Genomic DNA, 461,373 nt, shown 5'->3' with positions numbered 1-461,373 from the left:
ACGCTATCGGTCTGCTCTGTGGTTTGACCAGGAATTTCTCTCCGATGGCCGTTAGGGCGGTTCAGGGGTTTGGCATCGGCAGTAACACACCCCTTGTCGGTTATCGCCTTCGGCCGGTTATTCAGTCCAAAGGTTGCGTGGCTATCCCGTTTAGCCTAAGGGAAAGCCTGCTTGTTCGGTACTCTGGTTCCTGGTGCTTTGGGTCAAGCTGGTACAAAGTATTGGGAGTTGGCGTTCGATAATGAGTACCAAAAGCAAAACAACGGGTAAACGGTTCCTAACCGGGCGGTCAACCGGACACCATATCGCTTTCGGGCTATGGTTCCCTGTGCTGCGGTGCCGGATACCGCTGGCGTTATCGGACCATCTGAATGTTCGCTTTGCGACCCAAGCGCAGCCAATTTATGTTGATGTGGAGACTCTTAGCTTACTATTCTCTCGCTAGTGCCCACAGGCCGCGATATGAGCAACGTAAGACGCCTTCCTTTTGTGGATTGTTCGGTGGAGAATGGACTTTTGATGCCAAGTCGGAGGGATCTGGATGACGGAAAGAAAATCCTACAACTTGGGTGATCTCGTGTCCCAGTGTGACCCAGACGCCCCGATTCCAGACACGCTTCGAGAGTGGGAACGGATGGTGCCGATTGGATTGGAACTGGTCATCACGCGGCACTCAGTCGACGTTGTTCATCAGTCGATACGAATCTTGGAATCTCGGGAACAAGCACTGGAGTGGATCCAGCGCCCGATTCCAGGGCTTGAAGATGAAAGACCTTGCGACCTGCTGGGTACCCCTGACGGTTGTTGCCGGATAGCGTCGGTGCTTCAAAAAATTGAGCATGGTGATTTCAGTTGAGCCTACCCTAGGATTTATGTCTACTCAAAACACGAATATGCGAAATGATAGAGCTCTGTGCAGGAAATCTTGTCAAATATCCCGTCGTAATGTTCGATTTGCGACCACTGGGTGAGCATAAGATCCTTTTTTATCGCCTCTTGCGGCGAGCGGGCTTTGTCCTCAATCTTGGTAGGTAGTCCCAACGAGAGTTTTAGTATTCATGTTTAGTACAGGTACTAATATAGAAAATGAGCATTTACGCACTCACTCACTCGATTGGGATAGTTTTTATAGTTATAGCAGCGAGATGTATACGCAGCCGCAAAAGAAATTCCGGGCCCGCAAGCCTGAAGATGTGCTCCAGGACATCCGTAATGCGGCTCGCAGCCTGGGTGGCGTGCGCCGAGTTTTTCTTGCAGACGGTGATGCCATGGTATTGCCGACCCGTCGCCTGTTGGAAATACTGGGTCAGCTCAGGGAGGCTTTTCCGGATCTTCAGCGGGTTTCCAGCTACTGTCTGCCCCGCAACCTCGCGAAAAAGACCGTAGAAGAACTGGCTCAACTGAAGGATGCAGGCCTTGAAATTCTCTATGTCGGTATGGAATCCGGCGATGATGAAATCCTGCGCCGGGTCAACAAGGGCGAAACCTGGGAATCCACCCGCTCGGCACTGCTGAAAATCCGTGAGGCGGGTCTTACGAGCTCTGTCATGGTGCTGAATGGGCTGGGCGGAGAAAACCTTTCGCGCCAGCACGCGATCAATACCGCAACGCTCTGCAACGAGACACAGCCGGATTATCTTTCCACCCTCGTGGTCAGTTTCCCACAGGGAGAAGAACGTTTCCGGGAGGGCTTCGGAGACGATTTCGTGCCGCTGTCCCAAAAAGGGCTCTTTGAAGAGATACGCCTCTTCCTGGAGCATCTTGAGCTGGATAAGACCATCTTCCGCAGTGATCACGCTTCAAATTACCTCGTGCTGAAAGGCACGCTGGGCCGTGACAAGCAGAAAATGCTGGACCAGGTAAACCTCGCCATTACCAACCCCGGTGCAGCACCGTTGCGCGCGGAGTGGATGCGCGGGTTGTAATTCAGATGGCCGGGAGCCACCGTTATGAGCATGAATCCGGATAATCTTGCAAAGCAGGTGGAGGAAACCGTGAAGAAGGTCGGGAATCCACCCATTGATCAGTGGGACCCCGAGCTTTCCGGGGATATGGATCTTCGCATCAGCCGCGATGGTCAGTGGATCTTCAAAGGCGAGCCGCTGGCTCGAGAAGCGATTGTACGTCTGTTTTCCACCATTCTCCGCCGGGAAAGCGACGGCGAATACTACCTGGTGACGCCCGTTGAAAAGTGGCGCATCCAAGTCGAGGATGCGCCGTTGCTCGCCCATTCCCTGACCGTGACTGGAGAGAGCGACCGTCAGGTCATTTCCCTGACCACCAATGTCGGCGAAACCCTCGAGATTGGCCAGGACCATCCACTGGAAGTGACTACCTATCCGGGCTCCGATGAGCCAAGACCCGTGGTAAAGGTTCGCCATGGGGTCGAAGCGCGACTGGTAACCGCAGCCTATTACGACCTGGCGGAGCATGTTGTGGAACGGAATGAAGACGGACACCCGGTTCTTGGGGTATTCAGCCACGGAATTTTCTACAAAATCGGGCAGGGTGGTTGAAAACCCGTACCACGGCCCCAGAATTACGGTAGAAAACGCATTAGCTCAGTTGTTAAACTGTGTTTTCATACTTGTTATGAGCCTGGCTCTCTAACGAGGCCCGGTGGTCGTTAGTCCCTCTGTTCAGTCTGGCTGTTCACGATCACTTTCGATTGCCTAAATCAATTAAACAGTCATTGCGGACACGCAAGGAGATCACATGGCCCAACCTCGTGTTGTCACCATCCATTACACGCTCACCAACGATCAGGGAGAGCAGCTTGATTCCTCCCGTGTAGAAGGTCGTGAGCCTCTGTCTTACCTGGAAGGTGCACAGAACATTATCGGTGGACTGGAAAGTGCACTGAACGAAAAGAACGCAGGCGATCAGGTTAAGGTTTCTGTAGAACCTGCTGAAGGCTACGGCGAAGTTAACGAAGAGCTGATCCAGCCGGTTCCGCGTTCTGCATTTGAAGGCGTCGATACCATCGAGCCGGGCATGCAGTTCCAGGCGCAGACCCCGGGCGGCCCCCAGGTCGTTCGTGTGGTAGAAGTTGGCGACGAAACCGTCACCATCGACGCCAACCATCCGCTCGCTGGCCAGACTCTGCACTTCGACGTAGAAGTGGTAGAAGCTCGCGACGCGACTGACGAAGAGCAAGAGCACGGCCACGCTCACTAAGCTTTTCTGAAGCGCAACGAAAAACGGTTCCCTCGGGAGCCGTTTTTTTATGCCAAAAAAAACGGCCCGCGAGGGGCCGTTTTCTACCGGAATCCGGACTTACATGTTCGGATAATTCGGGCCACCGCCCCCTTCCGGAGTTACCCAGTTAATGTTCTGTGCAGGATCCTTGATGTCGCAGGTCTTGCAGTGAACACAGTTCTGGGCGTTGATCTGGAAGCGCTTTCCGCCGCCATCGTCTTTCTCGACAACTTCATAAACACCAGCCGGGCAGTAGCGCTGCGCAGGCTCATCGTATTTAGGCAGGTTGTCGCGGATCGGAAGTTCCGGATCGGTCAGTTTAAGGTGAACCGGCTGATCTTCCTCGTGGTTGGTGTTTGAAATGAACACCGAGGACAGACGATCGAAGGTCAGGGTGTTATCCGGCTTGGGATAGGTCACCTTCTTGCACTCGGCTGCCGGCTTCATGGTGGCATAATCCGGAGTGGTATCGTGGAAGGTAATCGGCAGGCTGCCGCGCAGGATGTTCTGCTCAAAGTAGGCGATGGCGCCACCGACTATATTGCCGAACTTGTGCATCGCCGGGCCGAAGTTACGCTCTGCGTATAGCTCCTTGAACAGCCAGCTGTCTTCAAATTTCTTCTGGAAGCTGCTGATCTCTTCGCCGCTCTTGCCGTCCTTCAGCGCTTCGAAAACTGCCTCGGCGCCCAACATGCCGGACTTCATGGCGGTGTGGGAGCCCTTGATCTTGGAACCGTTCAGCGTGCCCGCATCACAGCCCAGCAAGAGACCACCCGGGAAGCTCATCTTGGGCAGAGCGTTGTAGCCACCCTTGGTAATTGCACGGGCGCCGTAGGAAACGCGCTTGCCGCCTTCCAGGTGTTTTTTGATCTCCGGATGCAGCTTCAGCCGCTGAAATTCCTCAAACGGGCTCAGATGCGGGTTGCTGTAAGACAGATCGGTGATCAAGCCCACATATACCTGGCCATTCTCGAGGTGATACAGGAAAGAGCCACCGGTGGAGCCAGTTTCTTTCAGGGGCCAGCCGGTGGTATGAACTACGAGGCCCGGCTCGTGTTTGGCCGGATCAATATCCCACAGTTCCTTGATACCGATACCGTAGTGCTGCGGGTCTTTGCCTTCATCAAGCTTGAACTCGTTGATCAGGCGCTTGCCCAGGTGACCGCGGCAGCCCTCGGTGAACAGCGTGTACTTCGCGCGCAGTTCCATGCCTGGCATGTAGCCGTCTTTTTCGGAACCGTCGCGGGCCACGCCCATATCGCCGGTAATGATCCCTTTTACCTGACCGTCTTCAATAATGGTTTCGGACGCGGCAAAGCCGGGATACACCTCAACGCCAAGCTGTTCGGCCTGTTCGGCAAGCCAGCGGCACAGGTTGCCCAGGCTGATAATGTAGTTGCCATGGTTGTGCATGTTCTTGGGCACAAACGCATTCGGGATCTTGGTGGCGCTGTCCTGGTTCTTCAGCAGGAAAATGTCGTCCCGGGTAACGGGCGTGTTGAGCGGAGCGCCTTTCTCTTTCCAGTCCGGGAAGAGTTCGTTGAGGGCAGTGGGCTCGAATACGGTACCGGCCAGAATGTGGGCGCCGATCTCAGAACCTTTCTCTACAACGCATACGGTGAGTTCCTCGCCAGCTTCCTGTGCCAGTTGCATGACACGGCACGCTGCCGACAGGCCCGCCGGGCCGCCGCCGACGATCAGAACATCAAATTCCATCGATTCGCGTTCCACGTTGGTCTCCTCAAACATCTTTAATGGATATTATGTGCCCGCAGGCCAATTATTCTGGGCCGCCATCATACCGGTAAAAGTGCCTATAGACGACTGCCCCAAGCCGTTTGTCCCGACTTGCATAACCAAAAGGATACCGTATTTGAAGAATCAAACAAACGTTTGTTTGAAATTCGCCCTGTCCTTTGGCATTGTAAGAGCACACTGAAACATCGTGTGTTTTGAGTCGAAATCTAGTATCGTCTCATTGCCGTCCCCGGTCAATACCGGGGAATTGGCTGAAAGTTCAGTCCTGGCGCGTCGTTTGAGGCTATTGATTCTGCCGTGTGTTGCCTCCATTATTAGTGCGCATTGAATTTCGGCAGGCTCTGCGCGAGGACTGCAAGTCATAAACCCATCGTAGAAGAACGAGGAATCTATGAAGGTTCTGGTCGCTGTAAAACGAGTAATCGACTACAACGTAAAGGTGCGCGTCAAGCCGGACAACACCGGTGTTGACCTCGCCAACGTCAAGATGGCAATGAACCCGTTCTGCGAAATCGCGGTAGAAGAAGCCGTTCGCCTGAAAGAGAAGGGTGTTGCCAGTGAAATCGTGGTGGTATCCATTGGCCCGAAAGCCTCCCAGGAGCAGATTCGTACTGCGCTGGCGCTGGGTGCTGACCGTGGTATCCACGTCGAAACGGACGAGGAGGTTCAGTCTCTCGAAGCGGCCAAGCTGCTCAAGGCTGTTGTTGAGAAAGAAGAGCCGAAGCTGGTCATTCTTGGCAAGCAGTCCATCGATTCCGATAACAACCAGACTGGCCAGATGCTGGCCGCGCTGACCGGCATGGGTCAGGGTACTTTCGCTTCCGAAGTGGTTGTTGAGGGCGACAAGGTTAACGTAACCCGCGAGGTAGACGGTGGTCTGATGACCGTTGCTCTGAACCTGCCTGCGGTTGTCACTACCGACCTGCGTCTGAACGAGCCGCGCTACGCTTCTCTGCCGAACATCATGAAGGCGAAGAAGAAGCCGCTGGACAACATGAGCCCGGCTGATCTGGGTGTCGACATCGCTCCGCGCCTTTCCACCCTGAAGGTTGAAGCGCCTGCTTCCCGTCAGGCGGGTGTGAAAGTGGCCGACGTTGCCGAGCTGGTCGATAAACTGAAGAACGAAGCGAAGGTGATCTAAATGAGCATCCTTGTAATTGCTGAACATGACAACAGCAGCCTGAAACAGGCTACCCTGAATGTTGTAGCGGCTGCCAAGGCCATCGGCGGAGACATCGACGTACTGGTTGCCGGTGAGAACTGTGGTGCCGTTGCTGAAGCAGCTGCGAAGGCCGAAGGCGTTAACAAGGTGCTGGTTGCCGACAACGCTGCTTATGGTCACTTCCTGGGCGAAAACCTGGGTGAGCTGGTTGCCGAAGTAGGCAAGGGCTACAGCCATATTCTCGCCGCCGCTGGCACCGTGGGCAAAGACTTCATGCCGCGCGTTGCTGCGCTGCTGGACGTTGCCCAGGTTTCCGACATCATGCGCGTGGAGTCCGAAGACACCTTCGTTCGCCCGATCTACGCTGGTAACGCCATTGCCACTGTAAAATCCAGTGACAGCATCAAAGTCGTTACTGTTCGTCCGACTGCGTTCGACCCGGTTGCTGCTGAAGGTGGCTCCGCTGCCGTTGAACAGCTGGACGTTGTAAAAGACGCTGGCCTGTCCCAGTTCGTTAGCGAAGAGCTGGCCAAGTCCGACCGCCCTGATCTGGCAAGCGCCGGTATCGTGGTTTCCGGTGGTCGCGGCATGCAGAACGGTGACAACTTTAAGATGCTGGAGCAGGTAGCCGATCTGATGGGTGCTGCGGTTGGCGCATCCCGTGCTGCTGTCGATGCCGGTTTCGTGCCGAACGACATGCAGGTTGGCCAGACCGGTAAGATTGTTGCTCCGCAGCTGTACATCGCTGTGGGTATTTCCGGTGCCATCCAGCATCTGGCCGGTATGTCCGATTCCAAGGTGATCGTTGCGATCAACAAGGATGAAGAAGCACCGATCTTCCAGGTTGCTGATTATGGTCTGGTAGCGGACCTGTTCGAAGCCGTTCCGCAGCTTGAAGAAGAGCTGAAGAAAGTTCTGTAACTTTCTGCCTGGCTTGAGAAAAGGCACCTTCGGGTGCCTTTTTCTTTTGGGTGAAGCCAGAATACCTGCCATCATATCTGACCCCCACGGTTGAACCGGATATACAAACCATGACCACGATGCCGTTTGATGCCTTAGCCTGCCCACTGGACGGCTGCCCACTGGCGCCCAGCGAAAAGACCTGGCGTTGCGAGAACGGACACAGCTTCGACGTTGCCCGGCAGGGCTACGTGCATCTGTTACCCGTTCAAAAGAAACGTTCCCTGGACCCGGGTGATAGCAAGGAAATGGTCGCAGCCAGACAACGGTTTCTGAATGCAGGGTTCTACACAAAGATCGCCGAGGCTGTGAGCAATCAGGTATTGCAGTGGCTCCCGAGCGAGGGCACTGGATCGATTCTGGACGCAGGCTCTGGTGAAGGTTATTACCTTCGACACCTCGCGAGCTTGGCTGGCGCCAGAGATATCTCCATGATCGGCGTCGACATCTCCAAGTGGGCGGTTCTGGCCGCGGCCAAACAGGACAAACAGACCCGGTGGGTGGTTGGCAGCAATGCCAACCTGCCAATACTGCCGGAATCCCTGGATCTCGTGCTTTGCCTGTTCGGTTTTCCGGTTTACAGCGAGTTCGCCAGAGTGCTCAAGACTGGCGGGAAGGTGATGCAGGTGGATGCCGGTGCAGACCATCTTCGGGAACTGCGTGAAATCATTTATCCCGAACTGAAACCACCCGCAGACACTGAGATAGTTGATCCCGAGGGCTTCCGGACCCTGGATTCGACCGTGCTAAGGTTCCCGTTGAGTCTTCCGGACCAGGACAGCATCGCCGATCTCCTGGCCATGACACCCCATCTTTATCGGGCCAACTCGGAGGGCCTTGAGAAGGCTGCTTCGCTCGAATCACTGGTGGTGACAGTCGACGTGGTTCTGAAATGCCTGGAAAGGCGTTAACCCCCGAATTTCATTGACCGTCGTCGGAACCCTGAGCCTTGCCGCTCTTGCGGGAGGCGAGCCGCCTTTCTGCTTTCCCGATGATCAGGGTATCGGCGAGGATGTGCAGGGCCTTGTTGGTTGTGCGCACGGTCTTGTAGATCTGTTGACTCTTCTGGTCATGGGTGGCCCGAGCTTTGCGGGCAGTCTGCCGGAACTCTTCATCCTTCGAGAACAGATCAATCAGCCCGAAAGTCGTGTTCGAGATTGCTTTGTGCAGCTTTTCTACGGCGCTCGCGCCACCCGAAACCGAGTCCTCCAGCAACCGCGCCCGGTTCCGGACCTCGAGAAGATCCATTCTGCTTTTCTGGATGGCACTGTGCGCCGACACACGGTGGGAATTGAGAATCCGTGCTTCACGGCGACAGAGCAGCAGCTGCCAGTAGGCGATGCAGAATCCGCAAAAGGCCAATAGCAGCAACAATACGATTGCGGCCAGGTTCATGATGGGGCCCTCCAGTCACACATTGCGATCATCGATACTCAATCTGCATATCCACGTCGATTTCGCGCTCTGTCATCTCTTCCTCAAGTTCTTTCATCACTTCCTGGTACACCATTTTGCGAACCATCACGGGGAGTTTGTCGGCAAGCACTCGGGCAGAGCGTGACTCCCGCTTGGCCAGGGCAATCGGATCCAGTACCCGAAGCGTAATAACCAGCTCCGGTTCCTGCTCGGAATCTGCGATATCGTCGTTCTCCATCATTCGGGCGATCACTTTGCGCTGTTCAAGAACCTGCCAGCAGACAAAGCCGCTGAACAGGACAAGCAGGATGCTCAAGACTGTTAAAAAGGTGATCAATTCGAACCTCCGGAAATCGTTTTCTTGCTCTGCCTGCCAGTGTGCCCCAAGCAGTATGACAAACGATTGGCCGTGAAGACGGATTTACCGGTGTTGCCGGGAAAGTAGAACGAGCGCTCAAAACTGTTAACATTGGTTGCAGTTGTTCAATGAGCTACGCAGAATCAACGGGTTAAGGCCGACTATTCATACCAACAGAGGATTGTTCATGGTTTGGTTCAAGGCGTTTGCAAGTGGTTTTCTCGCAACCCTGGTGTTTCATCAGGGCCTGTTCGCACTGTTCTGGCTCGGGGGCATCGTGCCCGCAGCGCCCTTCAACCTGTCACCGGTGCCGCCGCTGGGTGTGCCCCAGGTTGTGTCATTGGCGTTCTTTGGTGGCCTTTGGGGCATGTTGTTGTGGCTGATCCTTGGGCGCCTGGCAGGGGTGAAGTTCTGGCTGGGGCATGTCATTGTAGGGGCTGTAGGTCCCACCGCAGTCGCCATGCTGGTTGTATTCCCCCTGAAAGGGCTAGATGTCTCGGCCCAGACCTGGGTGGGCGGCTTGCTCCTCAACGGTTTCTGGGGCCTGGGTGTTGCCGTATTCATGCGTCTGATGGGCGAGAAAGCGGTTGCCGGGCTTCGCTAAAATACCATTGATTCGTTATCAATTTCTGTTGTCATCACTGTTTACTAAGGAAGAGCAATGACCAAATCCGCAGAAACAGCCCATGATCTGGTGGTGTTCGGTGCCACCAGCTTCGTCGGCCAGATTCTTACCCGTTACTTGCTCGAGACCTACGGTGTAGGCCAATCGGTACAATGGGCGATTGCCGGACGCTCCGAGAGCAAGCTGAATACGCTGAAGAGTAGCCTAGGCGACAAAGCCAGGGATCTGCCGGTGATTCTTGCCGATGCCGCCGACGACGCAGCACTCAAGTCCATGTGTGAGCAGACCCGCGTGATTATATCCACGGTCGGCCCTTATGCGCTTTACGGCGAGCCGCTGGTCAAGGCTTGCGTACAGACTGGCACGGACTATTGCGATCTCACCGGCGAAGTTCAATGGATTCGCAAGATGGTGGAGCGTTACGAGGCGGAGGCGAAAACCTCCGGAGCGCGCATTGTCCACTGTTGTGGTTTCGATTCGATTCCCTCTGACATGGGCGTCTGGTTCCTGCAGAATCAGGCGGAGCAGACGTTCGGAATGCCGTGCCAGGATGTCCGCATGCGGGTCAAGACCGCCAAGGGCGAGTTCTCCGGCGGTACGGTTGCCTCCATGATGAATGTGGCGAAGGAAGCGGCGGCGGATCCGAAGCTGCGCAAGGAGCTGGCCAACCCGTTTTCCATCTGCCCGCCGGAACATCGCTCCAAGACCCGGCAGCCCAGCCTCAAGGGCGCCGAGTTTGATAAGACGTTCAACGCCTGGCTTGCTCCCTTCGTGATGGGCGCCATCAATACACGGGTGGTGCATCGCTCCAATGCCATGCAGAACGCGCGGTACGGCAAGGAATTCACCTACGATGAAGCCATGATGACCGGTCGTGGCACCAAGGGCCGGCTGGCTGCTTATGCGATCACCGGCGGCCTGGCGGCGTTCTTTACCGCCTCGGCGATCAAACCGACTCGCTGGCTGGTGGAGAAGTTTGTCCCCCAGCCGGGCGAAGGCCCAAGCCCCGAAGCCCAGAAAGCGGGGTTTTATGATCTGCGCTTTGTTGGTCGCACCGAGGACGGCAAGACCATCATCACCAAAGTGACCGGCGATCAGGATCCGGGCTACGGTTCCACCGGCAAGATGTTGGGCGAAGCGGGCATGTGCCTGGCGTTCGATAGTCCGGCGGATCAGCCGGGTGGGTTCTGGACACCGTCTTCTCTGCTGGATGGCAAGCTGATGGACAGGCTTACCAGCAAGGCGGGGCTGACGTTTGAGGTTCTCGAAACCCGCTAACCACTCAGGTAGATCACACGGTCGGTGCCCGGAAGGGCATCCGACCCGTGTGCGAGACTGACCACGGTTTTCCCTTCCAGAAGCGATTCCATCCGTTTTGCTATCCTCGACCGGGTCTCGGCATCCAGGCCAGTGAACGGCTCATCCAGTATGACCAGGGGAGCTGGGTTCAGTAACACCCGTGCCAGCGCCACTCGTCGAGCCTCGCCACCTGAGAGCCTGCTTCCGGCGCTGCCCAGCCAGGTATCGAGTTGGTCCGGTTCGGTAGCGAAGCGCTCAGCCAGTTCCATCTGCTCCAGCATGCTCCAGAGTTCCGTGTCCGAAGCCTCCGGAGAGCCCAGTAACAGGTTGGCCCGCAACGTGTCTTCAAACAGCACGGTTTTCTGGGTCAGGTAAACGCAATCCCTCCGCGCCAGGCTTCCCTGAGCAACCGGCAAAAGGCCGGCTAGCACATCGGCGAGTGAAGATTTTCCGCTGCCGGAGTGGCCCAGAATACCGATGCGTTTGCCATCCTCAATCTCAAGATTGAAGCGCGTGAACAGCGGCGCGTAACCGGCGTGCTTCACCGCAATGTTGTCTGCAAGAAGGGCGGTTTCCAGCGGCAATTCTTGCTTTTCGTTGACAGCCTGCCGTTCCTCTTCGCGGCAATCGCGGTTCAGGCGCGCCGCGGAAGCGATGGTGGCTCCGAGCTTGCCAAAGGCATCAGGCAGCATGGCATAGACCTCAGCCAGTCCGAGCAGAGCAATGGGCAGTAAAACCAGCACAGGCCCGGATAGCGTGCCCGCCTGGAACAGGGCAAAACCCGCCCAGAGCGCCAGGACCGCAGAGAGATTTACCAGCAGATGGGTTCCGGCCAGGTGCCAGCCCACGCGGGTATCCGTTTTTGCCTGCTCTGAGGTTACCTGATGGGCCTGGCGCATAAGCCAGGCAGCATGTTTACCAGTGCGACCGGCCGCAGTTAGTTCGGAGAAACCTTCAATATGTTCAATGACCGCCGTTCGCAATTCTTCCTGCCGGTCGCTTTGCCGGGCCGCAAGTTGCCAGGTTCTGAGGTAAACACCAACCGTTGCGACCGCCAGGGCAATCACAAGAAGCAGGCCTACCAGTACAGCGGTTCCAACATCAAACAGAATGGCTGCCAGCACCACCACCAGGAGGGTTACCAGGCCAGCCAGAGCCGTAGGCGCGATCAACCGGAGGTACAGGGTATCGAGGGCATCGACATCGCTGGTCAGGCGCGAGAGCCACTGGGCGCCACTCAGCTCTCCCCGGCGTACGCGCGTGGCGCGGGACAGCTGAGAGAACAGGTTCACGCGAATATCTGTAAGCAGTCTCAGAACCGTATCGTGGTTATATACCCGTTCCAGATACCGGAACACTGTTCGGGACACAGCGAAAAACCGGATAGCGCCACCGGGCACGTAAAGGTTAATAGTGGCCGCCACCCCGGCAGCCAGGAGCAATCCCACCAGCGCCGTTTTGGTAAGGAACCAGCCAGACACAGCCAACAGCGCAATGCCGGAGAGCAGGGTAGCGAGAATCAGAAAACCACCTACCACCAGGCGTCCGGGCCGCTTTAAGATCAGCTCCAGCCATGGTTTCAGCTCACGCATCCCGAACCTCCCCGCCGGAGACCAGCAGAACCCGGTTTGCCAGTGTGAGCAAGGCCTGGTGATGGGTGGAGAAGATCAGGGTCTTGCCGGCTACCGCCAGTTTGTGCAGCGCCTCCAGCACAAACACCTCACTGTCGCTGTCGAGGCCCGCGGTAGGTTCATCCAGCAGAATCAGGTCATAATCTGCCAGGAAAATACGCGCCAGGCTCAGCCGCCGGGCCTGTCCGCCGGAGAGGCCCTGGCCCTCCTCAGATACCGGGCTGTAGATGCCCTGTTGCCGGCTGTCCAGCAGGGAACCAAGGCCGACATTGCGCAGGGCGGTTTCAATGGCAATATCGGAGGCATCTGGCGTAGTCAGTCTGAGGTTATCGGCCCAGGTACCCTGAACCAGGAAGCCTTTCTGCCCCAGCCAGCCGAACCGGAAACTTCCCGCTGATTCGCCAAACAGGTGGAGCTCACCGGTATCCGGTGCCATAAAACCGGCCAGCAGATGCAGCAGGGTAGACTTGCCGCCGCCCGAGGGGCCGGTGAGGGCAATCACTTCGCCTTTTTGGATGGTCAGCGCCAGATCCTGAATCACGGGCTGATCCGACCGAAAGCGTTTGCTGACGGACCGCAACTCGATGCGATCATCCGCGCCCGCCACCGGTTTGCTATCCGTAGACGTGTCGAAGTGCGCTGGCGAACCAAGCCGTTCAAGAATTTCTGTGCCCGCGCCCATGGCCGCGGCGCGATCGTGATAATGCTGTGACAGCGTCCGTAAGGGCTGGAAGAACTCCGGGGCCAGCAACAGAATCAATAGCCCGGAAAACAGCGTGAGATCTTCGGACGGGCCATAGGTGATGTAGCCCAGCAAACCAAAACCGATGTAAATGGCGATAACGGCAATGGCCACTGAGGCAAAGAACTCCAGGACCGCGGACGAGAGAAACGCAATCCGCAGTGTTTTCATGGTAACGCGCCGATAGTGATCGGACCGTTTGCGAATGAGTTCTGCAGCGCCCGTCGTCTGGCCAAACAATTGGAGGGTGGTTAGCCCGCGCACCTTGTCCAGAAACTGCCCGGAGAGCCGGCTGATGGTCTCGAAGTGCTGCTGGTTTAGCTTTTCCGCGCCCATGCCCACCAGCGCCATGAACAGCGGAATCAGCGGTGCAGACAACAGCAGGAAAATACCGGCCAGCCAGTCCAGCCAGAACACGAGAACGAGGATCAGCAGGGGCACGATCATCGACAGCGTCATTTGCGGCAGAAAACGGGCGAAATAACCGTGCAGTGCTTCCACGTGGTCAATCCATTCCCGGGCAAGGGTGCCTGCGGAGAATTGGCCCAGCTCTACCGGGCCGTTGGCCTGCCAGTGTTTGTGGAGCTGGCGCCTGGCATCCCGCCGTACCTGTTCGCTGCAACGGGCAGCAAAACGCGTCTGAAAGCCCTGGCCAAGTGCCCGAACCGCCAGTGCGAGAATGAGCCCAAGGAAGAGGGGAGTGAGGTCCGCAATAGGGACCTCGTCAATCACGCCCAGATGAATTATCCGGGCCAACAAAACCATCTGGATGATGGTCGCTATGCCGGCCACTGTGCCCGCTGCAACAGCACTGCGGATCCAGAGGCGATTGCCGAGGGCAAGCTGCGCGAGCCAGCCTTTGACGGCTTTCTGGTCAGTGGCGGGGGAATCTCCCCCGCCATCATTGGCCAGTGACTCCGCCACTCAGTGGTATCCCTCTCCGGCGCGCACCTTGCCGCGGAAGACCCAATAGGTCCAGGCAGTGTAGGCCAGAACAATCGGGATCACGAACAGCAGGCCCAACAACAGGAACAGCTGGGATTCGTAGGCAGACGCCGCTTCCCAGAGGGTATATTCCGGCGGTACAACGTAAGGCCAGCGGCTGACAACCAGGCCCAGATAGGTGGTGATGAACAGCCCCATGGTAGCCACGAACGGCATGCCGTCTTTCCGATCACGAACCGCTCGGTAAATCTGGATGGCGCACAGCAAAGTCAGTACCGGCAGAATCCAGATGATGGTCAGGTTGGAAAACCAGCGCTCACGAACCATGTCATCCACAAAGGGTGTCCAGACACCGATGATGCCAAAGACTACAAGAACCGCGAGGAGCAAGGGCAGGGTGATCTTATAGGCCCACTGTTGCAGGTAGCCCTCGGTTTTCATGATCAGCCAGGTAGAACCCAACAGGGCGTAGCCCGCCAACATGCCCAGGCCTGTCAGCACCGTGAACGGCGTGAGCCAGTCCAATGCGCCACCTACAAAAACGCCGTTGGCGGTTTCGAAACCCTGGATATAGGCGCCGACGACAGCGCCCTGAGCGAAAGACGCAACGGTTGAACCGCCTGCAAAGGCCCAGTTCCAGAGATACCGCGAGGTGCGGGCCTTGAACCGGAATTCAAACGCCACGCCCCGGAAGATCAGCCCGGCCAGCAGCAGGAACACCCCAATGTACAGAGCCGGCAGGAAGATGGAATACACCATAGGGAAAGCCGCCAGAAGACCGGCGCCACCGAGCACCAGCCAGGTTTCATTGCCGTCCCACACCGGGGCCACCGAATTCATCATGGTGTCGCGGGCTTCCTCGTTCGGAGCAAAGGGGAAGAGAATGCCCACGCCCAGGTCGAACCCGTCCATCAACACATACATGATGATGCCGAAGCCGATAATGAATGCCCAGATAAGAGGCAGATCAAACAGTTCCATAATCAGTGACCTCCCTGGTTGACGGGCTTGGCAGTACCAACAGTATCGTCAGAATTGTGGTCAATTTCGAAAGGCACGTGTGCAGCGGAGAACGGACGCTTGGGTCGATCTGCCTCGTGTTCGTCCTCATCACGGTCTTCAAGACCGACATACAACACACGCATGAGGTAGTAGACACCGGCAGAAAACACCAGAGCGTACACCACGACATAGCCGATAAGTGTGAACAGAGCCATACCACCGGTCAGTGACGGGGTCAGGGCCTCGGCCTGGGTCATCTGGCCGTACACCAGCCAGGGCGCCCGACCTACCTCGGTCACGAACCAGCCGGTCAGCACTGCAAAGAAAGGTGCAATGCTCATAAAGCGCATACCCTGAAGGAACCAGTTGGTGCGCCAGTATCTACCGCCCGCACGCAGAACCAGGCCGGTAACCGCGAAGGCGATCATCAGAAGGCCAATGCCCACCATGATACGGAACGACCAGAACACGATTGCGACGGGTGGTTGCTCGTCAACAGGAACCGCGCTTACACCCGGCACTTCACCGTCCCATTCGTGGGTGAGAATGAAACTGGCCAGACTGGGAATGCCAATCTCAAACAGGTTGCGCTGGTTTTCCTGATCGGGAATGGCAAATAGCAACAACGGCACGTTACGGGAGGTTTCCCAGTTACCTTCCATGGCCGCGACTTTGGTCGGCTGGTGCTCAAGAGTGTTCAGGCCGTGGAAATCCCCCAGAACTGCCTGGGCAGGCGCAATGAACAGCAACAGCCACAGGCACATGGAGAGGGCTTTTTTGTTCGCCTCAACCTCGCGACCGCGTAGCAGATACCACGCACTTACGCCCGCCACCACAAAGCCGCCGGTCAGGAAGGACGCCAGCGCCATATGAGCGAACCGGTAAGGGAAGGAGGGGTTGAAGATCGCCTCGCTCCAGGAAGTCACGTAGAAGACGCCATCGCGGAGCTCGGTGCCCGCCGGAGTCTGCATCCAGCTATTGGCCGAGAGAATCCAGAAGGAGGAAATAAAGGTTCCCGTCGCAACCATGATGGCGGCAAACAGATGAACGCCCGCCGGCACCTTATCCCGACCGAAGAGCAGCACCCCGAGGAACGCTGCTTCAAGGAAGAACGCGGTTACGACCTCATAACTCAAAACAGGACCAAGGAAATTGGCAGAGGCCTGGGCAAAGTTACTCCAGTTGGTACCGAACTGGAACGACATCACAATACCCGACACCACCCCCATGCCGAAGACCACGGCGAACACTTTGGTCCAGAACGCAGAAAGCTTTATCCAGATCGGATTCTCGGTTTTGAAGGCCAGGCCTTCGAGTACCGCGATGTAGGAAGCGAGGCCGATGGTAAACACCGGAAAAATGGCGTGAAATGACACCACGAACGCGAACTGGATTCGCGATAGGATGAGAGGATCAAGTTCCATGGGAACCCTCCGGTAACGATCACATCATAACAAACGGGCCCAGCGAACCCGTTCAGCCGCTGCCTTAGCTCTGATTGTTATATTGTTATTACCGGCAGATGGTTACTATGCTACTAAATAAGCTAGCAGTTTCGATAGGGCCGATTGTCGCACCCTTGATTTAAAACAATTATGGTGATGCCGATGAGCTTTTACGAAGACAGAATACTGCCTCACATCATAGACCGGGCTTGCTCAATGGGCCAGGTGATGAAACTTCGCAGCCAGGTAGTTCCCCACGCCAAAGGGGTGGTTCTGGAAGTGGGCATGGGCTCGGCCATCAACATGGAATTCTACAATGCCGAACACGTAGACATGGTGTACGGCCTGGAGCCCTCAGAAGGCATGCGCCGCAAGGCCCAGCCGAACCTCGCACGATCCCCCATCAAGGTAGAGTGGCTGGACCTGCCCGGAGAGAAAATCCCACTGGAAGACCACTCTGTCGACACCGTACTGCTCACCTTCACCCTGTGCACCATCCCCGACTGGCAGGCCGCGCTAAAGCAAATGTGGCGGGTACTGAAACCGGGCGGCGAACTCCTGTTCCTGGAACATGGCGAATCCCCCCACGATGGCACCCGCAAGTGGCAACACCGCATCACCCCAGGCTGGAAAAAGCTGGCCGGCGGCTGCCACCTGAATCGCCACATCGCCGACCTGATCCGACACGCCGGCTTCGAAATCCAGGAACTGGAAAATCTCTACATCCCCAAGGCGCCCAAAATCGCCGGATACATCTACAAGGGCAGGGCAACCAAGCCCACAGTAGCCAGCCCAGCAGCTTGAAGGCGAGGGCAGAATCCGAATTGCGTTACCCCACGCAGACTTATACAATTCTGCCCGTCAAAACCTCCCCCGAATGCTCCGGTGGTGAAATTGGTAGACACAAGAGACTTAAAATCTCTCGACCGTTAGGTCGTGCCGGTTCGATTCCGGCCCGGAGCACCATCAATTTCACTGCTAAGTGGTTCGATCATGTCTTCCGGAGTCGCCACCTTTTCATGTAGACGTTTTGAGAAAACGCCCTCCAGCGATTTGCTCCTACTGAAAAAAAAGAATACCCTCTAAATTCCTTTACGCGAATGCTCGATTTGTTGATTTGTCGAGTTGTGTCTGGTGTATATCCGGACCCCAAATTATTGTTGGCACTTAGGTGCGCTGGAGCCGCCTCAGTCTCCATGCGGAGCCTGAGTCGTCTCCAGCGCCCCTTTAAGGTAAAGGCTATATAAAAAGAAATGACAGCCGTGTCTTCTGGCCACCATCCGTTTGAGCAATTCAAGAAAGTCGAACTAGAGAGCTCTAGGCTTAACCTAGCCCGGATTTCTCATAGTGCTCCAACAACCTTCGCAGACCAAGCCTGGTAGTGCCAGATCCGAGTGGTCATGGTCGAAGTTGGCGATTATTTAGCCAGTTTCCGGCATTCAGGCACAACTCCCCCTTTCCCCCATTGGTATCGGGCCGGGGGAGCCCGATTATCTACTGGGGCACCAAGCGCTGAACCAGTGCTGAGAGATCGTTCTTGTGTGGATAGCTATCACTCATCAACACCCGTATTCGGCGGGTGTTGCGGATGATGACTGCGCCAACCTTGATCAGCTTCAAGCGCAAGGTGCCGGCACTCATACGTTCGAAGGGCGTGTTTTTCAGATGCACCCGCAAACGCTCGAACAGGGTGTAGGCGAAGCCGGATAAGATCAGCCGCCACTGGTTGGTCCACCAGTGTGTGCTGGAGGTGCGACCGGCAAACAGATCCAGTTGTTGATCCTTGATCCGGTTCTCCATATCACCCCGTGCGCAATACTGTTCGTAGTAGAGCTTGAATCCGTCATCGTAGCGGGAGCTGATAACGAACCGGGGGTTCGGGCCTTGAGGGCCATATTCCAGGCGCGCAACCACCCAGCGTGGCTTATGCCAGCTTCGGGCTTTGTAGCGGAAGCGGAAGGTGCTGGCGAGCTTATGGCCATGAGCCTCGTAGTAGGTCCGGACTTTGTCCATGGCTGGGGCGGCAAGCGCCTCCAGCCGCTGGTTGCGGGCCATGCCTACGATGTAATCCACCTGGTTGCGATCGCACCAGGCCAGCAGTCGGGGCTTGCTGAAGTGGGAGTCGCCCCGGAACACGATCCGGGTCTGTGGCCAATACTCGCGAATAAATCGCACCAGCAGCGCCAGAATGGCCCAGCTGTGCCGGGCATCACCTCGATTGCTGGTGCGCAGATAGCTCACCAGCAAGTGCCTACCGCAGAAGACGTAAAGCGGGAAGTAGCAGTGATGGTCGTAATACCGGTTAAAGAACTTACCCGGCTGGTCGCCGTGCACCGGAATATCGGTGCCGTCAAAATCCAGCACGATTTCCTTGGGCGGCTTCTCATGCTGCTCGATAAAGTGGTGCCAGAGCAACTCATGCGCTTTGACAATGGTTTGCCGATCCATCGCCTGCTCCATTCGACAAAGCGTGGACTTGCCGGCCAGAGTCGAGGCATTCCCCGTGGCGGTTTGTAGTGCCTGATCAAAGCGAAGCGCTTCATGATCATTCAGATCTTCGTAGCCACCGGCCACACCGTAGACCCGTTGCCGGACCAGGGACTTGAGCTCATGACGAATCATCCGGGGATCCCGCTGGTCGGTCAGAGTCTCGGCCAGCCGTTGGGTTAACCGGTGTTGTTTGTCGACTTCGCGCAGTAACAGCAAGCCGGCATCGGAGGTGATATGGCCTCCGGAGAAGTCGGTTTCAATCTGGCGGCGGGAAAGTGGCGAGAAGGTCAGTTTTTGAGGTACCATTTTGGATAGCGGTTGTTGGTGTTGATTGATGGTGTAAGGTCCTGAAATTTTAACACTTTCAGCCGCTTTCTTTTATCCCCTCATGAGAAATTCGGGCTAGAGCCTCACATCCTGTTTATCTGCGGTGGTGAAGTCGATGTAAAGCAAATGGACACCCTATCGTTACGCGAGCGGTTTTTTGAATCGTTCGATGAGCATGGCTATCCAACCTATCATGACTCCTGCATTAGAGCTGAGACCTTCAAGGATTACCATGAAACAGGTCAATATAAAGATCTTGCAGCTTTTGAAAACGATTTAGCACACATTGCGTCATTACTGGTAATTTTTCTTGAGAGTGCTGGCTCTATAGTTGAGTTGGGCCTTTTTTCAGCGAATGAAATGCTTCGCAAAAAGCTTTTGGTTGTCGTAAATCAAAAGCATCACAACAACGATTCTTTTATCAAGCTTGGCCCCCTAGCCACGCTCAGGAGAGCCAACAAAGATAGCGTTTGCGTATATCCTTGGGAACTCCACAATCCAGCCGGAATTAGCAAAGACGATTTGGGTTTCATATTTGAGGATGTGAACTCTGCACTGTCTAAGATTGATGCAACTATTAAATTTGACAAGGATGACCCTGGTCATATTTGCTTTTTAATTTACGAGGTAATAAGGATATACCGGGCACTTAGGATTGGGGAAATTCGAAAGCTGTTAAGTTTTCATGGAATAGAAATCGATAATGTCAGAATAAACAACTTTATTTATTTGTTAAGTATTTCTGAATATGTAAAGGAAGAAAATTTAGGGCGAGATACATTTTATGTTTGCGTGAAGTCTTTTAAAAAAATTAAGTATAAATCTAAAGATTTGTCCGATAGGTTTGATGACAATAGCATGTTTCTTGAGTCTTCTATTTTTTACTCGCGTGAAGAATCGGAAAAAAGACGGCATAGAATCATTGAAATGAATACTACGCCAGAGGGTGTCTAATATGTCATTTATAAATGAAGTGTCCAAGAATATTAGCATTCCATCTGGAGAGTTATCTCGTTACGCCAAAACCTGCCCGAGGCGTTACAAAGTTTATTATATTCGGAAACGGAACGGGAAGGGTTTAAGAGAGATTGCGCAGCCAGCAGCTCCTGTAAAGAAATTACAGAGAGAAGCTTTAGAAGTCCTGAAGCCGGTACTTCCTATTCATGACAGTGCTATGGCATACAGGGAGGGACGCTCTATAGTTGACAATGCCGATAGGCATAAATCGAACCCCTATATCCTGAAAATGGATTTTCGTAATTTTTTTCCTTCGATAAGGCCTGAAGATTTTATAAGTGTCTTAGAGAAGAATGTTGGCGAAGTTGACAGCACAGACCTTAATTTCTTTACTAATCTATTCTTCAGATCTGTGAATGAAAACTTAGGATATCGACTTAGTATTGGTGCTCCAAGTTCTCCTTTTATATCAAACTGTATTATGTTTGAATTCGATAGTGCGATGTCTAAAGAATGCGAACGGTTAAACGTCACTTATACACGCTATGCTGACGATTTGACGTTTTCTACCGCAAAAAAGGGTGAATTATTCGGGTTCCCTGACCTTGTAAGGGAGATTTTGATTACAACACCTTCTCCAGACTTAGAAGTCAATAACGAAAAAACCGTTTTCTCATCGAAGAAACACAACCGACATGTAACCGGTTTGGTCCTAACAAACGACGGAAATGTGTCTCTAGGTAGAACTAAAAAACGTGAGATTAGATCTTTGATATATCATTACAAGAATGGACACCTAGACAATGATCAAATAGAGAAGCTTATCGGAACCGTAGCATTCGCTAGACAAGTAGAGCCAGACTTCTGGAGACGCATCAAGCTTAAGTACGGCTTAGACGATAGCTTTTTTAAAATTAAGCCCTAGCCCGAATTTCTCATGAGGGGATAAAAGAAAGCGGCTGAAAGTGTTAAAATTTCAGGACCTTACACCATCAATCAACACCAACAACCGCTATCCAAAATGGTACCTCAAAAACTGACCTTCTCGCCACTTTCCCGCCGCCAGATTGAAACCGACTTCTCCGGAGGCCATATCACCTCCGATGCCGGCTTGCTGTTACTGCGCGAAGTCGACAAACAACACCGGTTAACCCAACGGCTGGCCGAGACTCTGACCGACCAGCGGGATCCCCGGATGATTCGTCATGAGCTCAAGTCCCTGGTCCGGCAACGGGTCTACGGTGTGGCCGGTGGCTACGAAGATCTGAATGATCATGAAGCGCTTCGCTTTGATCAGGCACTACAAACCGCCACGGGGAATGCCTCGACTCTGGCCGGCAAGTCCACGCTTTGTCGAATGGAGCAGGCGATGGATCGGCAAACCATTGTCAAAGCGCATGAGTTGCTCTGGCACCACTTTATCGAGCAGCATGAGAAGCCGCCCAAGGAAATCGTGCTGGATTTTGACGGCACCGATATTCCGGTGCACGGCGACCAGCCGGGTAAGTTCTTTAACCGGTATTACGACCATCACTGCTACTTCCCGCTTTACGTCTTCTGCGGTAGGCACTTGCTGGTGAGCTATCTGCGCACCAGCAATCGAGGTGATGCCCGGCACAGCTGGGCCATTCTGGCGCTGCTGGTGCGATTTATTCGCGAGTATTGGCCACAGACCCGGATCGTGTTCCGGGGCGACTCCCACTTCAGCAAGCCCCGACTGCTGGCCTGGTGCGATCGCAACCAGGTGGATTACATCGTAGGCATGGCCCGCAACCAGCGGCTGGAGGCGCTTGCCGCCCCAGCCATGGACAAAGTCCGGACCTACTACGAGGCTCATGGCCATAAGCTCGCCAGCACCTTCCGCTTCCGCTACAAAGCCCGAAGCTGGCATAAGCCACGCTGGGTGGTTGCGCGCCTGGAATATGGCCCTCAAGGCCCGAACCCCCGGTTCGTTATCAGCTCCCGCTACGATGACGGATTCAAGCTCTACTACGAACAGTATTGCGCACGGGGTGATATGGAGAACCGGATCAAGGATCAACAACTGGATCTGTTTGCCGGTCGCACCTCCAGCACACACTGGTGGACCAACCAGTGGCGGCTGATCTTATCCGGCTTCGCCTACACCCTGTTCGAGCGTTTGCGGGTGCATCTGAAAAACACGCCCTTCGAACGTATGAGTGCCGGCACCTTGCGCTTGAAGCTGATCAAGGTTGGCGCAGTCATCATCCGCAACACCCGCCGAATACGGGTGTTGATGAGTGATAGCTATCCACACAAGAACGATCTCTCAGCACTGGTTCAGCGCTTGGTGCCCCAGTAGATAATCGGGCTCCCCCGGCCCGATACCAATGGGGGAAAGGGGGAGTTGTGCCTGAATGCCGGAAACTGGCTAAATAATCGCCAACTTCGACCATGACCACTCGGATCTGGCACTACCAGGCTTGGTCTGCGAAGGTTGTTGGAGCACTATGAGAAATCCGGGCTAGAAATTGGTAATGTCGGATACAGTTGTTGACAGAACTCCAAGGTAGCAGATGAGATTCACTGTTGAGTTTCTCCCAGGGATAAGCGGTAGCGGCGGGCAAGGCGTCGATTTTCGCCCTTTGTGACTTCCTGAACCTGAGTGGGTCGCGAAAGGCGGTCGAGCCAAGATTCCTTAGTCTTGTCGTGCCCGCCCTTGTCGTTTTTTTTGGAAGTGTAACTTCCCGCCTGAAAAACCTCGCTAACCATCACCGTGCTCCAGCATAAATACCTAAAGGCTTGTCTTTAGATGGGGCACCGAAATAGATCATGTGACAACTCAGGTATTCACCAGTTTCTTTAGACACTTTTGCCATTTCGCGGCTCTGAATAGGTGATCGACGTTCCCACTCCCGGCGTAAGCATTACCTCAATGTTTTCCTTACAAGGAGACAGAACGCCATGGCCGAAGTTGAAGCTATTGGTAAGCAAATCGCAGATTACGTGAACGATCCGGTCGAGAAAGCCAAACGGCTGATTGTCACGCCTGTTGGGCAGGCCAGGATGGTTGTCTGCACGCCATCACCCGGTCAGGGGGCTTCTTCAGCGATTCCTGCCGGATAGGCGGCCTTCACACTATTTCTTGGACATAGCCTCCAGCATTTCATTAACCGCTTCCAGATGCTCCGGCTCGTTATGGCACATGCCCTGGAAGTTGGCACACACGTCCAGAAAGTCCTTCAGTTCCATTCTCGGCGCCATTTTCATCAGGCGTTTGGTGAGCCGCGTGGCTTTTGGCGGCTGGCTGGCCATGCGGCTTGCCATGGCGTTTGCGGCGTTCATCAGTTCGTCCACCGGTACTACCTCCAGCACAATGCCCAGCTCCTTTGCCTCTGTAGCATCGATCACCCGGCCGGTGAGCGTAAGCTCGAACGCGCGCTGGTAGCCGATCAAGCGCTGCATGAACCAGGCACCGCCGTCGCCCGGAATGATGCCGAGGTTGAGGAAGGTTTCGCCGAACTTTGCACTTTCCGAGGCAATGCGGATATCCGCCATGTTGGCCAGATCAAAGCCGGCACCAATGGCAGGTCCGTTCACGGCGGCGATGATGGGCACTTCCACATTCTGGAGAGCCAGAGGAATGCGCTGGATGCCTTTGCGGTAGCGGTCGGCGCATTCGGCCACGTCTCCGGCGAAATCGCCGCTGCGGTTGGCCATATCCCGGATGTTGCCGCCGGCGCTGAAGGCAGAGCCCGCGCCGGTGATCACCAGTACCGACACATCGTCGCACTGGTTCACCCATTCCGCGGTGGTCACGATGTCGTCGATCAGGTTTGAGCCTGTCAGCGCATTGCGCAGGTCGTGACGGTTCAGAGTAAGCGTGGCGACACGGTTTTCGAGGGTCAACAGGGCATCGGTGAGCTTGGGTACGGTGGTCATTATTGCGGTTCCTTGTTTTTGATCAGCGCGTATCTTCGCGCGCGGGAATTGGGTTAATCAACTGCCACCCGCGCTTTTCGGTACCGGCTTACTTCTGTCCAGCCATGCACCGCCAGGGCGGAGAATACAATAACACCACCTACCAGGCTGAGCTTTGGCGGTACTTCGCCGAGGAATAGCCAAACAAGGAAAGACCCGAACACGGTTTCCAGAAGCAGCATCAGGCTGACTTCCGCCGCCGGAATATAGCGGGGGCCAATCTGGATCAGGATGCACGCAGTGGGCAGGAACACCAGACAGAGCAGAGCGATAAAGAAGAAATCACGGGCCGAGGGCATCTGCGCACCACCAAGCAATGCCGCAACACCTGCCAACACCAGCGCGCCGAACATAAGCATCACGCTCATATCGCTGTCGGGTTTGGAGCGCGCTACGTTGAGGTTGGAGGCCAGGGCAGTGGCGGCAACCACGGCCATCAACAGACCCAGAGGGTCGCCCTTGCCGAATTCTCCCACGGCCATGAAGGTGGCGCCGGTGACGCACACCAGAATAACTACCCAGGTGCGAAGAGGCAGCGTTTCTTTCCATACCGCCCAGGCAATCACGGCCGCGATGACCGGCGCGGTGTTCAGGATGACCAGCACATTGCCGGCGGCTGTGTTCTTCATGCCAACCACGAACCCGAGGGTACTGATGGCAAAGGCACCGGCACAGAACAGGCCTTTACGGCCGCATTTTCGAATTTCAGGCACCAGCCGGGAACGGTATCGCGCCCAGCTGATCACAAAAAAACTGATCGCCAGTAACAGGCCGCGCCAGAACAGAAAGACCACAGGATCCACGGAGGTGATTTTCACCAGCAACGCATCGGGCACTATAAACAGCACGCCCAGAGCCGCGATGGTCAGTCCTTTGATTCTGGTCGTCTGCAACGTGGCTTCGCCTGTTCCGGTGTGGTGGTTCGGTTAATTTATGGGTTGTCCTGTTCCGGCAGCGGCTGGATGCTGTTGATGTCGCCGGTTGGTGTTGCTGGCTCGTCTTTTACGATTATGAAGACTGCTCCGCCGATAACCGCGATGGCGAAGATCGCTTTGAGGATCATCGATTTTGACATGTGTTATTCCTCTCTGCAGTTTTGGCCTCTTACAACACCCTATGGGCAGCAGAGGTCTATAACAACCGCAACGCATTGAAAACTGAGCATCCTACAAAAGTCGCTTCGACAGTATAGACGCAGTCAGCAATACTCTGGATAAGATTCCAGAATGCCCGGTGCAGCAACGATTCAAATGGAGTGTCCACATGACTGAACAAACACAAGAGCTGGTGCACAAGTACAGCGAAAATGGCATTACCACGCTTACACTGAACCAGCCGGAGAAGAAAAACAGCCTTTCCATGGCGATGCTTGAGGCCTTGTCTGAAGAGCTGGCGATCATCGCCTCCGATTCGGAAACGCGGGTTGTCGTCCTTGCGGCTCATGGCAGCGTGTTTTGTGCCGGCCATGACCTCCGGGAAGTGCGTGAGCAGTTTGATAGCCATGAATTCCAGCTGGCCCTGTTTAACCAGTGTAGCAAGGTGATGCAGCAGATCGTGAACCTGCCCCGGCCAGTCATTGCGCGGGTTGCGGGTGTTGCGACCGCCGCCGGCTGCCAGCTGGTGGCCAGCTGCGACCTGGCCGTGGCGGCCGATACCGCCCGGTTTGCGACGCCTGGCGTGAATATCGGGCTATTCTGTTCCACGCCGATGGTGGCGCTGTCCCGGAATGTGTCACGCAAGCACGCGATGGAAATGCTGCTGACCGGTGAGATGATTGGTGCCGTGAAAGCTGAACGCATCGGACTGGTCAATCAGATTGTTGATGAGCAGCACCTGGACGAAATGGTTTACAAGCTGGCGCGTACCATTGCCGACAAGTCTGGTCATACTCTGAAGATTGGTAAGGAAGCCTTCTACCGGCAACTGGAAATGCCGCTGGAGGACGCTTATGAGTACACCTCAGAGGTGATGGCAGACAACATGATGGCGAACGACGCCCAGGAAGGTATCTGCGCATTTCTGGAGAAGCGCAAGCCAGAGTGGCAGGACAGCTGAACCGGTTGCTGAGACATTGCCCGGCCTAATTTGCCGGGCAATTGTCCTTTCCGATGGCAAGCCGGTCGCCCGTTCCGATTCCATGTTCCAGGAAAAAGCCGGCGTTCATCTCCACGGCCTCGATGAATGGCACACCGGCCGGGTAGGTGGGGCAACCGGAGCCGCTGGCCGAGGGGCAGGGCACCATCTTGCGAATGCTGCCAATCTTGCCATCCTCGTTCAGGTAGGCGATGTCGAGGGGAATCAGGGTCTTGTACATCCAGAATCCGTGGCTGGCTGATCTCGGCTCGTGGTATTTAAACAGCATCCCGGCATCGGGAGCCATGGACGTACGGCCCATCAGTCCTTTCTGGCGTTGCTCGGAAGTGCTGGCAATCTCGAGTTGCACTGGCACCACGCCCGACGCAGACACAAAGCAGGCCTCGACAACCGGCAGGCCGTCCTGAGGTGCTGCAATGCCCGAGGAGCAGCCGTAGAGCAATAAGCTGGCTGCAAGGAGGGCCCAGACTTCCGCCCCCCGAACCGGGCTTGATGCGCAGGTCACGAGCGCAACCGGTAGCCGGTCTTGAAAATCCACCAGATGCCGACCATGCAGGCCGTGAGGAATACGAGGGTCATTCCCACACTGATGGCAATATGAACGTCAGACACGCCGTAAAACGCCCAACGGAAACCGCTGATCAGGTAAACCACCGGATTGAACAGGCTCACGGTCTGCCAGACCTCTGGCAGCATGTCGATTGAATAGAAGGTACCGCCAAGGAAAACCAGCGGTGTGACAATCATCATCGGCACGATCTGCAGTTTTTCGAATCCGTCGGCCCAGATGCCGATAATGAAACCGAACAGGCTGAAGGTCACCGAGGTAAGCACCAGGAAGGAGAGCATCCAGAAGGGGTGCAGTACGTCGTAGTCCACGAAGAACTTGGCGGTCGCCAGGATGATAAGCCCAAGAATGATGGACTTGGTGGCAGCAGCACCGACATAGCCCAGCACCACTTCCACATAGGAGACCGGGGCAGAGAGCACTTCATAAATCGTGCCCGAGAACTTGGGCATGTAGATGCCGAAGGAGGCGTTCGAAATACTTTGCATCAGCAGCGACAACATCACCAGGCCGGGGATGATGTAAGCGCCGTAGGCGATGTTGTCGATGTCGCCCATCCGCGAGCCAATCGCTGAGCCAAACACCACGAAATACAGGCAGGTGGATATAACCGGCGAGAGCACACTTTGCATCACAGTGCGCTTCATGCGGGCCATTTCAAAATTGTAGATTGCGCGGATACCGTACAGGTTCATGCATTTCTCCAGAATAGCCGGCAGTTTTACTCGTGCACCAGGCCGACAAAAATCTCTTCAAGGGAGCTTTCCCGGGTTTGAAGGTCTCGGTATTCGATACCGAGATCGCCAAGCGTGCGGAGCAATCGGGTTACCCCTGCCTGCTCTCGCTGGGAGTCGAAGGTGTATATCAGCTCGTAACCATCCTCTGACAGCTCTATCGGCTCCAGAGTCAGTTCACCGGGCACCTTGTCCAGTTTGTGCTGCAGCTGCAGTCGCAACTCTTTCTTGCCCAGCTTGGTCATCAACTGGGCCTTGTCCTCGACCAGAATGATCTCGCCACCGCGAATGACACCGATGCGATCCGCCATTTCCTCGGCTTCTTCGATGTAGTGGGTGGTGAGGATGATGGTCACGCCATGTTCCCGAAGTTTGCGCACCATTTCCCACATGTCCCGCCGCAGTTCAACGTCGACGCCCGCCGTGGGCTCATCCAGGAACAGTATCTGGGGCTCATGGGAGAGCGCCTTGGCAATCATCAGGCGGCGCTTCATGCCACCGGAGAGAGACATGATCCGGTTGTTGCGCTTGTCCCAGAGAGAAAGATCTTTCAGGACTTTCTCGATGTGCGCAGGTTTCGGCGCCTTGCCGAATAGCCCACGACTGAAGGAAACGGCATTCCAGACAGTTTCGAATGAATCGGTGTTGAGTTCCTGTGGCACCAGGCCGATGGTCTCGCGGGCCTTGCGGTAGTCTTTGACAATATCGTAACCGGCGGCCGTTACCTGTCCGGAGGAGGCATTGACGATACCGCAGATGATACTGATGAGCGTGGTCTTGCCAGCGCCATTGGGGCCGAGGAGGGCGAAGATCTCGCCACGGCGGATGTCCAGGTTAATGTCTTTCAAAGCCTGAAAACCGTCGCCATATACCTTGCTCAGGTGCTTAACGGAAATATCCGGCTGCACGGGCGTGTCCTGTGGTCAGAATGGGTCGAATTGAAGGCGCAGTATTTTCTCATGAGTAGCGCCAGTTTAGAAACCTTTGCCTCGGCCGGAGAAAACCCCATAATGCCGGCCGGGTTTGTTCGGGAAGCGGTTATGTTACGCGCGATTGCTGTTACAGGATTGATTCTGGCCGTGGTTGGTGCCGGTGTGTTCGGTTGGCGCCTGCTGGGAGACACTGGCAAAACGTCCGGCGGAGAAAGTCAGACCGTTCAGTGTGATCTGCTGGAAAGCGGTCCGTGCCAATGGTCAAATGGTTCCGGAGATTGGCAGGTTGCCCTCAACACCATGGGCGTGGGCGCTCAGGGCACCGAATACCAGCTAACCGTTGCCACGCCGGAGCGTCCGGAACGCTTTCTGGCTGTTCTCCGGGGCGAGTCCATGTACATGGGCGAGTACCCGGTGCCCCTCGGCAAACAGTCGGAAAACCAGTACTCCGCCCGTTTCACAGCGCCGTTCTGCACCGTGGATGGCAAAATGACCTGGCGCATTGATCTGCAACAGGGCCAGGAACCCATCGAAAACATCCCGGTTAAGCTGGTTTTCCAGGCCGAATAGCACCGGGACAGCTGAACCGACAACTGGTCGGCTGACAACGGTCCGGGATTGTGTAAAATCATCTCATCGCCATTTGCAGGGACAACGTGATGGATTACGGAGATAGCGTTCAGAAGGTTCTGCTCAGAAAAATCCGCAAAGCCGAACAGGATCTGATTCAGCTAAAGCTGGATTACTGCCGGTTTGTTTTCGGCCTGACTCATCGCGCGAAAGTGCTGGCCGGCGGCGTAACCTATGTGGTTCGTTCCGTGGATGTGGACAGCATGGCAAATACGGATGATGGCGGCTTCAGCCGGCCTGAAATAACCGGAACCCGAGTGGACGAACAGGATCATGCGGAACCCGTTGCCCTGGGTACCGACTGGGTACTTGAAACCGCAAACAAACAGGCTGCTAAATAAACGCGTTGGCAGTAATGGCGTCGTAAAGACTCGACGTGGGCGGTACGAAATGGTTGTATCGCCAGAACTCCGCACCTTCCAGACCCGCCCGGAAACAAGCCAGATAAACCGCACTGTCTGTTAATGTGCTGATCGCCTGCATCGCCTCCGGTTGACGAATCCCCGTTTTTCGATTGATGGTCTGGGCAACAATCCCGGCCAGTGCCTCGGAATGCCGACTGCCTTTGTCGCTCAGGGCGCACCCGGCACCGTACAGCCAAGCCGTGGCATAGGCTTTGACCGCATCGGGTGCGGTCGCTAGCACCAGACCCTTTACACGGCAATCCCGTTCCTGGAGACCAACCAGAATGTGCAATCGGGTGATGAGCTCAGCCCGGTCCGGAGCAGCTTCAGGAGTCGGCCTTCTGCTGGCAACCGGCCATTCGGAATTGTTTGAGGGCAGGTCGGTAGCTACCGTGTCCCTCGTTGCTGGCCAGATTTCCTGGCGACCGACTGCGATGGGTTCGGAACGCACCAGCGAGATAACCCGCACAGCCAACAGGACAAGCAGCGCCAGCAGCCCGACCTGAATGAAGAGAATCAACCCGTTAACCATCATCACCAGAACTCTGAATGTTGCAATAGGTGATCAGAGTGTAACGGAATGTATCCGCACAATACCGCCAACCGGTCGCCAATTACCGGTTTAGCGTTGGCCGAAATGACGGAACTGTGATGGGGATCGCAGTGCGGGCTAGCAGGTGGGCATGGTCTGCAAGGCCAGCTTGCGGCGAATATAGCGGCCCAGGATGTCTACGCCGATGTTAAGCATGGCCGTTACCAGGATCAGAACCATTGCCTGGTCGAACCGGATACTCTGTATCGCGCTATCAACGTAAAAGCCAAGGGTATAGATGCCCAGAATCCCCAGAATAGCGGTTTCTCGCATGATGATTTCCCAGCGGTAAAACAGAAACGCCAGAAACGATCGGTAGATCCTGGGCACGAGTTCCCAACCATAGCGATTAAGCCCCTTGGGGGCATCGGATCTCAGGCGGATGGTGTTGGTTTGCCGGCCAATCAGGTGGCCGATGATGCCGCCATTGTGAAGGGCCAATGCAACCACCGCAGGAAGCATGGAAGGTCCCCAGAGTTGCAGGAGTATGTAGGCCAGGATGTACTCAGGGGTTGATCGAGCAATTACCAGAAAAATATGGCCGGAGGTTCGACGTATCGGGCCGCCAAAGTGATTTGAGATCAAGGGGAATGCTAGCAGCGTGAGGATACCCGTGGCCACCAGCGCAATCTGAGTGAGAACCACAGTATTCCAGATGCCCGGCAGTGCCTGCTCGATCATCAGTTCATTCAGCCACGGTAAAAGGCCGGCCAGGCCCTCTCCATCCCTGAGTGGGCTGGGGACAATATCCTCGGTGAAAAACCGTTCAACATTACCCCAGACGATGGGCAAGCCATCGCCAAGGAAAAACGGAGCCCCCACGATATACACGGGTAACAACTTGGGTCTTACCCATAGTGGAATTGTGGCAATGAGCACGTAAAAGAGGATCAACATTGCGCCGGCGTCGGAGTACATCCCCTGGGAAAAAGAGGTTTCCAGATAAAACCCCAGAGTTGGCAGGCCCACAAATCCGAGTATGGCACTCGAACGCAGCCCGCACTCCAGGCGATAGGCGGTGTAGGTTCTCAACTGGACCCAGCAATCAGGAATCCTGGTATACAGAAACGCCGCGATAGTTCCTGTTCCCGGTGGCAAGAGCCTGCCCGGTTCCGGGTCAGCTTCCTCGAGAATCTCGGAGTAAACCTTGGCGAAGATGCCGGAATAAGGTATCGCGATCGCCAACACGCCCGTCAGGGGGTGGAAACCGAAAAACTGCAAAAAAATAAGAGCCCAAAAGAGCTCATGAATCGCCCTGATGAAAGCACAAAACACCCGCACCGGGAGGAATCGGTACACCAGAGCCAGAAAAAATCCGCAAACCCCGCCAACGGTCACCCCAACAAAGGCGAAGGCCACTGTTCGCAATAAGGCGGTAAGAAGACCTTCGCTGCTGAAAAAGTTCGGAGTGAGTACACCCAGGAAAAAGTTGCCCAGATCCCGCCAGGGATTGTTTGCGGTGATCGCAATATCGGCAAACAACAGCCCCACAAGCGCAATAGCAAGAAAGATCAGGCTGGTGCGAACAGTTGGGTAGGAGAGCATCGCTCGACAGATCCTAATACAACGACATGATGTCTGCGGCCGCCAATTGGTCAGTAGGCTCATCAAGGGCGACCTGCCCATTCTGTATGCCAACAATGCGGTTACAGTACTTCATCGCCATTTCCACATCGTGAAGAGCGATAACACTGGTTTTGAAGCGATCTCGCAGCAATTGCATAACGTGATGCGCCATGGGGCCGTCCAGTGCGGAGATGGGTTCATCTGCCAATAAGACCGGGGCGTTGCGATAAAGGGCTCTGGCAATGGCCACCCTTTGACGCTGCCCGCCCGAGAGCGAAGCTGTGGGAATCCAGAGTTTTTCAGACATTCTCAATGCGTCCAGAAGCTCCAGGACCTGTTTTCTGTCCTGTTTGAATGGCCGCACAAGGGTAATGGTGTTGTACCAGGTGGCATGCTTGTCGAGCTGGCCCATGAAAACGTTGTGAAATACAGGAAGGGCGTTTACCAGGCCAAGCTCCTGAGGCACAAGAGATGACTGGCCATCCACTCGCTGGTGAATAAGTCGGATAAGAGTGGATTTACCTGCACCACTCTTACCGACCAGGGCAACCTGATCTCCTTCCTTTACCTTGAGGGTGAGGGGCCCGATTACCCGCTCACCCCCAAAAGAGGCCGTCAGGCCTGAGAGATCAAAGCCTGCCATCAATCAATGATTCCGATTTCTTTCGCTACTTTGCGAATCGGCTCATAATCGTCGTTTGAAGCGGGAATAAAATCAGAACGCGGGAAGCTCTCAAGCAGCTCGGGATCATCAAGCGATAACAGGGCTTCGCGAACGCGATCGGTAAAGCCTTCGCCGTAGTTTTCATCCACGTCGCCACGGATGCTCCATTGGTAATTCGGGAACCCGGGTGTTTTCCAGATGACCTTCACGGCGTCGGTATCAATGTTTCCGTTTTCCAGTTCTTTTTCCCAGACCGCGAAGTTCATCGCGCCCACTTCGTAGGTGCCGGACTCGACCAGACGGAGGGTGCGAGTGTGGTTGCCGCTGTAGCCGACGCGAGAAAAGACATCTTCAGGTGCTTCGCCAAACGTTTCGCGGATGTGGTACTCCGGAATCAATCGTCCCGACGTTGAGCCCTTTGATCCGAAGGTAAAGGTCTTACCGCGTACGTCTTCTGGCAGGCTATCCTGACGATCCAGGCCGGTGCTCTCATGAGCAATAAAATAGACGTAGAAGGCCTGGTCTTCAGTGCCCTGTGCGATTGCCTGCGAACCGGGTACAAGTGATCTCGCCTGAACACCCGACAGGCCGCCAAACCACGCCAGCTGCACCTGGTTATTCCGGAAGGCGGAAACGGCAGCCGCATAGGATTTCACGGGGATGTACTTCACATCGGCATCCAGTTCCTCGGAAAGGTAGTCCGCAATGCCGCGAAAACGCTCGACGAGCTTGGTTTCATCTTCGTCCGGTATTGCCGTAAAAATGAATGTCTGCGCGGTCACGGCGGCTGAAAAAAGAGAACAGAGACCAATAATCAGCAATTTCCGTATAAGATTGTGGGTCATGGTTTTTCCTTTTTGGAATGGATATTTACAGTGCAGAGATGAAGCGAACGACTCCTGCTTCAGAAGGATACCTTGATTTGGGTTAACTCTGAACAGCTATACGGTTTGCGGGTTTAATTGGCTCAGGGCCGAACACTTCATTTTTCAGTAAGCTGGGTTCAATCAAAGACAATGCATCTGATAATGATCACGCCGGCGCAGCCGGGTTCGAAAGCAGGAAACCGGGCAACGGCGGAACGGTGGGAGACCTTGCTGGAAAGTGCCGGGCACTCGGTCGACGTGGTTACTGAATACCACGGTGAACCCTGCGATGCGTTTATAGCCCTGCATGCCTGGCGTAGTGTCGATGCCATACGACATTTCGGCGAAACCTGGCCTGAAAAGCCGCTCATCGTGGCTCTCACCGGCACGGATATCTATCAGCACCAGCACGAATACCCGGAAGATACCCGGTATTCTATGGGCGCTGCCGATGCGCTTATTGGTCTGCACGACTTGGTAGCGCACGACATACCCGCCGGCCTTGCCAGCAAATTGGTCACGCTATACCAATCGGCTGAGGGGCCGGAGGCCTTTCCGGCGCCGCAAGCGGATCTCACGAAAGAGAGTTTTGGCGCTTGTGTGATTGGTCATCTTCGGGACGAAAAGGATTCTCTGAGGGCGGCTTATGCCGCACGATTGCTTCCGAAGGACTCGAAGGTACAGGTTTTTTGTGCCGGCAGGGCCCACAACGACGCATGGCACAACAAAGCAGAGCGGGAAATGGCTGAAAATCCACGCTTCCACTGGCTCGGCGAGCTGGATAAAACCCGCACCCGGCAGTTGATGGCGAACAGCCAGTTAATGGTGATCAGCTCGGTAATGGAGGGTGGCGCAAACGTGGTCTCCGAAGCCTGCCGGGCTGGCTTGCCGGTGTTGGCATCCGACATTCCGGGCAATGTTGGTTTGCTGGGGCGTGACTATGCCGGATATTTTCCCGTTGGCGACGAACAGGCGCTGGCCGGTCTGCTGCAACACGCAGAGACCGAACCTGGGTTTCTCGAAAGCCTCAAAGCCCAGGTTGGTAATCTGGCCGAGCGTTTCCTGCCCGAAAAAGAACAGGCATCCCTGGAGCAGGCGCTACACCTTGCAATGCAGCGCTGCTCACAGGGACGTTAATCCCGCAGGGAAATAGGCTCGATGGGCCCCGATTCATCCTGGGCGGTAATTCGGCCGATGATGGCTGTGTGCGGATAGCCCAGGGCTTTCAGTTCCCGTACACACTCCTCTGCCTTGTCCGCCGCAACGCTTGCCAGCAGACCACCCGCCGTTTGAGGGTCAAAAATCAGGGGATATCGGGCATGATTTACCCATTTTTCCTGATCCCGGATACCCCGGCGCAAGCGGATGTTTGCTGGTTGCAGGGAACTGAGGATCCCTGCTGCCGCTGTTTCCTCCGCGCCCGGAAGGATCGGGATGGCAGAAAGGTCCAGTTCGGCATCCACACCCGAGGGCTTGGTCATTTCAACGAGATGCCCGAGGAGACCGAAGCCGGTAACGTCTGTACAGGCTTTTGATCCAAATTTCCTGAGGCAGTCTGCTGCCGCCTTATTGGACTGGACCATGGAGGCGAGGGCGGAATCGATCCACCGACCTTTGGCCGCCAGCTTTGCGTGAGCGGCAAACAGGGTGCCTGTACCGATGGGCTTGGTGAGAATCAGGGCATCGCCCGCTTTCAGGCCACCTTTGCTCATGACTTCTTCCGGGTCGATCAGGCCGTTGACTGCAAAGCCCAGGGCCAGTTCCTTGCCCTCGCCGGTGTGCCCGCCAACCAGCGCGCATCCTGCCTCGTTCAGCACTTCAACAGCACCAGACATCATCTGATAGACGACATCCTCAACCTTGGACTCGATGCCGTAAGGCACCGTGGCAACGGCCGTGGCACTCTGGGCTTCGGCGCCCATGGCAAAGACGTCACCGAGGCTATGATTGGCCGCCACCTTGCCAAAGATGTAGGGGTCGTCAATGAACGCACGGAAGAAATCCACGGTGTGAACCACGGCTTTGCCGGGCGGCACCGTCAAAACGGCGGCGTCGTCCGGGGCGTGAAGGCCGATCAGGATATCGTCCCGCTCGATGGGTTTCAGCTCTCCCAGGGCACGCGAAAGAACGGTGCTGCCCACCTTGGCGCCACAACCACCACAACGCATGGCAACCGCCGAAATGGCCTGGGAGGCTTCCTCGGCATTCTGTGCGGCAGCCGTATCCGGCAGTTTGGATTCTTCCTCCATTGGAGGCAGATCGTTGAACTTCTTCATGAAGCGGCGATCGATCCAGTCTTTCCAGCGCCAGACCCAGGCGCCGTCGAACTGCAAATCTCCCCGGGAAGCCACAGCGTACTTGTCCCCGGTGCTGATTAGCGCTAACCACTTTTTCTGAGGATGAAAATCCTTCGGATCCTTGCCGGTTGCAAGCCGCTTGAGGTTGTCGGCGAGGGGAGGTCCCTGTCTTACCGCAAATACCCCCGCTTTTTCTCGGGGGTGATTCAAGACGTTGGCAATATCGCCAGCAGCAAAAATGCTGTCGTCATTCTCCACTTGCAGGGTATCGCGTACTCTCAGGAACAGACCATCGTCCAGCGCCAGGCCTGTGTCCTTGAGCCATTCCGGGCCACCAGCCCGGGTTACCCAGAGCACTTCGTCCGTTTGCAGGGTTTCGCCGGATTCGGTAATCAATAACCCTTCCTGAACCTTGCTGACTGGCGATCCCAGATGGACCTTCACACCACGATTCGACAAGGTTTTTCGGAAAACCTCACGCACCTTGGGGTTGTGGGTCGGTAGAATTTGGTCGGCGGCGTCGAAGAGGTGGAAATGCAGCTGACCGGGATCTTTACCACGCTGTTTCAGTTCATTCTTCAGTCGAAACTGCATGGCGAGGGTCAGCTCAACGCCACCGGCACCAGCGCCAACCACGGCAACCGCCAGCGGCCCGTCGTGATTCTCGATACGGGAAAGCAGTGCAAGCCAGCGGTTGTTGAAGCCGGTGATCGGCTTCACCGGAACGGCGTGGTCGGAAGCGCCTTCCACTTCATTGACCCGCGGAGACGAGCCAATATTGATTGACAGTATGTCGTAGGGCACATCCGGGCGACCGCGGCAGATAACCCGCTTCTGATCCCGGTCGATGCCCATGGCTTCGGCCCGGTAAAAGCGCGCGCCAGCGTATTCCGCCAGGCGGCTCAGATCGATGTGGACATCGTCGTAGCTATAGTGGCCTGCCACGTAGCCCGGCAGCATGCCGGAATAGGGGGTGTGGGTGTCGCGGCAGATCAGGGTCAGGCGCACGCCGGGAACAGGGTTCATCGCGAACCGCTTGAGTACCCCGACGTGGCTGTGCCCGCCGCCAATCAGGACAATGTCCCGTAAAACAGGCTGGTCAGGCGTTCGCATCAGCCGATTTTCTTGGCTTCAGCGCTGAATTGGCTGTATCCCTTGACGTTTGAGAAGGCCTTCAGCTTTTCCTGGTCTTCGGCAGACGGATTGGCGATCTGGTCGATGGAGGTAATGCCAGCGTCCTTCATCTTCTTGGCGGTGGCCGGACCGATACCTTTAACCAGCGTCAGGTCACTCTTGTCGACCGGCTTTGCAGCCTTGGCCGCTGGTGCTTTCTTGGCTGCAGGCTTCTTAGCAGCCGGCTTTTTCGCCGCAGGCTTGCTGGTTGAGCCTTTGGCTTTGGAAGCTGTTTTGGCGGTTTTCTTCGGCGCTGATTTCTTGGCTGCCGTGCTGGCCTCTTTACTCACTTCATCTGTGAGCTTCTTGACCTCTTCACCCGCTTCCTTGGAAGCCACGCCAAGCCGCTCAAGAATGCTGCTCTGCAGTTCATGGAACTCTTCCAGGCGACGCTCAAACTCTTCGTGGAAACGCTTCATCTCGCGGTCGCGAAGCTCGTCGATTTCCTTGAGCAGCTTGCGAACAGGCTCCTGAACCTGGTTCTGCAGGCTGTCGAACTGCTTCAGCGCATCGTTCACCAGGCCTTCGATCTGGGAAGAAGTCTTTTCGAACTCCTTGTTGACCTTTTTCACGATTTTATCAACGTTCTGTTTGGCTTTCTTCGCCATGGAATGTCTCCTTACGGGCAGGTTTCAACGAAAATCAATATCAGGCCATCTGCCGGAAACCGGACATGGAGCCTGGGGAACGACGTGATTTGAGCGACTGTTTCTTGGATAGCACTTCCCGGATTCTGCGGAGCTTTTCCGCCAGCGACGAGCTGCCGTTGGAGTCGAGCTCTACAAAATCGATTGAATAGAAGAAATTACTGCAGTGTTTTCTGCGTTCGGTCACCAGCCCGGCGAGTCCTTCTGCGCGGATCTTGTCGAACGGCATGTCCATCACGAGATCCAGCACCACGGTATCACCGGGGTTGAACACTTTGTCGGTTTTCATAACACAACCGTAGCCGTCCAGCTCATAAAGGGCGGCTTCGACAAGTTCCTTCCGAAAAAGGCCCTGTCTGACTCGGAATCGCGCGACAAGGTCCGGCAATGCTTCGTTCATGAATCGGGTTCTCTGGTGATTTCCGTATCCACAGCAACCTGTCTCATTGGGAGATAGGCTGGATATTGGTTAAACAATAGACACTGAATTCTAGTTTTGCAACGCCATCAGTGCCATACGATCGACCGCTAACGCAGTTATTTAACAATTTCACCTGGCTGATCGGGCCAGTTTACTTGGTCTTCAATTCATACATATCAACGCGACGATCTTTCAGGTTAGTGACAGACCCCTCGTTACGCACCAGTTTCAGCTTTTCCAGGTCCATATCGGAGAACATGATCATCTCCGTATTCGGCGTGGTTTCCGCCATAACTGCATCGTGCGGGAAGGCAAAATCCGAAGGTGAGAATACGGCAGACTGAGCGTACTGGACGTCCAGGTTCTCGACTTTCGGCAGGTTGCCAACGCTACCAGTGACGACCACATAGCATTCGTTTTCGATTGCGCGGGCCTGGGCGCACTGGCGAACCCTGAGGTAGCCGTTTTTGGTGTCGGTCCAGAACGGCACCATTATGATATCAACCTCCTGGCTGGCAGCAATACGGCCCAGTTCAGGGAATTCGATGTCATAGCAGATCATGATGGCGACCCGGCCGGCATCGGTCTCGAAGACCTCAAACTGGTTGCCGCCCTCGATCACCCAGTCGCGGCGTTCGTGGGGCGTGATGTGAATCTTGCGTTGCTCATCAACACGACCGTCCCGGTGGCAGAGATAGGACACGTTATACACCCGATCGTTTTCGATCAGCGGCATGGAACCGGTGATAATGTTGATGTTGTAGCTCACCGCCATTTCAGACATCTCTTCCCGGAACTGCTGGGTAAATCCGGCGAGGAAACGGATGGCCCGGGTCTGGTCCATCTGATCGGTCAGTCCCATCAGCGGCGCGTTGAAAAACTCGGGGAAGATGGCGAAGTCACTTTTGTAATCAGACAAGGCGTCCACAAAATACTCAACCTGCTCGAGCACCTCTTCAACCGAGGTGAATTCACGCATCTGCCACTGCACGGCGCCCAGCCTTATCTGAGTTTTCTTGACGCTCAGAACCGGGGAAGGTGGGGTATAGAGAATGTTCCGCCATTCCAGCAACGTCGCGTAGCCCTGGGATTTCTCATCCTCGGGCAGGTATTTGTGCATCAACCGCGTAACCTGGAAATCGTTCGAGAGCTGGAAACTCAGAATCGGATCGTAGATTTCCTTCCGATCGACCCGTTGAATGTACTCTTCGGGTGAATACTGTTCGGCGTATTTGAAGTAGCTCGGTATCCGCCCGCCCGCCAGGATGGCACGCAGGTTCATGGAGCGGCAGAGTTCTTTTCGCGCTTCGTAGAGTCGACGACCCAGGCGGTAGCCCCGATAGTCTGGGTGGATAAAGACATCCAGCCCATAGAGGGAGTCGCCATTGGCGTTGTGCCAGATCTTTTCGTTACGGAGGATCAGATCGTCGTAGGTATGCGGGTTGCTGAAACGCTCGTACTTAACGCAAACCGTCAGCGCAACCGCAATAAGCTGGCCACTTTCCTCAATGCAGATCTGGCCGTCGGGGAACTGCTCCACCAATGCCTTGATGGTGTCCTTCGGCCAGGAGCCTCCGATGTCGTCGTATACCCGATCCATAAGCTTCTGAAGCTGATCGTAGTCATCAAGCCTCAGGTTTCGGAGGTTGAGGTGCAGTTCTTCATGGGCCATTCAGTTCGGCTCCCGTTCGTTATGGAATGAGGACAATCTCAGCGTCTGCGTCAATAATTAGAAAGTTTAACAGAAGCCGCTAAAGACTTCGCACCATGGGCCGAAACACACATTAACGAATATCAATTTTATTGCTGAGGACTCGACCGTGCAGCTGACATTCGGGCAAAAGCTCCTGACCGCTTTCGGTATTCTGTTGCTGTTAGTTATGGGGGCTTTTACGCTCTCTGGCGATTTACGGCTACAAAACACCACAGAAACCTATGTAAACGCGCTTATCGACGACACCGTGCAGCAGAGCACGTCGAGCATCGCAGAGTGGCTCAATACCCGGCTGGTGATGACTGAAGCCACGGCCAAAGCCCTGGAGAATGCCGAGAACGACGAAGAGGCGCGGGTTATTCTTCAGGCTATTACCACCGGCGGCGGGTTCCGGGATGTCTATGTGGGGCGTACCGACGGCTACATGCTGATGAAATCGCCGGAGGCGAATGCCACGCTGCCAGCGGATTACGATCCCCGCCAGCGCCCCTGGTACAAGAAGGCCATGAGTCTCGGAAGCGCCTCGTTCACCGAGCCGTATCAGGATGCCAGCACCAACGACATGATCATCTCCACACTTGCGCCCGTGAAGCGTGGTGAATACGAGGGCGTGGCAGGTGCTGATATCGGCCTGGGCGCGATAGCAAAAACCCTGAGCACAGTCACGCTCGCGGACACCGGTTACGCCGCTTTGATCAATGAGCGTGGCACCATACTGTTCCACCCACGGCAAAGCCTTGTCGGCAAGAACATCAGTGAGCTCATTGGCGGCAAGCCGGATCTTGGCGGGGACGCTCACGAATACAGTAATGATGATGGCAACTGGGAGGCCAGTTTTCATCCGATCAGTGAAGCGCGCGGCGTGCAATGGTATCTGGGGACCTTTGTAAACGCGGACAAAATTAACGCACCGGTCCAGAGCGCCAGAATGACTGGATTGATCATGGCCGTGATCGGCCTGATCGTTTCTCTGGTGATTCTGCATCTGGGCATCAAGGTTCTGATGGCGCCGGTTCGCCGCCTGAACAAGGCCATGGCGGACATTGGCAGTGGTGATGCCGACCTGACCCAGCGCCTGGACGATTGTGCAAAAGATGAATTCGGTGAGTTGGCCCGCAGCTTTAACCAGTTTGTCGAGAATATCCAGACGGTTGTTCGGGATGTCCAGAAGGGTAGCGCCGAACTCGGGGAAAATGTCAGCTCGCTGAGAGATACCGCCAGTACCAGTCGTTCGAGCGTGGAGAGCCAGCAGGCCGAGATCGACATGGTGGCGACGGCGATCAACGAGATGTCGGCCGCTGCGGGCGAGATCGCCCAGAACGCACAGCAAACCGCAGATGCCGCCAACACCGCGGATGCGGATAGCCGGGCTTCGCTGGAGACCGTCGCTGCCTCCCGGGACGCCGTACAGAAGCTCTCGAAGGAGATTAATGCGGCCGCAGAGGTCATCCACACCCTTGGCAAGGACGTTACGTCAATCACAACGGTGCTTGAAGTGATTCAGGGTATTGCAGAGCAAACCAACCTGCTGGCATTGAATGCCGCCATTGAAGCGGCTCGGGCGGGTGAAGCAGGGCGAGGCTTCGCAGTTGTGGCAGACGAGGTACGTAACCTTGCCCAGCGCACCCAGTCCAGCACCGAGGAAATCAACGACATGATTGAGCGTCTGCAGAAAGGCGCCAATGATGCGGTCGATGTCATGAATGCCTCAACTGCAGTATCCAATGTCAGCATGGAAAAAGCGCAGGACGCTATGGATGCCCTCAACCGGATTGCCGAGGCAATCACGTCCATCAGCCAGATGACGTCGCAGATTGCCACAGCATCCGAGGAACAGACGTCGGTTACCGAGGAGTTGAATTCGTCGATTACCCGGATTGCAGATCAGGGCCAGGAAGCGGCCGCCGCGGCCTCCGAAAACGATGTTTACAGCGGGCAAATTGAGCGCATCGGCACCGCACTGAACCAGAACGTGTCGAGGTTCCGGGTGTAAGCGAAGAGCGACTGTTAGCGGCTTAGGACTTCCAGCCGACGGCGCAGGTTCTCGAAGGTTTTGCGCCCAACGTAACGGGATTCTTCGCTCAGGTACGGGTTTTCGAGAGTAATGACCGTACGCTCGTCGAGATCAAGCTCTTTCACAGCGCGGGCGTAGTAGTGCCTGAGGAAATCATTGAAGCTGCCATCGTGGATGGCGCGCTCAATTCCCAGCTGAAGGCGATGGGCGGTTTCCTGGTCTTCGGGACCGACAAAGAGATAGGACGGCATCGGGTAGGCGATCAACAGATCAGGCTCAATTAGGAGATTGGGATCCTGCTCCAATTCCAGGTCGTAAAGCACTTCGCTTACGCCCCTGGCAAAACACTCGAAGCGTTCATTACGCAACATTCCGAACAGTATTTCGTATCGGGAGTGAGTGACCACCGGAATACCGTTGGCTTCAAGCACCGGTGTGTCTGGCCAGTGGGCGCCCTGGCCAATCCGAATCTGACTGTCTCTCAAGTCATCCAGAGTCTTGATTCCCGCAAACCGTGGCAGGGATTCCGGCATGACCACGCAAACCCGAAAACCGAGCAACCCGCCATCGACCGGAAACGGTATGGCGGTCAGGGACTTCTCCCGTTCTGCGGAGGTAGCGACATTGGCGATGTCAACTAATCGTGATTGGCCGTCTGTCAGTTCCCTCAGTACGCGGCCCTGGCTCAGCTCTTCACTTCTGATGATCTGAAATTCCCCGTACTCTGGCGTCTTCTTCAGAGCAAGCTCCACCAGGGCCCGGATGGCAGGGCTGTCGTAATTCCGGTACCAGAGTACGTAACCGCGCACGGCTGCCTGCGACGCAGTGGTCGATGACGTTGTGGCTGAGAGTGGTCCTGCCGCAAGGCAGAAAGCCAATGGCATCAGGCAAAGAACCAGTTTTCGGAACCGGTGGAAGACCAGGGAAGCGGGCAGAGAATATTCCAAATCAGAGATCCTTTCTTACTACTGGAAAAACCGGCTAACAAGCGGTCATGATTCAGGCACGCATCCTCACTTTAGAACAGAAACTCAAAAATAAATCGGACAACATCCAAAAAAATTGTAAAACCTTCTTGCGAGCACTGAAGTCCGTTGTAATCATCAGTTCCCAATCAATTTCGGAGCTTGGCAATGGCAATTATCGATAATCTCATCGGAGCGACCGGTCAATGGGTGGCAAGTACCGACCCCAAGGCTACACTGGCTAGCCCTCTGGCCTGGCTGAAGAAAACGGGCGGGTATGCAGCGGTGAACAAGATCATCGGACTGTCGATTCCTTTTGCACCACGGAACAACTTCAGCGTTGAGGAGGTCAGGCCAGGATATGTAAGAGCGAAAATCCGCTTGAAAGGCAACAAAAACCACTTCGGCAGCCTTTATGCGGGCGCGTACTTTCTGGTAGCCGAAATTCCCGGTGGCGTGCTGACCCTATTTGATCTGGGGCCTTCGTACACGCCGATTCTCAAGGAAATGACGTTGCAGTTTCTCCAGCCAGCCAACAGCGATGTCACTGTAGAATTCACCCTGGATCCCGAAACCGTGGCAGCCATTCTTGCTGACGCTGACGAGACCGGGCGGGCGAAATTCTCCCTGGAAGGAAAACTGGTGGACGAAGAGGGCAACCATGTAGCGACCTCCATCGCCCATTACCGCGTCCGGAAGAAAGGGTTTAAAGCAGAGGCCTGAACAATTCAGGCCTGTTCGAGGCCAGCGATGGTTTGCAGGAAAATCTCGCCGTATTTCTCTAGCTTGGCGGCGCCCACGCCGCTGACTTCCGCCAGCTCATCCAGGGTGCGCGGTTTGCGTTCCAGCATTCCAAACAGGGTAGTGTCATGGAAAATGACGTAGGGCGGCACGCCCTGTTTGTCAGCCAGCTCCTTGCGGCAGGCTCGAAGCGCCTCCCAGCCGGCCTTGTCGGTAATCTGTTCTGAGACCGGCGAACCCGACCGGCCGCCGTTTGCCCGGCCGGTTGTCTTCTTGATTTCCGGGTCCTTGCGCAGCTCAATGGTATGACGCCCTTTCAGCAGTGGTCGACACTGCTCGGTCAACTGGAGCGCACCATAGCCCTCCGGATCTGCACGGAGGTAACCATTGGCCACCAGTTGCCGGTAGACCGATTTCCACTCGTTGGCACTCAGTTCGGTTCCAATGCCGTAGGTTGACACCTGATGGTGCCCGGATTGGAGAATCCGCTCGTTTTCCGAGCCTCGCAGAACATCAATCAGATAGGTAACGCCGAAACGCTGACCCGTTCGGAAAACGCAGGAAAGGGCTTTCTGGACGGCGACAGTTCCATCCCAGGTGTCCGGTGGATTCAGGCAGGTGTCGCAATTACCGCAGGGTTGCTCAAGCTCGTCCCCGAAATAACGCAGCAGCACCTGACGCCGGCAACTGGTGACCTCACAAAGACCCAGCATCGCATCCAGCTTCTGCCGTTCCACGCGCTTGAAATGATCGTTACCCTGTGAGCTTTCCAGCATCTGGCGCAGTTTGATGACATCCTGCAGGCCATAAACCATCCAGGCCGTAGACGGCTTGCCGTCACGCCCGGCCCGACCGGTTTCCTGATAGTAGGCTTCAAGGCTCTTCGGCAGATCCAGATGGGCGACAAAGCGCACGTCCGGCTTATCGATACCCATGCCGAAGGCGATGGTGGCAACAATAATCACCCCGTCTTCACGCAGGAACCGCTCTTGGTGATGGGCACGCTGTTCCGAGGACAGGCCTGCATGATAGGGCAGAGCGGTATAGCCTTTCTGGGCCAGGGTTTTCGCGGTGGCGTCGACTTTGTTCCGGGACAGGCAGTAGACGATGCCGCAATCGCCCTCATGTTCGGCTTTAATAAAATCCAGTAACTGTTTGTTCGCGTTTATTTTTGGCGCTATACGGTACTGAATGTTGGGGCGATCGAAGCCACTGACGAAGTGTCTTGCCTCTGTCAGTGACAGTCGTTCCGCAATTTCCTTTCGGGTTCGCTCATCCGCGGTTGCGGTCAACGCGATGCGGGGTACGCCTGGAAACTGTTCTGCCAGCATGCTGAGCTGAAGGTAATCGGATCGGAAATCGTGACCCCATTGGGACACACAATGGGCCTCGTCGATAGCGAACAGCGAGATGGAGGCGTCATGCAGCAATTCGATGGTGCGCGGCTGTATCAGTCTTTCAGGGGCGCAGTACAGAAGGTCAAGCTCACCGGTCATGAGCGCGTATTCAGTCGCCCGGGCCTGCTCGAAATCCATGGTTGAATTCAGGAACGCAGCCCGGACCCCTAGCTCTTTCAATGCCGCAACCTGGTCCTGCATCAGGGCAATCAGAGGTGAAATTACGATCGCAGTGCCCGAGCGAACCAGCGCCGGCACCTGGTAGCAAAGAGATTTACCGCCGCCCGTCGGCATGAGCACAAGTGCATCGCGGCCTTCCGATACTTCCCGGATGATGTCACCCTGAAGCGGACGGAAGGATTCATAACCAAAGACTTCGTGCAGCACCTGTTCCGGATCACGGCCCGAGGTGGTTGGGCGCTCGGTGGAAAGCTGTTCGAAATCCTGATCAAGATACATAGAATAACCGGTTGCTCGGCTTGGAGCCGCTGTATTGATTCGGGTGGAGTGCCGGGTTCGGCGCAGTGGCGAATGATACCAGATTAACCCTGAGGATTGGCCAGCAAACCAGCGTGCCGGGTGGAGGCAAACTAATCTAAGAAACGCTACAATACCGCGTTTTTTAACCACCGTTTCACGCCATACTGTGACAGACACTGATAACAACAGGGCTTCCATGCAGGAATTTGATGCCATCCGTCCCTATTCGGACGAAGAAACCGGCGCTGCTATCAACCGCCTGGTCAACGATCAGGAATTTCTGGATATGGTCGGTCGCTTCAAGTCACCGACTCTCGCCCGCTGGGCGCCGGCCATGTTGCGTGTGTTTACCCGTCGCTGGTTAAACAGCCATTTTGGTCACTACACACGAGTCGATGATCTCCAGGCCGGGCTTTCCAGCTACGTGGGTGAGCTGGTTGAGAGCACAACCACGCGAGTAACGACCAGCGGGCTGGAGAACCTCGACAAGCGCGGCGCCTATCTGTTTATTTCAAACCATCGGGACATTGTTTTCGACCCCATGGTGGTGAACTACCAGCTGTTCCAGAATGGTTTCCATACCACCCGAATTGCCATTGGCGACAACCTGCTTGCCAACCGGGTGTTCGCTGAAATGATGCGACTGAACAAGAGCTTTGTAGTGCGACGCAGCATGACAAGCCCCCGCGAGATGCGTGATGCCTACATCACACTCTCCGGCTTTATCAACCACAGCATCGATACCAATCACAGCATATGGATTGCCCAACGCGAGGGCCGGGCGAAGGACGGGCTGGACTTTACCGATCCCGCCATCATCAAGATGTTCTATATGAGCCGTAAGAAAAGCGGGCTCGGTTTTGACGAAGCCATGAATCGGCTGCATGTGGTGCCAGTTTCCATTGCCTACGAGTACGATCCGTGCGATGCCGACAAAGCCCAGGAGCTGGAAACCCGGGCCCGGACCGGCCAGTACATCAAGCGAGAGGGTGAAGATACCGAACAGATCATGAAGGGACTGACCGGTTTCAAAGGGCACGTGCATGTGCACTTTGGTGCGCCCATCCATGATTCACCGGATAACCCGAAAGATCTGGCCGCCCGTATAGATCGGGAGATGCATGCAAACTATCACCTGCATGCCTCCAACCTGGTGGCTTATCAGCAGCGTGGTCTTCATCCCCAGGCCCACGATACGCCGGATACCGTCAGCGATTCAGTGGTTACTGCCGAAACCTGGTCACCGGCGGAAATGGAAGCTGCTGAAGCCGAGATGGAGCGGAGACTGGAAGCCTGCGATCCGGCCATCCGGCCTTATCTGCTGGATATGTATGCCAACCCAGTGGTTACCGCGCTCGAAGCCAATGCCGAGAAATCCGGCCATTCCGAATAAACCGGCACATAATTTTCAGACATGAGGTAAACCGTGCAGGATCTTCAGTACATTGAGATTGAAACCGGGGAAAACCCGACCGCAGCCGTCATCTGGCTTCATGGCCTTGGTGCGAGCGGCCACGACTTCGAGCCCGTAGTGCCGGAACTGGGCCTGCCGGAAGATACAGCGGTACGCTTCATCTTTCCCCATGCGCCCAATCTGCCTGTCACCATCAACGGTGGCATGTCCATGCCCGCCTGGTACGACATCAAGGCCATGGATATCGACCGTGTGGTGGATACGGAACAGTTGCGGGCGTCTGCCGATGCGGTCGCCAAACTGGTCGAGCAGCAAAAACACAAAGGCATCCCGCCGGAGCGTATTATCATCGCCGGATTCTCCCAGGGAGGCGCCGTTGCCTATGAACTGGGGCTCAGCTACCCGGAACGTTTTGGCGGTGTTCTGGCGCTTTCAACTTACTTCGCCACCGCGGACACGGTTGAGCGCTCTGAGGCCAATGCTGATGTGCCGATCAGCGTGTATCATGGAACCTTCGATCCGATGGTGCCGGAATCACTGGGTGTGCGCAGTGTCGAAACCCTGAAGGAGATGTGCTACGACCCTTCGTATCAGACGTTCCCCATGGAACACAGTGTGTGCCTTGAGGAAATACAGGACATTGGCCGATTCATTCGCCGGCACCTGCTTTGAGGCACCGCCATGCCCTGGGTCAGACCCAGAGCATGGCGCCCATCTCCAACGGATGCGTCAGTGATTCGTGATAGGGGTACATCCTGAGCCTGAGAGTCTGCAAGCCGGGATAGGGGGGTTGCACGCGTGTAGAGAACACGGTTCGCCCCTCCGCTTCGCTTTCCTTATCGAGCAAGAAACTGTCGGGCCCCGGGCTGTTATGGGTGCCGGTGCATTCTGGGCTGACCAGGCACTCCACCCGCACATCCTCCGCTGACAGGCCATTGAGCCTTGCCTCGACTCTGAGTTCTACGCCGCCATCATGGGGGCAGGCAGCTTCGACGCAGCCAACCACGTTTAATTGCACTCCCGGCCAGGCATGCCTGACCCGTGCCTTCCAGTCTGCAAGTTCTTTGGCAACCTCGCCGTTGTCGGCCATCAGCAAAGCACCCTGGGTTGACGCCGGCTGGTAATAGTTATTGACGTAATCCATCACCATACGCCGGGCGTTAAACCTTGGTGTGATCGACTTCATCGAAGCCTTGGATCGCTGGACCCAGCCTTTCGAAAAGCCCTGGGAGGCGCGCTCGTAGTAGAGGGGAACCACTTCGAATTCGAGCAGATCGATCAGGTCCCGGGCCTCTTCCTCATTCCGGAATTCAGGGTCCAGTTCGGTATCCCTGGGAGGGATGCCCCAGCCATTTTTGCCGTTATAGCCTTCGCCCCACCAGCCGTCGAGCACGCTGAGATTAAGAGCGCCATTGAGGGCTGCTTTCTCTCCGGAGGTGCCACTGGCCTCTTTCGGGTATTCCGGTGTGTTCAGCCACACATCGACGCCACTGAGCAGCCTGCGGGCCATGGCCTGGTCATAGTCCTCCAGGAGAATCAGGTGCCCCATCAACGAAGGGTGCATGGAAAGGTCGTGGATTACCTTGATCAGTTGCTGACCGGGTTTGTCCTTGGGATGGGCCTTGCCGGCAAATACCAGCACCACCGGGCGGTCCGGATCGGTCAGGATGCTTTCGAGGCGTTCCAGGTCCGAGAAGATCAGCGTCGCGCGTTTGTAGGTGGCGAACCGCCTTGCAAACCCGATAACCAGCGTGTCTTTTTCCGAGGAAACAAGCTGCCGGGTCATCCTGTCAGTGACGGAATGGCCGGTGCCGTTGCGTTTATGCTGGCGCTTGAGCCGCTGGACAATGTATTCGCCCATTTGCTGTTTCAGGGCCTTGTGAACGCTCCAGTAGTGATAGTCCGGGATCTGGTCGATAAACTTCCAGAATTCCGGGTTCCGGAGTTCACTTTTCCACGTGGGCGCCTGTATATCGAACAGGCTGGACCATTCCGGCGCCAGAAACGTCGGTACGTGCACACCGTTGGTAATGTACCCGATAGGGTTTTCTGCCGACGGCACCTGGGGCCAGATATCGCCCTCCATCAACGAGGCGACACCACCGTGAATCCGGCTCACCCCGTTGTGGAAACGAGAGCCGCGCAGGCCCAGACTGGTCATGTTGAAACTGTCCCCACCGTCCTTCGAGCCCAGGGCAAACACCTGATCAAAATCCAGGGCAGATTCCTCGATATATCGCCCCAGGGCATGATGAACGAGGGAGCGGGGGAAGATGTCGTGGCCAGCCGGTACCGGCGTATGCGTTGTGAACAGCGTTGCGCCGGCAACGGCTTCAAGCGCGGCCTCGAAACTCAACCCGGAAACCATGGTGTGCCTGCAGCGTTCCAGAATCTGGAATGCGGCATGGCCCTCGTTGATATGCCAGACGGTCGGCTTTAGGTTCAGCGCCTCCACAACCCGGGTTCCACCAATGCCAAGCAGCATTTCCTGGCTGATCCGCGTGGACTCGTCGCCGCCGTAAAGCTGGAGCGTCAGATCCCGGTCTTCCGGGCCGTTTTCTTCGGTATTGCTGTCCAGCAGGTATAAGCGGATATGGCCTACGCGGGCTTCCCACACACGCGCCACAACATCACGCCCGGGGAAGGGGACGGAGACCTTGAGCCACTTGCCGTCTATCTCCACCGGTGAAATAGGTAATTCATCGCTGGAATGGGACTGGTAGCGCGCAATCTGCTGACCGTGGGCGTCGATACTCTGGATAAAGTAACCCTGCCGATACAACAGACCCACAGCGACAAAGGGCAGGGCCAGGTCACTGGCGGCCTTGCAATGGTCGCCGGCAAGGATGCCCAGGCCGCCGGAATAGATCGGAAAACTTTCGTGGAAGCCGAATTCGGCACAGAAGTAAGCCACAAGAGCCTGTTCCGGATCGAGCTTCTCCGTCACTTCCGGGCCGGGGCCAGCCTCGAGATAGGCATCGTAGCTGCTCAGGACCCGACGATACTCGGCCAGAAACGCCCGGTCTTCAGACGCTTCATCGAGTCGATCCTGGGCAACCCGCCGCAGGAAAAGCTTCGGGTTGTGCTCGACTTTCTGCCATAGCGGTAGGTCAATACGGACAAAAAGGCTTCGAACGCCGTGGTCCCAGCTGTAGAACAGGTCATTGGCAAGCTCTTCCAGTCGTTCCAGGGGTTCGGGAAGCAGGGGATGAGCTTCAAGTCGGAATTCCGTTGCTTTATGCATGTTGGTTGCCTCCAGGCGGGCAAGCGCTCGCACTAATCCAGCTGTTGTTGGTCACGTTCTTTGAGAATACGTTGATACAGATCGCCATAGGTGCGAGCCCGCTGCTTCCAGGAATAGTCGATCGCCATGCCGTTGTCCTGCAATCGCCGCCATTGCTTACGTTTTTCAAAAACCTGTAGCGCGCGGTTTACGGCAGCCAGTAACGAATCGGCATTGGCGCCGGTAAAAACGAATCCGGTGGCCTTGTCGATGCCAACCTCCTGAGGGTCCTGGACCGTGTCTGCCAGCCCGCCAACACCGTGCACCACCGGAATCGTGCCGTACCTGAGGCTGTACATCTGGTTGAGCCCACAGGGCTCGAATCTCGATGGCATCAGGAACAGGTCACATCCGGCCGTGATGCGATGGGAGAGCCCCTCGTTGTAGCCCAACGTGAGAGACATTTGCCCCGGCCATTGCCGGGCAAGGCGTTTCAGGGGCTCCTCGAAACTGGCTTCACCGGAGCCAAGAACGACAAACTGGCAACCCTGTTCCAGCAAGTGCGGCATCACCGAAACCAGCCAGTCCACGCCTTTCTGTTCAACCAGTCGCCCGATGAAGCCCAGTAGTGGACCGCCGTTTACCTCCAGCCCGAGCTCTTGCTGCAGGCCGGCCTGGCACTGTGTCTTGTTTTTCAAGTGATCCCGGCCATAGTGGAAGGACAGTTCAGGGTCCTCCTCTGGATTCCAGACCCGGTTATCGATGCCGTTGAGAATGCCGGTGAGCGCGTCCTGGCGGTGTCGGAGCAAACCATCAAGTCCATTACCGAATTCCGGGGTCTGGATCTCGAGCGCATAGGTCGGGCTGACGGTGGTGATTCGGTCACTGAAAACCAGGCCGCCCTTGATGAACGAAAGCTGCCCGTAGAATTCAAGCTGCTCGAGGTTCCAGAGCGAATCAGGCAGACCCAGGGCACGGAAAGTCTCGTGGGAGAAGAGTCCCTGGTAGGCGAGGTTATGGATGGTAAACACAGTGCCGGGCCTGTCGTGGTAGGCCTCGAGAAATACCGGTATCAGTCCGGTTTGCCAGTCGTTGCAGTGCACCAGATCCGGTCTCCAGGACAGGCCTGCCTCTCCCATGGCGATCATGGCGCCGACCTTTCCGAACAGCTCAAAGCGATGGGCATTGTCCCACCAGTCTTTGCCTTCCTCGTTCTTGTAGGGGTTGCCGGGGCGATCAAACAATGGCGGACAGTCCACTAGCCATAGCGTGACAGCGGTGCCGGGAAGTCGGGTCTGCCAGAGGCTCACATTGTATTGCCCCAGCTGAAACCGCGCCTTTCTTCGAGAGCCTGCCTTTCTTGCCGCTTTCAAAGCATCGGGATAGCCCGGTAGAAGTATCTGTACGTCGTATTCCAGGCGGCAGAGCGCTTCCGGCAAACTTGCTGAAACGTCGGCAAGACCGCCGGTTTTCATCAAGGGATAAACCTCACTGGTTGCAAACAGCACCCGGATCATAAAGCCGGCCTCAGAATGATCGCGCCCAGTGGTGGCAGGGTTAGTTCCACGGACCACTCACGGTTCATCCAGGGCTGGGCATCCGCAGGCATGGGGTAGGGATTTCCCAGATTACTGCCACCGTAATACTCTGAATCGGAGTTAAAGATTTCCCGCCAGTTGCCACCTTCAGGCAGGCCAATCCGATAGTGGTGTCTGGGCATGGGTGTGAAATTAACCACAATCACCGAGGTTTCGCCCTTGGCGGTGCGCAGGAAACTGATCACTGACTGGGGAGAGTCATGGCAGTCGATCCACTCGAAACCATCCGGCTTGAAGCAGGCGCCGTGTAACGAGACCTCCCGGCGGTAGATACCGTTCAGGTCCTGAACCAGCTTTTTAATACCCTGATGCTCCGGGTAGGCCAGTAGAGACCAGTCCAGTTCCCGGGATTCACTCCACTCCCGCCGCTGCCCGAATTCACCGCCCATGAAAAGAAGTTTGGCGCCCGGGTAACTGAACATATAGGTAAAAAGCACCCTCAAAGTAGCCCTCTGTTGCCATTCGTCGCCGGTCATTTTGTTGATCAGGCTACCTTTGCCATGAACCACTTCGTCGTGGGAAAGCGGCAGCAGGAAATTCTCCGAGAACGCATAGAGCAGCCCAAAGGTCAGCTTGTCGTGATGATACTGACGATACACCGGGTCCTGCGCCAGATAGTCCAGGGTGTCGTGCATCCAGCCCATGTTCCATTTCAGGTTGAACCCGAGTCCGCCAATTTCCGGTGGCCGGGTTACACGTGGCCAGGAGGTCGATTCTTCCGCACAGATCAGCGTTCCGGGGAAGCGGCTCTGACAGACCTGGTTCAATTCCCGCAGGAACTCAATGGCTTCGAGGTTTTCATGGCCGCCATGAACGTTGGGCTCCCACTCGCCTTCCTTGCGGGAGTAGTTGAGGTACAGCATGGACGCCACCGCATCCACCCTAAGCCCGTCGATGTGAAAGGCGTCCAGCCAGAACAAGGCACTGCCGATCAGGAAGTTCCGCACCTCATGCCGGCCATAGTTGTAGATGAGTGTGCCCCAGTCCTGATGACGCCCTTTGCGGGGATCCTCATGTTCGTAAAGCGCGCTGCCATCAAAGCGGGCAAGGGCATGTTCATCAGTCGGGAAATGTCCCGGTACCCAGTCCAGAATCACGCCGATGTTGTGCCGGTGGCATTGGTCCACCAGATAACGAAGATCGTCCGGCGTACCGAATCGACTGGTGGGCGCGTAATAGCCTGTGGTCTGGTATCCCCAGGATTCATCCAGTGGGTGTTCGGTGACCGGCAACAGTTCAATGTGGGTGAAGCCCAGTTCGAGCACATAGGGAATGAGTTGGTCCGCCAGTTCCCGATAGGTCAGCCACCGACCCGAACCATGGTGGCGCCAGGAGGCGGCATGAACCTCGTAGATGGAGATGGGCGAATCCTGCCAGTTCCAGCGACCCCGCCGGGCCAGCCAGTCGCCATCGCCCCAGCCAAAGTGGCCGCGCTCGGTGACCACAGCAGCGGTGGAGGGCCTGAGCTCGAAAGCCTGTCCGTAGGGATCGGTTTTCAGGATCTGCCGGCCTTTGTCCGTTGTGATGGCAAATTTATAGAGAGCGCCATTACCGATGCCCGGGATAAAGCAGGACCAAACCCCCGTGCCTTCATGCAACGACATGGGATGGATGCCCGCGTTCCATTCGTTAAAGTCACCGGCAACACTGACGGCGCTGGCGTGGGGGGCCCAGACTGCAAACCGGACACCTTCCACACCTCGGTTCCTGCAGACATGGGCACCGAGCACGTTGTAAATGTGCCAGTGGCGACCCTCGGCAAAAAGGTGGAGGTCGAATTCGCTGAGCGTTGGACTGTCCATAGACCGTGCTGTTCCTGACCAGATGAGGCGCTTTGAGCGTCCCTTCATTGGACGCGAAAGGGCCTGTTTAAAAAATGACCCAAAACAAGTTTACGTCATAATTCCGTGCTAGTGTTCTACTATAGTTTAAGGCGTCAAAAACGTGGCAAACCCTGGCGGTTAAACGACCAGTTACAGGGAAGGTTTTCTTCAGGGAAGCAGCTATGCAAACGGCCAAGCGTTTCGTCAGTCGTCTCACTCGTCAGACTCTTGCTCTGGTACTTGCCGGAGGGCGGGGATCCCGCCTCCACGATCTCACCAAATGGCGGGCCAAACCGGCGGTGCCCTTTGGCGGCAAGTTCCGGATTATCGATTTTCCACTCTCGAACTGCATCAACTCCGGCATCGGGCAGGTTGGTGTGATCACCCAGTACAAATCCCATTCCCTGATCCGCCATATCCAGCGGGGTTGGGGGTTTCTCCGGGGAGAACTGGATGAGTTCGTAGAGCTCTTACCTGCGCAACAACGGATCGAGACTTCCTGGTATGAGGGAACGGCAGACGCTGTGCTTCAAAACCTCGACATCATTCGCAGCCACCAGCCAGAGTATGTGCTGATTCTTGCGGGTGATCACGTGTACAAGATGGACTACGGCACTATGCTGGCCCATCACGTGGAGAATGATGCCGATATTACCGTGGGCTGTATTGAAGTACCTATCGATGAAGCCTCGGCATTCGGGGTGATGTCGGTAGATGACGAGTTGAGGGTCACCGAGTTCGTCGAGAAGCCCGAACAGCCCAAGCCAATGCCTGGCCAGCCCGGAAAGGCGCTGGCATCCATGGGCATCTATGTGTTCAGCACCCAGGTGCTCTTCGACGAGCTCATGCGCGACCAGCAGATGGATGGCGAATCGTCCCACGATTTCGGCAAGGACATTATTCCCTCCGTCATCAAGCGTCTGCGGGTGGTCGCCTTCCCGTTCCGTAATCCGGTTGAAAACAAGCCGGCCTATTGGCGCGATGTGGGCACCGTGGACGCACTCTGGCAGGCAAACCTGGAGCTGATCGGAATCAGCCCGGAGCTCAATCTCTATGATTCCCACTGGCCGATATGGACCTATCAGGAACAGCTGCCACCCGCAAAGTTTGTTTTCGATGATGACAATCGACGGGGCATGGCTGTGGACTCCATGGTGGCCGGCGGCTGTATTGTCTCCGGCGCTCTGGTGAAGCATTCCTTGTTGTTTTCGCAAGTTAAGATTCATTCTTATAGTGAAATCTCGGATTCGGTCATCTACCCGGATGTCGAGATTGGCCGTCACTGCCACATCCGCAATGCCTTGATTGATCGTGGCTGCCGCATCCCCGAAGGGACGAGGATAGGTTTCGACGAGGCCGATGACCGGAAGCGTTTTCATGTATCGCCCAAAGGTATTGTGCTGATCACGCCCGAGATGCTCGGGCAGGATTATCCCCATGGCCTCTGACACCAAAACACCGGTTGTACTCTGCTGGCATATGCACCAGCCGTCTTATCAGGATATGCGCACTGATCAGTTCCTGTTTCCCTGGGTGTACCTTCATACCATCAAGGATTACAGCGACATGGCGGCGCATCTGGAAGCAAATCCGGACGCCAGGGCGGTAGTCAATTTTGCCCCGGTTCTGCTTGAGCAGATCGAGACCTACCTTATCCAGATTGAAAAATGGCGCCATGGCGCTGGCGAGATCGGCGATCCTTTGCTCGCAGCTCTGGTTGCAGAACAGTTGCCGGAAACCGGAACGCCTGCGTTTCTGGGATTGATCGAAAAGTCTCTGCGGGCCAACCGGGAACGGATCATCAATCGGTATCCGGCCTACGCGCAGTTGGCGGAGCTTGCAGAGGTTTACCGCAAAAAGCCCGAGCTGCAGAGATACATTTCAAGCCGGTTTCTTTCCGACTTGCTGGTTTGGTACCACCTTGGCTGGATGGGAGAAACCATCCGCAGAAGCAGCCATTGCATCCAGAGCCTTCAGGAGAAGGGCCACAACTTTTCGATGGATGACCGGAAGGCTCTTCTCGACGTGATTTTTGATGTGCTATCCGGCATCGGCCCAAGGTACCGGCATCTTGCGCAAAAAGGGCAGGTGGAGCTGTCTGTCAGCCCCTACACCCATGCCATGCTCCCTCTGTTGATCGACCTGGGTGCTGCCCGCGAGGCCATGCCGGATATCGCTTTGCCAGCACACAGCCATTATCCGGAGGGTGAAGCGCGCGCCGCATGGCAGCTCCAGCAGGCGAGGGCCGTTTTTCAGCGCTTCTTCGGTGTTGATCCCTCCGGCTGCTGGGCTTCCGAGGGTGGTCTCAGCCAGGCCACACTGGGCCTGCTGGACCAACATCAATTCCGATGGACTGCCAGCGGAGATTCTGTGGTGCACAACAGCCTCAATCTGGCCCGGCAGGACAACCCGGATTTGCCCGATGCCGGGATTCACCAGCCCTATACGTTCGGCGAATCGGATACCGCCGTCTTCTTCCGTGACGACGGTCTGTCGGATCTGATCGGTTTTACTTACGCAGACTGGCATGCCAGGGATGCCGTTGGCGACCTGGTGCATCACATGGAAAACATTGCGGGGCAGGCCAAGGGCAAGACGAAGCCGGTGATTTCCGTGATCATGGATGGCGAAAATGCCTGGGAGTATTACCCCGAGAACGGTTTTCACTTCCTCGACGAACTTTATCGGGTACTGGCAAACCACCCCCGGCTCAGATTGACCACTTATGCCGATCTGGTGGCGAACCCGGTAGCCGCACCGGTTCATTTGCCACATCTTGTAGCCGGCAGCTGGATTTACGGTACGTTCTCCACCTGGATCGGTGACCCGGACAAGAACCGGGCCTGGGATCTGCTCTGTGAAGCCAAAACCCATTTCGACCGGGTGATGGACAATGGCAGCCTCAATTCGGAGCAGAAAGCAGCCGCCATGCAGCAACTGGCTATCTGCGAAGGGTCCGACTGGTTCTGGTGGTTTGGTGACTATAACCCGGCCCAGATCGTCAGCGACTTTGAGCATCTGTATCGCCGCCACCTAGTCAATCTCTATGAAATGATCGGCTACCCGGCGCCGCCATCCGTGTTCCAGAAGCTCAGCCAGGGCAGTGGAGAACCGGCTCGCGGCGGTACCATGCGGCCGGGTCATGAGGCGGATCATCCTGCATGACTTCAGCGAACGACAAGGATCTGTTCAGTGCTCGACGGGCCGGTGTACTGCTTCACCCGACCTGTCTGCCCGGAAGTCTGGGTGTTCTGGGCGCCGGCGCCCGCCGGTTCGTCGAATTTCTGGCCGACAGTGGAATCACCATCTGGCAGACACTGCCTATTGGACCGACACACCAGGATCTTTCACCGTACCAATCCCTGAGTGCCCACGCGGGCAACCAGGATTTTATTGACCTCGCTGAACTGCTGCAGACCGGACTGCTGGCCGACGCTGAACTGGCCCAGCCCATCGCCGAATCCCGCCAGCAGCTACTGGCCATCGCCGCCCAACGGTTTTACGAGGGCCATGCCACAGGCCGGAAGGGCCTTGATCTGGCCGGATTTGAAGCTTTCCGGGCAAGAAATGATTACTGGCTGGATGATTTCTGTCTGTTCTGCGCAATCCGGGAGGTTCAGGAGTCGCCAGGCTGGCTCCAGTGGCCAGAGCACTTGAGGGATCGGGAGCCGGCTGCCTTGCAGGCCTTTGTCGACCAAAACCAGGCCAGACTGGCTCGCATCAGGTTTGAGCAGTTCCTGTTCCACCACCAGTGGCAGGCACTCAGGGACTATGCACGAAGCCGCAATGTTTTGCTGTTTGGTGATATCCCCATTTTTGTCGCTCAAGACAGCGCCGATGTCTGGGCCAACCGACAGTTCTTCGAACTGGACGCCCGGGGCGAACCCACTGTGGTTGCCGGTGTGCCGCCGGACTATTTTTCCGAGGAAGGTCAGCACTGGGGTAATCCACTCTACAACTGGCAGATCATGGCGGAAGATGGCTACCAGTGGTGGCTTCAACGGCTCGAAAGCCAGCGCCATCTGTTCGATCTGATCCGGATAGACCATTTTCGGGGGCTTCAGGCCTATTGGGAGATCCCGGCTGAGGCCCCTCAGCCACGAAACGGCTATTGGGTTCCCGGCCCCTCTGACCATTTTCTACAGGCCTGCTTCGACCGCTTCCCGGATTTACCCCTGGTGGCCGAAAATCTCGGCATCATCAGCGACGATGTGGAAGAACTTCGTCATCGCTTCCGACTGCCAGGGATGACGGTGATGCAATTTGGCTTCGACGGCAGCCCAAACAATCCGCATCTGCTTCACAACCACCAGCCCCGGGATCTTGTCTACACCGGGACCCACGATAACGATACAACACTGGGGTGGTACCGCAGCCTGGATGACCGTACCCGGCACTATGTGAACGATTATCTGGCCATCAGTGGTGATGGGATGCCATGGCCGGTAATTGAAGCGGCGTTCCGCTCGGTCTGCTCAGTGGCCGTGGTGCCTATGCAGGATTTCCTCGGTCTTGGAACCGAGGCAAGGTTCAATACGCCGGGCACCATTACAAATAACTGGACATGGCAACTGGACTGGAATTTTCCCGAGAAAGACTTGTCGAAAATAATCGCTGAATCGGTAAAACGACATGGGCGCCTTCCTCCGGTCTGAGCATTTTTTGATCAGCATCAAAGAGGCGGGCCCCAACCTTCGATATAACACACAAGCAGTATCAACAATTGGCGTTCAAGATGAGTCACGAGGGGGGAACATGGAACACAGACTCAGTAAACGCGTACAGGGAAAGCTTGGGCTGTTGGTATACAAGCGCGGGATGCCGGTTGCGACCGGTCAGATTCGCGATGCCTCCAAACGTGGTCTGTTCATTGCCACGGACTACACTGACGTTCAGTTAAACCAGACTGTGGAACTGGAGTTCCGTTTTCCGGATACCCAGGAAAAGCGGTTCCGTCGGCTGAAGGCCCATGTTGTGCGGAAGTCAGACCGCGGCCTTGGTGTCGACTTCGAAGGCGTCGAGAACGACAGTTTTACAATCTCTTCACTCATTAACTGGCTGAAAAGCCACCACATGCCAGTCAATTATTTTCCTGTTCGCCGTAAACAAGCATAGTTCGCCCCGAACAAGGATAGAAAGTGCCCAAGGAGCTCGAATTTGACCCTGGCAGCCTATACCCCGCGGTCCTTGCCGGAATCCCTGAGCGGATTGTTCCAGTTGGCGCTGGACCTTCGGTGGACCTGGCATCACGGTACCGATGAACTCTGGCGCGCTCTTGATTCGGACATCTGGGACACCACGCGGAACGCGTGGCTGGTTTTGAACAGCGTGTCCGGGGAGCGGCTGGAAGAACTGGCCGCAGACCCCGACTTTCAGCAACGCTACCGTGAGCAGATTCATGCTCACCAGGCTTTTACAGAGGCTGACACCTGGTATTCGACCGATTGTCCGGGCGATCTGGGCGAGGGCGTTGCCTATTTCTGCATGGAATATGGTCTGAGCGAATCGCTGCCGCTATACAGCGGTGGTCTGGGCGTCCTGGCCGGCGATTTTCTGAAGGCGTCCAGCGATCTGGGTGCACCAGTCATGGCGGTGGGTCTGCTGTACCAGCAGGGCTACTTTCGCCAGGCCATCAGCACCGATGGCGAACAGCTGGAGTTCTACCCATACAACGACCCCACCATGCTGCCCGTCTCGCCCCTGCGGGACGCTGACGACCAGTGGGTGAGGGTGATTGTGCCTTTCCCGGGACGACACGTGCGCCTTCGGGCCTGGAAAGCCCAGGTGGGCCGATGCGAGCTTTTGCTGCTCGATAGCAATGACCCCCGAAACGAACCGGGCGACCGCGGTATTACCAGCGAACTCTATACCGGTGACCCGGAAAAGCGCCTGCAGCAGGAAATGGTATTGGGCATCGGTGGCTGGCGCCTGCTGGAACAACTGGGGAAATCGCCGTCACTCTGCCATCTGAATGAGGGCCACTGTGCCCTGGCGCTCATAGAGAGGGCCTTCAGCTGGCAGGACGACCATGAAAGTGATTTCCAGACAGCTCGAACCGCAACCAGGGCGACCAATCTGTTTACCACGCACACCTCGGTGGCGTCCGGCTTTGATCATTTCTCCCGATCGCTATTGCGACTGTATCTGACACCCTGGCTCGAAGGCCGCGACCTGAATGTCGATCAATTGCTGGCATTAGGAAGCCAGCCCTCCAGCCCAGACAATCAGTCGACTGACCTTAAACTCAATATGGCCTTGCTGGCCCTCAATATGAGTGGTCGGTTCAACGGTGTCAGCCGCATTCACCAGAAGGTCACCCAGACCATTTTCCAAGCTTTCTTCCCGCGCTGGCCAGCCGAAGACATTCCGGCGGACTATGTGACCAATGGCATTCACACGCCGAGCTGGGACTCTCCGGAATCCGACGCCATCTGGACCCGGGCCTGTGGCAAGGATCGTTGGCGCAGGCCTCTCCAGAGCACCTGCCCGATGACAGACATAGCCGATGAAGAATTGTGGGAAATGAGGCGCCTGGAGCGCGCAAGGCTGATTGCCTACCTCCGGCGAAGGCTTGCAAGCCAGCATTGCGAACAGAACCCCGGAAACAACCATGAAGCCGCGTGTGGCCTTTTGCTGGACCATGAAACCCTTACGTTGGGCTTTGCCCGCCGATTTACGGAATACAAGCGACCAGATCTCCTGCTCAAGGATCAGGAGCGCCTGCTCAAGCTGCTTGCCAGCCGCGATCGCCCCATTCAGATTGTGCTTGCAGGCAAGGCCCACCCCTACGATCTCCCGGGGAAAGACATCATCCGGCGGTGGAAAGCCTTCTCCCGGCGACAGGATGTCGAGGGCAAGGTGGTGTTCATTGAAGACTACGATCTGGGCGTGGCCAACCAGCTTATCCAGGGCGTGGATGTGTGGCTCAACTGTCCGAGACACCCTTGGGAAGCCTGCGGCACCAGTGGCATGAAGGTACTCGTGAACGGGGGACTGAACCTGTCCCAGTACGATGGCTGGTGGGCGGAGGCCTGGAACCCGGATGTGGGCTGGGCTATTCGACCCGGCGCCACGTTTGACGAGCTAAGCGGGTCAAACAATCACGACCACGATCTCTCAGACATGGAACAGCTCTTTGATCTGCTCGAGAACGAGGTGATTCCCGGGTTCTATGACGTCGACAGCGAGGGTATTCCCCGGAACTGGGTCGGGCGCATGCGTGCGAGCATGGATCAACTGACGGCGGCCTATTCTGCCAACCGGATGGTGCGGGAATACGTCGAGCAGTTCTATCTCCCCATGGCAGAAATGGGAAACCGGCGCAGCCCCGAGACTGCAAGGGAGCTAATTGGTGAATACGGAGAAATCTCCAGGCACTGGTCCCGGTTGCGTTTCAACAGCTTCAATACAAGCGAAGATTCGGGTCGCCAGACTTTCACCGTGGAAGTCTATCTGGATGGAATTGACGAGCAGCGGATTGCAGTAGAGCTTGTTGCAGAGGATTCCGAGCATGGCCCAAGAACCATTTCGGCCATGCAGATGAAGCATCCGCTGGGTGGTTCCCCTCATACCTATCTTTATGAATGCACGGTGCCTTCACGCCCCGAAGGACACTACACGCCGCGCCTGCGAGTGCGGGATGAACGCCTGAACCTTCCCCTGGAAAACCCCGCCATACTCTGGCTAAGGTAGGCCTCAGCTGCGCCAGAACGCCGGCGATAGAACGATCACCACGCTAAGTATCTCCAGACGCCCCATCAGCATACCCACAGACAGTACCCATTTTGCGGCATCGGGAAGCGGCCCAAAGTTACCCGCAGGGCCGATTATGTCCCCAAGGCCGGGGCCGACATTGGTCAGCGAGGTGAGGGCGCCAGACAGTGCCGTCACAAAGTCCAACTGCATGGCAGCCAGGGCAATCGTAATCAGCAAAAGACAGAGCAGGAAAATAAACGTGTAGGCGATCATCGACGAGATAATCTCATCGCTCACGGCTCGTCCGTTGTAGTTACGGGTAAGAACCGCACGAGGGTGCAGCAGGCGCATCAACTGCTCACGCAGGATGATCAGGGAAAGCTGGAACCGGAAGATTTTCATGCCGCCGGCCGTGGACCCAGAGCAGCCGCCCACGAACATCAGGAAAAAGAACAGCACGAACGCCAGAGGGCCCCAGGCCGAATAATCTTCGGAAGCATAGCCCGTGGTGGTTACCACAGAAGTGACGTTAAACAGGGTAGAGGCGTAGTTATGGATGGGATCGAAGGGGACTGGTGACACCATCCAGCGGTAGAGAGTCAGAAGTAGCGGTACAAAAAACAGGATCGCGAGAAACAATCGCACCTGCTGATCCCGGAACAGAACGCCGTGTTGGCCATGCATTTCACGCACGAAAAGGAAGAAGGGCAAACTGCCGATAATCATGAAAAGTGTGGCTTCCATGAGGATCAGATCATTGAACTTGCCCATGGACAGATCCGAGGTGGAAAAGCCACCGGTGGCGATGCTGGTAAGACCATGGTTGAAGGCATCGAAGAGCGTCATGCCAGAAAACCAGTAGGTAACCACCGCAATGATCGAAAACGCCAGATAAACCACCAGCAGGCCACGGCTGAGTGTTTTCATCCTTGGCAGAGCCTTGTCGGTCCATTCCGAAGACTCGGTGGCGAACAGCCGCATGCCGCCGACCCGCAGAAAAGGGAGTACCGCAACGAACATACCGATAATCCCGATACCACCAATCCATTGCAGGATGGACCGCCAGATCAAGAGATCCCTGTCCATATCATCGAGGCCGCTGAGCACCGTTGCCCCGGTGGTGGTAATCCCCGAAGTGCCCTCGAAAAAGGCGTCTGCGGCAGAAATGCCAAGGTCACTCAGATAAAAAGGAAGAGATGAAAACAGGGCAATAATGAACCAAGAAGATACCGTGAGTACGAACATGTACCGGGGCTTCAGATCTCTCGGTTTGCGGTAGGTGGCGGCCATTCCCAGTATACCGAGGCCCCAGACAATGGCCGCCGATTCTGCAAACGCCATGGCGTTCGGCGCTTCAGAGCCCGCAAGCAGGATGACAGGCAATGTCATGAAAATGCTCAAAAGCACGAACATGACGCTGACAATGAAAATGACGGGGTAGAGATTTCTCAATGGATGCTCGAGCCAGCTGATACCGGGAGACGGCGTCAGAATACCTGTGGGGTCGGCCTTCCGCAAGGTAACACCGCGCGGATGCTGAAATTACCGGCGAATTAAATCGGTGTAAATAACGCGTAAATGCGGATCTTTCTGATGGCAAAACGCGTCAGTCTGGTGCAAGTTCAGCGATGTACACCGAACAATTCGGTTAAGGAGATAAAAAATGAAACACGTACGTTCAATTGCCGTTATCTTTGCCACCGGTATGGCTGCCGCAGGAGCCGCATCCGCCCAGGATATGTACAAGTCTGGCGTTGGCGGGCTCTACACAGGCCTGAACTACACTATCATGAACCTTGAGAGCGGTAACGCGGATGCCGACGTAGGCACGCTGTCTGCCAAAGTTGGCGTGATGGCGACGCCGTATCTGGGCATCGAAGCGCGAGGCGGTTTTGGCGTGGATGATGACCGCATCGGCGGAGTCGATTATTCACTGGATAACTTCTTCGGCGGCTACGCCACGTTCAATCTGGCCAACGAATCACCCATTACCCCGTACGCTATCCTCGGCTTCACCCGGGTTGAAATCGAAGCTTCTTCGTTTCTGGGCACAGCCACCGAGGATGAAACGGACGTGTCCTATGGCATCGGCATGAATATGGAATTTGCGCCGAACCTGTCCGGCAACCTTGAATACATGCGTTATTATGAAGACAGTAATGCCGAAGTCGATGGTCTGGGCGTCGGCATCCAGTTCAACTTCTGAAACCAGGCCACCGGGGAGACTGTTTGAACCATCTGGCTCATGTATTTCTCGCGCCGGACTCACCTGAAGCTCGGGTGGGGAGCATCCTCGGTGACTTTACCCGGGGTGTCGATCTTTCGGCACTTCCGGCTTCGGTGAGGCAGGGCGTTCGACATCACCGGGCGGTCGACAGCTATACCGACCACCATCCGGACGTACTTGCCAGCAAGCAAGTCTTCTCCCGTCAGCGCCGCCGGTTTGCGGGTGTTGCACTGGACATTCTCTACGATCACTTTCTACTCAAACACTGGGAGCGCTTCAGTGCTGTTGATCAGGACGCGTTTATCCGGCTTATTTACAACGAGTTGCAGGAAAAAGAGCATTTAATGCCGGACGAGATGGCGCGGGTTACGCGGAGAATGGTGTGGAACGACTGGTTCGGCGCCTATCAGGACCTTGAGAACATCGGTTATGCGCTGGACCGTGTGGCCGGGAGGATCCGCTTCAGAAACGAGTTTACCGGCATGATCACGGAGATTCGCGCTCACCAGGATGAACTGGAGCAGAATTTTATGTCTTTTTTCCCCGATTTACAGGAATTTGCAGGAGATATTGAATGAGGTTTGTTAACAGGGCGTTGCTGGCTGCGGCCTTGGTTTTCCCATCCACAATGGCGTTTTCAGCAGAATCCGATGCCAAAAATGATGAGCGTCCACCGGAGACTCTTGGCTTCGTCGAATGGGTAGTTATGCAGGACACCAGCCTCCGCCTCAAGGCCCGGCTGGATACCGGCGCGAAAACCTCATCGCTGCACGCCGTCAACGTTGAACCCTTTGAAAAGGACGGCCAGGAATGGGTGAGCTTCCAGATTCCGCTTGGCGATCACCAGGACCAGCCAACAGAAGGCGAGCTCGATCATGAAGACGTCATCCTTGAGCTGGAAAGGCCGGTAGAGCGAACCGTTCTGATCAAGCGAAAAGGTGCGCCATCCCAGAAGCGCTATGTGGTGATGATGGATTTCTGCATCGCAGGAACTACCCACACCACCCAGTTTTCACTGACGGACCGCGGCAAATTTTCCTACCCGGCACTGCTGGGGCGCCGGTTCATGCGCGATGACAATATTCTCATCGACTCCTCAGATGGTTTTATGGCCGAAAAAGAGTGTGAATACATGACGTTGGAGGAGCTGGCAAAAAGACATGCCGAGAACGTAGTCGAGGAAACCGAAACGGATTCCTAAACACAGGGACTGGGATCCTCATCCCAGTTCACCAGCTTGTCTTCCAGTATCGCGGCCGCTGCCGGTGAACTGTGAGCTTTCAGGGCGTTTTCAATAATCTCCTGGTAGCGGCCGCTTTCCCGCAGTTTTGCCAACCCCCGATCAAACGCCCGTCTCAGACGACCGGCTTCCGGATCGTCCCGTGAGAAGGGAAGATGATAAAGGGCGCTTCTCAGTGCCTTGGGATGAAACTCCAGACGGGCTCGTGCCTCAGGGCCGAGCTGTTCGCCAATCATGGCTTCACCAACCACCGGATCCATCGGAAACAGATCAATTCTGCCAAGCAGCAGTTTTCGGAAGTTGGCCAGGTCAGATGTGGTGACGTCGGCATTGACCAGACCGCTATTCATAGCAGCGCTGAGAGTCTGGCCATAGCTGTAATCCTGCGTCAGGCCAACGGCCATGCCTTCGAGATCCGATAACGAATCCCAATCAAACGCCATTTTCTGCCGATGATAAAAGACATACTGGTAGGGCAAAATTGGCGCGGAATAGAGAAAATCGCGCCGCCTTTCTTTTGTGCATGACCAGACGGCCGACGCCTGGTAGTTACGGGTCTTTACCAACGCCAGGGCGCGGGACCAGGGAAAGAACGTAAACTCGGCCTTGATATCTTCAGTGGCGAACGCCTCCCGGATAATCCGGGCAAGAAAACCACCATCCGGGCGATCCTCATCCAGATAGGGGGGCCAGTGGCCAGTCGTTATCCGGATGGTTTCTTCGCCATCGGCACTATGGCTCAAGGGCGAAAGACAGAACAGAAGGCTAAATAGAAACAGCCAGTACCACTTCATTATAGGAAACCTGGAAGCCGGGGAGATGAGTTGTGGGTCTGGAGTATAACGACTTTATGGGTTTGGACTTTAGCGTGTCTACACCGGATTTAACTTGTGCGCACTGTTCACGCTCATGGAGCAGGGTAGAGGCAAGTTCTTCGGGTCTCTAGCGAGTAAAAATCATCTATAGTGATGAGTGAGTCGTGTTGCCACCTATTCCTTGGTTGGGGAAAACCATGAACAAAATCGCCCTTCAAGTCGCCACTTTTTTAGGCGCTCTTTCCTGTTTTGGATCGGTAAACGCGACGGAGCCCAGAACCCCTCTCGTTCCGCTTCCTTCCATCGACGATTTCACAGATGGCGACGGTTGGGGTGTTGGGCTTGGGCTGGGCGTTGAATATGAGACTGCTTATGAGGGCTCGGACGAATTTGAGCTTGAGATCGATCCGGCCGGAGGTGTTCAGTGGCGAACTGGTGACCACATTTTTTTCTGGGCGGGTGAAGCAATTGGATGGCGAGCATTGGCCAGGGATGCCTGGTTGTTTCAAGCCTCGGTAGGCTACGAAGAAGGCCGTGAAGAGGGTGATTCAGACGATGGGAGACTGGATGGGTTAGGCGAATCGAATTCCGGGGTGACAGTGCTGTTGGAAGTGCGTCATGCGCTTGCAGAAGATTGGCGTTACTTTTTAGATGGCCGTGTACTAACAGGAGAAATCGGTACGCTAGGGATTTTCGGCGCAGGAACGTGTTTGGGTTGCCAACCTAACGGCACTGGCTGGGAAATTGGCGCTGCTGTCACTTTCCACGATGGTAAGTTAGCCAACCGGGACTTTGGTGTGAACGCACAGCAAGCCTTAGATTCCGGTCTTCCAGAAACCGATGTTGATAGCGGGTATAGATCAACTGGAGTCAACGTTAACTATCGCAATTACTTGAACGAAAGCTGGCAGATCTTCGGTGAAGCTCTTTACGAAATTTACGGGAGTGACGTTTCAGATAGCCCAATATCTCGGAATGATTATGAAGCGGAGATCGGTGTTGGCTTCATTTATATTTTTTGATGTTCTTTAGTAGAAAACCAGAAATCAGAAGGGCGAGTTTCGATGGATTTTGCAGGAAAGCTCATAGCTACTGGGTTAGAGCGGTATTCGCCAAAAACTGGTGAGGGTTTCTCTATGCCGTATCGTATTTAACATAATATACATTATGCGCAGTCCTAACGCCAAAATTCAGCGGCGCCCCTGTTCAGAAATGGCCGACAACAACAAGTACTAAAACTTTCCACAACAAGTGCTAAATTTCCACAACAAGTACTACAACGTTCAGATTGCTGATTTTGGTGTATTTGTTAACTGCGGCCCTGATCGAAAATTCCTACTACCGGCTATTTCCTAAATTTGGACAGTCGACCTGATTGTGAAGTGAGGATCTAATAAAGATGGGACTACGAATAAGAGCTCTACTCTTATTGTTGTTGGCTCCAATGGATGCCACTGCCGGCTGTTACGTCATCGGTAACCTTGAGGGTCAGTCCACGCGCGAAGGTTTCGAATTTGAAATCTCTGAGGACGGTATCACCGAGGCAAAGTTTATCGTTGAATTGAATGGGCCGGAAAGCAAAGTTACTCCTAATGACATGAGTTGCAGCCAAGTCGGAGCACTGACTCTACTGTGCGTTGACGCCGTTGAAAATGGTAAATCGGTTATCGAAACCTGGTCTGTTTTCCCTGAAAGAAAGAAGTTGGTCCACACCAAATCAATCAATGGTTTGGGGGCCTTCAACGGAGGAAACTTGTTTGTAGGGAAAATAATTGGGCGTTGCGACTGAGATCGCCGGCTATGTAACCACTACTAACCTTCAATATTCGTTCCCCTAGCCAAAATCCGTTAAAATAACATTATTACGGATTTGATCTTTACCCTCTCCTCGCATACTAGCCCGGATTTCTCATAGTGCTCCAACAACCTTCGCAGACCAAGCCTGGTAGTGCCAGATCCGAGTGGTCATGGTCGAAGTTGGCGATTATTTAGCCAGTTTCCGGCATTCAGGCACAACTCCCCCTTTCCCCCATTGGTATCGGGCCGGGGGAGCCCGATTATCTACTGGGGCACCAAGCGCTGAACCAGTGCTGAGAGATCGTTCTTGTGTGGATAGCTATCACTCATCAACACCCGTATTCGGCGGGTGTTGCGGATGATGACTGCGCCAACCTTGATCAGCTTCAAGCGCAAGGTGCCGGCACTCATACGTTCGAAGGGCGTGTTTTTCAGATGCACCCGCAAACGCTCGAACAGGGTGTAGGCGAAGCCGGATAAGATCAGCCGCCACTGGTTGGTCCACCAGTGTGTGCTGGAGGTGCGACCGGCAAACAGATCCAGTTGTTGATCCTTGATCCGGTTCTCCATATCACCCCGTGCGCAATACTGTTCGTAGTAGAGCTTGAATCCGTCATCGTAGCGGGAGCTGATAACGAACCGGGGGTTCGGGCCTTGAGGGCCATATTCCAGGCGCGCAACCACCCAGCGTGGCTTATGCCAGCTTCGGGCTTTGTAGCGGAAGCGGAAGGTGCTGGCGAGCTTATGGCCATGAGCCTCGTAGTAGGTCCGGACTTTGTCCATGGCTGGGGCGGCAAGCGCCTCCAGCCGCTGGTTGCGGGCCATGCCTACGATGTAATCCACCTGGTTGCGATCGCACCAGGCCAGCAGTCGGGGCTTGCTGAAGTGGGAGTCGCCCCGGAATACGATCCGGGTCTGTGGCCAATACTGGCGAATAAATCGCACCAGCAGCGCCAGAATGGCCCAACTGTGCCGGGCATCACCCCGGTTGCTGGTGCGCAGATAGCTCACCAGCAAGTGCCGGCCGCAGAAGACGTAAAGCGGGAAGTAGCAGTGATGGTCGTAATACCGGTTAAAGAATTTACCCGGCTGATCCCCATGCACCGGGATATCGGTGCCGTCAAAATCCAGCACGATTTCCTTCGGCGGCTCTTCGTGTTGTTCAATAAAGTGGTGCCAGAGCAGCTCATGGGCCTTCACAATGGTTTGCCGGTCCATTGCCTGTTCCATTCGGCACAGCGTGGATTTGCCAGCCAGAGCGGAGGCGTTACCCGTGGCGGTTTGTAGTGCCTGATCAAAGCGAAGCGCTTCATGATCATTCAGATCTTCGTAGCCGCTGGCCACGCCGTAGACGCGCTGCCGGATCATGGTGTTGAGCCCATGACGAATCATCCGGGGATCCCGCTGGTCGGTCAGAGTCTCGGCCAGCCGTTGGGTTAACCGGTGTTGTTTGTCGACTTCGCGCAGTAACAACACACCGGCATCCGAGGTGATATGGCCTCCGGAGAAATCGGCTTCAATCTGGCGGCGGGAGAGTGGCGAGAAGGTCAGTTTTTGAGGTACCATTTTGGATGCGGCTACTGGTGCTTGGTGGATTGGTTAGGTTCTTGAAACTATAGCACTTTTAGCCGCTTCTTTTTATCCCTTCATGAGAAATCCGGGCTAGCGGCTTTCTAGGAGTTTATCCGATGAGCAAAACCGGCCAGGCACGCGTTCTGACGCCCGAGCAGTTCACCCACCTCCTGGGTGAGATCAGAGAGCATCGTTACCCGGAAAAGAATACGGCGCTGGTTCAGATCAGCTTCAAGCTCGGGCTTCGAGTTCAGGAGATCGCGCTACTCCAGATAAAAGATGTAGCCGAACTCGGCCCTGAAACCTCAGGACAACGCTCTTTCACACTTAAAGAGATCCTGGCTTTGCCTGCGGCTTACACCAAGGGTGCCGATGCGCTGAAGCGATCCAAATCGACATATCAGCGGCGTCGGATCAGTTTTAGTGTTCACGATTTCCAGCAGCTTGTTCATCGAATTGAAACCATGGCCAAGGCCGGCGCAGAGATCAAACCGGAGGATTTTTATCCTGAGGTCAAAAAACATCGTGGTAAATCGCGTGATCTTCCAATGACTGACATCGCACTGAGAACAGCTATCGAAAATCACCTTGCGATCCGCTTGGCAGCGCAACCTTCAGTAAAAAAGACCGATCCCCTATTCCTGACTCAAAAAGGAGGCCCCTATTCGCCCAATACTCTCCAAGAACACTTCGCCCTCATGCAGCGGCAATGGGCAGGTATTGAGCGAGCCAGCTCCCATAGTGGCCGGAGGACTTTAATGACGAATATCATTCATGAAAAAAAGAAGTCCGTTAAAGTCGCACAAAAAATCGCTGGCCATGTGTCACCGTCAACAACGCTCATTTACGAAGAACCTCCCGAGGAGTCACTGAAGGAAGCGTTGCAAGATGCCGGGTACAAATATGTTGGTTAGTACGGCAACCGAATCAACTTTAAAGAACAGTTGTTATTATTGTTCAACCACCTCAAATGCACCCTGGTTTACGAACCTGACAGGTTATATTTTTCAACCCATTTGTTATGTTTCTTGTTGATAGCGCCGGACACCGACAGCTGCCCTGCCCCCTCCAAATCACGACTCATATGCCGAATCTGGCCAACCAAACGTAGATTTTATGGCTATTGGGGATGCATTGGTGCCTGAATGCGAAGTTGGGTTTGGTCGCAAAGCGAACATTCGGGTTTGGGGTTAACTCCCGGCTCACGCGCTGAAGTTCCCCGATACACATGACACACACCAGCCTCTTTAGGAATTGTCCGCTGTAACGGGGTAGAACCCATCCTTGTACGAAGGCCTCTAGTTTAGATAATCCCTACTAAAATCCGACTGAACAAATGGTAACGGCGGTCATTTGGTCGCGTCTCTCAAAATGATATCCAAACATTCTAGAGTGCTATCGATTTCTTCTTTAGTCCTGAATCCGTGAGTTCAACCGGCTGAAACTGTATCCAAAGCCTGCAATAACAAAGCCTTGGGCGATATAATAGCACCTGACATCCATTCGCCCAGTCAGTGCATTTAGTTCATGCGTACTTTCACTCTCCAGCAATCCCGAACCGAAGTCTATACACCCCACGGCGGACTGGCCCCGGTGGGCCACTGCCTGAACCGGCACACGTCGCTGATCAAAACCGCTCGCACAGTCGTCAAGCGGCACGGTATTCCGAACATTGAGCTGATCCGCACCTACCTGGGCCTGATCACGCTGGGCAAGAGCGATTTCGAGGCGGCCGAGCCGGTACGAACAGATCCGTTCTTCAAATCGGCGATGGGCATCAAGCAGTCGCCATCTTCAGCCCGTTTGCGCCAGCGATTTGATGAAGATGCCCAAGCCCTGACGCCATTGCTGGAGGATGCCAGCGTTGAATTTCTTCAGTCCGTCGACGCGCCGGTGTCACCACTGGCGATGGGCCATGTTGCCCTGGATATGGATGTCTTTCCCATGGACAACAGCCAGACCCATAAAGAGGGTGTCAGCTACACCTACAAGGGTTACGACGGCTATGCACCCATTGCCGCGTATCTGGGCCAGGAAGGCTGGTGCCTGGGTTGCGAGCTACGCCCTGGCAGCCAGCACGCCAATAACGGTTTTCTGGATACCCTCAAACGGGTTTTGCCCCGGGCCCGGTCACTGACGGACAAGCCCATCCTGCTGCGTCTGGACAGTGCACACGATGCCCGTGACAATCGCGACTTCCTGCGCGAGCAGGACCAGATCGACTTCCTGATCAAGTGGAACCCTCGCAAGCAGGATCCCTTGGCTTGGGCAAACAAGGCCCAGGCCAAGGAAGTCTGGTCGCTGGACCGCGACGGCAAGATGGAAGCGGTTCTGTCAGAAGACCTTCCCGATGAACCCGGCCTGCGTCGCATCGTCAAGGTCACCGTTCGCACCAGCGATGCCTCCGGTCAGCTGTACCTGGAGCCAGAAGTTAGCATCGAAGGCTGGATTACTTCCTTACCAGTCGACGAGGTCAGTGACCAACAAGTCATGGCGCTGTACAGCGACCATGCCACCAGTGAACAATTTCACAGCGAGTTCAAGACCGACCTGGACCTGGAGCGCCTGCCCTCCGGCAAGTTCGACACCAACAACCTGGTCATGGCCTTCGCCACCATGGGTTACAACGTGCTGCGCTGGATGGGCCTGAGACTGACCGCCCCAGATGCGCCAGTGCGCCATCCGGCCAAGCGCCGCCGCCTGAGAACGGTGATGCAGGAACTGATGACCATGGCCTGCCGCCTGGTGCACAGCGGCCGGCAGTGGATTCTGCGCTTTGGTCGGCACTGTCCGGGCTTTGCCGTTTACCGCGACCTCTATGGAAGCCTTGCCGCCTCCGGTTAAGCAAGTCCGACAACAGCCGCTACCTTAAAGCCACCCGGAAAACCAGCCCGGGGCAACCCGCTATTGCCTGACGACCAGAAGTTGATCAAAACGCGCCCAAATTTGGCCGCTGATCGACGTCAGACTGCACGTTCCGGCATTATCAACCTGCTTTTGACCAAGTGATGGCTCCCGTTAGCGCCGATGGCGCTTTGCGGAGTATACTGGCCTGCAAAGTCACTGATTCAGGTTTAAGTTATAATTAGGACCTATGAATCGATAAACATTCATTACCATGGCATTTGCTCTCATGTATCTCTGCGGCTCTGACTAGGTATTCGATCTAGCATTGCGTAAAGCGCTGGAACAAATATCAACGTGGCGACAGTGCCAAGCGAGACCCCACCAATCAGAACGTATGCAAGAGGCCCCCAAAAGCTATCCACTGTAAGTGGAATAAAAGCCAATACCGCAGCCAGTGCAGTCAGAACGACTGGCCGGGACCTTTGAACCCCAGCCTCAATGACAGCGTTTCGAATCTGCATGCCAGAGCTGACATTGTCAGAGACCTGCTGGGTCAGAATTAGCGTGTTGCGCATTAGAATGCCGGCAAGACCTATAATCCCAAGCGTGGCCACGAACCCAAATGGTTGGCTAAACATCAACATCGCAGCTACAGCGCCAATCAAACCTAACGGTGCGGTGAGTAATACAACGAATGTTCCTCTGAAAGAACGCATCTGCAGCATCACGAATATCAGCATCAAGACAATCATTAGAGGTTGCAGAACCTGAATCGATTCCTCGCCTTTTGCAGATTGCTCAACGGCACCGCCAATTTGGAGAGAATAACCTGCAGGAAGCCGCTCGCGGAGATCCGACAAATTCGCCCAAACGTCGGCAGTGACATCTTTCGCTTGTGCTCCACGGACATCGGCGTTGACGGAAATGAACAACTCTCTGTTATATCGCCTTATGACCGGTTCCTCATAGACGACATCGACTTCGCCGATCTGGTTAAAAGAAATTCGACGCCCATCTTTGCTCACAATCTCCAGATCCTGGATTTGCTCAGCATCCTCAGCTTGAGCTCGACCTATTGCTGGGACCAAACGGATACCGTCTCGCAACGTTGTTAATGTCAATCCAGATAGTTGGAACTGAAGCTGATAAGAAACGTCTTCTGGCGTCAATCCAAACAGTCGGAGTTGGTCGGTGTCGAAGACCAGGTTCAGAGCGGGAGTCCGCTCATCCCAGTCAAGATGGCTGTTTTCGGTATTGGGATGGTCAGAAATAACGTCCCGAACTCTTCTCGCAAGTGCGCGCAACTCATTAGCTTCGGGGCCAAGGACTCGGATACTGACTGGCCAATCAACGGGCGGGCCGTAGAGAAGTGTCTCAACGAGCCTGTAAATAATTCTGTGTAACCACCCACCTGGGTTAAACATATTCCTTCAGGCGTTCCTCGAAGTCGATCATAAACCGATTCAGCGCGGCTTTCCAATTACGGATGGGCATGCTCCACTTTTTCGAGGCTTGCTGGATGGCCAAATAGACCACTTTGAAGGCCGAGTCATCATGCGGGAAGATCTTGCGCTTTCGGGTGGATTTGCGGATGACACTGTTGAGCGATTCGATGGCATTGGTGGTGTAGATGACTTTGCGTATCTCGGGTGGATAGTTGAACAGGGTGTTGAGATTGTCCCAGTGGTTGCGCCAGGATTTGCTGATCATGGGGTACTTCTCATCCCAGCTCGCGGCAAAGGCCTCCAGCTCGGCCAGCGCGGCCTGCTCGGTGGCTGATTGGTAGATCGCCTTGAGGTCGCCAGTCACGGCTTTGTAGTCCTTCCAGGCGACGTATTTCAGCGAATTGCGCACCATGTGGACAATGCAGAGCTGGATCTGGGCCTTGGGATAGACGGTCTGGATGGCATCCGGGAAGCCACTGAGCCCGTCGACGCAGGCGATGAGGATGTCCTGCAGCCCACGGTTTTGCAGCTCGGTGAGGACAGACAGCCAGAACTTGGCGCCCTCGTGCTCGGCGATCCACATGCCCAGCAGCTCCTTGTGGCCCTCCAGGGTGATGCCCAGGGCCAGGTGGATGGCCTTGTTGATCACCTGCTTGTTGTGGCGCACCTTGACCACGATGCAGTCCAGGTAGACGATGGGGTAGATCGGCTCCAGCGGCCGGTTTTGCCATTGCACCACCTCGTCGATGACGGCATCGGTGACTTTGGAGATCAGGGCCGGCGAGACATCGGCGTCGTACATCTCCTTGAAGGTGTCGACGATCTCGCGGGTGGTCATACCCTTGCCGTAGAGGTAGAGGATCTGATCGTCCATCTGGGTCAGGCGGGTCTGGCCTTTGCGCACGAACTGGGGCTCGAAGCTGGCGTTGCGATCCCGCGGGGTGGCGATCTCCACCTCGCCATGTTGGCTCTTTAGCCGCTTCTTACTGTGGCCGTTGCGGCTGTTGCCGGTGCCCCTGCCGCTGGGTGAGTGCTTCTCATAACCCAAGTGCTCTACCAGCTCGGCATTCAGGGCGGTCTCGACGGTGAGTTTGAGCAGCTGCTCCGTCAGGGTGCCCAGGTCCTTTTCGGATTTGATGTCCTTGGCCAGCTCGGCGGCCAGGGCTTTGAGTTTTTCTTGATCCATGACTGCGTCCATTATTATTCTCCTTGATTAAAGGTAAGTAATAATGGGCAGTTACACAATTTAATTTACAGGCTCGTCTCAACCCTTATCCTCGCTTCAGGAAAGAGACCATCGGCAACGCTGCTGCGAAGCAGGGCAATTAAGCTGTCTCGGGCCTTCACATCCTCCGCAACCATAACTAACTTCGCAAATGCGCTGCTTGGCTGCTCGGGATTGGCTGAGATAAAGAACCTAGGGGCGCCAGCGCCAACGAAAGTGGACATCGATCTGATGCCACTTGCACCTTCCACCAGATCTTCAACCTTTTTGGCTGTTTGGTTTGTTACATCAATAGAGGTCCCCTGAGGGTGATAAATGCTAACTAGCACCTCAGGGCGATCAGATCTTGGGAAAAACTGTTTTTGAACCGGACCTATCAACCCAATAACTGAGACGATAAGCAGGAAAAAAGTCGTGAGTACCACCGATTTTCGGTGGGCCAGAGAGCCAGTTATGACCTTTCTAAGAACTCGATAGGGTCGGGAGGAATAAGCATCAGTTTCGTTATTGTGAGTCTTTGGCATGCTATCTGGAAGAAACTTTACGCCGAGATAGGGCGTGAAAGAAACCGCAACCAGCCAAGAGAGTAGAAGTGCTATTGCTAGCACCCAAAAAATGTTACCCGCATACTCTCCGACACCTGACTGAGCAAATCCTATCGGAACAAAGCCAGCAACTGTAACCAGAGTACCGAAAAGCATTGGAGCTGCCGTCACGTTCCAAGCATGAGCAGCGGCTCGCACCTTATCCCAACCTTCCTCTAATTTAACGATCATCATCTCTATAGCAATGATCGCGTCATCGACCAGAAGACCCAGGGCAATGATCAGTGCTCCAAGTGTGATTCTGTCGAGGTTGATACCCAGCGTCAGCATGACAACAAAGGAGAGTCCAAGAGTTATCGGAATAGCGATCCCTACAACAACACCCGCTCGAAGCCCGACGGCAAACATAGTTACTGCCATCACCACAAGGACGGCAATAAGGAACTTGACTTGGAAGAGATTGACAGCATCCGAAATCGCTTCTTCTTGGTTCGTCAGCACATCAAGCTCCATACCAAGAGGCAAGTTAGCCCTTTCTCTTTCCCAGAATTCCCTCAAACGTTTACCGAATTCCAATCCATTCTCGCCACCTTGCATAACAACCCCGATAAGCAGCGCATCCTCCCCAAAAGAGCGAACGAGGTAGCTTGGGGGATCCTCATATCCTCTAGAGACGTTGGCGATGTCATCAAGCTGAACGAGTTGATTTCCAATTTTGATTGGTACCTCTCGCATTGCCTGGAGATTTGAGAGGTCACTATTCAATCGGAGATATACTTTGGGTCCATTCGTAACAATGTGACCTGAGGGTAAAAGCCGGTTGAAGCCATTAATCGCCTCGACTACGTCAGGCAGGGATAATCCGAGCCCTTGTAGCTTGCTCATGTCAAAATCAACGAAAACTCTTTCCGGACGCTCTCCAAGAATTTCCGCCTTTTTGACCCCTGGGACGCGCTGTACCCGATCTCTGATCTCTTCAGCATCTCTGACGAGTTCTCTTAACGGCATCCCTGAGGCAGTCAGTGCTGCGAGAGTGAAATAAACATCGCCAAAGTCCTCGTTTACGATGGGGCCGATTACGCCTTCCGGCAGTGAGCCAGCTTCATCCTGCATTCGGCGCCTTACTTGATAGAAGCGGTCGGGAACGTTTTCGGCCTCGGTAAAGTCTTGAAACTCGATTTGAAGGTCGGCTCGACCTTGCCGGACTGTCGTCTCGATTCTATAGAGGTCTTTAACTTCCTGTATTCGCTTTTCTAAGCGGTCTACAACACTATCCTGGAGTTCTTCAGCAGTTGCTCCTGGCCATAAGACCGAAACCACCATGACCCGAACAGTGAAGTCAGGATCTTCAGCGCGTCCAAGGGAATTAAAAGCATATAGGCCCGCGACAAGAGATATAATGATCAGAAACAAGGTAACCGAGCGCTCTCGAACGGCTATTTTGGAGAGGTTAGGGAAAGACATCAGATTTCCCTCTCGCTGAGGGGGCGGACTGCCATTCCAGGCTTGAGAAGGTGTGTTCCCAGAGAAATAACCGCTAGGCCGTCTCTTAGCTCTGGACTAGAGACCCAAGCATACTCCGTTTCTATTTTGTGAATGGAAATGCTGGTTGACAGCGCTTCTCCATTATCAATGGTCCAAATTAGGGGAGTTTCGCCTCTCTCATCAATGGATGAAATTTTGGTTTTGTAGAGAGGTATGTCGGGCTGACTGTCACGAAATTTTGTTTTAACAAGTTGACCATACCTGAGGCCGGGGTACTTTTGGTCAATCGCATATCGTGTCTTCCAAGTACGACTAAGAGGATCCGCAGCTCCCGCAACTTCTCTTCGCTTCAACGCAATCGCAACACCATCGACGATAAGCTCACCAGACTCTGGCGGATATCGGTCAGAGGGAAAATCAACTTCAACTTCGGGCTGCGCATCCTTGGCAAATTTCGCAACAGGGTGGCCAGCGCTTACAACTTCTCCCGGTTCCCCGAAGGCATCCAGAATGAAGCCGTCGCTGTCAGACTTGAGCACACCGTAGTCCAGGGCATTCAGAGCCTGGCTCAGTTCAGCCTCGGCAGCATCGCGCTGGTTCTCTGCCTCTTTTAGAGCCAGCAATGTCCGTTGATATTCCCGACGACTTTTATAGCCTTGTTCAATCAGCTGACTGTCTTGTGAAAATTCGTTTTCAGCAAGCTCTAAGGTTGCTTCTGCTGCCTTCAACCTTGCCCGGGAAGTAACCACGGATTGACGGAGGTCTCGAAGGTCAAGCGTGAAAAGAACATCACCTTTCCTGATTGACTGGCCTGCATCGACCAATCGTCGATCGATTTTGCCGCCAACCTGAAATGCTAGCTCCACTTCGTGGCGGGCTTTTACTGTTCCCGTCAAACTGAAAAATGAATCAGAGGCCTCCACTAGCGTGGTGGTTTGTACCCAACGATGTGCACTCGATTCCCCTTCCGCTGGGCCTCCTGAATTTTGGCTGCAGCCGAAAAAGAGACTCACGATTGCGAGACTGAAAAAAACCTTTTTCATCGACATTTCCTCAGTAACATGTTGGTTTTCTGTCCTTTTTATCGATGGGGACGGAGTCCAAAGCAACACAGGGGCTGTTGAGAACATAGGGAGGTTGCGCTAACACTAAAACTTTCTCTCATATTGGCAGCATGCTGTCAATATGGTGCAATACTTCTATCTTTACGAAAACAAATTGAATTGGACTTGAACTCATGGACAAACATTCCGAGCTCAGCGAAGCCGCCACAGACCTCATTCTTGAAGTATTTCGGTTTAACGGAGCACTACTAAATTCCGGCGACAACTTGGTGCGCGACTTGGGGTTGACCAGTGCTCGTTGGCAGGTACTTGGGGCGATAGTGTTGGAAGAGCGTGACCTGACGGTTGCCCAAATCGCCCGCAGGATGGGGTTGGCTCGACAATCAGTACAAAGAGTGGTGAATGATTTAGTCGATTCTGACCTTTTAATGTATTCGGAAAACCCCGACCACAAGAGAGCGAAGTTAGTCGGCTTGACACATAAAGGTGCTGAGACATACCGACTCGCCGACCAGCGTCAAATACGGTGGGCCAAAGCTTTAACGGACGGTATTACGATTAAGGACCTGAAGACATCGCTCTCAATAATTCGGTGTCTTGAGGAGAGATGCGCAGAAGAAGTTGGACAAAATGATCAGGAGTGGAAGCTATGAAGAACCTCCACGGTGCTGCAGGTGCTGTAGCAATGCTAACTATCGCAACTTTTTGGATTGCCACTGTCCTTGTTGAGATTTTCGGAGATTTCGAAACGATCTGGACGATCAAGCAAGCCATCCTTTGGGGCATGCTAGTCTTGATCCCAGCACTAATAATTACGGGTGCATCGGGCTTCAGGCTTGCAGCAAAGCGCGGAGGACGCTTAGTCGATAACAAGAAAAAGAGAATGCCGATCATCGCTGTCAATGGATTGATTGTGCTTGTACCTTCGGCCATATTTTTGGCGAGTCGAGCTTCAAGTGGAGATTTCGGCGCTTGGTTCTACGCAGTTCAAACTTTGGAATTAATTGTTGGCGCTGTTAACTTTGTTCTTTTAGGCATGAACATGAGAGATGGGCTCCGAATGAGTGGAAAGCTTTCCGGAGCCTAGTACTATGAATAGAGTGTTAATCATCAGATGCAAAGAGGCTGTAAACCAAATTGTGTAACTGCCCACGACTGAGTAACCTTTTCAAAAGGATACCATCGTGGGTACGCAATTGGACCAAGAAAAACTCAAAGCCATGGCCACCGAGCTGGCCAAGGACATCAAGTCTGAAAAAGATCTAGGAGCCCTCACTCAGCAACTGGTCAAGCTCACCGTCGAGACCGCTCTCAACGCCGAACTGGACGAGCATCTTGGATACGAGAAGCATGCTCCTGAAGGCCGTGGCACTGGCAACAGCCGTAACGGCTATTCTGCCAAGCGCCTGAAGGGCCAGCACGGCGAAGTGGCGATAGAAGCCCCTCGTGACAGGGACGGCTCCTTCGAGCCGCAGTTCGTCCGTAAAGGCCAGTCCCGCCTGACCCAGATGGATGACCAGATCCTGGCGCTATACGCCAAGGGCCTGAGCACCCGGGATATCGTGGACGCCTTCAAGGAGATGTACGACGCGGACATCTCGGCAACACTGGTTTCCAAGGTGACGGAGCGTGTGATCGATCAGGTTCACGAGTGGCAGAATCGCCCTGTTGATCCGATCTACCCCATCGTCTATCTGGACTGCATCGTTCTGAAAATTCGTCAGGACAAGAGGGTGATCAACAAGTCCCTATATCTTGCCCTGGGCATCAACATGGAGGGCCAGAAAGAGTTGCTGGGCCTCTGGCTGGCCGAGACCGAAGGTGCGAAGTTCTGGCTATCGGTACTGACGGAACTGAAGAACCGTGGTCTGGAGGATATTCTGATCGCCTGTGTGGACGGTCTCAAGGGCTTCCCGGATGCCATTGCGGCTGAATACCCCCAAACCAAGGTTCAGCTCTGCATCGTGCATATGGTTCGGAACTCGCTGCGCTACGTGTCCTGGAAGGACTACAGGGCGGTTACTGCGGACCTGAAGCAGATCTACCAGTCTGCTACGGAACACGAAGCCCGGCAGGCGCTGGAGGCCTTTGGCGAACGCTGGGATAGCCAGTACCCTCAGATCTCTCGCTCCTGGCACAGCCATTGGGACAATATGATCACGCTCTTCGAGTACCCTCCGGCGATCCGGAAGGTCATCTACACCACCAATGCCATTGAGTCACTGAACAGCGTTATCCGCAAAGCGACCAAACGTCGCAAGCTGTTCCCTACCGATGACTCGGCACTAAAAGTGGCCTTCCTGGCGATCCAGCAGGCATCAAAGAAATGGACCATGCCGATCCGTGATTGGAAGCCGGCATTGAATCGCTTTATTATCGAATTCGGTGACCGCCTGGACGGCCACCTGTAATGGGGTGGGCAGTTACACAGATTTATTTACAGGCTCGATGCAAAAATGTGGCTTAGCATTTAAACGCTGAGCCACTGTTCTTTCACGCTGGCCTGGCATGAGTGGTCGCAAAGCGAACATTAGAAGCTCGCGAATCTGGAGTGCGAACTGATGGCTTATCAATTGAATTTGGCCCTAACCCGGATTTCTCATGAAGGGATAAAAAGAAGCGGCTAAAAGTGCTATAGTTTCAAGAACCTAACCAATCCACCAAGCACCAGTAGCCGCATCCAAAATGGTACCTCAAAAACTGACCTTCTCGCCACTCTCCCGCCGCCAGATTGAAGCCGATTTCTCCGGAGGCCATATCACCTCGGATGCCGGTGTGTTGTTACTGCGCGAAGTCGACAAACAACACCGGTTAACCCAACGGCTGGCCGAGACTCTGACCGACCAGCGGGATCCCCGGATGATTCGTCATGGGCTCAACACCATGATCCGGCAGCGCGTCTACGGCGTGGCCAGCGGCTACGAAGATCTGAATGATCATGAAGCGCTTCGCTTTGATCAGGCACTACAAACCGCCACGGGTAACGCCTCCGCTCTGGCTGGCAAATCCACGCTGTGCCGAATGGAACAGGCAATGGACCGGCAAACCATTGTGAAGGCCCATGAGCTGCTCTGGCACCACTTTATTGAACAACACGAAGAGCCGCCGAAGGAAATCGTGCTGGATTTTGACGGCACCGATATCCCGGTGCATGGGGATCAGCCGGGTAAATTCTTTAACCGGTATTACGACCATCACTGCTACTTCCCGCTTTACGTCTTCTGCGGCCGGCACTTGCTGGTGAGCTATCTGCGCACCAGCAACCGGGGTGATGCCCGGCACAGTTGGGCCATTCTGGCGCTGCTGGTGCGATTTATTCGCCAGTATTGGCCACAGACCCGGATCGTATTCCGGGGCGACTCCCACTTCAGCAAGCCCCGACTGCTGGCCTGGTGCGATCGCAACCAGGTGGATTACATCGTAGGCATGGCCCGCAACCAGCGGCTGGAGGCGCTTGCCGCCCCAGCCATGGACAAAGTCCGGACCTACTACGAGGCTCATGGCCATAAGCTCGCCAGCACCTTCCGCTTCCGCTACAAAGCCCGAAGCTGGCATAAGCCACGCTGGGTGGTTGCGCGCCTGGAATATGGCCCTCAAGGCCCGAACCCCCGGTTCGTTATCAGCTCCCGCTACGATGACGGATTCAAGCTCTACTACGAACAGTATTGCGCACGGGGTGATATGGAGAACCGGATCAAGGATCAACAACTGGATCTGTTTGCCGGTCGCACCTCCAGCACACACTGGTGGACCAACCAGTGGCGGCTGATCTTATCCGGCTTCGCCTACACCCTGTTCGAGCGTTTGCGGGTGCATCTGAAAAACACGCCCTTCGAACGTATGAGTGCCGGCACCTTGCGCTTGAAGCTGATCAAGGTTGGCGCAGTCATCATCCGCAACACCCGCCGAATACGGGTGTTGATGAGTGATAGCTATCCACACAAGAACGATCTCTCAGCACTGGTTCAGCGCTTGGTGCCCCAGTAGATAATCGGGCTCCCCCGGCCCGATACCAATGGGGGAAAGGGGGAGTTGTGCCTGAATGCCGGAAACTGGCTAAATAATCGCCAACTTCGACCATGACCACTCGGATCTGGCACTACCAGGCTTGGTCTGCGAAGGTTGTTGGAGCACTATGAGAAATCCGGGCTAAAGAGGGGCGGCTTTCGAATGATTCGCCTAACCCGCTGGAGTCATCCCCCAGTCCATATCTCTGAGATTCCTGCAATCAAAAAGATTGCCAACTGTCCCCTTCGCCCTTCATTGAAGGTTTGCCAAGCATGGAGATCTATATCAGAGGGTTTAGGCAACCGCTCAGGGTGAGTATGCCACTCTCCCAAACAATTTATTTTACCTAAAGACTGTTCATACCATCTGGTTACTTGGCTAACGTGTTTTGGGTCTTTCCGAGTGAATCGGAACCTGCTTCGCTTATCGAGCGATTGCGGTACCGTGAGATTGATTACATGCAAGTCAACTCCTTTATAAAAACCAACCAGAAATCCGCCGGCTTCCAGATCCGAATGGCATTCTTGTCTATATCCGCCAATAACTTTCAGAACCGAGTCTTCTATTAAGAGGTGTCCCCCATCGCCTTTCCTCCACAACTGCGGTCCGACCCTTTTAAATTCGTTTATTTGGGACGAGAGCATAGCGGGCAATTGTTATCTGGTTGAGGAGTAGTGTCTGGTCTCTTCTGACATAAATCCGGTTTCAAGACCTGAAACCTGAGGCTATTCTGAACCCTATCGGCGAGATAATCATAGAGAATTGTCATTGCTTGCGTGGCAGCAATCATCGAAGTTGTTGCGGCGTAGGCATGAAAACTCTGATGGCATGCGCCAAAGAGTGGAGTATCGTCCTCTGGGCAACGGCTTAACGGAAATCTTGGTCGATACTTACCGTTTTCGAGAATCCATAAGCATCGATAGCATGCTGAGCCCTTCTTATTTCTGTCGTTGAGAAATGCCACCGTGGCCAGTCCATGACCGTGTATCCAACTATGCACCACAACAGGCTTCAAGCCATGCTCTGACAGATAGTCTGGAATCGCTATCGCCACAGTCTGCGACCCAGTGGCATCAACAATGATGCTGTCTTGAGTAAAGATATTCCAACATTCGTTAAGCGAGCAGGGGTGTTCCTTGATTTTAAGGAAAGGAAAATCAAGCCTGAGTCTAGCCGCAACAGCTTCGGCTTTGCTATGACCCACGCTTTCCGTTCCCAAAAGGTGTCTGCCTACGTTTTCTATGTTGAAGTCGTCAGAATCAATAATGTGGAGCTCGCCATTTGCGCCCCAACCAGCTCCATGCGAACAGAGCAATTTTCCCAAATGCCCACCAATCGTTCCGGCGCCAACAAGAATTACCCTTCTATTTTTGAGGGATGGCTCTTCTTTCGGTCGATTGCGCGTTTGAATATAAGACGGGTCAGCTCGGTCTAAGCGGTATCGAATGATCTTTGTACCATCGGCCTTCAATATTTTTGCGGCTTGCTTCAAACGCTTATGCTCAATCGCCTTAGCAGCAACGTCAGGTATTACAAAGGTAAAGCCGCATCCCAGAGCGTCGTCTCCATTGGCTGACGGCCAAATAATCGCCACTCCAACGAGCCTGATGTCATTTCCGCGTTTTCTCTTTCCCTTGGGTTGTATTGATTGTCGTAGACGCTCTACCAGTTGATTATGGGCGTCAGGAGCACTTTGGCGAATCCAATCGATTACCTCTCTGATGCTCGCCGGAGGCCAAGACCTCGGATTAAGAGAGACTGGCGGTTTTGCAAGCCGCAGGATAACCCATGGAGTATTTGGGCTTTGCTGAGCGTCGATGCTAAGCCAAGAATCTTCAGCTTTTCGCACAAGCCACTGACGCCCACTGGCTTGCTCCACGATCTGAATGAGGTCATCTTTGTTCTGGACAACACAGGCTACACGCAGAGATCTATGGGCACTCCAGTATCCTGAAAAGTCCTGAGCAATTACTTCTTCAGCCGGAGCGTTGGCCAGATTATCAACAAGAACCCGCTCAATACGCTCGAGACAGCCAGCAACCAGCTCAGTAGCCATAGCGGAATCCCACCATGTCCTACTTTGGTCGACGAAACAAACCTTTCCATCATCGTTGATATGGCGATAACCGAAGGCGGATCTTAAATTCAGGTCAAACGGCCATTCCGGTAGGTATGCATCTGGGTAATCAAATCTTCCTTCACGAAACCGCAATTCGAGTTTTAGTCGCCAATCACCGATGCAAATATACCCGGAAAATGTGGGTGTAGCGTCCAGATATATGGGTCGATTGGAAACGAAGCCGCGCAAGGACAGGAAACGCTCAATTTCCTCCATTACTAACCTGAAGTGCTACGATCAGTAGTGTGCAGCGGGCGCACATCAGGTTTGGTATTTCTAATTGAAGCAACCGTAGACGCCACCGCACTTGTTACAATGATTCTGGTAGGGTCAAAAGGCATTCGCTCGCCGAACAAATTAATGAGAATTGCATTCGCAACCTTTGGATCCTCTCTTTTTGCCTGAGCGTAATTATCGCGCAGTCCCACAAACTGACGACGGTATTCCTCCGCCTCTTTATCACTGATCCTTCTTCTGAGATCTTCTTTTGCGTCCTTGTCCTCAGGCGTTGGGCATGGAACCAGGACCGGGCTATCCAGTACAGACGGAAGTTCGTTTATCACTGCGTCTAGAGCATCACAGTGAGAGAGCCCATTAGTATCGCCTGGAAAGCTCGACAGACTATGTGAAAGGAGGAAAATAGAGCTAGGACCGCCGCCCTTCGGCCATGTTTCATCTCGCCAAGCCTTCAAAAAGCGGTTCACCGGGCGAATCATGCTTCCCATCTGTCGAAAGTGAGATTTCACCCAATCACGAATCGCTAGCGCGTCTGATGGTTGCCAACCTTTTTTCCGATGGGCCATGTGAATGACACTTGGATCTACCGCCTCGATTGCAGATGTGTCAAAGAAAAATTCACTATCTCGAATCATTTCTGGCAGCTGTTCATTTGCTTTCATGACCCTCAGCTGCTCTTCCGTTATCCGGTGAAGCTCGCCCTCAGGAACTGCATACAGCGGTATATCTATGTGCGTTTTTTCGCTTAGCAAAACCCGAATGCAGTTATCCTTTTGGTCTTCCCCTTTCGGAATGGTCCAATTGTTACGCCTATTCTGAACATGCGCCTCCAGTATTCGCGTGACAGCATCAAAATAATACCCTGTGACAGTCTTGGGCTGCTGCCCATTTCCCAGCGCAGAGAATGGCAAGTAGATACCTAAATCAATATCTACTTGTTGTTGGGGAGGGTAAGCAGGAGCATTGAGCGTTCCATAAGCATAAGAGCCTTGGATAGCGAATTTTGGCTTTGGTATTTCATGCTCCAGCCGCTGCCGCTTTACTTCCTCGCGTAGATCGGTAAAGCCAGCAACGATCACGCTGCGAATTTCCTTCGCGGCATCGACCAATGCCTGCTCCTCATGCTCTGGCAAATCCAAATTGCCCAGAAGGGACTCGCTGCTTCGACTGGCCAAAAGGCTATGGAATTGGTTTGTCATTGATCGTCCCCCGCTAGCGGAAAATGATTACGGAAATAATCTGTACCCATGAATTCAGCAAAGTGTTTCTCTGCATGGCTCGTTAAAGTTTTGACTGCGGCACTGCTCGCATCATCAAGACTGATATCACCAGCAGCCTCATCGCTCGCGGTGCCATCGATAAGGTGATACCGGTCCTTTAATAGCAATCTCAGCATATAGTTGGTTAAGTGCTCTTGTTGAGACATCAGAAACGTCATTAGCCGAGGTTGGACTGGGTTTAACCAATAGGATGCGCCCTGATCGGGCTTTGTAGAGCTACTTATACTGGGTTTGCCTGCAAGCGTACCGACAGATAGAACAGAAATTTCATTTTCAGGCACATTCAATCGAGTCTTGGCTTCGAGCCAGCCAAAAAGGCCAGGCGAGTTGCCCATCAAAGCTCCATCCGCGAAAAATGTATTAGTGTCGGAAACCTCGTGAATCGGAAAAAAGACAGGAGCAGCGCTGGTGGCTAGGGCTACGTCAACTACTCTCACATTCGCGTCTTGACTGATTTCTTTATGGTGAGGCGTTTTAAACATTTTGGGGGAGCCAGTACTTAGATTTGCTGCCGTAATCGCGACGTTCGCGTGCTTAAGGTCTCTCATCCGCGTGTCGCCAAATATTTCGACAAGTACCGCCTCCAACCCATCCGCTTTGTGAATAGGTTTTAGGAATGCGCGAGTTCCTCGAAGTACCGTTTTAATGAAACGAAGAATTTTGGATCTTGTATGAGAGAGCGGTGGTTTTACTGGGTTGGGAAAGATTCTGTTTCCATTTTTTACGAAGGTATCTTCGATGTCTTTGAGGGGAATGCCTGACGCAATACCAAGCGCGATAATTCCACCTATGGATGTCCCTGTGATCAGGTCAAAATGCTCTGAGAGAGGCCTGCCTATTCGCTCCTCAAGTCGCCTAAGTACCCTCACAGTGTATAGGCCTCTAAAACCGCCTCCGGATAAAGCCAAGACCTTGCCGCTCACTAAAATTCCCCTTCACCAGTGCAGATCTTCATACTAAACCCACCTCAAATTACTATATATAGACATCAATAATATTTTTCAACCCCATATCTAGTAAATTCTTTGGTGAGGAAGGTGCAGGAATGGAAGTTTGAACTCAAGGGCTCAAAAACACGCGAAAGCGAGAGGAGCTGGTCAACGCAGAAAGCCGAGGCGAAACCGGATTTTCGATGAGCTGAATGTTCGCTCTTGTTTACAGCGAGAACAAGCCGCCACCACATCCCGTAAGCAACGGTCAAAACCGACAGTTCTATATTGCCCAAGAGACTGACAACGTCCCAAAGCTGAAGTTGTCTTTATGACGCTCGTCTTCGCTAGTCGTGGCACGCAGTGTGACCGCGGCCAGCAGGTGATCCCACTGCCAGGTAGCGCCCAGACCAAGCTGACCAATCAGCGGCCCTTCGTCAAAGCGATAAGCCCCGGCATTGTCGTCGATGTAGGAATAGCCTACATACTCCACGCCCAATCCCACATACACGGACCAGCTACTGCCTGAACCCTTGAACGAGCCCGGCAAAGCGATGGTTGAGGAGGTACCAGCGTAGTCCGGCACAAAATTTATAGGAAGGTGTCTGCCAAGCTGCCAAACCAACCCGGTTTTAGCGGAGGTGCGAAAACTCGACAGTAGCGCGGACCCAATCACCGACACACGCTGTTCAATGTTGCCGCCCTGCCCAAGTTGAAGGAGTTTTCGGCCATGCGCAGCCTGAATGCCACCCACCACATCGGTTCCAAGCTGATTACCCCAACCTTGCGGCTTGTCGCTTCCAGTGGCTTTGTGCACCCATTTCTGAACCGACTCAGCACCACTCTCAGGCCCAAAAACACCAATGTGAGCACCAAAGCCGGTAATCATATCGGCGTTCCAGCTCCAGAGTGTGCCGCTGAGCGACAGGTGACCGGCATAGGGAATGTCGTCGAACTGCGGATCTTCAACCGTAATATCTTCAGGCGTAACCATGAATTGCCGCAAACTCAGGCTTACCGCCTGCTTTGGATCGACAGTTCCAATACCTGGCAGAAAGCGCAGCTCATCACGCAGAACCCGGGCAAATCTTGCCGACTTTCCATCGCTCTCATCAGCGGTGTCTGTCAGATACGAAAAGCGTACCCCGTTTGTATATCCGCGATCTGTTCCAGTAAGCAGGTCGTTGTCCCAGGACAGGTTAACAACTTCTGCCCTGAGGCTGGTTGGCAGAACACTAATAACGACGAGCAACAGGTAGACACATTCGCAGCGACGACTCAAATCCAGTATCTCCGGTTTGCACAAAGAGTAACTAATATGGACAACTGTCAGGTCTCCTAACGCCGATCAAAGCGCGGCGAAAAAAGTTCAGATCCAACGCATCGTCAGAGGACGCTTTGGCGGCCGGCCATTTCTCGACAATCGCTTGAATCTCCCCCTGGCCCACAAAGCGCTACCCCCCTTCATCTAATAGGTAGCGGAGGATTTCTGGGTGGGGACTCCTGTGGCCAAAGCGTACGTGGTTATAGCTGCTTTTAAAGGGTTTGGAGTAGAACTTAACTTCCTTCGCTTGCTCTGGCTATTGCTATTGCAGTCACACTTTGGCCGATCAGAGCCGCACTAAAAACGCATACTTGATAGACGACTCTATCTATCTTATTGAATTCTCCACCTCGGTCAGGGGTTCACTAAATTCGTAAATCACTTCATTGCGCTCTGCTCCGGTCTACCCGAGCGATCTCGGAGCCCACACCTCCACCTAGCGATCGGAACAACTCAATCTCGGCGGATAGCTGATTGAAGCGGTCAGACAGAAGCTGTTGTCGGGCCAAAAAATGCTCACGCTGGGCATCAAGAACGGCAAGGTAACTGGTTATACCGGCATCGTAGCGGTTCTGGGCCAGTTGATAGTACTCATCCAAAGTGTCAACCAACGCCTGTTGCGCGTTCAATTGGTCCCGAAGGGTGTCGCGGGCGGCTAAGCTGTCGGCCACCTCACGAAACGCCTGCTGAATAGCGCGATTGTATTCGGCGAGGCGAATCTTTTTGGTAGTCTCGGAAACCTCCAGGTTGGCCTTGTTTCGTCCGCCCGTAAAAATTGGCAGATTGATTCGCGGCTCAAACAACCAGCTACCACTGCCGCCGCCAAACAGCTCATTGAGCTCGCTACTGGCGGTGCCGGCACTCGCCGTCAGGGTAATGCTGGGAAAAAACGCGGCCCGAGCTGCTCCAATGTCTGCATAGGCGGCTTTTAACCTATGCTCCGCTTCCAGAATATCTGGTCGGCGTTTCAGTAAGTCGGACGACAATCCCGCACCCAATGGCGCAATGTTCAACGGCGGCGATTCCGGCAATGAACTGGTCATACCTTCCGGCAAGTTGTGGCCTGAGAAAAAGGCCAGCGCGTTAACCGCCTGCCGGGCAAGTCTGTCGAACTGCGCAACCTGGGTTCGTGCCTGGTGCACGAGCGTCTCCGCCTGAGTAAGTTCCAGTGCCGATGCCACATCGCTGTCATATCGACGTTGAATCAAGGCTAGGTTCTGTTCAAAGCTTCGCTGCGTCGCCCGGGCAAGTGCCAACTGTTTGCGGTTGGTGCGCCAGGAGAAATAGGTATTGGCAACCTCACTAATCAGCGATGTCTGAAAGCTGCGTTTCGCCTGTGCAGTGGCCAGGTAATTCTCAAGCGCCGCCGCAGAGAGATTACGGGTCTTTGCAAAAAAGTCGATCTCATAACTGGTCAGACCTACGCTGGCGTCATACCGCTCTGAAATTTCATCGGAACCTGAAACTGAGAGATTGCCGGGAACCCGCTGCCGGGCAGCTCCAACCCCGATCGACAAACCTGGATAGAGCGCGGAACGCTCGATCTGATACCTGGCTCTCAGAACCTCCACATTCAGCGCGGCAACTCGCATATCCTGATTGTTCTCCAAGGAGACCGAAATCAACGCCTGCAATGCAGGCTCAGGGAAAAACGCCTGCCAACTGAGGTCCAGGTTATGTAGCTCCTCGTTCAGGTTTGACTCGCTATCGTCCCAATGCGCCGGAACTGGCGGTTCCGGCTGCTGGTATTGAGGCGTCAGCGAACACCCTGCAAGCAAGACCGAACTCACGAACGCCAGTACTAGTCGGTTGGTGACGATCATCATACTGCCTCCTTGATCGATTCGGTCTTTTTCCATCGTGCGGCAAGGCCGGCAACCACAACGTAGAATAGGGGGACGAAAAAGATGGCGAGGAGCGTCGCAGCCAGGGTGCCACCGACCACCGCGGTGCCGATGGCATGCTGGCTGGCGCTGGAGGCACCACTGGCGATGGCCATGGGCAGTACCCCGAAGATGAACGCCAGCGAGGTCATGATGATAGGACGCAGGCGCAGGCGGGCGGCCTCGGCTGTGGCCTGCAGCAGCGGCTTGCCTTCCTGCTCATAAAGCTGTCGGGCAAATTCCACGATCAGAATGGCGTTCTTGGCGGCCAGTCCCATGGTGGTCAGCATACCCACCTGGAAGAACACATCGTTGGACAGCCCTCTGGCCATGGTGGCCAGGACCGCGCCAAGCACGCCCAGTGGCACCAGCATGATCACCGCAAACGGAATCGACCAGCTTTCGTATAGGGCTGCCAGGCACAGGAACACCACCAGGATCGACAGCAGATACAGCATCATCGCCTGGTTGCCGGCCTGTTTTTCCTCGAACGACAGGCCGGTGTATTCCAGGCCCAGGCCCTGGGGCAGGTCGGCGGCAATGCGTTCCAGTGCGGCCATGGCATCACCGGTACTGTAACCGTTAGCCGGAGCACCCTGGATTTGTGTAGCGGGTATGCCCTGATACCGCTGCAGGCGTGGCGAACCATACACCCACTCGCCGGTGGCAAAGGCGGCAAAGGGCACCATCTCACCCTGGGCGTTGCGCACAAACCATTTGTCGAAGTCTTCCGGTGCCAGTCGTGAATCCGGTTTGCCCTGCACATAGACTTTCTTCACCCGGCCGTTGTGCAGGAAGTCGTTCACATAGCTTGAACCCCAGGCGGCAGACATGGTGGCATTGATGTCGGCAATGGACACCTGCAACAGCCGGGCTTTTTCGTCATCGATGATCACCTGGTATTGGGGCTCGTCCGGCAGGCCGTTGTGGCGCACCATGTTCAGCTCCGGCGCGGCATTGGCTCTGCTGATAAACTCATTGGTGGCGGCCATCAGGGCGTGGTGGCCGATAGCTCCGTTGTCTTTCAGGTAGAGGTCAAAGCCGGTGGCGTTGCCGAGCTCCAGAATGGCCGGTGGCACAATCGGGAACACGATGGCGTCTTTGATCTGGGCGAACCTTGCCCCGGAGCGACCCGCGAGGGCGAACACGCTCTGGGCAAAGCTTTCCCGGTCAGCAAAGGGCTTCAGGTCCACGAACAGAATACCGGAGTTCTGGCCACGGCCGGCGAAGTTGAAGCCCCGCACAGACATCACGCTCTTGACCACCTCGGACTCTTCTTCCAGCAAATAATTTCCAGCTTCTGCCAGTACGGCTTCGGTGCGCTCGCCCGTGGCATTGGTGGGCAGCTGCACCATCACAATCATCACGCCCTGATCTTCGTCCGGCAGGAACGCGGTGGGCAGGCCCTTGAACAGGAAGCCCACAGCCACGACCAGCAACAGGTACACGCCCATGAAGCGGCCCTTACGTTTGATCAGGTAACTGACGCCTGATTTGTAGCAGTCTGCGCTGCGGTCAAAGGTGCGGTTAAACCAGCCGAAAAAGCCTTTCCTGACGTGCTGGTCGCCGGGTTTCAGCAAGGTGGCACACAAGGCCGGGGTGAAAATAAACGCCACCAGTACCGAGAACGACATTGCCGAGATGATGGTGACCGAGAACTGCCGGTAGATCACCCCGGTGGCGCCGCCAAAAAAGGCCATGGGCAGGAACACCGCCGAAATCACCAGGCCGATGCCCAGCAGTGCGCCGGAGATCTGGTCCATGGATTTCTTGGCGGCTTCCTTGGGCGACAGCCCCTCTTCTTCCATCAGTCGCTCGACGTTTTCCACCACTACGATGGCGTCGTCCACCAGCAAACCGATGGCCAGGACCATGGCAAACATGGTCATCACGTTGACGGTGAAGCCAAAGGCGTACAGTACGCCAAAGGTAGCCAGCAGAACCACCGGCACCGCCAGTGTGGGAATGATGGTGGCGCGCCAGCTTTGCAGGAACAGGAACATCACCAGGAACACCAGCACCACGGCTTCGATCAGCGTCATGGCGACGGTCTCGATAGACGCCGACACGACCGGTGTGGTGTCGTAGGGGAAGACGATCTCTACGCCTTCAGGCAGAAAGCGTTCCAGTTCTGCCAGGGTTTCTTTTACCCGGCCAGCGGTTTCCAGCTGGTTGGCGCCGGTGGCCAGGCGCAGGGCCATACCGGCTGCCGGCGCGCCGTTGTATTTACCGGTGATGGCGTAGTTCTCGTTGCCCAGGTTCACCTCGGCGACCTCGGCCAGGCGCACCTGGGAGCCGTCCGGGTTCACTTTCAGCAGGATGTTTTCGAATTCTTCGGCGGTCTTCATGCGCTGCTTGCCGATAACGGTGGCCTGCAGCTGCACGCCTTCTGCGGTGGGCAGGCCACCGAGCTGGCCGGCAGAGACCTGCACGTTCTGGGCGCGCACCGAATTGATCACGTCCTGCGGGGTCAGCTGGTAGCTGTTGAGTTTTTCCGGGTCGAGCCACAGGCGCATGGCGTACTGGGAGCCGAACAGCAGAAAGTCACCGACGCCCTGGGTTCGCGCAACCGGGTCCTGGATATTGGACACGATGTAATCGGCCAGGTCGCCCTGGGTGTACTTGCCATCAGGGCTGGTCAGCGCAAATACGGTGAAGAAGTTCACCTTGTACTTAGACACCCGGATGCCTTGACGCTGCACTTCTTCGGGCAGCAGCGGGTTGGCCAGCTGCAGTTTGTTTTGCACCTGCACCTGGGCGATGTCCGGGTCGGTGCCCTGTTCGAAGGTGGCAATGATGGTCATGCTGCCATCCGAGTTGCTCTCGGAGGAGATGTAGCGCAAGCCGTCCAGGCCGTTGAGCTGTTGCTCGATCACCTGGACCACCGTGTCCTGCACGGTCTGGGCGGAAGCGCCGGGGTAATTCACCGACAAGGCAATCGCCGGCGGGGCGACATCCGGAAACTGGTTAACGGCGAGGTTCTTTACTGCCAGTCCGCCGCCGAGCATCAGCATCAGGGCGACGACCCAGGCAAATATGGGGCGTTCGATAAAAAATCGGGGCATGTCCGGAGCTCCTTATTCGGCCTGGGTTGCGAATTCGGTTTTCAGGTCGACATTGGCTGCCGGTGCCGGCTGCACGGGAATGCCCGGCGCCAGGCGCTGAACGCCCTCGGTCACCACCTGTTCACCGGCCTGCAGCCCCTTTTGCACCAGCCAGGCGTTGCCCACGGTGCGCTCGGTTTCAATCTGGCGGACGCTTACCGTGTTGTCCTCGGCCAGCACCCAGACGGTTGGTACGCCGCGGGTATCGCGTGACACCGCTTGCTGGGGCACCAGGATGGCGTTCGGGCGGGTGCCTTCTTCCACCAGCGCGCGCACAAACATACCCGGCAGCAGCTTGCCATCCGGATTCGGGAACTCAGCCCGCAGGGTGACCGAGCCGGTGCCCTCATCGACCACCACTTCGGAGAACTTCAGCAAACCGGTGTGCGGATAGTCCTGGCCGTTCTCCAGCACCAGCGAGACTTCAACCACGTCGTTCTCATCGGCTTCAATCAGCCCGGCTTCGATAGCGCTCTGCAGGTCCAGAAGGCGGGTGACCGGTTGCACGATGTCCACGTAGATCGGGTCCAGTTGGGTGATGGTGGCCATTTCCTGCTGCTGGCCGCTGGTCACCAGGGCGCCTTCGCTGACTCGCGAACGGCTGATCTTGCCGGTGATCGGGGCTTTCACCCGGGTGTAGTTCATATTGATACTGGCGGCTTCGTATTCCGCCTCGGCGCTGCGCAGGGCTGCCAAGGCGTCGTCATACTGCTGTTGGCTGATGGAACGGGTGCCCACCAGGTTTTCGTAGCGCTTGGCCAGGTTGCGGGCATTGGTCAGGCTGGCATTGGCCCGGGCCAGGGCGGCCCGGTAGGGAGCGTCATCGATCTGGTACAGCACTGACCCCTCATCCACTACGCTGCCTTCAACGAACAGTCGCTCTTCAATAATGCCATTCACCTGTGGGCGAACCTCGGCAGTCCGCCAGGCCCGAGTTCTGCCTGGCAACTCTGATTCCAACTGCAGGGGCTTCTCAGCAACCTCGTACACACCGACTTCTGGGGGCGGACGCTGACTTTGGGCCACCGGATCCGGTTTGCTGCACCCGGCCAGGAAGCTGATAGTGACCAGCAGCGGCAAGAACAGCCAGGCGCGGCGGAAATGGAAAGGGGAGTCTGTCATCTTATATCTCCGTAGTTATCAGACGCTGTATCGCATTGCGATATAGTACCCGAATAGTGATACAGCAATAATATCGGAAAGTACTGCGCATAGGAATGCACTGTTTCGGTTGACATACTCCGGGCTGGGGGACTTAATGTCGGCAAACCACAGACTCGAGGAAAATCGTCCTGATGAGTAGAGCTTCGGGGCAAGCCTCCAATTCAGAGCACCGATCCGGAATACAGGTCATTGCACGGGCAGCGGAAATCATGAGGGTTTTGGGTAACCACCCCGAGGGGCTTAGCCTGGGGGAACTGGCCAATACGGTGAGACTGCCGCGATCCACTGTGCAACGTATCATCGGCGCACTCGAAACGGAGGGGTTTGCCGAACATGGTGTTTCCGGAACCGGTTATCGGCTTGGCCCGGAATTGGGTCGCCTTCTCTACCACACGCGCATCGATGTGCTTTCGGTCGCTCGACCTTTTCTTGAGGAACTCTCATCAAGTCTCCAGGAAACCGTCGTGTTCTGCGTGGGGGAACGAGACAGCGTTCTGGTTATTGATCGTATTGTTGCCGAACGAGAGCTAAGGGTCGTACCACAGATGGGGACCATCCGCGTCCCATTTCATTCAACCGCTCCTGGCAAGGCGTTGCTCGCCAATATGGAGGAAAAAGCGGTGGTCCGCTTACTAGACCTGGCTGAACAGCAAGGCACCCTATCGCCCTCGGCCCGACAACCGCTACTGGAAGAACTCGAGCAGGTCCGCGTGACCGGGATTGCCGAAGATCTGGAGACTTACCGGGAAGGTGTCGCCGCCTACGCTACCGAGCTGGATACCTACCTTGGCCACTTCGCGATCACCGTTGTTGTTCCGGCGCCTCGGGCTCAGAAGCACAGGCAAGATTACTTGCGAGCGCTCATGGACGCAAAGGCAGCAGTGGAGTCAAAGCTAGGCATTACGGGCTGAGCGCATCGACAATTGCAGGAGAGACTAATAAACCCAAGTCAGAGGCAGCGTTTCTTAGCTGGAACCGTTCTTATAAGTGTCTTGCTTTGGTCGCAAAGCGGACATTCAAACTCGCGGGTAACACTTGCACTGTGTGCACGCAAGAAATGAAGTCGAAGGTGCAATGTAGTGGGCGTCGCCGTTCGTTTAGGGTGACGCTATCAGGCGTCTATTGCATCGGGGGCTTGCCAAGGTTTACCGCAGCAACTCACTCAGGTTACGCTCCCAACGGCTGATAAACCCGTCTTCCGTATACTTCGAAAAGTCGTCCACATGCCAGATCGACACATGCTGAGGAACGTCAGCCAGCTTGCTGTGATCCGGCTCAAGCGTGGTAATCAGCAGCGTCGGTAACTCGCCGGTCAGCACCTGCTCGAATGCCACTTCAGGCAGGTAGCTAGCCTGGCCGAGCGGGGTCAGCTCCTGTCGCCGGACAGCGAACTGCAGGGCCTCCAGCGCGCCGATTTTGCGGTCCAGCTCCAGCTGGATGCCCCGCAACTGCTGGCTCGAGCTGTCGAAACTGCGCTTCAGGGCGTCGGCTTGCCTGGACATGGCGTCCGGGGACAGGCAGCTCTGCTCGACATACGCCAGCAGGTCCCGGTGGATAATCCCCAACATCACCAGTGCGTTGGCCGGGTTCAGCCAGAAGTATCCGGGCTCGCCGCCGGCCATATCGTTCACCGCCACGCGCTCCCCGCCCGGCATCATCGCGGTCGCGGCATCAATCGGGACCACCGAGATATTCTGCATCCGCAGGTAGGGGTAGATATTGATCTGCGGCCAGACCGAGTGAATGCTTAAAACCAGACCCGCCCGGGGGAACTGATCCGCTGGCTGGCGGTCCAGCCAACCGGGTACACGCTTTACGCTGTAACGCGACGGGGCAATGTGCAGGGTCAGAAATGCAGTGTTCCGGGTCAGTGCCGAGGCCATGCAGCGACCAAATGGGCGGGAGTTTGTCAGAGACCATGATTCAGCAAAGCATTTACCAGGCTGGTATAGGGCGCCTCCACCTCCAGAGCATCACACCGTCTGAGAACAGCTCCAGCGATACTTTCCAACTCCAATGGACGGCCTTTTTCCCGGTCAATCAGCATGGATGTTTTAATCGCGTTAAAACTACTGATCAACTCAAACATTTCTTCCAAATCTTTACGGGTCAGGTTTACACCATCCGCTTTCGATGCCTCTACCGTTTCACTCATCATCCCAAATACAACGTGCCGGAACTGGGGGTGGTGAGTCAGGCTTCGAGTATCCAGGCGTGTCAGGGCCGAGAGTGGATTTACGCCGTTGTTGATGACCAACTTGCGCCAGAGTTCATACCGGATGTTTTCAGTCATAGTGGTGGGAATACCGGCTTCATTAAAAGCAACTTCCAGAACCTTGAGAAAATCCGCACGCGGATCGTCTTTCGGTTGCTGTGCGGGCCAGGCGCCCATCACGATCTGGGCCACGCCTTCGGCAAACACCTTACCGGGTTCAGTAATATGGCCACCAATGCGCACGGCCAGGCCACCGAGCACACGCGCCTCACCCACCACTTCGGCAATCAGGGGTTCGTTATCAACGCCATTCTGCAATGACAGCACCGGTACGGAACCGGAACGCAGCCAGTCACAAAGTTCGGTCATGACGGCACCGGTGGCCGTGGATTTGAGGGCAATGGCAACTAGATCAAAATCGTTCGGATGGTAATCCCGAAGGAGCGTCTGATGATCACAGGCAGGAAGAGCATGCCAGAGCACCCGACCTTCATAATCAACGGTCAGGCCATCCGCTTTAAGTGCCTGAAGGTGACTGCCACGCGCCGTCAGCACAACCTGGTGTCCAGCTCCAGCCAGCCTTGCGGCGTAGTAGCCTCCGATGCCGCCAGCACCGATCATCAGTATTTTTAATGCAGCCACTGCAACCTCGATACGTCAGGATGTTGGTCAGACAGGATTCATGGACAACTTCCGAGTATATCAGGACCGAAACCCAGGCAACGTTCAACTGCCTGGCCAATCGCCAGAAGCCGGCCTTCCTGCCATGGTCCTTTTAACAACTGCAAACCAACTGGCATCCCCGCTTTATCTTTCCCCACTGGCAGGGTCAGTCCACACAGGCCCAGATAGTTGGCCATGGCGGTGTTACGCAAGGCCTGTATGTTTGCCGTCGCGTAGGCCCCCGGCTCGTCCAGACTATCCACCGCAGGCGGTGTCAGCGTAACCGTCGGCGTCAGCAGAGCATCGATACCCTGCAATTCGGTGGCGGCGCTGACTGACAGGCGCTTGATGAGGTCCAGCCTGTGGATATATTTCCATGCCGGCAGCTCCTCAGCGGTGCGCAACCTTGCCGCTACGTTAGGATCCAGCGCGGGCATAATCTCCGGCAGTTCTTGCCGGATAAAAGCCGCCAGTTCCGGCGCCGCCACACCACCCTGAAGAAACAGGCTATAGATTTCATTGAGTCCCGAAAAATCAAATCGAACCAGCCGGGCACCCGCCCTTTCCAGGGACATCAAAGCCTGCTCCACGATTTCGGCAATGCCGGGGCTGCAGTCTTCCCAAAAGAACGCCGAGGGGACGCCGAAGGTGAGACTGGCAAGAACCGGGACCGCTGGCAGCTGCCTGCCTTGTTTCCCGACAACCGGGTCTAGGGCACTGAAGGCATATGCCAGGTCATCGACACGGTGCGCCAACAACCCGGGCGTGTCCAAGGTACTCGACAGGGGTACAATCTGCGATGTTGGCCATCGCCCGGCAGTCAATTTCAGCCCCGCCACGCCGGTCATCGTTGCGGGCACACGAACGGAACCGGCGGTATCGGTGCCCAGGGCCAACGCGGCAGTTCCATTGATCAGGGAAACACCCGCACCGGAACTGGAGCCACCAGGAACACGGTGAACACGCTTGTCCCAAGGGTTTCTGGGTGTTCCCCAGTGGCTATTAGTACCGAGCCCTCCGAATGCCAATTCCACGCAATGGGTTTTACCCATCACGGGCGCCAGTTGGGACTGGAGGGCGTGAATGAGGGGGCCTGCCTGCTGCCAGTGTTCTGGCAAGGCACGGGAGCAACCGGCATAGGTTGGAAAACCGGGCACACCGAACAGATCTTTCACCGACACAGGTATGCCCATCAAAGGCCCGGTGTTACCGCCTGCAGCCCTTACCTTGTCTCCGGCACGGGCAAGTTCGAGCGCAGACTCCGGGCGCCAACTGACATAGGCACCGTGATCACCCGTCTTAGCGGCATCAATGGCCGCTTCGACCAGCTCCTCACCAGTCCGGGTTCTGGACTCAAGCTGTTGTGCCAGCTGCCTTAACGGCGTTGACAATAGTGGCGCTTGGCCCATTACGATTCCCTGGCAAGGTCAATAGCTTGTGCGGCAAAACGGGCGCATTCGATGTCTTCATCTTCGCTACCCCCAGACACCCCGATGCCACCGACCAGAACGCCATCCCGGTAGAGCGGAACGCCGCCGCCAATCATGGTGAAGTCGCCGGCCTGGTTGAGGCCATCCAGCACCCTGGCAGGGGCTGAAGCCAACACGTTTTCAAGATCTACCGTGTTGAGGCCCATACCGGCCGCCGTGATGGCTTTTTTCTGCGACAGCTCGGAAGACACGAGAAAGGAGCCCGCCATTTTAAGGAAAGCCAACTGACGCCCTGAGGCATCGACAACCGACACCGTCGCCTTGATGCCCAGCTCTCCAGCCTTGTTAATGGCCGCCTGAAGCAAACTTAGCGACGTTTGTTCAGTCAAAGAAAACGAGGGTTGTACGAGTGTGAGTTCCTGGTTGTTATCCATAGTTGCTATCTCATCCAGCCAAATCCGGACAGCATCTGTGCCGCATTGTTCATTCCACTGCTGAACATCCGTTGCGGAAACTGCGAGCCCCCCAGGGTAAACGCGGCATTGAGCAGGCACACCGTCGGGTCATCCAGGCGATTGGTTTGGGTGGAGCCCGCAGCATCGCCCTTGAATGACATCATGGCGACCCACTGCTGATCCTGTGCCCAGGCACTGAGTAGCTCCCGTAAATGCCGGTCGTGCAGGGAAACACCGTATGCTTCTCTATGGCAAGGCTTGTCATCGAGGCAGATCACAAGGACCTCCTGTTCCCGAAGCACCTCCAGACACCGCCCGACTCGCCGGTATTCAAGCTCACTCATACCGGTATTAAGGATGAGTTCCGTTAACTCCCCCGGCTCCTCTGCCAGAAGCACCCGGAACAACTGGTGCCTGCTCGATACGTCCCGTGAATGCACTTCCGGCTCAAAACCCTGGTCTGAGAGCAGCGCCTTTATCCTGCCCGAGGTGGAGCCGCTGCCTTTGAGCTGCAGGATTTCCGGGGCATTTCGGCCGGCACTGGAGCTGATCACCACCACGCTTTTGTACTGCTTGCCCCAGATCATCCGTGCAGGCCCTGAGCCGGCCTGTTCCCGGGACTGGATGTTGTCCGCATCGCAGGAGACAAATAACACTGGAAGTTTGCTCATTTGCCTTCTCCTAAAAATCCGCAATCATCGCCGGGGCTTATCGCCCCAGCTTTTTCGCCGACTGCCCGCCAATGCCGAAATGTTGCTTGGGCATCTCGTTGAGAATGACGCGCACACTTTCAACCGGCGCTCCGAGGGAACGGACAATGGCGTCGGTTACCTCGTGGATCAGCATCTCCTTTTGCTCGTCGGTACGACCTTCCAGGATGTTGATTTGGGCAACGGGCATGTAACCTCCTTATTCGAACCGGGCCGTGACAGTACCCAGCCCCTGGTAGCGAACGCTGATGTTATCTCCGGCTTCCACCGCAATTGCCGCTGTGATTCCGCCGGTCATAATAAAAGTACCGGCCGGAATGTGTTCACCGCGCTCAGCCAGTAGGTTAGCAAGCATGGCAACGCTAGACGCCGGATGGCCCAGCACAGCAGCACCAGCGCCCACGTCTACCACTTCACCGTTCTTTTCCACCACCACTCCTAGGGTTTTAAGGTCTAGATCGGCCAAGTTCGCCATAGTGCCACCGGTGATAAACCGGCTGGAGGAGGCGTTGTCAGCCACCACGCTCACCAGGTCGAACTTGAAGTTCTCGTAGCGGGAGTCGATCACTTCCACCGCCGGGATCACGAAGTCGGTGGCGGCCAGGACGTCACCGATATGGCAACCGGGGCCATGCAGGGGCGCCTTGGTCACGAAGGCGATTTCGGCTTCGATTTTCGGATGAATCAGTTCCTTGGTATTGACCACACCGCCGTCCGGCACGCTGAAGTAATCTGCCAGGAAGCCGTAGATCGGGGTTTCCACGCCCATCTGGGCCATCTTGGCCCAGGAGGTCAGGCCCATTTTCATGCCCACAACCTTGTTTCCTCGCTCTTCCTTGCGACGACGGATTTCCCACTGCACGTCGTAGGCGTCTTCAAAGGTCATATCCGGATAATCATTGGTGACCTTGGTGATATCGCGGGCGTTCAATTCGGCGTTTTCTACGTGCTCGGCCAAGGCCAGCATCTGGTCATTGTTTAGTGTCTTACTCATGCTTTTTGCTCCTCCTGCGCCTTGAGCAGATCCAGCGCCACGTCCACGATCATGTCTTCCTGGCCACCCACCATCCGGCGTTTGCCCAATTCAACGAGAATATCCACAGTCTTCAGGCCATACTTCTGGGCCGCCACTTCGGAGTGGCGCAGGAAGCTGGAGTAAACGCCGGCATAGCCCAGCGCCAGGGTTTCACGGTCCACACGCACCGGGCGGTCCTGCAGCGGGCGCACGATGTCGTCAGCCGCGTCCATCAGGGCGTACACGTCGGTGCCATGGTCCCAGCCCATTTTGTCGAAGGCGGCAATGCACACTTCCAGCGGGGCGTTACCGGCACCGGCACCCATGCCGGAGAGGCTGGCGTCGATGCGGTCACAGCCTTCTTCCACTGCGACGATGGAGTTGGCCACGCCCAGCGCCAGGTTGTGGTGGGCGTGGATACCGGTTTTGGTTTCAGGCTTGAGAACGTCTTTCAGGGCCCGGAAGCGGTCCCGGATGTCGTTCATGTTCATGGCACCGCCGGAGTCCACCACGTACAGGCAGGTGGCGCCGTAGTCTTCCATCATCTTCGCCTGTTCAGCCAGGCCCTGCGGGGTCTGCATGTGGCTCATCATCAGGAAGCCGACGGTGTCCATGCCCAGCTTTCTTGCGTGCTCGATGTGCTGTTTGGAGACATCGGCTTCGGTGCAGTGAGTGGCGACACGAACAATGCGGGCACCGGCTTTGTAGGCGTTGTCCAGGTCGTGGACGGTACCGATACCGGGCAGCAGCAAGGTGGCAATCTGGGCGTGTTCCACCACTTCGGCCACGGCTTCGATCCACTCCAGGTCGGTGTGGGCGCCAAAGCCATAGTTAAAGCTGGAGCCTTGCAGGCCGTCGCCGTGGGCGACTTCAATGCTGTCGACTTTCGCCTTGTCCAGGGCCCGTGCGATGTCCTGCACGTTCTTGATGGAGTACTGGTGACGAATGGCGTGGCTGCCGTCTCGCAGGGTCACGTCGGAGATGTAGAGTTTTTTACCGGGGTTAAAGGTCATGGTTCGGTCCTCCTCAGTTGACCAGCGATTCGGCGATGCGCTCGGCGGTACCGAGGGCGGCGGAGGTCATGATGTCCAGGTTGCCGGCGTACGCGGGCAGGTAATGGGCCGCACCTTCCACTTCCAGGAAGATGGAGGTTTTCAAGCCACTGAAGCGGCCGAGACCCGGGACGTTCATGGGCTGGTCTTCAGGAATGAGGTCGAACTGGACTTTCTGCTTGAGGCGGTAGCCCGGCACGTAGGACGACACGGCTTGCACCATTTCTTCGACGGAGGCTTCCACTTCCGCCTGATCAGCAGCGTCAGACAGCACGTAGACGGTGTCACGCATCAGCAAGGGCGGCTCAGCCGGGTTCAGGATGATGATGGCCTTGCCCTTCTGGGCGCCACCGACCACTTCGATGGCCTTGGAGGTGGTTTCGGTGAACTCGTCGATGTTGGCGCGGGTGCCGGGGCCGGCAGACTTACTGGAAATCGACGCAACGATTTCGGCGTAGTGCACCTTGGCCACGCGAGACACAGCGGCCACCATCGGAATCGTGGCCTGACCACCGCAGGTAACCATGTTCACGTTACCTTCATTCAGGTTCTGTTCCAGGTTCACTACCGGCACGCAGTACGGCCCGATGGCCGCCGGCGTCAGGTCCACAATCTTGATGTTTTCTTTGTGGCCACGCAGGAACACTTCGTTGTGCATGTGGGCACCGGCAGAGGTGGCATCAAACACGATGTCGATGTCGGCAAACTCCGGCATCTTCACCAGGCCGTCCACGCCTTCGTGGGTGGTGGCGACGCCCATGCGGTTGGCACGGGCCAGGCCGTCGGATTCCGGGTCGATACCGACCATGGCGCCCATTTCGATGTTCTTGCCATTACGCAGGATCTTGATCATCAAGTCGGTGCCGATGTTGCCCGAGCCGATAATCGCGGCTTTGATTTTCTTGCTCATAATCTTGTCCTCGTTTGGTCCGGATCAGACAAAGCGCACAGAAGCGCTGCCAATCCCGCCAATGTCCACACGCATGGTGTCACCGGCTTTCACCGGCTCCAGCGGTACCAGGGAGCCCGACAGGATGACTTCACCTGCCTTCAGGGAAATACCAAACTCGCCCAGGGTGTTGGCCAGCCAAGCCACGCAGTTCACTGGAGAGCTCAACGCGGCTGCGCCGGCGCCGGTGCTGATGATGGAACCGTTCTTCTCCACCACCATGCCGCAGGTCACCAGGTCGATATCCCGGGGCGAAACCGCGTTGTCGCCCAGCACAAACAGGCCACAGGACGCGTTGTCGGAAATGGTGTCCTGAATGGCGATCTTCCAGTCCTGGATGCGGGAATCGACAATCTCGAAACAGGGCATCACGCATTCGGTCGCTGCCAGCACGTCTGCGTTGGTGATACCCGGGCCGGTCAGATCCTTTTTCAGGATGAAGGCAATTTCGCCTTCGGCACGAGGGGCAATCAGGCGGTCGCTGATGGGCACCGCTTCACCGCTGTTGAACACCATGTCGTCGGTCAGGTAACCGAAATCCGGCTGATGAACGTTCAGCATGTTCATCACCGCTTTGCTGGTAACGCCGATCTTCTTGCCGATTACCCGGGCACCGGCCTGCTGCCGGCGCTCAAGCATGCGCAGGGAGATGTGGTAGGCATCCTCGATGCTGATGCCTTCGCCACGGCTGGTCAGCGGGGAGACTGCTTCCCGCTTGACCATGGCTTCGTACAGTTCGTCGCCGAACTGCTGGATTTTCTGCTGGTCCATTACTTGCCTCCGGCGGCGGCCTGATCCGCCTCGTTCAGAAAATCGTCGACCAACCGGGCGAACCGGGAGGCGTGTTCAATCTGTGTCCAGTGACCGCAGCGGCCGAACACGTGCAGCTGGGCACGATCAATCAGTTCAGCCAACTTATATGAGGCCTCCAGGGGAATCACTTCGTCTTCGCGACCGTGGATAATCAGGGTTTCGTGCTGAAGGGCGCGGATGTCATCCTCGTTGCTTGCCAGGCTGTCGACCCAGCGCTGGCGCGGGGCCGGAAACATGGCGGCAAAGGATTCCTGAAAGCCGGGGCGAACGCTTGCCTGGTAACGCATTTCTGCCAGTTCGTCGGTCAACAGCCCCTTGTTGAAGGCAAATACATCCATCAACCGGCGCATGGTTTCCAGCGAGGGCTGGTAACCCCAGACTTCATCCAGGCCTTTGGTGATCGGAAAGCTGACCCCGGCAGAGCCCATCAGCACCAGACGGCGAACGCGCTCTGGATGCTCGATGGCCAACGACAATGACAGACCACCCCCGAAGGAGTTGCCCACCAGATCGACCTGATCAAGTCCCAGCTCGTCCATAACACCGATGGCGTGTTTTACCCAACGCTCACGGTTATAGATCTTGTCTTCCGGGCGCTCGCTGTAACCAAAGCCGAGCATGTCCGGCGCAACCACACGGCGGTGTTTGGCCAGCTCGGGAATCACCAGGCGCCAGTTGGCCCAGGCGGTTACCCCGGGGCCGGAACCGTGAATCATCATCAATGGGAAGCCACCTTCGCCGTGATCGTGCACATTGGTCCGGTAGCCGGCCGCGGTGATCTCGCGCCCAATTTCAGGGCTGTCTACAGGTACGTTCATGGCTACCTCACAGTTTGATACAGATGTTTTTGGTTTCAGTGTAGAACTCCAGACCATGCACGCCGCCCTCACGACCAATCCCTGATTGTTTGGCGCCGCCGAAGGATGTGCGCAGATCACGCAGGAACCAGGAGTTCACCCACGCCAGACCAACTTCCATCTGTTCCGCGACGCGAAGAGCTCGGGCAGAATTTTCTGTCCAGATGGCGCAGGCAAGGCCGTAACTGGTGTTATTGGCCAGCTCGATGGCTTCTTCTTCGGTGTCGAAAGGGCGGATGTGACAGCAAGGGCCAAAAATTTCTTCACGGATAACACGGGCGTCTTCCGGCAGGCCGGTCCAGATGGTCGGTTCAATCCAGGCGCCATCGTTCAGCTCTGCGCCCATGTCAGGAATGCCTCCACCAATCTCGACGGTTGCACCCTCTTCGCGAGCCAAGTCGTAATAGCTTTTAACTTTGTCACGATGCTCCAAGCTGACCAGCGGCCCGAAATTCGCATCGGGATCTTCTGGTCGGCCCAGTTTCAGCTTGGCCACCTCTTCTTTCATACGGGCGAGAAACTGATCAAAAATCGGGCGCTCTACATACACCCGCTCGGTGCCCAGGCAAACCTGACCACAGTTGACAAACGCGGAGCGCATGGTGCCCTCCACGGCTTTCTCGAGATCGCAGTCGGCAAAAACAAGGCCAGGGTTTTTTCCGCCGCACTCCATGGAAACATTACGCAGGCCCACTGCGGCCGCTTTCATGATGATCTCACCGGTGCGGGTTTCGCCGGTGAAGGTGATCGCATCCACTAATGGATGAGAAGTCAGGAAGGCACCCGCAGAATCAGGGCCAAAACCGTGCACCACGTTAAACACACCAGGTGGCACACCACACTCGTTCATGACCTCACCCAGCAACGTGGCCGTGGCAGGTGTTTCTTCCGACGGTTTAACAACAACTGTGTTACCACAGGCCAGCGCAGGGCCAACCTTGAAGGTCATCAGCAACAGAGGAAGGTTCCATGGAGACACCACGGCAATAACGCCCTTTGGTGTCCGATGGCCTACGTTCACGGCGCCCTTGCCATCCGGGGTATCCATTCGGAAGCCCTCAGTAGGATGGTTCATGGAGTCCGCAAATTCCTTGAAGTTAGCTGCACCGCGAGGAATATCGATGTGGCTGGCCATTGACCGTGGCTTGCCGGTATCTAGACACTCTGCGGCCAGAAATTCGTCGAAACGCTCGTTGATGCGGTCCGCGATCTTATTCAAGATGGCGGCACGCTGCTTTTGGGTCAGCTTGCTCCAAGGCCCCTTAAGCGCAGCTTTAGCGGCACGAACGGCAGCATCGACCTCCGCCTCGCCGGCCTCGTGAACCTGGCCAATCAGGCTGTTGTCCACCGGGGAGCGATTTTCGAAAGTTTTGCCGCTGGCCGAAGCCACGTACTCGCCGTTGATAAAATGTTTGAACTCTTTCATGGCTGCCTAGTCCTGTTAAATTGAATCCCGTTTGGCCTGTTGGTAATCAGGTCAACACGGTCAGGAAGCGTTCGTTCAGTACGCGATCGTGGTAGAAAATCGCCTTACCGAGGTCTTCTGCCTTCCAGGTAATGGGTTTGTGATCCGGGTAGTGATAGTCGCCGCCGCTGAACACTTCGTTACGGTTGCCCGACGGGTCAAAGAAGTAGATGGTCTGCCCGTGGGTCAGGCCGTGACGGGTCGGGCCGATATCGATGGAGGTATCGGTCATGGAGATCAGATCCGCCGCCCGCAGTACGGCTTCCCAGGTATCCAGGAAGAAAGAGGCGTGATGGAACTTGCCTTTCTCTTCGTGGTGGATGAAGGCCACGTCGTGCTCCTTCATGGACACGGTCAGGAACTGCGCCACACGGGTGCCTTCGGGGTCCAGTACCTGCTCGGCCAGATAGAAGCCCAGCACGTTGACGAAGATGTCATACACGGCGGCCAGTTCAGGGCCGTAGAATAAGGCGTGGTCAAAACGCACGGCTTTCATGCCCTGCAGGCCACGGGGCCAGGCCTCCGGGTTGACGCTGGAGACGCCCCATTTTCCGGTGTATTTCTTGTCGGCGAAGAGTTCAAACGCGTGGCCAGAAGGCACGGTAAAGCGAACGCGGCGGCCGCAGTCCTTCAGCTCGTCCGCCGGGATCCGCTCAACCTCAACGCCGTAATCAATCAGGTCTTTTTCCAGCTGCACCAGGGTGGCTTCATCCACCACCTTGAAGCTCATGAAATCGCAACCAGGCTCGTCGGCCTCGCGCAGCACAACCGAGAATTTGTCCACTTCGGTCCAGGCCTTCAGATACACACGACCCTGGTCGTCGCGGTCGGTTTCGATCAGACCCATCAGGTCTGTGTAGTGTTTGACGGCTTCGTCCAGATCAAGAACGCGAATCTGAATGTGGCCGGGGCGCATCACACCTTTTTTCATGACAATTACCTCTATGCTTTTGTTGTTGTCTGTTTTTCAACTGCTGCCTCCGGCAGAGGCACGCACTCTATGGTCAAATCAGTCAACGGGTAGATTCTGCAAGCCAGCACCTCACCCTTGTCGATGGCTTCCGGCGGCACATGGGCTTTACTCATCTTTCCGCACTCGAAATCACCTTCTACAATCCGAATCTTGCAGAAACCGCAGCCACCGCCACGGCACCCGACCGGCACACACTTCTTGCCTGCCTGCTCCATCGCTTTGAGGACGCTCTGGCCCTCCTGGCAAAGGAAGTGATCGCCGGTGGTCCGGTTGCTTACCTGGAATCCGGCCATGGCCCACCTCCCGGTCAGACCTTCTTGAACAGGGCTGAACGCTGGGTGTCTTCCGCACCGTCGGCCGCTGTCAGGAATTTCTCCATGAAGATGTCCCGCTCGAACAACCGGCCCTGCATCAGGGCGGTGATCGCTGCATCGATCATCGGAGGTGGGCCACATAGGTAGGCTTTGTTGCCGGCAAATCGGCCGCCAAAGTGTTCCTTGGCGGCGTCGTGCACATAACCCCGGAAGCCCTGCCAGTTGGCATCGTCCTCGGCCTGGCTCAGGGCCGGCACGTAGGTAAAGTTGTCGTGGTCACGATCCAGTGCTTCAAACAGTTCGCGGTTGTAGAGCTCTGCGAGGTTGCGGGCGCCCTGGAACAACACGATCTTGCGTTCGTCGTTCTGCTCCAGCAGGTCGAGAATCATCGATTGCGGACTGGAAAGCCCTGAACCACCCGCGATGAAGATCAGATCACCAGGCTGAGAACTGCGCACAAAGAACTGCCCATAGGGGCCGGACAGGTTCAGTTCATCGCCTGCTTTCAGCTGCTCGTGGATGTAGGTGGTTGCAGCGCCCCCTTCAACCAGGCGAATGTGCAGCTCCACTTCATCGGGCTTGCCTGGCGGGTTAGCGAGTGAGAACGCGCGGGCACCCTCAACTCCGGGCACTTCGATGTTGATGTACTGGCCGGCCTGGAAGGTCATCGGGCGGTCCAGTTTCAGGTGCAGACCCTTGATGGTGGGCGACAAGTCCACGATGTCGGTGACGGTGGCGACGTAATCCTCAACAGGATGGCCTTCAAAATCCGGATCAACATCAATGTCGGCTTCGATGGTGACATCGCTTTCGACCGTGGCGCAGCAGGCCAGCACCTTGCCTTCGCCTCGCTCCACGTCCATCAGGGCAAACGGTGAGGCGTCGCCAATCTCGACGTCGCCCTCAAGCACCTGCACCTTGCAGGTAGCACAGGTGCCGTGACCGCAAGCGAAGGGCAACCACACACCCTGGCGAAGGGCCGCCTGGAGGATAGTCTGGCCATCCTCGACTTCAATCTGCTCGCCAATCGGCTCGATAGTAACGGTATGACTCATCGCTCTGCCCTCAGTATCCGGCGTTCGCCATGCCTTTCAGGCCCGGCGTGGTAACCGTCAGCATGCTTTTGTGATCAATGCCCTGGTCTTTCAGGGTGGCATCCGCATTCGGGGTGAACAGCTCATCGTTCAGCAGCCATTCAGCATTCAGGAAGTCCGCTTTTGCAGATTCCGGGTGTGCTGCGGTGGCCGGCTTGAGGATCTCCTCCACCAGGGCACGGAAGGTCATATCCGGCTGCACCAGCAACGCTAACGGCGCGCAGAACATCAGGTGATCAGTCCAGTAGACATACAACAGCTGCATGCCGTTAAAGTTCTCGACCTTGTCTTTGGGCTCGAATTTGTAGTCGTATAAAGCGTTTACACTCATGATGGTCACCTTGTTGTTTTTGTGGGTGGTTCGCCCGGCGCCAGTGGCTACCGGGCGACTCCCGGGTCAGTATCAGGCGGCGTCCTGGTTCTCATCAGCAGGCTTTTCGCCCTTGATGGCCATCCAGCGCTTGTGGTCCGGCGAACCGAGGTACTCGAAATTGTCCTCGCCGATGTTGATGTGGTAGTACTTCTGCACCACGGTCTCGATATCTTCGCCTTCGCAGTTACCCTGATAGATCTGATGCACCGGCAGCCAGGCCTGCACGTATTTTTCCGGCTCGTGCTTGAAGATGTCGCAGCATCCTTCGGAGCAGAAATGGTAACGCTCGCCTTCATGAACCAACTGACGATGGCTCAACTTGGTGGGCGCGCCCATTTCGGTGAACAGGTTCGGTACCTGGCACACCTGGCACAGTTGCGGCAGGGTGTTGTTGTAGAAGCGACGGCCAGCGGCGGCCTCTTTCGCCAGGAACTCGTAGCGCGGACGGTAGTACTTGTCGAAAGTGTCCGGGTACTTTTCAGACATCCAGTCCATTTCTTCCTTCTTTGGAACCCAGGTATGGAAGTTGGTGGCATAGCTATACTGGTAGAAAGTGGTCCACAGCTGGTGGCTCAGGTGATGCTTGGCATCGTTGGCCACGTCCTGGTACTTGGGCGGACGGATGCCGTAACGCTCCAGATCCTGGAACAGGGCTCCACCGTTCTGCTCGTAATACACTTCCCAGGCCTCGGCCCAGCTCATCACCTTGTTCGGCAGCATGTAGTCCATCATCAGGCTGACCAGGCTGAGCAGGCGGAATCCGCGCCAGAACCACTTATCGATCCAGCGCTGAACAATGGGCACGTTGTCTTCGTGCTGCTCCAGGATGAACTTGATTACCTCAAGGCCCAAGGTCATGTGGCGTGCTTCGTCTGACTGGGCAGAGAAGCCGAAGGTAACGGTGGCCATGTCGCCGTTGTATGCGGCGCCCGACATAAACGGAACGAACACGAGGTTAGTCAGCACATACTCGAACGAGAACGAAATGGCGGTCAGGAATTCGAACGGACCAGCGGTGCGGGCATCGTCAAAGAACGACTTGGGCACCGACAGGAACCACACCCGGTCGTGCATGTGCGCAGCATCATGCAGGCCGTTAAAGTGCTTGTTGTAATGACTCATGGCGTGTTGCTGGGTCTGCGAATGACGCAACTCGTCAATCGACTGCATCTGACAAGCCACCCGCGCACCAGTACCACTGAACTGACGACCTGCCTTGGCATATCCCTGGTAGGCCCCATGTTCCAACGGAGATATGCCACCGATGAACAGCTTCAGGGCGTTGACGTAGCGAGCGTCTGAAATGTTCTGGTGGCCATTATTCTGGGCAAACGCATCAAAAATGGCGTACAGCTTCTTCTCTTTTTCCGCCTGATACTTCCAGTAAGAATCCATGGTCAGACGGAATGGGTCTTCCCACTGAGACCAATCGGTAATCTTGATACCTTCAAAGTCCTCGTGCGGAAAAATGTCTTCTTTTTTCTGGTAGGTAGGCTCCCAACCCATGTCGCGGGTCAGATACTGGTATTTGTCTTTGAGATTCAATTTCTTGTTTTGAACAGCCATGATGATTCTCCCAATTATTTCCACTCAAGAATAAAATGGTCATCGTCCTCATCGACATTGCCGCCGATGCTGATGACATTTACGAGCATTTCCTGAACATCCCAATCGCGCCCCAGCTTTTCTTCCATGGTTTCCCGGTTAATCACCAGGCGCTTCTCAGCCTGGATCCGGATCAACGCTGGCTGGTGCTGCATTTCTGCATGAGGGTTATCGTCCATAACCGCTTCGGCGAGATAGCGAGAGTCGTCGTTGTCCTGAAATACAATGAATACCAACTGGCTCATGCTGAGACTCCCCTACTCTGCAGTCCGAATTTCTTCAGGCGGGTAGAAAGCTCCGCCCGGGCTTCATCCAGAGCGTCAATACCCACCGAGGCTTCTGCCAGTGGTTGGAGAGCGCTATAGATCTGCGGCTCCCACTGATCGATCCACGTCTGGAGCAGTTCGCAATTGGCTTCGCTCTCACCGGCGACGGCTTTGATCATGGCGTTGGTCCAGCGAAGGGATTCTTTGTACCAGTCGCGCATGAACTCGGTGAGCATGGAAACGTCTTCCGCACCCTGAGTCGCAAGCCAGGCATCCATTTTGTGGTACACCAGGGTGTACATCAGTCCATCCAACAGAATGTTCTGAACCAGGGTCAGTTCGAACCAGTCATCAACAACCAGGGTGTCCTCCACGAGTTTGCGCATGGGCTGCCACAGCTCGTCATCCATCCAGTAGCCTTTGGACTCGTCCAGTGCCTTACCGGTACTACCGTCAATCAACAGAGCAATGCGAGACAGGTACTGACCAATGCCCAGACGATCCATCGCGGCGTAGATGTGCATCTGGGAAACGGTGGTGGCTACAGCGTCACCCGAGATCTTGCTGTTGTTCATGTTGGCGCCCAGTTCAACATGACGAAGAGGCACCAGCAGGCGCAGCAGCTGCTTCTGAGTCTCTTCCGGCAGGCGCGTCAACAAGTTGCGCTTGTCGCAAAAACCAAAGCTGGTCTCGGCGGACTCCTGCATTTTGGCCCGGTTGCCTACGTAGACGCCGTAGTAGTACTGGCGGGGATCAGACACCGCGTACCAGTCGTCCATGCGGATGGCGGTACGGCGATCATCATTGAGCTCGTATCGGGAATCCCATTGGGGGCGATAGTGGAAGTTGGTTTTCGCCTCCAGGTCGTAGCTCGCTTCCTGATAGCGAGTCGCCGGCTTGTCACCAAATCGGCGCGCAATGTGGCTGTAGGTGTGACGAATGGGTTCCATCGAGGTGGTTTTAATTTCGATACTCATATCAACCTTTCCGTTTTGTTTTTGTGGATCAGATTGTGGGTGTTGCTTGTTTGGCTCAATAACGCTGGCCGCGCTCCCCGAACCGCCACTTGACCATGTCTTCGTCAATCTCGCGGATCATGTCGGAGTCCATGTGGACCACATGGTTGTGCTTGCAAAAGATTTCGAACGCTTCGCGGGGGAGCACCAGTTCAACGAACAGCTCCGGGTACCCGATGGCGAAGTCAAATTCCACGAATTTGTCGCCAGGCTCGCTGCGGACCCGGACATAGCGGGTCATTTCGTCAAAGGTTTTTTCGTTGGTTGCGTTAGTCATGGTTAGCCCCGGTTGTGTTTTTTGTTGGCTGACAAGTATTGAGCAACGCCTGTGCCACTTTTAGTCTTTGTGCGGAAACACAATCACAGGAGACTGATTCAAAACACCTTTTCCATTCACAGAAAATTTCTACGCTGAGACCTAGGGACATCAGGCCACCCAAACCACCATCGATTTTTCATCAAATGATCAAAACAAGGAGACACCTCCGCAAATGGTCGACTAACCGCCAATTACCATCTCAGCTGTCAATTTTTACTATTTGGTTGATTTTTGACTTCGATCATGTGCTAGATGATCAATTAATGAGCTCCACCAGAGCCGCTCCCCACCCACAACAATTAACGGGGGTCTCCGACCATGGCTGTCAGTTATAAGCCACAACTGAACTACACGGATTTCAAGGATCTGACGGAGCAGATTCATTTCCACAGCTCGGAAGGCAAAATCTGGTTTGGCGAGCAACGCATGTTGCTGATGAACCTGACATCACTAGCGGCCTTCCGTCGCGAAATTGTCAATAGCATGGGCACGGAAAGAGCCAAGGGCTTTTTCTTGCGACTGGGGTACCTGTCCGGCCTCAAAGACGCAGAGCTTGCCCGCAAGTTACGTCCTCACTGCAGCGAGCTGGACATTTTTCTTGCAGGGCCCCAGCTCCACTCCCTCAAAGGAATGGTGAAAGTTGTTCCCCTGGAGATTGACCTGGACCAGGAAACGGGCGATTTCTATGGCCGGCTTGAGTGGATCGACTCCTGGGAAGTTGAAATCTGCAAAACCGAACTCGGCCAAATGAAGGAGCCCGCCTGTTGGGTCTTGCTGGGCTATGCCTGCGCGTACACCTCGTCCTTTATGGGAAGGGAAATCATCTTCCGGGAAATCAGCTGCCGCGGCTGCGGTGACGAAACCTGCATGATAGAAGGAAAGCCCGCGGAAGAATGGCCCGACGCGGAAGAGTTCTCCCGTTACTTCAAAACAGACCCAATGATCGAAGAACTCTACGACCTTCAGGAACAGTTGAACTCCCTACGCAGCACGCTGCAGAGACAACAAGGCCAGTACTACGGTATCGGACAGTCTGCTTCGTACAATAAAGTCTGCAAAATGATCGACAAGGCAGCACAGGGAAAGGTTTCGGTATTACTGCTTGGAGAGACAGGCGTTGGCAAGGAGGTCATCGCAAAAAGCGTTCACTTGCGCAGCGAACGCTCTGATGGCCCCTTCATCGCGGTGAACTGCGCCGCTATTCCACCAGACCTGATCGAAGCTGAGCTTTTCGGTGTTGAGAAAGGCGCATACACCGGAGCCAACCAGTCCCGAGAAGGCCGCTTTGAAAGAGCGGATGGAGGCACAATCTTCCTCGACGAAGTCATTGAGTTAACTCCACGGGCACAAGCCACGCTTCTTCGAGTCCTTCAGGAAAGCGAACTCGAAAGAGTCGGCGACAATCGCACTCGAAAAGTGAACGTCCGGGTAATCGCAGCCACTAACGAGAGTCTCGAACAAGCGGTTGAAGATGGCAGATTTCGGGCCGACCTTTTTTATCGACTGAACGTGTTCCCTGTGCAAATTCCGCCGTTGCGAGATCGGCAGGAAGACCTGCCGCTTCTGGCCAGCCACTTTCTGGAGAAGTTCCACGCCCAATACGACAAACGAACGCTGGGGCTCTCAGACAAAGCTCTCGAGCTGTGCATGCAATACCGGTGGCCGGGCAACATTCGTGAACTGGAAAACGTGATCGAGCGGGGCGTGATACTCACTGACAACAACGAAACTATCAGTCAGGATGCGCTATTCGTAACCCCCCCTCAAGTCAACCCGGACTCTGTCGAACACATTGATAATGACGGAAACATGCGTGCCGGAAAACCGGGCGACTCGGGCGGAAGCTGGTCAGACCAGGTTATCAAACAGGGCATCAGCCTTGATCAGGTTGAAGAAACATTGATGAAGCAAGCGATGGAACAAGCCAACCAGAACGTTTCAAAAGCTGCGAGACTGCTAGGGCTTACCCGCCCGGCACTTGCCTATCGCCTGAAAAAATCAGGCATTCTTGCTGAAAACTAAGCATACCTTAATGCAACAAGGATGTTGCTTCTTTCGCAAACTGATCAAATCAGCAACTAGAACAAGAAATTTATCATTTGATAAAAGTCAACACTCAAAACGATCAACGTCAGAATCCTCCAGATACCAGCGATCTCAAAAAAACCTAAAACATTCAATGTTTTAAAAAATCACTCATAAGCTGGCACAGGCATTGCTGAAACTCCGTTAGTCGCTTTACTTCACAAAAACAAAGACGGTGACAGAACAATGCATGAAGCCCCTATGCGCTCTTTGCGCGCCTCCGGCGTTGCACTGGCGTTTACCAGCGCCTCTACACTATTGCTGACAGGATGCGAAGCCCCGCTCAACCTTGAAGCGGTCAGAAGTGTTGAGAATCAGCCCACCAAAAGAACCGATTTCTATCAGGCCATGGCCAGCAACCAGAACATGATTGTTGTTGCCGGCAACGATGGTGTTCTGCTGTCCAGCAGCGATCAGGGCGAAACCTGGAAACGGCATTCTGAAATCTCAGGGAATAGCTTTCTTTCGATCACGTCGTGTCCTGATCAAAGCTTCATCGCGCTTACCTTTGATAACACCGTCTGGCACGGTGACGCATCCGCCAAGAACTGGGTAAAGCATGCCCTCCCCAGCCAGGAACAGATGATGACTGTTGCTTGTTCACCTAGCCCGGATTTCTCATGAAGGGATAAAAAGAAGCGGCTAAAAGTGCTATAGTTTCAAGAACCTAACCAATCCACCAAGCACCAGTAGCCGCATCCAAAATGGTACCTCAAAAACTGACCTTCTCGCCACTCTCCCGCCGCCAGATTGAAGCCGATTTCTCCGGAGGCCATATCACCTCGGATGCCGGTGTGTTGTTACTGCGCGAAGTCGACAAACAACACCGGTTAACCCAACGGCTGGCCGAGACTCTGACCGACCAGCGGGATCCCCGGATGATTCGTCATGGGCTCAACACCATGATCCGGCAGCGCGTCTACGGCGTGGCCAGCGGCTACGAAGATCTGAATGATCATGAAGCGCTTCGCTTTGATCAGGCACTACAAACCGCCACGGGTAACGCCTCCGCTCTGGCTGGCAAATCCACGCTGTGCCGAATGGAACAGGCAATGGACCGGCAAACCATTGTGAAGGCCCATGAGCTGCTCTGGCACCACTTTATTGAACAACACGAAGAGCCGCCGAAGGAAATCGTGCTGGATTTTGACGGCACCGATATCCCGGTGCATGGGGATCAGCCGGGTAAATTCTTTAACCGGTATTACGACCATCACTGCTACTTCCCGCTTTACGTCTTCTGCGGCCGGCACTTGCTGGTGAGCTATCTGCGCACCAGCAACCGGGGTGATGCCCGGCACAGTTGGGCCATTCTGGCGCTGCTGGTGCGATTTATTCGCCAGTATTGGCCACAGACCCGGATCGTATTCCGGGGCGACTCCCACTTCAGCAAGCCCCGACTGCTGGCCTGGTGCGATCGCAACCAGGTGGATTACATCGTAGGCATGGCCCGCAACCAGCGGCTGGAGGCGCTTGCCGCCCCAGCCATGGACAAAGTCCGGACCTACTACGAGGCTCATGGCCATAAGCTCGCCAGCACCTTCCGCTTCCGCTACAAAGCCCGAAGCTGGCATAAGCCACGCTGGGTGGTTGCGCGCCTGGAATATGGCCCTCAAGGCCCGAACCCCCGGTTCGTTATCAGCTCCCGCTACGATGACGGATTCAAGCTCTACTACGAACAGTATTGCGCACGGGGTGATATGGAGAACCGGATCAAGGATCAACAACTGGATCTGTTTGCCGGTCGCACCTCCAGCACACACTGGTGGACCAACCAGTGGCGGCTGATCTTATCCGGCTTCGCCTACACCCTGTTCGAGCGTTTGCGGGTGCATCTGAAAAACACGCCCTTCGAACGTATGAGTGCCGGCACCTTGCGCTTGAAGCTGATCAAGGTTGGCGCAGTCATCATCCGCAACACCCGCCGAATACGGGTGTTGATGAGTGATAGCTATCCACACAAGAACGATCTCTCAGCACTGGTTCAGCGCTTGGTGCCCCAGTAGATAATCGGGCTCCCCCGGCCCGATACCAATGGGGGAAAGGGGGAGTTGTGCCTGAATGCCGGAAACTGGCTAAATAATCGCCAACTTCGACCATGACCACTCGGATCTGGCACTACCAGGCTTGGTCTGCGAAGGTTGTTGGAGCACTATGAGAAATCCGGGCTAGCGGTAATTGGGTGACTGCAGGAAGCTTCACGACTGTTCAGCTCAGCACCGATCAGGGCGAATCATGGAGCGAGTCCTCTCTTTACGAAGATGCCATCATCAACAACCTCCAGTTCGTAAATCAAAATCAGGCCATTGCAACCGGCGAATACGGCCTTGTTCTGAAAAGCGATGACGGTGGTGAGAATTGGGGCATTGCCGGGTATGCCCCTGATGAGTTCTACATTCACACCAGTTATTTCAAAGACAACGAAAACGGTTGGATTGGCGGCCTTAACGGTTTTATCTACCAGACAAGCGATGGCGGTGAAAACTGGGAACAGATGTCTGCAGCAACCAATGCTCCGATCTTCGGTTTCATAGCTGGAGACACCAGTCTTTATGCGTTGGCAGACAACGCCACTGTACTGCAACTGCAGCAAGATACCTGGAACAAGATCTCCGAATCCGAACAGCCGCTCTACCTCAGGGCCGGGCTGGCTCTGCCTGACCAGCGTCTTCTCGTAGCCGGAGGCCGAGGCCTGCTATTTGACATCAAACCCCAAACGGCCCTTGCCGCCAGCACAGACTGAGGTAACTGACCATGTCCAAACTGCATCGTTTCACGCACCTGATGCACCTGCTGGAAGTGTGGATATTCAACAACCCACGCAAGGTGCTTTCACTGATTGCTATTCTGACTCTGGTTTTCGCCCTGCGAATTCCCGGTTTGAAAATATTTACCGACTTTGCCGACCTGCTGCCCCAACAACACCCCTACATTGAACTGCACAACTCCATCAAAGACAGTTTCGGTGGTGCTAATGTACTGGTGGTGGGTGTCGAGTTTGAAGAAGGTGACATTTTCACGAATGAAAATCTCGCTCGCATCGATCGAATTACTCAGGCCGTCGATAGCCTGCCGGGTGTAAACCACAACCTGGTATCCAGTGTCACCCATCGAAACTCCCGAAAAGTATGGCTCACCGAAGTAGGTAGTATTAACTCCGAGCCCTACTACGACTCCACTCGCGGCCTGTATTCCTCCGAAGAACTGGAATCCATGCGCGCTGATGTTGCCGCAAACCCGCGGGTCTATGGACCTCTCGTGTCACCCGACTTGAAGATGGCGCTGGTGAAAGCGCAGCTGATCGAAGGCAAACTCGATTATGAAACAACGTTTGCCCAACTCCAGGAACTGCGAGCTGAAGAGGCGTCGGAAGGCGTTACCATCTATGCCACAGGCCAGCCGGTATTAGTGGGTTGGGCCTACACCTATATGGATCAGATCCTGCAAATTTTTGTGTTCACTGTGCTCGCCATGCTAGCGCTGCTCATCTTCCACTTCCGTAAAGCTTACGGTGTGCTCATCCCCCTAGGCGGCGTTCTTGTCTCCACAATATGGGGGCTTGGGATTATCAGCTTCCTGGGTTACAACCTTGACCCTCTCGGCCTGGTAATCCCCTTTTTGATTGCTGCGCGAGCCATGAGCCACGGGGTTCAGTTGGTTGAGCGTTATTATGCCGAAACCCAGGAACTGGGTAACGGCCCGAAAGCTGCCAAGGCAACCTTTGACAGCCTGTTCCGTCCAGGATCGCTAGGGGTGGTGTCTGACGCCATCGGTCTGTCCCTTATCGCCATTGGCTCCATCCCTCTCAACACCCACCTTGGTATCTATGCCTCCTTGTGGGCCATCACCGTGGTATTTACCGTTCTGATTGGTGTACCGCTGCTGCTCTCCATCCTGCCAACACCCAAGAACCCGAAAATCCGGGAAACGGTGTTGCGCCATATTGGTAGCACCAGTTCGCGCATGGTCACCAAACCGGGTTCTGCCCGAGTCATCCTGGCCGTAGGCGCCATTGCGATGCTCGGCGGACTCTTGGCCGCATCCAATGTCCAGATTGGCGACTCCGAGCCCGGTTCTCCAATTCTCTATCCCGATCATGACTACAACGTCTCGTCCCGGATCGTGAACGAGCGTTTCCCTGGATCAGAAGAACTTTATATCGTTGCTGAAACCGATGAAAAAGGAGGGCTGAAACGCCCGGAGGTACTGACAGCTTTGGCCGACTTTCAGGCCCATATGCTGACTGACCCGGAGGTAGGTGGCGCCAAGGGACTGCCAGACCTGGTCAAGCAGGTTAACCGCCTGATGCACAACGACGACCCCCGCTGGTACCAGATTCCCCACGATGTCGGCTACGTGGGCGGCCTGATGTTCACCTACATGGCTTCCAGCCCGGTTCCCGGTGCCCTGGACGAGTTCAACGATACCGACGACCGCGTTGCCAACCTGGTGTTCTATTACAAGGACCGCCAGGGCGAAACCATTCGCCGCGCCATTCACATGGCAAAGGAATGGATTGCAGAAAATGGCGATAGCGTAGAAGGACTGACCATTCGGCTGGCCGGGGGCACCCTGGGCGTAGCGGCCGCAATGAACGAATCAGCATTCGAGACCAATGTAATCGTTCTGCCGCTTGTATTCCTGCTGATCTTCGCTTTCGTCATGCTGTTCTACACCTCATGGCACGCCGGCCTCATGATGTTGATGGCTATGCTGTTTGCCACCACCCTGACCTACGCTTATATGGGCCTGAACAGCCTGAGTATCGACATCAACACGGTGCCGGTAATCGCCGTGGGCATAGGTGTCGGTATTGATTACTCCATCTACATGATGGATCGCATCCGGGAAGAAATGGCCAAGTTTCAGAACCTCCGGGAAGCTGTGCAGCGTTCTATTTCTACAACCGGCATGGCAATCAGCTTCACCGCACTGACGCTGATGGCAGGAATCATCATGTGGGTGATCTTCTCTGACCTGCGTTTCCAGTCCGATGCCGCGTTATTGCTGTGCGTAATGATCATCATCAACGGTCTTGCCGCAATGCTTCTGGTGCCCTCATGGGTGCTGGTCTTCAAGCCACGCTTTATCACCGACGTCTATGCCGACGAAGACGGCATTCTGCATTCGGATCATAGAAAACCGAAATCAACTCCGGCTGCTGCTCCCGCCAGGAAGCAGGAGGACGGATTTGTGCCAGGAGAACCGTACCGGGCGTAAACCGGTACGAAACTCCAAAAAAACCTGTAACGAGGACAAGCCATGCAAATAAAAACAAAAGGCCTGAGGTTCTGGTGCTACACCCTTGCGGGTGGTGCCTGCCTGGCGCTGACTCCAATGACCACAACCGTAGCGGCAGAAGATACCCGCGTTAACGGTTACGTTGAAAACGCCACCTACGGCCGAGAAGGCGTGGGGCTTTCGAAATTCCGCAATACCTTGCAACTAGAGCTGGAGAAAAAAGCCGGTGATGTGGGAATTTTCAGCAATGTGGGCTTCAACGCCACACTCCGGGGAAGTTATGACGGAGTTTATGATCTGAATGATGATGAGTATGGACGAAACGCAGGGGGTCCGGTTCAGTTACAAGATCTACCTCAAGGCACTGTTCCGCATGGAAGTGGTGTTGGCAGTCCTGCAAGTGCTATTCCTTTGCCCCCTGGTAACACTTTTGGCTTTGATGTTAGCCAGAACCCCAATGATGGCATGGTGGTTCTGGGGGAGCATTTGCATTCACAGAACAACGGTGTCGCCTTCGGCGTTCCGGTGCGCCCTTGTGACAAAGACGACCGCGGCTGTATCAACGGGTATCTGGACAAGGACTCCAACGACCTGAGATTCCAGGAGTTCAACGATCGCGCCGACTTCATCCGGGAACTCTATGCCGACTTCGATATTAACTTCGATAACGGCAACATCCTGAGTACACGACTGGGTAAACAGCAGGTTATCTGGGGCAGAACGGACCTGTTCCGGGTACTCGATGTCATCAACCCGGTGGACTACTCCCGGAACAACATCTATGACGAACTCGAAGATATCCGGATTCCCATGTGGATCCTGCGGACTGATTACCGCATGGGCCCCACCGAAGTGTTCGACGGTCTGGCATTTGATGACCTGAACTTTCAGGTGGTGTGGAACTTCGACAAGTTCCGCCCCCATGACATTGGCCAGTGCGGCCAACCAAACGTGATCCTGGATGCCGGCTGTTTCTTCCGGGGCATGAACAACCTCTGGGAAAATGGTGGAACCGTGGCAAACTTCGCGGGGGCTACTCCTGACGGGGGCCTCGCAACAGACTTCGGACCCGGCCAGATCGGTATCCGCAAGGCACACATGCCGAGCTGGAGCCTGTCAAATACTCAGCTGGGCCTGAAGCTTGAAGGGGTTTATGGCGATCTTGGATTCTCTCTCAATGCCCTGACCTATCGCTCCCAATTGCCCTCTCTCAGAGGGGGCATTCCTGCAACCAATGGGTTCACCGGAGAGACTGCTGTCTGGCCGAGCCTGATCGCTTTCGACATCCACTTCCCGCGCGTGAATCTCGTTGGTGGCTCTCTGGATTATTACTCTCAGGGAATTGACACGGTATTCCGCGTAGAAACGGCTTACACCTCGGGTGAGGAATTTGCCAATACCCTTCGCAAAGAGCTCTATTCAGAATCAGATGTACTCCGTTACGTAATCGGCGCGGACAAAAACATCTTCATCCCGGCCCTGAACGAAAGTCAGGCATTCCTGTTCTCCGGACAGATTTTCGGCCAGCATATTCTGGACCACGAACGTGAGCAAAGAACCTACGGCGAAGCTGGCATTCCAGATTATGAATACAACTGGACCGCAACCTTGTTGATGCAAGGGTTCTACATGAATGGTCGCCTGACCCCGAAAATCATCACAGCCCACGACTTCCGAGCGCAAGCTACCGCTATTGCGCCGTCTGTGGACTGGCTGGTTAACGACAATTTCAAGCTCACTTTGGGCGGAAATTTCAAAGTGGGAACCGGAGCCCGGGAATTCGACGACTGTCGTTCATGCAACCCCTGGGATCCGTTCACCCAAACGCCTGGCGTTACGGGCCAACAACCAGGAGAGTCTGCCGGTCTCGGAAGTTATGAGCCTCTCGGCCGCTTCAAGTCAGGCCCCATTGGCATGGCTCAAAAAGAAGACGAAATCCAGCTGACTGCACGTTACAGCTTCTGATAACAAGAGGATAAAAACATGAAACCAAGAACAAAGCCGACAATACTGTCACAGTGCCTCGCAGCTGGTCTTGCTGCTGGCATGTTTGCCACTCAGGTGCAGGCCAACGAGGATGTTATTCAGAACTCCTTCTTTCCCTATGAGAACGAGGTTCCGAGCCATGAGGGCCTTAACGTTGGCATGACCATCGACCAGTCCAACGTGGCCCAGTTCAAGGATGTCATCGACCCTGCCTTCTACACATTTATCGAGAATGGCTGGACCTCCATCACCGTAGGTGACACCACCTCCTTTGGCCTGAACGAAGGCTACATCGAGGCCACCCGCGCCGCCCTTGGCCAGGTTTCCCTGGGCGACCAGCTCGGTGAGATCAACGGATGGCAGGCTGGCAGACCATTCCCTGAGGAACCGGATGAAAGTGACCCCCGGGCCGGTGAAAAACTCGCATGGAACTATAAATATGGCTACAACTGGGGTGATAGTGCTGCCGTTTATCCGTTCTACTGGAAGTATCGGGATATGGATTCCGGCAAGGTGGAACGTACCATCAAGTTCAATTTCCATTTCCTGAACTTCAAGGGCCGAGTGAACCAGGAACCAGTACCAGAGATTACGCCAAACCCGTCTGACCTGTTCCGCGCTATCTACGTGCAAGCTTTGGATCCGGCTGATGTTCGCAACACCCAGCTGTTGATCCACCGCGCTTCCGACGACCTCAAGCGGGACAATTCATGGCTGTATCTGGGCTTCCAGCGTCGTGTACGCCGTCTGGCTACCGGTCAGGTTACCGATGCGTTCCTGGGTTCCGATCTGATGATCGAGGACTTTGAAGGTTATAACGGTCGCATTTCAGACATGAACTGGACCTATAAAGGGACCCGTCAAATGCTGATGCCCTTCTATAACCACAATGACATGAAGCTCGATACAGAGACTCACCAGGACGACGATGGCTACCAGGTTGTTGCCTTTGGTGGCCAGGGTGGCTGTTTCCCGGAAATCACCTGGCAGCTGCGTAAGGTTTACGAAGTAGAGGCTGTTCCTGTTGATGAAAGTCACCCATTGCAAAAAAGGGTGCACTACATGGACGCCCAGACCTTCACTATCCCGCGCACGGTGTCTTATGACCGCAAGGGCAGCATGTGGAAAACCTTCACCATTGGTCAGGCGCATCCGGACCATCACCTGCCCAAGAACAAGGGCAGCGGCGTGTCTATCGATGACAGCTTTACCATGATCGATGTACAGGCCAGCCATTGCACAACCGGACAGTTTAAAGGTCAGGTTGATCCGGAGCTCTCCAAGCCGCAGATGTTCAACGTCCAGCATATGCGCGCAACGGGAAGCTGATCTCTTCGTTGTTGTCGCTCTCTCTGGGCCCGCTCTTGCGGGCCCCTTTTTAATTTCAGAGCAGGCAAAAGAGATCACGGCATGAGCCTCTCCCGGGCTTGTGCACCTTACGGAGAATGTATCATGACAAAGACGGTCAACCAGACCTCCAACCATCCGATCACTGTCGTGATTTCACGTCGGGTTAGGAAAGGCGAGGAGTTCGCATTCGAGCAACTCAGCAGCCAAATGACCGAAAGAGCAGCCCACTTTCCGGGTTACCTCGGAGCTGCCATGTTCCGGCCGTCCTCACCGGATGATCCCGAATACCGGATTATATTCAAGTTTAGGGATCGAGAAACTCTGACCGCCTGGGAAGAGTCTCCGGAAAGAGCTGAGCTCCTTGAACAACTTGAAGCTTTGCTGGCAAAACCCAGTGAGCGTGAAGTGACTTCAGGAATCATCACCTGGTTTACCCTGCCCGGACAGAACCCGGTTAAACCGCCTCCCAAGTGGAAAATGACCATAGTCAGCTGGCTGGCGTTGTATCCTGCGGTTACGCTCGTTTTCGTGCTATTCGGTGACCTTCTGGCCCAGATCCCGCTGCTGCTGCGCACCATGGCAGTTACCATCGTAGTCATGTTGCTGATGAGCTATGTGCTGATGCCACGGATGACCCGCTGGTTTGCCTTCTGGCTGTTCCCGAAGAAGAACCAGGATGTCCGTTAACGGCGAGAAGGATCTTACCCGGCAATGACCAATCTGCCTGTTAACCGGTCTCAGTGGCTTGCGTTGGCCCTGATTCCGTTATTGTCTGCAGCGCTGCTGTTCAGCCCGGCAGCCGGTTGGTTCGATGGCCCCCAACGGCTCTCGGCGCTGCTGGTGATGGCCGGGCTTGTGCTGTTTGCCACAAGCGCGGTGCCGGAGTTTGTCACCGCCCTGCTGGTGCTGACCCTGGCCATGCTGTTGTCGCTGGCTCCGGCCGACGTGGTGTTTTCCGGGCTCACCTCGACCGCCTGCTGGCTGATTGTTTCCGGGCTGGTGATCGGCATTGCCATCTCGGAAACCGGCCTGGCCCAACGGGTGTCAGACCTGTTTACCCGGCACCTGGATGCCAGCTATACCCGGTTGATCGCCGGCATCGTGGTGATCGGTATTCTGCTGGGCTTTGTGATGCCCTCCTCGGTGGGGCGCATTGTGCTGTTTATTCCCATCGCCCTGACCATCGCCCACAGCTGTGGCTTTGAGCCTGGCAGCAATGGCCAGAAAGCCGCTGGCCTGGCGGCGGCCTTTGGCAGCCATCTGCCCACCTTTGCCATTCTGCCCGCCAATGTCCCGAACATGATCATGATTGGCTCTGCCGAGAAGATTCATGGCTGGAGCCCGATGTTCGGGGAATACCTGTTGCTGCACTTTCCGGTGCTGGGCATCCTCAAGGCTATCCTGCTGGTGGTTGTGTTGGTGCGGTTGTACCCGGACAACCCAAAGCCGGTTCCGCAAGCAGGATCAAGCCGGCCTTTCAATTTCAAGGAATCGCGGCTGATGGTAATACTTCTGGTGACCCTCGGGTTCTGGCTGACCGACACCTGGCACCAGATCTCCGCGGCGTGGATTGGCCTGGCGGCAGCGACCCTGCTGCTGATGCCCGGTGTTGGCATGATCTCTACACAGAGCTTCAACCAGAAAGTGAACATCAGCTCAATTCTGGTGGTGGCCGGCCTGCTGGGCATTGCCGGGCTGATCAACCATCAGAACATCAGCGGTATTCTGGGCGGCCACGTGCTGGGCTGGCTGCCATTGGAGCCGGGGCGGGATTTTGCCAACTTCCTTACCTTGTCACTCACGGCGACCGCGACCGGGATGGTCACCACCCTGGCGGGCATTCCGGCAACGCTCACCCCCCTGGCTGGCCCCATGAGCGAAATGACCGGCTTCAGCCTGGAAGCGGTGCTGATGACTCAGGTTCTGGGCTTCTCCACCATCATTTTTACCTACCAGTCCGTGCCCCTGATGATGGCCATGCCCCTGGCCGGCATCCCCATGGGCCATGCCGCCAGGTTGTGCCTGATACTGGCCGCCCTCACCATCGTGATTCTGTTTCCGCTGGATTACCTGTGGTGGAGGTGGCTGGGGTGGATCTGAGGCGACAGCGCGCCCCAGCCCCGGTTTTGGTTGTCCCTACAGGTGGTTCATCAGTGCCCGCAATTGTGCGTTATCGGGGTATTGTTGCAACAAGGCTTGGGTCACTTGCCGGGCTTTGTCCTTCTGGTCCAGCTGGAACAGCGCAACCGCGTACCGGTAGCCAAACAGCCACTGGCCGGGCACCAGTTGATGGGCCCGTTCCAGATCCGCCAGCGCCGCCGGGTAGTTTTGCAGGCGAATACGGATCAGCCCCCGCAGGTGAATCAGTTGGGGTTCATCAGGGCTGTGTTCCAGGGTTTGATCAATGGCCCGGACCGCTTCCAGGTTGCGGTCGCCGGCACGGAGAATATCGGTCAGCAGGATGGTGGCGGGCACGTAGCCTGGGTCTTTGCCCAGAGCACGGTTGAGCTGTTGCTCTGCCTTGTAGACATAATCCCCTGCCATCAGGTATCGGGCTTTGAGCACGCTGCCCGCGGGCAGGTCTGACTGCATATCAACGTAGTGCTCGTATTCCCTCTGAACTTCGCCCCAGCGCTCAGGGTCCGGCAGGGTGCCGGACCACACCATGGATTCAAAGGCCGCCAGCCTGACCGCCAGGGAGTCATCAGCCAGACCATTTTCAGCAAGCTCCCAGGACTGGCTCATGTCGCCGTGCCTGAGCACACGATAGGCGCTTTCGCGGATGACCGCATGATCGCTCTTTGCCAGGCTTGCCAGGACCGCCATGTGCCGGGCCACCAGCCCTTGCCCGTGCTGTTCCAGCAACGTTGCCCGGCGAATGGCAGGCTCATGATCATCGGCCAGATAGGCCAGAACCTCTGACAAGTTACGTTGCTGAACGTGATGCCAGGTATCCGGTTGGTAAAGATCCGGGTACCAGCTGCCGACGGTTTCCATTGACCAGGCGCGATCCTGGTTCGTGTGGCACGCCAGGCAAACATCCGGGCTGCCGGATGCCTTGGACACATCAGGCCGGGGCACCATGAAGCTGTGCTCCCGCCGGTTGTCGATCCTCATAAACGAGGCTTCGGGCATGTGGCAACTGACGCACTGCGCACCCGCGCTGTTACGCGGATGGTGATGATGATCCGGGGTATCGTAGTCACCGGCGTTGTGGCACTGGGCGCAGACACCGTTGCCCTCCATCTTCAGGTTGCCGCTATGGGGGTTGTGGCAATCCGAGCAGACAACTCCAGCCAGGAACATCTTGGGAGACTCTGAATAAGTCTCCTTAGAGTTCTCCGGCCTACAATGAGGCAAACGGAGAACGACATGAAGAAATCACGGTACTGAATATGTATGTCTTCCGGAATCTCACCGAAGTCCGGCAACTAACCGAATCGTGGATGGCCGAATACAACGACGAACGCCCCCACGATTCACTGGAAGATCTGACGCCATGGGAATATCTGGCGAAACACCAACGGGCGGACAACTCTAAGCAGCGGTGCAACTAAAACAGGGATGTTTACACACCACTGCCGATCACTAAATTGTCCGTTTCATAATCCATCAGTTTTCCCTTCATTTTTCTATTGATGATGGTTCTAGGGTTGTTGGCAGAGAGGCCGTGTTCGTTTTAGGAAAGGTTGCTGCGTGCATTCTGCAGCTGAAAGTCCGACTAAAAATGCTTTTTAGGAGCTGCTCCATGCTCTCGGGGTAGGGCTTCCGGGAGGCTACAATTATTATTCAGATATGAATTATTGCCACTCCTAACTACTATGTGCGATTTTTAATCAACCGCATAATCACAAGATGGCATAAGCACTAGTTTGAAAGAACTCGAATTGAACTCTTCAGGCAAAGGAAGCCGTCTGGAGAGGATAAATTTCGCCATTCTGCGGAGGGGAAATTATCTCTGGTAGGGCGCAGCACGAATGTTCGCTTTTGTTTAATAGCTTCCCCTGCCAGCAAGGCTTCTTGCCTGCCTCCAATCCTTCGGTTCCGGCTAGACTATTCCGAACTTCGAGTCGGACGACGAATTTAGCACTTTGTGTGAAAACCGGGATGAGCGCTCTATTCTAGAATCTACTTTAAGTTTGTTTAGCACTTAATGTGGAATTAGACCGGTAAGTCACTGATATTTGGTTGCAGAAGTTTAGTACTTTGCGTGGTAGGCCATTTTTTAGACACCCACTTACCGCTCCACAGCCATATCCCTGCCGGCAGGCTCTGTCAAAGCCACAGCAGAACCAGCATCAATGAAACGCTAACCCCGGAAGCAAATGCAGTCCTTATCAGGTTCCATCGTACCCAGCGATTTTCGAAAGAGCGCCGTTCTGATGCGAGCATAAGTTCATCCATGTCGTCCACATTCAACATTTGCAGGGCGTTGTTGAGCGGCACATTAATCAGGAATGTTGGTAGTTGGACCCCAAGGGTATAGACGACCGCATTGGAAACTACCAGGGTTGGCACCAGGCCGTCGTTCTGCAGGACTGCCAGAATCGCCGCTGCCACTAAAGCAAAGACGGATCCGATCCATACAAAACCGAAGACGGGATGACCGGCCTGGATCACGCCGTCGATAGCCTAAAATGCGCGGATGAATTCCTTGTCTGTTAAGTTTCCAATTCCTGGCATAACAACCGATGCAAAGGAAAAGACAAACCCGGCCGTTAAGGCAGATAGCAACGTAGCCACGATCAGTGCGAGTTCAAGCAAAGTCATAATATGGCTCCTGTCAGACGGGCAATGAACGTTAGTTGGTTCAGGTACAAGCCAATTTTCGTGGAACCATGTCGGATGTTATTGCCGCAGCATGCCAAAGTTTTTGCCGAGGGCGACAAATTCAAACACAGCCTCAACCAATCCATAGTCGATAGGACTTTTGAGTCTGTTCTGCTCAACGCTTGAAAGCCGTGTACATCCGCCCTGCTCCGTCTATTGCGGCCTCACAGCCAATGGCAGCCGCTCGCGAATGAACTCGGCTAAAGCTTTTGTATGCGGTGGCACACCTACCCGTGACGGCATCAACAGACTGAGGCTTGCGTACTGGGATACCCAGCCTGGCAATATCCGAACGAGCTGGCCGGCTTCAACGGGTGCTCTGCAGACATAATCAGGCAATGCAGTAACGCCCAGGCCATCAATTGCGGCTTGCCTAATTGTCGACATATCCTCTGAACAAAGAGCGATATGGGTAGTCTGATGGGTTCGAAGACCATCTCTGTGCTGCAAGGGAATCGCCTCTTTCGCGCCGGCTCTCCCCACCTTTAAAAAACGACAACTGGCTAAATCATAGGGTGCTTGCAGTTGTTCTAGTTGCTCCAGATAACCAGGCGAGCAATAAAACTGCCATTCCACATTCGCAATAAACCGCTGTATCAAGCTCGAATCAGGCAATTCGCCGCTGTGCCCGCGAATAGCGATGTCTACTCCTTCAGTAATCAAGTCGATCATGGAGTTGGTGACGCGTTGTTCGATAAGCACTTTCGGATGCAGCCTGGCGAAATCAGTGACGATATCGAACAGAACAAATTGCGCCACACCCAGCGAACAACTGATCACAACCTTTCCTGAAAGGCTTCCACCTCTATTGTCCATTGCTGCTTCAGCCATTTCGAATTGGTCAACGAGCTTTCGAGCATGCTGATAGAAGCTCTTCCCTTCTTCGGTAACGGCGACATTGCGGGAACTTCTCTGAAGCAGCCTCACACCAAGGCGCTCTTCCAGCTGAGCAACATGTCGGCTCAGTCGCGATTTGGGCATGTCCAATGCCTTTGCCGCTGCGGTGTAACCCTTCTTTTCAACAACATGCACGAAATAGAAGTAGTCGTTCAGGTCAATGCTCACACTAGCGTCCTATATATGGAACGTATAGTTCATATTTTAGCCATTTTTGTTCAGATACCAAGCTGCTAGATTATTTTCAGATCACATATGGAACGGAGAAAGACAATGACCGATCAGGTTGCTCAACAACATGACTCGATAACAGCTCTTGCCCCGGTAAAGGGGAGCCCACTGAGTGTAGGCTCAGGGTTCACGGGTGTGGGCTTTCGTCACGGGCAGTTCTATGGGGCCATGGATCCCTTCATCATGGTGGATCACTACACTATGACGGTCCCGACTTTTGGTGCCCACCCTCACGCTGGCCTCTCGGCAGTCACCGTTTTGTTTGAAGATACGGACGGCAAATTTAACAACCGCGATTCGCTGGGGAATAACTTCGACATTAACCCTGGCGATCTCTACTGGCTGAATGCGGGCAGCGGTGCCGTTCACGACGAGGCACCGCGAGAAGATGCCACGATTCATGGACTGCAGATTTTCGTCAACTTGCCCGGCCGCATGAAGCACCAGGCGCCAAGCTCCCTGCATGTGAAGCGAGAAGACATGCCGACCTTGAAGGGCCAGGGCTACCGTGTGCGGCTGGTTCTTGGCCAAAGCAACGGGGTCGAGACGGACGCAGCGTCGGTATGGCCAGCCACCATTTTTGATGGTTTTGCTGACAAAACATCGGTATTCGAACACCGCATTCAAGCGGGCTTTAATGCCTGGATCTATTCAGTTGAAGGCGACATCGAATTTCACGTGCGCGGCGAATGGTTCACGCTCCACCAGGGAGAGTCCAGCGCGATTGATGGTGCAGAGGGCGAGGCACTCACGATACGCGGAAAATCTTCATCAAGCAGCCATTTTGCGGTGCTCTCGGGTGAGACAATCAATGAAAATTTCATTCAACACGGGCCGTTTGCAATGAGCACTCAACAAGAAATCGATGAGGTGGTTGCTCGTTATAACGCGGGAGAATTGGGGAGCCTTGTATGAAAGTATTAACGTTTGCCGCGACCAACAGTCGCAAATCCATCAATAAACAACTCGTGAAATACGCTGCGACCAAGCTGGCGAATGCTGAGATCGGATTAATGATTTTGACTTGCCGATCTACAACATCGACCTGGAGGAGCAATACGGCATTCCTAAGTGCGCGCATGCCTTCCAGGCCAGGATCGAACAAGCGGACGTGATTCTGGTTTCCTTTGCGGAGCACAACGGCAACTTCACTGTAGCGTTTAAAAACCTCTTAGATTGGATGAGTCGAATTGGCCGGAACGTCTACCGCGACAAACCGATCGTGATGCTCGCCACGTCTCCGGGGCCAGGTGGCGGAAATACCGTGCTGAAGCTTGCTGAGGCCGCTGCTCCCTTTTTCAGTGGCAAGGTCGTTGGCAGCCTCAGCATTCCAAGCTTTTTCGATAACTTTGATGTCGATCGCGGCGAGCTGACGAATAGCGATCTGGTCGAAAAGCTTGAACAGGTATTGAGTGCCTTTGCCTCCGAACCCCAGATCACCTAACTGTTTACCCAACTGCTAACATACGTCAGTTTCAGATATCAGTCGCGCAAAAGGTCGACATCCAACGCTGCAGGATTGACCGAGCCCTTCAGGTAAGCGTGGCAGTTCTGAACAAAGATGAGCCTTTTCTTGCCGACCACTTGCGAGATCATTTGCTCGTCAACGTCCAACAGCGCCACGATGCTCAACGCGCTTTTATTTCGAAGGTCGGAGGCTGTTGCCATCAACTCTACGGTGCTCTTTTTCTGAACGAACTTCAGATAAAACCACCGCCGCAAAAGCCCCTTCATTCCCTCTGTCGGTACATAATTTCCCTGAGATACCTGAGTTAAAGCGGTCATGGCGCCCTCCCGAACCTAATCAACGATAGTCACTCCTTTGACTATCAGGGCAGTCCTATTGTTACAGAGAAGTCCTCTGGAGCACTTCCTGTTCTGTTGGTTCCATTTAACTTTCCTGCTACATGACAGAAAGGCGCCCTGCTCTCACGAGTGTAAAAACGGAACTCGCAAATACCCAACCGAATCCAATCACGCCGACATTGATGCCTGATACAGTTTTTTCCGTACCATCCGGATGCACCATTGATCCGCCGTATAAACCCTGTAAGGCATAGGCTGCAAGGAAACCGCCGGTGACCACCAGCGCAATAACACTTGCTTTGCCCTTTCCATCGACAGACATCCAGGTAAGCCACAGGGCAATCGCACCGAGAGAAGAGTTGGTAATCAGTTGCCACACTTCGTGCAATCTCGCATGGGCTACCCAGTCCGGGTTGAACACGTGGGTGTCGTTAATCTCCAAATACGGAACAGCAATGGCGTAAAGTGCGATTGATATTGTTAACAGTATCTTATCCAGCATTCTTCATGTTCCCTGTGAGTTGAAAGTGGGAAAGGGTCAGGTTTGACAACTGCTGCAAGCGCCTGCCAAACCTGGTTCATTTCGGGGGGCCAGACTCGTTTATCGTTCTTCCCAGATACCCGTGTTTGCCACTTCCTCTGCAAAGGTTGCAAAGTCTTTCGGTGGGCGGCCAAGTGCCTGTTGTACGCCATCGGTCAAATGGGCGTTGCGGCCGTCAAGAACCGTTGCGAAGAGATAGTCCAGCATCCAGACCACATCCTCAGGCGCCCCGGAGTTCTCCATCTCTGTAATAAAGCTCTTGTGAGGCACGTCGATGAATGAAATCTCGCGACCGGTCGCGCGGGAAAGATCGTTGGCCACGTCTGCAAAGGTCATGAGTCTTGGCCCCGTCACTTCATAGATGCGCCCGCTGTGGTTGTCCTGAGTCAGGGCCGCAACAGCCACGTCTGCGATGTCATCGACATCAACGAAGGGCTCGACCTGATCGCCTGCTGGCAGAGTGATGGCGCCATTCAACACCATGTCGATGAATGCGCCCTCAGAGAAATTCTGGTTAAACCAGCTTGCGCGGACGACCGTCCATTCGAGGCCAGATTCCTGAACAATGTCTTCGCAGGCTTGTGCCTCGGCTTCGCCACGCCCTGATAACAGCACAAGTCGCTTCACTCCGCGGCGTCTGGCCAGGCTAACGAACGCCTGGATAGCGTCAGTGGCGCCAGGCATTGCCAGATCAGGTGAGTAAGTGATGTAGGCTGAGGTTACGCCAGTGAGGCAGGCGTCCCAGCTTTTCTCGTTGGCCCAATCAAAAGACGGGATCGCTGAGCGGGACCCAACTCGAACCTCATGACCAATGCTTTTAAGCTGTTCAACGACGCGTTTCCCGGTTTTTCCGGTACCGCCTACGACAAGAATTGTTTGATGTGACTGATTGGATGGTTTCATTGACTTGCTCCTTTTCTCGTAAGTGCAAGTCAATTTTCGAGGAACAGTGTTGTTTGTTATTGCCCCAGGGTGCCAGAGTTTGTGCAGCTGACGACAACCTTGAACCCCGCTTCAGCGAGCTCGAAGTCGATAGGATCGTGGCGTCTGTCCCGCCCAACGCTTGAAGGCCCGAGTGAACCCACTTTGTTCCGCAAACCCCGTCAGGAAGGCAACTTCGGCAAGACTGTAGTCTGTCTCGCGCAGAAGTCGCTGTGCGAGATCTTTCTGCGCCATGTCGACAATGGTTTGAAATGAATAGCCCTGCTCCGACAATCTTCTTTGCAATGTCCGGGCGCCCATCTTCAACTCGGAGGCGATTCGTGACAGCTTCGGTACACCCTCACTCAGAACGTTGGCGACAGCACGCCTGACTTGTTGCTGCAGTTCAGTATCGCCTTTGAGCGAATTCAGTTGCAGCTCAAGATGCTGGTCAAAAAACCGGGCGATGGGCTCGTCGCCCAGTTTGTTGGGTGTATCGATGCTTTCGTTACTCACAAGCATCGCATCGCGACCCGACTCGAAATGAACGGGACAGCCAAAATACGACTCATACACGCTGGTACTGCCGAGCGGCGCATGCTTGAAATAGATGGCCATCGGTACAAAGCGTGAGGTGCTTACTTCTTCGCTGATGGTCGTTACCGCCGACATGCTGGCCTCATTTGAGAGCAGCATGCCCCGAGAACCATCGCCTGCTTTTTCAAGGTTGAAGAGAAAGCCCTCTTCCGTCTTTTCGAGTGAATAGGTTTCCGCGCTACCCAGTACATGTCCGTAACGCTCTGCCCTGGTGAAAGAGCCTCGCAAAGTTGGTGCGGATTTCCACGCCAGACCGAAAGCACCGTACTCGTCGCTTCGCATGGCAGCGCCGATCCTCAAGGGTAGGACAAGGCCATCGGGATCGCGATCAACCAGTTCGGCAAAAAAGCCGTAATACGCCGCTGAAGACACCATCTGCGTTGGATCGATGGGGCCGTCTACCGGAAGGCCAAGTTCCCGTATCAAGTCGCGCGTTTCTACGCCCGGGCTTGCCTGACCGGCAACTTTATAGACATACAATGACGTTATCTGAGACATAGCAACATAGATAATCTATATTCGATTGCTTGTGCAACTTGGACGAGCGGCTGGCAAGAAACGGATCTTTCCGCGGTTTGGCACTCGTCTAAGTGTATTTGCATACCCGTAATAATGGTTTCTGCCTACGCCCATCACAGCCTCTTCCTCGTAGACTAATAGTGAGCTTGCACATAACCTGTCGTGCAAAATCGGGGTCAGACATCGCTGATTTTCAGACCCGGAATGCTGACAACAGACGACAGGCCGCAATTAGTCCTACTGGAGGTTTTAATCCTATGAACATTGTTCCTGTAATTACTCTCTTCGGCGGCTTGGCGGCATTTTTCACCCTGGCCGTTGCCCTGCGATTCGCAGCCGTTCGGACTCAAGTGCCGACAAAACCGACCGACAATTGATTGACGGGTTGGTAACCCATTTCCAGGCTGTAGAGAAACCGGCTGTTACAAGGACAGCCGGATGTCAGATTAGCCGTTCGGGTTATTAGCCAGCTCCTTCAGCGCCTTCATGGCCTCCTCAGTGCGGTCACTGGGCACGAACATGTGGTCATGGTAGAACCCGGCTATCACATTGGTGGTGATGCCTCTCTCTGCCAACAGGCTTGTTACCACCGATGTGAGACCCAGGGCCTCCAGGCTTGAATGCCCTTCCAGAGTAATGCGCCGGAAGATTCTGTAGTAGTCCAGGCCCTCGGCTTTGGCCTGCTCAAGAGGAATTACCAGCGTCAGGCCTTCCAGTTCGGCAATGCTGACAATCGGGTTAAGGTGTTCCAGTTCGCCATACCTGGCCTTGGGTACTGTGCAGTAGACGTAAGTTGTCGAATCCAGTTTTGGCGAGAGCTGCTTGATCAATTCCTGAAGAAACTCAGTTCGCATCATCTCTACTATCCTTTATTGGAAGGTCGTGGGCATAACAAGAACTTAGCATTTTCTGCAGGCTACCAACGCAAAATAATCGTTTTCCCTCTCTTTTTTCTTTTTACAGTCATTAATCAAATGCTTTTAGGGACTCCACGCTGAGACGCACCGATGATCGCGATAACCCGCCTCGAAATGCCCTGCTCTCCTTTTACCGGCGAATAACGGGCTTCTAACAAGACATCATGCCCATTTGCGTGAACGGCTGGAAAACTGCCCTGCTTCACATTGCCAGTAACCAGCTCCCTCCAGAACTGGATGTAGTCTTCGCTTTTGGCGTAATCGCTGTCACAGAAGATCCGATGGTGCTGGCCGACAAGATCGTCGGGCTCGTATCCCAGTAGATCCCGAAACCGGTCATTGGCGCGTTCAATAATACCATCCTGCGTCATTACGAGAACCGCAACAGCTTGTTCAATGGCCTGAAAATCCGACTCCAGCTCCCGAACCCGGCTCTCAGCAGCCTCAAGCTTTGCCAACGCCTCCTGCAGTTCCAGTTTCTTCCGGTTGTAAAACGCCATTAAGGACAGCTCCTGTCTGAAAGTTCTGTTTGCCATCAAGGATGGGATAAACCTTGCACGCTCCCACTGACCTTACGCTGTCGCCTTGGTCCAGATCAGACCAACCACAATGGGGCCCAGAAAAAGATCCCTATGAGTAAACAGCGCGTAGGCTTCATCAGCGCGCACTTTTTATTTCAGACACAATAAGGACCGTACTATGAATCGCAACGCAAGAAATGCCATTTCCGTACCCTTTGCGTTCGCGGCGGCAACGCTTCTGGGCACAAGCGCGGTCAACGCATCCGTAAAGCACAGCGCAGAGGAAATTTCCCAAGCGGTCAGCGATCACTCGTACCAGGGCAGCATGCTGGAACCAAATTCCGGCTTTAACGAATACTACGCACCAGACGGCACCATTCACGGCGTGGACTACAAGGGTGAGTGGACAACCAAAGAGGGCGAAATGTGCTTCGCTTATGGCCAGGAGCCCACTTGCTACGCGGTGAGCATTGACGGGCCATCCATGGTGCTCCGCCAGGATGGCGTCATCAAGGGCAACGGCATGCTGATTCAGGGCAATACCGTTAAATAAAAGCCTCGACCCGGCGCTCCCTTGGTTTAACGGCTCACTGAAGCGCCTTTTCCACCGCCTCCAGAAAACCAATCATATCGACCACTTGTTCCGAATCCGGGTCCACGGTCTTGCCTTTAAGATCGGCAGTGACAATGCCCCGGTCAACGGTGTCGGTCAATGCTGCCTTCAGTTGCACCGCATACTGGCTCAAAGGCTCGTTGCCTTCCCGCTCACCCAGGGTTTCCAGAGCGTTGCCCAGCGCAAAAATCAGGGCCGACGGGTTGAAATGAGCTACCTTACCGTCGCTCTCGAGATACTTCAGGTAAAGATCATGGGCGGTGCCATGGGGCGCCTCGAACAGCATGGTTCCGTCTTTGCTCTCGATGATTGAACTGGCCGTCGCCAGGCTTCCCCCGAGAGCGGCGGAAATGTCCGAGAAGATATCGCCGTCGAGGTTCTGGGAGGGATAAAGCGCATTTCTCGGTGGATCCGTGATCATCTTTTTAAGCTGGCTGGACGGCCGCATGATCATGAACGAGGGCGGCGGTGTATGCTCGCTGGCCAGTTCCCTACGCACTTCGGTAATGACCTCACTGTAGACTTCGTCGTACTCCATGTACTCGCGCTTAAGACCAAAATACACCTCTTTGTCCTTGCGCGAGGCATCCCGAAAGACTTGCAGAACCCAGTCCTTGATGGCTTCACGGTCATTGGACATAAGCAACATTGGATCGCCTTTCCGAACCCGGCGGGCATGCTTCTCGTCTCCGTCGACGATCACCTTGAGAATGCCATCCTCCTTGGCCGCCATGTTAAAGCTACCATACTGGTCGCCGCCGCCAGCGCTCATCCGTGAGATGGACACATGAGCCCCGCGGCCTGGAATGCCGAATTCCTTAAGTTGGTTCACCAGCTTGAGCAGTTTGCGCCCGGTGGTGTTATCCGGCACGCCCCAGAGCGCACGCTCCGGCGGATTGGAAACAATGCGGGCTGCCTGGGCATCAATCAGTTCGTAGTAGTAATTCAGCCCCAGGTCTTCAATCTGCTTCTTGTAGTCACTGTGATAGATGTCCTCGATCACCGAGCGCATGGCCCCATCGTAGCCGGGGATCACCGTATCCTTGAGGCCGAGGTATACGTCTCGTTTTTCTGCGATTGCACGCTGGAAAAAGCGATGCGCCCAGGCTTTCACATCCTCGATGTCATTCGTCGCAAGCAGCCACGGATCGCCTTTGCGAATCTCTCGCCGATGAAGCTCTACCGGGTCGCCGCTACTGCCCACAAACATCAGCTTGACCACGCCGGTTGCCAGGGAAAGCTGGTTAAAGCTGTCCTTGATGCCGCCGAATTCCATGGTATCCACCTCAATATCACGCCCGACCCACTGGGGACGGCGGATGTTGAGGTTACGGAACTGGATGTCCTCGCGGGTAATATTGCCACTGATGCCCTTGCGGATCGCACCATTGGGGGACTTGGTCGCCAGCGGGTGCAGATTTTCGCCATCCACATCCGGGTGTTTCCTGAGCAAGTCCTCCAACTGCTGGCGGTTTACCGTCATGCCAGCGTTCTTTACACCCACTCCGTGGCGTTGGAGCGAATCGATGGCATCAATAACCACCTGGCCATTGGTCAGCAGCCGGTTTTCCGCAGACAGATCGATTTCCTCAAGCTGAATATCAAGCCGTGAGCTCACAAACTTCTTGAGAATGTGTTCAAACGCAACCTGAGCCATCTCGTCGCCGTGAAGGATTACAAGGGGCGAGGTCACACTGATTCTACTGTCCATGAAAATCTCCCTGCTGTTTGTTGGCCTGGTCAGTCCTGCTGCGATGCCGACTGCTTGATCCCTAGCCGTTCATTGACGGCATCCCGGATCTCCCGGTAACGCTCGGGATTTTTCGCCAGGAAATCCAGATTGTCCTCGGGGAATATCTCTTTTTTCTTTTTGCCGGCTTCCTCACTGGTAAAAATAGACGGCAAAAGCTGTTCAAGGCAACGTAGCATGACTTCCGGCGATACCGACGCACCAGGCGATGCCCCCAGGAGCGTACCGTAGGTCTTGTCTTTCGAGACGAGGATCTCTGTACCCATTTGCAGATCTCCGTCGCGGATGATCTGAACCCGCTGCCCGGCCTCAACCGCTTTCCAGTTGAACTTCTTGCTCATGCCCGGTGCGAAACTGTCCAGCTCCTCGAACATGCTCTTTTCACCCTTGAAGGTCTCTGAAACCAGATATTTGACCAACGGGAAATGCTCAATGGCGACATTCAGCAAGCTCGGGATATCGTGGAGGCGCATGGAGCGGAGGTAGTCCAGGAACCCCCGGCCCCGCTCCAGCACCGGCTTAAAGGAGGCAAAAGGACCAAACAGAAGATAATACCTTCCATCCGAAACCCGGAGGTCCAGATGGGGAACGGACATCGGAGGTGCACCCACTTTCGCCTTTCCGTAAGTTTTCGCTCTGTACTGCTCGGCCTGCTCGGCGGTTATCTCGGCCTGCAGGAACCGTCCGCCGACGGGAAAACCGGTGAAGCGACGCGCGAAAGGCAAGTGGCTCTTTTTCAGTATCGGGAAGGCACCACCGCCGGCACCGACGAAAAGAACGTCGGCCTTGTAGCGGCGATCAACGCCCCTGCTCTGGGTTTCCACAAGCCAACTTCCGGCGGGGCTGCGATGCACTCGCTTGACGTGCGTCCCGTATTCAATTTTCACCCCAAGATCGTCAACAGCATGCTTGGCCATTTGCTCTGTGAGGGCGCCAAAGTTGACGTCCGTGCCTGTCTCGATAACGGTCGCCGCCATCTTCTCGTGTCTGGGCCGCTCCTCCATGGTGTAAGGAATCCAGCTCTTGATCTCGTCGAAATCTTCCGAATAGCGCATCTGTTCGAAGAAGTGGTGAGAGGACATCTCGTTGAAACGAAGTTTCAGCTCCTGAATCGATGGTTCGGAGACGATGGTGCAGTGCTTGGTCTGGTTGATAAACGATTTGGGGTCCTTGATGGCCCCCTTCTGGATCAGATAGGCCCAGAACTGCTTGGCCACATTGAACTGGGCATGAATCTTCTCAGCCTTTTCGACCGAAATGACCTCTTCGTCTACCGGCGTGTAGTTCAGCTCACAATTCGCCTCGTGCCCAGTGCCGGCGTTATTGAATACCCAGGAGTTTCCCGCCCCGGGACCGTCCAGTCTTTCAAGAATCGTGATATCCAGTTCCGGCGCCAACTCCTTCGCGAGAGTCGCGAAAGTGGTGCCCATTATCCCTGCGCCAATGATGATTACATTCATTAAAACCTACCCGCGTGAGTCGAATGTCTGAACAAGGTTGAAAAAGTGTGTGTATTGACGGTAGCACGCTTCGGCAAACACGGAAAACGCTTCCCGAGCTCTCTTTCCCCAGGGAAAAAATCTGAACAGGAGGGTCTACCCCTGTTTAGCAGTTTACGTTAAGGTAAACGTCACTTGGCACGAATCGCACCAGATTCCGCCAGGCTGTCTACAATGACATTAACTACACTCCCACAAGGAGTGTTTGTTCCTCAGGCCACTACCCCAGGAAGAGGATTATGACAACAACAAAGTCCAAAGTTGTGTATTCCCCAGTGTTTACCGACGGTGCGGAGTTCCGGATTCCCACCTTCAAGCTCCTGAAACAGGACGGCAAGCTCTACAAGAGCGCCAAAGCTCCTGATCTCGACAAAGACAAGGCCCTCCGTATATACCGGGCCATGGTCACTACCCGAATTCTTGACGAGCGAATGCTTGCTGCCCAACGGCAGGGCCGCTTGAGCTTTTACATGCAGTGCACGGGCGAAGAAGCTGCCGTGATCGGCAGTGCCGCAGCACTGGATGATGGCGACATGATCATGGCGCAGTACCGGGAGCAAGGTGCCCTGGCCTACCGCGGCTTTACCATTGATGAATTCATGAACCAGTTGTTCGGCAACGAGATGGACTATGGCAAGGGCCGCCAGATGCCGGTCCACTATGGCTCGAAGAAGCTGAACTACATGACCATTTCCTCGCCGCTGGCCACCCAGATTCCCCAGGCCGCAGGCTATGCCTATGGTCAGAAACTGCGAGGCGAAGGCCTCTGCACGGTTACCTATTTTGGTGAAGGCGCCGCCTCCGAAGGCGACTTTCATGCTGCCCTGAACATGGCTGCGGTTCATCGGGTACCGGTGATCTTCCTGTGCCGCAACAACGGGTATGCCATTTCTACGCCGGCCGCCGAACAGTTTGCTGCCGACGGCGTTGCACCCCGGGCCTACGGCTACAAGATGGACGTGATCCGGGTGGATGGGAACGACATTCTTGCGATGTATCAGGCCACGCAGGAGGCCCGAAAGCTCGCCGTGGAACACAACCGCCCCGTATTGATTGAGGCCATGAGTTATCGCCTGGCTGCCCACTCCTCCTCCGACGATCCATCCGGCTACCGGAGCAAGGATGAAGAAGCCGTGTGGCGCGAGAAAGATCCGATTCTGCGTATGCGCCTCTGGCTGGAAAGCAAGAAATGGTGGAGCGAGGACGACGAAAAGCAGCTCCAGGAAAACATGCGCCGGGAAGTGCTCGAAACCATGAAGCGAGCCCAGAAACGGCCACCACCGCCGCTTGAATCATTGGTGAGCGATGTCTACGACGAGGTGCCACCTGCCCTGGCTGAGCAGTTCGACAAACTAAAGGCGCATATCCGCCGGTACCCGGACGAATACCCGAAGAGTGCCGAACACGCCAAGGGAGGGGCCTGAGATGACCAAGATGAATATGCTCCAGGCCATCAACAATGCCCTCGACACCGCAATGGCGGAAAACGAGCGAGTGCTGTGTTTCGGTGAGGATGTCGGCGTCTTTGGCGGTGTTTTCCGTGCCACCAGCAACCTGCAACAGAAATACGGCAAGGCCCGCTGCTTCAACACGCCTCTAGTAGAGCAAGGCATCATCGGGTTTGCCAACGGCCTTGCGGCCCAAGGGTCGGTGCCGGTGGCCGAGATCCAGTTTGCCGACTATATCTTCCCGGCATTCGATCAGATCGTGAACGAATCCGCCAAGTTCCGCTATCGTTCAGGCAACCTGTTCGACGTGGGTGGGCTGACCATTCGCGCGCCTTACGGCGGCGGCATTGCCGGCGGCCTGTATCACTCACAATCACCGGAAGCCTACTTTGCCCACACCCCGGGTTTGAAAATCGTGGTGCCGCGCAACCCGCATCAGGCCAAAGGGCTGTTGCTCGCAGCTATCCACGATCCCAACCCTACCCTGTTCTTCGAGCCCAAGCGCCTGTACCGGGCCTCGGTGGGTGAGGTGCCAGATGAAGACTACCGCCTGCCTCTGGGCGAGGCCGAAGTCACCAAGGAAGGCACGGATGTAACGATTCTGGGCTGGGGCGCCCAGATGGAAGTGATTGATCAGGCCGTGGAACGGGCCGAGAAAGATGGCATTTCCTGTGAGGTCATCGACCTCAGGACCATTTTGCCCTGGGATGTGGAAACCGTCGCCAACTCCGTGTTCAAGACCGGAAGGCTGGTGGTCACCCACGAAGCTCCCCTGACCGGCGGATTCGCCGGTGAAATCGCCGCCACCATTCAGGAGCGCTGCTTCCTGTATCTGGAGTCTCCGATCGCTCGGGTAACCGGGATGGACACCCCCTTCCCGCTGGTGCTGGAAAAAGAGCACCTACCCAACCACCTGAAGGTCTACGAGGCCATCAGGGCGAGCGTTGAATTCTAGGCTGATATCAGGACAGGAGAGCGACTATGAGTGATTTTATACTGCCCGATATCGGCGAAGGTATCGTGGAATGTGAACTGGTCAAATGGCTGGTGAGCGAAGGCGATGTCATCGAGGAAGATCAGCCAGTGGCCGAGGTAATGACCGACAAGGCCCTGGTGGAAATTCCGGCACCCTACAAGGGCCGTGTGACCCGCCTTTATTACAAGGAAGGCGATATCGCCAAGGTCCACGCCCCGCTGTTTGAGCTGGTGGATGAGAGCGAAAGCGATGGCCAGGCGCCGGCGGCCAGTTCTCCGGAGCCTGCCGAAGCAAAGCCGGCTCCCGAGGCGGAAAAACAGCCGGCCTCCGGCGCCGAATCGGACGATAACGCCACCGAAGACTTTATCCTGCCGGATATCGGCGAAGGCATCGTTGAGTGCGAGGTGGTGGAATGGCGCGTTGCCGAAGGTGACGAAATCGAGGAAGACCAGCCTGTTGTGGACGTTATGACCGACAAGGCCATGGTCGAGATTACCGCACCCAAAGCCGGGCGTGTGACCAAGCTTTACCATCAACAGCAGGCTATGGCCAAGGTTCATGCCCCGCTGTTTGCGTTCATTCCCCGGGATCGTGAAGAGCCGGAGGAAGCTAGAACCAAACCGGAGCCCGCGGTTCAACTCTCAACCGCGACAGCCTCGCCTGTCGCTACGGCCAGCCGACAGCGTATTCCGGCCAGCCCTGCCGTTCGCCGTCTGGTTCGGGAGCATGAGCTCAACCTCTCGGATATTCAGGGATCCGGCAAAGATGGCCGTGTTCTGAAAGCCGATGTACTGGCTCATATCGAGGAAGGCCCGAAACAGGCCCAGAACCAGGCTCCCGCCGACGATGCGCAAACGGCCACCACCAGCAGTGCCCGCAGGGTGCCTGCCGCCGAACAGGAAGCGCGAGTCGAACCCATCCGCGGAATAAAAGCTGCGATGGCGAAAAGCATGGTCAAATCGGCCACCACCATTCCTCACTTTATCTACAGCGAGGATATTGATGTCACCGATTTGCTCAAGCTGCGGGAACAACTGAAACCGGAGGCAGAAGCGCGGGGCTCAAGGCTGACGCTCATGCCCTTCTTCATGAAGGCCATGGCCCTGGCGGTTCAGGAATTCCCGGTTCTCAACAGCCAGCTCAACGATGACGTCACGGAGATTCACTACCTGCCCCAGTGCAATATCGGTATGGCGGTGGATGGCAAAGCCGGCCTGACGGTGCCGAACATCAAAGGCGTGGAAAGCCTCTCGTTGTTGGGCATTGCCGACGAGGTTGCGCGCCTGACCGAGGCAGCCCGATCCGGCCGCGTCAGCCAGGAAGACCTCAAGGGCGGCACCATTACCATCTCCAACATTGGCGCATTGGGCGGAACTTACACCGCGCCCATTATCAACGCGCCGGAAGTGGCCATCGTTGCCCTTGGGCGCACACAGAAACTGCCCCGGTTTGACGCCAACGGCCAGGTGGTGGAGCGCGCCATCATGACCGTGAGCTGGGCCGGCGACCATCGCATTATCGACGGCGGCACCATCGCCCGATTCTGCAACCGCTGGAAGGGCTACCTGGAATCGCCCCAAACCATGCTCCTGCATATGGGCTGACGTTTCATCATGGCGCAGAAGACGCAACTGCAGCAGTTCTACATACCCGAAGAGCAGTCGATCTACCTGCTCAGCCATGATGATGCCAAAAAGCTCAAGGACTGGGTGGCGCTCTGCGCCGCCCAGCTCCGCCAACTGGGCTATGAAGACATAGAACTCATTGGCAAGGGCGCCTATGGCTTCGTGTTCTCTGGCCGCCTCCCAGGAACCGCGGTCGGAGGCCCGGAACATGTGTTCAAATTCACCCGCATCAACCTGCCCCGGCACCTCCAGGACCGGCTTGAGGATGAAGCCTACATTCTGGAGCAGGTCCGCCACCCCAGGGTGCCACGGCTGATTTCCTACCAAAGAGCCAATAACCAGCCGATTCTGGTGATGGAGCGTGCTGCCGGATTAAATCTGGAAGAGGTTTCCCTGCGTGATGGTCGTCTGAAACCACGGCTCATCATGCGCATTGCGGACCAGCTGGCCGACATCCTGCGAAACCTGCGCCGTGAGAATGGACCGGCTGGCAGACCAATCGTTCATGGCGACATCAAACCTTCCAATCTGGTCTTCGACGCCAGCACCGAAAACATTGCCCTGATTGACTGGGGCTCCTCCGTGTTTGCCCAGCTGGACGCCAACCAGCAGTTCATCACCGCCAACGTGATGGAGCTGATGTCTGACAACCTCCAGCAAACAAACGCACGGCTCGGGGATGTGTATTTTATCGGCGAGGAACAGCTCAACGGCGGGCTGTCGTCTCCCCGTTTCGATGAACAGGGAGCAGCCGGCACGCTCTATGCCTTGGCGTCAGCCCAATCCTGCCGCTTTGGCCATCGGGCCATCCCGGCCACCTCACTGGGCCTGCCCATGGAATTCGCGCGCATGCTGGATGGCATGCTGTCACCGGATCCGGAAACTCGCCGTAAGGCCGGCGATTACTATCTGACAGAGATGCCGCGTATGGCCCGCACGGTGATGATTGATCTGCCGGAAACCCCGGTCGCGGCCCAGGTACCCGTGTGGGTGCGTGCCTCTGACCAGGAAATTGACACCGTGGTTTACAGCTCGCGTAAATCCTTTCTCAGGGAGGAAGGCGCACCGGAAACCCTCAACGACGTCAATGACGTACAGCTGGACCGCTACTACAAGAATTTCATGCAGGGCATGGGCGAAACCGAAAAGGCGTTTCTGGCAGCCGTGAGCCGGCTCGGGCGCTACCCGGTGGAAGGTGGACTGGCCGTGCGCTGGGAAACCGATGGCATCTACATCGACACTTCCCTGAATCTGCACGATCCTGCCTTGAAGTCGGCGTTTGTGCAGGCCGTCAACAATATGGTTTTCCTGGCCCAGGCCATTTACCGCAAGGGGATTTTCAAAAGCTGTCTGTTCAACGCCCGCAATACCTTGCACGTTGATCGCGATGAACCAACCCACCCCTTTGTTGTATCACCCGATATGAAATTGCACTACGAGGTAAGCCCCGCGCCTGAGGTTGAAGACGAAAGCCGGGTCCACTCTTACTTCGAGGACGGCCCGGACCCGGAGGAATTCCTGGTGTTACCCGACACCATTATTCACGCCCTCGAAGAACTCAACGCTATTCACCACACTGGCATGATCATCTTCGAAGCCCTGCCCCGCCATCTTAAAATCCACAGCCACTATCGGCTACTTGATCCGGACCGGGAACAGGAGTTCCGCCGATTGTTGGACGTAATCCTGTCATCGGTGGAGCAGATTACCGGCCTGGGCGTTTCCGGGTTCATGAAGATGCCCTACAAGGACACCCGCTTCTTCCCTCACATCGAACGCCTCCCTGAGCGGTATTACCCACGCAATCCAAGGACCGAGATCGCGTAAACCTCGGCCCAGACTCGCTTTTCCATGTCCGATTTTTCGGACGCAATTGTCCGGCAAATCAAACACATTCAGCCCAGCACGCCGCCAACTGTCCAGTACACCGGACACTTCACGCTAAAAACGGGAAAGCAAACCCTCCATATCATTAAAAAACTCTTATTTTCAGTGAGTTGGCTAACTGGCACGGTTTCTGTATTCAAGCCGGTCACAATTATAAAAACTGCCTGAAGAACAAATCGTTAAGTATTCGGTTTTTCAACCTTGCTCGGACAATAATAAGGAACAACTATGCGTTTACTCTTCCTGGCTCTTTTGCTGGTCAGTCCCCTGTGTTTTGGCAAAACCGTCGTCGTCATCCAGAGTTACCACCTCGAGTACAAATGGGACGCGGACTATATCGACGCGGTCCGGTCCGTGCTCGGGCAGGATCACGACCTTCACGTGTTCGAACTCGACACCAAGCGCCTGTCGAAACCGGAATGGCCACAGAAAGTGGCTGAAATCCAGAGCAAAATTGCAAACGTTAATCCCGACGTTGCCATTCTGGGTGATGACAACGCCTTTACGTTGATGGCTGACCACCTGGTCGCCCAAAAGATTCCCGTGGTCTTTCTTGGTGTGAATGGTGGCCCCGTTCAGCACCCTACCCTTGAACACCCGCTGGTCACTGGCATCCTCGAACGCCCGTTCTTCTCCGAGAGTATCCGTCACCTGAGAAAGATACTCCGGCAGAAAGAGCGTTTCCTGGTTCTGATGGATGACTCACCTACCATGCGTAATGCGGTGAACGAATACTTTGGTGACAAGCGCCAGGCCACGATCTACGGTTCCGAACTGGACATCGTTCTGACCAACGACAGGGACACCTGGTTGGACACGGTCGTAAATGCCCACGAACGTTATGATGCTGTTGTGTTGGGCACCCACCACACCATCCGTGACAAAGATGGCGAGTACGTCATACCCTACGATCTGCTGAAGGAAGCATTTTATCGGGCTCAGCTCCCACTGTTTTCATTCTGGGATATCTTTGTTGGCGAAGAACAAAGCATCGGCGGATTCACTATCTCGGCCAAACAAGAGGGGCTCACCGCAGCCAGGCTGGCCTCGTTGATCCTCAATGGCATGAGACCCGATCAGATACCGCAGCTTAAATCCCTAAGTGGGCATTACGTGTACAGTGCGAGCGGCCTTGAACACTGGAATCTTGATCTCTCCCCCATGATTGCGAGCCAGGCCAACTTTGTCGAGTAACCGGGGCGCCGCTCAACCAGAGACGGCTGCGCCCAAATGAAACACCGGCCTTAAGGCTTCAGGTTTCAGTAGCGCTGCCGATAATCACTAAAACAACTTACTGAAGGATGACGTTTTGGCTTCCTCTGTCCTCTCATCTATAGAGCGTAAATTGGGTGTCCCAGGGAAACTGTTGATTGCGCCGGTATTCATTCTTTTGCTCTTTGCCTCGGTAACTTTTTTCAGTGTTTATGAATTCCAGGAACTAGACCGTCGAATGAACACCGTCGCCAGGGACTTGGCACCGGACACCTCTATTGGGACCGAATCGGTCATCAGCGTCTATCGGATGCGCCTGCGTGTTTTCGACTATTTCACCACTGGCGATGAAGAAACCCTTGCCCACTTCGGCGAGCTAGAAGCCGAGTTCAATGAGGTGATGGCGAGAGCGCAGGAGAACATCCAGGACCCTGGTGCGGCCAAACTGGTGGATCGGATCAAGACCACCACCGATGAATACATCAAGGCATTCCGGAACGAGCTGGTTCCGGCCAAACGCCAGGTCCTGAAAATTATCAAGGATGAGCTGGACGTATACGGTCCAAATGCCACCAAGGCATTGCGGATGGCCCTTAACGGGGTTGCCAACAGGGAACCCGAAAGCGATTTGAGGGCCGGCCTCGAGCAACTGCTGAACGATGCCATGGTCATGCAATTGACCGCCCAACGCTACCTGACCAACGGCGATGAGGATTCCCGCAAGGCTCTCGGTTGGGCCATCGAAGACCTGACCGATGCACTGGAGCTGCTGCAACCTGAAAATGGCCCGGACTTTGTGCAGGTGTACATGCAAACCGTTGTCGAAGAGCTGGCAAACTATCAGGCTGCAGTTCAGAGAATGGTGGAACAGCAGAATATCGTCGACAGCGTCAAGGCAGACCGACTCGATGTACTCGGGCCCGAAATCGCCCGCATGGCGCGCGAGTTGGAGGCCAGTATTTTCGCGTCTCTCGAGATGGAAGCGGATGAGGCAACGGCTGCCACTGATCTTGCACTCAAATTCACGCTCATCGCATTTGTGGCTTCTGCGGTTCTCGGATTGATCGTTGCGGTATTGATGAGTCGCTTGATGGGCTCAAGCGTGAAGCGTGCGAAAACAGAAATTCTGGGCTACCTCGACGACATCGCCAATAACAACGGCAACCTCTCCACCCGACTCACTCCGGGCCGTCCCGATGAGATCGGTGACTTCATCGACGCAGTCAACACCTTCCTGCAAACGCTCGAGGAAACGATTTCCCGAATTGTGACGGCGTCTCGCCAACTGACCGGCGAGTCCGAATCACTTTCCGGTATCACAGAGCGTACAACCGCCAATTCGGAGCAACAGCGCGACCAGATCACGCAGGTGTCTGCCGCCATGCAGGAAATGGTGTCCACCTCCGAAGAGATCGCCTCGAACACCAGCGAAACTGACGAATCGGCCCGTAAGGCCTCATCGCTTGCGGATTCCGGACAGGAAACCGTTGGCTCAGCCATTCGGGCGGTTACCAACCTCGCCAATCAGGTTGAAAAGGGGTCTAACCGGATCCAACAACTGGAGAACGAATCGGCCGAAATCGGCAATGTGCTGGCTGTTATCCAGAGCATTGCTGAGCAAACGAACCTTCTGGCGCTCAATGCCGCCATTGAGGCGGCTCGAGCCGGTGACGCCGGGCGGGGATTTGCCGTGGTTGCCGATGAAGTTCGAGGACTGGCCAAGCGCGTTCAGGAATCAACCGTCGATATCGAGCGGATTGTGTCCCAGCTCCAGAGTGGCGCGGCCGGCGCAGTAGTGGACATGAGCAAGGCCAAGCAGATGGCCGAAGAGGCCAGCGAGGAGGCAAGCAAGTCGGGCGAGGCTTTGACGGACATTCTCGCGGCGGTTAACAGCATTGTTGAAATGACCACCCAGATTGCAAGCGCGACCGAGCAGCAGAGAGCGACCGCCGCGGAGATGACCCAGAACGTGGAAATAAGCAGTGGCGCAATTGAGGAACTGGCCGGAGACATTTCCCAGGTGAATCACTCAAGCCGCTCTCTGGCGAACATGGCTGATGAATTGAATACGCTCGTGCGACGCTTCAGGGCCAGTGAATCCTGAACAGACAATGGTTGCAGATGTTAACCAATTCACGAGAGCGCAGATGATTACCTGATACCTTTGGGTTTCAAGTTACACAATGTAACCGGAAACGGACTGCCCGGAGGTATCCCGCCATGACGCGCTCTCAATCACCCAAGAGGCAAGGCGTTCGCGGCCCTGTCATTGCCATGCTGACAGCGGCTGCCTGCCTCGGCACTGCCCAAGCCGCCGAACCCGAAAAAGTCATTTTCGCCGCCGAAAATGCTCTTTACGGTGCCGGTCATGACATCGGACGCGCGGATGGCTGGATTGATGAGCAACTCCGAGCTGCCATACGCGCCTATCAAGCTCAAAATGGGCTCCAAACCAACGGCAACCTGGATACGGCAACACTGAAAGCGCTCGGCGTGACCAAAACATCCAGCGCAACCATCACTGCAAATTCAGTCGGCAGTCGAAAGGCGTCATTGGCACAGCTCGGTTTGTCCCTCCCCGAGCCCGCGCCCAATACCCCGACCATTGCCAGGGCTGAACCAAAGCCTTCGCCAGAACCTACCCCGGCCCCCATTCAAAAATCTTCCGAACAGGGCGAGCCAACAACTTCGCTCGATGCCGAACCTGATGAAAACCAGATAGATACTGAGGGAACTTCGAAAAAACCTGAAGTGAAGGCACAAGAAAAAGTGGCGGAAGCAGCCCCGACAACACCCGAACCGGTAGCTTCAGAGCCCCCTGCTCCCATTTCAGCTCCAGCTCCCGTGCCGGAACCTGCGGTCGCCGAGGAAACTTCACCAGAAGCCACCAAAGAACCAGCCCCGGTGCTGGCCCAGCTCCCTTCAGAGCCCACCAGTGCGGGCCCTACCGAACCGAAAGCAACGGAAATGAAGAAAGCCCAGCCAGTCGAAGGAGAAAACACTGCATCGAAAAATTCCGCGGTTGCCGATAATTCTCAGAGCACCGGCGGCGGGTTTTTCAGCGTCTTGTTCGATTTCTTTTTTGGCTGGCTGGTCTGAGCGTCAACTCTGCAACCGGTCTTTAAAGACTTTCCAGTCAATCACGTTGCCGTCGGAATCGAAGTGGACGTATCCGCGGAAACTCGGGTCATCTTCCCAGGCCTTCACAAAGCCTACGGTTTCACCGGAGTCTGAGACGATCTCAAAGGCTTCGCTGCGGGCATTGGCAATGTCTTTATCAGGCTCTGTATCTGAACGCTTGAGGCTTACGGAGGAGTCTAGGGGCAAGTTGCTTTGAAGGAATTCCTGGATCATCGTCGAGCTCTCCTTTCAGGGTGAACCGGTCTGGTTCTGGAGGTAGCGTAACTATAGGACGATCCGGTAGAAGAGAATACAGATTCAGATCAATTTTCTTAGATTTTTTCGAGATAAAAGGGCTTTAAGAACAATAGGATATTTCATTATTGTGACAGTCTGTAACCTTCTGGACTGATTATTTTTCAACCAGTTCAGAAGGTTACCGAGAGCAGAGTCGATCAGTCACGAGGATCAGAATTTCCAGAACGGAGTGCTCAGTTTCTGTTCAACCAGTTCAGGGGAAAATCCCACATCGTTCAGCAACCGACGATCCATAGTCATCACCAGATGGATAAAGTTGCGCTTCATCCGCCAGCCTTTGTAAAGCGAAGCAGCTCTTTTCATTTCATTACTCCTTGGTCAACCCCAGAATATTGGTCTCCGAAAACCGGGACCTTGTTTAATTAGGGTCCTATTCTAAGCTTGACGAGGAGCTTTCTGAATACTTGGAAACCCCTATAAACAGGGGCTCCAAGCATTATTGGGTGTCAGAATTGTGTACTTTTGATGGCAGTCTTATGACGCCTTGGCGTTTGAAAGTAACACTTGGTAAAGGTCATCTTTCAGCTGTGCGCGTTTCTGCTTCATGCGGTGGAGTTTGTCATCACCGATGGGAGAATCCCTCTTTTCCAGCCCTTCAATTTCGTGGTCGAGATGCGTGTACTCCTGAAGCTTTTCGTTGAACTTGAGATCATTGTTCTTGAGTTCCTGAATCAGTTCTCGGTACTGCGGGAATTCTACGTGAAGCTCATGGCTGGAAATGCCCATCGTATTCCTCTCCTCTTCTTTGCAGAGTGTTGATCAAAGCTGATCACCTTCAGCATAGACGAGCGTGCCAGTTTCTGGGCGTCTTTGACAAATCGCTAATTACGCACGACGTTGCATGGGTATAGCATGGTAGTACGTTATCCAGTTACGCCTCGGGACACTTGCGAATGACCTTTGCACGAATTACCGGCACCGGTTCCTACCTGCCTGAAAACATCGTTACCAACAAAGACCTCGAGAAAATGGTCGACACCACCGACCAGTGGATTCGCGAGCGCACGGGAATCGAAAGACGTCACATTGCCGTCGAAGGCCAGACCACAGTGGATCTTGCTGAGCAGGCTGCAAGGAATGCCATTGATGCCGCGGGCATCAATGCACAGGACATCGATCTGATCGTGTTTGCCACCTCCACCCCGGACAAGATTTTTCCGAGTTCCGCATGCATCCTGCAGGCGCGTCTTGGCATCCATGGCTGCCCCGCGTTCGACATACAGGCGGTATGCAGCGGATTTGTATACGCCCTCGCAACAGCAGAAAAATTCATCAAAACCGGAAGCAGCAAGAAGGCCCTGGTTATCGGCGCCGAGGTGTTCTCCCGCATCATTAACTGGGAAGACCGTGGTACGTGTGTCTTGTTCGGCGATGGCGCCGGCGCGGTGATCCTGGAGGCCGACGAAGAAACCGGCATCCTTTCCACCCATATCCATGCCGATGGCCAGTATGCCGATTTGCTGCACGTTCCCTGCGGTATTGCCGATGGCTACGACCAGGTCAAGGCCGGGCGAGCGTTTGTGGAAATGAAAGGCAACGAAGTGTTCAAGGTGGCGGTCAACACCTTGGGCAAGATCGTTGACGAAACCCTGGCAGCCAACCAGATGCAGAAATCCGAGATCGACTGGCTGGTTCCGCACCAGGCCAACCTGAGAATCATCTCGGCCACGGCAAAGAAACTGAACATGTCCATGGATCAGGTTGTCGTGACGGTGAATGAGCACGGCAACACGTCCGCTGCATCTATCCCCCTCGCCCTTGATGTGGCTGTGCGAGATGGGCGGATTAAGCGCAACGAGGTGCTTCTCCTTGAGGCTTTTGGCGGCGGATTTACCTGGGGCTCTGCACTGCTCCGTTACTGATCGGCCAGCTTTCTGATCGCCACTCGTTTTGAACCAGAGGCGGGCTTCAGCTTTTGTTGAAGCCCGTTTTTCATTGTGTTTACCGCACCCTGTCAGATAGACTGTATTTTTATACAGTACCAATAACGCTCACTGCGAGGAATAACCATGGCAGTACAAGCAGTCTACTTTTCTGATAGGGACGGCCTGGATATGGCACTGAAAAATCCTGAGACGATGCTGTTCACTTCAAAAGCCGAAGCCGACGCCCGGGACAAAGTGCTCGAACTGGCGGAGGAAATTCAGGTATTCCTTGGCCGCAAGGTTGAAGGCCTGGGCGACGATCTGGCCGAACGCTGTGCCATGGCCATAGCGGAGGACAAAGACCTGTTCCAGAAAGCTCTCAAAAAGCCAGAGCTGCTGAACGCAGAACAGGAATAGCAGGACAGGGGCGGCGCCGCCGCCCTTCTCTCATGCCACGGCTACCCAGTTGCCATTGTCGTAACGCGCTACGCCCCGGCCAGACATCCGGTGCAGACTGACCCACTGGTTTTCCACCAGAGCCGCCACATCTGGCTGGCGACGCAACACAGATTCGATCCGATCTTCCGGCGCATCAATCAGAACAGTAAGACGAACCGGTTCATGACGCCAATGCGTGCCATCGTGGACGGACTGCAGCGGCAGTCCAATTCTCAACCGTGCGTTATTACCTTCGACAACGCCGACATTCCCGCCAACCACGGAGTGCAGGAGCTTGTTACCCGAGCCATACACTTCGGGAACCGTTACCGAAGCGAAGTACTGAAGATTGATCCAGTTGGCGACGATCATCGGTGCCGCCAGCAAAGCCTCCAGAAGACCGCCATCTTCGTCCAGAGTCGGATCGTAATCGTGCAGGAATACGCGGCCGGACAGGTCGCAGCCCCGGGTCTTGCTGCGCTTCGCGAAGATGATTGCCGCGTTATTGGCCAGCCCCCACTCCGGACGAACCTCTGACCAGTCCCGGGTCCGGGTTTCCATGGCCTGCTTGAGGTTATCGTCGTCCAATCCATTCAATTTCAGCGGCGTTGCGCGCTCTTTTCGAGCCCGGTTGCCCGCTGTTTCGAATCCGGCTTCCAGATCTGCCAGGTGCTGCATGTGCGAATCCGGGATAAGATGGCGATCAGCAATCGTTACCTTGTCCGTCGCTGTGCAGTGCTCGGCAGCGACCGCCCAGGTGAAGTCCGGAATTCTGATACCTTCGTCGGCAAGCCCCGCCCTGACCTGTGGATCATTGACCAGGCTTGCTGCAAGCCGGGCGTTCACGCCGCCGCTCTGGCCGCCACATGCACCACAGTCGAGACCAGCCTGGTTCGGGTTGTTATCGGTATGACTGCCATGGCCAACAAGTACCAGCAAAGGCGCGAAACCGCTGGTCAGAGACATCCCGCGGAGCATATTGGCCGCCAGCGCAACCCTCTCGGCATCAGAGAGCGGGTCGCCTCCGTGGCTATGGACCAGGCGCCCCTCTACACTTTGGTCAGGGCGGGGTTTGTGGCCCTTTTTCAAAGTGTCTTTCACCAGTTTCCAGGCCCAGGCCAAACCGGTGGTCTCAACCAGTGTGAACGTCGACAAGCTGGTGTATTTCGCCTTTCTGACTGATTCACGGGCGATCTCTCTCTGATCGAGAGAGCGATTCACTGCCAGATCCTCTCGCAGGCTGCCCTTGGTATCAATCAACCGGAAAGACGCGGGCAACAGGCCCGGCAGTCGGCGGGCCGGGGCAAGCGGTCCGTGTTGCTGATGATCGATTGGCATTCCGAAAAAACCGGCGAATCCGAGCGTCTGCACGTCGGGGTACACTGCTTCAAGGTGGCGGCGCATCACTTCGGAGCGAACATCGATACAGAAAACCGCCTGGGCTGCGGGAATGCCACGCCCGGAGTCTGGCAACGCCTGCTTGAGCGGCGCAGATTCAAGTGCCTGCCACAAGGTGCGCTGGTAACCAATCTCGAAGGCACGCTGCCACACCCACAGCCTGCTGCGGTCATCGTAGGCGCCCCTGCGACTCGCGCGGGCTCTCTGCCTCTGCCACTCTGCTTTCTGTGCCGTCGAGGCGAAGGCTACCCCTGCGGACTCCCAGACCAGCATGATCGCCAGAATGTCCTCACACCGATCGGATGAACGCCCCTCAAGGCCTGCCCGCCAGTCTTCTCCGCGACACCAGGAGGCCCAGCCGTTCACTCTCAACAACAGGCTATGGCACAGCGCTTCCAACTCATCTCCACGAGCGCCGATCCGATTCAGCGCCTCCTGTACTGCCTGATCCCTGCCGTCCGGAACCGTCTTGAAGAACGCACGGCCCCCTTTCAACCCGGTCGTAAAATCAAGCGCCAGATCCTGCCTGACTGATTCAAGCCAAAAACCGAACAACCCCCCATTGGCCTGGTTGCCCGAAACGGACCATCGGCTCTGGCGCTGATCGAAAAAGGCGCCGCAAACGCGAGAAACCTGGTCGCAAACGATGTCAGTCAGAACACCGGCCTCCTCGTGGGCATTCGCAACCGCAACGGTATCCAGAATGGAACCGCGCATTGGCGCAGTTATCGCCCCCTTTCGACCCAGCCAATCAAGGTACCAGGCGGTATTCCGCTCATCGCCGCGCTCCGCAATACTTGCCCTCAGATCGTCTTCCCGAATCCGGCCACCTTCCCAGGCTTCTCGATAAAACTCGGTTGGCATAAGCATACTGAAACCCGCGCGCTCGTTGAGCACCTGATCAACCCGCGGGGCCGGAAAATGTCTCAGCCCCCAGAACGGATTCACCGCTATCCACTGATCGAGAGGCCAAACAGGGGCGATCAGGTCGCAGGCCTGTTTAACCGGTTTACGCCAGTCATCGCTCAGCCACTGCAGTTCCGGTAGCGGGGCGCTTACATCGCTCATGATCTCTCCTCCAGTCTGAACGGATGATGCGGAACCCTGCGGAACATGGCCGGCACCTTCAAAGCCTCCGCCGCCAGGAAGCGGGTCAACCGATCAAAGGGCAATTCCAGGTAAAGCCCCTGAAGAAAATGAACGCCCAGAGCGCGGGTGGCCGGGAAGCGAGCACCGAATACAATCATCAAAGAGCACACGGCGAGCAGCGTTACCAGAGTGGCGCCCGTTCCCAGAGCAATGCCGGGGATAGCAAACCCTTCCTGCTCGGGAACGGCCGGGCCGATGAGAAAGTGCAACAATGAGTACAGCGGAACCAGGAGCACTGCCAGTCCCGCAAGCTTCAGCTTCACCGCTTTGGTTGCTCCGGCCGGGATGCCCATGGCGGCCGCCGATACCGCCAGCACCAGCAATGCTCCGAAAACCGGATTGTTTTCCACGATCCACGGGAACTGAACCAGGATCGCCGCCGCCAACAGGCCGGTAAGCCCGGCCCAGGAGAGCCGGTTAGCAGAGGGAGATTCGGGAAAACGCGTTGCTGCCGATACCGCCACCGTGCGACCAGAAGCCAGGAACGAATGCGCCTTGTACAGCGAATGGGCCAGTAGATGCAGCAGTGCCAGTGTGTAGGCCCCCATGCCGATTTCGAACAGCATAAAGCCCATCTGCGCACAGGTTGACCAGGCAAGAGCATGTTTGACCGAGTACTGGGTCATCATGGTGAGAACCGCAACGACCGCCGTCATGCCGCCGATCACGAGCAGAATCATGTGGCCGGCCGTAAAGCCATCGAACACCGGGAATAAACGGAGCCAGAGGAAACCGCCAAGATTGATAACCCCGGCATGGAGCAGCGCAGACACGGGCGTGGGAGCCTCCATAACGCGGATGAGCCAGCCATGAAAGGGAATCTGGGCGCACTTGAGAACCGCCGCCAGAGCCAGAACCACCGAGGCAACTGTCAGCGCTGTTGAGCCACCGGCTCGGGCGCCCTCATTCTGGATGATGTCTGGCAGGTAAAAGGTGCCGTAATGCAGGTAGAGCGCCACCACACCAAAGACCACCAGCGCATCCCCCACCCGGCTGACGATGAACTTCTGAACCGCCGCCATTCGCGCCTGGGGCCGGTCCTGATAGAGGGTGAGCAAATGATGCAGGGCCAGACTGACACCAATCCAGGCGCCTGCCAGAATCAGCAGATGGTTGGTAAACACCAATACCAGAACAGAGGCAACCGTCACCAGAAACCATGGAAGAAAACGGTCACGGCCAGGGTCCTGGCTGAGGTAGTTGTCTGCAAACCGAAGAATAACCCAGCCAATAAACGCCACCATCGTGGCCATCCAGACCGCTATCCCGTCTGGATACAGGCCGAAGCGCCCACCCAGGGTGGCTAAACGATTGCTGTCGCCTCCTGTATAGGGCTGAATCAGGAGGAGGATTCCCATCACGACCGAAACAGCCATGGAAGCCAACAATGCCCACCCGGCAAGTCGCCAACAGTGGTTCACTTTCAGTGGATTCTTCAGCCAGCCAGTCAAACCGGCAAGCAGGAAGAGACCGACCGGCAGCAGCAGCCAGAGTGCGAGGATCGAGAGCAATGAAAATTCGGCGATTGGATTCATACTTGCAAACCTCCTCATTTTGCAAGTACTTTGCCGATCCTCGTCACATATAAAAAATGGTTTATACTTATCAGATCATTCGTTTTTAGAGAACGAAATCACATGAAGCTGAATTACCATCACCTTTACTACTTCTGGAAGGTCGCGCGAACCGGTCACCTGACGCGGGCAGCTGACTCGCTGCATATTTCCCAGTCGGCGCTGTCGGGTCAGATACGCAAGCTGGAAGACAGCCTGGGACACGACCTCTTCATTCGCGAGGGGCGGCGCCTCAAGCTGTCTGAAGCCGGGAGAATGGCATTCTCCTACGCCGAGGAGATCTTCCGCCAGGGTGAGGAACTGACGGCATTGTTCGCCTCCGGCGCTCAACCAAACCGCGAGATACTCCGGATCGGGGCGGTGGCCACCCTCTCCCGTAACTTCCAGGAAGGCTTTCTTCAGCCGCTGCTGAACCGCGAAGACCTTGAGTTGAGCCTGCAAAGTAGCCACATGGATGAGCTGCTAAGACGGCTCTCGGCGCATCGACTGGACTTGATCCTCGCAAACCAGGCGGTACAGGGAGATGAACAGAATCCCTGGCGGTCACGGCTGATTGCCAAGCAGCCGGTCAGCATCATCGGGCCGCGGGGAATAGACGTTCAGGGCGATTTTGTCGACGTACTGCGTGGCCGGAGCCTGATTGTGCCGGGCCCGGACAACAACATACGCCAGGCCTTCGACCAGTTGTGCGAGTATCACAGGCTGCGTCCCAACATCGCCGCCGAGGTGGATGATATGGCGATGATGCGACTTCTCACCCGGGATACCGGTCATTTCGCCATCATGCCTCCGGTGGTCGTGCGCGACGAAATGAAGAGCGGAACCCTTGCAGACTACGGCGCCCTGCCAGGCGTCTTCGAGGAGTTCTACGCCATCAGTATCCGGCGCCAGTTCGAGACGCCGGCACTCAGGGAACTGCTATCCCAGACTCAGGACAATTACCTGACCCGGACGCCGATTGGTCATTCTGACTAGCCCGAGTGGCGAAAAATGTCATCCATAAGGCTGACTTACATCCGTATACTGAAGCGGAAAGACCACAATAATAACGCCGGACATATGATCATGAGCCAAGCCAGCCTGCGAGAACACCCGTCCATTCTGATTATCGGTAGCGGTTTTGGTGGTCTGGGCATGGCCATCAAACTGAAACTGGCCGGATTCAATAACCTGACCCTGCTGGAAAAAGCCGACCGGGTTGGAGGTACCTGGCGTGATAATACCTACCCCGGTGCCGCCTGCGATGTGCAATCGCACTTTTATTCATACTCCTTCGAACCCAAGCACAACTGGTCGCGGAAATTCGGATTGCAGCCCGAAATACTCGGGTATATGGAGCACTGCGTTCAGAAATATCGCCTGGGCAGTCACATCCGGTTTAACTCCGAGGTGCAGGAAGCCGCGTTTGACGACGAAACAAATCAATGGTCGGTGACTCTCGCAAACGGTGAGCAGCTGACCGCCAACGTACTCATCACCGCCACCGGACAGCTCAATCAACCTGCCTGGCCAAACCTGAAGGGCCTGGACCTTTTCCAGGGCAAGATGTTCCATTCAGCCCGCTGGGATCATGATTACGACCTCTCCGATAAACGAGTGGCGGTCATTGGAACTGGCGCGAGTGCCATTCAGTTTGTTCCGGAGATTGCATCGAAGGTAAAGCAGTTGGACCTGTTTCAGCGCTCGGCGGCCTGGGTCCTGCCCAAGCCGGATCGGCCTTTCAAGCGCTGGGAGCAGACGCTGTTCCAGAAAGTGCCGGCCTGGGATCGCCTTTATCGATACCTCATTTATTGGAAAAACGAGAGTCGCGCCCTCGCTTTCACCAAATTCAGTGGCCTTCTCGAGTATTACGCGAACATGGCAAAGCGGGAGGCCAGAAAACAGGTCACAGATCCCGCCAAGCTGAAAAAGATCATTCCAGACTACAAGATCGGCTGCAAACGGATTCTGATTTCCAACGACTGGTATCCGGCCATCAACCGGCCGAACGTGAATCTTATTACCGACCCTATTGACCACATTGACGAGTCCGGCGTCATTACGCACGAAGGACACCACCATGAAGTGGACGCAATTATCTGCGGCACTGGTTTTCGGGCCTCGGAGTTCCTGTCACCCATCCGGATAACAGGCCGGGGCGGAAAGACCCTGAACGAGGCCTGGCAGAACGGCGCTGTGGCGTTCAAAGGCATCACCGTCAGTGGCTTTCCCAACATGTTCATGCTCTATGGGCCCAACACCAACCTGGCCCACAACTCGATTCTGTACATGCTTGAGTCCCAGTTTCGCTACGTTCTGGAATGTCTGGAGGCGCTCGAAAAGTACCCTCACTCCGCCATGGACGTCCGGCAAGACCGGCAGGACCGTTTCACCCATGTGGTTCAACAGGGCCTGGAAGACACGGTCTGGAGCTCCGGCTGCACCTCCTGGTACCTCGATGAGCATGGGCGCAATACCATCAACTGGCCGGGATTCACCTTCACCTACCGGTTCGCGACCCGCCGGGTAGACACCGCTGATTACCAATTTCTTTACCCCGGCCAGACCGCGGGGTAATCGGGTGAAAGCCTTTGCCCTTGAACCTCGGCCATATTCATAGGATGATTGGGTTATAGGTTAGAAGGATGACATACACATGCTGGAACGTATTCGCAAAGGCTCGCTGGTCGAGACTGCTATCGAAAGTCTCAGAAACGCCATCGAAAAAGGTGACTGGTCGGTTGGCGATCGCCTGCCCGTCGAATCAGAACTTTCCGAATCCCTCGGAGTAAGCCGCAACACGGTTCGTGAGGCGGTTCGGGTGCTGGTACACGTGGGGATGCTGGAAACCCGCCAGGGGGATGGCACATACGTACGAGCGACACGGGACGCCGGGGAGACACTGCGGAGAATTGCCCGCACCCAGCTGGCGGAGCAGCTGGAGGTCAGGATCATGCTGGAAACGGAGGCCGCCAAGCTGGCAGGGCACCGGCGGACAGAACAGGATCTCCGGCACATGACCACAGCCCTCGATGCTCGCGCCAAAGCGGGAGATGACCTGCAGGCTCGCATCCGGCACGACGAAGCCTTCCATCATGCCCTGGTTGCCGCTTCTCATAACTCAGCGCTGATCGAGCTCTACGACTACTTTTCCCACGCTGTCAGCCAGACCATCGAGCAGACCGAAACCGACGCAGACCTGCCGGAACCCTCCCAGGAAGACCATGAACTCCTGCTCGCGGCGGTCCGGCGTCAGGATGAGGGCAAGGCAGAATCCCTGGCAAGGGCGCTTTTGAAACCCAGCCTCCAGGCCTTGAAGCGTCGGGAGTCCTGATTCATGAAGTTCCGGATCGACACCTTTACCCTGCTGCTCCTGGGCGCCATCGTATTAGCCACCTTTCTGCCTGCAACTGGCCAGGCAGGCGAGGCACTGGCCACCGCCGGAACGGTCGCCGTCGCCCTGCTCTTCTTTTTCCATGGCGCAGCGCTGTCCCGGGACCAGATTATTGCCGGTGCCACCCACTGGCGGCTGCACATTCTGATCACTTCGCTCACCTTCGTATTTTTTCCACTTGCGGTGCTGCCGATTAACGGCCTCAGCAATATCGCACCATCCTGGATGCCGAAAGATCTTGGTTTGGGGTTTCTTTACCTGGGCGTCCTGCCGTCGGCGGTGTCCTCTTCCATCGCCTATACCGCGATGGCGCGGGGCAATGTTCCGGCGGCAATCTGCAGCGCAGCCGCCTCCAATGTCTTTGGCATGATGCTGACGCCATTCCTGCTGTTGCTGTTGGTAAGCACGTCCGGCGGTGGGGATTTCTCCGTAGCGGAAGCCCTGAAAGACATCGTTCTGCAACTGCTGCTGCCTTTTGCGATTGGGCATGCGCTCCGACCATGGCTCGGCGGATTTCTTGGCAGAAACGAAACACTGATGGCCCGATACGATCAGTGCGTGATCTGGCTGATCGTCTACTCCGCTTTTTCACATTCGGTAGAGAGCGGACTCTGGGAGAATCTGCCCCTGCAGGCCATCCTTTTCGCCATTGCGCTGTGCCTGGGCTTGCTGCTGCTATTCATGGTGTTTGCCAGGTTCCTGGTACGGCGATTCGGGTTCAGCCTGGAGGATGAAGCCGCGGTGGTGTTCTGCGGCTCCAAAAAGAGCCTGGCGTCTGGTCTGCCCATGGCCAAGGTCCTGTTCTCAGGGCACCCGGGCTTCGGCATGATCGTGTTACCGATCATGTGCTACAACCAGATACAGGTTATCGTCGGAGCCTTCCTGGCCCAGAAGTACCGGGATAAAATTGAAAGGGCGAATGCAGAGAAACCGGGTTGATCCGGGCGGCGAAATCAACCGCCACCCATTCCGCCAAAGAGTGTGGCAAGAATCGCCAGCCCTACAATCCAGCCAATCACCGCCGGCCAGAAATTGACCATTTGCGGTGGCTGTTCGCCCTGCTCTTCAGCCATATCGGGTTCCGGGTAATTCCGATCGTCGGCCGCCTCAGGCGCCTGCTCCACAGTGAACCAGTCGAACCACTCACCGAGAAACTGGGCCACCGGCGCCGGAAAGGTACCGTTTTCCGCCATCGGCCGTATCTGGGGCTCCAACTGGCGACCAATCTCGCGTCGCAACCGCGGCTGATCGGCGGGCGGCTCGTCCAGAATGGCTTTCCAGATGCCCGGGTCCTTGCTTCTTGAGGAGTCATTGAGCAAGGCCTTGATCTGGATAACCACCTCACGAACCACCTGGCCCTCGTTGGCATCCAGCGGACGATCAGGCTCCTCGTCCTGCACCTCGCGATGCGGTTCAGTCTGAACCGTGTCAGAAGCCTGCTTTACCGGGCCCGGATCGTCCCCGACTGCCTCCCGGAAAGCCGCTTCCAGGCTCTTTGCCTCGTCTTCCGAAGCAAACTTGAGCTGTTGCTCATACGCATCCTGGATCTTCCGGCGATCGCCGGTCGGCTCAATTCCAAGGATTTCCCAACAATTCATAAAGCTGCAACTCCCGGGCCTAGATTTATTACATTTCAGAGAGACAAACTGTCTGTAGTCCCTTACGATAGGACCTAATCATAATAAAACCGCTTTATCCTTTTTTCTCGGCAGATTATAGAACGTCAACCATGCATCAATCGACAAAAACGGCAGGAATGGGTGACCGCCGCCCTCTGGCAACCTGCTTCGGCATCAGCCTTGCCCTGTCCGCCCTGCTTCCGGCTACCGCGCTCGGCCAAACTGACACACCTGATTTCATGCCCGGCTTGCTTGCCCTCGAAGGCGAACAAAGCGAAATCCCCGAAGTACTGACTACGACACGATTGCGCCAGTCAAAACTCAGGGTTCCCGGCACCACCACGATCATCACCGGCGACATGATCCGTGACCTCGGCATCATGAACCTCGTAGAGGCATTCCGGCTGGTTCCGGGCATGGTGGTTGGCCACTGGGGAAGTACCAACCCGGTGGCAACCTATCGCGGTACTTCCCAATACGAGCAACGCCGCCTGCAGGTTCAGATTGACGGGCGAACCGCCTACAGAATCAGCCTCGCAGACGTAGATTGGCTGGGCATGCCGGTGGCACTGGAAAATATCGAACGTATTGAAGTGAGCCGGGGCCCAAATTCCGCCGCCTATGGCATCAACGCGTTTCTTGGAAGCATCAATATCATTACCCGCTCACCGCAAGACACGGCGGGGGTGGAAGCCTACACCTCGGTTGGGTCCCGTGGTCACCTTCGCACGTTTACCTCCGTGGGCGATACCGATGCCGACAAAAGTTGGCGGTTGTCGTACGAGAAGCGCAAATCCAACGGCTTTGATAGTCAGATTGATGGCGGCCAGGAGATCCCCTTTCACGATGGCCACGACATCAACAACTTCAATTTCGACAGCGTATTCCGAATTGACCGCCAGCATTCGGTTGACGTGCGAGCAGGCGTTCTGGATGGCGTAAATGAAGAAGATCTCGAGAAGTCCGGAAAGCTGGGCGCCACCACAAACCCGGACATTATCATGGATGACTACTACCTCCATGTCCGGTTCGACGGAGCGACCTCGCCCGACCACTTCTACCATATCCAGGCGAGCTATCAGAATCAGCGACAGAGGCAGCGGTGGACCGTTTCCGCGCCTGCAGCGGAGATCAATGCCCTGCTGCCGACAGGGTTCCCACCCTTCCCCGAGGATCAGGGTCCGTTCATCGCTGACCTGAACGAAGACCTGGAAGAAACCCGGCAGGAAATTGAATTCCAGGACACCATTATTTTCAGTGACCAGTTCAAGCTGGTCTCCGGTGTGGGCTATCGCAAGGACTCGTTCAATTCCGAAACCTTCTTTAACGGTAAAGGGGACAATTACCAATCCCGGGTATTCGCCAACGCTGAGTACTCGCCCTTTCGGTGGCTGACCTTCAACGCAGGCGGCAACTGGGAGCGGACCACGACCACCGATGAAGACTATTTTTCCCCCAGAGCCGCGGCAAATTTTATCCTGAACAACAACCACGCGCTGCGGTTTGTCTTTTCCCGGGCGGTCCGCACACCGGATGCCTTCGAGCAGAATCCGGACTGGTCCTATACACCGACCAACGTTCAGCCACCCTTTGAAGCACTGGATGGCCAGAGAATCAAAGTGGAAGACATCCTGGACCCGACTACGTCCACTTACGGGCAGGAGTTGGAAGAGGAGTGGATCACCTCCCGGGAGATCAGCTACTTTGGCCAGTTCCATCTGGAAAGTGCCCTGCTCTCGGTGGAAGTGCGCTACTTCAACGACGATTTCCATGACATGATCAGTGGCGTCATCAACGAAGAAGAATGGTATATCGCCAACAACGTTGATCTTGAGCAGGAAGGCGTCGAGCTGGAAACCTCGCTGGAGTTTTCCGGAACCAAGCTCCGGGCTACCTACGCGTATCTTGAGCAGGAAGGCAGATACACTGGCGACCCGGCCGCGCTTCCGGTCGACAAGCAGGAACGTGCCGTAGATCTTATGGGCCGTCTCTCCGCCCGTGACTCCGGTAGTTTTGCCTGGATCCAGGATCTGCCAATGGGCTTCATGACCTCAGCGGCCATGTACTGGACCAATGAAGTGCGCAATACCCGGTTCGAGCGGGCCGATTTCAGGCTCGCACGTCGGGTGGACAGAACCAACTACAGTTATATGCTGGCACTGACGATCCAGCATTACCTTAACCCCAAGCCATGGATCAGCCCTGACAACCGGATTGAGGATCAGAACCAGTTTTTTGTTGAAGCTGGGATTCGTTTCTGAATTTAACAAGGAAAGCGTGAGCCCTGGACGGTATGGAGCGAAGGACAGACACGACACGATTCACCGAAAACGGCATAGAAACGGAACTCCGGGCCTTTTGATCAAGGTCATGTGGATTCTATATCTCTCTGTTTCCGCCATGGTTGCCAATGCCCAGGAGGCACCGGCACGGGTCGTTTATTTTGTCGGCTCAGGCAACGCACCTTTAGATCAACATCTGACTGCTCTCCTGAAACGGCAGCTGGGGCCAGCGACCTCCTTGAACGAGGTCTCCGACGACCAACTAGCCACACTGGAGAACAGCCCGATCATTACGGTCGGCCCTGCCGCTTTCTCCCGGGCACGCCAAGCCAACCGCTCCGCAGCGATCCTGGCCATGCTGGTCGACCGGTCCTTTATCTCCGCCTTTGCCGAGCGGTCGCCGGGCCAGATCTCGGCGGTTTTATACGACGTGCCGCTGATCCGCCAAGCTCTGACGGGAAAGGCCATCCTGCCACAAGCGACCAAGATAGCCCTGCTGGCAACCGCAGACTCGGTGGAACTTTACGAACCGCTGATTGATGAGCTACCGGCCTATGGCATGTCGGCCAGAATATTTCTGGTAGAAAGCAACGACAACCTGATCTCAACACTTGTCCGGGCCCTGGGTTATGGAGATTTTCTGTTGGCCGCCCCAGACAGTGCCATATACAACCCCAGAACCATCAAACATATTCTGCTGACCGCCTACCGCCGTAACCAGATCGTCATCGGCCCCACTCAGGCTTATGTCAAGGCAGGCTCCCTGGCCTCCAGTTACGCTCCGTTCCCTGAAATGGTTGAGATGGCTGGCAGCTTTTTATCGACCTTTTTCGAAACTGGTGCATATCCGGAACCCTCGTATCCGGAAGAGTTTCGGGTCGAGGTCAATGCCCAGGTTGCACGTTCTCTGAACATTCCCTTGCCGAGCCGTGAGGATATTGCCACACGGGTGGATCGACAATTAGCGATTAATGGGGAGGCGTCTGATGAATAACAGCCACAGACAACAGCGCCCCATGTCCCGAAAGCTGCTGCTCCTCGGAGCTCTGCCAGCCATAGTCATGTTTATCGTGCTGATGGTGTTCTTCACGTCTGTGCGCCTTGAGGATGCGCGCCGGGATCTCTCCGACAGCAGCCAGATGCTTGCCGACAGCCTCGCCCCTGCCCTGGAATACGCCGTTGTCTCTGGCAACACTCTGGCACTGGACCAGATCCTTTCCCAGTCGCTGCGTCGCAGCAAAGCCGACTGGATCCGGGTTTCTGACGTTATGGGAGACCAACTCGGCTTCGTTTCCCACGAACCGATCAACCCGGGTGAAACACCCGAGCGCTACCAGATCTACGAAGCCGAGATTCTCCAGCAGCCCCTGGAATTTGGTTCGGAGCGCACTGCGGAGTGGTTTGAGCCAGACTATGGCTTTGGTTCCGGTTCTCTGAGGGTTGGCACTGTTCAGGTTGGCGTAAGTCAGGATGTTCTTGCCGAAAGGCGGCAGGATATTCTCTGGACATCGATCGCCGTTGGCGTGGCCCTGCTGCTGTTCAGCATTCTGATCATCAATCATTTCCTTGGAGCAATTCTGGCACCGATACGGGACCTCGCCGGGCGAATCGGTCAACTCACCGATGGTGACTACCAGGAACGTCCCCTGAATACTCACCAGAGTTCGAAGGAGATCGTTGCCATTGAAGAGCAACTCAACCAGCTGGCTCATCACCTGGCCGGCCTGAAAACAGCACGGGACCAGACCCTCGCCGCCTCCGAAGGTGCCCGGGAAAAGGCCGAGATGGCAAATCAGGCAAAATCCGAATTTCTGGCAACCATGAGCCATGAGTTGCGTACGCCCCTGAACGGGGTGCTTGGGATGGTCGATCTGATCCAGGAAGAACCGCTTACCCAACGCCAGCGCGAATACCTCAACACTGCCCGCCAGTCCACCGAGGATCTGTTGACCGTCATCGGGGACATCCTCGATTACTCGAAGATGGACAGCGGCACCCTGAAGCTCGACAGCCAGGAGTTTAACCTTCGGGAACTGATTTCCAACTGCACCGCCACCTACCGACACCTCGCCGAGCAACAGGGCCTAGCCCTCAACCTCAAGTTCTTTGGCGACTGGCCGGACAACCCCGTTGTCATCGGTGACCCCGCACGTCTGCGGCAAATTCTGGCGGGGCTGGCTGACAACGCCATCAAGTTTACCGGCGATGGCTTTATCAATATCCAGGCGGGCTTTTTCGCCCTGGAAGACAACTGCATCATTCTGAATTGCTCGGTCAGCGACTCCGGGTCCGGCATTCCGACCGAGCGCCTTCACGACATTTTCAACTCCTTCGAACAGGTCGACGGCGGAAACAGCCGGCTATACGGGGGCACCGGGCTTGGCCTGTCCCTGGTCCAGCGGCTGGTTGAACTCATGGGCGGGCACATTCAGGTGGAAACGGATCTGGGTAAGGGTTCCTCGTTCCGGTTTGAGCTGCCCTTCGAGTTGGCGGATCGACCCATCGATCCCGAGCCGACCGGGACACCGCCAAGGGAAACGATTAATGGCACCAGCCACGCCCTGGTGGTGGAAGATAACCCGGTAAACCAGCGCGTTGCCACGGCTATGCTCAAGCGATTGGGTTTCCATACCGATTCCGCCAACAACGGCAAGGAAGCACTGGACAGGGTGACCACTAACCACACAGGCTACGACATCATATTGATGGACTGTCAGATGCCCGTGATGGACGGATACGAGGCCACCCGCTATATCCGGGAATGGGAGCAGAGCAACGCGCAGATTGGGACACCGATCATTGCACTAACGGCAGACGTTCTGCCCGGCACGGAAAAGAGTTGTCTCGATTGTGGCATGAACGACTATCTGGCCAAGCCTGTTCGCAAGGAAATGCTCCGCGAAGTGCTCAGCCGCTGGATCAAGCTCTAGAAAGGTTCCGGCGCCCAGAACCGGACGCCGGCACTAAATCACGCCACCGGTTCGCGCATGGTGACAAACTCTTCGGCAGATGTCGGATGAATGCCCAGGGTAGAATCAAACTGGGCCTTGGTCGCACCAGCCTTGATGGCAACCGCCAGCCCCTGGGTAATCTCACCAGCGTCCGGACCCACCATGTGGGCACCCAATACTCGATCAGTCTCGTCGTCTACCACCAGCTTCATCAAGCTCCGTTCGTCACGACCACTGAGGGTGTATTTCATCGGGCGGAACTCCGAACGGTAGATCCGCAGTCGATGCCCCGCTTCCCGGGCCTCTTCCTCGGTCAGCCCAACCGTTCCGATGTTTGGCTGGCAGAATACGGCCGTTGGAATCGCCGAATAGTCCATTTCGCCTTTGCCATCGCCGAATAAACGTCTGGATAGCACCATGCCCTGTGCCAGGGCAACCGGCGTAAGCTGAGGAGTTCCAATCACATCACCCAGCGCAGTAATTGAGGGCACGGCAGTCTGGAAGTGATCATCCACGACAACATGCCCCGAGGCGCTGAGCTGAACGCCAAGATCAGTCAGACCAAGACCGTCAACCAGGGCACGACGGCCGGTTGCCGCCATCACCAGGCCAGTCTCCAGGGTTTCGCCATTGTTAAGTTGAACCCGGTAATGGGCATTTTCGGCCTCAACCGATTCGATGGTCACCCCGAACTGCAGGTTTACGCCTTTTTTCCGCATTTCCTGTTCGGTAAACCGTCGGATGTCGCCATCAAACCCGCGCAGGAACAGATCACCGCGATACAGCAAGGTTGTATCAACACCCAACCCGGCCAGGATGCCGGCAAACTCTACAGCGATGTAGCCACCGCCCCAGACCACGGCCTGCTTCGGCAGCTGCGGCAGGTAGAACATCTCGTTGGACGTAAGAATGCATTCCTTGCCGGGCACATCCGGAATCACCGGCCAGCTGCCGGTGGCTATCGTGATGTGTTTGGCCCGATAGGAGGTATCCCCGACGACCACGGTATTGGCGTCTGACAATGACGCCGTTCCTTCGATGATGGTCACACCGGCGTTTTCCAGCAACCGGCCATAAATGCCATTCAGACGCTCGATCTCGGCATTCTTGTTGGCAACCAGCTTCGGCCAGTCGAAACTGACATCGTCGAGTGGAACCTGCCAACCGTAGCCGGCTGCATCTTCCAGCTCATCGTGAACGTGAGCGCCGTACACAAACAGTTTCTTGGGCACGCAGCCAACGTTTACGCAGGTTCCGCCAAGATACCTGGATTCAACCACGGCCACCCTGGCGCCCCGCTGGGCAGACATCCGCGCGAGGCGAACGCCGCCGGAGCCGGCTCCGATAACGATCAGATCAAAATCCTGCTGGTCAGACACAGCTTCTCCCGTTACACATTTTAAAATCAGGTTTGGCCGGAGGTGGCCGTTTTGGTTTCCGGATGCACTTCCCTGAACAACACGTGATCTTCAAAATCGCCGAGCTGAATCTTGCCAAGGCTCCGGAAACCCTCGGATTCGTAAAACGGCAGATAACGGTTGTTTCCTGTATCGAGCACCAGCCCGCTGCCACGCGGGTTCTCGGCACAGAGTTTTTCAACGGTTTTCAGCAGCAAACGGCCGTAGCCGCGATTCTGGTATTTGGGATTAACCCCCATCATGGGCAACTGATGCGCCAGTGGTTGTGGCAACATGTCGCGAATTTTCTCGTGGTAGTCCAGATACCGACGTGTAGAGGCAAACCCCGTCGTCAGCACCATACGAATCCGCCAGCTGATCTGATCAGCCAGGTTCATCCTTAATTCGGGATCCCCGATGAACGCAACGGCCACAAGCGTGTCGTCAACCATCACGCCAATGGCATCCTGTTCGAGCTCAAAATAAAGGTCTATCAGCTCCCTTATGGTCGCCCTCACCCTCTGATCGTAGCCGGGGCGCCGGTGATCAAACAGGTACTGGAACGTCGGTTCGTTCCGGTAGGCGTGAAACAGAATGGATCTGGCTTCATTCCGCGCCGTTTCGTCCAGGCGAACAATGGCTGGCTCGGATTTGTTCTTGTTGTCGCTGCCGTTACTCATCGCTTCCCTCTCCTGCGTCAGTTCCGGACAAAAGGCCCGGAATCTGGTTTTCAGAATCAGATGGCCAGTGTGAGACGAACGGAAACCCGCCCTGGCTCACTGGCCCTGTCCATGGCCGCCTGGTCAATGACGACACCATGGTTGCCATTCAATCGCTCTAACCAAGCGGCAACCTCTGCAAAAGGCACATTCTCAAGCCAGACTCGGATGGCGTCTTCACCGCTGGGCTCAAAGCGCTGAAGTGACAGACCCGCCTCCCCGGCGGAACGGGTCACCAGCGCCATCAGGGCACGGCCATCCGCAGGTTTGTCTGCCGACGCCGTGGTGCTGGCACCGCCTGTATTGCCAAGACGCTGAATTGTCCGCTGGTTTGCCTGCATCCAGGCCAGCAATTCGCCGGCATTGTCTCTGGCAGCTTCCGCCTGGTCGTAGAACCCGGCCGCCGGTCGCCAAACGGCAAAATACAGAAGGCCAAGAAACACAGCGATGGCCAGCACCACCAAAGCCTGCTGGTCGCGACGGGGCAACTGGTCGTATTGCGCAATGAGTTTGCCGACCGCCGGCTGATCCTTGATTCGGGAAAACATACCTTAACCTCCTGAGACCGTCAGGCGGCCGCGGGCGCCGCTCGCTTCGTTCACCACCGAACCAATCTGCGCCTCCAGCCCCTGGTTCGCGAGGCCGTTGCGCAGAGCGCTCAAACGGTCATAACTATCGGCTCTCACGTCTACGACCAGCTCACCCCGTGAGCGGCTGTAATTCACTGAATTGAAATTCACTCCCTGGCTGCCCGGCAAACGGGAATACTGTTGTCCGGTGTATTTCATCAGGGTAATAAAGTCCACTTCCGGCCCACTTGCGCCGGCAACCCGCAACTGGCCTTCGATCACGCGCCGGACGTTGCCGGCATGGGTACGCCGGTCATTCGGAAACGCATCGCGATAGATTGCCATGGCCTCGTTTCGCAGTTTTTCTGCCTGATTCTGATAGTAGAATCCCATTCCGGCATTCAACGCCACCTGAACCACGAACCAGACGGCGGCAACTGCGATGAGGGGTTTCCATGGTTTGAGCGGACTCGCCTTGCCCGATTTGGACGAGAACATGCCCTGGCACAGGTTTACCGGTTCGCACAGATGATGGTGATGGGCGTAGGCCAGCAGTTCCAGAGGCATGAGTTCAAGAACTTCCTTGCGAACCGCAAGCCGACCAGAACCGTTCAACTCCGAGATGGCCGATTGCTGGAGATCAAATTCTTCAGCGGTGCCGTAAAGCGTGACCGGAATTTCAGCCACCACTTCCTCCGCAGACGGTGCAGCCAGCGTGTGAGCAAACATTCCCAGGTTCGCAGACTGCATACTCAGCCACTCGCCGCGTTCGCTCACCATCATTGCCGTTTCGCCATCCAGGCAGACCGACCAGCCGCCTTCGGTGCGCGGCAACAATGAGGCATCCGGAAAAATCGCTTCCAGGCGAACATGCTCCCAGCCGCTGAACAGATTCACCCACTGCCCCATCCGTTCGCGATCAATGGCCGCTACGCGGTAGCCGTGATCGGTATGGGCGCCCAGCGCCAGATGAACAGAATCAATGTCCTGGGCAATCTGCTCCTCGACAGCGTAGGGCAACGCCTGATTGATAAAGCGGCTTTGCTTCGCGGGAATATCAGCCAGACAATAAATCGCTTCTTCGCCGGGGATAAGGCCGATCAACAGAACATTATCCAGTGCATTCTGGCCGAGGGTATGCTCGATGGTTTCCCGACTGTCGCCTGCGCCGCGAGCCTGCGCATCGCCACTGGCATCGTGCAGGACCCAGTTGAACATCTGGGCACCGGGGTCCTGGTCAGCGTCCGCAAACGGCGGTATTGGGCGGACGTAAAGGCGATAAGACATGATTATCCTTCTGAAATTGTGAAAGGCTCTTTGGTGATTCGGTTTTTCTGCCCGATATCCCTGTTAACCGTCTGGACTTCGCCTTCCGGAGTCCGGAACACGGTACTGACCATATTCACGACACGGTTATCGTAGGTAATCCGCGAGGCAACTTCAAAAAACCGGGTCTGCAACCCCAGTCCAACCGACTTGAGCCCGAGCCCGGCGAACTCTGGTAACGCCAGAAAGTCCTGGAGGTTCTCGAACCGTTCCTCTTCCCGCTTCTCAAGAATAGACGCAGCCTGGGCGTCCGTCAGCTCTTCATGGAGAGAGCGGATCACCATGGCCGTCGCGGTGTTCACGTTGATCCCCGCACCATTTACAGGAAGTGCCGCCACGTGGGGCCGCAGGGCCCGATAAATCTCTTCGGTCATGCCTTCGATCAGGCGCAATTCGGTCACCGTGGTAAACGGCTGGTTGGCAGCCCGGTAACCCTGCTCAGCCATCAGATACTGGCCATCCTCTGCGCCGTACGCCGTGACGGTCTGGTCGTTGGGGTCGATCCAGTCCACCAGCGAATCCACGGAAACTGCAGTAATCCCCAGTGCGGCAAACAGCTGAACGAAACGATCTCTGACGATGGGATCCACCTGGCCATTGGCGCCGACCAGGTCGTTCAGATTAAGCCGGCCTCCAAGGTCGTCAATCTGGACCTCAGCCACACCATTGTCATCCAGCGGCAGAACGGCTGCATTGGCGGCCCAGAACTCGTCAAGGCTATCGACCATCAGGTTTTCTTCCTTGTCCTCGTCATAATCCCTGCGCAGGATCTGGCGGGCGAACGCCTCGGCGCCAAGTGCGATACTCTGGCCCTGCTGTTGAGCCAGATAATGTCCCGCCTTGAACACTCGCAAGCTCTGCTGCTGGGTCATCCCCGAAGCAAGCATGACCACCAGAGCCATGGCCAGCAGCACCATGATCAGAGCAACGCCGCGCTGACGATTCGATAACCTCGGGGTCTGGCCCATCGCTACCTAGCCTCCCTGCCCCGTTGCACCGGTATTCTCTCCGGTTTGTTCTCCGGTAGCCTCTTCTTCTGTGCTTTCTTCTTCCGCTTCGCTGGCAGCCTGGTTGGCCTGGTTTACTGCACCCTGGGCAACGGCCGGATCAAAATCCGGTAATGCAAACGTCCGCACCAGCGTTCCAAAACGCTCATGTTCCAGAGTCACTTCCATGCCCAGCGGCAGTGGAATATCAGGGCGGCTACCCGGGGTCAGTCCGGCCATCACCTCATCGGTTGGCCATTGCGGTTGCCAGCTCCGGTTGGCATCCAGAAACCTTATTTCCAGGCGCTTTACGCCTTCCAGCAGCAGCACGTCGCGGCTGTCATCTTCCTGGCCCTGATCCACCATGGGCCAGTACCGGCGCCGCAGTTCGCTGCCAGTATATTCCCAACCGACACGCTGCAGGCCACTGCGGCGAATGCCCAGGGGGTTACGCCAGCCCTGCCGGGTCAGCAACAGGGAAAAGTCGTCCGCACGGCTGGAGAGCGCTGGCTGGAAATCCCCGTAAATGTCCCTGGCCGGCCGGTTGACCACCTGCATGATATCCCGCTCAAGCAGGAGCATGGACCGCTGCAAACCGTCGAACTGTTCCGCCAGTTCGTTCACCCGATCGCGGGAATTGACCACTCCGTTGATAACCTGCCAAACGCCAAGCCCGATAACGGCGGTGATGGTAACCGCGATCAAAACCTCCAGCAGGGTAAAACCACGTTGTTGCGGATGGCAGCTGTGTGCGGACGGGAACCTCATTGTGCCCCCACGAAAGCCGACAGGGTATGGATCGGCTCCGGCGTCGCGCCTTCCTCGCGATAACGGGCAACCGTAACCTCCACACGACGCATCTTCGCCTCGGCGGTTGCAAGAATCGCGGTGGTCACCCGCCAACGATACGGCCCGAAGTCGGTATCCTTGGAGTTCTCGGAGATGCCCGGAATGTTTTCCTGCAGTCGAATTTCGTTTATTCGGTTATCTGCCAACCAGCTCGCCAGGGTTTTGTCCCGAACCCGTTCGTAACTGGAAATGTACTGGCTTCCAACTTCGGCCGCAGCCGTTGCAATCAGGCCGAACACAAGCAGGGCAATGAGTACTTCGATCAGGGTAAACCCTTTCTGCGTCCTCACCCGCTGCTCCCCTCATCGCCCGGTTTGCGCCAGTCCATGGGCGACGCCCCATCCGAGGCCAGAACGTGCATCGTGTCTGACCCGTTTCCGATAGTGAACTCAAGCTCGAACGGCGTTGTCTCGCCACTGGAGAAAAAAACGACGTCCGGCAACAGGGTATCTTCGGATGATGCCAGCCTGGGCGCGTCGCTTTCGATGAACTCGGTGACAGTGAGCCACTCCGGCAGGCTCCGGGCCCGGAACATACGCTCACCGGAGGCCTTCCAGTCGCCAGTCTGATCCTGGTAAGCCACGAACTGGTAGCCGTCTTCCTCCAGCTTCAGGCCCAGCTCCAGGTTATTCAGAACCGCCTGCTCCGAGGCCGTCTGCATAAGCAGGTACAGCTCCCGGACCTCATTTTCCAGTTCGCGCTGCTGGGAGCTTCCCCCCATGGTAAACACGGCAAGAGAAGCCAGCAGACCCACAACCACCAGGACCACCAGTATTTCAATCAGGGTGAAACCGGTCTGTCGGGATCTGACCTGCACAGTGATTTAGCCCTCGGTGTCCCAGACGCTGATATCCGCAGCGTCGCCGTCGCCACCTTCCTGGCCGTCAGAGCCATAGGAATACAGATCGTAGGGACCTTCGGTACCCGGGCTTACGTACTGGTATTCAGAACCCCAGGGATCCTCCGGCACGCTCTTCAGGTAACCGTCGGAATTCCAGTTCTTGGGCTCCGGGCTGCCACTTGGCTTGGAAACCAGCGCCTCAAGACCCTGCTGGGTGGAGGGATAATGGCTGTTATCCAGGCGATAAAGGTCCAGCGCATTGGCAATGTTGCTCAACTGGGTTTCCGCCACGGTAACCTTGGCCTGGTCACTCCGACCCATGATGTTTGGAGCCACGATGGCCACCAGCAGGCCCAGGATCACCATCACCACCATGATTTCAATCAAGGTAAAGCCGCGGTTACGGTTGTGTGAATTGAGGTTTTTGGTCGTCATTGTCTCACTCGTTATTGGCATGGATTGCTTTGGTCCGGGCTCGTCGACTGACGCTCCGGCGCGGGTTTCATCCCACGAGATTACTCATATTCAGTATCGGCAGCATGATGGCCAGTACGATGATCAGCACCACCACGCCCATCACCAACAGCATCATCGGCTCGAACAGCCCCACAATCGCAGCGATCTTTGATTGAAGGGTGTTTTCCTGCATGCGCGCGGTTCGTTCCAGCATGCTGTCCAGCTCACCACTGGCCTCCCCGCTGGCGATCATGTGCAGCATCATCGGCGGAAAATACCCGGTCTGATCGAGGGAACGGTGCAATGAGCCGCCTTCGCTGACCTTTCTGGCTGCATCCCGCAGTTCCTGCCGCAGAAAATCATTGGATAACACCTCACCGGCAATGCGCATTGCCTCGACCAGCGGCACGCCACTGGTCGTCAGTATGCTGAGGGTGCTGGCATAGCGGGCAGTGTTAACGCCACGAACCATCCCTGAAAACAAGGGGAGATGTAACAGACGTTTGTGAAACCGCAGTCTAAACCCGGGCTTGGTCAGGAAAAAGCGGAACACCATCAATGCGGCGACCAGCAGTATAAATAGATAGACACCGTAATCCGCCAGAAATTCCGACACCGCAAGCATGGCCATAGTCAGCGTTGGCAGCTCCTGCCCCTGCTTCAGAAACACATCAATGATATCCGGCACCACGTAGGTCAGCAGGAACACGACGATGGCAATGGCGACGATACTGAGAATGATGGGGTAGATGGCCGCCAGCTGAATTTTCTGGCGAGCCTCCTGACGGTTTTCGGTGTAATCCGCCAGCCGGTTCAGAACCAGATCGAGATGGCCGGCGTGCTCACCCGCAGCAACGGTAGACCGGTACAGCCTCGGGAACGCCCGGGGAAACTCACCCAGGCTGTCCGCCAGGGTGTAGCCTTCCATGACTTTCGCGCGAATGGCGATCAGCATGCTGCGTATTCTGGGTTTCGGTGACTGCTGAGCGGCCGCCGAGAGCGCCTGCTCGATGGGAATGCCGGACTGGATCAGGGTTGCCAGTTGGCGTGTAACCAGTGCAAGATCGGCCGCGGCCAGCGAACCCCGGCTGCCCAGGGGATTGCTCCTGGCCTGTTTCTCGGCGGCCGGTTCGACGGCCAGCGGCGTGAGGCCTCGCTCCCGAAGTTGCTGGCGAACGGCTCTCGGCGCATCGGCTTCCACGACACCTTGTTTCTGCTTGCCTCGGGAATCGAGCGCCTTGTATTCGTATGCTGGCATGGTTTACTGACCCCGGTGCGTAACGCGGAGTACTTCTTCCACCGTGGTCACACCATCCAGGATTTTCTGCACGCCGTCTGCGTGAATACTCGGGCCATGCTGGCGAGCCACCTTTTCCAGGTCCAGCTCCCCGGCACGTTTGTGGATCAGAGAACTGATTTCCTCGGAGATCTCCACCACCTCATAGATACCAATACGCCCACGGTAACCGAGCTGGTTGCAATGGCTACAGCCGGTTGCCCGGTAAATGGTGGGCGGGTTGGCGGGATCCTGCTGCAGAAACTCGCAGTGCTCTTCTGTAGGTGTATACGGCTCCCGGCATTCCTTGCACAGAACCCGAACCAGCCGTTGGGCAACAATGCCCACCAGGCTTGATGAAATCAGGAAGGGCTCGATACCCATATCCATAAGCCGGGTAATCGCGCCAACGGCGGTATTGGTGTGCAACGTGGAGAGGACCAGGTGGCCCGTCAGACTCGCCTGTACGGCAATTTCTGCCGTTTCCAGATCCCGAATCTCACCGATCATAACCACGTCGGGATCCTGACGCAGAATGGCACGAAGACCCCGGGCAAAGGTCATGTCCACCTTGGTATTCACCTGGGTCTGGCCGATGCCCGGCAGGTTATACTCGATGGGGTCCTCAACAGTCAGGATGTTGCGGCTACGATCGTTGATTTCCTGGAGCGAAGCATAGAGTGTGGTGGACTTACCGGAACCCGTCGGGCCAGTGACCAGCAAAATGCCATAAGGCCGGTAAATCAGCTTGCGCAGAACCTTCAGGTCCTGCCCCGCCATGCCAAGGGATTCCAGCCGTATGGCACCTGCCTGTTTGTCGAGCAAACGCAGAACCACGCGTTCACCGCTAGAAGACGGCATGGTCGACACACGAATATCCACTTCCCTACCAGCGACCCTCAGCGCAATACGGCCATCCTGGGGCACCCGTTTCTCAGCGATATCCAGCTTCGCCATAACCTTGATCCGGGACACCAGCAGCGGGGCCAGTGCGCGCTTGGGCTCTACCACTTCACGCAACACACCATCCACCCGGAAGCGAACCACAAGGCGCTTTTCATAGGTTTCAATGTGAACGTCCGAGGCGCTGGTTTTCACTGCTTCAGTGAGAATGGCATTGATCAGACGGATGATTGGAGCATCGTCTTCCTGCTCCAGAAGATCCTCGGTTTCCGGCACGGAGTCAGCGAGTGAGGCCAGGTCCATGTCATCGCCGATGCCTTCCACCATCTGCATCGCTTCCGCAGAATCGTTCTGATAGGCGGAATTCAGGGCCTGGTCGAAACGGTCCGGATCGATGGTGGCAAAACGGGCACGACCGCCACTGATACGGTTCGCTTCCGCCAGCGCAGAATGGGACGCACCGGGCCGAACCAGAATAACCGGCTCGCCGGCGTCCGAACGGGTCAGGATTACTCCGTTGCGCTTGGCAAAAGTAAACGGAAGACGGCCCAGCGGAGCATCCTGCGGCTGAAGTTCAGTGTCTGTGGTCAAGGTCGTCCTCGTTCGTGAAACCCTTTTCGATTCAACTAATTCAGAAAGGCTACCACAGGATATGGACCCGCTGAATAACTCTATACACTATACTCCCAATAAAACGTTGCAGTCTGATAACCTGTGAGCTTTTTCCCGGCCCACAAACTTGCATTCAGGATGATCAATGCTCCTAAACAATGAACGGTTTCCCCTGATTCTCGCGCTCGTGGCAGGGGCGGCCATGGTCGCCCTGACAGCCTGGCAGGGTTACCGTTTCTGGCAAATGGAAGGCCAGCAGGGACAGTACGATAACGTGCAGCCACTGGTCTCCGACCCGGCCGCCGGTCGTGAGCCACCCAGTGTGGACCTTTCCTCCCTGGATCTGTTCGGAGCTGCATCCGGCGAAAGCGAGCCGGTAGAAATGGATACCGAGAATCTCCCTGAAACCAACCTCCGACTGTTCCTTCGGGGCGTACTGGCCGCGGATGGTGATTTCCCGGGCAGCGCGCTGATCGAAGATGACAAAAGTAAAACCGAAGCCTACCTGGTGGGTGACGAACTGCCCGGTAATGCCACACTGCGCTCGGTACATCCGAACCGGGTGATCATTGAACGTTCCGGCAAACTCGAAAACCTCTACTTCCCGGAATCCGAAGACCGCAGCGGCATATCCTTTACGGCCGACCAGCAGGCAGAGCCTTCGCCCGCCGTCCAGCAGGCTGCATCCCCCTCACCCTCGAGAGCGCCCGCTTCCGCCACCAGCGATGAGCAGCGCCGGGAGGAAATCCGCCGGCGCCTTGAGCAGCTCAGGGAACGCCTACGGAACAATAACTGAGGCGCGCTATGGAAACGGCCGCCCTTCAGATTCGCCGCCGTTCCACTCTTCTGCCTGCGTTATTGCTCGTGGTCTCTCTTGTGAGTGCCTTCGAGCTGGGCTCCCGTCTGATGAACTATGTTCAGGAAGAATTCGGAACCGAAGCCCACCAGCGCCTTGAAAACTGGCAGCGCCTGCATGCTCTTGCCGCAAACGCCCCCATCGACCGGCAGCTCCGGCTGGTGAACTCCTTTTTCAATCGAGTCACCTTTGTCAGCGATATCCGCCACTGGGGCGAGGAAGACTACTGGGCAACCCCGGTAGAACTGCTGACCACCAACGGTGGTGACTGTGAGGATTTCTCGATTGCCAAATACCTGACCCTCAAGTCCATGGGCGTGCCCGATGACCAGCTCCGGATCGTGTATGTCAAAGCGCTGGAACTGAACCAGGCCCACATGGTGCTGGCGTGGTACCCGGAGCCAGACGCCGATCCGTTGATTCTGGACAACCTGATAAATGACATTAAACCCGCCTCTCAACGCACTGATCTTGAACCTGTTTATAGCTTCAATGGTGAAGGCCTCTGGCTGAACCAGTCCGGCGGAGCGCGCACCCGGATCGGCGAAGCGGGCAAACTCTCACGGTGGCAGGACCTCAACAGCCGGCTGACGGAATCGCTCCGACCCTGAGAGGGTTGCCAAAGTCAGCCACTGGCGGCAAATGACAGGAACCATGGCGCCAAGCGACAGCGGCGAACGAAGCAGAGCCTATAGAATGCGCCACATTCGTTTTTAATCTGGAGAATAAAGCACATGCGACGCTGGAACGGCTGGGGCGACGAGGGATTCAATCTGGCAATGCCGGAACAGGGCCAGGACTTTCTGGCATCACGCATCGGTAGTGGCCGGCCTCTGGCGGACGCGACCCTGGATTCCGTTTGCGCCAAAGTACCGGAAACCCGCCTTACCCGGCCGGCAGATCTGGAATCACTGATCGATACAGGCCCGGAAGCGCGAGTGCGCCATGCCCGCGGCCAGAGTCTTGCGGACTGGCTGGCCATGCGCAGCGGCGAGTTTGGTGTGTTCCCCGATGGCGTGGCCTACCCTACCACCAGCGAAGAGGTTCAAACCCTGCTCTCCTGGGCCGCGGAACAACACATTCACCTGATTCCCTACGGTGGCGGCACCAGTGTGGCCGGGCACATAAATCCGGTGGATAAAGGCCAGCCAGTACTGACTGTGGACATGAGCCGGATGAATCGCCTGATCGACCTGGACACGGACAGCCAGATCGCGACGTTTGGTGCGGGAACACCCGGGCCACTCGTTGAGTCCCAACTCCGGGCCCATGGCTACACACTGGGGCATTTCCCTCAGTCTTTCGAGCTTTCCACCGTCGGCGGCTGGGTGGCCTCCCGATCCAGTGGCCAGCAATCCCTGCGCTATGGCCGCATTGAACAACTCTTTGCCGGGGGCCGGGTCGAAACCCTGAAAGGCACCCTTAACCTGCCCACCATACCGGCCTCCAGCGCCGGTCCGGATATCCGGGAAATGATTCTGGGTTCGGAAGGCCGTATCGGGCTGATTACCGAGGTGAAGGTGCGGGTTACTCCGCTGCCCGAACACGAGAGCTTTCATGTGGTCTTTTTTCCGGATTGGGAGAGCGCCCGCACGGCCAGCCGCCTGCTGGTGCAGAACCGAACCCAGTTATCCATGCTCAGGCTCAGCAATGCCTTAGAGACCGAGACCCAGCTCGCGCTGGCCGGCCACCCCCGGCTTATCGGCATGCTCGAGCGTTTCCTTTCGCTGAGGGGCGCTGGTGAGGGCAAATGCATGATGACCTTCGGGATCACCGGCTCCCGACTGCAGACCCGAAACGCCCTGAAAGAGGCCCGAAGCATCTGCAAGGCCCAAAATGGCGTCTATACCGGCACGCGGCTCGGCGACAAATGGGCGGCCAAGCGTTTTACCATGCCCTATCTGAGAGAGGCCCTCTGGCAGATGGGCTATGCGGTCGACACTCTGGAAACGGCCACTGACTGGGACAACGTCGACAATCTGCTGGGTCTGATCGAGACCAGCCTGCGTGACGGGCTGAAAGACCAGAACGAGAACACCCATGTGTTCACCCACCTCTCCCATTTCTATAGCCAGGGCTGCAGCATTTACACCACCTATGTGTTCCGGGTGGGCGACAGCTACGAGGAAACACTCGCGCGCTGGCAAACGCTCAAAACCAGCACCTCCGAACTGATCGTGAACAACCGCGGCACCATCAGCCATCAACACGGTGTCGGTAAGGATCACGCCCCTTACCTGCCGGTGGAAAAAGGCGAACTGGGCATGTTGGCGATACGCTCCCTGTGCAGCACCTTTGACCCGGACGCGATCCTGAACCCGGAAACACTGGTCAAATGAGCGCAACGCCCAAAGGGAGCCCCAATATGAACCGGACTGACATTCTCAATGCGCTGCGCTCAGGGACCAACAAATTTGATGTGGTGGTGGTCGGCGGCGGAATTACCGGCGCTGGCGTGGCCCGGGAAGCAGCAGGCAGCGGGCTGCGCACGCTTCTGGTGGAACAGAAGGACTTTTCCTGGGGTACCTCCAGCCGGTCCTCAAAGATGGTGCATGGTGGCCTTCGGTACCTGGGCAGCGGGCATTACGGTCTTACCCGGGACGCCGTGCGCGAGCGGGAACGGTTAATGGCGGAAGCGCCGGGGTTAATTGAGCCCCTGCGCTTCATCATGCCGCACTTTAAAGGCCAGTTCCCCGGACCGCGCCTGTTCCAGACACTGCTTCGGGTTTACGACTTTATTGCCCGCAACCGAAGCCGCCACTTTCTGACCCCGGCCGAATCCATGCTCTGGGTGCCGGGCCTGACGGGCGAAAAACTCGCCGGCGCCAGCGGTTTTACCGATGCAGTCACCGACGACTCGCGCCTGGTCCTGCGCCTGATTGCCGAAGCCCGGCGGGACGGAGCCATGTGCCTGAATTACACAAGAGCCGGTGAAATAAAGCGCAGCAACGGCGATGTATCCGGCTTGCTGATTCAAGCAGAGGAAAACGATACGCCCATTGAGGTCTTCGCGCCCCTGGTCATCAACGCCACCGGTGCCTGGGCAGATCGGCTGCAGTCCAGCGAGACCTCTGAAGACACCATGCACATCCGGCCCCTGCGTGGCAGCCACCTGGTGCTGCCCTGGTCCAGTCTGCCGGTGTCCTGTTCGGTTTCCCTGTTTCATCCGGAAGATGGCCGCCCGGTGTTTGCCTTCCCATGGCTGGGCACTACAGTTCTCGGCACCACCGATATCGACCATGAGGGCAACCTGGATCAGGAGCCGGTGATTTCTGAGTCCGAGACCGCCTACCTGCTTGAAATCGCCTCACGATTGTTTCCGGGCAGCCCCATTACCCGAAGCGACATCCTTTCAACCTGGGCCGGTGTAAGGCCGGTGGTAACCGATGGTACGGGTAAGGCGCCGTCCAAGGAAAACCGGGAACACGCACTTCGGGTGAATCGGGGGCTGGTCAGCATTGCCGGCGGCAAGCTCACCACCTTCCGGGTCATCGCCCGCGAGGCACTCGTCCAGGGGCTTGGAGAAGACGCCAGAAAGGTTCTGCGGCCCGCATCCAAACCGGTGTTTCAGGGCACAGATCACCCCTCAAGGCCAGCCACCATTAGCCACCAGTGCTGGCAGCGACTGCAGGGGTTCTATGGCCCCGAGCTTGATCAACTGCTTGCTTCGGGCCCACTGGAGCCTGTCACTCCAAATCGGGCTTCCGACCTGCTCTGGGCGGAGCTTTGCTGGGCGTGCCGAAGAGAAGATGTGCAGCATCTGGATGACCTGCTTCTGCGACGAACGCGGTTAGGCATGGTACTACCGAATGCCGGCGAAGCCCTTCTCCCGCAGATTCGTAACCACTGCCAGCCCCTGCTTGGCTGGGCTGACCAGCGTTGGGAGGAGGAACAGGCCCGCTACCTGTCGATCTATCACAACGCCTATTCGCTGCCACCCCAGGAGGCCTCCGATGCCAGCTGAGCCGCTCATCCTGGCCATCGACAATGGCACCCAGAGCGTTCGGGCGCTGCTCTTCGATACCAGTGGCAATCTGGTGGGCAAAGGCAAGCAGGAAATCGAGCCCTATTTTTCGAGAGAGCCCGGCTGGGCCGAGCAGCACCCGGACTACTTCTGGGAGCAGCTCGCGGAAGCCTGCCAATTGCTCTGGAGCTCCACAGACGCGACACCGGATCAGGTTGCCGGCGTTACCGTGACCACCCAGCGCGGCACCGTCATCAATCTGGATGAGAACGGCCAACCCCTGAGACCAGCAATCATCTGGCTCGACCAGCGCCACGCAAGGGTCGAAGGCCCCGTCAAAGGGCCCTGGGGCTGGCTGTTCAAACTCGCCCGGTTGGAAGACACCATTAACCGGTTCCGGGAAAAGACCCAGGCCAACTGGATTTTCCAGAATGAACCGGAGATCTGGGCCAAAACCCGGCACTTCCTCTTACTGTCTGGCTACCTCAATTACCGACTGACCGGGGAATTTAAGGACTCAACCGGAAGCCAGGTCGGCTACCTGCCCTTCGACTACAAGAAACACCGCTGGGCCGGCCCGCGGGATTTCAAATGGCAGGCCATGCCCGTCGAGCCGTCCATGCTGCCTGAGCTGGTAGCGCCCGGTGAGACATTGGGCCACCTGACCGACGAAGCCTGCCGGCATCTGGGCCTGGCAAAGAACCTGCCCGTGATCGCTGCCGCTTCGGACAAAGCCTGCGAGATCCTCGGCTCCGGCGGGCTGACACCGGACATCGGCTGCATGAGCTACGGAACCACCGCCACCATCAACACCACCAGCCAACGCTATGTGGAACCGATCCGGTTGATGCCGCCCTATCCCTCAGCGCTGCCGGGTCACTACTCCACGGAAGTCATGATCTACCGGGGTTTCTGGATGGTGAGCTGGTTCAAGCGGGAGTTCGGCCTGCGGGAGCAAAAAATTGCTGAAGAACGGGGAATTGAGCCTGAAGCGCTATTCGATGAACTGGTCAAGGCGGTGCCACCCGGATCTATGGGCCTGATGCTGCAGCCCTACTGGTCACCCGGCGTGCGCCAACCCGGGCCGGAAGCAAAAGGCTCGATCATCGGTTTCGGGGACGTTCACACCCGCTCCCACATTTATCGCGCCATCCTCGAAGGTCTGGCCTACGCGCTCAGGGAAGGAAAGGAAAAAATCGAGAAGCGAAGCGGCGTGAAGATCAGGAAATTGCGAGTGGCCGGCGGTGGCTCACAGAGCGATGCGGCGATGCAACTCACCGCCGATGTGCTCGGGCTGCCGGCCGAGAGGCCTCACACCTATGAGACCTCCGGGCTCGGCGCCGCCATTGATGCCGCTGTCGGGCTAGGGCTGCATCCGGATTTCGACACCGCCGTGGCGAAGATGACCCGGGTTGGCGACGTTTTTCATCCCAACGAAGAAACCCGGGCTCTTTACCAGCGGCTGTATTCCGAGGTTTATCTGAAGATGTACCCTCAGCTTCAACCCCTGTACCGGAAAATCCGCGAGATTACCGGCTATCCCCGGTAACGCTCTCAGCGACCAACTCAGCGGTAATCGCAGAGAGCGTCCAGCCCAGGTGACCGTGACCGGTGTTGTAGAACACGGTCGGCAGGCGACCTGGCCCAACCCTTGGCATCATGTTCGGCAGCATTGGCCGCAAGCCGGCCCAGGGCACTACCTTGCGAGTACAGACTCCGGGAAAGCACTGCTCAACCCAACGGGTGAGCGGGCGGATGCGGTCGTCCTTGATATCGCGGTTGTAACCGCTGAACTCGGCGGTACCGGCAACCCGGAAACGGCCATCGCCCAGGCGACTGGTGACGATCTTGGTGGCATCGTCGAGCAAACTCACGGTCGGTGCCGCCTTTTGCGAGGCTTCGTCGTCCAGCTCCACGGTAATTGAGTAACCCTTAACCGGATAGATATTCACCCGGTCACCCAGCTTTTTCGCGAGTCCGCGACTGCCGACGCCGGCACAGATCACCACGCCGTCAAATGTGTCCCGGGACTGTTCGGTGCCATCGTGGGCGGTCACCCAGGCATTACGCTCATCGGCGCTCAGCTCGGTCACCGTGTGGCCATAACAGGTTTTAACGCCCAGCCGCTTGATGGCATCCGCCAGTCCATTGGTGAACTTGTGAATATCACCGGTGGAGTCACTCTCTGTGAAAAACCCGCCGTAATAGTTGCCGGCCAGGGTCGGCTCGATGGATTTCATTTCCTCCGGGGTCACCGAACGGCGCTCAAGGCCACCAGCCGCCAGCAGGCGCGATACCTTTTCAGCGTGGTCAAACCCGGCCTTGTCCCGGTAGATGTGCAGGATACCCTGCTTCTTCAGATCGAAATCGATGCCTTCTTCCTGCGCCCAGGCAAACAGGTGATCGCGGGCGGCAATAGCCAGGCGAGCGGTTTCCGTGGTGTTTTTCTCGTACTGGGGAATAGCGGCAATGAACTCGGCGAACCAGCTCAGCTTGTGCCAGGACGGCTTGGGATTGACCAGCAGTGGCGCATCCCGGCGGGACATCCACTTTATGCCCTTCATCACGGTCTGCCAGTTGTTCCAGACCTCTGCGTTGGAAGCAGAGAGCTGTCCACCGTTGGCGAAGGAGGTTTCCATCGCCGCATAGCGATGCTTCTCGTAAACCGTAACGTCAAGCCCGCGCTTGGCAAGGGTGTAGGCCGTGGTAATACCAGTGATACCACCGCCAATTACTGCGATTCGCTTCATTCCAATCTCCGTGAGCGCCAAGGGTTTCCTCCCTGCTCGAAATGGCAGAAAGCACCCCTTCCGTCACGGGACCTGAGAGATTCACGAGCCGTTTTAACGAAAACGGTCGTTTGCTCCTTCGGTGTGCCGACTGACGCGATTGTCGACAGCTCTTCGGAAAGTATTCATGCCAGCGGTCCTTTTGCCTGAGAGTTTCCGGGGCAGTTGCTCCTTCGGCGCTGATCGCAAGGGATTCAGTCTCTCCCGCAGACATGTCTGATTGGTAATAAAACCCAACCCACGGGCCTAAACATAGCAAATAACCCGGAGCCAGGAAACCAGCCTCTGCACAGCTTGGGCCGTATGGGTTAAGGTAAAAAGCATGAAACACGCCTTGAAGACCCGAAAACAGCTCCAGCAGCAACTGGAACAGGCCCACGACTACGAGCACTGGTGCGAGGCCGCTACCGCGCTCGATGACATGGACGGGCTGCTGGACTGGCGCGAGCAGGAAGAGACCGGGATGCTGCATGAAAGCCTGATGCGCAAGCACATGGGCCTCATGGACCATTGCCGGCAGAATGGCGACACGCGGCGACTGATCCGGATCCTTCAGGAGAGCCTCTACCGTCACCTGGGCGAATTATCCTATCCCGATCTTTACACCGTGGCGCGCAGCGGCACCAATCGGTTGGTGGGTGAATTCCTGGATGCCGTCGAGACGTCCATGGAATTCATTTGCGACCACCCTATTCCGGAAGTGACAACCGCCCGAAAACTGAAAATGTTTCAGGACGCCGAGCGGGTCTATGGCCGGCCAGCCCTGATGCTCAGCGGGGGTGCGGCCTTTGGTATTTACCATATCGGTGTTACCCGGGCGCTCTGGCGACAGGATCTGCTGCCGGATGTCATGGCAGGCTCCAGCATGGGTGCCATCGTGGCGGGTGCCATCTGCAAACGGGACGACAGGGAACTGGCAGAGTTTTTTAACCATCCGGAACGGATTCACCTGAATGCCTTCCACTGGCTCGGCGTCACGGAAGGCTTGAGGGCTGGCCATGCCATGGATCCGCGCCAACTTCAGGAGCATCTCCAGCACAATCTTGGCAGCGTCAGTTTCAAGGAAGCCTATGAGCACAGTGGCCGAACTCTGAATATCTCCGTCTCCCCCACCCGCACCCAGCAGAAGCCACGGCCACTCATCGAGCAGGCCTACGCCATGACCAGTCAGCAATACCTCGGGGACATCAACATCCATTTCCCGCCCAGGGCGTCCCTTTACCGAAAGGTCCTCTCCAACCCGACCCCTGAAGATCTCGAGATGTATATCAATCTCGGTGAACAGGCCACATGGCCACGGCTGGCCATGATCAAGGACCAGACCAGGATCAGCCGGGCATTCGATCGCTGTATCGCCAGGCTGGAGCAAGAGCTGGAGCAGGAAACCGCAGAGCAGACTGCAACGCCGCTCTAAAGACAGCACCGCCCTACCGATCAGTAAACCAACTAGATAACCCTGGGATCCCGAACTATTCTCACTTTATTGCATCATCGCTTTGCGGTGCGTTCATCGCTAACCAAAAGGATGCTGACCCGCAATGGATATGAGACAGGGAATTCGATCGGCTACCGAAGACAGTGAAAACAGGTTTTACGAACTGATAGAAAGTCTGCCCATGGTGGTTGTCCAGGGCTATGACAGGTACCGGCGGGTAATATATTGGAACGAGGCAAGCACACGCCTTTATGGCTATTCGCACGAGGAAGCGCTCGGACAGTTATTGGAGGACCTGATCATCCCCGATCACATGCGCAACGCTGTGATCGACGCGCACCGCAATTGGCTTGAGAAAAACATCAGCATTCCCGCCGACGAACTTGAACTGAAACACAAAGAAGGACACCTGGTTCCTGTTTACTCAAGTCATGCGATGATCAAACAGGACAGCGGGGCCTGTGAGATGTTCTGCATCGACATAAGCCTCGAAGAGCAGAAACAAGCCAGAGACGAGCTTTATCGGCGCGCGAGTTTTGACGACCTGACCGGATTACCCAACCGGCATTTCATGGAAGCCGAGTTGTCGAGCCGACTGGATGAGGCTGATCGCCTGCATCAGGAATTGGCGGTCGTCTTTATCGATCTGGACAATTTCAAAATCATCAACGATACCCGTGGCCACCATCATGGTGACAGTCTCCTGAAAGCGGTGGCCGAAACCTTGAGGGCCGAACTTCGAGGCGGAGACCTGTTGAGCCGCTTTGGCGGGGACGAGTTTGTCTTGCTGATCTTCGATTTCGAAGGCCCTGAAGGTATTCATGAACTTGTTTGTCGGTTGATAGACGCTCTGGAACACAGAGTTCATCTGGAAGGCGACTGCTACCAGGTTACCGCCAGCTTTGGCGTGAGCCTTTTTCCGCACAACGGAACCACCGTGGCTGAGCTGATGGGCAATGCAGACGCCGCCATGTATCAGGCCAAAGAAACCGGCAAGAACGGCGTGTGCTTCTACACCCCGGATATCAATGACAGGCTGGTCAGTTATCAGGAAATCACCAACCTGCTCAGAGACGCCTTGAATAACGATGGCCTCGAATTGTTTTTCCAGCCCCAGATCAGCCTCGCGGATCGCACATGCGACTCCTGCGAGGCGCTTCTTCGTTGTTTTCACGGTCAATCCCGGGCAGTTTCACCAGCCATTTTCATTCCCGTGGCTGAAAAGTCTGGCCTCATCAACCGGATAGGCGAATGGGTAATCGAAGCAGCCTGCAAACAGCTCAGCGCATGGAAGAAAACCCCTTTGGAAAACCTGCGGGTTGATATCAATCTCTCGGGACGACAGCTCACCAATCCACACCTTGCGAGCCATATTCTCGAAACGGTGGAACGTTACAATCTTCAGCCTCACCAGCTTGGGGTGGAGCTGACTGAAAACGAGGTTTTCGGCAGCGATGAAAACCAAACCAAACAGTTAGAAAAACTGAAACAGGCAGGCGTGCACATTTCGATCGATGACTTCGGTACCGGGCACTCCTCTCTCGTCTATCTCAGAAAACTCCCGGTTTGTGGAATCAAAATCGACAGGAGCTTTCTGCAACATGCGATGCAGGATAGCGCCGACATGGCCATCATGGAGGCAATGGTTACCGTTGGCCACAGCCTGGGCCTATGCGTGCTGGTCGAAGGTGTTGAGACGGATGAACAGGCCCAATTGGTCACCGAACTGGGTTGTGATCTCGCTCAGGGTTTTCTCTATGCCAAGCCCATGCCGGCAAACAAAGTTGAAGAATTCCTGACCAGCTTCTGATCAGGAAAACACTACCCCTGTTCAAACTCCCGAACCAGCTCCTGCAGAAAATACAGCCCGGCGGAACTCAGGAAACAGCGGCCTGCACCGGCTCGAAACAGGAGGTGGCGTTTATCGAGGTAGTCCAGGGCTTCCGGCAGGCCTTTCTCAAACCGTGCGGCCCTCAGGATCTCCTGGTATTCCTCATCGCTCGCCAGGGCCGATAGGTCTTGCTCGTTCAGCCCGGCGTCGGGCCGGCCAAGGTATTCAAGATCCCGACCGCTGCGTGCGAAATAACGCCCTATCAAAAGTAGGATCACCTGCACGCGGAAGGCGTTCTCGTCGTGCTCTTCATTCTCGTCGTCACTGCTTTCCTTGAGGAAGAAAAACGCGCCGGTTTCGTTGAACACCAGCTCGCTGCCCAGGTGCTCGTATAAGGTCCGGAAGTGGGACAGATGGTTATACAGCAGATTGTAGAGCGGATTGGCACGCAACTCCGAGCGGTTGCTGTCCCACACATCACGCACAATCACCCGGCCGGCCTGGAATTCCCGGTAGATGGCAGCGCTGTGGGCCGGGAGGATTTCTTCAAACTCAGACATTCTGTTGCTCCAGGCGACGCTTTCGGTAGACAAACTGTTCACTGTCGGATGACTGATCGAGGATTCGGAAGCGATTGGTAGTTACAACCTGCAAGCCCTCGGGGGGCGAGTTTACCAGCCGGTTTAACGCCGCCAGCAGGTCCGGAAAGCGATAGCCGGGGATAAAGCCGTCCAGGCGGCCGTGCAGCTCACGCACCAGGTCGGTCGTAGGCCGAAGTTCCAGGGTTTCCAGCCATTGATAGAGCTGGTTGATACGCTGGACATCAATCCGGGTATGGCGTCCGCTGCCATCCACTTGCTGCAGAACCGGCACTTCAGCCTTGCGTCGGAGGTCGTTCAGGCGCAGCTCCAGTTCGCTGAACAACAGCTGGTAGTAGCTGGACGATTCACCGAAGGCGTAGTGTTTCGGTCGTTGCTGGGCCCGAAGGCCGATCAGAAAACCGGTGCTGCGGGCAAAGTCTCCACCTTCCAGCCATTTTCGTTTCAGGCTGAGGGTCTCGGTTTCCCCCTTGAGTTCCTGCAGCTTGCCGTAGAAATGCTCCATGGCGTTGTACTGGACCATGCCCTGGCGCGTCTTGCGCAGGAAGTGCTCCACCTCCTGGGCCACCGCCTGAATGGGTTTGTACAGGGCGTTCAAACTAATGGAGGAACGGAACAACTGATCTGCCAGGCTGTGATCGCCGTGATTTTCCAGCAACCGCACCATCGCTTCCAGGGTTTCGAACAGGTTGCTGCCATCCGGCAGCCGCGTATCCGGGTTCAAAAACACCAGGGTCGGCTTGATGTGGCGCTCGTACAGGGTAACGATCTGCTCAAACAGATTCTGGCGGAACTCCAGGAATTTTTCCGGCGCCCGGCTGGCGTCGCCGGAGAGATCCGCAAGCTGCGCACTGATGGTCTGCATGCGCAGCACATTCTGGCGCAGCAAACCGATGAGCTGGCTCACCCGCTCGTTCAGGTCATCCCTCAGTTCGGTGTAGTCCGGATCGGCGTCGCTGAAAGAGCTGGTCTCGAGCCGATTGCGCACGTCCCGAAGGGTTACAAGATGGCCACGAAGGCGAGCATCCGTCAGTTCCTGGTACAGCGAGGCGTTGCAGGCGCGCATCAGGTTGATCAGGGCATCCTGGAACACCAGCCGCCGCTCACCTTCGGCCTTTATGATGTCGATCACCAGGCCGCTGCGGAACATGTTGTCGGTATTCAAAGCCAGCCGCACCCGATCCCGGTCGGCATTGCCAAGGCTGCGGGTATAGTCCATCACCTCGGCCACCAGATCGCTTTCGCGGATATACCGGGCTTCGTTACGGTCCATCCGCTCAATCATCCGGAACAGGATCTTCGGGTGCTCGAACAGCAGCCGGGTGGTATCCAGGGTGCTGAAGCGTTTACTCATCCGCCGGCTCCAGCAGGCTGTTCTGGGTCTGATCGGCCCATTGGCTCAGGGATTCGCCGTTGGTAAAGCCCTCGGCCCCGCCCCAGAACACCAGGGTGCGCTGCGGGCTGTAGGGGCGTGCGGTGCGCATCTGCCCCACTTCCAGGTGCCGGCCGATCAGGTAGATCACTTCAGCACTGGCACTGTGAGTCGCGGCGGAGAACAGATTGAAGCCCTGCTTGCGCAATCGTTCCAGCAGCGAAGGCATCTGGCTGATGTCCACGCTGGCCAGCTCGTCCAATACCATGGGGAACGACAGCTGCACACCCGGATACAACACCCGCTTCAGCAGCCGGTACACCAGTTCCAGGTTGATCAGTGCCGTGGTGGAGGTGGACTGGCCCTTCTTGTCGAGACTCGTGGCATTCTCCTTCCGGGTTCTGTAGGAAATGCCGGTGATCACCTTGTCCATGGTCAGGCGCTTGCTGCCGCCCTCCCCGAAAAAGTCCGCCACGAACACCCGCAAACGGTCATAAAACGCGTCCGACTGCAGCTGGTTGCCATAGGGGTCGATGTTGTTCGCTTCTTCCACCAGATTGCGGAATTTCGGATCGGTATGAATATCCACGCGGATTTCCACCAGATCGTTTATGCGCACCCCTTCGAGCTCACGGTTCAGTTGCGCCTCGAAACGGGCAATGTGCTCGTGGTTGGATTTCAGGGCCTGCCGGTAGCTGGCCACGGTTTCATTGTGGATGCCCACCTGCTGCTCAAGCACATTCCAGCGCTCTGCCATGCCGGCAAACAGATCTGAGAGACCTTTGAACGTTTCCCGGATAGCCGATGACGCGGGGCTGTCTTTCTGCAGTTCGCCTTCGGTGTCGTCGTGGATGCCCAGATACACGAACTGACGAAGGTGGTCGAGGATACTGCGACGGCGCTCCTCCAGGTCGTCCAGCTGGGTTTGAAGGTCATCAAACGCCGCCACAGACACCTGCTCAATGTCCAAAGGCTGTTCCGCTTCCACCGCTTTCAGATGCGGGAACCGGTGCTCTACCGTGCCAACACTCCGGCTGAGACCTGCCAGCTCCCGTTCCCGCTCCTCGATCCGCTCTTTTTCAGCCCTGGCTTTGGCCGCCTTCTGCTGCACCGCATCCTGCTTTTCCTGCTCCAGCCGGGCCTGCTCTTCCAGTTTGGCCAGCTGTTCTTCGGCCGCCTGCTTCTCCTCAGAAGCATCCCTCAGCGTGGTCGCGGCCGCCGGGTAACGCTGAAGCGTTTCGAGATCTTTCTCGATGGCACGAATCTCTTTCTCGGTGCGCTCGATCAACCTCGGCCGGTCGTGTTCCTGATTGGCGGTATCTGCCAGCTCCGCCCGCTCCTTTTGCAGGCCATGAAGCTCGCCTTCAATATGCCGACGCTGCTCCGCGAAGTCGGTCTGCCGGGCCGGCTGGGCATCGTATTCCGTATCGAACCAATCAAAGCCCTTATCGCTGGGCACGAACAGCCGGGCGAAAGCCTCAATGGCGGCCTTGCTGTCGGCATCCAGATCCCGGCCGGGGCTGGCCATGACCAAACGGGGGTCCACGGCCCGAAGCGGTGCAGCGGTGGCTTCGTCCAACTGGTTCTGCAGCTGCCAGTGCTGCTTGCTTTCCCGTTCCTGCAGGGATTCCAGCTTGCGCTCCAAATCCTGCTTTTTCTTCTGGATCTGCTCCAGCCGAATTTCGGCCTGGGCGGCACTTTTCAACGCGGCCAGGTGCCCTTTTCTACTGTCTAGTTCTTCCTTCTGGATATCCTCGATTTCCTGGAGCGTCATCTCCCCATACTGAGACAACAACAGATCGCCATCTTTCTGATTGTGCTCGGCCTGCTTGATACGACGATCAGCGGAACGGATCTCGCCCTTCAGGCCGCTGGCGTCCTGCTCAAGCTTTTTCAGCGCCTGGAGCACATGTCGCAGCGTTTCGTTCTGTTCATTGAACGCCTCAACCGCGGCTTTACGCCTCGCTCCAATATCCTGCAGGGCATGGCTAACACCATCCCGAAACGCGGCAAAATCATGCTGACTGCGAAGCAGCGTCTGGTAGGCCTGGTAATCCTTCTGGAGCTTGTCAAACCGTGAACGCTCTTTCTCGATTCTCGTGAGCTGGGCTTGCTGCTGCTTCAACTGGTCGTGGCGATTGAGAAAGTCGTCGATGTTGAAATCGAAGGCATCGTCGGCGAATTTCTTGTCTGCCTCGATAATGCTGGCCACCGCATTGGACATGGCCTGATCGTCTGCCTTCATCTCAAACAGCAGCAGGATCAAGGTGCGCAGCGACTGCACCCGGCGCTCATCAGACTCACCCAGGGGCAGCACGGAATAGCGCACCGCATCGGCGTTCATCAGCTCACTGCTGTACAGCATCTGTTTGAGTTTGGCCGGGTCATTCACCAGCCGGGTTTCCTTGGAGAGCTTTTTCAGCTTTTCGGACAAGCGGCTGAACGACAGCTCCGGCACCGCCTGGCCAATGCCGTCCTCATCATTTCCATCCCAGAACAGTGGCCGCAGCTGATCGTAGCCCACCGGCACAAAAGCTCGGCCGTAGCTGAGCTGGCTGGCGCTGTCCCGATACAGGATCTGGCAATGCACCCCGGCCGGGTTCTCGGCCTCCATGATCAGGAAACTGAACTGGCTGGGAAAGTAATGCTGGTAGCTTTCCTCGTTGGTGTAAAAGCTACCGGCACTGGCATTTCGAAAGGCGAATTTCTTGCGGCTGTTCTTGAAGTTGTTTTCCGGCAGCAGGAACAGTCGCAGCGAATTCAGCAGACTGGACTTGCCCAGATTGCCCGGGCCCAGGATCAGGCCATGGTTGTCCACCGGAATTTCCACGTAACAGAAGCCGGCGGAGTCCACCAACACCAGACGGCGAATACCAAAATTGAAATTGCCTGGGCTCCCCTGGGAGTCACTCATCCAGAATCATCTCCTGTTCCATGAATTTGCCGGTTGCCCGGAAGGCCTCTGCGAGGGCAAAGAAGCCATGCCCCTCCGCCAAGGAAATCGCCCTCGTAAACCGTTCGGTGGTGTCCGGTAGTTTGCGGAACCGGCCCAGCCATGGTTGCCAGTCGCTAGGCTGAACAAAGGTGGCTTTGTCACCAAGAGAGGCTGCGACCGTCGAGAACATTTGCAGACCACCCGCATCATAATCGAATGCGCAGAATACTTCTTCATAGCCCTGCAACCAGTCGAGAATCGCGCGCCGGGTCACCCGGTTACCACTGCCCAATACCACATCGCAGTCCGCCAGATGCAAGGCCCAGCCAAGAGCCTCACCGGTAAACTTCAGCATCTGCTGATATTGGTAGAAGTTACGCTCGTTTTCTATTACCAGCACGGAGCCGGCGCGCTGAAAACCGATGTCAACAGAATCGCTCTTGATAACAACCACATCCGGACGGCTGGATGCCAATACCCCATGGTAAACCAGAAGAAAACTTACCTCAGTACCATGGCGATGAGAGTCACCTTTTCTAGCGGCGTCTACTCTGTTTAAGGGAGCCTCCGCGACGTTCTGCAGCTCCGCGAAAGCGGTTTCATCCCGGACCGTGACCAGCCATCGGTTGGACTGGACCTTTTCTGTGGCAAACATGTCCCGATGGCGCCGGCGAAACTGCTCCGGAAGCTTTTTCAGGAAGGCTTCATAATTAATCGGTTGGCCACGCAGGATTTTGTCGAGATAGTCGTTCAAGGGCGTACCACGGTTATTCTTGGATTTGCGTATGGGCTGGGAAGCAAAATAACTCATAAAGCGTTAATATGGATACCGTACTTGGCCCCTCACCACTCTTGGAGCAAAAAATATGCGCCTTCAGGATTTAATTGACGAGGCTAGCGCTCTTCCCGTCGACGAACGAGCGCTGGTTATAGAGTCATTATTGAAAAGCCTAAACCCAAACGAAGCCAGTATTGACGAAAAATGGGTAGAAGTTGCCAAGTGCCGCCTGGACGACCTGGATTCCGGCAGGGTGAATCCTGTGCCCGGCGATGAGGTTTTCAGAAAGATTCGGAGCAGGCTGCAGAAATAATGGATTATTCCTTTCACCCCGCAGCGGAAGCGGAATTGAATGATGCAATCGATTACTACGAATCAATTCAAACTGGCCTCGGAGTAGATCTCGCCGAGCAAGTCGAGCAAGCAGTAGCCAGAGCTGTCAAATTCCCCCAGGCCTGGAGCTTCATTCGAAAGCCTGTTCGTCGCTCACTCGTCAAACGATTTCCCTATGGCGTTCTTTACGTTGAAAAGAAGAACAGCATTTTCATTCTTGCTGTTATGAATCTTCATCGCGAGCCAGATTATTGGGAAAACAGGCAATAACCGAGGATTCCTCGGTAGTTACCGATAATTCCCGGAACACAGAAACAGCTGCACACCCATTGCACTTATCCTGGTGCCAAGAGGCATGTCCGTCACCAAGGCCGCCGGCTGGAGTATTTTCAGCAGCTTGCCGCAACCATTGATGGCCATTCCCGCTTACCTGTTCGTAAGTACCTTCAAACCCATGCTTCCCTTCGGCCTTGGTTTGGCTGCGGGTGCTATGATCTGGATGGTGTTTGCCGAGCTTCTGCCGGATGCTAATAAAAAGCTGGAGCCGGCTTCAGTTGGTGTTGTGATTGTACTGGCCTTTCTGGGCATGATGGTTTTCCAGCTCGCCATCCACTGACCGCGGAAGTACTGGATAGCCAGTAAGCTATTGCGGCGAACGACACTTAATACGTTTTTGAACTATCGAAGGTAACTCTATGCAGAACCGGGATATTTCCGGGAACGCCACGCAAAACCCGATACTTGTCTCGTTCCATTCAGAGGCAAGCCAGTTAACCTGGCAGCCCCTCGGTGACCGCGTGATGGGCGGGCAGTCTAACGGCACCGTTGATCTTGCAGAGGGCGGCGTTGGCGTCTTTCACGGCACTGTGCGACTGGACAACGGCGGCGGATTTTCGTCTGTGAAAGCTGACCTGCCGGAACCTTTCGATGCAGCTGACTACACCGGTATCGAGCTTCTTGCTCGGGGCGACGGAAAAACCTACAAGATCGGCCTTCGCAACAGCACCAACCGGCGCAGCATTGTGTACCAGCATGCATTCACACCAGGTACAGAAGAATGGAGCCGCATCCGACTCCCCTTCAGTGATTTCATCCCTACCTGGCGCGGCAAAACATTGACCGATGAGGCAGCACTGAATCTTTCGCACCTGGCTTCGGTCAGCCTTTTTGTTTCCGGACGACAGGCTGGTGAATTTCAGCTGCGGATGCAGGATTGGAGGTTGATCCGATGACCAAACTCGCTCTGATAACCGGTGCCAGCGCCGGCATTGGCCGTGAAGCCTGCGCCCTCTTTGCCCGGAAAGGCTACAGGGTGATCGCCCTGTCCCGACAGCCAGCTGGTGTCGAGTCTGCCGATCTGGAGCTGGCGCTGGATCTAGAGTCCTTTGACCAGATCGAAGGGCTTGCGGGCGCTCTGGACACGGAAATTGCAGCAGCCGAGCGGGTGATTCTGGTCAACAACTCCGGTTACGGGCAATTCGGCGCGCTTCGCGATCTCTCCGAACCCATGTGGCAAAAGCAGTTCAGTACCCACGTATTCGGCCCCATCAAGCTGGCTGCTGTCTGCCTGGGGCTCTGCGAACAGCACGGTAAACCCTTGCGGGTCATCGCGGTTAGCTCCGTTCTCTCCATCGCGCCCCAGAAAATGAAAGGCGCCTACTGTGCCGCCAAATCCGCGATGAACACGGCCCATGAGAGTTTCTGGTTTGATGAACAGGGCAGCAACAGCCTGGAAAGTATCTCGCTGGTGCTCCCGGGCCCCGTGGTGACCCGGTTCAGAGAGCATGCCCTGGCCGCGTTGCAGCCCGTGCTTGGCCAGGCCAGCGCCGTGCACCGGGAAAAGTACAAGGCAATGGAAGCAGCGCTCGCGCCAGGCGCCAGAATCAAGCCCTTTACAGCCAGTGCGTCGGACGTCGCGAAAAAGATTGTCAGGGCAGCAGAGGCGACACGACCCAAGCCTCGATACCTGGTTACACCCCAGACCTACGCTGCCGAATTTATCACCCGGTTTATTCCCCGGTCGATCCAGAGAATCATCTTTAGGTAAGGCGGGCCTTCTTCACCCGCCGGGACCGGCTCAATTCATCCTTAACAAAAGCCCCGACGGCCTTGAGGATACCCAGGTCCGGATCAGCCTCTTCGCCATCCGCCAGCCGGAAAATCTGCTGGTAGTACCACGCCTGGCCGCCCAACACGTTAATGACTTTGATTGGCATCAGCGGACTCGCTGGTGAGAAAAACCCTCGTTGAGCAAGTTTGACGTAATCTTCGTAGCAAACCGTCTTATCGATGCGGCCATCAAGCAGATCTTTGGGCGTATCGGGATCCGTGCAGAGAGGCCGGCCAAGGCCAATCACGTCGGTTTCGCTACTGGCAATCGCCTCTTCCATCAACGTGCGCGTACGGAATCCACCGGTGACCATCAGCGGGCAATCGCACACCTCTCGAATCGTCTGGGCATAATCCAGGAAGTAAGCCTCCCGCTTGCGAGTGCTTTCCCGCATGGCCGGCCCCTCGCTCGCCGTGTCGGCATCACCACTGTACCCGAGCAGCCGCGGCTGTTCGTAGGTGCCGCCAGACACCTCCAGCAGATCAATACCCTCCTCATTGAGCCAGCGCACCACGTTCACAGACTCGTCGAGCGTAAAGCCGCCTTTGCGGAAATCGTCGGAATTCAGCTTTACCGCCACCGGAAACTCCGGCCCCACCGCAGCGCGCGTCGCCCGCACTACCTCGATCAGGAAACGGGCGCGATTTTCCAGCGACCCACCCCAGCAATCGGTGCGCTGGTTGGTAACCGGCGACAGAAAAGACGACAACAGATACCCATGAGCCCCGTGCACCTGAACACCGGTGAACCCCGCCTCTTTGGCGATCCGGGCCACATTGGCAAAACGCTGGATAAAGTCCAGAATCTCCGGCTCCGTGAGTGCCCGTGGGCGAGCGTAGTTGCCCATCAGCGATAGCTGCACCGCCGAAGGCCCCATTGGGCGTGTGGTCACGTAACGCGGCGACTGCCGACCGGCATGGGAAATCTGCATCCACAAATGGTTGCCCTTGCGGGTGCCCGCTTCGGCCCAGGCACGCAACTGCGCCATACCCTCCGGCTCGCCTTCGGCCGGCGCCGGATCAATCGCCACGTTACCCGGCCGCTCCAGCACCCGGTGATCAATCATCACGTTGCCGGTAATCAACAGCCCCGCCCCGCCATCGGACCAGCGACTGTAAAGGGTTTCATGGCGGTGGGTAGCGTGGAGCTGATCGTCTGCCAGCCCTTCGGTCATGGCGGCCTTGGCTAGTCGGTTCGGCAGAACTGCTCCGCAGGGGAGCTTCAGGGATTGGGCAAGCGGTGATTCGGGCATGGCATCATCCTGATGGTTTGAGTTTTTTGTATTCTAAACCGCGATTTACTGCGTCAATAGCGCCGGCGAGATAGCCCGTAAACTCACGTGACCACTCACTGCCAATGCCGGTTAATCGGTCAGCCCATGCACCTGAGCTCGGCGACAAGGCAGGCATAGGGTGATTGCCAGAGGATCTTTCATCTGTATGGGTGGCGGTGTAAAACTCTTTAGCCCAGTCCTTGATAAATTCTGCCTCTGGATTCTCCGCTTGCGAACCAAAGAGCCGCACGAACTGTGTTCGGGAAGCAGTAATAAGCTCTTCCTCAGAAACACGACGGCGCACGTCAGCAGGCACACCCAGGAAACCAAACAAGGCTGCCTTCCCTTCCTGAGTAGAGGCATCGTGGATCTCAACCATCGGCCCAACTGCACTTCGAGCCTCCCCGGATAACCCTTGATCTCGCCAAAAAGGCCGGTCAAACACGGCAATATATTTTGCGTGAGGGGCCATCCACGTATCTGTCGCCTTCCATTGCCTGGCAAGTTCATCCGGCAAAGCGGGCGAAAACGTAAGCTGAGACTCAACTAATCGGGGTGGCATTGCCAACAGCACATGTTCTGCAAAGTGGCTAAAGGTTTCTACTCTCGCATTTTCGCTCACTAACTCAACATTCGGTTCTGACATGCGCAGGTGGCGGACTGCCTGGCCCCTCACAACCCGCGCTGAATCAATCCGCCGGTATAACGCATCAATCAACGAATACATGCCACCGGCGATTCGCATAGATGGCGGAGAATTGACGTACCCACGTGTTCTCTCAGGCGGCTGATTCGATGAACGCTCCAGAAGCATGTCGCCGGTTTCAAATTGCTGGAAGGTCTCTAGCTCGAGTTCATCTACCAGTCGCGCCATATCGGTCTGGAATGCGGGCCAGAACCAGGAGGGCCCGAGATCGAAGCCCACAACGCCTGACACATCCGGCTTACCATCAGAGTGGATCGTAGAAGCAATCCGCCCACCAAGAACCTCCCGGGCCTCGAGAATGACATAGTCTTTGATGCCCTTCTTCTCAAGTGAATAAGCGGCGTATAAACCCGCCAGGCCGGCGCCAACAATGGCGACGCGCACGTTTTGCATGAATAAACTTCCTATGATGATCGTGATGCCTGGGTGAGTAGACTGATACGCGCTATCACTGCAAATTGTTTATTGGGATCAAAATTTCATTTCGCCTCAAAAACCAGGGTATGAACGGTGCGTTATATCGCGCCCAGACTGGCTTGCCCTGAATAATGAATCCCTTCTTGTTGATCCATTCTTCCAACTTCGACTTGTTCTTTTGATAGCTCGATTTGCTCCAAAACCCGGAGTACTCGATGGCCGCCATCGTCCGCTCGGGCACCTGGCGTATGGTGATCCTCTCGTCCCTGGGTTTGGGAGTGGTCTGCATCGTAAATGATCCCGGCATCATAAAACTGACCACCCATTTCCCGTCGGCCTGCGTCTGGCCTACCGGTGCTGTCATGTCGATTTCCTGGCCCTCAGCCACCTGGCCAACGGGCGCGGTCATAGCGATTTCCTGCTGGGCTTGGTTATTGCCGGAAATGTATTTAAACAAGCGACCAAAGGCTTCACTGCCCGCGTCTTCAAATTCCGTATCGACTACTGTCTCTGCAACAATCTGCGGCTCGTACTGACGTACCTCCAGATTCTCCTCCTTCAGGAGTACCGTGTATTCGGCTTCTTCTGTCGCCATGGTGGTTGCCGATAGGAACATTGAGCAAAGGGAGATAACGAGCGCTGCCTGCCGTTTAAGCATAATGTTTCCTTTAATGCTTGCCTTCAATCCCGAGGTCTGCCCGCGCGAGGGCTTCGTCACTCATATTCAGGGTATCGCTGATCGAGCGGCCACAATGATCGGGGCCCTCTCCTAGCGTAAAGAAGACAATTTTATTGGTGTCTGAATCCACAAAAATCTCGCTATGTGATCTGCAAATTGAATTGCAAGACTGATCTAACTTGAATGTCCATGGATTTGACCGAGGTGCTTAAAAGGAAATATCTCCAGTCATGACGCTTTAGTCTGGCGAACTAAGCCTGAATGTCACGCTCATTGGCCTACTCCCCTCATGGTTCTGATACTCAACCGGGCCGAAATAAGTGAAAGGAGCAGCTTTACCATTACGCAGCTTATTTTCGCGGACAAATAAGTGCACTGAGAGACCGAGCTTTTTGTGGTTGATCAACTCTCGTCCCCGCTTGCTTTCAGGCGTAGCCGAGTTCTGGCTCTGCCAGTGGAATGTGTGTTCATCTATCCAGTGATCAACGTAGCGATGCTGAACCCCTTTACCCTGCTTGTTTAACGTCACCAACAAAATATGGGCGTTCGCATCTTTCAGAAAGACGTGACCACTTTGCCAATTGCCAGGATTAAAAGTCGCCCCGAATAACTCCGGAATCTCCTCTCTCGGGATTTCCTGTCCGACAGCCATTTCCAGTGGATCGACAATCTCGCAAAAGCGTGCGAACGTTCGAAACTGCTCGAGAAGCTCTGGAGTAACAATAATATCTTCATACTCTGGGTTAGCAGCTTCGAGCCGATACTCACCTACGGGGGATTTACGAACCGTCCGAAGAAGATATTGCGTGTCGCCTGCCTCATCCACCCGTTCAATCGCGAGCGTTTTCCCAGTGATCGATCCGGCTTGATCGGGGTTTATCTGCTCAAGCAACAGATAATCACCATCATGAATTGGCTGTTTACCGCCATTCATTGAGTTACCTGACGCTCTGGCAATGAAATGACGATTTGGCTCTATTCGCCCGTGTCCCAATCCGATGGACCTGTAGTCCGGTTCTTCGGCGTTACTGCTTCTAAAGTGGCCACATGCGATCTTCAAGGATGGGAAATAAGGCAACTCCGTTCCAGAAGGAGTGATCGGGACAACATTTTCACTAAATGGCTGCTCTTGCTTGGAAGACTGCCTTGCTTCGTAGGAAGCCAGGCGATAATCAATTAGCTCCTGCACCATCTCCTCGAAAGGCGGTATCTGTTCACCTTCCAGCCCAATGACGGGCTTAAAGTGATCGCTCTCGATCTCAAAAACAGCTGGGGACTTATTGGTCCAATGATCGACAGGGTTCTTCTTCCAGTATTGCTGCCATTCTGCCGAGGAACCATCAACGTCTTTTACTGAAGCAGCAATTTCTTGATAAAGCCTCGGGCGGCGTTTCAGTGTCTCCCAGGACGTTTGGGCCAGTTTTGAGAGCTTTGGTGGACTACGCCATCCGCCTAACTGTTGGAACGCGTCTAGCAATATCATTTTGAATGATTTGCTCATGGCCGTCGTTTCAACTTCCAGCAAAAAGCTTTCGTAGCGGGACAAGAGTACTGTCTCAATCTCGGTGAGATCTTCCATATCTCGAACCAATCCAAACCAGCTTCCGTGCAACTTGCGGGTTTTAGCGATACTGGCACCGAAATGATAGTACTCGGTGAGTGTAGGGCGACGACCAAGTGTATCTTTCAATGCCTGATAGTCTTTTTCAGCGCCCTGATGATCAAGACCTTTCAGGAAGTCGATTACCTCTAAATCGTAATTGATGAAGCAACCGTCTGGCAGGTCCAGCTGGTTCTTTTCAGCTTTCCTGGCAAACTCCGCTAACTGTCGGTGATTCATCGCCTGGCCAATAAGCGCCTGAGGTTTGTGCAGGAAACTCTGGTGGTTACCAACAAAATCCAAAATCACAAGCTTGTCTTTGCCAGTGGCTGCGCTTTTCCGTAGGCCCCGACCGATCTGCTGGAGGAAAAGGATCTTGGATTCCGTTGGGCGCAAGAGCAGCACCGTATCAATAGCGGGCAGATCGACACCCTCGTTGAACAGGTCAACGGAAAAAATCACATCGAGCTGACCGTTCTCCAACTTCTCCAAGGCCTCGCCACGGGACATCTCTGATTCACCGTGGACGGCTGCAGACCTTACGCCCTTTCTAGAAAATTGATCTGCCATGAAATCGGCATGAACCCGCGAAACACAAAACGCCAAAGTCCGGCTTTGCTTCTGCTCGCCCCATACCCTGTGCACGTGTTTGGCACGCCCGTATGTAGCCAGTTTATTCGCGAGCAGATTGGGATCGAACTTTCCGTTACGCCAGGGGATCTCGGTGTAATCGACAGTCTCGTCGTAGATGCCGTAGTAGTGAAACGGCACCAGGAATTGTCCCTTAACGCCCTCGAACAACGGATACTCGAATACCAGGTTGTCATCGCATAACGACAAGATATCGGAGCGGTCCGTGCGATCTGGCGTCGCCGTTAATCCCAGTAGAAACTGGGGCGCGAAATAATTCAGAAGCCGATGATAGACAGGCGCGGCGGCATGGTGGAATTCATCGACAACGATGTAATCGAAATGGCGTGGGTCGAATCGTTCCAGATGGGTTTCTTTGCCGAGTGTCTGTACCGAAGCACAAAGGATATCCACCGTCCGATCGCGCTGCTTACCCATGTAAAAGCCAACGCGGCTATTCGGCTTGATCCGCAAGTAGGTTTCAGCCGCCTGATAAAGAATTTCTTCGCGGTGGGCGACAAAAAGAATTCGACGCGCACCCATTTGAATGGCATCAAACGCAGATAGCCAGGTCTTACCTAAGCCCGTTGCTAACACGACCAAACCTCTGCGATAGTCTTCCGCTCGGGTTTGATCGAGTGCCTCTAGCGCTTCTTGTTGCACTTCATTAGGTGTTGGAACTTCCTGTTTCTCATCACTGCCAGGTTCCAGTGACTGTTCTGGTGGCTTTCTCCGTTTTTCGTACTCATCAATCCAGTCGTCGGTGAGATCGACCACATTTGGGTGCTTGAGCAGTTCATCGAATCTGCTGGCAGCCTCGAGGTACCCAGAGTCGGGCGGGAAATCCACTTGATAGTTCCATTCCAACCCGTCCTGCAGCGCTTGTCGGCTGATATTGCTAGAGCCGATGAACGCCCTGCCCCACATTTGCTGATTCTCAACATGGCCAGCGAACAGGTAAGCTTTCAAATGAAAGCTACTCCCTTTGCTCTGATAGACACGCACCTGAGCGCCATGGTCATGCAACAGAACAAGCTTTCGAAGGGCCTCTGTGTCGGTAATGTCCAAATAATCACTGGTGAGAATGCGGATGCGAGTCGGATCAGGAGTTCGTTGCAGCGCGCTCACCAAATCCGGGAACAAGAGATTTAAACCGGTGGTTTTAACAAAAGCTACCGCCATATCTACCTGATCAGCAGCTTTAATTGCCTGGCAAAGCTTGGGTAGGAAATGATGTTCTTTCCCGCCCGTCGTCAGCTTTTTGTGGGAAGCCGGCGCCTTGGTCAGAAGAATGTTCAACCACTGCTCATCCCTATCAGGACGCTGATCATCAGTGCGCCACATCTGGCAAGATTCAAAGTCTGTCAGGTCCTGAATCCACTGCTGGGCAATCGACTCGTCAGCATCAGTAAAGTGCCGGCCATTGTGGTCACGTTCCCCCTGGCCAATCTTGAAACTCATATAGAAAACGCCATCCGGTTTCAGGGCATGCCATAACCGTTCAATAGCTCTTGGCACTTCAACGAGAGGCAAATGCAAAAGGCTGGCGCAGGCCCAAATGCCGTCATACGTAATGGATTCTTGAACGTCTGAAAAGGACCTGTGCTGAATTGGCAACCCGGTCTTTTGGCGGGCAAGAGAGGTAATGGCTTTTGAGCCATCGAAAGCAGAAACGCGGTAGCCATTCTTTTTGAAAAACAAAGCATCTCGACCCGAACCACAGCCGGCATCGAGAATGTGTCCACCTTCAGGAACTTGTGGCAAGAACTCTCGGTATAGGTCTTCCATGCTGACCTCAAACGTAGACTCCACAAAGTCATCGGCATTGCTGTCGTAATAACTCAGCGTATCCTGCATTAAATAGTTCCCTTGCGACTAATTAGCCTGAAGTCGGTCTAGACCAGGCTACCAGGCGGACAGGTCGTCGCCAACAAACTTGGGAGATCTACTCTGGAACTTCCCTTCAAGATGCAGGAGTGTTTTTTTGAATAACGGGTCTCAGGCCAATACCGCAACAAACTCTCCAACGACTCTCAAGTCGTGAAGATCATCGTCTTCAATCACGATATCTTGATAACCATACGCGCTAGTGACCGGCATCAAGATGACTTTTTCGTTAACGAGTTCATCGCCGGACATCGTTTTTTCACTGCGATACAGTTTAACGGTGAGGCAACTGCCGTTATCAGGGTCTTCAATAGCCCGATGTTGCACCAAGACTATCTTGCCATTTCGCGTTCCTCCTGGGTTCGCGTTAAAGAGGCACCAAGCGCCATTGGGTATGCGCTTATTCATCGATTCGCCAACAACCTGCGCAACAAACTGACCTGGCCTGGTGGCAAAATGTTCAGGCAGATTTACCCACTGAACCTCTTCGGCGGGCAACTGGAATTCACTAAATTCGCCAGCTGCTGCCTGCAGGTCGTATAGAGGCACAAAACCGTCATAAGGGGTTGCTGATTCGTAATCAACCACCTCATACGGAACTGGCTGGGCAGAAACTTCATCCGTCTGTTCAGTGATCTGGGTTTCGGCAAAGCTGCGAAAGTGCTCTCTGGTTTCTGCATCTGCTGAGTAGACGTAACAACCTTTCATACCCCGGGTCATCAGAGTGCGATAGGTGTTCTTGATGATCATGTCAGCATCCGCGAGGGCGCTCTCCCGATCCTCTTTCAGCCTTTTTTTGTATCCACGAACAGACCGATCCGATTTTGAGCGCGCGCCAGCGTTTGTGACCGCAACGCCATCACGGATCACAAAATCATCTCCGATAATCACGCCTACGTAGTCGAGCTCCAGCCCCTGGCAGGTATGGATACAGCCAATCTCACTTATCGAATCCTGAGCGATGAGCCATTTGGGCCCGTCCTTGTCCAGATTCCATCTTGCCCTGAAATCATGCTCAGGGAGTTCAATATCAAAACTGCCTGGATCCTTCTTGCTCTTCCAGTCCCAGCAATATCCGGCTACCAGCCGAGCCTTGTTGGCGCGGCGATTTCTCTGTTCAATAACGTTTCGCAGCTCGTTCGGATCGTCAAAAACCTGAAAATCATAGTCGACGCCATCCAGCGTTGTGTTTGCGGTTTCCCTGACCTGAAGGACATGATCAACCCACGCCAGATAGCCGTCAGAACCGTTACAACGGAATTGTGAACTCAATTCGAGGACAGTTACCTCTGAACCCAGTTGCCTCGCAAAATGCCGGATCTCTTCCACCGTGCCGATATCCGAGAGCGTGACGCGCTGATCTTCATCAATAAAGAAAATCGAGGTTCGGGCGCTGGTTATCAGCTCTTTTATCTGGTTCTCCCCCAGGTTCCCGTAAAGGCCAGATTTTTCGTTTAACCTGTGGGCCTCATCAACGACCAGCAAATCAAAGAAGTTATTCTCGGTGTCTGTATAGCCTCCAGAACCGCGAAACAGGTTATCGATGTGGGTTTTGCGCATAGTACCTGTCAGGCGTGCCTTGAAAACTTCCCGGGGTGCGGCGTTCTTGCTGACGAACTGGGTCAGCATCTCCCTATTGGTTGCTTCAACGATAAGGTTAATTGCAACAACCGATTTACCCGTACCCGGTCCACCCTTCACGATGAACGTCTGTTTTGGATTTTCGCGCCCTCTTTCCGCCAGCTCCAGCGCGGTCTCGTAAACAAGTTTCTGCTCATCCAGCAGAATGAATTCCCTATTCCCACGAAGCATTGAGGCAAGGGCGTCAGCAAGCCCTTTTGACGGTTTGATTACACCATGTTCAATTCGATACATGATGTTGTCGCTGTCGCCATACCGGATATTTCGCCTGAGAAAATCCGACAACTTTTTCGCATCGCTTGAAATATAAACTGGCGCTCTTTCGGTGTGCTCAGAATAGCGAGAATCGTTAATGGCCAGACCACTATCCATATTGTGCAGATAGGCGCACGGCTGAAGGCCGATGCGTTCTTCCCGGACCGTTTCGTTATAGTCCTCAATCAGAGCTGAATATGACCAGGCCTGGTAGGAAGGATGGTTTACTTCGCGGATGGACCCGTTCAGGAACGTTCTGACAATTGCGTCTTTGTCCGTAACCTCTGCTTCGGACCACTGTTTCAGTTCAACGATTATTGCAGTGTCATTGCGCGCTGCATCTTTGCCCGTAAGGATAAAATCCACTCGGCGATTGGTTAGTGGAATCGTATACTCAATCGCAACACCGGCAGACGGTGGTATCCCCTGATCCAACAATGCGTTGAACATGCACTGGAGCGAATTCTTCCAGGAGGCAATTTCAGATTTTGGAGTCTTTCTTTTGAGCTTTCTCCAGACCTCTTCCTCGATAACCTTCTCGATCTGATTGAACCTAACGTGTTCAACAAATTCCGCCTTGGAAGCCGAATAAACGATCACAAATACCTCCTACAACTCGTTATATTTATTCGACCTACCTTTAGCTTTGGCAACAGGGTATTTAAGAGCGTTTGCCTCTATTTTCCGAGCAGATTCTTCAGCAATATCGACGCCCAAAGAATCTGCCAGGAGAACAAGATACAGCTGGATGTCCGCAATTTCGTCTTTGACTGCTGCCAAACGTTTTTCACTGAGGTTTTTCGAGTCGTCTTCGCTAAGCCACTGGAATTGCTCCGACAACTCACCCGCCTCACCACAGAGGGCCATGGTCAGGTTTTTCGGTGAGTGGAACTGGCGCCAATCGCGTTCTTCAGCAAATTGCTTCAATTTCAGGCGCAACTCTTCCAGTGAATCCATTTTGGCTAAACTCCCCTTTCTCGTGACAAAACCATTTGCTTTCGATCTATTTGCACATTAACCAAACTCAAGTGCACCGGTCCACATAATCCATAATGAGCATACCAGCTAAGCGCTCAGCTCCTTCGATGCCTGAATATCCACAGGCGGCACCCCCAGGTCCTGCCACTTCTCCGGATGGCAGGTAAACAGCAGTATCTGATGCCGGCTGGCCGCATCGAACAGGATTCGTTTCATGTCTTCCAGGCGGTCGCTGTCACTGTGCACCAGGGTGTCGTCCAGGATGACCAGCGTTGGCCTGCCTGCTTCGCGAAGCAGATCGGCATAGGCCAGACGGCTGATCAGGCCCATCTGTTCCCGGGCGCCAAAACTCAGTTCAGTGATCTGCCCCAGTTCGCTGCCCCGGCTGAAGGTGCCCGGGCGTAGCTGTTCGTCCACTTCCAGCGACGCATCCGGAAACAGCACTGAAAGGTAATGGTTGAGGTGTTTTTGCAGCGGCGCCTGCAGTCGACGCGTCAGGGCCTGGCGCTTTTCGGTGAGCAGGTTCAGCAGCAGATCCAGCGCCTGGGCGCGGCGGTGCAATTCCTGATAGCGGCGGTTGCACTGGTCGTACTCCGCCTCTTTCTCGTTGAGCTGTTCTTCCAGCCCTTCCGCGCCCCAGGCTTCGAGCCTGACTTTGATATCACGGAGTTCGCGGCCCCGGTTTTCCTGGGTCTGGCGCAGCTGATTGACCGCATTCTGGTAGCGTTCGATGTCCTGCCGGAGAAACTCCGGGCGGGCTTCGCGGATTTCCCGTTCGCGGCGTTCGAGGCTGGCTTGCAGTTCGGCCTGCTGTTTTTCGATGTTCGCCAGGTCGGTGGTTATCTGGCGGAGTTGCTGCTGGCGTTCCGGGCTCTTTTCTTCATCCGCCAGCCGCTGCCATTCGGTTTTGGCGTTGTCACGGGCCTGTTTCAGGCCAGACAGGCTGGACTGATGCACGCGCTCATCGGATTCGGCTTTATCCAGGGCGGTGCCAGCCCGGGTGAACGCCGCCTCCGCTTCTTCCAGGGCCGGCACGCCCTCTTTCGGATCCGATGTGGGAGTGGCTTCCAGTTGTGTTTTGGCTTTCTCCAGCTCGCCTTCCGCCTCTTTCTGGTCGGAGGCAAGTTGCTCAAGGCCGGCCGGTGCCAGAGATTTGAACAGCTCGTCGGCATGTTTCACGGCTCTTCCGGCACTTTCAAAGGCGGAAAGGCGATCCTCCGCCCGTTGGACGGATTCCACGCCAAGGGTCTTCAGCTGCTCTTTCAGGTCTTCCTCAAGTGCTTTTAGCTTCCTTCGGGTGCTGGCCAGCTCTTCCCCGCCCGGCGTTATGCCCAGGGTGCCAACACCCGGAATCACCAGGGTCGATTCTTCCAGAAGCTGCTGCTCGCCTTGCCCGGTAAGCGATTCTTCGTTCAGCGTCAGTGATGCGCCAGCATCCAGTTGCCAGCTCAATCGGGTGGCGATGGTCCGTGAGCGAATGGTCTCTTCGTTCAGCTGGTTGCCGGTTGTTCGCAGTTTTTTGACCAACTCTGAATCGATGCGGTTTTCCCTGGCCTGTTGCCTGGCTTGCTCCAACTGCTGGTGGTATTCCTTTGCTTTGGCAAGGTTCTGGGTCAGCACCTGTCTTTGTTGTTCAAGCCGGCGGACATCCTGTTCCAGCCGCTGCCGGGTTTGCAGTAAGCCCGCCAGTTTGCGTTGTTTTTCCGCTTGCTCATAGGCGGTTCTGGCTTCGGTTAAACGGCCTGTGACTGCCGGCGTTTGCGCTTCTGCCACGGAGAGATCGCGCTCGGCACGATCCAGCTCGGCTTTTCGGCCTTCAAGCTGGCGACTGAGCCCTTCCAGGTGTTCCTTGTTCTGCTGCAGCAGGCGGTGGTTTTGCTGTAGCTGGTTGAGCGTGGCTTTCTCCTGGTTCTGTTGTTGCTCCAGGCGCTCAACCTGCTGATAACGCACCCGGGCTTCCTCCAACTGGCGCTGGGCATCCTCCCACGGGCGCTCGGCCTCGGCCTGATCATAGTCCTGGGCCAGTTTGCCAAGCCGGTCGACCTGCTCCTGGTATTTGTGCACCCGCTCCTTCAGCTCTTCAATTTCAGGTTCGTACTGAGCGCGGTCTTTTTCCAGTTTCAGGTAATCGCCCCGGGGCTTGCCGGTGCCGGTCAGCAGGGTGTCCCGCTGGCTGCGAACCGTCTCGATCAGGTCATCGCCTCCGGAGCTGGCCACCTCTCCGACCATGGAATTCAGGGCGGACTTCAGGTGATCACCGGCATGTTCGATGGCCTGTTCGATGTCCTGCCCGGTGCCCTGCTCCACCCAGAGCAGTCCCGGTATGCCCCAGTGTTCGGCTTTGCTGGCGCCACGTTTCGGGTACTGGTAGCCCAGTAATTCAGCCAGTTTTTCTTCCGCGTCGTCTTCACTGTAGGTCTCGGTGCCGACAACGAGGTCGCACCGTTTGCGCTGGAGAAAGCTTTTGGTGAGCCGCCAGGTGCGGTTGTCGTGCTCGAAATCCAGCTCGATGGTGGGCGCCGCGGCGGAGTCGCCCCATGGGCGCAGGTCGTCTACGGCCGTTGAACGATAGCGCTCGAAAAACGCGGCACGGATCGCACGTACCAGGGTGCTTTTGCCGGACTCGTTGGGGCCGTGGATCAGGTTGAGGCCGGGTTGCAGGTTGTCCAGAACAAAGGGTTTGCGGAACTGGCGCAGCTGTTCAATGCGCATTCGCTGCAGCTTCATTGCCCCACCTCCTGTTCCCGTTCCCTGAGCAGACCCGCCAGAATCGCCAGGGCATCCCGGGCGACATCGTCCTGGGCCCCTTCTTGCCGCTCTCGCAGGCTCTCAACCACCTCGCCCACATAGCCGTCGGCTTTCAGGGCCGCGATGTCTTCATCCGTGGGTGTAAGCTGAAGCCCGCTCCGCTCACAGCGAAGGCTGCGGAATCGCGCTTCGGCAACCGACAAGGCCTTCAACAGGGTTTCTTCGCCGGCCAGGGTCACAGAGCCTTCAAGGCGCAGATCGACAACAGCGGATTCGGGCAAGGTGTTCAAACGCTCCAGCAATTGCTCAAGATCGGAGTGGACCGCCAGGGTTTCCCGCCACTGGTGCCACTGATACCGCCCCGTTGGGAGTGAGGTTACTTTCGGGGTTGCTCCGGGTTCGGACACTTCAACGATCAGGGCATTCCCCGCTTCGTTGTTCCGGAATCGTTCCGGCTCGGGCGTCCCGCTGTACCAGGTGCGTTCATCGATCTGCTTGGTGCCATGCCAGTCGCCCAGAGCGAGGTAATCGAGCCTGCTGGCTTTCGCACGGTCTGGCGCGATGGGGTTGGTGGAATCAATCTCGTCTGGCAACAGGCCCTGGACGCTGCCGTGGGCCAGGCCGACTCTGAGAAAACCTTCCGGTGTTTCGTAGCCGCTGAATGGCTCGGTCAGATCGCCGTAAGTATGGCGCTGTGTCAGTGGCGCGCAGAGGATGCTGAGGCGCTGGGGTTCCAGATCAATCACGCCCGGCTGTAGCGCCAGATGGACGTTCTCCGGCACCGCCCCCAGGCGCTGGGCTCGTGTCCATACGCTCTCTACCAGGGCGGCATCGTGGTTGCCTGGCAGCATTACCCAGGGACCAACAAACCCCTTGGTGGCGTTGAATACTCGCCGGATCGTGCGATCGGAGACCGTTTGGGCATCAAAGACGTCACCTGCCACCAATACCGCATCGCACTGATTTTCGTTGGCCAGTTGAGCAAGTGTTTCAATGGCCTCGAACCGGGCCTCGACCAGGGCTGCACCGTCTTCGGTCTCGAAACGGCTAAAGGCCCGGCCCATCTGCCAGTCTGCCGTATGCAAAAACTTTGGCATTTTATCTACCTGAAAGATCTCGGAATTTTGGCGTTATTCTAGACTACCCGCGCAAACTTTACAGACGCGATGCGACAATGAACGTCGTTCGGAAGGGGTCTGTTTGCCTGGGAAGCTACGCCGGGCTCAACTTGCAGGCTGCATACTTGAACTCCGGGATCTTCCCGAAGGGGTCCAGGGCCGGGTTGGTGAGCACGTTCGCTGCCGCCTCCACAAAGGCGAAGGGGACGAACACCATGCCCTCGGGCATGGTCTGATCGGCACGTGCCGTCAGGGTGATGGTGCCGCGCCGGGTGGCAATTTGAATGTCATTGCCCGAGGTTACGCCCATACGGTCCAGCTCCGCTGGCGCCAGATAGGCTGCCGCTTCCGGCTCCCGCTCGTCCAGCACCCGGCTGCGACGAGTCATGGCGCCGGTGTGCCAGTGCTCCAGCAATCGCCCGGTGGTCAACACGATGGGATAAGCCTCATCCACTGGCTCGTCCGGCGGCAGCGGGCTGGCCGGTGAGAACCTTGCAAGTCCTCCTGTGCGCGGGAAGGCATCGGAGAACACAACGTCCTGGCCCGGGGCATCATCCGCGGGGCATGGATAGGTAACCGATCCCTCGCGCTCCAGGCGAGACCAGGAGATATGATCAAGTGAGTGCATGCCCTGCTTCATTTCTTCAAACACTTGCTCTGGGCCGGCATAGTTCCAGGCCAGCCCGAAACGCCGGGCCATTTCCTGAATAATCCACCAATCGGCCTTTGCCTCGCCTGGCGGCGCCAGTGCGGCACAGCCCATTTGCACCTGCCGGTTGGTGTTGGTGACGGTGCCGGACTTTTCCGACCAGGCGGCGGCGGGCAGGATAACGTCGGCGAACTGGGCGGTCTCGGTGACGAACAGATCCTGCACCACCAGGTGCTTCAAGGCAGCAAGCGCGGCCCGGGCATGGGTCAGGTCCGGGTCGGACATCGCGGGGTTTTCGCCGAGGATGTACATGCCCTTGATGGTGCCCGCCTTGATGGCGTCCATAATCTCCACCACGGTGAGCCCAGGCTCCGGGTCCAGTTCGGTATCCCAGAGTTCTTCGAAGGCGGCGCGTAGTTGGGCGTCTCCCACGGGTTGGTAATCGGGCAGTACCATGGGGATCAAACCGGCATCGGAGGCGCCCTGCACGTTGTTCTGCCCCCGCAACGGGTGCAGGCCGGTACCGGGCCGGCCGGTGTGGCCGCATGTGAGCGCCAGGGAAATCAGACATCGGGCGTTGTCGGTGCCGTGCACGTGTTGGGAGATACCCATGCCCCAGAAAATCATCGCTTTATCAGCCTTGGCGTAGGCTCGGGCCACTTCACGAATGGTGTCGGGCTCCACGCCGCAGACCGGGCTCATCACCTCCGGAGTCATGCCCTCAACGCTAGCCGCCAGCGCCTCGAAGCCCTCGGTGTGGGCGTCAATGTAAGCCTGGTCGAAGAGTCCTTCGCTGATAATCACATTGAGCATGGCGTTGAACAGTGACACGTCGCCACCCGGCGAGAAACGCAGGCTGCGCCAGGCATAGGCATCCAGCGCCTGCCCCCGGGGATCGATGATGATCAGCCTGGTGCCGTTGCGTGCCGCCTGCTTGAAGTAGGTGGCGGCCACCGGATGGTTTACCGCCGGGTTGCAGCCGGTGAGGATGACCACATCCGCCTCAAGCGCCTGCATGAAGGAGGCGGTCACGGCGCCAGAGCCCAGGCATTCCATCAATGCGGCCACGGAGCTGGCGTGGCAAAGCCGGGTGCAGTGATCAACGTGGTTGGAGCCGAAACCGGTGCGCACCAGCTTCTGGAACAGCCAGGCTTCTTCGTTGGAGCACTTGGCACTGCCGAAACCGGCGAGCGCATCCGGTCCGTGTTGTGTTTTAAGTTGGGTCAATCCCCCTGCCGCCAGATCCAGCGCTTCTTCCCAACTTGCCTCCCGGAAGTGCGTCAACGGATTGGCCGGATCAAAGTCCGGGTCGAGGCCCTTGGGAACGCCCTCCCGGCGGATCAGCGGCCTAGTAAGCCGCGCCGGGTGCGAGGGATAATCGAAGCCAAAACGGCCTTTCACGCAGAGCCGGCCCTGATTTGAGGGGCCGTCTTTGCCCTCCACAAAGAGAATACGTCCTCGCTGCTCGCCTATTTCGGATTCGGCTGGCGCAGGCTCGTCTTTCACGTGATAGGTCAGTTGGCAGCCCACGCCGCAATAGGGACAAACGGAGTCCACGGTGCGGTCGGCCGTGGCGGAGTCTCCGCGGCCCTGGGCATCGATCAGGGTGGCGGGCATGAGCGCACCCGTCGGGCAGGCCTGCACGCATTCGCCACAGGCCACACAGGTGCTGTCGCCCATGGGATCATCGAAATCAAACACTACCTTGGACTCTGCACCACGGTGCGCCAGCCCAATCACGTCGTTGCCCTGCACTTCCCGACAGGCCCGCTCGCACAATCCGCAGGTGATGCAGGCGTCCAGATTCACGTTCATGGCAGAGTGCGTGGCGTCATGGCCCCGGGCGTGGGCCAGCGAATCCGATCGGGGCTCTACATGGTGAACCGTTGGCTCGTTGCGCTCTGAACGGGCCGGGAGGCGCTGGCGCACATCCCCGACATCAATCGCCAGTTGATCCGCCGTTTCCCATAAGTGGCTTGAACGATCGGGGCTGCTATCTTGCGCAGGTTGATCGGCCAGTAACAATTCCAGCACCGCTCTTCTGGCTTCCTGGGCACGGGCGGAGCCAGCGCTTCGCACCACCATGCCGGGCACTGCCTCGCGAATACAGCTTGCGGCGAGCACCCGCTCACCCTCCACTTCCACCATGCAGGCGCGGCAATTGCCGTCCGCTCGGTAACCCGGGGCGTCTTTGAAGCACAAGTGCGGGATAGTCTCGCCGGCGCGCTTGGCCACTTGCCACAGGGTTTCGCCGGGGTAAGCCTGCACTTCTACGTCGTCCAGTGTCAGGGTGAAGCTTGTGGTCGCATCACTCATGGCTGCCTCCCCTAACCTTTCGCGATCAGGTTGCTGCTGGCGAGTTCGCTGCGGAAGTCCCGCAGCAGGCTCAGCACCGGATTGGGTGCGGCCTGGCCGAGACCGCAGATGGACGCATCCGCCATCACTCCGGCCAGCTGCTGGAGCGTCTGTTCATCCCAGGTATCCCGCTCCAGCAAGGTGAGCATTTTCTCGGTGCCCACACGGCAGGGCGTGCATTGGCCGCAGGACTCATCCGCAAAGAATCCCAACAGGTTGGCAGCCGCAGCCTGCAAATCATCCTGATCCGACAGAACGATCACGGCAGCGGAGCCGATAAAGCAGCCGTGCTCCTGCAGGGTGTCGAAATCCAGCGGAATATCGGCTTTGCTGGCCGGCAGTATGCCGCCGGAGGCCCCGCCGGGCAGATAGGCCAGGAGCCCATGCCCTTCGGCCATGCCACCGCAGTATTCCTCGATCAATTCATTGAGGGTGATGCCAGCGGGTGCGACGTGCACACCGGGCCGAGCAACCCGTCCTGACACCGAAAAGCTGCGAAGCCCCTTGCGACCATGCCGGCCCTGGCTCGCGAACCAGTCGGCGCCCTGGGCGTGGATGCGGGGAATCCAGTAAACGGTCTCGACGTTGTTAACGAGTGTGGGCTGGTTAAACAATCCCTTCTGGGCTACGAACGGCGGGCGATGGCGTGGCTTGCCGGGTTTGCCTTCCAGGGACTCGATCAGGGCAGATTCCTCGCCGCAAATGTACGCGCCCGCGCCCCGGCGTAGGATTACAAAGCCGGGTTCTACGATGCCGGCAGCTTCCAGTTCGGCAACGGCGTCTTTCAGCACACCGAGGAGGCCTGGATACTCATCGCGCAGGTAGATGTAGAGGGCCTTCGCCTCAACCGCCCAGGCGCTAACCAGTGCACCTTCCAGGAAGACGTGGGGTTCTCGTTCCAGGTAATAACGATCTTTGAAGGTACCCGGCTCTCCTTCATCCGCGTTAATCACCGCATAACGGGGCCCCGGTTCGGCCCGCACGGCCTGCCATTTACGGAATGTTGGAAATCCGGCGCCGCCCAGGCCGCGCAGGCCTGCCTGTTGAAGTTCTTCCGCGAGGGACTCGACAGTAACCTGACCGTCTCGGCAATCCTTCAGCAACTGGTAACCACCTACCGAGCGGTAATCCGCCAGCTTCTGCCAATGGATGTCGTCGGGTTGAATCTGCTTTTGTTCGACTGCCGCGCCGACCGTCTCAACAGTGGCGTTGCCTACATGATGTTGTCCCACGGCCACCACGGGTGCTGTCTCGCAGCGCCCCATGCAGGGCGCGAGGACCACGCGCACCTGGCTCGGGTCAGCCCCATCAGCCAGCGCCTCGTGCAGTGCGCCTGCGCCCGCCAGTTGGCACGAAAGCGAGTCACACGCCCGCAGAGTTATCTCAGGCGGTGGGGCTTGTTCATCATGAATGACGTCGAAATGGGCGTAGAAAGTCGCCGTTTCATAGACGGCGGCCATGGGCAGGTTCATGAAAGCGGCAAGGGCCCGAAGGCGGGGCATGGAGAGGTAACCGTCTGCGTCCTGCAGTACATGCAGGTGCTCGATAAGGCGATCGCGGTCCCGCAATGACGAATCAACACGTTCGTCACCGATCAGGTCCCGCAGCTCCGACAGTACCGCCGGTTCCAGTTGACGGCCACGTAGAGCAGAGCGCCGGCGTTTGACCATCTTATCGTCTGTGCTCATTGTTGTTGACCAGGCGCCGAGGTATCAAAGACAGCCTTGCCGACTGACTTGATTAGTTACCGATCATTGAAGCACATCAGGCCGGGATTACGCCAGACGATGGAAAGCGGGATGAAGAGATCGAAAACTCGGCCTCGTATATCTTTATCCGCATTTTGACTAGAGTTAAAAGAGCAGTTGATACCCTCAGCCAAAGCGAACGGACTTGCCCCATGAAACCGGATGACCGAATAGCACTCTTCAGTCTTGATTGCGGCAGCGACTTTGCCTCGCAAGTGGCCGCCCACCTGGGCGTACCCCTGGGCAAACATGAGGAACGGGATTTCGAAGACGGCGAGCACAAGATCCGCACGCTGGAGACGGTTCGCAACCGGGATGTATTCGTGGTCCAGTCCCTCAACAGCAGCGATGGCCTCAGCACCAACGACAAGCTCGTGCGTCTGCTGTTTTTACTGGCCAGTCTTCGGGACGCTGGCGCCGGCCGAATCAATGTCGTGGCGCCCTACCTTTCTTACTCCCGCAAGGACAGGAGAACCAAGCCCCATGATCCTGTCACCACCCGCTATGTCGCCCAGCTCTTCGAGGCTGTGACGATCGACACCATGGTGACCGTGGACGTTCACAACCGCGCCGCTTTCGAAAATGCCTTTCGCTGCCCGACAGTGCATTTGAGCGCCAGGGAAGCGTTCATCGACTACCTCCTGCCGGAACTCGGGGACAGGGAAATCACCGTAGCGTCCCCGGATATAGGGGGCGTAAAGCGTGCGGAACTGTTCCGCGAGTCATTGGCGAATCGGCTGGAGCGCCCCGTCGGCAGCGCATTTATGGAGAAGCATCGCAGCCAGGGCGAAATGAGCGGTTCTGCCGTGGTTGGCGATATCCGCAACCGCACCGTGCTGATCCTGGACGACCTGATCGCAGGAGGAGGCACCATGCAGCGGGCTGCGGAAGCGTTCAAAGACCAGGGCGCGGAGGACGTGATCGCCATCGCCACGCACGCTGTGTTCACTCAGGATACCGGGGAAAAACTGTCTTCGTCGGCATTGTCCCGGGTGATTCTCGGCAATACGGTCACTCCGTCACTGCCGTCCAAATCACTGAAGACCAAGGTTGAGCTGGTGGATATTACTGCCGGCATAGCCGATACCATCACTGCATTGCATGAAGGCAGGGATGTGACAGATCTGGAGTCCTGAATCCGGGTTTCTTGGGCGCCATCGCTTCAGCCGCCAGCACCTTTGCCGAAATCGGAGGCTATGTTCAGGTAATCCAGCGCTTTTTGCCGCCATGGCCCGCGCCTCTCGCGGAAATCGTCGTCCAGGTGCCAGATCGCCAGCTTGGCCCGTTCTGTGGCTCGGTCAGGCAGACATGCTCCGGCCGCAAATCACCATGGGCCTCAACGAGGATGCCGGCCTTTGCGCGATCCGCAAAGACCGCCGAGTGTTTTTCAATCAGTGTCATTTGCTGGTCACGGACCCGTTTGACCCTGTCCTCCGGAAGGGAGTAATCAATCAACTGTTGGTAGTGATCGTCGATGCCCTCCCGCAAGCGCTCCAGGTACTGGTTCCCCGAGAGCCGGACGCTTGCGGCATCCAGATAAAAACGGGCAAGCAAGTCGGCCGCCGCCGTGACGCGCTGGTATTCCACGGCTGAGGACTTGATCTGTTTTTCCAGCATCGCAGTCCCTGGCAGGCGATGCATGACCACCAGCCAGTCGACGGGAATGCCCTCCGTGCCCAACCTCAGCTCACCACCTGCCTCAATCACAGACTCTAGCAGAGTATGTGACCCGGGTGGATAATGACAAGGGCGGCCTGGTGTCGGCCTGGAGAATAAAGGTGGCACCGGATAACAAAGCGCTCTGGTGAAACCGCCCCTGTGGTGGTCTGATGGGTATTAAGTTGTTACGGTCGCTATCACACCGGTACTATTATGAACGCCATATAAATGCCATTATCAGGCCCTGTTTGCTGCCACCCGTTATCCAGATACCAGATAAAAGCACACTGCCGATGGACGAACAAACCCACCTGAGAACCCGCTCCTACCTGGTGGCCCGTCACCAGCATCCGGCCTGGAAGCTTCTGTCTGCCACCCGCGGGCCCCTGGTACTTAGTTGCCTGCAGGCACTGATGGAAACAAACCGGGAAGAAATCCTGTTCGAGGATGCCCAGCAAATGCTGACGGATATCCTGCGTGAACACGCCAACAGCGACGACCTGAAGCTGTCCCCCGACGACCCGGCAGCCGATGCCAGGAAAGAACTACGTTCCTGGATTCGCAAAGGGCTGATAGTGGAACGGGACGGCCGGCTGATGGCCACCGATGCCCTGCAAAAAGCCCTGGCCTTTGTTGAGGGCCTCGATGAAAAGATCATGACGTCCACCGCCTCTCGCCTCGCCACGGTACAGCGGGAAATTGAAAACCTGGAAACCCGTCTGAACCCGAATGCCCAAAGCCGTGCGGACCATATACGCCGCAAAATAAGAGACCTGGAGCACGAACTGGCCGACGTGGAAGCCGGTCGATTCAAGGTGCTGGAGGGGGCCGAAGCCGCAGAAGGCATCCGCGAAGTCTACAATCTTGCCACCAGTCTGCGAGCGGACTTTCGCCGGGTGGAGGACTCCTATCGGGACGCAGACCGTCAGTTACGCCAATCCATCGTCAGCGAACAGCATCACCGTGGCGAAATCGTTGACCGCTTGCTGGACGGCCACGACACCCTGCTGGAAACCGCCGAGGGCAAGGTATTCCACAACTTCAGTGAGCAACTTAGCCGTTCCATCGAGCTGGACAACATGAAACACCGGTTGCGTACCATCCTGAAGAATCCGGCAACCCGCCACGCCCTGTCCCGACAGCAACAGGATGAATTGCGCTGGCTCGTGATCCGGCTGATACAGGAGTCCGCTGCTGTCATCCGCGCCCGGGCCCGCAGCGAAAAAGACGTCAAAGGGTTCCTGAAAACCGGGCTGGCCGCCGAGAACCACAGAGTCGGCGAACTGCTCAATGGTATACTGAACACCGCACTTAACATCGACTGGTCCAGCCACAAGGTCCGCAAAGGCGACACGCCTCTGCCGCCAATTGCCGTGGCGGTTTCCAGCCTGCCGCTGGTTGAGCGGCTCAGATTCAAGTCCGCCACTGAAGAGCAGGCACAAGGCCTCGAGTTGACCGATCAGGGCGTCAACCTCGACGACGTCGACGAAGAGTTCTGGCGGGCATTTGACGGTCTTGACCGGGAAGCCCTGTACCAGGAAACCCTGGAACTGCTGAAAGTCACCGACCGCCCCATGAGCATCGGCGACCTGGCGGCTCACCTGCCGCCCACTCACGACCTGGAAACCATTGCCCTGTGGCTGGCCATGTCCCGTGAGGCGGAGGTGGAAATCACCGACGACCGGGAAGCCGTGGATATTACCGACAGCAACGGACACCGGCTGCGCTTCCACGTGCCGCAACTGGCGCTAACCCGACAAGACGCAGAAGCCATCGACTGGGAGCTGTAAACCCGCATGTCTGACTATTTTGACCGCCTGACAAGCCAGGCAGACGACCAACAAGGCCGGGACGAGCCGCAACAGACATCAGAGGCACTGGCCCATGTCGATCAGCAAACGCCTCTGACGGAGGCCAGCCACTACACGCCCGGCAATGTGAAAGCCACCGCCCAGGAGCTGCTGAAATACGGGTTGCTGGAAGCAGACCGTAAGCCCAACCTCTACCAGGTTGCCACCACCCAGACCGCTGCGATCAACCAGATCCTGGAACCGTTCGACCTGCGCCTGAAAGTGGACGACGTACGTGGACTGGCTTTCCTTGTCGTGTCAGACCGGCTCTTCAGCGAAGGCCAAGAAAACGACGACGAGTGGTCCCACCCCCTGGTGCGCCGCCAGCGTCTGACCATGGAACAGTCCCTGCTGGTGGCCATACTACGCCAGCACTTTATCGCCCACGAACAGGAAACCGGTCTCGGTGCCGGCGAAGCCACTGTGGAACTGGATGAGCTACTGCCCCAACTGCAGCTGTACCTGGGCGACACCGGCAGCGACACCCGCGACCAGAAACGCCTGCGCAGCCTGCTGGACAACCTCAAGAGCCACGGCATTGTCTCGGACATCGACGCCAACGACCAGGTGGTCGTTCGCCCTATCATCACCCACCTGGCGAACCCGGAAAATCTGCAGAACCTGCTCCACCATTTCCGACAAATGGCCGGCCAGTCCGCCCCGCAAGACGCTGACGGAGAGGATGTATGAGCCTGCCCCAGACCGACCTCTTTGCCGCTGACATCCTGCCGCCCACGGCCTATATCCTGACCCACCTGGACCTGTATAACTGGGGGCCCTTCGGTGGACGGCACTGCGCGGAGATCGACCCGAAAGGCACCGCCATTATCGGCCCCACCGGCAGCGGCAAGACCACGCTGGTGGACGCGTTGATGACCCTGTTGACTCACCAGCCCCGGTACAACCTGGCCTCCACTGGCGGCCATGAAAGCGACCGTGACCTGATTTCCTATATTCGGGGCGTATCCGGTGCCGGTAACAATACCGGCGACAACAGCCATATCGCACGCGCTGGTAAAACCGTAACAGCCGTGAGCGCCCGCTTCTCCAACGGTAACAACGCTATTCGCATCGGGGCGCTGTTCTGGATCGACGGCAGCAGCTCTGCCGCCAGCGACCTGAAACGCCTATGGCTGTTTTCAGAAAGGGATGACCAGAGTCTGGACAACTGGCTGGCCATTCACCACGAGGGTGGCGCCCGGGAGCTCAAGCAACACGCCGGGGATAACCCAGGCTTACAGGCCAACGACAGTAAGAAAGCCTACCTGGCCCAAGTACGGCGATTTTTTGAAGTGGGGGAAAATGCCTTCACTCTGCTCAACCGCGCCGCGGGCCTGAAGCAGCTCAACAGCATCGACGAAATCTTCCGGGAACTGGTGCTGGATGACCACTCGGCGTTCGACCGGGCGGCAGAGGTGGCCAGTGAGTTTGACGACCTGGCCGCGATCCACAGCGAACTGGAAACCGCCCGAAAACAACACCAGTCGCTGCTACCCATAGCGGAAACCTACGAAAAGCACCAGAGTGCCACCAGAGAGCTTGACCAGCAGCTGTTATTGAAAGACATCCTGCCGATCTGGTTCGCACAAACCGGCTACGAGCTGTGGAGCACCCGCAAACAGGACCTGGAACGCCAGCTTGATAAGGGCAGAGAAACCCTCGAGTCATTGAGCAGCAATGTTAAGCAACTCAACAGCAAAGCCGATACCCTGAAAGACATATACCTGCAGGCCGGTGGTGCCAGCATAGAGCAGCTAAAGGAGCAGATCTCCCAACAGAAGCGCTGGGTAGGAGAACGGGGCCGACACGCCAGGGACTACCAGACCCTGACCGGCAAGCTTGACCTGGACAGCACACTGAGCTCCGAAGCACTGGCCCGGAACCGCCAGCTCGGTGAGTCAAAGCTGGCCGAACTGTCCGAACTTGCGGACACTCAGGACGAATTCCTGCTCGACCTGCGTTTTCGTCACGGTAAGCTCAATGAAACCCTGACGGAAATCACCGAAGAAATCGACCGCATCAAGGCCCGGCCCGGGTCCAACATCGACGGACGTTACCAGGAATTCCGCAGCGAACTGGCCCGGGACCTGAACCTGGACGAAAGCATTCTGCCGTTCGTGGCAGAACTGGTGGAAGTCAAAGCCGAAGAACGTGACTGGCGTGGCGCCATTGAACGGGCTATCGGCGGGCACCGCCTGCGCCTGCTCGTGCCACCGGCCGCCATGCAATCGGCCCTGGACAGGGTCAACAGCCGTGACAACCGCCTTCATGTGCGACTGCTGGAAGCCCAGGCACCCCAGGCCACGGCACAGTTCATGAAGGATGGCTTCACCCGCAAGCTGAACTTCAAGGACCATCCTCACCGGGAAGCCCTGAAACAATTGTTGGCCGAAATCGACCGACACTGCGTGGACTCTCCCGAAACCCTGCGCCAGACACCCCATGGCATGACCCAACAGGGCCTGATGTCCGGCAAGAAGGGCTATTTTGAAAAACGGGACAATCAGCGGCTCGACAAGGGCTGGATGACCGGCTTCAACAACCGTGACCGTCTCTCCGCGCTCAACAACGAACTGAGCGAAACCCGTAAGAAAGCGGACGCTCTGGGGCGGCAACTCGAATCAGCCCGCCGTAATCTCAGGGACACAAATGATCAGATAAGGCTTTACGAACTCCTGGGCGAAACCGAGTTCAGCACCATCAACCTGCCCAGCGCACAACGTGAACTCGATGCCCTGCAAAGCCGGCTGGAAGCACTGACCGCTCCGGACTCGGATGTGGAAAAAGCACGGGGGGAATTTGAAGCGGTTCGCCAGCAACTAGAAGAAGGCCGACAACAGCTGTCGAACCAGGAAACCGCCCTCGCCCTGCTGAAAGAAAAGCGCAACCAGGCCACGGACCGCTGCACAGAACTGCTGGACCGGCTTGGCGATGGCCTCACAGACGACCAGCAAAGCCTGGCAACCAGACACTTCCGCACCCCGAAAGCGGACCAGTACGAACGACTGGAAGCCCTGGAGCGGGACCAGCGAGAGCAACTGGACAAAGTCATTGGGAAGCTGGGCAAACAGATCCAGAGTTTTGAACTCAGCCTGACCCAACTGATGGAAAAGGCGCTCACCATTGATACCGGGGCGCTGATTGAAACCGGCAGTAATATCCAGGACATTCCGGAATACCTGGAACGCCTGCGGGTACTGGAGGAAGAAGCCCTTCCCCAGAAGCTGGAGCGATTCCTCAGCTATCTGAACCAGTCGTCGGATCAGGGCGTGACCCAACTGCTGGCTCACATACAGAACCAGGTGGCCATCATTGAAGAACGTATCGCCGATCTGAACGCCACACTGCGGCGGGTCGACTTCCAGCCTGGCCGCTACCTGCGCCTGGAGCCCCGCCGGGTTACCCATGAATCCCTCCGCAGGTTGGAGCGCGCACAACGGCAGCTGCGGGCGGATGCCCTGAAAGGCGACCAGGGCGAAAGCCATTTCAAGGCTCTGCAAAACATGGTGGCCTTGCTGCGGGACGCGGCAGACAACAAGCGCACCGTGGGTGCCCGGGCTCTGCTGGACCCGCGCTACCGGCTGCAGTTCGAAGTTTCGGTGCTGGAACGCGAGTCCGGCTCGGTGATCGAGACTCGCACCGGCTCCCAGGGGGGCAGCGGCGGCGAAAAGGAAATCATCGCCAGCTACATTCTTACCGCCTCCCTGAGCTATGCGCTTTGTCCGGACGGCGCCACCCAGCCACTGTTCGGAACCATCGTGCTGGACGAGGCCTTCTCCAAGAGCTCCCACGCCGTAGCCGGCCGCATCATCTCGGCTCTCAACGAGTTTGGCCTGCACCCACTGTTCGTCACGCCCAACAAAGAGATGCGACTGCTACGGGCCCACACCAGCTCTGCCATCCTGGTTCACCGCAAGGACCTGCGGGCCACCCTTACCTCACTGAGCTGGGAAGAACTGGAGGCCCACGCGGAGAAAATGACCCGGAAAGCCCATGAAATCCCCGGCTGAACTGGCAAGCCGCCTGGCCCGCCAATGGCAGAACGCGGACCTGCGCGAACAGCGCCTGCTCCGGCCTCAGGGCTGGCCATTAACCCTCCCCATCGGCAAGCCCACGGGCGCGACGGTACGGGAGAAGGTCACACAGGTACGAGAACACCTGCGGCAATGGCGGGAGGTCACCACCGGGCAGGTCCAGTGGCAGCTGGTCCGCTTCAAGAGCACCAGCGAAGCCATCGACATTCCCACCCACTGGACACTGGACACTCCCAGCCAGTGGGTGCAGGCCGCAGGCAGCAGTGAAGTCAGGCGGGAATACGACACACTCAGCCGTCTCGCCTCTGTTCTGGACCCGCGATTTCACTCACTGATCATACGCCGGCGCAGCCTGGTCATGGATAAGCCGGAAAGCGACGTTATTCGCAGCGGCAAGGTTGCCCTTCAGCTCCAGCCAGGCTGCGCCGAAGGAAAACCCCTCAGGGCACTGTCTATTGCCGGCACCGACAGCAAGTTCTTCGAGCGCAACCGCCAGCTTGTAACGCTGATGCTGGACATTCTGTTCGACGGCCAGGCCAGCGAAACCGGGCTGGAAGCCTTTCTGGGCGCTGAAGACGACGGCCACCACTGGTTACTGGTCGCCGACCTTGATGGCTCGTTGTTGCCCTTCACGCAAATGCGGGTCCGGGCCCACGAACTCCAAAGCACGCCTTTACCTGGCGAACGGTTGATACTGGTTGAAAACGAACGCTGCCTTCACCAGTTGCCCAGGGTCTCCGGTACGGTCTCGGTACTTGGGTCGGGCCTGAACCTGTCCTGGCTCAACGCAACATGGCTGAAAGATCGGGCGACCGCCTATTGGGGCGACATCGATACCTGGGGGCTGACCATGCTGGCCAGCGCCCGGAAACACCTCCCGCTTCTCACACCACTGCTGATGGACAGGATTACCTTCGACACGTTCGCCGACGCAAGTGGTGTTGAAGAACCACAGCCTGCCCCCTCGATCACTCCGCCAGGATTGACCGGAAGCGAGGCTAAGCTTTACCAACGTCTGAGACAGGCAGACCGGGGCCGGCTGGAGCAAGAGTTTCTGCCGGTCTGTGTTGTTCATAGGGCCATTGGAGACTGGGTCGATCGCTCCGCAGAATAACATCAACAAAATAGTCCAACGCGCTCAAGATCTTGCGCAGTGCTCACATGTATCAGGTTTTAACGATTCTTCGGCGTTGAATTGCAAGCCAAAACTCTATCGGTGTACACTGCACGTGTACACAAAAGAAGGAGAAAGCATGCAGACCATTAATGTCCGGGAAACGCGGGAAAAGCTTTCCAATCTATTAGACGCGGTAGCCGCTGGAGAAGAGATTGTTATCCTTCGCCATGGTAAACCAGCAGCGCGCCTGACGGCAGCCTATCCGGAAACTATTCAGTTTCTGGATCGTTCAGGGCTAAGAGCTTCGCTACCGCCTTCTCGAGAAAGTTCTGCAAAGACGGTGCGAGAGCTCAGAGACGAAGAGCGCTATTGATGTACTACTTCGACACCAGTGCCGTTCTACCCTACTACCGCCAAGAGCATGCTAGCGATAGCATTCAAGCCTTGCTTGAATTGCAGACCAAGCCAGTTCTGATCAGTCATTTAACAGAAGTGGAAGTTGCAAGTGCTTTGGCCCGTTGGGTTCGCATGGGGGAGCTTAGTGAGCCCCAGGCAAATCGCATCGAAAGTGCCCTCCATGATGATGTCAGCCACGGCCGCTTCACCCTCTGCTCTATTGAATCAGACCATTACCGTCGAGCCGGGCATTGGATCGGGACACGAAAGACAAGTCTGAGGACACTGGATGCACTCCACCTGGCCTGCGCGGAGTCTAATCAGGCTTGTTTGATCAGTGAGGACGAAGCGTTGCTGAACGCGGCCGTTTTTTTTGGCATAGACGCGCGCCTTGCCTCAAATCGCAGCTGAGCACTATAGGCAGGAAGCTGAGTCTACTTAACCTGCTGTAACAACACGGAAATAAATTGGAGGCGCGGGTCGGAATCGAACCGGCGTACACGGAGTTGCAGTCCGCTGCATAACCACTCTGCCACCGCGCCGGAAAAGATCGAAGGGATCGGATCTTTGTGCTCTCAGGTGGGCAATGAGAGACTTGAAATTGGAGCGGGAAACGAGATTCGAACTCGCGACCCCAACCTTGGCAAGGTTGTGCTCTACCAACTGAGCTATTCCCGCTCTTTGTTTCCGGGGCATTGCCTCGTCAACGGCTGCGTATTCTACGGATTACCGTTCGGGCGTCAATAGTTTTTTATCAAGTTTTTGTTTTATTGGAGATTGTGGGCAAAGTTTGGCCAATTGCGCGGCAGCATGCAAACATGCACCTTCGTCACTGGCAGAGATCCCCCGCACTCTTTAAGCTAGGGATTGGCAGGCAACATCACTCAGGGATTCGACAGAACGTGCCCAGTCCTGATTCATCCGAGCAGACCGATCCACAACAACCGACGTCCAGCCCCGGATCCGTCACCGTTGAAGCCGGCACTCTGAGTGTTAACGGCGACTGGCTGTTGAGCCATTACCGGTCTCTGGCGTCCCTGGCGTCGTCAATGTCACCCAGGGATATGAGTAAACTGTCGATCGACCTCTCGGGGCTGACGCGGATTGATACCGCCGGAGCCTCACAACTGGCCACCCTGATCGGCCCAGAGCGTTTGCTCGAAGCCGCCTCGGCCGATAGCGAATTGCCCCGGGAAACATCCGCCCTGATCGCTGCTGTCTGCGAGGCCATGAAAAATCAGCCCGAGACGGATCGGCGCGCGCCTTCCCTCGTTTGGAGCTTTGTGACCGGAACCGGCCAGAAGGTGGAGAGCATCTTCCGGCTTTTGTGGATCCTTGTGGGCTTTATTGGCCAGACGCTCGGCACCCTGGCCTGGAACCTTCCCCGGCCCTGGCGGTGGCGGATGACGCCCTTTGTGGCTGCGGTTCATGACACCGGCCTGAATGCCCTGCCCATCGTGGCACTGCTGACGTTTCTGGTGGGCGCTGTGGTGGCTTTTCTGGGTGCAACCGTGCTGGACGATTTCGGCGCCACCATTTACACGGTGAACCTGGTGGCGTTCTCCTTCCTGCGGGAATTCGGGGTGCTTCTGGCCGCGATCCTTCTGGCGGGCCGAACCGCCAGCGCGTTCACCGCCCACATTGGCGCCATGAAGGTTAACGAGGAGCTGGATGCCATCCGTACCCTGGGCCTGAACCCCATTGAACTGCTCGTGCTGCCCCGGGTAATGGCCATGATGGTGAGCCTGCCCATTCTAACCTTCGTGGGCATGATCTCGGGTATGGTGGGCGGCGCCATGGTCTGCGCGCTGGTGCTGGATATAACGCCGACGCAGTTCATGGCCATCGTTGAGCGGGACATCGCCCTTCAGCATTTCGTTGTGGGCATTGTTAAGGCGCCGATCTTTGCCTTCCTGATTGCCGTGATTGGCTGCCTGGAAGGCTTCAAGGTGGCGGGCAGTGCCCAATCGGTGGGTGAGCACACCACCTCCAGCGTGGTTCAGTCGATCTTCATGGTGATTCTGCTGGATTCCATTGCTGCACTATTCTTTATGGAAATGGGCTGGTGATCATGGCGGATATGGCGGCGTCTCCGAATGGTCAAACAAGACATGAGCCGGTCATCGAGGTGCGGGACCTGTGCAACCGCTTTGGCGATCACATTGTGCACGAGGACCTGGACCTGGATCTGCTGCGTGGTGAAATTCTGGGCGTGGTCGGCGGTTCGGGCACTGGCAAGACGGTACTTTTGCGCAGCATCGTCGGCCTGAATACACCAGCCTCTGGCCACATCCGGGTGTTTGGCGAGGATCTTATCCAGCTTTCGGCAAGGGCGCGTTCGCGCATAGAGCAACGCTTCGGTGTGCTGTTCCAGGGTGGCGCCCTGTTTACGTCCCTGAACCTGCAGGAGAATATCGCCGTTCCGCTGATCGAACACGCGGGCCTGAAACGGCCCGAAGCGGAAAAACTGGCGCGCATGAAGCTGGCGCTGACCGGATTACCGCCTGACGCAGCGGTTCGGTATCCGTCCGAACTTTCTGGCGGTATGGTAAAACGCGCAAGCCTGGCACGGGCCCTGGCCCTTGATCCTGAGATACTGTTCCTGGATGAGCCCACCGCTGGGCTGGATCCGATTGGCGCCGCCGCCTTCGACAGACTCATCGTCACGCTGCGGGACGCGCTGGGTCTGACGGTATTTCTGGTCACCCATGATCTGGACACCCTCTACTCAACCTGTGACCGGGTTGCGGTACTGTCACGGCGCAAGGTGCTGGTAGCTGATACGCTGGAGAAGGTTGCGGCCACGAAGGACGATTGGGTCCAGGACTACTTTAACGGGCCCCGTGGCCGGGCAGCGAGTTACGCATTCAGGGATCATCTGGAAAAACGGAATCAGGAGCAGTAACCATGGAGCCGAGGGCCCACCACCTGATCATTGGCCTGTTTACCATCCTGGCCTTTGCCGCCGCCTTGATCTTTTCTCTGTGGCTGGCGAAATCCTCCGCCGATCGGGAATGGGGCTACTACGAGATCGTGTTCGACCACGCCGTCGGCGGCCTGTCCGAAGGCAACCCTGTGCTCTACAGCGGCGTTCAGATCGGCGATGTGGTGGAGCTGAGGTTGGACCCGGACAATCCTGGGCATGTGCGGGTTCTGGTTCGGGTGGATCAGTCGGTTCCCATTCGGGAGAACACGAAAGCCGGCCTGGTGCTCGCCAATATCACCGGCAGCATGAGCGTCCAGTTCAGCGGTGGAAGCCCCGACAACCCCGCGTTGAAAGGTGACGAGGACAACCCGCCGGTGATCATTGCCGAGCCCTCGGCGTTCACCAGCCTGCTTTCCAACGGCGAGCAACTCCTGGCCAAAGCCGACCAGCTGCTTACCAGCGCGACGGCGCTGTTATCGGCTGACAACATCGACAATGCATCGGCCATCCTGGAAAACACACGGGAAGCCACAGACGCCCTGCTCGACCGTCGCGACCAGCTGATCGCCCTGCTCGAACAATTCGATGCCGCCGCCATTCGTGCCGAAGAAGCTGCGATCAAAGTCTCCAACGTTTCGGATAACGCCAACGAACTGCTGCAAAACGATGGCCAGCGGGTTCTGCAATCCATGGACAAAGCACTCGCGGTAATTACCACCACCATGGCGCGGATTGATGAGCTGACCCGTAACAACCAGGGGGCAATGGATGCCGGTCTCCAGGGCATGGGAGAGTTGGCGCCCGCACTCCGGGAGCTGAGGGCAACCCTGAGGAGCCTGAACCAGTTTACTCATCGCCTGGAGCAGGATCCCACTGGCACCCTGTTCGGCAATGAAACCATGAAGGAGATGGCACAGTGACATTGAGGTCAATCAGAAACCTGACACTTCTCCTGGGTGCTGCCTTTGCCAGTGGCTGCACGGTGTTTCCGAACCCGGAGCCACCGAGGGTTATGGACCTGGCAGTGGTCCAGGCGGCTCCAACGGCGGAGCAACCGGTTCAGGCATCCCTTCGCGTTGATACACCCTACGCCTCAGAGCCTTTTAACGGATCGCTGATTCTGGCCAAACCCACGCATCAGGAGTTCCGGGCCTACGAGGGAACCCGCTGGCGGGATTCGGCACCGGTGGTGGTTCGGGATATGCTGGTCAGCAGCCTTCGTCAGAGTGGCGCCTACGCGAATGTTATTACGGATACCAATCCGGCACAGGCTGAGTTGACCCTGGTCACCGAACTCTCGGCATTTCATTCGGAAACCCCGGAATCCGGTCCGCAGGTGGTTATCGAGCTGCACCTGCAGATGATTCACAACCGTTCAAGGGCCAGCCTGTGCACTCGCACTGAGCGGGTTGTGGAGCCGGCCCCAGGCACATCGGTTGACCAGATCGTTGAGGCCTTCGGAACCGCTGGCAGCGACTTGGCCGCCAGGGTGATTGAATGGGCTACGAGGTGTGACTATCCGTCTCGCCTGAGGCCTTCTCCGGAAACAGATCAGCCCAGGCAGCCTTGAGGTAGAGGCCCATGGACCAGAGGGTGAGAGTCGCGGCGATATAAAGCAGCACCAGGGCGACATTGGCCCAGAGAACGCCGGGAGGAAACGCCAGAAGGCCCACAATCGCGCACATCTGCGCTGTGGTCTTGATCTTGCCGATGTAGGAAACCGCCACACTGTTGCGGCTGCCAATTTCCGCCATCCACTCCCGCAAAGCGGAAATGACAATCTCACGACCGATAATAACGGTGGCCGGAATCGTCAGCAGAATCGCCGAGTGCTCCTCGATCAGCACAGCCAGCGCAACAGCTACCATGAGCTTGTCTGCGACCGGGTCCAGGAAGGCGCCGAACGGGGTGCTCTGGTCGAGTTTTCGCGCCAGGTAACCGTCCAGCCAGTCCGTGGCCGCCGCCAAGCCGAAAATCGCCGCGCTCACGAGGTAGCTCCACCCCACCGGAAGATAGAAAATCACCACGAATACCGGGATCATGATGATTCGGGAAAGGGTGAGGATGTTAGGTAAATTCATGCTGTCCTTACTCGTCGTGCAATGCTGCGTATATGGTTTCGGCCAGTGATTTGCTGATGCCCTGCACTTTGGTCATCTCATCAATCCCGGCCTTGCGGAGTTCCTGTATTCCGCCAAAATATCGAATCAGGTCGCGGCGCTTCTTCGGCCCCACGCCCTCAATGCCTTCCAGTGTAGACTGCCGGCGCTTTTTGTCCCTCCGGGCCCGGTGCCCGGTTATAGCAAAACGGTGGGACTCATCCCGGATATGCTGGATCAGGTGCAGCGCTGGCGAATCTGCCGGCACCCGGAACACATCCCCGGTCATGGCATCAATAAGCTGCTCCATGCCTGCACGACGGGTCACGCCCTTGGCGACACCAATCAGCGGGATATCGGAAATCTCAAGCTCATCAAAAACTTCCCGAGCAATATTCAACTGCCCCTTACCACCGTCTATGAAGACCAGATCCGGGCGCTTGCCCTCCCCGGCCACCATCCGTTTGTAGCGACGGGAAAGCACCTGACGCATGGCAGCGTAATCATCGCCGCCAGTCACGCCCTCGATATTGTACAGGCGGTAATCGCTCTTCAGGGGGCCATTCTCATCGAAAACCACGCAGGATGCGACGGTATTTTCCCCGTGGCTGTGGCTGATATCGAAACACTCCATCCGTGACGGGGTTTCCGCCAGCTCAAGGAGGTCCCTCAAGGCCAGCAGGCGCCGGTATACGGTCTCCTTGCTCGCCAGGTGCGTAAGCAGGGTCTGGCGGGCGTTGGTCATGGCCAGTTCCAGCCAACGGCGGCGTTCACCGCGAACATTGCCCCGAATTCGGGTTTCCCGGTTCGCCGATTCAGTGAGCGCCTGGGCCAACAGTTCCTGACCCTCCACTTCAACGGGCACCAGTATATCCCGCGGAATCTCACGGCGGGTGTTGCCACCAAAGTAATACTGACCCAGGAACGCGCTGAGCAGTTCGCCCTCCGTCTGTTCGATGGAGTAGCGGGGGAAATAGTCCTTGGTGCCGAGCACACGGCCGCCACGCACAATGATCACCACGATGCAGACAACCCCGGCATCCTGAGCAATGGCAATCACATCCGCGTCGCCGCCCTCGCCTTCGATTGATTGCTGCTCCTGCACGTGGCGCAGGTGGTTGATCTGGTCGCGGTAGGCGGCGGCTTTCTCGAACTGCAGGTTTTTCGAGGCGGCTTCCATGGCGTTCATCAGGTCGTGGAGGATCGCCGGGTTCTTGCCTTCCAGAAACATGGTGGCGTGGCGAATGTCCTGCTGATATTCCTCGGGTGTGATATAGCCCACACAAGGTGCGGTACAACGGTTGATCTGGTATTGCAGGCAAGGCCTGGTTCGATTCCTGAAAAAGCTTTCACTACAGTTTCTTATGCGGAAAATCTTCTGTAGTACATTAAGACTTTCCTTGACTGCACCGGAGCTTGGAAACGGCCCGAACCAGGTACCGCCACCCTTTTTGGTTCGCCCACGACGAAACGTCAGCGAGGGGTAATCACTGTGGGAGGACAGATAGATATAGGGATAGGACTTATCGTCACGGAGCAGGATGTTATAGGGCGGCCGTAACGATTTGATCAGGTTCTGTTCGAGCAGCAGTGCCTCGGTCTCACTGCCGGTAATCGTCACCTCGATAGAGGCGATCTTGCTGACCAGAGCTTCCGTTTTCGGTGCCAGGCCGGTCTTGCGGAAGTAGCTGCCAACCCGTTTTTTCAGGTTGCGGGCCTTGCCCACGTAAAGCACCGAGCCGCCCTCGTCGTACATTCGGTAGACGCCGGGCCGCTCGGTCAACTGTTTCAGGAAGTTCTTGCTGTCAAACTCCCCGATGTGGGTAGTTTCAGGGTCAGACCTTGTCGGCATCAAGCAACCCGAGCCGCACCGCCATCAGGGCCAACTCAACATCACTGGAGATTTCCAGTTTCTCGAAGATCCGGTAGCGATAGCTGTTCACCGTCTTCGGGCTCAGGCACAGCTTGTCCGAGATGTCCTGCACCTTCTGGCAATCCACCACCATCATGGCAATCTGCATTTCCCGTTCGGAAAGCCGGTCGAACATCGAAAGTTCGCCGTCTTCATCGCGATCACCGCCGCCCAGCTGTTTCAGGGCCATTTTCTGGGCAATTTCCGGGCTGATGTAACGCTGGCCGGTGTGGGCCATGCGGATGGCGCGGACCATCTCTTTGATATCAGCGCCTTTGGTGATGTAGGCAGTGGCTCCACTTTGCATGACGCGCGTCGGATAGGGATCGTCCGCGCAGGCGGTTACCACAATCACCCGAATGGAATCGTCAATGCGGAGGATACGACGGGTTGCCTCAAGGCCCCCGATGCCCGGCATTCGGATATCCATCAGTACAATGTCCGGCCGCTGCTGGCGGACGAAATCGATGGCATCCTCTCCGGATGACGCCTGCCCGATGACTTCAATGTCCGGGTTGTCGGCCAGCATCCGGGTAATACCGGACCTCACCAGCTCATGGTCATCTACAACCAGTACCCTGATCAAAATTCACCTCGCACACGGCTTTCGGAAAACAGCGCGATTGTAACGTTTAGTTCCTGCCCCGGGTAGGTGCAAACACAAATACCGTGACACACCTGACGCCTAAGCCGGCACACCCAGCCCGGCGGTGTTTTCCACGGGATCGAACCAGACCACCAAATCGCCCCGGCGCACCGCAGACATGACCCTGCTCTGCTCGCCCATGGGGTTTTCAGTGTCGTTCAGTCCGTGGTATCGGGTGCAGTACTCTTCCACCAAGCCCTGAAGCTGGTCTTCGGTCAGCAACTCGGTGTCGACAACGAATTTTTCCTGTCTGGGGTCTTGCTCGGGCTGGTTTTCGGCGCTGTCGGTCATACTATCTCCTGTGAACCCCCATGTTACGGATAAACGGACAGGGAATGAAGGTAACAAGCTGTTGAAAACCTGAGCGGCTTCTGCGACTGGCTTCAAAAAGTATGACGAATTCTCTATGATCGCCGCTTTCTGACCGTTTGGATGCTAATGAACCAGTCCGTCTTCAGACTCACGCTGCCCATCTTGTTCGGCTATCTTCCGCTGGGCATGGCCTTTGGTGTGCTGTTCTCAACCCAGCTCGAGTATGCCTGGTGGGCTGCGCCGTTGATGGGAATCGTGATTTACGCCGGAGCCGGCCAGATACTCGCGGTGAGCCTCTTGGCCGTTAATGCGGGCCTGCTGGAAGTCTTCATTGCGATGTTTGTTCTGAACGCCCGCCATCTGTTTTACGGGCTTTCATTGCTGGGCCAGTTCAAGGGTGCTGGCTGGCGAAAACTCTATCTGATTTTCGGTTTGACCGATGAAACCTATTCCCTGCTCACCAGCCGCCCACGAGGAAGCGACCGGGCCCACGAACAGGAGGTCGATTTCCGAATTACCGGCTTTAACCAGTGTTACTGGGTGGCGGGTTGCGCAATCGGTGCATTGCTTGGCGACAATGTCGCCTTTGACAGCACCGGTATTGAGTTCGCGTTGGTGGCTCTGTTCATTGTTCTGACTCTGGAGCAATTCAAAGCCCTGGGAGAAGGCTTCCCGATCTGGCTCGGAGCAGCGGCCGCGGGCGTCGCAATGCTGATTTTGCCACCGGCACATCAGTTGATCGGTGCCATTGCGCTGGTCACTGCCGTCCTGCTGTTCGAATACCGGAAGCATCGCGGGCAGGTACCGGGCGAGGAGAGCAGCCATGGGTGAATCCGGCTATCTGGCGGCATTCATTGCGGTGGCGGCAGTCGCGACTTTTGCCACGCGGGTGATTCCCTTTCTGTTTTTCGAGAGGCACACGGAGCATCCGCTGGTGCGCCATCTGGGGCGCTACCTCCCTGCGGCCGTGATGGCGTTGCTGGCCACGGTATTTCTGCAGCGCTCCGCGGATTGGTCCGGCTCATGGATGGGGTTCGAAGCCCTGCTTCCCGGCGTCCTCGTGGTGATTATTCACCTCTGGCGCCGCAATGCCCTGCTCTCTATCGCCGCAGGAACCATCAGCTACATGGCCATCCAGCAAGCCGGGCTTTGATCCGGCTTTAACTACATCCGTGTTTCAACATTGGCGACGAGCCGTGAATCCTGAAGGGCAGCGGTGCGGTGTTTGACCACGCCTTTGTATTCCCGGCTTTCGATCATGGCCATGAAGGCATCGATTGAGGGATACCTGACCAGAAGCACCTGATCCCAGGATTCATCCGGGGGCGCAATCAGCGATCCAACACTGCGGCCAGACCAGATGACTTCTGCGCCGACCGATTTTACGCAGGCGGCAGCCTCTTCCATGTAGAGCTTGTAGGCTTCGCGGCCGCTTCTCTCCGGCGCCTCTTCCTTGTAATTGGCCCTATCACGGAAGCGCAGCAGATTCAGCATGACAACGGGCTGGTCTTTCGGGGTATCCGCCAGGACTTTTTGCAGCTGTTCGGGGGTGGGATTAACGGCGTCCATCCTTATCCTCTTCTTCTCTTGTTTCCGGGGCCTACTATAGCCCAGGCCCGAGGCGAGCGTGCAAGCGATTTTATTACCTTTCATCCAGATTGCTCTTTTTACTCTGCCAGTTCGTAGGGCTACAGTGAAGGAGACGCAAAACTCACAAACGAGAGGACGTTATGGCTACCCTCACGATCAACGGCGAGCGCTACGAGCTCGACGTCCCCGACGACATGCCCCTGCTCTGGGTAATCCGCGACGTTGTCGGCCTCAAAGGAACCAAGTTCGGATGCGGGATGTCCCAGTGCGGCGCCTGCACAGTTCATCTCAACGGAACGGCAATCCGCTCCTGCGTCACACCGGTCTCTGCGGCCAGTGGCGAGATCACCACCATTGAAGCCATGGCCGACGACCCGGTTGGTAGCAAAGTTCAGCAGGCCTGGCTCGATCTTGGGGTGGCCCAGTGCGGATACTGCCAGGGTGGCCAGATCATGAACGCCACAGCGCTGCTAAAAAGAACACCGAACCCCGAGACCGGGGAGATTGTGGATGCCATGGCAGGGAATCTCTGTCGCTGCGGCACCTACAACCGCATTCTGGCGGCGATTGAACGAGCTTCCGGCAAGGAGGGTGAAGCATGAGCGCCGATGACAACTTGATGATAGCCAACGTGAGCCGCAGGCGCTTCCTGATGGGCCTGGCGGGTGGCTCTGCCCTGGTGCTTGCAGCCCGTTGGGATGTGGCCCTGGCTGGCAATGAAAAGGCTCAATTCGGTGCCGGAGCCATGCCCGGCGGATGGGTGGACGACCCGAACGTGTTCATCCATATCGATGCTGATGGCCTGGTTACCATTGTGAACAACCGCTCCGAAATGGGTCAGGGCATCCGGACCAGCCTGGTGATGGTCGGTGCCGACGAGCTTGGCGCAGACTGGGATCAGGTAAGGGTCGAGCAGGCGGAAGGCGATCACGACAAATACGGCAACCAGAACACCGACGGTTCCCGCAGCATGCGCCACTGGTACCAGCCCATGCGCCGAGCCGCAGCGGCGGCCAGACAGATGCTGGAGCAGGCGGCCGCCAATGAGTGGGGCGTGCCGGTTAGTGAGGTGCAGGCTGGCGTACACAGCATCGTTCACACGCCTTCCGGCAAGGAACTCGGCTTTGGGGAACTCGCAGCCAAGGCTCGGGAGCTCGACGTTCCCGGGCGCAATGCACTGGTACTCAAGCGCGACGATGAGCTGCGATTTGTCGGCAAGGAAACCGGCCTCATTAACGGCGAGCTGAAGTCCGCATACCCTAAAGCCATCGACGGTGAGGACATTGTCACCGGTAAGGCGGTGTATGGCGCTGATGTTCCCTTCGAGGACCTGCTCTATGCGGTGATCGCCCGTCCACCGGTTTACGGGGCTACTGTTGGCGATTTCGACGACACCGAGGCCCTCAAGGTGCCCGGTGTTGAGAAGGTACTCAAGGTTGAGGGCACCGGCCAACCGGCGGGCTTCAGCCCGCTCGGCGGTATTGCCGTGGTGGCATCGAATACCTGGGCCGCCATGGAGGGTCGCAAGGCTCTGAAGATCGACTGGAATCTGGAGCCTGCCGGCGACAACGCAAGCTATACGTCGGCCACTTACAGGGAATCCCTTGAGAAAGCGGCGCAGCAACCTGGCAAGGTCGTCCGTCAGCATGGCGATCTGGACACAGCTCTGGAAAACGCTAGCGAGCGGGTCTCCGCCACCTACTACATGCCCCACATGGCCCAGGCTCCCATGGAGCCCCCGGTGGCGACCGTGCGGATCAAGGACGGCAAGGCAGAGGTATGGGCGCCCGTTCAGAATCCGCAGGCGACCCGCGATACCGTGGCCGGGCGACTGGGCCTGGATGCGAAGAACGTGACCGTTCACGTTACCCTGCTTGGCGGTGGCTTTGGTCGCAAGTCCAAACCGGATTTTGCCATTGAAGCGGCCAGTATCGCCGAGGCCTTCAAAGGTCGGCCGGTCCGGCTGCAGTGGTCACGGGAAGATGATATTCACCACGCCTACTATCACGCCGTGTCTGTGGATTATCTCGAAGCGGGACTGGACAACAACGGGCAGGCCACCGGCTGGCTGCACCGGACCCTCTCTCCCAGTATTGGCTCGCTGTTTGCGCCCGACCCGAAACACAAGGGCGAATTCGAACTGGGCATGGGTTTCAACACCATGCCGTTCTCGGTGCCGGCCCTGAGGCTGGAGAATCCACCTGCGCCCGCCCATGTGCGAATCGGCTGGTTCCGCTCGGTCTACAACCTGCCCCATGCCTGGGCGATCCAGAGCTTTGCCCATGAGATGGCTGTAGCCGCCGGCAAGGACCATCGCGACTACGTGCTGGACCTGCTCGGCCCGGACCGGGAGATCCACAATCTCACGGTGGGCGATGGCTGGAATTATGGCGAAGACCCGGATCTCTACCCTATCGACATCGGGCGCATGCGTAACGTAATCGAGCGGGTAACCAGGGAGGCAGACTGGGGTAAATCCACCGGCAAGAATCGAGGGTTGGGCCTCGCCTTCCACCACAGCTTCGTATCGTACACCGCGATTGTCTTTGATGTGGAAGTCGATGATCAGGGCGAGCTCACCATCCATCGGGCAGACATTGCCTTCGATTGCGGCCCGCAGGCCAACCCGGAGCGGATTCGCTCCCAGCTGGAAGGCGCCATAGTGATGGGCATTGGCATCGCGCTGCAAAGCGAGGTGACATTCGAAGACGGTGTGGCGCAGCAGGGTAACTTCGACAAGTACCTGATCCCGCGCATGCCGGATGCACCCAAAACCCTGCGGGTTCACCTGGTCGACAACCCGGATGAGGCCATGGGTGGTGTTGGTGAGCCAGGCCTGCCTCCGGTAGCGCCGGCATTGTGCAATGCGATCTATGCCGCAACCGGCAAACGCATCCGGCGCCTGCCCGTTGGCGACCAACTGAAAGCCTGAAAGTGATCAGGGCCCCTCGGGGCCCTGTTTTTTTTACGGCACTCCCCCTCTCCGCCCCATACCTTCGTGGTATTCCCATAGCATCCTAGCTTTCTCCCCGCTTATAATTCAGGTGAACCCAGTCACTCTCCTCGACCCGACGGCCACTCTTGATGAACCTGATCGATCTGTTCCTGCAAACCATGGAAACGACACTGCCCGTGTTTGCCATGGTCTTTATCGGCCTGGGACTTCGCCGGATCGGCTGGATCGATAACGCGTTTGTGAATACTGCTTCGGCGCTGGTGTTCAAGGCCACCCTACCGACCCTGGTATTCTTGAGCATCATCCGGGCCGATCTGGATACCGCGTTCAATCCCGGCCTTTTGGTCTTCTACCTGGTCGCGACTCTGGGGAGTTTCGCCATCACCTGGCTCTGGGCCCGCTGGCGTGTGGTTCGGGAGGATCGTGGCGTTTACGTGCAGGGCGCGTTTCGGGGTAACTGCGGTATCGTCGGCCTGGCGCTCGCCGCCAATCTCTACGGAGACTTCGGCCTGTCGGCAGGTGGCATCCTGCTTGGCCTGGTGATCATCTCCTACAACATACTGTCGGTGATCGTGCTGGTGGCCTACCAACCGGGGCAAACAACGGACTGGACGAAGATCTTCCACGACATCATCCGCAACCCGCTCATCCTGGCAGTCTTCGTGGCGATTCCCTTCGCTGCCCTGGATATCTCACTGCCGGGCTGGGTCATGACCAGCGGCGATTACTTTGCCTCACTCACGCTGCCCCTGGCGCTGCTTTGCATCGGCGCAACCGTATCCCTGAGCGCCATCCGGAGTGACAGCAAAACAGCCTTGGGTTCCAGCCTGTTCAAGATGGTGATACTACCGGCGCTTTGCACCGCCGCAGCGTGGCTGGCCGGTTTTCGGGGTTCGGAGCTGGGCCTGATGTTCCTGTTCTTCGCCAGCCCGACGGCGGCCGCCAGTTTCGTGATGGTGAAGGCGCTGGGCGGTAATGACCGGTTGGCGGCTAATATCATCGCCCTGACGACCCTTCTGGCAAGCATTACTGTCACTCTGGGAGTCTTCGTGCTTCGCAGTACCGGCCTGATCTAGGCCCTGCCCCGGCCTATTGCTTCAATCGCGGCAAAACCCAGCTGGCAACCCTCCAGGTAACCACCTCCGAACAGGTTGTAGTGGTTCAGGTAATGGTAGAGGTTGTAGACCTCACGCTTGATGCCATAAACCGATGTTCTTGGGTAACACGCGTCGTAGGCCCGGTAGAATGCTTCGCCGAAACCACCAAACATCTGTGTCATGGCGATATCCGCTTCACGATCACCGCAGTAGACGGCCGGATCAATCAGCCAGGGGCGGTCAGTGCCATAGAGCACGTTACCATTCCAGAGATCACCATGGAGCAGGCTCGGGTGCTCACAGTGGGCGTTCAGCCAGTCCATCAGCAAGCCCCCGTGCTGGTCCAATACCTGTTCGAAGCGAGTCCTCTGGCTGGCGTCACGAATACATGAGATCTGGTAGCCAAGGCGGTCGTGGACAAAAAACTCACCCCAGTTGTCGCACCAGCGATTGGGTTGCGGTGCCAGGCCAATGTAATTGTCCCTGCCCCAGCCGTACGCCTCCTGCCGCAGGGCATGCATTCTGGCCAGCCCTTCACCCAGCACCTCCCGCGCCCGATCTGAGCCACCTGAAGACCGGATGGCGGTGATTTCGAGTTCGGTTTCGTTCACCCGATAAACGTGCGGCACACCGACGTCGGTCACCCCGGCCTCATCAAGCGCGCCTGCAAGGCTCTCCAATCCCTCCGCCTCGCAGACCAGGGCATCGGCATAACCAGTTGCATTGTGTTTCAGGTGGGTGGAGGCCATCGGCGTTCTCTCTCCTTGAAGTGGTCGTGCCCGAACCGGTAGATTGAAATAAAGCCTGACACGACAGAACGAGCGGGAGCAAACCATGGATACCAAACGCTGGCAACTTCTGATATCCGGCCGCGTACAGGGGGTCTACTATCGCGCCTCCACGGAACAGAAGGCCTCTTCCCTGGGTTTGACGGGGTTCGCTCGCAATCTGCCCGATGGACGAGTTGAGATTGTGGCCGAAGGCCCGGAGGAACGCCTGGACGAACTCAGAACCTGGTGCGCCGAAGGCCCACCGGATGCGCGTGTGGATGCGGTGGATATTGCGCCGGAATCGCCAACCGGGGAATTCAGCAACTTCAGCGTTCGTTAGGCAATACGCCTCAGCCAGAACGTCATGGGCTTGGCGGTTTCCGCCGCCTGATCCACATCTTTCCATGCATAGGTGGTGGTCAGCTCCGGTACCTTTCGGTAGCCGCGGTTGTGCCAGAATGGGTCCAGCGGCTGGTAATCGGCAGGTCTGAGCGGATGATCTTGAGGCCGCTCGACCGCGCAGAAACAGCAGTGCGTGAAACGGCCCTGTTCCCGGGCATGGCCTTCCCGGTGGTCGAAGAAGGCCACTCCGATGCCCTGCCCCCGGTAATTCGGCAGCAGCACCGACTCACCGAAATAGAAGATCTTGTCTGGCTCATAACCCTGCTCGATGAACGGCCCTTTGAACTCGTCCGTTTCGTGGTCCATCGGGATGCCCGTGGCGGCGCCAATAACCGATTCGCCATCCAGGGCCAGCACGAAGAGACTCTCTGGCGAGCGGGCGTAGGTATCGAGGTACTTGCGCTCGTAGTCCATATCACCGTCGTACAGGTAGGGAAAATGGCGAAACACCTCGATCCTCAGGCGCGCGAGATCATCCAGGTATGTTTTTATTTGGTCACCGCTGAGCCGGCGTATTGAAACCGCCATAAACTACCCCCTGTCGAAAGGTCGGAGCATGCAAAAAGACAAGCCGTTTTCTCAAGCCTGCGAGAATAACAAAGCGCCGATTCTGGAAAAACTTGTCGAGCTTTTCAAACAGCCGGGCACCATTCTGGAAATCGGCACGGGCACTGGCCAGCACGCCGTTCACTTTGCCGCTCACTTACCCCACGTGGTTTGGCAGCCGACCGATCACCCTCAGAACGCCCAGCTTTCCCGGGCGTGGATCGACGACGCCCACCTTACGAATATCAACCCGCCCATTGCCCTGGAGGTATTGAACGGAGATTGGTCCAGGCTGCCCGCCATCGACGGCGCGTTCTCCGCCAATACGGCGCATATCATGGCCTGGAAAGAAGTGCAGGCAATGTTTCGCGGCCTGGCGGAGGCCCTACCCAAGGGCGCGATCTTCTGCCTCTATGGGCCTTTCAGCTATGGCGGTCGGCACACCAGTGAAAACAATGTACGATTCGACCTGTCGCTGAGAACACAGGCGCCGCATATGGGAATTAGGGATATGGAGGATCTCGAGGCTCTGGGTGAAGCAACCGGGCTGAAGCTTGAAAAGGATTTCGGGATGCCGGCTAATAATCGGTTGTTGGTTTGGAGAAAATCCTAGCTCGAACCCGGGAGGGTTCTTTCTACCCTGCCAATCGGCCAATAAAAAACCCCAGCATTTCTGCTGGGGTTTTGTATTGGCGGAGAGGGAGGGATTCGAACCCTCGAAACGCTATTAACGTTTACACACTTTCCAGGCGTGCGCCTTCAGCCACTCGGCCACCTCTCCAATAAACTGTTTCAAATCAGCAACGTCGTCGCTCATTTGAGGGCGCAAACTTTAATGGTTTTACGGGCGCTTGGCAACTCCCCCGGGGAAAATCGTCAAAAAAATTCGGGCGAGACGGGTTTTCTCTTTACCGGTTGAGCAGATTCAGGACTATCGTTAGTACAACGCCGAGTATAATCATCCAGTTTGTGGGGAGAGACTATTCATGCTTATGAAAGCCGAGCAATCGACGCTGTTGCTCATTGATGTCCAGGAAAAGCTGATGCCCGCCATTAGCCATGGCGACGAGGTGGTGGACCGTTGCATCGTTCTCGCCACCATCGCCGGGCTCATGGAGGTTCCGGTGCTGGGTACCGAGCAGTTGCCGGACAAGCTGGGGCATAACGTTGAAGCGGTCCGGGAACTCTGTAACCAGACCCTGGCCAAGCACCATTTTGATGCCTGCCCCGATGGGCTCGTTGACCAGTTGCCGGAGGGTCGGCAGCACATTGTAATAGGTGGTTGCGAGACCCATGTGTGTATGATGCAGACCGCCTTGAGCCTGCTTGATGCTGGTTACAAGGTGTGGGTGGTGGCCGATGCTACCGGCTCACGCAACGAGTTTGACCGGGACGTAGCCCTGGACCGCCTGAACGAGAGCGGTGCCAGGATCGTAACGCTTGAGATGGTGGCGTTTGAATGGATGCGTCATTGCAAACATCCGCAGTTCCGGAACATTCAGGCCCTGATCAAATAGAGGCATCCGGAAGGCTGGCGCCCACGTAACTAGTCACTTCATTTTCAGGTGGTTTTGAGGTTCGCAATGCTCAACATGGACTTTTCCAAAAAAGTCATCATCCGCACCGAAGAGCAGGATTGGGTGCCCAGCCCTGCCGGTGGTGTTCTGAGAAAGCCTCTTGCCCGCGAGGAAGCAGAGCGTGGTCATGCGACCAGTGTGGTCCGGTACGAGCCTGGTGCCTCCTTCAACCGGCATGAGCACCCCCTGGGCGAAGAGATCCTCGTTCTGGATGGGGTGTTTTCCGACGAGACCGGCGATTACCCGGCCGGCACTTATCTGCGGAACCCGCCAGGCAGTGGACACGCCCCTTTCAGCAAGGAAGGCTGCACGCTGCTCGTCAAGCTGCATCAGTTCGACGAACGCGATGGATCCACAGTGCGCATCGATACGCGCACTGCGCCGTGGCGGGCCGGTATGGGCGGGCTTGAGGTGATGCCGCTGCACGAATTCGAGCACGAGCATGTGGCCCTGGTGAAGTGGCCGGCAAACGAGGTTTTCCAGCCCCATCGGCACTTTGGCGGCGAGGAGATATTCGTGCTGTCCGGTGAGTTTTGCGATGAACATGGTCGCTACCCGGCGGGCACCTGGATTCGGAGCCCCCACCTGAGCCAGCATCACCCGTTCGTGGACAAGGAAACAATCATCTGGGTAAAAACCGGCCACCTGCCGATCGAGACGCCATAAAAAAGGGCCCCGAAGGGCCCTGAAGTGGTCAAGAGATCGCTGTGTGTTGCCAGTTCTGCCTGCTGAACGCGTCGTTGCTTGCACCGTCAGGTGCCGTATTGAAGAGCTCTTCTTCACCGGCAGGTATTGCAAACACGTGGTACGCCTCAGGGCCAAATGGATCCAGTGCGGTATCGAGGTATTCGAAGCTGTCAGGCACTGGTTCGCCCGAATAAGCGACTCGGAACTGCCGCTCAAGGGTTGGTGTGGTTACGTTCAGGGGCTGCTCCACCCAGAGGTAGACGGCCTTATGGGGCACGATGTATTCGCTGCGCACCACCCTGTAACCCTCTTTGAGCGTAAGCGTGGTCGGCTCTTTGCCCGGTTCCAGACGGAATTTGTGGATGGTCTTCATAGCTACTGCTCCTCTTCGGGTTGCTGCCTTTCACAGCTCCATAATGGACAGGAACAGAGTTCGATAAAATAAGCTTTTGTGAGCTTTTAAGATCGATATTTTCGATGCAATCAGGCGTCACGATCACCCGTGTGAGCATCGACAATGGCACGGACGCCCTCATGGGCGGTTTTTCGGCCACGGGTGATGGCGAACAATTCATCCATGACGTCTTCAATTGAGGCAATCTGCTCTACCTCATACTGGCGGCAGACCTCCTCGCGGATTGAGGTTGGAGCAGCGAACACGCCATAGCCCTGGCTGCCAAATACCTTGATCAGGGCGCTGTCATCTACCCGGGCGACAAGTTTCATGCGAACCCCATTCAGGGAAAACCAGTTCATCAGTCGCTCGAAATAGGGTGCATCCGTGGCGTTGGCCAGCAACGGTTGGCCATTCAGGGATTCGGGAAACCCCTTTTTGAGCTTTCTTGCCAACTCTGGTGCGGCGAACAGGCTCATGCTGGATCCCGCCAGAGGGTGTACCGTGAGATTGCCGTCCTCCTGCAACCGTGGCACCCGGTCGGTCAGAACCAGATCCAGCTCCTTGCGTTTCAGGCTGAGCACGAGATCTTCGGTGCGCCCGGTCTGGCATTCAAGCTGGATGGACCGCTCGCCCGCCATCGCCGGCTGAAGCAGGTAGTAGGCAATCAGTTTGTGAATCGACGCGGAGACGCCGGCTCGCAGGGTCAGCGGGCGCTCGGAAGGATCAAGCCGCAGGGTTTCGGCAAGCTCACCGGTGAGGGCGAATATGTCGTCGGCGTAGCCGAGGATCAGCCGGCCGTAGTCTGTGAGGATCAGCTTGCGCCTTTCCCGGGAGAACAGGCGCCCACCCACTGAGGCTTCAAACGTCGCAAGCTGGCCACTGAGGGTCTGCGGCGCCAGTTCCAGGACTTCACTGGCTCGGGCGATCGAACCTTCCCGGCTGATCACCCAGAAATAGTAGAGATGGCGGAGGTTAAGCTGTTCCATTCCTTTGCCCTGCCCCCGATTCAGGATGGCCGCGGAATTTTGAGGATTTCACCGAAGGTGACGTATTCGCTTCCCCCGAGACGGCCGATCGGATCAATCGCAGCGCCACTGAAGGTCAGGCGATTCTTGTCATCGTAACGAGCTGCATCATCAGATACCCATACCCGGGTGACTTTTCCGAATACCAGTGACTGGGGCCCGGCACCGATTTCCTTGATGTCGTAGAGCTCGCAGGCAAAAGCCACGTGGCAGTCCTTGAGCCGAGGCAGGCTCGAGCCTTCAAAATCCACCAGCTCCAGATCAAGATTTTTCAGTTCGGATTCGCCATGGGGCAAGGTTCGCGAGGATTCTGTGACCGCCGCGGCGAGATCCCGGTGGGCGATATGAACGACAAAATTCTTTCTCGCTTCAATGTTTACCCGGGTGTCTTTCGAAACGCCCTCCGCCGGTTTTTTACCAACGGAAATCATCAGCAACGGGGGATTGCTGGTGATGGGCGTAAAGAACGAGAATGGCGCCAGATTGTAGTCCCCATCCGGATTTTCACTCAGCACCCAGGCAACTGGCCTCGGAATCACTGTCTGGGTAAGGATGTGGTAGGCATCTTTCGGATCCATATCCTCGAAATCTATAAGCATCACTCTCTCCCGTTAACTGCAGCTTCGGGCGTTCGTTCGCGCAACAGCCACAAAGTCATCAATAACCCGTGAAGTATCAGGAAGGGTACGGCAACCATGACCAGACCGCCCCAGCCCAGCCAGCTCAGAATTGCGCCGGCAGACAGCGCCGCGGTCGCCTGGGAGCCAAAAACCATTATGTCGTTCAGGCCCTGGACGCGGAAGCGTTCGGCATCCCGATACCCCCGGGGCAGCAGCGTTGTGCCACCAACGAACAGGAAATTCCAGCCAACGCCGAGCAACAACAGCGCTGACAGATAGTGGTGGAAGCTGACACCACTCGCGGCAAGGGCAATACAGCCCAGATAGGCCAGCAGGCCCGCTGCCATCATCAGGGGAATGCCTACCACGCGTGTCAGCCAACCGCTGATCAGCGACGGAAGATACATGGCCATTATGTGGAGCTGGATCACCCGCTTGGCATCGTCGAGGTCATGGCCGGCCATTTCGGTCATGCTCAGCGGCGTCGCCGTCATGATGAAACTCATCACCGCATAGCCAATGGCCGCGGCACTCATGGCCGCCCAGATCAAAGGGTTCGCCATAATCTCCCGTAGGGGGCGGCCTCCTCCCGGCCGGGATTCCTGGACGCGCTCGGCCCCTGCCCGGTAACCGATAGCAAGGATCAGCAAAGCCGCACCCTGGACGGCCGCCAGCGCGATCCAGCTGACCAGAAACGGGTATTGCTCCGCCGCGCCGCTACCCAGACCCGCAACTTCCGGCCCGAGCCAGGCTGCGACCAGACCACCCAGCAACACGCGAGCGGCAGCAGAACCCGCCATACCCGGCGCCACGGATTCCATGGCCGCAAACCGATATTGGTGAACCACCGCAAGCCCGGTACCACCGACCACGGCCGCAAGACAAAGAAGGGAAAACAGACCAGTCCAGGACGCCAGGCCTCCCATAAGACCTGCAACAATGCCCATGATGGCACCCAGCAGCATCACGCGCTTGCGCCCAATGCGCTCCATTAACCAGGTTGCCGGTTTGATAGCCAGAACGGTGCCTACGACCACCAGCCCGACGGGAAGTGTTGCGTACTCGGGCGCCGGGGCGAGCATTCTGCCCTGAATGCTGCCTATAAAAACGATAAAAGGCGCTGTGCACATGGCCAGCGCCTGAGCGGCAACCAGGACCCAGACATTGAGGGGCATGGATTATTTTTTCCTGTAGATGATTCCGGGGTGGCACTGAACCATCTCATAGAGATGGGGCAAGCCGTTGAGCGATTCCGAGGCACCAAGAACCAGGTAGCCGCCCGGGTTCAGGGTGGCGTGCATCCGGGTGAGAATGTCCTTTTTCAGGTCCGCCGAAAAATAGATCAGAACGTTCCGGCACATCACAATATCGAACTTGCCCAGCATATAACGCTCAAGCAGGTTCAACTCCTTGAACTCCACCATGCTCTTGATCTGGGGTTTGATCTGCCAGCCACCGTTCAGGGACGGCGTGAAAAACTGCTTCTGGCGCTCTGGCGAGAGCCCCCGACCAATGGCAAGCATTTCATACTCGCCCTTGCGAGCCACATCAAGAACGCTTTTGGAGATATCCGTCGCGGTGATCTTTACATCCCGCAGCTTCCCGGGCCTCGCCCGCCGAAACTCCTCGACGATCATGGCAATCGAATACGGCTCCTGGCCGGTTGAGCAGGCCGCAGACCAGATACGCAAAGGCTGCATCGAGTTGCGCTCTGCGAATTCGGGAAGCAGTTTCTCCTGAAGAATCCGGAAAGGGTGATTGTCACGGAACCACAGGGTTTCATTGGTTGTCATCGCATCGATGACAGTCTCTTTCAGACCGCCCCGCCCGGGGCGCTTAAGGCGCTCGAGCAGTTCACCCAGGGTATTCAGGCTGTTCTCTTCAAGAATCCTGCGCAACCGGCTTTTGACCAGGTACTGTTTATTATCGCCCAGTAAAATCCCACAGGCATCCTGCAGGAACGATTTGAAGGCTTCATATTCCTGTGGCGTTATTTCCGCTTTCATTGGGTCTCTGTTCTGAGTGAATCTTTGAGCGGCTCCATCAACCCTGGTCGATGATTTCCATCACCCGCTCTGCCAGCTCGTCCGGACTGAACTTTGCCATAAAGTCGTCGGCCCCGACCTTCTTTACCATGGCCTGGTTGAACACACCGCTGAGTGAGGTGTGAAGCATAACAAACATATCCGAAAGCGCCGGGTCCTCTTTCACCTTGGTGACGAGGGTGTAGCCATCCATTTCAGGCATCTCCACGTCCGAGATGATCAGGGAGAAGTGATCCTTGGCCCGGGAACCATCCGCAGTGATTTCCTTCAGATGTTCAATAGCCTGCTTGCCGTCGTTTTTCAGCACCACTTCCATGCCAATTGCGGTGAGACACCGCTGTATCTGGCGCCGGGCCACGGATGAATCATCGACCACCAGCACGGGCAGATGCCCCGGTACCCTATCCGCGCTCTTACTCAGAACGGCTTCGGTTACGTCCTCCCCAAGCGGAGAAACTTCTGAAAGAATCTTCTCTACATCAATGATTTCGATAAGCTTATCATCAATTTTCGTGACAGCGGTAAGATAGACATCCTTGCCGGCCCCTTTGGGTGGAGGCAGGATTTCTTCCCAGTTCATGTTCATGATTCGCTCGACGCCGCTCACCAGGAAACCCTGCGTTTTGCGATTGTATTCAGTGATGATGACGAAACTGGTGGAGAGCTCTTCTTGCGGGATACCGGGCAGACCGATTGCCATGCTCAGATCGATAATGGGGATAGTCTCACCCCGGCTATGGGCTACGCCTCGAACAACCGGCCGGCTGTTGGGCAGGGAGAACAGCTTCGGACACTGCAGCACCTCTTTCACCTTGAACACGTTGATCCCGTAGATCTGGCGCCCCCTGAGACGGAAAAGAAGCAGCTCTAGGCGGTTCTTTCCGACCATCTGAGTGCGCTGGTTGACACTGTCCAAAACCCCTGCCATTTCGATTCTCCTGGCTTGCCGGAATTACAACGGCATATATCTTGCTGTTCACTGAATAATAGCCTGATCGACGGAAACCCGTCATATCAGGGCTGGGTCAGCCCATTTAACGGCCACTTTTACCGAATCCTTAGCCTGATTCGGGCTTTTCTGCCCTGTTGTTGACAGCATAGGACAAACTGATACGTATGCGCATCACGAATTTCGCCCTACTACTGCTAATGTCTGGCCTGAGCACGCCGCTCCTTGCTGGAACGACGGCTGAACAGATTCAGAAAGCAACCCTGGCGTTTCTGGACAGCTTTGCGTCTGAACAGGCCGAGCATGGCTACACCGTTTCCTTCGAACCCGGTTCCATCGACAGCCGCCTCGCTCTCGCCGAGTGCGAAAAGCCTTTGAGTGTAGAGTTCAGCGGGGATCCATGGAAAAGCACCAGCCCGTCGTTGCAGGTAGCCTGCGAAGGAACCCGCCCATGGCGAATGTTTGTTACCGCTTCAGTCTCTATCCATGGGCCAGCCCTGGTGGCAGCGAGGCCACTCACACGTGGAGAGCGAATAACCGAAGGGCTGCTTGCGAAGCAGTCTGTTGAAATCAATTCATCCAGACGGGGCGTGATTACCGACTCGAAGCAGGCGATTGGCATGGAAGTGCGGCGCGCAGTGAATGCCGGATCGCTCGTTACACCAGACATGCTTTCGGCCCCGAATGCGGTCGAACGAGGCGATCATGTTATCATCACCGCCAAAACCGGTGGATTTTCAGTACGTTCCCGGGGCAAAGCCCTGGCAAGCGCCAGCGTTGGCGAACAGGTTCTGGTTGAGAATCTGCGCTCATCGCGCACGATAAGAGCCAGCGTTGTCGCGCCGGGCCACGTGGAGATTCCGATGTGAGCCGCGTGCGGCAGAGGCTTGCCGGAGCGGCAAGTGAATGCCGCAAAACCGGTCGTAAAAGCAGATGAAAAAAAGTGCTAAAAGTACTAAAGGTTTTCGCGGCGCCGCCGTTAAGAAGACATAAACTCGAGTAAGCGCCGCATTCGTGGCGCGACAGGCAAGCAGGTACAGATATGTCAGTTGACTTAAATGGAATTGGCCCCGGCCAGGTCAACACCCAGAGAACCACGGCCGACAAAAGCTCCGGCGCACAGAATACCCAGCCGGCATCCAACGAACAGGCGAAGACACAGGCCCAGGGGGCCCGTGGTGAGAACGTCAGCCTGAGCAATCAGGCAAAGAATCTGAAGCAGCTCGAACAAAAGCTGGGCGATTATCCGGAAATGGATGACGACCGCATCGAGCAGATCCGTTCCGCCCTCGAAAATGGCACGTACAAGATTGACGCCGAGAAGCTGGCCCAGAAAATGCTTGAGATGGATGAAAGCATTTTCGGGTGAGTAGACCATGGCCGCAATTGATGATTTGAAGACCCTTCTTTCCCAGGATATCAGCCAGCTTGAAACACTGGCTGACGTTCTCGGCAAGGAAAAGACCTGCCTTGCGAATTCCGACCTCCGCCAGCTGGACGCCCTGACCAGAGAGAAGAACGATCTCCTCGGTGCAGTCCGCGAACGCGCCAAACAGAAAATCCGAACGCTCGTACAAATGGGATATCGCCCCGAAAGTGGCGAGCCTTCCCGCTTTATTCGCAGCGCCGGATTCTCGGATCTCTTCGAACTCTGGCAGGAAGCGGACCAGAAGCTGCGAACCTGTCAGACGCTGAACCAGACCAACGGTCGCGTAATCAGCCACTTGCAAAAGCGTTTGTCGAGGCTCACAGATATTTTCCGCGGCGCCACCGGCCAGCAAAAGCTGTACGGTGCACAGGGTCAGCAGACCACGGTATCAAGCAGCACGGTGCTCGCCAGCGCCTGAGCCCGGACGCATGGCTCTGCCGAGCCATGCTTTCCACTTCATCGGGTGTAGATGGTCATCTGGGAGTCGGGATGAAACCGGATGTCGTGAATGCTCACGTTGCCCATTGAAGCTCCCTGGCCTCCCGTAACCCGTATATTGTCCATCCGAATTTCCTCGATGCGCTCAGGGAACGCCAGCATCAGGGCGCCATCTTCTCTTACCCGATAACGTGGCTCCCCTTCACGATAATGCACACCGGAAATGCTGAGATCTGAATCCAGGAAGTTCAGAACCGGCACGAAGATATTGGCGGAAAGCTTGAGACCTTCAATAACATCTGCGGATGCCTCGGAGCCCTGCTCCCCATTTCCTGCGGGGTTCTCCGCCATCTTGCTGACAATACCAATGCGCTGCAGCAAGGTCGGATCGCCCTGACCGGAAATCGCCGCCAGCTCGGCTTCGCTCATGGGGGCAAGATTGCCTCTGTCATAAAGTTCGCCGGCTTCCAGTATTGCCTGTGACGCCTCGGCCGAATTGCTGGCCGCAAAGGTTACCAGGGGCTGGAATGGCAGCGTGACCGCTGTTACCAGGGCGGCAGCGTTGCGATAGCGGGACTGGTGCTTGAGGACACGGTGCAGCTCCTTCTCGCTGATCCAGCCCGCCTGGATAAATACCTCACCCAGGCGCTGTCCCGATTCGCGCTGAAGCCTGAGGCCTTCGTTAACCTGCCCCTCAGACAGATACCCACGATTGATAAGCAATCGCCCGAGGCGTGATTTCTCTTCAAATCCCTGACGGATTCTCACCCAGTGTCTCCTTTTAAACAGTGAAAACCGTACAACCCGGCCCGGCCAGTGTGATCCATGACTTCCGATATCGGGAAGGTTAGCCGATCACACAACAATGTGCGTGGATGCAGTGCCCGTTTTACCATCACCATCTGGTAAGATCTGGCACCTGATAACAGAATTCGCCGAATTGTCGCAGGAAACACACCTGCTAATAACACGGAGAACGGCTGCAAATGACAAACATGGTAAAACCCCTGAAAACTGTGACACCCGTATTGCTTATGGCACTCGCCCTGCTCATGCCGACTGCCGCGGTGCAGGCGCAAACCAATGAGCAACTGGCCAGTGATCCTCTTCCGAAGGTCCGCATGGTGACCAGTGAAGGCGCTATCGAGCTTCAGCTTCGCCCGGATGTTGCGCCCGAAACGGTCGACAATTTCCTGCAGTACGCCGAAGACGGTTTTTTCGACGGCACCATCTTCCATCGGGTTATACCCGGGTTCATGATCCAGGGCGGCGGTTTCACCCGGGATCTCTCCCGCAAGTCCACTCGGGCCCCTATCCGCAATGAAGCGAAAGAGACACTGCCGAACCTTCGTGGAACCATTGCGATGGCTCGCACCAGTGCGCCTGATTCCGCCACGTCCCAGTTCTTTATCAACCTTTCCGACAACGGGTTCCTGAACGCCGGAGTTCGCGGCCCGGGTTATGCGGTTTTTGGCAAGGTGACCGAGGGCATGGGCGTTGTCGATGCCATTGCCCGCAAACAGACCACCCGGAAACAGGGGATGGCCGATGTGCCGGTTGAACCTGTGATCATCGAAACCGTCACCGTGGTCGACCCCGAAGGCTGACACCGTGGACCGTGCTCCCCTGCCGCCCGGAATAGAGCCCGCTGAACTGGCTTGGCACGACGGCGTCCCGGAGTCCATCCGGTTCGGCGATGTCTATTTCAGCCGCGACAATGGTCTCGAGGAAACACGCTACGTTTTCCTGCAACACAACCAGTTGCCCGAACGTTTCGCACAGATTCCCGAAGGCGGCAATTTCGTTATTGCCGAAAACGGCTTTGGAACCGGCCTGAACTTTCTCGCCGCCTGGCAAGCCTGGCAGCGACACGCTCCGGCCCATGCGGCGACGCTGCACTTCGTTTCCGTTGAACGTTTCCCCCTCACCCACGAGGACCTGGCCCGGGCCCTGGCACAGTGGCCCGAACTGGCTGCGCTGGCCGACGAACTGCTTCTGCATTACCCACCCCTGGTGCGTGGGGTACACAGGCTGGTCCTGGCCGGGGGGCAGGTTCGACTGACGCTATTTTTCGGCGACATTAACGACGCCTGGCAATCCCTGGATTTTCAAGCCGACGCCTGGTTTCTGGACGGGTTCGCTCCGTCCCGCAACCCGGATATGTGGCTGGAAAACATCATCAACAAGATCCGTGCACACAGCAGGCCGGGTACAACTCTGGCGACCTTTACCTCCGTTGGCCGGATTCGTCGGGCCTTGATGGGGGCCGGATTCCGGATGGAAAAAACCGCCGGATACGGTCGCAAACGGGATATGCTGAAAGGCGTTCTTGTCGCGGAGAACCCGGCACCCATCAAAACGGCTCCCACGGAACAACAGGAATCGATCGCAATAATCGGCGCAGGTGTTGCCGGCTGCGCACTGGCAAGAAACCTGGCAGACCGGGGCTACCCGGTAACACTGATCGACGCCCATGGCCCGGGTGCAGCGGCGTCCGGCAACGCCCAGGGCGCCCTGTATGTGAAGCTGGGCGTAGAGTTCAACGACCAGACCGAGCTGGCGCTCACAGCACTCTCGTTCGCGCAGCGTTTCTACCACAACTGGCGCGACCAGCACTGGCATCCGACCGGCCTGCTACAGCTGGCCCACAACTCCCAGGAAGCGGACCGGCAGCGGAGGTTTCTCCAAAGGAACGACTACCCCCGGAGTATCTTTTACCCGGTGACCCGGGAACAGGCCAGCGCCCTGACAGGCGTGCCAACGGAATCGGGCGGGCTCTGGTTCCCCGGCAGTGGCTGGCTCGAACCCGCAAACCTTTGCAAGGAACTGGCGAACCACCCGCTGATATCCACGGTGTTCCATAGCGAGGTCAACAATCTTCGGCGTTCGGACGGCACATGGAGCATTTCGACGGAAAACAACAGATCGATCACCGCTGACCGGGTGGTCATCTGCTCGGGCCATCTCAGCCCGGAGCTTATCCCGACAAAGGGTCGTTTCCGGTTGAAAGCCATTCGTGGCCAGGTTAGCCACCTGCCAGCGACAGCTCTCAGAGGCCCAACGGCCGTTATCTGTGGTAACCGGTATTTGAACCCTGCACTGGGCGAGTTTGCCGTAACCGGCGCAACCTTCGATCTACGTGATAACAACCCATTGCCCACCGTGGAAAGTCATAACGAGAACATCGACGAACTCGGCTCGATGCTGCCTGCGGTGTTTTCCGATGAAAGCGATGCGCTTCGCGGGGAGGAACTCAGTGGCCGGGTTGCCTTCCGATGCACCACCCATGACTACCAGCCGGTGGCCGGACCCGTTTTCGACGGCGAGAGCGGCGATCTCGATAGCCTTTACCTCCTTACTGGCCTTGGCAGCAAAGGACTGACCTACGCACCGCTCCTGGCCGAATATCTGGCTGACTTGCTCACCGGACAACCTCCCTGCCTTCCCGCGAACCTGGCCAAACGCCTTGAAACCCGACGCCTCTATCAGACGAATGTGGTGGTTTCGTAATAAACTCCAGCTGAAGTTTCCGGTCAGACTGCCGATAACCATCGAAATGGTGGCATAGTCACGGAGAGAACCCATGTCCATTTTTGTCAGCGAACCCGGCCGCCCGGTCGGAACCCGGCTACCGGAAACATTCCGGGCAAGGCCCGTGGGTGATGTTACAGAGCTGGCAGAAACCCAGAGCATCAATCCTGGCCGAAGTGAGGCAACGGACGCCGAGTTCCAGCAGGCCGCCAATGCCGGTCGCTACAAAGCACTGGAGGAATACGGCGCGGCGGCCGCTGGCGAGCGCCGTGAAGACCGCCCGTATCTGCCGGTATCCAGCATCTCGTCTCAAACCCTGTATTCCGTTCCGGCGTCTGCAACGATTTCTGAGGCTTTAACCGTCATGGACGAGCACCAGGTGCACCACCTTGTGATCATGGCGGACAACAACGTTGCCGGCCTTGTCGACCTGCGTTGGCTCCTGGGCTGGCTTCACGAGAATGAAGCCGATGCCATGAGCCAGAGCCTGGTTCACATCGAGTTGCCCGCCTTCCTGACAGCCTCACCCGAGACCGATGCCCACCAGCTTGCCAGACTTATGCTGGCCCACCAGCTCAATGCCGCCCTGGTGGTAGATGCGAAAGGCGCCGCCTCCGGAATTGTTACCAGCACGGACTACCTGCGACTCTACGCCAGCTCAGGCCGCCATCAGGGAACGGTGTAGCCCCCACGTTCCCTAATTCAGAGGCGTCAACAGTTCTCCCTCTGGACTGAAGAGAAGCACATACCAGTTGTTGCCGACTCGGGTTAATGCAGGTATTTCGTCATCGCGGTAGTTTTCGAGATCCACTATGGCAGAGTCATCGGCCGCAAGCTGGTATCGCCAGTTGTTTCTGAATTCCGACTCTTCCTCTTCCGTCTCCGGTTCTGTAACCAGCGATACCCGGGCAGCGATGCCCTGCTCCATTCCGGACACCACACCGCCGCTGGCGAAGTCGCCGTTCGTGGTACCCGCCACAACCATGTCGCCATCGAAATCAGCCAACCCAAGAAATGCCTCGCTGGACTGATCGTCTTCGTCATTCAGGGTGAAGGCCCGACTGACATTCCCGGCGGCTGAATATCCCAGCAGGAACCCGGCAGCACTGGAAAGCGCCTCCCTCTCCAGAACGGGGTCTTCCTCGTCCTGCTCCAGCACAGAATAGGATCCATCACTGGCACCAATCAGCCAGAGCGTGCTACCGGTATACAGTCCGTTGGAAACCGGTTCATCGCCAGTGGTGCCAACCTGTTTGACATCAAGTTCGCTGGTGGCACTGGAGGCGTTAAAGAAGAAGGCATCAATGCCGCCGATGACTGAAGCGCCTTCCACAGATCCCGCGGCCGAACCAAACAACCCGGGGTTCACAGATTCTGTGCTGCCGCCGGCAACACGGTCATCGGCTGCTGAGCCGGCCTGGCGGGTCCAGGCAACCGCAGGCTGCTGCGTGTTGCCGTCCAGTTCAGTATCAATTCGCTGCAGGAAGCTGTCCCTGCCGCCCGATCCCTGCTGCTGATCAAACACACCTTCCGTTTCCCCGGCCAGGATGACATAGCCGGTGTCACGGTTGATTCCGGCCCAGCGAACCTGATCATCAGCATCCGTTCCGGTCCGGATGGTCCAGGTGGGAACGTATTCGCCACCGTTGGTGGCGGAATCAAACCAGTAAAGCGATGTCACTGAATCCAGGCGGCCCAGACCGGACGTTCCCGCCACCGACTGATCGGTGCTGTAGGCCACGACAAATTCGAACCGGTCTACCTTGGTCCCACCCTCGGTCACCTTCCGCTGCACCACGTTTATGACCGGATCCGGAGCGCTCAGGCTGTCGCTCGCAGAGGATATGTCAACCTGCTGCAACTGAGTGCCTCGTTGGTCAAAAATCCGCACCAGCACCCGGTCGTTATCCTGGGTGTCGTAGCCGGCAACGAACAGCCTGCCGTCATGGCCCATCGAGATGTCTGTGGCCACAAAGCCGTCGCCAGGGTTCAGAGCAAGCGGAGACGTCAGCTCGTTGAGGCTGACCCGGATCAGGTTTTCAGCCTCCGCCCGGGCATAATCCTCTCGACCGGCCTGGAAGTTCTCGTTGAGGCCCAGCAGGATAAACCGGTCACTGAAGGCCGGGTTGGCATAGCCAGCCTCCGGTACCCGAATCCGGAAAGGCACTTCATCGGTCCCTTCTGGAAAAATCAGTTCGTCATTCTCAACCCAGTTTCCGTCTTCCAGTCGCTCGATAACGAACTCGGATTCGAGACGTGCGGTGGAGTCTTCGGTGTGGCTCAGCTTCGCAAAAATATCCCGGTCTCTGTCTCCAGAGAGTCTCGCGACGTATTCGCGCACAGCACCCACGTTCAGCGTATCCCTGCCGCCACCGTTTACAGTTTCCAGCGACAGAACCGGCTCGTTGTCCTGAATGGACAAATTGGTAACGACACCACCGTTACCGCTGCCAAGACCGGCCAGACCGGATCGCACTTCTGTCAGTGCCAGGCGAAGGGACTCGACGGGCTCGGCAAAGCTGTCCTCGACCACCTCCAATGGCAGATAACACTCGGTAATACCCGGCTCAAGTGTGATCACACCGCGCGTATAGAAACCCTGTTCGTCAAGCTCATAGTCGATATAGTCCAGCTCGCTTTCCCCCGTCTCATCGGGAGGCAATGAACTGTTGCTGCCCAACCCGACAATGTCCGTGCCGAGGATGGCATCTCCCGCATTGGAGGCACTGTGATCGCAGTTCTGGTGTGGAGGCGAGAATCCGACGTCGCAACTGGATGCGTCATAGTCAGACAAAAGCTCAAAAGCTACCGCTACCCGGGTTACCGACGGTTGATCCAGGGTAACCTTGACGAAGACGCGGCGCGTCGGAAGTGTCAGCTCCCTGGTACCGGATACGGAGCCGTCATCGTTGTAGAGATTGATGGTAACGCTGTGCTCACCTTCGGTTTCAAGATCAGGCAAGGTACATTGTTCACGGTTACTGGCAGGGATTTCCGGGCTTTCACCTTCCGTAAACGGCTCTGCATCCAGAGACATGACATTATATTTCACATCAATATCGAACGGCTGGGCGCCAGCCATGCGGCCGTCGGTTGTTACCAGATTGATGCCTTCGGTCTTGCCCAGGTCCGCCTCTCCTCGACTACCGCCGGAGAGACCGGGGACACCGCGCATAATGATGCCCTGGCGGGCCTTGTTACTGGTGTCCTCTAGCGCCAGCCAGGACGGCGCATTGGTCAGGGAATAATCAAGGATATCTTCGCCACCGTAGGCCCCGAAGTTGTAGGAGTATTCAACACCGAGATAGGCGAACACCGGCGGTACGCCAAGGATTGTGGGCTGGTCGGGATCCTTTTCCGTCTTGCACGCAGCAAGCCCCAGTGAAAGCAGGGCCAGAACGGCAAGTTGGCGAACAGGATGAATGCGGGAGAGAAAATCGGCGCCCATGAAAAAATCCGTTTCAATCGTTGTTGTTATGGCAGCGACCACCCGGATGAAACATGAACACCGGGCGGTTTACACACCGTTACAGAACAACGCCATGGTAGCCAATTTGATACGCAGGGGATCTGCGCGAGTTCTCAGATTCGGTTAGCCCGCGCCCAGGCCGTGCTCTTCCAGCAACGCCACCAGCCCGGCTTCATCAAGAACAGGTACCTCTAACTGTTCAGCCTTGGCCAGTTTGGAACCGGCGGCCTCGCCAGCCACCACGCAGGCCGTCTTTTTAGAAACGCTTCCGGCCACCTTGGCTCCAAGGGATTCCAGCTTCTCTTTGGCTTCGTCCCGTGTCATTCCGGAAAGCGTACCGGTCAGCACCCAGGTCTGGCCTTTCAGAGGCTTCTCTCCCTCCCGGACTTCCTCTTCCTGCCACCTCACACCGGCTTCACGCAGGGCATCCAGGGTTTCGCGATTGTGGGTCTGCTCGAAAAAGCTACAGATATGACCCGCAACGATCGGCCCGACATCCGGAACCGTTTGAAGGCTCTCTTCATCCGCTGCAGCAATGGCCTCCAGAGTTCCGAAGTGGCCCGCCAGGGCTTTAGCGGTGGCCTCCCCCACCTCCCGGATGCCAAGGGCATAAAGGAACCGCCAGAGCACGGGGTTTCTGGCCCGATCAATGGCAGCCACCAGATTGGCCGCCGACTTTTCTCCCATTCGCTCAAGTTTCACCAGGTCGTCGGTGGTCAGGCGATACAGATCGGCAACGGTTTCCACCATGCCCTGATCCACCATGATATCTATCCACTTGTCTCCAAGGCCCTCAATATCGAGGGCTTTGCGGGAGGCATAGTGGCGAATGGCTTCCTTTCGCTGCGCGGGGCAGAACAGGCCCCCAGAGCAGCGGGCAACGGCTTCACCTTCGATCTGGATAACATCCGAGTCGCACACCGGGCACTGTCGGGGCAATTCTACTTCCCGGGCGCCTGAGGGGCGTTTTTCGGCCACCACTTTGACTACCTGCGGAATCACATCTCCGGCGCGGCGAATGAACACGGTATCGCCGATATGAACATCCAGTCGGCGAATTTCGTCCATGTTATGGAGGGTGGCGTTGCTCACCGTTACACCGCCCACGAACACGGGTTTTAACCTCGCAACCGGGGTAACCGCGCCAGTACGACCGACCTGGAATTCCACGTCCTCGATAACCGTGAGTTCCTCCTGAGCCGGAAACTTCTGGGCAATCGCCCAACGAGGGGCCCGGGATACAAAACCCAGGGCCTTTTGCTGGTCAAGCCGGTTCACCTTGAAGACGATACCGTCGATTTCGTAGGGGAGTCCGTCCCGTTTGTCCATCAGCTCGCTGTAGGCTTCAAGGCATTCCTCCGCGCCCTTGGCCTTGCGCATCTCGGGATTAATACGGAAACCCCAGCTCTGGACTCTCTTGAGCCCCTCCCACTGGGTATCCGGCAAGAGGCTTTCGTCGGTTACCGCAACGCTGTAGGCGCACATTTCGAGAGGGCGTCTGGCGGTTACTGTCGATTTTTTCTGCCGGAGGCTGCCGGCCGCCGCATTACGGGGATTAACGAAGGTCTTCTCGCCACGCTCCGCCAGGCGGCGATTAAGCTGCTCGAAACCGTCCTTCGGCATGTAGACTTCGCCGCGGACCTCCACCAGATCGGGCACGTCGTCGCCACGGAGCTTCAGCGGCACCGAGGGAATGGTTCGGATATTGGCGGTTATGTCCTCCCCGGAATAGCCATCCCCCCGGGTGGCGGCGGTCGTCAGGGCGCCATTCTCGTAGTGCAGGCTCACCGCCAGCCCGTCCAGCTTCGGTTCACAGACATACTCCACGTCCTCAGTGATACCGAGCCGATCTTTTACCCGCCGGTCAAAGTCACGAAGTTCGTCCTCGCTGAACGCATTATCCAGCGACAGCATGGGCAGCCTGTGCACTACCTCCTCAAAGCTGGTTTCCGCGGCGCTGCCAACCCGCCGCGTGGGCGACGTGTCCGAAGCCAACTCCGGATAATCGGTTTCCAGGCCCTGCAATTCCCGGAACAACCGGTCGTATTCCGCATCGGGAACACGCGGGTCATCCAGCACGTAATAGCGGTAGTTATGGTCATCAATCGCCGAACGGAGTTCTTCAACACGCTGAATGATGTCGGGCGTGGCTTTGCTCATGGACTGGCACTCTCGTCTCTCAAAAAAATGCCCGGAACAAACCGGGCATCTGGCCTTCTTTTACCGCCTGGTTTCAGACTCGCTGGGAACGTTGCTTGCGCTCGAACTCCCGAATCCTCTGGCGGCAGTGCTCGATTGTCTGAGGGGTCATCACGCTCCGGCGCTCATCCTTAAGCTCGCCGCCAAGGTTACGAACCACGGCCTGGGCTGTCTCAAGCATGAAGTCAAACGCCTGCAGCGCATTGGTGGGCCCGGGCATACTCATGAAGAAACTGATACCGGGCGTGGCCAGGGTCGGCATATCGCCCGGCTTGAACGTGCCGGGTTCCACGGCATTGGCAACACTGAACTGGACCGGGCTGGTGGTATCGGACTCCTCGTGCCGATGATAAATGTCCATATCACCATGCTCCAGACCACAGGCTTCGAACAACTTCTTCAGGGCCACCCCCTTAAAGTCTTCACCGCTCTTGGCCAGGACATTGATCACAATCACTTCCCGGGCTTCAGGGCGATTCGCACCTGCCAGCGGCTGACCACTGACCGCTCGGGAAGGTTCACGCCGTGCCGTATCTTCCTCTACTTCGGTTGTCACCGTAGGCGGGACTGCTTCCACCTCATCTTCGATGGCCCCCCAACCTGATTCCAGCTCGGTTTCTTCAGGCTCATGACTGGACAACCCGAAATCGGGATCCGACTCAACAGGTTCATCGTGATACCCGGCAGCCGGTTCGCTTTCCGGCTCCGGATGCAGATCCGGTTCTGGCGGCTCCCGATGTTCTTCCTTGGCAGCAGCTGTCACCGGGCGGGTCGGTTTGGGTTTCGGAGAACCAAATCGGCTGGGCTTTTCACGCTTTACATAGCCACGCTCTTCGAGTGTGTCGCGGGAGATGGTTCGTGCGCCGCCGTTGGGCAACTCCGGGTTGTACTCGTCATCGAGTGGCGAATCCTCGAGCTCATCGGCGCCCATGCCCGATGAGATTGCCATGGATTCCTTCCGGGCACGCCGCATGCGGCGCACGCCATCAATGACAATGCCGATAATAACCAGGGTACCGATGGCAATTAACCATTCCCTAAGTGACATAGTGCTGCTGTCCTGTTTGCAGATCCCGTAACGTTGCTACTCTGAGAAAAGCCCGTAATGAATACAACGCACACCCGGGCCAGATGGCGTTTTTGTCATGGTTGACCGATTTCTGACCAGTCTCAAGCCTCCGCCAGCGCCGCAGCCTCGTCCACGTCCACCGACACCAGGCGCGAGCAACCCGGTTCATGCATGGTTACCCCCATCAACTGATCCGCCATCTCCATGGCAATCTTGTTGTGGGTAATGTAGATGAACTGAACCTGCTTGGACATCTCCTTGACCATGTTTGCATAGCGGCCCACGTTGGCGTCATCCAGCGGCGCATCCACCTCGTCCAGCATACAGAAGGGTGCCGGGTTCAGCTGGAAAATCGAAAACACCAGTGCGATCGCCGTAAGGGCCTTCTCGCCGCCCGACAGCAGGTGAATGGTGCTGTTCTTCTTGCCCGGCGGCCGCGCCATGATTGCAACGCCGGTTTCCAGAAGATCCTCACCGGTAAGCTCGAGGTAGGCGTTCCCGCCTCCGAACACTTTGGGAAACAGAGCCTGCAGACCACCGTTCACCTGGTCAAAGGTTTCCTTGAAACGCTGCCGGGTTTCCCGATCTATTTTCCGTATGGCGTTGTCCAGTGTTTCCAGGGCTTCCATCAGGTCTTCATGCTGGGAATCCAGGTAGGTCTTGCGCTCACTCTGAACCTGATATTCCTCGATGGCCGCCAGGTTAATCGCGCCCAGGCGCTGAATTCGGTTGCCGATTCGCTCCAGTTCGTCTGCCCAGTCTTTTTCGTTCGCACCCTCGGGCAACTGGGCGAGGATATCCTGAAGTTTTACGTCTAGCTCCTTGAGCTGATCGACATGGTTCCCGGAACGGATTTCCAGGGCCTGGGACTCCATTTTCAGTTTTTCGAGTCGGGACCGGACTTCCTGAATGCTATGATCGGTTCCGCTTCTGCCCTGTTCCTTTTCGCGCACTTCCCGATCAATCTCTTCCAGCGCGTCGCGAGCAGCGCCCAGCTTTTCCTCTTCCGCCAATCGGCGGTCCAGCAGCCCTTCGAGCTGCATCTGCAGGTCTTCGATGGGTTCTTCGGCGCTTTCCCGGGACTCCCTCAGAATCTCCAGGCGCTCGTCGATACGCTCCTTCTGCAACTGCATCCGATCAATCGTCTGCCTGAGGCCGTCACGTTGACTGTGCAGGGTCTGCAGCTGGAGCTGCAGCTGATGCGCGTGATCACGATCGTGCCGGGCCTCCTGGCGAAGCCGGTCCAGGTTTTCGCGCAAGGTATCGCGCTGCTCCAGCAACCGCTCTTTCTCTTCATCGCTGTCTTCGGTGGAAGCCAGCGCCAGTTGCCAGTCTTCCCGGGCATCCTGAAGACTCTCTTTCTGGCCCTCGAGGTTTTCGGACACGTCCTGGATATCGTCCCGGATTCGCTGCAGGCGGGCATCAATCTGCTCGGCACGTGCTCGCAGGCCGCTGACCCTGGACGCCAGTGTGCTCAGTTCACGATCTGCCTGGCTCAGACGGGTCTGCGCCTCATCCCGGGCTGCTTCCGAACGCTCTGCCCGCTCCTGAAGCTCTTCCAACCGTTCGGTAGCCGCTTCCAGCGCCTCCTCCGCCTCGGCCAGCTGCGCGGTCAGTTCGGTCACCTTCTTCTGCCGCTCAATCACACCGACCTGGCCGGCATCAGAGTCCGGCATCAGGACCCACTCCCGGGATATCCAGACGCCCTCGGGTGTCATCAGGCTTTGACCGTCCCGAAGCCCCGATCGCATACCCATGGCGTCAGAGACGGTTTCGACGGTATCGATGCCGCGAAGCAACGAGGCAATTCCCGGCACTCCGGAAACCTTGGCCGCCAACCCGGAACGCTCACTGCCGTCTGTGGCTTCTGCCTCCACCAGCGCCAACCCCTTTGGCGCTTCTTTCATGGCGGATGAGAGCTGATCAATATCGGGAAGGCAGAGACCCTGGGTAAAACGCCCAATAACCTGTTCGACAGCAAACTCCCAGCCATCGGTAATCTGAAGCTGGCTGGCCACCCGGGGCATATCGCTGAGGGCGTTCTGTGACAGCCAGGATTGCAGAACATCATCCCCGGCCCCCATCTGCTCATCCAGAAGGGATTGCTGGGACTCCAGGGACGCACGAAGGCTCTGCACCCGTTGGCGTTCTTCAGAGAGCGCCTGCTCGGCATCACGCTGTTGCTGCCGGGCTTCGTAGAGCTCGTCCTGAACTGAAGCAATCCGTTCGGCCGCCTCTTCGCGCTTCAGCTCCAGGGTTTCCTGCTGTTCCAGCAGGTCTTCGAGCTCGGCGCGGTCCATCTGACCTTCCAGCAACTCCTGTTCGTCCTGAAGCTTGCGTTGGCGGGCCAGCAGTTGCTCAATGGCATCCTCAAGCGAGCGGATTCTGGACTGGGCCAGCTCTGCCTGGCGCCGCGCGTCCGATGAACGGGCACTGAAGTCTTCCCACTGGTGCTGCCAGTCACTCATTGCGTCTTCGGCCTGCTGCAACTTCTCACCAGACTCCTCGGAGCGAATTGCCAGCGCTTCCTGCTCCGGCTCCATCATGTCGAGTTCTTCCTGGATTCCCGCAAGCTTGTCCTCATCCTGCTCCAGCTCGCGGGCCAGTTCTCTCTGGTTCGCCATGGCCTGGTCCAGCTCAGCCGCCATTTGCCGGCTGCGTTCACGCTGGTGTTCGAGGCTCTGCTCAATACGGGCGATATCGGCCCCGGCTTCGTAATAGCGTGCCTGTGCCCGGTTGAAATGCTCGGTCCGTTCCTGGTGATTGTCGCGCAGGGATTCCAGGGAGGTCTCCAGGCTGACCCGCTCGGTGAGGTATTTCTCAAGCTCGAGCTCGGTATCCCGGATCTTGCCTCGCCAGGCTTGCAAGTCATTGTCGAGGGATTGCCAGCGCAGCACCGTCAGTTCGGCTTTTTTCTGGCGCTCTTCCTGCTTGTAGGCCTTGTACTTCTCGGCTGCGGCTGCCTGACGCTCCAGGTGTTGCAGTTGGCGGCCCAGCTCTTCCCTCAAATCGGTCAGACGCTCCAGGTTTTCCTGGGTCCGGCGGATACGGTTCTCCGTTTCCCGGCGCCGCTCCTTGTATTTTGAAATGCCGGCCGCTTCTTCAATATAGATCCGAAGCTCTTCCGGTTTGGCCTCAATCAGCCGGGAAATCATGCCCTGTTCGATGATGGCATAGCTCCGCGGGCCGAGACCGGTGCCGAGGAACAGGTCTGTAATGTCGCGACGCCGGCACTTGGAGCCATTAAGGAAATACTCGGACTGCCCTTCCCGGGAAACGCGGCGGCGAACGGAGATTTCGTTGAATTTCACGAATTCACCGGGCGCGGACCCATCGCTGTTATCAAACACCAGTTCGATGGAGGCCTGTCCCACAGGCTTTCTTGCGCTGGAACCGTTGAAGATAACGTCTGTCATGGATTCGCCGCGCAGGTACTTGGCGGAGCTCTCCCCCATGACCCAACGCACCGCATCGATGATGTTGGACTTGCCGCACCCATTGGGGCCGACCACGGCCGTCATGTTGGAGGGGAACGGAACCGTGGTGGGATCTACGAACGATTTGAAGCCGGACAGTTTGATGGACTTCAGCCGCATATCAGGCGCTCGCTTCCTGCCGGAGGATCGTCAACACCTGCTGCCGCTGGTGCTCCCCAAAGGCCTGGATAACGGCTTGCAGCCGCTCAGTGTCGTCGTTGACGGCGGCATCCGCCAGCTGCCGAAAGAAGGTGGCCGTTTCACCGATTTCTTCCCGGAAGTGTTCCAGCGCCACGAAATAGGTGCGGCTGATGGCCGGCCGAAAATTCTCGAGGGTTTCTTCCAGAAACGGGTTCTCAACCAGGCCGTAGGCGTAACGCATAACCCCGAAACCCGCATCAATAACCTGCTCGGCGGCGTCGGCACTGGTGGCGTTCAGGGCATCAATGACTGCCTGCAATTCACGGACCTGACCCATGACACCGCCAAGCTCCCTGCCGGACCAGCGCTCAAGTACCTTCCGCCCCAGCATGCAGAGAAGGTCGATATAGATGTCGTAGAGGCTGTTGACGCTTTCTGGCGTCAGGCTGGAGACCACGGCACCCCGCCGGGGGAAAATCTCGATCAGATGACGGCGCTCCAGAATGAGCAGCGCTTCCCGAACGGAGCCACGGCTGACATTCAGTTCTCCCGACACCTTCAATTCCTGAATGCGTTCGCCGGGCTTGAGATCTCGCGTGATGATTCGTTGCCCCAGATGCTGGGCAATTTGTTCAGACAGACTTTCCGGGGCCTGAAACCTCATAAAGTTGGTCACTCATTCCTGAAGACGGCACGATTTCAAACGCAGAAGTTTACCACAGGGAATCTATAGCCCCACCCCTTGTCTGACATTTTGCATAGCTCAGGAACATCGCGGCAAATCACTGCCGGTTTTTTGACGGCAAATCGGGAACGACAGCCGAAAAATCAGAAACCAAGTGATGTTAGCCTCGTTACTCGCTGTTTTTGTTAGCTTTTTATGACTGGGCACGGTTTCTGCTTTGCACACGCAAAGCACTGTAAACTTCTGCGACAGAGTGAACCGTAGTGAAAAACATACCGTCGATCCATCAGTCTCCTTCCCAGCCCCAGAAACTGGCCGCGCTGCGTCAGGCACACCAGGACTGGAACAATACGCCGGATGTACTCACCAGGCTGACGCGCCGGCTGTCCACCACCCTGTCGCTGGAACAGCAGCTGGCGATCCTGGCCGAAGAGCTGGTCGCTATTGTTCCATTCAGTGCGCTCAACTACCGGCACCGGATCGGGAAACAGGATTTCGTCTATGCCACAGGCATGGGGGGCCCACACCGCTGCGAGTACCGGCTGAGCCTTGAAGGTGTCAATTATGGGACCCTGGTACTGCAACGTCGGCAGAGGTTCTCGGAACAGGAGTTGGAAGGCGTCGAGATGGTTCTGAGTGCGGCGATCTGCCCGATTCGCAACGCCTGCCAGTACGTGGCCATTGAGCAGGCATCTCTGACAGATTCCCTGACCGGCATACCCAACAAACGCGCCCTGGACGACGCTCTGCAACGCTCCAGCCTGTTATCAGAGCGCCATGGCGAGCCCTACTCGCTCGTCCTCTGCGATCTGGACCACTTCAAGACGGTGAACGACACTCACGGCCATGTGGTTGGCGACCATCTTCTGCAATTGGCCGCGTGCGAGATCGAGAAGTCGATCCGAACCTCGGATTCAGTCTACCGCTTTGGCGGCGAGGAGTTTGCTATCCTGCTCCCGCATACCTCGGAGCAGGATGCCAGGGATGTAGCAGAGCGCGTTCGCGAAGCGATCGCCGCTATCCGGGTTGATGGCGGAGAGAAGGAACTGAAGGTCACAACGAGTTGTGGCGTTGCCACCTTCCTGCCCAAGGAGGCGCCCCAGGCCTGGCTGGCAAGGGCGGACGAGGCACTCTATCGCGCCAAACACCAGGGCCGTAACTGCACCCGGGTGTTTGCCACCATTTCGTAACGATCAGCCCCGGGGGGTCTTGCTTCGGGCTCTCTCTGGCCGGGGAGCACGCCCGGCTGGTTTGGCAGGTTTGGTGTCGCTGACAGCCCATTTGTTACCGGGTGTTTTCTTACCGGACCGGCCAGGGCTTTTCCGCCTCTGACGGTCGTGGGCCGCTTTCTCATTTGGTGTTTTCTGCGGAATTTCAACCGCTTCGAGACCAACCGTGCGGCTCAGGGTGTCTACTGCCCGCTGATCCAGCTCTTCCCATTTTCCTACAGTCAGCCTGCTCGGCAGGAAGATCGGCCCGTAGCGCACGCGCTTCAGCCGACTGACGCGAACACCCTGGGATTCCCAAAGACGACGAACTTCCCGATTGCGCCCTTCCAGCAAGGTCACGTGGAACCAGCGATTTATACCGCTACCGCCGGCCGGAGAGATATCGGTGAACTTGGCCATGCCATCTTCCAGGAGAACGCCCTGAAGCAGGCGCTCGATCATCGCATCGTCCACTTCCCCGAAGATCCGTACCGCGTATTCCCGATCAATCTGGTTGGACGGGTGCATCAGGCGATTCGCCAACTCGCCGTCTGTGGTGAAGAGCACCAGACCCGTGGTATTGATATCCAGCCGTCCGATGGAAATCCACCGGTGCTCCTTGAGACGTGGCAAACGATCAAACACCGTCGGCCGCCCCTCAGGATCCTTTCGAGTGGTAACCTCACCCTCAGGTTTGTTATAGATCAGTACCCGGCGCATCACTTCCGCCGCACCGGACACTTCCAGTCGCTTGCCGTCGAGTTCGAAGCGATCCTCAACAGTCGCTTTTTGCCCGGGCGCCACAGGTTGCCCGTTGACCAGCAGGCGGCCGGCTTCCATCCAGCCTTCAATTTCCCGGCGCGAACCGATGCCCGCGCGGGCAAGCAATTTCTGAATACGCTCTGGCCCACCACCCTGGCTCGCGTTGTCCTTGGCTGGTCTGGCTGGTTTGTTGGGGCGTTCTGCCGCCATGAAATCAATCCTTAGTATCTGACTGACACCCGAATGGCGTCAGTGAAGTGTCTGGCTCGAAGATTCGTCGTCGTTCTCGGCAGTCGTTGATTCGAACTCGATCTCCGCCTGCATGTTCTTTTCAATTTCCCGGCCGATCTCTTCAAGATCGCGGACTTCATTCAGGGGCGGCATCTGATCCAGGCCCGTGAGGTTAAAGTAGTCCAGAAACTGTTTCGTAGTTGCATACATGGCCGGACGGCCGGGAACATCCCGATGCCCAACGACGCGAACCCACTCTCGCTCAAGCAGAGTGCGAATGATATTGCTGCTTACCGTGACACCCCGAATATCCTCGATTTCACCCCGGGTGATTGGCTGCCGATAGGCGATCAATGCCAGGGTTTCAAGCAACGCCCGGGAATAGCGCTGGGGCTTTTCCTCAAACAAACGCCCTACCCAGGGCGCGAATTCTTCGCGGACCTGAATACGGTAGCCACTGGCAACCCTCTTCAATTCAAAACCGCGCCCTTCGCAAGCCGCCTCCAGAAGTACCATGACATGTTCCATTACCTGGCGTGCGGGGCGTTCCTCTTCACTGAACAGGTCCCGAAGCTGGTCGAGAGACAAGGGTTTGCCCGCAGCCAGCAGGGCCGCTTCAGCAATCGCCTGTATTCTCAGCAGGTGTTCTTCGTTCATGGTGTCTGATCCGTATTTCCGTGCTTTGAACGTTGGGAGGCCCTAGCTGGCTGCCCTGGCTCGAACATGAATAGGGCCCAGGACCTCGGCCTGGACAACCTCGATCAGCTGCTCTTTGACCAGCTCAAGCGTGGCCAGGAAGGTCACCACGACGCCGAGCCGGCCCTCTTCAATCGTAAACAGGCTTTCGAATGTCACAAAATGATCGTCCTGAAGCACCGACAGGATTGCGGACATGCGCTCCCGGGTCGAAAGCCTTTCCCGTTCAACATGGTGACTGGTAAACAGGTCTGCCCGCTGAAGCACGCCTTGCAGAGCCAGCAGCATTTCCCGCAAGTCTACATCCGGATGGGGCTGACTGGAGGGCATCTTCGGCAGCGCGGCGGAGGCGGCAAAGGTATCGCGTTCCAGGCGCGGTAATTCATCAATGTCCTCGGCAGCCTGCTTGAACCGTTCGTATTGCTGAAGCCGGCGAATCAGTTCGGCCCGGGGATCAACCTCTTCCTCATCGTCGCTTTCCTGTCGAGGCAACAGCATCCTCGATTTGATCTCCGCCAATGTGGCGGCCATCACCAGGTATTCCGCAGCCAGCTCGAACCGCATGGCCTCCACGGCACCGATGTAATCCATGTATTGCCGGGTAATTTCGCTAACGTCGATGTCCAGAATGTTCATGTTCTGGCGACGGATGAGATACAGCAGAAGATCCAGCGGCCCTTCGAACGCCTCAAGGAAGACCGCAAGGGCGTCCGGCGGAATGTACAAATCCTTGGGAAGATCCACCACCGGCTTGCCGGACACCCGCGCCAGGGGCGACTGCTCCGGTGCAGCGTCCTCGGCTTCGGGCGTGGCCTGATCGGTGGATTCTTCAGTCATAACCTTTCACTCCGGGTCAGCGCACTGGCTGTATGCTCGTGGCACCGACTCCTGCGGATTCAGCGGTAATGAAGCCCCATGGCGGCCCGGACTTCCTCCAGGGTGTCGCGGGCGGCGTCGCGGGCGTGTTCGCGACCTTCCTGGAGAATGGAATGAACCAGATCCGGATTGCCCTCATACTCCCGCGCGCGTTCGTGGAGCGGACGCTGCTCCTCGACAATCGCGTCAATCAACGGCTTCTTGCAATCCAGGCAACCGATGCCGGCACTGCGACAACCGGTCTGCACCCACTCCTGAGTGTCGGCGTCAGAATAGATCTTGTGCATTCCCCACACCGGGCACTTTTCGGGTTCACCCGCGTCGGTTCGACGGACCCGCTGGGGATCGGTCTGCATGGTGCGAACCTTCTGGGCTACGCTGTCCGGCTCTTCCCGCAGGCCGATATAGTTGTTGTAGGACTTGGACATTTTCTGCCCATCCAGCCCCGGCAATTTGGATTCCGGCGTCAGCAGCGGTTGGGGCTCCGGCAAAATCACCTTGCCGCCACCTTCAATGTAACCGTAAAGACGCTCACGATCGCCCAGGGAGATATTCTGTTGTTCTTTCAACAGAGCACGGGCCGTTTCCAGGGCGTCCATGTCGCCCTCTTCCTGGTAACGCCTCTTGAGATTGCGATAGAGCTTGGCGTTTTTCTTGCCCATCTTCACGATGGCACCTTCCGCCTGCTCTTCAAAGCCTGGCTCGCGACCATAGATGTGGTTGAACCGGCGCGCGATTTCCCTGGTGATTTCAACGTGGGAAACCTGATCCGCACCAACAGGCACTTTTCCTGCCCGGTAAACCAGAATATCTGCACTCTGAAGCAGCGGGTAACCCAGGAACCCGTAGGTCGCCAGATCCTTCTCCCGCAGCTTCTCCTGCTGATCCTTGAACGTCGGCACGCGTTCCAGCCACCCGAGGGGCGTGATCATCGAGAGCAGCAGATGCAGTTCGGCGTGCTCGGGCACCTGCGACTGGATAAACATCGTGGACGAGCCCGGGTTCACACCGGCCGCCAGCCAATCAATGACCATATCCCAGACGCTTTGTTCAATGCCGGAGGGGTCATCGTAGTTGGTGGTGAGCGCGTGCCAGTCCGCCACAAAGAAAAAACATTCGAATTCATGCTGGAGTTTAACCCAGTTTTTCAGCACACCGTGGTAGTGGCCAAGGTGAAGCTTGCCGGTCGGACGCATGCCGGACAAAACCCTTTGCTGGGAATCTACAGAACTCAAAGCACGAACTCCTTATTTGGTATTGGAACCGCCATCATAGTTCAGGCGACCCGTCATTATAAATAAAAAACCCCCGCTCTGCAGGGCAGAAACGGGGGTTTTTACTGAAAGAAGGCCAGCTTACCAGCCAGTGACTTCCTTCAGGGCCTGACCGATCTCGGCCAGACTGCGTACGGTGCGAACACCAGCGTCTTCCAGGGCAGCAAACTTATCGTCTGCTGTACCCTTGCCACCGGAGATGATGGCGCCGGCATGGCCCATGCGCTTGCCCGGAGGCGCAGTAACACCAGCGATGTAGGAAACCACCGGCTTGGAGACGTTCTGCTTGATGTAGGCCGCAGCTTCTTCCTCGGCGGTACCGCCGATCTCGCCAATCATCACAATGGCTTCTGTCTCGGGATCTTTCTCGAGCAGGGCCAGAATGTCGATGAAGTTGGAGCCCGGGATCGGGTCACCACCGATACCGATACAGGTGGACTGACCGTAGCCGAAGTCAGTGGTCTGCTTGACCGCTTCGTAAGTCAGGGTGCCTGAACGGGACACGATGCCAACCTTGCCCTTCTTGTGGATGTGGCCAGGCATGATGCCGATCTTGCACTCGTCCGGAGTGATAACACCCGGGCAGTTCGGACCAATCATGCGAACGCCTTTGCGATCCACGTATTCTTTGGCGTACAGCATATCGATAGTAGGGATACCTTCAGTGATACATACGATCAGCTGAATGCCGGCATCCGCCGCTTCGATGATGGCGTCCTTACAGAACGGCGCAGGTACGTAGATAACGGTCGCTTCAGCGCCGGTTGCTTCAACGGCGTCACGCACGGTGTTGAACACCGGCAGACCCAGATGCTCGGTACCGCCCTTGCCGGGGCTGACGCCACCAACCATCTTGGTGCCGTAGGCGATCGCCTGCTCTGAGTGGAAGGTGCCCTGTGCGCCGGTAAAGCCCTGACAGATAACCTTGGTGTCTTTGTTAATCAGGATGCTCATTATTTACCCCCTGCGGCTTTAACAACTTGCTCTGCCGCATTCGACAGACTGGTAGCGGCAATGATGTTCAGACCGCTCTCGGCGAGTACCTGAGTACCCTTCTCCGCGTTGTTGCCTTCAAGGCGAACCACAACAGGAACCTTGACGCCGACTTCCTTCACGGCACCGATGATGCCCTCTGCAATCATGTCGCAGCGAACGATACCACCGAAGATGTTGACCAGAACCGCCTTCACATTGGAGTCAGACAGGATGATCTTGAATGCCTCGGAAACACGCTCCTTGGTTGCACCGCCGCCAACGTCCAGAAAGTTGGCAGGCTGGCCGCCGGACAGCTTGATGATGTCCATGGTACCCATGGCCAGGCCGGCACCGTTGACCATGCAGCCAATGTTGCCTTCCAGGGCCACGTAGTTGAGCTCCCACTTGGCCGCTTCCGCTTCCCGGGAATCTTCCTGGGAGGGATCGTGCATCTCGTGGATCTTTTTCTGGCGGTACAGTGCGTTGCCGTCGACGCCGACTTTGGCGTCCAGGCAGTGCAGATCACCAGCCGGGGTAATAACCAGCGGGTTGATTTCTACCAGTGCCAGATCGCACTCTTCGAACAGCTTGGCCAGACCAACGAAGATCTTGGTGAACTGACCGATCTGCTTGCCTTCCAGGCCCAGTTTGAACGCGAGCTCGCGGCCCTGGTACGGCTGAGCGCCAACCAGCGGGTCGATTTCGGCTTTCAGGATCTTCTCGGGCGTTTCTTCGGCAACCTTCTCGATCTCAACACCACCTTCGGTGGAGGCCATGAACACGATGCGGCGAGTGCCCCGGTCAACAACCGCGCCCAGGTAAAGCTCCTGGTCGATGTCGGTGAGGGATTCAACCAGGATCTTGCTCACCGGCTGGCCGTTTTCATCTGTCTGGTAGGTTACCAGGTTCTGGCCCAGCCACTTCTCGGCAAACTCACGGATCTCTTCTTTGCTCTTGACCAGCTTTACACCGCCAGCCTTACCACGGCCACCTGCGTGAACCTGGGCTTTCACAACCCATGCATCACCGCCGATTTCACCAGCTGCGTCTACAGCTTCCTTCGGAGTATCACAGGCAATGCCCTTGGATACTGGCAGGCCATATTCAGCGAAAAGCTGTTTGCCCTGATATTCATGCAAATTCATAGTTAATGTCCCGAATTAAAAAATTCCTGGTTTGCGTTACTTCTTCTTGCGGCGGTTGGCGATGTGGATCGCGCCACCACCGACGGCCAGAGCTGCTTCATGCACGGACTCGGACAGAGTCGGATGTGCAAAACAGGTCAGGGCCAGATCTTCGGCGCTGGAACCGAATTCCATGGCGATTACGCCCTGGGCAACGATTTCAGAGGCCTGGGGACCAACTACATGGAAACCGACAATGCGGTCAGTTTTTGCGTCAGCAATGATCTTGACCAGACCGGACGCCGAGTTTGCAGCCATTGCACGACCGTTGGCCGCAAACGGGAAGGTACCTACGTTGTACTCTTCACCTTCTGCCTTCATCTGCTCTTCGGTTTTGCCAACCCAGGCAACTTCCGGGAAGGTGTAGACAACGTTCGGGATGCAGTCGTAGTTCACCTGAGGCTTGTGCCCGGCAATACGCTCCGCAACCATGATGCCTTCTTCAGACGCCTTGTGGGCCAGCATGGGTCCACGAACCACGTCACCGATCGCCCAGACACCCGGGGCTTCGGTTTTACAGTTGTCATCAACAAAGATGAAGCCGCGCTCATCCATCTGGACGCCGGAATCTTCCGACAACAGGTTGTCGGTGTAGGGTCGACGACCAACAGCCACGATCAGCTTGTCGAACTTGGCTTCGTGCTTGCCCTTGGAATCCTCGTAGTTCACGTTCACCAGCTTGCGCTTTACTTCCGCGCCAGTCATACGCGCACCCATGACGATGTTCAGTCCCTGCTTCTGGAACTGTTTCAGGGCATCTTTTGCTACCTGCTGGTCAACGGCCGGCAGGAAGGTGTCCTGGGCTTCCAGAACGGTGACTTCGGCGCCCAGGCGGGCCCAGACACTGCCGAGTTCCAGGCCGATAACGCCGGCACCAATCACACCCAGGCGCTTCGGCACCTCGGTGAACTCGAGGGCACCCTCGGAATCCACGATGTATTCGCCGTCGAAAGGCGCGGGCGGAATCTGGATCGGCTTGGAACCGGTGGCCAGAATGATGTTTTCGGCTTCGTAGGTCTTCGACTTGCCGTCCTTGTCGGTTACTTCCACCTTGCGGTTGGCCAGCAATTTGCCGTGGCCATGGATGGAAGTCACGCCGTTGGACTTGAACAAGCCTGCGATACCGCCGGTCAGCTGCTTAACGATGCCGCTCTTGCGCTCCATCATCTTGCCGATGTCCATTTTGACATCCTTGGCAATGATGCCCTGCATCTCGAAATCGTGGCTGGATTCCTCAAACTTGTGGGAAATCTCCAGCAGCGCCTTGGAGGGGATGCAACCAACGTTCAGGCAGGTACCACCGAGCACCTGTGCCTTGCCGTCTTCTGAAGTCCAGGACTCGACACACGCGGTCTTGAGACCCAGCTGTGCCGCTTTGATGGCAGCTACGTAGCCCCCGGGGCCTGCACCAATGACAATGACGTCGTACTTATCAGACATACTTTTATCCCGTTTCCGATTCGTTAAATGTCGGCTCAGACGTCCAGCAGAATACGTGCCGGGTCTTCAAGCATTTCCTTGATGGCAACGAGGAACTGCACCGCTTCCTTACCATCAATCATTCTGTGGTCGTAAGAAAGCGCCAGGTACATCATCGGCTGAATTTCCACCTTGCCGTTCACGGCCATCGGACGCTCCTGGATCTTGTGCATGCCCAGGATGGCTGTCTGCGGAGGGTTCAGGATCGGTGTGGAAATCAGCGAACCGAAGATACCGCCGTTGGTAATTGTGAAGGTACCGCCGGTCATATCTTCAATGGCCAGTTTGCCTTCTTTCGCCTTGGTGCCGTACTCGACGATCTTCTTCTCGATGTCGGCCAGACCCATGGCGTCGGAATCACGCAGAACAGGAACCACCAGGCCGCGATCGGTGGAAACCGCCACGCCGATGTCCTGGTAACCGTGATACACCATGTCGTTACCATCGATGGACGCGTTCACCGCCGGGAAGCGCTTCAGGGCTTCGGTGGCAGCCTTGGTAAAGAACGACATGAAGCCAAGCTTGATACCGTGACGCTTCACAAAGCTGTCCTGGTACTGCTTGCGCATCTCCATGATCGGGCCCATGTTCACCTCGTTAAAGGTGGTCAGCATGGCTGCGCTCTGCTGGGCATTAACCAGACGCTTGGCGATGCTCGCACGCAGGCGGGTCATCGGTACGCGCTTCTCGGGACGTTCGCCCTGGCTGACGTTGACTTCCGGCATACCAGCCGCAGGCTGGGGTGCGGCAGCACCGCCGGAGGACTTGGCGCTGTCTACGTGGTTCTGAACGTCTTCCTTGGTTACGCGGCCATCTTTACCGGTACCCTTGATGCTGTTCGGATCGACGTTATTTTCCTCAGCCAGCTTTCGGGCCGCCGGGCTCAGGATGGCTTCGCCGGAAGATGCCTCACTCTTGGCTTCTTCCTTCGGAGCCTCTTCCTTGCTTTCTTCTTTCTTACCCTCGGCAGGCTTGGATTCGCCCTTGGCGCCTTCCTTGAACTTGCCGACTACCTCACCACTTTCAACGGTATCGCCTTCGTTCTTGATGATTTCTTCAATCACGCCGTCAGCAGGCGCAACAACCTCAAGAACAACCTTGTCGGTCTCGATATCGACAATCAGCTCGTCACGGGAGCAGGCTTCACCCGGCTGTTTGTGCCAGGTCGCGACAGTACCTTCCGCGACCGACTCCGGGAAAACGGGGGCTTTAATCTCAGTTGACATTACAGATCCTTAGTTCGGTAGCTCGTCAAATTTCAAACGCGTCGTTAACCAGTTTCTTCTGCTCTTCAATGTGGACCGACATATGGCCACAGGCAGGAGCAGCCGAAGCGTCACGACCGGCATACTGAAGATACAGCTTGGGGTTCTTGCGATGCAGCGCGTTGCGCATATGATGCTGGCTGCAGTACCAGGCCCCCTGGTTCATCGGCTCTTCCTGACACCAGACAACGTGCTTGAGCTTGGTGTACTCGCTCAGGAGCTCGTCAAGATCGTCTCCGGGGAAAGGATACAGCTGTTCGATCCGGACAATGGCCACGTCATCACGCTCGTCCGACTTCTTCTTTTCAAGCAGATCGAAATACACCTTGCCTGAGCACAGGATCAGACGGGTGACCTTCTTCGGATCGGACGGTTCTTTCTCGGGCAGCACCGTCTTGAAAGTACCGCTGGTCAGATCATCAAGATCAGACGTCGCTTCCTTGTGCCGCAGCAGGCTCTTGGGCGTAATGGCTACCAACGGCTTGCGCAACGGGCGTTTTACCTGGCGCCGCAGCATATGGAATACCTGGGAAGGCGTGGTGGGCACGCAAACCTGGATATTATGCTCTGCACTCAGTTGCAGGAAACGCTCAAGGCGCGCCGAGCTGTGCTCCGGCCCCTGCCCTTCGTAACCATGGGGCAGCAGAAGGGTCAGACCACAAAGGCGCCCCCACTTGTGCTCACCACTGGTCAGGAACTGGTCGATTACAACCTGGGCACCATTGGCAAAATCGCCGAACTGCGCTTCCCAGACCACAAGGCCATCAGGCGCGGTAGTGGCGTAGCCGTACTCGAACGCCATTACGGCTTCTTCCGACAGCAGCGAGTCGTAAATTTCGAATTTGGGCTGATCTTCCGACAATTCCGCCAGAGCAATATGGGTCGATCCATCTTTCTGGTTGTGAAGGACGGCATGGCGGTGAGAGAACGTGCCACGGCCAATATCCTGCCCCGTAAGACGGATTGGGTGACCTTCGTCCAACAGCGTGGCGTACGCCATGACTTCACCGTAGCCCCAGTTGATAGGCAGGGCGCCGGCGGTCATTTTTTCGCGGTCGGAAACAATCTTGGAGACCTGACGCTGGATACTGAAACCTTCAGGGACAGAGGTCAGTTTCTTGCCCAGCTTCTGGATCGTCTTCAGCGCAACGCTGGACTTGCACTTGGCTGTCCACTCGTGGCCGAGGTAAGGAGTCCAGTCAACGTAGAGCTCTTTGTTGGGCTCCTTGACCAGGGATTTGACCACGTGCTCGCCATTGTCCAGGGCGTCACGGTAGTCGTTCTCCATCTGCTTGGCTTCTTCCTCGGTGATAACACCGGCTTCCACCAATTGATCCACGTACAGGTTGCGGGTGGTCTTCAGCTTGCGGATTTTCTCGTACATGACCGGCTGGGTTGCTGCCGGCTCGTCCGCTTCGTTGTGACCGCGACGGCGATAGCAAACCAGGTCGATCACAACGTCGTTCTTGAATTCGTTGCGATAATCCATCGCCATCTGTGTCACGAACATGACCGCTTCAGGGTCATCCGCATTCACATGCAGAATCGGCGCCTGGATCATCTTGGCAACGTCGGTACAGTATTCCGTTGACCGCGCATCTTCCTGCTTGCTGGTGGTGAAACCAACCTGGTTGTTGATCACGATATGAATGGTGCCACCAACGCCGAAGCCGCGGGTCTGGGACATCTGGAAGGTTTCCATCACCACGCCCTGGCCGGCAAATGCTGCGTCGCCGTGCATGATAATCGGAACGACCTTGGTGCCCTCATTGTCGTTACGGCGGGTTTGACGAGCCCGGACAGAGCCCTCAACAACCGGAGAAACGATTTCAAGGTGTGACGGGTTAAACGCCATTGCCAGGTGAACTTCGCCACCCGGCGTCATCACGTTGGATGAGAAGCCCTGGTGGTACTTCACATCACCGGAGCCAGAATCTGCGAGCTTCTTGCCCTCGAATTCGTCGAAGAGCTCCCGTGGATTCTTGCCCAGGGTATTAACAAGAACGTTGAGGCGGCCACGGTGAGCCATACCCAGGACGATTTCCTTGGCGCCATAGGAGCCGGCACGCTGAATCAGCTCGTCCAAACAGGGGATCAGACTCTCGCCACCCTCAAGGCCGAACCGCTTTACGCCGGGGTAGCGGGACCCCAGGTACTTCTCAAGGCCTTCGGCAGCCGTCAGGCGCTCAAGGATATGCTTACGGGTGTTATCTTCGTATGCCGGGCGTGAACGAACCGGCTCCATGCGCTGCTGGAACCAACGCTTGATGCGGGTATCCACCACGTGCATGTATTCGGCACCGATGCTTTCGCAATAGGTCTGGCGCAGGCCATCGACAATGTCTCCGAGCTTCATGGTCTCGGAGCCAAGGTTCAGGGAGCCGGTCTGGAATTCGAGATCCCTGTCAGAGTCGGATAGCTCATGAAATTCGGGATCGAGGTCTTCGACCCGGGGACGCTGCCATACACCGAGCGGGTCCAGCTTCGCTTCCTGATGACCGCGGAAGCGATAGGCGTTGATCAGCTGGAGAACACGAATCTGCTTCTTGTCCGCATCAGACGTGGCGCTTGCGGGAACGCCGCCGCTGGCAAGAAAACGCTGATTGCGGGAAATGTGTTCAAACTGTTCGCGGATGGAAGAGTGGACAATGTCACGGCCCTTGTAGCCATCGACACTGGGAAGCTTGTCGAAATAGCTGCGCCACTCTTCGGGAACGGCGTTGGGGTCTGTCAGGTAGGTTTCAAAAAGCTGTTCAACATAGGCGAGATTTCCACCCTGGAGGTGGGAAGTCTGCCATAACTGCTCCATTATGCTTTCGTGCATCTTGAATAGCTCACCTTGGGCTGGTGCGGGGAGCCCGATATGGTCGGCCAGGGGTATTTCTCAGTCAATACGGGTTTTTACGGGATCGACTTTGGCCACCACACCCGACATGGATGTTTTCCATTCCCCGGTGGTTTTTATACTCAGCAAAACAGGGAGAAAACTTTATAAGTTCCCGCCACGGCTTGCGTAGTGTGCACCCGGGTAAGACCTTTGACTATAAGCCTTTGGTTGAAGGCCCCGCAAACTTGCGAGGCCTTCCGGGTACTAACCTGATCAGAACAGTATAGCGTCTGTCGCAAATCCTGCTGCTTAAGTCGCCCTTTGCAGCAGAAGATTCCGAATGTGGCCGATAGCCCTTGTGGGGTTCAGGCCTTTCGGGCAGACACTTACACAATTCATGATGCCCCGGCAACGGAATACGCTGAACGGGTCATCAAGGTTGGCAAGTCGCTCTTCCTGGGCTGTATCCCGGCTGTCAGCCAGGAAACGGTAGGCCTGAAGCAGGCCAGCAGGACCGATAAACTTGTCAGGGTTCCACCAGAATGACGGGCAGGACGTGGAGCAGCAAGCACAGAGAATACACTCGTACAGGCCGTCCAGCTTCTGGCGGTCTTCCGGAGACTGCAGCCGCTCGATCGCAGGCGCAGGCTTGTCGTTAATCAGGTACGGCATGACCTTTTCATACTGCTTATAGAAAAGACTCATATCTACAACCAGATCACGAATAACCGGCAGGCCCGGCAGCGGGCGCAGAACCAGCTTATCGCCCTTCACCACCTGGGAAACAGGCGTGATACAGGCCAGCCCGTTCTTGCCGTTCATGTTCATGCCGTCGGAGCCACAAACGCCCTCCCGACAGGAACGGCGATAGGCCATCGAAGGATCCCGCTCTTTGACCAGGTTCAGCACGTCAAGAACCATGAGATCCTTGCCTTCCGGAATTTCGACATCCACGTCCTGCATATAAGGCGCGTTGTCGGTCTCCGGGTTATAACGATAAAGGCTTACCAACATTTTCGGAATCCCCCTTAGTAAGTCCGGACCTTCGGCTCGAACTTGTCCACCGTCTTCGGTGCAAAGTTCACATCACGCTTGCCCACACGCTTTTCCAGCGGGAAGTACATGGAGTGCTTGAGCCAGTTCTCGTCATCACGCTCGGTGAAATCGTTCCTGGCGTGGGCACCACGGCTTTCCTTACGCTCGAACGCGGAAATCGCTGTGGACAGGGCAACCTCATAAAGGTTGTCCAGTTCGAGCGCCTCGATACGAGCAGTGTTAAAGGCGTTGCTGGTATCAGCCAGCTTGGTGTTGCGAACGCGCTCACCAATGGCTTCCAGCTTCTTGAGACCCTCTTCCATGCTCTTGCCGTCACGGAATACACCGAAGTACAGCTGCATACAGTTCTGGAGATCTTTCCGAACTTCCGCAACACTCTCGCCTTCGGAGGCGTTGTTCAGGCGGTCAAGCCGCGCCATCGCGCGTTTGATGTCGTCTTCGCTGGCACCGTCCACTTCAAAGCCGCCACGAAGCTGCTCCTCGATGTGCAGACCCGCTGCGCGACCGAAGACCACCAGATCCAGCAGAGAGTTACCACCCAGACGGTTGGCACCGTGTACCGATACACAGGCTGCTTCACCACAGGCGAACAGCCCGGGGATCGGCTTGTCCTTGCCATTCTCGTCCTGGGTCAGCGCCTGGCCACCAACGTTGGTCGGAATACCGCCCATCATGTAGTGACAGGTCGGAACAACCGGGATCGGCTCTTTCACCGGATCAACGTGTGCAAAGGTGCGGGACAGCTCACAGATGCCCGGCAAACGCAGGTTCAGGGTTTCTTCGCCCAGATGATCAAGCTTCAGCAGCACGTGATCCTTGTCGGGACCACAGCCACGACCTTCCAGGATCTCGATAACCATGGCGCGGGCAACAACGTCCCGGCCTGCCAGGTCTTTCGCGTTCGGCGCATAGCGCTCCATGAAACGCTCGCCCTCGGCGTTGATCAGATAACCACCCTCACCCCGGCAACCTTCGGTCACCAGCGTGCCAGCACCGTAGATGCCGGTCGGATGGAACTGCCACATCTCCATGTCCTGCATCGGGAAACCGGCGCGCAGCGCCATGCCGATACCATCGCCCGTATTGATCAGGGCGTTTGTTGTGGAGGCGTAGATACGACCCGCGCCACCGGTAGCCAGAACGGTTGCCTTGGACTTGATGTAAGCAACTTCGCCGGTCTCGACTTCGATGGCGACCACACCAACGACCTCGTCCTTGCTGTTCTTGACGAGATCAACCGCGTACCACTCGTTCAGGAACGTTGTGCCGCCCTTGATGTTGGCCTGATACAGGGTATGCAGAAGCGCGTGACCGGTACGGTCGGCAGCTGCACAGGTACGAGCTGCCTGAGTCGGGTTATCCGGGCCCTTGGACTGGCCACCGAAAGGACGCTGATAGATACGACCCTGCTCGGTACGGGAGAAAGGAAGACCCATGTGCTCAAGCTCGAACACCGCCTGAGGGCCTACAGAACACATGTACTCGACGGCATCCTGGTCGGCAATGTAGTCCGAGCCTTTTACCGTGTCATACATGTGCCAGCGCCAGTCGTCGTTCGGATCAGCACTGGCAATAGCACAGGTAATACCGCCCTGCGCAGAGACCGTATGAGACCGCGTGGGGAAAACCTTGGTGATACACGCGGTATTGACGCCGGATTCGGTCAGCTGAAGCGCGGCACGCATGCCGGACCCGCCACCACCGATAACAATCGCGTCAAAAGACATGGTCTTGATATTAGCCATCGATTAAAGCCCCCAAAGAATCTGAATGCCCCAAACCACATATACGAACATGGTCAGCCCACAAGCTGCCTGCACGATAAACCTGGGACCCATGGCCTTGATGTAGTCCGTGGTCACTGTCCAGAGCCCTACCCAGGCGTGAGCGCCAATTGACAGCAATGCCATCAGGGTAAAGATGCGAAACCAGGTCTGGTCAAACAACGCGTTCCAGGTGTCGTAGTTAACATCGGTCGTCAACATATAACCGAGCAGGAAAATTGTATACAAAGCAAGTACGTAGGCAGTTACCCTCTGGATCAGCCAGTCGAAGACACCACTGCGACCCAGGTTCGTGACGCTATTTACCATACCCAGACTCCTGCCAGAACGATGAGAATGACGGAAACCACAACCGTGATCTTCGAGGCGAGGCGGCCGCTCTCGAGCTCTTCACCAATGCCCACATCCATGAACAGGTGCTTGATACCCGCAACCAGGTGGTACAACAGAGCAGACAAGATGCCCCAGATAATCAGCTTGGCAAGGAAGCTGTCCAGCAGTTCATTGACGCGACTGAAGCCCTCTTCCCCGGACAGGGAAAGCTGAAGTCCGTAAAGCATGAACGCAACACCAACAAAAATGATGATGCCGCTGATACGGTGCAATATGGACGTAATGGCTGGCAGCGGAAAATGAAACTTGCCGAGATCGAGATTTACTGGTCGTTTGCTATTCACAGCGCTCTCACACTCTCTCTTGGTTCCGCGGGACCGGAAAACCGGATGCGGATGGTTGGTATGTAAGGATCGGCGTGCAGATACGAAACCGGCACACGATTGGCTCAGAAGGGAGGAAACCTCACCGGCAACCCGCTATTTACAGGCAGCGGGAAAAGGTTTATCCCCGATTCCGGGCTAGGGATTATAAGGAGTACCCTAACCAATTACAAACGTGCAACGTCGCTCAGGCCGCGTATTTCAGGGGGTTAAGCCAGCTATAAGGAGGATTGACAAATCCTTTTCCTGCCCGAATCCGTTGTCATTCGGGATATCCCTGATTTACAGCCAATGTCAAATTATGGGTTTTCCCGACTCTTCCATTGACAAAAAAAGCCAACGCCCTATATTTTGCCGCCAGTTTTGCGATAATACGCGCCTTCTAGCGCATCTATAACTGTAGATAAAGCTGTCAAAGCTGATAAATAGGAGAGCACCATGACCGACAGGAAAGCCACGCTCTCGGTGGGGGACAAGTCCATTGAGCTACCGGTTTATTCAGGCACCGTCGGCCCTGACGTTATCGACGTACGAGGCCTAGTCCAGGAAGGCGTTTTCACATACGATCCCGGATTCGTATCCACAGCAGCCTGCGAATCGGCCATTACCTACATCGACGGAGCAAACGGCGTTCTCCTGCACCGCGGCTACCCGATTGAGCAACTGGCCGAACATTCTGACTACCTTGAAGTCTGCTACCTCCTCCTTCACGGCGAACTCCCGAGCGCCGAGGAAAACCAGAAGTTCCACGACACCATCAAAAACCACACCATGCTCCACGACCAGATGCGGAACTTCTTCCAGGGTTTCCGTCGTGATGCACACCCGATGGCGATCATGTGTGGTGTAGTCGGCGCTCTGTCCGCCTTCTACCACGGCGAGATGGACGTTGCCAGCCAGGAGCAGCGGGAAATTACCGCGCATCGCCTGATTGCAAAGATGCCGACCATTGCCGCCTGGTGTTACAAGTACGCCATTGGCCAACCTTTCATTTATCCGCGTAACGACCTCTCGTACTCCGAGAACTTCCTGCAGATGATGTTTGGCGTTCCTTGCGAGGAGTACAAGCCGAACCCGATCCTGGCCAAGGCCATGGACAAGATTTTCATCCTGCACGCGGATCATGAACAGAACGCCTCAACGTCTACGGTGCGCCTGGCCGGCTCTACCGGCGCCAACCCCTACGCCTGCATTGCCTCCGGCATCGCGGCTCTGTGGGGACCCGCTCACGGCGGCGCCAACGAAGCGGTTCTGGACATGCTGGCCGAGATCGGCGATGAATCCAACATCGAGAAATTCATTGCCAAGGCCAAGGACAAAGACGATCCGTTCCGCCTGATGGGCTTCGGCCACCGGGTATACAAGAACTTCGACCCGCGCGCCAAAGTAATGGCTGAAACTGCCCACGAAGTGCTGACCGAGCTGGGCCTGGAAAACGACCCGCTGCTGAAGATCGCCCAGCGTCTCGAGAAGATCGCGCTGGAAGACGAATACTTCGTCAAGCGCAAGCTCTACCCCAACGTGGATTTCTATTCCGGCCTGATCCTCAAGGCAATCGGAATCCCGACGTCGATGTTCACCGTTATCTTCGCTCTGTCGCGTACCATTGGCTGGTTCTCGCACTGGAACGAAATGGTAAGCGGCGACTATCGCATCGGCCGTCCGCGTCAGCTCTACACCGGCTCGGATTCCCGGGATTATCCGGCCAAATAAGTCTGACTTGCCGGGTAAAACACGTAAAGGCCGCTGATTCAGCGGCCTTTTTTATTGCGTGCTGCCCTGCCCTTATGTGCTAAGTTAACCCGATAAAAACATAAGAGGAGAAAGCGATGACTAAAGCAGCATTTATCGGCCTGGGCGTCATGGGTTACCCGATGGCCGGCCACCTGGCGAAGGCGGGGCTCGACGTCAGGGTCTGGAACCGGACCAATGCCAAAGCCGAGCAGTGGGCAAGCGAATACTCGGGAACCAGCTGCACCACCATTGCTGAGGCCGTGAGGGGCGCGGATATTGTTTTGACCTGTGTTGGGGCCGATACCGATCTTATGGCCGTTTACGAGGGTGATGAAGGTATTCTCGCCAATGCCTCTGAAGGCGCTGTGCTGGTCGATCACACTACGGCTTCTGCCGGCATTGCCGAGTATCTCGCTGAAGCTGCCAGCAAAAACAACATGGGATTTGTAGACGCGCCTGTATCCGGCGGCCAGCAAGGCGCTGAAAACGGCAAACTGACCATCATGTGCGGCGGCTCGGAACAGGACTATGCGAAAGCCGAGCCGGTTATGGAGCACTATGCGCGGGCACTCAATCGAATGGGCCCGGCTGGCAGTGGCCAGAAAACCAAGATGGTGAACCAGATCGCGATTGCCGGTCTCGTCCAGGGGCTTTCAGAGGCCCTGCACTTTGCCGAGCAGGCTGAACTGGATGTGGCGAAAGTGGTGGACGTGATTTCAAAAGGCGCAGCCCAATCCTGGCAAATGGAAAACCGCTCGGGAACCATGATTGCAGGAGAGTTCGAACACGGCTTCGCCGTTGACTGGATGCGCAAGGACCTCGGGATTTGCCTTGAGGAGGCGAGAAAAGTGAATGCGTCTCTGCCGGTGACCGCACTGGTCGATCAATTCTATGCGGATGTCCAGTCGATGGGCGGTAAACGGTGGGATACCTCATCTCTCATACAGAGACTGAGGAAATTCCGCTAAGGTATTGAATCCGGGGTCGTTTGACGGCAATCAGCCCACGACCCCGGAAACCAGTAGACGTTACTTTTTCTTGTCCTGTGGTTGCCACTTACCGTTCACATACCACGCAGACCAGCCCGTCGCCTTGCCATCCTTTTCAGACATGACGTACTGCTCCTTGCTCTTACGGCTGTAGCGAATCACCGTCGGATTACCCTCGGGGTCACGCTCGGGCGCATCCATCAGGTAATCGTACTTCGGATCAATCTCCTTGCGGTGCGGTTTAATCTCCATCACCAGCGGTGGCCGCGTTTCCCGGTTTTTCGGGAATTTGCTGGCAGCCAGGAACAAACCGGACGCACCGTCCCTGAGAACGTAAGTATCATCGACTTTCTGACATTGGAGCTCGGGCATTGGCACCGGGTCCATTTTGGGCGGAGCGGGCTCGCCATTTTTCAGCAACTTGCGGGTATTCTTGCACTCGGCATTGGTGCATCCGAAATACTTGCCAAAACGCCCGGTTTTAAGCTGCATCTCGGAGCCACACTTATCGCACTCAAGAGTCGGCCCATCGTAGCCCTTGATGCGGAACGTGCCCTTTTCTACCTCGTAGCCAGAGCAATCCGGATTGTTACCGCAAACATGCAGCTTGCGGGTTTCGTCCACCAGGTAGCTGTCCATGGCGGTGCCACACTTGGGGCAGCGACGTTTCTTGCGCAGCAGACGGGTTTCGCCCTCACCCTCGACGTCATCGTCGGCGCTGACAACCTCATCACCGGACACGAGGTTAATGGTAGTCTTGCAACGCTCTTTCGGTGGCAAGGAATAGCCAGAGCAACCCAGGAAAACACCAGTGCTGGCAACCCGGATCTGCATGTTCCGGCCACAGCTCGGGCATGGAATGTCCGTTTCAGTCGGCGTGTTGGCCCTCATGCCGCCGTCTTCACCACTCTCGGCTTTTTCCAGCTGCTGCCGGAACCGACCGTAAAAGTCATTCAGGACTTTCTTCCACTCGACATCGCCCTCGGCAATCTCGTCGAGCTCATCTTCCATCCTCGCGGTGAAATCGAAGTCCATCAGGTTCGGAAAAGATTCCGACAGGCGCTCGGTAACGATCTCGCCCATCTTCTCGGCGTAGAACCGACGGTTCTGCAGCCTCACATATCCGCGATCCTGAATCGTGGAAATAATCGATGCGTAGGTCGACGGACGGCCAATGCCCTGCTTTTCGAGCTCTTTGACCAGGCTGGCCTCGGTGTACCTGGGCGCCGGCTTGGTAAAGTGCTGCGTAGGATCCAGTTTCTTGAGATCCAGCACTTCATCCACCTTAATGTCAGGCAGAGCAATGTCTTCATCTTTCTTCGCGGCCTGGGGCGCCGCCTTCAGGAAGCCATCGAATTTGATGATCCGACCCCGGGTACGGAGTTCATAATCGCCGTTGGCCACCACGATGGACGTACTCAGGAATTCGGCGTCGGACATCTGACAGGCAATAAACTGACGCCATATGAGGTCGTAGAGCTTCTCGGCATCCTTCTCAAGGCCACTGATATCCGCCGGACGACGGCTGACTTCGGTTGGGCGAATGGCCTCGTGCGCCTCCTGGGCGCCCTCTTTGCTGCCGTAGACACGGGGCTTTTCGGGCCGGTATTTGTCGCCGAACTGCTTTTCGATGTACGCACGGCAACTGTTGATCGCATCCTGACTCAGATTGGTCGAGTCCGTACGCATGTAGGTAATGAAACCGGCCTCATAAAGACGCTGGGCCAGCATCATCGTCTTCTTGACGCTGAACCCCATCCGGTTACTGGCAGCCTGCTGCAGCGTAGACGTAATAAACGGCGCGGACGGCCGCGAACGGGTCGGCTTGTCTTCCCGCTTGGCAACCTTGAACGTACCCGCCTTCAGCCGGCTGACGTGGTCACTGCTCTGCTGCTCATTGACCGGACGATAGGGCTTGTCCTCGTGGCGAGTCACCTCGAAACGAACCGGTTGATCGGCCTTGGCAGACGCCAGATCGGCGTGCAACTGCCAGAACTCCTCCGGAACGAACTTCCGAATTTCACGTTCACGCTCGACTATCAGCCGCACCGCAACGGATTGAACACGGCCGGCGGAGAGGCCGCGGGCAAGTTTGGCCCAAAGCAGGGGCGACACCATATAGCCAACAACCCGGTCGAGGAAGCGACGGGCCTGCTGTGCGTTAACCCGGTTATTGTCGAGAGTGCCTGGATCCTTGAACGCTTCCTGAATCGCACGCTTGGTGATTTCGTTGAACACCACGCGCCGGTACTTCTCTGGTTCGCCACCAATGGTCTGCTGAAGGTGCCAGGCGATAGCCTCCCCTTCACGGTCCAAATCCGTTGCCAGATAGATATGGTCAGCTGATTTGGCCAAACGCTTGAGTTCGCTGACCACCTTCTCTTTGCCGGGAAGGATCTCGTAACGGGCACTCCAATCCTGGTCCGGGTCGACACCCATCCGGGCAACTAGCTGCTCGCGGGACTTGCGCTTTTTATGAACCGCCTTCTCTTCAGGGCTCATCTTCCGGGTGATAGCAGCCTGCTTGGCACGCTCTTTGGGATCGGACTGGGATCCGCTGCCACTGACGGGAAGATCACGAATGTGCCCGACGCTCGATTTGACGATGAAGTCAGAGCCCAGGTACTTGTTGATGGTCTTCGCTTTCGCTGGTGACTCGACAATTACGAGACTTTTACCCATATCGGAGTTCTGTATCCTTGGCGATAAATCGGTCAATAAATCAGCAAACCGTAAACTCGCTGTAAAATCAGTCGGCTAGAAAACACAAATACGCCGCTATTTTGTATAGGCTCACTGTTTTACAGGGTCAAGAATAGCAAGACAACCCATTCTTTGGTTTCAATCCTGCTTTTTTTCACATTCGGGAACCCTGTTGGGCCCGCCTGCTGAAACAGAAAGGCCCGGCATTTGCCGGGCCTTCTGAAACCGCGAAATGCAATCCGGTTACTGGATTACAGACGCTCCCAGACCGTTGCAATGCCCTGGCCCAGACCGATACACATGGTGGAAACACCAAGCTTACCGCCTTTGGCCTGCATTACATTCAGCAGGGTTGTAGAGATACGTGCACCAGAGCAGCCCAGCGGATGGCCCAGGGCAATCGCGCCGCCGTTCAGGTTCACTTTTTCTTCCATAACGCCCAGAAGTTTCAGGTCCTTCAGGACAGGCAGGGACTGGCCGGCGAAAGCCTCGTTCAGTTCCCAGAAGTCGATATCCTCGACTTTCAGGCCTGCGCGCTTCAGGGCTTTCTTAGTGGCCGGCACCGGGCCGTAACCCATGATCGCGGGATCACAGCCGGCAACGGCCATGCTGCGGATCTTGGCAATCGGCTTGAGACCAAGTGCCTCTGCACGCTCTGCAGACATCAGCACCATCGCTGCCGCACCGTCGGTCAGCTGGGAAGACGTACCGGCTGTTACGGTACCGTTCTTCGGATCGAACGCCGGCTTGAGCTGGCTCAGGGACTCGGCCGTGGTCTCGGGACGAATGGTCTCGTCTTCCTCGATCAGCACCTTGAAGCCGTTCTCGTCGTGACCTTCAATGGGCACGATTTCGTTCTTGAAACGACCTTCTACGGTCGCTTCATGGGCCAGACGGTGGGACCGAGCGCCGAACTCGTCCTGCTGCTCACGGGTAATCCCGTGCATCTTGGCCAGCATTTCCGCGGTCAGGCCCATCATGTTGGACGCTTTTGCGGAGTACTTGGACGCAGCCGGGTTGTGGTCGAAGCCTTCGGTCATGGGTACGTGCCCCATGTGCTCAACACCACCCACGAAGAACACATCACCGTTGCCGGTCATGATGGCCTGGGCTGCAGTGTGAATCGCGCTCATGGCAGAGCCACACAGGCGGTTCACGGTCTGAGCGGCAGACTCGTGGGGAATGCGGGTCAGCAGGGAAATCTGACGCGCCACGTTGAAGCCCTGCTCCTTGGTCTGGTTTACACAGCCCCAGATAACATCTTCAACTTCTTTCGGGTCGAGCTTCGGGTTGCGCTCAAACAGTGCTTCGATCAGATTGGCGGACAGGGTCTCTGCACGCACGTTCCGGAAACAACCGTTTTTGGCACGACCCATCGGAGTCCGCACGCAATCGACGACGACAACGTCTCTCGGATTAAGGCTCATAGATCTTTCTCCGTTCGGAAATCTCGTTCAGGGTTAGCCAAAGAACTTTTTGCCAGTCTTGGCCATTTCACGCAGCTTCTCGGTCGGGTGATAAAGAGGACCAAGGTCTGCAAACTTGTCTGCCAGTTCGACGAACTTGTCTACACCCATATCGTCGATATAGCGCAGGGCACCACCACGGAACGGCGGGAAGCCGATACCGAAAATCAGGCCCATATCAGCATCTGCCGGATCTTCGACAATGCCGTCTTCCAGGCAGCGAACGGTTTCCAGGCAAAGAGGAATCATCATACGGGCGATGATGTCTTCTTCGCTGAACTCGTTCTTACCCTGAACAACAGGCTCGAGCAGCTTGTAGGTCTCTTCGTCGACAACCTTCTTCTGCTTGCCCTTGCGGTCCAGTTCATACTTGTAGAAGCCCTTGTCGTTCTTCTGTCCGTAACGGTTGTTATCGAACATTACGTCAATGGCGGTTGTACCTTCGTGCTTCATCCGATCCGGGAAGCCGTCTGCCATTACTTCGCCAGCGTGCTTGCCGGTATCCATGCCGACCACGTCCAGCAGGTACGCAGGACCCATGGGCCAGCCGAACTTTTCCATAACCTTGTCAACGTGCTGGAAGTCAGCACCGTCACGTACCAGGCCGATAAAGCCGCCGAAGTACGGGAACAGAACACGGTTGACCAGGAAGCCCGGGCAATCGTTTACAACGATCGGGGTCTTGCCCATGGCCTTGGCGTAGGCCACCGTGGTTGCAATGGCACGATCACTGGTCTTCTCGCCACGAATAACCTCAACCAGCGGCATCATGTGCACCGGGTTGAAGAAGTGCATGCCGCAGAAGTTTTCCGGACGCTTCAGGTTCTTGGCGAGAAGGTCGATGGAAATCGTCGAGGTGTTGGAGGTCAGGATGGTGTCCTCACGAACCGCTTCTTCGGTTTCACGCAGAACCGCATCTTTCACCTTCGGGTTTTCAACAACCGCTTCAACCACCAGGTCTACATTCTTGAAGTCGCCATAGTTCAGGGTCGGCGTGATGCTGTTGAGCACGTCGGCCATCTGATCCGGCTTCATCTTGCCTTTTTCAACACGCTTGGACAGAAGCTTCTTGGCTTCTTTCAGACCCAGGGCGATGCCGTCCTGGTTGATGTCCTTCATGATGATCGGCGTGCCTTTCAGGGCAGACTGGAATGCAACACCACCACCCATGATACCGGCACCCAGAACGGCAGCCAGGTTCACGTCGTTGGCTTCTTTTTCCCAGGCCTTGGCCTTCTTCTTCAATTCCTGATCGTTCAGGAACAGGCCAACCAGGCAGGCCGCCACATTGGTCTTGGCCATCTTGGCGAAGCCTTTGGCTTCGACTTCGATTGCCTTGTCGCGGGTCATGCCGGCATGCTTCTGCATGACCTTGATGGCCTCGACAGGAGCCGGGTAGTTCTTGCCAGCCTTGCCGGCAACAAACGCCTTGGAAATCTCGAATGCCATCATGCTTTCCATGGCATTGAGCTTGATCTTGCCCTTCTTCTCTTCACGACGGGCCTCGTGGTCCAGCTTGCCTTCGTTGCACTGATTAATAATGGCAACAGCAGCATCGACCAGCTTGTCGGACTCGAGCACGGCATCGACAGCGCCGACTTTCAGAGCGACATCAGCACGGTTCTCGGTACCACCGCTGATCCACTCGACGGCATTGTCCACGCCAACCAGACGGGACAGACGCACCGTACCGCCAAAGCCCGGGAAGATGCCAAGCTTCACTTCCGGAAGACCAACCTTGGCCTTCTTGTCCATCACGCGGTAGTCGGTTGCAAGACACATTTCGAAACCGCCACCCAGCGCCATACCGTTGATCGCGGTAACGGTGGGGAACGGCAGGTCTTCAACAGCGTTGAAGACTTCGTTGGCCTTGAGGTTGTTGGCTACCAGATCCTCTTCCGAGCCTGCAAAAAGCTCGGTGAATTCGGTAATGTCGGCACCAACAATGAAGCTGTCCTTGGAGCTGGTGACTACCAGACCCTTCAGGTTCTTCTGCGCTTTCAGTGCGTCAGTCGCGGCGCGGAGCTCTTCAATAGTAAGACGGTTGAACTTGTTTACTGACTCGCCCTGCAAGTCGAAGTTCAACTGAGCGATCCCGCCTTCGATCTCTTTAACCGTGATGGCTTTACCTTCGTAAATCATCAACTGATCTCCAGTCTGTGTTTGGAACTGCTTCCAACCGGGCGGTACTTTTGATTTACCGGCGCGGCTGTTTGTGCAGCGAGATTTCGGTCACTGCCCGATCATCCGATCCAAAAATTCATACAGTCGTTTGAATCGTGAGGGCACACGATGAAAAAAAACGGCGCATTTGTCAATTTGTTTCTTTCGGGAGGGCTGCAAAAGTCCCCGAAATACCGGGGGCAACCGAAGAAAATTGGAGCGAAATTGTTATGTTTCAGTGAACTGGAAGCCACTGCTCAGAAAAAACCGGAACTTCGTCACGCAAATTTCAAAGTTGTTTACATTTACGGGCTACACCGCCGCCAAAACTGCTTGATTGGCTGACGGAGTTACTTTACCTTCGATCTACGACTTTGGTCCACAATAATAAAACCGCATTACGGAGACCCATCCGATGAAAGACGCAAACCTGCGGATACGTTCCCTTGTAGCCGCACTGATTCTCCTTGCACTCACGTCCATGGGTGCCCGCGCTCAGGACAGTGCCGACGGATTTCTCTCCGATCTTCACAATTTCCGGGTCAGCAACTACATGGCTCTGGACGCCTACTACCGTTTCAGCGGAACCGGTGATACCGGCACCCTGAACGAGATTGTGCAGGGCATCAACTCGGCCAATGATTCCATGAACTCCATCGCGGGCAGCGATTCAGGCGTACTGTCAGCCGAGGAAGTTGAGGGGCTGAACCAGGAATTCGACAAGTTCAAGAACCTGATGCGGGACAACATCAACGATGTGCGCAACCAGGGCTACCCCGATTTGCGGCTGGTCTCAGACATGGCCAACCAGGCACTCACGATGAACGAGAAAGCCACCGAGCTATACAAGGTGGCCCAGGAAAGCTCACAGACCGAGACCAACCCAAGGGTCGAAGCGGCCCGTTCGGCGGCCGTAAAAATGGCTCAGATGATGGCGAAATACTCGGTCAGAACAAACTCCTCTGTCGCCCAGACCTTCCAGGGCTCCTCAACCGAAACCCCGCTGGATGAACAGGCCCGGGAGCTGGACCAGTTGCTGGCATCCGTTATACAGGGCCAGGGAACACCTGAGCTCAAGGACGCGCTTAACGACATTTCCGCCAAATGGCAGTTTATCCGTGGCTCCTACATTAACTACAACGAAAACAACGTGGGCTTTGTAATCGATCGCTATTCCAAGGGTATCCTCAAAGGACTTGCGACAACCATTGAGCTGCTCAAGGGCAACGCCTGACCGCCCTGCTCTTTCTGGCAGGCCTAATTGCCTGCCAGAAAAGCACTTTTCCGCCTCTGTTTTTGATACCCGTCAGTTTCCCGCTACACTTTCCCGACCCGATTTAAGGTACTATCCTCAGAATAATATCCCGTGTGCGAAGGAGCGATACGATGTCTGCCTATAAAAAGATGCTTGTTGCGATTGACCTGACAGAAGAAGCCCCACAGGTACTGGACAAGGCAAAGGCCATAAGCGAAGCCCATGGTGCGGAGCTAATGCTGGTTCATGTGGTTGAGCCTGTCGGCTATGCCTATGGTGGCGATATTCCGATGGATCTGACTGAGCTACAGGACCAACTCGACAAAGCAGCTCGCGAGCAATTGGGAACCTACGGCGACAAATACGGTGTGGCCAAAAACAACCAGGTGGTGACGGTCGGGCGCCCCGAGTCCGAAATCCACAGGCTTGCGAAGGAACAGGAAGTAGACCTCGTGATCGTGGGAAGTCATGGCCGGAAGGGTTTTCAGCTTTTGCTGGGCTCCACCGCAAACGGGGTTCTGCATGGAACCGAATGCGATGTTCTGGCCGTTCGCATTCACTAAGGCTTGACCAACAAAAAGGCCCGGGGCGTGGACCCGGGCCTGCTGAGAACGAAAGCCGCGATCAGCCCCTTTCCCCCTCCATTTTCGCCTCAAGTTTGCGAAGCTGACTTTCCAGCGAGAAACTGACACTCGAGGCCATCGAGAAGAAATTCAGTAGTGCCTTCAGATTGCTGTCACCCTTGCAGACTGAGTGTATTCTCTGCCACAGGGCCTGATTCACCAGCTGCAGCCTCTGACTCCTCTCCACCAGCCCCTTCAATTCCCAGTCTGGGGTCTGATGATTCCGTTTCGCGAAGTATTGCTGCAACAGGTAATGGGAAACGCTGCGCATAATGAATTCATCGGTGTTTGCAAACGGCAGGTGATGAACCGCCATGGGCTTGAGCTCTGACAGAACCGGGCACCCGCTGGTCGCCATTTTCAACCCGAGCAACGATCGAAGTGCCTCCTCAAGCGCCGTCTGCTTCTCATAGCTTCGACGATCATCGGTTACCTTCACTTCCACCTTCTGGTAGGCATCCTCATCCCGAAAGGCCTCCACGACCGGCAATATCTCGGTTGCCGCGGGACAGTGGGAGGATTCGGAAGCCTTCAAAGGACAGTTGCTGCACTGGCAATGTTCCAGCTGTGTCCAGGACGGAAGTTTTCCGGAAGGCCGGGACGGCTTGTCCGTTACTTTAAACTCAACCCTACGGCCGTCCTGAAATCTGAAATCGTAATGTACATTCATTGATTTGCCTGTTCTTCCAGCTCCATCCACCGCTCAATGACCTGCTCCAGACGGTTTTCCTTTTCCGTCAATGCTTCCAGAGTGGCCGAGACTTCATCCGGTGGGCCTGAATAAAAATCAGCCTGGGAAATTTTTTCCTGCAGGCCAGCGACTTCCTGCTCAAGCTCCTCGATCTGCCCTGGTAACTGCTCCAGCTCGAGCTTGAGCTTGTAACTCAGTTTCACGGGCTTGCCCTTTTCAGGTTCTGCCCGCGGTTTTGCGTTCTCTGCCGGTTTCTTTGCTACGACCTTTTCGGTGCTACCGGATGTCTTGCCGTTTTTATCCTGCTTGTCCGGCCGGTTACCCGTGGCTTCTGAGGGGAAGCAACCGCCCTGCCGACGCCAATCCGTGTAACCGCCAACGTACTCACGCACTTTGCCCGAACCGTCCAGGAAAACCGTTTCGGTGATCACATTATCGAGAAACTCACGGTCGTGACTGATCACGATCACTGTGCCGGCAAATTCCGCCAGCTGTTCTTCCAGCAATTCCAGTGTTTCAACGTCCAGATCATTCGTCGGTTCGTCGAGCACCAGGATATTCGCGGGCTTGCTGAAGAGCTTGGCCAGAAGCAACCGGGCCCGTTCGCCACCAGAAAAAACACTGACCGGAGATCTGGCTCGCTCCGGGGTAAACAGGAACTCCTGCAAATAGCCGAGAACGTGTTTGCTCTGGCCATTGATGTCGATGAACTCCCGACCCTCGGAGAGGTTGTCCAATGCGTTCCGCGTCAGATCGAGCTCTCCGCGCAACTGATCGAAATAGGCAACCTGCAGATTGGTACCAAGACGAATGGATCCCTCGGTTGGTTCCAAATTCCCCAACAGGAGTCGAACAAGCGTGGTCTTGCCTGTGCCGTTCTCCCCAACAAGCCCGATCTTGTCCCCTCTCAGAATGGTGAGATTCATGTCTCTGATGACCGGAGTGCCGTCGGGATAAGCAAAGCCCGCATCCCGGGTTTCAACCACAAGCTTTCCTGAGCGCGCGGCGTCCTCCACCGCGAAAGTTGCAGTTCCGCCCCGCACACGACGCTGCCTGTGCTCCTCACGCATGGCCTTCAGGGCACGAACACGCCCCATATTACGAGTCCTGCGAGCCTTGATGCCCTGCCGAATCCAGGCCTCTTCCTGCTTGAGGCGCTTGTCAAACAGCGCGTTCTGCCGTTCTTCTTCCTCCAGCGCTTTTTCCTTGAGGTCCAGGTAGCGGTCGTAGGTGGCAGCGAAGCTCACCAGCTTCCCGCGGTCCAGCTCTACAATCCTGGTCGCCATCCGCCGGATAAACGCCCGATCATGGCTGACAAACAACATGGCGCCGCGAAATTGGCCCAGGGCCTCTTCCAGCCAGGCGATCGCGGGGACGTCCAGGTGGTTTGTAGGCTCATCCAGCAACAGAATATCCGGGTCGGCAACCAAAGCTTTTGCCAGGAGAACACGGCGCTGCCAGCCTCCCGAGAGGGTATCGAGGGTTTGATCGGGATCAACGCCATACTGACCAAGAATGGTGGTTACCTTCTGATCCAGTCGCCAGCCGTCCAGGGCTTCAAGACGCTCCTGGACTTTCATCAACCGGTCCAGGCTCGCCTCGTCGCCCTGCTGGGACAACTGGTGGAACTCTGCCAGCAACTTGCCGGTTTCAGGAAAGGCCCCGGCAACCACTTCATAGGCCGTGCGGGTGTCCTCGGAGGGCAGGTTCTGCGGCAGCACCGCCAGAACAGCGCCATCATCGAGACGAACCACGCCACCATCGGGTGTCACTTCGCCACTGACAATCTTCAGCAGGGTCGATTTTCCCTCGCCGTTTCGTCCCAGCAAACACACACGCTCTCCGGCATCGATAACCAATGAGGCCTGATCAAGCAGCGGATGCATTCCATAAGCCAGGGAGACTGAGTCCAGCGTTAACAGTGGCACGTTTGGTTTTACTCCGATTGATTAACAGTAACGGGTTCACCAACCCGGATAAGTCCTGGTGATTCATGAATCGCGTTCTGGCCGAAGATCACGCCCTCACCGGTCCTGCGATAGCGGGACAGGGTTCTGAGCGGCTGCACGGCAGCATCCTTCAGGCCGGTCGAGGGGTCGACGGTCGTCATTACGCAGCGTGAACAGGGCTTTACGATGCTCAGACGGTTATTGCCAATGCTCAAGCTCTGCCAATGGTCCTCATCCCAGGCGTCCGCGCCCTCAACGACGATGTTGGGACGGAACCTCCGCATCTCCACGGGCACCTCCAGCCGGGTGTTGAGCTCTGCCAACGAGGCAGTGTTGGTAACCAGGAAAGGAAAACCATCAGCAAAGCCCACACGCCGGTACTCATCGACCCTGCCCGCATCAACGCGGCGGAAGGAGCTGTCCGGCATGAATACCAGGCTAACAGGCTTGCGGCAAAACCGACTCAGAGCATCACTGGCTTCTCGCAAGCCTGCCAGAGCCTTCACCCAGTCCCGCCACACCAGTACGCGAAGCTCGTCGTTGGAGGCTGTCAGACCAAACTCACCTTCACCAGGAATGTTGATAACAACCCTATCGCCATCCAATTGCGTTTCCACGCGGGCGAGTTCGGGATGCTCTCTCTGGGTGACAAAACGCCGCTCATCATCAACGATCATCCATCGCCTGTCTCCGACTGGGCCGAACTCGTCGGTATGAAAACTGGTCACCTCAATACCGGAAAGGGATTTGACAGGGTATACGAACAGCGAATGGACCTTCATGGAGGCAACCTCCCACAGGGAATCGGGACTCGAAACAGGCTGATGAGTATACCTGACCGCAACCCCCGGCGCCGAGGTTGCAGGTGCCCGAAAACGAAAAAACCCGGCCCTTTTCAGGACCGGGTTTTCGAAATCTGGAGCGGGAAACGAGATTCGAACTCGCGACCCCAACCTTGGCAAGGTTGTGCTCTACCAACTGAGCTATTCCCGCAATGCTGTTCGGCTGTTGCCGACAACGGAGGCGTATTCTACGGATCCCGACGGAACCGTCAACCACTTTTTTTAAGGTTTTTTCCTGCCAGTGTCCGGTTATCACATTTCAGGAATCCGGAACTGTGCAGCCACTCCTGATCCGGATAGTACTTGAACACCAATTGCCCCCCCTTAAGGTTGTCGACAACACGCTTGATGATCTGGTTATCAACGGCCGGGCACCCGTGACTACGCCCGATGCGGCCGTATTTACTGACCCAATCATCATTCACGTAATCCGCCCCATGTATAACGATGGCGCGCTGCCGGGCAAGATCGTTGATCCCGGGCTCGAGACCATCCAGCCTGAGCGAATAGCCGTGCTTGCCGTAATAGGATTCCCGGGCCTGGAAAAGCCCGATACTGGACTGGTAACTACCTTCCACGTTGGAGAAAGCGGTCGATTTGAAATTCCCGGAATTTTTGCCGTGAGCAACCAGGTCCCGAAGCAACAGCTCGCCCTTCTCCAGATCGAAAATCCATAGCCTTTCCTGACTGGACGGCAACGAGAAATCAATCACCGCAAGCCGCTCGGGCATCTGAACACCACTGGAGACAGCGCAGCGAGAGGCGCTGATTGCGGTCCTGAGGACCTTTGTATCGAGCTTTGGAGCGGCGGCACTCAGGCGACCGAAAAGGTCGTCGTCCAGAGAGGCGCCAACCGATGAGAGTGGTAGCCACGCCCAAAAAGCCAGTAGCAGGCCTGCGGGTAAAAGCCGCCGCGTCTTTTTCATTCCAGATCCCCGGTAAAATGATTGCAAGCCAAAGAAGGATCGCTATCCCGTGCAATCTCAGTGTTGCGCAGTTTATCAGGGAAAAGTGCCAACCCCGTCCGAATGTACGTTTTCTATACAAAACTTTAAGGAAAGCGCGATTGCGCTACTGGCCGAAACGGCGACCACCGGCCAGGTACTCCCGCTCTTCCGCCGTTGAGGTTCTGCCGAGTGCCTTGTTGCGGTGAGGGAATCGTCCGTACTTTTGATTGATCGCCCGGTGATCCTTTGCGGACTGCAGAAAGCTACCCATGAAATCGGAAAGGATTCCTTCCGTTGATCGCGCCAGTTGCTCGTAGCATTCCACGGACATGTCCTGGTCGTCCTTGAGTTCCGAATGCTGGAGCGGCATGTAGAGAAACGCTCGGTGCACGGGCGGTAGCATCGTATCCTGCCCTTTCTGCATCGCTTGCCGGCATAGCTTGCGCGCCTGGCGATCCTGATCAAACGCCATGGCACCGCCGCGGAAGATATTCCGCGAAAACTGGTCAAGCAGAATGATCTCGGCAAGTATACCGCCGGCCTCACTCCGCCAATGGTCCAATCCCTGCTCGGAAGCAAACAACACCATTGAAAGGAAACGACGGCGTATCTCCTGGTCAAACCTGCGGTCCGATCGGAACCACTTGTTCCGGTGGTCGCTGTCTGGCAGCCCATGTTCGTCAAGTTCGCCAAACCAGAAATCCAGAATCTCTTTCCAATCGAACATTCACCGTCACCCTGTTACTTTATATGGTACCGGCCCTCTCTCATGAGGCCGGCTTTCCCGACTTACGACAGGCCCTAACAAATTGACTACTTCAGGAGCGGCAATGAGCAGCCCCCGCATTATTCTGTTGGCACATGGAAGCAGTGACAAGCGCTGGTGTGAAACCTTCGAAAAGCTTGCAGCGCCGACTCTCGCGTCTGTCGACAACGCCAGGGTCGCCTATATGGAACTGGCGGAACCATCCATTGATACGATCATCATGGACGGTGTGGCTGAGGGCATCACCGAGTTTACGATCGTTCCTTTGTTCCTGGCGGCCGGCCGCCACTTGCGCAAGGATGTTCCGGCAATGATCGAAGAACTCGAAAAAGCCCACGGCGTATCCATTCAGCTCGCACCTCCGATTGGGGAAAACCCTCTCCTGGGACAGGCAATTCGCGATGTTGTTATGCTTCAACTGGACGAGACACCCGCCTGAACCGGGCGTTCTGAGACAGCGCCAGAGGCCGGTGCGCGACAGGAGTATCGATTATGTCGAAAAGGATTCTGATTACCGGAGGAACCGGGTTTATTGGCCACGTGCTCTGCCGTGAATTATTGGCACGGGATTACGAACTAACGGTTTTCAGCCGGCAACCGGCCGAAACGGTCAAATCAAGCTGCGGACGGGTCGAGGCAATCCGTGATCTGCAGCAGCTTCGTTCCCACCCCGGATACGATGCCGTTATCAACCTTGCCGGAGAAGGTATCGCGGATAAACGCTGGTCGGAGTCCCGAAAGCAGGAACTCCGTGACAGCCGCATTGGCGTCACCGAAACCCTGGTCGAGGTCATCCGAAGTTGGGATCAAGCGCCGAATGTCGTCGTTTCGGGATCGGCTGTTGGCTTTTACGGGGACCAGGGATCAGCCACCGTCACCGAAAGCACCAGCCCGAATGACGAATTTACGCATCGGCTGTGCCGCGACTGGGAAAACGCCGCCAAACCACTTGGCGATGACGGCGTTCGCCTGTGCTTCTCCCGGACAGGCGTCGTGGCAGGCCCGGATGGTGGCTTCCTGGAGCGGATGCTCCTGCCCTTCAAACTGGCACTGGGCGGACGCCTGGGTAGCGGTACCCAGTACATGCCTTGGGTCCACAGGGACGATGTAGTCAGCGCACTTATCTGGATGATGGAAAACCCGGACGCATCAGGCCCATACAATGTCGTAAGCCCGAACCCGGTAACGAACGCAGAATTCACCCGCAGCCTGGGGAGGGTTTTACACCGCCCCACCCTCTTTCCGGCACCTGCTCCGGTGCTCAAGGTGGCTCTGGGTGAAATGGCGAGGCTTCTTCTGACGGGCCAGCGGGCTATTCCGGAGAAGCTGGTCAGCCAGCAATTCCAGTTCCGGTATCCGGACCTGGATCAGGCATTGACCCAATCCGTTGCTCCAGGGGCAGCCGGACAAAAAGGATGACCCAAGGGGGCCTTATCAAGCTCCCCTGATTTTTTTCACAAAAGACGTTGACAGCGTTTCGAAGCTTTCTTAATATACGCGCCACCTCGACGAGGCAAGGTGTTGAAAACGTTGCGTCCCCTTCGTCTAGTGGCCTAGGACTCCGCCCTTTCACGGCGGCAACAGGGGTTCGAACCCCCTAGGGGACGCCAATTTTTCCGCGTTGAAATGTCAGGGAAACCGAAGTTTCCCAATGACATTGTCAGACCGGCTTTTGGCCTTGCTTCCCTTCTTTTCTGTCCTGGTGTCCGTGCTCCTTCTGATCTTTCATCACGAAGATGCCAACACCCACGAAAAAGCCAACCATCAGCAGTACAGTAGCAATACCCGCGATTACAACGGCGTCCATATACATGCTGTTTCTCCTTCCGGCAATTAACTTGATTAAACTCAGGTTACGCCCGGGCCGCCCGCAAGGTATTGATCCAGGTCAACGTATTTGTCAGACCGCATGTACGCATAAATACTGAACCACAACACATTTCCTTCGATTTTTCCTGTATTTGCAAGGCATTCGAAAGAAACTGCTGCTATAGTCGGAAACAAAGGAAGTGTCCGATCTCCTAACCGGTCTGGGTGGCTGAAGTTCAAGACATGCCAAAACTGTCGACGCATCTTCAACGTTTTCGCACAGGCTCGCCCCTGTCTTTCAGGCTGTTGGCGTGGATTCTGCTATTCAGCTCGGCCTTTACACTGGTGGCATCCGCGCTCCAGATCTACTCCGATTATCGAAAAGATCTCTCGCAAATCGACAACCGCATGCAGGTTGTAGAGTCGGGCTACGCCTCTAGCCTTGCCAGAAGCTTGTGGGCCCTGGACCAGAAGCTCCTGCAAACCCAGATGGAAGGCATACTCAGCTTGCCGGATGTGGTGCACCTTCGCTTGCGAATAGAACCCGATTCTGAACTGGTGATGGGCGAGATACCCAGGGACGCGAAAACCACCTCTCACAGCTTCAGCCTTGTCCACCAGGGCGATGAAATGTTCAAGCTGGGCGAACTGACGGTGACCGCAGACCTTGATCGCGTCTACGACGAACTGAAGCGCAAGGTGGGCGTCATTCTGCTGACCCAGTTCCTGAAGACGTTCTTTGTTTCGATACTGATTATCTGGATATTCCAGCATTTCGTTGGGCGCCATCTGACCACCATGGCGAACTACGCCCGCGACTTCTCACTGACGACAACGTCGAAGCCACTTACCCTGGAAAGGCCCAACACGCCGTCTAACCGGAATGATGAGCTCGGCCGTGTCACGGACGCCATCAACCAGATGCGTGAACGTCTCAACGCGGACATGGAACGCCAACAAAAGGATGCGGCGGAAATCCGCAAGTTTTCCAAGGCCATTGAGCAGAGCCCCTCCTCGGTTCTGATCTGCGACCGCCAATGGCGTATCGAGTTTGCCAACCAGAAATTCACCCAGTTAACCGGTTATGAGGCTGCCTCCATCATCGGCAAACACCCTGGCGCACTGGGTGACAACGACATAGAGAACCGTGATAGCCGACACTTGTGGCAGTCCATCCGCTTGCAGGTGCAACGAGTCGGAGTCTGGCAGGGTGAAGTGAACAGTGTGCGCCGGAACGGAGAACGCTTCTGGGAGCAACTGATTGCCACCCCTATCAAGGACGAATCCGGCGGCACCACCGGTTACCTCATCCTGGGTGAAGACATCAGCATCCGCAAACGCTATGAACAGCAGCTCCTGCGCCAGGCCAACTACGACATCCTGACCGGGCTGCCCAACCGGATGCTGGCCCTGGACCGTCTGAAACTGGCACTGGCCCAGGCACGTCGGGAAAGTACCCTCGTGGGCGTGATGTTCCTCGATCTCGACAACTTCAAGCACATAAACGACACCCTCGGCCACGATGCCGGCGACAACCTGTTGATTGAAGCAGCCCGTCGAATTTCCAGCTGCCTCCGTGGCACCAGTACCGTTGCACGGCTGGGGGGCGATGAGTTCCTGGTCATCCTGCCGGGGCTGACCGGCCCGGAGGCTTCGTCGCAGGTGGCAGAGCGTATCCTGAAAACCTTCTCACCGCCCTACATACTCAATGGTCAGGAGGTTTTTGTAACCACGAGCATCGGCATCGCTATTTTCCCGACGGACTCTGACAACAGCGGCACGCTGCTGCAGCACGCCGATGCCGCCATGTACCAGGCCAAACACAAAGGCAAGAGTTCCTTCGCGCATTTTGCCCCGGAAATGACCGAGGTCTCCCACGAGCGCCTGAAGATGGAATCCAGCATGCGCAGGGCTCTGGAGCTGAAGGAATTCGAACTGTATTTCCAGCCAATCGTGAATACCGATTCCGGCACCCTTTGCTCGGTGGAGGCGCTGCTGCGCTGGAACAACCCGGCCATGGGCATGGTGATGCCTGATCGATTTATTCCCCTCGCCGAGGAAACCGGCCTGATAACACCCATCGGCGAGTGGGTTCTTGAAGAGGCTTGTCGGGCAGCCGTGGGATGGAGGCAGGCCATCGGAAAAGACATTGGTATTTCCGTGAACGTGTCCCCACGCCAGTTCCGGGATCCCGGGTTTACCGAGGCCGTGATGCACGCCCTCTCTACCAGCGGTCTGGCACCGGAACAGCTGGAACTTGAAATTACCGAACGACTGATTCTGGACAACTCCATTGAAACCGCCGAAATCCTGCGCCAGCTCGACAAAGCCGGGATCCGGCTGTCAGTAGACGATTTTGGTACCGGCTACTCGGCCCTCAGCTATCTGAAGAGCTACCCGTTTGATACCCTGAAGATCGATAAATCGTTTGTTCAGGATGTCATGAAGGAACCTGAAGATGCTTCACTGGTGCGGGCCATTATCAACATGGCCCACAGCCTGGGCCTGCGGGTGATCGCTGAAGGCGTGGAAGAAGAGGCTCAGACCCACTTCCTGAAAAAGGAAGGTTGCGACTTCTCTCAGGGGTATTTCTACAGTCGTCCGCTGCCGGCGGCGGACTTTGATGCCTGGCTGGCCAGCAATCATCGGGTATAGATCGAAAACCGTTGGACGCCCATTCCCATGGAAGACACCGTACTTGTCGTGAACTGCGGCAGCTCATCCCTGAAACTCGCACTGTTCAACAACCAACACAGGAAACTGCTGTCCGCTCTGGCCGAGCGCCTGGGCCAGAACGATGCATTTGCCCACATTGACGGCCAGGAAGGAACGATCCCTCTGGACGCTGGCGCCGGCCATGATCAGGCGCTAGATACACTGGTCACGGCTTTCCGGGACCTGGGACTGATGACAACGGCTCCCTCGGCCATAGGTCACAGGGTCGTTCATGGTGGTGAGACCTTCCATGAGGCCGTACTCATTGATGGCGATGTGCTCAAGGCCATTGAAAGCTGCGCAGGCCTTGCCCCTCTTCACAACCCGGTCAATCTGTCCGGTATTCGAGCAACCCTGGCACAGTTTCCCGGGGTGCCCCAGACTGCCGTTTTCGACACCGCGTTTCATCAGACCCTGCCCAGACGGGCCTTCCTCTATGCGCTTCCAGAGGCCTGGTATCGCGATTGGGGCGTCCGCCGTTATGGGTTCCACGGCACCAGTCATGCCTTCATGGCCGCCGAAACTGCCCGTTTGTTGGGAAAAACACCGGCAACCACCTCGGTCATCTCGGCGCACCTGGGCAATGGATGCAGCATTACGGCCATCCGGGACGGCATCAGTGTCGATACCAGCATGGGCCTTACGCCACTGGAGGGACTGGTAATGGGAACCCGCAGTGGGGATGTCGACCCTGGCCTGTTCGACTTTCTAAGCGGCAAAGGCTTCGCCGCCGATGAGGTTCACCGGATCCTGAACCAGGAAAGTGGCCTTCTCGGCCTGTCCGGCCAGACCAATGACATGCGCTCGCTCTGTGAACTCGCGGATCATGGCCATGAGCCATCACAAACCGCCATTGATGTTTTCTGCTTCCGGCTCGCCCGTTACATTGGGGCCATGATGGCGTCCCTTAGCCACCTCGACGCGCTGGTTTTCACTGGCGGCATTGGGGAAAACAGTGCCCGGATCAGAGCCGAAACCATCAACCATCTCAAGCTCATGGGGTTTGAGCTCAGTCCGGACCTCAACAACCATCATGGCGAGTTCAGCGACGGGCGGATCGAAAGCCCCGACTCCAGGTTTCCCGTGTTGGTGATCCCCACCAACGAGGAACTGGTTATTGCACGGGAAGCATCCCGGCTTGCCGGCTCGGTCGCCCCGGCCTGACCCACGCGCATCATCAGGAATACCACCATGGCAAAGAGTCTCTTTTTTGCACCGACATCCATAGATTCAGGGCTCACGTCAGTTTGCCTGGGTCTGCTGCGCGCCCTTGAACGGGTAGGCGTCAGCGTTGGCTTCTACAAACCCTTCTGCCAGGCGGTTCACCGCGCAGAATCCATGCACAACGCTGGCCAGGACTCGTCGGTGGCGTTTGTGAGGGCCAGCAGCCACCTGAACCCGCCAGACCCGATTGCCCTCAAGGAAGCGCAACAACTGCTCAACAGAGGCAAAGCCGACTACCTCCTCGAAACAGTCGTGGGTGAATACCAGAAGGTTGCCCGGGATGTGGATGTGGTGATCATCGAAGGCCTCGTCCCAGACCGCAGCGAAGCCTATATCGCCAGGCTGAACGTGGAAGTTGCCCGCAACCTCGGTTCCGAGGTAATCCTGGTGAGCACGCCCAAAGACCTGGACGCCAGGCAACTGGATGAAGAACTGGACTTCTCGTCGCGCCTGTTTGCCAGTCCCAGTGATCCGGACGTTATTGGCGTCATCCTGAACAAGGTTGGGGAGCCCGAGCAGTCGGGCCTTGAGCCTCGTTCCAACAACAACCACCCTGCCCCCGTCACTGTCGACTACCAGACCGAGTGCACGGTATTCAGCGAGGGCCGCTTTCACCTCTTAGCCGAGATTCCATGGCAGGCGGATTTGCTGGCCCCCAGGGTATCCGACATTGCCAGGGAACTCGGGTTACCGGTCCTCAATGAGGGGCAGATGCACGCCAGGCGGGTCCAGAAGGTATCGGTTTGCGCCCGTAGCATTCGGAACATGACGGAAACCCTCAGGCCTGGCACTCTTCTGGTCACGCCCGGAGATCGCGAAGACATCGTGGTGGCCACAGCTGTTGCCGCTCTCAACGGGGTTCCCCTCGCCGGCCTGATGCTGACCGGTGGCCTGATACCCGACCAGCGAGTGATCACCCTGTGCCACAGGGCCCTGGAAACAGGCCTTCCAGTTCTGGGGTCAGACGCCAATACCTATGAAACTGCTCATATGCTGGCCAACCTGTCGGCGGCCATCCCGATTGATGACCCCAACCGGATTGAAAAGGCGATGGAAGCGGTTGCAACCCGTATCGACACCAACTGGTTGCAACAGCATCTCAAGGTTGCCCGGCAGGACAGGCTTTCCCCTCCTGCCTTCCGATACCAGCTGTCCGAGCGGGCCCGGGCCGCGAATAAGCGCATCATATTGCCGGAGGGCAGCGAGCCAAGAACCGTACAGGCCGCCATCATCTGCCATCAACGCAGGTTGGCAAGGTGTGCCTTGATCGGGAATGCGGCAGAGATAAAACGGGTAGCGGATTCCCAGGATCTGGAACTGCCCGGGGATATCGAGATCATTGATCCAGGGGAGGTGCGACAACGCTACGTCGCTCCGATGGTAGAACTTCGCAAGCATAAAGGACTGACATCAGACATGGCGGAAGCCATGCTCGAAGACAACGCGGTTCTCGGTACCATGATGGTGGCTCTGGATGAAGCTGATGGACTGGTATCCGGTGCCATTCACACGACGGCGAATACGGTGCGCCCTGCCCTGCAACTGATCAAGACCCATGAGCATGCAAAGGTAGTCTCTTCCGTGTTCTTCATGTTGTTGCCGCAACAGGTGGTGGTCTACGGGGACTGCGCCATCAATCCAGACCCCAATGCCGAGGAACTGGCCGACATCGCCATCCAGAGTGCGGAGTCTGCGGAAGCCTTTGGTATTGAGCCGCTGGTCGCCATGATCAGTTACAGCACCGGAGAGTCGGGCAGCGGTCAGGATGTCGAGAAAGTCAGGGAGGCGACGAGGATCGCTCGCGAGCGCAGGCCGGATCTGCTGATAGACGGACCACTCCAATACGATGCAGGGGCCATCGAAAGCGTCGCAAGAAGCAAGGCGCCGGACAGCAAAGTTGCAGGCAAGGCAACGGTCTTCGTATTCCCGGATCTGAACACCGGCAATACCACTTACAAGGCGGTTCAGCGAAGTGCCAATGTGGTCAGTGTCGGGCCAATGCTTCAGGGCTTGCGGAAGCCGGTGAACGACCTTTCACGTGGGGCTCTGGTGGAGGATATCGTGTTTACGGTTGCGTTAACCGCTGTGCAGGCCAAGCAGGTGGAAAGTGCGGGGCCGGACCAGGAATAAGTCCTGAGCCCGGCCACTCACTCAGCGCTTGAGGCTCTTCTGACGCTGTTTTTTCGGACGACGGCCTTTCTTCTCGTCGTTGTCCTTCTTGACCTTCTGACGCGGAGTCAGCCGATCCACTTTGCCGGCAAACGGATTTTCACCCGATTTGAACTCGAAGCGGATTGGTGAACCCGTTACCTTCAGAACCTTACGGAAGGTATTCTCAAGATATCGTTTGTATGCTCCAGGCAGGGAATCCACTTGGTTACCGTGAACCACAATCACAGGGGGGTTGGAACCGCCCTGGTGCGCGTAACGCAGCTTGATCCTGCGACCGTGCACCATGGGTGGCTGATGCTGGGCAATAGCATCCTGCAGAATCGCAGTCAGGCGGTTGGTTGGCCATTTCGCCATCGCGGACTCATAGCAGGCTTGCACCGACTCATACATCACGCCGACGCCGGAGCCGTGAAGCGCCGAGATATAGTGCTTATCGGCGTAATCCAGGAAGTCGAGACGACGCTGCACCTGCTCTTTCACCCGAACACGGTCTTCCGGGTCCATGCCGTCCCACTTATTGACGGCGATCACCAGCGAGCGGCCGGCATCAAGGACAAACCCGATCAGGTGAAGGTCCTGATCCACGAGGCCTTCCCGGGCATCAATGACCAGAATAACCACATGTGCGTCATCAATGGCCTGCAGCGTCTTGATAATGGAGAACTTCTCCACCACTTCACTGACGTTCTTTCGGCGACGGACACCAGCGGTATCAATCAGCGTGTACTGACTGCCCTGACGCTCGTACGGGATATAAACGCTATCCCGGGTAGTGCCCGGCATGTCGTAAACCACAACGCGCTCTTCACCCAGCATCCGGTTGACCAGGGTGGACTTGCCCACGTTCGGCCGGCCAACCACTCCGATGCGGATGCCGGGGTAACGGTCAGCCCGGTCCTCTTCCTCCCGCTCCTCCTCTGAGGGCAGAAGGATTTCGAGCATCGAGCGGATACCCCGGTTGTGGGAGGCCGCAATCAGGAAAGTGGATTCAAAGCCAAGGCTGTAGAAATCCGAAGCCGCAATGTCCGGATCCTGGCCATCGGTCTTGTTCACCACCAGGTGGGCCTGCTTGCCGGACCGACGAAGACTGTCTGCAATAAGTTCATCGCCTGCGGTCAGGCCGGCACGACCGTCCACCAGGAACAGTACAATGTCCGCCTCTTCTACCGCCTGCATGGACTGGCGGGCCATTTCGAGATCAAGGCCCTGCTCGTCGCCGGTAAGACCACCGGTGTCTATGACGATGAAGCGCTGCCCTTCGTAGCTGCCCTCACCGTATTTGCGGTCTCGGGTAAGCCCCGGAAAGTCCGCAACCAGGGCATCCCTGGAACGGGTCATCTGATTAAATAATGTCGATTTGCCGACGTTAGGGCGTCCGACAAGGGCAATAACTGGGGTCATAATGGGGGATCAATCCTGCGGCTTAACCTGGAATACGGCCATCTTTCCGCTGTTGCCAAAAACCAGCAGGTTACCATTGGCGAGGCGCTGTGCCGGTACGCGGATACCCTCATCGTCGAACTCCAGCTGGCCAACCAGCTTGCCGTTCTCACGGTCAATGACATGCAGGTAGCCTTCAAAATCGCCGACCACCAGATAGTCTTCATAAACCATTGGCTGGGTCAGCTGCCGCCAGGCCAGACGATCCTGGGTCCAGACTTCCCGACGATCAGAGCCTCTCAGAGCAACAATGTCGCCATTGGCCGAGGCCAGATAGATCTCGCCGCCACCAATCATCGGGGAATAGAGGCTGGATGCCTTCCGGCTCCAGATCTCCTGCCCGGTACGAATATCAACGAGGGCAAGTTTGCCCTGGTAGCCAACCACCATGACGGCGGTCTCAATGACCAGGGGTTGCCCCGTCACGTCAACCAGCCTTTCAAGCTCGGTGCGCCCCTGAGGCTGGCCCACTTCATACTGCCACATGGGCTGCCCCGAGGCTGCCGCCAGAGCGATCAGTTTGCCACTGGCAAAGGAGGCAATGACAACGTCTCCACCGACCAGCGGCGCCGCAGCAGCCCGCATCGAAAGGACCGGAACGGTTCCGTCATACTGCCATAGCTTCTCGCCATCAGCGGCGCTGAAGCCGAGAACCTTGCCATCAGTGGTCTGGGCAACAACGAGCGAGCCATTGGACTGGGGCGCTGACAGTACTTCCGTCGGCAGAGGCTGACGCCAGACCTCGGAGCCGTCCTCACGGGAAAGGGCTACCAGATCCGCGTTCTCGGTGGTCAGGTAAAGATACTGCCCATCACCGCCGAGACCAGAGAAGATGCGCTCCTCAAATTCTGATTCCCAGACAACCTTGCCGGAATCCGAGGCCACTGCGTAAAGCTCACCATCTGCCGATGCGGCGTAGATCAGATCACCGGTATTCAGGGGTGCCAGGTAGAGAAAATCACCATCATGACCGTCGCCCACGGACATGCTCCAGACTCTCTTGAATTCGGCGGTCGCCTCAATCTCGGGAACCGGAAAAGGTTGTTCGAACGTATCGGTCGCGCTACAGCCGGAAAGTGCGGCCAGAAAAGCCAGCCCCAGGAGAAGTCCGCGTTTTGAGATGCTGTCGCGGAGAACCGGCATCAGGCATCCTCCCCGACACCGAGGTCTGCCAGTTTCAGCTCCAGAATACCGCTGCGACCTTGCTGGCTCTGCTCACGGGCAGCAAGATAGGCCTCACGTGCACCCTCCCGGTCGCCTTGCGCCAGCAGGATATCGCCACGTAGCTCGGAGTACATGGCATCAAACGCATCGGCATCACCGGCGCCCTCGATGGTGGCCAGAGCAGCCTCGTACTGGCCTGCGGAGAATTGGGCACGAGCCAGACGATTACGGACCACAAGCGCCAGTGCCTCATGCTCTCCGGTTTTTTCCAATGCCCACTTCAGGGAATCAATGGCGGCTTCGGCGTTACCCTCCTGCATCAACTGCTGACGGGCGAGGATCAGGTTACCGTAAACCGCATAGGCGCTATCCGTATAGTCCTCCCGCAGGGTCTGCGCTACGAAAGCGACGGTCTCGCCACTGGTTTCATCAGCCTGATCACTGAAGGCATTCAGCAGATTGGCAAACTGGTTGGCTGCCTCGGTGCGCTGCTGCGCCTGATGGTTCTGCCAGGCCTGCCAGCCAAAAACAATGGCCAGGGCTGCACCAATGCCGATCAGCAGAGAACTGCCGTTTTTCTTCCACCAGTCCTTGATCGCCTGGACCTGTTCTTCTTCGGTGCGCAACTCTGCCATGGGGACTCCTATCGTTGAATTTTTGCTTTTATATCAATATTTTTGGTCAGATTCAGCTGGCCAGCGACGTTGCCAGAATGTCGGCAAGTTCGTCCTGGGCAACTTCAGTCTGGGGCTCATCAGCTCGTAAGGGCTTCACCCCTGCGGTACCCTTGGCCACTTCGTTCTCACCCAGAATCACCGCATACCTGGCGCCACTCCGGTCAGCCTTTTTCATCTGGCTCTTGAAGCTACCGCCGCCACAATGGGAAACGATCACCCGGTCCGGCAATGCTGCGCGTAATTTTTCGGCCAGCACCAAAGCTGGCGCCAGCGACGCGTCACCCATCGCTGTCACATAAATATCGGCGTTACTGTTCACGTGCTCAGGAACCAGTTCCAGCGTTTCCAGCAGCAGGATAAGGCGCTCAAGGCCCATTGCAAAGCCCACTGCAAAGGTCGGCTTGCCACCCAGCTGTTCCACCAGGCCATCGTATCGACCACCTGCACACACCGTACCCTGGGCGCCGAGGCTGTCGGTAATCCACTCGAACACCGTCTTGCCGTAGTAATCGAGGCCCCGCACCAGCGCTGGATTCACTGAATAATTCACCCCTGCAGCCTCAAGAAGCGCCTTCAGGCGCTCGAAGTGCTCGCGGGATTCTTCGTCGAGATAGTCGTCAAGGCTGGGCGCGTTTTCGAGGATTTTCCGCGTGGAAGGATCCTTGCTATCCAGAATGCGCAGGGGGTTCGATTCGAGGCGACGCTGGCTATCGGCATCCAGGTCTGCCTTGAACTGACCGAGGTAATCCACGAGGGCGGACCGGTAAACCCGACGGGACTCCGACGTTCCGATGGAATTGATCTCAAGCCGGGTATGCTCGGCAAGCCCAAGCTCTTTCCAGAGCCTTGCCGTCAAGATGAGCAGTTCGGCATCAATGTCCGGACCGTTCATGCCAAAACATTCCACGCCAATCTGATGAAACTGGCGATAGCGGCCTTTTTGCGGACGTTCGTGCCGGAACATCGGGCCGGTGTACCAGAGACGGCGGGTCTGATTGAACAGAAGACCGTGCTCTTCGGCGGCCCGAACACAACCGGCGGTGCCCTCCGGGCGGAGGGTCAGACTGTCACCGTTGCGGTCTTCAAAGGTGTACATTTCCTTTTCGACGATGTCGGTCACTTCACCAATCGAACGCTTGAACAGATCGGTCTGTTCCACAATCGGCATGCGGATTTCCTGGTAGCCATACTGGGCCAGTACTCTGCGAACCGTGGATTCCACAAACTGCCAAACCGGCGTCTGCTCCGGCAGGATATCGTTCATCCCGCGAATTGCCTGAATCTTTGCCAATGTTAACCCTTAACTTTTTCTGGATGGTTATGCCGGGAACTGGAAACAATCAGTTGTCTGACCGGGCAATAATCGAATCTTCCTGTTCCTTGCGCCGTGCCACTTCCTCGCGAATCAGGCGCTCCAGATCATCCGTCAATGTCGCGTTGTCCAGCTTCTGGTTCGGCTTTCCCGCCATGTAGAAGAGGTTCTTGGGGCTCCCGCCGGTAAGTCCGAGATCCGCCACTTTCGCCTCACCCGGACCGTTTACGATGCACCCGATGATCGCCACATCCAGAGAATCGTTTACATCCTCCAGACGAGCTTCCAGATCATTCATGGTCTGGATGACATCGAAATTCTGCCGGGAACAGCTGGGACAGGCGATGAAGTTTATACCGCGACTGCGCAGGCGCAGGCTCTTCAGTATATCGAAGCCCACCTTGATTTCCTGCACGGGGTCCGCTGCAAGCGATACCCGGATGGTGTCACCGATGCCGTCCATCAACAGCATGCCAAGGCCAATGGAGGACTTCACGGTTCCGGATCTCAAACCACCGGCCTCGGTGATGCCAAGGTGCAGGGGCTGCTCAATCTGCTGGGCAATCTTACGGTAGGCATCGACCGTCATAAACACTTCCGACGCTTTCAGGCTAACCTTGAAATCCTGGAAGTCATGACGATCCAGGATATCGATGTGGCGCATGGCGGACTCCACCAGCGCGTCTGCCGTCGGCTCGCCATATTTGCGCTGGAGAGACTTCTCCAGCGAACCGGCGTTCACACCAATGCGAATGGGAATGTTGCCGTCCCGGGCCGCACTGATCACGGCACTGACGCGGTCATCGCGGCCGATATTGCCAGGATTGATCCGGAGACAGTCAACACCCAGTTCTGCTACCCGAAGAGCGATTTTGTAATCGAAGTGGATGTCGGCAACCAACGGCAGGGAAACCTGCTCCCGAATCTTCCCGAACGCCTCAGCGGCGTCCATGGACGGAACGGAAACACGCACTATGTCCGCACCTGCCTCCTGCAATGCCTTGATCTGGCCAACGGTGGCCTCTACGTCACAGGTTTCGGTGTTGGTCATGCTCTGCACCGCAATCGGCGCGTCACCACCCACAGGAACATTGCCCACCATGATCTGGCGGGATTTGCGTCTGATAATCGGGGAATCCTGTTTCATGTCTTACTGACCGATATGGAAAATTTGATCAAATTTCAGATTGTCAGGGTGAATTCTGACCGGTTGTTAACAACCCGGTAGCCACCGATATCCACTGGCTCGCCCTGGAAACGGATGGATTCAACCGCATCGACTGCGCCAATCACAACCCTCAAGGGCGTCGGCCCCTCGATATCAATCAGATCCCCGTTACGCTGGAGCGAATTCACCAGGCGGTTACCGGCTGCGTCACTGATCTGCACCCAACAATCGTCACTGAAGCGAATCTGGAGTCGACCGTTGTCCGAAGCATCCGACAGCCCATTCGGGTCTTCCAGAACCGGCTCGGGGGTCTGGACGACCGCAGGAATCTGATCGGTAACAGGCTCGGTTGCATCAGCCGCGCCATCGTCCGTAGCCAGTGTGTTTTCAGGCAACTGATTTTCACCAACGTCAGTTTCAGGCGCTTGAGCCTCAGTTTCTGTTTCAGACTGCTGCACGGTAGGCGCCTCCGCCTCCATAACTGCCGATTCCGACTCTTCAGCACTGGCAACAAGCACAGGTTCGGAGCGCTCTGGCTCGGCCAACGCAGCCGATTCCTCGGCTTCAGCAGGAGCAGGCTCCTCCGGCACTGATTCCGGTTCTGTCGTCGGCTCGGAAGGCGCCGGGCCCTGTGAAGGAGCCAGAAAGGTGAAAGCAAGGTATCCGGCAATGCCCAGCACCACCAGGAAAAACAGAGCCTTGGCAAGCTGACGTTTACGACGTCTGCGACGTTCGATGTCTACCAGCGGATTGGCTTCCTGCTCCTGTTCCCGCTGTTGCCGAATGGGTTCCAGTTCCTGGTCGAGGTCGGCAATCACTGCATCTGCGTCCAGCCCAACCTGTTTTGCATAAGCCCTGACATACCCTTTCAGAAAGAGTTCACTGTCAATCTGGCTGTAATCTCCCGACTCGATCGCCTGGATTACCGAAGGACGCAAATGCTGCGCTGCTGCGACATCACCGGTACTCAGACCGGTTTTCTCCCGTGCCTTTTGAAGCTGCCGCCCTACGGGCTCCTTCATAGCTGGCTGTGAGTTTTCTTCAGTTGCCATTAGAAATCAGCACCTTATATTGTTGGTATTCGACTGACTCCGGAAATTTGTTTCTGAGTTGAAGCGCAAGGCTCGCCTCCTGGTTTTCATCACTGTAGAAGCGGGCAATGCGGATTCCGGTAAGAAGGCTCTCCGGTGAGTGGACCAGACGCTGATTTCGCTGCATCAATGAAATCAGTCGCGAGTAATAGCGTGCCGCGTCGTCGTAGTCGCCAGTCTCTACGGACACCCGGGAGAGCGCCAGCAGGGAACGTGCATCGCCTCGTGTCAGCTCCACTGCGCGGCGATAGGATGTGGCCGCAGCTTCCAGTTCTCCGAGGCGCTCCTGGGTCATGCCCAGGTTAAAGAAAACCGAGCCGCGATCCTGATAACCGGTATCCCGGGACGCAGCACGGAATTGGTCGCGAGCGTCTTCCATCCGATTCTGACCGAACAGGAAGGCGCCATAGTAGACCCGCGCCCTGGTGTAGCCCGGGTCCTCGGAAATGGCCTTTTCGAAATTACGCTCGGCCAGCTCTGGCTCGCCTTCGGCGTTATAGACAAGGCCCATTGCGGCCCTTGCACCCGGGTCATCGGAATCCAGCTTGAACGCCCTGTCGAGGTGATGACGCGCACGCTCAAGGTTGCCCTGGCCGATATAGGCCGTGGCAAGTTTCACATAGTTATCGAGGGCTTCCTGGCGATCTGCTTCCCGTGAGAACCGACTGTCAGTGGTGGTAACGCAACCTGTAACCAGCAGGGTCAGCAGCATAACGGCCAACACGGAAAAACGTCGGTTTGCTGGTGTTGTTATCACGGGTGTCCCCTTCCTCGATTGGGCTGCAAGACGTTCCTGGCTCAGGGATTCACCTGCTGAACCTGAATGTACCTCTGGCTCCGGCGAGTTCTGTCCTCAACCCGGCCCACCAACTGACCACAGGCGGCATCGATATCGTCACCGCGGGTAGTCCTGATAGTGGCAATATATCCTGCTTCGTTCAGGACGGCCTGGAACCGACGTGTCGCGTTCATGCTCGGCCTCCGGAAATCGCTCTCCGGGAACGGGTTAAAGGGAATCAGATTGATCTTGCATGGCAAATCCCGCAACAGCACCGCAAGCTCACGGGCATGTTCCGGCTGATCGTTCATTCCTTCAATGACGGTGTACTCGATTGTCGCCTTGCGCTTGTCCGGCAGGCGGGCGAAGTAACGCTTGGTCGCGGCCAGCAATTCGGCAATCGGGTACTTTTTATTCAACGGAACCAGTTTGTTACGCAGTTCATCATTCGGCGCATGCAGGGAAATGGCCAGTGAAACATCGGTAACTTCCGACAGGCGGTCCAGAGCCGGCACAACGCCCGAGGTACTGAGGGTAACCCGACGCTTGGAGATCCCGTAGGCCAGATCCTCCATCATGAGGTTCATGGCATCCACGACGTTGTCGAAGTTGAGCAGCGGCTCGCCCATGCCCATCATCACCACGTTCGTGATCGGGCGATCCGGACCTTGCTCAAAGGGCATAAAGGCCTTGCGCGCAACCCACACCTGCCCGATCACTTCCGCCGCGGTGAGATTGCGATTGAAGCCACGCTTGCCGGTGGAGCAGAAAGTGCAGTCCAGGCTGCAACCAATCTGGGAGGAAACGCAGAGCGTGCCGCGCTCGCCATCGGGAATCAGCACTGTTTCGACGCTGTTGCCGTTGTCCATGCGCATCACCCATTTGCGGGTGCCGTCCTTGGACGTTTCGTCGTATACCACCTCAGGGCCACGGATCTCGGCCACCTTTTTGAGCTTTTCCCGCAGCGCCTTGCTCATATTGGTCATTTGATCGAAGTCATCAGCACCGCGCTGATGAATCCACTGCAAAACCTGAGTGGCACGAAAACGCTTCTCCCCCAGGGACTCGAAGAAGGCCTCGAGCTTTGCTTTTGGCATTCCCAGGAGATTGGTTTTTTCAGCGGCCGCTGTCATTTCATAACCTCGATCAGATAATCAATTCGGAGGCGACCGGATGATCGCCCCCGATCAACGCAATCAACCCCTCGGGCAGATCTCGTTGTCATTGAAGAAGTAAGCGATTTCGCGCTCGGCAGAAGCCGCGGAATCAGAGCCGTGAACGGCGTTTGCGTCGATGGACGATGCGAAATCAGCGCGGATAGTGCCCGCCTCGGCTTCTTTCGGGTTGGTCGCGCCCATCAGGTCACGGTTTTTAAGGATCGCGCCTTCACCTTCCAGAACCTGCACAACCACCGGACCGGAGGTCATGAATGCAACCAGGTCGTTAAAGAACGGACGCTCTTTGTGCTCTGCGTAAAAGCCTTCTGCCTGCTCCTGGGTGAGGTGCATCATCTTGGCAGCAACGATGTTCAGCCCAGCTTTCTCGAAGCGGCTGTAAATTTCGCCGATCACGTTCTTTGCTACCGCGTCGGGCTTGATAATCGAGAGCGTGCGCTCAGTTGCCATGGTATTTCTCCAGTTTGTGGATGGTTAAAATTCTGGCCTGCGATTATACGCAGTCCGGGGCAAACTTCCTACCGCACTGCGCGGAGGCGACTAACAACATCAACTATTTGCGCGCTGGCAAACGCCACTTCCTCGTTCGTGGTGTAGCGGCCGATGGAAAAGCGCAGCGCACGATGGGCCTGCTGTTCACTCAACCCGATGCCACGAAGCACATATGAGGGCTCTACCGTGGCTGAAGCGCAGGCCGAACCGGAGGATACCGCCAGATCCCGAAGGCCGAGCATGAGGGACTCCGCATCGACGCCTTCAAAGGAAAGATTCATTATGCCCGGGACGCGCCGGGATTCACTGCCGTTGAGAGTGACACCCTCGAGAGGCCGGAGCCCCGAAAGAAACGCCTCCCGCAGGGCTTCCAGCTTCTCCACTTCCTGTTCAAGCGCGGACTGGGCGATCTCGAACGCCTTTCCCATTCCGACAATCTGATGGGTGGGGAGCGTTCCGGAGCGCATTCCTCGCTCATGGCCACCACCATGAATCTGCGCCTCAATACGAACATCTGGCGACCGCCTGACGTACAGGGCGCCGACGCCCTTCGGGCCATAAACCTTGTGGCCGGAAAGCGCCAGCAGATCCACCGGCATGGAGCCAACATCAATTGCCATCTTGCCGGCGGCCTGGGCGGCGTCTACGTGAAAAAGAATGCCTCTCTGGCGCAATTCGGCACCAATGGCGGCAATATCATTGATTGTTCCAAGCTCGTTGTTCACCAACATCAGGCTGACGAGCACGGTATTTTCCTTGAGCGCGTCCAACACCTGATCAAAACCGATGGTTCCGTCGGCTGCCGGCTCCAGCCAGGTGACTTCAGTACCCTGATGCTCCAGCCACTTGCAGGTATCAACAACCGCTTTGTGCTCGATCCTGGAGGTAACGATATGAGCGCCCTGCCGGCCGGCAACCGCCCCTTTGATGGCGAGGTTGTCTGATTCCGTTGCCCCCGAGGTCCAGACAATCTCCCGCGGATCAGCGTGAACGAGACTGGCGACCTTCTTGCGTGCAGCTTCCACTGCGGCTTCTGCCTGCCAACCATAGGCGTGGGTGCGGGATGCCGGATTACCGAATACACCATCCAGCGTGAGGTATTTCATCATTTCATCAGCAACGGCTGGATCAACGGGCGTGGTGGCCGCGTAGTCCATATAAACGGGCTTTTTCATGGATTCCGGAAACTTGTTGGTGTCAGGCCGGCGCCTGATCGGACAGGCGTTCGGTATTGATGGTTTCAGAGCCACTGTCGGACTGGCGGCGATTTTGCCGGTCCGCAACCTGGCGAATTTCATGCTTCCTCATCAGATCTCCGAGACTGATCTCGCTGAGAAACTGATGAATCTGATCACTGAGATCAGACCAGAGGTGGTGAGTCAGACATTTCTCGCCATTCTGGCAATCGCCTTTGTTGCCGCACCGGGTGGTATCCAGCGATTCGCTGACGGCATCAACAACTTCGGCAATGTAGAGATCAGCCGCAGGACGACTGAGCCTGTATCCACCACCGGGACCGCGAATACTGACAACCAGTTTCTGGCGGCGGAGACGGGAGAAAAGCTGCTCCAGGTAGGACAGTGAGATTTCCTGACGCGCCGATATATCGGCCAGACTCACCGGCCCCTGGTCTCCATGCAGAGCCAGATCCAGCATTGCCGTAACGGCATAGCGGCCTTTGGTGGTCAACTTCATAGCGTCAGCCCCATGGCGGGATTGAATCTCAAAAATGCAGAACAGAGTATGAATTGACCAACCATTTCAGTCAAGTATTCAGCGCCGCACCTCTTCGTCGTCTCGCACGCAATCGAAATCCTCCTCGTGGAGCGGTGGCAGTTCGCCATTCTGGTATTCACTGTTCACCTTGCGCAACGCCTTGCACATATTCTCTATGCGGTCATCCACGGCATGCATGTGATCAAGCAACGAGCGCATGGCCCGTGCGACGGGGTCCGGCATTTCTTCTGTAACGCCGTATGCATCGAAGCCCATTCGCTCTTCCATCTCCTTGCGGCGGGCATCGTCTTCGCCCTGGCGTTTGACAATAACGCGGCCAGGGATACCTACAACGGTTGCTCCCTCTGGCACTGCCTTGGTAACCACCGAGTTTGAACCAATCTTGGCACCCTCGCCTACTTCAAAAGGCCCCAGAATCTTGGCGCCGGCACCAACCACCACACTGTTGCCAATCGTGGGATGCCGCTTACCCTTGTTCCAGCTGGTTCCGCCCAGCGTAACGCCCTGATAGAGGGTTACGTCGTCGCCAATCACCGTAGTCTCACCAATAACAACACCCATGCCGTGGTCGATGAAGAAGCGACGACCAATGGTTGCACCCGGATGAATCTCAATGCCGGTAAGCCAACGGGCGATCGTCGAAATGGTCCTCGCAAGCCATTTCAATCCCAAACTCCACAACCAATGGGAAAACCGATGGAAAAGCAGTGCGTGCAAACCGGGATAGTTGGTGAGCACTTCAAAGGTATTCCTGGCGGCGGGGTCCCGATGGAACACGCTGTTAATGTCTTCCCGCAAACGCTCAAACATGGCCATTGTCCTGTTCCGTCGCCGCAGTATCGGCCTCGGTTGATTTGCTGTTGTTCCGTGTGCCCGACGCTTTCTGCACAGCGGTGAGGATGCCCCGGAGGATATTGATCTCCATCTGATCAAGTCTGGCTCGCTGGAACAGCCGCCGCAAGCGCGTCATAAGCTGCCTGGGGTTCTCCCGCCGATGGAAATCAACATAGATAAGCACCTGCTCAAGATGCCCGAAGAAGCCCTCAACATCGTGGACTTTCGCCGGCGGCACATCCCATCCTTCGTCCCCGGGCCGGGTCATCGACTTTAAGTATGGGCTTCCCTCACCGCCTTCAAGGCTTCGGAGGTAATACATCCGCAATTCATAGCACATGACCTGCACCGCCATGGCCAGGTTGAGAGAGCTGTAATCGGGATTGGAGGGAATATGAATATGATAATGACAACGCTGCAGCTCATCGTTGCTGAGACCATGGTTCTCCCTGCCGAACACCATGGCCACCGGGCCACTGCCGGCGTGCTCTGCGGCCGCGGCCGCAGCCTCGGGCGGGGCGCACACCGGCCAGGGGACTTTTCTGCCCCGGGCACTGGTACCCATTACCAGAACGCAGTCGGCAAGCGCCTCATCGAGCGAAGACACCACGTGGGCGCTATCAAGCACATCTGAAGCCCCCGCCGCACGGGCGTATGAAGCCTCGTCCGGAAACGAAGACGGGTTGACCAGCCACAGGTTGCCGAGCCCCATATTTTTCATGGCACGGGCGACTGCGCCGATATTGCCTGAATGGGATGTCTCAACCAGAATGATCCGGATCTGATCCTTAAATGTCTCCGTCCCTTCCTGTGGAAGTGCGCTTTTGTGCATGTTAAGCAGGCCCAAGGTTATTAATCAGGGCGGCAATGATAGCAGAAAGCACCGCCATCCTGCCCCTCCGGAGAACCCGTAACCTCTGGTTATCCGTGCTATTGCTGAGTCAAAAAACATACAAGCGGGGTGATCTTTTGCTATCATACCGGGCCTTCACACACCCGGATAATGAACACTCAGATGCAACCAGCTATTAAAATGGCCCTGCGCGTCGCGCGTCAGGGGTCCGATTATCTGAAAGCCCATTTCGAGCGCCAGGAACCCACCGGCAAGGACGACTCTGAACGCCGTCGTCAACTGGAGCGGGTTGAGCAATCTATATACGATAATTTTGCTGAACAGCTTGAAAAGGCCTACAAGGACCACAGCATCGCGCCTCTGAACGAAGCGAATGCCGGAACCAGCGAGAAAAGCTGGCATATTTTCCCTGTTCTGGGCCGTGAGAATTTCCTGCGGGGCATTCCCGAGTTCGCTCTGGCCCTGTCCCAGAAAAAGAATAACCGCACTGAAAACCTGCTCCTGGTGAACCCTGTCACGGGCGAAGAGTACTCCGCCAGCCGTGGCCATGGTGCTGCCCTGAACAGTCGCCGGGTTCGCGCCTCTGAAATCAAACTGCCAGAGAAAGCAGCCATCGCCACCAACCTGCTGGACCAGGCCCGCAAGAGCGAAGACCCTATGCTCTGGGGCGAAATGGCCGCTGTACTGGCGCGGGATTCCGGCATGTTCCGCACATCCGGCTGCGTGGTTCTGGACATTGCACGGGTTTCTGCGGGACTGATGGACGCGGCGATCATTTTCCGCCCGGAAGCGTCCGATCTGGATCTTGGCGTGACACTCGCCATGGAATCCGGCGCACTGACCGGTGACTTCTCCGGCAACCCGTCTACCGGTAACGCCCGCCAACTGGTCGTGGCGAATCCGAAACTGTTCCGCGAAGTCCTGAAAGTACTGCATCCGTTCCGGGGCCGCCTGCCTCGCTGAGGTTTCCGGTTCTTACGGACACAAAAAAACCGCCAGCATTCTGTGGCGGTTTTTTTGTGTCCGGAATTGGCCAGAAGTACCGTTACATCCGGTTCAGCCACTCCGGTGGCTGCTCTTCTTCTTCGGCATTTTCCGCGCCTTCTTTTGCCGGCACGATCAGGTCATCTCGAGACACGCCCATCACCATCAGCAGATTCGCAGACACGTATATGGAAGAGTAGGTACCGACAACCACACCAATAATCAGAGCCAGGGCGAAGTTGTTGATTGCCTCACCACCCAGAAAGTAGAGCGCAAACAGCACCACAAGAGTCGTACCCGAGGTGTTGATGGTACGCGCGATCGTCTGGTGAATCGATTCGTTGATAATGTCCCAGGACTCACCCACGCGCATCTTGCGGAAGTTCTCCCGAATCCGGTCAGCAACAACGATGGTATCGTTCAAAGAATACCCAATGACCGCAAGCAACGCAGCCAGAACGGTAAGATCGAAGGTCCACTGGAATAACGCAAATACACCCAGAACGATAATGACGTCGTGGGCCAGAGGGACCACCGAGGCAATACCGAATTTGAACTGGAAGCGCATACCCACGTAAATCAGCACCACTGCAAGGGCAATCAGCAATCCGAGGCCACTGTCCTCCTTGAGCTCCTCACCAACCTGGGAACCGACAAACTCGGAGCTTACCAATTCCAGCTCCGCGCCCCCCTCCTCGAGGGTTCGGGTAACTTCAGGTGCCAGCTGATCATTGTCAGCTTCAGCCATGCGCACCAATACCGTGGTGTCAGCCCCGAAGTTCTGAACAGAAAACTGTTCGTAGCCGGCAGCCGTCAGCCTGGAGCGGATTTCATCCAGTTCCGGAGCCTCTGCATATTCAAATTCAACAGAGGTGCCGCCGGTGAAATCCATACCCAGGTTCAAGCCACGGATGGCCAACAGCGCGATAGACACAACGATCAGCGAGATGGAAATTACGGAAGCAATCTTCCGCAAACCCATAAAATCAAACGGTTGCTTTTGATCTTCAGACATTGGCGAGCTTTCCTCCGATCGACAGCTTCTCGACCCTGCGGCCGCCGTAAATAATGTTAACGATGCTCCGGCTGACCATCAGGCCAGAGAACATCGACGTCAGAATCCCGATGCAGAGTGTCACCGCAAACCCTTTCACGGGGCCGGAACCCATTGCGAAAAGAATCACGGCAACCAGCAATGTGGTGATGTTTGCATCAAAGATGGAAACAAAGGCTCGGGAATAACCGGAGTTGATGGCCGTCTGGGGCGGCACGCCCGATTTCAGCTCTTCCTTTATCCTCTCAAAGATAAGCACGTTGGCATCCACCGCCATACCGACGGTCAGAACGATACCGGCGATGCCTGGCAGGGTCAGTGTCGCCGAGAGGATCGACATGCACGCAACGAGCAGCATCAGGTTCAGTGTCAGCGCAATGTTCGCTACCACGCCAAATCCGCGGTAGTAGACAAGCATGTAGAGCAGCACCAGCCCGAAGCCAAGCGCAACGGACATCATGCCGGCGTCTATATTTTTCTGGCCGAGGCTCGGACCAATGGTCCTCTCCTGAACAAAATACATCGGGGCGGCAAGTGCACCGGCGCGCAAGAGCAGCGCCAGTTCTGCGGCTTCCGGAATGGAATCAAGCCCGGTGATCCGGAAACTGCTGCCCAGAGCGGATTGCACTGTGGCAAGGCTGATTATGCCTTTCTCCACAACGCGGTTCTCCACCTCCTGAGGCTCGCCGTCTACCATTCTGGTTTCGGTTTCCGTGCGGTACTCGATGAACAGCACGGCCATCCTGCGGCCAATAGCATTGCGGGTGGCCCGGTTCATCAGGTCGCCACCGACGGAATCCATGGTGATATTGACCTGGGGTTGGCCGTTTTCGTCAAACGCCTGCTGGGCATTGGCCACGTTGTTACCGGTCGCGATCACCTCCTGCTCGAGGCGCGCGGTGCGCTGTGGCTGATCCCGGAAACCAAACTCCTCGGTCTCGCTGCTGGGGGCGTCCTGGCGGGCCTCCATGCGGAACTCAAGGTTCGCGGTTGCACCAAGTACGCGCTTGGCCTGTGCGGTGTCCTGTACGCCAGGCAACTCAACAATAATCCGGTCGGCACCCTGTTGTTGAACGAGGGGCTCAGCAACACCGAGCTCATTCACCCGGTTACGGATCGTTGTGAGGTTCTGCTCCAGAGCATAGTCCTGAATCGCAGTGACCTCAGCCTCGGAGAGCGTCAGGACGAGGAGGAATTCATCACCCTCGCTCTGCTCATCGAGAAGGAATTCGTTGTACTGGTCACGCACCATGTTGAACGCTTCGGTGCGGGAGGCTTCATCACGAAAGCTGAGAACGATCTCGCGGTTATCCTGAACATCTCCGCCACGATAGCGGATCCGCTCTTCCCGCAACTCCCGCTTGATCTGGCCAGACATGGCATCCAGACGCTGGCTGACTGCGGTTTCCATGTCGACTTCCAACAGGAAGTGGACACCGCCACGAAGGTCCAGACCCAGCTTCATCGGGCCGGCACCCAGGCTCTTCAGCCAACCGGGCGTGGAGGCGGCCATATTCAGTGCAACCAGGTATTCGTTTCCAAGAGCAGCCTGCACCAGGGGACGGGCCTGCAATTGGTCTTCAGAGTTGGTGAGACGGATCAGAGCATCCCGATCCTGAAGAGTACTGCTTTTCACCTCGATGCCCCGGCTTTCCAGCACACCAACGGCCCTGTCGAGCACACCGGCATTCACCGCGGTGCTACTGCGGGCGCCGGTAATCTGGATGGCGTAGTCGTCGGGGAAGAGGTTGGGCAAAGCGTAGATAAACCCGATCACGAGCGCGACCAGGATAACCAGGTTTTTCCAAAGCGGATACTTGTTCAGCATGGGATCCCTTGTAGCCGGCCTAGCGGCCAGACTTGGTGTTTCAGCCAGGAAGATTCAAACCGGCCACCAGGGATGGCCGGCTAAATGGCCCCCGCTCAGATGTCCTTGAGCGTGCCCTTCGGCAGCGCCGCAGCAACGGCTACTTTCTGGACCTTGATCTCTACGTTGTCAGCAACTTCCACAACGATGAAATCGTCAGTCACCTTGGTAATTTTGCCGGCAACACCACCAGAGGTCACAACTTCATCACCTTTATTCAGGCCGGACATCAGAGCCTTGTGCTCTTTCGCACGCTTGGACTGCGGGCGCCAGATCAGGAAGTAGAAAATCAGGATGAAGCCGGCGAAAAAGATCACCTGGCCCATAACACCCATTCCCTGAGCAGCCGGGTCCTGCGCCATGGCAAGAGCAGGCATCAGAGCCAAAAGGCCGGCAACGAGCATTTTAATAGCTTTCATTGAATATCTCCGTTGGTTTAGCGAATAGATCAAACATTGCCCAGGGGCGGAACGGTCTCTCCGCGCAGAGCATAGAAGTCGGTTACAAAGTCCGACAATGTACCTGCTTCAATGGCCCCACGCAATTCAGCCATCAGGTTCTGGTAGAACCGGAGGTTGTGGATGGTATTCAGTTGTGAGCCAAGCATTTCTCCACATTTATCCAGATGATGGAGATAACTTCTCGAAAAATTCTTACAGGTATAACAGTCGCAGCGATCGTCCAGCGGCGCGGTGTCATGACGGTGCCGGGCATTGCGGATTTTTACGATCCCGGTTGACGTAAATAGATAGCCATTCCTGGCATTGCGGGTAGGCATTACACAGTCGAACATGTCGACACCGCGACGTACCGCCTCGACGAGATCTTCCGGCCGGCCCACGCCCATCAGGTACCGCGGCTTGTCTTCCGGCATTTTCGGCGGCAAGTGGTCGAGAATCCGGATCATGTCTTCCTTGGGCTCGCCAACCGACAGACCGCCAATGGCGTAGCCATCGAAGCCGATCTCTGTAAGCCCTTCCAGAGAGCGGTCCCTCAGGCCTTCGTACATACCGCCCTGAACGATGCCGAACAACGCCGCAGGATTCCCCTCGTGGGCATCTTTGCTCCGTTGCGCCCATCGCAGCGACAGTTCCATGGAATCTTTTGCCTGACGCTCGGTGGCCGGATAAGGCGTACACTCGTCAAATATCATAACGATGTCCGACCCGAGATCCCGCTGCACCTGGATCGCAATCTCCGGTGACAGCTCCACCGGCGAACCATCTACCGGAGAACGGAAGGTAACCCCGTCCTCGGTGATCTTGCGCATCTCACCCAGACTGAACACCTGGAAACCGCCGGAGTCGGTCAGGATAGGCCCATGCCATTGTGTGAAATCGTGAAGGTCGCCATGGGCCTTGACCACCTCAGTACCGGGCCGAAGCATCAGGTGAAAGGTGTTCCCCAGAATGATTTCAGCACCGATTTCGTGGATATCGCGGGGCAGCATACCCTTGACCGTGCCGTAAGTGCCGACAGGCATGAACGCGGGGGTCTCAACGGTTCCGCGGGGAAACGTCAGCCGGCCACGGCGGGCGCGCCCATCCTCGCCCAGTTTTTCGAACGACATGAAACAGGTTTGTGTCACAAAGCCTCCCCGGCATTATCGTTACCGGCTTCATTGGATTCCACGGTCGCCCCGAGCAACATGCCCCGGCTGGGTTCCTGACCGTTGATAAACATGGCGTCACCGTAACTGAAAAAGCGGTAGCGTTCCTTTACCGCTTCCCGGTAGGCCGACATGACGTTGTCATAGCCGGCAAACGCGCTGACCAACATGATCAGGGTGGATTCCGGCAAATGGAAGTTGGTGATCAGGGCATCCACGGTCTGAAACCGGTAACCCGGGTAAATGAAGATGTCGGTCTCGCCCGTGAACGCCCTCAGGCGACCACCACGGCTGGCCGACTCAAGGGAACGAACCGACGTGGTACCTACGGCAACCACACGCCCTCCCCTTGCACGGTTTCGTTCGATGGCGTCGACGGCATCCTGGGGAACGTTCACCACCTCACTGTGCATGGTGTGATCCTCGATTTTATCGACCCGTACCGGCTGGAATGTGCCGGCACCGACGTGCAGGGTCACAAAGGCACTTTCAATGCCGCAGGCGGCCAGTTTCTCCAGCAAGCCCTCATCGAAATGCAGACCCGCCGTGGGGGCGGCTACGGCGCCTGCTTCCCGGGCGTAAACGGTCTGGTAGCGTTCCCGATCGGTGGATTCGTCCGGACGGTCCACATAGGGCGGCAGTGGCATGTGGCCAATCCGCTCGAGCACCTCAAGCACTGGCTCCTCAGACTCACAGACGAGATGAAACAGCGCTTCGTCCCGCCCCGCCATTCTCAAAGAAGTGCCATCCTCAAGGATAACCTTCTGCCCCTGTTTCAATGCTTTTGAGGCTCGAACATGGGCGATGATGTCATGTTCTCCGGTTACCCGCTCAACCAGAACTTCTACCTGCCCACCGGTCTCCTTCTTGCCAAAAAGGCGCGCAGGGATCACCCGGGTGTTGTTAAACACCAGCAAGTCGCCGGGTTGAAGCAGCTCAGGGAGTTCACTGAATATTCGGTGGTCAAGCTTGCCAGAGAGGCCGTCGAGACAAAGCAGCCTGGACGCGCTGCGATCCTTGAGTGGATAGCGGGCGATCAATTCGTCCGGCAGGTCAAAATGAAAATCGGAGACATTCATGGAATGGACTGTTAACGACGCCGAAGAAAAGAAGATGGTAGCGGCGGGCGGACTCGAACCGCCACGGGTTTTACCCCAACGGATTTTGAATCCGTCGTGTCTACCAATTTCACCACGCCGCCATCGGAGAGTGTTGGGGATTATACTGAGCTAAATCGCGAAAGCAATAAGCCAGCGGACACAACTGCCCGCCGGCTCAGAGTTTTACAATCGATCGAACAGTGACAGCTGCGAAACCTGGGCAAACGACTGCTGGGCCGCCTGCAACACGAAGCTCTGGAAACTCAGGGTGCTGATGGCCTCTGCGTAGTCCACATCCTGCAGCTGGGACCGTATTTCATTGCTGTAGACCGACGAATCCTCCAGGAATGACTTGGTCGATTCCACCGCGTTCATCCGGCCTCCCAACTCCGTCTGCTTGAGGATAATGCTTTCCTGGGCGTTATCGAGGTTGATCAGGGAATTAGCAATCAGGTCGTCGTACTGGGCCTGCCCATTCGGACTGCTCTTGTCGATGTTGTTCAAACCGGAAATCAGGTTCTCAATGGTGCCGAACACCGACTGTTTTTCGTTGATCTTCAGCGTAAACACATCCCCCGCACCAGGCACAGCATCAGTAATTGTTGCCTCTACACCCGCAACTGTGAACGGCTCGCCGCTCTCGTAAACAAGGGGATCAACCGACAATGGATTTCCTTGGCTATCAAACGCCCTTAACTCCGGTGGATTCGGCGCTCCAACGTCGACGACCTCCACTGTAATATCGTCCGGGAACGAGTTGGGGTAGGCGGCAGCCAGATCTGCCTCGTTAACCAGCTTGACGCCTGAAATAGAAGCGCCCGGCGTGCTCACCGTGCTGTGTTCGCCGGTGATGGCCGCAGGAACTCTTACGAAAATGTCCTTGCCGTTATCGCTGATCGGAACGGTGACACCATCATCAATTTCGAGGACTCGCTGGCCCTCGTCGCCCTGGTAAATCCAACTGCCTGAGGGATCCTGCTCAAAGGCCTTTACCGAGCCCTGGAATCCACTAAAGATGTATTCGCCGGAGGCATCACGGGTATTGGCAATATTGGCGAGCTGCCCCAGGCGTTCCTCCAGCTCCGAAGAAATCGACCGCCGGTCGTTGGCCGACAATGACCCATTACCCGCCTGAACCGTCAGCTCCCGGATCCGCTGAATCACATCGATCGAACTTGAAAGAGCATTTTCTTCCTGTTTCAGACGGTTGTCCGCCAGGTCGACGTTGCGCTGATAGGTTTCAACCCGCGAAAGCTCCTGATCCAGCTTCAGAATGCGCGCCGCAGCGACCGGATCGTCGGAAGGTTTGTTTACCCTCTGGCCAGTCGAGATCTGTTGCTGGGTGTTATTCAGGCTGGTATTGAGCTCCTGGAGCCGATTAATACCGCCTGAAAAAATCTGCTGTGATGAAATTCTGATCATGTCACATCACCTCAACCGTTACCGGAAACTCTGTAACAGGGTATTGAACAAATCCTGGGCTACCGACATTACCTGGGCCGAGGCATTATAGGCGGCCTGATACTGGATCAGGCGCCCGGCTTCCTCATCCAGGTTAACGCCGGATACAGATTCCCGCTGATTGGTCGACTGCTCCAGAAGGGTTTTGCCGGCATCCACATCCAATTGGCTCTGGCGTGTTTTAACACCGATATCCTCAACAAGCCCCGCATAGCCTTCGGAAAAGTTCTGGCTACCACCATTCAGCGTGTTGGCCGTGCCAAGCGCCGCCAGCAGTTCCGCATTCCTGTTGTCCGAAACACCGTTGGAGTTGTAATTGATCTCGAAGGTGTCACCGTCAGCCGGCTGGCCCGTTATCTTGAACTGAAAACCCTGGTACTCGGCACCATCCGCCGGATTGTCGCTGAACAGCTCATTGGCAACGCCCGGCGTGTAGGGCCGGTTTGCCGGACCTATCGGGTTTCCACCGCCGTCCGTAACCGTGAACACCAGGCCGGTTCCCGGATCGTCGAATGTTACGGTAATTGGCCCGTTCGCCAGTTGCCCGGTCGATTGGAACGCGGGCAACAGGGAGTTGGTGAACGGGTTCCTGACGTTAAGCATGGTGCCCTGATCAATCTTGCCGGTTCCGATATTGTCATCGCCGGTGGTAGCACGAACCGGACTTGCGAAAGCCAGATCCTCCTCCCGATTGACCACCAGCCCAATGCTCTCCGCCGCATTCCGGCTTGGTTGAATCAGATATTTGTCTCCGGCATTGAACGTGCCGCCCTCCACCCGGATGTTGAAACCGGGCATGGAAATCTCAGACTGGGGCGGATCGGGCAACCGGCCCTGATTGACGGTTCTTCCAGTACCCTGATCAATCAACTCGTAGCTTCGCCCATCGCCACTGAACTGGAGAGTCCAGCGGCCTGCCGGAAGCGCCGAACTGTCGGTTATCTCGACGGCCAACTGTCCGTTGGTCGAGGGCGCGTTATTTCCGTTGGGGACCACGCGGCTCCGTTGCGCCTCGAGCGAATTGATATCTGTGAAGAACAGCCCACCGAGTTCGCCCTCCAGATCCATCCCGATTTCATGCTGGTGATTCATGGTGTCGGAGAGGGCAATGGCAATCCTGCCAAGCTCATCGAATGCCGGTTTCAGACCTTCGGTATCGAAACGCAGGAGGCCACCCAGCTTGCCGCCGGTGATCTGTTCATCAATATTGAGGAGGCGTCCACCGTTGCTCAGTGTGAACTCCAGACGTGTCGGATCTTCGGCATTTTCCCGGGTGCCGAGGGTCGAAGCGTTACTGCCAACCACCAGGGACAAACCGTTCGACAGAGACACGTTAACCTGGCTACCGTCTGCCGGGCTGACTTTTATGCTAATAAGCTCCGACAGCTGCCGCAGTTTCTCATCCCGCTTATCCAACAATTCATTGGGCATTTGCCCCTGGGCAATGCCCGGTGATTCTGAGATCGCCAGGTTCAGTTCCGCAATGCTCTTGAGCAGGGTATTGGCATCCTTCACGCCCTGCTGCATCTGGGTCTTGATGGATTCCCGCTGCTGAATGAATTCCTGGTTAAGGGCCTGGAACCGGTTAACAACCTGTTGCGCCTCGCTCAGAACCAGTTGGCGCTGTGGCAGAGACGTCGGATCCTCGGCTGCGTTCTGAAGGCTGGCAAAAAAGTTGTTCAAGGCATTGCTCAGGCCCGTGTTTTCGCCCCCCAGAAGGTTATCAAGCCTCGAAAGCTCGGAGTTGAGGGCTTGCTGCTCGCCATACAGCGTGCTGTCTTCCCGCACCTGCTGAACCAGGTATTCATTGGCCAGGCGGCGAATGTCCGCAACGCTTACGCCGCTACCAATGGTGCCGGCGCCAGTGCGCTGACCTTCCTGGGTTTCAAACAGCACTTCCTGGCGACTGTAACCAGGCGTATTGGCGTTGGTTATATTGTTGCCTGTGGTATTCAGCGCAGCCTGTTGACTGAGGATGCCGGTCAGACCAATGCCTATCAGCCCTGCCATAAGGTTTACTCCTTCATCCCGTCACTGCCCATGGACAGTGTCATCAGTGAGTCACGGTTCATGATCTGGCGGATTTTACTGCCATAGTTCGGGTCGGTTGCGTAGCCGGCTTCCTGGAGTTTCTCCGCAAACACTTCAGGCTTGTCCGCCGCCGACAGCACGTCCCGGTAACGGGGGTTGGATTCGAGGAACGCAGCATAGTCCCGGAAGCTGGATTCATAATCCTGGTAGGCCCGGAAACTGGCCTGCTCTTTCATGGGCAGACCCTCGCGGTATTCTGTGGTGGTGAGGGAAACGGCATCACCCTTCCACCGGCTATCCGCTTTGATACCAAAGAGGTTAAAGCTTGGCTCGCCCTGCTCTCCCCGGATCATATGCCGGCCCCAGCCGGTTTCCAGGGCCGCCTGGGCCACCATCAGTTTTGGGTCGATGCCGGTATCCCGGCTGATTCGCTCCGCTACCGGAAGCAAGGCACTCACGAAATGCTCCGGCGAATCGAACCGGTCCGGCAATTCGGACACGTTTTTTTCCGGGGCCGCAGTAAACCCTTGCGCCACCAAAACGACTTTCTGAACCTGCCCGGGCAAGCTTGCCGAAAGCGCCGGCATACGCCGGTCATAATCCGCGAGGGAAGCCTTGTGGCCAGCCAGCTTATCGCCTTCACTGTCCAGGCCGGGAATTTGTTGGCTCAGTTGCCGGACCAGCGCCTCGGCGAGACCGGTTCCCTGCCCGCCGGCCATGGTCAGACTCACCTGGTTATCAAACATATCGCGATACAGATCCGACTGATTGCTTTTCAGAAAATTACCTTCGGAAAGCACATCACCAGCCTTGCGCATGGACTTCAGCATCTCAGAAAGGAACAGGCTCTCGAACTGGCGTGCGACCTCTTCCAACGCCGCCCTCTTGTCCGTTCGGGCCTGCGATTTCAGCGCGTTCAGTCCGCTGAAATCGGTATACACCCGGGCCTGCTGAAGCGAATAGTCCTGCATCATGCCACCTAGATAACAATCAGCTCGGCACGCAGCGCACCGGCCTGTTTAAGAGCTTCAAGTACCGCCATAACGTCCCCTGGAGCGGCACCCACCTGGTTCACCGCCTGAACAATCTCGTTCAGGGTGACAGCCGGGCCAAACCTGAACATCCTGGCAGGCTCCTCGGTGATTGCAATCTGGGTATCGGGCTCAAGGGCGGTGTCGCCGCCGGCAAACGGATTAGGCTGTACCACCGCGGGATTTTCCTGAATGGTCACCGTCAGATTGCCGTGGGTCACTGCCGCCGGGCTGACTTTGACATTCTGCCCGACCACGATGGTGCCAGTGCGGCTGTTGATCACCACTTTGGCAGCGTCCTGGGCCGGGGCGACCTCAATGTTCTCAAGTATCGAAAGAAAGCTTACCCGCTGGGACGGATCTCGCGGCGCACGCACGGAAACCGAGGTGGCATCGTGGGCATAGGCCATGTCCGGACCCAGACGATCATTCACCGCCTCAACCACCCGGCGAGCAGTCGTGAAATCCGGTCGCAGGAGATGAAAGGTAATGGTGTCGCCCTCAGTAAACGGCGACAAGACCTCACGCTCGATAGTGGCGCCATTCGGGATACGGCCAACGCTGGGAATATTTACGGTAATCCTGGAACCATCCTGCCCCTGGGCACCAAAACCGCCAACCACCAGACTGCCCTGAGCCATCGCATAGATCTGGCCATCTGCGCCTTTCAGCGATGTCATCAGCAGGGTACCGCCGCGCAGGCTGTCGGCATTGCCGATGGAGGAAACCGTGATATCAATCTCCTGCCCGGCCTTGGCAAACGGTGGCAATGTGGCACTCACGGTTACGGCTGCGACATTGGTGAGTTTCGGATTCACGCCTTCAGACAGAGTGATGCCGAACTGGTTCATCATGTTCCGGAAGGTCTGATTGGTGAACGGTGCCTTGTCGCCGGTTCCGTCAAGACCAACCACGAGTCCGTAGCCCACCAACTGGTTGTTCCTTACCCCTTTGATCCGGGACAGGTCCTTCAGCCGGTCCGCCATCACCGGTGCCGCGATCACCGCCAGGGCAAATACCCAGGCAAGAAAACGCCGCATGCTCATAGCGGCCACCATTCACTGTTAAAGAAGCGGGCAAGCCAACCCATCTGGTTGGCCTGGTCGAAGTCACCGGTACCGCCATAGGCGATACGGGCATCGGCAATACGGTTTGAGGCAACGGAATTGTCCGGCTGGATATCCCGGGGGCGAACCAGCCCGGTCAGGCGGATGTACTCGTCGCCATTAGTCAGCGACAGCCATTTCTCACCCCGGATCCGCAGCACGCCGTTGGGCATCACCTCTGTCACTGTGACGGTGATGCTGCCTGCAAGACTGTTACTCTGATCAGCCTCAGCGGTGCCTTCAAAATCGCGCTCATTGTTCAGTGAGGTGCCGATCCCGAAGTTGTTTTTACCCAGAATGTTCGGCTCCGGCAGAGTGATTTCGTTGTCCTTGGTGATGCTGGTTTCGGCATTTTTTCTGGCACGGGTGGATTCCTGAAGATTCACAGTCAGAACGTCTCCAACGTTCAGGGCCACGGTATCGCCATAGAAGTTGTGGTTGCGCGTGATCTGATATATGGACCCTGACTGCACATCCCTCTGTATCATGGCCTGCGGACGCACCGGCGCATACTCAGGGTCATCCGGGATAGCCCTTGGCCGACTCATGGCAGTACAGCCCTGAAGCAGGATAAGCAGGACTGCCATCATCAAAGTACCGGTGCATGGCACTGCCCGCTTCGAAGTCATCACGCTCATGACGTCACCCCTGGCCGCGTTAGCCAATATTATTGGTAATGAACTGCAGCATCTGGTCCGTCGTGGAGACCACCTTCGAGTTCATTTCGTAGGCGCGCTGGGTGGTAATCATGTTTACCAGCTCTTCCACAACCTCAACGTTGGAGGCCTCCACAGAACCCTGTTCGATGGTGCCAAGCCCGAGCAGACCCGCCTCCCCCTCAACGGGGTTCCCGCTGGCAACGGTTTCCTTGAACAGGTTGTTTCCGATGGCCTGCAGGCCCTGGGGATTGATGAAATCCACCAGTGTGACCTGGCCAAGGTTCACCGGCGCTGCCTGGTCGTCCGTTATCGCCGTTACCGTTCCGTCGGTGCCAATGGTGACATTGGTGGCATTATCGGGAACATTGATGGCCGGCTCCAGAAGGTACCCGTCCGGATTGACCACATCGCCGTTGGAGTTCAGCTGGAACTGACCGTCCCGGGTGTAGGCAATCTGGCCATCCGGCAGCAGAATCTGCAGAAACCCCCGGCCATTAATGGCCATGTCCAGCGGCTGCTCGGTAATCTGAAGGTTGCCCTGGGAGAACTGCTTGACCGTGCCCACAACCCGGACACCCGTACCCAGTTGCAGGCCGGAGGGCAGTTCGGAGTTCTGGGTGCTCAGGCCACCGGGTTGCTGGTTGATCTGGTACAGGAGGTCCTGGAAGACCGCCTTGTCCCGTTTGAAGCCGGTGGTGTTGACGTTGGCCAGGTTGTTGGAAATGGTGGACATGTTGATGTCCTGTGCGCTCAAGCCGGTCTTGCTGACCCAAAGTGCTGGATTCATGCTGCTTACTCCTTACGGGGGCGGCAATCAGGCGGCCAGTTTTTGCCGCTTCAGGCCCGCCATGCCACTGTGTTCGGTCGTTACTTAAAGGTTCTGCAACAGCCGTGCCGCTGCTTCGGAATTGTCGTTGGCGGTGGTCATTACCTTCACCTGCATTTCAAATTGCCGGGAAAGCTGCAGATTGGAAATCATCTCTTCCACCGCATTCACGTTGGAGCTCTCAAGAAACCCCGAGACCACTCTGAGATTTGCATCCGGGGGCTCAGGGCTATCGATTGCCTGGTCCGGTTTGCGGCGCATATGCCCGTCGAGTCCCTTCTCCAGAGCGTCCGGTGGCGGGTTAACCAGCTTCAGCCGATCCACCTCAACCAGTTGATTCGGCGGGCCGCCAACAGGAATAACAGAAATCGTGCCGTCAACGCCGATTTGCACGTTATCGAAAGGCGGCAGCGCAACCGGTCCACCATTGCCAAGCACAAGTTCACCATTGGCCAGGCGCACCAGACCATTCACATCGATCTGAAAACTACCGCTGCGGGTAAACACTTCTTCACCCTGATCATTCTGGATGGCAAGCCACCCTTCACCTTCAACCGCCACATCCAGTTTGCGGCCGGTATCGATAAGGGCGCCTGCGGAAAGGTCTGTGCCGGGTCGTTCTGTCATGGCATAGGCCCGGGTGGGATGGAATTCCCCAAAGACAGGCATGCTACGTGCCTGGGAGAAGTCCTTCTTGAAGCCGGTGGTGCTGACATTCGCCAGATTGTTGGCATGGGCTTGCTGGGCCAGCATGTTCTGCTTGGCGCCAGACATACCGATGTAGAGGGCTTTGTCCATGGGAAAACTCCTGCCGGAATTTTGACTGTTTCCAGTCTCCATGCAGGAGTCATGCCATGTTCGCTAACTCGCGAACTTAACGGAGGTTGATGATGGTCTGGGTAACCGCATCGGCGGTTTCTATCGTCTTCGCATTCGCCTGATAGTTGCGCTGGGCAATGATCAGATTCACCAATTCAGCAGACAGATCCACGTTTGATTCCTCTACTGAACTGGCTTTGATGGAACCCAGGGTGCCGGTATCAGGGGCACCAATGATCGGTTGGCCCGATTCGAAGGTTTCCACCCAGGACGTATCGCCAACAGGCGATAATCCGTTGGTGTTATTGAAGGATGCCAACGCAACCTGACCCAGGGCCTGGGACTGACCATTGGTGTATCGGGCGAACAATACCCCCTGATCCGATACGTCCAGCCCGGATAGTCGGCCAGTGGTGTAGCCGTTCTGCTGCTGGTCATTTACACCAAACGCAGCACCGTACTGAGTAGTGTCAGAGAGGTTCAGTACAAACGCTGATGAAGTCGGCGGCTCCGGTATCGGCGTCACGACTGTGCTGGGGTCCGCGGGTGGACCGTCTGCCCCATTCGGCTGACCATTTTTATCCTTGGGAACCCAATCGGTAATCACAAGCTCACCGGCAGGGTCGCCATCGATTGATTGCAGGTCGCCGTTCTGATCAAATCGGGCCGTATATGGCGTGGTATCGGTACCCGCCACCATTTCTCCATCAATCTGGAGGTAAACAGACCATTCACTTACACCAACCCCGCTGCCCGGAGAAGGCTCTTTTACGTAAAACTGGGTGAACTCATGAGGGTTCCCCAGACTGTCGTAAATGGTGGTTGAAGTCGCGTGATTGTAGGTCCGCTGATCCAGCGGATTGAACTCGTTGGTGATCCGGATCGGGGAGGCATTGAACGCGGTCTCGAAATCGCCACTGGCCGGGTCATCGATCCCGGAGACCACGCGATCCGCAGTCGCATTGACCTCGCCAAGCACGGTATCCGTGGTTTCACCGCCGTTGCTGAGGTCACCGTCATTATCGAAAGAAAAGCTCAGAGTCTCACCCTGGTTGTGAATCACCCGCAGCACATTGTTGCTACCTGACCCGTCGTCCACCACAGACGCGGAAATCGCTGTCTCGGAAGAGTTGTTGATGGAATCCACCAGATCCTGCAGCGACATGATGTTGCTGGTGTCCAGCGCAAGCGGGGAACCATTGATGCTGAGGCTGAAAGTAAAGTTCCCCGGGCCAGCGGTGGTGATGTAGGTGTCATCCAGCTGATTCGCGCCATCGAATGTTACCGTGGTGGTTGCAGACGCGCTCAAGCCGGGCGCCTCGTTGATCGAAGCTGCAGCCTCTCGCGCTGTCGCAGTTGCACCGATGCTTACATTGAAGTCCGGCGTGCCATCGATATAGAGCACATCAAAACTCTCTCCCTGCAGATCCGTTGCCGCTATCGGTCCAATGTCTCGAACCCGGGTTTCGAGCACGGGTTCGCGGGAATCAAGGTTCAAATCGGAAACAAGGTTGGTGGTCCGACGGGGCGCGAGATTGTCAGTTTCGACCTGCAGATCCCCACGGATACCGGAAAGGTTCCCATCCTCGTCGGCGGTATAGCCCTGAACCCGCATGCTCTGGTTGTTCGTTACGTAGCCGTCCTTATCGATACCGAACTGCCCTGCCCGGGAATACCGAATCTCGCCGCCGTTATTGAGGATAAAGAAGCCATCACCACTTATAGCCATATCCAGGCCGTTATCAGTGAAGCTGATATTGCCCTGTCCGAAGGACTGTTTCACACCCTGAACCCGGACACCGTCCCCGATCGGGTTGGTGCCTGCGCTCAGGAAGCCACTGGCATAAAGATCGCCGAACTGGGCCTTGCTGCCTTTGAACCCCACGGTGCTGGCGTTGGCAATATTGTTACCGGTGACGTCCAGATCCACCGATGCCGCGCGAAGACCACTCAAACCCGTATTAAATCCCATGGCTCACCTCTTGGTGTTTCACCGGTATCAGTTAATTTGTTTTACATCAGACAGGGCGATGGAGCCCATGCCTGCGAGATTCAGGGTAATGGAGCCGCCCTGACCCAGGGACACGCTGTCAACATTGGCACTTACCATCGTACCCAACTGCTGCGGCCCATCCGGGTAGGAAGCCTCGGCTACAATCCGGTAGGAGCCCGGCGGCAAGGGATTGCCGTTGCCGTCCTGGCCATCCCAGCGGAATGAGGTCACACCCGCCGGACTACTACCCATATCAATCTGTCGTACCAGCTCACCATTCTGTCCCTGGATCGAAAGCCGGAGCCCACCGGTCGATGCCGGCACTTCAATAGTGCCGCTGATCTCACCATCCGCACCCAGAATCCCGACCTGGGAAGGGGCAAGCACGGTTTTGCCGACCATGGCAGAGGCCTGCAGCGCCTGGGTGGAACGGAACTGGCCCACCACATCCTCAACCGTACCTGAGAGGTTCTGCATCTCCTCCAGTGAGCTGAACTGGGCCAACTGGGAGATAAACGCGCCGTTGTCCTGGGGTTCCAGCGGGTTCTGGTTTTTCAGCTGTGCCAGCATCAGTTCCATGAACTCATTCCGGCCGAGCTCACTGGTGCCCTGGCCGCCATTCTGTTGCTTCAGCTGGTATTGGCTCAGAACATCCGACGCGTCTGTTGCATTTACTGCAGTCATGTTGTGCTCCTCACCCCGTTACTGCTGACCAAGAGTCAGAATGCGCTGCATCATGGACTTGGCAGTGTTCATGACATCCACATTCATCTGGAAACTTCTGGACGACGACATCATGTCCGCCATCTCTTCAACCACATTCACATTGGGGTAGTAGACGTAGCCGTCCTCGTTGGCCGCCGGGTGATGGGGCTCGTAGCGCATCTGCAGCTCCGCATCACTTTCGACAATACCGTCAACCCTCACGCCGGCGCCCGGCCCCTCATCGGCAGCCATGGGCAAGCCTCCCTGCCCGGGATTCATCAGAGACTGCTGAATCGCCGAGAAAACCGGCTTCCTGGCGCGATAGGTTTCCCCCGTGCTGGAACTTGCCGTTTCTGCATTGGCAATGTTGGACGCGGTTGTATTCAGCCGCAGCGATTGCGCTGTCATACCGGAACCGGCGATATCAAAAATGCTGCCCAGTGACATGATAATTCTCCTTCGCTAACCTTCGCTAACCCCGTGACTGCGGCTTATTCGCCCTTCAGGGCTTTGGTCAAACCGCTGAACTTGCTGTTCAGGAACTGGAAACTGGCCTGGAAGTCCATGGCGTTACGCATGAAGCGTGACTGCTCCTGCTGGGCATCCACAGTATTACCGTCGACCGACGGCTGGTATGGCACCCGATACAAAAGATCGCTCTCCGACGCAGACCGGGAGGTATCCATGTGAGCCTCGTTTGTTTTCGCCATCCGGAAGCCGCTGACGGACTCCTGGGCCTTCTGCATCATCGCCTGGAAGTCCACATCACGGGCCTTGAAGCCCGGAGTGTCAGCGTTCGCCAGGTTGTTTGCCAGAACTTCGGCACGCCTGACCCGCGTTTCCACCGCGTATTGATGAATACCCAAAGCCTTATCGAACGTAATTGCCATGTTGCCTCCCGAAAACTGCACTGGTATGCCGAGCTGTTTTTGCCGGCTGTGCTCTTTGACAGGACTAAAGCAAGCTGAATGCCAGATTTATGGTCAGGTGTTAATTTGTCAGGAAACCCAGTGTTGGCAGGCCCTGCAGAGAATCCGAGTAGCGGTTACGGGAAAGGAGAAAGGAAAAGGGCAAGAAAAAGCGGCAAGCTGCTTCCCCCGGCAGAAGCCGGGGGTATTCAACAAGGTCTCAGGGCCAATGACTCACAAACTCGTCCACCGCCGGTCTGGGCACAGACGGCTTGGATGCCGAGACCGTACCGGTGTAGAGAAAGCCAACAATCTGTTCATGCTCTTCCAGGCCCAACCCCTGGTGAACCGAGGAGTGGTAGGCAACGCCGCCTGTTCTCCACATCACGCCGAAACCGGCATCCTGAAGGGCAAGCTCAACAAAACTCATGCCGGCAGCTGCCGACATGACCTGCTCGATTTCCGGTACTTTGGGATGCGTCCTCGGCGACGCGATACCAACTATGACCATGGGTGCGCGAAGGGGGGCACGCCGGAGCTTCTCGATTTCTTTCTCATCGCTGTTATTGGCACAGGTGGACGCAAACAGCTCTCCCAGGGCTTCAAGGCCTTTACCCTCGATCACCAGATAGCGCCAGGGCCTGAGCAGTGCATGGTCCGGTGCACGCGCCGCGCAGGAAAAGGCCCTTTCGAGGGTTGTCGAATCCGGCGCGGGTGATTCCAGCCTCGGTTCAGAGGAGCGGTTCAGGAGGAAATCGGTAACTGCGGTCATATCTGCTCGCTGTTTAAAGACTGTTGAAATATAGGTACGAACACAATTCATGGCTGTGAATTGTGGGTTCTACGTAATGCTGTTAACCTTTAGTCGTAGTCGGGTCTACCAACAATTATAAATGACGCGGTCGTACAACGTTGAGTGGCAACACAATGAGCAACCAGCAAACCTTCAATAACTTTTCCGAATTTTATCCGTACTACCTCGAAGAGCACAGCGACGTCACCTGTCGCCGTTTGCATTTCGCTGGAAGTCTCCTGGTCCTGATAGTCGCCGTATGGGCTCTGGCTTCGGGCAAGCTGTTGTGGCTTCTGGCCTTGCCGGTCATAGGCTATGGCTTTGCGTGGGTTGGTCATTTCAAGTTTGAAAAAAATCGCCCCGCTACCTTCAAATATCCACTGTACAGCCTTATGGGTGACTGGGTCATGTTCCGCGACATGCTCATTGGCAGGATCCGTTTCTGAAATGATGAGTGCCCCGGCAGACCTGCGTAATGCCAGTAGCTCAGCTGGCAGAGCCCTCTCGTCCGAGGCGGCGGGCAACCCGATCGCCATTCCCCCGATGCCCGATTACAATGGCCGGGTACTGGCATACACCTCAACCGCCGCCATTATCGTAACCGGCGTTCTCCAGGGCGCCTTTCCGCAATGGCTTCTCTGGCTGGTTGCCGGGGCCCTCACCTGGCCCCACATCGCCCATGCCCTGACTCGCCGCACTTTCCTCAGGAATTCGCCACGCATCCGTCAGAAAATGCTGATATTTGATTGCGTGGTTGGTGGCGCTTTCATTGGTTGCATCGGGCTGATCGTCATCCCCTCCCTCGCCGTTGCACTGATGCTGATGTTCAGTTGCCTGATTGTTGGTGGTATCCGTCAGTGGGTCCTGGGCACCGGCTTCATGGCGGCCTCCATTGCGGGGGCGGTTGCGATCGTCGGCCCGGCAGACGGACCACACTCGCCCCTGCTGACCAGCATCGTGTCGATTTTATCCACCGGGCTTTATATTTGCGTTACGGCTTACTATTCCCACCAGCAGGCACGGGCGTTGATGCTGGCAAAGACCCAGATCCAGAACCAGCGGGAGCAGTCCATCGCGCTTTCACACAAACTGTCCAAATATCTCTCGCCTCAAGTCTGGCAGTCGATCTTCACCGGTGAGCGGGACGTGAGACTGGAAACCCAGCGCAAGAAACTGGCGGTGTTTTTCTCTGACATCAAAGGCTTCACCGAATTGTCTGAGGAAATGGAACCCGAAGCACTGACCGAACTGCTGAATCACTACTTCAATGAAATGTCGGAAGTTGCTCTCAAGTATGGCGGCACCATCGACAAGTTCGTTGGTGATTCCATCATGGTGTTCTTTGGCGATCCAACCAGCCGTGGCCAGAGGGAGGACGCATTTGCCTGTGTCTCCATGGCCATCGAGATGCGCAAGCATATGAAAATCATGCGGCAGAAATGGCGCAGCCAGGGCATCAAGACCCCGCTGGAAATCCGCATGGGAATAAGCACCGGTTATACAACGGTTGGTAACTTTGGCGCCGAGAACCGGATGGATTACACGATTATCGGCAAGGAAGTAAACCTGGCCAGCCGGCTTGAGTCCCTGGCGGAGCCGGGCGAAATCCTCGTTTCCTACGAAACCTTCGCGCTGATCAAGGACAAGATCATGTGCAGAGACAAGGGCGAGATTACCGTGAAGGGCTTTGTCAAGCCGGTGCCAATTTACGAAGTGGTCGACTTCCGGCGCGACATGGGGCCCAACCGAAGCTTCCTGGAACACGAACATAGCGGCTTCGCCATGTATCTCGATTCGGACAAGATCACCGAAAAGAGCGGCAGGCCATCCTGACCGCTCTGGAAGATGCTGCAGATCGCCTGCGGCGGGAAGAGGATGTTTCCTGAGGCGCTTCCCTGCGCTCAAACAGAATCCTGCTACTGACGTATCAACCTTGGGCCGGCATCCCCGCCGGTTTCCGTGCTTCGCCACGGATTTATATCCAGCCCGCCCCGCCGTGTATACCGGGCAACCACGGTAAGCGACTCCGGGTTGCACCGCCCCATCAGATCGGTAAACACGGTTTCCACGCAATGCTCGTGGAAATCCTGTTTCTGCCGGAAGCTCACCACGTAACGCAACAAACCGCCCCGATCGATTTTCGGTCCGGTGTAGCTTATGAGGAGTGTCGCCCAGTCAGGCTGACCGGTTACCGGGCAGTTGCTCTTCAGCAGATGGGAGCAGAGCCGTTCTGTCACCACCTCCCCACTCGCTGAAAGCGCCTCAGGCGCGTATTCAAAAACCACTTCGCTGACCGGCTCGTCATCAATGAGCTCGAAGCCCTCCGGCCGGCCAATCGCTTCACCGGATTCGTCGACGCTCAACAGATTCACCTGAACAGCACCGCCGCAGGCGCTGGAAAGATCCTGGGTAATCACCTCCGCGACCTGCTCCCGAGAAGAGTAGACCGCCTGGTTCAACGAGTTCAGGTACAGCTTGAGCGATTTGGACTCAATGATTGCGGGCGAGGCCGCCGGAAAAACAATCTCCGCCCAGGCCACTTCCGGCACGCCGCTTGGACGCAGCCAGGAGATTTCCCAGGCCTGCCACAGATCCTCGCCAAACCAAGGCCAACGGCCATCCTCCAGACCAATGCGGCGGCGATTTTCCTCTCTCGCCACCGGGAAAAGCAGCCCAGGATCGTAGCTGTCCGGGTAGTCGCTTGTCTTGCCAAGCGGAGCGTCGTTAAGTGCCATAGTGGTTCCTGAAATCAGTGGCGAATGCCTTTACCACGCTCCAGCATTCTGAGAGCGATGAATGCCAGTACGGAGATGAAAACCAGAATCATACCAAGAGAAACAAACGGATTAACGTCTGACACGCCCAGAATGCCGTACCGGAAGCCGTTGACCATGTAGAGGATAGGGTTGGCCATGGATACGCCCTGCCAGAACCCCGGCAGTAAATCGATGCTGTAGAACACGCCGCCCAGATACGTCAACGGCGTCAATACGAACGTGGGCACAATGGAGATGTCATCAAACTTGGTCGCCAACATGGCGTTGATAAAGCCACCCAGGGCAAACAGTGCCGAAGTCAGAAATACCGTCAGAACCATCATGGGCAAGTTGTGGATGGACAGGCGGGTAAACGCCAGTGACAACAGCGTGACAATCAACCCGATGCCGAGGCCTCGCGCCATGCCACCTGTCACATAGCCGGCCAGGATCACCCAGTTCGGCACCGGCGACACCAGAAGCTCCTCGATGCTGCGCTGGAACTTCATGGAGAAAAACGAAGACACCACATTGGCGTAGGAACTAGTGATCACCGACATCATGATCAGCCCCGGCACAATGAAAGACATGTACTCGAAGCCGCCCATCTCCCCGATACGGGAGCCGATGAGGTTGCCGAAAATAATGAAATACAGGGTCATGGTGACCGCGGGCGGCAACAGGGTTTGCGCCCAGATGCGGGTAAACCGGCGTATCTCCCGGACAACGATGGTACTGAAGGCGGTAAAGAGCGCTTGTGGCGTCATGCGGCACCCTCCACGGTTTGAGTTGACTCCGCAGCGTTCTCTTCGACCATGCGAATAAACAGTTCCTCCAGCCGGTTGGCCTTGGTCCTCATGCTGACCACTTTGATGCCCAACCGTTCAAGCTCCACGAACACCTGGTTGAGCCCCTGCCCTTTCTGCACTTCCACCTCGAGAGCACCTTCTCCGTCCAATCGAGTCGGGAAACCATTCAGTTCAGGCGCGGCATCAAGGGTCTTCTCGGTGTCCAGAACAAAGGTTTCCAGGCTCAGTTGCTGCAGCAGGGCCTTTTTGCTGGTGTTTTTCAGAATCTTGCCGTGATCGATAATGGCAATATTGCGGCAAAGGGCTTCCGCTTCCTCCAGATAATGGGTCGTCAGGATAATGGTGGTGCCCTGACGATTCATTTCTTCCAGAAAGGTCCACATGGACCGACGAAGTTCAATATCTACGCCGGCAGTCGGCTCGTCCAGGATCAACAGTTTGGGCTCATGAACCAGGGCCCGGGCAATCATCAGACGACGCTTCATACCTCCGGAGAGCATGCGTGCCGGGGTGTCCCGCTTCTCCCAGAGTCCGAGCTTTTTCAGATACTTTTCAGCCGACGCCGAGGCCTGTTTAAGAGGAATTCCGTAGTAGCCGGCCTGGGTGGTGACAATGTCGAAGACCTTTTCGAACTGGTTGAAGTTGAACTCCTGCGGCACAACACCAAGGTTCAACTTGGCATCCGAGAGATGGGTGTCGGTGTCATATCCGAACACCCGCACCTTTCCGGCTGTTTTGTTAACCAGGGAGCAAACAATACCCAGGGTGGTCGATTTGCCTGCCCCATTGGGCCCCAGCAAGGCAAAGAAGTCCCCCTCGGCGACGTGCAGATCAATCCCCTTGAGAGCCTTGAAGCCGTCACCATAGGTTTTGGTGAGGCCCTCAATTTCCAGTGCATTGGTCATAACTCATCCCGATTCGGTGAAAAACGGCAAAGAACGGCCCTCGCCGCCAGCCAGAATTTAGATTGCTATTTATTGTGACAAAGTCGCTGATTTCAAGGCCCTTATCGGCCGGAGGCATCCCCGGACCAATAACGGAAACTGCGACAGGAATCCCGATATGAGGCAAATCACGCCCCTATAATGCGGTTACAACAATTTACAAAAGAGGCTGCTGCACCCCGGGTGCAGGCGCGCTGAAACGAAGGGAATGTACGTTCAACCATGAGATCCGTTCACCGCACCCGACTTACGTTCACCCTGCTGGGCACACTTGCTCTCTCCGGCTGTCTGGATGACGGCGGAGGCTCCGGCGACGACAGGAGCACCGGCCGAGTCAATTTCAATGGTTTTAACGGTCTTTCCTATCAGACTGCCAGTCAGTCCGGCACCACCAACGCAGCGGGAGAATTCCGCTACTACCCCGGCGAAACCCTCACGTTCAGGGTTGGAGACCTGCCGCTGGTTAGCGATGTACCGGCCAGGCAATACGTAACCCTGCTCGAATTTTTCGAGACCACCCGCACAGGGCTGCAAACGCCAATGGTGGATGATGAGGGATTGAGCACCCACACGCTGACTGAGCAAAACGTTCTGGAGAATACAACGCTGATGAACCTGTCCCGGTTCCTGATGCTCCTGAACTGGAGCCAGAATGTTGCTGAGGGCGACGGTATCGATATCCGCGACTGGGTTATTAGGCAGTTGAACGCGGCCCTTCCGGGCCTGACAGCGCCGATTGATTTCAGTGTCAGCGAATCCGAATTCACGGCCAACAACCCGATGTCTCCCGCCAATCAGCTGCTTGCCGCGATCTGTTTTTACCCCGAGGACGATGAACTCTGTGAGGAGCCGCCCACCCAGGAGGAAATCGACAACGCACCGCCACGACCGGAGAATGATGAGGATCGCGATCCTGACATTGAATACAGTGAAGACCTGCAGGCCAAAAAGGACCGAATCGAGAATGCCGTGCGAACCATGGAAGACATTGATTCGGAGGATGCCCAGACCTATCTCACCCGGGAACTCAAGGCGATCAGTACAACCGTCGCAAACCGATATTTCCTGGATGAGGACGTTGCCAGTCATCCGGCTACTGATACAGCCCTGAAGCAGGTTGCGGTTCGAAAAATCGGGGGCGGACTTTCCCTGGCGGAGCTGGAGGCCATCAGCACACGCCCGCAGGATATCCAGATAAATTCAGCCGACTGGCAGAGCGGAGAGGTGGAGTATTTTGTCGCCGGCCCCTCCGGCGGTGAGTCCGAGCTGCTGCTCAGCTTCCGTCCGGAGGATACCTATCGGTGGGTTCGCAAACAGCTGCGAGTGCTTATCCGCTGATCAGGCGCGAGAGGCTCCAGCGTGATTCCACGCCGGTCACGTCGTAATAGGAGGGATCGAGGCCTTCCGTACCGTGCGGCAGACAATCGCGAACCCGCACGGTTTCTGGCGCTTCCTTGCCTTCGTTGTATCTGGCCAGATCAATAATTTTGGCTGTTTTCAGCGGCCTTGAGGCAGCATCGGTCATTACCATTACCCGCGGCCACAAACGGCGCTCAGGGGAATGGGAAACCACAATACCGCGCTGACCATCGGTCAGCTCGACCAGACTCCCGGTGGGATAGATACCGATCGCCTGAATGAAATTCTCGACCAGATCCTCCTGGAACTCGATATTGCGCATTTCATAGAGCAGCGTGACCGCTTTTGCCGGTGTCATCGGCTCGGCATGAGACCGGGGCGCTATCAACGATTCGAAAAATTCCGCGATACCGGCAACCTTGGCCAGCAATGGAATCCGATCGCCGCGGACACCCTCCGGAAAGCCGGAACCGTTATGACGTTCCCGATGCCCCTGAACCACACTCAGCACGGCACGGGAGAGCCCGCCGTTTTCAAGCATCCTGACTCCACGGCCAACGTAACTCCGGTAGGTCAGATACTCCTCTGAGCTTAACTGGCCTTCCCGCGCCAGCAACTCGGCAGGCAGCGTGGTCTTGCCCACCTGGGACAGCAGGCAACCCAGGCCCAAATGGTTCAGCAGCCCCTCGTTCAACCCGAGATGGCGTCCACACACCAGGGCCCAGACAGAGGTATTCAATGCATGCCGGTACAGGTAGCTATCGTGGGCACGGGTGCGACTGAGCCACAATAGAGCGTCTGGCTGGCGAACAACGCTACTCACCATTTTGCTGGTGATCGCAGCGATCGGCCGGAGATCGGGCACGCCATCGGCACGAAGTGTCTCGAAAAGCTGATCCAGCGCGCCTTCCATATCGTCAAGCAGGCGCTTTGAGGTTTTCATTTCCTTCTTGAGACTGGTAACGGTTTCATACGTCACTGGCTCGCGAATACTCAGGGGCGGCAACTGGAGTTGCTCCCGCCCACCCCTGCGCTTGCCTTGCAATGTTCCGAAAGCCGGCTTGCTTCCGCCTTTTACCTCTTTGGATTCCCTTGCTTCCGCCACATCGACCAGAACCCATTTGCAGTGGGATACCAGTGCACGAATGTCATCCTGGGACCGGATATGGAAACCCTGAATCGGAAAGGGGGTCTGATGCCATGGCCTGTCCAGATCAGACACGAACATGCCCACTTCCAGATCATGAACTGCGACTTTTTTCTGTTGGACACCCACGGGCCACCTCACACAACAAACTTTTCGATAGCTACCATTCTGACCGAACCGCCGGAAGACACAATTACAATATCGTATCGCCAGGTAACCCAAACGCGACAAAACGTAACGCTAATGTTCAACAGGAAACAAAATGTAGCAACGTGATGGGAGTCACATATCAACGTCAGAAAGTGTCACTCTGCGTCACATACCGATTCATCAAATTCAGGCAATCGGGACCGCATTGAACCCCGCGGCGCCTTCCGGACATAAACCGTGTACGGAACTGATGATGCTCGCAGATAGTCAAGGTTCAGGGCGTCATCACCCTCACCCTCTGCCAAGACGGCAGGGGTACAGGACACCAGCAACTCCAGTTTCCCTTCTATTTCTGCAATACGGGCATCCGGATCCGCCGGATTGATGGACATGCAGCGGGTTGAGCCGCTTGCCGGCTGCCCCGTCTGCGCCACCAGATCCCGGCCCGCTTCGCCACAGGCACGAATACCCTCGCCGCAGGCACTCGCCTCTTCGTCATCGAGGAGGCGCCAGACACGGTCGCTGCATTGGGTTTCCAGCTTCACGGGCGTGGCTTTATCGCCGGCAAACCACCAACCAGGATACTCCGCGCTTTGCCAGGACAGCCGCACGTGTCTTGGCTCACCGGATGAATTCTCAGCCGGAAACATCGCAAAATGTGAGTAATAGCTCGCACAGCCCGATACGGAAACCAGGACAAGGCTTGCAATAATCGGCTTGTAAGCTCTGGAAAAGACTGAAAAGATCATCTGGCTGTTGCATCCCTGACAGCGGTTGGTTGAACACTGCCATTATCCACGGCAGGGGCATTCAATCCGTCTATCAGTCACCATTTTGATCAAACTGGAGGCCGTACCCGTCGTTGGTTTTGCGCACGACCACCATTTCAAGTATCGGTGCTGGAACAGGTAGCCCCTGCACCTGCACGGTAACTGTGTCGCCGAGGTTTGGCGCAAATGGCTCAGTGTCCACAACGATGAAAACACCGCCGTCGGAGATATCGCGGGTCGAGAATATGAACTCGCCGAGCTCCTCGTGAACCACCTTTACTTTCGCACTCATTGCCGTGCGTATGTGCTCTCTTCGATCGTTCCCATCCATTTGAGGATTCCACTACTTTTTGCATAGTTTTTATAGTCTTCCGAAGCATAACACCATTTTCAGAAAAATATGCCAACGGAGAGATTGACTCTGGAGTCAATGGAAATGAGAATGGTTGGCGTTTTTAAAAACTTGCCGATCCTGGCAAAGCAAATTAATACCGGAAACACCCGAAAGGATGGGAATATGCGAATGAAACTGGCTGCTACCGCAGCAATCGCCCTCTCTGCCATGCCCATGGCCGCCTCCGCAGATGGCGAGGTCAATATCTACTCATACCGTCAGGCATATCTGCTCGAACCCCTGCTGAACGCTTTTGAACAGGAAACCGGCATCCAGAGCAACGTGGTCTTTGCCAAACAGGGTCTGGCCGAGCGACTGGAGCGCGAGGGTCGCAACAGCCCGGCAGATTTGGTGATGACCGTTGATATTTCCCGCCTCAACGAGCTGGTAGAACGTGATCTCGTTCAGAACGTCGACAACGAGACTCTGGAAGAGAACATTCCGGAAAACCTGCGCCATCCCGAGGGCAAGTGGTTTGCCCTGACCACCCGCGGGCGCCTGATCTTCGTTTCCAAGGACCGCGTGGAAGAAGGTGAGATCACCACCTACGAACAACTGGCAGACGACAAGTGGAACAACCGTATCTGTACTCGCAGCGGCAAGCACCCCTACAACATCGCCCTGTTCTCCTCCATGATCGCACACCATGGTGAAGCCGAAACCGAGAAGTGGCTGGAAGGCCTGAAAGACAATCTGGCCCGCAAACCCCAGGGTGGTGACCGCGACCAGATCAAGGCTATTGCCGAGGGCGTATGCGACGTCTCCATTGGTAACAGCTACTACTATGGCAATATGCTGCAGGATGAGAACCAGCGGCCGATTGCCGAACAGGTACGGCTTGTATTTCCGAACGCCGAAGGCCGGGGCACTCACGTAAATATCAGTGGTATTTCACTGACCAAGAGCGCGCCTAACCGCGAGAACGCCATCAAACTGATGGAATTCCTGTCTTCACCGAAAGCCCAGCGTATCTACGCTGAGGCAAACACGGAATACCCGGCAAACCCGGAGGTTAAGCCTTCCGGACTGGTTGCCGAGTGGGGTGAGATCAACCCCGACAACCTGTCACTGCAGGAGATTGCAGATAACCGCAATGCCGCAGTCAAACTGGTTGACCGCGTCGATTACGACGGCGAGTAATCGCCAACAGTGAGGGTGGTTTGACCACCCTCACATGCCCTTTGGCGGGCGCTTCCCTCTTCCGGTATGACACCAGTCGTTGCAGGCATCAGGTCAGGTGACTACAATCTGCAGCCTTCAATTGGACAGACTCCACATCCAGGCGCAGGGACACTATGAGCGAGGCCGCAACCAGCGTTAATCCAGGGCTATCCCAGCCCCTGCTGGCTAAGCGTACCTCTCCAAAATGGATGATCAGCGCACTTCTGACCACCGCCATCGTCGCCCTTCCGGTTCTCTCCGTTATTTTTCTGGCGTTTTTTCCCGAAGAGAACATCTGGCCACACCTGATCGAAACCACCCTTCCCCGGTACCTGACAACCACGCTCAAACTGATGATTGGGGTGGGTGCCCTTACCCTGGTTATAGGCCTGGCGTCGGCCTGGGCGGTCACCATGTGCGAGTTTCCGGGTCGCAAATTCTTTGAGTGGGCGATGCTGCTACCATTTGCAGTGCCCGCCTACGTTATTGCCTATGTGTACACAAGCCTCCTGGACTACGCTGGCCCCGTTCAGGGTGCCTTGCGAGACCTGTTCGGCTGGAGCAGTGCCGCAGACTACTGGTTCCCGGAAATTCGCAGCCTCGAAGGCGCCACGCTGATGATCGGGCTGGTCTTGTATCCCTACGTTTACCTTCTGGCCCGCGCCGCCTTTCTGGAACAGTCCCCGTCTCTGTTCGCGGTCAGCCGCAGTCTCGGCCACTCCGCGCTGAGCACGTTCTTCAGGGTGGTTCTGCCCATCGCCCGACCGGCGGTAGCCGTCGGCCTTTCCCTGGTGCTGATGGAAACCCTGAACGATTTTGGTACCGTGGACTTCTTTGCCGTCCAGACCCTGACCGCTGGCCTGTTTGATACCTGGATGAACCTCGGCAACCTCGGCGGGGCAGCTCAAATAGCCACCACAATGCTGATCTTCGTGGTGATCCTGGTTACCCTGGAACGGTATTCCCGCAGACGCCAGCAACAGTTCGCAGCGCGGGACAACCGTGAGCCGATCCAGCGCTTCACCATGTCCTTCCCGCGCCAGATGATTTGCGTAGCGGTTTGCGCCTTACCGGTTCTGTTCGGTTTCGTGATTCCCGGTGCAACCCTCGGGCTCTATGCGTGGGAATACTTCGGTGAAAGCTGGAACCCGGATTTTGTCCGAAACACCTTCAACAGCCTTTTCCTCTCTGGCACGGCAGCCCTCACCACTCTGCTGATTGGTGTCACGCTCGCCTACAGCCGCCGACTGCACAACACCCGCAAGATGCAGGTACTGATGCGCCTTTCCAGCCTGGGCTATGCCATGCCCGGCGCCGTGCTGGCTGTGGGTGTGATTGTGCCCCTGGCAGGTTTTGACAACTGGCTGGATAGCCTGATGCGGGACGTATTCGGAATCAGCACGGGCCTGTTACTGAGTGGCTCGGCCTTCGCCCTGGTGTTTGCCTACACCGTGCGATTCCTTGCCGTTTCGGCCGGTAGCGTGGAGAGTGCGTTGCAGAAGATTACCCCGAGCATGGACATGGCGTCCCGCTCCCTGGGCCACACCCCGGGCAACACCCTGGTCAGGGTTCACTTGCCAATGTTGCGAGGCACACTGGTGACAGCGGCCCTGGTGGTTTTCGTGGACTGCATGAAGGAATTGCCGGCCACCCTGATACTCAGGCCGTTCAACTTTGAGACACTGGCGACCTACGTGTATCAGTTCGCCTCTGACGAGCGGCTTTACCACAGCGCCCTACCCGCTCTGATTATCGTTCTGGCCGGCATCATTCCGATTATTCTGATGAGCCGCTCAATCTCCAATAGCCGGTCAATTGCCTGACAAGCTCAGAACGTTACCCGGGATTTCACATCCTGAACCACGAACCGCCCCTGGAAAACCGCCACAGGATCCCCCTCAGGCATTGTGTTTGGTTCGCCGCAAAAAACCTCAGCCGTCAGATCCAGCCGTCCCTTGCCATGCCGGGCCAGACTCTTGCGAAAACGTTCCGGTACCTCCTCACCGGGCAGGCGGCAGATCACATAGAAATCGGAAGACACGGGCTCGAGGTAGTCGATATTCCCGCTCTGCACCACCACATTGCCCTTTAAGCCAAGATCCCATAGTGCCAATTCAGTCAGGCCCCAGGCCGCAGTAACCGCCGCAGAGTACACGCTGCCTCCGAACCCCGTACCCTGGTGGTTCTTGTTGGGTTCCAGCGGCGCACTGAGCAGCAGCGAATGGCCATCCCAGGAATGCAATTGAATCCCCAACGCCCGGGAAAGGGGAATTTCGTCCTGGATACGCTTCTGGAAAAGGGACAACTGGCTCATAACATCCTCCTGATATTCATCCAGTTTAGGCCCGCTTTCTCCTTTTCCCTATGCGACTTACGTCGGTTTTCTTCCGGCAAAAAAAGCCCGGCAGAGCCGGGCTATAACATCTTCATTTCGAATCGGGCGTTTTACTGCCAGATAACCGGCTGACGCTGTGCATACCAGTTGTCCACTTGCTCCTGATACGCATCCTCAACCACGTTGCGCTTGAGCTTCATGGTCGGCGTGAGGAAGCTGTTCTCGATCGACCACTCGTCGCTCATTACGGTGATGAACGCCAACTGTTCGTGCGGATCCACGGTCTTGTTCACATCAGCAATCAGCTTCTTGAAGCTTTCTTCGATTTCCTTACGGAAGGCTTCATCCGCCATTTTCGGCCGGGACTCCTCGGCCAGCATCACCAGCGCGTGGGGCTGGGTCTGATTGGCACCGGAGACACACACCATCTCGATGGCATCGTGGGACATCAGACGGTTCTCAATGGGTGCAGGCGCAATATACTTGCCCTTGCTGGTCTTGAAGATTTCCTTGATGCGACCGGTGATCTTGAGCCGGCCCATCTCATCAATTTCACCCTTGTCGCCAGTCTTCAGGAAGCCATCCTCGGTGAAGGTCTCCCGGGTTTTCTCTTCGTCCTTGTAGTAGCCCATCATGGTGGCCGGGCTCTTGATCTGAATCTCTCCCTCCGGGCTGATGCGGGTTTCAACCCCCGGCGCGGACTCACCAACGTAACCGGTTCTTGAGCGCCCTGGCTTGCTCATGTGGGAGTAGGCAAAGTTTTCAGACATGCCATAGCCCTCAAGCAACTCGAGGCCGAGGTTGCGGTACCAGTCCAGAACGTCGCTCGCGAGGGGGGCTGAGCCACTGCCTGCCAGCTTGACCTTGTCCAGACCAAGGCCCTTCAGGATTTTCTTCTTGATCAGTTTGTTGACCACCGGAATCTTCAGCAGCCGGTCCAGCTTCTTCTTCGGCAGCTTCTGGAGCACACCGTGCTGGAATTTCACCCACAGGCGCGGTACCGAGAGGAACAGCGTTGGCTGCGCACGCTGCAAATCCTGCACGAAGGTGTCCAGAGATTCTGCAAAATACAGGTGGAAACCCGCATAGAGCGAGGCCAGCTCAACAAAGGTACGCTCGAACACGTGAGCCAGCGGGAGGTACGACAACATGCGCTCCTCGGAGCTCACACCGAGTACCTCCATGCCGCCCTCTGCCGCATAGGCCATGTTGTAAAAGCTGAGCATGACGCCCTTGGGTTTACCGGTGCTGCCTGAGGTGTAAACGATGGTGGCCAGTTCGTCGGCATCACGCTTAACATTTTCTTCCAGAGGCGGATACTTGGCGACGATATCGTCCCAGGTTTCGAAATCATTGGGAGGGCTCAGCGGGAAGGAGATGCAACGCACGGATTCCGGCACGCCCGGTTTCATCATGTCCCAGTCGTCCAGCTTGCCGACAAACACCACCTCGCACTCGGCGTGGTTCAGGATGTAGTTAACGGTGTCGGCATTCAGGGTGGGATACAGCGGAACGGAAATGTGACCGGCCATCCAGATGGCCCAGTCGGTCATGATCCAGTGGGCGCAGTTCTTGGAGATCAGGCCGATGCGGCTCTTTTCGGGGAGATTCAGCGATTTGAGGTAAGACGCCATGCGCCGCGCCTCATCCACCGCCCGACCCCAGGTATAGTCGACGGTTTTGCCGTCGCCAATGGGCTGGGTCATGTATACGGAGTTCGCCTTGGCCTTCTCCCAGTGATCAACCATATCCAGGGGAAGCTTGTTTGTTGTGTCCATGGACCTTCCTTGCAGTTCGTTATTCGAGTTATAGATGATTTATTATTAGACTTTCGTAGGGTATTTCAACATAGTATGAGCGGTCAAAACGTGACACAAGCAAAATAATTTCCAACTGCATCTATTGCAACCAAAACGCCGCCACCGGCAACATCCCCTACCCCTTGAACCCCTTGCCTGTGGTAAACTTCCGCCCCTTCAGATTCGCAACATATCAGTTAACCTACCCGGAGATGGGCATATGGCCAAGACAACCCTGCGCACCCTGTTCGGTGCCACCCTGCTGGCGCTGGCAACACTTGTTCAGGCACAGGAACCCCGCGTTGTAGCCATCACACAGATTGTGGAACACCCGGCACTGGACGCCGTCTACCAGGGCATAAAAGATGAACTCGCCGAGCGCGGCTTCAAAGAGGGCGACAACCTCGAAGTGATGCACGAAAGTGCCCAGGGCAACTCTGCCATTGCTTCCCAGATTGCTCGCAAATTCGTTGGTGAGAGTCCCGACGTGATCGTGGCGATTGCAACGCCTTCCGCGCAAACCGTTGCCGCTGCGGCCCGCAATACACCGGTGATTTTCTCCGCTGTGACCGACCCGCTTGGCGCCAAGCTGGTAAGTAATCTGGAGGCGCCTGGCGCCAACATTACCGGCGTAAGCGACATGCTGCCCATCGACAAACACCTGGACATGCTGCAGCGCGTAATGCCCGATGCCAAACGCATTGGCACGGTGTACAACCCGGGCGAAGCCAATGCCGTCTCCCTGGTGGAACTGCTCGAAGAGCGCCTCGCGGCGCGTGGCCTTGAACTGGTAAAAGGTGCTGCCACCAAAACTTCCGAGGTTCTGGGCGCGGCCCGCTCCCTGGTGGGTAAAGCAGACGCCATCTACCTGACCACAGACAATACCGTGATCAGTGCTGCCGAAGCCGTCATCTCTGTTGGTGAGCGCGCCAGCATTCCGGTATTCGCGGCAGACACCGCTACCGTTGAGCGCGGTGCCGTTGCAGCACTCGGGTTTGATTACTACGACCATGGCCGCCAGACCGGCGTGATGGTTGCCCGGGTATTGAATGGCGAGAAACCCGGCGAAATGGCGGTTGAAACCATGGAGAAGCTGGACCTGTTCGTGAACCCGGCCGCCGCAGAGCGCATGGGCATCACCCTGTCAGATGATGTAATCGCAGACGCGAAGAAAGTGATCGACAGCGCCAAGTAATCCCCCTGAACCCAACGGGCGGCCCTCACGAGGGGCTGCCCGTTTTATCATTGGTGATACCCGACCATGCTGAGTAACATCGCTCTTTATGGTGCCATTGAGACCGGACTGATCTACGGCCTGGTCGCCTTCGGCATCTACCTCTCCTTCCGGGTGCTGGATTTCCCGGATCTCACTGTAGATGGCAGCTTTCCCCTCGGTGCTGCCGTTGCCGCCGTACTGATCATTGAAGGCTGGAACCCGTGGTTAGCCACAGGCTGTGCCGTCATGGCCGGCATGGCCGCAGGCGCGGTAACAGCACTGCTGAATGTGAAACTCAACATTCTTAATCTGCTGGCCTCGATCCTGACCATGATTGCGCTCTATTCAGTCAACCTGCGCATCATGGGCCGCCCGAACGTGGCCCTGCTGACCGAAGAAACCGTGCTGACGCCCTGGTACGACCTGGATCTGGCCTACCATCAGGTACCGGTGCTTCTGTTCGTTATTGTGGTCTTTGTTGCCCTTATCCTGCTGTGGCGTTTCATGAAATCCGAAACCGGTCTGGCCATGCGAGCCACTGGCGCCAACGCCAGAATGGCCCGGGCACAGGGCATCGCCACCGGCGCCATGATTGTTCTCGGCGTTGCCGTTTCCAACGGCCTTGTCGGACTTGCCGGTGCGCTCTTTGCCCAGAGCCAGGGTGCAGCCGATGTCACCATGGGCGTAGGGGTGATCGTCATTGGCCTTGCCTCCCTGATTGGCGGTGAAGCCGTGGTGACTCCCTCGACCGTGGTACGCGCGCTCATCGCGTGCGTGGTGGGCGCAATCATCTACCGACTGGCCATTGCCTTCGCTCTGAATGCGGATTTCCTGGGACTGCAGGCCCAGGATCTGAACCTGATTACCGCGGTTCTGGTTACCCTGGCCATCGTTTTGCCCGGCGTACGTTCATCCATTGCCGGCAAACTTTCCCGTAGCAAGGCCTAAGGAGGCGACATGATCAGTGCAACCGATCTCCGGCTTACCTTTGGCAGGGGCACACCGCTGGAAAACCCGGCCCTTCGGGGTATGAGCCTGACCGTTAACCAGGGTGAGTTCGTCACCGTGATAGGCAGCAACGGCGCCGGCAAATCCACCTTTCTGAATGCCCTCGCCGGCGAAGTGCTGGTAGACAGCGGCCAGATCATCGTGGACAACCTGGACGTCACCAAACTGCCGACCCACAAACGGGCCGGCCGTGTTGCCCGGGTATTCCAGGACCCACTGGCCGGTACCTGCGAGGGCCTCAGCATCGAGGAAAACCTCGCCCTGGCCATCAAACGTGGCCAACGCCGCGGCCTCACCAGCGCCGTGAAGAAGCAGTACATGGAAAAATTCAGGGACAGCCTTTCGTCCCTGAATCTGGGCCTGGAAAAACGTCTTGGCGACAAGATGGGCCTGCTCTCCGGGGGTCAGCGCCAGGCCGTGAGCCTGCTGATGGCGAGCCTAACGCCCTCGAGCATCCTGCTGCTGGACGAACACACGGCCGCGCTGGACCCGAAAACCGCTGCATTCGTGCTGGAACTCACCACCAAGATCATCGAAGAGCAGAAGCTCACGGCACTGATGGTAACCCACAGCATGAAGCAGGCACTGGAAGTCGGCAGCCGCACGGTAATGCTGCACCAGGGCCAGGTGGTATTCGATATCGCAGGCAAAGATCGGGAAGGTCTGGAAGTGAAGGATCTGCTCGGGCTGTTTGAAAAGCAGCGTGGGCTGGAAGTGGACGACGACAGCCTGTTGCTGGGCTGATAAAAAAACGGGGCCAGACTGGCCCCCGTTTCCCCTCCGGGCCCGCTTGTTTTTGTCACTTTTCGACCGGAATCGCACAATTCGCTATTGACACCACATCCTCACAAAACCACAACATGTAGTGGTTTTGAACCTTTAGCCCCAAACCGCTGTTTTAGAAAAAATTTCCCGGATTCAAGTCGGTTTTGATTGATTTTCTTTGCCCCGAAGCGTCTATCAATAGTTGCGTTCTTATTCACAGAACACTATATCCTGTTATACTCGTTTCAGATTCAGCCCATATATAGTGGTTAAAAAGAAAACAGGCCCAAGGCCAATCAGACGATTCTCAAGGGGTATGGCGCCGCCGGTATAAGGACTGGCGCCATCAAAAGAAGACATACCGGAAGACAGAGGGTGGAAATGAACGCTAAGGCACAGGCAGTGGTAACGACAATCCCGATGCAGGAAGCCTCGATCGACATCTGGCACAGTAAATATCAGCTGAAGACCAAGACCGGCGAGCCCGTAGACAAGGACATCAACGCAACCTACGAACGTGTTGCCAAAGCCCTTGCCGAGGTGGAAAACAAATCCGTACGCACCCAGCACATGAAGAACTTCATCTGGGCCCTGCAGAACGGCGCCATTCCCGCCGGCCGGATTACCTCCAATGCGGGTGCCGAAGCACACAAGCCGGCAACCTCCACCATTAACTGCACCGTTTCCGGCACCGTTCAGGACTCCATGAACGACATCCTGGAAAAGAACCACGAAGCCGGCCTTACCCTCAAGGCAGGTTGTGGTATCGGTTATGAATTCTCCACCCTGCGCCCGAAAGGCGCGTATGTGGCCGGCGCCGGGGCAACCACCTCCGGCCCGCTGTCGTTCATGGATATCTTCGATCGCATGTGCTTTACCGTGTCCTCTGCCGGTGGCCGCCGTGGCGCCCAGATGGCCACCTTCGATGTGCACCATCCGGACGTGATCGATTTCATCCAGGCCAAGCGTGAAGACGGTCGCCTGCGCCAGTTCAACCTTTCGCTGCTGATCACCGAAGACTTCATCGAAGCCGTACGCAACGGCGACGACTGGCACCTCTCCTTCCCTGTTACCCAGAAGGAAGTGGAAGACGAAAAGCTGGACCTGAGCGACGAGAGCCAGTTCGTATACCGTGATTTCCCCGAACAGAAAGGCTACGTGGTGAACGGGGAAGGCAAGGTTGCCTGCCGCATCTACCGCACCCTGAAAGCCCAGTTCATCTGGGACACCATCATGACCAGCACCTACGACTACGCCGAGCCGGGATTCATCCTGATCGACAAGGTCAACCAGATGAACAACAACTGGTTCTGCGAAGACATCCGCGCCACCAACCCCTGCGGTGAGCAGCCCCTGCCCCCGTACGGCAGCTGCCTGCTGGGCTCGGTGAACCTGACCATGTTCGTGGACTACCCGTTCACCGACAAGGCCAGCTTCAACTACGAGAAGTACCGCAAGGTGGTGGGCATCTTCACCCGCATGCTGGACAACGTGGTAGAGATCAACGGCCTGCCGCTGGCCGAGCAGCGCCACGAAATCACCTACAAGCGCCGCCACGGCATGGGCATCCTGGGCCTGGGTTCCACCCTCGCCATGCTGCGCATGCCCTACGGTTCTGCAGAATCCGTACAGTTCACCGAAGAAGTCGTGCGTGAAATGGCCGTGGAAGGCTGGCGCCAGTCCCTCGCCCTGGCCGAAGAAAAAGGCGTTGCGCCAATCATGGACGACGAGTTCGAAATTACCCCGAAAATGCTCACCAAGTGCCCGCAGCTGTCTGAAGACGGCTACAAACTGGGCGACAAGGTGAAAGGCCGCATCCTGCACGCCAAGTACAGCAAGTACATGCAGCAGATTGCCAACGTGGAACCGAAGCTGGTGGAAGAACTGGCCGAGAAAGGTGGCCGCTTTACCCACCACACCTCCATCGCGCCGACCGGCACCATCAGCCTGTCACTGGCCAACAACGCCAGTAACGGCATCGAGCCGAGCTTCTCGCATCACTACGCGCGTAACATCATCCGCGAAGGCCGGAAGACCAAAGAGAAAGTCGACGTATTCTCCTTCGAGCTGCTCGCATATCGTCATATGGTGAACCCGGGCGCCATGCCGTTCTCCGATGACGAGGACAAGAAGCTGCCGGCCTACTTCACCACCTCCGACGATGTAACACCGTCGCAGCACGTGGACATCCAGGCCGCCGCCCAGAAGTGGGTAGATTCCTCGATTTCCAAGACCGCGAACGTTCCGACAGACTTCGCCTACCAGGACTTCAAGGACATTTACCTCTACGCCTACGACATGGGCCTGAAGGGTTGCACCACTTTCCGCTTCAACCCGGAAGCCTTCCAGGGCGTACTGGTTAAGGAAAAAGACCTCGAGAACACATTGTACGAGTTCACCCTGGACGATGGCAGCAAGGTCACCCTCAAGGGCAACGAGCAGGTAGAGTACGACGGCGAAATCCACAACGCCGCCAACCTGTTTGACGCGCTTAAAGAAGGCACCTACGGCAAGTACTGATCCGGGAACCGACACAGGAAAACGAACATGACAGTTAAAATCAGCAACAAAATCGTCGGCTACCGCGTAAAGAAGGTCGACCCCGAAGCTACCGAACACCAGGCACCGGTGCACGCGGAAACCAAGCCCGTTCAGATGAACGAATACATCGAACGGCCGGACTTCCTGCTGGGCACCACCTACAAGATCAAGCCGCCGGTGGCTGAGCACGCGATGTACATCACCATCAACGACATCCTGCTCAACGAAGGCACCGACCACGAAAGCCGGCAGCCGTACGAAGTGTTCATCAACTCCAAGTCGATGGAACACTTCCAGTGGGTCATCGCCCTCACCCGCGTTATCTCTGCGGTATTCCGCAAGGGTGGCGACGTAACCTTCCTGGTGGAAGAGCTGCGTAGCGTGTACGACCCCAACGGCGGCTACTTCAAGAAAGGCGGCGTGTTCATGCCGTCCCTGGTCGCTGAAATCGGCGCCGTGATTGAGAAGCACCTGAAGGCCATCGGCCTGCTGGAAAGCGAGGAAATGAGCGAAACCACCAAGCGCATCCTCGCTGAAAAGCGCGCCGAGTTCGAAGCCAGCCACAGCACGGCCACGAACGACGAAAAAGCCGACGACTACCCACCCAACGCCACCATGTGCGGCAAGTGCAGCACCAAGGCGGTGATTGTGATGGACGGCTGTGCGACTTGCCTCTCCTGCGGCGATAGCAAGTGCGGTTGAGATGATGAGCGGCACTGAGTAACAAGAAGGCCTGGAGTGAGAACTTCGGGCCTTTTTGTTTGGTGGGCAGGAAAAGTCATCGGTTTTATCGAAAAATTGGTGATCTCAGGAAAAGCAGTCGTTGTGATCGTTTTTATAGAAGTTTTGAGGCAAGTTTGGAATTCAAGATATTGAGATTTTTTGAACTTTTGGTTCGATTGGCAAAGTGGTCATTCTGGATAGTTGGTCGGAAAAATGGTCATCGCGACCAATATAAAAATGTTATACATGAGAGGGAACTCAGGTGAGCCTGAAAGATCACTTTGAATTGCTGTCCATATACAACCAATGGATGAATTCCAAAATTTACGAGTCTGCAAGTTCGCTCTCTGCAACAGACTTAACTCAGGATCGCGGGGCTTTTTTCGGCTCTATTCTTGGAACTCTGAATCACATCGTCGTTGGTGACACGATCTGGCTGAAGCGGTTTGCCAACCATCCATCCTGCGTGGGCTCGTTGCAGGAGGTCGCCAACCTTCCAAATCCGACAAGCCTAAGCCAGATAGTGTTTGACGATATTGGTAGCTTATTCGAACATCGGACTTGGCTTGACCGGCAGATTATTAGCTGGGTAGCCGGGTTAACCCAAAGCGATCTGGATTTCGTTCTCAGCTACCACAACACCAAAGGGATTCCGGCCAATAAGCGATATTCGAGTCTTGTCCTTCATTTTTTTAACCATCAGGCTCATCATCGAGGGCAAGTTTCCGCTCTATTATCACAGGCAGGTGCGGACGTTGGGGTTACTGACCTATTGGCTCTGATTCCGAAGGAAACTCACGTATAACCAGTCGCTGTAGTGCGTTCCCGGCCCGAGGGCCGTCCACCGGACGCCACTGTCGTGGCGCCGCTAAGCTCAGCGTTATGCAGTAATTCTCAGGCCATATTGACAAGCGTCACGTGACGCAATACACTTCGTTTCATGATCAAATCCTTTGCTGACAAACGAACCCAAGAACTTTACTCCAAGGGCAAGTCAAAGAAATTTCCTGCGGATGTTGCATCGAGAGCCGCTAGAAAACTTGAATACGTGGATCTGGCCGTACAGTTAGAGGATTTGAAAGTGCCGCCTGGCAATCGCCTTCACCCGCTGTCGGGAGACAGGTAGGGGCAGCATGCAATTTCAATAAATGATCAGTGGCGTATCTGTTTTCGTTTTGAAGATGGCGATGCGTATGAAGTCGAGGTGTGTGACTACCACTGAGTGAGGGGATGACTATGGCTATTCTTAATACTGCCGGTATGCAGCGCAAACCGACTCATCCTGGCGAAATGCTGAGGGAGGATTTTCTTCCGGACTATGGCCTGACTGTTTCGGGGTTGGCTGAGTCTCTGGGTGTCTCTCGCCAGTCAGTTAATGAATTACTGCGCGAGCGTCGTGCTGTCAGCCCTGAAATGGCGCTTAGGCTTGCACGTTTGTTTGGTAATTCGCCGGAATTCTGGCTGAATGCGCAGCGATCTGTTGATCTTTGGACCGCCGCTCAGTCGGTCAAGGAAGAAGTGGATCGGATCAAGCCGCTACATGCTGCATAACCAGGCCATGCACCGGATGCCAAAACCTCCGCTTCGCTCTGGTTTTGTCACCGGTGATGGCGGGCGTTATACGGAAGGTTGCCTGAATGTTTCTTGAGGACCTAATGCCTGTTACCGAATTATTCAGTGCGCTTGCTGTACCTGTAATAGGTTTCTTGGGTGTGTATATAGCTTGGAAACATTGGAAAACAGCGGCATATCGCCACAGGATGGACCTTTTCGACAAACGGTTTGAAATCTATTAGGCGACGATCGACTTCATTTTGTCCATACGGGGTGGAGGTCAGGTTTCGGATAAGTGCTTGGCAGTCTTTGAGGAAAAGACGTTGCCTGTCAGGTTTTTGTTCAACGACGAGGCTGCCGATTACATAGCAGAGATACGTTCTCAGGCCCTGGCGCGCAGACCTTCTCACAGGAAGCCGAGGGAATGGATGCCGGTCCGGAAAAGATCGAAATTCAGCGGAAGTCATCCGAGGCCAGAAAGTGGCTTTACCATCAGCTTGACGAAGAGGAGTTGAATAAGCGCTTTCGCAAATTTTTGGACTTAGGGCGGTAAGCGAAACCGGGACAGATCTATTTTTCGTGACCATCCGACTCAACCCGACTGAACCACCCACTCGATAACCGGAGCCCGCTAATGACAGCCTACGTGATCGGCAACATCACCGTGAAAGACCCCGAGAAATGGGCAGAGTACCGCAGCCTTGTTCCGGAAACGCTGGTTCCCTGGGATGGGGAGCTGGTGCTTCGGGGTACACGGGCAAAGGTGCTGAGTGGGCAATACCGGCACACCGATACGGTGGTTATCCGCTTTCCCAATGCGGATTCCGTTGCCGATTGGCACGACTCTCCTGCCTATCAGACATTGGTGCCGTTACGCACCCAGGCAGCGGATGTGGATCTGGTGACGTTCGAGGCCGACTAATAACTACTGCCACCGCTGGCAGCCTGGCGCCTATACTGGACAGCAAAACCAACAGAGAAGCGCCATGGAAAACAATTCAACAAGCCTGAGCATGACCGTTCTGATGACGCCGGACAAAGCCAATTTCTCCGGCAATGTGCACGGCGGCACCCTGCTTAAGTACCTGGATGAGGTTGCCTATGCCTGCGCCAGCCGCTACGCGGGGACCTATGTTGTTACCCTGTCCGTCGATCAGGTGATGTTCCTCCAGCCCATCCAGATTGGCGAGCTGGTGACCTTTCTGGCCAGCGTGAACTACACCGGCCGTACCTCCATGGAGATCGGCATCAAGGTGGTTACCGAGAACATCCGCGACAAGTTGGTTCGCCATAGCAACAGCTGCTTCTTTACCATGGTGGCGGTTGATGACAACGGCAAAGCCGTCGCCGTGCCGCAGCTGGTCCCTAGCACCGATGATCAGATACGGCGATTTGCCAACGGCAAGGAGCGCCGGGCCATTCGTGCCGAACTGGAGGAACGCTACAAGGCACTGCATAAAAAATGAGTCCGGCGCAAATAACTGAAGCAGATCTATTTTTTCGAATTTGAACGTGACTTGGTCGCAGTAGATTTACTCGCTCTCGCAATGATCATTTGCTAACGTGCAAAGCGTCCAGGAGGACGTTATCTCTCAGTAAACAAAAGGAATTGGATCATGGATCACAGTGACCGTGAGTATGTCTCTGCTCCCATCAACTTTTTCTGGGGCGATGGCACTGCCTCACCTGAATCCGTCAATGAACGATCCGCTGAGGTCGTCTATACCGCAGTAACCGAGTCGCAATCGTGCTCAGCTTCCATGGACCTGGTTCCCAGACCGAGCGGCGGCAAGCCAGGAATCTCCTATATCGTGAAGCAAGTGGCTGGCATCGGTAAAAACATCGCTTCCGGTAACAGTCAGACTCATTACATTTGCAAGCTGCTAGTCAGCCAGAATTTCCGCTCTGAAATCCACATGGCACTAAAGGGAATTTGAGATGTTCAAGATTGGATTGATCGCTGTTGCTTTAAGTTTGTCCGTTGCTGTTCATGCCGGTAACCAAATCGAGCTTGTGTACTCGGACTTGAGATTCAGCATTCCGGCAGGTTTCGCCGCTGTTGGCGATATTGGCGACAGCCAGGACATGTTGATCTTCCGATACGGCGACGAGCACGGTAAACGATTCCTGGCATTCGCAGACATGACCCACGATGAAACGGTGGAATACGGCTGCCCAGCGGGCGCTTTTTTCGAGGCTGTTTTCTTTGAGACAGCGGCAGCCGATTGTGACCAGACGTTGATCGGGGCCGTGCACGAGAATTTTGTCAGCGGCAGAGATGTCGCCACCTGGACGCAGGATTCCTATTCACTCGCCTACTCCGACCACGGGAACAAAGCCTTCCTCTTTGTGATCGGCAAAGATGCAAAGCTGCTAAAGATTGACTCCGATTTTCTTGATGGCGAATCCCTCAAGCGCATCGCTGAAGACATTTAATTCCAGCAACAAATAAATCAAGGAAGATTATGAGACTATCCCCCCTCCCCCTCGTCGTTCTCTGCCTGTTTATGGGCTTCACCTTCTGGGTGATGGCCGGCGCCGAGCAATCGCTCCTCGCATTCGGCGCCCAGTTGATGTCGAGCCCCGATACCGCACAGGTTGTTATCGATCTCTACATTCTCGCGGTATTGGCTTGCATCTGGATGTACCAGGATGCCAAACGTCGAGGCAAAGGATTGAGTTACCTGATTCCGTTTTTCGTTCTGACAGCAGTGTTTGTCTCCGCAGGGCCCTTGCTGTATCTGGTTCTTCGAGGTGGGCCCGAGACTGAAACTGGTAGGCTTTGACTCTTCACATCAGCCAAATCAGCGTCGGCCATCTTTGAGCACCCGAGCTACAATGCTAACGTTGAGTGGTTTCAGTCAGCCAGACTTCGGAGGGCCCCATGGCAGGCGGATGGTCTCGTGATGGTGCGGTTCAGGAACAGATCGACGCAAGCGTTGAGGATGAAATCCAGCGCGCACGCAGCCAGTTGGCCAAAGGCGAGAATGCCGAGGAATGCGATGAGTGCGGAGCACCAATTCCAGAGGCCCGGCGCAAGGCCATTCCCGGTGTTCGTTTGTGCATTGACTGCCAGTCGGCCCATGAAAAGGAACGCAGCCAGTCTGGCGGCATCAATCGCAGAGGCAGCAAGGACAGCCAGCTGCGATAGAGACGGCCCACAAAGTAGCCTGGGCGGCGGTTAAAGAGGAATATCGCAAGGAGGGCGACAGGTGGGTCAAAGGCAAATCCCAAGAATGAATCGCCATAGCACACCCTCCCGGACTAGCGTTTGAATATGGACATTTCAATCGAACCGGGGCGGGCTGATCATCTTGATGGCATTCACGCTCTGGTCCTCGAATGGGGTTACACAGCCAGCAGGCTCCGAACGAAAGCATGGCTCGAGGCAATCGCTAACTCTCCCGACCATCAGCTTTTCGTCGCCCTTTCCGGGGGTTCGGTCGTTGGATGGATAGCAGTGGAAAAGCGCCTGTTCCTCAGCGAGCTGTTTGTCGCGGAAATTACAGGCCTGGTTGTAGGCTCCCGCGCACGGAGGGCTGGTATCGGCCAGCTATTGGTCCAGTCTGCTGAAGACTGGTCCAGCTCTATGGGACTCCCGCGGGTGGTGGTACGCTCTAATGTAACGCGCCTTGAGTCTCATGGCTTTTATCCGGCGGTTGGTTATACGCAATCCAAAACAACGCATGTCTACACCAAAGACCTCAAGCAGCCCGGATCGGAGCCCTGAACGCCCCGGCCTGAAAAACGGCGCTCTCCCAGCAAAGGAAACTGCATGAAAATCTATGGCGATACCCAATCCGGGAACTGCTACAAGGTTCAGCTCGTTTGCCAACTGCTGAACATCGACCATCAGTGGATTGATGTCGACATTCTGGCTGGCGACACAAAATCCGATGATTTTTTGAAAAAGAACCCGAATGGCAAGATTCCTCTGCTGGAGCTCGATAGCGGCGAGACACTGTCAGAGTCCAACGCCATCATCAACTACCTCGCGTTCGGCTCTGATCTGTACCCGAATGACCGCCTCGCTCAGGCCCGCGTTCTGCAATGGCAGTTCTTCGAACAATACAGCCATGAGCCGTTTATCGCCGTTGCGCGCTTCATCAACAAGTACCTGGGACTGCCGGCAGACAAAGCCGACGAGTATGCCGCCAAGCAAACCGGCGGGCACAAGGCCTTGCAGGTGATGGAGCAACAACTGGCAGAGACGCCATTCCTGGCGGGTGAGAAGGTCACTACTGCAGATATCTCACTCTATGCATACACCCACGTCGCGGATGAGGGTGGTTTTGAGCTGGAAGCCTACCCTGCGATTCGCGCATGGCTGGATCGGGTTGCGGCATTACCGAATTTCAGGCCTATGGTTTAGAAGTGCGCGGTAATTACTCTCCTATCCCCATGTAAATCGTAAAGACTGGTTCACAAAGCGTCATAAATACGGCTTTTTATCGGTACAAAGGAAAATCCCCGTGCCTGAACTGAAAACCATCGGTCTGTTTCTCGTTACCGCGCTGGCTGAAATCGTTGGCTGCTACCTACCCTATCTCTGGCTTCGCGAGGGAAAGAGCATCTGGCTTCTCGTACCCGGGGCCCTGAGCCTGGCGGCATTTGCCTGGTTACTTTCCCTGCATCCTACTGCCGCCGGTCGGGTTTATGCGGCCTACGGCGGTGTGTATATCTTTATGGCCATTCTCTGGCTTTGGGCTATTGATGGTATCCAGCCAACCGTTTGGGATCTGGTGGGATCCGGCGTAGCCCTGCTCGGCATGGCGATCATCATGTTTGCGCCTAGCCCGGATTTCTCATGAAGGGATAAAAAGAAGCGGCTAAAAGTGCTATAGTTTCAAGAACCTAACCAATCCACCAAGCACCAGTAGCCGCATCCAAAATGGTACCTCAAAAACTGACCTTCTCGCCACTCTCCCGCCGCCAGATTGAAGCCGATTTCTCCGGAGGCCATATCACCTCGGATGCCGGTGTGTTGTTACTGCGCGAAGTCGACAAACAACACCGGTTAACCCAACGGCTGGCCGAGACTCTGACCGACCAGCGGGATCCCCGGATGATTCGTCATGGGCTCAACACCATGATCCGGCAGCGCGTCTACGGCGTGGCCAGCGGCTACGAAGATCTGAATGATCATGAAGCGCTTCGCTTTGATCAGGCACTACAAACCGCCACGGGTAACGCCTCCGCTCTGGCTGGCAAATCCACGCTGTGCCGAATGGAACAGGCAATGGACCGGCAAACCATTGTGAAGGCCCATGAGCTGCTCTGGCACCACTTTATTGAACAACACGAAGAGCCGCCGAAGGAAATCGTGCTGGATTTTGACGGCACCGATATCCCGGTGCATGGGGATCAGCCGGGTAAATTCTTTAACCGGTATTACGACCATCACTGCTACTTCCCGCTTTACGTCTTCTGCGGCCGGCACTTGCTGGTGAGCTATCTGCGCACCAGCAACCGGGGTGATGCCCGGCACAGTTGGGCCATTCTGGCGCTGCTGGTGCGATTTATTCGCCAGTATTGGCCACAGACCCGGATCGTATTCCGGGGCGACTCCCACTTCAGCAAGCCCCGACTGCTGGCCTGGTGCGATCGCAACCAGGTGGATTACATCGTAGGCATGGCCCGCAACCAGCGGCTGGAGGCGCTTGCCGCCCCAGCCATGGACAAAGTCCGGACCTACTACGAGGCTCATGGCCATAAGCTCGCCAGCACCTTCCGCTTCCGCTACAAAGCCCGAAGCTGGCATAAGCCACGCTGGGTGGTTGCGCGCCTGGAATATGGCCCTCAAGGCCCGAACCCCCGGTTCGTTATCAGCTCCCGCTACGATGACGGATTCAAGCTCTACTACGAACAGTATTGCGCACGGGGTGATATGGAGAACCGGATCAAGGATCAACAACTGGATCTGTTTGCCGGTCGCACCTCCAGCACACACTGGTGGACCAACCAGTGGCGGCTGATCTTATCCGGCTTCGCCTACACCCTGTTCGAGCGTTTGCGGGTGCATCTGAAAAACACGCCCTTCGAACGTATGAGTGCCGGCACCTTGCGCTTGAAGCTGATCAAGGTTGGCGCAGTCATCATCCGCAACACCCGCCGAATACGGGTGTTGATGAGTGATAGCTATCCACACAAGAACGATCTCTCAGCACTGGTTCAGCGCTTGGTGCCCCAGTAGATAATCGGGCTCCCCCGGCCCGATACCAATGGGGGAAAGGGGGAGTTGTGCCTGAATGCCGGAAACTGGCTAAATAATCGCCAACTTCGACCATGACCACTCGGATCTGGCACTACCAGGCTTGGTCTGCGAAGGTTGTTGGAGCACTATGAGAAATCCGGGCTAGAGGCGCATAAATCTGCATCGCGTACCCGATAATCACCACAGATCTGATTAAGCCGTGACCTCCTCTCGGCGCGCTGACGTACAGTAGTCATATGATCGACGTTCCACTTACCAAAACGAAGACGCTAGCGCCTCCTTACACTATGCAACGCTTTTCATATTGGCTTTTCGCACTGCTGCTCCTGGTGACCCCGCCAAGCCACTCAGAGACGGCCGACTGGCAAACAGAGGTGTCCAGAGAGGCTGCAAACCTTGAGCGACTTCACTCCTTGATTGTTGTCCATGAGGGCCAGGAAGTTCTGGCATTGGATTTGAAAAGTGCCGGGCTCGACACGCCAACCAACATCAAATCTCTCTCCAAGACAGTACTCGCCGCGCTGGTGGGTATCGGCATCGAAAAAGGTGTGTTCGAGGGAACCAATCAACCGGTTATTGAAACGCTCGGTGACCGCGTACCCGCCTCCGCCACCAAGGGCGTGGACCGGATAACTCTGGGGCACCTGCTGTCTTTGCAGGCCGGGTTGCAGCGGACATCTGGCCGTTACTATGGCACCTGGGTGAACAGCGATAACTGGGTTCACCATGTGCTCACCCGGCCGTTCGTGGATGAGCCGGGCGGTCGCATGCTCTACTCCACCGGCAGCAGCCACCTGCTCTCGGCGGCGCTCACTGAAAGCGCCGGGCGCAGCACGCTCAACCTGGCGCGGGAATGGTTGGGCGAGCCACTGAATATAACCATTCCGGCCTAGGGCCGGGATCCCCAGGGGATCTATTTTGGTGGCAATAATATGGCTCTTTCGCCAAGGGACCTGGCCAAAATCGGCGAGCTTTATCGCAATGAAGGCCGCCTTGGTGATCGGCGCCTGTTTCCGGAAAACTGGGTGCGGGAGTCCTGGATTGAACGCGGAAGGTCCGCCTACACAGATGATCCCTATGGCTATGGCTGGTTCCAGCAGCCGCTCGCCGGCGAAATGGGGTATTACGGGCGTGGGTACGGAGGCCAGGTACTGTATGTGATGCCCGCTCGCAAACTGACCGTGGTGATGACCTCTGACCCTACCCCTCCCTCGCCGGGTTCAGCCTTTTTGCGCCGCCAGTTCCAGTTAATTGAGGAGCACATAATTCCTGCCTTGGAAAACTGAAGCGGCCGCCACGCATACGTTTCCTCAACTATACTCACTGGTGGCGAATACCAAGGAGGAAACGAAATGAACAGGATCGCAATTACACTGTTTTCAGCTCTGTTGATCGCGCCAGTAGCAGCGATTGCAGAGAGCATGAAGTCTGAGGCGCCGGCCAACGCTGGCGTGTATTTCGTGCAACCAACTGACGGCGCAACCGTAAACGAAACCTTCAAAGTCGTCTTTGGTCTGCGGAACATGGGCGTAGCACCTGCTGGCGTGGAAAAAGCAGGCACCGGACACCACCACCTGCTGATCGATACCGACGTACCGTCCGATCTGAGCAAATCCCTCCCGGCAACGGATCAAATCAGACACTTTGGTGGCGGGCAAACCGAAACCGAGATCACGCTATCACCGGGTAAACACACGCTGCAGCTTTTGGTCGGTGATCACATGCATGTGCCGCACAACCCGCCAGTGGTTTCCGAGAAGATCACAGTAATGGTGGAGTAACGTTCTACCCTGAACGGAATGGCCAGTGCAGAGTTGCATTTCAGTCAATCCCCTGGGCGTTCGATCATGGTACTGTGAGCGCAAATAATCCGAACGAATCCAGGGGATAGCTGATGCGAAAGAACATTCTGATTACCGGTGCCAGCACCGGTCTCGGGGAAGGCATGGCTCGCGAATGGGCGGCCAAAGGCTGTAATCTGGCGCTCTGTGCGCGCCGGGCAGACAAGCTGGAAGCTCTCCAGCGGGAATTGCAGCAGGCTCATCCGGATATCCGGGTACTCGTCCGAGGCCTTGATGTCTGCGATTACGATCAGGTGTTCGAAGTGTTCCGGGGCTTCCGGGATGAGCTCGGTAGTCTTGATCGGGTGGTGGTTAATGCAGGTATTGGCAGCTCACAGCCCATCGGCCGTGGGCATTTCGCTGCCAACCGCCACACCGCCGAGACCAACTTCATCGCTGCTATTGCCCAGAGTGAGGCAGCCATGGAGATCTTCCGCGAGCAGAACAGCGGTCACCTGGTGTTAATGTCGTCTGTCAGTGGTGTTCGCGGCTTCCGTGGTCCACTGAACGTATACGCTGCCACCAAGGCCGCCGTAGCCTCTTTGGCGGAAGGTCTGCAGCTCGATACCAAGGGTAAGCCGATCAACGTCAGCAACATTATGCCCGGCTACATTCTCACGGATATTAACCGGGACACTAAAAGCGCGCCCTTCCGTGTGGATCTGGAAACCGGTGTAAAGGCCCTGGTGAAAGCCATCGAATCGGAGAAGCGCCGGGCCTACGTGCCCTGGTGGCCATGGACGCCGCTAAGCTATGTATTAAAAGCCCTGCCTTTTGAAGTCTTCTCCAGAGCCATGTGATCAATCGACGAGGTGAATGGACATGTCCGCTTTCAATCCTGCTTATGTCCTTGTGCTACTCGCTTTAAGCTGCCCGAACGCGTGGGGGAGCACCCACGGCTCTGCCCCGCTGAGCGCAGAGGAATCGGACCCTCAAGCACTACAGTGGATGACCGGTTTCCCGCCGCCCGACGACAAGCTGATCGCCCACCCCCAAAGCAATTACTTCAGCTTCCCTAAACTCCGCTGGACTGTCTGTCATATCCGGGAACTGCTGCCGACCACTAGGATCAGCCGCGGCATCGGTGCACCCGATCCACTGCCGTACGCAATGGATAATGGGATCAACGACATTTCGTTCATGCCGATGGGTAGCGACACCCAAATGAACTGGCGCGAGTCTTTGGCTGCGAACTACACCGACGGGTTGCTGATTCTTCACAAAGGCAAGATCGTATACGAATATTACAACGGCTGCCTGAGCGAGACCGGCAAACACGCTGCTATGTCGATGACCAAGTCCCTGACCGGCCTACTGGCTGAAGTTCTGGTGGCCGAAGGCAAACTGGACGATGAAGCAACTGTGGACAGCCTTGTGCCTGAGCTGAAAAACAGTGCTTTTGGTAGTGCCACCGTGCGGCAAGTTATGGATATGACCACCGCGCTGGATTACAGCGAAGACTACGCCGATCCTGAGGCTGACATCTGGCAATACTCTGCGGCAGCCAGCCCCTTGCCAAAGCCTTCTGATTACAGTGGACCGGAGGGTTATTTCGAGTACCTGCAAACCGTTGAGCAAAACGGCGACCACGGCGATGCGTTCGGCTATCGGACTGTCAATTCTGATGCCCTCGGTTGGATAATCGCCCGGGTAAGCGGTAAGAGCGTGGCGAATCTACTTTCTGAACGTCTCTGGAACCCCCTTGGCACCGAACAGGATGCCTACATGACGATCGATGCCAAAGGCACGCCTTTCGCGGGTGGTGGACTGAGCGCAGGGCTCAGGGATCTTGGCAGGATAGGCCTGTTGATGCTGAACAAAGGCAAGTACAAGAATCGGCAACTGTTCCCTGAATCTGTGGTGAATGCAATCCAGGCCGGCGGCGACAAAAAGGCCTTTGCCAAGGCTGGCTACACCACCCTTCCCGGCGGAAGCTATCGCAGCATGTGGTGGATCTTCAACAACGCCAATGGCGCTTATGCCGCTCGAGGCGTTCACGGGCAAACCATCTACATTGACCCCACCGCCAACATGGTTCTGGTACGCTTCGCATCGTTTCCCAATGCCAGTAACAGCAAGATCGACCCAACCTCTCTGCCACTATATCAAGCCGTCGCAGACTACCTAGTTCCCATCCATAAACAGGCGTTTTTCAATATTCACACTTGGCGAGGCCGGCCACGGAACCACACCTCACCCTCGCTTCACACACTTCAGGACCACGGGGGGGCAAATTCGCCGTCCGAGGCCGCATTAGGACGGTTTTCGGGCGAACTCACCCCTCGGCCCCTCTAGCCGATGCACTCTACCTGAGTTCGGCGGATCTTGGGATGGGCTAAGTGGGGCGCTGCCGCGTAAACACCGCCAGATTATGGGCCACCACCGCCGACCAGACATAGGCTCGGAAATGAGACAGCCCCTTCCAGGTGCAGCGAGTCAGCCCATAGGCCCGCTTCAAACACGAGATACCCGCCTCAATACCCGCCCGAAAGTCACACAGCCGACGATAGACCCAAAGGCTTTTCGCCATTTGCTCGACCCTCAGGCCCTTCTTCTTGCGAAAGGCCACGTCCTTGACGCCCAGGGCCTTGGCGTGGCGCACATTCGCCTGGCTGGCATAGCCGCCATCGGCGGCCACTTGGCGTGGTGCACGCCCGTAACAGGCGATCTGCCGTTCCAGCAGCGGCATAAAACGCTCACTGTCGGCGGGGTTGCCTGGCTCGATCAACACGTCAAGCACCAGGCCGCTAACGCCTGTCGTCAGATTGAGCTTGTGGCCATACTGGATCTCTCGCCCACCCTTGATGATGATGTCCGTATGGGCCTCGAACAGGCTGAACACCTTCTCGCTTGCCGGCACCGTTTCCCCCTTGAGGACCCGCCGCTCTGTCTGATCGATCACCCGCGCCAGCAAGACGCCATAGCGCACCGCCTCCCCCTGCCAGTCGGCCAGGTCCTGCGCCTCCACCGCCAGGGCCTCCAGCCTCAGTTGGGCTTCGTGCAGATAATCCAGCGTGGCACGGGCCACTTTGAGCAGCTTCCGGTAGCGCTTGTCTTGCGACTGCCTGCCTCGCCCATACTGGATCTGGCGATCATACTTTTTCGCCGCCCGACCGTGATCATGCCAGGTCAACCGGGTGTCGCCCGCCAACGCCTGAGCCCACTTCAGCAAGCGAACCAGGACGCGGACCCCGTCCCACAGCAGGCTGCTATCGGTGGGTGGATGAATATCCGTCTCGGTCACCGTGCTGTCTACCCGCACCTTGCGTCCACGCTCGACCTTCTCCGCTTGCGCACTGACCAGCAACGTCCGGTTGATCCGCTCCCAGCTTTCGGCGCGAATGCGGCCGATGCAAGCCTGAAGCACGGATTTGCGGGGCCGACAGGCCGGCTCCAGCCGCGCAAAGGCTTGAAACGACCGAGAGTCCTCCAGGCAAAAGGCCAACTCCTCGTAGCTGAGCTGGCGGCGCTGCTTGAGCAGGGCACAACGCAACACGGTCTCCACCGACAAGCCACGGCGTCCGGTCGGCTTCACCCGGTCTCGGCCCAAGTCCGCAGCCACCCCCTCCAGCACTTCGGGGTGCTCATCCAGCCAATCGGACATGAGCTTCAACTCACGGCCGAGTTCGTGCTCGGCAAACACATCGAATATACTGCGTTGTGCAATGCTTTTTTTTCGCATTGTGGCCTCCGCGGATTTTGGTTTTTCTTTTAATTTCAATTGGTTGAAACAAAGAATGCCATTTTCCGCCGGAGGTTTTATTTATTCAGTTCGCATTTTTTACAATAAGATCATTGGTTTACGTTTATGGATGGGCACTACCTAATGAACAGGGATTGAGGAACGCTTGACCACAATGGAATACGCTCAATGATCAAATCCTTTGCCCTGGCAGCGTTGATTGCTGTTCTGCTGGGGTTCCTTGGCTTTCAATACTACATCACCTCCGTGCCGGATCTGGCAGAGCCCATTACCGTGGAGGAAACCCGATTCATCGAGCAGGACCAATCCCTCCTGTTAACGCTACGGGGTGGCGAGGGCCGCCAGTTTACCGTAGGCCTGCGCGGAGACATCGCCAACGATCCGGAACAAACCGCCTTGTTCTTTATCAGCAATCCAGATCTGGTGCCCTATGTGTACTGGCCGGGTCTTCGGAGCAACGACGAAAAACGGGTACTGGAGCTGCTGGAAGATATGGTTGAAAAACAAAAGCAGGAGGAAGCGGTCAGGAAGATTTATGAGGTGCTGAAGAACCGGAACTGAAGCCACCGGATTCTGGGCGGGCTGGAAAAATGGCTGGGAAAGCGGGTCCAAGAACTCCCCCAGCCAGCGCCACGGTTGTGGCGACTTTCTAGCGCACTTTTGAAAGGAACTTCTGGGTGAGCGGGTTTTGCGGATCGGTAATCACCTGGCGTGCTTCACCGATCTCTGCGATCACACCCTCGTGGAAGTAAGCCACCCGGTCAGAGACATCCCGTGCGAACCCCATTTCGTGGGTCACACAGATCATGGTCATCCCCTCTTCTGCCAGCAGGCGCAGGGTATCCAGAACCTCGCCGACCAGCTCCGGGTCGAGCGCGGAGGTCACCTCGTCAAGCAGCATGTAGTCAGGCTTCATGGCCAGCGCACGGGCAATCGCCAGGCGTTGCTGCTGGCCGCCGGACATTTTGGTGGGATAGACGTCAAACTTGTCACCCAGGCCGACGTGCTCCAACTCTTTCTTGGCGATTTCAATTGCCTCTTCCTTGCTCATTTTCTTGACGATTCTGGGCGCCAGTGCGGCGTTCTCCAGTACAGTCATATGAGGAAAGGAATTCCATTGCTGAAAGACCATGCCCAGTTTCTGGCGCAGCTTGTCCTTGTTGGTCTCTTTGGCATGGACATCCACATCATCAACGAGGATCTTGCCCTTGTTGATGGGCTCAATGGCATTGATGCAATACAGGAGAGTCGACTTGCCACTGCCGGAGCCCCCGATAACGCTCACGACCTCGCCTTTCTTTACATCCAGGCTGACGCCTTTCAGTACTTCAAGATCGCCGAAGGATTTATGGACATTCTGTACGCTGATCATATTGCCATTTTCCTCTCAACATACCGGCCGTAGTGGGACAGCGGGTACGAAATAATGAAGTAAAAGATACCAACACCGATCAGAATCTCGAGCGGTTGCTGGGTTCTTGAAATCAGTTGCTCCGACGTGCGCAGCAATTCCATGTAACCGATGACCGAGACCAGGGCCGAGTCCTTGATGACACTGAGTGCAACACCCAGCCACGAGGGGAACACAGCACGCAAACCAATCGGCAACCGAATGTGGTAGATGGTTTGCCATTTGGTCATACCCAGTGAGCGCGCTGCCGTCTGCATTGAGGGACTGACGCTCTCAAAGCCACTGCGAAATACCTCGCTCATGAAGGCCATGGTATACAGCGAAAGCACAATGGAGCCCGCAACAAACGGCGCCAGTGGATTCCCCATCGCACCGACAAAGGTGGAGAACAGAATAAGCTGGATGATCAGGGGAACACTTCTCAGCACGTCGAGCACGCTACCGAAAAGGACGTTGACGGCCTTGTTGCTCTCGGCACGGAGAAAGCCGACGATCAATCCCAGAATAGTGCCCACCACGATGGCGACAACGGAGATGATGATGGTATTCCAGACACCGGTCAGGATCAGACCGCTATCGCTCCAGGACAGGGGTGTGAATAAAGAATTCATCAGATTTCCCCCTTGAAGAGTCTACGCGCAAGCAGTGATGATCCGAACAACACGAGTTTGGTGATGACGAAGTACATCACGGCCGCCACAATGAAGAATTCCAGCGTTCTGAACGACAGTGACTGCAGACGCTGAGTCGTGCCAGAAAGCTCGCTCATACCCACCAGAATGCCCAGAGAGCTCATCAGGATGGACCAGACAAACTGGTTGGTCATCGGGTGGTAGATGCGTCTCAGCATCTGCGGAAGGATGATGTATCGATACGTCTGGATACTGGTCATGCCCAGCGACTTGGAAGCGCTGTACTGGGTGCTCGGAATCGACTGGAAACCACCCCGGAACGTCTCCGTCAGGTAGCCCGCGTTGATAAAGACCAGTGCGCTCAGTACCGCCACGTAGGGGCTGAGGTGGATACCAAATGCTCCAAGGCCAAAATAGGCCATGTAGATCTGGAACAGGGCCGGCGTATTCCGGGCGATCTCGACCCAGACCGTCGCAACCTGGCTGAAGAACTTCGTGTTATTCATTTTGGCGATCGCCAACAGTATTGCGATCACAACGCCCAGAAGCATCGCCAGAACGGATACGTGCAGGGTAACGAAGGCACCGTTCAGCAGCTGGGGCATGTTCTGGAACACAACGTTCCAGTGAAATTCGTAGTCCATACCTTGGCCATTTTATGAATGGTAGGAAACTCGACCAGAGCCCGGTAAGAAGGGCCTTGATCAGAATTTTAGGTCAGGACACCCGAGGATGAGCGCCCGACCCGGGAACCAATGCAATGACGGCCGCCTGTTTGGCGGCCGTCGGTTCGGCGCTTACTTGTTGTCCCGGAGGGACTTGATCAGATCGGCCGGCGCATCGGTACCGAAGTGCTTGTTGTAAGCTTCGTTCATGTTGCCGTCGCGAATCTGGCGTACCAGGAACAGGTTCAGGTAGTTGATCCAGGCAACCTCATCACGCTTGGCGATGATGCCCACAACGTCGTCGTAGTTGGGAACGTAGGGCCCCGCTTCAAAGTCTGCGAACTCTTCGCTACGCAGTTTGGTCGCGATGTTGGTGTTGGTAGAGATGATTGCGTCGACCTTGCCCTGGTAAAGACCCAGGTAAGCATCGTTCTCGGATTTGAAGGAGGTGTAGTTGTCCTTGCCCCAGCCCTGCTGCTCGGCATACGCGAGGTATTCGGTTTCGTAGGTGGTGCCGAGTGCCGCACCCACTTTCAGATCCTTCAGGTCGTCGAAGGATTCAATGTTCTTGTCCTCGTTGGCGATAACCTGGAATTTGAAGACGAAGTACGGGTAGGTGAAGCCAACGGTCTTGGCGCGCTCCAGTGTATCGGAGGTAGAACCGATAACCACATCAGTCTTGCCGGACACCAGGGAGGGAATCCGCTCGCCCCAGGTTAGGTTGAGAACATTGACGTCTACGCCGAGCGCCTCGCCCAGGTCGTTACAGTAATCGACGTCGAAGCCTGCAGGCTCGTTGTTCTCGTCAAAATATCCCATTGGTGGGAAATCCAGAACCACGCCACAGTTCAAAGTGCCACGTTGAATCACGGTGTCCAGCTGATCGGCTGTCGCGCTTACGGAGGTTACCGCAGCACAAGCGAATACAAGCGGTGCTAGTTTGCGAATCATAGTTATTCTCTCTTTTTCTTTCGTGGGCGAAAAGTGTGTGTCCGTTATGCCTACACAATAGGAGTTATGTGCAAAAAGCATACGTAAAAATACTACCGTAGATTATTTAGTGAAAATTTTTGAAATTTGCCATTTGGTAGGCAATTTTCCTTAATTTCCTCAATATAACCGGATTGTTTGAGCCTGTAACTCGTGATAGCGGCCAAAAAACGAACAAACAGTCATTTTTCATATTCTTAGGTCTATGATTTAACTGATGTTTACACCTCCTTAATCAAAAAGACGAATTTATTACTATAGCAGGCCATTTTAACGGTCTCTGAGCAACACCGCGGGGTTTAACCGCATTGCCCTGAGCGTGGGCAGGAGTCCACCCAGCAGCGCCAGCGAACTGACACCTCCGGCAACCAGTGTCCCAATCCACCATAAATCGCCTGCCGGCAGCTTCAAGGCCAGGTCAGCTACAGGTAAAGCAATTAGCGCACCAAGCGCTGTCGCGAAAACCGTTGCCAGAAAGGTCAGCAAACCGGTTTCCAGCAGCATGGATTGGCGGATCGCTCCGTGACGGGCGCCAAGGCAGTGCAACAGGTTGGCCTCGTAAAGCTGCCGCCTGCGGCTGACACTGACCACGCTGGAAAGCACAAGCAGGCTGGCGAGAAGACTGACCGATGCCACAGCCGTCAGGCCCGCGGCTGCCTTGTTCAGCAGATCGCCTGCGGTTTCCAGCCAGTCAGCGGTGCGCATCGTGATTACATTGGGGATGGTCTGTGCCAGCCATTGCTGGGATTCCCTGGCCGCCTCATCGCTTTGGTAGACCGCACCAACGTAAAGGCTGATCAAGTCGTCCAGTGCGCCTTGCTGCAATATGCCCTCGAACCAGAATCGGGTCTGCAGCCCTTTTTGCCGGTAAATTGCACGGATTTCGACGTCGATGCTCTTATCCTGTGCAGTAAAGGTGAGCTGGTCGCCCACCCCCAGTCCAAGCTGGTAAGCCTCCCGATCCTCCATGGCCATGTAAGCGGGCTCCCCCTCGGGGGCCGGCGATTCCCACCAGTTGCCCTCCACCAGTTCCAGTGCTTCGGGGTTTCCCGAGAGATAACTCAGTTTGTATTCATCTCCCATGGCTTCTCGCCGAGCTTCGGCATTATCAGCGAGAACCTCCGCAATCGGCTTCTGGTTAATAGTGTCCAGACGGGAACGGACCATCGGAAGTAACTCAACGCGGCTGGACGCATCCAACGCTTCCAGGCCGTTTTGCAGCGGTTCCATCTGGTCCGGGAACACTTCATAGAGGATTAGCGCCGGAGACTGTTCCGGTATGGTGGTTTCAAGCGCCCTCAGGAGCGTGGTAACCATCAACGTGCAGGCCACTACAAGCGTCAGTGCGGTACCCAGTGACAGCAGGGTTGCCCGGAGCGGCGAATCCGGCCGGTGCAGATTGGCCAGGGCCAACCGCCGGGCAAACCTGCGGTCGGCAAAACCGCCGTTTTCCAGGGCTTTGGCTCCACGGCGCAACCCCTTGATCAAACCTTCCAGGAGGCCCCAAAGCAGCGTAACCGCCAGCAGGAACAGAAAGCCCAGATGAGGCGATGGGAGCCAGAACAGAGTAGCGCCGATGTAAACGGCCAGCAGCAGATAGCTGGCGATCCGCCAGCTGCGAGGCTCGTTTGGAGCCGCCTCGACCTGTCCCCGGAAAAGCCCGGCCGGCGCAGCAGCCAGGGCTCGAGCGAGTGCCGGCAGTGCAAACACGTAAGCAGTCAGAACAGCGAACAGCCAGCTCAGCAGCAAGGGAACCAACCACAAGGACAACCAACCGACGGCCCCATCGGGCCCCGCCAGAGCAAAGGCATCGCCCGCCAGGCTGATCGCCAGGGCGGAAAGCCCCAGCCCGATACTACCGCCAATAAGCCCTGCAAGGCTGCCCAATACACCAATCTGCAGGAGGTATATGCCGACAAGCGGTTTGCGACGCAGGCCAAGTGTTTGCAAGGTGGCAATTGTGCCCAGCTTTTCATCGAGGTAGGCGTGGATGCTGTTGGCAACGCCGAGGCCACCGATGAATAATGTAGTGAAAGCGATAAGGATGAGTGCTGTGGCAATCTGGTCCAGACGCTCGGAAATCCGTTCGCTGCGCTCGGCAAACGTAGTGATTTCCCATCGCGCATCCGGGAATGCCTGCTCGAATTCCTCAAGCCAGGTGTCGAGATTCTGTTCGGTTTGTACCCGGTATTCGTAATCCACGCGGCTACCCGGGCGAATCAAACCGGTTGCCTCCACGGCCTGCTCGGAAATCATGATCGGCAGACCTCGCCAATTGGCGTTCAGGCTCCGATCCGGTTGCTTCTCGATAAGGCCGCTGATTCGAAAGGTGGCGGCGCCAATCTCAATCTGGTCACCCACCGACTGGCCCAGGCGTTCGGCCAGCAAAGGATCGATGATAGCCCCCCACTGCCCTTCCTTCTGGTCTGTAAGCGCCCCCAGAGATTCATCCGGCGTTAGCTCCAGCTCGCCGTAGAGGGGATAGAGAGCATCCGGAACCAGTATCTCCGCCCGGAAGAAGCCGTCGCCGCCGCTTCCGCTGACGATGGTATCGAATTCCCGAACCAGTGAAATTTTGCCGGTAGCACGAATCCATTCGAGCGCCTCATCGGGCAGAGGCTCGCTGGTATCCAGCTCCACATCGCCACCGAGCAGCGCCCGGGTATCTGCCAGCAAACTTTGCTCAATCACCCGGTACAGGCTGGCTGTGGCCGCGACAAGCGTGACGCCAAGAATCAGGCAGGCCAGGAAAATCTTCAGTGCAGAGATACGTGACCGCAGATCGGTGATCGCGAATCGGAGCATCCAGAGCGGGTTTGTGGAGCGTTCAGGAGGCATAGAGACGCCCACCGTCCATCCGGACCCTGTGCTGACAACGCTCGGCAACGCGCTCGTCGTGAGTCACCAGTACCAGCGTGGATTTGCTGTCCTTGTGCAAGTCGAACAGCAGAGAGAGCACTTTCTCACCGGTTTCGTGGTCCAGATTGCCTGTGGGCTCATCCCCCAACAACAGGCTTGGCTGATGAACCAGAGCCCGCGCGATCGCTACCCGTTGCTGCTCGCCGCCAGAGAGCTGCCCCGGGTAGTGCTGCAGCCGATGGCTGAGACCAACTGCCTCCAACATGGCGAGAGCTCGTTCCCGCGGCCTGGCCTCGCCGGCAATCTCAAGCGGCAGACTCACGTTTCCCAGGGCCATGAGGCCAGGCAGCAGGTGAAAGGACTGGAAAATAATGCCAAGGTGCTCACTTCGCCAGTCGGCCAGAGCATTGGCGTCCATGTCGCCCAGGCGTTGATCGCCGACCAGAATTTCACCACTGGTCGGTCGCTGCAGGCCGGAGAGCAACAAAAGCAGGGACGTTTTCCCGCTACCAGAGGGGCCTGTGATTGCCAGTGTTTCTCCCGGGGGCACCATGAGGGAGGCATTTTTGAGTACAGCAACCTTGCCGGACTCTGTGGGGTACTCGAGAAAAATGTCGGTCATTTCAACACTGGTGGACACTGGCGCTCCTCTGGTTTGATGAATTTCCTGCTCTGTTGCGTACTGGTAAATGATCGGCATCCGCATAAAGTTTAGAGTACGAACCCTTTTTAAGAGTGGCGCACTCACGTTTTTTGGCGCCTCCAAGGAAAAACAGGAGTCCTGACCATGACCGGACCGCTCGATGGCATCCGCATTATCGATCTGACAGCCATGATTTCCGGGCCTCTCGCGACCATGATACTGGCGGATCAGGGTGCCGAGGTTATCAAGATCGAGAATCCGGCGGGTGGAGACTTTACTCGCTCCGCGGCCAATCGGCAGGGCGATATGTCGGCGCTGTACCTCAACAACAACCGCAACAAGAAATCAGTGGCACTGAACCTGAAAGAAAAGGCAGGACGCGACGCGCTGCTTCGACTGGTGGCGTCGGCCGATGTCTTTGTGCAGAACTTCCGGCCGGGCGTCATTGAGCGGATGGGACTTGGCGAGGAGAAGCTGCGCAAGGTGGCCCCGAATCTCGTGATGGTATCAATCAGTGGCTTCGGTGATACCGGCCCCTATTCCCAGCGACCGGTTTACGATCCGCTGATCCAGGGCCTCTCCGGATTGGCCACCGTGCAGGCCGGCGCCGATGAATTGCGTCCGCAACTGGTTAGGACCATCCTGCCCGACAAGCTCACCGGTGTAACCGCAGCCCAGGCGATTACCGCGGCTCTGTTCGCCCGGGAACGCACCGGGGAAAGCCAGCATGTCCGGCTGTCCATGCTGGACGCGATCATCGCGTTTCTCTGGAGCTCCGACATGGGCAGCCAGACCTTTGTTCACAGTGAGGTGCCACAGCAGGAGGCTGCGAGCCTTCAGGATCTCATCTATGAGACCACAACCGGTTTCATCACCATTGCGGTTCAGAGCGATCGAGAGTGGCAGGCCCTTATTCGTGCTGTGGACCGCCCGGAGTGGGCGGAGGATCCAAGGTTCCTGACTGCCCGGCTGCGCCAGGAGAATATAGACGCCAGGCTCGAACTGATTCAGTCGGTGATAAAAACCGATTCTGCGGAACATTGGCTGGCCAGGCTTGAGGCCGAACGGGTGCCCTGTGCCCCGGTATTAACCCGCACCCAGGTTCTTGACCATCCCCAGGTACAGGCCAACGATCTGCTCTCACACTACGACCACCCCCAGGCTGGCCGACTGCGCCAGGCCAGGGCCCCATCGCGATTCTCGGCCGCACCGGAGCAGCACTGGCAGGGAGCTCCGCGCCTCGGCGAGCAAACCGGCGAACTGCTGGCAGAGTGCGGGTATTCCGCCGAAGAAATCCAGTCGATGTGTGATTCTGGCATCGCAGCCGTGCCTGCCAAATAACATTCTGACGTCACAAATCCACTGCAGCCGGACGATCAAATGCCCGTACCCGTGGTTCACCATCCAGACTACAGCTTCCCATTCCCGGCAAAGCACCGATTTCCCATGGAAAAATTCGGGCTCCTTGCCGATTACGCCCGCTCGAGAGGGCTTCTCACTCAAGCCAATAGCTTTCGCCCTGCCCCATGCCGGCAGGCGTGGCTGACCCGTACCCACTGCCCGGATTACCTCGCCCGTTTCGCCGGCGATCAACTCTCGGCGCGGGAGAAACGGCAGATGAATCTGCCCTGGAGCAAGGGCCTCGTCCGACGCACTTTCCTGGCTCCTTCAGGCACGGTTCTGACGGCGCAGTTGGCCCTCCAGCATGGCATTGCCTGTCACCTGGCCGGTGGCACCCATCACGCCCATTACGATTACGCTGCCGGCTTCTGCATCCTCAACGATCTGGCGATCGCCGCCAATGTGCTGTTGCAACAGGAGGGCATTGAACGTGTGCTTATCTTCGATGTGGATGTGCATCAGGGTGACGGTACCGCTGCATTGTTGGCGAACGAGCCGAATGCCTTTACCTGCTCGATTCACTGTGAGCGCAACTACCCGTTCGAGAAAAAGATTGGCGATCTCGATGTCGCCTTACCGGATGGCCTCGAAGACGGGGCCTATCTTGAGGTTGTCAGCGAAACGCTGCACAAATCACTGGCGTTATCCCGGCCGGATATCGTGCTCTATGACGCAGGCGTGGACGTATTCAGGAATGATCCCCTCGGCCGGCTGAACATTTCCGAACAGGGAATTTTTGAGCGGGACTTTCAGGTGCTCAGTGAATTGAAACGTCGGGACATTCCAGTAGCGACGGTGATTGGCGGCGGCTACGATGATGACCGGGTGAAACTGGCCAAGCGGCACGGGATTGTTGTGGAAGCCGCCAGCCGGGTGTTTTCAGCCGACTGACCTAGTTTTTATTGCTCAAAGCAGAATTAGTCCTCATCACTGAAGGCAGACCGATGGAACTCAGCTGCCTCTTCGGCCTCCGGCACGCCGATCTCATGAACTTCCGGCACCTCTCCTCCGGCCAGCACTTCGAGCACGGCGTGCACCCCCTTGGACAGCGAACTCAGGCTGTAGCCACCCTCCAGAACCAGCGCTAACCGTCCCTCACAGTGTTTGTCGGCAATCGCCTGAACAATGCCTGTGATTACTTTGAAGCCATCGTAGGTGAGGTTCAGGGCCATGTCGTTTCTGTGCGGATCAAAGCCGGCAGAGACCAGCACCAAATCCGGCTGGAAGTAATCCGCCGCCGGCATCAGGATCTCCCGGAACACTTTCTCAAAGGCAACGTCGCCAGCCGTTTCCGGCAGTGGCACGTTGATGGTGTAGCCCTCCCCCAGCCCATCACCGATCTCTTCCAGGTGACCGGATCCGGGATAGAATGGCGCCGCGCAGTGGGTATCGAAAAACAGGACATCGGGGTCTGCCCAGAAAATGTCCTGGGTACCGTTGCCATGATGGGCATCCCAATCGATGATCAGAATCTTCTCACAGCCGAGTTTGGCCTGGGCATGGGCCGCAGCAATGGCCACATTATTGAGCAGGCAGAATCCCCGTGCCCGAACCGGTTCCGCATGATGGCCGGGCGGGCGGATCAGGGCAAACGCGCTGTCACACTCCCCTTTCACAACGCTTTCAACGGCGGCAATGGCGTTGCCGGCCGCAGCCGTGGCGGCTTTGATGCTGTCGGGTGACACCGCCGTCGTGTCTTTATCAAGCCACGCCCGTTTGCCGTCCAGTGAGAAGATGTGGTCAAGGTAGGAGGTGGTGTGTACCCGTGCCAGCTGATCGTAGGTTGCGGCAGCCGCACCCGATTTGAATTGAGTACCTGCCACAGGGTTTTCATCCAGATACTCCTTGATGGCGCTGATCCGCCCGGGGTGCTCCGGATAGCTCCATTTGAAATCCAAGCCCTGAAGAATGGATCGCACTCGCTTTTCCACCCGGCTGGGCATGAACGGAAGATCCACCTCGGGGTTATGCCCGAGCATGATCTCATCGTAAAACACATTCACACTGCGATCGCCGATCATGGCCTGTTTCCTTTTCTTATCCTTGTGATTCCGCCAGCGCCTGCTTAACCACCGAGGTGAATGCCGCCGCGCGAACCCCAGTCGGTTTGAAACCCAGTTTGGTCCAGGCAGCCTTGGCTTCCTTGTTTGAAGCAGAGTATTCGAGGATCAGCTCCGAGGCGTGATGCTCCTCCGCGAAAGTCACAAGATCCCGCAACAGTGCCTTCAGGATACCAAGCCCCCGGAAGTCCGGCTCTACCCAGATATCATCAATAACACCAGACTTGAATTCTGCCGCTTCCGACTGCTCCCAGATGCCCTGGCTTCTCCAGATATAAACATAACCCATGCCCACGAGCCCGGCGCTTTTGGTTTCGGCCACAACGAGTCGTCTGTTGGGACCGTCCAGCGCGGAGTGCAGGGTTCGCAGAAGCCGTTTGTACTCGCTTTCCTTCAAGTCATGGGGAGGCGCACCCGAAACATGCAGGGCCAGTTTGGCGAGGAAGCCCACCATCTCGGGCAGATCCTCTTCCCGGGCCTCTCTGATCACAAATCCACGCTTCGCTTGATTTACCGCCACTTGCAACTCCAGTTCGACCTTCGCCAAAAGCATGCCAGCCCAATCCCGGAATGATCTGCATTTTCGGGGCGTATACATTTGCGCTACTCTCCAAAGCGTAGTCGCTGGTTGATCGAGCTACAAAAGCGGCAACCCCTACACGGTTCTTTGACTCATTCCTGCCCGGGGTAAGTTTCGATGAGAAAACTCCTGTTGATTCTGGGGATTTCGGTGATCGTTGCATTGTTGTCGACGGTCACATCCCGGCCCATGCTGATTGAAGAGCGGCTGATCCAGATTCAGGCGGAAAATACTCTCCGGGAATTCCCCCGGATCGAGAAAGAGCCACTGGAAGTTCAGGCAGCCTTGCTGGATATGGCAGACGACGAACTGCTGCTACTGAAGGCCCGGGCAGCGTATTTGCGATACCCGGCGATGACACGCGAAGTATTTCCCCTATATGGTCCCGAACCGGAATTCCGGGAAATTCTTCGGCTCTATGGCGAAAACATTCTTCCGCCGATTCACTATTTCCTGAGCAAACCTGTTGGCTCTATCGAGCTGATGAACGATCTGGCGAGCAAATATCAGGCGGCTCTTGAGTTCTTTACCGGAGGCGAAGAAACCGATAACAGTACCGGCGGCCAACAAAATACCTCCCGAAAGGAAAAGCTGACTCCGGAAGAGCGCGGGTGGTACGCCGTGCGCTTTATTCAGGAAGAAGGGCACGATTTCCTGGGCCAGTTCGTATTTAACGAGCAGGGCGACGTCATCTGGGTTCGAACCGAACGGGTGCTGGAGAACATCAACCAGTTCTTCGCAAGTGGTATACGCAACCTTGAGATTCAGCACCGCACCGGTGACGACGTGACCGCCTCTGATATCGGCTGGGCGTCGGTGGATGTTCTGGTTTTTGCCAGCGCGTTGAAGGTACTTCGGGTAGGACGGGCTGTCGCTGTTTCATCCAGAGGCGCTGCCAGGGGTACCCGGTCCGCAGCACTGGCCGCTCGTCTCACGACTAGCGGGCGCATGCTGATGACGACCGCCCGCTACGCAAAATGGCCCGCTGTGATTGGCGTGGGGTATCTGGTGGTCACACACCCCGGTATCATCAATGACGTCCTGGCAGAGGTAGCGGAAGTAATGGGCTACCCGGTAAAGCTGGTGCAGTTTCTCGGGTGGATGCTGATACTACTGCCGGTGTTGTACATCGGCAGTTGGGTATTCCGGTTGATTGTGCGCCCTGCCCTCGGGTTGCTCGGAACCCTGATTATTGGCCTGTCGCACATTGGCCGGAAAAAATCACTTAACACACTGGACTGATTCAGAGACCGCTATGTCCTTTTCCCGCATCTACGAACAGGCCGTTCTTCAGAAAGGCGGCGAGAGCGAGGTTCGCGCACGGCTGCCGAGAGTGGCGGCACCCGGCGAGCTTGAGGCTCTTGGTGATGATCGATACCTTTCGGAAATCACCCGGTGCATCTTCAAGGCCGGTTTCGTCTGGCGGGTGATCGAAAACAAATGGCCGAAGTTTGAAGAGGCGTTCGAAGGTTTTGTACCGCTTTACTGGCAGCAGGTTCCTCCCGAAGTGCTTGAGCGTTTGGCGGGCGACGAACGCATCGTCAGGAACGCTCAGAAAATTCAGACCGTTCCCGAAAATGCGCGGATGATTGTCGATGCCTCCCGGGAACACGGCAGCTTTGGCAAGTTCCTCGCCGATTGGCCCAGCAGTGACCAGGCCGGCCTGCTGATGTGGCTTAAACGCAACGGAGCGAGGCTCGGTGGCAACAGCGCCCAGTACTTTTTGCGGCGAGTGGGTTGGGACGGCTTTATCCTTTCACGGGATGTTATTGCCGCGCTGCATAGGGAAGAGGTTTTGGATGCCTCACCCACCAGCAAGAAAGGGCTGATGCAGGCGCAGGAAGCGTTTAATCTCTGGCATGAGGAGAGTGGCCTGCCCTACAGCCACCTCTCGAGAATCCTCTCGTTTACTATCGACTGATCTTGTCACGCGATTTCATTACCTCTTGTTTATTTAATGATAATTGTTATCGTTCGCCTCCGCATTAACAACGAAGGCGTATTTTTGTATGATAGTCATTCGCTCCCGACGCTGCAGCTCTGCAGCACTGGTTTCACTCCTCGGCGCAAGCTCTCTGGCCATGGCGCAATCGCAAACCAACGACGCGACCACACTCGAAGCTCTCGATGTGGTTTCTGATGCGATTACCGCTCCGGACTATATGCCTCTGGAAAAAACGCCGGCCGTTGGAAAACTGAACGTTCCGGTTGAAGAGCAACCCTATTCGGTCTCAATCGTCGATCGCAGCTTCATCGAAGATTTCGGAGCCAAGAACATACAGGATGCCCTGCTCTACACACCGGGGGTCTACGCAGGCAACTTTGGTTTTGACACCCGAATCGATTCTGCAAAAGTTCGTGGTGTTGATGCCGGGCGCTATCTGGATGGTCTGCGTCAGATCTACGGTTCCTACAACACCGTGCGCACCAATGTGTACGCACTCGAGAGCATCGAAGTGCTCAAAGGCCCCTCGTCCATGCTTTATGGACAGAGTGACCTGGGCGGCATCATCAATGGGGTATCCAAGCTCCCGGAAGAGGAACAGGGCGGCGAGATCTGGGCCCAGTACGGCACGTTTAATCGTAAGCAGCTGGCCGTGGATGTAACCGGCCCCGTCAACGAGAGCGGTGATTTGCTGTACCGTTTTATCGCACTGGGACGCGATAGTGACACCCAGGTGGATTATGTGGAAGACGATGGCTACGTGCTCGCCCCTTCCCTGACCTGGCGCGCAACCGATGACACAAGCGTTACCCTGCTCCTCAACCGCCAGGAGAACAAAGGCCAGGTATCCGCTCAGTTCCTGCCACAGGCCGGCACCCTGGAGCCAGGATCGCAAGGGTTTATCGGCTCTGAGCGATTCGTTGGGGAGCCAGGATGGGATCGTTATGATCGGGAGAAGACCGAAGCTACCCTGTTTGTTGATCATCAACTGAATACCAACTGGGCGCTTTCCGCCACTGCTCGCTACAGCCGCTCCAGTACCGAAAACCGCGAACACTGGATAACCATTCCAAGCGTTCCCGACGCCAATGGCGAAGTGCCGCGTACCATTTACACGGCAGATGCTGAAACCCGCATTTTCAACATGGACGCTCGCCTTGAGGGTGATGTTGAGCTGGGCATGACCCGCCATCGTCTGATTATCGGCGCCGACCGCCAGGACGCGCTCTGGAAACAGGACAATTACTTTTACGGTTATGGCCTGGGTGGCACCTTCGATGTATATGATCCACAGTACGGCAACCTGAACGACGGTGCCATCAATCCGACCGACCGGCCGGACAACGAGATTGAGCAAATCGGCCTCTACATTGCCGATCACATCGAGATCGGCAACGTCGTCGTGTCGGCCGGCCTTCGCCACGACTGGGCCGAGAACCGCCGCCTGGCCGTCTCCGGATCAGATACCGTCAGCGACGAGGAGGCCACCACTGGTCGGGCGGGCTTGATGTACCGATTCGAAAACGGGATTTCTCCGTACATCAGCTACGCTGAAGCCTTCAGCATGAACCTCGGTACCGATGGCACCGCCGCGGCCAACACACTGGAACCCACCACCGGCGACCAACAGGAAGCGGGCGTGAAGTACGTGTCCCAGGACCAGTCCCTTGGCATTACTGCAGCCTACTTCGATATTACCCAGGAGAACCGGATCAGCGACGGCAGCACCCCCGGAGGTGTTGAGCAGACCGGCGCGGTGATCGACGGCTGGGAGCTGCAGGTGAACAAGCGGTGGCAGCGTTTCGAAACCCAACTGGCCTACACCGATCTGAATGCCAGGGATGACGCCTCTGGCAACCGGCTCCCCTATGTGGCCGAGCGTCAGGCTTCCTGGTGGAACCAGCTCTACATCGCCAACAACTGGCGGGTCGGTGCCGGGGTGCGCTACGTGGGTGACAACGTTGGCTCAGGAGGCGGGCCCGTCGTTCCTTCCGTTACCCTCTACGACGCCATGATTGGCTACACCTGGCAGAACTGGGACTTCACCGTAGATGCCAAAAACCTGGCCGATGACGAGTACATCACCTGGTGCCGCTCCGAAGGTGCAGACTGCGGATACGGCGAGCGGCGCACTGTGAACGCAAACGCCAAGTATCGTTTCTAACACTTCACCCTGAGGTCTCTGATCGCCGCAACCCGAACATTTCCGCGGCGATCAGCTCTTCTTTTTCTTCTTTTTGGCCTTCTCGTACAACTCGCGCAATGCCTTGGGATTCTTTCCTTTACCCGAGCCGTGAGACTCCAAAATACGTGTCCAGATCGCCTGCTTCTGTTCCGGTGACAGCTGTTTCCACTCTTTCTTCTCCTGACGGGTTCGGCCGCAGGCTTTGCAGATGGCCTTCTTGTTGAACTCGCAGACGTCGATACAGGGTTTCTTGGTGACGGGCTCCATGGATACTGGCTCCCCTCCTTCTTTGAGAAGTGGCTCTACTTAACACTGTAGACATCGACACCTGGATACAAGGCGTGGCATCAGTGGAAAACCGAAACAGGCCCATCTCACCGAAGAAAATCCAGGGACCGACCATTTTCCGATTTGCTCTGAACCTGTTACCGGTGCTTCCTGCAGCCAATATAGAAGCCAGAATACTTCTGCGGGCATCGATATCCGCCCTGGCCATTCCCGGGCCGCTATAGTTACCGTAAGAAATTCATGCAATCACAACAGTCTGGGGCCTTGAGTGTTTCCATCACTGACTACCGGGATCATCGCTTTTGCCATCGCATCCGTCGTTATTGTGACAGCTGGCAGCCGGCTTGCCCGGGTGGCGGATGAGCTGGCCGATCGAACGGGCCTTGGAGAGGCGTTGTTCGGGATCTTTCTGCTGGCTGGAGTAACGTCACTACCGGACTTCGCCGCCACCCTCAGCGCTGCGCTGGATTCAAGGCCGGATCTGGCCATGAGCAATGTCATGGGCAGCATGGCTGCGAACCTGGTGTTTCTGGGCATTGCCGACATCATGTACCGGAAAGCCAACCTGGAGCACGCGGCTGCATCGTCCACCAACCTTATGCTGGCTGCGTTGTTGATCGTTTTGCTCACCTTGCCACTCCTGGCGATTGCCAGCCCACCGGTTTCCATATGGGGCATTCACCCAATCACTCCCGTGATTACGGCAGCGTATCTTTTCGGGCTTCACCTGGTTCGCAAAACAGACAGTAAACCCATGTGGTTTCCCCGACTGACCCGCCAAACCGTTCCCGACAAGCCTGACCATTATCTTCGCGGTGGCCTTGTCCAGGCCTGGGTCAGCTTTATTATTCTGGCCGCAATTACAGGCGTCGCCGGCTGGGTTTTGATGGAGGGGGCCAAGGTAATCAGCGATGAAACGGGCCTGTCCGATACCCTGATTGGCGGCCTGTTTACCGCGCTCGCTACCTCCTCACCCGAGCTGGTCACCACCATTGCTGCCATCCGCAGGAACGCGCTGACCCTGGCGGTAAGCAATATATTCGGCACCAACTGTTTTAATATGCTGGTGATCGCTTCAGCCGATGTGGGCTACCCTGGCGGTTCCATCTATCACGACATTACCCCGATACAGATGACCTGGGGGCTTGTCAGCATACTGATGACAGCCACGTTGTTAATGGGAATGGTCCGGCGCCAACGCTATGGAATTGGCAAGATCGGGTTTGAAAGCGCCCTGATGCTCTCGGTCTATGCAGTGGCGCTGATTATCGTGACAATTAGCGGATAATAAGGAGATTACCCATGAAAACGATTGGCCTTCTCGGCGGCATGAGCTGGGAATCCACCCAAACCTACTACCGACTCCTCAACGAGGGGGTCAAAGGCCGACTGGGCGGGCTGCATTCGGCGAAGCTGGTGCTCTTCAGCGTGGATTTCGCCGAGATCGAAGCGCTTCAACACAAAGGTGATTGGCCCGCTACTGCCGACATTCTTTCCGACGCCGCCTTGTCATTGCAGAGGGCCGGCGCGGATTTCCTGGTGATCGGCACCAACACTATGCACAAGGTTGCTCCTGAAATTGAACAGGCGATCGAGATCCCGTTGCTACACATAGCAGATGCCACAGCTCAGGTGCTGAAGAATGATGGAATCAACCGGGTAGGCCTGCTGGGCACGCGATTTACCATGGAACAGGCGTTCTACAGGGACCGACTGGAGGCCGCCGGTATCGACGTTCTCACGCCGGATGAAATCCAGCGGGACGAGGTGCATCGTGTTATCTACGAGGAGCTTTGCCTGGGAGAGATCAAGCCGGACTCGCGCGACATCTACCTCGATATTGTCAGCTCGCTTTCCGAGCGCGGCGCGCAGGCGGTGATCCTGGGCTGCACCGAGATCGGCTTGCTGATCAAGCAGGCGGATACCGGGGTTCCCCTCTACGACACCACGGAGATTCACGCAGCTCAGGCCGTCGAGCTGGCGTTACATCATCCGTAGAAGACCGACCAAGACGAACGCCTGCAAAAACTGGATAATGGCCGCCATTAAAAACCATGGCGCGCCAAATTCTCCGATCCAGGACTCTCTGCAATGGAAATCAACGTCAACTTTCTCGAGAACCTCAGACTTGAAGCCAAGTTTGACGATTTCACGGTCGTAACGGACCAGCCGATTCGCTACAAGGGCGACGGCTCGGCGCCCAGCCCGTTCGATTACTTCCTGGCGTCCTCTGCCCTGTGTGCGGCCTACTTTGTTCGGGTTTACTGTCTCGCGCGGGACATTCCCACCGAGAACATCCGCCTGTCCCAGAACAACGTCGTGGACCCGGAGAATCGCTACAACCAGATCTTCAAGATTTCCGTGGAGCTGCCCGAGGGCATTTCGGAGAAAGACCGCCAGGGCATCCTGCGCTCGATCGACCGCTGCACCGTGAAAAAAGTGGTCCAGACCGGCCCGACCTTCGAGATTGAAACCGTCGAGAACCTGGACGCGGACGCCCAGGCACTGCTGATGACCCAGCCGGAAGGCGGCACCCAGACCTTTATCGAAGGCAAGGACCTGCCCCTGGAGCAGACCATCGCCAACATGACTGGCATCCTTGAAGACTTGGGCATGAAGATCGAGATTGCCTCCTGGCGCAACATTGTGCCGCACGTGTGGTCCCTGCACATTCGCGATGCTGCCTCACCCATGTGCTTCACCAATGGCAAGGGAGCTACCAAGGAAAGCGCCCTGTGCTCTGCCCTGGGCGAATTTATCGAGCGGCTCAGCTGCAACTTTTTCTACAACGATCAGTTCTTTGGTGAGGACATCGCCAACAGCGACTTCGTCCACTACCCGAACGAAAAGTGGTTCAAGCCGGGCCCCAACGACGAGCTGCCGGAAGGTATTCTGGATGACCACTGCCTCGCCATCTACAACCCGGACGGCGAGCTTGGCGGCTCCAATCTGATTGATACCAACTCCGGCAGAGCCGACCGGGGCATTGTCTCCCTGCCCTACGTGCGAAAATCGGATGGCGAGGTGGTGTATTTCCCCTCCAACCTGATTGAGAACCTGTTTCTCAGCAACGGCATGAGTGCGGGCAATACCCTGAACGAAGCACAGGTTCAGTGTCTGTCGGAGATTTTCGAACGGGCGGTAAAGAAGCAGATTATCGAAGAGGAAATTGCCCTTCCGGACGTGCCCCGGGAGGTACTGGAAAAATACCCGGACATCCTGGAAGGCATTGAAGCCCTGGAAGCCCAGGGTTTCCCGACTCTGGTAAAGGACGCCTCCCTCGGCGGCCAGTTCCCGGTAATGTGCGTTACCCTGATGAACCCGCGAACGGGCGGCGTGTTCGCCTCTTTCGGCGCTCACCCGAGCTTTGAAGTGGCCCTTGAGCGAAGCCTGACCGAACTCCTGCAGGGCCGCAGCTTCGAGGGCCTCAATGATGTGCCGGCGCCCACCTTCAACAGCCTGGCAGTGACCGAGCCAAACAACTTTGTGGAGCACTTCATCGACTCTACCGGCGTTGTTTCCTGGCGGTTTTTCAGCGCCAGGTCCGATTATGATTTCGTTGAATGGGATTTTTCCGGCACCAACGCCGAGGAAGCCGAGTGTCTGTTCGGTATCCTCGAGGAACTGGGCAAGCAAGTGTATGTCGCCGTTTACGAGGAACTGGGCGCGCCGGTCTGCCGAATCCTGGTTCCAGGCTATTCCGAGGTGTATCCGGTGGAAGACCTGATCATGGACAACACCAACATGGCTTTGGACTATCGGGAAGACATCCTCAACCTGCACCGCCTGGACGATGAGCAACTGGCCGATCTGGTGGAACGCCTGGAAGCCAGCCAGCTGGACAACTACATGACGATCATCACCCTGATCGGCGTGGAGTTCGATGAAAACACCATCTGGGGCCAACTCACGATCCTTGAGTTGAAGATCCTGATCTGCCTTGCCCTGCAGTGGCATGAAGAAGCCCTGGAATTCGTCGACATGTTCCTTCAGTTCAACGACAACACCGTTGAGCGCGGTCTGTTCTACCGAGCCATGTATGCGGTTCTCGAAGTCACCCTTGACGACGAAATGGAGCTGGACGACTACATCACCAACTTCACCCGCATGTTCGGCGAGGAAACCATGGAAGCTGTTGTTGGCTCAGTGGATGGCAGCGTTCGTTTCCACGGCCTGGAAGCCACGAACATGCAACTGGATGGGCTGGAGAAGCATCAGCGGTTGATCGAGAGCTACCGGAAGCTGCACGCGGCGCGTGCAGCCAGGGCGGGCCTGCAGCCGTAATCGGACGCCGAGCGAGCCGCGCCGCATTGGCGGCGCGGTCAGTCCTGATCCACACTTGATCATTACAAGTAGCCTATTTGCGTTTAATGCCCGTACACCCTTGTACATTTGTGGCATGCGCCAAACAAGGAGCCTTGCAATGAGCAATCCGGTGATCGCTGATAACAAGCCCAAGAAAGTCAGCCTGAAAAAAGGCGAGGAATACGCCTTCTGCGTTTGTGGCCGTTCCAACAACCAGCCGTTCTGCGACGGTTCCCACGGAGATACGGGGTTCAAGCCCAAGGTCTTCAAGGCCGAAAAAGACGAAGAGGCGGTTCTGTGCCAGTGTAAACAGACCGGAAGCGCGCCTTATTGTGACGGCACTCACCAGCAGTTCAGCGATGACCAGGTTGGCAAGGAGGCGCCGGAGTCAGACGATGATGGCGACGAGGAATCCGGTGATGCGCCGAAGGCCAAATCCACCAAAGAAGAACCCACCGTTGAATTTATTCATAAGTTGGCCCGTGAGGGGCTGAGCAGTATGGGCCACCATGGTCCGACAACTGCCATGGGCGTGCCCCGCCACACCCTGCCCCACTGGGACGACCTCCAACTGATGGTGGCGCAGATGGCCAGTAAGCCGCTGGCAGACGACGCCGACGTCTCGACCGAACTGGTAATCGGGCCTGAAGCCCGCAAGCCACTGACACTGAGCATGCCGCTATTCGTTTCCGACATGAGCTTCGGCGCGTTGTCGGAGGAGGCCAAGATTGCCCTCGCTCGTGGCGCCGAGCTAGCCGGCACCGGCATCTGCTCTGGCGAGGGCGGCATGCTGCCCGAGGAGCAACAGGAAAATTCCCGATACTTCTACGAGCTGGCCAGCGCCAAGTTCGGTTACAAGGAAGAATTGCTCAAGAAAGTGCAGGCGTTTCACTTCAAGGGTGGCCAGGGCGCCAAGACCGGCACCGGTGGCCATTTGCCGGGCAACAAGAACACCGGCAAGATCTCAGAGGTGCGCAATATTCCTGAGGGCGAACCGGCCAACTCCCCACCCACTTTCGACGATTTGCGCTCAGTTGAGGATTTCCAGCGCTTCGCCAGCCATGTTCGGGAAGTGACCGGAGGTATTCCCGTCGGCTTCAAGCTGAGCGCCAATCACATCGAGCGGGATGTGCAATTCGCCCTGGATGCCGGCGCCGACTACATCATTCTCGACGGCCGTGGCGGCGGCACCGGCGCTGCACCCGAGATCTTCCGTGATCACATCAGTGTGCCCACCATTCCTGCCCTGGCGCGTGCGCGGCGCTATCTGGATGACCGCGGCGCAAGCGGACGGGTCACATTGATCGTTACCGGTGGCCTGCGGGTCCCTATCGATTTTGTGAAGGCCATGGCGCTGGGCGCTGACGGTATTGCCGTTGCCAACAGTGCCATGCAGTCCATCGGCTGTGTTGCAGCCCGTATCTGTAACACCAACAATTGCCCGGCAGGCATTGCGACCCAGAACAAGGACCTGCGCCAACGGTTGAACGTCGACCAGTCTGCCAAACAGCTGCGGAACTTCCTTGAGGCCTCTGTCTCACTGATGCAGGTGATGGCACGAGCCTGTGGCCACGACAGCCTGAGCAAACTGAACATAGATGACCTGTCCACCTGGCATCGGGAGATGGCCCTGCTCAGCGGCGTTCGCTACGCCGGTGTGCTTGATCCTTCTGCCTGAGGTGCTTCTTCGCTGGCCGCCAGGACTCGAACCCGTTCGAAGTCCTCCTCGGTGAACACACCGTTCACCCCGGAAATGGCGGCCAGCTTCATGCCATGCTTCAGCCCCAGCTTGTAAATCTCCCGCACTTTTTCCCACTCGATATTCCGCCCGAGAGTGAAGTTCTCGAAACGCGCTTCCAGAGCAAGCACGATGGTTTCCGCCAGGCAGGCATAGGCAATGCCTTTCGGAAGCCCGATGTCTTTCATATGCACTTCACCCGGTAGCTGAATCTCGCCAGATTCGATCACCAGCACATCCGGCCGCTTGGCGACATCCTCCGCCGGGATATCCAGTGGGCGGGCGACGTCGGTTATGACGCAGCCCGGCTTCACTTTCATGATATCCAGGATACGTTTGCCGGCCCCGGAGGTGGCGGTCACGATCATGTCCATGTCGGCCAGATCGCGTTCGGCAGAGCCGGCAACATGTACGATGGCACCCGGCGTTTCCTGTTCGATGCTTTCCTTGAGAGCCAGCAGTTTGGCCGGCTCCGGTGCCGCCAGATAAATCTCGTCCACTGCCTTGGCCAGCAATCTGGCGCAGACCGACCCGATAGCACCCGTAGCGCCCACCACCATAGCCTTGCCGGCCGCTTTGCCACTGGGGCCAATACTCACCCGCCCTATTTTCTTCATGGCGTCATGGGCCGCCCACAGGGCACCGGATGCGCTGTAGCTGTTGCCGGTCGTGATCGGCAGCGGCGCCCGCTTGGCCACCGTTATACCGGCATCACCCACGACCTTGGTAAACGCACCCAGGCCCATGATCTGGGCGCCGAGTTTCTTGGCCAGTTTGGCCGCCTGCAGCAACCGGGCGTAGGTAAATTCCGGCCCGTGGGCCATGATTTCCCGAGGTGTGCCACCAACGGTAATGAGCCAGCCCTCCACCTCATCGCCATTGGGTGACCGGATTCCGGATACCTTGGAGTAGATGAACGGTGGCGAATACGCGATGGCCTTTTCCACCAGGTTCATGACCACAGGCGGCGATACGTTGGCAACCCAGTCCAGGGGCGGTGTTTTGGTGAGGTATTGCTGCGACAGGGGGTGAATGACAAACGCAAACCGGTTAACCCGGCGATAACCGTTCGGGTAAAGGATTCGCGGCTCAATCTGCAGGCTCTGAATAACATCCAGATAGTCATCGGGGCCCAACTGGTCCGGCGTCCTGGAAAGCGCCGCACTGATCATCGCCTCCATCACATTCACGCCAACGGGGCGGCCCTCCAGCCAGGGACTGTAATCCACTACCATGGCAACCTTGCGCGAACGCATCCAGTCCATAGCCGCGTCCGTTACCCGCGAGGTGATCACGGTTTTTCCATCCAGCTCTTTCGCCGTGAAATTCTCCAGGTCGCCTATCGAAGCCACGATGACATGAGCCTCGGAGACCGCGTGATGGAGCGAACCTTTCACCAGGTTCTCACCCAAACGATACAGCGGTGTTCGGAGAATGGTTTCAACCGCTTTCACCGCCGCAGGCCTGAACATGATGGGTGCAGTGAGCGAGGTATAGGTTTCCAGCTGTTTCAGGGAAGTCAGCAGCCTGGGCACTCCGAAATCCGTGTAAGGATCGGCAAAGAAGAGATTCTCGGTATGTTCGGAAAGGGCCCTGGCAATCCGGTAACCGGCCTGCCCATTCAAAAAGAGCACCCGGGCATTGTCGAAGAAATGCCCGAGCTCAGACTGGGTATGACGCACAGCCCATTCCTGCAGGATAGCCCGCAACCCGGCACCGGTGGTTACCGGCTTATCCGGCACACAGGCCTCAAGGCGGGCAGTATCCGGGTGTTCAAGCTGCTCCCGGCCCACCTCGTAATGATCGTGTACCATGCTCAGACCGATGGCATCTGCCTGCGGATGCACGGACTCCAGAACCGCCTCGGCCCGGGAAAGATCGCCTTCCGTACCGATCCGGATAATCCGGAAAGGCTGCCCAAGAAACGACGTCTCGATATCATAATCGTACTCACCAGATCCCTGGCTGACGCTGACAACGGTTTTCATATTCAGGTCTTCCCGTTTTCCTGTTGTTATCATCTACAGCCTAATTCAGGAGATCGGTTTCTGCCTTAGCGCAGATCAAATTCCAGACCGCTATTCAACGTCTACAATAGAGTGGCTGGCCGAACGACCAACAGACTTTCAAGGATCAACCAGGAGCTCACCATGACCATTCAGGAAGAACTCAACTCTACCGTCCGGGAACTGGTTCAGCCCGGCAAGGGAATTCTCGCGGCGGATGAAAGCCACCCGACCATTGCCAAGCGTTTCAAGGCCGTTGGCGTGGAGTCGAGCGAAGATATGCGCCGGGAGTACCGAAGCCTTATTTTCTCGGCTTCCGGGCTCGGAGAATTCATCAGCGGGGTCATTCTGTTTGAAGAGACTCTCGGCCAGCAGAGCCTGGATAATGTTCCCATGCCAAAGCTGCTGGCCAGCAAAGGCATTGTGCCGGGCATAAAGGTAGACAAGGGCAAAGGCCCTCTTGTGAATGCCCCGGGTGATGAAATCACCTTTGGCCTGGATGGTCTGGAGGACCGCCTGGAGATCTACAAAAACCAGGGGGCCCGGTTCGCCAAGTGGCGGGATGTGTTCCATATATCGGACACCCTGCCCTCACGGCAGGCGATCGAGGCGAATGCCGAGGTTCTCGCCCGCTATGCGGCGATCTGCCAGTCCCTGGGTATCGTGCCGATCGTTGAGCCGGAAGTACTGATTGATGGCAACCATTCCATCGAGCGCTGCGCGGAAGTCAGCGAGGCGGTGATTCGGGAGGTGTTCCACGCCCTTTACCGACACAAGGTGGCACTGGAATACATGATCCTCAAACCCAGCATGGTGACGCCGGGCAAGGAAAGCCCGAAGGCATCCCCGGAAGCCGTGGCGACAGCGACTCTCGATGTTTTTCGCAGGGCGGTACCGGCTGCGGTACCCGGCATTTTCTTCCTCTCGGGCGGCCAGACACCGGAAGAAGCCACTCTCAATCTGAACGCCATGAACAGCATGGGCGCGCAGCCCTGGGAGTTGAGCTTCTCTTACGGACGGGCTTTGCAGGAACCGGCACAGAAGGCCTGGGCCGGCAATCTGGATAATGGTCCGGAGGCTCAGGCAGCAATGCTGAAGCGGGCCCGCCTGAACGGTGCCGCTCGCGCGGGCCATTACCGACCGGAGATGGAAGACTGACCGGCAACAGCCCTGCGTGCCCGTGTTTCCTCAGTTGCAGCCGGAGACGCAGCTCGCCATGCCATTGAACGCCATGGTGCGGCCACTGAGGGGCACATGAACCGGCACTGTCACTGAATCCCGGAACAGAGCCGTGCGCGTTCCTTCCTGCACCATGCCACCGGAGGTCGCAGGTTCGTTGGCGTGGGAGGCGATAACCGCCTTCGGTTGCACGAGGTCATTGATTACGTAGGCGGCCTGTTTCGGTCCGGTGGTGAACGTATCACCGATGTTCATCACCACAAGCCCTGCACCGTAGTGATCCTTCACGACCAGTCTTTGCTCGGCAGTAATGCCAGTGTCACCGGACAGGTAGACCACCAGGCCGTTGGAGAACCTGAGCACGTAGCCCGTGGGTGGTCCGACACTGGCGCCAACACCCGCGGCAGCCAGATACTCTGCCAGTGGCCCGGTGAGGAACGAAGGCGATACGCCATTGCTGTGCACAGCCGGCACGGTCGTAATTGCCACTCCGCCAACCTCACGCTCGCCACCGAACCGAACCAACAGCGAGTTTGCAGGATCACCGCCGGCATCTTTCAGCTTGGCGGCAAAGAAGGCGGGCATTTCGCTACCCGTAACAATTTTTGAACCGTGTTTTACCGCAATATCAACAGTGTTGGATTGTGGCAATGTTGAAACGCCGGTGTCTGGAGATCCGCACGTGCCCTGATTGGTCTTGCTGATGCGCTGATCACCCACATGGTCCCCATGCATGTGGGAAACCAGAACAACATCAATTTTGCCCAGTCGGGGATCATCCGGACCGGCGACCGTTCTGCCGGCGTCATAGAGAATTCGGGTGCCATTGGGATCTTCAAAGACCAGCGCCCGGTCCCGGCCACAGAACTCACCATCGTGGCTTCCCAGGGGTGTGACTTTCACCACGTGGTCGTCGGCGGCAGCCGGCATAGCGGCGCCCACTAGCATACCGACTGACACTCCGGCAAAGGCCATCGTGTTGCGCAAACCTGCTCTGAACATGTTGTTCGTCCTCCCACTCGTTTTTTATTGGTACCGGTATTGATACGAACGACAATCCCGTTGATACCAGTTTAGGCGGCGGGAAGGTCAACGCGTGGGGATTGAGTCAGTGCGCTTGAATGAGGATCAGGCAGCGCGGGAGTCCGTCAGGATAACCCGCTGTTCCAGGCATGCCATCATGGGCGCCACCTGACGGATTTTCCGGGCCTCGGGCCAGAGCGCCTCTGCCTCGGCGAAACCCTGGCGGAGAAAGTTAAGCCATTGTTTGATACGACCGGTCACATAGCGGTCCTCAAGCCAGCCCTGAAGAACCGTAGCGTACTCACGAACCAGGGCGACAGCTTCCGGCCAGGTCATATCCGGCACCGTTTTGCCCTGCTGGCTGGCCTTGATCTGCTGGGCGAGGTCTGGCCGGGCGATCAGGCCACGGCCAATCATCACGTCATCGCAGCCGGACACCTCACGGCAACGCCAGTAGTCCGCGACACTCCAGATTTCGCCATTGGCAATTATGTGGGTTTTGACAGCTTCCCGGGCCCGGGCGATTTCCTCCCAATAGGCCGGCGGCTTATACCCGTCTACTTTGCTGCGGGCATGAATGACAATCTCTGCCGCGCCTGCCGCTTCCAATGCCTGGGCACAAGCCACACCCATGGATCGGTCGTCATACCCCAGCCGCATTTTGGCTGTGACCGGCACATGCGCTGGCACAGCCTGACGCACAGCAGCCACGATCTCATGCATAAGCTCCGGCTCGCGCATCAACACACAGCCACCCTTGTGCTTGTTGACCGTTTTGGCCGGGCAACCAAAGTTGATATCCACCTGGGTGGCGCCGAGTTCAGCCGCACGCACGCCGTGGCGCGCCATCTGGTGAGGGTCTGAACCCAGCAGCTGAACGGCAACGGGGGTGCCCACTTGAGTGAGCGACCGGTTGTACAATTCGGGGGCGTATTTGTAGAACACTCTCGGTGGCAGCATACCATGGGTGACACGAACGAATTCCGTTACGCAACGGTCGATGCCGCCTACCCCGGTAAGGGTTTCACGGATGGGTGCGTCAACCAGCCCTTCCATTGGGGCGAGAATGATGCGCATGAGTGCTCCAGCAATTACAGGGTCTGTTCGGGGTGAGACTGATCAAAAATCACACGGAGCGGATTGTAAGGAATTTGGCGGGAAGTTGATAGACGGACACCCCGAAACCGGGGTGTCCAATCGCTTGCTTACAGGTCTTATTCGACGTCGAACCGGTCGGCGTTCATGACCTTGCTCCAGGCTGCAACGAAGTCTTTCACGAACTTCTCTTCGTTGTCGTCCTGGGCATACACTTCTGCGTAGGCACGCAGGATCGAGTTGGAACCGAACACGAGATCAACACGGGTCGCAGTGAACTTGGTATTGCCACTGTTGCGATCCACGATGTTGTACGAGTTCTTGCCAGTCGGCTCCCAACGATTCGACATATCAGTCAGATTGACGAAGAAATCATTGGTCAACTGGCCAACGCGATCGGTGAATACGCCGTGCTTGGTGCCGCCGTAGTTGGTACCGAGCACCCGCATGCCACCCAGCAGGACGGTCATTTCAGGCGCTGTCAGTCCCATCAGTTGGGCACGATCCAGAAGCATTTCTTCCGGCTTGACCACGTAGTCCTTCTTCTGCCAGTTGCGGAAGCCATCCGCCAGCGGCTCCATCGGATCGAAGGATTCGGCATCCGTCATCTCGTCGGTAGCGTCACCACGTCCCTTCAAGAAGGGTACGTGAACCTCGTGGCCGGCTGCTTTGGCTGCCATCTCGATGCCAAGGTTACCGCCAAGCACGATAACGTCAGCAACGCTGGCGCCAGTGTCAGCCGAAATCTGCTCGTAAACCTTCAGCACCTTATCCAGACGATCGGGCTCGTTACCCTCCCAGTCCTTCTGGGGCGCCAGGCGAATCCGCGCACCGTTTGCACCACCACGCATGTCTGAGCCGCGGAAAGTACGGGCACTGTCCCACGCGGTGCAGATCAGCTCGTTCAGGCTCAATCCGGCCCCGGCAATCTTCTGCTTGACCACTTCCTCAATGTAATTGGTCTCGCCCTGGGGAACAGGATCCTGCCAGATCAGATCTTCATCAGGCACACCCGGTCCGATATAGCGGGACTTGGGCCCCATGTCGCGGTGGGTCAGCTTGAACCAGGCACGGGCGAAGCAGTCTTTGAAGTACTCGGGATCTGCCATGAACTTCTCGCAGATTGCGCGGTACTTCGGATCGACTTTCATTGCCATGTCGGCATCGGTCATCATCGGCTTGCGACGGACGGACGGATCAGTCGGATCAACCGGCATGTGCTCTTCTTTGATGTCGATCGGCTCCCACTGGTTTGCACCAGCCGGGCTCTTGGTCAGCTGCCACTCGTAGCCAAACAGCAGATCAAAGTAGCCCATGTCGAACTTGGTCGGATTCGAGGTCCAGGCACCTTCGATGCCAGAGGTAACCGCGTTGGTCGCCTTGCCGTCGAGGTTCGGGTTCATCCAGCCAAAGCCCTGGGTTTCAACGTCAGCCCCTTCCGGCTCCGGGCCGAGGGCATCGGCGTCGCCATTACCGTGAGCCTTGCCCACCGTATGGCCGCCAGCGGTCAGCGCTGCGGTTTCTTCATCGTTCATCGCCATGCGGGCAAAGGTCGTTCTCACCTGCTCCGCGGTCTTCTGCGGATCCGGCACACCGTTCACGCCCTCAGGATTCACATAAATCAGGCCCATTTGCACTGCAGCGAGCGGGTTCTCCATGGTGTCGGGCTTGTCGACGTCTTCATAACGGCTGTCAGACGGCGCCAGCCACTCTTTTTCCGCGCCCCAGTAGATGTCTTTTTCCGGATGCCAGATGTCCTCGCGGCCATAAGAGAAACCGAAGGTCTTCAGGCCAAACGACTCATAGGCAACATTACCGGCCAGGATAAACAGGTCGGCCCAGCTCACCTTGTTGCCGTATTTTTTCTTAAGCGGCCACAGAAGGCGGCGTGCCTTGTCGAGGTTGCCGTTGTCGGGCCAGGAGTTCAGCGGAGCGAACCGCTGGTTACCGGTGCCGGCACCACCACGACCGTCGGCCAGGCGATAGGTTCCAGCGGCGTGCCACGCCAGTCGAATCATCAGGCCGCCGTAATGCCCCCAATCGGCAGGCCACCATTCCTGACTGTTGGTCATCAGCTCGTGCATGTCTTTTTCGAGGGCTTCGTGATCAAGCTTTTTCACTTCTTCCCGGTAGTCGAAGTCTTCACCAAGAGGATTGGTTTTGCGGTCGTGCTGATGAAGGATGTCGAGATTGAGGTTCTCAGGCCACCAGCCAGCTACGTCGGCTTTTTCCTGAGTGTTTGAACCGTGCATTACGGGACACTTTCCGCCCGCACTGTTGTTGTCTGTCATTTTTCTCTCCTCATTGGGGTTGGCAAAACGACACTGCTTTGATTCAGGCACTTCTAACTATAGGACACACCCAATAATCTGCTCTGAGTATTTCTTATGTCCCGGATAGCGTGCGCCTATAGGATTTCCCACAATGTTTGCGGGCTCTCTGCCTTACTGGGCACAAGCGTAATCACTTGAATATCTCGCCAGAATGTCTAAAAAGTCCGGCCATGCGATTGAACGACTGAGTGACATTACATTGGACATGGATCTGCTCCTGCCTAACGAGAACAGCTCCACCGTAGCGCGGGACCGATGGCTCAATACAATTAATTAAAAATAAATTTGTGAGAGTTTTTATTTATGGATGGAGCGCTGGTCGGTCAGAGCCGCTCAATGGATGAAAACTTGCCGGCGTCGTCAAAGACGATGCGGAAACTGCCGCGAATGCCATCGCGAAGGTAAAAACGGGAGAGGATACGGGCCGGGAATCGGACAGAGCGTCCGTCCCGGGCCGTGGTGTGAACATCCGTGGCAACGCCCTGATAGAGCTTGATCCACTCATCAGGGCTGATGCTGATATCCACAATAATCTGCTGCATTGGCGATCAGTTCGCCAGTTCAAGCAGCAGGCGGTTCAGACGGGTGACATAGGCCCCGGGGTCCGGGAGTTGCTCACCGCTGGCCAGGGTGGCCTGGTCCAGGATAACGGCAGAGAGCTCGTTGAACCGCTCTTCGCCCTTCTCGCTTTCCAGTCGCTGGACCAGCGGATGATCAACATTGATCTCGAAGATCGGTTTGCTGTCAGGCACCTTCTGCCCAGCGGCTTCCATGATCTTCTTCATCTGGGCGCCCATATCGAAATCGCCCACCACCAGACAGGCCGGTGAATCGGTCAGGCGGTTGGTTACACGCACCTCCTGCACCCGGTCGCTCAGGGCATTCTTGATGCGCTCCAACAGGTCCTTGTGCTCTTCGGCGGCTTCTTCCTTGTGTTTCTTGTCTTCCTCGGTCTCGATTTCGCCAAGGTCCAGGTCGCCACGAGCGACGTCCTCAAACTGCTTGCCGTCGTATTCGCTGAGGTAACCCATCATCCACTCGTCGATGCGATCTGTAAGGATCAGCACCTCAATACCCTTTTTGCGGAACACTTCCAGATGCGGGCTGCTCTTGGCCGCCGTGAAGTTGTCGGCGGTGATGTAGTAAAGCTTTTTCTGCCCTTCCTTCATCCGGCCGATGTAGTCATCCAGCGACACGTTCTGTGTGCTTTCCCCGGTGTGGGTAGAGGCGAAGCGCAGCAGGCCGGCAATTTTCTCGCGGTTGCTGAAATCTTCCGCCGGGCCTTCCTTCAATACCGTGCCAAACTCACCCCAGAACTTCTGATACTGCTCGGAATCCTTCTTGGCCAGCTTGGACAGCATATCCAGGACCCGCTTGGTGAGCGCGGTGCGAATGCTTTCCACGGTGCTGTCGTTCTGCAGGATCTCACGTGACACGTTGAGGGACAGATCGTTGGAATCAATCACACCCTTGGCAAACCGCAGGTACAGCGGCAGGAACTGTTCGGCGTCGTCCATGATGAACACGCGCTGCACGTACAGTTTCAGGCCACGAGGCGCTTCACGGTTGTACAGATCAAACGGTGCACGGGCCGGGATATACAGCAGGCTGGTGTAATCCAGCTTGCCTTCAACCCTGTTATGGGACCAGGTGAGCGGGTCTTCAAAATCGTGGGCGATGTGCTTGTAGAACTCTTTGTACTCCTCGTCCTTGATCTCGGTACGGGGCAGTGTCCATAGCGCTGTCGCATCGTTAACGGTTTCGTACTCGTCCTTTTTCTCACCTTCGTCGGATTCGGCCTTCATGACAACCGGGAAGGAAATATGATCCGAGTACTTCTTCACCAGACTGCGCAGCTTCCAGCCGTTGGCGAATTCCTTGGCATCTGGCTTCAGATGCAGGACGATCTGGGTGCCGCGGTTATCCAGATTGACCTGCTCGATGGAAAACTCACCGTCGCCCTTGGACTCCCAATGCACACCCTCTTCTGCAGGCGCGCCCGCGCGGCGGGTGAAGACATCCACCTTGTCGGCCACAATAAACGCCGAATAGAACCCAACACCGAACTGACCGATCAGCTTGCTGTCCTTCTTCTCATCGCCGGACAACTGCTGGAGGAATTCGGCCGTACCGGAACGGGCAATGGTGCCAAGATTCTGGATAACATCGTCACGGGTCATACCGATACCGTTGTCGGTGAGCGTGACGGTATTCGCCTCTTCGTCAAAATCCAGGCGAATCTTCAGCTCAGGATCGCTTTCATACAGGCTGTCGTCCTTCAGCGCTGCGAAACGCAGTTTGTCTTCGGCATCTGAAGCGTTGGAAATCAGCTCACGAAGGAAGATTTCCTTGTTGGAATACAACGAGTGAATCATCAGGTGAAGCAGTTGCTTCACTTCGGTCTGGAATCCAAGCGTTTCTTTATTGGCTTCAACCGTCATGGCGTTTTAGTCTCCTGAAACGAATAAACAGGCACGGCGTTGTGCCCGAGTTACCTCATAGTTTTGAGAGTGAGCGCGGAGGCCGTTCCGAAACCGTGCGGAGCCATGGATGGCGGAGCCGAGCGTACATGGACGTATTCACAGCGTGTTTCGGAACGGCCTCCGTGCTCGCTCCTGCACAAAAATCTCAGTCTGAGCAAAAAGTGGGGGCACACCGGGGCATTTCAAGCCCCGGAGTATAGGCAAGATCAGTCTTCGAGGAGGAAGTGCGCCCTGGCAGTCGCAATGGGTTGCGAGCGGGATTTCTGCCAGGCGCTGACCATCACGTTGGCAACGCGGTTGCCCTGGCGGGTCAGACGGCATTCGGCGTAGGTTTCCCGGTTGAGGCCGGCGCGGAGATAATCCAGGGAAAAATCGACGATACGGGGCATGCGCAGACTTTCCTGGGACATGATCAGGTAGATGTTGGCGGACATCTCCATGAAGCCACCGATCACGCCCCCGTGGATGGCCGGCAGGATGGGATTACCCAGGTTGGAGTCTTTGCAGGGCAGACGGAAAATCAGGTCGTCTCCAAACTGCTCACACTGAAGACCAATCCAGGTGGCATAGGGAATGCTGCTGAGCATGCGGCTGAAGTCACCGGTCTCCTGGGTGTAACGCAGGATTTCAGGATCGGTCATTCTTCACCCCCGGTAATCAGGTCCCGGTAATGTTTCGGGCTGGCATCCTTCCCGATACGCATGAAGGTGGCCACGCAGTTGGCGATGGTTTCACCGCCTTCCTGGAACGCCTCACAGCGGGTAAAAATAATGTTCCGGGTTACCCGGTAGGTTTCAGCCCGGGCATAAACCGGCTTGCGGGGCTGGGCCGGGCGCATGTAGTCCACGCGCAGGTCCAGCGTCGGGCAGAGTTCAAAATCTTCCAGGGCACAAAGGATCACGCACCCTGACGTGGTATCCATCAGTGTGGTGATGGCCCCACCGTGAATCACCCCGGTGTCCGGGTTACCGATAATGCGGTCACTGTAGGGCAGGCACAGTGTCAGGCTGCCTTTTGTGGCCTCGGTAACCGACAGACCAAGCTCGTTGGCCTGGTTGAGGGTGGCTATAAAACGGCTAACCCGTTTCCGTCGGATATCATCGTTCATTCAGATTCAACCTGTGGATCAGCTTTTAGGTTTTGGGCTGTTTTCCGCCTTGCCGGGCAGCGGCTCCTCGAAGACCTTCCCTGCCCTCAATGCTTCCAGTGCCGTCGAACAGAACTCGCGTCGATAGAGAACGACAACAACCAGCGTGGACGCCGCCATGAAGACAATCGGGTGAATAAACCAGCCTACCACGGCAAGTGCGTAATAGTAGGACCGCAGCCCAAGGTTAAAGGCATCGCCGGCAAGATTGCAGATGTTGCCGGCACTTCGTGCAAACGCCTCCCTGCCAGCGGGGCTGGTTTTGGTGTCGTCTGGCGGAGGGGCACTGCCCACCATCACCGACACAAAGTTGTACATCCGCATGGACCAGGTGAATTTGAAAAAGGCGTAGATAAAGACCACCAACAGCACCACCATGCGAAGTTCCCATATTTCCCGGGTCGGCAATGTGCCGAATGGCATGGTACTGAATACTTCCATGACTTCCTGGGTGTAGCCGAGGGCGGTGATAATACCCGCGAGAATCAGCAGGCAGCTGGAGGCGAAAAACGCACCGTTGCGCTCCAGGTTTCCGACCACAGACGCATCGGCAATCCGGTTTTCCCGCCGCAACATGACGCGCATCCAGTCCTCCCGGTAAAGGTCGAGGGTGTTGGACAGGCAGGGACGGTCCGCAGCACGGCGTTTCGAGTATTCGGTATAACCCAGCCAGCAGACGAGGAACCAGAGCAAAGCGATCAGTTCGAGTAAATTACTCATGGGTTGCCTTGGGTGCGAAGTTGGTGAAACAGAGCGGGAACAGACGCTTATGATACGCCAAGGGCCTGCTCGTCACCACCGCCGGGCAGGTTGCGGTAATCCACTGATGGCCGATCATGTGCTATAAACTGCCCATTCAGGAAGCGGGCAACTGTTTTGAACGAACCCGACATCGCATCATCCAAAAGGGAGCTTACTGTGAACCTGTCTGCCATCAAAAACAGCCTGGTAGCCATTGCGCTGGCACTGACACTCAGCGGCTGCTCGGTCAATCCGGTTACCGGGGAAAATCAGCTTTCGCTGATCGGTGAAAGCCAGGAGCTCGCCATGGGCGCCGAGCAGTACGTGCCCACCCAGCAAACCCAGGGCGGTCGGTTTTATGTGGATCCGGAGCTGACGCTCTATGTAAGCGAGGTTGGCCAGAAAATGGCCAGGGTCAGCGACAGACCGGACCTGCCCTACGAATTCGTGGTTCTGAACAGCAGTGTACCCAATGCCTGGGCCCTTCCCGGAGGCAAGATCGCCATTAACCGTGGCCTGCTGACAGAGCTTGACGACGAGGCTCAGCTTGCCTCGGTTCTGGGGCACGAGATTGTTCATGCGGCAGCCCGGCACAGTGTTCAGCGCATGCAGCAGGGAATGCTGATCAGCGCCGGCGTTGCCGGACTTGGTTTTGCCCTGTCGGACAACGAATGGGCCGGTCTGATCATGGGTGGTGCTGCCCTTGGGGCGCAACTTGCGCTGGCGCAATACAGCCAGGGCGATGAACTCGAATCCGACCACTACGGCATTCTCTACATGAAAGAAGCCGGCTATGACCCACAGGCGGCGGTGGAGCTTCAGGAGCTGTTCCTGAAACTATCCGAAGGGCGTCAGTCCAGTTTCATTGATGGCCTGTTCGCAACCCACCCGCCCTCAGCGAAACGCGTGCAGGAGAACCGGGAACTGGTGCAGAAGGTTGGCGCGGGTGGCTACCGCGGTGAGGACGTCTATGAACGCAAGATGGCCAAACTCCGCTCGCTGCAACCGGCTTACGATGCCCATGACAAAGCCATGGAGCTGGCCTCCAAAGGCGAGATGAAGCCTGCGCTGGACAAGATCAACGAAGCCATCCGTCTGCTGCCAAGGGAAGCCATGTTCTATGCCCTTCGCGGCCGCATTTATCAGGACCAGAAGGAAACAGAGAAGGCCGCGGCCGACTTTGAAAAGGCGGTGGAGCTCTACCCCGAGATGTTCAAGTATCGCCTTTACAATGGCCTGAATGCTCTGAGGCTCAACAATCTGGACAAGGCCAGGGAGAATCTGACCAAAGCCAATGAAACCGTCCCCACTTCCATTGCCTTCCTGCGACTGGGCGATGTTGCGGTAAAACAGAATAACCGGAATGAAGCCATTGCCTATTACAGCAAGGCCGCCGAAGCCGGTGGAGACGTAGCTGAAGAGGCCAAACGTAAACTGGCGGCACTCACGCAATAATTGCCGCCGGAATCGTTGACTTTAGAAGGCCGGAGTCCCGAGGGGTTCCGGCCTTTTTATTGCCCGGGATCAAGATTGCCGGTCTGACGCACATCTTCTGTCATCGCCTCCATTGACTTTTAGAGCAATAACTCTAAAAATCAGATGACATCAACAACGATTGGATGACGGACATGCTAGCGAAACGTATCCAGCCCATGGTCTTCCAGGCGCGCCGACTGTACGTGGAACTGATGTTCCAGGTGATGGGGCGAGCCCTGCAGGCTGTGAGCGAGGTGGACGAGAAGGTTCAGAACGAAGCCCGGGCACTGCCTGACGGTTTCCTGTTTGAGATGATGGTGATGCCGGATGGCTCAAAGCTGATCGTCGAGCATACCGGTCAGGGGCGTTTCCGTTACCACGGTGACAAGGCCCCACGGCCGATCGACCTGTCGATTCAGTTCAAGCACATCGCCCACGCTTTCCTGGTGCTGTCTTTCCAGGAAAAAACATCAGTGGCTTTCGCCAATGACCGCATGCTGGTGGATGGCGACATCAGCTATGCCGTGCGGATGACGCGGGTACTGAACCGGCTTGAGTCCTTCATCCTGCCGAAAATGGTCGCCGAGCGCGCCGTGAAGGAATACCCGGCCGACCTCCACCTGCCGGAAAAGCTGATCAGCGCCGCGCGCATTTACCTGAAAGTTGCCACCAATTTCGTTGAGACAGTGAGAGCGTGATGACCAATAAATACTATGAGTTCTTCTGCCCGGTAAAAGTCATTGCCGGCAAGGCCGCCCTTGAACACATCCCTTACGAGCTGACCGGAATGGCTGCCAAGCGGCCAATGATCGTAACCGACAAGGGCGTGCGGGCTGCGGGCCTTCTGGAACCCGTGATCGCAGCTTGCGAGGAAAGCGGGCTGGAAATAACCACCATCTATGATGACGTTCCGCCTGACTCCTCGACCACGGTGGTACGCGATATCGCCGGCATCTATCGTCAGGAAAAGTGCGACTCCATCATCGCCGTGGGCGGCGGTTCGGCGATCGATACCGGCAAGGCCGTCAACATCCTGGTTTCCGAGGGTGGTGACGATATCGCCAAGTACAGCGGTGCCGGTGTGCTCAAGCATCCGCTCAAGCCCTTCTTCGTGGTGCCGACAACAGCCGGGACCGGTTCGGAAGTTACATCGGTTGCGGTCATCACCGATGAAGCCAAGGGCGTCAAGCTGCCCTTCACGTCGTCGTTCCTGCTGCCAAACGCGGCCATCATTGACCCGCGCATGACCCTCACCCTGCCGCCGCACATTACTGCCGCGACAGCCATGGACGCCATGACCCACGCAACCGAAGCGTTCACCTGCATGGCGAAAAACCCATTGAGTGACGCCTACGCGACCGCGGCTATCAAGAAAATCAGCCAGTCACTCCTTCAGGTCATGGACAACCCGAAAGACAGCGACGGACGACTGGAGCTGGCGCAAGCCTCGACCATGGCGGGCATCGCCTTCTCCAACTCCATGGTGGGTCTGGTGCATGCCCTGGGGCACGCCACCGGCGCCGTCTGCCACCTGCCCCACGGCCTCTGCATGAGTCTTTACCTGCCCTACGCCCTGGAGTACAACCTTGAAACCATCCGGGAACCCCTGGGTGAACTTTTGCTGTATCTCGAGGGCCCCGAAGTCTTTGCAGCAACACCGGCAAGCCGCCGGGCAGAGGCCAGTATTTCCGCGATCCGGAAGTTGCGGGATGCTTTGTACAAGCGCTGCCAGCTGCCCCGGACACTCAAGGAAACCGGTAAGGTAACCGAGGCACAGCTGGACCACATCGCTGAAATGGCGTTGGATGATGGTTCCATAATGTTTAATCCGAAGGAAGTAACGCTGGAGGATGCCCGCTCAGTTCTGCGCCGCGCCTGGGCGTGACTGTTTCGCCGGGGGCCCTGCCTGGCCCCCGGCGTTTGCCTTGTGTGAAGATAGAATTCACATCATTGAAATTGATCAAGCAAGAGAGGAGAATTAGCCAATTCTGGCAGGGATGATAGCCGGGTTCATTATCCACCTACAGTACTGTTCCGTAGAGAGCCCCACCACATGCAAAACCGATATCCCCGCCCTGTTAATGCCACTCTTGGCGTCCTTCTTCTTGTACTGACTGCACTTTCCTCGCCAGTTTTTGCCTCACAGGATGCCTCTGGCGAACAAAAGGTTTTCCGCTTCAATATTTCCCCCAATGGTTACCCACCCTATCTCATCGGTGACCAGAGCCAACCATCAGGAATCATGTGGGATGTGGTGTCCGAGGTAGCCCAGAGGCTTGGATACCGGGTAATCGCTGAGCAAATCCCCCGTAAACGTGTAGATCAGATGCTGCTTGATGGATACATCGATGCCACACCAAGGGCTCAAGAGTGGGCGGACGACCCGGAGAAATTCCTGTTTACCGATGCGATAGTCGACATCGAGGAAGTGTTTTTTGTACCAGCACAATCCAGCTTTTACTACGAGAGCCCGGACGATCTGATCTCCAAAACCATTGTCACCCACCTCGGCTACCGTTATCCGCTGCTTGAGCCCTACTTCGAGGAAGGTCGGATTCGCCGCTTTGATGTTGCCAGAGACAAGGACATGTTCACCTTTGTACTGCACGGTGACCGTTTCGACGCCGCGGTCGCCGACCGGCTCGTCGGAAAGTGGATTCTCAGAAACGAGGGTCTGCGGCAGCATTTCGACATCAGCAGCGAAGGCATCAGCAATTACGGGTTCCGACTGATGCTGCGTAAAGACTGGCAGCCCTTTGCCAGCCAGTTCAACGAAGAACTGGCGAAGATGAAGGCGAATGGCGAGCTGGATGCCATTCTCGCCAACTACCGCTGAAGCCGCCCGGTGCTACTCAAGGCGTCGCAACAACAGCATCGGCGATACACTCAACACCGGCCGTAGCTGCCAGCGGCCGAACAGGGCAAGAACAACGGCGCTTACGATTGGAATCGGCAGCACCACGTGCCAGTGCCACTGGAACGTGCCCTCGAACATCCTGAATTGAAGCGCCCAGACTGCCGCTTCGGCGGCAACCACTCCAAGCACACCCGCAAAACCACCCAGCAACGCAAATTCGAGCATGGTGCTGCGAACCAGCAACCTCTGGCGCCCGCCAAGTGTTCGCAGCAGCGCGCCTTCCCGCTGTCGATCCTGAAGCGTCGCACTGACGACTGCAGCCATCACCACCAGCGCGGCGGCAAGGATCAACGCCAGAATGGCCTCAATCGCCTGGGTTACCTGACGGACGATCTCCTGGATCCGCTCGATCACATGATCAATTTCCAGAACGGAAACCGTCGGGAACTGCCGGGAAAATTCGTTCAGGGCATCTTTCTTGTCCTTGGGCAGGTAAAAACTGGTAATCCAGGTCGCGGGCATCTCGGTGAGCCCGCCCTCCGGCGGGAACGCCATGTAGAAATTGGGCTTCATGCTGTCCCACTGGACCGTCCGAATACTGGTGACGGCTTCTGTCACCTTTTCCGAGCCAATGGTGAACGTCAGTTCGTCGCCCAGTGACAGTCCCAGCTTTCCGGCCAGCTCCGCTTCCACCGAGACACCTTCCTTCTGGTTTTCACCAAACCAGGCGCCCTCGACTATCTCGTTGTCGTCCGGCAAGGCCGACATCCAGGTCAGGTTCAGTTCACGGTTGAGAGCGTTAACATTCTCATCCTTGCTGACCGTCTCCTTGACCGGCTGACCATTGAGTTCGGTCAAGCGTCCTCGAACCATCGGGTAAAGTTTGTCCAGTGGCTGGCCACGCTCCTGCCAGAACGCATCGACATCCTCGACCGCTTCCGGTGCAATATTGATCAGGAAATGATTGGGCGCGTCATCCGGCAATTGGGCCTGCCAGTCTGTCAACAAAGAGGTACGCACCAATATCAGCGTGGCCGCCAGCATCAATGTCATCGCAAATACGGCAATCTGGGAAAGACTGGCCCGGCGATGCCGGTACAGCCCCACCAGGGCCAAACGCCAGGCGTTACCACCGCCGCGAACCTTGCGCAGTGTTGCCACCAACAGCCAACCCACCAGGCCAAGTGCCCCGAGCAGCAACGCAAGCCCCCCCAAAAGGGAAACCACCAAGGCAAGCTCGCCCGCATACATCCACACAAGCCCGAAAACCGCCCCAATGGCAATTATCATATCCGGCAGGGCCTCGCGCCCGGTTTCACCGGGCTGGCTGCGCAGTACACGCATCGCCGGAACATTGCGAAGCCTGCGAACGGGAGGATAGGCAAACGCAAACAGAGAGACCAGTGCCGTCAGCAAGGCGGGCACCAATGCAGACGGATCGAGCTGAAATTCCACCGGGCGCTCAAGCACCTGGCTCAGCATGTGAATCAGCAACCAATACAGCGGCATCGCGACCAGCAGTCCGCCCACGATGCCGGTGACACCCCAAAGCGCGAGGCGCTTGAGGTACAAACCGCCAATACCTGCACCGCTGAGCCCCAGCGTTTTCAGAAGTGCCACGGTATCGCGCTGGGAAAGGGCATACTGACGACTCGCCACAGCCACGGCCACGGCGGCAAGCAGGACTGCAAGACTGCCACCCAACAGCAGGAATCGCTCGGCTCGCTCGAGTGAGCGCGAGAAGGTCTCGCCATCCCGGACACCCGCCCATTCATGACTGGGTTCGAGTCTGGGTTCCAACCATTGGTAGTACGATTCCAGCGCAGCTTCATCACCGGCAAACAGGTAGACGTATTCAACCCGGCTGCCCTCCTGGATGACCCCGGTGGCGGCCACATCATCCACATGCATCATCACGCGGGGGGCCAGTGCCGACAGCCGGAAACCGCCGTCCGGCTCCCGGATGAGCAGGCCGGACACGGTAAGATTCAGATTACCAACTTCAAGCGACTCGCCGACTTCGAGATCCAGCAGCCTGAGCAAGCGCGGGTTGATCCAGACCTCTCCTGGCCCGGGCCCCTGATTTACCAGCTCCCGGGTACCTGTCGGGTTCCGCTGGATTTCGATATCGCCACGAAGCGGATATTCATTGCTCACGGCCTTGACTGACACCAGCTGGAAATTCTCGTCACCGAACACCATGGTGGAGAATTCCACCATTCGACCGGTTTTCAGGCCCTGATCGGCGGCTTCCTGAAGCCAGGCGTCCGGAATCGGTCGGCCATTCTCTGCCTCAAGCTGGCGATCCGCTGCCAGGAACGAGCTGGCTGAAGAAACCAGGGTGCGTTGAAGCTGACTGGCAAACAGGGCAATGGTGGCGACAGTGGCAACGGCGATGATGAGAGCGGCCAGAACGACGCGAACATCCCGTTCCCGCCAGTCCCGGCGAACCGACATGAGTTTTTTTGCAGCAGCCATCAGCGCGCCATCTCCTGGGCTGCTTCCGGTTCGCTCAGAACGCCGGCTTCAATATGGAACTGCCGATTGCAGCGAGCCGCCAGGTGTTCATCGTGGGTTACCATCACCAGCGTTGTGCCCTGCTCCCGGTTCAACGCCATCAAGAGATCAGACACTGCCTGACCGGTGCGGTTATCCAGGTTACCCGTCGGCTCGTCAGCGAACAGGATCAGCGGCTCAGACGCAAATGCCCGCGCGATGGCAACCCGCTGCTGCTCACCACCGGAGAGCTGTCTGGGTGTGTGGGTCAGCCGTTCGCCAAGCCCAACCCGTTCCAGTAGCTCACGGGCCCTCTTCTCCGGCGACGCCATGCCGGCAAGTTCCAGCGGCAACATAACGTTCTCGAGCGCGGTTAGCGCCGGCAAAAGCTGGAAAGACTGGAATACAAAACCAACCCGGTGTGCGCGGAGTTTTGCCCGCTCATCCTCGCTGAGCTTGCTGATCACCGAGCCGTCCAGCTCCACCGTCCCCTCGCTGGGCGTATCAAGACCCGCCAGCAAACCCAACAGGGTGGTTTTACCAGAACCGGAGCGCCCGACAATGGCTACGGATTCTCCCCGATTGATTTCGAGAGTGACCCCTTGCAAGATCGTGAGCGTATCGGTTTCAACACTGACGCGGTGGGTCAGGTTATCTACCCGTAACATTGGGCTCTGGCTATCCGGGTTAACATTGGTCATCTGATTCACGGAATCTCCCGATCCTGGGTCTCGAAAACGGCTTAAAGGTGTATTGGTTGTCTATGCATACGGCATTGGTGTACGTCAGATCAATTCTTTTTCTCGTGTTTGCCGTGCTGGCGCTGCCGGCAGTGGCCAGTCAAAACACGCTGCTCATCGTAGGTGACAGCCTCAGTGCGGCCTATGGAGTGCCCTCCGAAACTGCCTGGGTGCAGTTGCTGAGAAACCGGCTCGAGAGCAAAGGGTTGAGCGACTGGGAAGTGGTCAATGCCAGCATCAGCGGAGAAACCACGGATGGCGGTGCCCGCCGGCTGCCTGATCTCCTTGAGGAGAACGAGCCCGACGTCGTGGTCATTGAATTGGGTGGCAATGATGGCCTTCGCGGCTTTCCCCCCAACGTAATCGAATCCAATCTCGCCTCCATGATCGAAAAGGTGCAGACCTCGGGTGCTCGCGCCGTACTGGTGGGCATGCAGATACCGCCCAACTACGGACAGCGCTACACAGAGATGTTTGCCGAAATCTATCCGAAGCTGTCTGACCGATACGACACCGCGTTGGTTCCCTTTTTCCTCGACGGCATCTACAACCAGGCCGGGTTGATGCAGGACGACGGGATTCACCCGACCGAGGAAGCCCAGGGCAAACTGCTGGAGAATGTCTGGCCGGTGCTCAAACCGATCCTGCAATAAAGATGGTTCAGGTCAATCCCTGGAGGAATGCCAGCGCACGGCGCTCTGACCAATAAAAGCCATCTTTCGAATGCTCGACAAACCCGACGTGGCCGCCCCAACGAGGAGCTTCGAGGCGCATATGAGCGCCCAGCTCCCGCCGGGATTCCGGGAAACAGCGCGCCGAGAGAAACGGATCGTCGGCGGCGTTTACCATCAGCGCCGGCACGCGGATATCTCGCATGCGCCCCAATGCTGAACACTGGGCCCAGTAATCCCGGGCATTGCGGAAACCGTGCAGAGGCGCGGTGTAGCGGTCATCAAACTCATGAAAGCTGCGAATGGCATCAAACCCCGAAATATCAATCAGGTCCGGAAACCTCTCCGCCTTTTCCTCCATTTTTACCTTCAGATCCCGGAGAAAGCGCTGCATGTAGATCTTTCGGCTGGGCAACGCCAGCATATCTGCGCTGCCGGCCAGGTCGCAGGGAACCGAATAGGCAACGGCTCCGCAGATCCGGCTATCAACACGCTCGCCCTGTTCGCCCAGATAAAGCAGCGTCAGATTGCCCCCCATGCTGAACCCGGAAAGAAACAGGGTGTCGTAAGCACCTGACAAACCGTGGTTGACCACCAGGCCGAGATCCTCGGTGGCGCCGCTGTGATAGAACCGCGGTTGCCGATTCATAACCCCGCCACAAGAGCGGAAGTTCCAGTCAAGAACATCCCAGCCTTCCCGAAGCAGGGCGCGAGTTAAACCGAGCACGTAGGGCCGCCTGCTGTGACCTTCCAGACCGTGAGACACGATGGCCAGGCGATCGCTACCCTGCCGGTACCAGTCCAGGTGCAGTTCGTCGTCATCCAGTGTGGCGATCACTTCCGGCTCCGGTTCTACCATCGGGACTTTGCGAAACAGTGTGGGCCAGACAGACTGAACGTGGCCATTGCGCAACCACGGCGGGGGCCGGTAGTGAAGAGTCCTGCTTTCGTACAATTTTTAGCCTTTCATATCAGGGGGTTGACCCCGTAAACCAAAGCGCTTAATATGCGCGCCACTTGATGCTGTTCCCCGATAGCTCAGTTGGTAGAGCAACGGACTGTTAATCCGTTTGTCGCTGGTTCGAGCCCAGCTCGGGGAGCCACTTATTCCGAAATGCCGCTGATTCTTCTGAACCAGCGGCATTTTTCGTTTACGGCCTCAGAAAATCTGCTCGCGCTGCATGAATTCGGTCAGCACGCGGAACAACGTGAACCCATCCTCGGTGCCAATCAGCTCCCGAATGGAATGCATACCGAACTGGGGCACGCCAATATCCAGCGTGGTTACACCCAGGTTCCCCGCCGTCAGGGGCCCAATGGTGCTGCCACAGCCCATATCGCTCCGAACCACAAAGGTCTGGTGAGGCAACCCCAGCTCGTCACTGATGTGCCGGTAAACTGCTGCCGATCGACTGTTGGTGGCGTACCGCTGGTTATGGTTGACCTTGATCACCGGCCCCTGATTGAGAATCGGGCCATGATTCTCATCATGTTTATCCATGTAATTCGGATGAATGCCATGGGCATTGTCCGCCGACACCATCATTGAGTTGGCAATAGCACGAGCCTTGCCAGCGCCGACCCAGCGGTCCAGAACCGCTGTCAGGAACGGCCCTTGTGCACCTTCGGCAGACATACTGCCAACTTCCTCGTGATCGTTGCAGACCAGCAACGCGGCTTCGTCCCCGGAGGTTTTCAGCAGCGACTGGAGGCCAATGTAACAACTCAGAAGGTTGTCCAGGCGAGCCGAGGCGATGAAATCATCACGCAATCCGACAAACGAGGCTTCACGGGCATCGTAGAAACTGAGCTCGTAACCCAGGACCTTGCGGACAGTGAGCCCGGTCTCGGACTTGACCTGCTGGGACAGTAGATCCACGAAGCTGGTGGTATCGCTTTCAGGAACCTGCATCAGAACCGGTGGCAGATCGGTCTGTGGGTTAACCGTGCGATTGCTGTTGGCTTCTCGATCAAGATGGATTGCCAGGCTCGGAATGAATGCCACAGGCTTACGGAAATCCACCAGGGTGTCCCGTACCTTGCCGTCTTCATCCAGCACCGTCACCCGACCGGCCAGGGAAAGATCCCGGTCAAACCAGGGATTCAGCAACACACCACCGTAAACTTCGACACCCAACTGAAAGAAGCCCTTGCGGCGGAGCTCAGGGTTCGGCTTGACCTTCAGGCAGGGGCTGTCGGTATGAGCACCCACCATGCGGATTCCCGAGGTGGTGACATCTTTGCTGCCGGTTCGGAAGGCGACAATTGAGGAGCCGTTGCGGACAACGTAATAGCCCTGGTTGCTCACCAGCGACCAGTCTTCCCGCTCATCCAGCTCCTGAAACCCGGCCGCACTCAGCCGTTGTTTCATGGTGTCGACCGCATGCCAGGGTGTGGGGGAAGTGTTCAGAAACTTCAATAAATCTTTGTTAAATTCAGCGTGTTCCATGATGTCCCTGATTAAAAGATAATTGCGCCAACAGTATGGCATGAAGCCGTAAAGCCTCATACTGCGTCAACGGACATTCCCTATAACCGGGTCACAAATCAACCATCACCGGGAGCCCAACGTGCCAGCACCGAGATTTCTCGACATTGAATACTGCCAGACCGACGACGCGCTTTTTCCCACCGCCATGGCCTGGTCGCTGGAAGACGGCCGAATGAAAACCGTGGTCATCGCCCCTTCCGACGACTGGCTCCCGGAAGACGGTGACCTGGGCGATGTCGACCTCCTCTACCTTGAAGAACAGGGCGTGCCCCTGATCGAGCTGGCCCGGGAACTGCACCAGGATCTGCCCGACCAGACCGTCTTCGTGGACGGCCTCGATCCGGACGAGATTCTGGTAGACCTCATTTTCACGGCCGTGGCACAGGAGGCCCCGTTCGAAATCGCACCCATCAGTGAGCTGATCACAGGCCTGGACAGCGAAACCCTGGAAGACCGCCGCCGCCAGCTCCTGTTCGAGGAAAGCCTGGAACCCCAGTTGCCTGAAAATGGCGTCTACGCACTGCTGCTGATGGCGCGGGAAGAGGGCCTGTTCGACGAGGATTGAGAAACAGCAGGAATTGACAGGGGGAAGTGTGACACGGGTCGACGTAACAAACGGTTACACGAGGCAGAATCAGCCCGTATTTGCCCATGTCAGGAAGCCCGATAACAATGAACAAGGTTGTGCGAACGCCCCTCGTCTGTCCGCTTGTCCCTGCCCTGCTCCTCGCATCCCAGGCCGCCCTGGCCCAGGAAACGCCAAGGGCCGACAAACACTACATCGGGCTGCTGGCAACCACCTACAACCACCGCACCATCGGTGAAAACACCAAGGAAACCGCCTGGGGCACAGGCGGAACACTGGTGGTGGGTGGCCACATAACCGATCTGTTTCACGCCGAGCTGCGGGCCGGTGGCGGCTTCAAAGACGCCGAGGTACCGGACAGTGACCTGACGCTGAGCGTTGACTACTACGCCAGCTGGTACATGGGCCTGCACTACCCGATCACCGACTATGCAAACCTCTACGGCCAGTTCGGCTTTTCCTATATCCACGGCGAAGGCGAGATCAGCGATCCCGCAAATGATCGCAACAACCCCTACCTGGATCTCGAAGGCGAGTTCCCGGACAGCGGCTTCTCCATCAGCTGGATTGCAGGGCTTGATTTCGAAGTGATGGACGATACGTTTCTGGTCTTCGAAGGCGGAAAGCTTTTCGAAGACACAGGAACGGATGTGAACACCTTCCAGTTTTCCGGCGGACTGCGCTACGAGTTCTGAACGGCCGGCCGGATCTCGTGTTGCTGATCCGACCCGCTACCAGATCGCCATTAAGCCTTGTGGCGAATATGCCAGCACCGGTGAATGCGGGCGTTGCGTTGAAAATCCTTGTCCAGGGTATCCCGCGTCACTTCAGCAACCTCGAACTCGCTTTCCAGTGTCTCGTCCAGCTTGAAGCGTCGGAAATTGTTGGAAAAGATCAGCAACCCGTCGGAACTCAACCTTGCCATGGCCTGCCTAACCAGCGTGGGATGATCCTTCTGGATATCCAGAACGCCGGCCATACGGGCAGAGTTGCTAAAGGTCGGCGGATCCATGAAAATCAGGTCAAACCATTGGTCCGCCGTTTTCCGGTCTGCCAGCCAGGCCAGGCAGTCTGCCTGCTCTACCCGATGCTTCTTGGGGTCGGCTCCGTTCAGCGCAAGATTCTCCTCGGCCCAGCCGACATACGTCTTTGACATATCCAGACTGAGCGAGCGGCTGGCGCCTCCAACAACAGCGTGAACAGTGGCCGCGCCGGTATAACAGAACAGGTTCAGGAATCGCTGGTTTGCCGAGTGCTGCTGAATCCAGTGCCGCACCGGTCGATGATCCAGAAACAGACCCGTGTCCAGATAATCCTTGAGGTTCACCTTCAACACGCAGCCGTGTTCGTGAACCCTGAAAAACTCGCCACTGACTGCCTGCTTCTCGTACTGATTGGTGCCGGTTTGCCGCTGGCGCTGCTTGCACACCATATCCTCCGGCTCCACTCCCAGTGCTTCGGGAATGACTGCAAGGGCCTCCGCCAGGCGTTCTCGAGCAGCACGCTCATCCACCGATTTCGGGGCCGCATACTCCTGCACGTGCACCCGCCCCTCATAGATATCGATCGCCAACGCAAACTCCGGCATATCGGCATCGTAGAGGCGGTAGCAACCAATGCCCTGCTTTCTTGCCCACTGCCCAATGGTCTTCAGGTTCTTCTTGAGGCGATTGCGCAACATGGCCGCGCGTTCCTCATTGGCAATCCGAGGGGTGACCTCACCGGGAATATCCGGGGTCCTCGGTGTCACGGCGCTCACTTCATTTATCTCGAACAGCAGCAACTGGGCGGGCAGCTTGCCGTTGAAAAGCCGGTATTGTTTGTAACTTCTCAATCCGATGGACTTGCCGAATTCCGGGGCTCCGGTAAATACACCGAGGCGCCAGCCTGGAACGCAGCGTTTAACCGCGTCGCCCAGGGCCTGGTACAAGCCGCCCAGCTCCCTGCGCTCACTCAACCGCTCACCGTACGGGGGATTGGTGAGGACCAGCCCCTGATCAGACCAGTCGCCTTCCAGTGCCAGGGCATCGACTGCGCGAGCCTCAACGTGCACAACATTCTCCAGACCTGCCCTCTGGATGTTTTTCCAGGCGGTCCCGATGACCCGGCTGTCCTGGTCAAAGCCCGCCATTCTCGGGATCCGCCCTTGCTTGCCCTCGTGGGCGCGACGCTCCGCCTCCTGGCGCAGCGATAACCAGAGCTCCGGCTGATGGCCCGGCCACTTCTCGAAACCGAACCTTTCCTGCTTGCGGCCTGGCGCCATATCCAGCGCCATCATGGCAGCTTCAACTACAAGGGTGCCTGAACCGCACATCGGGTCCACGAAATCGCCGCCGGCGGCGGCGATTTCCGGCCAGCCCGCTCGCATCAGCAATGCCGCGGCCAGGTTTTCCTTCAGGGGTGCCATGCCCTGATCCGTACGATAGCCGCGCATGTGCAGGCTGTGCCCGCTCAGATCAATGCCCAGGGACAAGCGGCCACGATTGAGTCGCGCGGAGACAATGACATCCGGGTTCTTGGCATCCACTGAAGGCCGCGGTCCGCCATTGGCCTGAAACCGGTCCACAATGCCGTCCTTGACCCTTTGAGCGCCATATTGAGTATTGCGGATGGCCTCGTTCTGACCGAGGAACGTAACGCGGAAACTGCCATGCACAGGAATGTGCTGCTGCCAATCCATGTGCACAACGCCGTCATAGAGCTGATCGCCACTGTTGGCATCCACTTCATCAATGTGAAGGATCACCCGGTTGGCGAGACGCGACCATAGACAGGCGCGATACCCACCCTCCAGAGAACCTTCCACCCAAACCCCCGCCGGGGCATTGCGTACGGTATCCAGACCAAAGGTGCTGAGCTCGTCCGCCAGTAGGTATTCCACCCCCTTCGGGCAAGTTACGAAAAATACAGATTTGGACAAGTTCAACTCCTGGTTCCTGGACGGCTTGAGGTAAGTTTCCGAAATAAAGGCTATTCCGAAAATCGCAGCAAAATTTTTAGTTCATATAACTATAAAAAAAGCGTCACATAGATGAAATAATTAGTGTACATCCGCTAAAGGTTCGATTTACCTTGTAAGTGACGCGTTGTTCCGGAAGGGTGCAAACCTTCCGTTAACAGGATCCTGACTGCTCTGGCTTGAGCTGACAATAGTGGGTTATCCCGGAGCGGATAACACTGGTCGCAGCCACTGCAGATGTGTACACGCTTGTTCTGTTAATCCATCAGTGAGGAACGGCATGAAAAGACAGAAAAGAGACATGTACGCTCGTGCATTCAAGCGGGGTTATCTCGCTGGCGTGTCCGGAAAATCCAAAGACAGCTGCCCGATTGAACAGGCGGAAGTTCGCCAGGAATGGCTGAACGGGTGGCGAGAAGGCCGCACAGATCAATGGGAGGGCATGACCGGCGTATCCGGCATCCATAAACTGGCTAACGTTACGACAGCGTGACGCCTCAACTAACCCCGATTCTTAATCTGATCTTTTTACACACAATTTGACGCAGTACTCAGAGCAACCCAAACGGGGCCTCCCGCCCCGTACCATGCGATGAAGCGCCACGGGGTTCATTCCCCGCTCGGGCCCGCTAAGCGGGCCCACCTTCGTTATGGGGCGCGGTAAATCACTTGACCTGCCGGATAGCCTCAACAGCCTCTTTAATAAGTTCAGGCCCCCGGTAAATAAAACCGGTGTAGATCTGGACCAGCTTGGCACCGGCCCGGACTTTCTCGGCTGCACTTTCACCGTCCATAATGCCGCCGACACCAATAATCGGTAGTGATTCCCCCAGTTCCGCGTAAAGCCCCCGGATAACCCTGAGAGAAGGCTCCCGCACCGGTGCACCGCTGAGGCCACCAGCCTCATCGGCATGGGTATGACCTGCCACGGCATCCCGACCGATCGTTGTATTGGTGGCAATCACGCCATCAAGGCCCGTCTCACGCAGGGCGGATGCCACGAAGCGGATACCGTCATCGTCCATGTCCGGGGCGATCTTCACAGCCACAGGCACATACCGGCCATGCTCCTTCTCACACTGGAACTGTTCGTCCTTGATGGCCTCCAGCAGGCCTTTCAGGGAGTCTCCAAACTGCAAATCCCGAAGGCCGGGCGTGTTGGGCGAGGACACATTCACCGTTATGTAATCGGCCCGACTGTAAACTGCCGAAATTCCCTTCCGGTAATCGGATTCGGACTGGTCGTTGGGCGTGTCCTTGTTCTTGCCAACATTGATTCCAAGCACGCCCTTGTAGCGGCGCTGATCCACACGGGCCAGCAAGTGGTCCAGTCCCTCGTTATTGAAACCCATCCGGTTAATGATGGCCTGATGCTCCGGCAGCCGAAACATCCGTGGTTTGGGGTTGCCGGGCTGCGCCAGAGGCGTCACGGTACCGACTTCAATAAAACCGAAGCCCAGGGCGCCAAGCGCATCGAGGTGATCGGCGTTCTTATCCAGACCTGCGGCAAGCCCGACGGGGTTCGGAAAATCCAGCCCCATAACATTCACTGGCAATGAATCTATCTTTGGTGAAAAAGCGCTCAAAACGCCTAATCGGTGCGCAAGATCGAGACCATTCAATGCAACATTGTGAGCTTGCTCCGCTGGAAGGCGGAAAAGCAGATTGCGGATAACGCCGTACATCTGAAAAAACTCCCCTGATCCAAGTGGGCGGAGTATACCGGAAGTTTTCCACAGCATCCCGGGATAGAACCAAATCAGCTGTAAATGACTGTATCATGGCACTCTCATGACCTTTTCCACGGAATCTGTGGATAAACCTGTTGAAAATCGCGGGGCAACGGTTGCCATCCCTTGATAACTGCGCCAATCTACAAATTGATCATTTTTTGATCAGTTATTTTTATGTTTATTTTCAATCGTTTATATATTTTTCTCATGGCTGTCGACAAATACTAAACAAAATGTTACCCAGTCATCGTTCTGCAATGATGTGCATAAATCACTTGAAATCCCCTCTTTTAGCCACCCCTGCCAAAGCCCGTGGGAATAACGTTATACTGGCACCTGTCTTCTGATCTGGAGTGCATCAATGCAAGAGCCGATTTCCCCCGCCCAACAGCACCGGGAAAACCTCGCGGGCGAAATGAAGGCGGCCTCGCGCGTGACCATTATCGGAATGATTCTCGATGCCGTACTCGGGGTCATAAAAGTCATTGGTGGTGCTCTTTTTAACTCCCAGGCCCTGCTGGTGGATGGCATTCACTCCTTTACGGATGTTGCCTCTGATCTGGTTGTTCTTGGCGTCATGAAGGTATCCCGCCAGGAGCCGGATGACGACCATCCTTATGGCCATCAGCGAATCGAAACCTTCGGCACTCTGGTTCTGGGCAGCATCCTGATTGCCGTTGGCGCCGCCCTGGCCTGGGAAAATACCCTACGCCTGATAGAGGGTGGCGTGGATACTGTGCCTGGCTGGCCGGTTCTGGTGGCAGCTGCAGCGTCTGTTGCGGGCAAGGAATGGATTTTCCGATACACACGCCACGTCGGCCTGAAGATCCGCTCGGATCTGATTATCGCCAATGCCTGGCACAGCCGAACCGATGCGTTCTCCTCAGTCGTGGTTCTGGTGTCCACGGCCGGCGCCATGCTCGGCATGGTCTGGCTTGATGTGTTCGCGGCGGTGGTGATCGCAGGCATCATTATCCACATTGGCTGGAAGTTTACCTGGGACAGCGTCAAGGAACTCGTGGATACCGGCCTCTCCCAGGAGGACACGGAGATGCTCAAGAGTATCGCCCGGGACACAGACGGAGTGCGCAACGTGCATGAACTTCGCAGCCGTCGTATGGGGCACGACATTCTGCTGGATATTCACCTGGTGGTTCGTCCGGAAATCAGCGTATCGGAAGGGCATCAGATCGGCATGCAGGTTGTCTCGGGAATGCGGGATGCCCTGGACAACATCCGGGACATCAACTTCCACATCGACGCCGAAAACGACGAAGATCAGCCGCTGACCTCCGAGCGCCTGCCCTCCCGTGAAGACATCCGGGCCATCCTGGCCCGACACCTGGGAGAGTTGCCGCAACACAGCCGGCTCCGGCTGCACTATCTGAAAAACAAAGTGCATCTGGAGCTGTTCCTGGACAGCCCCGAGGGTGAAACCGTCTTCTCATCCTCAAACATCAGGGAAGAGCTCGGTGATTACCCCTGGTTTGGGAGTGTCCGGGTATGGGTGGCCGGCCCCTGAAAGCCGCCGGCCATATAACCTAGCGACGCCTGTTCTCTTCCATCCTTGAAAGAAATTCCTGCATGATCAGGGTGTAGAGCTCGCCCCCCAGGAAGCGGTCTTCCACGCCCGCATCAATGCTCGGGTTGTCGTTGACTTCGATGACGGCAACCCGGTTGCCTGACTGTTTGATATCCACACCGTACAGCCCGTTGCCGATCAGTCTGGTGGCATTCAGGGCCGCCTGAATGACATTCCTTGGCACCTCATACGTGGGCATGGTCTCAAAGCCACCGCTCTCACTCTCGGATTCGCTGTGCTGATAGATCTGCCAGTGGCCTTTCACCATCATGTACTTGCAGGCGTAGATGGCCCGCCCACCGAGCACACCAATACGCCAGTCGTAATCGGTGTAAAGGTATTCCTGAGCCAGCACCAGGGCGGACTGCTTGAACAGGTCTCTCAGCCCGGCACGGAGGGTCTTCTCGTCTTCGGCCTTGGTTACGCCTCGGGAAAACGCACCATCCGGGATCTTGATAACTACCGGAAAACCCAGCTCACTGATGACCTGCTCGACAGCGTTCTTCTGATCTTTCGACAGGATGAGTGTCTTGGGCGTGGGAACCTTGTTGTTCTTCAGGAGATCTGCAAGGAACACCTTGTTGGTGCACTTGAGGATCGACACCGGATCATCAATGACCACCATGCCCTCAGCGGCCGCCTTGCGGGCAAACCGGTAGGTGTGATGATCAATGGCAGTGGTCTCACGAATGAACAACCCATCGTATTCCGGCAGGCGCATATAATCCCGCCGGGTAATCTGCTCAACGTTGATACCCAGCTTGCGACCGGCTTTCTCGAAACGCTTCAGGGCAACCTTGTCACTCGGCGGCATCTCCTCATCGGGATTGACCAGCACCGCCAGATCATAGCGGTAACGGCGTCGGGTCCGTGGCTTACGCCAGACCATGCTGCTGAAACGATCCAGGGCCGCCGCGAACACGTCCTGCTCCTGCTCGCCCAGATCCGCCGGAGCCGCCGGCTTCATGGACTCGATCTGCCACTGCTTGCGGCGCTTGAAAACAATTTCAAGAATCGGACAAGGGAACCGCTCGAACAGCGCCCGGGCGACCGGCTTCAGATCCGGGTGCTCGGCCTGGCCAAAGTAGGTCCGAATGCGCACTTCATGGGTGGCCGCGCGCTCATCACTGGCAGGGTCAATAGCGGAACCCGCTGCTTCCAGCCAGTTGATGACGCTTTCATCAAGCTCTTCCAGCTCAAGTGAAAACAGTCCTTTGCGGCCGAGATCATTGAGCGTCATCACCGAGGGTACGACATGGTGACCACGGGCTTCCGCCAGGAGTGAACAATAATACCCCTTGCTCAGGTAACGGGCGCTCTGACACAGGTTGATGACCCTCACCCGACTGGCGGGCGGAGCTGAGAACTGGAGGTACTGGTCAAACGTCAGCACGTCCTCACTGGGGTAATAAGGCGCCCAGTCTTTGGCGCGGTCCACTACGATAAGCAATCGGGACATTGAAGGCATTCCTCCCTGAAAGGTCTTGCCTGTGGTAATTGAGGTCACAATACGCCGGTCACAATCGCTGCACAATCGGCGCATAATGCGTGCTTTTACGCATCCTTGCGGTCTTTGCGTTACCCTGACTCTCAAACATAATAGCGGAGTACGGGAAGCCCACCAGCATGCCCTCCTCGCGTTTTTCAAGGCCGTCTCTCAATGCCTGATTTCCAGCTCCGACAAGCCACCAGCAAGGACCTCGACGCTCTGGTTGCGCTTGAAAACCGGTGTTTCACCGAGGACCGTCTGTCCCGGCGCAGCTTTCGCCGTTTTCTGGAAATGCCCAGGGACCGGTTGATTGTGGCTGAGGCCGATGGCGAATTGGTGGGTTATTGCCTGGTTCTGATGAGCGCGGCTACCCGGCTGGCCCGCATTTACTCCATTGCTGTTTCGCCAACGGTGCGCGGCCAGGGCGTAGGCGAGAAGCTGGTGCGTGAGGCGGAATCCGAAGCAGTGGATGCCGGCCGTATTATCATGCGCCTGGAGGTCCGTGAAGATAATAAAGGTGCAATCGCACTCTACAAGCGCCTGGGCTATCGCCAGTTTGGCACCTACCGGGACTACTACGAAGACCACGGCACTGCCCTGCGTTTTGAGCGGCGAATCCTGTTCTACGAGCCGTCCCGGGAATTCCCCGCGGTGCCCTATTACCCGCAGACCACGGATTTTTCCTGCGGCCCCGCCGCCCTGATCATGGCCATGGCCGCCCTGGATGAGCAGCAACCGCTGACAACGCTGGAAGAACTGAGATTATGGCGGGAGGCGACCACCATCTTCATGCTTGCCGGCCACGGCGGCTGCGGCCCCCACGGACTGGCACTCGCCGCCTGGAACCGGGGCTTTGAAGCCAGTGCGTGGATCAGCATGGAAGGTGCTTTGTTCAAGGACACCGTCAGAAGCGAGGACAAAAAGCGGGTCCTTGAACTGGTCCATGAGGGCTTTCTGCATGACATCGGCCAGACCGGCATACAGTTGCACCACGACCCGCTGACTCTGGAAGCCATGGCAGAGGCCCTGCACGAGGGCCGGGTTCCGGTGATCCTTATCAGCACCTGGCAACTGAACCGAAGCCGCGTCCCCCACTGGGTAACCGTCTGTGCGATTGACGACCAGTTCGTGTACCTGCACGATCCGGAAATAGACGTGGAAATGGGCGAAACCGTCGCCGACAAGCAATATCTGCCAGTCGATAAACGGGTATTCAGCCAGATTTCACGGTACGGCAGGAACCAGCCATTGCAGGCTGCGATCATCGTAGGGCCCAAGCGGCCGGCCTGATCAGCCGGTCCGCAGGGCCGCCTCTTTCAACTCGGCAATATCGTCTCGCAGACGGGCGGCAGTTTCGAAATCCAGCTCGGAAGCGGCCTTGTACATTTCATCCTCGAGCCGGGACACTTCCTTGAGGACCTCCTCCGGCGACCGATTGCCAGCCTTGGCCCGATACTGTTCCGCCTCTTCGGCTGCTTTCTGCCCCGGGCGCTCGGCCTTGCGACGGCCACGACCGCCGCCTCCGGCACCTTCCATGATGTCGGCAATTTTCTTGTTCAAGCCCTGCGGGGTAATGCCCTGCTCCAGGTTGTGAGCTTCCTGCTTGGCCCGGCGACGCTCTGTCTCATCAATGGCCCGCTGCATGGAGCCTGTAATCCGGTCACCGTAGAGAATGGCCTTGCCGTGAACATTCCGCGCCGCACGACCCATGGTCTGGATCAGTGAGCGCTCGGAGCGCAGGAAACCTTCCTTGTCCGCATCTAGGATGGCCACCAGCGAAACTTCTGGCATGTCCAGACCTTCCCGCAGCAGGTTGATGCCCACCAGCACATCGAACTCCCCCCGCCGGAGGTCCCGGATGATCTCCACCCGCTCGACGGTATCGATGTCCGAATGCAGATAGCGAACCTTGATGTCGTGCTCCATCAGGAAGTCGGTGAGATCCTCGGCCATACGCTTGGTCAGCGTGGTCACCAGAACCCGTTCCTTCACCTTCACCCGCGTATGGATCTCCGAAAGCAGATCGTCCACCTGGGTAGACGCGGGACGCACCTCGATTTCCGGGTCCAGCAGGCCAGTGGGACGCACCACCTGTTCCACCACCTGACCCGCATGCTCGGCCTCGTAAGTGGACGGGGTTGCGGATACGAAGATCATCTGGGGCGCAATTCGCTCCCACTCTTCAAACTTCATGGGTCGGTTATCCAGCGCCGATGGGAGGCGGAAACCGTACTCAACAAGGGTTTCCTTCCGGGACCGGTCGCCCTTGTACATGGCGCCGATCTGGGGAATGGTCACGTGAGATTCATCCACCACCAGCAAGGCATTGGGCGGTAAGTAATCAAACAGTGTCGGCGGTGCCTCACCTGGGCGGCGACCTGAGAGGTAGCGCGAGTAGTTCTCAATGCCGTTGCAATAGCCCAGCTCCAGCATCATTTCGATGTCGTACCGGGTGCGCTCCTCCAGACGTTGTGCTTCCACCAGGCGGTTGTTGTCCCGCAGCTGTTGCAGCCGCTCATCCAGCTCCACCTTGATATGCTCGACCGCATCCAGCACCGTCTGCCGGGGCGTCACATAATGCGATTTCGGGTAGATGGTGACCCGTGGCACTCGGCGCAGGACCTCACCGGTCAACGGGTCGAAATAGCTGAGATTCTCAACCTCGTCATCGAAGAGCTCGATGCGGATAGCTTCCTTCTCGGATTCCGCCGGGAATACATCGATCACATCGCCCCGAACCCGATAATTGGCCCGGTGGAACTCGATATCGTTCCGGGTGTACTGAAGTTCGGCCAGGCGCCGGAGGATGTATCGCTGATCGATCTGATCGCCCCGGTCCAGATGCAGCATCATCTTCAGGTAGGACTGCGGGTCACCGAGGCCGTAGATAGACGACACCGTCGCCACGATGATGGCATCCGGCCTTTCCAGCAATGCCTTGGTGGCAGACAGACGCATCTGCTCGATGTGCTCGTTAATGGAGGCGTCTTTCTCGATAAACGTGTCCGACGAGGGCACGTAGGCTTCTGGCTGGTAGTAGTCGTAGTAGGAAACGAAATACTCCACCGCATTGTCGGGAAAGAACTCCTTGAACTCACCATAGAGCTGAGCGGCCAGCGTCTTGTTATGGGCCATGATGATGGTAGGCCGCTGGACCTGCTGGATGACATTAGCGGTGGTGAAGGTTTTACCGGAGCCGGTTACCCCCAGCAACGTCTGGTGTGCCAGGCCAGAGTGGATACCATCCACCAGCCCCTCGATTGCCTTGGGCTGATCGCCCGCTGGCTGGAACGGTGAATCAACCTGGAACACACCCTCTCTGGCGGAAACGTTTGCCTGATTACTGGCCATAACTGGCGGAAACCTCCGGTAAAACCGACGCACGGGCGAAACAGCCCCTGCCATTCGAGAAATTTAGCGATACACTGGCTTCATGATACCATCAGTGCGATCGACGGCTGGGCGTAAATCAGCCAGCAGCTCTGGCACCCGGCGGTCGCAGCCCTATCAGACGCAGCTTTAAGGAGCGCAAGTTTGGACCTTCAACTTTCCAGCCGAGTACAGGCTATCAAGCCCTCTCCCACCCTCGCAGTCACCAACAAGGCCGCGGAACTCCGCGCAGCAGGCCAGGACATTATCGGCCTGGGTGCCGGCGAGCCGGACTTCGACACACCTGATCACATCAAACAGGCAGCCATTGAAGCCATCAATAACGGCCAGACAAAATACACTGCTGTGGATGGTACGCCAGCCCTGAAAAAAGCGATTATTGCGAAGTTCAAACGGGACAACGGCCTGGATTACGAAGCCAACCAGATACTGGTAAGCAGTGGTGGCAAACAGAGCTTTTTCAACCTCGCACTTGCCACACTGAACCCGGGTGACGAAGCCATCATCCCTGCCCCGTACTGGGTTTCCTACCCGGATATGGTGCTGGTGGCTGAAGGCAAACCCGTGATTATCGAAACCGGTGCTGAAACCCGCTTCAAGATCACTCCGGAGCAGCTGGAAAACGCGATTACCGAGCGTACCCGCCTGTTCGTGATCAATAGCCCCTCGAACCCGAGCGGCATGGCCTACACCCTCGAAGAGCTGCAGGCCATCGGCGAGGTGCTGAAGAAGCACCCGAACATCATGATCGCCACCGACGATATGTATGAGCCGATCCTCTGGACCGGCAAAGCGTTCTGCAACATCCTGAACGCCACGCCTGAGTTGTATGACCGCACCTTCGTCCTGAATGGCGTATCCAAGGCCTACTCCATGACTGGCTGGCGTATCGGCTACGCCGCGGGCCCGGCGAAAATCATCGGTGCAATGAAGAAGATCCAGTCCCAGAGCACCTCCAACCCGGCCTCCATCTCCCAGGCAGCGGCACAGGCTGCGCTGGATGGCGATCAGGGCTGCGTGGGCGAGATGGTCAAGGCCTTCAAGGAACGCCACGACTGGCTGGTAGAAGCACTGAACAAGCTGCCAGGCGTTGAATGCCTGAACGGCGACGGTACCTTCTATGTGTTCCCCAGCTTCCAGGGCGCCATCGATGCGGATTCCAGCGTCAGCACCGACGTTGAATTCGCCGAGAAACTGCTGACCGACGCCGGCGTGGCACTGGTCCCGGGTTCCGCCTTCGGTTGCCCTGGCCACATGCGCCTGAGCTTTGCGACCAGCATGGAAAACCTGGAAAAGGCTGTCGAACGCCTTCAGAAAGCGCTTGGCTAAAAAGTTCTGGCCAGGGGTTGACGGGGCGGTATTGCCAACTTAATATACGCGCCTCGTCACACGACGACGTTCCCCGATAGCTCAGTTGGTAGAGCAACGGACTGTTAATCCGTTTGTCGCTGGTTCGAGCCCAGCTCGGGGAGCCACTATTCTGAAAGCCCGCTAATTCTCTGAGTTAGCGGGTTTTTTATTGCCTTCTCTTTTGCATTACGTTTTTTGACCACATCTTGAGTGGTGGTGCGTGCTCCTGCCCTAGCCTGCTGCATTCGGGGCTGGCGGTGTGGGGTCGCCCTCCCAAAAAACGCTACGAGCACGTCCATGTGCGCTTGACTGTGGCCATCCATGGCCACAGACATTTTTGGGAGGGCAACCCCACACCACCGATCCAGACCCAACGATATACTCCCGACTTATTCGCTGAGTTTCCGAAAGGCACCTAAGGATATGCGGCTAGAATTTGCACCTAAATGTAGGTCGGATTGGCACAGCATAATCCGACCTAAGCCTGCATCTGTCTTTCGGGAAAATGCGGTCAACTGGAAGGTCTAAACGGGACAGCTGGCAGGGCATTCCAAAACTGTAGAGGGCCATGGACGGCCCGAAACAAGCGCACACGGACGTGCTTGTAGCGTGTTTTGGAAAGCCCTGCCAGCTGTCCCTGCCACCATTACTCAAAGGCTAGGTCAGGATTCGAGGGCCGGATAGGGCTAGAGTCCAATCACTTCGGAGTGAATAGCCTCCAAGGAAGCCAGCGGGTCAGACGCCTGAGTAATCGGACGGCCGATCACGAGGTAATCGGAACCGGCTTTGAGGGCATCTGTGGGCGTCATGATGCGCTGCTGGTCGCCTTTATCGGCCGTCAGGGGGCGGATACCCGGTGTGATCAGTTTGAAGTCGGCGCCCTGCTCGACTTTAAGCTTCGGTGCCTCCTGGGCGGAGCAGACGACGCCGTCGAGGCCGCAATTTTTGGTGAGGGTTGCCAGTCGGGACACCTGTGCTTCCGGGGAATCGGTGATGCCGATGCCGACGAGGTCGTCGGCGTTCATACTGGTGAGGACCGTGACGGCGATCAACAGCGGGCGATCCGCGCCAAAGCTTTCCAGACGTTCCCGACAGGCGGTCATCATTTTCTCGCCACCAGAGGCATGCACATTGACCATCCATACACCGAGATCGGCGGCAGCTGCAACGGCAGCTGAGGTGGTGTTCGGGATGTCATGGAATTTCAGATCCAGGAATACGTCGAATCCACGCTTCTGAAGCCCTTCAACCAATTGCGGGCCGGAACGGGTGAACAGTTCCTTACCCACTTTCAGGCGGCATTTGCTCGGGTCCAGTTTGTCGACCAGCTCAAGGGCAGGATTCTGGGAGGGAAAATCGAGGGCGACGATGATCTTGGGATCGTTAGCGGTTTGCACGTTCACTTGTCCTGCGGAAATTCGGTAAAGGTTTATTCGGCTTCAACACCCTGGATCGGGCGCAAGGTTTCCCATTGCTTGCAGCTTGGGCAAAGCCAGTGCAGCTGACGGCCAGAGAAACCACAGCTGACACAACGGTAGACGGGACGATTGGCGAGAATCAGGTGGCCAATACGGCTCACCAGCCTGCCCTCATCAGTGGTCATGCCCTTCTCATAGCCGGCCATTTCCACCAGCCTGAGCAAGCCACGGACACTCGGGCGGGTTTCCAGTTCCTGCCTGAGCAAGTCGATGGCAGCCGGTCGCCCCGAGGCACGCTCGACGGACTCCACCAGAGCCAGCAACAAACTGGTGCTCGGGTAGTTTTCGTAAAGCTTGCGCAGTTTTTTCGCCAACCGGCCAATGTCGCCGTGCTCATGCTCAAGTTTCATGAGCCGGTCGATGGCTTCCGGCCCAAACTCCGGGTTCTGTTCGAATACTTTCAGGCACTGGCTGCCTGCCTCGCGATAGCTGCCCTGCCGAACCAGCAGCTTCATCATAATAAGATTGGCCCGCACGCAAGAGCGATCGTACTCAAGCGCCTCCTTAGCCAGTTTCTGGGCAGCCCAGCGGTCGTCCTGTTTCAGGGACTCTTCCGACAGCTCGCATGTCAGGTAGGCCAGCACTTTGAACATTGCCGGGTCGGCGTCTCCACGTGTCAGCGTCCGGGCAACTTCGGCAGCCTTCGCCCATTCCTTTTCCTGTTGGTAGAGGTCGATGAGCTGCTGGGAGGAGTGCCGACCATAATCCTTGTCGCCCATCAATTGGTGCAACAATGCCTCGGCGCGGTCAAGCAGCCCCGCGTTCAGGTAATCGCGGGCAAGCTCGAGAGTCACCTGCGGGGAGAATCTCGGGGGTAATTCGGGCCTGGCCAGAAGGTTCTGGTGGATCAGTATGGCGCGATCGGTTTCGCCCTTGTTACGGAAATGGCTGCCAATGGAGAGGTGGAGACTGACAGTATCCTTGTTGACCGCAAGGGACTGGACGAAACTCTCAACCGCCTGGTCGGAGTAGTTCGTGAACAGGAACTGGAGACGGTCCTTCACCGATTCCTCATCGGAAATCGTTTTGCCGGATCGCCTGTCACCGCTTCCCAGCCGGCCCACAAGCCAGCCAACGGCGACTGCAACTGTTAGCAGCAGCCACTGTAATACGATATCCATTAAAGAGTCCGGTCGTTCTGGGCCCTGGATTTCTCCAATGCCTGCTCGGCGCGATCAAGTCGTTTCTGAAGGGTTCGCCGGGACACCGAGTTGCGAACGGTGGCCAGCATGGTCATCAGCACGCCAACAAGGGCACCGACAACAAATGCCATGATAATCCAGACGGCAACACCATGGGGCTGGGTTTCAAACAACAGAAAGTTGAGGGAGACTGCCATTTGATTGTTGAGCGAGAATACCAGTGCCAGCAGAACCAGGACCAAAACCAACAGAATAATGAGGATCTTCTGCAATCCTGCCATAGCGATAGCACTCCCAAAGGGCATTGATGCCCGAATTATACGCGTTCCCTGAGCAGCTGTTAAAAGCCTTTCTTCAAGCTGTCGTTGACCTGCTCTCTCAATTCCTTGCCGGGTTTGAAGTGCGGCACATATTTGGCTGGCAACTGAACAGCCTCACCGGTTTTCGGATTGCGCCCGGTACGCGCGGCCCGGTGATGAAGGGAAAAACTGCCAAATCCCCGGATTTCTATTCTCTGACCATCGGCAAGCGACTGAGACATGTGCTCGATGATGGTTTTTACAGCCAGTTCGACATCTTTAACGGAGAGCTGAGTTTGCTTGGAAGCAATCAGCTCGACCAGTTCGGACTTCGTCATGAGGCGTTTCCCTCTTTCATTTTTATTTGGCCGTCGGTTACCGGATTCCCATGACTACCTAGTTTAGCCAAACCAGAAAAAAACACAAAAAAAACGGGCTCTTAGAGCCCATTTTTTTCGTACCAACCGGAAGATTAGTCCTTGTTGGCGTTTTGCTGCTGCATCTGCTCCTTGATGAGATCACCGATGGTGGTCGCACCAGAGGAAGTTTCCGCAGTTTTGGTCCGCACGTTTTCCAGTGCCTGCTTGTCGTCCTCAACATCTTTGGACTTCACAGACAGGTTGATGATGCGGTTCTTGCGATCGATGCTGATGATCTTCGCTTCAACTTCTTCGCCTTCTTTCAGCGCGTTGCGTGCGTCTTCAACACGGTCACGGCTGATTTCAGAGGCTTTCAGTACCGCTTCAACTTCGTCGTTCAGGGCAATGGTAGCTGCCTTGGCATCAACTGCAGACACGGTTCCCTTAACAATAGAGCCCTTGTCGTTCAGCTGCACAAACTCGGCGAACGGATCGCTTTCGAGCTGCTTGATACCCAGGGAGATACGCTCACGCTCCGGATCAACAGACAGGATAACGGTTTCAACTTCGTCACCCTTCTTGTATTCACGAACCGCTTCTTCGCCAGTCTCGTTCCAGCTGATGTCAGACAGGTGAACCAGACCGTCGATGCCGCCATCCAGACCGATGAAGATACCGAAGTCAGTGATTGACTTGATCTTACCGGAGATGCGGTCGCCCTTGTTGAAGTTGCTGGAGAAGTCTTCCCACGGGTTGGATACACACTGCTTGATACCCAGGGAGATACGACGACGCTCTTCGTCGATATCCAGAATCATCACGCCCACTTCGTCGCCAACCTGGACAACCTTGGACGGATGGATGTTCTTGTTGGTCCAATCCATTTCAGATACGTGAACCAGACCTTCAACACCCTCTTCCAACTCAGCAAAGCAACCGTAGTCAGTCAGGTTGGTAACGCGTGCTGTAACCTTGCTGCCTTCCGGATAACGACCCTTGATATCAACCCAGGGATCTTCGCCCAGCTGCTTCAGGCCGAGAGAAACACGGTTGCGCTCACGATCGAACTTCAGAACCTTGACGCTGATTTCGTCGCCAACATTAACGATTTCGCTCGGATGCTTGATGCGCTTCCAGGCCATATCGGTAATGTGCAGCAGGCCGTCAACACCACCCAGATCCACGAACGCGCCGTAGTCGGTCAGGTTCTTGACGATACCCTTGATTTCCATACCCTCGGTCAGGGTTTCCAGCAGAGCTTCACGCTCGGCACTGTTCTCAGCTTCCAGAACGGCGCGGCGGGAAACAACCACGTTGTTACGCTTCTGGTCGAGCTTGATAACCTTGAATTCGAGTTCTTTGTTCTCCAAGTGCGCGGTGTCGCGAACCGGACGAACATCTACCAGCGAGCCAGGCAGGAAGGCACGGATGCCGGCCAGATCGACGGTGAAGCCACCCTTGACCTTACCGTTGATGATACCTTTAACCACTTCCTCAGCTTCGAAGGACTTCTCGAGTACCTTCCAGGCTTCTGCACGCTTGGCCTTTTCACGGGACAGACGGGTCTCACCGAAGCCGTCTTCAACAGCGTCGAGAGCTACATCGACAACGTCGCCGATAGCAATTTCCAACTCGCCTTTTTCGTTAAGGAACTGGGAGGCGGGGATAACGCCTTCGGACTTCAGTCCGGCGTTAACGGTGACCCAGTCGTTATCGACGTCTACAACGGTTCCCTGGACGATGGAACCCGGTTGCATGTCAATTTCTTTTAGGCTTTCTTCAAAAAGATCCGCAAAGCTCTCGCTCATTATGAGTCCTATATGATCAACGCAAGTGTACTCCGTGCCACCAGCAACACGGTCTGTTAACAAGTTCCGGATTAAGCCTGTGGCTGGCAGATAACGCTACATCCGGCATTTCAACGACAAAAAGGTGTAGTCAGGCCTGACCTGCTGCGGCCATACACCTGTCTAACACCTCTTCTATACTCAATCCCGTAGAATCAATGACTTGCGCATCATCTGCGGGCTTGAGAGGGGCTGCGGAACGGTTCATATCCCGTTCATCACGAACCCGTATCTCCTCTAAAAGGGCGTCAATATTAACATCGACACCCGCGTCCTTCAACTGGCTATAGCGCCGTTGAGCCCTCTCCTCGGCGCTTGCCGTCAGGAAGATTTTTACCGGCGCGTCCGGAAACACCACGGTCCCCATATCACGGCCATCGGCCACAAGGCCCGGCGCCTGCCGGAAGTCCCGCTGGCGCTGCAAAAGGGCGTCACGGACCGACTGGATCACAGCCACCTTTGAAGCATTGTCGCCCGCCGATTCTGTACGTATATCTGCGGTCACGTCCTGCCCTGCCAGAACGACTTTTACCGGCTCACCTGCCGGCGTGGGCTCAAACGCCACATCCAGTCCGGCGGCGACTTTTACCAGCCCGCTCTCATCATCCATGGACACGCCCTGGCGAGCCGCGGCCAGCGCCGTCAGCCGATAAAGAGCACCACTGTCCAGAAGATGCCAGCCCAGCTTTCGGGCCAGCATCTGGGTAATCGTGCCTTTGCCGGAACCCCCGGGACCATCCACGGTGATCACCGGCGCACTGCTATCAACCATTATTCAGCCCCCTCGGCCGAGATATTGATTCCCGTTCCTTGCGCAAGTTCCACAAAACCGGGGAAAGACGTAGCCACATTGGCACAGTCGTTCACTGTAATGTCACCCGCAGCGCGCAGGGAAGCGACCGCAAAGGACATTGCGATGCGGTGGTCGCCGTGACTGTTCACGGTACCGCCACCGATGGTCTGACCACCATCGATAATAATGCCGTCCGGGGTTACGGTAGTGTCCACGCCCAATGCAGCAAGGCCATCTGCCATCACCTGGATCCGATCGCTTTCCTTGACCCGGAGTTCCTCAGCGCCACGCAAAACCGTGCGACCATTGGCGCAGGCCGCGGCGATGAATAGCACCGGAAATTCATCGATGGCCAGGGGCACCTGATCCTCAGGGATGTCGATACCCTGCAGCTCCGCCGAGCGGACCCGAAGGTCAGCAACCGGCTCACCACCGATTTCGCGCTCGTCCAGAATCTCGATATTGGCGCCCATCTGATTCAGGATGTTGATCACACCAACCCTGGTCGGGTTCATTCCAACGTGGCGAAGGATCAGATCGGAGCCCGGGGCGATACTGGCCGCGACCAGGAAAAATGCAGACGAAGAAATATCGGCAGGGACGTCAATATTGGTCGCCGTCAATTTGCCGCCGCCACTAACACTGGCGGTCGCGCCGTCCCGGTGGACGTGGTAGCCAAAGCCCGCCAGCATGCGCTCGGTATGATCGCGAGTAGGCGCCGGCTCGGTCACCGATGTACTGCCCTCGGCATAAAGCCCGGCCAGCAGAAGACACGATTTGACCTGGGCACTGGCCACCGGCATTTCATAGTGAATACCGGACAGCTTCTGGCCACCACGGATTTTCAGTGGCGGGCGCCCCCCTTCTGCGGTATCGATAACGGCGCCCATCGCCCTGAGAGGATCGGCAACCCGCCCCATCGGGCGACCGGAGAGACTCGCATCGCCGGTCAGCTCGGAATCAAAGGGCTGGGCCGCCAGCAAACCGGCGAACAGCCGCATGGCGGTTCCCGAGTTACCCAGATACAGAGGCCCGCGGGGGGCCTGAAGCCCGTGCATGCCAACACCATGGATGCGAACAAAGCCGTCGTCCGGGCCTTCAATGGTAACGCCCATATCCCGGAATGCCTGGAGCGTCGCCAGACTGTCTTCACCCTCCAGAAACCCTTTCACTTCGGTTACGCCATCTGCCAGAGCACCCAGCATGATGGACCGGTGCGACATTGACTTGTCGCCGGGCACCCGGATATCACCGGTGATCGCGCCACCGGACTGAAGACGGAACGTTACCTGCTTTTCACTGTTGTTTGTCACGTAAGCCTGTCCTGAGAGCATCTTCGAAAAATGTTCACGCGCCGCCTTGGCGCGACTGAAAACCCGCAACAACGTGGCACTGTCCTGATTGGCAATGGCAGTGCGCAGTTGTTCGAGGTCGTGGGTAAAGTGGTCAATGACACGAAGAACCGCATCACGGTTCGACAGAAAAATATCGTGCCACATCACCGGATCGCTGGCCGCAATCCGGGTGAAATCCCTGAAGCCACCGGCGGCGTACCGGAAGATGTCCATGTTCTCATCTTCACCCGCCAGGGTATCTACCAGGGAGAACGCGATCAGGTGAGGCAAGTGGCTGGTGGCTGCCAGCACCTCATCGTGATACGCCACCGACATGGTCAGCACCGTGGCACCGCAGCCCTCCCAGAGCCCTTGCAGGCGAGCCAGGTGGGGCTGGCTGACATTGTCCGGCGGCGTAAGGATGACCTTGTGGTTGGCGAAAAGCTCGGGATTTGCCGCCCGGATGCCACTCTTCTCGGAACCGGCAATGGGATGACCGGGAATAACCAGAGGCGACAAGCCGCCGAACACGGCCTCAACATCGGCTACGAAGCTGGATTTGGTACTACCGACATCGGTGAGTATCGCGTCCGGCTCCAGAGACGGGCGAATCTGCTCAAGAACCGCGCGTGTTGCTCGTACCGGAACGGCAAGCACAACCAGGTCCGCGCCACGAACTGCATCAGACACCGTTGACGCCGCCTGATCGATCACACCCAACTCTTTACCGAGCTGCAGTTCCTCAGTGCGATGATCCGCACCAACAACCGTACCCGCAAGCCCATTGCGACGGATCGCGCAGGCCAGGGAGCCGCCAATCAGCCCCAGGCCAATCACCGCTACCCGTTTAAACAGAGGCTCGGACGGCGCCATATCAGTCGCTCAACCCCGAGGCCGCCAGGGCCTGCGCCAGTGCATCAATAAAGCGCTCGTTTTCTTCCTGAAGCCCGACAGAAACCCGAAGATGCCGGGGCATACCATAACCGCCGATGGGCCGAACAATCACGCCGTGGGCCAGCAGGGACTGGTACACGCCCATGGCCTGCTCCCCCACTTCCACGGCAACAAAGTTCCCGGCTGACGGGATGTAACTGAGCCCCATCCGGTCGAATGCCTCCTGCAACTGACGCAGACCGGCTGTGTTCACATCCCGGGAACGCTGGAGATAGTCTTCATCCTCAAGCACAGCCGTGGCCGCAGACAGGGCAACCGTATCCACGTTGAATGGCTGACGCACCCGGTTAAGAATGTCTGCGATGGCCGGCGAGGAGATACTGTAACCTACCCGCAGAGCCGCCAGCCCCCAGGCTTTGGAGAACGTGCGGCAAACGATGAGATTCGGGAAACGGGCCAACAGCTCGACACCGTCCGGGTATTGATCACCGGTCAGGTATTCACAGTAGGCCTCATCCAGAACCACAAGCACGTTCTCGGGGATTTTCTTCAGGAACGCCTCGATGGCGTCCGCCGTGTGAACGGTACCCGTCGGGTTGTTCGGGTTGGCGACAAACACGAGGCGAGTGCGATCAGTAACCGCTACGGCCATGGCGTCCAGATCGTGCCCCCATTCCCGGGCAGGCACAGACACACCCCTGGCACCGATGGCCTGTGTCACCAGGGGGTAGACAGCGAACGCGTACTGGGAGAAAACCACTTCGGAATCTGCATCGGCGAAACAACGGGTAATGACTTCCAGTACATCGTTGGAGCCGTTACCAAGGGTAATCTGATCCATCCCGACGTTCAGACGCTTCGAAAGCGCCTGCTTCAGGTTGAATCCGTTGCCATCGGGATACAGACAAAGCTCGGAGAGGGCCTGCCGCGCGGCCGACAGCGCTTTTTCGCTCGGCCCCAGCGGGTTTTCGTTGCTCGCCAGCTTGATGATCTCTGCCGGATTGAGGCCAAGCTCACGGGCCAGCTCTTCAATCGGCTTGCCCGGCTGATACGGTGAGAGGGCCTGTACGCCGCGAACCGCCAGGCTCTGGTAATCAATGGCCATAAATCGTCCTCGACACTCTTTGCTCAGAAACGCAGGTGCAGATACTTACAGAACGCCAATCGGGTAGGAACCCAGGCGTTTGAGCTCAACGGCCTCTTCATCCACTTCTGCCAGAACCTTCCGGACCTGTTCGTCTTCCATATGTCCCTCAAAATCGATGTAGAACACATAGGCCCAGGTGCCACTTGGCGAGGGCCGCGTTTCGATTCTGGTCAGGCTGAGCCCGTGACGATGGAACGGCTCGAGGAGCTGATACAGGGCCCCCGGTTTGTTGCGCATGGACACCAGGATAGACGACTTGTCGTGGCCACTGGCAGGCACTTCCTCCCGGCCAATGATCAGGAAGCGTGTGGTATTGTCCGGGCGATCCTCAATACTGTTCGCCAGCTTCTGCAGGCCATAGAGCTCGGCCGCCATATCACCGGCAATAGCCGCCGTGCCGGGCTCCTCGGCTGCGCGCCGGGCCGCTTCCGCATTGCTGGAGACGGTAACCCGCTCGATGCCGTAGCGGTGGGTGTCCAGCCATTGCCGGCATTGGGCAAACGATTGCTGATGGGAATAAATCCGTGTGATTTCCTGGTCGCCATGCTTCGGAGACACAAGCAGGTGATGGTGAATCCGCAGCTGAACCTCGCCGCAGATCTTCAGCGGCGAGGACATGAACATATCCAGGGTGTGGTTGATCATACCCTCGGTCGAGTTTTCGACCGGCACCACGCCGTAATGAGCAGCGCCGGATTCGACCTCCCGGAATACCGCATCAATGGCCGGCAAAGGCACGCTGACCACCGAGTGACCAAAATGCTTGAGCGCTGCCGCCTGTGTGAAGGTGCCAATCGGACCCAGGAAGGCAATGTGCATGGGCTTTTCCAGCGCCAGGCAGGCCGACATGATTTCCCGGAACAGACGGGCCATTTCCTCACCCGACAGCGGCCCCGGATTCTGTTCCTTGATGCGGCGAAGCACCTGGGCCTCCCGCTCGGGGCGATAGAAAAAGACGTCCTGCCCCGGATTGGCGGTCATTTTAACGTGCGCCACTTCCTGGGCACAGGCGGCCCTGGCACTGATCAGCTCCATGATCTTCTGATCAAGTTGATCGATCTCGTCCCGCAGCTCTCCGAGCCGAACCTGCTCATCACTCATGATCAGCCACGCTCCTTCGCAAATTCGGTCATGTAGTCGATCAGTGCATCGACACCGGCTTCTGGCATCGCGTTGTAGATGCTCGCACGCATTCCGCCAACCGACCGGTGGCCGGCCAGGTTCAGCAGGCCACGGGCATTGGCACCCTTCAGGAATTCACCGTTCAGGGCATCATCCGCCAGCGTGAATGGCACGTTCATCCACGAGCGGAACCGCGGATCGATCGGGTTGGCGTAGAACTCGTTGGTATCGATGAAATCGTAGAGCTTGCGGGCCTTGCGCAGGTTGATCTCACCCATGGCCTTCACACCGCCCTGCTCTTTCAGCCACTTGAACACCAGACCGGCCAGGTACCAGGAGTAGGTCGGCGGCGTGTTGTACATGGAGCCGTTATCTGCGATCACCTGATAATTCATCATGGTCGGGGTCTCCTTGCGGGCCTTACCCAGGAGATCCTTGCGGATAATGACCACTACCAATCCCGAGGGACCGATGTTCTTCTGGGCACCGGCATAGATCACACCGAACCTGGAGACGTCCACCGGCCTCGACAGCATTGATGAGGACATGTCGGCAACCAGCGGCGCGCCCGGGCTATCCGGAATAAAACCGAATTCCAGGCCACCGATGGTCTCGTTGGGCGTGTAGTGCAGATAAGCCGCGTCGGCACTGGTCTGCCACGAGGATTGATCCGGAATCGTGGTAAAGCCACTGTCTTCCGAACTCGCCACCACGTTCACCTTGCCATAGCGACTGGCCTCGGCAATGGCCTTCTTGGACCAGATGCCAGTGTTCACGTAGTCCGCAGAGCCTTTTTCGCCCAGCAGATTCAGAGGAATGGTGGAAAACTGGCTGGACGCTCCACCCTGCATGAAAAGAACCGCGTAGTCGTCCGACACGCCGGCCAGTTCACGCAGATCTTTTTCTGCAGTTTCGGCAATCTGGACAAACTCGTCGCTGCGATGGCTCATTTCCATCACCGACATGCCGGTACCGCGCCAGTCGAGCATTTCATCCCGCGCCTGACGAAGCACGCTCTCCGGCAAGGTGGCCGGACCTGCACAAAAGTTATACGCCCTGCTCATGTTGCTGCTTTCTCTCAAGTCTTGCTGAATCTGTCTGTGGCAAGTGCCGGCTTATTCGTCGCCGGCACTCTCGCCTTCTTGGCCTTCTTCCGGGCTCTCGTCGGCAACAATCGGATTGCCTTCACTGTCGAGCTCTTCGTCGTCGGTTTCCGCAATCCGCTCAACGCCAACCAGCCGCTCGTCTTCCTGGCTCAGCTTGATCAGGCGAACGCCCTGGGTGTTCCGGCTAAGAACCGACACTTCGTCTGTCCGGGTACGCACGAGCGTGCCCTTGTCAGAGATCAGCATCATTTCGTCACCGTCGAACAGCTGCAGGGCTGTCACCAGGTTACCGTTACGCTCGGAGCACTGCATGGCGATAACGCCCTGGCTGCCACGGCTGTAGGTCGGGAATTCGTCGATGGCGGTACGCTTGCCGTAACCGTTCTCACTGGCGGTCAGAATCACACCGCCTTCCTGCGGAATAATCAGGGACACCACATGGTGACCTTCCGGCATCCTGATACCGCGAACGCCGCGGGCTGTCCGGCTCATCGGACGCACCGCCCCCTCGGCAAAGCGAACGGCCTTGCCGGCAGTGGAGAACAGCATGACTTCGGCGTCGCCCTCGGTAATGGCAGCGCCAATCAGGGTATCGCCTTCATCAAGGGACAGGGCAATCAGGCCGCTGCTGCGCGGACGTGAGAAGTTCGGCAGCGGGGTTTTCTTGACCACACCGTTAGAGGTGGCCATCAGCACAAACTGGTCTTCCGGATAGTCACGTACTGGCAGGAAGGTGGTGATACGCTCACCCTCTTCCAGTGGCAGGATGTTGACCATCGGACGACCGCGGGAAGCCCGGCTGGCCCGCGGAATCTCGAACACCCGCAACCAGTAGACCTTGCCGCGGTTCGAGAAGCACAGAATGGTGTCGTGGGAATTGGCGACGAGCAACTTCTCAACGAAGTCTTCGTCCTTCATGGAGGTTGCGGCCTTGCCCCGGCCACCACGGCGCTGTGCCTGGTAATCTTCCACGGCCTGGGTCTTGGCGTAACCGCTGTGGGAAATGGTGACCACGAGATCTTCTTCGTCAATCAGGTCTGCAATCGTCAGATCACGCTGGGAGCTGGTGATCTCGGTACGGCGCTCATCACCGAATTCGGAAACAACCGCTTCCAGTTCTTCACGGATAACCTGCATCAGGCGGTCCGGGTCGCCCAGAATTTCCAGCAGGCCGGCAATCTTTTCAAGGATGTCCTTGTATTCGTTCTGCAGCTTCTCGGTTTCAAGGCCGGTCAGGCGGTGCAGACGCATATCCAGGATCGCCTGGGTCTGCTCCGGAGACAGGTAGTACAGGCCGCTACGCAGGCCATAGATTTCCGGCAGGTCGTCCGGGCGACAGGCGTCTTCGCCGGCACGCTCCAGCATGGCCAGGACATCGCCCGGGGCCCAGCCCTTGGCCATCAGCTTTTCTTTGGCTTCCACCGAACTGGGCGAGGCCTTGATCAGTTCGATCATCTCATCGATGTTGGCCAGCGCAACCGTGAGGCCTTCGAGGATATGGCCACGTTCGCGGGCCTTGCGCAGCTCATAGATAGTCCGGCGGGTAACCACCTCACGGCGGTGGCGCACGAACGCATCGAGCATCTGCTTGAGGTTCAGCGTTTTAGGCTCGCCATTGATCAGCGCCACCATGTTGATACCAAACACCGTCTGCAACTGGGTGTGGGCGAACAGGTTATTGACCACCACATCCGGATTTTCGCCCCGGCGCAGTTCGATCACAACCCGGATACCTTCCTTGTTGGATTCATCCCGCAGTTCGGTAATACCCTCGAGGCGCTTCTCTTTCACCAGCTCGGCGATCTTTTCGATCAGGCGAGCCTTGTTCAGCTGATACGGCAGCTCGGTGATAATGACAGCGTCGCGATTGGTTTTGTTATCGTGCTCGATTTCATGACGGGCACGGACATAGATGCGGCCACGGCCGGTGCGATAGGCCTCGACAATGCCCGCACGGCCATTGATGATGCCCTCGGTCGGGAAGTCAGGGCCGGGAATGAAGCCCATCAGCTCATCAATAGTAAGATCCGGATTGTCAATCAACGCCAGGCAGCCGTTGACCACTTCCGTCAGGTTGTGGGGCGGAATATTGGTGGCCATTCCCACGGCAATACCGGAGGAACCATTCACCAGCAGGTTCGGAACCCGGGTAGGCAGAACCTCGGGGATCCGCTCGGTACCGTCGTAGTTATCGACGAAATCGACCGTTTCCTTGTCCAGGTCCGCCAGCAGGGAGTGGGCGATCTTCTCCATGCGGATCTCGGTGTAACGCATGGCAGCCGCGTTGTCACCGTCGATGGAACCGAAGTTACCCTGGCCATCAACCAGCGGATACCGCAGGGAGAACGGCTGGGCCATACGTACGATGGTGTCGTATACCGCAGAGTCACCGTGGGGGTGGTATTTACCGATAACATCACCCACCACACGGGCGGACTTCTTATAGGCCTTGTTCCAGTCGTTGTTCAGTTCGGACATGGCGAACAGAACGCGGCGGTGAACCGGCTTGAGGCCATCCCTCACATCCGGAAGCGCCCGCCCGACGATCACGCTCATGGCGTAATCGAGGTAGGACTGTTTTAACTCGTCTTCAATATTGACCGGCAGGATCTCTTTGGCTAACTCACCCATCGAGAAAGGTTCCTTTGCGTTATCTGGAAGTCGTATCGGGGCCGTTTCCGGGCCCCATAGTTATTCTTCAACAAGCCGCCAAGTCTACCACAGTCGCACCCTTTCCGGGGCAACTGTGAGGCAGCCTTAATCAAACACCACTGTCTTGTTTTCGTAGGTGATCACCCGGTCTTCAATGTGTGAGCGCAGGCCCCGGGCCAACACGTTCTTTTCCACATCCTTACCCAGGCGAACCATATCCTCGATAGAGTCGCTGTGGGTGATCCGGATAACGTCCTGCTCGATGATCGGGCCCTCGTCGAGGTCCTGAGTCACGTAGTGGCAGGTGGCACCAATCAGCTTAACACCGCGGCTGTAGGCCTGGTGATAGGGGCGTGCACCGGCGAAAGACGGCAGGAAGCTGTGATGGATATTGATCACCTTGCCGGAGTATTTCTCGCAGAGCTCGCCAGGAAGGATCTGCATGTAGCGCGCCAGCACCACCACATCGGCCTCATATTTCTGGAACAGCTCATCAATATGGGCGAAAGCTTCCTCTTTGTTTTCCTTGCTTACCGGCACGTGGTGGTAGGGAATCTCATGCCACTCCACCATCCGGCGCAGGTCGTCGTGGTTGGAGATGACCGCCACGATCTCGGCATTGATCTCCTTGCTGTGCCAGCGGTGCAGCAGATCAGCCACACAATGGGATTCCTTGCTGCACATCAGGATGACTTTCTTGGGCTGGGCCGAGTCGGCAATGTGCCAGTTCATATTGAATTCGCGGGCAATCGGCTCAAACGCGGCGCGGAACTGGTCCAGACCGAACGGAATCGAGGTGGCCTTGATCTCGTGCCGCATGAAAAACCAGCCGGTTTGCGTGTCGGAATGGTGACTCGCCTCGGTAATCCAGCCATTGTATGTCGACAGAAAATTACTCACCTTGGCGACAATTCCCACCCGGTCGGGGCAGGAAATCACAAGACGATAGGTATGCTCCATGAAAGCCTTTCCTTAACTGAAATCCGGGAAAGCAGGTGCGTCGGGGAATCACCGCCGACATTAACGGCAGGTTAACGGTACGCACCTATGAAAATGACCGGCTATCATAGCCTATCTGAACGCCAGAAACGAGGAATGGAGATATGGACAGAGGCCTCTACCAACGCACACTCAAAAACCTCGCCACGGGGCGCTCAGGCCGCCTTTCGATTGCGGCCGCCTTGACCTTTTTCATCACCACCGCGCCGGCCTTCGGACAGGCCATTCTCGAGGGTGAGCGGTTTCACCCGGTTACCGCAACCCAGGGCATGGTTGCCACCAGCCATACACTGGCCACCGAGGTGGCTCTGGAAGTGCTGAAAAACGGCGGCAATGCAATCGATGCAGCCGTTACCGCCGGTTTTGCACTCGCTGTTACCCAGCCCCGTTCCGGCAACATTGGCGGTGGCGGTTTCATGCTGATTTCCAGGGGCGACGGATCAGATCCGGAAGCCATTGATTATCGCGAAAAAGCGCCCGCTGCCGCCACAGAAACCATGTTCCAGGACGAATTCGGCGAGGTGGTCAGGAACCGCAGTCGTTTTACCCACCTGGCCGCAGGGGTTCCGGGCACAGTTGCCGGCCTTGCACTGGCGCTGGAGCGGCACGGCACCATTACCCTCAAGCAGGCACTGGCGCCGGCCATCAAACTGGCCCAAGACGGTTTCGTAGTGCCCCAGCGTTTTACTGAAGGTCTGGAGCAGGCCCGGGAGAGACTCGAGCGATGGCCCGCCACCCGTGACACCTTTTATAGGGAAGACGGCAGCGCCTGGCAGCCCGGGAAACGCTTTCGACAGCCGGAACTGGCGGCAACACTCCAGCGCATTGCCGACAACGGCGTGAAAGGCTTTTACGAAGGCGAAACCGCCGATCTGATTGCCAGCGAAATGGAACGGAATGGCGGCCTCATCACGCACCAGGACCTGAAAGACTATCGCCCGGTTGTCCGGGCGCCGGTTCACGGCAACTATCGCGGGTACGATATTTTCTCGATGTCGCCGCCCTCCTCCGGCGGCACGCACATTGTCCAGATCCTGAATATCCTGGAAGGCTTCCCGATGGCCGAGTTTGGCCATAACTCCGCTGATGCGATTCATCACATGGCCGAAGCCATGAAACTGGCCTACGCGGACCGTTCAAAATACCTCGGCGACACGGATTATGTGGAGGTGCCGCTGGCGGGGTTAACCAGCAAAGGCTACGCAGAAGAACTGCGCAAAGGCATTGATCCAGACAGGGCACGACCGGCCAGCGACATCAATCCCGGCCAGCCGGCTGCCTGGGAAAGCCCTGAAACCACCCATTTTTCCGTGGTGGATAAATGGGGCAACGCCGTGTCCAACACCTACACAATCAATTTCAGTTATGGATCCGGCATTACGGTGGAAGGCGCTGGATTCCTGCTTAACAACGAAATGGACGACTTCAGTGCCAAGCCCGGTGTGCCCAACGCTTATGGCCTGATCGGTGGCGAAGCCAACAAGGTCGAGCCCGGCAAACGCATGCTGAGCTCCATGTCGCCCACTATCGTTAAGAAGGATGGCAAGAACGTTCTGGTTACCGGCAGCCCCGGAGGCTCCCGGATCATTACCACCACCTTGCAGGTGATCCTCAATGTGATTGATCATGGAATGAACATCCAGACCGCCGTGAGCGCTCCGCGCATGCACCACCAGTGGCTGCCGGATGAAATCCGGATCGAACAGGGCATCAGCCCCGACACCATCCGGCTTCTGCAGGAGCGGGGGCACACGGTGGTCGGTGGATCAGCCATGGGCGCCATCCAGAGCATCCTGATTGACGAAGAGGGTGTTCTCAATGGTGGCGCGGACCCGAGGAGGAGCACTTCGTCGGCCATGGGCTATTAACGGGCAATTGACCAGGGTCACTGACCTGAATGGAGGCTTTATGTATCTTTCTGTACAACTGAGCTGCTATCCCCTGAAAGAGGAGTACAAGCAGCCAATCAAAGACCTGATCGCGCGCCTGGAGCAGACCGGACTGGAAGTCTATCCGGGGCGAATGAGCACCGAGATTTTCGGCGACTATGATGAGGTTATGGGCGTGCTCTCGGACACCATGAAATGGTCGTTCGAGACCTACGGCAAATCTGTCTTCGTGGCGAAGATCATGGAGGGCGACCGGAGACCGAAATGACAGCACCGAGTGGGCCAGACAACCAGCAACAGAAACCGGATCAGAACCAACAACCGGTCATTCCGAACCAGTCTGCGTTCCTTTGGCTGAGCGCTGCCATCTTCCTGATGGTGCTCTGGCTGCAGGATGGCGGACAACCGCGGCTTCAGGACCTCGCCTACTCGGAATTCAAGACGGCTGTTGTGAACAATCAGGTGGCAGAAGTCACGTTGAAAGAAGAAGCCATTACCGGCTTGTTCACCGACAGCGGTGCAGCCGATTTCAGCTCTGACAGCCCACCCCACACCAGCACGCCCGGTTTCCATACCATCCGCCCGCCCATGGAAGACCCGTCGCTGCTCAACCTTCTTGAAGAGCACAGTGTCACCATTCGGGCCACGCCATCAGGTCTGCCCTGGTGGCAGGAAATGATTCGCGGCTTCCTGCCCTGGATCCTGCTGCTGGCGCTGATGTTCTGGTTCTGGGGTGCAGCGCAGAAACGCATGACACAGGGTGGCGGCCCGTTTGATTTCAGCCGCTCCAAGGCACGGCGGGCCCACAAGGAAACCTCTACCGCCACCCTGGACGACGTGGCCGGCATTGAATCCGCCAAGCGGGAAATTGCCGAGATCATCGATTTCCTGAAATCTCCCGAAAAATACCGGGCACTGGGTGCCGTCATGCCCAAGGGCGTGCTTCTGGTCGGCCCGCCGGGCACCGGCAAGACACTACTGGCCCGGGCCATCGCCGGCGAAGCCGAGGTGCCCTTCTACAGCATCAGCGCCTCGGAATTCATCGAGATGTTCGTGGGTGTCGGCGCCGCGCGGGTTCGGGACATGTTCAAGGAAGCCCGGAAAGACGCGCCGGCGCTGATTTTCATCGACGAACTGGATGCCATTGGCCGATCACGTGGTGCGGGCCTGGGTGGTGGCCATGATGAACGCGAGCAGACACTGAACCAGATCCTCACGGAAATGGACGGTTTCGAGGCTCACGAAAATGTTCTGGTACTGGCTGCCACTAACCGGCCGGACGTACTCGACAGTGCCCTGCTCCGCCCGGGCCGTTTTGACCGCAAGATCACCCTCGACCGCCCCCACAAGGAGGCCCGTGCGGCGATCCTGGCCGTTCACGTGCGAAAGGTGCCCCTGGCGAATGATGTCGACCTGGATCAACTGGCCGCACGCACCATCGGCTTTTCCGGGGCGGATCTCAAGAACCTCGTAAATGAAGCGGCGCTCACCGCAGCCCGCGAAAGCCTGCATGAGGTGAATGCCCATTGCTTTGATCTGGCCCGGGACAGAATTATTCTCGGTGAAAAGCGCGACACCAAGCTGAACCCGCAGGAGCGTGAGGCTGTTGCCTACCACGAGTGTGGTCACGCCATCATGGCCTACTACATGCCGAACGCGGATCCCCTTACCAAGTTGACCATCATTCCCCACGGCATGGCCATGGGAGTGACGGAACAGACGCCCCGGGAAGATCATTACACTTACACCGAGAGCTACCTCAAGGATCGCATCAAGGTGATGCTTGGCGGTCGCTGCTCGGAAAAGCTGATCTACGGGGAAGTCAGCACCGGCGCCCAGAACGATCTCAAGGAAGCCACTGCGCTGATACGCAAAATGATCGGCCAATGGGGCATGAGCGAAAAAATCGGCCCCCTGGGCCTGAACATCGGCGAGGAGCATGTCTTCCTGGGCCGGGAAATGGGTATGCCGAGGGAATTCAGCGAGAAGATGGCCGAGATGATCGACGGGGAAATCCAGTCCCAGCTCCTGGCCCTCGAGAAGGCAACCCTCGACTTCCTGACCGAGCACCGAAACCAGTTGGACGCACTGGCCAAAGCCGTGCTGAAACAGGAAACGCTGTCAGCAGAGGACGTCGAGGAAATCCTGCGCAAGGAAGATGCACGGAAGATTGCCTGATACTCAAGTCATGGCCTAGATCACCAGGTAATGACTGAACAGGGTAATACAGAACCCAAGGACCGCTCCCAGAGGTGGCCCCCAATGCCGGTCAAGCCTCGACTGAGGAGCGATGTCCTGGAAAATCAGGTACAGAATACCCCCGGAAGCCATCAGCATCAGTGAGCCCAGTAATACGGAGCGCTCCGACAAGAAGAAATAGCCAAACAGGCCGGCCACCGGACCTGTGATCACCAGGCTACTCATAAAGACCAGCGTCTTTCGGGAGCTGTGGCCTTTCAGGTAAAGCAACTCCCGATAGGCGTTGAACCCTTCCGGCAAGTTCTGCAAGGCAATGAGTAACGCCATGAGCAGCGCAATCTCGGTGTTCACCACGGCGAGCCCGCCCAGCGCGGCAGCTTCCGGAATAAAATCCAGCATCACACCCAGGAGCTGCGGAGATTCACGGCGTTTCAAACCGAGAACCCGCTCTATCAGGAAGAATATGAGCCCGCCCGCAAGAATAGCCGGAATCGCAAGAAGGGATCCTCCCATGCTGGATCGGCCTTCCGGAGTAAAAACCACAGCGACCGCGCCAAGCAGGATGCCGCCACCGAGCGCGATCACGAAATGGCGAAACTCCTGCTCCAGCCAATTGGGTCGGATCCGTTCAAAGCTGGCGAGCAGTCCGCCCAGTGGAATGCAGGCGCCGGCAAGGACGGTCAGTCCAACAATGGAGAGAACATCTATAAACATCAGCTAATCAAGACCTATGGAGCAACCGATGGGATTCAGGGCGTGACCGTGACGGGAAGGTTCAGGGCCACCAACAATCGCTCTGCGCCGGGCTCCTGGAGCAGTGTGCATTCCCGGCTTAGCACCAGCTCTACCGCCCTTTCCTGTCGTAGAATTCCGGCCACAACAGCCGGATCCGTTGATGGCAGAGACCTTACACGAAGCTCCGATTCCTGAATACCCAGGTCCTGCGCGACGCCTTTAAGATCGTCGGCTGAGACCGTCGAGTCAGCGCCCAACAGTAGTGTCACGGGCCGGTGGGAATGACGAACCACCTCAGCGGTTGCCTGGACAGCGCGGCCGTTAGCGCCATGATGGTCATTGAGAAACACCACAACCCTGCCCAAAGGTTCGGCCCGACTTTCACACCAGAGCAAGACCCTTCCCCGGGAACGACGAACCAGCCCTTTTGCCGTCGAGCCCAAGCGCGCACCGGGCTCGGAGGACCAACCAACGCGGCCCAGCACCAGAAGATCCTGAGGGCCGGCGAGCGCCAGCACCTCATCAATCACATGGCCCCGGGCGACACTCAGGGATTGCCTGCCACCGTATGACGCGACGGCACCGGCAAGAGCACGGCGGGCTTCGCTCGCCAACCTTTGCATGCGCTGTTCAACGTCGCCAGCAGCCAGGGGGCGGCTGATACCGGACGAACCGCCCACTTCGCGGGCAAAACCATAGCCGGCGCTTCGCAGCTGATTCAGCTCCTCAACAAACACACCGAGCACATCGGCACCGGTATTCGCGGCAATCCCGACCGCAGCCTGCAAGGCGGCGTAACTCATCCTGGAACCATCGAGAAGTACCAGTACACGACCGGTTGTGGTGCCGGGATCAGCCTGGTCTGCTGGCCTATCAGTCACGATCCTTGCCTCCGCTGCTGTTCGCTTCTCCGTTCTCGTCCCGTTTCTTGCTGGCCTCCGCGAACTTCTCCAGGCGTTCGGCAACCCGGTGATTGAAGCTGTTCTCGGGGAACTCGCCATTACTATCCGGTTCTCCGGGCTCAAGACCGGTTAGCAGCTCAATTGCCTCATTGATGCTTGAAATCGGATAGATCCGGAACCGGTCTTCAGTGATCGCCTTCCTTACATCGGCTCTCAGCATCAAATGTTCAACATTGCTTGCGGGCAGCAGAACGCCCTGCCCGCGGACATCGCCGGCCCCCTTGCAGACATCGAAAAAGCCTTCGATCTTCTCGTTCACGCCACCCACAGCCTGAACTTCACCATGCTGGTTCATGGACCCTGTCACCGCGAAGGATTGTTTGAGTGGGACTCGGGAAATGGCAGACAGCAACACACAGGTTTCTGCCACCGAAGCGGAATCGCCCTCGACACCACCGTAGGATTGCTCGAAGGCCAGGCTCGCCGAAAGCGACAGTTCACCATCGCCTGCATACCGGCTCGCCAGGAATCGGGACAATATCATCACGGCCTTACTATGAATGGGGCCGCCGAGTTTGGCCTCCCGCTCGATATCCACCACCTGCCCCTTACCGGGACGGGCCGTGGCGGTAATCCGGGTAGGCTGCCCGAACATCGACGCCCCAAGCCTGAGCACCGAAAGACCATTTACCTGAGCTACCTCCTCGCCAGTAGTGGCTATCATCACCACACCCCGGCTGATTTGCTCGCGACTTCGTTCCCGGACCCGGCTGGCCCGGTATTCCCGTTCATCAATGGCCTGCTGGAGATGGCTGGCTTCAACCGTATCGGCCCCGGCCTGTCCCGCCCAGTGGTCTGCCTCGCTCAGAATGTCGCGGAGCACCCGGTCGTGGGCGGTCAGTTTGCGCTGGTCTGCTGCCAACCGGCTGGCATGTTCAATCAGCCGGGCCACGGCGCTTCGCTCCAGCGGTCGCATTTTCAGGCCCCGGGCCATGGTGGCGATCATGCGCGCGTAGAGTTCATAGCATTCTTCATTGCGGTCCAGGTCGTCCTCGAAATCCGCTTCTACTTTGAACAGGTCCAGAAAGTCGGGATCATAGTGAGACAGCAGGTAATAGAGCATCCGGTCCCCGAGCAGAACCACCTTGACCGACACCGGAATGGGCTCCGGCTGCAGGCTGACGGTACTCACCAATCCATAGAGCCGCTCCAGGGACTCGATGCGGATTTCGCCTGAAGACAGGATCCTCTTGAGGCTTTCCCAGGCCATCGGCTGGGTTAGCACCCGGCGGGCGTCAATGATCAGATAGCCGCCGTTGGCACGGTGCATGGAACCACCGCGAATCAGCGTGAAGTCGGTATAGAGATTGCCTTGCCGGGCCCGATGTTCGATTTGCCCCGCCAGGTGTTGATGATTGGGCAGATCCTCATAGATGACCGGCGCGCCTACGGTTTCGGCATTATCCACCAACAAGTTGACCTTATAACGGGCCAGCAGCCCTGCCGGTGGCCCGTTATCGCCGTCCTGAAAGGCTTCGGCATGCTCCACCACGTCTTCGCGGACCGCATCCAGATAGTCCACAATATCCGGGAGGTGGGACCACTTTCCCCTGAGTTCCCCGATCGGGCCGCCGAGTGTCAGCTGGACCATCTCTTCATTCAGAGCGTGGACGCGCTCCCGAACTTCTTTCCGCATCCTGGGAATCTGCTGGATGGTCTGCTGCAGCTTCTTCTGAAGCTCCTCAACCTTGGATTCAACCAGTTGTTTCTCTTCATCCGAAAAGTTCTTGTATTCCTCGGGATCGATCACCTCACCCTTGCGCATGGGGGCAAAGGTAAAACCGGCTGGCGTTGTGATCATGGCAATGTTGTTGCGGTTGGCCTCTTCCTGGATCTCGAACAGGCCCTGGTGCTGCCGCTTGGCCATTTCTTCCTGCAGCTCCTGCAAGCGGGACTGGTATTCCTCGCTTTCAAAAGCCGCCGGAATGGCCGTGCGAAGCTCTTCTGCCAGCTCACTCATGTCTTTCTTGAATTGCTGCCCCTGCCCCGCTGGCAGCTGGATTGCGCCCGGCCGATCTGAAAAGCGGAAGTTATAGACATGGCACCAATCTAGAGGAACCGGTTGCCTGGCTGCATTCAGGGAAAGAAAGCGTTCGACAAGTTCGTGTTTACCTGCCCCGGAGGGTCCGAGGACAAAGAGATTAAAACCCTCTGCCCGAATACCGGCGCCAAATTCCAGCGCTCGCAAAACCCGGTCCTGACCGTAGGGTTGATCCAGGTCTTGCAGGTCATCGGTGGTTACGAAATCCAGCTTGTTTTCCGGACAAACGTGGTAGACCTGGTCTCCGGTTAAGGGGGTGGGTAGTGGCATTACATCCTCCTGATGGTTTCAACCCGAAGGTGGAGTACGCCGATTACGTCGAACGAGTAATCCGGGGGCAACGCCCCCTCATCAGGAAACTATAGATTATGGCTGGGGCCCTGCTCCAACAATCGGGGGGCCCTAACGCCACTCGAGGGTCTTGGGCTCCACCGCATGTTCACAGAACAGATGCCCGACATCCGGCACCGCAAAGCAGCGGTCGCCCCGCTGGGGCTGGCGGGCGTTGAACTCAGTATGGCTGATGCCAACCTCCCACAACTCTTCACACTCCCACCCATCGGGCTTGAGTTCGATCCGCACTTCCGCACCAATCAGGTTGATGGCCTCTATGCGAAATGGCAGGTGGGCCTGATCACTGGCAGCCTGAGTCAGCCGCACCTCGTGGGGCCGCAGATAGAGCTGGGCGTCGTCGTTTTCACAGCCTTCGGGCAAGCGAATCCAGGCGTCGCCCTGGCTCATGACGCCGTCGCGGACCTTGCCGGACAACACATTCACCTGGCCCAGAAATTCGAACACAAAGCGACTGTCCGGGCGGCCATAAAGCTCCAAGGGCGTATCAACCTGTTCAATCCGGCCATTGCTCATCACCACCACCTGGTCGGAGAGCTCCAGGGCCTCCTCCTGATCGTGGGTCACGAAAACACTGGTGAAATGCAGCTCGTCATGGAGGCTGCGCAGCCAGCGGCGAAGGTCTTTTCGCACCTTGGCATCAAGCGCTCCGAAGGGCTCATCCAGCAGAAGAATCTCCGGGCGCATGGCCATGGCCCGCGCCAGGGCGATGCGTTGCTTCTGCCCACCTGAAAGCTGCGCGGGGTAGCGGTCGGCCAGGTGTTCCAGCTGCACCATTTCCAGCAGGTCTTTTACCCGCTTGCGGATCTCGGGCTTGCCGGGACGCTCCTTGCGCGGAAGCACATTGAGGCCAAAGGCCACGTTCTCGGCCACTGTCATGTGACGAAACAACGCATAGTGCTGGAACACAAACCCCACACGCCGGTCCCGCACATGCAGATCGGTCACATCCTTGCCGCTGAACCGGATTCGGCCCTCTTCGGGAGTTTCCAGGCCGGCAATGATCCGCAGCAGCGTGGTCTTGCCCGAACCGGAAGGGCCCAGCAATGCCGTGAGCTGGCCATCCGGAATGGTCAGATTGATGTCATGCAGGGCCTGGAACTTGTCGAAAAACTTGTTGATACCCTGTATCTCGATGCTCATTGGAAACCCTTAGTTACGACTCTGACGCCATTCAACGATGGCCTTGACGACAAGCGTGATCAGCGCAATACCTGCTAGCAGCGAAGAAGCTGCAAAAGCGCCCACGGTGTTGTAATCCTGGTAAAGCAGCTCTACCTGCAACGGCAGCGTATTGGTCTCGCCCCGGATGTTGCCCGAGACCACCGACACGGCACCGAACTCGCCTACAGCCCGGGCGTTGGTGAGGATCACGCCGTAAAGGAGCGCCCAGCGGATATTCGGGAAGGTCACCCGCCGGAACAGCTGCCAGCCGGACGCGCCCAGCACCACGCCGGCCTCTTCCTCTTCCCGACCCTGTTGCTGCATCAGCGGGATCAGTTCTCTGGCCACAAACGGACAGGTCACAAACACGGTAACCATCACAATGCCGGGCCAGGAGAACATCAGTTGAATGTCGTATTCACCGAGCCACTGCCCCACCCAGCCATTGCTGCCGTAGAGCAGCAGGAAAAGCAGGCCGGCAACCACAGGCGAAACGGCGAACGGGATATCAATCAATGTGGTCAGCAGCTTGCGACCAGGGAACCGGAAGCGGGTCACCAGCCAGGCCAGGAACACGCCGAACACCATATTTAACGGGACCGTGAGCAGCGCAACCACGAGCGTCAGGCCAATGGCATGGAGCGTGTACTCGTTGAGAATATTGCTGACGTAACCGGCCCAACCCTCGGCAAACGCTTGCACAAAAATCAGCACCAGGGGCATAAACAGCAGAAGCACCGTCAGGCCGACGGCGATTCCGATCAGAGTGCGACGAACCAGAGGGTTGTCGCCAACGCGGCGATGTTTACGCACAGCCATACCCTAACCTCCGTGCAGGCGCTTGAGATAGCGCCCCTGCCAGACGTTGATCGCCAGGAGCAGCAACAGCGATACCGTCATAACCACTGCGGCAATGGCGCTGGCCGCCGGAAAATCGTATTCCTCCAGGCGAACAAAGATCATCAGACTGATCACTTCACTGATGTAGGGTGAGTTGCCGGCAATAAAGATAACCGCGCCGTATTCCCCAAGGCTGCGGGCAAACGAAAGCGCACCACCGGTCACCACAGCCGGCCAGAGTGTCGGGAACAGGATTTTCCGGAATACCGTCATGTCCGAAGCACCCAGGCTCATGGCGGCTTCTTCATCCTCCGGCGCCATTTCCTCCAGTACCGGCTGAACCGTGCGCACCACAAACGGTACACTGGTGAAGGCCATCGCCACCACAATACCCAGCGGTGTGAATGCCACTTCAATACCCAGATCGGCGAGATACTGCCCATACCAGCCGTTCTCGGCAAACAAGGTTGCTAGTGTGATGCCGGCCACGGCGGTTGGCAGCGCGAAAGGCAGATCCATGATCGCATCCAGCAGCCGCTTGCCGGGAAACTCGTAACGCACCAGCACCCAGGCCATCAGCAGGCCGAACACGCAGTTGAATAGAGACGCTGCCAGGGCTGCCAGCGCGGTGACTTTATAGGACGCAACCACCCGCGGATCGGTGATCACAAACCAGAACTGCTCCCACCCCATGCCGGCGGCACGGATAAACAGGCCGCTGATGGGCAGAAGCAGCACCAGGCTGATAAAGAAAAGCGAAATGCCGAGGCTCAGTCCGAACCCCGGCAAAACGCGTTTGGTGGCGGGAGCGCTCAGCCGCTTTGACGGGCGCTCCGAAACGTCAGTGGTGGCCATGAATCAGCTGCGCATCCCTTAGCGGCGACGCTGCAACTGGTCCAGTTTGCCGCCACTGGCAAAGTGGGTCTCCATGGCATTTTCCCAGCTGCCGGCGATGTCCTGAATCGGCATCAGCTTCAGTTCGGGGAACTTGTCAGCCACTTCCGCTTTCACGGTTTCGTTGTGCACCCGGTAGTTGAATCCAGCCAGCATGCGCTGGGCTTCTTCGGAGTACAGATGCTTCAAGTAGGCCTGAGCCAGTTCTTCGGTGCCCTTCTTCTCGATGTTCTTGTCGATCCAGGTCACCGGGAACTCGGCCAGGAAACTCACTCTCGGGACCACAACCTGGAAATTCTTGTCCGGGTTCAGGGCCGGAATGTTGTTCACTTCGGATTCGAAGGTCAGCAGCACATCACCCAGGCCCCGTTCCACAAACGTGGTGGTGGCACCACGACCGCCGGAGTCGAATACCTTAACCTGGCCCAGCAGGTCGCTGAGGAAAGCATCAATCTTCTCCTGGTCGTCACCGAACTTGTCCTGGGCAAAACCCAGCGCCGCCAGGTAGGTGTAGCGGCCGTTACCGGAGGTTTTCGGGTTCGGCATGATCAGTTCGACATCTTCGCGGATCAGATCATCCCAGTTCTGGATATTCTTGGGGTTACCCTCGCGCACCAGGAACGCCATGGTGGAATAGTACGGAGAGCTGTTATTTGGCAGGCGTGATGCCCAGTCCTCGGGAATCAGGTTGCCGCGCTCGGCCAGAATGTTTACGTCGGTGACCTGGTTGTAGGTAACCACATCCGCACCCAGCCCCTGCAGGATGGCGCGCGCTTGCTTGGAAGAGCCAGCGTGTGACTGCTGGATATCGACGGTTTCGCCGGTTTTTTCTTTCCAATAGTCCTGGAAAAGAACGTTGTATTCGGCAAACAGCTCGCGGGCAATGTCGTAGGATGAGTTCAGAAGCTCACGCTCCTGGGCAGAAGCCGGCCCTGTTAGCGAGAACGCCAGTGCCAGCGCACTGAACCACAGGCCCTTACGGGCTTTGGAACCGGAAAAGATCGAATTCGGCATAGTCGGCAGAGCTCCCAGTTAACTCGGAATCTTTATATACGCCAGAGGAATAGGTCGGCGTTTTCTTAGAACGCAAAGATAAAGTAGTCACCTAGGAACAACAATACTCCACCTAGATGATTTATAACTCCTTTAATAACTTTGAGCTATATAAATCACCATTGAAAACCCTACCGATGATTTAGCGTCGCTGAGGTGGTGTACAGCGCATCTTCCACTACTATCAAGGTAAGTCAGCGCTAGAGAAGACGTTGCCGTGGGACTGTCGATCAAGACAACAGAGTTTGCGCCGGAAGAGTTTGAACGTTTTGCCGCCAAGGTCAGGACGGATCTCAAGGCACTTACTCGTCTTCTGAACAGGCCCGGCTTTGGCGAAGGCGCAAGCTCCATCGGAGCCGAGGTAGAGTTCTACATCGTAAACCCGGCCCTGCGCGTTCAACCTATCAACACCGAAATCGCCGCCCGCGTTCAGGACCCTCAACTGACGGTTGAGCTAAACCGCTTCAATCTCGAATACAATCTCAGCCCCCAGGCTTTCAAGGGCTCTCCCTTCGCCAGAACAGAGCAGGAGTTGCTCTCTGCGATCCAACGGATCAACCAGCACGCCGCATCACTGGATGGAGAACTGGTGCCGATCGGCATTCTGCCCACGCTTCGCCAGTCTGATATGGGTGCGAAGGCAATGACAGACGAGCCCCGCTATCATGCGTTATCCAAAGCGCTGATCCAGCAACGGGGAGAGCCATTCAGCATCCATATTGGTGGTAACGACGTTATCAATCTGGAAGCTGACGACGTCTATATGGAAGGAGCAAACACGTCCTTCCAGCTTCACTGGCGGGTGCCCGCACACCGTTTTGCCGATTACTTCAATGCGGTCCAACTGGTCACGCCGGTTGTCCTCGCTCTGGCCAGCAATTCACCCAGCCTGTTCGGCCACCACCTGTGGGACGAAACCCGCATTGCCCTGTTCAAGCAATCCATCGACAGCCGATCGCCCAACCATAAAACCTGGCGCCATCCGCCACGGGTTTACTACGGCAATGGCTGGACACGCAGCGCCTGGGAACTCTTTGCCGCCTCGGCATCGCTCTATCCGCCCATCATTCCACTGATGTCGGAGGAAGACCCGATGGCGGTGATTGATCGCGGTGATGTGCCGAAACTGGCTGAACTGCGACTGCACCAGGGAACCACCTGGCCCTGGAACCGTGCCATCTACGACCATACCGAAGGCGGCCACCTGCGCATCGAGATTCGCTCAATGCCCGCAGGCCCTACGGCTGCTGATATGTGTGCGAACGGGCTGTTCATAATTGGCGCTGCGCTGGCAGTCCTTGATGATATTCATCATCTGACGTCGATACTTCCCTTCCATTACACGGAACACAACTTCTACCGCGCCGCGAAATATGGCGTTGGCGCAGAAATCATATGGCCACACAAGAATCAGGTTCAGTTGCAGGATACGCCCCTGTTAAACGTGGCCCGGGATCTGCTACCCCGCGCCCGGGACGCACTGGCACAAACAGCCGTGGACGAGTCAGAAATTCACCGCTTGCTGGGAATTATCGAAGGCCGCATTGAAACCGCCATGTCGGGCGCCCGGTGGCAACGCCAAATCACCGAATCCCTGTTCAAATCCCTGAGCCCCGACGAGGCCTTCCAGACCATGCTCTCCCTGTACATGGCCAACCAGAAGACAAATACGCCGCTCCATGAATGGACATTGTCGCCGTGAGTAACTCGAACGTCCTTGATTATTTGAATGATCCCTCGCCCCGGACCCTGGGCCGCTCCGCCCTTGAGTGGTTGGACCAGCTACAAAAGCCCACGATTATTCGTGTTGCCGGTCGTGATCGCTCCCGGACTCGAGCTATGGCAACGCTGCTTCACGGCAATGAGCCTTCAGGTCTGTTTGCCCTTCACAGGTGGCTACTTGAGCAGCATACCCCCGATGTCAACATGCTGTTTCTGCTGGGAGGCGTCTACCCGGCGAAGATCCCACCCATGCTCTCACTGCGCCAGTTGTCGGAAGGACGTGATCTGAACCGGTGTTTCAAAGAGCCGTTTGAGGGAGAAGAAGGTGCGATCGCAAAGGCCATGCTGGCAGAGTTGCACAAAGTGAAACCAGAGTGCCTGCTGGACGTACACAACACCTCAGGCACGGGCCCCTCCTTCGCGGTGACCATCACCAATGATGCGGCCCACCAGGCGTTGACCTCTCTGTTCACAGACCGCCTCATAATGACAGATCTTCGCCTCGGCGCCCTGATGGAATACTCCGAGCAGGAAGTCCCAACGGTAACCATCGAATGTGGTGGGTCCCAAGATGATCAGGCCCATCAATTGGCGTATGAGGGCCTCGTGCGGTATGCCTCAAGGCCAGACGTGTTATCACTCGAAAAGGCGGAGTGGGACGTGGAGGTACTAAGAAATCCGATTCGGGTGGAGCTGGTTCCGGAAGCAACCATAGAATATCTTCCTGAACCCTCCGGCCGGGCTGACCTCACTTTACCACCAGACATCGAACACCGAAATTTCGGGATCGTATCGCCAAATGAGCCGCTGGGATGGATTGGAAAAAAAGGCCTCAGCGTACTCAACGCCATCGGCCATAACCGGACCGAGAACATGGGGCAGGTTTTTCAGGTCAGAGAGGGGCAAATCTTCCCCGCGCAGGCCATCAAAGCCTTTATGATCACCACCAATCCGGTGATTGCGAAGAGTGATTGCCTCTTCTACGCGGTCAAGGCGACTGGTGAGCCCATTTTCTGACAAGAAACAATAAGGCAAGCGACCCTTTCGTCCCTCCAATATGGCATGGACTCGCCCATTAAGCACAAACCGTTCGTTATCTATGGCTGATACGTCTTTATCCTGTGACAATTTCGAACATCAAAGTGAAGCCACGATACGTTTAACTCAACGCTTCCAATCATCTCAAAATCAGGGTCTGTTGAATGGCTCAAAATGTCCTGGCGTACTTCTTCAGCGGCTCGTTCAGCAAAGAGACAGTCTGCCGCACGACCGAAAGTATGTTGGCTGTAGCGTGAGTAAAATGGGCTGTCTTTGGTACGCAGCCCGCTCCACTCTCTTTCTTTGCCCCAGTAGTAGTTGTTAACCGTCATGGGGCCGTATCTCCGCCTCAGACGGTCAAGGGTTATAAGGAGCCGTTCGTCCAACAGTTCCCAGGCTTTCTCTCCCCATTCTTGGAAGACCTTGGGTGGCACCAACTCGTGAATAGCAAAATACTCGCAGCGATACATGGCATTGCTCCTCCCACAAAAATAACGTTCAGGCAGCCAATGGTTTTATGGCTTGAATGTAAGAACCTGCGGAACAATATTTGCCCTTCCCGCACCTCCCTGAAGAGTAAAGGCGGACGCCATCCAGTAGGTTTTACGGCGTGGGTCTGGCTGGATATCGAGGTAGTCTCCCCATGCTCGAGCGTGGGGCTGGTGGCTAGAGGCATCGCCCAGGGCCATCTGCCAGTTTGGCAAAGCATTCGACTCTCTGTCATCCAGCCACCCGACCCCCAGCGTTGGGTGGCGGCCTCCGGCACCGCACACCGCGACTATGCCCACATCGCCCCGTTGGTTCGGGCAAACTGACGGATAAGCCCAGGCCCGGTCCGAATTCCACAGATCGGGCTCATCAATCAGCTCATTCGAACTCTTCCTGATTCTCACCACGCGTACGAAGGGAAAAGGGTGCTGAACATCCGCCGAGGCCACCCAGACGAAACCAAGAACACCGCCTGACTCCCACGCTCCGAGAACGCGATCATCCATGCGATTCATCCATTGACTTGTCGCATCATCAGGTTTTGCGTAAGGGCCGTCGCGCCAATGCCTCACAGCGACGGAAACTTGCGAGACATCCTCTTCGTCGTCAGGCCATCGGAACACCTCGATAGATGGCTGAAAATAGCTCAGGCTGGCAAAGATCGCCGTACTTCCCATGCCACGACAAAAACGGAGAGATCCGAATTCTTCCGTTGACCAGGCTTCCCGGGAGATCGCTTCACGCGCCTTCAATTGATCCAGGGACAGTCGTAACACCACCGCTCTTTGCCAGCGGTCTGTGGTTGTGCTGAAAACGTTGAACGACAGCAAGAGGTGGTTATCTGATTCGGCCAGATCGGGGTAATCCAGCCAGGTCCCCGACCACTGTTCGTCAATGTCCGTCGGAGTTGTATCCCACCAGGTCCATGTACCAGGCGCGCCGGATGAACTGACAGCGACACGGATCAGGTTTCCTTGGGTGGTCTTGGAAAACTGCAGAAGCCAGATCCAGAGCCGTCTGGCAGAGCAGTAGTGAATGAGCTGATCGCAACAGAATCCAGCGCCTGCGGGAGGCAATTCCGTGTAGGGGTCTACAAACACCCAGTTGTCGCCACCGTCGGTGGTTCGGGAACAGAACCAGTTGCCCGTGACGATAATGCGTTTGCCGGAGCATGCAAGAGCAGGTTCCAGGATTGTAGCTGCCTGTCCCCCGGTGTCGCCACTGTTCAACCGCTTGGTATCGACGATAGCTGTCATGGCTTTTTGCCTTTCCGGCCTTTTGAACCCTCGTCGATGACGGCCTCAGGTAGTGCCGATGTTTGCTCACCCGGTCCTCCCTCGGCTTCCGGCTCCGGCTGGCTTTCCGATGACGGACGAGAGATTTTGCCGGGCCCCGGCGCCTTTCGACGCGGCGAAATGTTTTGATCTTTCTGATCGAAATCAGGTTTTTCTGCCGGTTGTCCGGAGGCCACCTTTTCGGCTGCGTCTCGTGCAGGTTGCTTTTCAGGTGCCTGGTCAGTCAAGGAATGGTGTTTTCCCACTCCCTTCTTCTCTTTTGGGTCCGCCATTTATGTCACCAGTCGCAAGATATAGCCGCCCATTACGGTCCAGAACAGAACGCTATACCAGCGTTCTCCCAGTTTCCTGTTGATGGTTCTTCCCAGCAAGGTACAACCCGCCATAACAGGGACCAGAGTACCTACCAGAACCAGATGCTCGATTTGCAGCAAGCCGGACTGACTGAACACCACGGCCTTGGTCGTGTCGCCGACCAGGGACACCAGAGAGGCGGCGCCCACAAAGTAAAAACGCTCAAGCTGCAGGCTGCGAAGTGCAACGCCCTTCAGCGGCCCCGAAGTACCTGAAATACCTGAGGTAGCGCCAGAACAGAACGCTAGCCCAACCCCCCAGGCTTTTTTCGCGCGATGATAGGGCGAAAACTCCCACACGAGGGTGACAACAATCACCAGCGCAACGGCATACCGAATCCATAGCTCTGGCAGTTTGAGCATCAGAGTCGCGCCCAGTGCGGTGCCCAGCAGAACTGCGATGATGACGGCGCCGGAGGCCCTCCAGGGCAGGGTTTTCCGGTAAACCGTCACCTTCGCAACGTTGTTGCAGGCCAACAACAAAGCAGCCACGGCGATCCCCTCTTTGGTACCGATGGCCATCATCATGGCGGGCACCAGAATCAGGGAACCGCCGAGGCCAGCTGCAGCGGAGACAATAAACGACGCCGGGATGGCCAGGGCCAGAAGGATCAGAGATATCGCATCAAGTTCCATCGGTGCGTCCTTGCTTAAGGGAAAAGTTGATTGCCGGGTCGAGGCCAGACGCTGACAACCCGGGCCGCAGCATGGGGCCAGTTGCGCACCAGATTTTCCACGGAGGTAACCGGACCCGTTGGTACTGCCGAAAAGACATCGTTTGTTGAGCCGACAACAGCCAGGAGCAGTATCCGATGACCGGTCGAAACGCCGGAAAGGTCCACGTTGATTGACACGGCTCGTGGCATTCGAGCAGCCAGGTCAACCGACAAACGGTTCAATGGCGTGCCGTCAGCCGCCAGCGCCACGTTCCATCCCGGAGGTGTTGGCTGCGGCGCTCCGCCGGTCAGGCTGCGGACAAAGGGCACGAGGTTTGTGCAATCGGTTCCCAGCAATGTGTTTTGAGAGGCTCCGGAACGCCATAACAGCACCACAAACGCTCCGTTTGCTGCCACCGGCCGGGTGTCTCGATGGTGCAGCAACACATCAACGGTGCTTCGCTCGCGGTATACCTGCCAGACTGAGTTCCTGACTCGCCGGGGTACCACTGTTTCCATCAGGTCAATCTCCGAACCGGGTAACGCTGGTACGGCTGCGTTTTGCCAGGGTGCCCTGTAAACACCCGGCGAGCCGTTCTCGTCAAGTGCGTTGGCCATGACGTCAGCCCACAAGGCTGCATCTATTCGTCTTGCGCCCGGGTTTGCGATGCCTCTCAAGCGGCGGTGGCGCTCAACGAGATCACCCATTTGATCACTCCACTCACCATTTGGGATGACGCTGGGGTAAATCCACCGGAAGGCGGTCTGGAACGTCCAGAGTTGGTAGCGCAGGTTTCCGTTCCAGATGTTGGTTCCCCGGAACGATGGCGTTGTCCCTACTGGGGCCTCGGGCCGCACGACGATATCCGGACTTGAGAAGAAAGGCTCTGCCGCTGCCCCGGGACGAAGACGCGGATTTTGCATGGGGGTCGGGAACATGCGACGGTCATCCCTCGGGTGCACGCGCACATAGGTTCGGGCGGGCTCAGCTGCAGCGAGATTGACCTCCCAAACGCCCCGGGACTGCAAGGTGGCCCTCATCAACCGGGGTGACGTGCCCGCGCCGGACGGATCTTGCCAGATGTGAAGGTCCTGCACGACCGCTTCCGGCAGACCGTTCACGAACAGCTGCCACGGTCCGTGGGCGTTACCCGCAATTCTGGTTGCCGTCCACACCGCAGTCGAAGTTCCAACGTACACGGTATTGGGATTCGCCGGGTCAACCGTAACCGAATACGCCGGGTCGATCGGACTGGTTGCGAGAGGGGGCATGGGTGGCAGGGCCTGACCCAGGCCTGTCAGCCGACAACCGCCAGCAGCGTCATCGTAATAAAAACAGGAGTCTGCAGCAGCGGTTGGCGAAACGGCCGCCACCGCTGCAGAGGTTGGCGTAGCTGGAACCGCCGGTGTCCAGGTGTTGGTCTGGCCGGTTGTCACGAGATAGAAATCGCTGGTTCCCGGAACTGGAGCAATATCTGTGAAAAACGTAGCCTGCGGTGTTACCAGTGGCGCAGCCGGCGCCGCAACGCCCGGGCCGATCAACGCGGTTGACGTCCAACGCCCCGCATTACCGGGATCCTCGCTGTAACGGATAACCCCCTGATTAAATAAGGCCAACAGGGTGCGCTCATCGACCCATTTCACCGTGACCACCGGCCCAAAACCTGCTGGCGGTACCCCAAAGGCCATGTTGGCTGCAGTGCTCGGGGTTCGGTTGCCCGGACGGCCATCCCGCCACTGCACAAAGGTGCCAGCGGCGGTTATGGGTAATACTCTCCACGTGTTCGGGTTGCTGGTACCCAGATTGTCGGTCACCCAAACCCTGTTGGTCCCCAGCGCTACCCTTCCCAGGTTCCCTGCCGCACGTCGAACAGTATCGATACCCGAATAGAAGTTACTGGCATTGGACTCCGGATCGTTGTTGATCAGATTACACGGCGCTCGGTATCGGCCCGCCGGGTCACAGGCCCAATCCGCATTGGCAAATTGCCCCATCACGTAGTGGGACTGAACCGGGTGAAACGTTACCCCACCACCGTCGCCCTGCATCGACGTCTTCATCTCCCAGACGGTGCTTCCCACCCGGACCTGTCGGCCATTGTCCTGACAACCGAGCATCGAAAAATGGCTGGAGGTGGGATGACTGGCACTGAAGATAGATTCGATGGACGCAAGGCCCACGTTTCGGCTGCTGAAGGTATTGGTTTGGCCATCGCGCAGGGAAACGAACACGCCGCCATCGCAACCCACCCAGATTTGCCGGGATCCATCTGCATTGGTGGCTTTCCTGAGAGAATGAACGTCCGGGTGAACTGCATCGCCGATCAGACCAGGCTGTGTGGCTCCTGAGTTCGTGCCGACTGGCTGATCGGAAACGCCCGGAGACGGTACGAGGTTGTTGCCATTCACGTCGAAAGCCCAAATGGACGCGTTCCAGTTATTGACCTGAATGAGCGACCCGCCGATATAGACCCGGTCTGTCCGTACCGGCGGTGGAACCAGAGCCGTATTCCGGGTCGTAACGACGATGGCCTGATCATAGTCACGCTGCCCGGGCCAGAGATTGGCGGCGGATGGAATGTTATTCAATGGGTTGGCAATGGGCGCAGCATCACCCGGATTTGCTATTTGCCAGATATGGGGCACAGGATTCCCACCGGCGGGATTAGTGGTCACCTCACCGAGAATATACAAAGCGGTGTTGTCATCATTCACCGCCATGCTCATTCTTCCATCCAACCTTCCCGTGGCCGGGACAGTCGGTGCCGGAAGAAAGTTCTGCGTAATCCAGTTGAAGGTGTTGCCGTGATCGTCTGAGAACGCAATGCCTGAGCTTCGAAAACACACAAACAGACGATTTCCGACATAACACAAATCGGTCGGCGCACGATTGACCGGGGCCATGGCGGCCCCGTTTGCGGGCGGCGATGGCGCGGGGGCAGGCAACGGCAGGGCTGACCAGGTAAACGAGAGGTTACCGCCAACCATGGATCGAGTGCCCAGATAAAGTCCGCCGCCCTGGATGTTCCAGCCAAGATCCCGACCACCTGAAGTGGCTGCGATCACACGATCTCCGGCAGCTCCGGGTGCGGAGCCGGGAACGCGTACCATGCGTGTTATCGACACGCCCTCCAGAGCGGCAATGCCCGTCGCAGTTTCCCACGGGTCCGAACTGACCGCACCGGCGGCGGGTCCTGATGCGGCGAGAATGCCAACCCCGCGAATTGCATCAGCGCCATCAACACCCTGCATCGCGTCGAATTCACCGGTACCCACCATCACAAAATCAGCACCGGCGTTGGCACCGAAGTTCACCAGTAAACACCCACAGGCGAATGCGCTGGTGTTGCCACCGAACCGCCTGGGCTCGTTGGCCCAGCCCCCCAGGGGTTCCCAGGTAGCGCCACCGTCGCCGGTATACCAGACGCCACCTTTGGCCGTGCCTGCGTAGGCGCGTTGGCCATCAGGGCTTACGGCCAGATCACGAACCCGGCCAGACACTCGCGGCCTACCCTCAGCCTGCCCCTGACGAACCACCGAGGGCCCGATCGGCACCCACCGATTGGTATTGTTGGCGGGAAACGCCATGGGGGCGGGCCCCAGGCCAGCCGAAGAACGGGCAGACGTTCGGGCCGGAGGTTCGCCGAATGGACCAATACCCTCGCGCTCCATTAACGCCTTCATGGAGGCCGCCAACGCCTGTTTGTCGGGTGAACCCGAAATTGATGTTAAGAAGCTATCCCTCGCGACCGCGTTTTTTCGCTTCTCGGCTTTCCTCTTGCGGCGCCGTGCAAGCGCTCGTTCCTGAGCGAGAGTAGGATCAACCGGTACATCACTCATGACTGATCCTCCTCAATGATCCGAATCCAGCCCTCCTGGAATTCGTGAGGCGTTCTTGGCAGAAGTGCTGACTGCGTCGCGGCAACGATGGGGTCGTCTCGCCAGGTCAAGGGGCCGGTCCGACGGGTGAACTGTTGCTTCTCGCCCAGAAGATTGACCTTGGGTAACCGAATCTCTTCAGGATCAACAAGCACCGGACCTACCCGAACAGAGGGGATAACCCGCTTAAGGCCATCATTGATCCAGGCGTCATTAAGAGCCAATGACTTCCTCAGCAGAACGCCGGAGGTAAGGTGTACCTTGCCAGCAGGCAGCATCAACATCGTCAGCGTATGGCAGGTACCGGGCCGGACGTAGAAAAGATCCTCGTCAACCAGATAAGGATGGTCCAGTGGCTGGACATCCGGAACATGAACCTTGCCCAGCAAACCCAACTGCCCTCGCCGACGACCGCTCTCCCGAGCCAGCGCACCGATGGACTTGTCGACGAGATGGAACTGGTCGTAGTTGTCATCAATAAAATATCCGAGCAGTGAATCGTCGCTGCGCTGGAGATCGCCCAGCCGTACCGGAAACGCCTGATCCCGGAGCGCCTCGAACGCGGCCTTGCGGGTATTCGCCGTTTCAATTGAATCCACTCGCACATCGTCAAGATCGTCGGGCACATCCAATCTCAGTGTCGCCTTGACCACAGCGATGGGACGCCCCACCAGGCCGGCAATAGATGATGACCCCAAGGTACTGAAGGTATCCACTGTCCAGAGTGTGGTGTCGATTGCCCTCAGTAAACCTGCCAGAGAGCTTTCGGTAGTCGGTAGCTCCCCCTTCCGATGCTGCACATCCGTTCTGATCACCCCGGAAACAAGATTGCCCACGGGCGTTGCATCGGGCGGCAGATCGGCCATAGGCCCAGCGCCCGGGGGCAAGGGCCTCCCCGGAGCTGGCTCCCAGCGGACCGCTCCGGTCAGCTCATGATGACTGATCTGGCCCAATGGATTACCCCTCGTATCGAAAACTTCGAGAGATTCATCAATGTGGTCAGGTAATAAAAAGCCGGCAACAGGGTTAACCGCCAAGGTTGGCTCCAATTGATTCACAAAGGCTTCAGGAGCCAGCGTCGGGGCGCCCTGATAGGCCGGGTCGACCAACCGAAAAAGCCAGCGCCCGCCCCCCCTGGATGCGCAGTGGCATCTTCATGGCAGAGGTATCATCTGGAATTTCCAGGGGTGTGGTGGTTTGAATGTCCGTGGTAGGCACATCAAGGACACGGCCAAATGCATCAACCAATCGAAGCGCCTTAAAGGAGATGGTTCCCCCGAACAAGGTCAAAGGATCGGCAATAACCTCCGGTCGGTCATCGGCGCCAGGCGTGGAGAAGAACCCGCCCAGATAGTTCAGACCCAGGAGTTGTTCCCTGACACCATCCAAAGAGGCCGACGCCAGATCCTGGGGTTTGATGAAATCCGCCAGGGTATTCAATGTGTTTTCCTGCGATGCCGTCAGCGTATCGCCGGTGGCGTCCCTCTCCTGCTCCGCCGCAATCCAGCGACTGATACCTGCCTGAAGAGCCGTCCCCAGGCCCCGATGCAGCGGGCTACGCCCGGTAATCTCAACCATCTGGACATCATTGGCGTCGGTTTTTCGAACCATCTCCAGTTCATCGAGCTCCCAATCAGTCAAAGAAGTCGAGCCCTCCAATTCAATCCGCCATTCCAGCCAAAGCGGCACCCAGGGCTGTCGCCAGGCGGTAACCCCCAGTGGGCTCGGGCTCAGCCCCTCAAGGTAAGAGGCAACAGCCAGCTCAGCCGTGATTTGCTTTTTCAGGGACGTCTCCCGGAAAGAGAATTGCTGCCAGGTTTCCTTTCCCGGCGCTTGCGGATCCGCAAGGCTGCCAGACAAGGTG

The 461,373-nt window shown here is 56.7% G+C and carries 409 protein-coding genes, 9 tRNA genes, 4 pseudogenes and 1 riboswitch (1 of these 423 cut by a window edge); of the genes and pseudogenes, 177 read left to right on the top strand and 245 right to left on the bottom strand.

Annotation, left to right across the window (positions count from 1 at the left end; translation table 11 throughout):
- Positions 1–541 precede the first annotated feature (541 nt).
- The 4 genes and pseudogenes from AC5JQH_RS21360 (at position 542) to AC5JQH_RS21345 (ending at position 3,177) form a co-directional block, all read left to right on the top strand.
- Complete coding sequence (locus AC5JQH_RS21360) at positions 542–856, top strand: antitoxin Xre/MbcA/ParS toxin-binding domain-containing protein (protein WP_092033719.1); 315 nt, start codon at positions 542–544, stop codon at positions 854–856.
- Between the two features lie 286 nt (positions 857–1,142).
- Positions 1,143–1,925 (top strand): annotated as a pseudogene (locus AC5JQH_RS21355) (radical SAM protein); the annotation flags it as partial.
- Positions 1,926–1,949: 24 nt separating this feature from the next.
- Positions 1,950–2,516, top strand: coding sequence for a DUF1285 domain-containing protein (locus tag AC5JQH_RS21350; RefSeq protein WP_008171634.1), 567 nt, complete (start codon positions 1,950–1,952; stop codon positions 2,514–2,516).
- Positions 2,517–2,715: 199 nt separating this feature from the next.
- A complete protein-coding gene (locus tag AC5JQH_RS21345; RefSeq protein WP_008171631.1) occupies positions 2,716–3,177 on the top strand; it encodes an FKBP-type peptidyl-prolyl cis-trans isomerase in 462 nt (153 codons plus the stop codon).
- 99 nt (positions 3,178–3,276) lie between these two features.
- Here the strand turns inward: AC5JQH_RS21345 and AC5JQH_RS21340 are convergent, their stop codons facing one another.
- Complete coding sequence (locus tag AC5JQH_RS21340; RefSeq protein ID WP_092033721.1) at positions 3,277–4,929, bottom strand: electron transfer flavoprotein-ubiquinone oxidoreductase; 1,653 nt, start codon at positions 4,927–4,929, stop codon at positions 3,277–3,279.
- 418 nt (positions 4,930–5,347) lie between these two features.
- Between AC5JQH_RS21340 and AC5JQH_RS21335 the strand changes: the two genes are divergently transcribed.
- The 3 genes from AC5JQH_RS21335 (at position 5,348) to AC5JQH_RS21325 (ending at position 7,989) form a co-directional block, all read left to right on the top strand.
- On the top strand, positions 5,348–6,097 hold the full coding sequence (locus AC5JQH_RS21335) for an electron transfer flavoprotein subunit beta/FixA family protein (RefSeq protein WP_008171627.1): 750 nt from the start codon (positions 5,348–5,350) through the stop codon (positions 6,095–6,097).
- Entirely contained in the window at positions 6,098–7,039 is a 942-nt protein-coding gene (locus AC5JQH_RS21330; RefSeq protein WP_069183602.1) for an electron transfer flavoprotein subunit alpha/FixB family protein, read from the top strand.
- A gap of 110 nt (positions 7,040–7,149) precedes the next feature.
- Positions 7,150–7,989: a putative RNA methyltransferase gene (locus AC5JQH_RS21325; protein WP_273071138.1), complete on the top strand. Its 840-nt coding sequence runs from the start codon at positions 7,150–7,152 to the stop codon at positions 7,987–7,989.
- A 10-nt stretch (positions 7,990–7,999) separates the two neighbouring features.
- Here the strand turns inward: AC5JQH_RS21325 and AC5JQH_RS21320 are convergent, their stop codons facing one another.
- Both AC5JQH_RS21320 and AC5JQH_RS21315 read right to left on the bottom strand, forming a co-directional pair.
- Positions 8,000–8,473, bottom strand: a complete 474-nt coding sequence (locus AC5JQH_RS21320; RefSeq protein WP_273071137.1) for a hypothetical protein — start codon at positions 8,471–8,473, stop codon at positions 8,000–8,002.
- Between the two features lie 28 nt (positions 8,474–8,501).
- Positions 8,502–8,831: a hypothetical protein gene (locus tag AC5JQH_RS21315; protein ID WP_041645222.1), complete on the bottom strand. Its 330-nt coding sequence runs from the start codon at positions 8,829–8,831 to the stop codon at positions 8,502–8,504.
- A 208-nt stretch (positions 8,832–9,039) separates the two neighbouring features.
- Here AC5JQH_RS21315 and AC5JQH_RS21310 point away from each other — a divergent pair, with 208 nt between their 5' ends.
- Positions 9,040–9,456, top strand: coding sequence for a hypothetical protein (locus AC5JQH_RS21310; protein ID WP_014577128.1), 417 nt, complete (start codon positions 9,040–9,042; stop codon positions 9,454–9,456).
- Positions 9,457–9,513: 57 nt separating this feature from the next.
- On the top strand, positions 9,514–10,755 hold the full coding sequence (locus AC5JQH_RS21305) for a saccharopine dehydrogenase family protein (protein ID WP_493790885.1): 1,242 nt from the start codon (positions 9,514–9,516) through the stop codon (positions 10,753–10,755).
- Here the strand turns inward: AC5JQH_RS21305 and cydC are convergent.
- Genes cydC through AC5JQH_RS21285 form a run of 4 tightly spaced genes read right to left on the bottom strand, consistent with a single transcriptional unit; the run spans position 10,752 to position 16,520 of the window.
- The gene (cydC, locus tag AC5JQH_RS21300) at positions 10,752–12,368 is read right to left on the bottom strand and encodes a thiol reductant ABC exporter subunit CydC (protein WP_483241570.1); all 1,617 of its coding nucleotides are present in this window, start codon (positions 12,366–12,368) and stop codon (positions 10,752–10,754) included. The two genes, AC5JQH_RS21305 and cydC, sit on opposite strands and share 4 nt — an antisense overlap.
- Positions 12,361–14,073 (bottom strand): thiol reductant ABC exporter subunit CydD, encoded by a 1,713-nt coding sequence (gene cydD / locus AC5JQH_RS21295; RefSeq protein WP_493805959.1) that lies wholly within the window; start codon positions 14,071–14,073, stop codon positions 12,361–12,363. Before cydD ends, cydC begins: the two co-directional genes overlap by 8 nt.
- A complete protein-coding gene (gene cydB / locus AC5JQH_RS21290) occupies positions 14,074–15,075 on the bottom strand; it encodes a cytochrome d ubiquinol oxidase subunit II (protein WP_493805958.1) in 1,002 nt (333 codons plus the stop codon).
- Positions 15,076–15,077: 2 nt separating this feature from the next.
- The gene (locus AC5JQH_RS21285; protein WP_493805957.1) at positions 15,078–16,520 is read right to left on the bottom strand and encodes a cytochrome ubiquinol oxidase subunit I; all 1,443 of its coding nucleotides are present in this window, start codon (positions 16,518–16,520) and stop codon (positions 15,078–15,080) included.
- A 183-nt stretch (positions 16,521–16,703) separates the two neighbouring features.
- Here AC5JQH_RS21285 and AC5JQH_RS21280 point away from each other — a divergent pair, with 183 nt between their 5' ends.
- A complete protein-coding gene (locus AC5JQH_RS21280; RefSeq protein ID WP_405419815.1) occupies positions 16,704–17,345 on the top strand; it encodes a class I SAM-dependent methyltransferase in 642 nt (213 codons plus the stop codon).
- Positions 17,346–17,420: 75 nt separating this feature from the next.
- Positions 17,421–17,507, top strand: a tRNA-Leu gene (locus AC5JQH_RS21275).
- A gap of 528 nt (positions 17,508–18,035) precedes the next feature.
- On the opposite strand, the gene AC5JQH_RS21270 is transcribed toward AC5JQH_RS21275, so the two are convergent.
- Complete coding sequence (locus AC5JQH_RS21270) at positions 18,036–19,337, bottom strand: IS1380-like element ISMaq3 family transposase (protein WP_011784498.1); 1,302 nt, start codon at positions 19,335–19,337, stop codon at positions 18,036–18,038.
- A 108-nt stretch (positions 19,338–19,445) separates the two neighbouring features.
- Between AC5JQH_RS21270 and AC5JQH_RS21265 the strand changes: the two genes are divergently transcribed.
- From AC5JQH_RS21265 to AC5JQH_RS21250, 4 genes are all read left to right on the top strand, one after another.
- A complete protein-coding gene (locus AC5JQH_RS21265; protein ID WP_493805990.1) occupies positions 19,446–20,312 on the top strand; it encodes a retron St85 family effector protein in 867 nt (288 codons plus the stop codon).
- Between the two features lies 1 nt (position 20,313).
- A complete protein-coding gene (locus tag AC5JQH_RS21260) occupies positions 20,314–21,240 on the top strand; it encodes a retron St85 family RNA-directed DNA polymerase (RefSeq protein ID WP_405419810.1) in 927 nt (308 codons plus the stop codon).
- A 96-nt stretch (positions 21,241–21,336) separates the two neighbouring features.
- Positions 21,337–22,638 (top strand): IS1380-like element ISMaq3 family transposase, encoded by a 1,302-nt coding sequence (locus AC5JQH_RS21255; protein ID WP_011784498.1) that lies wholly within the window; start codon positions 21,337–21,339, stop codon positions 22,636–22,638.
- A gap of 602 nt (positions 22,639–23,240) precedes the next feature.
- The gene (locus AC5JQH_RS21250; protein ID WP_493805956.1) at positions 23,241–23,402 is read left to right on the top strand and encodes a hypothetical protein; all 162 of its coding nucleotides are present in this window, start codon (positions 23,241–23,243) and stop codon (positions 23,400–23,402) included.
- A 12-nt stretch (positions 23,403–23,414) separates the two neighbouring features.
- Here AC5JQH_RS21250 and AC5JQH_RS21245 read toward each other — a convergent pair whose 3' ends face one another.
- The 3 genes from AC5JQH_RS21245 to AC5JQH_RS21235 are packed head-to-tail and all read right to left on the bottom strand — an operon-like array spanning position 23,415 to position 25,332.
- On the bottom strand, positions 23,415–24,218 hold the full coding sequence (locus AC5JQH_RS21245) for an enoyl-CoA hydratase-related protein (RefSeq protein WP_405419804.1): 804 nt from the start codon (positions 24,216–24,218) through the stop codon (positions 23,415–23,417).
- A 53-nt stretch (positions 24,219–24,271) separates the two neighbouring features.
- Complete coding sequence (locus AC5JQH_RS21240) at positions 24,272–25,150, bottom strand: DMT family transporter (protein ID WP_053115334.1); 879 nt, start codon at positions 25,148–25,150, stop codon at positions 24,272–24,274.
- Positions 25,151–25,188: 38 nt separating this feature from the next.
- Positions 25,189–25,332 (bottom strand): hypothetical protein, encoded by a 144-nt coding sequence (locus AC5JQH_RS21235; RefSeq protein ID WP_167450411.1) that lies wholly within the window; start codon positions 25,330–25,332, stop codon positions 25,189–25,191.
- A 188-nt stretch (positions 25,333–25,520) separates the two neighbouring features.
- Between AC5JQH_RS21235 and AC5JQH_RS21230 the strand changes: the two genes are divergently transcribed.
- Positions 25,521–26,312 carry an enoyl-CoA hydratase gene (locus AC5JQH_RS21230; RefSeq protein ID WP_405419802.1) on the top strand — a complete coding sequence of 264 codons (792 nt, stop codon included), beginning with the start codon at positions 25,521–25,523 and terminating at the stop codon, positions 26,310–26,312.
- 25 nt (positions 26,313–26,337) lie between these two features.
- Here the strand turns inward: AC5JQH_RS21230 and AC5JQH_RS21225 are convergent, their stop codons facing one another.
- Genes AC5JQH_RS21225 through AC5JQH_RS21215 form a run of 3 tightly spaced genes read right to left on the bottom strand, consistent with a single transcriptional unit; the run spans position 26,338 to position 28,561 of the window.
- Positions 26,338–26,889, bottom strand: a complete 552-nt coding sequence (locus tag AC5JQH_RS21225; protein WP_405419799.1) for a DUF192 domain-containing protein — start codon at positions 26,887–26,889, stop codon at positions 26,338–26,340.
- A complete protein-coding gene (locus tag AC5JQH_RS21220; RefSeq protein ID WP_008171593.1) occupies positions 26,853–27,614 on the bottom strand; it encodes an ABC transporter permease in 762 nt (253 codons plus the stop codon). Before AC5JQH_RS21220 ends, AC5JQH_RS21225 begins: the two co-directional genes overlap by 37 nt.
- Positions 27,615–27,640: 26 nt before the next feature.
- Positions 27,641–28,561: an ABC transporter ATP-binding protein gene (locus tag AC5JQH_RS21215; RefSeq protein WP_008171591.1), complete on the bottom strand. Its 921-nt coding sequence runs from the start codon at positions 28,559–28,561 to the stop codon at positions 27,641–27,643.
- Positions 28,562–28,693: 132 nt separating this feature from the next.
- Between AC5JQH_RS21215 and AC5JQH_RS21210 the strand changes: the two genes are divergently transcribed.
- Together AC5JQH_RS21210 and AC5JQH_RS21205 are read left to right on the top strand one after the other, a co-directional pair.
- Entirely contained in the window at positions 28,694–29,155 is a 462-nt protein-coding gene (locus AC5JQH_RS21210) for a hypothetical protein (RefSeq protein ID WP_039881896.1), read from the top strand.
- 89 nt (positions 29,156–29,244) lie between these two features.
- Positions 29,245–29,556 carry a hypothetical protein gene (locus AC5JQH_RS21205; RefSeq protein ID WP_008171587.1) on the top strand — a complete coding sequence of 104 codons (312 nt, stop codon included), beginning with the start codon at positions 29,245–29,247 and terminating at the stop codon, positions 29,554–29,556.
- Here the strand turns inward: AC5JQH_RS21205 and AC5JQH_RS21200 are convergent.
- The 4 genes from AC5JQH_RS21200 to AC5JQH_RS21185 form a co-directional block, all read right to left on the bottom strand.
- Positions 29,549–30,154 carry a hypothetical protein gene (locus AC5JQH_RS21200; protein WP_493791352.1) on the bottom strand — a complete coding sequence of 202 codons (606 nt, stop codon included), beginning with the start codon at positions 30,152–30,154 and terminating at the stop codon, positions 29,549–29,551. The genes AC5JQH_RS21205 and AC5JQH_RS21200 overlap by 8 nt on opposite strands.
- 135 nt (positions 30,155–30,289) lie before the next feature.
- On the bottom strand, positions 30,290–31,756 hold the full coding sequence (locus tag AC5JQH_RS21195; RefSeq protein ID WP_493805955.1) for a PhnE/PtxC family ABC transporter permease: 1,467 nt from the start codon (positions 31,754–31,756) through the stop codon (positions 30,290–30,292).
- A 13-nt stretch (positions 31,757–31,769) separates the two neighbouring features.
- Positions 31,770–32,420: an ATP-binding cassette domain-containing protein gene (locus AC5JQH_RS21190; protein ID WP_008171583.1), complete on the bottom strand. Its 651-nt coding sequence runs from the start codon at positions 32,418–32,420 to the stop codon at positions 31,770–31,772.
- A complete protein-coding gene (locus AC5JQH_RS21185; protein WP_273093406.1) occupies positions 32,420–33,286 on the bottom strand; it encodes a putative selenate ABC transporter substrate-binding protein in 867 nt (288 codons plus the stop codon). The genes AC5JQH_RS21190 and AC5JQH_RS21185 overlap by 1 nt, the downstream gene beginning before the upstream one ends.
- Before the next feature lie 183 nt (positions 33,287–33,469).
- Here AC5JQH_RS21185 and senB point away from each other — a divergent pair, with 183 nt between their 5' ends.
- Entirely contained in the window at positions 33,470–34,444 is a 975-nt protein-coding gene (gene senB / locus AC5JQH_RS21180; protein ID WP_264622560.1) for a selenoneine biosynthesis selenosugar synthase SenB, read from the top strand.
- On the opposite strand, the gene selD is transcribed toward senB, so the two are convergent.
- The 4 genes from selD to AC5JQH_RS21160 all read right to left on the bottom strand — a co-directional run bounded on the left by selD (position 34,441) and on the right by AC5JQH_RS21160 (position 39,517).
- Positions 34,441–36,717: a selenide, water dikinase SelD gene (gene selD, locus AC5JQH_RS21175; RefSeq protein ID WP_273083832.1), complete on the bottom strand. Its 2,277-nt coding sequence runs from the start codon at positions 36,715–36,717 to the stop codon at positions 34,441–34,443. The two genes, senB and selD, sit on opposite strands and share 4 nt — an antisense overlap.
- On the bottom strand, positions 36,717–37,385 hold the full coding sequence (locus AC5JQH_RS21170; protein WP_088557278.1) for a helix-hairpin-helix domain-containing protein: 669 nt from the start codon (positions 37,383–37,385) through the stop codon (positions 36,717–36,719). Before AC5JQH_RS21170 ends, selD begins: the two co-directional genes overlap by 1 nt.
- Positions 37,386–37,425: 40 nt before the next feature.
- Positions 37,426–37,824 (bottom strand): hypothetical protein, encoded by a 399-nt coding sequence (locus tag AC5JQH_RS21165; RefSeq protein WP_008171578.1) that lies wholly within the window; start codon positions 37,822–37,824, stop codon positions 37,426–37,428.
- 172 nt (positions 37,825–37,996) lie between these two features.
- A complete protein-coding gene (locus AC5JQH_RS21160; protein ID WP_008171577.1) occupies positions 37,997–39,517 on the bottom strand; it encodes a carbon-nitrogen hydrolase family protein in 1,521 nt (506 codons plus the stop codon).
- A gap of 148 nt (positions 39,518–39,665) precedes the next feature.
- Between AC5JQH_RS21160 and AC5JQH_RS21155 the strand changes: the two genes are divergently transcribed.
- Complete coding sequence (locus AC5JQH_RS21155; protein WP_493805954.1) at positions 39,666–41,552, top strand: methyl-accepting chemotaxis protein; 1,887 nt, start codon at positions 39,666–39,668, stop codon at positions 41,550–41,552.
- A 14-nt stretch (positions 41,553–41,566) separates the two neighbouring features.
- On the opposite strand, the gene AC5JQH_RS21150 is transcribed toward AC5JQH_RS21155, so the two are convergent.
- Positions 41,567–42,520, bottom strand: a complete 954-nt coding sequence (locus tag AC5JQH_RS21150; RefSeq protein WP_008171572.1) for a hypothetical protein — start codon at positions 42,518–42,520, stop codon at positions 41,567–41,569.
- 186 nt (positions 42,521–42,706) lie between these two features.
- Between AC5JQH_RS21150 and AC5JQH_RS21145 the strand changes: the two genes are divergently transcribed.
- The gene (locus tag AC5JQH_RS21145; RefSeq protein WP_041645218.1) at positions 42,707–43,261 is read left to right on the top strand and encodes a YiiD C-terminal domain-containing protein; all 555 of its coding nucleotides are present in this window, start codon (positions 42,707–42,709) and stop codon (positions 43,259–43,261) included.
- Positions 43,262–43,266: 5 nt separating this feature from the next.
- On the opposite strand, the gene recQ is transcribed toward AC5JQH_RS21145, so the two are convergent.
- Complete coding sequence (gene recQ / locus AC5JQH_RS21140; protein WP_273093414.1) at positions 43,267–45,135, bottom strand: DNA helicase RecQ; 1,869 nt, start codon at positions 45,133–45,135, stop codon at positions 43,267–43,269.
- A gap of 217 nt (positions 45,136–45,352) precedes the next feature.
- Between recQ and AC5JQH_RS21135 the strand changes: the two genes are divergently transcribed.
- Together AC5JQH_RS21135 and AC5JQH_RS21130 are read left to right on the top strand one after the other, a co-directional pair.
- Positions 45,353–46,549 (top strand): lysophospholipid acyltransferase family protein, encoded by a 1,197-nt coding sequence (locus AC5JQH_RS21135; RefSeq protein WP_008169692.1) that lies wholly within the window; start codon positions 45,353–45,355, stop codon positions 46,547–46,549.
- 33 nt (positions 46,550–46,582) lie between these two features.
- Entirely contained in the window at positions 46,583–47,242 is a 660-nt protein-coding gene (locus AC5JQH_RS21130) for an alpha/beta hydrolase (RefSeq protein WP_288365673.1), read from the top strand.
- A gap of 19 nt (positions 47,243–47,261) precedes the next feature.
- Here AC5JQH_RS21130 and glgP (AC5JQH_RS21125) read toward each other — a convergent pair whose 3' ends face one another.
- The 3 genes from glgP (AC5JQH_RS21125) to glgB are packed head-to-tail and all read right to left on the bottom strand — an operon-like array spanning position 47,262 to position 53,193.
- Positions 47,262–49,814 (bottom strand): alpha-glucan family phosphorylase, encoded by a 2,553-nt coding sequence (glgP, locus tag AC5JQH_RS21125; RefSeq protein ID WP_421863536.1) that lies wholly within the window; start codon positions 49,812–49,814, stop codon positions 47,262–47,264.
- Between the two features lie 32 nt (positions 49,815–49,846).
- Positions 49,847–51,310 carry a glycogen synthase GlgA gene (gene glgA, locus AC5JQH_RS21120; protein WP_493805953.1) on the bottom strand — a complete coding sequence of 488 codons (1,464 nt, stop codon included), beginning with the start codon at positions 51,308–51,310 and terminating at the stop codon, positions 49,847–49,849.
- A complete protein-coding gene (glgB, locus tag AC5JQH_RS21115; RefSeq protein ID WP_483240984.1) occupies positions 51,307–53,193 on the bottom strand; it encodes a 1,4-alpha-glucan branching protein GlgB in 1,887 nt (628 codons plus the stop codon). The genes glgA and glgB overlap by 4 nt, the downstream gene beginning before the upstream one ends.
- 203 nt (positions 53,194–53,396) lie before the next feature.
- Here glgB and glgC point away from each other — a divergent pair, with 203 nt between their 5' ends.
- The 5 genes from glgC to glgP (AC5JQH_RS21090) all read left to right on the top strand — a co-directional run bounded on the left by glgC (position 53,397) and on the right by glgP (AC5JQH_RS21090) (position 60,906).
- A complete protein-coding gene (glgC, locus tag AC5JQH_RS21110) occupies positions 53,397–54,662 on the top strand; it encodes a glucose-1-phosphate adenylyltransferase (protein ID WP_008169701.1) in 1,266 nt (421 codons plus the stop codon).
- Positions 54,652–56,379: a glycoside hydrolase family 57 protein gene (locus AC5JQH_RS21105; protein ID WP_421863527.1), complete on the top strand. Its 1,728-nt coding sequence runs from the start codon at positions 54,652–54,654 to the stop codon at positions 56,377–56,379. The genes glgC and AC5JQH_RS21105 overlap by 11 nt, the downstream gene beginning before the upstream one ends.
- A complete protein-coding gene (malQ, locus tag AC5JQH_RS21100; protein ID WP_493805952.1) occupies positions 56,376–57,869 on the top strand; it encodes a 4-alpha-glucanotransferase in 1,494 nt (497 codons plus the stop codon). The genes AC5JQH_RS21105 and malQ overlap by 4 nt, the downstream gene beginning before the upstream one ends.
- Before the next feature lie 100 nt (positions 57,870–57,969).
- Positions 57,970–58,329: a PilZ domain-containing protein gene (locus AC5JQH_RS21095; RefSeq protein ID WP_039881769.1), complete on the top strand. Its 360-nt coding sequence runs from the start codon at positions 57,970–57,972 to the stop codon at positions 58,327–58,329.
- A gap of 42 nt (positions 58,330–58,371) precedes the next feature.
- Complete coding sequence (glgP, locus tag AC5JQH_RS21090; RefSeq protein WP_493805951.1) at positions 58,372–60,906, top strand: alpha-glucan family phosphorylase; 2,535 nt, start codon at positions 58,372–58,374, stop codon at positions 60,904–60,906.
- A 3-nt stretch (positions 60,907–60,909) separates the two neighbouring features.
- On the opposite strand, the gene AC5JQH_RS21085 is transcribed toward glgP (AC5JQH_RS21090), so the two are convergent.
- Positions 60,910–62,322 carry a TrkH family potassium uptake protein gene (locus AC5JQH_RS21085; protein ID WP_482901829.1) on the bottom strand — a complete coding sequence of 471 codons (1,413 nt, stop codon included), beginning with the start codon at positions 62,320–62,322 and terminating at the stop codon, positions 60,910–60,912.
- A 250-nt stretch (positions 62,323–62,572) separates the two neighbouring features.
- Between AC5JQH_RS21085 and AC5JQH_RS21080 the strand changes: the two genes are divergently transcribed.
- Genes AC5JQH_RS21080 through AC5JQH_RS21070 form a run of 3 tightly spaced genes read left to right on the top strand, consistent with a single transcriptional unit; the run spans position 62,573 to position 64,337 of the window.
- Positions 62,573–63,115, top strand: coding sequence for an outer membrane beta-barrel protein (locus tag AC5JQH_RS21080; protein ID WP_288944290.1), 543 nt, complete (start codon positions 62,573–62,575; stop codon positions 63,113–63,115).
- Positions 63,116–63,138: 23 nt separating this feature from the next.
- Positions 63,139–63,714 (top strand): acyl carrier protein phosphodiesterase, encoded by a 576-nt coding sequence (locus AC5JQH_RS21075; protein WP_474546371.1) that lies wholly within the window; start codon positions 63,139–63,141, stop codon positions 63,712–63,714.
- Positions 63,711–64,337, top strand: coding sequence for an ATP-dependent zinc protease family protein (locus AC5JQH_RS21070; RefSeq protein ID WP_474546372.1), 627 nt, complete (start codon positions 63,711–63,713; stop codon positions 64,335–64,337). The genes AC5JQH_RS21075 and AC5JQH_RS21070 overlap by 4 nt, the downstream gene beginning before the upstream one ends.
- On the opposite strand, the gene AC5JQH_RS21065 is transcribed toward AC5JQH_RS21070, so the two are convergent.
- Positions 64,334–65,170 (bottom strand): substrate-binding periplasmic protein, encoded by an 837-nt coding sequence (locus tag AC5JQH_RS21065; RefSeq protein WP_474546373.1) that lies wholly within the window; start codon positions 65,168–65,170, stop codon positions 64,334–64,336. The genes AC5JQH_RS21070 and AC5JQH_RS21065 overlap by 4 nt on opposite strands.
- A 218-nt stretch (positions 65,171–65,388) precedes the next feature.
- Between AC5JQH_RS21065 and AC5JQH_RS21060 the strand changes: the two genes are divergently transcribed.
- Entirely contained in the window at positions 65,389–66,213 is an 825-nt protein-coding gene (locus AC5JQH_RS21060) for a MipA/OmpV family protein (RefSeq protein ID WP_482901826.1), read from the top strand.
- A gap of 377 nt (positions 66,214–66,590) precedes the next feature.
- Positions 66,591–66,980 (top strand): hypothetical protein, encoded by a 390-nt coding sequence (locus AC5JQH_RS21055; protein ID WP_493805950.1) that lies wholly within the window; start codon positions 66,591–66,593, stop codon positions 66,978–66,980.
- 272 nt (positions 66,981–67,252) lie between these two features.
- Here AC5JQH_RS21055 and AC5JQH_RS21050 read toward each other — a convergent pair whose 3' ends face one another.
- Entirely contained in the window at positions 67,253–68,554 is a 1,302-nt protein-coding gene (locus AC5JQH_RS21050; RefSeq protein WP_493805489.1) for an IS1380 family transposase, read from the bottom strand.
- Between the two features lie 122 nt (positions 68,555–68,676).
- On the opposite strand from AC5JQH_RS21050, the gene AC5JQH_RS21045 reads away from it, so the two are divergent.
- A complete protein-coding gene (locus AC5JQH_RS21045) occupies positions 68,677–69,474 on the top strand; it encodes a tyrosine-type recombinase/integrase (protein WP_493805949.1) in 798 nt (265 codons plus the stop codon).
- A 613-nt stretch (positions 69,475–70,087) separates the two neighbouring features.
- Positions 70,088–71,404, top strand: coding sequence for an IS1380 family transposase (locus AC5JQH_RS21040; RefSeq protein ID WP_493805948.1), 1,317 nt, complete (start codon positions 70,088–70,090; stop codon positions 71,402–71,404).
- A 287-nt stretch (positions 71,405–71,691) separates the two neighbouring features.
- Here the strand turns inward: AC5JQH_RS21040 and AC5JQH_RS21035 are convergent, their stop codons facing one another.
- The 4 genes from AC5JQH_RS21035 to AC5JQH_RS21020 form a co-directional block, all read right to left on the bottom strand.
- Positions 71,692–72,831 carry an efflux RND transporter permease subunit gene (locus AC5JQH_RS21035; RefSeq protein WP_493805947.1) on the bottom strand — a complete coding sequence of 380 codons (1,140 nt, stop codon included), beginning with the start codon at positions 72,829–72,831 and terminating at the stop codon, positions 71,692–71,694.
- The gene (locus tag AC5JQH_RS21030) at positions 72,824–74,038 is read right to left on the bottom strand and encodes an IS256 family transposase (RefSeq protein ID WP_493805989.1); all 1,215 of its coding nucleotides are present in this window, start codon (positions 74,036–74,038) and stop codon (positions 72,824–72,826) included. Before AC5JQH_RS21030 ends, AC5JQH_RS21035 begins: the two co-directional genes overlap by 8 nt.
- Before the next feature lie 65 nt (positions 74,039–74,103).
- Complete coding sequence (locus tag AC5JQH_RS21025; protein ID WP_493805946.1) at positions 74,104–76,086, bottom strand: efflux RND transporter permease subunit; 1,983 nt, start codon at positions 76,084–76,086, stop codon at positions 74,104–74,106.
- Positions 76,086–77,150: an efflux RND transporter periplasmic adaptor subunit gene (locus AC5JQH_RS21020; RefSeq protein ID WP_474546204.1), complete on the bottom strand. Its 1,065-nt coding sequence runs from the start codon at positions 77,148–77,150 to the stop codon at positions 76,086–76,088. The genes AC5JQH_RS21025 and AC5JQH_RS21020 overlap by 1 nt, the downstream gene beginning before the upstream one ends.
- Positions 77,151–77,344: 194 nt before the next feature.
- Between AC5JQH_RS21020 and AC5JQH_RS21015 the strand changes: the two genes are divergently transcribed.
- From AC5JQH_RS21015 to AC5JQH_RS21000, 4 genes are all read left to right on the top strand, one after another.
- A complete protein-coding gene (locus AC5JQH_RS21015) occupies positions 77,345–77,824 on the top strand; it encodes a MarR family winged helix-turn-helix transcriptional regulator (protein ID WP_474546205.1) in 480 nt (159 codons plus the stop codon).
- Positions 77,821–78,258 carry a hypothetical protein gene (locus AC5JQH_RS21010; protein ID WP_474546206.1) on the top strand — a complete coding sequence of 146 codons (438 nt, stop codon included), beginning with the start codon at positions 77,821–77,823 and terminating at the stop codon, positions 78,256–78,258. The genes AC5JQH_RS21015 and AC5JQH_RS21010 overlap by 4 nt, the downstream gene beginning before the upstream one ends.
- A gap of 109 nt (positions 78,259–78,367) precedes the next feature.
- Entirely contained in the window at positions 78,368–79,582 is a 1,215-nt protein-coding gene (locus tag AC5JQH_RS21005) for an IS256 family transposase (protein WP_008172129.1), read from the top strand.
- 274 nt (positions 79,583–79,856) lie between these two features.
- Complete coding sequence (locus AC5JQH_RS21000; protein ID WP_493805489.1) at positions 79,857–81,158, top strand: IS1380 family transposase; 1,302 nt, start codon at positions 79,857–79,859, stop codon at positions 81,156–81,158.
- 206 nt (positions 81,159–81,364) lie between these two features.
- Here AC5JQH_RS21000 and AC5JQH_RS20995 read toward each other — a convergent pair whose 3' ends face one another.
- The 8 genes from AC5JQH_RS20995 to AC5JQH_RS20960 all read right to left on the bottom strand — a co-directional run bounded on the left by AC5JQH_RS20995 (position 81,365) and on the right by AC5JQH_RS20960 (position 93,177).
- The gene (locus tag AC5JQH_RS20995) at positions 81,365–81,823 is read right to left on the bottom strand and encodes a Mov34/MPN/PAD-1 family protein (protein ID WP_442915003.1); all 459 of its coding nucleotides are present in this window, start codon (positions 81,821–81,823) and stop codon (positions 81,365–81,367) included.
- A complete protein-coding gene (locus AC5JQH_RS20990) occupies positions 81,805–83,514 on the bottom strand; it encodes a ThiF family adenylyltransferase (protein ID WP_232902898.1) in 1,710 nt (569 codons plus the stop codon). The genes AC5JQH_RS20995 and AC5JQH_RS20990 overlap by 19 nt, the downstream gene beginning before the upstream one ends.
- Positions 83,515–83,516: 2 nt before the next feature.
- Positions 83,517–84,734: a CBASS cGAMP synthase gene (locus tag AC5JQH_RS20985; RefSeq protein ID WP_493805945.1), complete on the bottom strand. Its 1,218-nt coding sequence runs from the start codon at positions 84,732–84,734 to the stop codon at positions 83,517–83,519.
- Positions 84,731–85,738, bottom strand: coding sequence for a CBASS cGAMP-activated phospholipase (locus AC5JQH_RS20980; protein ID WP_493805944.1), 1,008 nt, complete (start codon positions 85,736–85,738; stop codon positions 84,731–84,733). Before AC5JQH_RS20980 ends, AC5JQH_RS20985 begins: the two co-directional genes overlap by 4 nt.
- A gap of 289 nt (positions 85,739–86,027) precedes the next feature.
- The gene (locus AC5JQH_RS20975) at positions 86,028–87,026 is read right to left on the bottom strand and encodes a lipid A deacylase LpxR family protein (protein ID WP_493805943.1); all 999 of its coding nucleotides are present in this window, start codon (positions 87,024–87,026) and stop codon (positions 86,028–86,030) included.
- Between the two features lie 425 nt (positions 87,027–87,451).
- Positions 87,452–88,894 (bottom strand): efflux transporter outer membrane subunit, encoded by a 1,443-nt coding sequence (locus tag AC5JQH_RS20970; RefSeq protein ID WP_482901591.1) that lies wholly within the window; start codon positions 88,892–88,894, stop codon positions 87,452–87,454.
- Positions 88,891–92,016, bottom strand: a complete 3,126-nt coding sequence (locus AC5JQH_RS20965) for an efflux RND transporter permease subunit (RefSeq protein ID WP_482901590.1) — start codon at positions 92,014–92,016, stop codon at positions 88,891–88,893. The genes AC5JQH_RS20970 and AC5JQH_RS20965 overlap by 4 nt, the downstream gene beginning before the upstream one ends.
- A 12-nt stretch (positions 92,017–92,028) precedes the next feature.
- On the bottom strand, positions 92,029–93,177 hold the full coding sequence (locus tag AC5JQH_RS20960) for an efflux RND transporter periplasmic adaptor subunit (protein ID WP_482901589.1): 1,149 nt from the start codon (positions 93,175–93,177) through the stop codon (positions 92,029–92,031).
- A gap of 173 nt (positions 93,178–93,350) precedes the next feature.
- On the opposite strand from AC5JQH_RS20960, the gene AC5JQH_RS20955 reads away from it, so the two are divergent.
- On the top strand, positions 93,351–94,130 hold the full coding sequence (locus AC5JQH_RS20955; RefSeq protein ID WP_482901588.1) for an IclR family transcriptional regulator: 780 nt from the start codon (positions 93,351–93,353) through the stop codon (positions 94,128–94,130).
- Positions 94,131–94,364: 234 nt separating this feature from the next.
- Here AC5JQH_RS20955 and AC5JQH_RS20950 read toward each other — a convergent pair whose 3' ends face one another.
- From AC5JQH_RS20950 to AC5JQH_RS20855, 20 genes are all read right to left on the bottom strand, one after another.
- The gene (locus AC5JQH_RS20950; protein WP_176282656.1) at positions 94,365–95,102 is read right to left on the bottom strand and encodes a hypothetical protein; all 738 of its coding nucleotides are present in this window, start codon (positions 95,100–95,102) and stop codon (positions 94,365–94,367) included.
- 26 nt (positions 95,103–95,128) lie between these two features.
- Positions 95,129–96,076, bottom strand: coding sequence for a ketopantoate reductase family protein (locus AC5JQH_RS20945; protein WP_474546207.1), 948 nt, complete (start codon positions 96,074–96,076; stop codon positions 95,129–95,131).
- A gap of 38 nt (positions 96,077–96,114) precedes the next feature.
- Complete coding sequence (locus AC5JQH_RS20940) at positions 96,115–97,506, bottom strand: amidase (RefSeq protein ID WP_493805942.1); 1,392 nt, start codon at positions 97,504–97,506, stop codon at positions 96,115–96,117.
- A complete protein-coding gene (locus AC5JQH_RS20935) occupies positions 97,506–97,961 on the bottom strand; it encodes a GlcG/HbpS family heme-binding protein (protein WP_493805941.1) in 456 nt (151 codons plus the stop codon). The genes AC5JQH_RS20940 and AC5JQH_RS20935 overlap by 1 nt, the downstream gene beginning before the upstream one ends.
- Positions 97,962–97,966: 5 nt before the next feature.
- Positions 97,967–98,653, bottom strand: coding sequence for a hypothetical protein (locus AC5JQH_RS20930; protein ID WP_493805940.1), 687 nt, complete (start codon positions 98,651–98,653; stop codon positions 97,967–97,969).
- A 37-nt stretch (positions 98,654–98,690) separates the two neighbouring features.
- The gene (gene thmT / locus AC5JQH_RS20925) at positions 98,691–98,882 is read right to left on the bottom strand and encodes a 2-hydroxymuconate tautomerase (RefSeq protein WP_027951160.1); all 192 of its coding nucleotides are present in this window, start codon (positions 98,880–98,882) and stop codon (positions 98,691–98,693) included.
- 9 nt (positions 98,883–98,891) lie between these two features.
- Positions 98,892–99,686 carry a 2-oxo-3-hexenedioate decarboxylase gene (dmpH, locus tag AC5JQH_RS20920; RefSeq protein ID WP_339807259.1) on the bottom strand — a complete coding sequence of 265 codons (795 nt, stop codon included), beginning with the start codon at positions 99,684–99,686 and terminating at the stop codon, positions 98,892–98,894.
- Positions 99,683–100,720 carry a 4-hydroxy-2-oxovalerate aldolase gene (gene dmpG, locus AC5JQH_RS20915; RefSeq protein WP_286876896.1) on the bottom strand — a complete coding sequence of 346 codons (1,038 nt, stop codon included), beginning with the start codon at positions 100,718–100,720 and terminating at the stop codon, positions 99,683–99,685. Before dmpG ends, dmpH begins: the two co-directional genes overlap by 4 nt.
- A 13-nt stretch (positions 100,721–100,733) precedes the next feature.
- On the bottom strand, positions 100,734–101,669 hold the full coding sequence (locus tag AC5JQH_RS20910) for an acetaldehyde dehydrogenase (acetylating) (protein ID WP_027951163.1): 936 nt from the start codon (positions 101,667–101,669) through the stop codon (positions 100,734–100,736).
- A gap of 24 nt (positions 101,670–101,693) precedes the next feature.
- Complete coding sequence (gene dmpE / locus AC5JQH_RS20905; protein ID WP_476131540.1) at positions 101,694–102,479, bottom strand: 2-oxopent-4-enoate hydratase; 786 nt, start codon at positions 102,477–102,479, stop codon at positions 101,694–101,696.
- On the bottom strand, positions 102,479–103,339 hold the full coding sequence (locus tag AC5JQH_RS20900) for an alpha/beta fold hydrolase (RefSeq protein ID WP_493805939.1): 861 nt from the start codon (positions 103,337–103,339) through the stop codon (positions 102,479–102,481). The genes dmpE and AC5JQH_RS20900 overlap by 1 nt, the downstream gene beginning before the upstream one ends.
- Positions 103,340–103,346: 7 nt before the next feature.
- Positions 103,347–104,804 carry a 2-hydroxymuconic semialdehyde dehydrogenase gene (locus tag AC5JQH_RS20895; protein WP_474546212.1) on the bottom strand — a complete coding sequence of 486 codons (1,458 nt, stop codon included), beginning with the start codon at positions 104,802–104,804 and terminating at the stop codon, positions 103,347–103,349.
- Between the two features lie 46 nt (positions 104,805–104,850).
- Positions 104,851–105,774, bottom strand: a complete 924-nt coding sequence (locus AC5JQH_RS20890) for a catechol 2,3-dioxygenase (RefSeq protein WP_474546213.1) — start codon at positions 105,772–105,774, stop codon at positions 104,851–104,853.
- Positions 105,775–105,785: 11 nt separating this feature from the next.
- Positions 105,786–106,109, bottom strand: a complete 324-nt coding sequence (locus AC5JQH_RS20885) for a 2Fe-2S iron-sulfur cluster binding domain-containing protein (RefSeq protein ID WP_441808117.1) — start codon at positions 106,107–106,109, stop codon at positions 105,786–105,788.
- 14 nt (positions 106,110–106,123) lie between these two features.
- A complete protein-coding gene (locus AC5JQH_RS20880) occupies positions 106,124–107,185 on the bottom strand; it encodes an NADH:ubiquinone reductase (Na(+)-transporting) subunit F (protein WP_493805938.1) in 1,062 nt (353 codons plus the stop codon).
- Positions 107,186–107,195: 10 nt separating this feature from the next.
- Positions 107,196–107,555, bottom strand: coding sequence for a phenol hydroxylase subunit P4 (locus AC5JQH_RS20875; protein WP_493805937.1), 360 nt, complete (start codon positions 107,553–107,555; stop codon positions 107,196–107,198).
- A 72-nt stretch (positions 107,556–107,627) separates the two neighbouring features.
- Complete coding sequence (locus AC5JQH_RS20870) at positions 107,628–109,163, bottom strand: aromatic/alkene/methane monooxygenase hydroxylase/oxygenase subunit alpha (RefSeq protein ID WP_493805936.1); 1,536 nt, start codon at positions 109,161–109,163, stop codon at positions 107,628–107,630.
- A gap of 14 nt (positions 109,164–109,177) precedes the next feature.
- On the bottom strand, positions 109,178–109,447 hold the full coding sequence (locus AC5JQH_RS20865) for an MmoB/DmpM family protein (RefSeq protein WP_473802693.1): 270 nt from the start codon (positions 109,445–109,447) through the stop codon (positions 109,178–109,180).
- Entirely contained in the window at positions 109,444–110,445 is a 1,002-nt protein-coding gene (locus tag AC5JQH_RS20860) for an aromatic/alkene monooxygenase hydroxylase subunit beta (protein WP_493805935.1), read from the bottom strand. Before AC5JQH_RS20860 ends, AC5JQH_RS20865 begins: the two co-directional genes overlap by 4 nt.
- A 55-nt stretch (positions 110,446–110,500) precedes the next feature.
- Entirely contained in the window at positions 110,501–110,761 is a 261-nt protein-coding gene (locus AC5JQH_RS20855; RefSeq protein WP_493805934.1) for a phenol hydroxylase subunit, read from the bottom strand.
- A 360-nt stretch (positions 110,762–111,121) separates the two neighbouring features.
- Here AC5JQH_RS20855 and AC5JQH_RS20850 point away from each other — a divergent pair, with 360 nt between their 5' ends.
- The 9 genes from AC5JQH_RS20850 to AC5JQH_RS20810 all read left to right on the top strand — a co-directional run bounded on the left by AC5JQH_RS20850 (position 111,122) and on the right by AC5JQH_RS20810 (position 123,565).
- Positions 111,122–112,825, top strand: coding sequence for a sigma 54-interacting transcriptional regulator (locus tag AC5JQH_RS20850; RefSeq protein ID WP_493805933.1), 1,704 nt, complete (start codon positions 111,122–111,124; stop codon positions 112,823–112,825).
- A gap of 249 nt (positions 112,826–113,074) precedes the next feature.
- Positions 113,075–113,512 (top strand): beta propeller repeat protein, encoded by a 438-nt coding sequence (locus AC5JQH_RS20845; RefSeq protein ID WP_493805932.1) that lies wholly within the window; start codon positions 113,075–113,077, stop codon positions 113,510–113,512.
- 80 nt (positions 113,513–113,592) lie between these two features.
- Positions 113,593–114,894 carry an IS1380 family transposase gene (locus AC5JQH_RS20840; protein WP_493805489.1) on the top strand — a complete coding sequence of 434 codons (1,302 nt, stop codon included), beginning with the start codon at positions 113,593–113,595 and terminating at the stop codon, positions 114,892–114,894.
- A 176-nt stretch (positions 114,895–115,070) separates the two neighbouring features.
- Entirely contained in the window at positions 115,071–115,631 is a 561-nt protein-coding gene (locus tag AC5JQH_RS20835) for a WD40/YVTN/BNR-like repeat-containing protein (protein ID WP_493805931.1), read from the top strand.
- A gap of 11 nt (positions 115,632–115,642) precedes the next feature.
- Positions 115,643–118,108, top strand: a complete 2,466-nt coding sequence (locus AC5JQH_RS20830) for an efflux RND transporter permease subunit (RefSeq protein WP_493805930.1) — start codon at positions 115,643–115,645, stop codon at positions 118,106–118,108.
- 42 nt (positions 118,109–118,150) lie between these two features.
- Positions 118,151–120,094, top strand: coding sequence for a DUF1302 family protein (locus tag AC5JQH_RS20825; RefSeq protein WP_493805929.1), 1,944 nt, complete (start codon positions 118,151–118,153; stop codon positions 120,092–120,094).
- A gap of 18 nt (positions 120,095–120,112) precedes the next feature.
- Complete coding sequence (locus tag AC5JQH_RS20820; protein ID WP_493805928.1) at positions 120,113–121,444, top strand: DUF1329 domain-containing protein; 1,332 nt, start codon at positions 120,113–120,115, stop codon at positions 121,442–121,444.
- Between the two features lie 123 nt (positions 121,445–121,567).
- Positions 121,568–122,152 (top strand): antibiotic biosynthesis monooxygenase, encoded by a 585-nt coding sequence (locus tag AC5JQH_RS20815; protein ID WP_114333279.1) that lies wholly within the window; start codon positions 121,568–121,570, stop codon positions 122,150–122,152.
- Between the two features lie 24 nt (positions 122,153–122,176).
- The gene (locus tag AC5JQH_RS20810) at positions 122,177–123,565 is read left to right on the top strand and encodes an SLC13 family permease (protein ID WP_176282942.1); all 1,389 of its coding nucleotides are present in this window, start codon (positions 122,177–122,179) and stop codon (positions 123,563–123,565) included.
- 36 nt (positions 123,566–123,601) lie between these two features.
- On the opposite strand, the gene AC5JQH_RS20805 is transcribed toward AC5JQH_RS20810, so the two are convergent.
- On the bottom strand, positions 123,602–124,771 hold the full coding sequence (locus AC5JQH_RS20805; RefSeq protein WP_273157874.1) for a tetratricopeptide repeat protein: 1,170 nt from the start codon (positions 124,769–124,771) through the stop codon (positions 123,602–123,604).
- An 80-nt stretch (positions 124,772–124,851) separates the two neighbouring features.
- Between AC5JQH_RS20805 and AC5JQH_RS20800 the strand changes: the two are divergent.
- Positions 124,852–125,022: pseudogene (locus AC5JQH_RS20800) on the top strand (integrase core domain-containing protein); the annotation flags it as partial.
- Positions 125,023–125,740: 718 nt separating this feature from the next.
- Here AC5JQH_RS20800 and AC5JQH_RS20795 read toward each other — a convergent pair.
- The 3 genes from AC5JQH_RS20795 to AC5JQH_RS20785 all read right to left on the bottom strand — a co-directional run bounded on the left by AC5JQH_RS20795 (position 125,741) and on the right by AC5JQH_RS20785 (position 127,360).
- The gene (locus AC5JQH_RS20795; protein ID WP_493791331.1) at positions 125,741–126,085 is read right to left on the bottom strand and encodes an anthrone oxygenase family protein; all 345 of its coding nucleotides are present in this window, start codon (positions 126,083–126,085) and stop codon (positions 125,741–125,743) included.
- Between the two features lie 12 nt (positions 126,086–126,097).
- Positions 126,098–126,235 (bottom strand): hypothetical protein, encoded by a 138-nt coding sequence (locus AC5JQH_RS20790; RefSeq protein ID WP_493791330.1) that lies wholly within the window; start codon positions 126,233–126,235, stop codon positions 126,098–126,100.
- Positions 126,236–126,448: 213 nt separating this feature from the next.
- Positions 126,449–127,360, bottom strand: a complete 912-nt coding sequence (locus AC5JQH_RS20785) for a LysR substrate-binding domain-containing protein (RefSeq protein ID WP_493791329.1) — start codon at positions 127,358–127,360, stop codon at positions 126,449–126,451.
- A 105-nt stretch (positions 127,361–127,465) separates the two neighbouring features.
- On the opposite strand from AC5JQH_RS20785, the gene AC5JQH_RS20780 reads away from it, so the two are divergent.
- On the top strand, positions 127,466–128,338 hold the full coding sequence (locus AC5JQH_RS20780; protein ID WP_493791328.1) for a pirin family protein: 873 nt from the start codon (positions 127,466–127,468) through the stop codon (positions 128,336–128,338).
- A 109-nt stretch (positions 128,339–128,447) separates the two neighbouring features.
- Positions 128,448–128,867: an NADPH-dependent FMN reductase gene (locus AC5JQH_RS20775; protein ID WP_493791327.1), complete on the top strand. Its 420-nt coding sequence runs from the start codon at positions 128,448–128,450 to the stop codon at positions 128,865–128,867.
- Positions 128,868–128,905: 38 nt separating this feature from the next.
- On the opposite strand, the gene AC5JQH_RS20770 is transcribed toward AC5JQH_RS20775, so the two are convergent.
- The 6 genes from AC5JQH_RS20770 to AC5JQH_RS20745 all read right to left on the bottom strand — a co-directional run bounded on the left by AC5JQH_RS20770 (position 128,906) and on the right by AC5JQH_RS20745 (position 133,224).
- Complete coding sequence (locus tag AC5JQH_RS20770; RefSeq protein WP_439531098.1) at positions 128,906–129,208, bottom strand: hypothetical protein; 303 nt, start codon at positions 129,206–129,208, stop codon at positions 128,906–128,908.
- Between the two features lie 118 nt (positions 129,209–129,326).
- A complete protein-coding gene (locus AC5JQH_RS20765; protein WP_493805927.1) occupies positions 129,327–129,731 on the bottom strand; it encodes a hypothetical protein in 405 nt (134 codons plus the stop codon).
- Between the two features lie 99 nt (positions 129,732–129,830).
- Positions 129,831–130,673 (bottom strand): NmrA family NAD(P)-binding protein, encoded by an 843-nt coding sequence (locus tag AC5JQH_RS20760; protein ID WP_062784333.1) that lies wholly within the window; start codon positions 130,671–130,673, stop codon positions 129,831–129,833.
- Between the two features lie 111 nt (positions 130,674–130,784).
- Positions 130,785–131,768 (bottom strand): AraC family transcriptional regulator, encoded by a 984-nt coding sequence (locus AC5JQH_RS20755; protein WP_493805926.1) that lies wholly within the window; start codon positions 131,766–131,768, stop codon positions 130,785–130,787.
- Positions 131,769–132,253: 485 nt separating this feature from the next.
- Complete coding sequence (locus AC5JQH_RS20750) at positions 132,254–132,664, bottom strand: ACT domain-containing protein (RefSeq protein WP_014577053.1); 411 nt, start codon at positions 132,662–132,664, stop codon at positions 132,254–132,256.
- Positions 132,665–132,777: 113 nt separating this feature from the next.
- On the bottom strand, positions 132,778–133,224 hold the full coding sequence (locus AC5JQH_RS20745) for a PAS domain-containing protein (protein WP_493791324.1): 447 nt from the start codon (positions 133,222–133,224) through the stop codon (positions 132,778–132,780).
- Between the two features lie 199 nt (positions 133,225–133,423).
- Between AC5JQH_RS20745 and AC5JQH_RS20740 the strand changes: the two genes are divergently transcribed.
- Positions 133,424–133,798 carry a hypothetical protein gene (locus AC5JQH_RS20740; RefSeq protein ID WP_493791323.1) on the top strand — a complete coding sequence of 125 codons (375 nt, stop codon included), beginning with the start codon at positions 133,424–133,426 and terminating at the stop codon, positions 133,796–133,798.
- A 34-nt stretch (positions 133,799–133,832) separates the two neighbouring features.
- On the opposite strand, the gene AC5JQH_RS20735 is transcribed toward AC5JQH_RS20740, so the two are convergent.
- Both AC5JQH_RS20735 and AC5JQH_RS20730 read right to left on the bottom strand, forming a co-directional pair.
- Positions 133,833–135,569, bottom strand: a complete 1,737-nt coding sequence (locus tag AC5JQH_RS20735; RefSeq protein WP_062784375.1) for an isocitrate/isopropylmalate family dehydrogenase — start codon at positions 135,567–135,569, stop codon at positions 133,833–133,835.
- 29 nt (positions 135,570–135,598) lie between these two features.
- Positions 135,599–137,068, bottom strand: a complete 1,470-nt coding sequence (locus AC5JQH_RS20730; RefSeq protein WP_493805925.1) for a malate:quinone oxidoreductase — start codon at positions 137,066–137,068, stop codon at positions 135,599–135,601.
- Between the two features lie 278 nt (positions 137,069–137,346).
- Between AC5JQH_RS20730 and AC5JQH_RS20725 the strand changes: the two genes are divergently transcribed.
- The 7 genes from AC5JQH_RS20725 (at position 137,347) to AC5JQH_RS20695 (ending at position 147,354) form a co-directional block, all read left to right on the top strand.
- Positions 137,347–138,531: a thiamine pyrophosphate-dependent dehydrogenase E1 component subunit alpha gene (locus AC5JQH_RS20725; protein WP_008171137.1), complete on the top strand. Its 1,185-nt coding sequence runs from the start codon at positions 137,347–137,349 to the stop codon at positions 138,529–138,531.
- A 1-nt stretch (position 138,532) separates the two neighbouring features.
- A complete protein-coding gene (locus tag AC5JQH_RS20720) occupies positions 138,533–139,510 on the top strand; it encodes an alpha-ketoacid dehydrogenase subunit beta (RefSeq protein WP_008171138.1) in 978 nt (325 codons plus the stop codon).
- A 26-nt stretch (positions 139,511–139,536) separates the two neighbouring features.
- Entirely contained in the window at positions 139,537–141,135 is a 1,599-nt protein-coding gene (locus AC5JQH_RS20715) for a dihydrolipoyllysine-residue acetyltransferase (protein ID WP_493805924.1), read from the top strand.
- 9 nt (positions 141,136–141,144) lie between these two features.
- Positions 141,145–142,983 carry a protein kinase domain-containing protein gene (locus AC5JQH_RS20710; RefSeq protein WP_493791322.1) on the top strand — a complete coding sequence of 613 codons (1,839 nt, stop codon included), beginning with the start codon at positions 141,145–141,147 and terminating at the stop codon, positions 142,981–142,983.
- Between the two features lie 288 nt (positions 142,984–143,271).
- Positions 143,272–144,237 carry an ABC transporter substrate-binding protein gene (locus AC5JQH_RS20705; RefSeq protein ID WP_008171143.1) on the top strand — a complete coding sequence of 322 codons (966 nt, stop codon included), beginning with the start codon at positions 143,272–143,274 and terminating at the stop codon, positions 144,235–144,237.
- A gap of 256 nt (positions 144,238–144,493) precedes the next feature.
- Positions 144,494–146,359 carry a methyl-accepting chemotaxis protein gene (locus AC5JQH_RS20700; protein ID WP_493805923.1) on the top strand — a complete coding sequence of 622 codons (1,866 nt, stop codon included), beginning with the start codon at positions 144,494–144,496 and terminating at the stop codon, positions 146,357–146,359.
- A 116-nt stretch (positions 146,360–146,475) separates the two neighbouring features.
- On the top strand, positions 146,476–147,354 hold the full coding sequence (locus AC5JQH_RS20695) for a peptidoglycan-binding protein (RefSeq protein WP_227507772.1): 879 nt from the start codon (positions 146,476–146,478) through the stop codon (positions 147,352–147,354).
- A 3-nt stretch (positions 147,355–147,357) separates the two neighbouring features.
- On the opposite strand, the gene AC5JQH_RS20690 is transcribed toward AC5JQH_RS20695, so the two are convergent.
- The 3 genes from AC5JQH_RS20690 to AC5JQH_RS20680 form a co-directional block, all read right to left on the bottom strand.
- Positions 147,358–147,609, bottom strand: coding sequence for a hypothetical protein (locus AC5JQH_RS20690; protein WP_008171147.1), 252 nt, complete (start codon positions 147,607–147,609; stop codon positions 147,358–147,360).
- Between the two features lie 234 nt (positions 147,610–147,843).
- On the bottom strand, positions 147,844–147,996 hold the full coding sequence (locus AC5JQH_RS20685; RefSeq protein ID WP_008171150.1) for a hypothetical protein: 153 nt from the start codon (positions 147,994–147,996) through the stop codon (positions 147,844–147,846).
- Positions 147,997–148,167: 171 nt separating this feature from the next.
- Positions 148,168–148,419, bottom strand: a complete 252-nt coding sequence (locus AC5JQH_RS20680; RefSeq protein ID WP_008171152.1) for an HP1242/YdcH family protein — start codon at positions 148,417–148,419, stop codon at positions 148,168–148,170.
- A gap of 167 nt (positions 148,420–148,586) precedes the next feature.
- On the opposite strand from AC5JQH_RS20680, the gene AC5JQH_RS20675 reads away from it, so the two are divergent.
- Positions 148,587–149,555: a beta-ketoacyl-ACP synthase III gene (locus AC5JQH_RS20675; protein ID WP_092032703.1), complete on the top strand. Its 969-nt coding sequence runs from the start codon at positions 148,587–148,589 to the stop codon at positions 149,553–149,555.
- A gap of 147 nt (positions 149,556–149,702) precedes the next feature.
- Positions 149,703–149,975: a YebG family protein gene (locus tag AC5JQH_RS20670; RefSeq protein ID WP_008171158.1), complete on the top strand. Its 273-nt coding sequence runs from the start codon at positions 149,703–149,705 to the stop codon at positions 149,973–149,975.
- 30 nt (positions 149,976–150,005) lie between these two features.
- On the opposite strand, the gene AC5JQH_RS20665 is transcribed toward AC5JQH_RS20670, so the two are convergent.
- A complete protein-coding gene (locus AC5JQH_RS20665) occupies positions 150,006–152,462 on the bottom strand; it encodes a YbcC family protein (RefSeq protein WP_493805922.1) in 2,457 nt (818 codons plus the stop codon).
- Complete coding sequence (locus tag AC5JQH_RS20660) at positions 152,459–154,078, bottom strand: NADH-quinone oxidoreductase subunit L (protein ID WP_008171162.1); 1,620 nt, start codon at positions 154,076–154,078, stop codon at positions 152,459–152,461. Before AC5JQH_RS20660 ends, AC5JQH_RS20665 begins: the two co-directional genes overlap by 4 nt.
- A 102-nt stretch (positions 154,079–154,180) precedes the next feature.
- Here AC5JQH_RS20660 and AC5JQH_RS20655 point away from each other — a divergent pair, with 102 nt between their 5' ends.
- The 4 genes from AC5JQH_RS20655 to AC5JQH_RS20640 all read left to right on the top strand — a co-directional run bounded on the left by AC5JQH_RS20655 (position 154,181) and on the right by AC5JQH_RS20640 (position 158,429).
- Complete coding sequence (locus AC5JQH_RS20655) at positions 154,181–155,092, top strand: LysR family transcriptional regulator (protein ID WP_014577006.1); 912 nt, start codon at positions 154,181–154,183, stop codon at positions 155,090–155,092.
- Positions 155,093–155,176: 84 nt separating this feature from the next.
- Positions 155,177–156,673, top strand: coding sequence for a flavin-containing monooxygenase (locus tag AC5JQH_RS20650; RefSeq protein WP_008171165.1), 1,497 nt, complete (start codon positions 155,177–155,179; stop codon positions 156,671–156,673).
- Positions 156,674–156,752: 79 nt separating this feature from the next.
- The gene (locus tag AC5JQH_RS20645; protein ID WP_008171167.1) at positions 156,753–157,430 is read left to right on the top strand and encodes a FadR/GntR family transcriptional regulator; all 678 of its coding nucleotides are present in this window, start codon (positions 156,753–156,755) and stop codon (positions 157,428–157,430) included.
- Between the two features lie 3 nt (positions 157,431–157,433).
- Positions 157,434–158,429 (top strand): bile acid:sodium symporter family protein, encoded by a 996-nt coding sequence (locus AC5JQH_RS20640; protein WP_493805921.1) that lies wholly within the window; start codon positions 157,434–157,436, stop codon positions 158,427–158,429.
- A 14-nt stretch (positions 158,430–158,443) separates the two neighbouring features.
- Here the strand turns inward: AC5JQH_RS20640 and AC5JQH_RS20635 are convergent, their stop codons facing one another.
- On the bottom strand, positions 158,444–159,088 hold the full coding sequence (locus AC5JQH_RS20635; protein WP_008171171.1) for a hypothetical protein: 645 nt from the start codon (positions 159,086–159,088) through the stop codon (positions 158,444–158,446).
- A gap of 131 nt (positions 159,089–159,219) precedes the next feature.
- On the opposite strand from AC5JQH_RS20635, the gene AC5JQH_RS20630 reads away from it, so the two are divergent.
- The 3 genes from AC5JQH_RS20630 to AC5JQH_RS20620 all read left to right on the top strand — a co-directional run bounded on the left by AC5JQH_RS20630 (position 159,220) and on the right by AC5JQH_RS20620 (position 164,321).
- Positions 159,220–161,370 (top strand): TonB-dependent receptor plug domain-containing protein, encoded by a 2,151-nt coding sequence (locus AC5JQH_RS20630; protein WP_039881866.1) that lies wholly within the window; start codon positions 159,220–159,222, stop codon positions 161,368–161,370.
- A gap of 109 nt (positions 161,371–161,479) precedes the next feature.
- The gene (locus AC5JQH_RS20625; RefSeq protein ID WP_227507771.1) at positions 161,480–162,385 is read left to right on the top strand and encodes a hypothetical protein; all 906 of its coding nucleotides are present in this window, start codon (positions 161,480–161,482) and stop codon (positions 162,383–162,385) included.
- On the top strand, positions 162,378–164,321 hold the full coding sequence (locus AC5JQH_RS20620) for a HAMP domain-containing hybrid sensor histidine kinase/response regulator (RefSeq protein ID WP_008171178.1): 1,944 nt from the start codon (positions 162,378–162,380) through the stop codon (positions 164,319–164,321). Before AC5JQH_RS20625 ends, AC5JQH_RS20620 begins: the two co-directional genes overlap by 8 nt.
- A gap of 38 nt (positions 164,322–164,359) precedes the next feature.
- Here the strand turns inward: AC5JQH_RS20620 and gorA are convergent, their stop codons facing one another.
- From gorA to gspE, 11 genes are all read right to left on the bottom strand, one after another.
- On the bottom strand, positions 164,360–165,721 hold the full coding sequence (gorA, locus tag AC5JQH_RS20615; RefSeq protein ID WP_008171181.1) for a glutathione-disulfide reductase: 1,362 nt from the start codon (positions 165,719–165,721) through the stop codon (positions 164,360–164,362).
- Positions 165,722–165,747: 26 nt separating this feature from the next.
- Positions 165,748–166,419, bottom strand: a complete 672-nt coding sequence (locus AC5JQH_RS20610) for a GNAT family N-acetyltransferase (RefSeq protein ID WP_008171182.1) — start codon at positions 166,417–166,419, stop codon at positions 165,748–165,750.
- 56 nt (positions 166,420–166,475) lie between these two features.
- A complete protein-coding gene (locus tag AC5JQH_RS20605) occupies positions 166,476–167,006 on the bottom strand; it encodes a type II secretion system protein M (protein WP_008171183.1) in 531 nt (176 codons plus the stop codon).
- A 3-nt stretch (positions 167,007–167,009) separates the two neighbouring features.
- The gene (gene gspL, locus AC5JQH_RS20600; protein WP_008171184.1) at positions 167,010–168,314 is read right to left on the bottom strand and encodes a type II secretion system protein GspL; all 1,305 of its coding nucleotides are present in this window, start codon (positions 168,312–168,314) and stop codon (positions 167,010–167,012) included.
- 2 nt (positions 168,315–168,316) lie between these two features.
- A complete protein-coding gene (gspK, locus tag AC5JQH_RS20595) occupies positions 168,317–169,321 on the bottom strand; it encodes a type II secretion system minor pseudopilin GspK (RefSeq protein ID WP_008171185.1) in 1,005 nt (334 codons plus the stop codon).
- Between the two features lie 6 nt (positions 169,322–169,327).
- Positions 169,328–170,107 carry a type II secretion system minor pseudopilin GspJ gene (gspJ, locus tag AC5JQH_RS20590; protein ID WP_008171186.1) on the bottom strand — a complete coding sequence of 260 codons (780 nt, stop codon included), beginning with the start codon at positions 170,105–170,107 and terminating at the stop codon, positions 169,328–169,330.
- On the bottom strand, positions 170,104–170,478 hold the full coding sequence (gspI, locus tag AC5JQH_RS20585; RefSeq protein WP_008171187.1) for a type II secretion system minor pseudopilin GspI: 375 nt from the start codon (positions 170,476–170,478) through the stop codon (positions 170,104–170,106). The genes gspJ and gspI overlap by 4 nt, the downstream gene beginning before the upstream one ends.
- A complete protein-coding gene (gene gspH / locus AC5JQH_RS20580) occupies positions 170,475–171,005 on the bottom strand; it encodes a type II secretion system minor pseudopilin GspH (RefSeq protein WP_273095243.1) in 531 nt (176 codons plus the stop codon). Before gspH ends, gspI begins: the two co-directional genes overlap by 4 nt.
- 6 nt (positions 171,006–171,011) lie before the next feature.
- Entirely contained in the window at positions 171,012–171,464 is a 453-nt protein-coding gene (gspG, locus tag AC5JQH_RS20575; RefSeq protein ID WP_014576991.1) for a type II secretion system major pseudopilin GspG, read from the bottom strand.
- 67 nt (positions 171,465–171,531) lie between these two features.
- Positions 171,532–172,743, bottom strand: coding sequence for a type II secretion system inner membrane protein GspF (gene gspF / locus AC5JQH_RS20570; RefSeq protein WP_008171191.1), 1,212 nt, complete (start codon positions 172,741–172,743; stop codon positions 171,532–171,534).
- 3 nt (positions 172,744–172,746) lie between these two features.
- Positions 172,747–174,255: a type II secretion system ATPase GspE gene (gene gspE, locus AC5JQH_RS20565; RefSeq protein ID WP_053115298.1), complete on the bottom strand. Its 1,509-nt coding sequence runs from the start codon at positions 174,253–174,255 to the stop codon at positions 172,747–172,749.
- Between the two features lie 166 nt (positions 174,256–174,421).
- Between gspE and AC5JQH_RS20560 the strand changes: the two genes are divergently transcribed.
- From AC5JQH_RS20560 to AC5JQH_RS20540, 5 genes are all read left to right on the top strand, one after another.
- Positions 174,422–175,072 (top strand): type II secretion system protein N, encoded by a 651-nt coding sequence (locus AC5JQH_RS20560; RefSeq protein ID WP_053115297.1) that lies wholly within the window; start codon positions 174,422–174,424, stop codon positions 175,070–175,072.
- 8 nt (positions 175,073–175,080) lie between these two features.
- A complete protein-coding gene (locus tag AC5JQH_RS20555; protein ID WP_008171198.1) occupies positions 175,081–175,743 on the top strand; it encodes a transglutaminase-like cysteine peptidase in 663 nt (220 codons plus the stop codon).
- Positions 175,744–175,866: 123 nt separating this feature from the next.
- Positions 175,867–177,471 (top strand): FAD-binding oxidoreductase, encoded by a 1,605-nt coding sequence (locus AC5JQH_RS20550; RefSeq protein ID WP_104271026.1) that lies wholly within the window; start codon positions 175,867–175,869, stop codon positions 177,469–177,471.
- Positions 177,472–177,497: 26 nt separating this feature from the next.
- Complete coding sequence (locus AC5JQH_RS20545; protein ID WP_092032674.1) at positions 177,498–179,096, top strand: glycerol-3-phosphate dehydrogenase/oxidase; 1,599 nt, start codon at positions 177,498–177,500, stop codon at positions 179,094–179,096.
- Complete coding sequence (locus AC5JQH_RS20540) at positions 179,086–180,645, top strand: FGGY-family carbohydrate kinase (protein WP_493805920.1); 1,560 nt, start codon at positions 179,086–179,088, stop codon at positions 180,643–180,645. The genes AC5JQH_RS20545 and AC5JQH_RS20540 overlap by 11 nt, the downstream gene beginning before the upstream one ends.
- Here the strand turns inward: AC5JQH_RS20540 and AC5JQH_RS20535 are convergent.
- Complete coding sequence (locus tag AC5JQH_RS20535) at positions 180,626–181,846, bottom strand: D-amino acid dehydrogenase (RefSeq protein WP_008171203.1); 1,221 nt, start codon at positions 181,844–181,846, stop codon at positions 180,626–180,628. The genes AC5JQH_RS20540 and AC5JQH_RS20535 overlap by 20 nt on opposite strands.
- Before the next feature lie 163 nt (positions 181,847–182,009).
- Positions 182,010–182,102, bottom strand: a riboswitch (glycine riboswitch).
- A 105-nt stretch (positions 182,103–182,207) separates the two neighbouring features.
- On the opposite strand from AC5JQH_RS20535, the gene AC5JQH_RS20530 reads away from it, so the two are divergent.
- Together AC5JQH_RS20530 and AC5JQH_RS20525 are read left to right on the top strand one after the other, a co-directional pair.
- The gene (locus tag AC5JQH_RS20530) at positions 182,208–183,299 is read left to right on the top strand and encodes a DUF3336 domain-containing protein (protein ID WP_493805919.1); all 1,092 of its coding nucleotides are present in this window, start codon (positions 182,208–182,210) and stop codon (positions 183,297–183,299) included.
- A gap of 124 nt (positions 183,300–183,423) precedes the next feature.
- Positions 183,424–185,130, top strand: a complete 1,707-nt coding sequence (locus AC5JQH_RS20525; RefSeq protein WP_493805918.1) for a putative bifunctional diguanylate cyclase/phosphodiesterase — start codon at positions 183,424–183,426, stop codon at positions 185,128–185,130.
- An 11-nt stretch (positions 185,131–185,141) separates the two neighbouring features.
- Here the strand turns inward: AC5JQH_RS20525 and AC5JQH_RS20520 are convergent, their stop codons facing one another.
- The 4 genes from AC5JQH_RS20520 to AC5JQH_RS20505 are packed head-to-tail and all read right to left on the bottom strand — an operon-like array spanning position 185,142 to position 190,811.
- Complete coding sequence (locus AC5JQH_RS20520) at positions 185,142–185,711, bottom strand: condensin complex protein MksE (RefSeq protein WP_008171209.1); 570 nt, start codon at positions 185,709–185,711, stop codon at positions 185,142–185,144.
- Positions 185,704–187,104 (bottom strand): hypothetical protein, encoded by a 1,401-nt coding sequence (locus AC5JQH_RS20515; RefSeq protein ID WP_053115290.1) that lies wholly within the window; start codon positions 187,102–187,104, stop codon positions 185,704–185,706. The genes AC5JQH_RS20520 and AC5JQH_RS20515 overlap by 8 nt, the downstream gene beginning before the upstream one ends.
- Entirely contained in the window at positions 187,097–190,036 is a 2,940-nt protein-coding gene (locus AC5JQH_RS20510) for a hypothetical protein (RefSeq protein WP_493805917.1), read from the bottom strand. Before AC5JQH_RS20510 ends, AC5JQH_RS20515 begins: the two co-directional genes overlap by 8 nt.
- On the bottom strand, positions 190,029–190,811 hold the full coding sequence (locus tag AC5JQH_RS20505; RefSeq protein ID WP_474546443.1) for a hypothetical protein: 783 nt from the start codon (positions 190,809–190,811) through the stop codon (positions 190,029–190,031). The genes AC5JQH_RS20510 and AC5JQH_RS20505 overlap by 8 nt, the downstream gene beginning before the upstream one ends.
- A gap of 112 nt (positions 190,812–190,923) precedes the next feature.
- On the opposite strand from AC5JQH_RS20505, the gene AC5JQH_RS20500 reads away from it, so the two are divergent.
- From AC5JQH_RS20500 to AC5JQH_RS20480, 5 genes are all read left to right on the top strand, one after another.
- Positions 190,924–191,148 carry an addiction module protein gene (locus AC5JQH_RS20500; RefSeq protein WP_008171217.1) on the top strand — a complete coding sequence of 75 codons (225 nt, stop codon included), beginning with the start codon at positions 190,924–190,926 and terminating at the stop codon, positions 191,146–191,148.
- Positions 191,148–191,438, top strand: a complete 291-nt coding sequence (locus tag AC5JQH_RS20495) for a type II toxin-antitoxin system RelE/ParE family toxin (RefSeq protein ID WP_008171220.1) — start codon at positions 191,148–191,150, stop codon at positions 191,436–191,438. Before AC5JQH_RS20500 ends, AC5JQH_RS20495 begins: the two co-directional genes overlap by 1 nt.
- A gap of 85 nt (positions 191,439–191,523) precedes the next feature.
- Positions 191,524–191,784 carry a ZIP family metal transporter gene (locus AC5JQH_RS20490; RefSeq protein ID WP_199185513.1) on the top strand — a complete coding sequence of 87 codons (261 nt, stop codon included), beginning with the start codon at positions 191,524–191,526 and terminating at the stop codon, positions 191,782–191,784.
- 79 nt (positions 191,785–191,863) lie between these two features.
- The gene (locus AC5JQH_RS20485) at positions 191,864–192,400 is read left to right on the top strand and encodes a CIA30 family protein (RefSeq protein WP_008171223.1); all 537 of its coding nucleotides are present in this window, start codon (positions 191,864–191,866) and stop codon (positions 192,398–192,400) included.
- Positions 192,397–193,215, top strand: a complete 819-nt coding sequence (locus AC5JQH_RS20480) for an SDR family NAD(P)-dependent oxidoreductase (RefSeq protein ID WP_008171225.1) — start codon at positions 192,397–192,399, stop codon at positions 193,213–193,215. Before AC5JQH_RS20485 ends, AC5JQH_RS20480 begins: the two co-directional genes overlap by 4 nt.
- Here the strand turns inward: AC5JQH_RS20480 and AC5JQH_RS20475 are convergent.
- From AC5JQH_RS20475 to AC5JQH_RS20425, 11 genes are all read right to left on the bottom strand, one after another.
- Positions 193,208–194,530 carry an NADH:flavin oxidoreductase/NADH oxidase family protein gene (locus tag AC5JQH_RS20475; RefSeq protein ID WP_493805916.1) on the bottom strand — a complete coding sequence of 441 codons (1,323 nt, stop codon included), beginning with the start codon at positions 194,528–194,530 and terminating at the stop codon, positions 193,208–193,210. The genes AC5JQH_RS20480 and AC5JQH_RS20475 overlap by 8 nt on opposite strands.
- A 4-nt stretch (positions 194,531–194,534) precedes the next feature.
- Positions 194,535–195,650, bottom strand: a complete 1,116-nt coding sequence (locus tag AC5JQH_RS20470) for a flavin monoamine oxidase family protein (RefSeq protein ID WP_493805915.1) — start codon at positions 195,648–195,650, stop codon at positions 194,535–194,537.
- Positions 195,651–195,705: 55 nt separating this feature from the next.
- Positions 195,706–196,332 (bottom strand): SOUL family heme-binding protein, encoded by a 627-nt coding sequence (locus AC5JQH_RS20465; RefSeq protein WP_493805914.1) that lies wholly within the window; start codon positions 196,330–196,332, stop codon positions 195,706–195,708.
- Between the two features lie 10 nt (positions 196,333–196,342).
- A complete protein-coding gene (locus AC5JQH_RS20460; protein WP_493805913.1) occupies positions 196,343–196,483 on the bottom strand; it encodes a hypothetical protein in 141 nt (46 codons plus the stop codon).
- Positions 196,484–196,591: 108 nt separating this feature from the next.
- On the bottom strand, positions 196,592–200,440 hold the full coding sequence (locus AC5JQH_RS20455; RefSeq protein WP_493805912.1) for a DUF3427 domain-containing protein: 3,849 nt from the start codon (positions 200,438–200,440) through the stop codon (positions 196,592–196,594).
- A gap of 141 nt (positions 200,441–200,581) precedes the next feature.
- Positions 200,582–202,966, bottom strand: coding sequence for a DNA/RNA helicase domain-containing protein (locus tag AC5JQH_RS20450; protein WP_493805911.1), 2,385 nt, complete (start codon positions 202,964–202,966; stop codon positions 200,582–200,584).
- 9 nt (positions 202,967–202,975) lie between these two features.
- A complete protein-coding gene (locus tag AC5JQH_RS20445; RefSeq protein WP_041338620.1) occupies positions 202,976–203,323 on the bottom strand; it encodes a nucleotide pyrophosphohydrolase in 348 nt (115 codons plus the stop codon).
- Positions 203,324–203,431: 108 nt separating this feature from the next.
- Positions 203,432–206,071: an ATP-binding protein gene (locus AC5JQH_RS20440; RefSeq protein WP_493805910.1), complete on the bottom strand. Its 2,640-nt coding sequence runs from the start codon at positions 206,069–206,071 to the stop codon at positions 203,432–203,434.
- Positions 206,068–207,189, bottom strand: a complete 1,122-nt coding sequence (locus AC5JQH_RS20435) for a metallophosphoesterase family protein (RefSeq protein ID WP_493805909.1) — start codon at positions 207,187–207,189, stop codon at positions 206,068–206,070. Before AC5JQH_RS20435 ends, AC5JQH_RS20440 begins: the two co-directional genes overlap by 4 nt.
- 115 nt (positions 207,190–207,304) lie before the next feature.
- Complete coding sequence (gene fdhF / locus AC5JQH_RS20430; protein ID WP_493805908.1) at positions 207,305–210,175, bottom strand: formate dehydrogenase subunit alpha; 2,871 nt, start codon at positions 210,173–210,175, stop codon at positions 207,305–207,307.
- A gap of 11 nt (positions 210,176–210,186) precedes the next feature.
- Positions 210,187–211,902, bottom strand: coding sequence for an NADH-ubiquinone oxidoreductase-F iron-sulfur binding region domain-containing protein (locus AC5JQH_RS20425; protein WP_493805907.1), 1,716 nt, complete (start codon positions 211,900–211,902; stop codon positions 210,187–210,189).
- Between the two features lie 212 nt (positions 211,903–212,114).
- On the opposite strand from AC5JQH_RS20425, the gene AC5JQH_RS20420 reads away from it, so the two are divergent.
- On the top strand, positions 212,115–213,098 hold the full coding sequence (locus tag AC5JQH_RS20420) for a ribose-phosphate diphosphokinase (RefSeq protein ID WP_493805906.1): 984 nt from the start codon (positions 212,115–212,117) through the stop codon (positions 213,096–213,098).
- A gap of 64 nt (positions 213,099–213,162) precedes the next feature.
- Here AC5JQH_RS20420 and AC5JQH_RS20415 read toward each other — a convergent pair whose 3' ends face one another.
- Entirely contained in the window at positions 213,163–213,669 is a 507-nt protein-coding gene (locus tag AC5JQH_RS20415) for a hypothetical protein (RefSeq protein WP_405419607.1), read from the bottom strand.
- A 245-nt stretch (positions 213,670–213,914) separates the two neighbouring features.
- On the opposite strand from AC5JQH_RS20415, the gene AC5JQH_RS20410 reads away from it, so the two are divergent.
- The 6 genes from AC5JQH_RS20410 (at position 213,915) to AC5JQH_RS20385 (ending at position 221,429) form a co-directional block, all read left to right on the top strand.
- A complete protein-coding gene (locus AC5JQH_RS20410; protein WP_405419604.1) occupies positions 213,915–215,411 on the top strand; it encodes a DUF3375 domain-containing protein in 1,497 nt (498 codons plus the stop codon).
- Between the two features lie 6 nt (positions 215,412–215,417).
- Positions 215,418–216,161 (top strand): DUF4194 domain-containing protein, encoded by a 744-nt coding sequence (locus tag AC5JQH_RS20405; protein WP_008174489.1) that lies wholly within the window; start codon positions 215,418–215,420, stop codon positions 216,159–216,161.
- Entirely contained in the window at positions 216,158–219,481 is a 3,324-nt protein-coding gene (locus AC5JQH_RS20400) for an ATP-binding protein (protein ID WP_493805905.1), read from the top strand. The genes AC5JQH_RS20405 and AC5JQH_RS20400 overlap by 4 nt, the downstream gene beginning before the upstream one ends.
- Positions 219,465–220,619: a Wadjet anti-phage system protein JetD domain-containing protein gene (locus AC5JQH_RS20395; protein ID WP_092032614.1), complete on the top strand. Its 1,155-nt coding sequence runs from the start codon at positions 219,465–219,467 to the stop codon at positions 220,617–220,619. The genes AC5JQH_RS20400 and AC5JQH_RS20395 overlap by 17 nt, the downstream gene beginning before the upstream one ends.
- 139 nt (positions 220,620–220,758) lie before the next feature.
- Positions 220,759–220,995, top strand: a complete 237-nt coding sequence (locus AC5JQH_RS20390) for a type II toxin-antitoxin system Phd/YefM family antitoxin (protein WP_008174483.1) — start codon at positions 220,759–220,761, stop codon at positions 220,993–220,995.
- Positions 220,995–221,429 (top strand): type II toxin-antitoxin system VapC family toxin, encoded by a 435-nt coding sequence (locus tag AC5JQH_RS20385; RefSeq protein WP_092032612.1) that lies wholly within the window; start codon positions 220,995–220,997, stop codon positions 221,427–221,429. The genes AC5JQH_RS20390 and AC5JQH_RS20385 overlap by 1 nt, the downstream gene beginning before the upstream one ends.
- A 57-nt stretch (positions 221,430–221,486) precedes the next feature.
- Here the strand turns inward: AC5JQH_RS20385 and AC5JQH_RS20380 are convergent.
- Together AC5JQH_RS20380 and AC5JQH_RS20375 are read right to left on the bottom strand one after the other, a co-directional pair.
- Positions 221,487–221,560: transfer RNA gene (locus AC5JQH_RS20380), tRNA-Cys, on the bottom strand.
- 60 nt (positions 221,561–221,620) lie between these two features.
- Positions 221,621–221,696, bottom strand: a tRNA-Gly gene (locus tag AC5JQH_RS20375).
- Positions 221,697–221,920: 224 nt separating this feature from the next.
- Here AC5JQH_RS20375 and AC5JQH_RS20370 point away from each other — a divergent pair.
- From AC5JQH_RS20370 to AC5JQH_RS20355, 4 genes are read left to right on the top strand one after another with little or no spacing between them, the layout of a single operon-like run.
- Entirely contained in the window at positions 221,921–223,087 is a 1,167-nt protein-coding gene (locus AC5JQH_RS20370) for an MlaE family ABC transporter permease (protein ID WP_175497400.1), read from the top strand.
- Between the two features lie 2 nt (positions 223,088–223,089).
- Positions 223,090–223,923, top strand: coding sequence for an ABC transporter ATP-binding protein (locus tag AC5JQH_RS20365; RefSeq protein WP_493805988.1), 834 nt, complete (start codon positions 223,090–223,092; stop codon positions 223,921–223,923).
- A gap of 2 nt (positions 223,924–223,925) precedes the next feature.
- The gene (locus tag AC5JQH_RS20360; RefSeq protein ID WP_273018063.1) at positions 223,926–224,864 is read left to right on the top strand and encodes an MlaD family protein; all 939 of its coding nucleotides are present in this window, start codon (positions 223,926–223,928) and stop codon (positions 224,862–224,864) included.
- Positions 224,861–225,514 carry an ABC-type transport auxiliary lipoprotein family protein gene (locus AC5JQH_RS20355; RefSeq protein WP_493805904.1) on the top strand — a complete coding sequence of 218 codons (654 nt, stop codon included), beginning with the start codon at positions 224,861–224,863 and terminating at the stop codon, positions 225,512–225,514. Before AC5JQH_RS20360 ends, AC5JQH_RS20355 begins: the two co-directional genes overlap by 4 nt.
- On the opposite strand, the gene pgsA is transcribed toward AC5JQH_RS20355, so the two are convergent.
- The 4 genes from pgsA to AC5JQH_RS20335 form a co-directional block, all read right to left on the bottom strand.
- Complete coding sequence (pgsA, locus tag AC5JQH_RS20350; protein WP_273157324.1) at positions 225,447–226,025, bottom strand: CDP-diacylglycerol--glycerol-3-phosphate 3-phosphatidyltransferase; 579 nt, start codon at positions 226,023–226,025, stop codon at positions 225,447–225,449. The two genes, AC5JQH_RS20355 and pgsA, sit on opposite strands and share 68 nt — an antisense overlap.
- A gap of 7 nt (positions 226,026–226,032) precedes the next feature.
- Positions 226,033–227,895 (bottom strand): excinuclease ABC subunit UvrC, encoded by a 1,863-nt coding sequence (uvrC, locus tag AC5JQH_RS20345; protein WP_273157323.1) that lies wholly within the window; start codon positions 227,893–227,895, stop codon positions 226,033–226,035.
- Positions 227,879–228,541, bottom strand: coding sequence for a UvrY/SirA/GacA family response regulator transcription factor (gene uvrY, locus AC5JQH_RS20340; RefSeq protein ID WP_092032593.1), 663 nt, complete (start codon positions 228,539–228,541; stop codon positions 227,879–227,881). Before uvrY ends, uvrC begins: the two co-directional genes overlap by 17 nt.
- Positions 228,542–228,640: 99 nt before the next feature.
- A complete protein-coding gene (locus AC5JQH_RS20335) occupies positions 228,641–228,892 on the bottom strand; it encodes a hypothetical protein (protein ID WP_008174466.1) in 252 nt (83 codons plus the stop codon).
- Between the two features lie 147 nt (positions 228,893–229,039).
- Between AC5JQH_RS20335 and AC5JQH_RS20330 the strand changes: the two genes are divergently transcribed.
- The gene (locus AC5JQH_RS20330) at positions 229,040–229,744 is read left to right on the top strand and encodes an AzlC family ABC transporter permease (RefSeq protein WP_273018066.1); all 705 of its coding nucleotides are present in this window, start codon (positions 229,040–229,042) and stop codon (positions 229,742–229,744) included.
- On the top strand, positions 229,737–230,066 hold the full coding sequence (locus AC5JQH_RS20325) for a branched-chain amino acid transporter permease (RefSeq protein WP_053115085.1): 330 nt from the start codon (positions 229,737–229,739) through the stop codon (positions 230,064–230,066). The genes AC5JQH_RS20330 and AC5JQH_RS20325 overlap by 8 nt, the downstream gene beginning before the upstream one ends.
- Before the next feature lie 11 nt (positions 230,067–230,077).
- Here the strand turns inward: AC5JQH_RS20325 and AC5JQH_RS20320 are convergent, their stop codons facing one another.
- Positions 230,078–230,482 (bottom strand): DUF1330 domain-containing protein, encoded by a 405-nt coding sequence (locus tag AC5JQH_RS20320; protein ID WP_273157322.1) that lies wholly within the window; start codon positions 230,480–230,482, stop codon positions 230,078–230,080.
- 161 nt (positions 230,483–230,643) lie between these two features.
- Between AC5JQH_RS20320 and AC5JQH_RS20315 the strand changes: the two genes are divergently transcribed.
- From AC5JQH_RS20315 to AC5JQH_RS20305, 3 genes are all read left to right on the top strand, one after another.
- Positions 230,644–231,105 carry a (2Fe-2S)-binding protein gene (locus tag AC5JQH_RS20315; RefSeq protein ID WP_273157321.1) on the top strand — a complete coding sequence of 154 codons (462 nt, stop codon included), beginning with the start codon at positions 230,644–230,646 and terminating at the stop codon, positions 231,103–231,105.
- A complete protein-coding gene (locus AC5JQH_RS20310; RefSeq protein ID WP_273082221.1) occupies positions 231,102–233,435 on the top strand; it encodes a xanthine dehydrogenase family protein molybdopterin-binding subunit in 2,334 nt (777 codons plus the stop codon). Before AC5JQH_RS20315 ends, AC5JQH_RS20310 begins: the two co-directional genes overlap by 4 nt.
- A gap of 152 nt (positions 233,436–233,587) precedes the next feature.
- Positions 233,588–234,535, top strand: coding sequence for an AEC family transporter (locus AC5JQH_RS20305; RefSeq protein WP_053115083.1), 948 nt, complete (start codon positions 233,588–233,590; stop codon positions 234,533–234,535).
- Here AC5JQH_RS20305 and AC5JQH_RS20300 read toward each other — a convergent pair.
- Positions 234,532–235,305 carry a fructosamine kinase family protein gene (locus AC5JQH_RS20300; RefSeq protein WP_493805903.1) on the bottom strand — a complete coding sequence of 258 codons (774 nt, stop codon included), beginning with the start codon at positions 235,303–235,305 and terminating at the stop codon, positions 234,532–234,534. The two genes, AC5JQH_RS20305 and AC5JQH_RS20300, sit on opposite strands and share 4 nt — an antisense overlap.
- An 85-nt stretch (positions 235,306–235,390) precedes the next feature.
- Here AC5JQH_RS20300 and AC5JQH_RS20295 point away from each other — a divergent pair, with 85 nt between their 5' ends.
- Positions 235,391–235,666: an acylphosphatase gene (locus AC5JQH_RS20295; RefSeq protein WP_008174451.1), complete on the top strand. Its 276-nt coding sequence runs from the start codon at positions 235,391–235,393 to the stop codon at positions 235,664–235,666.
- On the opposite strand, the gene AC5JQH_RS20290 is transcribed toward AC5JQH_RS20295, so the two are convergent.
- A complete protein-coding gene (locus AC5JQH_RS20290; protein WP_008174450.1) occupies positions 235,663–236,256 on the bottom strand; it encodes a GNAT family N-acetyltransferase in 594 nt (197 codons plus the stop codon). The genes AC5JQH_RS20295 and AC5JQH_RS20290 overlap by 4 nt on opposite strands.
- 28 nt (positions 236,257–236,284) lie before the next feature.
- Here AC5JQH_RS20290 and AC5JQH_RS20285 point away from each other — a divergent pair, with 28 nt between their 5' ends.
- A complete protein-coding gene (locus AC5JQH_RS20285; protein WP_008174448.1) occupies positions 236,285–236,887 on the top strand; it encodes a DUF938 domain-containing protein in 603 nt (200 codons plus the stop codon).
- Between the two features lie 77 nt (positions 236,888–236,964).
- On the opposite strand, the gene AC5JQH_RS20280 is transcribed toward AC5JQH_RS20285, so the two are convergent.
- Positions 236,965–237,055, bottom strand: a tRNA-Ser gene (locus AC5JQH_RS20280).
- Between the two features lie 205 nt (positions 237,056–237,260).
- Here AC5JQH_RS20280 and AC5JQH_RS20275 point away from each other — a divergent pair.
- Both AC5JQH_RS20275 and AC5JQH_RS20270 read left to right on the top strand, forming a co-directional pair.
- Positions 237,261–237,791 carry an isochorismatase family protein gene (locus AC5JQH_RS20275; protein WP_008174446.1) on the top strand — a complete coding sequence of 177 codons (531 nt, stop codon included), beginning with the start codon at positions 237,261–237,263 and terminating at the stop codon, positions 237,789–237,791.
- 66 nt (positions 237,792–237,857) lie between these two features.
- Complete coding sequence (locus AC5JQH_RS20270; protein WP_008174444.1) at positions 237,858–238,517, top strand: cupin domain-containing protein; 660 nt, start codon at positions 237,858–237,860, stop codon at positions 238,515–238,517.
- A 28-nt stretch (positions 238,518–238,545) separates the two neighbouring features.
- Here AC5JQH_RS20270 and AC5JQH_RS20265 read toward each other — a convergent pair whose 3' ends face one another.
- The 6 genes from AC5JQH_RS20265 to AC5JQH_RS20240 all read right to left on the bottom strand — a co-directional run bounded on the left by AC5JQH_RS20265 (position 238,546) and on the right by AC5JQH_RS20240 (position 243,553).
- On the bottom strand, positions 238,546–238,911 hold the full coding sequence (locus AC5JQH_RS20265; RefSeq protein ID WP_008174443.1) for a DUF7352 domain-containing protein: 366 nt from the start codon (positions 238,909–238,911) through the stop codon (positions 238,546–238,548).
- 110 nt (positions 238,912–239,021) lie between these two features.
- Positions 239,022–239,921: a LysR family transcriptional regulator gene (locus AC5JQH_RS20260; protein WP_014576947.1), complete on the bottom strand. Its 900-nt coding sequence runs from the start codon at positions 239,919–239,921 to the stop codon at positions 239,022–239,024.
- Between the two features lie 20 nt (positions 239,922–239,941).
- On the bottom strand, positions 239,942–240,559 hold the full coding sequence (locus AC5JQH_RS20255) for a flavin reductase family protein (protein ID WP_008174440.1): 618 nt from the start codon (positions 240,557–240,559) through the stop codon (positions 239,942–239,944).
- Positions 240,559–241,755, bottom strand: coding sequence for an MFS transporter (locus AC5JQH_RS20250; protein WP_053115041.1), 1,197 nt, complete (start codon positions 241,753–241,755; stop codon positions 240,559–240,561). Before AC5JQH_RS20250 ends, AC5JQH_RS20255 begins: the two co-directional genes overlap by 1 nt.
- Positions 241,756–241,758: 3 nt before the next feature.
- Positions 241,759–242,586 carry a CheR family methyltransferase gene (locus tag AC5JQH_RS20245; protein WP_008174436.1) on the bottom strand — a complete coding sequence of 276 codons (828 nt, stop codon included), beginning with the start codon at positions 242,584–242,586 and terminating at the stop codon, positions 241,759–241,761.
- Positions 242,587–242,623: 37 nt separating this feature from the next.
- Positions 242,624–243,553: a chemotaxis protein CheV gene (locus tag AC5JQH_RS20240; protein WP_008174434.1), complete on the bottom strand. Its 930-nt coding sequence runs from the start codon at positions 243,551–243,553 to the stop codon at positions 242,624–242,626.
- A gap of 188 nt (positions 243,554–243,741) precedes the next feature.
- Between AC5JQH_RS20240 and flgA the strand changes: the two genes are divergently transcribed.
- From flgA to AC5JQH_RS20225, 3 genes are all read left to right on the top strand, one after another.
- Positions 243,742–244,443 (top strand): flagellar basal body P-ring formation chaperone FlgA, encoded by a 702-nt coding sequence (gene flgA / locus AC5JQH_RS20235; protein WP_008174432.1) that lies wholly within the window; start codon positions 243,742–243,744, stop codon positions 244,441–244,443.
- A gap of 173 nt (positions 244,444–244,616) precedes the next feature.
- Positions 244,617–244,943: a flagellar biosynthesis anti-sigma factor FlgM gene (gene flgM / locus AC5JQH_RS20230; protein WP_008174429.1), complete on the top strand. Its 327-nt coding sequence runs from the start codon at positions 244,617–244,619 to the stop codon at positions 244,941–244,943.
- Positions 244,944–244,950: 7 nt separating this feature from the next.
- Positions 244,951–245,421, top strand: a complete 471-nt coding sequence (locus tag AC5JQH_RS20225) for a flagella synthesis protein FlgN (RefSeq protein ID WP_008174427.1) — start codon at positions 244,951–244,953, stop codon at positions 245,419–245,421.
- A gap of 38 nt (positions 245,422–245,459) precedes the next feature.
- On the opposite strand, the gene AC5JQH_RS20220 is transcribed toward AC5JQH_RS20225, so the two are convergent.
- Entirely contained in the window at positions 245,460–246,209 is a 750-nt protein-coding gene (locus AC5JQH_RS20220) for a cyclic di-GMP-binding domain-containing protein, MshE-related (RefSeq protein ID WP_053115040.1), read from the bottom strand.
- A 227-nt stretch (positions 246,210–246,436) separates the two neighbouring features.
- On the opposite strand from AC5JQH_RS20220, the gene AC5JQH_RS20215 reads away from it, so the two are divergent.
- The 3 genes from AC5JQH_RS20215 to AC5JQH_RS20205 all read left to right on the top strand — a co-directional run bounded on the left by AC5JQH_RS20215 (position 246,437) and on the right by AC5JQH_RS20205 (position 249,657).
- Positions 246,437–247,048, top strand: coding sequence for a peptidylprolyl isomerase (locus tag AC5JQH_RS20215; RefSeq protein WP_413540230.1), 612 nt, complete (start codon positions 246,437–246,439; stop codon positions 247,046–247,048).
- Between the two features lie 4 nt (positions 247,049–247,052).
- Entirely contained in the window at positions 247,053–248,951 is a 1,899-nt protein-coding gene (gene mnmC, locus AC5JQH_RS20210; protein ID WP_008174420.1) for a bifunctional tRNA (5-methylaminomethyl-2-thiouridine)(34)-methyltransferase MnmC2/FAD-dependent 5-carboxymethylaminomethyl-2-thiouridine(34) oxidoreductase MnmC1, read from the top strand.
- 73 nt (positions 248,952–249,024) lie between these two features.
- Positions 249,025–249,657 carry a CBS domain-containing protein gene (locus AC5JQH_RS20205; protein WP_008174418.1) on the top strand — a complete coding sequence of 211 codons (633 nt, stop codon included), beginning with the start codon at positions 249,025–249,027 and terminating at the stop codon, positions 249,655–249,657.
- Positions 249,658–249,669: 12 nt separating this feature from the next.
- Here the strand turns inward: AC5JQH_RS20205 and AC5JQH_RS20200 are convergent, their stop codons facing one another.
- From AC5JQH_RS20200 to AC5JQH_RS20180, 5 genes are all read right to left on the bottom strand, one after another.
- Positions 249,670–252,420 (bottom strand): hypothetical protein, encoded by a 2,751-nt coding sequence (locus AC5JQH_RS20200; RefSeq protein WP_482902043.1) that lies wholly within the window; start codon positions 252,418–252,420, stop codon positions 249,670–249,672.
- 144 nt (positions 252,421–252,564) lie between these two features.
- Positions 252,565–254,601 carry an NAD-dependent DNA ligase LigA gene (ligA, locus tag AC5JQH_RS20195; protein WP_288367410.1) on the bottom strand — a complete coding sequence of 679 codons (2,037 nt, stop codon included), beginning with the start codon at positions 254,599–254,601 and terminating at the stop codon, positions 252,565–252,567.
- A gap of 73 nt (positions 254,602–254,674) precedes the next feature.
- A complete protein-coding gene (zipA, locus tag AC5JQH_RS20190) occupies positions 254,675–255,688 on the bottom strand; it encodes a cell division protein ZipA (RefSeq protein ID WP_288367411.1) in 1,014 nt (337 codons plus the stop codon).
- 122 nt (positions 255,689–255,810) lie between these two features.
- Complete coding sequence (smc, locus tag AC5JQH_RS20185) at positions 255,811–259,305, bottom strand: chromosome segregation protein SMC (protein WP_288367412.1); 3,495 nt, start codon at positions 259,303–259,305, stop codon at positions 255,811–255,813.
- Between the two features lies 1 nt (position 259,306).
- Positions 259,307–259,990, bottom strand: coding sequence for a GntR family transcriptional regulator (locus AC5JQH_RS20180; RefSeq protein ID WP_008174408.1), 684 nt, complete (start codon positions 259,988–259,990; stop codon positions 259,307–259,309).
- A 284-nt stretch (positions 259,991–260,274) separates the two neighbouring features.
- Here AC5JQH_RS20180 and AC5JQH_RS20175 point away from each other — a divergent pair, with 284 nt between their 5' ends.
- Positions 260,275–261,201 carry a GGDEF domain-containing protein gene (locus AC5JQH_RS20175; protein WP_008174406.1) on the top strand — a complete coding sequence of 309 codons (927 nt, stop codon included), beginning with the start codon at positions 260,275–260,277 and terminating at the stop codon, positions 261,199–261,201.
- 3 nt (positions 261,202–261,204) lie between these two features.
- On the opposite strand, the gene rluB is transcribed toward AC5JQH_RS20175, so the two are convergent.
- The 13 genes from rluB to sdhC all read right to left on the bottom strand — a co-directional run bounded on the left by rluB (position 261,205) and on the right by sdhC (position 276,305).
- Positions 261,205–262,191: a 23S rRNA pseudouridine(2605) synthase RluB gene (rluB, locus tag AC5JQH_RS20170; RefSeq protein ID WP_288367413.1), complete on the bottom strand. Its 987-nt coding sequence runs from the start codon at positions 262,189–262,191 to the stop codon at positions 261,205–261,207.
- 39 nt (positions 262,192–262,230) lie between these two features.
- Entirely contained in the window at positions 262,231–262,869 is a 639-nt protein-coding gene (gene scpB / locus AC5JQH_RS20165; protein ID WP_286804031.1) for an SMC-Scp complex subunit ScpB, read from the bottom strand.
- A gap of 42 nt (positions 262,870–262,911) precedes the next feature.
- The gene (locus AC5JQH_RS20160) at positions 262,912–263,745 is read right to left on the bottom strand and encodes a segregation and condensation protein A (RefSeq protein WP_092032874.1); all 834 of its coding nucleotides are present in this window, start codon (positions 263,743–263,745) and stop codon (positions 262,912–262,914) included.
- 59 nt (positions 263,746–263,804) lie between these two features.
- Positions 263,805–265,019, bottom strand: coding sequence for a tryptophan--tRNA ligase (locus AC5JQH_RS20155; RefSeq protein WP_075267709.1), 1,215 nt, complete (start codon positions 265,017–265,019; stop codon positions 263,805–263,807).
- 120 nt (positions 265,020–265,139) lie between these two features.
- The gene (sucD, locus tag AC5JQH_RS20150) at positions 265,140–266,012 is read right to left on the bottom strand and encodes a succinate--CoA ligase subunit alpha (RefSeq protein ID WP_008174394.1); all 873 of its coding nucleotides are present in this window, start codon (positions 266,010–266,012) and stop codon (positions 265,140–265,142) included.
- Positions 266,012–267,178 carry an ADP-forming succinate--CoA ligase subunit beta gene (sucC, locus tag AC5JQH_RS20145; RefSeq protein WP_008174392.1) on the bottom strand — a complete coding sequence of 389 codons (1,167 nt, stop codon included), beginning with the start codon at positions 267,176–267,178 and terminating at the stop codon, positions 266,012–266,014. Before sucC ends, sucD begins: the two co-directional genes overlap by 1 nt.
- A gap of 36 nt (positions 267,179–267,214) precedes the next feature.
- Complete coding sequence (gene lpdA / locus AC5JQH_RS20140; RefSeq protein ID WP_008174390.1) at positions 267,215–268,657, bottom strand: dihydrolipoyl dehydrogenase; 1,443 nt, start codon at positions 268,655–268,657, stop codon at positions 267,215–267,217.
- Between the two features lie 35 nt (positions 268,658–268,692).
- Positions 268,693–269,922, bottom strand: coding sequence for a 2-oxoglutarate dehydrogenase complex dihydrolipoyllysine-residue succinyltransferase (gene odhB, locus AC5JQH_RS20135; protein WP_014576927.1), 1,230 nt, complete (start codon positions 269,920–269,922; stop codon positions 268,693–268,695).
- Positions 269,923–269,947: 25 nt separating this feature from the next.
- Positions 269,948–272,785: a 2-oxoglutarate dehydrogenase E1 component gene (locus AC5JQH_RS20130; RefSeq protein WP_493805902.1), complete on the bottom strand. Its 2,838-nt coding sequence runs from the start codon at positions 272,783–272,785 to the stop codon at positions 269,948–269,950.
- 312 nt (positions 272,786–273,097) lie between these two features.
- Positions 273,098–273,802 carry a succinate dehydrogenase iron-sulfur subunit gene (locus AC5JQH_RS20125; protein ID WP_008174383.1) on the bottom strand — a complete coding sequence of 235 codons (705 nt, stop codon included), beginning with the start codon at positions 273,800–273,802 and terminating at the stop codon, positions 273,098–273,100.
- Between the two features lie 14 nt (positions 273,803–273,816).
- Positions 273,817–275,589, bottom strand: a complete 1,773-nt coding sequence (sdhA, locus tag AC5JQH_RS20120; protein ID WP_008174382.1) for a succinate dehydrogenase flavoprotein subunit — start codon at positions 275,587–275,589, stop codon at positions 273,817–273,819.
- Between the two features lie 3 nt (positions 275,590–275,592).
- On the bottom strand, positions 275,593–275,937 hold the full coding sequence (gene sdhD / locus AC5JQH_RS20115) for a succinate dehydrogenase, hydrophobic membrane anchor protein (protein WP_008174380.1): 345 nt from the start codon (positions 275,935–275,937) through the stop codon (positions 275,593–275,595).
- Positions 275,931–276,305: a succinate dehydrogenase, cytochrome b556 subunit gene (gene sdhC / locus AC5JQH_RS20110; RefSeq protein WP_008174377.1), complete on the bottom strand. Its 375-nt coding sequence runs from the start codon at positions 276,303–276,305 to the stop codon at positions 275,931–275,933. The genes sdhD and sdhC overlap by 7 nt, the downstream gene beginning before the upstream one ends.
- A gap of 477 nt (positions 276,306–276,782) precedes the next feature.
- Here sdhC and gltA point away from each other — a divergent pair, with 477 nt between their 5' ends.
- Positions 276,783–278,057: a citrate synthase gene (gene gltA, locus AC5JQH_RS20105; RefSeq protein WP_008174375.1), complete on the top strand. Its 1,275-nt coding sequence runs from the start codon at positions 276,783–276,785 to the stop codon at positions 278,055–278,057.
- 116 nt (positions 278,058–278,173) lie between these two features.
- The gene (locus AC5JQH_RS20100) at positions 278,174–279,046 is read left to right on the top strand and encodes an NAD(P)-dependent oxidoreductase (RefSeq protein ID WP_008174372.1); all 873 of its coding nucleotides are present in this window, start codon (positions 278,174–278,176) and stop codon (positions 279,044–279,046) included.
- Positions 279,047–279,106: 60 nt separating this feature from the next.
- On the opposite strand, the gene topA is transcribed toward AC5JQH_RS20100, so the two are convergent.
- From topA to fadB, 3 genes are all read right to left on the bottom strand, one after another.
- Entirely contained in the window at positions 279,107–281,749 is a 2,643-nt protein-coding gene (gene topA / locus AC5JQH_RS20095) for a type I DNA topoisomerase (protein WP_008174370.1), read from the bottom strand.
- 272 nt (positions 281,750–282,021) lie between these two features.
- Entirely contained in the window at positions 282,022–283,197 is a 1,176-nt protein-coding gene (fadA, locus tag AC5JQH_RS20090; protein ID WP_062784509.1) for an acetyl-CoA C-acyltransferase FadA, read from the bottom strand.
- 33 nt (positions 283,198–283,230) lie between these two features.
- Positions 283,231–285,378 (bottom strand): fatty acid oxidation complex subunit alpha FadB, encoded by a 2,148-nt coding sequence (gene fadB / locus AC5JQH_RS20085; RefSeq protein WP_493805901.1) that lies wholly within the window; start codon positions 285,376–285,378, stop codon positions 283,231–283,233.
- A gap of 150 nt (positions 285,379–285,528) precedes the next feature.
- On the opposite strand from fadB, the gene AC5JQH_RS20080 reads away from it, so the two are divergent.
- From AC5JQH_RS20080 to AC5JQH_RS20070, 3 genes are all read left to right on the top strand, one after another.
- Positions 285,529–285,744 carry a hypothetical protein gene (locus tag AC5JQH_RS20080; protein ID WP_493805900.1) on the top strand — a complete coding sequence of 72 codons (216 nt, stop codon included), beginning with the start codon at positions 285,529–285,531 and terminating at the stop codon, positions 285,742–285,744.
- A gap of 70 nt (positions 285,745–285,814) precedes the next feature.
- Entirely contained in the window at positions 285,815–286,633 is an 819-nt protein-coding gene (locus tag AC5JQH_RS20075) for a hypothetical protein (RefSeq protein WP_008174364.1), read from the top strand.
- Between the two features lie 152 nt (positions 286,634–286,785).
- Complete coding sequence (locus AC5JQH_RS20070) at positions 286,786–287,217, top strand: universal stress protein (RefSeq protein ID WP_008174363.1); 432 nt, start codon at positions 286,786–286,788, stop codon at positions 287,215–287,217.
- A 61-nt stretch (positions 287,218–287,278) separates the two neighbouring features.
- Here AC5JQH_RS20070 and AC5JQH_RS20065 read toward each other — a convergent pair whose 3' ends face one another.
- The 6 genes from AC5JQH_RS20065 to AC5JQH_RS20040 all read right to left on the bottom strand — a co-directional run bounded on the left by AC5JQH_RS20065 (position 287,279) and on the right by AC5JQH_RS20040 (position 292,433).
- Positions 287,279–287,947 (bottom strand): DUF6901 family protein, encoded by a 669-nt coding sequence (locus AC5JQH_RS20065; RefSeq protein WP_039882048.1) that lies wholly within the window; start codon positions 287,945–287,947, stop codon positions 287,279–287,281.
- Positions 287,944–289,896 carry an ATP-binding cassette domain-containing protein gene (locus AC5JQH_RS20060; RefSeq protein ID WP_474546119.1) on the bottom strand — a complete coding sequence of 651 codons (1,953 nt, stop codon included), beginning with the start codon at positions 289,894–289,896 and terminating at the stop codon, positions 287,944–287,946. Before AC5JQH_RS20060 ends, AC5JQH_RS20065 begins: the two co-directional genes overlap by 4 nt.
- 8 nt (positions 289,897–289,904) lie before the next feature.
- Complete coding sequence (locus tag AC5JQH_RS20055; protein WP_273157390.1) at positions 289,905–290,699, bottom strand: MOSC domain-containing protein; 795 nt, start codon at positions 290,697–290,699, stop codon at positions 289,905–289,907.
- Between the two features lie 135 nt (positions 290,700–290,834).
- A tRNA-Gly gene (locus AC5JQH_RS20050) sits at positions 290,835–290,910 on the bottom strand.
- A gap of 58 nt (positions 290,911–290,968) precedes the next feature.
- Positions 290,969–291,685, bottom strand: coding sequence for a murein L,D-transpeptidase catalytic domain family protein (locus tag AC5JQH_RS20045; RefSeq protein ID WP_008174355.1), 717 nt, complete (start codon positions 291,683–291,685; stop codon positions 290,969–290,971).
- 145 nt (positions 291,686–291,830) lie between these two features.
- Complete coding sequence (locus AC5JQH_RS20040) at positions 291,831–292,433, bottom strand: DUF924 family protein (RefSeq protein WP_008174353.1); 603 nt, start codon at positions 292,431–292,433, stop codon at positions 291,831–291,833.
- 103 nt (positions 292,434–292,536) lie between these two features.
- Between AC5JQH_RS20040 and AC5JQH_RS20035 the strand changes: the two genes are divergently transcribed.
- The 3 genes from AC5JQH_RS20035 (at position 292,537) to AC5JQH_RS20025 (ending at position 294,082) form a co-directional block, all read left to right on the top strand.
- Entirely contained in the window at positions 292,537–292,911 is a 375-nt protein-coding gene (locus AC5JQH_RS20035) for a sirohydrochlorin chelatase (protein WP_008174352.1), read from the top strand.
- A gap of 53 nt (positions 292,912–292,964) precedes the next feature.
- On the top strand, positions 292,965–293,891 hold the full coding sequence (locus AC5JQH_RS20030; RefSeq protein ID WP_008174349.1) for a TIGR01777 family oxidoreductase: 927 nt from the start codon (positions 292,965–292,967) through the stop codon (positions 293,889–293,891).
- 115 nt (positions 293,892–294,006) lie between these two features.
- Positions 294,007–294,082: transfer RNA gene (locus AC5JQH_RS20025), tRNA-Glu, on the top strand.
- Positions 294,083–294,132: 50 nt separating this feature from the next.
- Here the strand turns inward: AC5JQH_RS20025 and ccoM are convergent.
- Positions 294,133–294,285 (bottom strand): cytochrome c oxidase subunit CcoM, encoded by a 153-nt coding sequence (gene ccoM / locus AC5JQH_RS20020; protein ID WP_175497402.1) that lies wholly within the window; start codon positions 294,283–294,285, stop codon positions 294,133–294,135.
- Positions 294,286–294,524: 239 nt separating this feature from the next.
- Between ccoM and AC5JQH_RS20015 the strand changes: the two genes are divergently transcribed.
- The 3 genes from AC5JQH_RS20015 to pta are packed head-to-tail and all read left to right on the top strand — an operon-like array spanning position 294,525 to position 300,350.
- The gene (locus tag AC5JQH_RS20015) at positions 294,525–296,936 is read left to right on the top strand and encodes a bifunctional diguanylate cyclase/phosphodiesterase (RefSeq protein ID WP_493805899.1); all 2,412 of its coding nucleotides are present in this window, start codon (positions 294,525–294,527) and stop codon (positions 296,934–296,936) included.
- Between the two features lie 27 nt (positions 296,937–296,963).
- Positions 296,964–298,160, top strand: coding sequence for an acetate/propionate family kinase (locus tag AC5JQH_RS20010; RefSeq protein ID WP_008174344.1), 1,197 nt, complete (start codon positions 296,964–296,966; stop codon positions 298,158–298,160).
- A 27-nt stretch (positions 298,161–298,187) separates the two neighbouring features.
- Positions 298,188–300,350 carry a phosphate acetyltransferase gene (gene pta, locus AC5JQH_RS20005; RefSeq protein ID WP_493805898.1) on the top strand — a complete coding sequence of 721 codons (2,163 nt, stop codon included), beginning with the start codon at positions 298,188–298,190 and terminating at the stop codon, positions 300,348–300,350.
- A 21-nt stretch (positions 300,351–300,371) separates the two neighbouring features.
- Here the strand turns inward: pta and der are convergent, their stop codons facing one another.
- From der to trmJ, 13 genes are all read right to left on the bottom strand, one after another.
- A complete protein-coding gene (gene der, locus AC5JQH_RS20000; RefSeq protein WP_296934690.1) occupies positions 300,372–301,793 on the bottom strand; it encodes a ribosome biogenesis GTPase Der in 1,422 nt (473 codons plus the stop codon).
- Positions 301,794–301,802: 9 nt separating this feature from the next.
- Positions 301,803–302,975, bottom strand: coding sequence for an outer membrane protein assembly factor BamB (bamB, locus tag AC5JQH_RS19995; RefSeq protein WP_493805897.1), 1,173 nt, complete (start codon positions 302,973–302,975; stop codon positions 301,803–301,805).
- A complete protein-coding gene (locus AC5JQH_RS19990; RefSeq protein WP_064228076.1) occupies positions 302,975–303,631 on the bottom strand; it encodes a YfgM family protein in 657 nt (218 codons plus the stop codon). Before AC5JQH_RS19990 ends, bamB begins: the two co-directional genes overlap by 1 nt.
- 52 nt (positions 303,632–303,683) lie before the next feature.
- The gene (gene hisS / locus AC5JQH_RS19985; RefSeq protein WP_273044029.1) at positions 303,684–304,964 is read right to left on the bottom strand and encodes a histidine--tRNA ligase; all 1,281 of its coding nucleotides are present in this window, start codon (positions 304,962–304,964) and stop codon (positions 303,684–303,686) included.
- A gap of 49 nt (positions 304,965–305,013) precedes the next feature.
- Positions 305,014–306,132, bottom strand: a complete 1,119-nt coding sequence (ispG, locus tag AC5JQH_RS19980; RefSeq protein WP_008174332.1) for a flavodoxin-dependent (E)-4-hydroxy-3-methylbut-2-enyl-diphosphate synthase — start codon at positions 306,130–306,132, stop codon at positions 305,014–305,016.
- Positions 306,133–306,167: 35 nt separating this feature from the next.
- Positions 306,168–307,205: a RodZ domain-containing protein gene (locus tag AC5JQH_RS19975; RefSeq protein ID WP_008174331.1), complete on the bottom strand. Its 1,038-nt coding sequence runs from the start codon at positions 307,203–307,205 to the stop codon at positions 306,168–306,170.
- The gene (pilW, locus tag AC5JQH_RS19970) at positions 307,195–307,956 is read right to left on the bottom strand and encodes a type IV pilus biogenesis/stability protein PilW (RefSeq protein ID WP_405420967.1); all 762 of its coding nucleotides are present in this window, start codon (positions 307,954–307,956) and stop codon (positions 307,195–307,197) included. Before pilW ends, AC5JQH_RS19975 begins: the two co-directional genes overlap by 11 nt.
- A gap of 86 nt (positions 307,957–308,042) precedes the next feature.
- Positions 308,043–309,155 (bottom strand): dual-specificity RNA methyltransferase RlmN, encoded by a 1,113-nt coding sequence (gene rlmN, locus AC5JQH_RS19965; protein ID WP_405419343.1) that lies wholly within the window; start codon positions 309,153–309,155, stop codon positions 308,043–308,045.
- 63 nt (positions 309,156–309,218) lie between these two features.
- Entirely contained in the window at positions 309,219–309,647 is a 429-nt protein-coding gene (ndk, locus tag AC5JQH_RS19960) for a nucleoside-diphosphate kinase (RefSeq protein WP_008174325.1), read from the bottom strand.
- Positions 309,648–309,715: 68 nt separating this feature from the next.
- Complete coding sequence (locus AC5JQH_RS19955) at positions 309,716–310,864, bottom strand: IscS subfamily cysteine desulfurase (RefSeq protein ID WP_008174323.1); 1,149 nt, start codon at positions 310,862–310,864, stop codon at positions 309,716–309,718.
- Between the two features lie 22 nt (positions 310,865–310,886).
- Positions 310,887–311,384: a Fe-S cluster assembly transcriptional regulator IscR gene (gene iscR / locus AC5JQH_RS19950; protein WP_008174321.1), complete on the bottom strand. Its 498-nt coding sequence runs from the start codon at positions 311,382–311,384 to the stop codon at positions 310,887–310,889.
- Between the two features lie 78 nt (positions 311,385–311,462).
- Entirely contained in the window at positions 311,463–312,236 is a 774-nt protein-coding gene (gene cysE / locus AC5JQH_RS19945) for a serine O-acetyltransferase (RefSeq protein WP_053115569.1), read from the bottom strand.
- A complete protein-coding gene (trmJ, locus tag AC5JQH_RS19940) occupies positions 312,229–313,092 on the bottom strand; it encodes a tRNA (cytosine(32)/uridine(32)-2'-O)-methyltransferase TrmJ (RefSeq protein ID WP_493791281.1) in 864 nt (287 codons plus the stop codon). The genes cysE and trmJ overlap by 8 nt, the downstream gene beginning before the upstream one ends.
- Before the next feature lie 183 nt (positions 313,093–313,275).
- Between trmJ and AC5JQH_RS19935 the strand changes: the two genes are divergently transcribed.
- Positions 313,276–314,076, top strand: coding sequence for an inositol monophosphatase family protein (locus AC5JQH_RS19935; protein WP_064228066.1), 801 nt, complete (start codon positions 313,276–313,278; stop codon positions 314,074–314,076).
- Between the two features lie 82 nt (positions 314,077–314,158).
- Here AC5JQH_RS19935 and secF read toward each other — a convergent pair whose 3' ends face one another.
- The 18 genes from secF to AC5JQH_RS19845 all read right to left on the bottom strand — a co-directional run bounded on the left by secF (position 314,159) and on the right by AC5JQH_RS19845 (position 332,038).
- A complete protein-coding gene (secF, locus tag AC5JQH_RS19930) occupies positions 314,159–315,112 on the bottom strand; it encodes a protein translocase subunit SecF (protein ID WP_273018110.1) in 954 nt (317 codons plus the stop codon).
- The gene (secD, locus tag AC5JQH_RS19925) at positions 315,105–316,979 is read right to left on the bottom strand and encodes a protein translocase subunit SecD (RefSeq protein WP_273073371.1); all 1,875 of its coding nucleotides are present in this window, start codon (positions 316,977–316,979) and stop codon (positions 315,105–315,107) included. The genes secF and secD overlap by 8 nt, the downstream gene beginning before the upstream one ends.
- A 95-nt stretch (positions 316,980–317,074) precedes the next feature.
- On the bottom strand, positions 317,075–317,437 hold the full coding sequence (gene yajC, locus AC5JQH_RS19920; protein ID WP_053115014.1) for a preprotein translocase subunit YajC: 363 nt from the start codon (positions 317,435–317,437) through the stop codon (positions 317,075–317,077).
- 29 nt (positions 317,438–317,466) lie between these two features.
- On the bottom strand, positions 317,467–318,588 hold the full coding sequence (gene tgt / locus AC5JQH_RS19915) for a tRNA guanosine(34) transglycosylase Tgt (RefSeq protein WP_273018115.1): 1,122 nt from the start codon (positions 318,586–318,588) through the stop codon (positions 317,467–317,469).
- A 14-nt stretch (positions 318,589–318,602) separates the two neighbouring features.
- Entirely contained in the window at positions 318,603–319,706 is a 1,104-nt protein-coding gene (gene queA, locus AC5JQH_RS19910) for a tRNA preQ1(34) S-adenosylmethionine ribosyltransferase-isomerase QueA (RefSeq protein ID WP_491713511.1), read from the bottom strand.
- Positions 319,707–319,741: 35 nt separating this feature from the next.
- Positions 319,742–319,828: transfer RNA gene (locus AC5JQH_RS19905), tRNA-Leu, on the bottom strand.
- An 82-nt stretch (positions 319,829–319,910) separates the two neighbouring features.
- Positions 319,911–321,149 (bottom strand): flagellar hook-associated protein FlgL, encoded by a 1,239-nt coding sequence (gene flgL / locus AC5JQH_RS19900; protein WP_273073369.1) that lies wholly within the window; start codon positions 321,147–321,149, stop codon positions 319,911–319,913.
- Positions 321,150–321,167: 18 nt separating this feature from the next.
- Positions 321,168–323,198, bottom strand: a complete 2,031-nt coding sequence (gene flgK / locus AC5JQH_RS19895) for a flagellar hook-associated protein FlgK (RefSeq protein ID WP_273073368.1) — start codon at positions 323,196–323,198, stop codon at positions 321,168–321,170.
- A 5-nt stretch (positions 323,199–323,203) separates the two neighbouring features.
- Positions 323,204–324,190, bottom strand: a complete 987-nt coding sequence (flgJ, locus tag AC5JQH_RS19890) for a flagellar assembly peptidoglycan hydrolase FlgJ (RefSeq protein WP_493805896.1) — start codon at positions 324,188–324,190, stop codon at positions 323,204–323,206.
- Positions 324,191–324,198: 8 nt separating this feature from the next.
- Positions 324,199–325,296, bottom strand: a complete 1,098-nt coding sequence (locus AC5JQH_RS19885) for a flagellar basal body P-ring protein FlgI (protein WP_493791278.1) — start codon at positions 325,294–325,296, stop codon at positions 324,199–324,201.
- Positions 325,293–325,985, bottom strand: a complete 693-nt coding sequence (gene flgH / locus AC5JQH_RS19880) for a flagellar basal body L-ring protein FlgH (protein ID WP_493791350.1) — start codon at positions 325,983–325,985, stop codon at positions 325,293–325,295. The genes AC5JQH_RS19885 and flgH overlap by 4 nt, the downstream gene beginning before the upstream one ends.
- Positions 325,986–326,013: 28 nt before the next feature.
- Positions 326,014–326,802, bottom strand: coding sequence for a flagellar basal-body rod protein FlgG (gene flgG / locus AC5JQH_RS19875; RefSeq protein ID WP_493791277.1), 789 nt, complete (start codon positions 326,800–326,802; stop codon positions 326,014–326,016).
- 84 nt (positions 326,803–326,886) lie between these two features.
- Positions 326,887–327,639, bottom strand: coding sequence for a flagellar basal body rod protein FlgF (locus tag AC5JQH_RS19870; protein WP_493791276.1), 753 nt, complete (start codon positions 327,637–327,639; stop codon positions 326,887–326,889).
- A gap of 76 nt (positions 327,640–327,715) precedes the next feature.
- On the bottom strand, positions 327,716–329,632 hold the full coding sequence (locus AC5JQH_RS19865) for a flagellar hook protein FlgE (protein WP_493791275.1): 1,917 nt from the start codon (positions 329,630–329,632) through the stop codon (positions 327,716–327,718).
- 27 nt (positions 329,633–329,659) lie between these two features.
- Complete coding sequence (locus tag AC5JQH_RS19860; RefSeq protein ID WP_303286854.1) at positions 329,660–330,337, bottom strand: flagellar hook assembly protein FlgD; 678 nt, start codon at positions 330,335–330,337, stop codon at positions 329,660–329,662.
- Between the two features lie 18 nt (positions 330,338–330,355).
- A complete protein-coding gene (flgC, locus tag AC5JQH_RS19855) occupies positions 330,356–330,805 on the bottom strand; it encodes a flagellar basal body rod protein FlgC (protein WP_053115005.1) in 450 nt (149 codons plus the stop codon).
- Positions 330,806–330,849: 44 nt separating this feature from the next.
- Positions 330,850–331,248, bottom strand: coding sequence for a flagellar basal body rod protein FlgB (flgB, locus tag AC5JQH_RS19850; protein WP_339752527.1), 399 nt, complete (start codon positions 331,246–331,248; stop codon positions 330,850–330,852).
- Positions 331,249–331,486: 238 nt separating this feature from the next.
- Positions 331,487–332,038, bottom strand: a complete 552-nt coding sequence (locus tag AC5JQH_RS19845) for a nitroreductase family protein (protein WP_014576882.1) — start codon at positions 332,036–332,038, stop codon at positions 331,487–331,489.
- Between the two features lie 155 nt (positions 332,039–332,193).
- Here AC5JQH_RS19845 and AC5JQH_RS19840 point away from each other — a divergent pair, with 155 nt between their 5' ends.
- Positions 332,194–332,505: an Mpo1-like protein gene (locus AC5JQH_RS19840; protein ID WP_053115004.1), complete on the top strand. Its 312-nt coding sequence runs from the start codon at positions 332,194–332,196 to the stop codon at positions 332,503–332,505.
- Position 332,506: 1 nt separating this feature from the next.
- A pseudogene (locus AC5JQH_RS19835) lies at positions 332,507–333,945 on the top strand (adenylate/guanylate cyclase domain-containing protein).
- Between the two features lie 30 nt (positions 333,946–333,975).
- On the opposite strand, the gene queF reads toward AC5JQH_RS19835, so the two are convergent.
- The 3 genes from queF to AC5JQH_RS19820 are packed head-to-tail and all read right to left on the bottom strand — an operon-like array spanning position 333,976 to position 336,529.
- Complete coding sequence (gene queF, locus AC5JQH_RS19830; RefSeq protein ID WP_053115002.1) at positions 333,976–334,794, bottom strand: NADPH-dependent 7-cyano-7-deazaguanine reductase QueF; 819 nt, start codon at positions 334,792–334,794, stop codon at positions 333,976–333,978.
- Between the two features lie 14 nt (positions 334,795–334,808).
- Positions 334,809–335,582, bottom strand: coding sequence for an ABC transporter permease (locus AC5JQH_RS19825; protein WP_053115001.1), 774 nt, complete (start codon positions 335,580–335,582; stop codon positions 334,809–334,811).
- The gene (locus AC5JQH_RS19820; protein WP_014576877.1) at positions 335,579–336,529 is read right to left on the bottom strand and encodes an ABC transporter ATP-binding protein; all 951 of its coding nucleotides are present in this window, start codon (positions 336,527–336,529) and stop codon (positions 335,579–335,581) included. Before AC5JQH_RS19820 ends, AC5JQH_RS19825 begins: the two co-directional genes overlap by 4 nt.
- Before the next feature lie 261 nt (positions 336,530–336,790).
- On the opposite strand from AC5JQH_RS19820, the gene AC5JQH_RS19815 reads away from it, so the two are divergent.
- Complete coding sequence (locus tag AC5JQH_RS19815) at positions 336,791–337,906, top strand: organic solvent ABC transporter permease (protein WP_104271070.1); 1,116 nt, start codon at positions 336,791–336,793, stop codon at positions 337,904–337,906.
- On the opposite strand, the gene AC5JQH_RS19810 is transcribed toward AC5JQH_RS19815, so the two are convergent.
- The 3 genes from AC5JQH_RS19810 to AC5JQH_RS19800 form a co-directional block, all read right to left on the bottom strand.
- Positions 337,896–339,203, bottom strand: coding sequence for a cyclic di-GMP phosphodiesterase (locus tag AC5JQH_RS19810; RefSeq protein ID WP_053114999.1), 1,308 nt, complete (start codon positions 339,201–339,203; stop codon positions 337,896–337,898). The genes AC5JQH_RS19815 and AC5JQH_RS19810 overlap by 11 nt on opposite strands.
- Positions 339,204–339,379: 176 nt before the next feature.
- Complete coding sequence (locus AC5JQH_RS19805; RefSeq protein ID WP_493805895.1) at positions 339,380–339,973, bottom strand: hypothetical protein; 594 nt, start codon at positions 339,971–339,973, stop codon at positions 339,380–339,382.
- A gap of 73 nt (positions 339,974–340,046) precedes the next feature.
- Complete coding sequence (locus AC5JQH_RS19800) at positions 340,047–340,325, bottom strand: PilZ domain-containing protein (protein WP_008174275.1); 279 nt, start codon at positions 340,323–340,325, stop codon at positions 340,047–340,049.
- A 186-nt stretch (positions 340,326–340,511) separates the two neighbouring features.
- On the opposite strand from AC5JQH_RS19800, the gene AC5JQH_RS19795 reads away from it, so the two are divergent.
- Both AC5JQH_RS19795 and AC5JQH_RS19790 read left to right on the top strand, forming a co-directional pair.
- Positions 340,512–341,528: a Fe(3+) ABC transporter substrate-binding protein gene (locus AC5JQH_RS19795; protein ID WP_039882044.1), complete on the top strand. Its 1,017-nt coding sequence runs from the start codon at positions 340,512–340,514 to the stop codon at positions 341,526–341,528.
- Between the two features lie 155 nt (positions 341,529–341,683).
- A complete protein-coding gene (locus tag AC5JQH_RS19790) occupies positions 341,684–343,372 on the top strand; it encodes an ABC transporter permease (RefSeq protein WP_008174273.1) in 1,689 nt (562 codons plus the stop codon).
- 5 nt (positions 343,373–343,377) lie between these two features.
- Here AC5JQH_RS19790 and AC5JQH_RS19785 read toward each other — a convergent pair whose 3' ends face one another.
- Both AC5JQH_RS19785 and AC5JQH_RS19780 read right to left on the bottom strand, forming a co-directional pair.
- Positions 343,378–343,863, bottom strand: coding sequence for a thioesterase domain-containing protein (locus tag AC5JQH_RS19785; protein WP_008174272.1), 486 nt, complete (start codon positions 343,861–343,863; stop codon positions 343,378–343,380).
- Between the two features lie 131 nt (positions 343,864–343,994).
- Complete coding sequence (locus tag AC5JQH_RS19780; protein WP_288367919.1) at positions 343,995–345,662, bottom strand: AMP-binding protein; 1,668 nt, start codon at positions 345,660–345,662, stop codon at positions 343,995–343,997.
- Between the two features lie 241 nt (positions 345,663–345,903).
- Here AC5JQH_RS19780 and AC5JQH_RS19775 point away from each other — a divergent pair, with 241 nt between their 5' ends.
- From AC5JQH_RS19775 to AC5JQH_RS19665, 23 genes and pseudogenes are all read left to right on the top strand, one after another.
- On the top strand, positions 345,904–346,878 hold the full coding sequence (locus AC5JQH_RS19775; RefSeq protein WP_008174270.1) for an ABC transporter substrate-binding protein: 975 nt from the start codon (positions 345,904–345,906) through the stop codon (positions 346,876–346,878).
- A 66-nt stretch (positions 346,879–346,944) separates the two neighbouring features.
- A complete protein-coding gene (locus tag AC5JQH_RS19770) occupies positions 346,945–347,847 on the top strand; it encodes an ABC transporter permease (RefSeq protein WP_008174269.1) in 903 nt (300 codons plus the stop codon).
- Positions 347,848–347,856: 9 nt separating this feature from the next.
- The gene (locus AC5JQH_RS19765; RefSeq protein WP_092032790.1) at positions 347,857–348,651 is read left to right on the top strand and encodes an ABC transporter ATP-binding protein; all 795 of its coding nucleotides are present in this window, start codon (positions 347,857–347,859) and stop codon (positions 348,649–348,651) included.
- A gap of 402 nt (positions 348,652–349,053) precedes the next feature.
- Positions 349,054–351,192 (top strand): adenosylcobalamin-dependent ribonucleoside-diphosphate reductase, encoded by a 2,139-nt coding sequence (locus AC5JQH_RS19760; protein ID WP_039882043.1) that lies wholly within the window; start codon positions 349,054–349,056, stop codon positions 351,190–351,192.
- A gap of 27 nt (positions 351,193–351,219) precedes the next feature.
- Positions 351,220–351,915, top strand: coding sequence for a TSCPD domain-containing protein (locus AC5JQH_RS19755; RefSeq protein WP_273045864.1), 696 nt, complete (start codon positions 351,220–351,222; stop codon positions 351,913–351,915).
- Between the two features lie 283 nt (positions 351,916–352,198).
- The gene (locus tag AC5JQH_RS19750; protein ID WP_008174262.1) at positions 352,199–352,741 is read left to right on the top strand and encodes a DinB family protein; all 543 of its coding nucleotides are present in this window, start codon (positions 352,199–352,201) and stop codon (positions 352,739–352,741) included.
- Between the two features lie 135 nt (positions 352,742–352,876).
- Positions 352,877–353,062 carry a type II toxin-antitoxin system RelE/ParE family toxin gene (locus tag AC5JQH_RS19745; RefSeq protein ID WP_493805810.1) on the top strand — a complete coding sequence of 62 codons (186 nt, stop codon included), beginning with the start codon at positions 352,877–352,879 and terminating at the stop codon, positions 353,060–353,062.
- Positions 353,063–353,166: 104 nt separating this feature from the next.
- Entirely contained in the window at positions 353,167–353,487 is a 321-nt protein-coding gene (locus tag AC5JQH_RS19740; protein ID WP_493805811.1) for a helix-turn-helix transcriptional regulator, read from the top strand.
- 637 nt (positions 353,488–354,124) lie between these two features.
- Complete coding sequence (locus AC5JQH_RS19735) at positions 354,125–354,412, top strand: DUF1330 domain-containing protein (RefSeq protein ID WP_491713754.1); 288 nt, start codon at positions 354,125–354,127, stop codon at positions 354,410–354,412.
- Positions 354,413–354,476: 64 nt separating this feature from the next.
- Complete coding sequence (locus tag AC5JQH_RS19730) at positions 354,477–354,956, top strand: acyl-CoA thioesterase (RefSeq protein WP_014576853.1); 480 nt, start codon at positions 354,477–354,479, stop codon at positions 354,954–354,956.
- Between the two features lie 150 nt (positions 354,957–355,106).
- Positions 355,107–355,427, top strand: a complete 321-nt coding sequence (locus AC5JQH_RS19725; RefSeq protein WP_493805894.1) for a hypothetical protein — start codon at positions 355,107–355,109, stop codon at positions 355,425–355,427.
- A 1-nt stretch (position 355,428) separates the two neighbouring features.
- Positions 355,429–355,926 (top strand): hypothetical protein, encoded by a 498-nt coding sequence (locus AC5JQH_RS19720; protein ID WP_491713751.1) that lies wholly within the window; start codon positions 355,429–355,431, stop codon positions 355,924–355,926.
- A gap of 29 nt (positions 355,927–355,955) precedes the next feature.
- Entirely contained in the window at positions 355,956–356,276 is a 321-nt protein-coding gene (locus AC5JQH_RS19715; protein WP_491713750.1) for a DUF2834 domain-containing protein, read from the top strand.
- A 98-nt stretch (positions 356,277–356,374) separates the two neighbouring features.
- Entirely contained in the window at positions 356,375–356,641 is a 267-nt protein-coding gene (locus tag AC5JQH_RS19710; protein ID WP_491713749.1) for a DksA/TraR family C4-type zinc finger protein, read from the top strand.
- Positions 356,638–356,730 carry a ChaB family protein gene (locus AC5JQH_RS19705; RefSeq protein WP_075267801.1) on the top strand — a complete coding sequence of 31 codons (93 nt, stop codon included), beginning with the start codon at positions 356,638–356,640 and terminating at the stop codon, positions 356,728–356,730. Before AC5JQH_RS19710 ends, AC5JQH_RS19705 begins: the two co-directional genes overlap by 4 nt.
- Before the next feature lie 37 nt (positions 356,731–356,767).
- Positions 356,768–357,220, top strand: a complete 453-nt coding sequence (locus AC5JQH_RS19700; protein ID WP_008169509.1) for a GNAT family N-acetyltransferase — start codon at positions 356,768–356,770, stop codon at positions 357,218–357,220.
- Between the two features lie 45 nt (positions 357,221–357,265).
- Positions 357,266–357,862 carry a glutathione S-transferase family protein gene (locus AC5JQH_RS19695; protein WP_008169510.1) on the top strand — a complete coding sequence of 199 codons (597 nt, stop codon included), beginning with the start codon at positions 357,266–357,268 and terminating at the stop codon, positions 357,860–357,862.
- A 100-nt stretch (positions 357,863–357,962) separates the two neighbouring features.
- The gene (locus AC5JQH_RS19690) at positions 357,963–358,301 is read left to right on the top strand and encodes a YnfA family protein (RefSeq protein WP_493805893.1); all 339 of its coding nucleotides are present in this window, start codon (positions 357,963–357,965) and stop codon (positions 358,299–358,301) included.
- 80 nt (positions 358,302–358,381) lie between these two features.
- A complete protein-coding gene (locus tag AC5JQH_RS19685) occupies positions 358,382–359,683 on the top strand; it encodes an IS1380 family transposase (protein ID WP_493805489.1) in 1,302 nt (433 codons plus the stop codon).
- A 257-nt stretch (positions 359,684–359,940) separates the two neighbouring features.
- Positions 359,941–360,990 (top strand): annotated as a pseudogene (locus AC5JQH_RS19680) (serine hydrolase domain-containing protein).
- Between the two features lie 75 nt (positions 360,991–361,065).
- A complete protein-coding gene (locus AC5JQH_RS19675; protein WP_405420962.1) occupies positions 361,066–361,485 on the top strand; it encodes a DUF4399 domain-containing protein in 420 nt (139 codons plus the stop codon).
- Between the two features lie 113 nt (positions 361,486–361,598).
- Complete coding sequence (locus AC5JQH_RS19670; protein ID WP_008169520.1) at positions 361,599–362,345, top strand: SDR family oxidoreductase; 747 nt, start codon at positions 361,599–361,601, stop codon at positions 362,343–362,345.
- 22 nt (positions 362,346–362,367) lie between these two features.
- Complete coding sequence (locus AC5JQH_RS19665; RefSeq protein WP_493805892.1) at positions 362,368–363,840, top strand: serine hydrolase domain-containing protein; 1,473 nt, start codon at positions 362,368–362,370, stop codon at positions 363,838–363,840.
- A gap of 40 nt (positions 363,841–363,880) precedes the next feature.
- Here AC5JQH_RS19665 and AC5JQH_RS19660 read toward each other — a convergent pair whose 3' ends face one another.
- Positions 363,881–365,227 (bottom strand): ISNCY family transposase, encoded by a 1,347-nt coding sequence (locus AC5JQH_RS19660; RefSeq protein WP_474541292.1) that lies wholly within the window; start codon positions 365,225–365,227, stop codon positions 363,881–363,883.
- 189 nt (positions 365,228–365,416) lie between these two features.
- On the opposite strand from AC5JQH_RS19660, the gene AC5JQH_RS19655 reads away from it, so the two are divergent.
- The gene (locus tag AC5JQH_RS19655; protein WP_482902068.1) at positions 365,417–365,809 is read left to right on the top strand and encodes a hypothetical protein; all 393 of its coding nucleotides are present in this window, start codon (positions 365,417–365,419) and stop codon (positions 365,807–365,809) included.
- Between the two features lie 88 nt (positions 365,810–365,897).
- Here AC5JQH_RS19655 and AC5JQH_RS19650 read toward each other — a convergent pair whose 3' ends face one another.
- From AC5JQH_RS19650 to AC5JQH_RS19625, 6 genes are all read right to left on the bottom strand, one after another.
- A complete protein-coding gene (locus AC5JQH_RS19650) occupies positions 365,898–366,620 on the bottom strand; it encodes an amino acid ABC transporter ATP-binding protein (protein WP_014576841.1) in 723 nt (240 codons plus the stop codon).
- Positions 366,617–367,270: an amino acid ABC transporter permease gene (locus AC5JQH_RS19645; RefSeq protein WP_008169529.1), complete on the bottom strand. Its 654-nt coding sequence runs from the start codon at positions 367,268–367,270 to the stop codon at positions 366,617–366,619. The genes AC5JQH_RS19650 and AC5JQH_RS19645 overlap by 4 nt, the downstream gene beginning before the upstream one ends.
- Complete coding sequence (locus AC5JQH_RS19640; protein ID WP_008169533.1) at positions 367,270–367,935, bottom strand: amino acid ABC transporter permease; 666 nt, start codon at positions 367,933–367,935, stop codon at positions 367,270–367,272. The genes AC5JQH_RS19645 and AC5JQH_RS19640 overlap by 1 nt, the downstream gene beginning before the upstream one ends.
- A gap of 153 nt (positions 367,936–368,088) precedes the next feature.
- Positions 368,089–368,907: a transporter substrate-binding domain-containing protein gene (locus AC5JQH_RS19635; protein WP_053114982.1), complete on the bottom strand. Its 819-nt coding sequence runs from the start codon at positions 368,905–368,907 to the stop codon at positions 368,089–368,091.
- A gap of 309 nt (positions 368,908–369,216) precedes the next feature.
- Positions 369,217–371,784, bottom strand: a complete 2,568-nt coding sequence (locus tag AC5JQH_RS19630; RefSeq protein WP_493805891.1) for an ABC transporter permease — start codon at positions 371,782–371,784, stop codon at positions 369,217–369,219.
- Positions 371,774–372,427 carry an ABC transporter ATP-binding protein gene (locus AC5JQH_RS19625; RefSeq protein WP_493805987.1) on the bottom strand — a complete coding sequence of 218 codons (654 nt, stop codon included), beginning with the start codon at positions 372,425–372,427 and terminating at the stop codon, positions 371,774–371,776. The genes AC5JQH_RS19630 and AC5JQH_RS19625 overlap by 11 nt, the downstream gene beginning before the upstream one ends.
- Positions 372,428–372,592: 165 nt before the next feature.
- Here AC5JQH_RS19625 and AC5JQH_RS19620 point away from each other — a divergent pair, with 165 nt between their 5' ends.
- Positions 372,593–373,789, top strand: coding sequence for a CaiB/BaiF CoA transferase family protein (locus AC5JQH_RS19620; protein ID WP_491713447.1), 1,197 nt, complete (start codon positions 372,593–372,595; stop codon positions 373,787–373,789).
- Between the two features lie 39 nt (positions 373,790–373,828).
- A complete protein-coding gene (locus AC5JQH_RS19615; protein ID WP_039881763.1) occupies positions 373,829–374,740 on the top strand; it encodes a histone deacetylase family protein in 912 nt (303 codons plus the stop codon).
- A 26-nt stretch (positions 374,741–374,766) separates the two neighbouring features.
- On the opposite strand, the gene AC5JQH_RS19610 is transcribed toward AC5JQH_RS19615, so the two are convergent.
- Together AC5JQH_RS19610 and AC5JQH_RS19605 are read right to left on the bottom strand one after the other, a co-directional pair.
- Entirely contained in the window at positions 374,767–375,870 is a 1,104-nt protein-coding gene (locus tag AC5JQH_RS19610) for a histone deacetylase family protein (RefSeq protein WP_008169546.1), read from the bottom strand.
- A 16-nt stretch (positions 375,871–375,886) separates the two neighbouring features.
- Positions 375,887–376,429, bottom strand: coding sequence for a GNAT family N-acetyltransferase (locus tag AC5JQH_RS19605; protein ID WP_493805890.1), 543 nt, complete (start codon positions 376,427–376,429; stop codon positions 375,887–375,889).
- Between the two features lie 177 nt (positions 376,430–376,606).
- Between AC5JQH_RS19605 and AC5JQH_RS19600 the strand changes: the two genes are divergently transcribed.
- The 3 genes from AC5JQH_RS19600 (at position 376,607) to AC5JQH_RS19590 (ending at position 380,598) form a co-directional block, all read left to right on the top strand.
- Positions 376,607–377,731, top strand: coding sequence for a hypothetical protein (locus AC5JQH_RS19600; RefSeq protein WP_273083687.1), 1,125 nt, complete (start codon positions 376,607–376,609; stop codon positions 377,729–377,731).
- A 13-nt stretch (positions 377,732–377,744) separates the two neighbouring features.
- Entirely contained in the window at positions 377,745–378,410 is a 666-nt protein-coding gene (locus AC5JQH_RS19595; RefSeq protein WP_273044883.1) for a DNA-3-methyladenine glycosylase I, read from the top strand.
- A gap of 88 nt (positions 378,411–378,498) precedes the next feature.
- A complete protein-coding gene (locus tag AC5JQH_RS19590) occupies positions 378,499–380,598 on the top strand; it encodes a TonB-dependent siderophore receptor (RefSeq protein WP_405419270.1) in 2,100 nt (699 codons plus the stop codon).
- A gap of 51 nt (positions 380,599–380,649) precedes the next feature.
- Here the strand turns inward: AC5JQH_RS19590 and AC5JQH_RS19585 are convergent, their stop codons facing one another.
- On the bottom strand, positions 380,650–380,886 hold the full coding sequence (locus AC5JQH_RS19585; protein WP_230706904.1) for a DUF1289 domain-containing protein: 237 nt from the start codon (positions 380,884–380,886) through the stop codon (positions 380,650–380,652).
- A 289-nt stretch (positions 380,887–381,175) separates the two neighbouring features.
- Here AC5JQH_RS19585 and AC5JQH_RS19580 point away from each other — a divergent pair, with 289 nt between their 5' ends.
- From AC5JQH_RS19580 to AC5JQH_RS19565, 4 genes are all read left to right on the top strand, one after another.
- The gene (locus tag AC5JQH_RS19580; RefSeq protein ID WP_273083684.1) at positions 381,176–382,195 is read left to right on the top strand and encodes a sodium:calcium antiporter; all 1,020 of its coding nucleotides are present in this window, start codon (positions 381,176–381,178) and stop codon (positions 382,193–382,195) included.
- 14 nt (positions 382,196–382,209) lie between these two features.
- On the top strand, positions 382,210–382,905 hold the full coding sequence (locus tag AC5JQH_RS19575) for an aspartate/glutamate racemase family protein (protein WP_008171988.1): 696 nt from the start codon (positions 382,210–382,212) through the stop codon (positions 382,903–382,905).
- A 93-nt stretch (positions 382,906–382,998) separates the two neighbouring features.
- Positions 382,999–385,191 (top strand): OsmC domain/YcaO domain-containing protein, encoded by a 2,193-nt coding sequence (locus tag AC5JQH_RS19570; protein ID WP_273083683.1) that lies wholly within the window; start codon positions 382,999–383,001, stop codon positions 385,189–385,191.
- Positions 385,192–385,330: 139 nt separating this feature from the next.
- Positions 385,331–386,890, top strand: a complete 1,560-nt coding sequence (locus tag AC5JQH_RS19565; protein ID WP_493791644.1) for a glutamate synthase-related protein — start codon at positions 385,331–385,333, stop codon at positions 386,888–386,890.
- On the opposite strand, the gene AC5JQH_RS19560 is transcribed toward AC5JQH_RS19565, so the two are convergent.
- Positions 386,860–388,938 (bottom strand): DUF8754 domain-containing protein, encoded by a 2,079-nt coding sequence (locus AC5JQH_RS19560; protein ID WP_273017893.1) that lies wholly within the window; start codon positions 388,936–388,938, stop codon positions 386,860–386,862. The genes AC5JQH_RS19565 and AC5JQH_RS19560 overlap by 31 nt on opposite strands.
- Before the next feature lie 162 nt (positions 388,939–389,100).
- On the opposite strand from AC5JQH_RS19560, the gene AC5JQH_RS19555 reads away from it, so the two are divergent.
- A complete protein-coding gene (locus AC5JQH_RS19555; protein WP_008171996.1) occupies positions 389,101–390,114 on the top strand; it encodes a class I fructose-bisphosphate aldolase in 1,014 nt (337 codons plus the stop codon).
- Between the two features lie 30 nt (positions 390,115–390,144).
- Here AC5JQH_RS19555 and AC5JQH_RS19550 read toward each other — a convergent pair whose 3' ends face one another.
- From AC5JQH_RS19550 to AC5JQH_RS19515, 8 genes are all read right to left on the bottom strand, one after another.
- Positions 390,145–391,137, bottom strand: a complete 993-nt coding sequence (locus tag AC5JQH_RS19550) for an MBL fold metallo-hydrolase (RefSeq protein ID WP_493805889.1) — start codon at positions 391,135–391,137, stop codon at positions 390,145–390,147.
- A 126-nt stretch (positions 391,138–391,263) separates the two neighbouring features.
- Entirely contained in the window at positions 391,264–392,235 is a 972-nt protein-coding gene (locus AC5JQH_RS19545; protein ID WP_493805888.1) for a tRNA dihydrouridine synthase, read from the bottom strand.
- 137 nt (positions 392,236–392,372) lie between these two features.
- Positions 392,373–394,544, bottom strand: a complete 2,172-nt coding sequence (gene katG, locus AC5JQH_RS19540; protein ID WP_008172001.1) for a catalase/peroxidase HPI — start codon at positions 394,542–394,544, stop codon at positions 392,373–392,375.
- Between the two features lie 365 nt (positions 394,545–394,909).
- On the bottom strand, positions 394,910–395,128 hold the full coding sequence (locus tag AC5JQH_RS19535; RefSeq protein WP_008172004.1) for a DUF2835 domain-containing protein: 219 nt from the start codon (positions 395,126–395,128) through the stop codon (positions 394,910–394,912).
- A gap of 6 nt (positions 395,129–395,134) precedes the next feature.
- Positions 395,135–397,027, bottom strand: a complete 1,893-nt coding sequence (gene htpG / locus AC5JQH_RS19530) for a molecular chaperone HtpG (protein WP_493805887.1) — start codon at positions 397,025–397,027, stop codon at positions 395,135–395,137.
- Positions 397,028–397,275: 248 nt separating this feature from the next.
- Positions 397,276–397,710: a PaaI family thioesterase gene (locus tag AC5JQH_RS19525; RefSeq protein WP_008172009.1), complete on the bottom strand. Its 435-nt coding sequence runs from the start codon at positions 397,708–397,710 to the stop codon at positions 397,276–397,278.
- Positions 397,707–398,177: a PaaI family thioesterase gene (locus AC5JQH_RS19520; RefSeq protein ID WP_008172010.1), complete on the bottom strand. Its 471-nt coding sequence runs from the start codon at positions 398,175–398,177 to the stop codon at positions 397,707–397,709. The genes AC5JQH_RS19525 and AC5JQH_RS19520 overlap by 4 nt, the downstream gene beginning before the upstream one ends.
- Before the next feature lie 18 nt (positions 398,178–398,195).
- The gene (locus AC5JQH_RS19515) at positions 398,196–398,936 is read right to left on the bottom strand and encodes a DUF599 domain-containing protein (RefSeq protein WP_008172012.1); all 741 of its coding nucleotides are present in this window, start codon (positions 398,934–398,936) and stop codon (positions 398,196–398,198) included.
- A gap of 198 nt (positions 398,937–399,134) precedes the next feature.
- Between AC5JQH_RS19515 and AC5JQH_RS19510 the strand changes: the two genes are divergently transcribed.
- The 4 genes from AC5JQH_RS19510 (at position 399,135) to AC5JQH_RS19495 (ending at position 403,269) form a co-directional block, all read left to right on the top strand.
- Positions 399,135–400,412 carry a M48 family metalloprotease gene (locus tag AC5JQH_RS19510; RefSeq protein WP_008172015.1) on the top strand — a complete coding sequence of 426 codons (1,278 nt, stop codon included), beginning with the start codon at positions 399,135–399,137 and terminating at the stop codon, positions 400,410–400,412.
- A 173-nt stretch (positions 400,413–400,585) separates the two neighbouring features.
- Complete coding sequence (locus AC5JQH_RS19505; protein ID WP_008172020.1) at positions 400,586–401,131, top strand: hypothetical protein; 546 nt, start codon at positions 400,586–400,588, stop codon at positions 401,129–401,131.
- On the top strand, positions 401,131–402,318 hold the full coding sequence (locus tag AC5JQH_RS19500; RefSeq protein ID WP_014576813.1) for an iron-containing alcohol dehydrogenase: 1,188 nt from the start codon (positions 401,131–401,133) through the stop codon (positions 402,316–402,318). Before AC5JQH_RS19505 ends, AC5JQH_RS19500 begins: the two co-directional genes overlap by 1 nt.
- A 168-nt stretch (positions 402,319–402,486) precedes the next feature.
- The gene (locus AC5JQH_RS19495) at positions 402,487–403,269 is read left to right on the top strand and encodes a substrate-binding periplasmic protein (protein ID WP_053114963.1); all 783 of its coding nucleotides are present in this window, start codon (positions 402,487–402,489) and stop codon (positions 403,267–403,269) included.
- Between the two features lie 12 nt (positions 403,270–403,281).
- Here AC5JQH_RS19495 and AC5JQH_RS19490 read toward each other — a convergent pair whose 3' ends face one another.
- A complete protein-coding gene (locus AC5JQH_RS19490) occupies positions 403,282–405,768 on the bottom strand; it encodes an ABC transporter permease (RefSeq protein WP_288365752.1) in 2,487 nt (828 codons plus the stop codon).
- Positions 405,768–406,487, bottom strand: coding sequence for an ATP-binding cassette domain-containing protein (locus AC5JQH_RS19485; RefSeq protein ID WP_273085772.1), 720 nt, complete (start codon positions 406,485–406,487; stop codon positions 405,768–405,770). Before AC5JQH_RS19485 ends, AC5JQH_RS19490 begins: the two co-directional genes overlap by 1 nt.
- A 62-nt stretch (positions 406,488–406,549) precedes the next feature.
- Between AC5JQH_RS19485 and AC5JQH_RS19480 the strand changes: the two genes are divergently transcribed.
- Complete coding sequence (locus AC5JQH_RS19480; RefSeq protein ID WP_008172029.1) at positions 406,550–407,179, top strand: arylesterase; 630 nt, start codon at positions 406,550–406,552, stop codon at positions 407,177–407,179.
- Between the two features lie 7 nt (positions 407,180–407,186).
- Here the strand turns inward: AC5JQH_RS19480 and AC5JQH_RS19475 are convergent, their stop codons facing one another.
- Complete coding sequence (locus AC5JQH_RS19475) at positions 407,187–408,056, bottom strand: YheT family hydrolase (protein ID WP_273085762.1); 870 nt, start codon at positions 408,054–408,056, stop codon at positions 407,187–407,189.
- 168 nt (positions 408,057–408,224) lie between these two features.
- Between AC5JQH_RS19475 and AC5JQH_RS19470 the strand changes: the two genes are divergently transcribed.
- Positions 408,225–408,300: transfer RNA gene (locus tag AC5JQH_RS19470), tRNA-Asn, on the top strand.
- A 56-nt stretch (positions 408,301–408,356) separates the two neighbouring features.
- Here the strand turns inward: AC5JQH_RS19470 and AC5JQH_RS19465 are convergent.
- Entirely contained in the window at positions 408,357–409,646 is a 1,290-nt protein-coding gene (locus AC5JQH_RS19465; protein ID WP_092031804.1) for a M18 family aminopeptidase, read from the bottom strand.
- A 121-nt stretch (positions 409,647–409,767) separates the two neighbouring features.
- Here AC5JQH_RS19465 and AC5JQH_RS19460 point away from each other — a divergent pair, with 121 nt between their 5' ends.
- Positions 409,768–410,253 carry a hypothetical protein gene (locus AC5JQH_RS19460; protein ID WP_014576806.1) on the top strand — a complete coding sequence of 162 codons (486 nt, stop codon included), beginning with the start codon at positions 409,768–409,770 and terminating at the stop codon, positions 410,251–410,253.
- Between the two features lie 107 nt (positions 410,254–410,360).
- Positions 410,361–410,969, top strand: coding sequence for an outer membrane beta-barrel protein (locus AC5JQH_RS19455; RefSeq protein WP_014576805.1), 609 nt, complete (start codon positions 410,361–410,363; stop codon positions 410,967–410,969).
- A gap of 50 nt (positions 410,970–411,019) precedes the next feature.
- Here the strand turns inward: AC5JQH_RS19455 and rlmKL are convergent, their stop codons facing one another.
- Positions 411,020–413,194, bottom strand: coding sequence for a bifunctional 23S rRNA (guanine(2069)-N(7))-methyltransferase RlmK/23S rRNA (guanine(2445)-N(2))-methyltransferase RlmL (rlmKL, locus tag AC5JQH_RS19450; protein ID WP_493791649.1), 2,175 nt, complete (start codon positions 413,192–413,194; stop codon positions 411,020–411,022).
- A gap of 319 nt (positions 413,195–413,513) precedes the next feature.
- On the opposite strand from rlmKL, the gene rmf reads away from it, so the two are divergent.
- Complete coding sequence (rmf, locus tag AC5JQH_RS19445; RefSeq protein WP_008172042.1) at positions 413,514–413,726, top strand: ribosome modulation factor; 213 nt, start codon at positions 413,514–413,516, stop codon at positions 413,724–413,726.
- Positions 413,727–413,898: 172 nt separating this feature from the next.
- Here the strand turns inward: rmf and AC5JQH_RS19440 are convergent, their stop codons facing one another.
- Entirely contained in the window at positions 413,899–414,918 is a 1,020-nt protein-coding gene (locus tag AC5JQH_RS19440) for a quinone-dependent dihydroorotate dehydrogenase (RefSeq protein ID WP_491713440.1), read from the bottom strand.
- A 409-nt stretch (positions 414,919–415,327) separates the two neighbouring features.
- On the opposite strand from AC5JQH_RS19440, the gene AC5JQH_RS19435 reads away from it, so the two are divergent.
- Complete coding sequence (locus tag AC5JQH_RS19435) at positions 415,328–416,488, top strand: cation diffusion facilitator family transporter (protein ID WP_008172046.1); 1,161 nt, start codon at positions 415,328–415,330, stop codon at positions 416,486–416,488.
- Positions 416,489–416,507: 19 nt separating this feature from the next.
- Here AC5JQH_RS19435 and AC5JQH_RS19430 read toward each other — a convergent pair whose 3' ends face one another.
- Complete coding sequence (locus AC5JQH_RS19430) at positions 416,508–418,007, bottom strand: RimK family ATP-grasp domain-containing protein (protein WP_053114956.1); 1,500 nt, start codon at positions 418,005–418,007, stop codon at positions 416,508–416,510.
- Positions 418,008–418,208: 201 nt separating this feature from the next.
- Here AC5JQH_RS19430 and rimI point away from each other — a divergent pair, with 201 nt between their 5' ends.
- Entirely contained in the window at positions 418,209–419,327 is a 1,119-nt protein-coding gene (gene rimI / locus AC5JQH_RS19425; protein WP_273157741.1) for a ribosomal protein S18-alanine N-acetyltransferase, read from the top strand.
- Here the strand turns inward: rimI and uvrB are convergent, their stop codons facing one another.
- Positions 419,328–421,388, bottom strand: a complete 2,061-nt coding sequence (gene uvrB / locus AC5JQH_RS19420) for an excinuclease ABC subunit UvrB (protein ID WP_491713439.1) — start codon at positions 421,386–421,388, stop codon at positions 419,328–419,330. It abuts the gene before it with no gap.
- 183 nt (positions 421,389–421,571) lie between these two features.
- Here uvrB and AC5JQH_RS19415 point away from each other — a divergent pair, with 183 nt between their 5' ends.
- Positions 421,572–422,756 carry a pyridoxal phosphate-dependent aminotransferase gene (locus AC5JQH_RS19415; RefSeq protein ID WP_008172055.1) on the top strand — a complete coding sequence of 395 codons (1,185 nt, stop codon included), beginning with the start codon at positions 421,572–421,574 and terminating at the stop codon, positions 422,754–422,756.
- 70 nt (positions 422,757–422,826) lie between these two features.
- Positions 422,827–422,902 (top strand) — tRNA-Asn (locus AC5JQH_RS19410).
- Positions 422,903–423,463: 561 nt separating this feature from the next.
- Here the strand turns inward: AC5JQH_RS19410 and pyrF are convergent.
- From pyrF to purU, 12 genes are all read right to left on the bottom strand, one after another.
- On the bottom strand, positions 423,464–424,174 hold the full coding sequence (gene pyrF / locus AC5JQH_RS19405; protein WP_008172058.1) for an orotidine-5'-phosphate decarboxylase: 711 nt from the start codon (positions 424,172–424,174) through the stop codon (positions 423,464–423,466).
- A 32-nt stretch (positions 424,175–424,206) separates the two neighbouring features.
- Positions 424,207–425,376 carry a lipopolysaccharide assembly protein LapB gene (gene lapB, locus AC5JQH_RS19400; protein WP_493791651.1) on the bottom strand — a complete coding sequence of 390 codons (1,170 nt, stop codon included), beginning with the start codon at positions 425,374–425,376 and terminating at the stop codon, positions 424,207–424,209.
- A complete protein-coding gene (locus tag AC5JQH_RS19395; RefSeq protein WP_008172060.1) occupies positions 425,376–425,678 on the bottom strand; it encodes a LapA family protein in 303 nt (100 codons plus the stop codon). The genes lapB and AC5JQH_RS19395 overlap by 1 nt, the downstream gene beginning before the upstream one ends.
- Positions 425,679–425,737: 59 nt before the next feature.
- Positions 425,738–426,034, bottom strand: coding sequence for an integration host factor subunit beta (locus AC5JQH_RS19390; RefSeq protein ID WP_008172061.1), 297 nt, complete (start codon positions 426,032–426,034; stop codon positions 425,738–425,740).
- 134 nt (positions 426,035–426,168) lie between these two features.
- A complete protein-coding gene (gene rpsA, locus AC5JQH_RS19385) occupies positions 426,169–427,863 on the bottom strand; it encodes a 30S ribosomal protein S1 (RefSeq protein ID WP_008172063.1) in 1,695 nt (564 codons plus the stop codon).
- Positions 427,864–427,993: 130 nt separating this feature from the next.
- Positions 427,994–428,674 (bottom strand): (d)CMP kinase, encoded by a 681-nt coding sequence (gene cmk / locus AC5JQH_RS19380; protein WP_008172064.1) that lies wholly within the window; start codon positions 428,672–428,674, stop codon positions 427,994–427,996.
- Positions 428,674–430,902 carry a bifunctional prephenate dehydrogenase/3-phosphoshikimate 1-carboxyvinyltransferase gene (locus tag AC5JQH_RS19375; protein WP_008172065.1) on the bottom strand — a complete coding sequence of 743 codons (2,229 nt, stop codon included), beginning with the start codon at positions 430,900–430,902 and terminating at the stop codon, positions 428,674–428,676. The genes cmk and AC5JQH_RS19375 overlap by 1 nt, the downstream gene beginning before the upstream one ends.
- Position 430,903: 1 nt before the next feature.
- Positions 430,904–432,028 (bottom strand): histidinol-phosphate transaminase, encoded by a 1,125-nt coding sequence (gene hisC, locus AC5JQH_RS19370; RefSeq protein WP_008172066.1) that lies wholly within the window; start codon positions 432,026–432,028, stop codon positions 430,904–430,906.
- Positions 432,029–432,073: 45 nt separating this feature from the next.
- Complete coding sequence (gene pheA / locus AC5JQH_RS19365) at positions 432,074–433,171, bottom strand: prephenate dehydratase (RefSeq protein ID WP_008172067.1); 1,098 nt, start codon at positions 433,169–433,171, stop codon at positions 432,074–432,076.
- A 2-nt stretch (positions 433,172–433,173) separates the two neighbouring features.
- Positions 433,174–434,256 (bottom strand): 3-phosphoserine/phosphohydroxythreonine transaminase, encoded by a 1,083-nt coding sequence (gene serC, locus AC5JQH_RS19360; RefSeq protein WP_493805886.1) that lies wholly within the window; start codon positions 434,254–434,256, stop codon positions 433,174–433,176.
- A gap of 51 nt (positions 434,257–434,307) precedes the next feature.
- Positions 434,308–436,929 carry a DNA gyrase subunit A gene (gyrA, locus tag AC5JQH_RS19355; protein ID WP_493805885.1) on the bottom strand — a complete coding sequence of 874 codons (2,622 nt, stop codon included), beginning with the start codon at positions 436,927–436,929 and terminating at the stop codon, positions 434,308–434,310.
- Between the two features lie 126 nt (positions 436,930–437,055).
- Positions 437,056–437,910, bottom strand: coding sequence for a formyltetrahydrofolate deformylase (purU, locus tag AC5JQH_RS19350; RefSeq protein WP_008172070.1), 855 nt, complete (start codon positions 437,908–437,910; stop codon positions 437,056–437,058).
- A 143-nt stretch (positions 437,911–438,053) separates the two neighbouring features.
- Here purU and ggt point away from each other — a divergent pair, with 143 nt between their 5' ends.
- The 3 genes from ggt to ftsH are packed head-to-tail and all read left to right on the top strand — an operon-like array spanning position 438,054 to position 442,016.
- Positions 438,054–439,817 (top strand): gamma-glutamyltransferase, encoded by a 1,764-nt coding sequence (gene ggt, locus AC5JQH_RS19345; protein ID WP_493805884.1) that lies wholly within the window; start codon positions 438,054–438,056, stop codon positions 439,815–439,817.
- Between the two features lie 40 nt (positions 439,818–439,857).
- Positions 439,858–440,106, top strand: a complete 249-nt coding sequence (locus AC5JQH_RS19340; RefSeq protein ID WP_014576785.1) for a thiamine-binding protein — start codon at positions 439,858–439,860, stop codon at positions 440,104–440,106.
- Positions 440,103–442,016, top strand: a complete 1,914-nt coding sequence (ftsH, locus tag AC5JQH_RS19335; protein ID WP_493791656.1) for an ATP-dependent zinc metalloprotease FtsH — start codon at positions 440,103–440,105, stop codon at positions 442,014–442,016. Before AC5JQH_RS19340 ends, ftsH begins: the two co-directional genes overlap by 4 nt.
- Before the next feature lie 15 nt (positions 442,017–442,031).
- Here ftsH and AC5JQH_RS19330 read toward each other — a convergent pair whose 3' ends face one another.
- The 7 genes from AC5JQH_RS19330 to cysP form a co-directional block, all read right to left on the bottom strand.
- Positions 442,032–442,751, bottom strand: a complete 720-nt coding sequence (locus AC5JQH_RS19330; RefSeq protein WP_493805883.1) for a ZIP family metal transporter — start codon at positions 442,749–442,751, stop codon at positions 442,032–442,034.
- 35 nt (positions 442,752–442,786) lie between these two features.
- The gene (locus AC5JQH_RS19325; protein ID WP_008172080.1) at positions 442,787–443,653 is read right to left on the bottom strand and encodes a universal stress protein; all 867 of its coding nucleotides are present in this window, start codon (positions 443,651–443,653) and stop codon (positions 442,787–442,789) included.
- The gene (locus tag AC5JQH_RS19320; RefSeq protein WP_288365759.1) at positions 443,646–446,045 is read right to left on the bottom strand and encodes a Lon protease family protein; all 2,400 of its coding nucleotides are present in this window, start codon (positions 446,043–446,045) and stop codon (positions 443,646–443,648) included. Before AC5JQH_RS19320 ends, AC5JQH_RS19325 begins: the two co-directional genes overlap by 8 nt.
- A 132-nt stretch (positions 446,046–446,177) precedes the next feature.
- Positions 446,178–447,269, bottom strand: a complete 1,092-nt coding sequence (locus AC5JQH_RS19315) for a sulfate/molybdate ABC transporter ATP-binding protein (protein WP_008172084.1) — start codon at positions 447,267–447,269, stop codon at positions 446,178–446,180.
- A 9-nt stretch (positions 447,270–447,278) separates the two neighbouring features.
- Complete coding sequence (gene cysW / locus AC5JQH_RS19310; protein ID WP_008172086.1) at positions 447,279–448,109, bottom strand: sulfate ABC transporter permease subunit CysW; 831 nt, start codon at positions 448,107–448,109, stop codon at positions 447,279–447,281.
- A 3-nt stretch (positions 448,110–448,112) separates the two neighbouring features.
- Entirely contained in the window at positions 448,113–448,985 is an 873-nt protein-coding gene (gene cysT / locus AC5JQH_RS19305; protein ID WP_008172088.1) for a sulfate/thiosulfate ABC transporter permease CysT, read from the bottom strand.
- An 18-nt stretch (positions 448,986–449,003) separates the two neighbouring features.
- Complete coding sequence (gene cysP, locus AC5JQH_RS19300) at positions 449,004–450,038, bottom strand: thiosulfate ABC transporter substrate-binding protein CysP (protein WP_008172090.1); 1,035 nt, start codon at positions 450,036–450,038, stop codon at positions 449,004–449,006.
- A gap of 256 nt (positions 450,039–450,294) precedes the next feature.
- Here cysP and AC5JQH_RS19295 point away from each other — a divergent pair, with 256 nt between their 5' ends.
- Together AC5JQH_RS19295 and AC5JQH_RS19290 are read left to right on the top strand one after the other, a co-directional pair.
- On the top strand, positions 450,295–451,779 hold the full coding sequence (locus tag AC5JQH_RS19295; protein WP_008172091.1) for a glutamate-cysteine ligase family protein: 1,485 nt from the start codon (positions 450,295–450,297) through the stop codon (positions 451,777–451,779).
- On the top strand, positions 451,776–452,816 hold the full coding sequence (locus tag AC5JQH_RS19290; RefSeq protein ID WP_227497787.1) for a M14 family metallopeptidase: 1,041 nt from the start codon (positions 451,776–451,778) through the stop codon (positions 452,814–452,816). Before AC5JQH_RS19295 ends, AC5JQH_RS19290 begins: the two co-directional genes overlap by 4 nt.
- 80 nt (positions 452,817–452,896) lie before the next feature.
- Here AC5JQH_RS19290 and AC5JQH_RS19285 read toward each other — a convergent pair whose 3' ends face one another.
- The 7 genes from AC5JQH_RS19285 to AC5JQH_RS19255 form a co-directional block, all read right to left on the bottom strand.
- Complete coding sequence (locus tag AC5JQH_RS19285) at positions 452,897–453,169, bottom strand: hypothetical protein (RefSeq protein ID WP_199185522.1); 273 nt, start codon at positions 453,167–453,169, stop codon at positions 452,897–452,899.
- A gap of 183 nt (positions 453,170–453,352) precedes the next feature.
- Entirely contained in the window at positions 453,353–454,582 is a 1,230-nt protein-coding gene (locus AC5JQH_RS19280; protein WP_008172094.1) for a hypothetical protein, read from the bottom strand.
- Entirely contained in the window at positions 454,579–454,893 is a 315-nt protein-coding gene (locus AC5JQH_RS19275) for a hypothetical protein (protein ID WP_008172095.1), read from the bottom strand. Before AC5JQH_RS19275 ends, AC5JQH_RS19280 begins: the two co-directional genes overlap by 4 nt.
- Positions 454,894–455,610, bottom strand: coding sequence for a sulfite exporter TauE/SafE family protein (locus AC5JQH_RS19270; protein WP_493805882.1), 717 nt, complete (start codon positions 455,608–455,610; stop codon positions 454,894–454,896).
- 14 nt (positions 455,611–455,624) lie between these two features.
- A complete protein-coding gene (locus AC5JQH_RS19265) occupies positions 455,625–459,470 on the bottom strand; it encodes a hypothetical protein (RefSeq protein ID WP_008172097.1) in 3,846 nt (1,281 codons plus the stop codon).
- Complete coding sequence (locus tag AC5JQH_RS19260; RefSeq protein ID WP_493805881.1) at positions 459,467–460,375, bottom strand: hypothetical protein; 909 nt, start codon at positions 460,373–460,375, stop codon at positions 459,467–459,469. Before AC5JQH_RS19260 ends, AC5JQH_RS19265 begins: the two co-directional genes overlap by 4 nt.
- A gap of 199 nt (positions 460,376–460,574) precedes the next feature.
- Positions 460,575–461,373 carry the 3' end of a hypothetical protein gene (locus AC5JQH_RS19255; RefSeq protein WP_493805880.1) on the bottom strand. The gene runs 1,889 nt beyond the window's last position, so the window shows 799 of its 2,688 coding nt (coding positions 1,890–2,688); its start codon lies beyond the right edge, outside the window; it ends in the stop codon at positions 460,575–460,577.

This window comes from Marinobacter sp. H13 (genome assembly GCF_059072335.1).
Note: the sequence above shows the minus strand (reverse complement) of the source record. Positions and strands in the feature narration are given on the sequence as shown.

Excerpts from the sequence above, each read along its gene's own strand:
- AC5JQH_RS20885 (WP_441808117.1), bottom strand. The coding sequence starts at position 106,109 with ATGGCCGGATTCCAGGTAAGCAACCGGACCACCGGCGATCACTTCCTT.
- AC5JQH_RS20265 (WP_008174443.1), bottom strand. The coding sequence starts at position 238,911 with ATGAAGACCATCCACAAATTCCGTCTGGAACCGGGCAAAGAGCCGACC.
- AC5JQH_RS19695 (WP_008169510.1), top strand. The coding sequence starts at position 357,266 with ATGAAAATCTATGGCGATACCCAATCCGGGAACTGCTACAAGGTTCAG.
- AC5JQH_RS20065 (WP_039882048.1), bottom strand. The coding sequence starts at position 287,947 with ATGAATGTACATTACGATTTCAGATTTCAGGACGGCCGTAGGGTTGAG.
- AC5JQH_RS20295 (WP_008174451.1), top strand. The coding sequence starts at position 235,391 with ATGGATACCAAACGCTGGCAACTTCTGATATCCGGCCGCGTACAGGGG.
- AC5JQH_RS19505 (WP_008172020.1), top strand. The coding sequence starts at position 400,586 with ATGCTAGCGAAACGTATCCAGCCCATGGTCTTCCAGGCGCGCCGACTG.
- dmpH (WP_339807259.1), bottom strand. The coding sequence starts at position 99,686 with ATGAGTAAGACACTAAACAATGACCAGATGCTGGCCTTGGCCGAGCAC.
- AC5JQH_RS21070 (WP_474546372.1), top strand. The coding sequence starts at position 63,711 with ATGAGGTTTGTTAACAGGGCGTTGCTGGCTGCGGCCTTGGTTTTCCCA.
- AC5JQH_RS20010 (WP_008174344.1), top strand. The coding sequence starts at position 296,964 with ATGGAAGACACCGTACTTGTCGTGAACTGCGGCAGCTCATCCCTGAAA.
- AC5JQH_RS20035 (WP_008174352.1), top strand. The coding sequence starts at position 292,537 with ATGAGCAGCCCCCGCATTATTCTGTTGGCACATGGAAGCAGTGACAAG.
- AC5JQH_RS21025 (WP_493805946.1), bottom strand. The coding sequence starts at position 76,086 with ATGTCTTTCCCTAACCTCTCCAAAATAGCCGTTCGAGAGCGCTCGGTT.
- AC5JQH_RS21210 (WP_039881896.1), top strand. The coding sequence starts at position 28,694 with ATGTTACGCGCGATTGCTGTTACAGGATTGATTCTGGCCGTGGTTGGT.
- AC5JQH_RS20055 (WP_273157390.1), bottom strand. The coding sequence starts at position 290,699 with ATGAAGGTCCATTCGCTGTTCGTATACCCTGTCAAATCCCTTTCCGGT.
- queF (WP_053115002.1), bottom strand. The coding sequence starts at position 334,794 with ATGGCACTTAACGACGCTCCGCTTGGCAAGACAAGCGACTACCCGGAC.
- sdhD (WP_008174380.1), bottom strand. The coding sequence starts at position 275,937 with ATGGTAAATAGCGTCACGAACCTGGGTCGCAGTGGTGTCTTCGACTGG.
- AC5JQH_RS19935 (WP_064228066.1), top strand. The coding sequence starts at position 313,276 with ATGCAACCAGCTATTAAAATGGCCCTGCGCGTCGCGCGTCAGGGGTCC.
- AC5JQH_RS19760 (WP_039882043.1), top strand. The coding sequence starts at position 349,054 with ATGAACGCTAAGGCACAGGCAGTGGTAACGACAATCCCGATGCAGGAA.
- AC5JQH_RS21205 (WP_008171587.1), top strand. The coding sequence starts at position 29,245 with ATGGATTACGGAGATAGCGTTCAGAAGGTTCTGCTCAGAAAAATCCGC.
- AC5JQH_RS19725 (WP_493805894.1), top strand. The coding sequence starts at position 355,107 with ATGGATCACAGTGACCGTGAGTATGTCTCTGCTCCCATCAACTTTTTC.
- flgG (WP_493791277.1), bottom strand. The coding sequence starts at position 326,802 with ATGAATCCAGCACTTTGGGTCAGCAAGACCGGCTTGAGCGCACAGGAC.
- AC5JQH_RS21255 (WP_011784498.1), top strand. The coding sequence starts at position 21,337 with ATGGTACCTCAAAAACTGACCTTCTCGCCACTTTCCCGCCGCCAGATT.
- AC5JQH_RS21270 (WP_011784498.1), bottom strand. The coding sequence starts at position 19,337 with ATGGTACCTCAAAAACTGACCTTCTCGCCACTTTCCCGCCGCCAGATT.
- fdhF (WP_493805908.1), bottom strand. The coding sequence starts at position 210,175 with ATGAGTGATGCGACCACAAGCTTCACCCTGACACTGGACGACGTAGAA.
- AC5JQH_RS19645 (WP_008169529.1), bottom strand. The coding sequence starts at position 367,270 with ATGAATTCTTTATTCACACCCCTGTCCTGGAGCGATAGCGGTCTGATC.
- rimI (WP_273157741.1), top strand. The coding sequence starts at position 418,209 with ATGCCTGATTTCCAGCTCCGACAAGCCACCAGCAAGGACCTCGACGCT.
- AC5JQH_RS21350 (WP_008171634.1), top strand. The coding sequence starts at position 1,950 with ATGAGCATGAATCCGGATAATCTTGCAAAGCAGGTGGAGGAAACCGTG.
- secF (WP_273018110.1), bottom strand. The coding sequence starts at position 315,112 with ATGTCTGAAGATCAAAAGCAACCGTTTGATTTTATGGGTTTGCGGAAG.
- AC5JQH_RS20760 (WP_062784333.1), bottom strand. The coding sequence starts at position 130,673 with ATGAAACCATCCAATCAGTCACATCAAACAATTCTTGTCGTAGGCGGT.
- AC5JQH_RS20500 (WP_008171217.1), top strand. The coding sequence starts at position 190,924 with ATGCGCCTTCAGGATTTAATTGACGAGGCTAGCGCTCTTCCCGTCGAC.
- AC5JQH_RS20640 (WP_493805921.1), top strand. The coding sequence starts at position 157,434 with ATGAAGTTCCGGATCGACACCTTTACCCTGCTGCTCCTGGGCGCCATC.
- AC5JQH_RS19635 (WP_053114982.1), bottom strand. The coding sequence starts at position 368,907 with ATGATTCGCAAACTAGCACCGCTTGTATTCGCTTGTGCTGCGGTAACC.
- AC5JQH_RS19435 (WP_008172046.1), top strand. The coding sequence starts at position 415,328 with ATGCAAGAGCCGATTTCCCCCGCCCAACAGCACCGGGAAAACCTCGCG.
- pilW (WP_405420967.1), bottom strand. The coding sequence starts at position 307,956 with ATGCTGCTGACCCTGCTGGTTACAGGTTGCGTTACCACCACTGACAGT.
- sucC (WP_008174392.1), bottom strand. The coding sequence starts at position 267,178 with ATGAATTTGCATGAATATCAGGGCAAACAGCTTTTCGCTGAATATGGC.
- rmf (WP_008172042.1), top strand. The coding sequence starts at position 413,514 with ATGAAAAGACAGAAAAGAGACATGTACGCTCGTGCATTCAAGCGGGGT.
- AC5JQH_RS19955 (WP_008174323.1), bottom strand. The coding sequence starts at position 310,864 with ATGAAAAAGCCCGTTTATATGGACTACGCGGCCACCACGCCCGTTGAT.
- AC5JQH_RS19270 (WP_493805882.1), bottom strand. The coding sequence starts at position 455,610 with ATGGAACTTGATGCGATATCTCTGATCCTTCTGGCCCTGGCCATCCCG.
- AC5JQH_RS21235 (WP_167450411.1), bottom strand. The coding sequence starts at position 25,332 with ATGTCAAAATCGATGATCCTCAAAGCGATCTTCGCCATCGCGGTTATC.
- AC5JQH_RS19640 (WP_008169533.1), bottom strand. The coding sequence starts at position 367,935 with ATGGACTACGAATTTCACTGGAACGTTGTGTTCCAGAACATGCCCCAG.
- rpsA (WP_008172063.1), bottom strand. The coding sequence starts at position 427,863 with ATGAGCGAGAGCTTTGCGGATCTTTTTGAAGAAAGCCTAAAAGAAATT.
- ligA (WP_288367410.1), bottom strand. The coding sequence starts at position 254,601 with ATGAGCAAAGCCACGCCCGACATCATTCAGCGTGTTGAAGAACTCCGT.
- AC5JQH_RS20705 (WP_008171143.1), top strand. The coding sequence starts at position 143,272 with ATGCGTTTACTCTTCCTGGCTCTTTTGCTGGTCAGTCCCCTGTGTTTT.
- AC5JQH_RS20970 (WP_482901591.1), bottom strand. The coding sequence starts at position 88,894 with ATGATGATCGTCACCAACCGACTAGTACTGGCGTTCGTGAGTTCGGTC.
- AC5JQH_RS21245 (WP_405419804.1), bottom strand. The coding sequence starts at position 24,218 with ATGACCACCGTACCCAAGCTCACCGATGCCCTGTTGACCCTCGAAAAC.
- AC5JQH_RS19815 (WP_104271070.1), top strand. The coding sequence starts at position 336,791 with ATGAGATCCGTTCACCGCACCCGACTTACGTTCACCCTGCTGGGCACA.
- AC5JQH_RS19775 (WP_008174270.1), top strand. The coding sequence starts at position 345,904 with ATGGCCAAGACAACCCTGCGCACCCTGTTCGGTGCCACCCTGCTGGCG.
- AC5JQH_RS19485 (WP_273085772.1), bottom strand. The coding sequence starts at position 406,487 with ATGACCAATGTTAACCCGGATAGCCAGAGCCCAATGTTACGGGTAGAT.
- AC5JQH_RS20310 (WP_273082221.1), top strand. The coding sequence starts at position 231,102 with ATGAGCGCCGATGACAACTTGATGATAGCCAACGTGAGCCGCAGGCGC.
- gspF (WP_008171191.1), bottom strand. The coding sequence starts at position 172,743 with ATGCCAGCATACGAATACAAGGCGCTCGATTCCCGAGGCAAGCAGAAA.
- AC5JQH_RS19790 (WP_008174273.1), top strand. The coding sequence starts at position 341,684 with ATGAGCGAGGCCGCAACCAGCGTTAATCCAGGGCTATCCCAGCCCCTG.
- AC5JQH_RS19520 (WP_008172010.1), bottom strand. The coding sequence starts at position 398,177 with ATGAACGATGATATCCGACGGAAACGGGTTAGCCGTTTTATAGCCACC.
- AC5JQH_RS20560 (WP_053115297.1), top strand. The coding sequence starts at position 174,422 with ATGCTCCTAAACAATGAACGGTTTCCCCTGATTCTCGCGCTCGTGGCA.
- AC5JQH_RS20455 (WP_493805912.1), bottom strand. The coding sequence starts at position 200,440 with ATGCAGGATACGCTGAGTTATTACGACAGCAATGCCGATGACTTTGTG.
- AC5JQH_RS19340 (WP_014576785.1), top strand. The coding sequence starts at position 439,858 with ATGTATCTTTCTGTACAACTGAGCTGCTATCCCCTGAAAGAGGAGTAC.
- AC5JQH_RS21020 (WP_474546204.1), bottom strand. The coding sequence starts at position 77,150 with ATGAAAAAGGTTTTTTTCAGTCTCGCAATCGTGAGTCTCTTTTTCGGC.
- AC5JQH_RS21305 (WP_493790885.1), top strand. The coding sequence starts at position 9,514 with ATGACCAAATCCGCAGAAACAGCCCATGATCTGGTGGTGTTCGGTGCC.
- AC5JQH_RS19555 (WP_008171996.1), top strand. The coding sequence starts at position 389,101 with ATGACCATTCAGGAAGAACTCAACTCTACCGTCCGGGAACTGGTTCAG.
- AC5JQH_RS19285 (WP_199185522.1), bottom strand. The coding sequence starts at position 453,169 with ATGACGGTTAACAACTACTACTGGGGCAAAGAAAGAGAGTGGAGCGGG.
- AC5JQH_RS19755 (WP_273045864.1), top strand. The coding sequence starts at position 351,220 with ATGACAGTTAAAATCAGCAACAAAATCGTCGGCTACCGCGTAAAGAAG.
- AC5JQH_RS20080 (WP_493805900.1), top strand. The coding sequence starts at position 285,529 with ATGAAAAAAAACGGCGCATTTGTCAATTTGTTTCTTTCGGGAGGGCTG.
- AC5JQH_RS19765 (WP_092032790.1), top strand. The coding sequence starts at position 347,857 with ATGATCAGTGCAACCGATCTCCGGCTTACCTTTGGCAGGGGCACACCG.
- AC5JQH_RS19785 (WP_008174272.1), bottom strand. The coding sequence starts at position 343,863 with ATGAGCCAGTTGTCCCTTTTCCAGAAGCGTATCCAGGACGAAATTCCC.
- AC5JQH_RS19390 (WP_008172061.1), bottom strand. The coding sequence starts at position 426,034 with ATGACGAAGTCCGAACTGGTCGAGCTGATTGCTTCCAAGCAAACTCAG.
- AC5JQH_RS21015 (WP_474546205.1), top strand. The coding sequence starts at position 77,345 with ATGGACAAACATTCCGAGCTCAGCGAAGCCGCCACAGACCTCATTCTT.
- AC5JQH_RS20330 (WP_273018066.1), top strand. The coding sequence starts at position 229,040 with ATGAACCAGTCCGTCTTCAGACTCACGCTGCCCATCTTGTTCGGCTAT.
- AC5JQH_RS19480 (WP_008172029.1), top strand. The coding sequence starts at position 406,550 with ATGCATACGGCATTGGTGTACGTCAGATCAATTCTTTTTCTCGTGTTT.
- AC5JQH_RS19375 (WP_008172065.1), bottom strand. The coding sequence starts at position 430,902 with ATGGCGCCGTCCGAGCCTCTGTTTAAACGGGTAGCGGTGATTGGCCTG.
- malQ (WP_493805952.1), top strand. The coding sequence starts at position 56,376 with ATGACTTCAGCGAACGACAAGGATCTGTTCAGTGCTCGACGGGCCGGT.
- AC5JQH_RS20555 (WP_008171198.1), top strand. The coding sequence starts at position 175,081 with ATGGAAACGGCCGCCCTTCAGATTCGCCGCCGTTCCACTCTTCTGCCT.
- AC5JQH_RS20495 (WP_008171220.1), top strand. The coding sequence starts at position 191,148 with ATGGATTATTCCTTTCACCCCGCAGCGGAAGCGGAATTGAATGATGCA.
- AC5JQH_RS20125 (WP_008174383.1), bottom strand. The coding sequence starts at position 273,802 with ATGTTGGTAAGCCTTTATCGTTATAACCCGGAGACCGACAACGCGCCT.
- AC5JQH_RS20625 (WP_227507771.1), top strand. The coding sequence starts at position 161,480 with ATGTGGATTCTATATCTCTCTGTTTCCGCCATGGTTGCCAATGCCCAG.
- AC5JQH_RS19465 (WP_092031804.1), bottom strand. The coding sequence starts at position 409,646 with ATGGAACACGCTGAATTTAACAAAGATTTATTGAAGTTTCTGAACACT.
- yajC (WP_053115014.1), bottom strand. The coding sequence starts at position 317,437 with ATGAAAGCTATTAAAATGCTCGTTGCCGGCCTTTTGGCTCTGATGCCT.
- AC5JQH_RS21000 (WP_493805489.1), top strand. The coding sequence starts at position 79,857 with ATGGTACCTCAAAAACTGACCTTCTCGCCACTCTCCCGCCGCCAGATT.
- AC5JQH_RS19740 (WP_493805811.1), top strand. The coding sequence starts at position 353,167 with ATGACTATGGCTATTCTTAATACTGCCGGTATGCAGCGCAAACCGACT.
- AC5JQH_RS19525 (WP_008172009.1), bottom strand. The coding sequence starts at position 397,710 with ATGACCGATCCTGAAATCCTGCGTTACACCCAGGAGACCGGTGACTTC.
- serC (WP_493805886.1), bottom strand. The coding sequence starts at position 434,256 with ATGAGCAGGGCGTATAACTTTTGTGCAGGTCCGGCCACCTTGCCGGAG.
- AC5JQH_RS20770 (WP_439531098.1), bottom strand. The coding sequence starts at position 129,208 with ATGACCGCTTTAACTCAGGTATCTCAGGGAAATTATGTACCGACAGAG.
- AC5JQH_RS19710 (WP_491713749.1), top strand. The coding sequence starts at position 356,375 with ATGGCAGGCGGATGGTCTCGTGATGGTGCGGTTCAGGAACAGATCGAC.
- pgsA (WP_273157324.1), bottom strand. The coding sequence starts at position 226,025 with ATGAATTTACCTAACATCCTCACCCTTTCCCGAATCATCATGATCCCG.
- tgt (WP_273018115.1), bottom strand. The coding sequence starts at position 318,588 with ATGTCGTTCGAAAAACTGGGCGAGGATGGGCGCGCCCGCCGTGGCCGG.
- AC5JQH_RS20435 (WP_493805909.1), bottom strand. The coding sequence starts at position 207,189 with ATGCCAAAGTTTTTGCATACGGCAGACTGGCAGATGGGCCGGGCCTTT.
- fadA (WP_062784509.1), bottom strand. The coding sequence starts at position 283,197 with ATGAGCCTTAATCCGAGAGACGTTGTCGTCGTCGATTGCGTGCGGACT.
- AC5JQH_RS20540 (WP_493805920.1), top strand. The coding sequence starts at position 179,086 with ATGCCAGCTGAGCCGCTCATCCTGGCCATCGACAATGGCACCCAGAGC.
- AC5JQH_RS19735 (WP_491713754.1), top strand. The coding sequence starts at position 354,125 with ATGACAGCCTACGTGATCGGCAACATCACCGTGAAAGACCCCGAGAAA.
- AC5JQH_RS19550 (WP_493805889.1), bottom strand. The coding sequence starts at position 391,137 with ATGTTCAGAGCAGGTTTGCGCAACACGATGGCCTTTGCCGGAGTGTCA.
- AC5JQH_RS21165 (WP_008171578.1), bottom strand. The coding sequence starts at position 37,824 with ATGAACGAAGCATTGCCGGACCTTGTCGCGCGATTCCGAGTCAGACAG.
- AC5JQH_RS19670 (WP_008169520.1), top strand. The coding sequence starts at position 361,599 with ATGCGAAAGAACATTCTGATTACCGGTGCCAGCACCGGTCTCGGGGAA.
- AC5JQH_RS19315 (WP_008172084.1), bottom strand. The coding sequence starts at position 447,269 with ATGAGCATCGAGATACAGGGTATCAACAAGTTTTTCGACAAGTTCCAG.
- AC5JQH_RS20740 (WP_493791323.1), top strand. The coding sequence starts at position 133,424 with ATGAATCGCAACGCAAGAAATGCCATTTCCGTACCCTTTGCGTTCGCG.
- AC5JQH_RS20470 (WP_493805915.1), bottom strand. The coding sequence starts at position 195,650 with ATGCAAAACGTGCGCGTCGCCATTGTTGGCGCCGGCCTGGCGGGTTTA.
- AC5JQH_RS21105 (WP_421863527.1), top strand. The coding sequence starts at position 54,652 with ATGGCCTCTGACACCAAAACACCGGTTGTACTCTGCTGGCATATGCAC.
- htpG (WP_493805887.1), bottom strand. The coding sequence starts at position 397,027 with ATGACGGTTGAAGCCAATAAAGAAACGCTTGGATTCCAGACCGAAGTG.
- AC5JQH_RS21220 (WP_008171593.1), bottom strand. The coding sequence starts at position 27,614 with ATGAACCTGTACGGTATCCGCGCAATCTACAATTTTGAAATGGCCCGC.
- AC5JQH_RS20635 (WP_008171171.1), bottom strand. The coding sequence starts at position 159,088 with ATGAATTGTTGGGAAATCCTTGGAATTGAGCCGACCGGCGATCGCCGG.
- AC5JQH_RS19820 (WP_014576877.1), bottom strand. The coding sequence starts at position 336,529 with ATGACCAATGCACTGGAAATTGAGGGCCTCACCAAAACCTATGGTGAC.
- AC5JQH_RS19490 (WP_288365752.1), bottom strand. The coding sequence starts at position 405,768 with ATGGCTGCTGCAAAAAAACTCATGTCGGTTCGCCGGGACTGGCGGGAA.
- zipA (WP_288367411.1), bottom strand. The coding sequence starts at position 255,688 with ATGTCACTTAGGGAATGGTTAATTGCCATCGGTACCCTGGTTATTATC.
- selD (WP_273083832.1), bottom strand. The coding sequence starts at position 36,717 with ATGCGAACGCCTGACCAGCCTGTTTTACGGGACATTGTCCTGATTGGC.
- AC5JQH_RS20240 (WP_008174434.1), bottom strand. The coding sequence starts at position 243,553 with ATGGCAGGGGTTTTGGACAGTGTCAACCAGCGCACTCAGATGGTCGGA.
- recQ (WP_273093414.1), bottom strand. The coding sequence starts at position 45,135 with ATGTATCTTGATCAGGATTTCGAACAGCTTTCCACCGAGCGCCCAACC.
- queA (WP_491713511.1), bottom strand. The coding sequence starts at position 319,706 with ATGAATGTCTCCGATTTTCATTTTGACCTGCCGGACGAATTGATCGCC.
- AC5JQH_RS19265 (WP_008172097.1), bottom strand. The coding sequence starts at position 459,470 with ATGAGTGATGTACCGGTTGATCCTACTCTCGCTCAGGAACGAGCGCTT.
- topA (WP_008174370.1), bottom strand. The coding sequence starts at position 281,749 with ATGGGTAAAAGTCTCGTAATTGTCGAGTCACCAGCGAAAGCGAAGACC.
- AC5JQH_RS19600 (WP_273083687.1), top strand. The coding sequence starts at position 376,607 with ATGAGAAAACTCCTGTTGATTCTGGGGATTTCGGTGATCGTTGCATTG.
- flgH (WP_493791350.1), bottom strand. The coding sequence starts at position 325,985 with ATGACTTCGAAGCGGGCAGTGCCATGCACCGGTACTTTGATGATGGCA.
- AC5JQH_RS20360 (WP_273018063.1), top strand. The coding sequence starts at position 223,926 with ATGGAGCCGAGGGCCCACCACCTGATCATTGGCCTGTTTACCATCCTG.
- flgJ (WP_493805896.1), bottom strand. The coding sequence starts at position 324,190 with ATGCAGGACTATTCGCTTCAGCAGGCCCGGGTGTATACCGATTTCAGC.
- AC5JQH_RS21080 (WP_288944290.1), top strand. The coding sequence starts at position 62,573 with ATGAAACACGTACGTTCAATTGCCGTTATCTTTGCCACCGGTATGGCT.
- flgB (WP_339752527.1), bottom strand. The coding sequence starts at position 331,248 with ATGGCAATTACGTTCGATAAGGCTTTGGGTATTCATCAATACGCGGTG.
- AC5JQH_RS19745 (WP_493805810.1), top strand. The coding sequence starts at position 352,877 with ATGATCAAATCCTTTGCTGACAAACGAACCCAAGAACTTTACTCCAAG.
- AC5JQH_RS20130 (WP_493805902.1), bottom strand. The coding sequence starts at position 272,785 with ATGCACGAAAGCATAATGGAGCAGTTATGGCAGACTTCCCACCTCCAG.
- AC5JQH_RS20315 (WP_273157321.1), top strand. The coding sequence starts at position 230,644 with ATGGCTACCCTCACGATCAACGGCGAGCGCTACGAGCTCGACGTCCCC.
- AC5JQH_RS21195 (WP_493805955.1), bottom strand. The coding sequence starts at position 31,756 with ATGCTCTCCTACCCAACTGTTCGCACCAGCCTGATCTTTCTTGCTATT.
- AC5JQH_RS20840 (WP_493805489.1), top strand. The coding sequence starts at position 113,593 with ATGGTACCTCAAAAACTGACCTTCTCGCCACTCTCCCGCCGCCAGATT.
- trmJ (WP_493791281.1), bottom strand. The coding sequence starts at position 313,092 with ATGCACAAAAGCGCACTTCCACAGGAAGGGACGGAGACATTTAAGGAT.
- AC5JQH_RS20405 (WP_008174489.1), top strand. The coding sequence starts at position 215,418 with ATGTCTGACTATTTTGACCGCCTGACAAGCCAGGCAGACGACCAACAA.
- AC5JQH_RS20325 (WP_053115085.1), top strand. The coding sequence starts at position 229,737 with ATGGGTGAATCCGGCTATCTGGCGGCATTCATTGCGGTGGCGGCAGTC.
- AC5JQH_RS20535 (WP_008171203.1), bottom strand. The coding sequence starts at position 181,846 with ATGAAGCGAATCGCAGTAATTGGCGGTGGTATCACTGGTATTACCACG.
- AC5JQH_RS20300 (WP_493805903.1), bottom strand. The coding sequence starts at position 235,305 with ATGGCCTCCACCCACCTGAAACACAATGCAACTGGTTATGCCGATGCC.
- AC5JQH_RS20100 (WP_008174372.1), top strand. The coding sequence starts at position 278,174 with ATGACTAAAGCAGCATTTATCGGCCTGGGCGTCATGGGTTACCCGATG.
- AC5JQH_RS20395 (WP_092032614.1), top strand. The coding sequence starts at position 219,465 with ATGAAATCCCCGGCTGAACTGGCAAGCCGCCTGGCCCGCCAATGGCAG.
- AC5JQH_RS20910 (WP_027951163.1), bottom strand. The coding sequence starts at position 101,669 with ATGAGCAAGAAAATCAAAGCCGCGATTATCGGCTCGGGCAACATCGGC.
- AC5JQH_RS20715 (WP_493805924.1), top strand. The coding sequence starts at position 139,537 with ATGAGTGATTTTATACTGCCCGATATCGGCGAAGGTATCGTGGAATGT.
- cmk (WP_008172064.1), bottom strand. The coding sequence starts at position 428,674 with ATGGTTGATAGCAGTGCGCCGGTGATCACCGTGGATGGTCCCGGGGGT.
- AC5JQH_RS21190 (WP_008171583.1), bottom strand. The coding sequence starts at position 32,420 with ATGGCAGGCTTTGATCTCTCAGGCCTGACGGCCTCTTTTGGGGGTGAG.
- flgL (WP_273073369.1), bottom strand. The coding sequence starts at position 321,149 with ATGATCAGAATTTCATCACAGCAGATTTTTTCAGGCGGTATTAATCGG.
- glgA (WP_493805953.1), bottom strand. The coding sequence starts at position 51,310 with ATGATCCGGGTGCTGTTTGCAACCAGTGAGGTTTATCCCTTGATGAAA.
- AC5JQH_RS19885 (WP_493791278.1), bottom strand. The coding sequence starts at position 325,296 with ATGAGCATGCGGCGTTTTCTTGCCTGGGTATTTGCCCTGGCGGTGATC.
- AC5JQH_RS20965 (WP_482901590.1), bottom strand. The coding sequence starts at position 92,016 with ATGCCCCGATTTTTTATCGAACGCCCCATATTTGCCTGGGTCGTCGCC.
- sdhA (WP_008174382.1), bottom strand. The coding sequence starts at position 275,589 with ATGGCTAATATCAAGACCATGTCTTTTGACGCGATTGTTATCGGTGGT.
- AC5JQH_RS21095 (WP_039881769.1), top strand. The coding sequence starts at position 57,970 with ATGGAACACAGACTCAGTAAACGCGTACAGGGAAAGCTTGGGCTGTTG.
- AC5JQH_RS20630 (WP_039881866.1), top strand. The coding sequence starts at position 159,220 with ATGCATCAATCGACAAAAACGGCAGGAATGGGTGACCGCCGCCCTCTG.
- AC5JQH_RS20935 (WP_493805941.1), bottom strand. The coding sequence starts at position 97,961 with ATGGATAACAACCAGGAACTCACACTCGTACAACCCTCGTTTTCTTTG.
- AC5JQH_RS20400 (WP_493805905.1), top strand. The coding sequence starts at position 216,158 with ATGAGCCTGCCCCAGACCGACCTCTTTGCCGCTGACATCCTGCCGCCC.
- AC5JQH_RS21050 (WP_493805489.1), bottom strand. The coding sequence starts at position 68,554 with ATGGTACCTCAAAAACTGACCTTCTCGCCACTCTCCCGCCGCCAGATT.
- AC5JQH_RS19975 (WP_008174331.1), bottom strand. The coding sequence starts at position 307,205 with ATGGCAACTGAAGAAAACTCACAGCCAGCTATGAAGGAGCCCGTAGGG.
- AC5JQH_RS20790 (WP_493791330.1), bottom strand. The coding sequence starts at position 126,235 with ATGACTTTGCTTGAACTCGCACTGATCGTGGCTACGTTGCTATCTGCC.
- AC5JQH_RS21035 (WP_493805947.1), bottom strand. The coding sequence starts at position 72,831 with ATGTTTAACCCAGGTGGGTGGTTACACAGAATTATTTACAGGCTCGTT.
- AC5JQH_RS19535 (WP_008172004.1), bottom strand. The coding sequence starts at position 395,128 with ATGCAGCAGATTATTGTGGATATCAGCATCAGCCCTGATGAGTGGATC.
- AC5JQH_RS20610 (WP_008171182.1), bottom strand. The coding sequence starts at position 166,419 with ATGAGTAACGGCAGCGACAACAAGAACAAATCCGAGCCAGCCATTGTT.
- gyrA (WP_493805885.1), bottom strand. The coding sequence starts at position 436,929 with ATGGGTGAGTTAGCCAAAGAGATCCTGCCGGTCAATATTGAAGACGAG.
- AC5JQH_RS21030 (WP_493805989.1), bottom strand. The coding sequence starts at position 74,038 with ATGGATCAAGAAAAACTCAAAGCCCTGGCCGCCGAGCTGGCCAAGGAC.
- AC5JQH_RS19860 (WP_303286854.1), bottom strand. The coding sequence starts at position 330,337 with ATGACTGCAGTAAATGCAACAGACGCGTCGGATGTTCTGAGCCAATAC.
- AC5JQH_RS19475 (WP_273085762.1), bottom strand. The coding sequence starts at position 408,056 with ATGGTAGAACCGGAGCCGGAAGTGATCGCCACACTGGATGACGACGAA.
- AC5JQH_RS20480 (WP_008171225.1), top strand. The coding sequence starts at position 192,397 with ATGACCAAACTCGCTCTGATAACCGGTGCCAGCGCCGGCATTGGCCGT.
- rlmN (WP_405419343.1), bottom strand. The coding sequence starts at position 309,155 with ATGACAGCGGCCGCTGAAAAAACCAATCTCCTGGGAATGCCAAAAGCA.
- AC5JQH_RS20850 (WP_493805933.1), top strand. The coding sequence starts at position 111,122 with ATGGCTGTCAGTTATAAGCCACAACTGAACTACACGGATTTCAAGGAT.
- AC5JQH_RS20825 (WP_493805929.1), top strand. The coding sequence starts at position 118,151 with ATGCAAATAAAAACAAAAGGCCTGAGGTTCTGGTGCTACACCCTTGCG.
- AC5JQH_RS20320 (WP_273157322.1), bottom strand. The coding sequence starts at position 230,482 with ATGGACGCCGTTAATCCCACCCCCGAACAGCTGCAAAAAGTCCTGGCG.
- purU (WP_008172070.1), bottom strand. The coding sequence starts at position 437,910 with ATGGAGCATACCTATCGTCTTGTGATTTCCTGCCCCGACCGGGTGGGA.
- AC5JQH_RS19685 (WP_493805489.1), top strand. The coding sequence starts at position 358,382 with ATGGTACCTCAAAAACTGACCTTCTCGCCACTCTCCCGCCGCCAGATT.
- AC5JQH_RS19610 (WP_008169546.1), bottom strand. The coding sequence starts at position 375,870 with ATGATCGGCGATCGCAGTGTGAATGTGTTTTACGATGAGATCATGCTC.
- flgK (WP_273073368.1), bottom strand. The coding sequence starts at position 323,198 with ATGGCAGGGCTGATAGGCATTGGTCTGACCGGCATCCTCAGTCAACAG.
- ccoM (WP_175497402.1), bottom strand. The coding sequence starts at position 294,285 with ATGTATATGGACGCCGTTGTAATCGCGGGTATTGCTACTGTACTGCTG.
- AC5JQH_RS20955 (WP_482901588.1), top strand. The coding sequence starts at position 93,351 with ATGAGTAGAGCTTCGGGGCAAGCCTCCAATTCAGAGCACCGATCCGGA.
- AC5JQH_RS20985 (WP_493805945.1), bottom strand. The coding sequence starts at position 84,734 with ATGACAAACCAATTCCATAGCCTTTTGGCCAGTCGAAGCAGCGAGTCC.
- AC5JQH_RS20865 (WP_473802693.1), bottom strand. The coding sequence starts at position 109,447 with ATGAGCCAGTTGGTATTCATTGTATTTCAGGACAACGACGACTCTCGC.
- AC5JQH_RS21085 (WP_482901829.1), bottom strand. The coding sequence starts at position 62,322 with ATGTTCGTGCTTTTGAGCATTTTCATGACATTGCCTGTCATCCTGCTT.
- AC5JQH_RS20440 (WP_493805910.1), bottom strand. The coding sequence starts at position 206,071 with ATGAAGCTGCAGCGAATGCGCATTGAACAGCTGCGCCAGTTCCGCAAA.
- AC5JQH_RS20780 (WP_493791328.1), top strand. The coding sequence starts at position 127,466 with ATGACCGATCAGGTTGCTCAACAACATGACTCGATAACAGCTCTTGCC.
- AC5JQH_RS20855 (WP_493805934.1), bottom strand. The coding sequence starts at position 110,761 with ATGACTAACGCAACCAACGAAAAAACCTTTGACGAAATGACCCGCTAT.
- AC5JQH_RS20520 (WP_008171209.1), bottom strand. The coding sequence starts at position 185,711 with ATGTCTGAGTTTGAAGAAATCCTCCCGGCCCACAGCGCTGCCATCTAC.
- AC5JQH_RS20930 (WP_493805940.1), bottom strand. The coding sequence starts at position 98,653 with ATGAGCAAACTTCCAGTGTTATTTGTCTCCTGCGATGCGGACAACATC.
- AC5JQH_RS20995 (WP_442915003.1), bottom strand. The coding sequence starts at position 81,823 with ATGCTCTCGTCCCAAATAAACGAATTTAAAAGGGTCGGACCGCAGTTG.
- scpB (WP_286804031.1), bottom strand. The coding sequence starts at position 262,869 with ATGAACGAAGAACACCTGCTGAGAATACAGGCGATTGCTGAAGCGGCC.
- AC5JQH_RS20515 (WP_053115290.1), bottom strand. The coding sequence starts at position 187,104 with ATGAGTAAACGCTTCAGCACCCTGGATACCACCCGGCTGCTGTTCGAG.
- AC5JQH_RS19715 (WP_491713750.1), top strand. The coding sequence starts at position 355,956 with ATGAGACTATCCCCCCTCCCCCTCGTCGTTCTCTGCCTGTTTATGGGC.
- AC5JQH_RS19650 (WP_014576841.1), bottom strand. The coding sequence starts at position 366,620 with ATGATCAGCGTACAGAATGTCCATAAATCCTTCGGCGATCTTGAAGTA.
- katG (WP_008172001.1), bottom strand. The coding sequence starts at position 394,544 with ATGACAGACAACAACAGTGCGGGCGGAAAGTGTCCCGTAATGCACGGT.
- AC5JQH_RS20445 (WP_041338620.1), bottom strand. The coding sequence starts at position 203,323 with ATGGATTCACTGGAAGAGTTGCGCCTGAAATTGAAGCAATTTGCTGAA.
- bamB (WP_493805897.1), bottom strand. The coding sequence starts at position 302,975 with ATGCCGGTTCTCCGCGACAGCATCTCAAAACGCGGACTTCTCCTGGGG.
- AC5JQH_RS21135 (WP_008169692.1), top strand. The coding sequence starts at position 45,353 with ATGCAGGAATTTGATGCCATCCGTCCCTATTCGGACGAAGAAACCGGC.
- AC5JQH_RS20720 (WP_008171138.1), top strand. The coding sequence starts at position 138,533 with ATGACCAAGATGAATATGCTCCAGGCCATCAACAATGCCCTCGACACC.
- AC5JQH_RS19500 (WP_014576813.1), top strand. The coding sequence starts at position 401,131 with ATGACCAATAAATACTATGAGTTCTTCTGCCCGGTAAAAGTCATTGCC.
- AC5JQH_RS20745 (WP_493791324.1), bottom strand. The coding sequence starts at position 133,224 with ATGGCGTTTTACAACCGGAAGAAACTGGAACTGCAGGAGGCGTTGGCA.
- flgA (WP_008174432.1), top strand. The coding sequence starts at position 243,742 with ATGCGCATCACGAATTTCGCCCTACTACTGCTAATGTCTGGCCTGAGC.
- AC5JQH_RS19440 (WP_491713440.1), bottom strand. The coding sequence starts at position 414,918 with ATGTACGGCGTTATCCGCAATCTGCTTTTCCGCCTTCCAGCGGAGCAA.
- AC5JQH_RS20890 (WP_474546213.1), bottom strand. The coding sequence starts at position 105,774 with ATGAAAAAAGGTGTGATGCGCCCCGGCCACATTCAGATTCGCGTTCTT.
- AC5JQH_RS20765 (WP_493805927.1), bottom strand. The coding sequence starts at position 129,731 with ATGCTGGATAAGATACTGTTAACAATATCAATCGCACTTTACGCCATT.
- ftsH (WP_493791656.1), top strand. The coding sequence starts at position 440,103 with ATGACAGCACCGAGTGGGCCAGACAACCAGCAACAGAAACCGGATCAG.
- pheA (WP_008172067.1), bottom strand. The coding sequence starts at position 433,171 with ATGAGTGATGAGCAGGTTCGGCTCGGAGAGCTGCGGGACGAGATCGAT.
- AC5JQH_RS20250 (WP_053115041.1), bottom strand. The coding sequence starts at position 241,755 with ATGCCCCTCAATGTCTGGGTCCTGGTTGCCGCTCAGGCGCTGGCCATG.
- AC5JQH_RS21310 (WP_014577128.1), top strand. The coding sequence starts at position 9,040 with ATGGTTTGGTTCAAGGCGTTTGCAAGTGGTTTTCTCGCAACCCTGGTG.
- AC5JQH_RS20365 (WP_493805988.1), top strand. The coding sequence starts at position 223,090 with ATGGCGGATATGGCGGCGTCTCCGAATGGTCAAACAAGACATGAGCCG.
- AC5JQH_RS20700 (WP_493805923.1), top strand. The coding sequence starts at position 144,494 with ATGAACACCGTCGCCAGGGACTTGGCACCGGACACCTCTATTGGGACC.
- AC5JQH_RS20485 (WP_008171223.1), top strand. The coding sequence starts at position 191,864 with ATGCAGAACCGGGATATTTCCGGGAACGCCACGCAAAACCCGATACTT.
- AC5JQH_RS20685 (WP_008171150.1), bottom strand. The coding sequence starts at position 147,996 with ATGAAAAGAGCTGCTTCGCTTTACAAAGGCTGGCGGATGAAGCGCAAC.
- AC5JQH_RS20245 (WP_008174436.1), bottom strand. The coding sequence starts at position 242,586 with ATGAAAGCGGAAATAACGCCACAGGAATATGAAGCCTTCAAATCGTTC.
- AC5JQH_RS19870 (WP_493791276.1), bottom strand. The coding sequence starts at position 327,639 with ATGGACAAAGCCCTCTACATCGGTATGTCTGGCGCCAAGCAGAACATG.
- AC5JQH_RS21330 (WP_069183602.1), top strand. The coding sequence starts at position 6,098 with ATGAGCATCCTTGTAATTGCTGAACATGACAACAGCAGCCTGAAACAG.
- gspG (WP_014576991.1), bottom strand. The coding sequence starts at position 171,464 with ATGACGACCAAAAACCTCAATTCACACAACCGTAACCGCGGCTTTACC.
- AC5JQH_RS21325 (WP_273071138.1), top strand. The coding sequence starts at position 7,150 with ATGACCACGATGCCGTTTGATGCCTTAGCCTGCCCACTGGACGGCTGC.
- AC5JQH_RS19495 (WP_053114963.1), top strand. The coding sequence starts at position 402,487 with ATGCAAAACCGATATCCCCGCCCTGTTAATGCCACTCTTGGCGTCCTT.
- AC5JQH_RS20820 (WP_493805928.1), top strand. The coding sequence starts at position 120,113 with ATGAAACCAAGAACAAAGCCGACAATACTGTCACAGTGCCTCGCAGCT.
- AC5JQH_RS21345 (WP_008171631.1), top strand. The coding sequence starts at position 2,716 with ATGGCCCAACCTCGTGTTGTCACCATCCATTACACGCTCACCAACGAT.
- AC5JQH_RS19840 (WP_053115004.1), top strand. The coding sequence starts at position 332,194 with ATGAGCAACCAGCAAACCTTCAATAACTTTTCCGAATTTTATCCGTAC.
- AC5JQH_RS20660 (WP_008171162.1), bottom strand. The coding sequence starts at position 154,078 with ATGAATCCAATCGCCGAATTTTCATTGCTCTCGATCCTCGCACTCTGG.
- AC5JQH_RS19320 (WP_288365759.1), bottom strand. The coding sequence starts at position 446,045 with ATGCCACTACCCACCCCCTTAACCGGAGACCAGGTCTACCACGTTTGT.
- AC5JQH_RS20385 (WP_092032612.1), top strand. The coding sequence starts at position 220,995 with ATGTACTACTTCGACACCAGTGCCGTTCTACCCTACTACCGCCAAGAG.
- AC5JQH_RS21065 (WP_474546373.1), bottom strand. The coding sequence starts at position 65,170 with ATGAAGTGGTACTGGCTGTTTCTATTTAGCCTTCTGTTCTGTCTTTCG.
- AC5JQH_RS20605 (WP_008171183.1), bottom strand. The coding sequence starts at position 167,006 with ATGTTTTCCCGAATCAAGGATCAGCCGGCGGTCGGCAAACTCATTGCG.
- sucD (WP_008174394.1), bottom strand. The coding sequence starts at position 266,012 with ATGAGCATCCTGATTAACAAAGACACCAAGGTTATCTGTCAGGGCTTT.
- pta (WP_493805898.1), top strand. The coding sequence starts at position 298,188 with ATGGCAAAGAGTCTCTTTTTTGCACCGACATCCATAGATTCAGGGCTC.
- AC5JQH_RS19545 (WP_493805888.1), bottom strand. The coding sequence starts at position 392,235 with ATGCGCATCATTCTCGCCCCAATGGAAGGGCTGGTTGACGCACCCATC.
- flgM (WP_008174429.1), top strand. The coding sequence starts at position 244,617 with ATGTCAGTTGACTTAAATGGAATTGGCCCCGGCCAGGTCAACACCCAG.
- AC5JQH_RS19395 (WP_008172060.1), bottom strand. The coding sequence starts at position 425,678 with ATGGCAGGATTGCAGAAGATCCTCATTATTCTGTTGGTTTTGGTCCTG.
- AC5JQH_RS19845 (WP_014576882.1), bottom strand. The coding sequence starts at position 332,038 with ATGACCGCAGTTACCGATTTCCTCCTGAACCGCTCCTCTGAACCGAGG.
- AC5JQH_RS20260 (WP_014576947.1), bottom strand. The coding sequence starts at position 239,921 with ATGGAACAGCTTAACCTCCGCCATCTCTACTATTTCTGGGTGATCAGC.
- AC5JQH_RS20215 (WP_413540230.1), top strand. The coding sequence starts at position 246,437 with ATGGTAAAACCCCTGAAAACTGTGACACCCGTATTGCTTATGGCACTC.
- AC5JQH_RS20205 (WP_008174418.1), top strand. The coding sequence starts at position 249,025 with ATGTCCATTTTTGTCAGCGAACCCGGCCGCCCGGTCGGAACCCGGCTA.
- AC5JQH_RS19630 (WP_493805891.1), bottom strand. The coding sequence starts at position 371,784 with ATGCCTCCTGAACGCTCCACAAACCCGCTCTGGATGCTCCGATTCGCG.
- AC5JQH_RS20830 (WP_493805930.1), top strand. The coding sequence starts at position 115,643 with ATGTCCAAACTGCATCGTTTCACGCACCTGATGCACCTGCTGGAAGTG.
- fadB (WP_493805901.1), bottom strand. The coding sequence starts at position 285,378 with ATGATTTACGAAGGTAAAGCCATCACGGTTAAAGAGATCGAAGGCGGG.
- cysT (WP_008172088.1), bottom strand. The coding sequence starts at position 448,985 with ATGGCCACCACTGACGTTTCGGAGCGCCCGTCAAAGCGGCTGAGCGCT.
- AC5JQH_RS20390 (WP_008174483.1), top strand. The coding sequence starts at position 220,759 with ATGCAGACCATTAATGTCCGGGAAACGCGGGAAAAGCTTTCCAATCTA.
- AC5JQH_RS20690 (WP_008171147.1), bottom strand. The coding sequence starts at position 147,609 with ATGATCCAGGAATTCCTTCAAAGCAACTTGCCCCTAGACTCCTCCGTA.
- AC5JQH_RS21200 (WP_493791352.1), bottom strand. The coding sequence starts at position 30,154 with ATGATGGTTAACGGGTTGATTCTCTTCATTCAGGTCGGGCTGCTGGCG.
- dmpE (WP_476131540.1), bottom strand. The coding sequence starts at position 102,479 with ATGGACCAGCAGAAAATCCAGCAGTTCGGCGACGAACTGTACGAAGCC.
- AC5JQH_RS20950 (WP_176282656.1), bottom strand. The coding sequence starts at position 95,102 with ATGGCCTCGGCACTGACCCGGAACACTGCATTTCTGACCCTGCACATT.
- ggt (WP_493805884.1), top strand. The coding sequence starts at position 438,054 with ATGGACAGAGGCCTCTACCAACGCACACTCAAAAACCTCGCCACGGGG.
- AC5JQH_RS19865 (WP_493791275.1), bottom strand. The coding sequence starts at position 329,632 with ATGGGATTTAATACGGGTTTGAGTGGTCTTCGCGCGGCATCGGTGGAT.
- AC5JQH_RS21250 (WP_493805956.1), top strand. The coding sequence starts at position 23,241 with ATGGCCGAAGTTGAAGCTATTGGTAAGCAAATCGCAGATTACGTGAAC.
- AC5JQH_RS20490 (WP_199185513.1), top strand. The coding sequence starts at position 191,524 with ATGTCCGTCACCAAGGCCGCCGGCTGGAGTATTTTCAGCAGCTTGCCG.
- thmT (WP_027951160.1), bottom strand. The coding sequence starts at position 98,882 with ATGCCCGTTGCCCAAATCAACATCCTGGAAGGTCGTACCGACGAGCAA.
- AC5JQH_RS19570 (WP_273083683.1), top strand. The coding sequence starts at position 382,999 with ATGGAAATCAACGTCAACTTTCTCGAGAACCTCAGACTTGAAGCCAAG.
- AC5JQH_RS21040 (WP_493805948.1), top strand. The coding sequence starts at position 70,088 with ATGCGTACTTTCACTCTCCAGCAATCCCGAACCGAAGTCTATACACCC.
- ispG (WP_008174332.1), bottom strand. The coding sequence starts at position 306,132 with ATGAAACAGGATTCCCCGATTATCAGACGCAAATCCCGCCAGATCATG.
- AC5JQH_RS19805 (WP_493805895.1), bottom strand. The coding sequence starts at position 339,973 with ATGATCTTTTCAGTCTTTTCCAGAGCTTACAAGCCGATTATTGCAAGC.
- flgC (WP_053115005.1), bottom strand. The coding sequence starts at position 330,805 with ATGTCACTGGGCAGCATTTTTGATATCGCCGGTTCCGGTATGACAGCG.
- AC5JQH_RS20270 (WP_008174444.1), top strand. The coding sequence starts at position 237,858 with ATGCTCAACATGGACTTTTCCAAAAAAGTCATCATCCGCACCGAAGAG.
- AC5JQH_RS20525 (WP_493805918.1), top strand. The coding sequence starts at position 183,424 with ATGGATATGAGACAGGGAATTCGATCGGCTACCGAAGACAGTGAAAAC.
- gspK (WP_008171185.1), bottom strand. The coding sequence starts at position 169,321 with ATGGGCCAGACCCCGAGGTTATCGAATCGTCAGCGCGGCGTTGCTCTG.
- AC5JQH_RS20255 (WP_008174440.1), bottom strand. The coding sequence starts at position 240,559 with ATGCTTATAGATTTCGAGGATATGGATCCGAAAGATGCCTACCACATC.
- uvrB (WP_491713439.1), bottom strand. The coding sequence starts at position 421,388 with ATGGCCAGTAATCAGGCAAACGTTTCCGCCAGAGAGGGTGTGTTCCAG.
- AC5JQH_RS20645 (WP_008171167.1), top strand. The coding sequence starts at position 156,753 with ATGCTGGAACGTATTCGCAAAGGCTCGCTGGTCGAGACTGCTATCGAA.
- cydC (WP_483241570.1), bottom strand. The coding sequence starts at position 12,368 with ATGCGTGAGCTGAAACCATGGCTGGAGCTGATCTTAAAGCGGCCCGGA.
- AC5JQH_RS21055 (WP_493805950.1), top strand. The coding sequence starts at position 66,591 with ATGGGACTACGAATAAGAGCTCTACTCTTATTGTTGTTGGCTCCAATG.
- AC5JQH_RS20180 (WP_008174408.1), bottom strand. The coding sequence starts at position 259,990 with ATGAGGTTTCAGGCCCCGGAAAGTCTGTCTGAACAAATTGCCCAGCAT.
- glgP (WP_421863536.1), bottom strand. The coding sequence starts at position 49,814 with ATGCATAAAGCAACGGAATTCCGACTTGAAGCTCATCCCCTGCTTCCC.
- AC5JQH_RS20990 (WP_232902898.1), bottom strand. The coding sequence starts at position 83,514 with ATGGAGGAAATTGAGCGTTTCCTGTCCTTGCGCGGCTTCGTTTCCAAT.
- AC5JQH_RS20680 (WP_008171152.1), bottom strand. The coding sequence starts at position 148,419 with ATGGGCATTTCCAGCCATGAGCTTCACGTAGAATTCCCGCAGTACCGA.
- glgC (WP_008169701.1), top strand. The coding sequence starts at position 53,397 with ATGCAAACGGCCAAGCGTTTCGTCAGTCGTCTCACTCGTCAGACTCTT.
- AC5JQH_RS19720 (WP_491713751.1), top strand. The coding sequence starts at position 355,429 with ATGTTCAAGATTGGATTGATCGCTGTTGCTTTAAGTTTGTCCGTTGCT.
- AC5JQH_RS19455 (WP_014576805.1), top strand. The coding sequence starts at position 410,361 with ATGAACAAGGTTGTGCGAACGCCCCTCGTCTGTCCGCTTGTCCCTGCC.
- AC5JQH_RS19800 (WP_008174275.1), bottom strand. The coding sequence starts at position 340,325 with ATGGATGGGAACGATCGAAGAGAGCACATACGCACGGCAATGAGTGCG.
- AC5JQH_RS21260 (WP_405419810.1), top strand. The coding sequence starts at position 20,314 with ATGTCATTTATAAATGAAGTGTCCAAGAATATTAGCATTCCATCTGGA.
- AC5JQH_RS21285 (WP_493805957.1), bottom strand. The coding sequence starts at position 16,520 with ATGGAACTTGATCCTCTCATCCTATCGCGAATCCAGTTCGCGTTCGTG.
- AC5JQH_RS21160 (WP_008171577.1), bottom strand. The coding sequence starts at position 39,517 with ATGGCCCATGAAGAACTGCACCTCAACCTCCGAAACCTGAGGCTTGAT.
- AC5JQH_RS20275 (WP_008174446.1), top strand. The coding sequence starts at position 237,261 with ATGCTTATGAAAGCCGAGCAATCGACGCTGTTGCTCATTGATGTCCAG.
- AC5JQH_RS20160 (WP_092032874.1), bottom strand. The coding sequence starts at position 263,745 with ATGACTGAAGAATCCACCGATCAGGCCACGCCCGAAGCCGAGGACGCT.
- AC5JQH_RS20545 (WP_092032674.1), top strand. The coding sequence starts at position 177,498 with ATGAACCGGACTGACATTCTCAATGCGCTGCGCTCAGGGACCAACAAA.
- smc (WP_288367412.1), bottom strand. The coding sequence starts at position 259,305 with ATGCGGCTGAAGTCCATCAAACTGTCCGGCTTCAAATCGTTCGTAGAT.
- AC5JQH_RS20030 (WP_008174349.1), top strand. The coding sequence starts at position 292,965 with ATGTCGAAAAGGATTCTGATTACCGGAGGAACCGGGTTTATTGGCCAC.
- AC5JQH_RS20550 (WP_104271026.1), top strand. The coding sequence starts at position 175,867 with ATGCGACGCTGGAACGGCTGGGGCGACGAGGGATTCAATCTGGCAATG.
- gspJ (WP_008171186.1), bottom strand. The coding sequence starts at position 170,107 with ATGAGGTTCCCGTCCGCACACAGCTGCCATCCGCAACAACGTGGTTTT.
- AC5JQH_RS21320 (WP_273071137.1), bottom strand. The coding sequence starts at position 8,473 with ATGAACCTGGCCGCAATCGTATTGTTGCTGCTATTGGCCTTTTGCGGA.
- cydB (WP_493805958.1), bottom strand. The coding sequence starts at position 15,075 with ATGGAACTGTTTGATCTGCCTCTTATCTGGGCATTCATTATCGGCTTC.
- AC5JQH_RS20530 (WP_493805919.1), top strand. The coding sequence starts at position 182,208 with ATGAAACACGCCTTGAAGACCCGAAAACAGCTCCAGCAGCAACTGGAA.
- AC5JQH_RS21060 (WP_482901826.1), top strand. The coding sequence starts at position 65,389 with ATGAACAAAATCGCCCTTCAAGTCGCCACTTTTTTAGGCGCTCTTTCC.
- AC5JQH_RS20875 (WP_493805937.1), bottom strand. The coding sequence starts at position 107,555 with ATGAGTGTAAACGCTTTATACGACTACAAATTCGAGCCCAAAGACAAG.
- AC5JQH_RS20410 (WP_405419604.1), top strand. The coding sequence starts at position 213,915 with ATGGACGAACAAACCCACCTGAGAACCCGCTCCTACCTGGTGGCCCGT.
- AC5JQH_RS21360 (WP_092033719.1), top strand. The coding sequence starts at position 542 with ATGACGGAAAGAAAATCCTACAACTTGGGTGATCTCGTGTCCCAGTGT.
- AC5JQH_RS21185 (WP_273093406.1), bottom strand. The coding sequence starts at position 33,286 with ATGACCCACAATCTTATACGGAAATTGCTGATTATTGGTCTCTGTTCT.
- AC5JQH_RS20845 (WP_493805932.1), top strand. The coding sequence starts at position 113,075 with ATGCATGAAGCCCCTATGCGCTCTTTGCGCGCCTCCGGCGTTGCACTG.
- AC5JQH_RS20420 (WP_493805906.1), top strand. The coding sequence starts at position 212,115 with ATGAAACCGGATGACCGAATAGCACTCTTCAGTCTTGATTGCGGCAGC.
- AC5JQH_RS20225 (WP_008174427.1), top strand. The coding sequence starts at position 244,951 with ATGGCCGCAATTGATGATTTGAAGACCCTTCTTTCCCAGGATATCAGC.
- AC5JQH_RS20725 (WP_008171137.1), top strand. The coding sequence starts at position 137,347 with ATGACAACAACAAAGTCCAAAGTTGTGTATTCCCCAGTGTTTACCGAC.
- AC5JQH_RS19280 (WP_008172094.1), bottom strand. The coding sequence starts at position 454,582 with ATGACAGCTATCGTCGATACCAAGCGGTTGAACAGTGGCGACACCGGG.
- AC5JQH_RS20815 (WP_114333279.1), top strand. The coding sequence starts at position 121,568 with ATGACAAAGACGGTCAACCAGACCTCCAACCATCCGATCACTGTCGTG.
- AC5JQH_RS20895 (WP_474546212.1), bottom strand. The coding sequence starts at position 104,804 with ATGAAAGAGTTCAAACATTTTATCAACGGCGAGTACGTGGCTTCGGCC.
- AC5JQH_RS19515 (WP_008172012.1), bottom strand. The coding sequence starts at position 398,936 with ATGAGTAATTTACTCGAACTGATCGCTTTGCTCTGGTTCCTCGTCTGC.
- AC5JQH_RS20200 (WP_482902043.1), bottom strand. The coding sequence starts at position 252,420 with ATGGGCGCCGATTTTCTCTCCCGCATTCATCCTGTTCGCCAACTTGCC.
- AC5JQH_RS20735 (WP_062784375.1), bottom strand. The coding sequence starts at position 135,569 with ATGGACAGTAGAATCAGTGTGACCTCGCCCCTTGTAATCCTTCACGGC.
- AC5JQH_RS20870 (WP_493805936.1), bottom strand. The coding sequence starts at position 109,163 with ATGGCTGTTCAAAACAAGAAATTGAATCTCAAAGACAAATACCAGTAT.
- AC5JQH_RS20510 (WP_493805917.1), bottom strand. The coding sequence starts at position 190,036 with ATGAGTGACTCCCAGGGGAGCCCAGGCAATTTCAATTTTGGTATTCGC.
- AC5JQH_RS20900 (WP_493805939.1), bottom strand. The coding sequence starts at position 103,339 with ATGAACGTACCTGTAGACAGCCCTGAAATTGGGCGCGAGATCACCGCG.
- AC5JQH_RS19330 (WP_493805883.1), bottom strand. The coding sequence starts at position 442,751 with ATGTTTATAGATGTTCTCTCCATTGTTGGACTGACCGTCCTTGCCGGC.
- AC5JQH_RS21170 (WP_088557278.1), bottom strand. The coding sequence starts at position 37,385 with ATGGCGAAGAAAGCCAAACAGAACGTTGATAAAATCGTGAAAAAGGTC.
- AC5JQH_RS20620 (WP_008171178.1), top strand. The coding sequence starts at position 162,378 with ATGAATAACAGCCACAGACAACAGCGCCCCATGTCCCGAAAGCTGCTG.
- AC5JQH_RS19595 (WP_273044883.1), top strand. The coding sequence starts at position 377,745 with ATGTCCTTTTCCCGCATCTACGAACAGGCCGTTCTTCAGAAAGGCGGC.
- AC5JQH_RS20040 (WP_008174353.1), bottom strand. The coding sequence starts at position 292,433 with ATGTTCGATTGGAAAGAGATTCTGGATTTCTGGTTTGGCGAACTTGAC.
- AC5JQH_RS20960 (WP_482901589.1), bottom strand. The coding sequence starts at position 93,177 with ATGACAGACTCCCCTTTCCATTTCCGCCGCGCCTGGCTGTTCTTGCCG.
- AC5JQH_RS20285 (WP_008174448.1), top strand. The coding sequence starts at position 236,285 with ATGCAAAAAGACAAGCCGTTTTCTCAAGCCTGCGAGAATAACAAAGCG.
- AC5JQH_RS20015 (WP_493805899.1), top strand. The coding sequence starts at position 294,525 with ATGCCAAAACTGTCGACGCATCTTCAACGTTTTCGCACAGGCTCGCCC.
- AC5JQH_RS20805 (WP_273157874.1), bottom strand. The coding sequence starts at position 124,771 with ATGTTCCTGGCTGGAGTTGTCTGCTCGGATTGCCACAACCCCCATAGC.
- AC5JQH_RS20665 (WP_493805922.1), bottom strand. The coding sequence starts at position 152,462 with ATGAGCGATGTAAGCGCCCCGCTACCGGAACTGCAGTGGCTGAGCGAT.
- AC5JQH_RS20880 (WP_493805938.1), bottom strand. The coding sequence starts at position 107,185 with ATGAGTCATACCGTTACTATCGAGCCGATTGGCGAGCAGATTGAAGTC.
- glgB (WP_483240984.1), bottom strand. The coding sequence starts at position 53,193 with ATGGACAGTCCAACGCTCAGCGAATTCGACCTCCACCTTTTTGCCGAG.
- AC5JQH_RS19730 (WP_014576853.1), top strand. The coding sequence starts at position 354,477 with ATGGAAAACAATTCAACAAGCCTGAGCATGACCGTTCTGATGACGCCG.
- AC5JQH_RS21010 (WP_474546206.1), top strand. The coding sequence starts at position 77,821 with ATGAAGAACCTCCACGGTGCTGCAGGTGCTGTAGCAATGCTAACTATC.
- AC5JQH_RS21045 (WP_493805949.1), top strand. The coding sequence starts at position 68,677 with ATGAGCAAAACCGGCCAGGCACGCGTTCTGACGCCCGAGCAGTTCACC.
- AC5JQH_RS20695 (WP_227507772.1), top strand. The coding sequence starts at position 146,476 with ATGACGCGCTCTCAATCACCCAAGAGGCAAGGCGTTCGCGGCCCTGTC.
- AC5JQH_RS19660 (WP_474541292.1), bottom strand. The coding sequence starts at position 365,227 with ATGCGAAAAAAAAGCATTGCACAACGCAGTATATTCGATGTGTTTGCC.
- rluB (WP_288367413.1), bottom strand. The coding sequence starts at position 262,191 with ATGGCGGCAGAACGCCCCAACAAACCAGCCAGACCAGCCAAGGACAAC.
- der (WP_296934690.1), bottom strand. The coding sequence starts at position 301,793 with ATGACCCCAGTTATTGCCCTTGTCGGACGCCCTAACGTCGGCAAATCG.
- AC5JQH_RS19585 (WP_230706904.1), bottom strand. The coding sequence starts at position 380,886 with ATGGAGCCCGTCACCAAGAAACCCTGTATCGACGTCTGCGAGTTCAAC.
- AC5JQH_RS19565 (WP_493791644.1), top strand. The coding sequence starts at position 385,331 with ATGAGCAATCCGGTGATCGCTGATAACAAGCCCAAGAAAGTCAGCCTG.
- AC5JQH_RS19260 (WP_493805881.1), bottom strand. The coding sequence starts at position 460,375 with ATGGCCGATCTGCCGCCCGATGCAACGCCCGTGGGCAATCTTGTTTCC.
- senB (WP_264622560.1), top strand. The coding sequence starts at position 33,470 with ATGATCACGCCGGCGCAGCCGGGTTCGAAAGCAGGAAACCGGGCAACG.
- AC5JQH_RS19990 (WP_064228076.1), bottom strand. The coding sequence starts at position 303,631 with ATGGCAGAGTTGCGCACCGAAGAAGAACAGGTCCAGGCGATCAAGGAC.
- ndk (WP_008174325.1), bottom strand. The coding sequence starts at position 309,647 with ATGGCAACTGAGCGCACGCTCTCGATTATCAAGCCCGACGCGGTAGCA.
- lpdA (WP_008174390.1), bottom strand. The coding sequence starts at position 268,657 with ATGTCTGATAAGTACGACGTCATTGTCATTGGTGCAGGCCCCGGGGGC.
- AC5JQH_RS20710 (WP_493791322.1), top strand. The coding sequence starts at position 141,145 with ATGGCGCAGAAGACGCAACTGCAGCAGTTCTACATACCCGAAGAGCAG.
- cysP (WP_008172090.1), bottom strand. The coding sequence starts at position 450,038 with ATGCCGAATTCGATCTTTTCCGGTTCCAAAGCCCGTAAGGGCCTGTGG.
- AC5JQH_RS19620 (WP_491713447.1), top strand. The coding sequence starts at position 372,593 with ATGACCGGACCGCTCGATGGCATCCGCATTATCGATCTGACAGCCATG.
- lapB (WP_493791651.1), bottom strand. The coding sequence starts at position 425,376 with ATGGATATCGTATTACAGTGGCTGCTGCTAACAGTTGCAGTCGCCGTT.
- cysW (WP_008172086.1), bottom strand. The coding sequence starts at position 448,109 with ATGGCTGTGCGTAAACATCGCCGCGTTGGCGACAACCCTCTGGTTCGT.
- AC5JQH_RS19780 (WP_288367919.1), bottom strand. The coding sequence starts at position 345,662 with ATGGACACAACAAACAAGCTTCCCCTGGATATGGTTGATCACTGGGAG.
- gltA (WP_008174375.1), top strand. The coding sequence starts at position 276,783 with ATGACCGACAGGAAAGCCACGCTCTCGGTGGGGGACAAGTCCATTGAG.
- AC5JQH_RS21280 (WP_405419815.1), top strand. The coding sequence starts at position 16,704 with ATGAGCTTTTACGAAGACAGAATACTGCCTCACATCATAGACCGGGCT.
- AC5JQH_RS20730 (WP_493805925.1), bottom strand. The coding sequence starts at position 137,068 with ATGAATGTAATCATCATTGGCGCAGGGATAATGGGCACCACTTTCGCG.
- AC5JQH_RS20335 (WP_008174466.1), bottom strand. The coding sequence starts at position 228,892 with ATGACCGACAGCGCCGAAAACCAGCCCGAGCAAGACCCCAGACAGGAA.
- AC5JQH_RS20655 (WP_014577006.1), top strand. The coding sequence starts at position 154,181 with ATGAAGCTGAATTACCATCACCTTTACTACTTCTGGAAGGTCGCGCGA.
- AC5JQH_RS19700 (WP_008169509.1), top strand. The coding sequence starts at position 356,768 with ATGGACATTTCAATCGAACCGGGGCGGGCTGATCATCTTGATGGCATT.
- AC5JQH_RS20750 (WP_014577053.1), bottom strand. The coding sequence starts at position 132,664 with ATGATGCGAACTGAGTTTCTTCAGGAATTGATCAAGCAGCTCTCGCCA.
- AC5JQH_RS19655 (WP_482902068.1), top strand. The coding sequence starts at position 365,417 with ATGATCAAATCCTTTGCCCTGGCAGCGTTGATTGCTGTTCTGCTGGGG.
- AC5JQH_RS20290 (WP_008174450.1), bottom strand. The coding sequence starts at position 236,256 with ATGGCGGTTTCAATACGCCGGCTCAGCGGTGACCAAATAAAAACATAC.
- cysE (WP_053115569.1), bottom strand. The coding sequence starts at position 312,236 with ATGTTTGAGCGTTTGCGGGAAGACATTAACAGCGTGTTCCATCGGGAC.
- AC5JQH_RS19615 (WP_039881763.1), top strand. The coding sequence starts at position 373,829 with ATGCCCGTACCCGTGGTTCACCATCCAGACTACAGCTTCCCATTCCCG.
- iscR (WP_008174321.1), bottom strand. The coding sequence starts at position 311,384 with ATGAAGTTGACCACCAAAGGCCGCTATGCCGTTACGGCAATGCTGGAT.
- AC5JQH_RS19590 (WP_405419270.1), top strand. The coding sequence starts at position 378,499 with ATGATAGTCATTCGCTCCCGACGCTGCAGCTCTGCAGCACTGGTTTCA.
- AC5JQH_RS20940 (WP_493805942.1), bottom strand. The coding sequence starts at position 97,506 with ATGGGCCAAGCGCCACTATTGTCAACGCCGTTAAGGCAGCTGGCACAA.
- odhB (WP_014576927.1), bottom strand. The coding sequence starts at position 269,922 with ATGTCAACTGAGATTAAAGCCCCCGTTTTCCCGGAGTCGGTCGCGGAA.
- AC5JQH_RS20675 (WP_092032703.1), top strand. The coding sequence starts at position 148,587 with ATGACCTTTGCACGAATTACCGGCACCGGTTCCTACCTGCCTGAAAAC.
- uvrC (WP_273157323.1), bottom strand. The coding sequence starts at position 227,895 with ATGCCGACAAGGTCTGACCCTGAAACTACCCACATCGGGGAGTTTGAC.
- AC5JQH_RS20465 (WP_493805914.1), bottom strand. The coding sequence starts at position 196,332 with ATGCTTAAACGGCAGGCAGCGCTCGTTATCTCCCTTTGCTCAATGTTC.
- AC5JQH_RS19770 (WP_008174269.1), top strand. The coding sequence starts at position 346,945 with ATGCTGAGTAACATCGCTCTTTATGGTGCCATTGAGACCGGACTGATC.
- AC5JQH_RS20650 (WP_008171165.1), top strand. The coding sequence starts at position 155,177 with ATGATCATGAGCCAAGCCAGCCTGCGAGAACACCCGTCCATTCTGATT.
- AC5JQH_RS20860 (WP_493805935.1), bottom strand. The coding sequence starts at position 110,445 with ATGAGTATCGAAATTAAAACCACCTCGATGGAACCCATTCGTCACACC.
- AC5JQH_RS19825 (WP_053115001.1), bottom strand. The coding sequence starts at position 335,582 with ATGACGCCACAAGCGCTCTTTACCGCCTTCAGTACCATCGTTGTCCGG.
- AC5JQH_RS20045 (WP_008174355.1), bottom strand. The coding sequence starts at position 291,685 with ATGAAAAAGACGCGGCGGCTTTTACCCGCAGGCCTGCTACTGGCTTTT.
- AC5JQH_RS19795 (WP_039882044.1), top strand. The coding sequence starts at position 340,512 with ATGCGAATGAAACTGGCTGCTACCGCAGCAATCGCCCTCTCTGCCATG.
- AC5JQH_RS19560 (WP_273017893.1), bottom strand. The coding sequence starts at position 388,938 with ATGAAAACCGTTGTCAGCGTCAGCCAGGGATCTGGTGAGTACGATTAT.
- hisC (WP_008172066.1), bottom strand. The coding sequence starts at position 432,028 with ATGGCCATTGATTACCAGAGCCTGGCGGTTCGCGGCGTACAGGCCCTC.
- AC5JQH_RS19275 (WP_008172095.1), bottom strand. The coding sequence starts at position 454,893 with ATGGCGGACCCAAAAGAGAAGAAGGGAGTGGGAAAACACCATTCCTTG.
- AC5JQH_RS20810 (WP_176282942.1), top strand. The coding sequence starts at position 122,177 with ATGACCAATCTGCCTGTTAACCGGTCTCAGTGGCTTGCGTTGGCCCTG.
- AC5JQH_RS20075 (WP_008174364.1), top strand. The coding sequence starts at position 285,815 with ATGAAAGACGCAAACCTGCGGATACGTTCCCTTGTAGCCGCACTGATT.
- AC5JQH_RS20425 (WP_493805907.1), bottom strand. The coding sequence starts at position 211,902 with ATGAGCACAGACGATAAGATGGTCAAACGCCGGCGCTCTGCTCTACGT.
- AC5JQH_RS21145 (WP_041645218.1), top strand. The coding sequence starts at position 42,707 with ATGGCAATTATCGATAATCTCATCGGAGCGACCGGTCAATGGGTGGCA.
- AC5JQH_RS19575 (WP_008171988.1), top strand. The coding sequence starts at position 382,210 with ATGAAAACGATTGGCCTTCTCGGCGGCATGAGCTGGGAATCCACCCAA.
- AC5JQH_RS20475 (WP_493805916.1), bottom strand. The coding sequence starts at position 194,530 with ATGCCCGAATCACCGCTTGCCCAATCCCTGAAGCTCCCCTGCGGAGCA.
- AC5JQH_RS19430 (WP_053114956.1), bottom strand. The coding sequence starts at position 418,007 with ATGTCCCGATTGCTTATCGTAGTGGACCGCGCCAAAGACTGGGCGCCT.
- AC5JQH_RS20305 (WP_053115083.1), top strand. The coding sequence starts at position 233,588 with ATGAACCTGATCGATCTGTTCCTGCAAACCATGGAAACGACACTGCCC.
- AC5JQH_RS20670 (WP_008171158.1), top strand. The coding sequence starts at position 149,703 with ATGGCAGTACAAGCAGTCTACTTTTCTGATAGGGACGGCCTGGATATG.
- gspL (WP_008171184.1), bottom strand. The coding sequence starts at position 168,314 with ATGTCTTATCGCCTTTACGTCCGCCCAATACCGCCGTTTGCGGACGCT.
- AC5JQH_RS20070 (WP_008174363.1), top strand. The coding sequence starts at position 286,786 with ATGTCTGCCTATAAAAAGATGCTTGTTGCGATTGACCTGACAGAAGAA.
- AC5JQH_RS19625 (WP_493805987.1), bottom strand. The coding sequence starts at position 372,427 with ATGACCGACATTTTTCTCGAGTACCCCACAGAGTCCGGCAAGGTTGCT.
- dmpG (WP_286876896.1), bottom strand. The coding sequence starts at position 100,720 with ATGACCTTTAACCCCGGTAAAAAACTCTACATCTCCGACGTGACCCTG.
- secD (WP_273073371.1), bottom strand. The coding sequence starts at position 316,979 with ATGCTGAACAAGTATCCGCTTTGGAAAAACCTGGTTATCCTGGTCGCG.
- AC5JQH_RS21335 (WP_008171627.1), top strand. The coding sequence starts at position 5,348 with ATGAAGGTTCTGGTCGCTGTAAAACGAGTAATCGACTACAACGTAAAG.
- AC5JQH_RS19665 (WP_493805892.1), top strand. The coding sequence starts at position 362,368 with ATGTCCGCTTTCAATCCTGCTTATGTCCTTGTGCTACTCGCTTTAAGC.
- AC5JQH_RS21230 (WP_405419802.1), top strand. The coding sequence starts at position 25,521 with ATGACTGAACAAACACAAGAGCTGGTGCACAAGTACAGCGAAAATGGC.